The organism is Microbacterium ureisolvens, from assembly GCF_019511645.1.
Taxonomy (GTDB): domain Bacteria; phylum Actinomycetota; class Actinomycetes; order Actinomycetales; family Microbacteriaceae; genus Microbacterium; species Microbacterium ureisolvens_A.
The window spans coordinates 54,257-514,620 of sequence record NZ_JAEUAX010000002.1; the positions used below are offsets into that span (position 1 = coordinate 54,257).

Annotated in this window: 401 protein-coding genes, 2 tRNA genes and 1 riboswitch (2 of these 404 running past the window's edge); of the genes, 183 read left to right on the forward strand and 220 right to left on the reverse strand. The window is 70.7% G+C overall.

The annotated features are described in order from the left end of the window. On the reverse strand, window positions 1-156 hold the start of the coding sequence (locus tag JNB61_RS04470) for an SRPBCC family protein (protein WP_220288638.1). It extends 315 nt beyond the left edge of the window; the window shows 156 of its 471 coding nt (coding positions 1-156); the start codon lies at window positions 154-156; its stop codon lies off the left edge, out of view. A 172-nt stretch (window positions 157-328) separates the two neighbouring features. Between JNB61_RS04470 and JNB61_RS04475 the strand changes: the two genes are divergently transcribed. After that, window positions 329-1,414 carry a DNA polymerase IV gene (locus tag JNB61_RS04475; protein WP_445299349.1) on the forward strand — a complete coding sequence of 362 codons (1,086 nt, stop codon included), beginning with the start codon at window positions 329-331 and terminating at the stop codon, window positions 1,412-1,414. Window positions 1,415-1,433: 19 nt separating this feature from the next. On the opposite strand, the gene JNB61_RS04480 is transcribed toward JNB61_RS04475, so the two are convergent. Both JNB61_RS04480 and JNB61_RS04485 read right to left on the reverse strand, forming a co-directional pair. After that, a complete protein-coding gene (locus JNB61_RS04480) occupies window positions 1,434-3,086 on the reverse strand; it encodes an FAD-dependent oxidoreductase (RefSeq protein WP_220288637.1) in 1,653 nt (550 codons plus the stop codon). Between the two features lie 14 nt (window positions 3,087-3,100). Next, a complete protein-coding gene (locus JNB61_RS04485) occupies window positions 3,101-3,448 on the reverse strand; it encodes a UBP-type zinc finger domain-containing protein (protein WP_220288636.1) in 348 nt (115 codons plus the stop codon). 82 nt (window positions 3,449-3,530) lie between these two features. On the opposite strand from JNB61_RS04485, the gene JNB61_RS04490 reads away from it, so the two are divergent. Both JNB61_RS04490 and JNB61_RS04495 read left to right on the forward strand, forming a co-directional pair. Next, a complete protein-coding gene (locus JNB61_RS04490) occupies window positions 3,531-4,292 on the forward strand; it encodes an MBL fold metallo-hydrolase (RefSeq protein ID WP_220338859.1) in 762 nt (253 codons plus the stop codon). 195 nt (window positions 4,293-4,487) lie between these two features. After that, a complete protein-coding gene (locus tag JNB61_RS04495; RefSeq protein WP_220338860.1) occupies window positions 4,488-4,811 on the forward strand; it encodes a hypothetical protein in 324 nt (107 codons plus the stop codon). 63 nt (window positions 4,812-4,874) lie between these two features. Here the strand turns inward: JNB61_RS04495 and JNB61_RS04500 are convergent, their stop codons facing one another. The 3 genes from JNB61_RS04500 to JNB61_RS04510 are packed head-to-tail and all read right to left on the reverse strand — an operon-like array spanning window position 4,875 to window position 7,586. Continuing rightward, a complete protein-coding gene (locus JNB61_RS04500; protein ID WP_220288633.1) occupies window positions 4,875-5,726 on the reverse strand; it encodes a DUF6999 family protein in 852 nt (283 codons plus the stop codon). A 22-nt stretch (window positions 5,727-5,748) separates the two neighbouring features. Beyond that, the gene (locus JNB61_RS04505) at window positions 5,749-6,447 is read right to left on the reverse strand and encodes an iron-containing redox enzyme family protein (protein WP_220288632.1); all 699 of its coding nucleotides are present in this window, start codon (window positions 6,445-6,447) and stop codon (window positions 5,749-5,751) included. Further along, window positions 6,444-7,586, reverse strand: coding sequence for a 3-oxoacyl-[acyl-carrier-protein] synthase III C-terminal domain-containing protein (locus tag JNB61_RS04510; RefSeq protein ID WP_220338861.1), 1,143 nt, complete (start codon window positions 7,584-7,586; stop codon window positions 6,444-6,446). The genes JNB61_RS04505 and JNB61_RS04510 overlap by 4 nt, the downstream gene beginning before the upstream one ends. A 151-nt stretch (window positions 7,587-7,737) precedes the next feature. Between JNB61_RS04510 and JNB61_RS04515 the strand changes: the two genes are divergently transcribed. Further along, window positions 7,738-8,184, forward strand: a complete 447-nt coding sequence (locus JNB61_RS04515) for a pyridoxamine 5'-phosphate oxidase family protein (protein ID WP_220288630.1) — start codon at window positions 7,738-7,740, stop codon at window positions 8,182-8,184. A 133-nt stretch (window positions 8,185-8,317) separates the two neighbouring features. Here the strand turns inward: JNB61_RS04515 and JNB61_RS04520 are convergent, their stop codons facing one another. Next, complete coding sequence (locus tag JNB61_RS04520) at window positions 8,318-9,211, reverse strand: DUF808 domain-containing protein (protein WP_220338862.1); 894 nt, start codon at window positions 9,209-9,211, stop codon at window positions 8,318-8,320. Window positions 9,212-9,452: 241 nt separating this feature from the next. Continuing rightward, the gene (locus JNB61_RS04525) at window positions 9,453-9,662 is read right to left on the reverse strand and encodes a hypothetical protein (protein WP_220288628.1); all 210 of its coding nucleotides are present in this window, start codon (window positions 9,660-9,662) and stop codon (window positions 9,453-9,455) included. A 115-nt stretch (window positions 9,663-9,777) separates the two neighbouring features. Between JNB61_RS04525 and JNB61_RS04530 the strand changes: the two genes are divergently transcribed. Both JNB61_RS04530 and JNB61_RS04535 read left to right on the forward strand, forming a co-directional pair. After that, window positions 9,778-9,939 carry a hypothetical protein gene (locus JNB61_RS04530; RefSeq protein ID WP_220338863.1) on the forward strand — a complete coding sequence of 54 codons (162 nt, stop codon included), beginning with the start codon at window positions 9,778-9,780 and terminating at the stop codon, window positions 9,937-9,939. A 19-nt stretch (window positions 9,940-9,958) separates the two neighbouring features. Further along, a complete protein-coding gene (locus tag JNB61_RS04535) occupies window positions 9,959-10,912 on the forward strand; it encodes a helix-turn-helix transcriptional regulator (protein ID WP_220338864.1) in 954 nt (317 codons plus the stop codon). A 109-nt stretch (window positions 10,913-11,021) separates the two neighbouring features. Here the strand turns inward: JNB61_RS04535 and JNB61_RS04540 are convergent. From JNB61_RS04540 to serS, 7 genes are all read right to left on the reverse strand, one after another. After that, a tRNA-Ser gene (locus tag JNB61_RS04540) sits at window positions 11,022-11,110 on the reverse strand. 93 nt (window positions 11,111-11,203) lie between these two features. After that, the gene (locus JNB61_RS04545) at window positions 11,204-12,487 is read right to left on the reverse strand and encodes a diguanylate cyclase (protein ID WP_220338865.1); all 1,284 of its coding nucleotides are present in this window, start codon (window positions 12,485-12,487) and stop codon (window positions 11,204-11,206) included. Between the two features lie 173 nt (window positions 12,488-12,660). After that, on the reverse strand, window positions 12,661-13,911 hold the full coding sequence (locus tag JNB61_RS04550; RefSeq protein WP_223214630.1) for an LCP family protein: 1,251 nt from the start codon (window positions 13,909-13,911) through the stop codon (window positions 12,661-12,663). Between the two features lie 80 nt (window positions 13,912-13,991). Then, a complete protein-coding gene (locus JNB61_RS04555; protein WP_308291204.1) occupies window positions 13,992-15,278 on the reverse strand; it encodes an LCP family protein in 1,287 nt (428 codons plus the stop codon). Between the two features lie 53 nt (window positions 15,279-15,331). Beyond that, window positions 15,332-15,416 (reverse strand) — tRNA-Ser (locus tag JNB61_RS04560). A gap of 150 nt (window positions 15,417-15,566) precedes the next feature. Beyond that, on the reverse strand, window positions 15,567-16,475 hold the full coding sequence (locus JNB61_RS04565; protein ID WP_159841563.1) for an HAD family hydrolase: 909 nt from the start codon (window positions 16,473-16,475) through the stop codon (window positions 15,567-15,569). Next, the gene (gene serS / locus JNB61_RS04570) at window positions 16,472-17,737 is read right to left on the reverse strand and encodes a serine--tRNA ligase (RefSeq protein ID WP_220338867.1); all 1,266 of its coding nucleotides are present in this window, start codon (window positions 17,735-17,737) and stop codon (window positions 16,472-16,474) included. Before serS ends, JNB61_RS04565 begins: the two co-directional genes overlap by 4 nt. A gap of 97 nt (window positions 17,738-17,834) precedes the next feature. Here serS and JNB61_RS04575 point away from each other — a divergent pair, with 97 nt between their 5' ends. The 4 genes from JNB61_RS04575 (at window position 17,835) to JNB61_RS04590 (ending at window position 22,557) form a co-directional block, all read left to right on the forward strand. Continuing rightward, window positions 17,835-19,286, forward strand: coding sequence for a diacylglycerol/lipid kinase family protein (locus JNB61_RS04575; RefSeq protein WP_223214631.1), 1,452 nt, complete (start codon window positions 17,835-17,837; stop codon window positions 19,284-19,286). A 73-nt stretch (window positions 19,287-19,359) separates the two neighbouring features. Then, window positions 19,360-20,715 carry a cryptochrome/photolyase family protein gene (locus tag JNB61_RS04580; RefSeq protein ID WP_220338868.1) on the forward strand — a complete coding sequence of 452 codons (1,356 nt, stop codon included), beginning with the start codon at window positions 19,360-19,362 and terminating at the stop codon, window positions 20,713-20,715. 72 nt (window positions 20,716-20,787) lie between these two features. Further along, the gene (locus JNB61_RS04585; protein WP_220338869.1) at window positions 20,788-21,429 is read left to right on the forward strand and encodes an NADPH-dependent F420 reductase; all 642 of its coding nucleotides are present in this window, start codon (window positions 20,788-20,790) and stop codon (window positions 21,427-21,429) included. Window positions 21,430-21,486: 57 nt separating this feature from the next. Further along, complete coding sequence (locus JNB61_RS04590) at window positions 21,487-22,557, forward strand: LLM class flavin-dependent oxidoreductase (protein ID WP_220338870.1); 1,071 nt, start codon at window positions 21,487-21,489, stop codon at window positions 22,555-22,557. Between the two features lie 4 nt (window positions 22,558-22,561). On the opposite strand, the gene pheA is transcribed toward JNB61_RS04590, so the two are convergent. Further along, entirely contained in the window at window positions 22,562-23,542 is a 981-nt protein-coding gene (pheA, locus tag JNB61_RS04595; protein ID WP_220288608.1) for a prephenate dehydratase, read from the reverse strand. 193 nt (window positions 23,543-23,735) lie between these two features. Between pheA and pgm the strand changes: the two genes are divergently transcribed. Next, complete coding sequence (gene pgm, locus JNB61_RS04600; protein WP_220338871.1) at window positions 23,736-25,379, forward strand: phosphoglucomutase (alpha-D-glucose-1,6-bisphosphate-dependent); 1,644 nt, start codon at window positions 23,736-23,738, stop codon at window positions 25,377-25,379. Between the two features lie 162 nt (window positions 25,380-25,541). Here pgm and JNB61_RS04605 read toward each other — a convergent pair whose 3' ends face one another. Continuing rightward, a complete protein-coding gene (locus JNB61_RS04605) occupies window positions 25,542-25,823 on the reverse strand; it encodes a GlsB/YeaQ/YmgE family stress response membrane protein (RefSeq protein WP_159841549.1) in 282 nt (93 codons plus the stop codon). A gap of 177 nt (window positions 25,824-26,000) precedes the next feature. Here JNB61_RS04605 and JNB61_RS04610 point away from each other — a divergent pair, with 177 nt between their 5' ends. Beyond that, window positions 26,001-26,975, forward strand: coding sequence for a DUF6807 domain-containing protein (locus JNB61_RS04610; RefSeq protein ID WP_220338872.1), 975 nt, complete (start codon window positions 26,001-26,003; stop codon window positions 26,973-26,975). Between the two features lie 152 nt (window positions 26,976-27,127). Here JNB61_RS04610 and JNB61_RS04615 read toward each other — a convergent pair whose 3' ends face one another. The 3 genes from JNB61_RS04615 to JNB61_RS04625 are packed head-to-tail and all read right to left on the reverse strand — an operon-like array spanning window position 27,128 to window position 34,121. Continuing rightward, a complete protein-coding gene (locus JNB61_RS04615) occupies window positions 27,128-29,683 on the reverse strand; it encodes a glycoside hydrolase family 3 C-terminal domain-containing protein (RefSeq protein WP_220338873.1) in 2,556 nt (851 codons plus the stop codon). Next, window positions 29,680-32,076 (reverse strand): alpha-xylosidase, encoded by a 2,397-nt coding sequence (yicI, locus tag JNB61_RS04620; RefSeq protein ID WP_220288604.1) that lies wholly within the window; start codon window positions 32,074-32,076, stop codon window positions 29,680-29,682. The genes JNB61_RS04615 and yicI overlap by 4 nt, the downstream gene beginning before the upstream one ends. Then, window positions 32,073-34,121: a beta-galactosidase gene (locus tag JNB61_RS04625; RefSeq protein WP_220288603.1), complete on the reverse strand. Its 2,049-nt coding sequence runs from the start codon at window positions 34,119-34,121 to the stop codon at window positions 32,073-32,075. Before JNB61_RS04625 ends, yicI begins: the two co-directional genes overlap by 4 nt. A 109-nt stretch (window positions 34,122-34,230) precedes the next feature. Between JNB61_RS04625 and JNB61_RS04630 the strand changes: the two genes are divergently transcribed. The 3 genes from JNB61_RS04630 to JNB61_RS04640 are packed head-to-tail and all read left to right on the forward strand — an operon-like array spanning window position 34,231 to window position 38,280. After that, entirely contained in the window at window positions 34,231-36,681 is a 2,451-nt protein-coding gene (locus JNB61_RS04630) for a glycosyl hydrolase family 95 catalytic domain-containing protein (protein ID WP_220338874.1), read from the forward strand. Next, a complete protein-coding gene (locus tag JNB61_RS04635; RefSeq protein WP_220288601.1) occupies window positions 36,675-37,667 on the forward strand; it encodes a LacI family DNA-binding transcriptional regulator in 993 nt (330 codons plus the stop codon). The genes JNB61_RS04630 and JNB61_RS04635 overlap by 7 nt, the downstream gene beginning before the upstream one ends. Window positions 37,668-37,674: 7 nt before the next feature. Continuing rightward, window positions 37,675-38,280: a YesL family protein gene (locus JNB61_RS04640; RefSeq protein WP_220288600.1), complete on the forward strand. Its 606-nt coding sequence runs from the start codon at window positions 37,675-37,677 to the stop codon at window positions 38,278-38,280. 307 nt (window positions 38,281-38,587) lie between these two features. Here the strand turns inward: JNB61_RS04640 and JNB61_RS04645 are convergent, their stop codons facing one another. The 3 genes from JNB61_RS04645 to JNB61_RS04655 are packed head-to-tail and all read right to left on the reverse strand — an operon-like array spanning window position 38,588 to window position 42,338. Next, window positions 38,588-40,336: an ABC transporter substrate-binding protein gene (locus JNB61_RS04645; protein WP_220288599.1), complete on the reverse strand. Its 1,749-nt coding sequence runs from the start codon at window positions 40,334-40,336 to the stop codon at window positions 38,588-38,590. Between the two features lie 32 nt (window positions 40,337-40,368). Continuing rightward, window positions 40,369-41,325 carry a carbohydrate ABC transporter permease gene (locus JNB61_RS04650; RefSeq protein WP_220288598.1) on the reverse strand — a complete coding sequence of 319 codons (957 nt, stop codon included), beginning with the start codon at window positions 41,323-41,325 and terminating at the stop codon, window positions 40,369-40,371. An 11-nt stretch (window positions 41,326-41,336) separates the two neighbouring features. After that, on the reverse strand, window positions 41,337-42,338 hold the full coding sequence (locus tag JNB61_RS04655) for an ABC transporter permease (protein WP_220288597.1): 1,002 nt from the start codon (window positions 42,336-42,338) through the stop codon (window positions 41,337-41,339). A gap of 327 nt (window positions 42,339-42,665) precedes the next feature. Between JNB61_RS04655 and JNB61_RS04660 the strand changes: the two genes are divergently transcribed. From JNB61_RS04660 to JNB61_RS04700, 9 genes are all read left to right on the forward strand, one after another. Continuing rightward, entirely contained in the window at window positions 42,666-43,676 is a 1,011-nt protein-coding gene (locus tag JNB61_RS04660; RefSeq protein WP_220338875.1) for a LacI family DNA-binding transcriptional regulator, read from the forward strand. Then, window positions 43,673-45,460, forward strand: a complete 1,788-nt coding sequence (locus JNB61_RS04665) for an ABC transporter ATP-binding protein (RefSeq protein WP_220288595.1) — start codon at window positions 43,673-43,675, stop codon at window positions 45,458-45,460. Before JNB61_RS04660 ends, JNB61_RS04665 begins: the two co-directional genes overlap by 4 nt. Window positions 45,461-45,562: 102 nt before the next feature. Further along, window positions 45,563-46,657 carry a Gfo/Idh/MocA family protein gene (locus JNB61_RS04670; RefSeq protein WP_220338876.1) on the forward strand — a complete coding sequence of 365 codons (1,095 nt, stop codon included), beginning with the start codon at window positions 45,563-45,565 and terminating at the stop codon, window positions 46,655-46,657. Between the two features lie 288 nt (window positions 46,658-46,945). After that, window positions 46,946-48,250: an ABC transporter substrate-binding protein gene (locus JNB61_RS04675; RefSeq protein ID WP_220288593.1), complete on the forward strand. Its 1,305-nt coding sequence runs from the start codon at window positions 46,946-46,948 to the stop codon at window positions 48,248-48,250. A 75-nt stretch (window positions 48,251-48,325) separates the two neighbouring features. Then, on the forward strand, window positions 48,326-49,321 hold the full coding sequence (locus JNB61_RS04680) for a carbohydrate ABC transporter permease (RefSeq protein ID WP_220288592.1): 996 nt from the start codon (window positions 48,326-48,328) through the stop codon (window positions 49,319-49,321). Further along, on the forward strand, window positions 49,318-50,241 hold the full coding sequence (locus tag JNB61_RS04685) for a carbohydrate ABC transporter permease (protein WP_220288591.1): 924 nt from the start codon (window positions 49,318-49,320) through the stop codon (window positions 50,239-50,241). Before JNB61_RS04680 ends, JNB61_RS04685 begins: the two co-directional genes overlap by 4 nt. Before the next feature lie 7 nt (window positions 50,242-50,248). Then, complete coding sequence (locus tag JNB61_RS04690) at window positions 50,249-50,896, forward strand: DUF624 domain-containing protein (RefSeq protein WP_220338877.1); 648 nt, start codon at window positions 50,249-50,251, stop codon at window positions 50,894-50,896. A gap of 49 nt (window positions 50,897-50,945) precedes the next feature. After that, window positions 50,946-53,018: a beta-galactosidase gene (locus JNB61_RS04695; RefSeq protein WP_220338878.1), complete on the forward strand. Its 2,073-nt coding sequence runs from the start codon at window positions 50,946-50,948 to the stop codon at window positions 53,016-53,018. A 33-nt stretch (window positions 53,019-53,051) separates the two neighbouring features. Next, window positions 53,052-54,335, forward strand: coding sequence for an ABC transporter substrate-binding protein (locus tag JNB61_RS04700; protein ID WP_220288588.1), 1,284 nt, complete (start codon window positions 53,052-53,054; stop codon window positions 54,333-54,335). Between the two features lie 74 nt (window positions 54,336-54,409). On the opposite strand, the gene iolG is transcribed toward JNB61_RS04700, so the two are convergent. From iolG to JNB61_RS04735, 7 genes are read right to left on the reverse strand one after another with little or no spacing between them, the layout of a single operon-like run. Beyond that, window positions 54,410-55,420 (reverse strand): inositol 2-dehydrogenase, encoded by a 1,011-nt coding sequence (iolG, locus tag JNB61_RS04705; RefSeq protein WP_220338879.1) that lies wholly within the window; start codon window positions 55,418-55,420, stop codon window positions 54,410-54,412. A 38-nt stretch (window positions 55,421-55,458) separates the two neighbouring features. After that, window positions 55,459-56,376, reverse strand: coding sequence for a sugar phosphate isomerase/epimerase family protein (locus tag JNB61_RS04710; protein ID WP_220338880.1), 918 nt, complete (start codon window positions 56,374-56,376; stop codon window positions 55,459-55,461). 39 nt (window positions 56,377-56,415) lie between these two features. Next, entirely contained in the window at window positions 56,416-57,312 is an 897-nt protein-coding gene (locus JNB61_RS04715; RefSeq protein ID WP_220338881.1) for a Cgl0159 family (beta/alpha)8-fold protein, read from the reverse strand. Beyond that, window positions 57,309-58,997, reverse strand: coding sequence for a hypothetical protein (locus tag JNB61_RS04720; protein WP_220338882.1), 1,689 nt, complete (start codon window positions 58,995-58,997; stop codon window positions 57,309-57,311). The genes JNB61_RS04715 and JNB61_RS04720 overlap by 4 nt, the downstream gene beginning before the upstream one ends. A 3-nt stretch (window positions 58,998-59,000) precedes the next feature. After that, window positions 59,001-59,861, reverse strand: a complete 861-nt coding sequence (locus tag JNB61_RS04725; RefSeq protein ID WP_220288583.1) for a carbohydrate ABC transporter permease — start codon at window positions 59,859-59,861, stop codon at window positions 59,001-59,003. Further along, on the reverse strand, window positions 59,858-60,823 hold the full coding sequence (locus JNB61_RS04730) for a carbohydrate ABC transporter permease (RefSeq protein WP_220288582.1): 966 nt from the start codon (window positions 60,821-60,823) through the stop codon (window positions 59,858-59,860). The genes JNB61_RS04725 and JNB61_RS04730 overlap by 4 nt, the downstream gene beginning before the upstream one ends. 2 nt (window positions 60,824-60,825) lie before the next feature. After that, complete coding sequence (locus tag JNB61_RS04735; RefSeq protein ID WP_223214632.1) at window positions 60,826-62,103, reverse strand: ABC transporter substrate-binding protein; 1,278 nt, start codon at window positions 62,101-62,103, stop codon at window positions 60,826-60,828. 241 nt (window positions 62,104-62,344) lie between these two features. Here JNB61_RS04735 and JNB61_RS04740 point away from each other — a divergent pair, with 241 nt between their 5' ends. From JNB61_RS04740 to JNB61_RS04785, 10 genes are all read left to right on the forward strand, one after another. Then, window positions 62,345-65,251, forward strand: a complete 2,907-nt coding sequence (locus tag JNB61_RS04740; protein WP_220338883.1) for a glycoside hydrolase family 2 TIM barrel-domain containing protein — start codon at window positions 62,345-62,347, stop codon at window positions 65,249-65,251. Between the two features lie 58 nt (window positions 65,252-65,309). Beyond that, a complete protein-coding gene (gene arfA / locus JNB61_RS04745) occupies window positions 65,310-66,842 on the forward strand; it encodes an arabinosylfuranosidase ArfA (RefSeq protein WP_220338884.1) in 1,533 nt (510 codons plus the stop codon). A 32-nt stretch (window positions 66,843-66,874) separates the two neighbouring features. Then, window positions 66,875-69,148 (forward strand): beta-galactosidase, encoded by a 2,274-nt coding sequence (locus JNB61_RS04750; protein WP_220338885.1) that lies wholly within the window; start codon window positions 66,875-66,877, stop codon window positions 69,146-69,148. A 31-nt stretch (window positions 69,149-69,179) separates the two neighbouring features. Next, window positions 69,180-70,484, forward strand: coding sequence for an alpha-galactosidase (locus JNB61_RS04755; protein WP_223214633.1), 1,305 nt, complete (start codon window positions 69,180-69,182; stop codon window positions 70,482-70,484). Window positions 70,485-70,620: 136 nt separating this feature from the next. Then, entirely contained in the window at window positions 70,621-71,823 is a 1,203-nt protein-coding gene (locus JNB61_RS04760; protein ID WP_220288578.1) for a Gfo/Idh/MocA family protein, read from the forward strand. 5 nt (window positions 71,824-71,828) lie between these two features. Then, window positions 71,829-73,046, forward strand: coding sequence for a dihydrodipicolinate synthase family protein (locus tag JNB61_RS04765; RefSeq protein ID WP_220338886.1), 1,218 nt, complete (start codon window positions 71,829-71,831; stop codon window positions 73,044-73,046). Continuing rightward, window positions 73,043-73,939: a sugar phosphate isomerase/epimerase family protein gene (locus JNB61_RS04770; protein WP_220338887.1), complete on the forward strand. Its 897-nt coding sequence runs from the start codon at window positions 73,043-73,045 to the stop codon at window positions 73,937-73,939. Before JNB61_RS04765 ends, JNB61_RS04770 begins: the two co-directional genes overlap by 4 nt. Before the next feature lie 154 nt (window positions 73,940-74,093). Further along, window positions 74,094-75,119: a LacI family DNA-binding transcriptional regulator gene (locus tag JNB61_RS04775; RefSeq protein ID WP_222855163.1), complete on the forward strand. Its 1,026-nt coding sequence runs from the start codon at window positions 74,094-74,096 to the stop codon at window positions 75,117-75,119. Between the two features lie 91 nt (window positions 75,120-75,210). Beyond that, a complete protein-coding gene (locus JNB61_RS04780; protein ID WP_220338888.1) occupies window positions 75,211-76,224 on the forward strand; it encodes a LacI family DNA-binding transcriptional regulator in 1,014 nt (337 codons plus the stop codon). 131 nt (window positions 76,225-76,355) lie between these two features. After that, window positions 76,356-76,958 (forward strand): Rho termination factor N-terminal domain-containing protein, encoded by a 603-nt coding sequence (locus JNB61_RS04785; protein ID WP_220338889.1) that lies wholly within the window; start codon window positions 76,356-76,358, stop codon window positions 76,956-76,958. 21 nt (window positions 76,959-76,979) lie between these two features. Here the strand turns inward: JNB61_RS04785 and JNB61_RS04790 are convergent, their stop codons facing one another. Continuing rightward, window positions 76,980-77,549: an alpha-ketoglutarate-dependent dioxygenase AlkB gene (locus tag JNB61_RS04790; RefSeq protein WP_220338890.1), complete on the reverse strand. Its 570-nt coding sequence runs from the start codon at window positions 77,547-77,549 to the stop codon at window positions 76,980-76,982. A gap of 142 nt (window positions 77,550-77,691) precedes the next feature. Here JNB61_RS04790 and JNB61_RS04795 point away from each other — a divergent pair, with 142 nt between their 5' ends. The 5 genes from JNB61_RS04795 (at window position 77,692) to JNB61_RS04815 (ending at window position 83,576) form a co-directional block, all read left to right on the forward strand. After that, on the forward strand, window positions 77,692-79,038 hold the full coding sequence (locus tag JNB61_RS04795; RefSeq protein ID WP_220338891.1) for a Gfo/Idh/MocA family protein: 1,347 nt from the start codon (window positions 77,692-77,694) through the stop codon (window positions 79,036-79,038). After that, window positions 79,035-80,009, forward strand: coding sequence for an NAD-dependent epimerase/dehydratase family protein (locus JNB61_RS04800; protein WP_220338892.1), 975 nt, complete (start codon window positions 79,035-79,037; stop codon window positions 80,007-80,009). Before JNB61_RS04795 ends, JNB61_RS04800 begins: the two co-directional genes overlap by 4 nt. Further along, window positions 80,006-80,905, forward strand: a complete 900-nt coding sequence (locus JNB61_RS04805) for a 5-dehydro-4-deoxyglucarate dehydratase (protein ID WP_220338893.1) — start codon at window positions 80,006-80,008, stop codon at window positions 80,903-80,905. The genes JNB61_RS04800 and JNB61_RS04805 overlap by 4 nt, the downstream gene beginning before the upstream one ends. Beyond that, the gene (locus JNB61_RS04810; RefSeq protein ID WP_308291205.1) at window positions 80,902-82,014 is read left to right on the forward strand and encodes a mandelate racemase/muconate lactonizing enzyme family protein; all 1,113 of its coding nucleotides are present in this window, start codon (window positions 80,902-80,904) and stop codon (window positions 82,012-82,014) included. Before JNB61_RS04805 ends, JNB61_RS04810 begins: the two co-directional genes overlap by 4 nt. 107 nt (window positions 82,015-82,121) lie before the next feature. Further along, the gene (locus JNB61_RS04815) at window positions 82,122-83,576 is read left to right on the forward strand and encodes an aldehyde dehydrogenase (NADP(+)) (protein WP_220338894.1); all 1,455 of its coding nucleotides are present in this window, start codon (window positions 82,122-82,124) and stop codon (window positions 83,574-83,576) included. Between the two features lie 107 nt (window positions 83,577-83,683). Here the strand turns inward: JNB61_RS04815 and JNB61_RS04820 are convergent, their stop codons facing one another. Beyond that, a complete protein-coding gene (locus JNB61_RS04820; protein WP_220338895.1) occupies window positions 83,684-84,811 on the reverse strand; it encodes a glycerate kinase in 1,128 nt (375 codons plus the stop codon). A gap of 253 nt (window positions 84,812-85,064) precedes the next feature. Here JNB61_RS04820 and galE point away from each other — a divergent pair, with 253 nt between their 5' ends. Continuing rightward, window positions 85,065-86,042 (forward strand): UDP-glucose 4-epimerase GalE, encoded by a 978-nt coding sequence (gene galE, locus JNB61_RS04825; protein ID WP_220338896.1) that lies wholly within the window; start codon window positions 85,065-85,067, stop codon window positions 86,040-86,042. A 53-nt stretch (window positions 86,043-86,095) separates the two neighbouring features. On the opposite strand, the gene JNB61_RS04830 is transcribed toward galE, so the two are convergent. After that, a complete protein-coding gene (locus JNB61_RS04830) occupies window positions 86,096-87,088 on the reverse strand; it encodes a LacI family DNA-binding transcriptional regulator (RefSeq protein ID WP_223214634.1) in 993 nt (330 codons plus the stop codon). A gap of 133 nt (window positions 87,089-87,221) precedes the next feature. On the opposite strand from JNB61_RS04830, the gene galT reads away from it, so the two are divergent. Together galT and galK are read left to right on the forward strand one after the other, a co-directional pair. Continuing rightward, window positions 87,222-88,382, forward strand: a complete 1,161-nt coding sequence (galT, locus tag JNB61_RS04835; RefSeq protein WP_220339112.1) for a galactose-1-phosphate uridylyltransferase — start codon at window positions 87,222-87,224, stop codon at window positions 88,380-88,382. Next, the gene (gene galK / locus JNB61_RS04840; protein WP_308291206.1) at window positions 88,379-89,575 is read left to right on the forward strand and encodes a galactokinase; all 1,197 of its coding nucleotides are present in this window, start codon (window positions 88,379-88,381) and stop codon (window positions 89,573-89,575) included. The genes galT and galK overlap by 4 nt, the downstream gene beginning before the upstream one ends. Before the next feature lie 15 nt (window positions 89,576-89,590). Here the strand turns inward: galK and JNB61_RS04845 are convergent, their stop codons facing one another. After that, a complete protein-coding gene (locus JNB61_RS04845) occupies window positions 89,591-90,520 on the reverse strand; it encodes a DUF4190 domain-containing protein (protein WP_220338897.1) in 930 nt (309 codons plus the stop codon). A gap of 205 nt (window positions 90,521-90,725) precedes the next feature. Between JNB61_RS04845 and JNB61_RS04850 the strand changes: the two genes are divergently transcribed. Further along, a complete protein-coding gene (locus tag JNB61_RS04850; protein ID WP_159841496.1) occupies window positions 90,726-91,568 on the forward strand; it encodes an alpha/beta fold hydrolase in 843 nt (280 codons plus the stop codon). 66 nt (window positions 91,569-91,634) lie between these two features. Here JNB61_RS04850 and JNB61_RS04855 read toward each other — a convergent pair whose 3' ends face one another. Then, entirely contained in the window at window positions 91,635-93,917 is a 2,283-nt protein-coding gene (locus JNB61_RS04855; RefSeq protein ID WP_220338898.1) for a glycoside hydrolase family 3 C-terminal domain-containing protein, read from the reverse strand. A gap of 108 nt (window positions 93,918-94,025) precedes the next feature. Between JNB61_RS04855 and JNB61_RS04860 the strand changes: the two genes are divergently transcribed. Together JNB61_RS04860 and JNB61_RS04865 are read left to right on the forward strand one after the other, a co-directional pair. Next, window positions 94,026-94,664 (forward strand): TetR/AcrR family transcriptional regulator, encoded by a 639-nt coding sequence (locus JNB61_RS04860; RefSeq protein WP_220338899.1) that lies wholly within the window; start codon window positions 94,026-94,028, stop codon window positions 94,662-94,664. Then, window positions 94,661-96,151 carry a carboxylesterase/lipase family protein gene (locus JNB61_RS04865; protein WP_220338900.1) on the forward strand — a complete coding sequence of 497 codons (1,491 nt, stop codon included), beginning with the start codon at window positions 94,661-94,663 and terminating at the stop codon, window positions 96,149-96,151. Before JNB61_RS04860 ends, JNB61_RS04865 begins: the two co-directional genes overlap by 4 nt. A gap of 136 nt (window positions 96,152-96,287) precedes the next feature. Here the strand turns inward: JNB61_RS04865 and JNB61_RS04870 are convergent, their stop codons facing one another. From JNB61_RS04870 to JNB61_RS04890, 5 genes are all read right to left on the reverse strand, one after another. Continuing rightward, complete coding sequence (locus tag JNB61_RS04870; RefSeq protein ID WP_220338901.1) at window positions 96,288-97,274, reverse strand: LLM class F420-dependent oxidoreductase; 987 nt, start codon at window positions 97,272-97,274, stop codon at window positions 96,288-96,290. An 87-nt stretch (window positions 97,275-97,361) separates the two neighbouring features. Next, the gene (locus JNB61_RS04875; RefSeq protein ID WP_220338902.1) at window positions 97,362-98,267 is read right to left on the reverse strand and encodes a DNA-methyltransferase; all 906 of its coding nucleotides are present in this window, start codon (window positions 98,265-98,267) and stop codon (window positions 97,362-97,364) included. Continuing rightward, window positions 98,246-99,295 carry a lipoate--protein ligase family protein gene (locus JNB61_RS04880; protein WP_220338903.1) on the reverse strand — a complete coding sequence of 350 codons (1,050 nt, stop codon included), beginning with the start codon at window positions 99,293-99,295 and terminating at the stop codon, window positions 98,246-98,248. Before JNB61_RS04880 ends, JNB61_RS04875 begins: the two co-directional genes overlap by 22 nt. Before the next feature lie 100 nt (window positions 99,296-99,395). Next, on the reverse strand, window positions 99,396-100,991 hold the full coding sequence (locus tag JNB61_RS04885) for a glycoside hydrolase family 6 protein (protein ID WP_220338904.1): 1,596 nt from the start codon (window positions 100,989-100,991) through the stop codon (window positions 99,396-99,398). Between the two features lie 209 nt (window positions 100,992-101,200). Next, on the reverse strand, window positions 101,201-102,052 hold the full coding sequence (locus tag JNB61_RS04890) for an alpha/beta hydrolase (RefSeq protein ID WP_220338905.1): 852 nt from the start codon (window positions 102,050-102,052) through the stop codon (window positions 101,201-101,203). Between the two features lie 108 nt (window positions 102,053-102,160). Between JNB61_RS04890 and JNB61_RS04895 the strand changes: the two genes are divergently transcribed. Continuing rightward, window positions 102,161-102,634: a MarR family winged helix-turn-helix transcriptional regulator gene (locus JNB61_RS04895; protein WP_220338906.1), complete on the forward strand. Its 474-nt coding sequence runs from the start codon at window positions 102,161-102,163 to the stop codon at window positions 102,632-102,634. A gap of 5 nt (window positions 102,635-102,639) precedes the next feature. After that, window positions 102,640-103,989 (forward strand): MFS transporter, encoded by a 1,350-nt coding sequence (locus JNB61_RS04900; RefSeq protein WP_374226628.1) that lies wholly within the window; start codon window positions 102,640-102,642, stop codon window positions 103,987-103,989. A gap of 42 nt (window positions 103,990-104,031) precedes the next feature. On the opposite strand, the gene JNB61_RS04905 is transcribed toward JNB61_RS04900, so the two are convergent. Continuing rightward, complete coding sequence (locus JNB61_RS04905) at window positions 104,032-106,461, reverse strand: glycoside hydrolase family 2 TIM barrel-domain containing protein (protein ID WP_220338908.1); 2,430 nt, start codon at window positions 106,459-106,461, stop codon at window positions 104,032-104,034. Then, window positions 106,458-107,210, reverse strand: a complete 753-nt coding sequence (locus JNB61_RS04910) for a TetR/AcrR family transcriptional regulator (protein WP_220288555.1) — start codon at window positions 107,208-107,210, stop codon at window positions 106,458-106,460. Before JNB61_RS04910 ends, JNB61_RS04905 begins: the two co-directional genes overlap by 4 nt. Before the next feature lie 197 nt (window positions 107,211-107,407). Between JNB61_RS04910 and JNB61_RS04915 the strand changes: the two genes are divergently transcribed. From JNB61_RS04915 to JNB61_RS04950, 8 genes are all read left to right on the forward strand, one after another. Beyond that, on the forward strand, window positions 107,408-108,940 hold the full coding sequence (locus JNB61_RS04915; protein ID WP_220288554.1) for an ABC transporter substrate-binding protein: 1,533 nt from the start codon (window positions 107,408-107,410) through the stop codon (window positions 108,938-108,940). Between the two features lie 65 nt (window positions 108,941-109,005). Continuing rightward, window positions 109,006-109,947, forward strand: a complete 942-nt coding sequence (locus JNB61_RS04920) for an ABC transporter permease (RefSeq protein ID WP_220338909.1) — start codon at window positions 109,006-109,008, stop codon at window positions 109,945-109,947. Then, window positions 109,944-111,806: a dipeptide/oligopeptide/nickel ABC transporter permease/ATP-binding protein gene (locus tag JNB61_RS04925; protein WP_220338910.1), complete on the forward strand. Its 1,863-nt coding sequence runs from the start codon at window positions 109,944-109,946 to the stop codon at window positions 111,804-111,806. Before JNB61_RS04920 ends, JNB61_RS04925 begins: the two co-directional genes overlap by 4 nt. Further along, window positions 111,803-112,693 (forward strand): ATP-binding cassette domain-containing protein, encoded by an 891-nt coding sequence (locus JNB61_RS04930; protein ID WP_220338911.1) that lies wholly within the window; start codon window positions 111,803-111,805, stop codon window positions 112,691-112,693. The genes JNB61_RS04925 and JNB61_RS04930 overlap by 4 nt, the downstream gene beginning before the upstream one ends. 89 nt (window positions 112,694-112,782) lie before the next feature. Further along, window positions 112,783-115,218 (forward strand): beta-glucosidase, encoded by a 2,436-nt coding sequence (locus JNB61_RS04935; protein ID WP_220338912.1) that lies wholly within the window; start codon window positions 112,783-112,785, stop codon window positions 115,216-115,218. Next, a complete protein-coding gene (locus tag JNB61_RS04940; RefSeq protein ID WP_220338913.1) occupies window positions 115,215-116,345 on the forward strand; it encodes a serine hydrolase domain-containing protein in 1,131 nt (376 codons plus the stop codon). The genes JNB61_RS04935 and JNB61_RS04940 overlap by 4 nt, the downstream gene beginning before the upstream one ends. Before the next feature lie 22 nt (window positions 116,346-116,367). After that, window positions 116,368-119,193 carry an alpha-L-rhamnosidase gene (locus JNB61_RS04945; protein WP_220338914.1) on the forward strand — a complete coding sequence of 942 codons (2,826 nt, stop codon included), beginning with the start codon at window positions 116,368-116,370 and terminating at the stop codon, window positions 119,191-119,193. A 39-nt stretch (window positions 119,194-119,232) separates the two neighbouring features. Next, window positions 119,233-120,993, forward strand: a complete 1,761-nt coding sequence (locus JNB61_RS04950) for a DUF5605 domain-containing protein (protein ID WP_220338915.1) — start codon at window positions 119,233-119,235, stop codon at window positions 120,991-120,993. A 121-nt stretch (window positions 120,994-121,114) separates the two neighbouring features. Here JNB61_RS04950 and JNB61_RS04955 read toward each other — a convergent pair whose 3' ends face one another. Both JNB61_RS04955 and JNB61_RS04960 read right to left on the reverse strand, forming a co-directional pair. Further along, window positions 121,115-122,362, reverse strand: coding sequence for a D-arabinono-1,4-lactone oxidase (locus tag JNB61_RS04955; protein WP_220338916.1), 1,248 nt, complete (start codon window positions 122,360-122,362; stop codon window positions 121,115-121,117). A 24-nt stretch (window positions 122,363-122,386) separates the two neighbouring features. Next, the gene (locus tag JNB61_RS04960; protein ID WP_220338917.1) at window positions 122,387-123,124 is read right to left on the reverse strand and encodes a FadR/GntR family transcriptional regulator; all 738 of its coding nucleotides are present in this window, start codon (window positions 123,122-123,124) and stop codon (window positions 122,387-122,389) included. A gap of 129 nt (window positions 123,125-123,253) precedes the next feature. Here JNB61_RS04960 and JNB61_RS04965 point away from each other — a divergent pair, with 129 nt between their 5' ends. The 9 genes from JNB61_RS04965 to JNB61_RS05005 all read left to right on the forward strand — a co-directional run bounded on the left by JNB61_RS04965 (window position 123,254) and on the right by JNB61_RS05005 (window position 132,665). Then, window positions 123,254-124,675, forward strand: coding sequence for an MFS transporter (locus tag JNB61_RS04965; protein ID WP_220288544.1), 1,422 nt, complete (start codon window positions 123,254-123,256; stop codon window positions 124,673-124,675). Continuing rightward, the gene (locus JNB61_RS04970; protein WP_220338918.1) at window positions 124,672-126,435 is read left to right on the forward strand and encodes a dihydroxyacetone kinase family protein; all 1,764 of its coding nucleotides are present in this window, start codon (window positions 124,672-124,674) and stop codon (window positions 126,433-126,435) included. Before JNB61_RS04965 ends, JNB61_RS04970 begins: the two co-directional genes overlap by 4 nt. Beyond that, window positions 126,428-126,898, forward strand: a complete 471-nt coding sequence (locus JNB61_RS04975) for a ribose-5-phosphate isomerase (RefSeq protein ID WP_220338919.1) — start codon at window positions 126,428-126,430, stop codon at window positions 126,896-126,898. The genes JNB61_RS04970 and JNB61_RS04975 overlap by 8 nt, the downstream gene beginning before the upstream one ends. A 110-nt stretch (window positions 126,899-127,008) precedes the next feature. Beyond that, a complete protein-coding gene (locus JNB61_RS04980) occupies window positions 127,009-127,854 on the forward strand; it encodes a triose-phosphate isomerase family protein (protein ID WP_308291207.1) in 846 nt (281 codons plus the stop codon). Continuing rightward, complete coding sequence (locus JNB61_RS04985) at window positions 127,851-128,645, forward strand: sugar phosphate isomerase/epimerase family protein (protein ID WP_220338921.1); 795 nt, start codon at window positions 127,851-127,853, stop codon at window positions 128,643-128,645. Before JNB61_RS04980 ends, JNB61_RS04985 begins: the two co-directional genes overlap by 4 nt. Next, on the forward strand, window positions 128,642-129,520 hold the full coding sequence (locus JNB61_RS04990) for a phosphogluconate dehydrogenase C-terminal domain-containing protein (protein ID WP_220338922.1): 879 nt from the start codon (window positions 128,642-128,644) through the stop codon (window positions 129,518-129,520). The genes JNB61_RS04985 and JNB61_RS04990 overlap by 4 nt, the downstream gene beginning before the upstream one ends. Window positions 129,521-129,547: 27 nt before the next feature. Next, a complete protein-coding gene (locus tag JNB61_RS04995) occupies window positions 129,548-130,303 on the forward strand; it encodes an SDR family NAD(P)-dependent oxidoreductase (RefSeq protein ID WP_220288538.1) in 756 nt (251 codons plus the stop codon). 154 nt (window positions 130,304-130,457) lie between these two features. After that, entirely contained in the window at window positions 130,458-132,185 is a 1,728-nt protein-coding gene (locus JNB61_RS05000; protein WP_220338923.1) for a hypothetical protein, read from the forward strand. Between the two features lie 27 nt (window positions 132,186-132,212). Further along, window positions 132,213-132,665, forward strand: a complete 453-nt coding sequence (locus JNB61_RS05005; protein WP_220338924.1) for an NUDIX hydrolase — start codon at window positions 132,213-132,215, stop codon at window positions 132,663-132,665. Window positions 132,666-132,707: 42 nt separating this feature from the next. Here JNB61_RS05005 and JNB61_RS05010 read toward each other — a convergent pair whose 3' ends face one another. Beyond that, window positions 132,708-133,715, reverse strand: coding sequence for a LacI family DNA-binding transcriptional regulator (locus JNB61_RS05010; protein ID WP_159841434.1), 1,008 nt, complete (start codon window positions 133,713-133,715; stop codon window positions 132,708-132,710). A gap of 82 nt (window positions 133,716-133,797) precedes the next feature. On the opposite strand from JNB61_RS05010, the gene JNB61_RS05015 reads away from it, so the two are divergent. The 7 genes from JNB61_RS05015 to JNB61_RS05045 all read left to right on the forward strand — a co-directional run bounded on the left by JNB61_RS05015 (window position 133,798) and on the right by JNB61_RS05045 (window position 141,066). After that, on the forward strand, window positions 133,798-134,175 hold the full coding sequence (locus JNB61_RS05015) for an L-rhamnose mutarotase (protein ID WP_220288534.1): 378 nt from the start codon (window positions 133,798-133,800) through the stop codon (window positions 134,173-134,175). After that, the gene (gene rhaI, locus JNB61_RS05020) at window positions 134,172-135,338 is read left to right on the forward strand and encodes an L-rhamnose isomerase (protein ID WP_220288533.1); all 1,167 of its coding nucleotides are present in this window, start codon (window positions 134,172-134,174) and stop codon (window positions 135,336-135,338) included. The genes JNB61_RS05015 and rhaI overlap by 4 nt, the downstream gene beginning before the upstream one ends. 103 nt (window positions 135,339-135,441) lie before the next feature. Continuing rightward, on the forward strand, window positions 135,442-136,308 hold the full coding sequence (locus JNB61_RS05025) for an alpha/beta hydrolase fold domain-containing protein (protein ID WP_220288532.1): 867 nt from the start codon (window positions 135,442-135,444) through the stop codon (window positions 136,306-136,308). 39 nt (window positions 136,309-136,347) lie between these two features. Then, the gene (locus tag JNB61_RS05030) at window positions 136,348-138,384 is read left to right on the forward strand and encodes a bifunctional aldolase/short-chain dehydrogenase (protein ID WP_220338925.1); all 2,037 of its coding nucleotides are present in this window, start codon (window positions 136,348-136,350) and stop codon (window positions 138,382-138,384) included. Continuing rightward, complete coding sequence (locus tag JNB61_RS05035) at window positions 138,381-139,811, forward strand: rhamnulokinase (RefSeq protein ID WP_220338926.1); 1,431 nt, start codon at window positions 138,381-138,383, stop codon at window positions 139,809-139,811. The genes JNB61_RS05030 and JNB61_RS05035 overlap by 4 nt, the downstream gene beginning before the upstream one ends. Before the next feature lie 25 nt (window positions 139,812-139,836). Continuing rightward, window positions 139,837-140,820 carry a serine hydrolase domain-containing protein gene (locus JNB61_RS05040; protein WP_220338927.1) on the forward strand — a complete coding sequence of 328 codons (984 nt, stop codon included), beginning with the start codon at window positions 139,837-139,839 and terminating at the stop codon, window positions 140,818-140,820. 99 nt (window positions 140,821-140,919) lie between these two features. Then, complete coding sequence (locus JNB61_RS05045; protein WP_220338928.1) at window positions 140,920-141,066, forward strand: hypothetical protein; 147 nt, start codon at window positions 140,920-140,922, stop codon at window positions 141,064-141,066. 16 nt (window positions 141,067-141,082) lie between these two features. Here the strand turns inward: JNB61_RS05045 and JNB61_RS05050 are convergent, their stop codons facing one another. Genes JNB61_RS05050 through JNB61_RS05060 form a run of 3 tightly spaced genes read right to left on the reverse strand, consistent with a single transcriptional unit; the run spans window position 141,083 to window position 144,569 of the window. Next, on the reverse strand, window positions 141,083-141,928 hold the full coding sequence (locus JNB61_RS05050; RefSeq protein ID WP_159841424.1) for a transglutaminase family protein: 846 nt from the start codon (window positions 141,926-141,928) through the stop codon (window positions 141,083-141,085). Next, window positions 141,925-142,857 carry an alpha-E domain-containing protein gene (locus JNB61_RS05055; RefSeq protein ID WP_220288527.1) on the reverse strand — a complete coding sequence of 311 codons (933 nt, stop codon included), beginning with the start codon at window positions 142,855-142,857 and terminating at the stop codon, window positions 141,925-141,927. Before JNB61_RS05055 ends, JNB61_RS05050 begins: the two co-directional genes overlap by 4 nt. After that, window positions 142,851-144,569, reverse strand: coding sequence for a circularly permuted type 2 ATP-grasp protein (locus JNB61_RS05060; protein WP_220338929.1), 1,719 nt, complete (start codon window positions 144,567-144,569; stop codon window positions 142,851-142,853). The genes JNB61_RS05055 and JNB61_RS05060 overlap by 7 nt, the downstream gene beginning before the upstream one ends. Window positions 144,570-144,658: 89 nt before the next feature. On the opposite strand from JNB61_RS05060, the gene JNB61_RS05065 reads away from it, so the two are divergent. Then, window positions 144,659-146,263, forward strand: a complete 1,605-nt coding sequence (locus JNB61_RS05065; protein ID WP_220338930.1) for a molybdopterin-dependent oxidoreductase — start codon at window positions 144,659-144,661, stop codon at window positions 146,261-146,263. Between the two features lie 116 nt (window positions 146,264-146,379). Here JNB61_RS05065 and rocD read toward each other — a convergent pair whose 3' ends face one another. From rocD to JNB61_RS05140, 15 genes are all read right to left on the reverse strand, one after another. Continuing rightward, the gene (gene rocD / locus JNB61_RS05070; protein WP_220338931.1) at window positions 146,380-147,600 is read right to left on the reverse strand and encodes an ornithine--oxo-acid transaminase; all 1,221 of its coding nucleotides are present in this window, start codon (window positions 147,598-147,600) and stop codon (window positions 146,380-146,382) included. A gap of 22 nt (window positions 147,601-147,622) precedes the next feature. Continuing rightward, complete coding sequence (ddaH, locus tag JNB61_RS05075) at window positions 147,623-148,507, reverse strand: dimethylargininase (protein ID WP_220338932.1); 885 nt, start codon at window positions 148,505-148,507, stop codon at window positions 147,623-147,625. Window positions 148,508-148,647: 140 nt separating this feature from the next. Beyond that, the gene (locus JNB61_RS05080) at window positions 148,648-149,694 is read right to left on the reverse strand and encodes an NAD(P)-dependent alcohol dehydrogenase (protein ID WP_220338933.1); all 1,047 of its coding nucleotides are present in this window, start codon (window positions 149,692-149,694) and stop codon (window positions 148,648-148,650) included. 4 nt (window positions 149,695-149,698) lie between these two features. Further along, window positions 149,699-149,914, reverse strand: a complete 216-nt coding sequence (locus JNB61_RS05085; RefSeq protein ID WP_159841410.1) for a helix-turn-helix transcriptional regulator — start codon at window positions 149,912-149,914, stop codon at window positions 149,699-149,701. Further along, a complete protein-coding gene (locus JNB61_RS05090) occupies window positions 149,914-150,348 on the reverse strand; it encodes a hypothetical protein (protein ID WP_220338934.1) in 435 nt (144 codons plus the stop codon). The genes JNB61_RS05085 and JNB61_RS05090 overlap by 1 nt, the downstream gene beginning before the upstream one ends. A 144-nt stretch (window positions 150,349-150,492) precedes the next feature. After that, window positions 150,493-151,488, reverse strand: a complete 996-nt coding sequence (locus JNB61_RS05095; RefSeq protein WP_308291208.1) for a substrate-binding domain-containing protein — start codon at window positions 151,486-151,488, stop codon at window positions 150,493-150,495. Between the two features lie 32 nt (window positions 151,489-151,520). Further along, a complete protein-coding gene (locus JNB61_RS05100) occupies window positions 151,521-152,903 on the reverse strand; it encodes a glycoside hydrolase family 5 protein (RefSeq protein WP_220338936.1) in 1,383 nt (460 codons plus the stop codon). 46 nt (window positions 152,904-152,949) lie between these two features. Then, window positions 152,950-154,455 (reverse strand): arabinosylfuranosidase ArfA, encoded by a 1,506-nt coding sequence (arfA, locus tag JNB61_RS05105; RefSeq protein WP_220338937.1) that lies wholly within the window; start codon window positions 154,453-154,455, stop codon window positions 152,950-152,952. 47 nt (window positions 154,456-154,502) lie between these two features. Further along, window positions 154,503-155,429, reverse strand: coding sequence for a carbohydrate ABC transporter permease (locus tag JNB61_RS05110; protein WP_220338938.1), 927 nt, complete (start codon window positions 155,427-155,429; stop codon window positions 154,503-154,505). Then, entirely contained in the window at window positions 155,426-156,379 is a 954-nt protein-coding gene (locus JNB61_RS05115; RefSeq protein ID WP_223214635.1) for a carbohydrate ABC transporter permease, read from the reverse strand. Before JNB61_RS05115 ends, JNB61_RS05110 begins: the two co-directional genes overlap by 4 nt. Before the next feature lie 71 nt (window positions 156,380-156,450). Beyond that, entirely contained in the window at window positions 156,451-157,806 is a 1,356-nt protein-coding gene (locus tag JNB61_RS05120) for an ABC transporter substrate-binding protein (RefSeq protein ID WP_220288516.1), read from the reverse strand. A 196-nt stretch (window positions 157,807-158,002) separates the two neighbouring features. After that, a complete protein-coding gene (locus JNB61_RS05125; RefSeq protein ID WP_220338939.1) occupies window positions 158,003-158,959 on the reverse strand; it encodes a 3-hydroxyacyl-CoA dehydrogenase family protein in 957 nt (318 codons plus the stop codon). Next, complete coding sequence (locus JNB61_RS05130; protein ID WP_159841392.1) at window positions 158,956-159,414, reverse strand: ribose-5-phosphate isomerase; 459 nt, start codon at window positions 159,412-159,414, stop codon at window positions 158,956-158,958. Before JNB61_RS05130 ends, JNB61_RS05125 begins: the two co-directional genes overlap by 4 nt. A 3-nt stretch (window positions 159,415-159,417) precedes the next feature. After that, complete coding sequence (locus JNB61_RS05135) at window positions 159,418-161,163, reverse strand: dihydroxyacetone kinase family protein (RefSeq protein WP_220338940.1); 1,746 nt, start codon at window positions 161,161-161,163, stop codon at window positions 159,418-159,420. Continuing rightward, window positions 161,160-162,137 carry a sugar phosphate isomerase/epimerase family protein gene (locus JNB61_RS05140; protein WP_220338941.1) on the reverse strand — a complete coding sequence of 326 codons (978 nt, stop codon included), beginning with the start codon at window positions 162,135-162,137 and terminating at the stop codon, window positions 161,160-161,162. Before JNB61_RS05140 ends, JNB61_RS05135 begins: the two co-directional genes overlap by 4 nt. A gap of 167 nt (window positions 162,138-162,304) precedes the next feature. On the opposite strand from JNB61_RS05140, the gene JNB61_RS05145 reads away from it, so the two are divergent. Further along, entirely contained in the window at window positions 162,305-163,330 is a 1,026-nt protein-coding gene (locus JNB61_RS05145; protein ID WP_223214636.1) for a LacI family DNA-binding transcriptional regulator, read from the forward strand. A 6-nt stretch (window positions 163,331-163,336) separates the two neighbouring features. Here the strand turns inward: JNB61_RS05145 and JNB61_RS05150 are convergent, their stop codons facing one another. Continuing rightward, entirely contained in the window at window positions 163,337-167,086 is a 3,750-nt protein-coding gene (locus JNB61_RS05150) for a proline dehydrogenase family protein (RefSeq protein WP_223214637.1), read from the reverse strand. 164 nt (window positions 167,087-167,250) lie between these two features. Here JNB61_RS05150 and JNB61_RS05155 point away from each other — a divergent pair, with 164 nt between their 5' ends. Then, window positions 167,251-168,159, forward strand: coding sequence for a LysR family transcriptional regulator (locus tag JNB61_RS05155; protein ID WP_220338943.1), 909 nt, complete (start codon window positions 167,251-167,253; stop codon window positions 168,157-168,159). 48 nt (window positions 168,160-168,207) lie between these two features. Here JNB61_RS05155 and JNB61_RS05160 read toward each other — a convergent pair whose 3' ends face one another. Further along, window positions 168,208-168,696, reverse strand: coding sequence for a hypothetical protein (locus JNB61_RS05160; RefSeq protein WP_222855142.1), 489 nt, complete (start codon window positions 168,694-168,696; stop codon window positions 168,208-168,210). Between the two features lie 216 nt (window positions 168,697-168,912). Between JNB61_RS05160 and JNB61_RS05165 the strand changes: the two genes are divergently transcribed. Beyond that, window positions 168,913-170,865 (forward strand): sensor domain-containing diguanylate cyclase, encoded by a 1,953-nt coding sequence (locus JNB61_RS05165; protein ID WP_220288509.1) that lies wholly within the window; start codon window positions 168,913-168,915, stop codon window positions 170,863-170,865. Here JNB61_RS05165 and JNB61_RS05170 read toward each other — a convergent pair. Next, window positions 170,857-171,159: a DUF7882 family protein gene (locus JNB61_RS05170; protein WP_220288508.1), complete on the reverse strand. Its 303-nt coding sequence runs from the start codon at window positions 171,157-171,159 to the stop codon at window positions 170,857-170,859. The genes JNB61_RS05165 and JNB61_RS05170 overlap by 9 nt on opposite strands. 42 nt (window positions 171,160-171,201) lie before the next feature. Between JNB61_RS05170 and JNB61_RS05175 the strand changes: the two genes are divergently transcribed. After that, on the forward strand, window positions 171,202-171,459 hold the full coding sequence (locus JNB61_RS05175) for a hypothetical protein (RefSeq protein ID WP_159841374.1): 258 nt from the start codon (window positions 171,202-171,204) through the stop codon (window positions 171,457-171,459). A gap of 95 nt (window positions 171,460-171,554) precedes the next feature. Here the strand turns inward: JNB61_RS05175 and JNB61_RS05180 are convergent, their stop codons facing one another. Beyond that, window positions 171,555-172,343, reverse strand: coding sequence for an EAL domain-containing protein (locus tag JNB61_RS05180; protein ID WP_220338944.1), 789 nt, complete (start codon window positions 172,341-172,343; stop codon window positions 171,555-171,557). Window positions 172,344-172,477: 134 nt separating this feature from the next. Here JNB61_RS05180 and JNB61_RS05185 point away from each other — a divergent pair, with 134 nt between their 5' ends. Next, entirely contained in the window at window positions 172,478-172,789 is a 312-nt protein-coding gene (locus JNB61_RS05185; protein WP_159841370.1) for a DUF7882 family protein, read from the forward strand. Between the two features lie 83 nt (window positions 172,790-172,872). Here the strand turns inward: JNB61_RS05185 and JNB61_RS05190 are convergent, their stop codons facing one another. After that, entirely contained in the window at window positions 172,873-173,433 is a 561-nt protein-coding gene (locus JNB61_RS05190; protein WP_220338945.1) for an acyl-CoA thioesterase, read from the reverse strand. Between the two features lie 182 nt (window positions 173,434-173,615). On the opposite strand from JNB61_RS05190, the gene JNB61_RS05195 reads away from it, so the two are divergent. Together JNB61_RS05195 and cofE are read left to right on the forward strand one after the other, a co-directional pair. Continuing rightward, window positions 173,616-174,122 (forward strand): GNAT family N-acetyltransferase, encoded by a 507-nt coding sequence (locus JNB61_RS05195; RefSeq protein ID WP_116195563.1) that lies wholly within the window; start codon window positions 173,616-173,618, stop codon window positions 174,120-174,122. Window positions 174,123-174,224: 102 nt separating this feature from the next. After that, on the forward strand, window positions 174,225-175,031 hold the full coding sequence (cofE, locus tag JNB61_RS05200; protein ID WP_220338946.1) for a coenzyme F420-0:L-glutamate ligase: 807 nt from the start codon (window positions 174,225-174,227) through the stop codon (window positions 175,029-175,031). 156 nt (window positions 175,032-175,187) lie between these two features. Here cofE and JNB61_RS05205 read toward each other — a convergent pair whose 3' ends face one another. From JNB61_RS05205 to JNB61_RS05230, 6 genes are all read right to left on the reverse strand, one after another. Continuing rightward, window positions 175,188-176,045 carry a hypothetical protein gene (locus JNB61_RS05205; RefSeq protein ID WP_220338947.1) on the reverse strand — a complete coding sequence of 286 codons (858 nt, stop codon included), beginning with the start codon at window positions 176,043-176,045 and terminating at the stop codon, window positions 175,188-175,190. Then, window positions 176,042-176,746 carry a response regulator gene (locus JNB61_RS05210; RefSeq protein WP_220338948.1) on the reverse strand — a complete coding sequence of 235 codons (705 nt, stop codon included), beginning with the start codon at window positions 176,744-176,746 and terminating at the stop codon, window positions 176,042-176,044. The genes JNB61_RS05205 and JNB61_RS05210 overlap by 4 nt, the downstream gene beginning before the upstream one ends. Next, a complete protein-coding gene (locus JNB61_RS05215; RefSeq protein WP_220338949.1) occupies window positions 176,734-177,999 on the reverse strand; it encodes a sensor histidine kinase in 1,266 nt (421 codons plus the stop codon). The genes JNB61_RS05210 and JNB61_RS05215 overlap by 13 nt, the downstream gene beginning before the upstream one ends. A gap of 211 nt (window positions 178,000-178,210) precedes the next feature. Continuing rightward, the gene (locus JNB61_RS05220) at window positions 178,211-180,064 is read right to left on the reverse strand and encodes a cytochrome b/b6 domain-containing protein (protein WP_220338950.1); all 1,854 of its coding nucleotides are present in this window, start codon (window positions 180,062-180,064) and stop codon (window positions 178,211-178,213) included. Window positions 180,065-180,070: 6 nt separating this feature from the next. Then, window positions 180,071-181,036 (reverse strand): electron transfer flavoprotein subunit alpha/FixB family protein, encoded by a 966-nt coding sequence (locus JNB61_RS05225; protein WP_220288500.1) that lies wholly within the window; start codon window positions 181,034-181,036, stop codon window positions 180,071-180,073. Between the two features lie 10 nt (window positions 181,037-181,046). Further along, the gene (locus JNB61_RS05230) at window positions 181,047-181,823 is read right to left on the reverse strand and encodes an electron transfer flavoprotein subunit beta/FixA family protein (RefSeq protein ID WP_220288499.1); all 777 of its coding nucleotides are present in this window, start codon (window positions 181,821-181,823) and stop codon (window positions 181,047-181,049) included. A 179-nt stretch (window positions 181,824-182,002) separates the two neighbouring features. Here JNB61_RS05230 and JNB61_RS05235 point away from each other — a divergent pair, with 179 nt between their 5' ends. Then, on the forward strand, window positions 182,003-182,539 hold the full coding sequence (locus JNB61_RS05235) for a MarR family winged helix-turn-helix transcriptional regulator (RefSeq protein ID WP_220288498.1): 537 nt from the start codon (window positions 182,003-182,005) through the stop codon (window positions 182,537-182,539). Window positions 182,540-182,659: 120 nt separating this feature from the next. Here the strand turns inward: JNB61_RS05235 and JNB61_RS05240 are convergent, their stop codons facing one another. From JNB61_RS05240 to JNB61_RS05260, 5 genes are all read right to left on the reverse strand, one after another. Continuing rightward, window positions 182,660-183,451, reverse strand: coding sequence for an enoyl-CoA hydratase (locus tag JNB61_RS05240; RefSeq protein WP_220338951.1), 792 nt, complete (start codon window positions 183,449-183,451; stop codon window positions 182,660-182,662). A 144-nt stretch (window positions 183,452-183,595) separates the two neighbouring features. Continuing rightward, window positions 183,596-184,495 (reverse strand): 3-hydroxyisobutyrate dehydrogenase, encoded by a 900-nt coding sequence (gene mmsB / locus JNB61_RS05245; protein ID WP_220338952.1) that lies wholly within the window; start codon window positions 184,493-184,495, stop codon window positions 183,596-183,598. A 24-nt stretch (window positions 184,496-184,519) separates the two neighbouring features. Continuing rightward, complete coding sequence (locus JNB61_RS05250) at window positions 184,520-185,692, reverse strand: acyl-CoA dehydrogenase family protein (RefSeq protein WP_220338953.1); 1,173 nt, start codon at window positions 185,690-185,692, stop codon at window positions 184,520-184,522. A 160-nt stretch (window positions 185,693-185,852) separates the two neighbouring features. After that, a complete protein-coding gene (locus JNB61_RS05255) occupies window positions 185,853-186,185 on the reverse strand; it encodes a YciI family protein (RefSeq protein WP_159841342.1) in 333 nt (110 codons plus the stop codon). A 106-nt stretch (window positions 186,186-186,291) separates the two neighbouring features. Then, entirely contained in the window at window positions 186,292-187,608 is a 1,317-nt protein-coding gene (locus JNB61_RS05260; protein ID WP_220288494.1) for an MFS transporter, read from the reverse strand. 123 nt (window positions 187,609-187,731) lie between these two features. Between JNB61_RS05260 and JNB61_RS05265 the strand changes: the two genes are divergently transcribed. Then, window positions 187,732-187,911 carry a hypothetical protein gene (locus JNB61_RS05265; protein ID WP_220288493.1) on the forward strand — a complete coding sequence of 60 codons (180 nt, stop codon included), beginning with the start codon at window positions 187,732-187,734 and terminating at the stop codon, window positions 187,909-187,911. Between the two features lie 91 nt (window positions 187,912-188,002). Continuing rightward, window positions 188,003-188,353: a hypothetical protein gene (locus JNB61_RS05270; RefSeq protein WP_220338954.1), complete on the forward strand. Its 351-nt coding sequence runs from the start codon at window positions 188,003-188,005 to the stop codon at window positions 188,351-188,353. Window positions 188,354-188,407: 54 nt separating this feature from the next. On the opposite strand, the gene pulA is transcribed toward JNB61_RS05270, so the two are convergent. Further along, a complete protein-coding gene (gene pulA / locus JNB61_RS05275; RefSeq protein WP_220338955.1) occupies window positions 188,408-194,131 on the reverse strand; it encodes a pullulanase-type alpha-1,6-glucosidase in 5,724 nt (1,907 codons plus the stop codon). Window positions 194,132-194,386: 255 nt separating this feature from the next. Between pulA and JNB61_RS05280 the strand changes: the two genes are divergently transcribed. Next, entirely contained in the window at window positions 194,387-194,617 is a 231-nt protein-coding gene (locus JNB61_RS05280) for a YkvA family protein (protein ID WP_220338956.1), read from the forward strand. Between the two features lie 27 nt (window positions 194,618-194,644). On the opposite strand, the gene JNB61_RS05285 is transcribed toward JNB61_RS05280, so the two are convergent. The 7 genes from JNB61_RS05285 to JNB61_RS05315 form a co-directional block, all read right to left on the reverse strand. Next, a complete protein-coding gene (locus tag JNB61_RS05285; RefSeq protein WP_220338957.1) occupies window positions 194,645-195,823 on the reverse strand; it encodes a thiolase family protein in 1,179 nt (392 codons plus the stop codon). A gap of 81 nt (window positions 195,824-195,904) precedes the next feature. Beyond that, window positions 195,905-196,360, reverse strand: a complete 456-nt coding sequence (locus JNB61_RS05290; RefSeq protein WP_159841330.1) for a hotdog fold thioesterase — start codon at window positions 196,358-196,360, stop codon at window positions 195,905-195,907. 4 nt (window positions 196,361-196,364) lie between these two features. Then, complete coding sequence (locus tag JNB61_RS05295; protein ID WP_220338958.1) at window positions 196,365-197,555, reverse strand: bifunctional 2-methylcitrate synthase/citrate synthase; 1,191 nt, start codon at window positions 197,553-197,555, stop codon at window positions 196,365-196,367. Window positions 197,556-197,578: 23 nt separating this feature from the next. Next, a complete protein-coding gene (gene prpB, locus JNB61_RS05300; protein WP_220338959.1) occupies window positions 197,579-198,478 on the reverse strand; it encodes a methylisocitrate lyase in 900 nt (299 codons plus the stop codon). A 112-nt stretch (window positions 198,479-198,590) separates the two neighbouring features. Continuing rightward, on the reverse strand, window positions 198,591-200,117 hold the full coding sequence (locus tag JNB61_RS05305; protein WP_220292590.1) for an MmgE/PrpD family protein: 1,527 nt from the start codon (window positions 200,115-200,117) through the stop codon (window positions 198,591-198,593). Continuing rightward, entirely contained in the window at window positions 200,114-200,806 is a 693-nt protein-coding gene (locus JNB61_RS05310; protein WP_220292588.1) for a GntR family transcriptional regulator, read from the reverse strand. Before JNB61_RS05310 ends, JNB61_RS05305 begins: the two co-directional genes overlap by 4 nt. Window positions 200,807-200,934: 128 nt before the next feature. Then, window positions 200,935-201,354, reverse strand: coding sequence for a DUF1801 domain-containing protein (locus JNB61_RS05315; RefSeq protein ID WP_220338960.1), 420 nt, complete (start codon window positions 201,352-201,354; stop codon window positions 200,935-200,937). 83 nt (window positions 201,355-201,437) lie between these two features. Between JNB61_RS05315 and JNB61_RS05320 the strand changes: the two genes are divergently transcribed. Genes JNB61_RS05320 through JNB61_RS05335 form a run of 4 tightly spaced genes read left to right on the forward strand, consistent with a single transcriptional unit; the run spans window position 201,438 to window position 205,078 of the window. After that, on the forward strand, window positions 201,438-202,361 hold the full coding sequence (locus JNB61_RS05320; RefSeq protein WP_220292584.1) for an ABC transporter ATP-binding protein: 924 nt from the start codon (window positions 201,438-201,440) through the stop codon (window positions 202,359-202,361). Then, the gene (locus JNB61_RS05325; protein WP_223214638.1) at window positions 202,358-203,977 is read left to right on the forward strand and encodes an ABC transporter permease; all 1,620 of its coding nucleotides are present in this window, start codon (window positions 202,358-202,360) and stop codon (window positions 203,975-203,977) included. The genes JNB61_RS05320 and JNB61_RS05325 overlap by 4 nt, the downstream gene beginning before the upstream one ends. After that, entirely contained in the window at window positions 203,974-204,537 is a 564-nt protein-coding gene (locus JNB61_RS05330; RefSeq protein ID WP_308291209.1) for a GbsR/MarR family transcriptional regulator, read from the forward strand. Before JNB61_RS05325 ends, JNB61_RS05330 begins: the two co-directional genes overlap by 4 nt. A gap of 10 nt (window positions 204,538-204,547) precedes the next feature. Next, window positions 204,548-205,078, forward strand: a complete 531-nt coding sequence (locus JNB61_RS05335) for a ribonuclease H family protein (RefSeq protein WP_159841318.1) — start codon at window positions 204,548-204,550, stop codon at window positions 205,076-205,078. A gap of 2 nt (window positions 205,079-205,080) precedes the next feature. On the opposite strand, the gene JNB61_RS05340 is transcribed toward JNB61_RS05335, so the two are convergent. Then, on the reverse strand, window positions 205,081-206,547 hold the full coding sequence (locus JNB61_RS05340) for an aminotransferase-like domain-containing protein (protein ID WP_220338961.1): 1,467 nt from the start codon (window positions 206,545-206,547) through the stop codon (window positions 205,081-205,083). Between the two features lie 19 nt (window positions 206,548-206,566). Here JNB61_RS05340 and JNB61_RS05345 point away from each other — a divergent pair, with 19 nt between their 5' ends. After that, complete coding sequence (locus tag JNB61_RS05345; RefSeq protein ID WP_220338962.1) at window positions 206,567-206,953, forward strand: hypothetical protein; 387 nt, start codon at window positions 206,567-206,569, stop codon at window positions 206,951-206,953. A 27-nt stretch (window positions 206,954-206,980) separates the two neighbouring features. Here JNB61_RS05345 and JNB61_RS05350 read toward each other — a convergent pair whose 3' ends face one another. The 7 genes from JNB61_RS05350 to rlmN form a co-directional block, all read right to left on the reverse strand. Then, window positions 206,981-207,343 carry a VOC family protein gene (locus JNB61_RS05350; RefSeq protein WP_220292580.1) on the reverse strand — a complete coding sequence of 121 codons (363 nt, stop codon included), beginning with the start codon at window positions 207,341-207,343 and terminating at the stop codon, window positions 206,981-206,983. 69 nt (window positions 207,344-207,412) lie between these two features. Then, complete coding sequence (locus tag JNB61_RS05355; RefSeq protein ID WP_220338963.1) at window positions 207,413-207,892, reverse strand: NUDIX domain-containing protein; 480 nt, start codon at window positions 207,890-207,892, stop codon at window positions 207,413-207,415. 3 nt (window positions 207,893-207,895) lie between these two features. Then, window positions 207,896-208,909, reverse strand: a complete 1,014-nt coding sequence (locus tag JNB61_RS05360; RefSeq protein WP_220338964.1) for an aldo/keto reductase family protein — start codon at window positions 208,907-208,909, stop codon at window positions 207,896-207,898. Between the two features lie 130 nt (window positions 208,910-209,039). Further along, complete coding sequence (locus tag JNB61_RS05365; RefSeq protein WP_223214639.1) at window positions 209,040-211,169, reverse strand: ABC transporter ATP-binding protein; 2,130 nt, start codon at window positions 211,167-211,169, stop codon at window positions 209,040-209,042. After that, window positions 211,166-212,899: an ABC transporter ATP-binding protein gene (locus tag JNB61_RS05370; RefSeq protein ID WP_220338965.1), complete on the reverse strand. Its 1,734-nt coding sequence runs from the start codon at window positions 212,897-212,899 to the stop codon at window positions 211,166-211,168. Before JNB61_RS05370 ends, JNB61_RS05365 begins: the two co-directional genes overlap by 4 nt. A 273-nt stretch (window positions 212,900-213,172) precedes the next feature. Next, window positions 213,173-214,786 (reverse strand): DUF4407 domain-containing protein, encoded by a 1,614-nt coding sequence (locus tag JNB61_RS05375; protein WP_220338966.1) that lies wholly within the window; start codon window positions 214,784-214,786, stop codon window positions 213,173-213,175. Between the two features lie 246 nt (window positions 214,787-215,032). Then, entirely contained in the window at window positions 215,033-216,298 is a 1,266-nt protein-coding gene (gene rlmN, locus JNB61_RS05380; RefSeq protein WP_220292575.1) for a 23S rRNA (adenine(2503)-C(2))-methyltransferase RlmN, read from the reverse strand. A 65-nt stretch (window positions 216,299-216,363) separates the two neighbouring features. On the opposite strand from rlmN, the gene JNB61_RS05385 reads away from it, so the two are divergent. Together JNB61_RS05385 and JNB61_RS05390 are read left to right on the forward strand one after the other, a co-directional pair. Next, window positions 216,364-217,002, forward strand: a complete 639-nt coding sequence (locus JNB61_RS05385) for a LysE family translocator (protein WP_220292573.1) — start codon at window positions 216,364-216,366, stop codon at window positions 217,000-217,002. After that, complete coding sequence (locus tag JNB61_RS05390) at window positions 217,002-217,883, forward strand: HAD family hydrolase (protein WP_220338967.1); 882 nt, start codon at window positions 217,002-217,004, stop codon at window positions 217,881-217,883. Before JNB61_RS05385 ends, JNB61_RS05390 begins: the two co-directional genes overlap by 1 nt. Window positions 217,884-217,916: 33 nt before the next feature. Here JNB61_RS05390 and JNB61_RS05395 read toward each other — a convergent pair whose 3' ends face one another. From JNB61_RS05395 to JNB61_RS05415, 5 genes are all read right to left on the reverse strand, one after another. Beyond that, complete coding sequence (locus JNB61_RS05395; RefSeq protein ID WP_220292570.1) at window positions 217,917-218,303, reverse strand: VOC family protein; 387 nt, start codon at window positions 218,301-218,303, stop codon at window positions 217,917-217,919. A 120-nt stretch (window positions 218,304-218,423) separates the two neighbouring features. Further along, window positions 218,424-219,263 carry an SDR family oxidoreductase gene (locus JNB61_RS05400; RefSeq protein WP_220292568.1) on the reverse strand — a complete coding sequence of 280 codons (840 nt, stop codon included), beginning with the start codon at window positions 219,261-219,263 and terminating at the stop codon, window positions 218,424-218,426. Between the two features lie 25 nt (window positions 219,264-219,288). Further along, on the reverse strand, window positions 219,289-220,065 hold the full coding sequence (locus JNB61_RS05405) for an enoyl-CoA hydratase/isomerase family protein (protein ID WP_220338968.1): 777 nt from the start codon (window positions 220,063-220,065) through the stop codon (window positions 219,289-219,291). 8 nt (window positions 220,066-220,073) lie between these two features. Continuing rightward, the gene (locus JNB61_RS05410; RefSeq protein WP_220292565.1) at window positions 220,074-220,850 is read right to left on the reverse strand and encodes an SDR family NAD(P)-dependent oxidoreductase; all 777 of its coding nucleotides are present in this window, start codon (window positions 220,848-220,850) and stop codon (window positions 220,074-220,076) included. 120 nt (window positions 220,851-220,970) lie between these two features. Beyond that, window positions 220,971-221,486: a hypothetical protein gene (locus JNB61_RS05415; RefSeq protein WP_220338969.1), complete on the reverse strand. Its 516-nt coding sequence runs from the start codon at window positions 221,484-221,486 to the stop codon at window positions 220,971-220,973. Window positions 221,487-221,554: 68 nt separating this feature from the next. Between JNB61_RS05415 and JNB61_RS05420 the strand changes: the two genes are divergently transcribed. Both JNB61_RS05420 and JNB61_RS05425 read left to right on the forward strand, forming a co-directional pair. Beyond that, window positions 221,555-222,280: an aminoglycoside 3'-phosphotransferase gene (locus tag JNB61_RS05420; RefSeq protein WP_220338970.1), complete on the forward strand. Its 726-nt coding sequence runs from the start codon at window positions 221,555-221,557 to the stop codon at window positions 222,278-222,280. Continuing rightward, window positions 222,277-222,783 carry an SRPBCC domain-containing protein gene (locus JNB61_RS05425; RefSeq protein ID WP_220288883.1) on the forward strand — a complete coding sequence of 169 codons (507 nt, stop codon included), beginning with the start codon at window positions 222,277-222,279 and terminating at the stop codon, window positions 222,781-222,783. The genes JNB61_RS05420 and JNB61_RS05425 overlap by 4 nt, the downstream gene beginning before the upstream one ends. A 12-nt stretch (window positions 222,784-222,795) precedes the next feature. On the opposite strand, the gene JNB61_RS05430 is transcribed toward JNB61_RS05425, so the two are convergent. The 3 genes from JNB61_RS05430 to JNB61_RS05440 all read right to left on the reverse strand — a co-directional run bounded on the left by JNB61_RS05430 (window position 222,796) and on the right by JNB61_RS05440 (window position 225,717). Beyond that, window positions 222,796-223,599: an energy-coupling factor transporter transmembrane component T family protein gene (locus tag JNB61_RS05430; protein ID WP_220338971.1), complete on the reverse strand. Its 804-nt coding sequence runs from the start codon at window positions 223,597-223,599 to the stop codon at window positions 222,796-222,798. Beyond that, complete coding sequence (locus tag JNB61_RS05435; protein ID WP_220338972.1) at window positions 223,596-225,071, reverse strand: ABC transporter ATP-binding protein; 1,476 nt, start codon at window positions 225,069-225,071, stop codon at window positions 223,596-223,598. Before JNB61_RS05435 ends, JNB61_RS05430 begins: the two co-directional genes overlap by 4 nt. Before the next feature lies 1 nt (window position 225,072). Next, window positions 225,073-225,717 (reverse strand): ECF transporter S component, encoded by a 645-nt coding sequence (locus JNB61_RS05440; protein ID WP_159841276.1) that lies wholly within the window; start codon window positions 225,715-225,717, stop codon window positions 225,073-225,075. Further along, a riboswitch (TPP riboswitch) is annotated at window positions 225,708-225,819 on the reverse strand. (Overlaps the previous gene by 10 nt.) A gap of 36 nt (window positions 225,820-225,855) precedes the next feature. Here JNB61_RS05440 and JNB61_RS05445 point away from each other — a divergent pair. Continuing rightward, complete coding sequence (locus JNB61_RS05445) at window positions 225,856-227,505, forward strand: D-alanyl-D-alanine carboxypeptidase family protein (RefSeq protein WP_220338973.1); 1,650 nt, start codon at window positions 225,856-225,858, stop codon at window positions 227,503-227,505. Window positions 227,506-227,523: 18 nt separating this feature from the next. Here the strand turns inward: JNB61_RS05445 and JNB61_RS05450 are convergent, their stop codons facing one another. Genes JNB61_RS05450 through JNB61_RS05460 form a run of 3 tightly spaced genes read right to left on the reverse strand, consistent with a single transcriptional unit; the run spans window position 227,524 to window position 230,210 of the window. Continuing rightward, entirely contained in the window at window positions 227,524-227,937 is a 414-nt protein-coding gene (locus JNB61_RS05450) for an RbsD/FucU family protein (RefSeq protein ID WP_220288878.1), read from the reverse strand. Between the two features lie 13 nt (window positions 227,938-227,950). Next, window positions 227,951-228,928, reverse strand: a complete 978-nt coding sequence (locus JNB61_RS05455; protein ID WP_220288877.1) for an aldo/keto reductase — start codon at window positions 228,926-228,928, stop codon at window positions 227,951-227,953. Continuing rightward, window positions 228,915-230,210 (reverse strand): enolase C-terminal domain-like protein, encoded by a 1,296-nt coding sequence (locus tag JNB61_RS05460; RefSeq protein WP_220338974.1) that lies wholly within the window; start codon window positions 230,208-230,210, stop codon window positions 228,915-228,917. Before JNB61_RS05460 ends, JNB61_RS05455 begins: the two co-directional genes overlap by 14 nt. Before the next feature lie 133 nt (window positions 230,211-230,343). Here JNB61_RS05460 and JNB61_RS05465 point away from each other — a divergent pair, with 133 nt between their 5' ends. Next, complete coding sequence (locus JNB61_RS05465) at window positions 230,344-231,204, forward strand: fumarylacetoacetate hydrolase family protein (RefSeq protein ID WP_220338975.1); 861 nt, start codon at window positions 230,344-230,346, stop codon at window positions 231,202-231,204. Further along, window positions 231,201-231,962 carry an SDR family NAD(P)-dependent oxidoreductase gene (locus JNB61_RS05470; RefSeq protein ID WP_220338976.1) on the forward strand — a complete coding sequence of 254 codons (762 nt, stop codon included), beginning with the start codon at window positions 231,201-231,203 and terminating at the stop codon, window positions 231,960-231,962. The genes JNB61_RS05465 and JNB61_RS05470 overlap by 4 nt, the downstream gene beginning before the upstream one ends. 130 nt (window positions 231,963-232,092) lie before the next feature. On the opposite strand, the gene JNB61_RS05475 is transcribed toward JNB61_RS05470, so the two are convergent. After that, window positions 232,093-232,941, reverse strand: a complete 849-nt coding sequence (locus tag JNB61_RS05475; protein ID WP_220288873.1) for an amidohydrolase family protein — start codon at window positions 232,939-232,941, stop codon at window positions 232,093-232,095. A gap of 74 nt (window positions 232,942-233,015) precedes the next feature. Between JNB61_RS05475 and JNB61_RS05480 the strand changes: the two genes are divergently transcribed. Continuing rightward, window positions 233,016-233,693 (forward strand): FadR/GntR family transcriptional regulator, encoded by a 678-nt coding sequence (locus tag JNB61_RS05480; RefSeq protein WP_220338977.1) that lies wholly within the window; start codon window positions 233,016-233,018, stop codon window positions 233,691-233,693. Between the two features lie 49 nt (window positions 233,694-233,742). Here the strand turns inward: JNB61_RS05480 and JNB61_RS05485 are convergent, their stop codons facing one another. Together JNB61_RS05485 and JNB61_RS05490 are read right to left on the reverse strand one after the other, a co-directional pair. Continuing rightward, a complete protein-coding gene (locus tag JNB61_RS05485) occupies window positions 233,743-236,205 on the reverse strand; it encodes a X2-like carbohydrate binding domain-containing protein (RefSeq protein WP_220338978.1) in 2,463 nt (820 codons plus the stop codon). Between the two features lie 80 nt (window positions 236,206-236,285). Beyond that, on the reverse strand, window positions 236,286-238,472 hold the full coding sequence (locus tag JNB61_RS05490; RefSeq protein WP_220338979.1) for an alpha-galactosidase: 2,187 nt from the start codon (window positions 238,470-238,472) through the stop codon (window positions 236,286-236,288). Between the two features lie 148 nt (window positions 238,473-238,620). Here JNB61_RS05490 and JNB61_RS05495 point away from each other — a divergent pair, with 148 nt between their 5' ends. From JNB61_RS05495 to JNB61_RS05525, 7 genes are all read left to right on the forward strand, one after another. After that, window positions 238,621-239,589 (forward strand): carbohydrate ABC transporter permease, encoded by a 969-nt coding sequence (locus JNB61_RS05495; RefSeq protein ID WP_220288869.1) that lies wholly within the window; start codon window positions 238,621-238,623, stop codon window positions 239,587-239,589. After that, window positions 239,589-240,476 carry a carbohydrate ABC transporter permease gene (locus tag JNB61_RS05500; protein WP_220288868.1) on the forward strand — a complete coding sequence of 296 codons (888 nt, stop codon included), beginning with the start codon at window positions 239,589-239,591 and terminating at the stop codon, window positions 240,474-240,476. Before JNB61_RS05495 ends, JNB61_RS05500 begins: the two co-directional genes overlap by 1 nt. Window positions 240,477-240,481: 5 nt before the next feature. Beyond that, window positions 240,482-242,893 (forward strand): glycosyl hydrolase family 95 catalytic domain-containing protein, encoded by a 2,412-nt coding sequence (locus JNB61_RS05505; RefSeq protein ID WP_220338980.1) that lies wholly within the window; start codon window positions 240,482-240,484, stop codon window positions 242,891-242,893. Next, window positions 242,853-243,896, forward strand: coding sequence for an acetylxylan esterase (locus JNB61_RS05510; RefSeq protein ID WP_223214640.1), 1,044 nt, complete (start codon window positions 242,853-242,855; stop codon window positions 243,894-243,896). Before JNB61_RS05505 ends, JNB61_RS05510 begins: the two co-directional genes overlap by 41 nt. After that, window positions 243,893-245,239 carry an ABC transporter substrate-binding protein gene (locus tag JNB61_RS05515; protein WP_220338981.1) on the forward strand — a complete coding sequence of 449 codons (1,347 nt, stop codon included), beginning with the start codon at window positions 243,893-243,895 and terminating at the stop codon, window positions 245,237-245,239. The genes JNB61_RS05510 and JNB61_RS05515 overlap by 4 nt, the downstream gene beginning before the upstream one ends. Before the next feature lie 71 nt (window positions 245,240-245,310). Continuing rightward, a complete protein-coding gene (locus JNB61_RS05520; protein WP_220288865.1) occupies window positions 245,311-246,477 on the forward strand; it encodes an ROK family transcriptional regulator in 1,167 nt (388 codons plus the stop codon). A 37-nt stretch (window positions 246,478-246,514) separates the two neighbouring features. Further along, entirely contained in the window at window positions 246,515-247,603 is a 1,089-nt protein-coding gene (locus JNB61_RS05525) for a mandelate racemase/muconate lactonizing enzyme family protein (RefSeq protein ID WP_220338982.1), read from the forward strand. Between the two features lie 9 nt (window positions 247,604-247,612). Here the strand turns inward: JNB61_RS05525 and JNB61_RS05530 are convergent, their stop codons facing one another. Genes JNB61_RS05530 through JNB61_RS05545 form a run of 4 tightly spaced genes read right to left on the reverse strand, consistent with a single transcriptional unit; the run spans window position 247,613 to window position 251,095 of the window. Further along, on the reverse strand, window positions 247,613-248,539 hold the full coding sequence (locus JNB61_RS05530) for a J domain-containing protein (RefSeq protein ID WP_220288863.1): 927 nt from the start codon (window positions 248,537-248,539) through the stop codon (window positions 247,613-247,615). 60 nt (window positions 248,540-248,599) lie between these two features. After that, a complete protein-coding gene (locus JNB61_RS05535) occupies window positions 248,600-249,139 on the reverse strand; it encodes a hypothetical protein (RefSeq protein WP_220288862.1) in 540 nt (179 codons plus the stop codon). Continuing rightward, window positions 249,136-249,981: an LssY C-terminal domain-containing protein gene (locus tag JNB61_RS05540; RefSeq protein ID WP_374226627.1), complete on the reverse strand. Its 846-nt coding sequence runs from the start codon at window positions 249,979-249,981 to the stop codon at window positions 249,136-249,138. Before JNB61_RS05540 ends, JNB61_RS05535 begins: the two co-directional genes overlap by 4 nt. 40 nt (window positions 249,982-250,021) lie before the next feature. Beyond that, window positions 250,022-251,095: an enoyl-CoA hydratase/isomerase family protein gene (locus JNB61_RS05545; RefSeq protein WP_308291210.1), complete on the reverse strand. Its 1,074-nt coding sequence runs from the start codon at window positions 251,093-251,095 to the stop codon at window positions 250,022-250,024. Window positions 251,096-251,244: 149 nt separating this feature from the next. Between JNB61_RS05545 and JNB61_RS05550 the strand changes: the two genes are divergently transcribed. Both JNB61_RS05550 and JNB61_RS05555 read left to right on the forward strand, forming a co-directional pair. Continuing rightward, window positions 251,245-253,059: an ATP-binding cassette domain-containing protein gene (locus JNB61_RS05550; protein ID WP_220338984.1), complete on the forward strand. Its 1,815-nt coding sequence runs from the start codon at window positions 251,245-251,247 to the stop codon at window positions 253,057-253,059. Further along, window positions 253,056-253,874: an ABC transporter permease gene (locus tag JNB61_RS05555; protein ID WP_220288859.1), complete on the forward strand. Its 819-nt coding sequence runs from the start codon at window positions 253,056-253,058 to the stop codon at window positions 253,872-253,874. Before JNB61_RS05550 ends, JNB61_RS05555 begins: the two co-directional genes overlap by 4 nt. Window positions 253,875-253,909: 35 nt before the next feature. Here the strand turns inward: JNB61_RS05555 and JNB61_RS05560 are convergent, their stop codons facing one another. After that, on the reverse strand, window positions 253,910-254,374 hold the full coding sequence (locus JNB61_RS05560) for a hypothetical protein (protein ID WP_220288858.1): 465 nt from the start codon (window positions 254,372-254,374) through the stop codon (window positions 253,910-253,912). Between the two features lie 103 nt (window positions 254,375-254,477). Here JNB61_RS05560 and cofG point away from each other — a divergent pair, with 103 nt between their 5' ends. From cofG to JNB61_RS05585, 5 genes are all read left to right on the forward strand, one after another. Next, entirely contained in the window at window positions 254,478-256,931 is a 2,454-nt protein-coding gene (cofG, locus tag JNB61_RS20465; RefSeq protein WP_308291211.1) for a 7,8-didemethyl-8-hydroxy-5-deazariboflavin synthase CofG, read from the forward strand. Next, complete coding sequence (locus JNB61_RS05570; protein ID WP_220338986.1) at window positions 256,928-258,397, forward strand: flavin-containing monooxygenase; 1,470 nt, start codon at window positions 256,928-256,930, stop codon at window positions 258,395-258,397. Before cofG ends, JNB61_RS05570 begins: the two co-directional genes overlap by 4 nt. After that, window positions 258,394-259,407, forward strand: coding sequence for a glucose-6-phosphate dehydrogenase (coenzyme-F420) (gene fgd / locus JNB61_RS05575; protein ID WP_220338987.1), 1,014 nt, complete (start codon window positions 258,394-258,396; stop codon window positions 259,405-259,407). Before JNB61_RS05570 ends, fgd begins: the two co-directional genes overlap by 4 nt. Further along, window positions 259,404-260,078 (forward strand): 2-phospho-L-lactate guanylyltransferase, encoded by a 675-nt coding sequence (gene cofC / locus JNB61_RS05580; protein WP_220338988.1) that lies wholly within the window; start codon window positions 259,404-259,406, stop codon window positions 260,076-260,078. The genes fgd and cofC overlap by 4 nt, the downstream gene beginning before the upstream one ends. Window positions 260,079-260,164: 86 nt before the next feature. Then, a complete protein-coding gene (locus JNB61_RS05585) occupies window positions 260,165-260,596 on the forward strand; it encodes a cupin domain-containing protein (protein ID WP_220338989.1) in 432 nt (143 codons plus the stop codon). A gap of 9 nt (window positions 260,597-260,605) precedes the next feature. Here JNB61_RS05585 and JNB61_RS05590 read toward each other — a convergent pair whose 3' ends face one another. The 7 genes from JNB61_RS05590 to JNB61_RS05620 form a co-directional block, all read right to left on the reverse strand. Continuing rightward, window positions 260,606-261,349 carry a sulfite exporter TauE/SafE family protein gene (locus JNB61_RS05590; RefSeq protein ID WP_220338990.1) on the reverse strand — a complete coding sequence of 248 codons (744 nt, stop codon included), beginning with the start codon at window positions 261,347-261,349 and terminating at the stop codon, window positions 260,606-260,608. A 2-nt stretch (window positions 261,350-261,351) separates the two neighbouring features. Continuing rightward, window positions 261,352-262,335 carry a 2-phospho-L-lactate transferase gene (cofD, locus tag JNB61_RS05595; RefSeq protein WP_220338991.1) on the reverse strand — a complete coding sequence of 328 codons (984 nt, stop codon included), beginning with the start codon at window positions 262,333-262,335 and terminating at the stop codon, window positions 261,352-261,354. A 7-nt stretch (window positions 262,336-262,342) separates the two neighbouring features. Beyond that, window positions 262,343-263,191 carry a uroporphyrinogen-III synthase gene (locus JNB61_RS05600; protein WP_159841238.1) on the reverse strand — a complete coding sequence of 283 codons (849 nt, stop codon included), beginning with the start codon at window positions 263,189-263,191 and terminating at the stop codon, window positions 262,343-262,345. Window positions 263,192-263,377: 186 nt separating this feature from the next. Beyond that, the gene (locus tag JNB61_RS05605) at window positions 263,378-263,677 is read right to left on the reverse strand and encodes a hypothetical protein (protein ID WP_159841236.1); all 300 of its coding nucleotides are present in this window, start codon (window positions 263,675-263,677) and stop codon (window positions 263,378-263,380) included. Further along, the gene (locus tag JNB61_RS05610) at window positions 263,667-264,068 is read right to left on the reverse strand and encodes a phage holin family protein (protein WP_159841234.1); all 402 of its coding nucleotides are present in this window, start codon (window positions 264,066-264,068) and stop codon (window positions 263,667-263,669) included. Before JNB61_RS05610 ends, JNB61_RS05605 begins: the two co-directional genes overlap by 11 nt. 4 nt (window positions 264,069-264,072) lie before the next feature. Then, window positions 264,073-264,462, reverse strand: a complete 390-nt coding sequence (locus tag JNB61_RS05615; RefSeq protein WP_220288850.1) for a hypothetical protein — start codon at window positions 264,460-264,462, stop codon at window positions 264,073-264,075. A gap of 99 nt (window positions 264,463-264,561) precedes the next feature. Then, window positions 264,562-266,052, reverse strand: coding sequence for a protoporphyrinogen/coproporphyrinogen oxidase (locus JNB61_RS05620; RefSeq protein ID WP_220338992.1), 1,491 nt, complete (start codon window positions 266,050-266,052; stop codon window positions 264,562-264,564). Window positions 266,053-266,105: 53 nt separating this feature from the next. On the opposite strand from JNB61_RS05620, the gene JNB61_RS05625 reads away from it, so the two are divergent. Genes JNB61_RS05625 through JNB61_RS05635 form a run of 3 tightly spaced genes read left to right on the forward strand, consistent with a single transcriptional unit; the run spans window position 266,106 to window position 270,200 of the window. After that, a complete protein-coding gene (locus JNB61_RS05625) occupies window positions 266,106-266,672 on the forward strand; it encodes an HhH-GPD-type base excision DNA repair protein (RefSeq protein ID WP_220288848.1) in 567 nt (188 codons plus the stop codon). Between the two features lie 13 nt (window positions 266,673-266,685). Next, window positions 266,686-267,108 carry a DUF1801 domain-containing protein gene (locus JNB61_RS05630; protein ID WP_220338993.1) on the forward strand — a complete coding sequence of 141 codons (423 nt, stop codon included), beginning with the start codon at window positions 266,686-266,688 and terminating at the stop codon, window positions 267,106-267,108. A 53-nt stretch (window positions 267,109-267,161) separates the two neighbouring features. Continuing rightward, on the forward strand, window positions 267,162-270,200 hold the full coding sequence (locus JNB61_RS05635; RefSeq protein ID WP_220338994.1) for an ATP-binding protein: 3,039 nt from the start codon (window positions 267,162-267,164) through the stop codon (window positions 270,198-270,200). A gap of 54 nt (window positions 270,201-270,254) precedes the next feature. Here JNB61_RS05635 and JNB61_RS05640 read toward each other — a convergent pair whose 3' ends face one another. From JNB61_RS05640 to JNB61_RS05655, 4 genes are all read right to left on the reverse strand, one after another. Continuing rightward, complete coding sequence (locus JNB61_RS05640) at window positions 270,255-271,844, reverse strand: HNH endonuclease (RefSeq protein WP_220338995.1); 1,590 nt, start codon at window positions 271,842-271,844, stop codon at window positions 270,255-270,257. A 179-nt stretch (window positions 271,845-272,023) separates the two neighbouring features. Continuing rightward, window positions 272,024-272,845 carry an ABC transporter permease gene (locus JNB61_RS05645; RefSeq protein ID WP_220338996.1) on the reverse strand — a complete coding sequence of 274 codons (822 nt, stop codon included), beginning with the start codon at window positions 272,843-272,845 and terminating at the stop codon, window positions 272,024-272,026. After that, a complete protein-coding gene (locus JNB61_RS05650) occupies window positions 272,842-273,858 on the reverse strand; it encodes an ATP-binding cassette domain-containing protein (RefSeq protein WP_220338997.1) in 1,017 nt (338 codons plus the stop codon). Before JNB61_RS05650 ends, JNB61_RS05645 begins: the two co-directional genes overlap by 4 nt. Window positions 273,859-274,067: 209 nt before the next feature. Continuing rightward, on the reverse strand, window positions 274,068-274,850 hold the full coding sequence (locus JNB61_RS05655; protein ID WP_220288841.1) for an SDR family NAD(P)-dependent oxidoreductase: 783 nt from the start codon (window positions 274,848-274,850) through the stop codon (window positions 274,068-274,070). Between the two features lie 62 nt (window positions 274,851-274,912). Here JNB61_RS05655 and JNB61_RS05660 point away from each other — a divergent pair, with 62 nt between their 5' ends. Then, window positions 274,913-275,500 (forward strand): TetR/AcrR family transcriptional regulator, encoded by a 588-nt coding sequence (locus JNB61_RS05660; RefSeq protein ID WP_220288840.1) that lies wholly within the window; start codon window positions 274,913-274,915, stop codon window positions 275,498-275,500. 99 nt (window positions 275,501-275,599) lie between these two features. Here JNB61_RS05660 and JNB61_RS05665 read toward each other — a convergent pair whose 3' ends face one another. From JNB61_RS05665 to JNB61_RS05685, 5 genes are all read right to left on the reverse strand, one after another. Beyond that, the gene (locus JNB61_RS05665; RefSeq protein WP_220338998.1) at window positions 275,600-279,412 is read right to left on the reverse strand and encodes a S8 family serine peptidase; all 3,813 of its coding nucleotides are present in this window, start codon (window positions 279,410-279,412) and stop codon (window positions 275,600-275,602) included. A 388-nt stretch (window positions 279,413-279,800) separates the two neighbouring features. Next, on the reverse strand, window positions 279,801-281,186 hold the full coding sequence (locus JNB61_RS05670) for a glycine--tRNA ligase (RefSeq protein ID WP_220288838.1): 1,386 nt from the start codon (window positions 281,184-281,186) through the stop codon (window positions 279,801-279,803). Between the two features lie 70 nt (window positions 281,187-281,256). Next, window positions 281,257-282,291: a hypothetical protein gene (locus JNB61_RS05675; RefSeq protein ID WP_220338999.1), complete on the reverse strand. Its 1,035-nt coding sequence runs from the start codon at window positions 282,289-282,291 to the stop codon at window positions 281,257-281,259. Between the two features lie 11 nt (window positions 282,292-282,302). After that, window positions 282,303-284,162 (reverse strand): vWA domain-containing protein, encoded by a 1,860-nt coding sequence (locus JNB61_RS05680; RefSeq protein WP_223214641.1) that lies wholly within the window; start codon window positions 284,160-284,162, stop codon window positions 282,303-282,305. Between the two features lie 63 nt (window positions 284,163-284,225). Beyond that, window positions 284,226-285,563 carry an alpha-hydroxy-acid oxidizing protein gene (locus JNB61_RS05685; protein WP_220339000.1) on the reverse strand — a complete coding sequence of 446 codons (1,338 nt, stop codon included), beginning with the start codon at window positions 285,561-285,563 and terminating at the stop codon, window positions 284,226-284,228. Window positions 285,564-285,949: 386 nt separating this feature from the next. Between JNB61_RS05685 and JNB61_RS05690 the strand changes: the two genes are divergently transcribed. Further along, window positions 285,950-292,261, forward strand: a complete 6,312-nt coding sequence (locus tag JNB61_RS05690; RefSeq protein ID WP_220339119.1) for a rhamnogalacturonan lyase family protein — start codon at window positions 285,950-285,952, stop codon at window positions 292,259-292,261. 187 nt (window positions 292,262-292,448) lie between these two features. On the opposite strand, the gene JNB61_RS05695 is transcribed toward JNB61_RS05690, so the two are convergent. The 4 genes from JNB61_RS05695 to JNB61_RS05710 all read right to left on the reverse strand — a co-directional run bounded on the left by JNB61_RS05695 (window position 292,449) and on the right by JNB61_RS05710 (window position 295,976). Continuing rightward, complete coding sequence (locus JNB61_RS05695) at window positions 292,449-293,300, reverse strand: hypothetical protein (RefSeq protein WP_220339001.1); 852 nt, start codon at window positions 293,298-293,300, stop codon at window positions 292,449-292,451. Window positions 293,301-293,452: 152 nt separating this feature from the next. Continuing rightward, a complete protein-coding gene (menC, locus tag JNB61_RS05700) occupies window positions 293,453-294,586 on the reverse strand; it encodes an o-succinylbenzoate synthase (protein ID WP_220339002.1) in 1,134 nt (377 codons plus the stop codon). A gap of 103 nt (window positions 294,587-294,689) precedes the next feature. Further along, window positions 294,690-294,848, reverse strand: a complete 159-nt coding sequence (locus JNB61_RS05705) for a hypothetical protein (RefSeq protein ID WP_220339003.1) — start codon at window positions 294,846-294,848, stop codon at window positions 294,690-294,692. 210 nt (window positions 294,849-295,058) lie between these two features. Further along, complete coding sequence (locus tag JNB61_RS05710; RefSeq protein ID WP_220339004.1) at window positions 295,059-295,976, reverse strand: cyclase family protein; 918 nt, start codon at window positions 295,974-295,976, stop codon at window positions 295,059-295,061. Between the two features lie 164 nt (window positions 295,977-296,140). Here JNB61_RS05710 and JNB61_RS05715 point away from each other — a divergent pair, with 164 nt between their 5' ends. Continuing rightward, a complete protein-coding gene (locus JNB61_RS05715) occupies window positions 296,141-296,947 on the forward strand; it encodes an SDR family oxidoreductase (protein WP_220339005.1) in 807 nt (268 codons plus the stop codon). Between the two features lie 2 nt (window positions 296,948-296,949). Then, complete coding sequence (locus JNB61_RS05720; protein WP_223214642.1) at window positions 296,950-297,153, forward strand: hypothetical protein; 204 nt, start codon at window positions 296,950-296,952, stop codon at window positions 297,151-297,153. A 1-nt stretch (window position 297,154) separates the two neighbouring features. Here JNB61_RS05720 and JNB61_RS05725 read toward each other — a convergent pair whose 3' ends face one another. Further along, window positions 297,155-297,868, reverse strand: coding sequence for a GNAT family N-acetyltransferase (locus JNB61_RS05725; RefSeq protein WP_368858213.1), 714 nt, complete (start codon window positions 297,866-297,868; stop codon window positions 297,155-297,157). 131 nt (window positions 297,869-297,999) lie between these two features. On the opposite strand from JNB61_RS05725, the gene JNB61_RS05730 reads away from it, so the two are divergent. From JNB61_RS05730 to JNB61_RS05740, 3 genes are all read left to right on the forward strand, one after another. Further along, window positions 298,000-299,400 carry an MFS transporter gene (locus JNB61_RS05730; protein ID WP_220339007.1) on the forward strand — a complete coding sequence of 467 codons (1,401 nt, stop codon included), beginning with the start codon at window positions 298,000-298,002 and terminating at the stop codon, window positions 299,398-299,400. 291 nt (window positions 299,401-299,691) lie between these two features. Then, a complete protein-coding gene (locus JNB61_RS05735) occupies window positions 299,692-301,323 on the forward strand; it encodes a peptide MFS transporter (RefSeq protein WP_222855146.1) in 1,632 nt (543 codons plus the stop codon). A gap of 117 nt (window positions 301,324-301,440) precedes the next feature. Then, a complete protein-coding gene (locus tag JNB61_RS05740) occupies window positions 301,441-302,208 on the forward strand; it encodes an SDR family NAD(P)-dependent oxidoreductase (RefSeq protein ID WP_223214643.1) in 768 nt (255 codons plus the stop codon). 109 nt (window positions 302,209-302,317) lie between these two features. Here JNB61_RS05740 and JNB61_RS05745 read toward each other — a convergent pair whose 3' ends face one another. The 10 genes from JNB61_RS05745 to JNB61_RS05790 all read right to left on the reverse strand — a co-directional run bounded on the left by JNB61_RS05745 (window position 302,318) and on the right by JNB61_RS05790 (window position 313,785). Then, on the reverse strand, window positions 302,318-303,913 hold the full coding sequence (locus JNB61_RS05745; RefSeq protein WP_220339008.1) for a GMC oxidoreductase: 1,596 nt from the start codon (window positions 303,911-303,913) through the stop codon (window positions 302,318-302,320). A gap of 17 nt (window positions 303,914-303,930) precedes the next feature. Then, window positions 303,931-305,418: an MFS transporter gene (locus JNB61_RS05750; protein WP_223214644.1), complete on the reverse strand. Its 1,488-nt coding sequence runs from the start codon at window positions 305,416-305,418 to the stop codon at window positions 303,931-303,933. Between the two features lie 220 nt (window positions 305,419-305,638). Next, entirely contained in the window at window positions 305,639-306,610 is a 972-nt protein-coding gene (locus JNB61_RS05755) for a fumarylacetoacetate hydrolase family protein (RefSeq protein ID WP_220339010.1), read from the reverse strand. Then, entirely contained in the window at window positions 306,607-307,647 is a 1,041-nt protein-coding gene (locus JNB61_RS05760) for an amidohydrolase family protein (protein WP_223214645.1), read from the reverse strand. The genes JNB61_RS05755 and JNB61_RS05760 overlap by 4 nt, the downstream gene beginning before the upstream one ends. Continuing rightward, entirely contained in the window at window positions 307,644-308,774 is a 1,131-nt protein-coding gene (locus JNB61_RS05765; protein WP_220339011.1) for an FAD-dependent monooxygenase, read from the reverse strand. The genes JNB61_RS05760 and JNB61_RS05765 overlap by 4 nt, the downstream gene beginning before the upstream one ends. A gap of 30 nt (window positions 308,775-308,804) precedes the next feature. Next, window positions 308,805-309,803, reverse strand: coding sequence for a cyclase family protein (locus tag JNB61_RS05770; protein WP_220339012.1), 999 nt, complete (start codon window positions 309,801-309,803; stop codon window positions 308,805-308,807). Further along, window positions 309,800-310,777 carry a fumarylacetoacetate hydrolase family protein gene (locus JNB61_RS05775; RefSeq protein WP_220339013.1) on the reverse strand — a complete coding sequence of 326 codons (978 nt, stop codon included), beginning with the start codon at window positions 310,775-310,777 and terminating at the stop codon, window positions 309,800-309,802. Before JNB61_RS05775 ends, JNB61_RS05770 begins: the two co-directional genes overlap by 4 nt. Window positions 310,778-310,851: 74 nt before the next feature. After that, a complete protein-coding gene (locus tag JNB61_RS05780) occupies window positions 310,852-311,871 on the reverse strand; it encodes a VOC family protein (protein WP_159841189.1) in 1,020 nt (339 codons plus the stop codon). 106 nt (window positions 311,872-311,977) lie between these two features. Continuing rightward, window positions 311,978-312,754: a hypothetical protein gene (locus JNB61_RS05785; protein ID WP_220339014.1), complete on the reverse strand. Its 777-nt coding sequence runs from the start codon at window positions 312,752-312,754 to the stop codon at window positions 311,978-311,980. Then, on the reverse strand, window positions 312,751-313,785 hold the full coding sequence (locus JNB61_RS05790) for a Gfo/Idh/MocA family protein (protein WP_220339015.1): 1,035 nt from the start codon (window positions 313,783-313,785) through the stop codon (window positions 312,751-312,753). Before JNB61_RS05790 ends, JNB61_RS05785 begins: the two co-directional genes overlap by 4 nt. Before the next feature lie 105 nt (window positions 313,786-313,890). Between JNB61_RS05790 and JNB61_RS05795 the strand changes: the two genes are divergently transcribed. Next, entirely contained in the window at window positions 313,891-315,168 is a 1,278-nt protein-coding gene (locus JNB61_RS05795) for an ROK family protein (protein ID WP_220339016.1), read from the forward strand. 107 nt (window positions 315,169-315,275) lie between these two features. Then, complete coding sequence (locus JNB61_RS05800; RefSeq protein ID WP_222855147.1) at window positions 315,276-316,715, forward strand: hypothetical protein; 1,440 nt, start codon at window positions 315,276-315,278, stop codon at window positions 316,713-316,715. A 15-nt stretch (window positions 316,716-316,730) separates the two neighbouring features. Here the strand turns inward: JNB61_RS05800 and JNB61_RS05805 are convergent, their stop codons facing one another. Together JNB61_RS05805 and JNB61_RS05810 are read right to left on the reverse strand one after the other, a co-directional pair. After that, window positions 316,731-317,876: a Gfo/Idh/MocA family protein gene (locus JNB61_RS05805; protein WP_220339124.1), complete on the reverse strand. Its 1,146-nt coding sequence runs from the start codon at window positions 317,874-317,876 to the stop codon at window positions 316,731-316,733. A gap of 118 nt (window positions 317,877-317,994) precedes the next feature. After that, window positions 317,995-319,041 (reverse strand): substrate-binding domain-containing protein, encoded by a 1,047-nt coding sequence (locus tag JNB61_RS05810; RefSeq protein ID WP_159841185.1) that lies wholly within the window; start codon window positions 319,039-319,041, stop codon window positions 317,995-317,997. A 302-nt stretch (window positions 319,042-319,343) separates the two neighbouring features. Here JNB61_RS05810 and JNB61_RS05815 point away from each other — a divergent pair, with 302 nt between their 5' ends. From JNB61_RS05815 to JNB61_RS05825, 3 genes are all read left to right on the forward strand, one after another. Further along, window positions 319,344-320,819 carry a sugar ABC transporter ATP-binding protein gene (locus JNB61_RS05815; protein ID WP_220339125.1) on the forward strand — a complete coding sequence of 492 codons (1,476 nt, stop codon included), beginning with the start codon at window positions 319,344-319,346 and terminating at the stop codon, window positions 320,817-320,819. Continuing rightward, entirely contained in the window at window positions 320,816-321,880 is a 1,065-nt protein-coding gene (locus tag JNB61_RS05820) for an ABC transporter permease (RefSeq protein WP_220288820.1), read from the forward strand. Before JNB61_RS05815 ends, JNB61_RS05820 begins: the two co-directional genes overlap by 4 nt. A 135-nt stretch (window positions 321,881-322,015) precedes the next feature. Further along, entirely contained in the window at window positions 322,016-323,155 is a 1,140-nt protein-coding gene (locus JNB61_RS05825; RefSeq protein WP_220339126.1) for an ROK family transcriptional regulator, read from the forward strand. 63 nt (window positions 323,156-323,218) lie between these two features. Here the strand turns inward: JNB61_RS05825 and JNB61_RS05830 are convergent, their stop codons facing one another. The 16 genes from JNB61_RS05830 to JNB61_RS05905 form a co-directional block, all read right to left on the reverse strand. Further along, complete coding sequence (locus JNB61_RS05830) at window positions 323,219-324,211, reverse strand: Gfo/Idh/MocA family protein (protein ID WP_308291212.1); 993 nt, start codon at window positions 324,209-324,211, stop codon at window positions 323,219-323,221. A gap of 2 nt (window positions 324,212-324,213) precedes the next feature. Next, complete coding sequence (locus JNB61_RS05835) at window positions 324,214-325,086, reverse strand: ThuA domain-containing protein (protein WP_220339017.1); 873 nt, start codon at window positions 325,084-325,086, stop codon at window positions 324,214-324,216. 75 nt (window positions 325,087-325,161) lie between these two features. Then, window positions 325,162-326,169 carry a sugar phosphate isomerase/epimerase family protein gene (locus JNB61_RS05840; protein ID WP_220339018.1) on the reverse strand — a complete coding sequence of 336 codons (1,008 nt, stop codon included), beginning with the start codon at window positions 326,167-326,169 and terminating at the stop codon, window positions 325,162-325,164. Window positions 326,170-326,230: 61 nt separating this feature from the next. Next, entirely contained in the window at window positions 326,231-327,421 is a 1,191-nt protein-coding gene (locus tag JNB61_RS05845; protein WP_220339019.1) for a Gfo/Idh/MocA family protein, read from the reverse strand. Further along, window positions 327,418-327,834, reverse strand: coding sequence for a C-glycoside deglycosidase beta subunit domain-containing protein (locus JNB61_RS05850; RefSeq protein ID WP_220288816.1), 417 nt, complete (start codon window positions 327,832-327,834; stop codon window positions 327,418-327,420). Before JNB61_RS05850 ends, JNB61_RS05845 begins: the two co-directional genes overlap by 4 nt. A gap of 9 nt (window positions 327,835-327,843) precedes the next feature. Further along, entirely contained in the window at window positions 327,844-328,644 is an 801-nt protein-coding gene (locus JNB61_RS05855; protein ID WP_220339020.1) for a nuclear transport factor 2 family protein, read from the reverse strand. Then, window positions 328,637-329,683, reverse strand: coding sequence for a sugar phosphate isomerase/epimerase family protein (locus JNB61_RS05860; protein WP_220288814.1), 1,047 nt, complete (start codon window positions 329,681-329,683; stop codon window positions 328,637-328,639). The genes JNB61_RS05855 and JNB61_RS05860 overlap by 8 nt, the downstream gene beginning before the upstream one ends. After that, the gene (locus JNB61_RS05865) at window positions 329,680-330,792 is read right to left on the reverse strand and encodes a sugar phosphate isomerase/epimerase family protein (RefSeq protein ID WP_220339021.1); all 1,113 of its coding nucleotides are present in this window, start codon (window positions 330,790-330,792) and stop codon (window positions 329,680-329,682) included. The genes JNB61_RS05860 and JNB61_RS05865 overlap by 4 nt, the downstream gene beginning before the upstream one ends. Beyond that, window positions 330,789-331,193: a C-glycoside deglycosidase beta subunit domain-containing protein gene (locus JNB61_RS05870; protein WP_220339022.1), complete on the reverse strand. Its 405-nt coding sequence runs from the start codon at window positions 331,191-331,193 to the stop codon at window positions 330,789-330,791. Before JNB61_RS05870 ends, JNB61_RS05865 begins: the two co-directional genes overlap by 4 nt. Window positions 331,194-331,242: 49 nt before the next feature. Continuing rightward, on the reverse strand, window positions 331,243-332,757 hold the full coding sequence (locus JNB61_RS05875) for a GMC oxidoreductase (RefSeq protein WP_220339023.1): 1,515 nt from the start codon (window positions 332,755-332,757) through the stop codon (window positions 331,243-331,245). Continuing rightward, window positions 332,754-333,548, reverse strand: coding sequence for a TIM barrel protein (locus tag JNB61_RS05880; protein WP_220339024.1), 795 nt, complete (start codon window positions 333,546-333,548; stop codon window positions 332,754-332,756). The genes JNB61_RS05875 and JNB61_RS05880 overlap by 4 nt, the downstream gene beginning before the upstream one ends. A 151-nt stretch (window positions 333,549-333,699) precedes the next feature. Beyond that, entirely contained in the window at window positions 333,700-334,536 is an 837-nt protein-coding gene (locus JNB61_RS05885) for a carbohydrate ABC transporter permease (protein ID WP_220288809.1), read from the reverse strand. A gap of 1 nt (window position 334,537) precedes the next feature. Further along, window positions 334,538-335,497, reverse strand: coding sequence for a carbohydrate ABC transporter permease (locus JNB61_RS05890; protein ID WP_220339025.1), 960 nt, complete (start codon window positions 335,495-335,497; stop codon window positions 334,538-334,540). Window positions 335,498-335,572: 75 nt separating this feature from the next. Then, entirely contained in the window at window positions 335,573-336,874 is a 1,302-nt protein-coding gene (locus tag JNB61_RS05895; RefSeq protein ID WP_220288807.1) for an ABC transporter substrate-binding protein, read from the reverse strand. Between the two features lie 223 nt (window positions 336,875-337,097). Continuing rightward, complete coding sequence (locus JNB61_RS05900; protein ID WP_220339026.1) at window positions 337,098-338,585, reverse strand: C-glycoside deglycosidase beta subunit domain-containing protein; 1,488 nt, start codon at window positions 338,583-338,585, stop codon at window positions 337,098-337,100. Window positions 338,586-338,604: 19 nt separating this feature from the next. Beyond that, entirely contained in the window at window positions 338,605-339,906 is a 1,302-nt protein-coding gene (locus tag JNB61_RS05905; protein ID WP_220339027.1) for a C-glycoside deglycosidase beta subunit domain-containing protein, read from the reverse strand. Between the two features lie 214 nt (window positions 339,907-340,120). On the opposite strand from JNB61_RS05905, the gene JNB61_RS05910 reads away from it, so the two are divergent. Next, window positions 340,121-341,074, forward strand: a complete 954-nt coding sequence (locus JNB61_RS05910; protein WP_220288804.1) for a LysR family transcriptional regulator — start codon at window positions 340,121-340,123, stop codon at window positions 341,072-341,074. Window positions 341,075-341,144: 70 nt separating this feature from the next. Here JNB61_RS05910 and JNB61_RS05915 read toward each other — a convergent pair whose 3' ends face one another. From JNB61_RS05915 to JNB61_RS05925, 3 genes are all read right to left on the reverse strand, one after another. Then, on the reverse strand, window positions 341,145-341,663 hold the full coding sequence (locus tag JNB61_RS05915; RefSeq protein ID WP_220339028.1) for an RpiB/LacA/LacB family sugar-phosphate isomerase: 519 nt from the start codon (window positions 341,661-341,663) through the stop codon (window positions 341,145-341,147). A gap of 26 nt (window positions 341,664-341,689) precedes the next feature. Continuing rightward, on the reverse strand, window positions 341,690-342,628 hold the full coding sequence (locus JNB61_RS05920; protein WP_201448707.1) for a VOC family protein: 939 nt from the start codon (window positions 342,626-342,628) through the stop codon (window positions 341,690-341,692). 91 nt (window positions 342,629-342,719) lie between these two features. Continuing rightward, window positions 342,720-343,940 (reverse strand): MFS transporter, encoded by a 1,221-nt coding sequence (locus tag JNB61_RS05925; RefSeq protein WP_220339029.1) that lies wholly within the window; start codon window positions 343,938-343,940, stop codon window positions 342,720-342,722. A 68-nt stretch (window positions 343,941-344,008) separates the two neighbouring features. Here JNB61_RS05925 and JNB61_RS05930 point away from each other — a divergent pair, with 68 nt between their 5' ends. Continuing rightward, window positions 344,009-344,413: a MerR family transcriptional regulator gene (locus JNB61_RS05930; protein WP_220288802.1), complete on the forward strand. Its 405-nt coding sequence runs from the start codon at window positions 344,009-344,011 to the stop codon at window positions 344,411-344,413. On the opposite strand, the gene JNB61_RS05935 is transcribed toward JNB61_RS05930, so the two are convergent. Continuing rightward, window positions 344,397-345,395: an acyl-CoA thioesterase gene (locus JNB61_RS05935; RefSeq protein ID WP_220288801.1), complete on the reverse strand. Its 999-nt coding sequence runs from the start codon at window positions 345,393-345,395 to the stop codon at window positions 344,397-344,399. The two genes, JNB61_RS05930 and JNB61_RS05935, sit on opposite strands and share 17 nt — an antisense overlap. Window positions 345,396-345,493: 98 nt before the next feature. Here JNB61_RS05935 and purU (JNB61_RS05940) point away from each other — a divergent pair, with 98 nt between their 5' ends. Further along, on the forward strand, window positions 345,494-346,369 hold the full coding sequence (purU, locus tag JNB61_RS05940; protein ID WP_220339030.1) for a formyltetrahydrofolate deformylase: 876 nt from the start codon (window positions 345,494-345,496) through the stop codon (window positions 346,367-346,369). Between the two features lie 42 nt (window positions 346,370-346,411). After that, a complete protein-coding gene (locus tag JNB61_RS05945) occupies window positions 346,412-346,693 on the forward strand; it encodes a hypothetical protein (RefSeq protein WP_220288799.1) in 282 nt (93 codons plus the stop codon). Here the strand turns inward: JNB61_RS05945 and JNB61_RS05950 are convergent. The 10 genes from JNB61_RS05950 to JNB61_RS05995 form a co-directional block, all read right to left on the reverse strand. Next, window positions 346,690-347,499 (reverse strand): IclR family transcriptional regulator domain-containing protein, encoded by an 810-nt coding sequence (locus JNB61_RS05950; protein ID WP_220339031.1) that lies wholly within the window; start codon window positions 347,497-347,499, stop codon window positions 346,690-346,692. The genes JNB61_RS05945 and JNB61_RS05950 overlap by 4 nt on opposite strands. Window positions 347,500-347,627: 128 nt before the next feature. Further along, complete coding sequence (locus tag JNB61_RS05955) at window positions 347,628-348,800, reverse strand: thiolase family protein (RefSeq protein ID WP_220339032.1); 1,173 nt, start codon at window positions 348,798-348,800, stop codon at window positions 347,628-347,630. Window position 348,801: 1 nt separating this feature from the next. After that, a complete protein-coding gene (locus tag JNB61_RS05960) occupies window positions 348,802-349,488 on the reverse strand; it encodes a 3-oxoacid CoA-transferase subunit B (protein ID WP_220339033.1) in 687 nt (228 codons plus the stop codon). Further along, complete coding sequence (locus JNB61_RS05965; RefSeq protein ID WP_220339034.1) at window positions 349,485-350,246, reverse strand: 3-oxoacid CoA-transferase subunit A; 762 nt, start codon at window positions 350,244-350,246, stop codon at window positions 349,485-349,487. The genes JNB61_RS05960 and JNB61_RS05965 overlap by 4 nt, the downstream gene beginning before the upstream one ends. Window positions 350,247-350,482: 236 nt before the next feature. Continuing rightward, entirely contained in the window at window positions 350,483-350,884 is a 402-nt protein-coding gene (gene pcaC / locus JNB61_RS05970; protein WP_220288794.1) for a 4-carboxymuconolactone decarboxylase, read from the reverse strand. After that, window positions 350,881-351,660, reverse strand: a complete 780-nt coding sequence (locus tag JNB61_RS05975; protein WP_220339035.1) for an alpha/beta fold hydrolase — start codon at window positions 351,658-351,660, stop codon at window positions 350,881-350,883. The genes pcaC and JNB61_RS05975 overlap by 4 nt, the downstream gene beginning before the upstream one ends. Further along, window positions 351,657-353,066, reverse strand: coding sequence for a lyase family protein (locus tag JNB61_RS05980; RefSeq protein WP_222855148.1), 1,410 nt, complete (start codon window positions 353,064-353,066; stop codon window positions 351,657-351,659). Before JNB61_RS05980 ends, JNB61_RS05975 begins: the two co-directional genes overlap by 4 nt. Beyond that, the gene (pcaG, locus tag JNB61_RS05985) at window positions 353,056-353,634 is read right to left on the reverse strand and encodes a protocatechuate 3,4-dioxygenase subunit alpha (RefSeq protein ID WP_220288792.1); all 579 of its coding nucleotides are present in this window, start codon (window positions 353,632-353,634) and stop codon (window positions 353,056-353,058) included. Before pcaG ends, JNB61_RS05980 begins: the two co-directional genes overlap by 11 nt. Next, a complete protein-coding gene (pcaH, locus tag JNB61_RS05990) occupies window positions 353,634-354,503 on the reverse strand; it encodes a protocatechuate 3,4-dioxygenase subunit beta (RefSeq protein ID WP_220288791.1) in 870 nt (289 codons plus the stop codon). The genes pcaG and pcaH overlap by 1 nt, the downstream gene beginning before the upstream one ends. Window positions 354,504-354,710: 207 nt before the next feature. Next, window positions 354,711-355,469, reverse strand: coding sequence for an IclR family transcriptional regulator (locus tag JNB61_RS05995; protein WP_220339036.1), 759 nt, complete (start codon window positions 355,467-355,469; stop codon window positions 354,711-354,713). 52 nt (window positions 355,470-355,521) lie between these two features. On the opposite strand from JNB61_RS05995, the gene JNB61_RS06000 reads away from it, so the two are divergent. From JNB61_RS06000 to JNB61_RS06010, 3 genes are all read left to right on the forward strand, one after another. Next, entirely contained in the window at window positions 355,522-356,274 is a 753-nt protein-coding gene (locus tag JNB61_RS06000; protein WP_220288789.1) for an IclR family transcriptional regulator, read from the forward strand. A gap of 206 nt (window positions 356,275-356,480) precedes the next feature. Further along, window positions 356,481-357,665 (forward strand): 4-hydroxybenzoate 3-monooxygenase, encoded by a 1,185-nt coding sequence (locus JNB61_RS06005; RefSeq protein WP_220339037.1) that lies wholly within the window; start codon window positions 356,481-356,483, stop codon window positions 357,663-357,665. Window positions 357,666-357,835: 170 nt separating this feature from the next. After that, window positions 357,836-359,062, forward strand: a complete 1,227-nt coding sequence (locus tag JNB61_RS06010; protein WP_223214646.1) for an MFS transporter — start codon at window positions 357,836-357,838, stop codon at window positions 359,060-359,062. 34 nt (window positions 359,063-359,096) lie between these two features. On the opposite strand, the gene JNB61_RS06015 is transcribed toward JNB61_RS06010, so the two are convergent. Beyond that, a complete protein-coding gene (locus JNB61_RS06015; RefSeq protein ID WP_220339038.1) occupies window positions 359,097-359,561 on the reverse strand; it encodes a MarR family winged helix-turn-helix transcriptional regulator in 465 nt (154 codons plus the stop codon). Between the two features lie 93 nt (window positions 359,562-359,654). Here JNB61_RS06015 and JNB61_RS06020 point away from each other — a divergent pair, with 93 nt between their 5' ends. Genes JNB61_RS06020 through JNB61_RS06045 form a run of 6 tightly spaced genes read left to right on the forward strand, consistent with a single transcriptional unit; the run spans window position 359,655 to window position 365,179 of the window. Then, window positions 359,655-360,584, forward strand: coding sequence for an SDR family NAD(P)-dependent oxidoreductase (locus tag JNB61_RS06020; protein ID WP_220339039.1), 930 nt, complete (start codon window positions 359,655-359,657; stop codon window positions 360,582-360,584). Continuing rightward, a complete protein-coding gene (locus JNB61_RS06025; protein WP_220339040.1) occupies window positions 360,581-361,468 on the forward strand; it encodes an amidohydrolase family protein in 888 nt (295 codons plus the stop codon). Before JNB61_RS06020 ends, JNB61_RS06025 begins: the two co-directional genes overlap by 4 nt. 1 nt (window position 361,469) lies before the next feature. Continuing rightward, a complete protein-coding gene (locus JNB61_RS06030; RefSeq protein ID WP_220339041.1) occupies window positions 361,470-362,660 on the forward strand; it encodes an acyl-CoA dehydrogenase family protein in 1,191 nt (396 codons plus the stop codon). Window positions 362,661-362,687: 27 nt separating this feature from the next. Next, window positions 362,688-363,140 (forward strand): MaoC family dehydratase, encoded by a 453-nt coding sequence (locus JNB61_RS06035; RefSeq protein WP_159841152.1) that lies wholly within the window; start codon window positions 362,688-362,690, stop codon window positions 363,138-363,140. A gap of 51 nt (window positions 363,141-363,191) precedes the next feature. After that, window positions 363,192-364,715: an o-succinylbenzoate--CoA ligase gene (menE, locus tag JNB61_RS06040; RefSeq protein ID WP_220339042.1), complete on the forward strand. Its 1,524-nt coding sequence runs from the start codon at window positions 363,192-363,194 to the stop codon at window positions 364,713-364,715. After that, window positions 364,712-365,179 (forward strand): DUF3237 domain-containing protein, encoded by a 468-nt coding sequence (locus JNB61_RS06045; RefSeq protein ID WP_220339043.1) that lies wholly within the window; start codon window positions 364,712-364,714, stop codon window positions 365,177-365,179. Before menE ends, JNB61_RS06045 begins: the two co-directional genes overlap by 4 nt. Window positions 365,180-365,314: 135 nt before the next feature. On the opposite strand, the gene JNB61_RS06050 is transcribed toward JNB61_RS06045, so the two are convergent. The 5 genes from JNB61_RS06050 to JNB61_RS06070 all read right to left on the reverse strand — a co-directional run bounded on the left by JNB61_RS06050 (window position 365,315) and on the right by JNB61_RS06070 (window position 369,707). Beyond that, the gene (locus tag JNB61_RS06050) at window positions 365,315-366,142 is read right to left on the reverse strand and encodes a PaaX family transcriptional regulator (protein ID WP_159841149.1); all 828 of its coding nucleotides are present in this window, start codon (window positions 366,140-366,142) and stop codon (window positions 365,315-365,317) included. Beyond that, on the reverse strand, window positions 366,139-366,960 hold the full coding sequence (locus JNB61_RS06055; protein WP_159841148.1) for an ABC transporter ATP-binding protein: 822 nt from the start codon (window positions 366,958-366,960) through the stop codon (window positions 366,139-366,141). Before JNB61_RS06055 ends, JNB61_RS06050 begins: the two co-directional genes overlap by 4 nt. Then, the gene (locus JNB61_RS06060) at window positions 366,953-367,777 is read right to left on the reverse strand and encodes an ABC transporter permease (protein ID WP_159841147.1); all 825 of its coding nucleotides are present in this window, start codon (window positions 367,775-367,777) and stop codon (window positions 366,953-366,955) included. Before JNB61_RS06060 ends, JNB61_RS06055 begins: the two co-directional genes overlap by 8 nt. Next, window positions 367,774-368,619 (reverse strand): ABC transporter permease, encoded by an 846-nt coding sequence (locus JNB61_RS06065; RefSeq protein WP_220339044.1) that lies wholly within the window; start codon window positions 368,617-368,619, stop codon window positions 367,774-367,776. Before JNB61_RS06065 ends, JNB61_RS06060 begins: the two co-directional genes overlap by 4 nt. 95 nt (window positions 368,620-368,714) lie before the next feature. Then, window positions 368,715-369,707 carry an ABC transporter substrate-binding protein gene (locus tag JNB61_RS06070; protein WP_220339045.1) on the reverse strand — a complete coding sequence of 331 codons (993 nt, stop codon included), beginning with the start codon at window positions 369,705-369,707 and terminating at the stop codon, window positions 368,715-368,717. Window positions 369,708-370,101: 394 nt separating this feature from the next. On the opposite strand from JNB61_RS06070, the gene JNB61_RS06075 reads away from it, so the two are divergent. The 4 genes from JNB61_RS06075 (at window position 370,102) to JNB61_RS06090 (ending at window position 374,070) form a co-directional block, all read left to right on the forward strand. Then, on the forward strand, window positions 370,102-370,923 hold the full coding sequence (locus tag JNB61_RS06075; RefSeq protein ID WP_220339130.1) for a methylenetetrahydrofolate reductase: 822 nt from the start codon (window positions 370,102-370,104) through the stop codon (window positions 370,921-370,923). Further along, complete coding sequence (gene purU / locus JNB61_RS06080; protein ID WP_220288779.1) at window positions 370,920-371,795, forward strand: formyltetrahydrofolate deformylase; 876 nt, start codon at window positions 370,920-370,922, stop codon at window positions 371,793-371,795. Before JNB61_RS06075 ends, purU (JNB61_RS06080) begins: the two co-directional genes overlap by 4 nt. Window positions 371,796-371,896: 101 nt before the next feature. After that, complete coding sequence (ligM, locus tag JNB61_RS06085) at window positions 371,897-373,306, forward strand: vanillate/3-O-methylgallate O-demethylase (protein ID WP_220339046.1); 1,410 nt, start codon at window positions 371,897-371,899, stop codon at window positions 373,304-373,306. Between the two features lie 182 nt (window positions 373,307-373,488). After that, the gene (locus tag JNB61_RS06090) at window positions 373,489-374,070 is read left to right on the forward strand and encodes a PadR family transcriptional regulator (protein WP_159841137.1); all 582 of its coding nucleotides are present in this window, start codon (window positions 373,489-373,491) and stop codon (window positions 374,068-374,070) included. A 175-nt stretch (window positions 374,071-374,245) separates the two neighbouring features. On the opposite strand, the gene JNB61_RS06095 is transcribed toward JNB61_RS06090, so the two are convergent. From JNB61_RS06095 to JNB61_RS06105, 3 genes are all read right to left on the reverse strand, one after another. Next, complete coding sequence (locus tag JNB61_RS06095) at window positions 374,246-376,618, reverse strand: DUF6351 family protein (protein WP_220339047.1); 2,373 nt, start codon at window positions 376,616-376,618, stop codon at window positions 374,246-374,248. A gap of 94 nt (window positions 376,619-376,712) precedes the next feature. Then, on the reverse strand, window positions 376,713-377,597 hold the full coding sequence (locus JNB61_RS06100; protein ID WP_220339048.1) for a PaaX family transcriptional regulator: 885 nt from the start codon (window positions 377,595-377,597) through the stop codon (window positions 376,713-376,715). A gap of 49 nt (window positions 377,598-377,646) precedes the next feature. Continuing rightward, window positions 377,647-379,197: an aldehyde dehydrogenase family protein gene (locus JNB61_RS06105; protein ID WP_220339049.1), complete on the reverse strand. Its 1,551-nt coding sequence runs from the start codon at window positions 379,195-379,197 to the stop codon at window positions 377,647-377,649. 176 nt (window positions 379,198-379,373) lie between these two features. Here JNB61_RS06105 and JNB61_RS06110 point away from each other — a divergent pair, with 176 nt between their 5' ends. After that, on the forward strand, window positions 379,374-380,033 hold the full coding sequence (locus JNB61_RS06110) for a GntR family transcriptional regulator (RefSeq protein WP_220339050.1): 660 nt from the start codon (window positions 379,374-379,376) through the stop codon (window positions 380,031-380,033). Between the two features lie 53 nt (window positions 380,034-380,086). Here JNB61_RS06110 and JNB61_RS06115 read toward each other — a convergent pair whose 3' ends face one another. Genes JNB61_RS06115 through JNB61_RS06135 form a run of 5 tightly spaced genes read right to left on the reverse strand, consistent with a single transcriptional unit; the run spans window position 380,087 to window position 384,882 of the window. Further along, window positions 380,087-381,361: an ABC transporter substrate-binding protein gene (locus JNB61_RS06115; protein WP_223214647.1), complete on the reverse strand. Its 1,275-nt coding sequence runs from the start codon at window positions 381,359-381,361 to the stop codon at window positions 380,087-380,089. A gap of 43 nt (window positions 381,362-381,404) precedes the next feature. Further along, a complete protein-coding gene (locus JNB61_RS06120) occupies window positions 381,405-382,517 on the reverse strand; it encodes a branched-chain amino acid ABC transporter permease (protein WP_220339051.1) in 1,113 nt (370 codons plus the stop codon). After that, a complete protein-coding gene (locus JNB61_RS06125) occupies window positions 382,517-383,404 on the reverse strand; it encodes a branched-chain amino acid ABC transporter permease (protein WP_220288771.1) in 888 nt (295 codons plus the stop codon). Before JNB61_RS06125 ends, JNB61_RS06120 begins: the two co-directional genes overlap by 1 nt. A gap of 1 nt (window position 383,405) precedes the next feature. Further along, a complete protein-coding gene (locus tag JNB61_RS06130) occupies window positions 383,406-384,116 on the reverse strand; it encodes an ABC transporter ATP-binding protein (protein ID WP_220339052.1) in 711 nt (236 codons plus the stop codon). Beyond that, a complete protein-coding gene (locus tag JNB61_RS06135) occupies window positions 384,103-384,882 on the reverse strand; it encodes an ABC transporter ATP-binding protein (protein ID WP_220288769.1) in 780 nt (259 codons plus the stop codon). Before JNB61_RS06135 ends, JNB61_RS06130 begins: the two co-directional genes overlap by 14 nt. A 262-nt stretch (window positions 384,883-385,144) precedes the next feature. Here JNB61_RS06135 and JNB61_RS06140 point away from each other — a divergent pair, with 262 nt between their 5' ends. From JNB61_RS06140 to JNB61_RS06150, 3 genes are all read left to right on the forward strand, one after another. After that, entirely contained in the window at window positions 385,145-386,530 is a 1,386-nt protein-coding gene (locus JNB61_RS06140) for an aminomethyl transferase family protein (RefSeq protein ID WP_220339053.1), read from the forward strand. A 91-nt stretch (window positions 386,531-386,621) separates the two neighbouring features. After that, entirely contained in the window at window positions 386,622-387,518 is an 897-nt protein-coding gene (locus JNB61_RS06145) for an IclR family transcriptional regulator (RefSeq protein ID WP_220288767.1), read from the forward strand. 10 nt (window positions 387,519-387,528) lie between these two features. Beyond that, window positions 387,529-388,314: an NAD(P)-dependent oxidoreductase gene (locus JNB61_RS06150; RefSeq protein ID WP_220288766.1), complete on the forward strand. Its 786-nt coding sequence runs from the start codon at window positions 387,529-387,531 to the stop codon at window positions 388,312-388,314. 92 nt (window positions 388,315-388,406) lie between these two features. On the opposite strand, the gene ligM (JNB61_RS06155) is transcribed toward JNB61_RS06150, so the two are convergent. Then, complete coding sequence (gene ligM / locus JNB61_RS06155; protein WP_220339054.1) at window positions 388,407-389,825, reverse strand: vanillate/3-O-methylgallate O-demethylase; 1,419 nt, start codon at window positions 389,823-389,825, stop codon at window positions 388,407-388,409. Between the two features lie 151 nt (window positions 389,826-389,976). Between ligM (JNB61_RS06155) and JNB61_RS06160 the strand changes: the two genes are divergently transcribed. The 4 genes from JNB61_RS06160 to JNB61_RS06175 all read left to right on the forward strand — a co-directional run bounded on the left by JNB61_RS06160 (window position 389,977) and on the right by JNB61_RS06175 (window position 393,622). Then, window positions 389,977-390,732 carry a PIG-L deacetylase family protein gene (locus JNB61_RS06160; RefSeq protein ID WP_220339055.1) on the forward strand — a complete coding sequence of 252 codons (756 nt, stop codon included), beginning with the start codon at window positions 389,977-389,979 and terminating at the stop codon, window positions 390,730-390,732. 64 nt (window positions 390,733-390,796) lie between these two features. Beyond that, the gene (locus JNB61_RS06165; protein ID WP_220339056.1) at window positions 390,797-391,516 is read left to right on the forward strand and encodes a 4-carboxy-4-hydroxy-2-oxoadipate aldolase/oxaloacetate decarboxylase; all 720 of its coding nucleotides are present in this window, start codon (window positions 390,797-390,799) and stop codon (window positions 391,514-391,516) included. Then, on the forward strand, window positions 391,503-392,660 hold the full coding sequence (locus JNB61_RS06170) for a 4-oxalomesaconate tautomerase (RefSeq protein WP_220339057.1): 1,158 nt from the start codon (window positions 391,503-391,505) through the stop codon (window positions 392,658-392,660). The genes JNB61_RS06165 and JNB61_RS06170 overlap by 14 nt, the downstream gene beginning before the upstream one ends. Continuing rightward, on the forward strand, window positions 392,657-393,622 hold the full coding sequence (locus tag JNB61_RS06175) for a VOC family protein (protein ID WP_220339058.1): 966 nt from the start codon (window positions 392,657-392,659) through the stop codon (window positions 393,620-393,622). The genes JNB61_RS06170 and JNB61_RS06175 overlap by 4 nt, the downstream gene beginning before the upstream one ends. Window positions 393,623-393,750: 128 nt before the next feature. Here JNB61_RS06175 and JNB61_RS06180 read toward each other — a convergent pair whose 3' ends face one another. The 3 genes from JNB61_RS06180 to JNB61_RS06190 all read right to left on the reverse strand — a co-directional run bounded on the left by JNB61_RS06180 (window position 393,751) and on the right by JNB61_RS06190 (window position 397,887). Beyond that, window positions 393,751-394,863, reverse strand: coding sequence for a 5-methyltetrahydropteroyltriglutamate--homocysteine S-methyltransferase (locus JNB61_RS06180; RefSeq protein WP_220339059.1), 1,113 nt, complete (start codon window positions 394,861-394,863; stop codon window positions 393,751-393,753). A gap of 83 nt (window positions 394,864-394,946) precedes the next feature. Further along, window positions 394,947-395,858: a serine hydrolase gene (locus JNB61_RS06185; RefSeq protein ID WP_220288759.1), complete on the reverse strand. Its 912-nt coding sequence runs from the start codon at window positions 395,856-395,858 to the stop codon at window positions 394,947-394,949. A gap of 64 nt (window positions 395,859-395,922) precedes the next feature. Then, window positions 395,923-397,887: a M13 family metallopeptidase gene (locus tag JNB61_RS06190; RefSeq protein ID WP_220288758.1), complete on the reverse strand. Its 1,965-nt coding sequence runs from the start codon at window positions 397,885-397,887 to the stop codon at window positions 395,923-395,925. Window positions 397,888-398,124: 237 nt separating this feature from the next. Here JNB61_RS06190 and JNB61_RS06195 point away from each other — a divergent pair, with 237 nt between their 5' ends. Beyond that, complete coding sequence (locus JNB61_RS06195; RefSeq protein ID WP_220339060.1) at window positions 398,125-399,444, forward strand: MATE family efflux transporter; 1,320 nt, start codon at window positions 398,125-398,127, stop codon at window positions 399,442-399,444. A gap of 25 nt (window positions 399,445-399,469) precedes the next feature. Here JNB61_RS06195 and JNB61_RS06200 read toward each other — a convergent pair whose 3' ends face one another. Continuing rightward, window positions 399,470-400,135 (reverse strand): TrmH family RNA methyltransferase, encoded by a 666-nt coding sequence (locus JNB61_RS06200; RefSeq protein WP_220339061.1) that lies wholly within the window; start codon window positions 400,133-400,135, stop codon window positions 399,470-399,472. Between the two features lie 43 nt (window positions 400,136-400,178). Continuing rightward, window positions 400,179-400,322 (reverse strand): hypothetical protein, encoded by a 144-nt coding sequence (locus JNB61_RS06205; RefSeq protein WP_159841123.1) that lies wholly within the window; start codon window positions 400,320-400,322, stop codon window positions 400,179-400,181. Window positions 400,323-400,572: 250 nt separating this feature from the next. Between JNB61_RS06205 and JNB61_RS06210 the strand changes: the two genes are divergently transcribed. From JNB61_RS06210 to JNB61_RS06230, 5 genes are all read left to right on the forward strand, one after another. Continuing rightward, window positions 400,573-401,673 carry a PP2C family protein-serine/threonine phosphatase gene (locus JNB61_RS06210; protein ID WP_223214648.1) on the forward strand — a complete coding sequence of 367 codons (1,101 nt, stop codon included), beginning with the start codon at window positions 400,573-400,575 and terminating at the stop codon, window positions 401,671-401,673. Continuing rightward, window positions 401,670-403,628, forward strand: a complete 1,959-nt coding sequence (locus JNB61_RS06215) for a glycosyltransferase family 2 protein (RefSeq protein WP_220339062.1) — start codon at window positions 401,670-401,672, stop codon at window positions 403,626-403,628. The genes JNB61_RS06210 and JNB61_RS06215 overlap by 4 nt, the downstream gene beginning before the upstream one ends. Then, window positions 403,625-404,359 carry an anti-sigma factor antagonist gene (locus tag JNB61_RS20630; protein ID WP_220339063.1) on the forward strand — a complete coding sequence of 245 codons (735 nt, stop codon included), beginning with the start codon at window positions 403,625-403,627 and terminating at the stop codon, window positions 404,357-404,359. Before JNB61_RS06215 ends, JNB61_RS20630 begins: the two co-directional genes overlap by 4 nt. A 129-nt stretch (window positions 404,360-404,488) precedes the next feature. Continuing rightward, entirely contained in the window at window positions 404,489-405,802 is a 1,314-nt protein-coding gene (locus tag JNB61_RS06225) for an Nramp family divalent metal transporter (RefSeq protein WP_223214681.1), read from the forward strand. Window positions 405,803-405,825: 23 nt separating this feature from the next. After that, window positions 405,826-406,461: a metal-dependent transcriptional regulator gene (locus tag JNB61_RS06230; RefSeq protein ID WP_220288749.1), complete on the forward strand. Its 636-nt coding sequence runs from the start codon at window positions 405,826-405,828 to the stop codon at window positions 406,459-406,461. Here the strand turns inward: JNB61_RS06230 and JNB61_RS06235 are convergent. Beyond that, complete coding sequence (locus JNB61_RS06235; protein ID WP_220339065.1) at window positions 406,451-407,401, reverse strand: SDR family NAD(P)-dependent oxidoreductase; 951 nt, start codon at window positions 407,399-407,401, stop codon at window positions 406,451-406,453. The genes JNB61_RS06230 and JNB61_RS06235 overlap by 11 nt on opposite strands. 40 nt (window positions 407,402-407,441) lie before the next feature. Here JNB61_RS06235 and JNB61_RS06240 point away from each other — a divergent pair, with 40 nt between their 5' ends. Beyond that, window positions 407,442-408,251: an HAD-IIA family hydrolase gene (locus JNB61_RS06240; RefSeq protein ID WP_159841111.1), complete on the forward strand. Its 810-nt coding sequence runs from the start codon at window positions 407,442-407,444 to the stop codon at window positions 408,249-408,251. 217 nt (window positions 408,252-408,468) lie between these two features. Next, window positions 408,469-409,041 carry a YdeI/OmpD-associated family protein gene (locus tag JNB61_RS06245; RefSeq protein WP_220339066.1) on the forward strand — a complete coding sequence of 191 codons (573 nt, stop codon included), beginning with the start codon at window positions 408,469-408,471 and terminating at the stop codon, window positions 409,039-409,041. A 133-nt stretch (window positions 409,042-409,174) separates the two neighbouring features. Here the strand turns inward: JNB61_RS06245 and JNB61_RS06250 are convergent, their stop codons facing one another. The 5 genes from JNB61_RS06250 to JNB61_RS06270 all read right to left on the reverse strand — a co-directional run bounded on the left by JNB61_RS06250 (window position 409,175) and on the right by JNB61_RS06270 (window position 414,608). After that, window positions 409,175-410,062: an RNA polymerase sigma-70 factor gene (locus JNB61_RS06250; RefSeq protein ID WP_220288746.1), complete on the reverse strand. Its 888-nt coding sequence runs from the start codon at window positions 410,060-410,062 to the stop codon at window positions 409,175-409,177. Window positions 410,063-410,072: 10 nt separating this feature from the next. Next, the gene (locus JNB61_RS06255; RefSeq protein WP_220339067.1) at window positions 410,073-410,663 is read right to left on the reverse strand and encodes a carboxymuconolactone decarboxylase family protein; all 591 of its coding nucleotides are present in this window, start codon (window positions 410,661-410,663) and stop codon (window positions 410,073-410,075) included. A 134-nt stretch (window positions 410,664-410,797) separates the two neighbouring features. Next, window positions 410,798-411,376 carry an orotate phosphoribosyltransferase gene (gene pyrE, locus JNB61_RS06260; protein WP_159841103.1) on the reverse strand — a complete coding sequence of 193 codons (579 nt, stop codon included), beginning with the start codon at window positions 411,374-411,376 and terminating at the stop codon, window positions 410,798-410,800. A gap of 40 nt (window positions 411,377-411,416) precedes the next feature. Next, window positions 411,417-412,196 carry a hypothetical protein gene (locus tag JNB61_RS06265; protein WP_220339068.1) on the reverse strand — a complete coding sequence of 260 codons (780 nt, stop codon included), beginning with the start codon at window positions 412,194-412,196 and terminating at the stop codon, window positions 411,417-411,419. Window positions 412,197-412,361: 165 nt separating this feature from the next. Beyond that, window positions 412,362-414,608, reverse strand: coding sequence for a hypothetical protein (locus JNB61_RS06270; protein WP_220339069.1), 2,247 nt, complete (start codon window positions 414,606-414,608; stop codon window positions 412,362-412,364). A 217-nt stretch (window positions 414,609-414,825) separates the two neighbouring features. Between JNB61_RS06270 and JNB61_RS06275 the strand changes: the two genes are divergently transcribed. Then, window positions 414,826-415,665 carry an exodeoxyribonuclease III gene (locus tag JNB61_RS06275; RefSeq protein ID WP_220288742.1) on the forward strand — a complete coding sequence of 280 codons (840 nt, stop codon included), beginning with the start codon at window positions 414,826-414,828 and terminating at the stop codon, window positions 415,663-415,665. Window positions 415,666-415,677: 12 nt separating this feature from the next. Here JNB61_RS06275 and JNB61_RS06280 read toward each other — a convergent pair whose 3' ends face one another. Genes JNB61_RS06280 through JNB61_RS06290 form a run of 3 tightly spaced genes read right to left on the reverse strand, consistent with a single transcriptional unit; the run spans window position 415,678 to window position 417,481 of the window. Beyond that, window positions 415,678-416,295 carry a dihydrofolate reductase family protein gene (locus JNB61_RS06280; RefSeq protein WP_220288741.1) on the reverse strand — a complete coding sequence of 206 codons (618 nt, stop codon included), beginning with the start codon at window positions 416,293-416,295 and terminating at the stop codon, window positions 415,678-415,680. A gap of 28 nt (window positions 416,296-416,323) precedes the next feature. Beyond that, window positions 416,324-417,043: a winged helix-turn-helix transcriptional regulator gene (locus JNB61_RS06285; protein ID WP_220339070.1), complete on the reverse strand. Its 720-nt coding sequence runs from the start codon at window positions 417,041-417,043 to the stop codon at window positions 416,324-416,326. Next, window positions 417,044-417,481 (reverse strand): VOC family protein, encoded by a 438-nt coding sequence (locus tag JNB61_RS06290; protein ID WP_220339071.1) that lies wholly within the window; start codon window positions 417,479-417,481, stop codon window positions 417,044-417,046. 178 nt (window positions 417,482-417,659) lie between these two features. Between JNB61_RS06290 and JNB61_RS06295 the strand changes: the two genes are divergently transcribed. Beyond that, complete coding sequence (locus JNB61_RS06295; protein WP_220339072.1) at window positions 417,660-418,940, forward strand: sensor histidine kinase; 1,281 nt, start codon at window positions 417,660-417,662, stop codon at window positions 418,938-418,940. After that, window positions 418,937-419,686 carry a response regulator gene (locus JNB61_RS06300; RefSeq protein WP_220339073.1) on the forward strand — a complete coding sequence of 250 codons (750 nt, stop codon included), beginning with the start codon at window positions 418,937-418,939 and terminating at the stop codon, window positions 419,684-419,686. Before JNB61_RS06295 ends, JNB61_RS06300 begins: the two co-directional genes overlap by 4 nt. A gap of 207 nt (window positions 419,687-419,893) precedes the next feature. Here the strand turns inward: JNB61_RS06300 and JNB61_RS06305 are convergent, their stop codons facing one another. Continuing rightward, the gene (locus tag JNB61_RS06305; RefSeq protein WP_116195390.1) at window positions 419,894-420,463 is read right to left on the reverse strand and encodes an NADPH-dependent FMN reductase; all 570 of its coding nucleotides are present in this window, start codon (window positions 420,461-420,463) and stop codon (window positions 419,894-419,896) included. Window positions 420,464-420,682: 219 nt separating this feature from the next. Here JNB61_RS06305 and JNB61_RS06310 point away from each other — a divergent pair, with 219 nt between their 5' ends. The 4 genes from JNB61_RS06310 (at window position 420,683) to JNB61_RS06325 (ending at window position 425,178) form a co-directional block, all read left to right on the forward strand. After that, the gene (locus JNB61_RS06310) at window positions 420,683-421,567 is read left to right on the forward strand and encodes an ABC transporter ATP-binding protein (RefSeq protein ID WP_220339074.1); all 885 of its coding nucleotides are present in this window, start codon (window positions 420,683-420,685) and stop codon (window positions 421,565-421,567) included. Then, the gene (locus JNB61_RS06315; RefSeq protein WP_220339075.1) at window positions 421,564-422,673 is read left to right on the forward strand and encodes an ABC transporter permease; all 1,110 of its coding nucleotides are present in this window, start codon (window positions 421,564-421,566) and stop codon (window positions 422,671-422,673) included. Before JNB61_RS06310 ends, JNB61_RS06315 begins: the two co-directional genes overlap by 4 nt. Window positions 422,674-422,899: 226 nt before the next feature. Continuing rightward, window positions 422,900-423,691, forward strand: coding sequence for a ZIP family metal transporter (locus JNB61_RS06320; RefSeq protein WP_220339076.1), 792 nt, complete (start codon window positions 422,900-422,902; stop codon window positions 423,689-423,691). A gap of 119 nt (window positions 423,692-423,810) precedes the next feature. Further along, complete coding sequence (locus tag JNB61_RS06325; protein WP_220339077.1) at window positions 423,811-425,178, forward strand: glucose-6-phosphate dehydrogenase; 1,368 nt, start codon at window positions 423,811-423,813, stop codon at window positions 425,176-425,178. Window positions 425,179-425,185: 7 nt separating this feature from the next. On the opposite strand, the gene JNB61_RS06330 is transcribed toward JNB61_RS06325, so the two are convergent. Then, window positions 425,186-425,599: a VOC family protein gene (locus JNB61_RS06330; protein WP_159841077.1), complete on the reverse strand. Its 414-nt coding sequence runs from the start codon at window positions 425,597-425,599 to the stop codon at window positions 425,186-425,188. Between the two features lie 136 nt (window positions 425,600-425,735). Here JNB61_RS06330 and JNB61_RS06335 point away from each other — a divergent pair, with 136 nt between their 5' ends. Genes JNB61_RS06335 through xdhC form a run of 3 tightly spaced genes read left to right on the forward strand, consistent with a single transcriptional unit; the run spans window position 425,736 to window position 430,492 of the window. Next, window positions 425,736-427,220, forward strand: coding sequence for a xanthine dehydrogenase small subunit (locus JNB61_RS06335; protein WP_220339078.1), 1,485 nt, complete (start codon window positions 425,736-425,738; stop codon window positions 427,218-427,220). After that, window positions 427,217-429,649 carry a xanthine dehydrogenase molybdopterin binding subunit gene (gene xdhB / locus JNB61_RS06340; RefSeq protein WP_220339079.1) on the forward strand — a complete coding sequence of 811 codons (2,433 nt, stop codon included), beginning with the start codon at window positions 427,217-427,219 and terminating at the stop codon, window positions 429,647-429,649. Before JNB61_RS06335 ends, xdhB begins: the two co-directional genes overlap by 4 nt. A gap of 9 nt (window positions 429,650-429,658) precedes the next feature. Next, entirely contained in the window at window positions 429,659-430,492 is an 834-nt protein-coding gene (gene xdhC / locus JNB61_RS06345; protein WP_220339080.1) for a xanthine dehydrogenase accessory protein XdhC, read from the forward strand. A 28-nt stretch (window positions 430,493-430,520) separates the two neighbouring features. Here the strand turns inward: xdhC and JNB61_RS06350 are convergent, their stop codons facing one another. The 3 genes from JNB61_RS06350 to JNB61_RS06360 form a co-directional block, all read right to left on the reverse strand. Then, entirely contained in the window at window positions 430,521-431,012 is a 492-nt protein-coding gene (locus tag JNB61_RS06350; protein WP_159841069.1) for a nucleoside deaminase, read from the reverse strand. A gap of 72 nt (window positions 431,013-431,084) precedes the next feature. After that, window positions 431,085-431,552 carry a ribonuclease E activity regulator RraA gene (gene rraA, locus JNB61_RS06355; protein ID WP_159841067.1) on the reverse strand — a complete coding sequence of 156 codons (468 nt, stop codon included), beginning with the start codon at window positions 431,550-431,552 and terminating at the stop codon, window positions 431,085-431,087. A gap of 88 nt (window positions 431,553-431,640) precedes the next feature. After that, the gene (locus JNB61_RS06360; protein ID WP_308289137.1) at window positions 431,641-432,177 is read right to left on the reverse strand and encodes a winged helix-turn-helix domain-containing protein; all 537 of its coding nucleotides are present in this window, start codon (window positions 432,175-432,177) and stop codon (window positions 431,641-431,643) included. Between the two features lie 57 nt (window positions 432,178-432,234). Here JNB61_RS06360 and JNB61_RS06365 point away from each other — a divergent pair, with 57 nt between their 5' ends. The 4 genes from JNB61_RS06365 (at window position 432,235) to JNB61_RS06380 (ending at window position 436,737) form a co-directional block, all read left to right on the forward strand. Further along, window positions 432,235-433,659 carry an MFS transporter gene (locus JNB61_RS06365; protein WP_220339081.1) on the forward strand — a complete coding sequence of 475 codons (1,425 nt, stop codon included), beginning with the start codon at window positions 432,235-432,237 and terminating at the stop codon, window positions 433,657-433,659. 76 nt (window positions 433,660-433,735) lie between these two features. Next, a complete protein-coding gene (locus JNB61_RS06370) occupies window positions 433,736-434,893 on the forward strand; it encodes a type III polyketide synthase (RefSeq protein WP_220339082.1) in 1,158 nt (385 codons plus the stop codon). 13 nt (window positions 434,894-434,906) lie between these two features. Then, window positions 434,907-435,611 carry a methyltransferase domain-containing protein gene (locus tag JNB61_RS06375; RefSeq protein ID WP_220339083.1) on the forward strand — a complete coding sequence of 235 codons (705 nt, stop codon included), beginning with the start codon at window positions 434,907-434,909 and terminating at the stop codon, window positions 435,609-435,611. Further along, on the forward strand, window positions 435,604-436,737 hold the full coding sequence (locus tag JNB61_RS06380) for an FAD-dependent oxidoreductase (protein ID WP_220339084.1): 1,134 nt from the start codon (window positions 435,604-435,606) through the stop codon (window positions 436,735-436,737). Before JNB61_RS06375 ends, JNB61_RS06380 begins: the two co-directional genes overlap by 8 nt. A gap of 159 nt (window positions 436,738-436,896) precedes the next feature. Here JNB61_RS06380 and JNB61_RS06385 read toward each other — a convergent pair whose 3' ends face one another. Then, the gene (locus tag JNB61_RS06385; RefSeq protein WP_220339085.1) at window positions 436,897-437,739 is read right to left on the reverse strand and encodes a UbiA family prenyltransferase; all 843 of its coding nucleotides are present in this window, start codon (window positions 437,737-437,739) and stop codon (window positions 436,897-436,899) included. Window positions 437,740-437,870: 131 nt separating this feature from the next. On the opposite strand from JNB61_RS06385, the gene JNB61_RS06390 reads away from it, so the two are divergent. Beyond that, complete coding sequence (locus tag JNB61_RS06390; RefSeq protein WP_159841055.1) at window positions 437,871-438,452, forward strand: nitroreductase family protein; 582 nt, start codon at window positions 437,871-437,873, stop codon at window positions 438,450-438,452. 168 nt (window positions 438,453-438,620) lie between these two features. On the opposite strand, the gene JNB61_RS06395 is transcribed toward JNB61_RS06390, so the two are convergent. Both JNB61_RS06395 and JNB61_RS06400 read right to left on the reverse strand, forming a co-directional pair. Further along, a complete protein-coding gene (locus tag JNB61_RS06395) occupies window positions 438,621-440,834 on the reverse strand; it encodes an ATP-dependent Clp protease ATP-binding subunit (protein WP_220288723.1) in 2,214 nt (737 codons plus the stop codon). Window positions 440,835-440,928: 94 nt separating this feature from the next. Continuing rightward, window positions 440,929-442,593 (reverse strand): SulP family inorganic anion transporter, encoded by a 1,665-nt coding sequence (locus JNB61_RS06400; RefSeq protein ID WP_220339086.1) that lies wholly within the window; start codon window positions 442,591-442,593, stop codon window positions 440,929-440,931. 213 nt (window positions 442,594-442,806) lie between these two features. Here JNB61_RS06400 and JNB61_RS06405 point away from each other — a divergent pair, with 213 nt between their 5' ends. Beyond that, window positions 442,807-443,217, forward strand: coding sequence for a DUF7144 family membrane protein (locus tag JNB61_RS06405; RefSeq protein WP_159841049.1), 411 nt, complete (start codon window positions 442,807-442,809; stop codon window positions 443,215-443,217). A gap of 30 nt (window positions 443,218-443,247) precedes the next feature. Here the strand turns inward: JNB61_RS06405 and JNB61_RS06410 are convergent, their stop codons facing one another. From JNB61_RS06410 to JNB61_RS06420, 3 genes are all read right to left on the reverse strand, one after another. After that, a complete protein-coding gene (locus JNB61_RS06410; RefSeq protein ID WP_220339087.1) occupies window positions 443,248-444,270 on the reverse strand; it encodes a GlxA family transcriptional regulator in 1,023 nt (340 codons plus the stop codon). Window positions 444,271-444,613: 343 nt separating this feature from the next. After that, window positions 444,614-445,861, reverse strand: a complete 1,248-nt coding sequence (locus JNB61_RS06415) for a glycosyltransferase (protein ID WP_220339088.1) — start codon at window positions 445,859-445,861, stop codon at window positions 444,614-444,616. A 6-nt stretch (window positions 445,862-445,867) separates the two neighbouring features. Beyond that, window positions 445,868-447,085, reverse strand: a complete 1,218-nt coding sequence (locus JNB61_RS06420; RefSeq protein WP_220339089.1) for a glycosyltransferase — start codon at window positions 447,083-447,085, stop codon at window positions 445,868-445,870. Between the two features lie 129 nt (window positions 447,086-447,214). On the opposite strand from JNB61_RS06420, the gene JNB61_RS06425 reads away from it, so the two are divergent. The 3 genes from JNB61_RS06425 to JNB61_RS06435 all read left to right on the forward strand — a co-directional run bounded on the left by JNB61_RS06425 (window position 447,215) and on the right by JNB61_RS06435 (window position 449,594). Further along, window positions 447,215-447,856 carry a hypothetical protein gene (locus JNB61_RS06425; RefSeq protein ID WP_159841041.1) on the forward strand — a complete coding sequence of 214 codons (642 nt, stop codon included), beginning with the start codon at window positions 447,215-447,217 and terminating at the stop codon, window positions 447,854-447,856. Window positions 447,857-447,987: 131 nt separating this feature from the next. Next, window positions 447,988-448,659: a GAP family protein gene (locus tag JNB61_RS06430; protein ID WP_220288718.1), complete on the forward strand. Its 672-nt coding sequence runs from the start codon at window positions 447,988-447,990 to the stop codon at window positions 448,657-448,659. A gap of 20 nt (window positions 448,660-448,679) precedes the next feature. Beyond that, on the forward strand, window positions 448,680-449,594 hold the full coding sequence (locus JNB61_RS06435; protein ID WP_220339090.1) for a formylglycine-generating enzyme family protein: 915 nt from the start codon (window positions 448,680-448,682) through the stop codon (window positions 449,592-449,594). 4 nt (window positions 449,595-449,598) lie between these two features. Here JNB61_RS06435 and JNB61_RS06440 read toward each other — a convergent pair whose 3' ends face one another. After that, window positions 449,599-450,534: an HAD family hydrolase gene (locus JNB61_RS06440; protein WP_220339091.1), complete on the reverse strand. Its 936-nt coding sequence runs from the start codon at window positions 450,532-450,534 to the stop codon at window positions 449,599-449,601. Window positions 450,535-450,662: 128 nt separating this feature from the next. Between JNB61_RS06440 and JNB61_RS06445 the strand changes: the two genes are divergently transcribed. Then, window positions 450,663-453,005: an arylsulfatase gene (locus JNB61_RS06445; RefSeq protein ID WP_220339092.1), complete on the forward strand. Its 2,343-nt coding sequence runs from the start codon at window positions 450,663-450,665 to the stop codon at window positions 453,003-453,005. A gap of 185 nt (window positions 453,006-453,190) precedes the next feature. Here the strand turns inward: JNB61_RS06445 and JNB61_RS06450 are convergent, their stop codons facing one another. Continuing rightward, a complete protein-coding gene (locus tag JNB61_RS06450) occupies window positions 453,191-454,825 on the reverse strand; it encodes a SulP family inorganic anion transporter (protein WP_220339093.1) in 1,635 nt (544 codons plus the stop codon). Between the two features lie 150 nt (window positions 454,826-454,975). Here JNB61_RS06450 and cls point away from each other — a divergent pair, with 150 nt between their 5' ends. Together cls and JNB61_RS06460 are read left to right on the forward strand one after the other, a co-directional pair. Continuing rightward, entirely contained in the window at window positions 454,976-456,451 is a 1,476-nt protein-coding gene (gene cls / locus JNB61_RS06455) for a cardiolipin synthase (RefSeq protein WP_220288716.1), read from the forward strand. Between the two features lie 277 nt (window positions 456,452-456,728). Beyond that, complete coding sequence (locus JNB61_RS06460; RefSeq protein WP_308291213.1) at window positions 456,729-457,601, forward strand: endonuclease domain-containing protein; 873 nt, start codon at window positions 456,729-456,731, stop codon at window positions 457,599-457,601. 374 nt (window positions 457,602-457,975) lie between these two features. Here the strand turns inward: JNB61_RS06460 and JNB61_RS06465 are convergent, their stop codons facing one another. Next, window positions 457,976-459,115, reverse strand: coding sequence for an AI-2E family transporter (locus JNB61_RS06465; RefSeq protein WP_220288715.1), 1,140 nt, complete (start codon window positions 459,113-459,115; stop codon window positions 457,976-457,978). 176 nt (window positions 459,116-459,291) lie between these two features. Here JNB61_RS06465 and JNB61_RS06470 point away from each other — a divergent pair, with 176 nt between their 5' ends. The 3 genes in view from JNB61_RS06470 to JNB61_RS06480 are tightly spaced (at most 29 nt apart) and all read left to right on the forward strand, a layout consistent with a single transcriptional unit that may run on beyond the window. Continuing rightward, entirely contained in the window at window positions 459,292-459,681 is a 390-nt protein-coding gene (locus JNB61_RS06470; protein ID WP_220288714.1) for an SHOCT domain-containing protein, read from the forward strand. A 24-nt stretch (window positions 459,682-459,705) separates the two neighbouring features. Further along, window positions 459,706-460,122, forward strand: coding sequence for a DUF6325 family protein (locus JNB61_RS06475; protein ID WP_159841019.1), 417 nt, complete (start codon window positions 459,706-459,708; stop codon window positions 460,120-460,122). A gap of 29 nt (window positions 460,123-460,151) precedes the next feature. Continuing rightward, window positions 460,152-460,364: the 5' portion of an SHOCT domain-containing protein gene (locus tag JNB61_RS06480; RefSeq protein ID WP_220288886.1), read on the forward strand. It continues 120 nt past the right edge of the window; only the first 213 of its 333 coding nucleotides appear in the window; it begins with the start codon at window positions 460,152-460,154; the stop codon falls past the right edge of the window.

A 460,364-nucleotide genomic window follows, 5' to 3' on the forward strand; every position in this document is an offset into this window, starting at 1 on the left:
CTTCACGACCCAGTGCTGACGCTCATCGCCGAGCTGGTCGATGCGCTCGACCGCGGACATGAACCGCGGGAACTCCTCGAACTGGGTCCACTGGTCGTACACCGCGCGGATCGGGGCGTCCACGTCGATCTCTGCTGTCACCGTGCTGGTTGCCATGACGGCTCCTTTCATCGGGACAATCACGCTACGAACCGACTGCCGCCCGGCGCACGGGGGTTGACGCGCGGCGGAGCGGCAGGTACGCGCGACGGCGGCCGTCGGCTGCAATGCACGGTGTCGGCGGCGACCCCTAGTCTCGTGTCATGCGCCGGTCACGAGGGGCGAGATCGTGAGCGACCTCGCCGCGCCCCGGCGCTGGGTGCTCCACGTCGACCTCGACCAGTTCATCGCCGCCGTCGAGATCCTCCGCAACCCCGACCTCGCGGGCAAGCCCGTCATCGTCGGAGGCCGGGGCGATCCCACCGAGCGCGCGGTCGTCTCGACGGCGTCGTATGAGGCGCGCGAATTCGGGGTCGGGTCGGGCATGCCGCTGCGCATCGCCGCGCGGAAGATCCCGGACGCCGTCATCCTGCCGGTCGACGCTCCGCTGTACCTCGCGGCCTCCGAGGAGGTCATGGCGACGCTGCGGGCCCAGCCGGGAGCCGTCGTGCAGGTGCTCGGGTGGGACGAGGCGTTCGTCGGCGTCGAGACCGACGACCCCGAAGGCTACGCCCGCAGGCTGCAGCAGGACGTGCTCGACCGCACTCGGCTGCACTGCAGCGTCGGCATCGGAGACAACCTCGTACGCGCCAAGAACGCGACCGACTTCGGCAAACCCCGCGGCACCTTCCGCCTCACCGCCGACAACTGGCTCGCGGTCATGGGCCACCGTCCGACGATCGCGCTGTGGGGCGTGGGATCGAAGATCTCGAAGCGCCTCGCGCTGCTCGGGATCGACACGGTGGCGCAGCTCGCCGTCGCCGACCCGGAGGCTCTGACCCGCGAGTTCGGACCGAAGATGGGCCTCTGGTATCGGCAGCTCGGTCGCGGTGACGGCTCGAACGTCGTGGATGACACGCCGTGGGTTCCTCGAGGGCACAGCAAGGAGACGACCTTCCAGGTCGATATCGTCGAGCCGGCCGAGATCGAGGACGCCGCCCGGCGGCTCCTCGGCGAGGTGCTCGACGAGGTGGCCGCCGACGACCGGCCGGTCGTCGGGCTCGGGCTGAAGGTGCGCTACGCGCCGTTTCTCACCAAGACGTTCACGAAGAAGATCCCGTCGACGTCCGACCCCGAAGTCGTCCTCGCCCGGACCATGGAGCTCGTCGCGAAGATCGAGCCCGGCCGGCCGATCCGCCTGCTGGGCGTGCGCGCCGAGATGGCGGTGCCCGACGACGCCCGCGAGGGCCATACTCCGACCCGCAGCGGCTGGTGACGGCGCGGCGGCCTCGACGTCAGCGGATGTCGGCGAGGGCGCGGTGCACCGACGCCACGGCGCTGGACCCCTCCCCCACCGCGGCGGCGACGCGCTTCATCGAGCCGCGCCGCACGTCTCCCGCGGCGAAGATGCGAGGCACCGACGTCTCGAACGGGAGCGGCTCGCGGCCCATGCCCTGCCAGCGCTCCAGAGACTGCACCGACACGTCCGTGCCGGTGCGCAGGAACCCGTCGGCGTCGCGGTCGAGCTCCGCGAGCCACGACGTCGCGGGCTCCGCGCCGATGAAGCAGAAGAGCCCTCTCGCCGCGACGTCGCCGATCGAGTCGATGCGCACGCTCTCCAGCGCCGAGCCGCCGCCGAGCGCCGTGACGCGGGACTGGGTGTGCACGTCGATCCGCGGGTCTTCGAGCAGCCGGTCCACGAGGTACGACGACATGCGGCTGCCGAGGTCGGAGCCGCGCACGACCAGGTGCACGGGGCATCCGTTCGCGGCGAGGTACAGCGACGCCTGCCCCGCTGAGTTGGCGCCGCCCACGACGACCACCGGTGATTCGAACACCTGCCGGAGTTCCAGCGGGGTGGCGGCGTAGTAGATGCCCGCGCCCTCGAACTCGTTCCAGCGGTCGAGGTCGAGCGTGCGGTAGGCGGCTCCGGAGGTGACGATCGCCGTGCGCGCGCGGATCACGCGTCCGTCGGTGAGGGTGACGTCGAGGTCGTTCCCCGCAGGCCGGAGGTCGGCCGCCTCGCAGGGCGCGTACACGCGGACCCCGAACTTGAGCGCCTGCAGCGAGGCCTGGCCGATGAGGTCGCCGCCGCTGACCCCGAACGGGAAGCCCAGGAAGTTCTCGATGCGCGACGTCGCCGCCGCCTGACCGCCGGGGGCGACAGCATCCAGCAGCACTGTGCTCAGGCCTTCTGACGCGCCGTAGATGGCCGCCGCGAGCCCGGCGGGTCCGCCGCCGACGACGACCAGGTCGACCACCTCGTCGGCGCGGCCCTGGTAGCTCAGCCCGAGCCGCTCGGCCACCATGCCCGGCGTGGCGTTCTTCACGGCTTCGCCCTGGATGAAGGCGACCGGCAGGTCGTCGAGCCCGATGCCGTGCTCGCCGAGGGTCCACAGGTCGCCCGGGGCGAGCTCGATCGCCGTGTGCACGAGGTCGACCCGCTCGGCGAAGCGCCGCAGCGCCAGGAAGTCGCGCGAGGAGCGCGGTCCGACGAGCTTGAGCGTAAGCGCCGCCGGTCCGGTGCGGAGGATCTCGCGGCGCGCCCACAGCGCGTGCAGGATGATGTCGCACAGTTCGTCGTCTTCGGCCATCAGCGTGCGCAAGCGCGCACGGCTGACCCGCAGCATCCGTCCGGCTTTCGTCGCCCGTGCCGACAGGAACGCACCCTGCCCGTTGAGCAGACCGAGTTCGCCGACGAAGCTGCGCGGGCCCATCGTGCCGACGTGGGTCTCACCCACCCAGCCGAAGGCGACGCGGACGATCTCGACCTCGCCGGTGTCGACGAGGATCAGGTCGTAGTCGAGATCGCCGGCCTGGAACAGGTACTCCCCCGGCACGACGTCCTGGGGTTCACCGAACGACAGCAGGCGCTCCCACTGCGCGTCGGTGAGCGCGGGCTTCATCATGCGCTCGAACTCGCGCTGCGTCGTCTTCGCCTTGCCCATCGCGGCTCCCTTTCTCAGCGGTGGATCAGTTCGCGCCAGTCGGCCGGAACCCGGCCTTCCGGCCCCGGCGACGGCTGCGCCGTCGGGCGTGACTCTGGCGGTGAGAGCCGGGGGCCCTCGACATAGTCCTCGGCCACGTAGTCCCAGAACCACTCCTCGCCCGGCTCGAAGCTGCGGACATAGCGATGGCCGGTGGCACGGAAGTGCGCGGTGGCGTGCTGCGCGGGCGAGGTGTCGCAGCAGCGGATGTCGCCGCACACCGCGCAGCGCCGCAGATGCACCCACCACCCGCCCACCGCGTCGCAGTCGGCGCAGCCCTCGCCCGAGGGCGGCACGGTGGGGTCGATCTCGCTCAGGCTCATGCGCCTGCCTCTCGTCGCACGCGTTCCGTCGATGAGATGCTAATGCGATGGAGGCGAAGCGGGGCCGGTTCCCACGGCCGCGATGATCGAGGTCGCCGACGGAGTGCTCGTCGCGACGAGCCGCGTGATGTCGACGACGTCGACCGTGCTATTCCGCGACGGCGAGACGCTGCTCGTCGATCCGGCCTGGATGCCCGACGAGCTCGACGCCCTCGCGGACGAGCTCGACGCACGCGGCCTCCGCGTCGTCGGCGGCTTCGCCACGCACGCACACCACGATCATCTGCTGTGGCACCCGCGATTCGGGGACGCCCCGCGCTGGGCGTCACCCGCGACATCAGCGCTGGCCCACGACGAGCGGGAAGCCCTCGTCGCCGCGCTCGGCGCCGGTTTTCCGCAGGCGCTGGTCGAGCTCATGGGGCGTGTGGAAGGGACGGATGCTGCGCTCCCGCCCGCGTCGGTTCCTCGGGGTTTCGCCCCCGAGCTGGTGGTGCACGACGGTCACGCGCCGGGCCACACCGCCGTGTGGCTGCCGGAACAACGGGTGCTGATCGCCGGGGACATGCTGAGCGATCAGGAGCTGCCCCTCCCCTTCGATCCAGACGACCTGCCGTCGTATCTCGCGGCGCTCGACCTGCTCGCGCCGTACGCCGCCCACGCCGCCGTCGTGATCCCCGGCCACGGATCGCCCGGCTCCGACGCGGACCGGCGCCTGGACGCCGATCGCCGCTACCTCGACGACGTCCTCGCCGGGCGCGTGCCGACCGACGCCCGCCTGGCGAACCCGGGGATGCCGGAGGAGTTCGCGCGCCTCACAGCCATGGTCGCCGCGCGGGGCTCGTGAGCCGCCGGGCGTTCCTCGACACTGCGGGCTCAGCATCCGTCGCCTTAAGGGGTTTCGGCAATGCGCTCCATATCGACAGGTGGGTGCCTCGGTCATAGGATCGCGCCAGGAAATGGCGCAGCAAGGGGGATTCGTGCGCCCGAGTCGATTCTCCTGCGCCCGGAACCTGGGGAGGGTCCGATGAAGAATCCGATCATGAAGAGTGCCGCCGCGGCGGCGCTCGTCCTCTGTGCCACGCTCGGCGGTGCGGCCGCAGCGCAGGCGAACGGTTGGGTGTACGAGATGCCCGCCACCTCGCAGGGCAATCACGAGGCGACATGGGGGGACAACTGCGAGAAGATCGAGTTCGACTATGACGGGGTCACGTCGTACACGCTTCCCGACACCTACACGGTCGTCGTCGTGAAGGCGGGGAACACCAACACCGTGTACGAGTTCTTCGGCGGTGGCGACGTGTCGGCGCTCAACGGCAAGGACATCAGCCACATCATCTACTGCCCGGGGCCTGGCGGCTCCTGACACCGCACACGACGATCCCCTCGCGTCCGTTCGACGCGGGGGGATCGTCGTCTTCGTCGGGGGTCAGTCGAGTCCGACTGCCGTGTCGCGAGGATAGGCACCGCCCGCGAGCTTCACGAGGTGCGCGTGGGCGTACTCGCAGACCAGCGCGTGACGGTAGACCATGCGCGGGACGTCGACGTTCGAGTCCATCCAGAGGCTCATGCCGGCGAGCTTCCAGTGGCGAAACGTGTCGTCTCCGCTGACGAGCGCGAGGATCTCCAGGAACGAGTCATCGAACCGGATCGAGTGCACGGCCCGGCGGTACTCCTCGACGGTGAGCGCCATCGAGAACGGGATGTTCATGAAGCACAGCGCCGTCTGGATGTCGAGCCGCAGGTAGCGCCGCCTTCCCCGTTCGGCGTCGAGCGGAGGGATGTCGAGGTGCCGGAAGTCGAGCGTCTCCGGCTGCGTGAGTGCGACGCCGTCCAGCGCGATGAGCACGTCGTACACGTTGACGTCGTGCTCGACGACGGCGGAGTCGCCGAGTCCGGCGAGGGTCTCGGGCCGGAGCGTCACCGGGGCCATGTCTACCGCGGTGTTGCGGATGATGAAGTTCACGAGGTTGGTCTCGACCACGAAGTGCCGGATCAGCAGCTCGACCGCACCGGGCGAGACGAACCGGCGCAGGAACCAGACGCACAGCGCGTCCATCGTGCCCAGCGGCATCCACCGGAACGGCAGGACGCGCTTCACGATCGAGATGATGGCGACGAGCACGCGCGAGACGATCCGCGCGATCGGGTAGAGCCATCGCCGTGACAGGCGCCGCTGGTCGTTGATGATCTGACGCACGAGCGCGCGGTCGAGCGGGACGGAGGGATCGGCGTAGACCGCCTCCCACATGCTCGGGTCGGAGCGCACGAACTCCGGCATGCTCGGTCGCGGCGCCGCCACGTCAGCGGTCCAGTTCCTCGAGCTGCAACGCGTACAGGCGCGCCACCACCTGCGCGCAGCGCACGATGTCGTCGGCGTCGCGGTCATCGATGATGCCCGAGGTGAGGATCGCCTCCATGTCGCCGGTGTGCGCGGCGTCGGCATCCTGGTGGTAGCGCATGAAGTGCACCTGGTTGTCGGCGAGGCCCAGCACCTCCTGGAACCGCGCCGCCCACCCCGCCGCGCGTTTGGCACCCAGCCCTTCGATGATGAACATCGCACCCAGGAGGCCGACGGGGTTGGGCTGGGCCGCGTAATGGAACATGTAGCCCGACAGCGCCTCCGAGCCGATGTTCTTGCGCCCGCGCCGCAGCTCGTCGAGCGAGCCCCCGATCGCGACGTAGTCCCGCTCGAGCATCAGGTAGTCGCGGTGCTCCTCTTCCGCATGACGGATCGCCGCCGTGCGCAGCTCGAAATGATCGATGTCGAAGCTCGACGCGGCCCGCGAGATCCACGGCGACCCGTCCACGACCTGCTGACGCAGGTTGAACAGCAGACGCCGGTAGTCCTCGAGCGTCACCGTGCCGTCGGCGAGACGCTGCAGTATGGGCACCCGGTCCAGCCGATCCTCGAGCTCGACCCAGACCTCGGCGAGGCGGTCGAACAGGCTCGCCGCCTCATCGGGGGCGGTGTCGGCGGAGGCGGACGTCGTGCTGCTCATGTCGGTGCTCCTTGCTGGTCACGGGGTGCGACCACGGTGAGATGGGCGAAGGCGAACGAGAACCGCCCGGATTCGGGTACCGCGAGCAGCACGGTCTCGCCGGGCGCGAAGCGGCCCGTGTGCCATGCCTCCTCCAGGGCGATGAAGATGCTCGCCGAGCCTGTGTTGCCACGAGTCTCGAGGTTCGAGAACCAGCGGTCGGTGTCGAGCGTCGGGATGCGGCGGCGCAGGGCCTCGAACGCGACGTCGCGGAACATGTTGGTGCTGTAGTGGCAGACGACGTGGTCGAGATGGCGCACGTCGACCAGTCCGATGTCGACGAGTTCCTCGAACTGGCGGATCCCGGCATCGGCGAGGTCGTCGAGCATGCTGACGTCCTGCCGGAGGAGGAACATGCCGGCAGCGTCCGCGTCGGCGATGCCGGCGTCCTGCCATGTTCCGCCGACCACCGGCTCGGCTCCCCCCATGCCGGCGCGCATGCAGACGTCGTGCTCGTGCGCGAGCGACACGTGACGCACCCAGTCGACCCGTAGCGACGGCTTGTCAGGGTGCGGCTGGAACTCGACCACCACGGCCCCCGCCCCGTCCGAAAGCATCCAGCGGAGGAAATGGGCGTCCATTCCGGCGCGGATGCCGTCATACCGGCGCTGGCGGAGACTCCGGCTCGCCAGTTCCGAGCCGACCACTGCCGCGCGCGGGTGGTCGCCGAGCCGGATCTTGCTGACGACGGCGTCGAGGGCCGCGAGGCTGGACGCGCACACGCCGGACGCCGAGAGCAGCTGCATCGGCCCACCACCGAGTCGCCCGTGCACCATCGACGCGAACCCGGGCACGAGCACGTCGCCCATCGTGGTCGCGCACGCGAGCATGCGGATGTCGTGGGCGTCGATGCCGCGATCGTCGAACGCCGCACGGAGGGCCTTGACCGCGAGCTCTTCGTTGAGCTCGGTCGGCTCGCCGTGCTCGTCGAGCGCGTAGTGCCGCTGCCGGATGCCGTTCGAGTCGAGGATGCGGCGGCGGATGCGCTCCGTGACCGCGTCGACACCCCCGAGGCGCGCCGCGATGCCGTCGTTGTCGACCACCTCCCCCGGCAGGTACCGGCCGAACCCGGTCAGATAGGCATTCGCCGTCGCGCCCATGGTGACGAGACTAGGGGGAAGACGCGGATGCTGCGGCCCGCAGCATCCGTCATCTTCGAAGTGCAAGCGACCCGGTGCCCTTTTGGTCGCGGCGGAACTATGGTGTGCGCAGGGGCGGTGTGCGGCGGACGAGATCGACGGAGATGGCGTCATGGAAGACACGAACGATGCGGTCGTAAGCCTCAGCGAGGAGCAGTGCTGGAACCTCCTCGCGCGCGGCGAGCTGGGTCACCTCGCCCTGGACGCGGACGGCGACCCCGACATCTTCCCCGTGAACTATGTGATCGACGGACCGCGCGTGTACTTCCGCACCGCGCCGGGCTCCAAGCTGGCGGAGCTCACCCAGCATCCTCGGGTCGCGTTCGAAGTGGACGAGTACGACGACACCTTCGCGTCGAGCGTGATCGTCAAGGGCGTGGCGGAGCGCCTCGAGGTGCAGCGCGAGATCGACGAAGCGGACGCGCTTCCGCTCACCCCGTGGATCCCCACCCTCAAGTACCGCTGGGTCCGCATCGTACCCACCCAGGTCACGGGCCGGTGGTTCGCGCGGGAGCCGGAGCCTGCCCGGTACCGGGCGTCGGAGAAGGAGGGCGCGTAGGCGGCGGCCGCGTCGAGTTCAGAACGCGGCAGGCTCGGTGGCAGGCGGGAGATGCGCACGCACAACGGTTCCTGAACACTCGAGTCTCGCCGCCGACCCGGTCCGGATCCGACGCCGGGTTTGGCGGGGTCCGTCAGTGGGAGGGCTCGACCGGCGCTCCCCGCTTCACGACTCTCATCAGCGCCATCACGATTCCTGCGATGATCAGGCCCAATACGAGGCCGAACACGGCGGACACCGCCGTGTCGACGAGCCACACCACCACCGGCCCCAGCGACTCGACCGCGTGGGTGACGGCGTGAAGCAGATCGTAAGGGCCATGCCAGATCGTCTCGGCCAGGTTTGCGATCACCAGATGGCCACCGACCCAGAGCATTGCCACCGTGCCGACGACGCTGATGATGCGGAAGACCGTCGGCATCGACCGCACGATCCGCTCCCCGGCGACACGGACGCGGCGCACCGAGCTCTCGGCCATGCCCATGCCGATGTCGTCGATCTTGACCAGAAGCGCAACGGCACCGTACACGAGCAGCGTCATGCCGAGAGCGATCACCGACAGAGCCCCCAGAGTCAGCCAGATCCCGAAGTCCTTGTTCAGACTGGCCAGGGAGATCAGCATGATCTCCGCGCTCAGGATGAGGTCGGTGCGAACCGCCCCGAAAACAAGGCGCCGCTCATCCCTCGGCTCGTCCTGACCGGGGCCGTGGTGGACTCCGAACCACTCCATCACCTTCTCGGCGCCCTCGAAGCACAAATAGGAACCGCCGAGAATGAGCAGCCACGGCAGCAGCCAGGGAGCGAATGCGGTCAGCAGCAACGCCAGCGGGATGATGATGACGAACTTGTTCAGCAGGCTGCCGATCGCGATCTTCGCGATCACCGGCAGTTCGCGTGCCGGGGTCAGTCCCTGCACATACTGCGGGGTCACGGCCGCGTCATCGACGACCACGCCGGCCGTCTTGGCGCTGGCTTTCAGGGCGGCGGACAGTATGTCGTCAACGACCGCGAGTAACCCAACCGACATCTGTTCGTCCCTCTGCTCTCGCACCTCAGCGCACGGACCGTCGCTGATCCGCAATCCACGCTAGTCGGCTCTTGCGCCGATGCGCCCACCGTGAGCGGCTGGTTGGGCGTCGCTCATCAGCTTGCTCCTCGCATGCTGATGGGCGCCCGAGCCGGTGCCCCCTACGTAGACCGCCACGGCGGCATCGGGACCGACGCAACGATCAGCGCGATCTGTCGTCGGACCGCAACCATCTTCGCGATCATTCGGTGGGGAGTGCGGCGATGCAGACGGGGACGCCCGGGGTGATGAGGAGTCGGTAGGGGGAACGTGTGCCGTGGCCGTCGAGGGCTTCGATCCAACCGGAGGTACCCAGCGCGAGGATGTCGTCGATCTGATGTTGGACGTCTTCGAGGGTGCGTCCGGAGATGCGGTACGACTCGCCGCCGTACACGACTTCCACGGTGCCCATGATTCACGCCTCCGTTCTCACCGGCAGGGTAACTCCGTGCTCGTTTCGGGGGGAGGGGTAGTGCACGAAGAGGATGGGGTGTTGCGTGATGTGGATCAGTCGTAGCGTGTGCGGTGTGGCAACGACCGGCTGGTCCCGCATGCCCGCGCTGAACCCGGCATGGGTCGATGCCTTGATGTTCACCGCCGACTCGCCAGAGGGCCGCCACGTCGTCGCCGAGCCGGAACCGCCGGCCCACACCGCCGACACCGGCGATCTGCCCGAGTTGGACGTGTGACCCGGCGGAGGAGCTCACGATGCCGACCACTCACAGCAGTGGCGACCAGGCGGACGCGGCGGTCGCCGCCCTCGAGACCTACTTCCCCGGGGTGCAGGTCGGATCCGATCAGGGCACGCCGCTGCAGTTCTCGATGACCGCGTCGTCCCTGCCGCAGGGCGTCAGCGTCCTCGATTTCACGATCGGCGGACGGCCGCTGACCACCCGGGTCAACGACACCGGCGGGTTCATGTTCGCTCGAGCGGTGCAGTTCGACGGCGATATGACGCTGGGGCGCGCAGACGTGGACGCCGCCCAGCCGTACATCATCCATCCCGGGTTGCACAGCCGGTACGACGTCGCCCACGCCCAGGTGCTCGCCATAGATTCCGACGCCTTCCTCAGCCGACTGGGGGAACGCGTCACACGGGGCTCCGGCAGCTTCCAATTCACCGGGATCGGCCCGCGCACCCCCGAGTACGGGAAGTATTGGGACGCGGTCGTCGTCACCGTCGCGCACGCGATCCGCACCGGAGCGGTCGACGATCCACTGGTCGCGTCGAGTCTCCTCGACCTCGTCGTCACCTCCAGCCTGGCGTGCTTCACCCACACCTGGGACGATGCGTCCGCCGAGACGCTCCCGACGCTTCCTGCCGCGGTGAGGCGCGCCCGCGCGTTCATCGACGACAACGCGCACACCCCGATCGCGATGACCGACATCGCCCAGGCGGCTCGGATGAGCGTCCGCGGCATCCAATACGCGTTCGCCCGTGAACTCCAGATGACACCCGCGGAATACCTGCGCCGCGTCCGGCTGACCCAGGCGCGGACCGCACTGTTGACGGGGAACCCGTCGGCCGGCGACACGGTCGCCGCGATCGCCCGCTCCTGCGGGTTCGCCCACCCCGCCCGGTTCGCTGCGACCTACCGCAGCCAGTACGGGGAGAACCCTTCCGACACCCTCAGACGGACCGGGAACGGGCACCCGCTCTGACCACGCCGTACATCGATACGGCGCACCGCGCGACCGGCCGCCGCTCGAGAGGACCTCGGCGAGGCCGATACCAGCCCTCTAAACTAGCTCGATGACCGGGGATTTTCTGCGGAGACGGAGGGATTTGAACCCTCGGTCCCCGTAAGGGGACTCCACCTTAGCAGGGTGGTGCACTAGGCCTGACTATGCGACGTCTCCAGGCATCCAGCCGCGAGAGCGCAGATGCACCCAGCAATCATAACCGACACCGGCACCCCTTCTTGCACGGCCAACCCCTGACGCTCGAGCGGCTCAGCCGGCGGAGGCCACCTGGTTGCCGCCACGCGCCTTGGCGAGGTACATCGCCTGGTCGGCACGACGGATGAGCTGATCGACGCTGCCGGCGTCCGATGGCCCGTTCGGATGGGCGATTCCCATGCTCGCCCCGATCGGGAGCGATTCAGGCAGGAACTCGTAGGCCGCCTCCACGGCCCGGCGAAGGCGTTCGGCGATCTCGACGGCGGCGCCTGCTTCGGCGGTGCAGACGACGACGAACTCGTCTCCTCCATACCGGGCGACGACATCGCCTTCCCGAAGGTTGGCCTGCAGACGCCGCCCCACCTCGCGCAGCACCTCGTCGCCGACCTCGTGCCCGAGGCGGTCGTTGACGGCCTTGAAGCCGTCCAGGTCGATGAAGATCACCGAGGCGTGCGACAGATCGGTCAGGGCGCCGAGCTCCTCGAGACTGCGCCGGTTCGGGAGGTCCGTCGTCTCGTCGTGCATGGCGGCATGCTCCAGGCGGCGCTGCAGCCGCACCGCCGCGAGCTTCTGGGCGGCCTGACCCGCGAGGGCCTCCGCCAGCGGCGTCGCCTCGTCGTCGAAGATTCGAGGATGCCGGAAGAAGCAGGCGAACACCCCGGCGGCCGTGCCGTCCAGATGCAAGGGCGCTGCGATGAACGCATCCACTCCGGCGTGCCGCATGGCGGAGGCGACGAGCGGGGAGAGCCGCTCCGCGTCGGCCTCGCCGCTGACCTTCACAACTTGGCGGAGTTGCACCGGCGCCGCCGACACGAGCGACTCGGGCGTGAGGTCCTGGAAGGGGTTGGTGCCCGCGGTGCGGCGCAGCACGCCGTCCTCACCGAAGAGCGCCACCGCCGACTCCTCCGCCTGATAGGCCTGGGCGGCGGTGATGGCGAGGACCTGGCTCAGCCCCTCCTCGGTCGTCGCCGTGGCGAACGCGATGGAGGCGTCCATGATGAGCTGCAGCCGGGTCTGCGTACGATCCGCGAGCCCGTGAAGTCGCCGCAGCCGCTTGCCTGACGCGTAGCGGTCCGATGCCTCGATGCCGGTGACCACGGATCCGTGGTCCTGCGGCTCGCGCACGACGATCAGCACGCGCTCGGGATCCGCCACGCTCGCCATGAGAACGGTGTTCGTGTCGTCGAGGAAGTCGGGCACGACGACCAGCAGCTCATCCAGGACGCGGCCGACCGGATCCACGCCGATCCACCGGCGGAACCACCCGTTCGCCTCGATGACGCGATCGTCGGCATCCAGCTGGAAGACGGCGGCCGGAAGGGCGTCGACATCAGGCACGATCATCGGCTCCTCCCCCGCGTCGGGCGCGCAGGGCGCGTGACGAATCTAGCCGACTCCGATCCGCAAGCGACGGCAACTGTACAGATTGCGAATATCAGTGCCACTCCCGGGCGCGCCGCCGCGCAAGACAGCCGGCACGGTCGGCGATCGGTGCGATCGGCACCGCCGCGCTACCTGCCCTCGGGCACGGTGCAGGTGGTCTGAGCGGCAGTCTGCCCGGCGATGTCCGACGGCAGCTCGACGCGCGTCTCAGCCGCCGGTGTCTCGGTGACGGGTGCTTCAGCTGCGGGCGTCTCAGCGGCGGGGGTCTCGCCGGCGGCTTCGGTCGCCGCGGGCGTCGACGCCGGCTCGGGCTTGACGGCCTCGCCGGTCACCTCGACGCCGTAGCCCTGGCTGGCGTCGCCGGTGAGCGTCAGAGGCTGGTTGGCCTTGAGCGCGTCGAAGAGCACCTTCGCAGCATCCTTCACCGGTATCACCCGGCTGGCACCGTCGCCCGAGGCATAGCGCGTCGGGTACTGCACGAAGACGATGTCCTCGTACGGCACATCCTTGACGGCCATCGCGATCTGCACCATGAGCGTCGGGTTCGTGAGCCCCGAGCTCAGCACGAGCTGCTCCTGCTGAACCTGGTTGATGGCGGTGGTCGCGAGGTTCAGCAGCGTCGCGGGATTCGCGAGCACCGAGTCGGACTGGAGCTTGCGCACCATCGACGACATGAACTGCTGCTGGTTCGAGATGCGGCCGAGGTCGGATCCGTCGCCGATGCCGTGACGGATGCGCAGGAACTGCAGAGCCTCCGCGCCCTGGAGCGTGTGCGTGCCGGCCGTGAGATGGAGGCCCGTGTGCGAGTCGTCGATGTCGCCCGCGACGCAGACGTCCACCCCGCCGATCGCGTCGGACATGTTGATGACTCCGGTCCAGCGGATCGCCGCGGCGAAATCGATCTCGTCCTCGATGAGGGACTCGATCGTGAGCACCGTGCAGGCGAGCCCGCCGTACTGGTACGAGGCGTTGACCATCTGCGACGACATGGCGGAGTAGCTCCCGCTGCCGTCTTCCTTCGGGCACGACGGGATGGGCACGAGCATGTCTCGCGGGAACGACACGACCGTCACCCGGCGCGGCTCGTCCGAGATGTGCACGAGCATCGTGACGTCGTTGCGCTCACCCTCCGTCGCCTTGGCCTGGCACGCGCCCGAGAGCGCGGCGTTCGCACCCTCGCACGAGTCGGTGCCGACCATGAGGATGTTCACGCCGCCCTCGATCGCGCCGAGCGACGGCGGCAGGGGCTTGTCCTCGTCGAGCACGACGGCGTTCGCCGTGATCGCCTGCGTCGCATCCCACACGTTGTAGGCCGCGATGCCGGCCGCGCTCACACCGAAGACACCGAGCACGACTCCGAGCATGGCGACGACGGTCATGAACGGATGCCGCGACTTCAGCGCCCCGTGGCGCGCAAGGGGCGTCTGGCCCTCTCTCGAGGGCCGCTTCGGCGACGCCATCAGCCGTTGGACCTGACGTTGCCGGCGGAGCAGGTCTGCTGGGCGGCGTTCTGCCCGGGGATGTTGTCGGGGAGGGCGACCGCGGTCTCGCTGGGCGCAGGCGTCGCCGAGGGATCGGCGGTCGCCGTCGGTGCGGGGTCGGCGGGCGCCTCGGTGGGCTGCGGGTCGGCCACGATCACTCCTCCGGTGAGCTCCTGGTCGTGGGTGACCTCGATCGGCTCGTTCGCCGCGAGCGCCGCCCACAGCTCCGTCGCCGAATCGTAGTCGGGCACGACGCGATTGACGTCAGCAGGGTCGGTCAGCACCGGGTACTGCACGAACACGATGTCTTCGAACGGCACGTCCTTGACCGCGAGCGCGATCTGCACGAGCGTCATCGGGTTGGTCAGCGACTCGCTCGGCGTGATGTTGTCGACCGCCGTCGCCGCGAGCTTGTACAGCGTGGCAGGGTTCGACAGCACCTCGTCGCTCACGAGCTTTCGCGCGAGGCTCGACATGTACTGCTGCTGGTTGCTGATGCGGGCCAGGTCGCTGCCGTTCTGCAGGCCGTGGCGGGTGCGCAGGAACTGCAGCGCCTCGACGCCCTGGATCGTTCGGGGCCCGGCCGGCCAGTTGATGGCGGTGTACTTGTCTTTGATGCCGCCGTTGCCGATGCAGACATCCACACCGCCGATCGCGTCGGTGATGTTGATGACGTTGCCGAAGCTGACCTTCGCGGCGAACGGGATGTTCTGCCCGCTGAGCTCCTTGATCGTCTTCGCGACGCAGGAGAGTCCGCCGAAGCTCCACGCCTCGTTGATCTGCGTCTTGCTCGTGGCCGACGTGGTCGAGCCGTCTTCGCGCGTGCACGACGGGATCGGCACCATGAGATCGCGGGGGAACGACACCACCGTCACCCGGCGCGGGTTGTCGGAGATGTGCACGAGCATGTTGACGTCGTTGAGCTGCCCGTCGGCGTCGGCGCCGGTGCAGCGGTCACCGAAGATGTGGGCGAACTCCGGTTCGCACTCATCGGTGCCGACCAGGAGCACGTCGACGCCGCCCTCGATCGCGCCGATGTCGGGCGGGACCGCTCCCTGGCCCTCGAGCTCGACGGCGTCCTCGGTGAAGCTCGTCGTCAAGTCCGTGGCGGCATACGCGGCGACGCCGGCACCCGACACCAGCACGACGGCGGCGATGATGCCGACGAGCTTCAGGACGAATCCGAACGGGCTCGGCGACGGCAGCTCACCGTGGCGGGCCACCGTGCGGCGGCCGCGCCTCGTGGGCTTGTGCGTCGAGCTCACTCGGTTCCTTTCGGGGACAGCTTCTCACCGTTCGCCCACCGGCACATCTTCTGCGGAGGGTGTGGGATTCGAACCCACGGGACATTGCTGCCCACTGGTTTTCAAGACCAGGTCCATCGGCCGCTCGGACAACCCTCCCGACCGATGCCGCCCCGAGGGGAGGCATCCGTCGAACAGGCGTCGAGTCTAGCCGACAGCACTGTCGCCTCATTCTTCCAACGACGCCTGGCAATCATCTGAGGGACGCGCGCTTTCCCTCGTGTGCCGGGCCGGCGGCTGCCGAAGCGGTCAGAGGCGGCGCAGCACCGCGGCCACGCCGCCCTCGTGCACCGAGTCGGTGACCTCACCGGCGGCGTCGCGTACTTCCTGCGGTCCCTGCGCCATCGCGACCGCGCGGCCGCCGTTGTCGAGGGCCCAGCGGAACATGCCGACGTCGTTGCGGCCGTCGCCCATCACGAGCACGTGCGCGGGATCGATGCCCAGCTCGGTGCGCACGAGTTCGAGGCCGGTGCTCTTGTCGACGCCCTTCGGGGCGATGTCGAGCCACGCCGTCCAGCCCACCGCGTACGAGACGTGGTTGAGGCCGATGCGCTTCACGAGGTCGACGAAGTCCTGCTCGACCTTGTCGGGCGAGACGACGACCACGCGGCACACGGGCTGGGCGCCGAGCTCCTCGAACGGCACCCGCCGCGCGTGGGTGAGGTTCCAGTCCTCGAGGTACTCGGTGTACAGGCGCTGCCCGTCGGCGAGCTCGACGAGGTACCGCGCGTCGGGAAGGTGCACCCGCAGCTGCTCGAGCACCTCACGCGGATCGAAGGTCTCGACATGCCAGCGGTCGTATCGCAGCTCGTCGGCCTCGACGCGCTTGAGCACGACGGCGCCGTTCGAGCACACGACGAACTCGGGCGCGATGCCGAGCACGCGCACAATGCCGCGGGTGCCCTCCCAGCTGCGTCCGGTGGCGACCATCACCTCGTGGCCGGCGCGGTGGGCGTGCTCCACGGCGTCGACGACGCCGGGGCTCAGCGATTCGTCCTCGAGGAGCACGGTGCCGTCGATGTCGAGGGCGATGAGCAGCTGCTCGGTCGCGACGGCGGGGTTCTCGGTGTCGCGCGCCACCTGCTCGACGAGCTTCGCGGCCTTCTTCGGCGCGACGACCTTGATCGATCCGGTCTTCGGCAGGTGCGCTTCGCTCACGCGATCGGCTCCATCACCTCGAGCCCGCCGAGGAACGGTCGGAGAACCTCGGGGACCGTGACCGAACCGTCCTCTCGCTGGTGGGTCTCCAGCAGCGCGACGATCCAGCGGGTGGTCGCCAGGGTGCCGTTGAGCGTCGCGACCGGCTGCGTCCTTCCACTCTCGGGCCGGTAGCGGATGTCGAGCCGGCGCGCCTGGTACGTCGTGCAGTTCGAGGTAGAGGTGAGCTCGCGGTAGGCGTTCTGCGTCGGGACCCACGCCTCGACGTCGTACTTGCGGGCGGCGCTCGAGCCCAGGTCGCCGGCCGCGACGTCGATCACACGGTACGAGAGGCCGAGGTCCTGCAGCATCCCTTCCTGCATCGCGACCAGGCGCAGGTGCTCCGCCTCCGCCTCCTCCGGAGTCGTGTAGACGAACATCTCGAGCTTGTTGAACTGGTGCACGCGGATGATGCCGCGGGTGTCCTTGCCGTAGGAGCCCGCCTCGCTGCGGTAGCAGGTCGACCAGCCGGCGTAGCGCTTCGCGCCGCGCGTCAGGTCGAGGATCTCGTTCATGTGGTAGCCGGCGAGCGGCACCTCGCTCGTGCCGACGAGATAGAGGTCGTCGTCTTCGAGGTGATAGACCTCCGCCGAGTGCTTGCCGAGGAAGCCGGTGCCCTGCATGACCTCCGGACGCACCAGGGTCGGCGGGATGATCGGCGTGAAGCCGGCCTGCAGCGCCCGGTCGAGGGCGAGGTTCATGAGCGCGATCTCGAGCCGGGCGCCGATGCCGGTGAGGAAGTAGAAGCGGCTGCCCGACACCTTGGTGCCGCGCTCCATGTCGATGGCGCCGAGCTTCTCGCCGAGCTCGAGGTGGTCGCGGGGCTCGAAGCCGAACGCCGGGATCTCGCCGTGGGTGCGCAGCGTGATGAAGTCGTCTTCGCCGCCGGCGGGCACGCCCTCGATCACGATGTTCTCGAGGGCGCCGAATGCCTCGGCGGATGCCTCTTCCGCCGCCGCCACCGCGTGCTGGGCCTGCTTCACCCGCTCGCTGAGCTCCTTGGCCTCTGCGACGAGGGCCGCCTTCTCCTCTTTCGGCGCCTGCGCGACCTTCTTGCCGTGGGCGTTCTGCGCCGCGCGGAGCTCTTCGAAGGCGGTGATGGCGGCGCGTCGTGCGCGGTCGGCGTCCACAGCGGCGTCGACGGTCTCGGGTGACTCGCCCCGCGCTTCCTGCGAGCGCTTGACCAGCTCGGGATTGTCGCGAAGCAGCACGGGATCGATCACCCTGCAAGCTTAGTCGGCGCCCGCAAGCGGACACCCGGACTGTCAACCCCCACCCCGGATGCCCCCGCGCGGCGATTCGGGTCCTAATCTGTACCTCATGGCGGCGGCATCCGGATCGGGCGAAGACCTTCCCAGCGACGACGCACCCGTCGCCGACGCTCCCGTCGACGACGTTGCGACCGGTGAGATCCCTACCGACCTCGCTCCGCATCCGGCCGACGCCATCTACGCCGACGGTCCGTCGACCTCCGAGCTCGACCTCGCTGAAGTGACAGCCGAGGGGACGGATGCCGCGGCGCCGGCCTCCGCCGAAGCCCCGGCGTCCGCCGCGCAGGCGTCGGAAGTCCCGGCGTCCCCCGCACCCGGCGCCGGCGAGGGCAAGGGTCCCGACGGCGAGACGCGCGTGAAGGAAGGCCAGAGCCGACCCGACCCCGAGTCCGCGGCCGCACCCGACGAGGTCATCCGCGAGCCGGGGGACGTCGGCTCCGACACCACGGACGACGACGGCGGCGAGGCCCGCCGCGTCGGCCCCGGCGGCGAGACGCGCCCCATGGGCAGCACCGGCCGCCCCACCCCGAAGGCGGCGCTGGTCTACAACCCGATCAAGGTCGACGCCGATGCGCTTCGCGCCACCGTCACCCGCCTCGCGTCGGAAGCCGGCTGGTCGGAGCCGCTGTTCTATGAGACGACCGTCGACGACCTCGGCGACGACGTCACGCGCCAGGCGCTCGATGAGGGCGTGAACACGGTGCTGGTCGCCGGCGGCGACGGCACCGTGCGCGCGGTTTCGGAGGCGATGAGCGGCAGCGGCGTGCCGATGGCGATCGTGCCCAGCGGCACCGGCAACCTGCTGGCCCGCAATCTGAAGCTGCCGCTGACGGAACCCGACGCGATGGTGCGCGCCGTATTCGACGGCGACACCCTGGCGATGGATGTGGGCTGGACAGAACTCGCCCGGCCCGACGGCACCACCGCCGAGCACGCGTTCGTCGTGATGGGCGGTATCGGGCTCGACGCGGCGATGATCGCGAACACCAGCCCGCAGCTGAAGAAGACCGTGGGCTGGGTGGCCTATGTCGACGGCGCGGCGCGCGCGTTGCCGAGCGCCAAGCCGTTCCGCGTCGTGTACGAGCTGCCGGGCCACCGTCTGCACTCGTCACGTGTGCAGAGCGTGCTGTTCGCCAACTGCGGCAAGCTCCCGGCGGGCCTCGACCTCATCCCCGAGGCATCCGTCGCCGATGGCGCGCTCGACATCGTCATCTTCCAGCCCAAGGGCATTTTCGGCTGGCTGTTCGTGTGGCGCCGCGTCGCGTGGGACAACAGCTTCCTCCGCCGCTTCCGCGCCGGCCGCCGCGTGCTGTCGCTGCGCACGAAGGACAACGCAGTGGTCTACTCGCGCGGCGCCGGAATCGAGCTCGCGGCGCACGAGGCGCAGCCTGTGCAGCTCGACGGCGACGAGTTCGGTGAGGCGCTGTCGGTAAAGACCCGGGTCGAGCCCTCGGCGCTCCTGGTCGTCGTCCCCAGAGGACACACCACCGACGGTCTCTGACGATCCCGTCGAGCGACTTTCCCGCGGAAGTCAAGGCTCGGCGCCCTCACCCGCCGACCGGCAGGATGGGCCCATGGCCGGCCCCTCGATCGTGTGGTTCCGCGATGACCTCCGCCTCGCTGACAACCCCGCGCTGCGCGCCGCGATCGATCGCGGCGAGCCGATCATCGCGCTGTATGTGCTCGATGAGGAGTCGCCGGGAGTCCGCGCGCTCGGCGGCGCCGCACGGTGGTGGCTGCACCACTCGCTCGCCTCGCTGGACACGCGACTGCGGGAGCGCGGCGCGCCCCTCGTTCTGCGGCGCGGACCGGCCGAGCGCGTGGTGCGCGATCTCGTGACGGATGCTGCGGCCGGCGCCGTCTTCTGGAATCGACGCTACGGCGGGCCCGAGCGCGACCTCGATGCGGCGCTGAAGGCGGGCCTGCGGGACGAGGGCGTCGAGGTCGCGTCGTTCGCGGGCTCCCTCCTCTTCGAGCCGTGGACCGTGAAGACCGGCGCCGGCACCCACTTCTCGGTGTTCACCCCCTTCTGGCGCGCGTGCCTCGCGCTGCCGTCGCCTCGGGCACCACTGCCCGAGCCGCGCGTGCTCGACGGCGTGCGCCGGGGCGCAGCATCCGATTCCCTCGATGATTGGGGTCTTCTCCCCCGCGAGCCGGACTGGGCGGGCGGGCTGCGCGAGAGGTGGGAGCCGGGCGAGCCGGCTGCGCGACGGCGTCTGCGGGAGTTCCTCGAGCAGGATCTCGCGGCCTACGACCGGGCGCGGGACGAGCCGGCGGCCGGTGCCACGTCCCTCCTGTCACCCCGACTGCGATGGGGCGAGGTGAGCCCGCACACCGTGTGGCACGAGACGGTCGAGGCCGGGCACGGCGGGCGGTTCCTCTCGGAGCTCGGGTGGCGCGAGTTCGCGTGGCACACGCTGTTCCATTTCCCGGAGCTCGCGACGAAGAACCTGCGGCCCGAGTTCGACGCGTTCCCGTGGCCGCGGCTGAGGCCCTCGCACCTCGAGGCATGGCAGCGGGGGCGCACCGGCGTCCCGCTCGTCGACGCGGGCATGCGCGAGCTCTGGACGACCGGCTACATGCACAATCGCGTGCGCATGGTCGCGGCATCCTTTCTCATCAAGAACCTGCTCATCGACTGGCGGCGCGGCGAGGAGTGGTTCTGGGACACGCTCGTCGACGCCGACGGGGCCAGCAACCCGTTCAACTGGCAGTGGGTCGCAGGCTCGGGCGCCGATGCGGCGCCGTACTTCCGGATCTTCAACCCCGAGCTGCAGGCGAAGAAGTTCGACGCCGACGGTCACTACGTGCGCGAGTGGGCGCCCGACGCACTCGGCGATGACGCTCCGGAGCCTCTCGTCGATCTCGCCGCGTCGCGCACGGCCGCGCTCGACGCGTACGAGCACGTCAAGCGCGCCGCGCGCTCCTGACGGCGGCGCGCCGATCTCGCCGTGTGACCGACACACGGAATGGGATGCCGCGCCCCGCGGTTGCGGCTCGACATGACCACGATCGGAATCATCGGTGCAGGACACATCGGCAGCGCGCTCGCACGCGCCTTCTCGGGACTCGGCTACGACGTCGTGATCTCGAATTCCCGCGGACCCGAGAGCCTCGCAGGGCTCGTCGAGGACCTGGGACCCAAGGTGAGCGCGGCGACGGCCGTCGACGCCGCCGCGGCGGCTGACATCGCCGTCGTGACGGTGCCGCTCAAGGCGCTGAAGGACGTCCCGGTCGAGCCTCTGGCCGGCAAGATCGTCCTCGACACCAACAACTACTACTTCGAGCGCGACGGTCACATCGACGCCCTGGATCGGGGCGAGGCGACGACCTCCGGGCTCCTCCAGCAGCACCTGCCGGCGTCGAAGGTCGTGAAGGCCTTCAACCACCTCTACGCCTCCGACATCAACGCGGCCGGTCTGCCCGCAGGCGACCCCCAGCGCCGTGCGCTGGGCACCGCGAGCGACGACGCCGACGCCATCGAGTTCGTGACCGGAATCTACGACGCACTCGGCTTCGACACCGTGAGCGCGGGTCCGCTCAGCGAATCCTGGCGCCTCGAGCGCGACCGTCCCGCCTACGTCGTCGCCCAGACCGCCGACGAGCTGCGCGACAACCTCGCGAAGGCGAACCGCCTGCCCTGACGCGCTCGGACCGCGGATCCGGAATGCGGATGCCGGGGTGCGTGGTTGCAGACGACGATGAGCACTGCGAGGCACGCCCCGGCCCTGTCCGTTCTCGACCTCGTCCCGGTGCGCACCGGCCAGACGAGCGCACAGGCGGTCGCGGCATCCCTCTCCCTCGTGGACGCGGCGGATCGGCTCGGCTATCGCCGCTACTGGTTCGCCGAGCATCACAACATGCCGGCCGTCGCCTCGACGACCCCGCCGGTGCTGGCGGCCGCGGCCGCCGTCCGCACGTCGCGCATCCGGCTCGGGTCGGGCGGGGTCATGCTGCCGAACCACTCCCCGCTGGTGGTCGCCGAGCAGTTCGCTGCCCTCGAGGCGCTCGCTCCCGGACGCATCGACCTGGGGCTCGGCCGTGCGCCGGGCTCCGACCCCGTCATCACACAGCTGCTGCGTCAGAGCGGCACCACGAGCGACGTCGAGCGGTTCCCCGACCACGTGCGCGACATCCTCTCCCTCGTCGCTCCCGACGGCGCGTCGCTGCGGTTCACCTCGGGCGGCACCTACGACGTGCACGCGACCCCCGCCGCGACGAGCACCCCCGAGGTGTGGCTGCTCGGCTCGAGCGACTACTCGGCGCAGCTTGCGGCGTCGCTCGGACTGCCGTACGTGTTCGCCAACCACTTCTCGGGCGAGGGCCTGGAGCGCGCGCTCGAGCTCTACCGCTCGGCGTTCGTGCCCTCCGAGACGCTCGCGGCGCCGCGCACCTTCCTGACGGCGAACGTCCTCGTCGCGCCGAGTCAGGACGAGGCCGAGGCCCGGGCGCTTCCCAACCTGCGCATGACCGCTCGGCTGCGCACCAACCAGCCGCTGGTGCCGCTCGAGACGGTGGAGCACGCCCTTGCGAACGCCGCGGACTTCGCCGGTCTCGGCGACACGTTCATGGCCTCGGCCCGCGCGAAGTGGTTCGTCGGCACGGCGTCGGCCGTAGCATCCGATCTTCGCTCGTTCGCGGCCAGGCACGGCGTCGACGAGGTCATGATCTCGCCCATCGCCGGCTCGTACGAGGCGGAGCCGATGGATGCCGCGCCCGGGCGCCTGCAGACCCTCGAGCTGCTCGCCGCGGAGCTTCAGCCGGCGCTCTGAGCCGTCAGTCCTGTGCTTCCGGCTCGCCGGAGATGAGCCCTCGCAGCCAGTCGCGCGCCTCGACGAAGACGTCATCGGCGTAGCGCTCGGGGTAGCGGACGACGGCGCGGTCGGCGCGGGGGTACGACCCGAGGAACGTCACGCGCGGGCTGAAGCGGCGCAGGCCCATCAGGGCGTCGGCCATGCGCTCGTCCTCGAGGTGCCCGTCGGCGTCGACGACGAAGCGGTAGCGGCCGAGCTCGTCGCCGATCGGGCGCGAGGCCAGCAGCGACAGGTTGATGCCGCGGGTGGCGAACTGCTCGAGCATCTCGAGCAGTGCGCCGGGGTGGTCGTCGGGCAGCTCGACGATGAGCGAGGTCTTGTCGGCGCCCGTGGGGGGCGGCGGCACCACGGTGCGGCTCACGAGCACGAAACGGGTCACCGCGTTGGGGTTGTCGCCGATGTTCGAGGCCAAGAGCTCGAGCTCGTGGTGCTCGAGGATCCCGGGAGGGGCGATCGCGGCATCCGCGTCGCTCGACCCGTCGAGAAGGCCCATCGCGCTCGCGACGTTGCTCGCCGCCGGGACGTGCGCGTGGGCGGGGAGCGTCTCCGAGAGCCACTGCAGGCACTGCGCGTAGGCGACGGGGTGCGCGGCGATGAGCGAGACGTCCTCGAGCCGTGCGCCGGGGCGGCCGACGAGGACGAACTCGACCGGCACGAGGTACTCCCCGACGATGCGCAGTCCCGGCACCGTCGCGAGGGCGTCCTGCGCGGTCGACACGCCGCCGTCGACGGAGTTCTCGATCGCGATCATCGCGGCGTCGGAGCGGCCTTCCACGACGTCGGCGAGCGCTTCGCCCACGTTGCGCACCGGCCGCCACTCCTGGCCGCGCGCCTCCGGCACCTGTGCCAGCGCCGCCTCGGTGAACGTGCCCGCAGGCCCCAGGTAGCTGTACGTGCGGCGGCGGGGAACGGATGCCTCGGCAGAGGCGACCTCGGAAGTCACGCGTGCCAGCCTAGCCCGGGCCATGTCCACCCGATTCCGTGCGTAATTCAGGATGGACGCGGTGCGACATCGACTCGACCCGCGGAAATCCGGGGGCGGTGCCGATCGCACACCGCGCTCATCCTGAATTGCGAACGGGAGGCCGGTGTCATGGACCGTGCATGGCGGGCCGCGGACAGGCAGACTGGGACGCATGACTCGCGCAGGACAACCCGCCGAAGCATCCGACCTCATCGACATCGATGAGCTGATCGCCGCTTATTACGACGTCACGCCCGACCCCTCCGTCCCCGAGCAGCGCGTCGCGTTCGGGACGAGCGGTCACCGCGGCTCGTCGCTGTCGGCCAGCTTCAATGAGACCCACATCCTCGCCACGACGCAGGCGATCGTCGACTACCGCAGAGCGCAGGGCATCCGAGGACCGCTCTTCCTCGGCCGCGACACGCACGGCCTGTCGCTGCCGGCCGAGCGCAGCGCCATCGAAGTGCTCGTCGCGAACGGCGTCGACGTGCGGGTCGACTCGCGGGATTCGTGGGTGCCCACCCCCGCGCTCAGCCACGCGATCCTGACCTACAACCGCGGGAAGGATGCGGCGGACCCGGGCCGCGCCGACGGCATCGTCGTGACGCCCAGCCACAACCCGCCGCGCGACGGTGGCTTCAAGTACAACCCGCCGAACGGCGGCCCCGCCGACACCGACGCGACAGGCTGGATCGCGAACCGCGCGAACGAGCTCATCGCGGCGAACCTCGAGGGCGTCGCCCGCACACCGTTCAAGGATCTCGACGCCGACACCCTGGGCCAGTACGACTTCCGCGACGCCTACGTGCGCGACCTCGCGGACATCATCGACGTCGAGGCGATCCGCAACGCCGGCGTGCGCATCGGCGCCGACCCGTTGGGCGGTGCGTCCGTGGAGTACTGGGCGCTCATCGCCGAGGTGCACGGCCTCGACCTCACGGTGGTGAACCCCGATGTCGACCCGACGTGGCGCTTCATGACGCTCGACTGGGACGAGAAGATCCGCATGGACCCGTCGTCGCCGTCGGCGATGGCCGGCCTCATCGGCCGCCGCGAGGAGTACGACATCCTCACCGGCAACGACGCCGACGCCGACCGTCACGGCATCGTCACCCCCGACGCCGGGCTGATGAATCCGAACCACTACCTCGCCGTCGCGATCGACTACCTCTACTCGCACCGGCCGCAATGGCCGACGGATGCCGCGATCGGCAAGACCCTCGTCAGCTCGATGATCATCGACCGCGTCGCCGAATCGCTCGGGCGGGCGCTGCTCGAGGTTCCCGTCGGGTTCAAGTGGTTCGTGCCCGGACTGCTGGACGGATCGGTCGCCTTCGGCGGCGAGGAGTCCGCGGGCGCTTCCTTCCTCCGCAAGGACGGTTCGGTGTGGACCACCGACAAGGACGGCATCCTGCTGTGCCTCCTGGCAGCCGAGATCCTCGCCGTCACCGGCAAGACGCCGTCGCAGCGGTACGCGGAGCTCGAGGCCGAGTTCGGAGCCTCGGCGTATCAGCGTGTCGACGCACCGGCATCCCCCGCGCAGAAGGCGGCGCTGGGCAAGCTCGCACCCGAAGCGGTGACGGCGACCGAGCTCGCCGGCGAGCCGATCACCGCGAAGCTCTCGCACGCGCCAGGCAACGGTGCGGCGATCGGCGGCCTCAAGGTGCAGACCGAGCACGCGTGGTTCGCCGCACGTCCGTCCGGCACCGAGGACGTCTACAAGCTGTACGCCGAGTCGCTGCGCGGCCCCGAGCATCTGGCGCAGGTACAGGCAGAGGCCCGCGAGGTGGTGTCGCAGGCGCTCGCGGGCGCCTGATCGGGGGATCCGGAGAACCGAGCCCTCACTGAAAGCGCGAACCCACACGACAACGCGTGTGGGTTCGCGCTTTTCGGCGTGGTTTCGCTCACCTTGCGCCGCAACGACAACGCCCGGGCCCGTGCGAGGGAGCGCACGGGCCCGGGCGGAGTGTGGTGGGTATCAGGCGCGGTTGACGCCGCGGCGGCGCGTGAAGAGCACGTAGAGACCCAGCACGATGATCGAGCCGAGGATCGAGCCGATGATGCCGGACGGCTGCAGGAAGCCGCCGTTGGGGTCGCTTCCGAACAGCAGGAAGCCGAGGAATCCGCCGACGAACGAGCCGACGATTCCGAGGACGATCGTCAGCAGGATGCCCATGCTCTGCTTGCCGGGGATGATGGCGCGAGCGATGAGGCCGGCGATGAGGCCGATGATGATGAGGCCGAGGATGGTCCAGAGCATGTCTCTCTCCTTCTGTCTCGTGGACTGGGGGGTGCGGGGTCTCGTGTGAGATGTCGAAGACGCTATCGCCGCCTTTGCGCGCGGGGAGGCCTCTACCGCTCAGGGCCTGCGGGCGGTACATTATGCATCCGCAAGGTTCGGCAAGCGTTTTCCTGAGATCTGGGACACAATGGGACGGTGACCGACCTCACCCTCCGCCTCGACCAGGCCGACCTGACCGTCACCGTCCCCACGGCCCGTCCACGCGCCGTTGGCGCGTCGCGCGGAGCCTCCGGCCGCGTGGGCCCGGCCGGCGTCGACATCGCGCGCTACGCGTTCGACCCCGGCGGGCCGATCTCGGAGGGCCCGAAGCCCTTCCTGCACCCGCTGCGAACCCTCGACGGTGCGCTGCTGACGGGCTTCCGTCCGTGGGATCACCGGTGGCACAAGGGCCTCCAGATGACCTGGACTTACGTGTCGGGCCAGAACTTCTGGGGCGGCAACACCTTCCGGCCGGAACACGGCGACTACGCGCTCCTCGACAACGTCGGCTCCATCCGCCATGACCGCTTCACCTCGGTGATCGACGCCGGGCCCGAGGTCTCGTTCACCGAGGACCTCACGTGGATCACGCAGGGTGGCGACGGGTGGCTCGCCGAGACTCGCACGCACCGCTTCCACGGGGTCGACGCCGACCGCGGCCTCTGGATGCTCGACTTCTCGACGACGCTGCGCAACGTGTCGGGGCGCCGGCTCGAACTCGGCAGCCCGACGACCGAGGGACGACCCGGCGCCGGTTACACCGGCTTCATGATCCGGATGCCTCGTTCCTGGACCGGCGGCCGCGTCCTGGCGGGCGGCCTGCCCGACGACGCCGGCGACGTCGGCGTCATGGGTCGTGTCGCGCCGTGGGTCGCCTTCTCGGGCGAGCATGATGAGGTCGACGGCGGAGCCACGATCCTCGCCTTCGCGGGCTCCTCTACGGGCGCTCCGCCCATCCGCTGGTTCGTGCGCAGCGAGCCGACACCGGTGCTGGCGCCGTCGCCCTCGTTCGACGAGTACGTGGTGCTGGCCCCGGGCGACGAGCTGTCGCTCACGCACCGCCATGTCTTCGGCGACCGGGTGTGGACCCCGTCCGAAACGCGTGCGCTGGCCGAGGAGCTCGCGCCCTAGCCGAAGCGAGGGGGCGCCACCGGCCCTCACCGTAGCCCCCAGCAGGTCAACCGCCGTTCTCCAGGACGCACGGACGCCCGATCGTCCTGTGGAAGCCCGGTCGACCTGTCGAAGAGGAGAGTGAGGGATGAGGGCCGGCGGGAGCGGAGTCGTCAGCCCGCGGTGACCTCGAGCTCCACCCGCACGGGCAGCTCCCACGCCGACGGACCCGCCGCGAGCGCGTACGTGCCCGGCTGCACCCGCAGCGCGCCGGCGTGGACCCAGTCGTCGACCGCCCCTGGCAGGCGCACGGCGTCGTCCCACACCGCGAGGCGCGCGGGCGAGAACGAGAGCTCGACGTCGCGGGTCTCGCCCGGGGCGAGTCGCACGCGACGGTAGGCGACGAGCAGCCGGCGCGGTGCGGGGAGCGCAAGATCCGGCCACGGCAGCGCATACAGCTGCACCAGCTCCTCGGCATCGCGGTCGCCGGTGTTGCGCACCCGCACCACCGCGTCCACCACGGATTCGCCGGCCCGCGGGGCGAAGCCGGCGTGCCGGTGCGTCGGCTCGGGCGCGGGGATCGTAGCATCCGTCAGCGTCACCGACTCGTAGGCGACCGACGTGTACGTCAGTCCGTGGCCGAACGCGAACATCGGCTCGGCGGGCTGATGGCGGTAGGTCGCGCCTTGGCGGAGGGTGTCGTAATCGAACAGATCGCCCGCCTGCGCCTCGGTCGCCGGCCAGCTCTGCGAGAGGCGGCCCGACGGCTCGCGGTCGCCCGAGAGCACATCGATCACGCCGTGGCCGAGTTCCTGGCCGCCGTGGCTCGACCAGACGACGGTCTCGGCGTCGACGCCCTCGAGCACGTACGGGTAGCTCGACACGATCGTGAGCACGGCGCGCGGGTTCGCCTCGCGTGCGGCGCGCCACAGCTCGGCCCACACGGCGGGCAGCTCCAGGTGCGGACGGTCCTGCGTCTCGCGGCCGTTGAGGTGCGGGTCGTTGCCGACGGCGACGATGACGGCGTCCGCACGCGCGGCCGCCTCGGCCACCGCCTCGGCGCCCGACCGCACCACGCGCACACCGAAGCGTTCGGCCTCGTCGAGGGTCACCGCTTCGGCGGCGAGCAGCCCCGAGTCGCGGAACACGCGCAGCCACCGGCCCGAGCCCAGGTGCAGGAGCGACCAGGTGCCGTCCGCGTGGACGTGCGCCCGGTAGCTCTCCTGCACGACCCACCCGCCGACGCGCGCGGCGTCGGCGCGCATCGGCCACGTGCCGCCGGTCAGGAGCAGTCCGCTCGCGTGGGAGCGAAGGGTCAGGATGCCGTCGCCCCAGTCCGTCACATCGAACAGGGCACCGTCGACGGCGGCGTCGCCGGCCGCTTCGACCACGGAGCCGTCGGCGTTCGCCACCACGTAGCGGCCGTTCGACGCAGCCCGGAGCGCGATCGTGTCCGCCCCGGTCACGACCTCGGCCTCGCTGAAACGCTCCGCCGCCGCTCGGCCGATGCCGACCGCGTACGGCGGGGTGCCCGCGTACCAGTCGGTGAGCACGAGGTCGGCGAGCGGGCCGACGACCGCCACGCGCGTCGCGTCCGAGAGGGGCAGCACGCCGGCGTCGTTCCGCAGCACGACGACCGAGCGCGCCACCGCCTCCCGGGCGAGTTCACGGGCCCCGGGCGCATCGATCGCATCGACCCCGATCCCCGCGTAGGGGTCGGCGTCGCCGTCGAACTCCCCGGTCCGGATGCGCAGCTCGAGCAGCCGCAGCACGGCCTGATCGACGTCGTCCGCGGTGAGCAGCCCTGCGGCGAGCGCTTCTTCCACGTACCGGATGGTGGGCGCGGCGTCGGCCTCGTTGTCGGTGAACGAGTCGAGACCCGAGGCCACGAGCGCGGCCGCGGCGTGCACGTGGTCGGGCTGGGCACGCTGCGTGGTGACGAGGAAGGTCGGGGCGCCGGCATCCGACACCACCGCGATCGACTCGTCCGACCAGCTTCGAGCCTCCGCGACGAGCTCGGGCTGCGTGTGGGCCGGGACGCCGTTCACGCGGTTGTATGCGAGCATCATGCCGCCCGCGACGCCCTCTTCGATCGCGCCGCGGAAGGCCGGGAGCTCCTCCTCGTGGAGGGTGCGCAGCGACATCTCGGACGACGTCGTGGACCGGTCGGTCTCGTTGTTGTACGCGAGGAAGTGCTTGAGCGCGGGCACCGTGCGCCACACGCGCGGGTGGTCGCCACGCAGGCCGCGCGAGTACGCCGTGCCGAACACCGCGGTGATGTGGGGATCCTCGGAGTAGCCCTCCTCGTTGCGTCCCCAGGCGGGGTGGCGCAGCGTGTTGACGACCGGCGCCCACACGTTGAGGCTCACCAGCGGGTCTCCGGCGCGCTTGGCGCGCACCTCGATCGCGGCGACCTCGCCCACCCTCTCGACGAGTTCGGTGTCCCAGGTGGCGGCGAGTCCCACGGGCTGCGGGAATACCGTCGCACGGCCGAGCCATGCGACGCCGTGCAGCGCCTCGCATCCCGTGTGCCACGCCGACACCCCGAGGCGCTCGATCGCCGGCGCCGCCTGGTGCAGCATCGCGATGCGCTCGCCGGGCGTCAGCCGGCCGAGCAGGTCGCGGGCGCGCGCTCGCAGGGGCTGGTCGACCCGCCGGAACAGCGGCCGGTCGGTCGTCTGGCCGTCGGCGACCGTCGTGGTCGCAGCATCCGTCGCCGTGTCGGTCATCGTGCGCCCTCTTCCTCTGTCTCTTGAACCGGCACTGTGATGCGGATCTCTCCGGATGCTGCGGCGCGGGCTATCCGGTCCCCCACCTGCAGTGCCCACGGGGCGTGCGCGTCATGCGACGACGCGATGATCGCCGAGCCCTCGCGGCGCACGCGGAACGTGGTGGCGCCGACACCGTCGATGGACCCCCTGGCGTCATGGCCCGGCACCCTCGTCTCGCGGTCGTAGCCGTCGGGCAGCTCGAAGCAGCGCAGCGTCACGCCGTCGGACCAGTCGTAGTCGGGGCGGCTGTCGTCGCTGCCGAACGGGAGCACCGTTCCCGGGCGCACCCGCAGGGGCACCGAGTCGTACCCGTGGGTCTCCGAGATCCAGCGGCGCCCGTCGACGACGGTTCCGTCGAGGAGCGAGGTCCACTGACCCTCGGGCACGTAGTACTCCACGCTGCCGTCCGCCGTGAAGATCGGCGCGACCAGCAGGGCGTCGCCCAGCATGTACTGGGTGTCGGCGTCGAAGCCCGAGCGGTCGCCGGGGAATTCGAGGGCCATCGGGCGCATCATCGGCGTCCCGCAGCGATGGGCCTGCTCGGCCGCGCCCGCGAGGTAGGGCATGAGCCGCATCTTGAGCTTCGTGAACGCGCGGGCGATGTCGACCGCCTCGTCGTCGAAAGCCCACGGCACCCGCACCGACGACGAGCCGTGCAGCCGCGAGTGCGATGAGAGCAGGCCGAAGGCGAGCCAGCGCTTGAAGAGGCCGGGGTCGGGGGTGCCCTCGAAGCCGCCGATGTCGTGGCTCCAGTACCCGAATCCCGACATCGCGAGCGACAGGCCGCCGCGCAGCGACTCCGCCATCGACAGGAACGTCGAGTCGTTGTCGCCGCCCCAGTGCACCGGGAACTGCTGCGAGCCGGCCGTCGCGGAACGGGCGAACACGACGGCGTCGCCGACGCCGTGGTGCCGCTCGAGCGCGCGGAACACGACCTCGTTGTAGAGCTTTGCGTAGTAGTTGTGCATGCGGTGCGGGTCGGAACCGTCGTGCCACGCGACACCTTCGACTGGGATCCGCTCGCCGAAGTCCGTCTTGAACGCGTCGACGCCCTGGTCGAGCAGACCCTGGAGCTTGTCGACGTACCAGTCCGCGGCATCCGGGTTCGTGAAGTCGACGAGACCCATGCCTGCCTGCCACATGTCCCACTGCCACACACTGCCGTCGGTGCGCTTGAGGAGGTAGCCGTTGTCGGCCGCCTCGCGGAACAGCGCCGAGCGCTGCGCGATGTACGGGTTGATCCACAGCGACACGTGCACGTCGCGCTCGTGCATGCGGGCGATCTGCCCGACGGGGTCGTGGAATGCGCGCGAGTCCCACTCGAAATCGCTCCACTGGTACTCGCGCATCCAGAAGCAGTCGTAGTGGAAGACCGACAGCGGGATGTCGCGCTCGGCCATGCCGTCGACGAACGCGCTGACGGTGTCCTCGTCGTAGCTGGCCGTGAAGGATGTCGTGAGCCACAGGCCGAACGACCACGCGGGCACGCGCGCGGGCCGCCCGGTGAGCGCCGTGTAGCGGCGCAGCACGTCCTTCGGCTCGGGACCGGCGATGACGTAGTAGTCCAGGGACTCGCCGCCGACCGAGAACTGCACGCGGGAGTTCACCTCGCTGCCGACCTCGAACGAGACGTTCTCGGGATGGTCGACGAACACACCGTAGCCGCGTGAGGTGAGATAGAACGGCACATTCTTATACGCCTGCTCGCTCGACGTCCCGCCGTCGGCGTTCCATGTGTCGACGACCTGGCCGTTCTTGACGAACGCGCCGAAGCGCTCACCGAGCCCGTAGACCCGCTCGCCGGGCTCGATGCTCAGCTGCTGGTGCACCCACGTGGGCTTGGTGCCTCCGGCAGCCGTGCCCGCGGTGCCCGCGGTGCCCGCTGTGGGGGCGGTGCCGTTCTTGCCGGTCGTGTCGGTGACGTGGCCGATGGACCGAGGGAGGGAGCTCGTGAGCACGCGCCCGTCGGCATCGATGAAGTCGGCGCGCCACTGGCCTGCCGCGCGCGCGACCCGCACCTTGACGGGACCGGCATCGAGGACGCCCTCGCTCTCGTCGACCGTGATGCCCGGGCGGAAGCCCTCCGCGCCGAAGATCTCGAAGTCCGGGCCGCGGTGAACGGCGCCCGCGTGATGCTCGACCCGCACCTTGACGACGCCCGGCGCGGGCGCCGAGAACGTGACGGTGAGCATCGCGCGGTTGAGGGTGTCGCCCCTGTCGCGGATCGCGGCGGTCGGCGCGTACACGGTCATCGTGCCTGCCGCCTCGTCGACGCGGATGTCGTCGACCTCGACCGCGTACAGCGGGGCGAGGCCGGGCCTGGTGAGCCAGTAGCCGTCGGTGAACTTCACTCTGCGTGCCTTTCGATGAGCACCATGGCGGCGCCGGGAGCGAGCGTCAGCAGCCCGTCGACATCCGCGTCGGACAAGAGGTCCCGGCGGGGTCCGGGCACGGTGATGTGCCGCATCGCCTCGCCGTGGTTGAGGAGGAAGAGGGCCTCGCCGCGCTGCACGGCCTCGACGTCGTCGGGCAGCACGCGGTCGGGCAGGACGCCCGCGACACCGGCGGCGTCGAGCGCGTCGTCGAGGACGGCGGCGAGCGCCTCGTCCGACATGACGGCGCCGAGGTACCACGCCGTGCCGTCGCCGACGCGGTGGCGCGTGATCGCCGGAGCGCCCTGCAGGTGGCCGGCGCCGAACCGCGCGAGCACGTCGGCGCCGTCGGCACGCAGGCGCTCCCCGAGGATCGATGCCTCGACGCGAGCCGGCGCCGTCGCCCAGGCCCGCTCCACCGCGACCGGCGTGGGCTCGTCCGGGAGGCCGACCCACTCCTCGCCGCTGATGCCGAGCAGGTCGCGCAGCAGCACCGGCGAGCGCCCGGTCAGGATGCCGGCGTGCACGTCGGCGACGCCGGAGAACGGCCCCACCACGAGGCTCGCACCGCGCTCGACCGCCGCGCGGAGGGTGGCGGCGGCATCCGTCTCGATGATGTAGGTGTGCGGCACGAGCACCGTGCGATACGCCGAGAGGTCGGCTCCCGGACGCACGAGGTCGACCGCGATGCCACGGCGCCAGAGCGCCCGGTGCCAACGCTGCACCTGCTCGAGCGTGTCGAGCCGGTGCGTAGGGCGGCCCGGCTCGTCGGCGGCCCATCGCGAGGGCCAGTCGAAGAGCAGGGCGACGGATGCCTCGACCGCCGCCCCGACCACGGGCCGAAGTCGGCGCATGTCGGCGCCGAGGTCACAGGTGGTGGCGAACACCTCGGAGTCGGCGCCGGCGTGCGGCAGCAGCGCGGAGTGGAAGCGCTCGGCGCCGGTGCGCGCCTGCCGCCACTGGAAGAAGCAGATGGCATCGGCACCGCGCGCGATGGCCTGCAGCGAGTCGAGGCGGGCGCGGTCTCGGTTCTTGGGCAGGTTGTGGGCGCGCCACGAGGTCGCGCTCACCGCCTGCTCCATGAGCACCCAGGGCCGGCCGTGCCCGAGCGAGCGCATGAGGTCCTGCACGAGCGCGATGTCGGACGATGACGTCGCCGCGGCGTGATCGGGGTACTGGTCGTCCGCGACGACGTCGACGTCGCCGGCCCACTCCCACAGGTCGGTGAGCGGCTCGAAGCCCATGAAGTTGGTGGTGATCGGCTGGGTGGCACCGGTCGCCCGGATCGCATCGCGCTGCTCGGTGAACACGCGCTGCAGCGCCCACGACGTGTACCGGCGGAAGTCGAGCGACTGCGCGGGATTCACGAGGTACGGCATGCGGCGCGGCGGCAGGATCTCGTCGAAGTCGCGGTAGCGCTGCGACCACACGAGCGTTCCCCAGGCTTCGTTGAGCGCGTCGATCGTGTCGTAGCGCTCGCGCAGCCAGAGCCGGAACTCGCGCGCCGCCTCGTCGCCGAAGTCGATCTGGCCGAATTCGTTGCCGACGTGCCACATCCGCACCGCGGGGTGCGCCGCGTAGCGCTCGGCGAGGGCAGTCGCGATCGCCAGCGCGTGCTCGCGGTAGACACGGGACGCCGCCGTGAACTGGTTGCGCGACCCGGCCGCGAGGCGGACGCCGTCGGCGTTCACCGGAAGGGTGTCGGGGTGAAGGATGCCGAGCCACGGCGGCGGCGACGCGGTCGGCGTGGCCAGATCCACCGCGATCCCGTGCGCATGCAGGAGGTCGAGCACCTCGTCCAGCCACGCGAAGTCGTACTCTCCCGGCGACGGCTCGATGCGCGCCCAGCTGAACACCCCGACCGTCACGAGGTTGACACCCGCGCGCACCATGAGTTCGGCGTCCTCCTTCCACACCGGGCGCGGCCACTGCTCGGGGTTGTAATCACCGCCGAAGCAGATGCCGAGGTCGCGCGTGATCTCGGCGAACGCCTCGACGCGGCGCGGGTCGTGGATGGTGGCCATGGAGCGGGGAACCTCTTCGCTGAGTTTCGATCGGACGGTCACGTGATTGTTGGCAAGAAGCACATCGGGCTTTCGAAGCGCTTCAACACTGAGACGGTATACTACGACTGTGACGTTGTCCACGCGCCGCGATGATGCGACTCCCCAGCCCCCTGCCGAGGCTCTCCACGTCCTGCGCGCCTCGTCGCCCGCGTCGCGCTGGCTCGAGGCGTACCCGGTCGGCAACGGGGTGCGGGGCGCGATGTGCGCGGGCCTCGCCGGCGGCGAGCGGCTGTGGCTCAACGACATCACGGCCTGGTCGGGCCATGCCGGCGCGGACCCGCTCGAGGGCGTCACCGACCGCGGGCCCGCAGTGCTGGCCGCGGTGCGAGCCGCCATCGACGCCGACGATCTCGACGCCGCCGAGGAGCTTCTGCAGCGCATGCAAGCGTCCTGGGTGCAGGCCTACCTCCCGTTGGGCTGGGTCGACCTGACGGTGGAGACGGATGCTGCCGCGCCGGCGGCGACCCCGGCTCCCTACCGGCGGCGTCTGGATCTCTCCACCGGCGTCGCGACGCACGAGTACGCGATCGACGGCGTGGATGTGCGCCACCGCACCTGGGCCGATCTCGTGACCGGCGCCCTCATGCACGAGGTCACCGCGAACGAGCCGGTGCGGGTGCGGCTCGAGGTCGGGTCGCTGCTGCACCCGCGCTCGGCGCCGCGGTCGGCGGGCGGCGACCTCGCCACCGAGTGGTGGCTTCCCGTCGACGTCGCGCCAGGCCACGAGAGCCCCGCCGAGCCCATCCGCTACGACGAGGAGCATGGCCGCCACGGCGCGATCGTGGTGCAGGCCCGCGGCGTGTCCGAGGTCGTGGACGACGTGCTCGTCGGCGCACCCGCGACCACGCATCTGTTCGCGATCGCCACCGCCACCGCGCCCTCGCTGCCCGGCGACGAGGTCGACGCCCGCGACGCGGAAGGGCACGCGGCCGCGCTGCTGCGCGGCATCCGTGGATCCGTCGATGTGCACGCGACTGCGACCGATCTGCGCGCCGCCCACGAAGCGGCCCACGGCGAGCTCTACGCGCGCTGCGCGCTGGAGCTTCCGGTGGCGGACGACGTCGAGGCGGTCGACACCGTGACCCGCGTCGTCCGCGCGCAGGAGCGTGACGACCCCGCTCTCGCCGCCCTCATGTTCCACTACGGCCGCTACCTGCTGATCGCGTCGTCGCAGCCGGGCGGGCTGCCGGTCACCCTCCAGGGGCTGTGGAACGCGGAGCTTCCCGGACCCTGGTCGAGCGCCTACACCCTGAACATCAACACGCAGATGGCCTACTGGCCTGCCGAGACCACCGGTCTCGCCGAGTGTCACGAGCCGCTGCTGCGGTTCACCCGGCGGCTCTCCGAGACGACGGGCCCGCTGGTCGCCCGGGAGCTCTACGGTGCGAACGGCTGGGTCGCGCACCACAACTCGGACGCGTGGGCGTTCGCCGCGCCCGTGGGCGCCGGTCACGGCGACCCGGCATGGGCGAACTGGTCGCTCGGGGGCGTGTGGCTCGCGCTGCATCTGTGGGAGCACTACGCGTTCGGCCGCGACCGCACGTATCTCCGCGAGGAGGCATGGCCGGTGCTGGCGTCGGCCGCCGAGTTCGCGCGGTCGTGGATCCAGACCGACGGCGAGCGCGCCTGGACGAGCCCGTCCACATCGCCCGAGAACCGCTACCTCGACGACGAGGGGCGCGAGCGCGGCGTCGCCGTGTCGGCGACCATGGACATCGCCCTGCTGCGCGAGCTCGCCGCCGTCTGCCGCTCGGCTGCAGATGTGCTCGACCTCGACGAGCCATGGATCTCGGACCTCACCCACCTCACCGACGCCCTCCCCGATCCCCGGGTCTCGGCCCGCGGCGACCTGCTCGAGTGGGACCGCGAGCGCGTCGAGGCCGAGCCCGAGCACCGCCACCTCTCACACCTCGTCGGCCTGTTCCCACTGGCGCAGATCACCCCGGAGGCGACGCCCGGCCTCGCGCGCGCAGCATCCGAGTCCATCCGTCTGCGCGGCCCTGAGTCGACCGGCTGGGCGCTCGCGTGGCGCTCCGCCATGCAGGCTCGCCTGGGCGACGGTGCGGCCGTGCACGCGCAGCTGCGGCTCGCGCTGCGTCCGGCGGAGGAGAGCTCGGACGAACACCGCGGAGGCGTCTACCCGAACCTCTTCAGCGCGCACCCTCCGTACCAGATCGACGGCAACCTCGGCGTGACGGCGGCCATCGCCGAGGCCCTCGTGCAGTCGTTCGACGAGACTGCGGCGTCAGACACCGGGCCGGCCCGCATCACCCTGCGACTGCTGCCTGCGCTGCCGCCGGAGTGGCCGGACGGCCGGGTGCGCGGCATCCGTTCCCGTGGCGACGTCGCGGTCGACGTCGAGTGGTCCGGCGGAGAACTCGTGCGGGCGCGTCTTCGCGCGGGGGCCGGAGCGGTCACAATGAGTGTGCACGGGCCGGACGGTTCGATCGGAACATACGAGCTCGCACCCGGAACCACACGGGTGATCGAACGAGGAGAGCGGGGGATCTCATGGTGACGATCGCGGACGTCGCGCAGAAGGCCGGCGTGTCGATCTCGACGGTGTCGTACGTCATGAGCGGCAAGCGGGCCATCTCGCAGGAGACGCGGGACCGCGTCGAGAAGGCGATCGACAGCCTGGGCTTCAGCCCGCACGCCGGCGCGCGCTCGCTGGCGTCCCGCTCGACGAACGTCATCGGCCTGCAGGCGCCGCTGCGCACCGGCGTCGACGTGCACGTCGTCATGCAGGTCGTCACGGGCGTCGTCACCCAGGCGCGCAAGCACGGCTACGACATCCTGCTGATCGCGAGCGATGACTCCAAGGCGCTGCTGCGCGCGGCGAAGGGGTCGATGGTCGACGCACTGCTGGTCATGGACGTCGAGTCGGATGACCCCCGCATCGAGACGCTGTCGGGCCTCGACCACCCCAGCGTGCTCATCGGCCTGCCGGAGGGCCGTCGCGCCGTGCCGTGCGTCGACTTCGACTTCGAGGCCGCCGGCTGGCTGGCGGTCGACCGGCTCGTCGCACTCGGCCATCGCCGGCTCGCCCTCATCGGCTCGCCTCCGGAGGTCATGGCACGCCACACCGCCTATGCCGATCGCCTGGCGCGCGGCTTTCTCGCGGCGTGCGAGGCGAACGGTGTTCACGGCACGGTGCACGCCTGCCCGAGCTCGGCCGAGTCCATCGCCACGGTCGACGCCGTCATGATGGAGGACCCGGGCATCACGGGCTTCTTCGTGCACAACGAGGGCGCACTCCCCCACGTCGCGACGACGATCGCCCAGCGCGGCCGTCAGCGGGGCGACGAGCCTGCCATCTTGGCACTGTGCCCGGACGATGTGGCGCGCTCGGTGCCGGGACTGGCCGACAGCATCGCTGTGCCCGCGGAGGCGATCGGCGCGGCGGCCACCGACATGATCTGCGAGATCCTCGCGAGCGGCGCCAAGCCGGCTGTGCGGCTGCTTCCGCCGGCGCTGACCGGAGCGGCGCCCGCGGCGCGGTGACCACCGCATGAGGATCGACCCCGACAGCCGCACGATCGGCGGCTTCTCGACGTTCCTGACGTTCGTCGTGCTCAACCTGCTCTACATCGTCGTGTGCCTGCCGATCGTCACGATCGGCGCCGCGACGAGCGCGCTGTACGAGGTGACGATCCGCTACTCCGACGACGAGAGCGGACGCCCCCTCACAGACTTCCTCCCCGCCTTCCGCGCGAACTTCGGCCGCGCGACGCTGCTGATGCTCTGCCTGCTGCTTCCCGCGGTGCTGCTCGGCTTCTCGAGCGTGTTCTGGTTCTCGCACCCGGCCCTCTTCGCGGGAGTGGCCGGGACCCTCGCCGTGATCGGCGCGGTCTACCTCTTCGCCGCCTTCCTGTTCGCGATGGCCCAGGTCGCGTGCTTCAAGAACAGCGTGCGCCAGACCCTCAGGAACGCGCTGCTGTTGCCCGCCGCCGAGCCGGTGCGCACCCTGGGCGCCCTCGTGATCCCCGTGACGGCGGTCGCCCTGACGATCCTGTTCCCGCCCGTCGCGATCCTCGTCGCCACGATCGGCTTCTCCGTCGGCGCCTACGCCACGGCCTTCATCTTCCGCAGCGTCTTCGCCCGCCACGAGGCCTGACCCCTCGGACCCCGGCGGTGACGGATGCCCCGGCCCCGCAGCATCCGTGATCCTCAACTGAGGACGAGAGCCGAGCGGCGGACCGGATCCCGACGCCATGATCCTCAGCTGAGGGCGAGAGCCGAGCGGCGGACCGGATCCCGACGCCATGATCCTCAGCTGAGGACGAGAGCCGAGCTGCGGACCGATGACGACGCCGGGGTCCTCATCTCGGCAGATCGCCTCGAATGAGGACGAGGAGGCGCGGACAGCGACGACGAAGGGCTCGGGATGCTGCATCCCGAGCCCTTCGTGCCGTGCGGCGTGGTCAGCCGGCGAACTCCTCCGCGACGGCGACGCGTGCGTCGTTCTGGGACTTCGCGTTGCTCATGTCGACGTCGAGCACCTTCTCATAGCCGAGGCCGTTCGCGGTCTCGATGAGCTCGTCGCGGAGCGACTCGAACTGCGCCTCGTTCTCGGCGAACACCATCTGCCACGAGTACTGCTTGATGATCTCCTTGACCTGGTTGCGCAGGGTCTCGATCTCGGAGTCGTCGGCCGGCGCCGCGTAGCTCGCACCCGGGGCGACCAGCACCTGGTCGTTGGTCTGCAGGTACTCCATGGTGGACGTCGCGCCGCCCATCTTCGCCGACCAGTCGACGGTCAGCGGGTTGGCGATCGAGGCCTGGTAGGTGGGCCAGAACGTGTAGCTGTACGGCAGGCCCGTCTCGGGGTCGGTGTCGATCGGGAGCACCGCGCTGAGGTTCAGCGCCGACACGCCGTCGGCGTACTCGCCGCCGCCCCACTCCTCGGGGACGGTGGCGCCGCCCTGGAGGAACACCTCGTTGCCGAACTCGGTGAGCTCGGGCTCACCGGCGTCGTTGACGTCCCACGTGAGGCCCTTCGGGCCCGCGGACGCACCCGTCTGGCTGCTGTTTGCGTACGCGCCCTCCGGCGAGTAGAGCCAGTCGATGAACGCGGCGATGCGCTCGGGGTCCTCCGCCTTCGAGCCGATCGCGAACACCTGCTTGCCGCCGTACGCCTCGGCACCGTAGGAGAAGATGTTCTGGTCCGCCAGGGGCACCATCTCGAAGCCCTTGCCGGCGGCCATGTTCTGCTCGGTGTTGTAGGCGGACTGACCCAGCCACGGCCACCACGAGAACAGGACCTGGCCGTTCTGGAACTTCGAGAAGAGCGTGTCGTAGTTCTGCGTCGTCGACTCCGGGTCGACGAGGCCGAGCTGGTTGGCGTCGAAGTAGAGCCTCAGGTTGCGGATGTACTCGCTATCGGGGTCAAGGATGCTCTGATAGTCCGAGCCGTCGGCCTTGGCCAGCACGAACCCGATCTCGTCGTACCCGTAGAAGCAGGCGGGCTGCTTGGCGGTGACCATCATGTTGCCGTCCCAGTCCTTGAACAGCGAGAAGGCGTAGGTGGGCTGGCCGTTGTCGGCGGTGGGGTGGGCGGCCTGCATGTCGGCGAGCACGGGCAGGAGGTCTTCGAGGGTGCCGATCTCGGGGTAGCCGGCCTCCTTGTAGTAATCCCAGCGGAGGTAAGGGCCGAAGGTGGGGTTGAGACCCTCCGACGGCTCGGTGGGCTTGAGCGACGAGACCGCCGACGGGAAGCCGTACACGCCGTCCTTGCCGTCGTTGAGGTGCTCGACCGCCGCGTCGAACTTCGCGAGGTTGTCCATCGCGCCGTAGTAGTTCGCGGAGTCCTTGACCAGGCCGCCTTCGATGAGCTCGTCGAGCTTCTCGCCCTTGTCGGTGATGATGAGGTCGCCGAGGTCGCCGGCCGCGACGCGCGTGTTGTAGAGGGTGTCACCGCCGCCCGCGACGTTCGGGGCGATGATGTTCAGCTTCATGTTGAACTTGTCTTCGACGATCTTGGCGAACCAGCCCTGCTGGACGCCCATGTAGTTCGCGAGACCGTCGAACACGTCGATCGTGATCTCCTCGTCCCACTTCTCGGGGAACTGCTCGATCGCGCCCTGGTCGTCGCCGCCCGCGCTGCACGAGGCGAGCGAGCCCGCGGCGAGCAGCGCCACGAGAGCCAGGGACACCTTCTTTCGAAGCGTCATTGCTTTCCTTTCTTGGTGGTTCGTGGCCGCCGTCAACCCTTGACGGCGCCCAGCATGATGCCCTTCACGAAGAAGCGCTGGAACAGCGGATAGATGAAGATGATCGGCAGGACGACGAGCACCGAGACGGTCATGCGGATCGAGGTCGGCGTCTGCTCGGTGGCGAGGCCGGCGATCTGGCCGATGTTGCCGCCGGCGTTCTGTGCGGCCTGGGCGAGGCTCGAGGCCTGGTTGATGAACATGTAGAGCAGGTACTGGAGCGTGTACAGGCTCTGGTCGGTGATGTAGATCAGCGTGTCCTGGAAGCTGTTCCACTGCGTCACGGCGCTGAAGATGGCGATGGTCGCGAGGATCGGCGTCATGTTGGGCAGGTAGACCCGGAAGAAGACCTGCAGGATGTTGGCGCCGTCGACCTCGGCCGCCTCCTGCAGCTCCTTCGGCATCGACTCGACGTAGGTCTTCGCGAGGATGACGTTGAACGGCTGCACGACGAACGGCAGCACGTACACCCAGAAGTTGTTGGTGAGGCCCAGCGTCTTCATGATGATGAACACCGGGATGAGGCCCGCGCTGAAGTACATCGTGATGATGAGGAAGCGGTACCAGAACTTGCGGCCCCACATGCGGGTCTGCGTGAACATGAACCCGAGGAACGCGGAGGCCAGCACGGTCAGCGCCGTCCCGATCACCGTGCGGCCGATGCTGACCACGGTCGCCATCGGCAGGCCCGGCAGCTGGAACACCTGGGTGTAGTTGGAGAGGTGGAACCCGACCGGCCACAGGCGCACATCGCCGAGGGCCGAGACGTCGTTGGCGCTGACGGAGTTGATGATCAGGTAGTAGAACGGGTACGCGCAGATGAGTGCGAATAGGAAGAACAGCGCGTAGTTCGCCAGGCGGAACACTGCATCGCCGACCGTCCCGCGATAGCGGGCCGAGGTGTCGCCCTTGCGCGTCGTGGTGAGCGTCTTCGTCATGGTCGTGGTCATGTCGTGGCCTCTCAGACGATCGATTCGCCGCGGACGCGCTTGGAGACCGCGTTGACGGTGAGCAGCAGCGCGACCGAGATGAGGCTCTTGAGCATGCCGATCGCGGTGGCCATCGACAGGCTGTTGCCGGTCATGCCGATGTTGTAGACGTACAGGTCCAGAACCTGGATCCACTGCTTGTTGAAGGCGTTCTGGAACACGTAGTACTGCTCCATGCCGTTGTTGAGGATGTTCGCGATCGACAGCAGCAGGAGCACGAGGTAGGTCGGCATGAGCTGCGGCACGGTGATGTACCGCATCAGCTGGAACCGGCCGGCGCCGTCGATTCTGGCCGACTCGTACAGCGACTGGTCGATGCCCGCGATCGCGGCGAGGTAGATGATGGCGCCCCAGCCGAGCCCCTTCCAGATGCTCCAGAGCGTCATGGTGATCCAGACGTTCTGGTCGGTGTCGAGGAACTTGATCGGTGCCGTGATGAGCCCGGCGTCGGTCAGGACGTCGTTGACGAGGCCCGAACTCGAGAACAGGGAGAACGCGATCATGTACACGAGCACCCACGAGATGAAGTTCGGGAGGGCCGTGAGCGTCTGCACGGAGTTGCGGAACCAGGGGGCCTTGATCTCGTTGAGGAGGATCGCGAAGAAGAGCGGCAGGAGGGATGTCGCGATCCCGAGGAAGCTGATCGCCAGCGTGTTCAGCAGCACCTGGCCGATCTGCGCCATCTGGGTGGGAGAAGACACCAGCATCTGGAACCACTGCAGGCCCACGAACTCGCTTCCCTCGAGCCCGAGCGCCGGTTTGTAGTCGTACAGGGAGTAGATCCAGCCGTACAGCGGGAGATATGAGAACAGGAACGCGAGGACCAGGAAGGGGAGGATGCAGAGGAACAGCGTGAACGACGTGCGGCTGCCCGCGGGGCGGAGCCTGCGGCCGCGGCCCTTCTTCGCGTTCTGATCCAGGTTGTGGACGGCCGCCTCCTGGAAGACGACCTGCGACTGCGCCTGAGTGGTCATCGGAGGGCGCCCTCGTCCGCGGCATCCGCCGAGGGGGCCGTCGGCTGAGCATGCCGTTCCATGTCACTCCTTCGTGTACGTGGGTGCCGCTCCATCGAGGGCGGGATCCGAGGTTCGTTCGTCGAACCGCTTCGATTTCGAACCGCTTCGATTGAGAGTAGGCGGCACCGCGCGATTCGTCAAATGTCTTCTGGTAACACCGCCACAACGATCGGCACCGCTCGGGCGCGCCCGTCACGGGCGGGAAAGCGCCTACCATAGTCGGATCGGACGCACCGAGGCGTCCGCTCCGGCCGCACGCCGGATCAGCATGACGGGACGAACGACATGAAGCGAGTCGGCATCCGCGATGTTGCCGAGCGTGCGGGCGTCTCGATCAGCACCGTCTCGAACGCCCTGAACCGTCCCCACATGGTCAGCGGGCGGCTCGTCGACCGCGTGCGCTCCGCCGCCGACCAGCTCGGCTACGTGCCGCTGCAGGCGGCGCAGCAGCTGCGCGCGGGGCGGTCGGGTCTCGTCGGCATGACCGTCATCAACATCGCGAACCCCTTCTTCGCCGACATGGTCGCCGGCGCCGAGGACGCCGCCTCCGCCGCAGGTCTGCGCGTACTGGTCGGCAACTCGAGCGACGACCTCGCCAAGGAGCGCGATCACCTCGAGCTGTTCGAGCGCGTGCAGGTCGAGGGGGCGCTGGTGAGCCCGTTCGGCCCGCTCGAACCCTGGCTGCGGCGACTGCGCGGTCGCGGCATCCCGGTGGTCCTGGTCGACGCGATCGACGACACGGGCGAGCTGCCCTCGGTCTCGTTCGACGACGTAGCCGGCGGCCGGCTCGCCGCTGAGCACCTGCTCGCGACGGGGCGACGGCGGCTCGCCTTCGTCGGCGCGCGCGCAGAGGTGCGCCAGGTGCGGGAGCGACTGCAGGGCGCTCGCCATGCCGTCACGGAGCTTCCGGGCGCGACCCTCGAGCCGATCTGGACCCAGCGCACCACGTCTGATCTCGGCGTGGCCTTCGGGGAGCAGCTCGCCGCCCGCTCCGCCGCCGACCGCCCCGACGGGGTGGTCGCCTCGAACGACCATCTCGCCATCGGACTCGTGCACGGCCTCATCTCCCGCGGGGTGAGGGTGCCCGAGGATGTCGCCGTGGTCGGCTACGACGACATCGAGTTCGCCGCGATCGCCGGCGTGCCGCTGACATCCGTGCGCCAGCCGGCCCGCGAGATGGGCCGCACCGCGGCCGAGATGCTCCTGGCGCGGATCAACGGCGCCCGAGGCTCCGACCTCGCAAGTGTGGTCTACCGGCCCGACCTGATCGTTCGCGCCAGTACCATGTCGGCATGACGCAGAAAGCGTTTACCGGACCCATCCGCATCATCTCGATCGCGCAGAATCCGCGTCCCGGCCGCTCCGTCCTGAAGCTGCTCGCCCGCCGGCCCGGCCGCATGACGGTGGCGATCCTCGCGTTCGCCTGCAAGGAGATCCCGCTGTGGTTCCTGCCGGTCGTCACGGCACGGATCATCGACATCGTCGCGACCGGGGGCGAGGTCTCGACGGTGCTGATCTGGTTCGCGGTGGCCGCCGTCCTGCTCATCCAGAACTACCCGATGCACATCGTCTACACGCGCAATTTCATGACGGTCGTGCGCGACACCGGCGCCGACCTGCGCAACGCGCTCGCGGCGCGGCTGCAGAGCCTCTCGATCGGCTACCACACCAGGGTGAGTTCATCGATCGTGCAGACGAAGGTCGTGCGCGACGTCGAGAACATCGAGCTCATGCTCCAGCAGGTGACCCACCCGCTGCTGTCGGCGACCATGGTCATGATCGGCGCCATCTCGATGACAGCGATCGCCGTGCCGCAGTTCCTTCCGGTCTATGCGCTCGCGGTCCCGATCGCCATCGGCATCCGGTACGGACTGCGCAACCGCTCGCGTGAGCGCAACGAGGTGTTCCGCCGCGAAGTCGAGACGCTCTCGGCGCGGGTCGGCGAGATGGCCTCACTCATCCCGGTCACGCGCGCGCACGGGCTGGAGCAGACGGCCGTGACCCGCGTGGCCTCCGGCGCCGACGGCGTGCGTCGCGCGGGCCTGCACCTCGACATGCTCAACGGCCATGTGGCCTCCATCTCGTGGGTCGCGATGCAGCTGTTGGGAGTCGGATGCCTCGTGCTCGCCGCGATCTTCTCGCTCACCGGATTCCTCCCCATCAGCCCGGGCGAGGTCGTGCTGCTGTCGACCTATTTCACGCTGCTGACCGGCGGCCTGACCCAGCTGCTGATGCTGATCCCCGTCGGCGCGCGGGGGATGGAGTCGATGCGGTCGATCTCGGAGGTGCTGCAGGAGCCCGACCTCGAGCAGAACGAGGGCAAGCGCGCCGTCGGGCGGGTCGGCGGCCGCCTCGAGCTGCAGCACGTTTCCCACCGATACGACGGGGCGGACCGGGACGCCGTGCACGACATCTCGCTCGACATCACGCCGGGTGAGACCGTGGCCTTCGTCGGCTCGTCGGGCTCTGGCAAGTCGACGATGCTCAATCTCGTGCTCGGCTTCGTGCGCCCGACAGCGGGCCGCATCCTGCTCGACGGCGTCGACATGCAGGACCTCGATCTGCGCACCGTGCGCCAGTCGGTGTCGGTCGTGCCGCAGGAGTCGGTGCTCTTCGAGGGCACGATCCGCGAGAACATCGCGTACGGCCTCGACGACGTGTCGGACGAGCGCCTCCACGCGGCCTTGCGCGACGCGAACGCCGCCGAGTTCGTCGAGCGCCTCCCCGACGGATGGGACACCGTGGTGGGCGAGCGCGGCGCCCGCCTGTCGGGCGGGCAGCGCCAGCGGCTCGCGATCGCGCGGGCGCTGGTGCGCGACCCCCGCATCCTGTTGCTCGACGAGGCGACGTCGGCCCTCGACCCCGAGTCGGAGGAGCTCGTGAAGGAGGCGCTCAACCGGCTCATGAAGGGCAGGACCACGCTCGTCGTCGCCCATCGCCTGTCGACGATCCGCCAGGCGGACCGCATCGTCGTGCTCGAGCACGGCCAGGTCGTCGAGATCGGCGCGCATGACGCGCTCGTCGCCGCACATGGCCGCTACGCCCGCCTGCACGCGACGCAGACCGGCCTCCCCCGCTGACCGGATCGTCCCGGATAGCGCTTTCCGTCACCACCGCCTACCCTGGAAGGAACGGATGCCGCGGGTGGCAGCATCCGTTCGCGATCACCCGAAGGAGCCATCGTGACCGACACCCTCCGCTGCGCCATCGTGGGCACCGGCGCCATCGCGCACTCCCACATCAGGGCCATCGACGCGTATCCGCACGCGGAGCTCGTCGCGGTCACCGATCTCAGCCGCGCGTCGGCCGAGGCTTTCGCCGCCGCGTACGGCGCGCCCGCCGTGTACGACGACCTCGACACCCTGCTCGCCGCCGAGCACCCCGATGTCGTGCACATCTGCACTCCCCCGGGCGCCCATGCGGCGCAGGCGCTCGCCGCGTTCGCCGCGGGGGCGCACGTCGTGGTGGAGAAGCCCCCTGCACCCTCCCTCGACGAGCTCCAGGAGATGACGGATGCTGCGGCCGCCGCCGGCCGGCAACTCGCGGTGGTCTTCCAGCAGCGCACCGGCACCGCACCTGCCCATGTGAAGCGCCTGCTCGACTCCGGCGCGCTCGGAAGGCCGCTGGTCGCGCAGTGCCAGACGCTCTGGTACCGCGACGCCGCATACTTCGCGGTGCCGTGGCGCGGGAAGTGGGAGACCGAGGGCGGCGGGACGACGCTGGGCCACGCCATCCACCAGCTGGACCTGCTGGCGTTCCTGCTCGGCGACTGGACGCGGGTCGAGGGGCGTCTCTGGCGCCTGGACCGGGAGACGAACACCGAAGACGTCTCCACCGCGACCGTCGTGTTCGAGGGCGGCGTCGTCGCGCAGGTCGTCTCGAGCACGCTGTCGCCGCGCGAGACGAGCTCGATCCGCATCGACACCGAGAAGGCCACGATCACCGTCGACCACCTGTACGGCCACGGCCACGAGAACTGGCGCATCACGCCGGCACCGTTCGTCGACGCCGACGAGGCCGCGACGTGGGAGATCACCGGCCCCGAGGAGCGCAGCGACCATGTGTACCTGCTGCGCGACGTGTTCGACGCCCTCCGCGCGGGCGCACCCTTGCCGCCGACGGCCGAAGCGCCGGCGCGCTCCATCGAATTGGTGGCTGCCATCTACGCCTCGGCGGACGCCGACGGCGCGGTCGTGACGCCGGACGACCTCGCTGCGCACCCGACGCACCGCAAAGGCTTCGCCAGCGCCGTGATCGATCTGCGGCCGGCCGGATGAGGGTCGATCCGACCCGAGAGCGGGCCCCCGAGCGCTGAACCGCCCGGATCTCCCGCCCGCCCCGCGGGCCCCACGGGGATCGTGCGCAGGACGTTCGCGCCGATCAGTGGCGGCCGTTACTGAATCGTTCTAATTTCTCGGCCGGATGTCTTGCGAAACGTTTTTTGACGAGGTACCGTAGCCGGCAAGCGCTTTCCAGCACCTCGCACCCGGAGCGCCCACCCCGCACACAGACGACGAACGTCCCGCGGGCACAACAGAACGCAGACGTTCACAAGGAGGACAAGGATGTTCAGCAAGAAGAGGGCTTCTGCCGCAGCCGCGATCGCAGCGGGCGCAGCCCTGGTGCTCGCCGGCTGCGCCGGCGGCAGCGGCGAGACCCCCGACGCCGCGCCCACATTCGACCCCGATCAAGAGGTGACGCTCGACCTCGCCTTCTGGGGCAACGACGTGCGCGCAGAGCTCTACAACGAGGCGATCGCCGCGTTCAACGAGGAGTACCCGAACATCACGGTGAACTCCACCTTCCTCACCTTCCCGGAGTTCTGGGAGAAGCGTCAGACGGAGGCGGCCGGCGGCAACCTTCCCGACGTGATGCAGTTCGACTACTCGTACCTGCGCCAGTACTCCGAGAACGGCCTCCTGCTCGACCTCGACCCGTACCTCGGCAGCATCATCGAGACCGACCCGCTGCCCCAGAACATCCTCGACATCGGTGTCGTGAACGACACCACCTACGGCATCACCACCTCGACGAACGCATGGGGGCTGTTCACCAACCCGGTCCTGCTCGAGCAGGCCGGCGTCGAGCAGTTCGAAGGCGGCAGCTGGGAGGACTACACCGACTGGATGGGCGAAGTCACCGACGGCGCGGGCGGCGCATTCTGGGGCGGCGGCGACTACACGGGCCGCATCCAGAACTTCGAGCTGCAGCTGCGCTCGGAGGGCAAGAACCTCTTCGACGAGGACGGCACGCCCGGCTTCGACGAGGAGCGCCTCACCGAGTTCTGGGAGTCCGGCGCGCCCATCCGGGAGGACGGCATCGGCGTCCCCCAGCAGCGCGTCGAGGAGGTCGCCCCGAAGGGCGCCTTCGACAGCGCGCTGACGGCGAGCGAGCTCACGTGGGACAACTTCGGCGCCGGCTACCTCGCGGGCCTCGGCGAGGGCTACACCGAGCTCGGCCTCATCGCTCCCCCGGTCACGGAGGAGGGCGCGAAGGACCTGTATCTCAAGCCCTCGATGCTGCACACCATCTCGTCCCAGACCGAGCACCCCGAGGCGGCGGCGACCCTCGTCAACTTCCTCGTGAACTCGCCCGAGTCCGGTGAGATCTTCGGCACGAACCGCGGCCTCCCGGCTTCGGAGACCGCCCTCGACGCGGCCGAGCTCGACCCGCTGAGCCAGCAGGTCAAGGACTACGAGGCGTCGATCGCCGACCGCCTGGGCGACGCTCCGCCGGTGCCGATCGTCGGGTACGGCACGCTCGAGGAGAAGTTCCGCCAGCTCGGCACCGAGCTGGGCTTCGGCACCGTCACCGTGGAAGATGCGGTCTCGCAGTTCTTCTCCGAGATGGACGTCGTCCTCAACCAGTGACAGCCTCCGGGTCCGGGCGTACGATGCGCCCGGACCCGGACACCACTACTCCACAAACCCGTATCGGAGAGTCTCGTGAGCACCACAGCGACCAGAGTCATCGTGACCGGTGAGAAGTCCTCACGCCGGTCCCTGTTCCGCCGGAGCAGCCCTGAGCACGTGAACCGGGCGGGTCAGCGCCGGCGCGTCATGAAGGAGACGCTGGCGGGGTACGGGTTCCTGATCCCCTGGCTGGTCGGGTTCTTCGGCCTCACGCTGATCCCGATGGCGTACTCGCTGTACCTGTCGTTCACGAAGTACAACATCTTCACGCCGCCGCAGTGGATCGGCTTGGACAACTACGTCCGCATGTTCACGTCCGACCCGGCGTTCATCCAATCCGCGCAGATCACCCTGATCTACGTGCTGGTGGGCACCCCCATCACGCTCGCGGCCGCGCTGGGCGTGGCGATGCTGCTGAACTACCGCGACAAGGGCGCCGGGTTCTTCCGCTCCGCCTTCTACGCCCCGTCGCTGATCGGCGGGTCGGTCTCGGTCGCGATCGTGTGGCGGGCGATGTTCGCCAACGACGGCCCCGTCGACAACTCGCTGTCGGCGATCGGCATCGACCTGGGCGGGTGGATCGGCAACCCCGCGCTGGTGCTGCCCGCGATGATCCTGCTGGCGATCTGGCAGTTCGGCGCGACCATGGTGATCTTCCTGGCCGGCCTCAAGCAGATCCCCAAGGAGCTCTACGAGGCCGCCGAGATGGATGGAGCCGGACCCTGGCACCGCTTCCGCGCCGTGACCCTGCCGATGCTGTCGCCGGTGATCTTCTTCAACCTGCTGCTCGGTCTCATCGGCGCGTTCCAGGTGTTCTCGTCCGCCTACATCATCTCCAACGGCACGGGCGGCCCCGCCGGCATGACGAACTTCATCACCCTGTACCTCTACAAGCGCGGCTTCTCGGACGGCCAGATGGGCTACGCCGCCGCCATCGCGTGGGTCCTTCTGATCGTCGTCGCGATCATCGCCTTCATCCTCTTCCGCACTCAGCGCAGCTGGGTCCACTACGCCGGAGACAACCGATGAGCACCACCAGCTTCGGCGAACCCGCCATCGCCACCCTCGAGAACCAGCTCGACGCCACCCCTGAGCAGCCCCGCCGCAAGGTCAAGCGCGGCACCTGGCAGACCGTGATCTGGTTCGTCGTCCTCATCGCCGTCACCGCGGTCGTGCTCTACCCGCTGGTGTGGCTGCTGTTCTCCACGTTCAAGCCCAACAGCGAGTTCGGCTCGAACATGGGCCTGCTTCCGAACAACCCCACCATCGACAACTACGCGAAGGTGATGGAGGGCATCGCGGGCGTCCCGATGTGGCGGTTCTTCCTGAACTCGTTCATCATCGCCGCCGGCTCCGTGATCGGCGTGCTGCTGTCGTCGTCGCTGGCCGCCTACGCGTTCGCCCGCATCCAGTTCAAGGGCCTGGGCATCCTGTTCGCCGCGATGATCGGCACGCTGCTGCTGCCGTTCCACGTCGTGATCATCCCGCAGTACATCATCTTCCAGCGCCTGGACATGATCGACACGTTCATCCCGCTGCTGCTGCCGAAATTCCTCGCCACCGAGGCGTTCTTCGTGTTCCTGCTCGTGCAGTTCATCCGCCAGATGCCCCGCGACATGGACGAAGCCGCCCGCATCGACGGCGCCGGACACGTGCGCATCTTCTGGTCGATCATCCTGCCGCTGATCAAGCCCGCCCTGATCACCTGCTCGATCTTCGCGTTCATCTGGGCGTGGAACGACTTCCTCGGACCCCTGCTCTACCTCACCAGCCCCGAGAACTACCCGCTGCCCATCGCGCTGCGCCTCTACAACGATCAGACCTCGGTGAGCGACTACGGCGCCACCGTCACCGCCTCGTTCATCGCGCTGATCCCGGTGCTGCTCTTCTTCCTCGTGTTCCAGCGCTTCCTCGTCGACGGTGTCGCCACCCAGGGACTCAAGGGATAGGACCGCCATGGACCGCCGAGAACTGCGCGCCGCGCGTCGCGCCGACGCGTCGGGTGCCGGGCCCACGCTCGAGGAGCGCGAGCCGGCCCGCTACCCGGGCGCCAAGGGAGCCTTCGCCCTCTTCGGCGAGGTGCTGCTGACCGGACTGCTCGTGGCCGCGGGAGGCGTGCTCATCGTGACGCTGCCGGCGGCGCTGGCGGCCGGAATCCGTCACCTCCGCCGCTATGTGGACGCCGAGCAGTCCCACGTGAGGACGTACTGGCAGGACTGGAAGCAGGCGCTTCCCGGGGGCCTGGTCGTCGGCGCCGCGGCCGTCGTCCTCGCGTTCGTCCTCACGCTCGACATCTTCCTCGCGGACTCGGGCGCACTCCCCGGAGGCGGCCTCGTCTCGATCGTCGGCTGGGCCGGGCTGGTCGGAGCAGGTGTCGCGCTGCTCCTCGCCGCGGGCACGTGGACGCCTGAGCGCGGCTGGCGCGCGGCGGTGCGCAGCATCCCATCGTCGATCGCCACCGATCCGATCGCCGCCGTGTATGTCGCGGCAGCGACGGTGCTTGTCGGCGTCATGACCTGGATGCTCGCACCGCTCATCATCGCCGGACTCGGCTGCGCCGCCTTCGCCGTCGTCGCCCTGCCGGCGCGCCGCGGCCGCCGCTGATCACCACTCCCCTCTCGAAGCAAGACCAGCCAGAAGGAGCCCGCTCGACGTGCTGTACGGCGCCGATTACAACCCCGACCAGTGGCCGGAGGAGGTGTGGGATGAGGACGTCCGCCTGATGCAGGAGGCCGGCGTCAACATCGTGAGCCTGGGCATCTTCGCGTGGTCGAGGATCCAACCTGCCGAGGACGTGTGGGACTTCGCATGGCTCGACACCGTGATCGACAAGCTCCACGCCGGCGGCATCGCGGTGAACCTGGCGACGGCGACCGCCTCTCCGCCGCCGTGGGTCAGCGCGACCTACCCCGAGACGCTCCCCGCGGACGAGTCGGGCGCGTCGTACTGGCCGGGCAGCCGTCAGCATTTCGCGCCGTCGTCGCCGACCTACCGGCGGCTGGCGGGCGAGCTGGTGCGCCGGCTCGCCGAGCGGTACGTCCACCACCCCGCCGTGGTGATGTGGCATGTCGGCAACGAGTTCGGCTGCCACCTCTGGATGGACTTCTCGGATGCTGCGCGCGACGCGTACCGCGGCTGGCTCGCCGCCCGGTACGCCACCGTCGAGCGGCTCAACCAGGCGTGGGGCACGAGCTTCTGGTCGCAGCGCTACGGCTCGTTCGACGAGATCTTCCCGCCCCGGCTCGCTCCCTACAGCCATAACCCGTCGTCGATGCTCGACTGGCGCCGGTTCACGAGCGACATGCTGCTCGAGTGCTACCTCATGGAGCGCGAGATCCTGCTCGCGGCGGGCGCCACGCAGCCGATCACGACGAACTTCATGGGCCCGTTCAAGCCGGCCGACTACCGCCGCTGGGCGCCGCACATGGACGTCATCGCCGACGACTGCTACCCGGATCCCGCGAACCCGAACCGTGTGCGCGACGCCGCATTCCAGCGTGATCTCGTGCGCTCGCTGAAGCCCGGCGCTGCGTGGCTGCTGTGGGAGCAGGCGACGGATGCCGTCAACTGGCGTCCCGCGAATCCGGGCAAGCGCCCGGGCGCGCTGGTGGCGGAGACCGCGCAGTCGATCGCGCGGGGCGCCGACGGGATCATGTTCTTCCAGTGGCGCCAGTCCCGCGCCGGCAGCGAGAAGTTCCACTCGGCGATGCTCCCCCATGCCGGCACCGGGACCCGCACGTGGGACGCGGTGACCGAACTGGGCGCGCGCCTCGCCGCGCTGCCCGAACTTCCCGCGCCGGGCCGCGACGCGCAGGTCGCCCTCGTCTTCGACTGGGAGAACTGGTGGGCCGTCGAGGAGCGCGACCACCCCACCGAGATCGACTACCTCGCGATCGTGCTCGAGTGGTACGGCGCCTTCCACGCACGGAATATCCAGGTCGACATCGTCGGCCCCGAGGAGGTCGACCACACCTACGCGCTCGTGGTCGCGCCGGCGCTGTATCTGCTGCGTGACGAGGGCGCCTCGGCGCTCGCCCGCTTCGTCGACGACGGGGGGACGCTCCTCACCGGTCCCTTCACCGACATCGTCGACGCGCACGACCATTTCCGCGACGGCGGATTCCTGACGCAGCTCGGCCCGGTGCTGGGCCTGCGCTTCGAGGACTTCGGCGCTCTCGCGGGCCCGTCCTCGGGCGGCGCAGGGGTCGGCGGGCTCAGTTCCGACGCCGTCCAGGCAGCGCGCGAGGCCGCAGGCCGCGGCGCCGTGACGTTCGACCTCGACGGGGCCGCGCGGTCCGGCCGCCTGGTCGCCGAGGCGGTCCACGCGACCGGCGCGACCACGATCGCCGCGTTCACGTCGGGCCCGCATGCGGGGGCCCCCGCACTCACCCGCCACCGCTTCGGCTCGGGCGAGGCCTGGTACACCGCCACGCAGCCCACCCCCGACGCGCTCAACGCCGTCGTCGGGGTGGTGGTCGCGGCATCCGGTGTCGGCCCGGTCGTGGCGGATCTGCCCGCCGGTGTCGAGGCGGCGCGCCGGGGGGACCTCGTCACCCTCATCAACCACAGCGACCAGCGCGTCGAGATCACGATCGACGGGACGGATGCCGAGACCGGTGTCGCCGTCGAGCGCGTGGTGCTCGACCCCCAGGGCGTCGCGTTCGTGACCGCACCCGCCCGCGCCGGCACCTTCGCCTCGGCCGCCCGCGCCGCCAGCACCCCCTGACACCCCACCAGAAGAGAAGACTGGAGCATCCGAATGCCCGCACATCGCACCCTGCTCGCGACCGCCGCCCTGACGGCAGGCGCCGCGCTCGTCCTCTCGGGCTGCTCCGGCGGCGCCCAGGGCGACGCCACGGCGTTCGACCCCGACGAGAAGGTCACCCTCGACTTCGCGTTCTGGGGCAACGACGACCGCGCGACCCGCTACAACGAGCTGATCGCGGCGTTCAACGAGGAGTACCCGAACATCACGATCAACACGTCGTTCACCGACTTCCCGAGCTTCTGGGAGAAGCGCCAGACGGAGGCGGCCGGCGGGGGCCTGCCCGACGTGTTCCAGTTCTCCGACAGCTACCTGCGCCAGTACGCGGAGTCGGGCAACCTGCTGGATCTCGCCGACGTGTCGGACTACATCGACATGACGACGTTCGAGGAGTCGCTGCTCGGCACGGGCGCTCTGAACGGCGTGCAGTACTCGCTGCCGACGGGTTACAGCCTGTGGGCGAACTTCGTCAATGACGACCTCGTTGCCGAGGCCCTCGTCGAGGCGCCCGAGGGCGGCACGAGCTTCGCCGACTTCGACGAGTGGATGGCCTCGGTCACCGACGCCACCGGCGGGGCCGTGTACGGCGGCACCGACTACACGCAGCGGATCCAGGTCTTCGAGCTGCAGCTGCGCGCGAACGGCGACAACCTCTACACCGAGGACGGCGAGCTCGGGTTCACCGAGGACGATCTGCGCGAGTTCTGGGAGTCCGGCTCCGAGATCCGCGACGGCGTCACCGTGCCGCAGCAGACGCTCGAGGAGCTCTCGCCCAAGTCCGGCTTCGGCGCCGGCATCACCGCGAGCGAGATGAGCTGGAGCAACTTCCTGGGCGGCTACCTCGCCGACTCCGGCGCCTCGTCGATCTCGCTCATCGCGCCGCCCACCGCGAAGGAAGGCTCGAAGGACCTCTACCGCCAGGCGGGCCTCCAGGTCGCGATCGCGGCGAACACCGAGCACCCCGAGGCCGCGGCACTGTTCCTCGACTTCGTCGTGAACAGCCCGGAAGCGGGCGAGATCTTCGGCACGACGCTCGGCTTCCCCGCGTCCTCGTCGAAGCTCGAGGGCACGCCCCTCGAGGGTGCCGACAAGCAGGTCGCCGATTACATCGAGTCGGCCGCCGACCGCATCGGCGACGCGCCGCCGGTCCCGGTCGTCGGCTACGGCTCGCTCGAGCAGACCTTCTGGGACCTCGGCAAGTCGATCGGTCTCGGCGCGATCTCGGTGGACGACGCCGTGACGCAGTTCTTCGCCGAGGCGGACGCCATCCTCGGCTGATCCGCGTCCGAATCGCGCATACGGATGCCGCGGCACGAGGCCGCGGCATCCGTGTGTCCGCCGGGTATCGCGGGTCAGTGAAGTCCGACGGCGACCGCGACCCGCTCGGTCGCGGAGCGCTGGGCGGCGTCGGCGAGGAGCAGGGCCGCGCGGCCGTCGTCGAACGTGGGGCTCTCCGACGCGCCGTCCCGCACGAGCGCGACGAATGCGCGCAGCTCGGCCGCGTAGGCCTCGGCGTAGCGTTGCAGGAAGAAGTCCTCGTAGGGGGCGGTGGCCTCGACCCGCTCGGCGGTGGAGAGGCTCACGAGGCTCGTCGAGCGGTTCGCGACCTGGAGCGTGCCCAGGGGGCCGAACGCCTCCAGGCGCTGGTCGTAGCCGACGGCACTGTGGCGCGAGTTGATGATCGTGACTATCGCGCCCGATGCGGCGCGGAGCGTCACGACCGCCGTGTCGTAGTCGCCGTGCCGGCGGGCGCCCTCGTCGAAGGTGGTCGATCCCATGGCACTGACCTCGACGATGTCGGGGAGGAAGAAGCGCGCCATGTCGAAGTCGTGGATCGTCATGTCGCGGAAGATCCCGCCCGAGACCGCGACGTAGTCGGCGGGCGGGGCGGCGGGGTCACGGCTGATGATGGTCAGCTGCTCGAGGGCTCCGATCTCGCCTGCCGCGACACGGGCGCGCACCTCCGCGAAGGCGGGGTCGAAGCGGCGGTTGAAGCCCAGCGCCACGGGAACGCCTGCGGCGGCGACCTTCGGGCGCAGAGCCTCCACGCGCGCGATGTCGAGGTCGATCGGCTTCTCGCAGAGCACCGGGATGCCACGGTCCACCGCGCGCTCGATGAGGTCGACGTGCGTCGGGGTCGGCGAGGCGATGAGCACGGCGTCCACGTCGTCGGCGGCGAACAGCTCGCCGGCGTCCGCCGTCACCCGCCCGCCGAAGCTGTCGGCCACGGCGGTGGCGCCGTCGACGAACGGATCCGCGACCCACGACAGTGTCGTGTCGGAGTTCGCGGCGATGTTGGCGGCGTGCACCTGGCCGATGCGGCCGGTGCCGATGAGGCCGAAGCGGAGGGGGGCGTGGGTCACGGCGTGTCCTTCTCGTGGGGTGGGGATGGATGTCGCGCTCAAACCCAGGGGCGGAGTGCTGCGCGGTTGACGCGCTGGTCGTCGCCACGCGCCGTGCGGAAGGCGTCGATCGCGACGTCGGGCGCGTTCAGGACGTCCTGCTCGACGACCACCCACCCGTCGAAGCCGCGCGCCTCGATGGCGTCCATGACGCCGGCCAGGTCGAGGTCGCCCTGGCCGAATGCCACGAACGAGCCCGACGACCACACCTCGGTCATCCCGCCGCCGGACGAGAGCACACGCCCGAGCTCCGCCAGGTCGACGTCCTTCAGGTGCAGGTGGTTGATGCGGTCGCCCCACCGGGCTACCGCGTCGAGCGGGTCGCCGTCGGCGATGAGCAGGTGCCCGGTGTCGAGCGTGAGGTCGACGTCGACGTGAGCGAGGAAGCGGTCGATCTCTTCGGGCGACTCCACGAAGGTGCCGGCGTGGTGGTGGAAGGTCGGCTCGAAGCCGGCGGCGCGCACGATGCCGGCCGCGCGCTCGGTGTTCGCGAACAGCCGCTCCCAGGCGGGGTCGGGGAGCGGGTCGACGTCGTCGCCGCGGCCAGGGCGCGCGCGGCGCGCGACGGATCCGTCGTCGGCGAGCGTCGGCAGCGGCAGGCGGCCGGGTCCTGCCTCCGCGGCGTCGGAGAAGACGCGCAGCGCATCGTGCAGCGACGGCAGGGAGGCCTCGAACGCCTCGTCGTCCGAGAAGGGCAGCTGCACCCACCCGCCGGCGAGCTCGAGTCCGAAGCGCGACAGCCGCGCCCGCAGATCGGCGTCACGACCGAGGAAGCCGACGGGGCCGAGGTCGACCCCGCCGTACCCGGCGTCGGCCAGCACCTCGAGAAGCTGGTCGGCCGAAACAGTCGCCGCTCCCTCGGGGGTCATCTCGAACACGCCGAAGCTCACCGGCGCCCCTGCGACGGTGGCCTTCATCGGTTCGCCTCGGCACTGCTCATGCGGTCCCCCATCGGGTCAGAGATCGGTGTGGACGAGACGCGCGGCCGCGTCGACGGCGCCGGCGACGTCGCCGTCCGGCGGGTACAGCAGCGCGCGTCCGGCGGTCAGGCCGCGAACGCCCGGGAGCGCGAGAGCATCCTCCCACGAGGAGAAGGTCTCGTCGGGGTCGGTGCCCGAGTCGCCGCCGAGCAGGAGCGTGGGGAGGGTCGTCGCCTCCATGACGCGAGCCATGTCGGGCACGACGGGCAGCTTCATCCAGGTGTAGGCGCTGCTGGCACCGAGTCCTGCGGCGATCGCGATCGAGAGCACCACGGCGTCCGGGGTCAGGTCGTTGACGATGCGGCCATCGACCCACCGGCTCAGGAACGGCTCGACCATGATCGGAATCCGCGCCTCGGCCGCGGCGGTCACCGCGTGTGCGGTCGCCTCGAGGGTCGACGCCGTGCCGGTGTCGGCGAGGTTCACCCGCAGCAGCACCTTGGCGAAGTCGATCCCCGAGCGCACCATCGACGGCATGTCGTACCCGGTGAAGCGGTCGTCCATCTCGAACGCCGAGCCGCGCAGGCCGCCGCGGTTCATCGAGCCCACCACGACCTTGTCGTCGAGGAGGCCGAGCACCGCGAGATCGTCGATGATGTCGGGCGTGGAGAGGACGCCGTCGACGCCGGGGTGACCGAGCGCGACGGCGAGACGCTCCAGCAGCAGATAGCGGCTTGCCATCGCGTCGTCGCGGTCGCCCACCGCCAGCGCACCCCGCGCGGGGTGGTCGGCCGCGACGATGAACAGCCGGCCGTCACCGCGGACCACATCGCGCCGCACACGGCGCGACAGCGCCTCCTGCACGGCGTCCGGGCGCTCGGCGCGCAGCGCCCGCAGCGTGTCGAAGCCGATGGCGTCGATGACGGCGCTCATTCGGCGACCCCTTCTGCGCGGAGCCTGAGGACGAGCCGGCCCGGGGCGCGCGCGGTCAGGTACACGCGACAGCCGGCGGCGGCATCGCTCGCGCCGAGGAACGCGTAGTCCTCGCCCGGCTCGTAGCGACCGGCGCCGCAAGCGCGATAGCCGTCGCCGGCGTCGAAGGCGATGGCGGTGTCGCCGACGCGGTAGCGCCCGGCGCCGGACTCGAGCAGCCGGGTGCCGGCCCCGTTCTCGGCGACCCCTTCGAACACGCCCCCGTCGCCGAACGCGAGCTCGAGGGCCCAGGCACTGTCGGGGCCGTCCACCGCGATCGACACGACGGCGCCGTCGGCCGTGGGCTCGACATCGATGACCGTCTGCAGGCTCACGTCGTCGGTGGTGCGGTCGCCGAACGACATCGAGCCGTAGAAGCGTCCGTCGTCGGTCAGCGCGTACTGGCCCGAGGGCGAGCGGCGATCGGCATCGAGCGGCTGGTAGTAGTGAGCGCAGACCGTCTCGGCGAGCTCGTAGCCCAGCGCGTCGGGTCGTGTCGTGAAGCGGTCCGCGCGGAACGGCCCGAGACCGAAGAAGTCGCGCGACAGCCGCACCGAGTCGAGCACCACGTCGCCCGCGAACATGCGCAGGAACGTGGGGTTCGCCGACAGGCCCGACCGCACGCGGCGGAACCGCGGGTAGTCGCTGCCGCCGAACACCACGAGGCGCCGGCGCGCCGTGTCGTCGACCACGAGCCCGGACTGCTCCCACGCGCGCTGCGGCGCCGGGGGCGCAGCATCCGGAAGCTCCTGCCCGATCCGGGGCGCGACCAGAAGCTCGGTCAGCACCGCCGAGGCGTGAGGGATGCCGCCGCCCAGCGCGCGACGCGCGGCCCAGGCGAAGTCGCCCCGGCCGAGGTCGATGGCGTAGCGCCGGTACGCCGCCAGATACGGCGCGAGCGGGAATCGCGTGAGCTGGTCCTGGCGTCGCGAGTGCACCGTCTCGACGGAGTCGTCGGGGTGGATCAGCCCGAGCGTGCTCTCGAGATTGCGGATGACGGCCTGCCGTGCGTCCGTGCGGTCGAACACGTCGGCGATCACGGTGAGCGACGGGTTCGAGACGTAGGCCGCGTAGTTGGCGCTGCGCTCGGAGTAGACGCCGTCGGGCGTGATGTCGACGCCCTCGGCGAGCCACTGCTCGGCGCGGTCGCGCAGCGCCCGCGACGGGCGCCGGCGGTGAAGCCGCGCGAGCGCGGCCGAGATCTCCCAGCGGTGGTTGGGCGTGTGCACGCCGCCCACGAGGAGCGCAGGCTCGGCCGCATCCGCGATGGCCGTGAGCTCGGCCTCGAGGGCGGCCAGCGCCACCCGCTCGTCGGCCGGCGCCTGCGCGATGAGATGGAGCGCGTCACACAGGTCGTTGACCGTGAAGGCGGAGTCCGGTGGGGAGTCGACGTTGTCGCCGCCGACGAACAGCCCGCTCGGGCCCTGCAGCGCATGCACCGCGCCGACGCTCTCCGCGGCGGCGTCGATCAGCGCGCCCTCGCCAGCGTGAGCCGACCGCGGCCACAGGTACGCCGCGACGAAGAGCCGGGCGCGCTCCATCAGGTGGCGGTGCCGCTCGTGAGGCCCGATGCCCGATGCCAGCTCGCGGCGGACCTCGTCGGCGACCGCCGCCTGGAGCGCCGCCTCGAATTCCGAGTCCGTCACGGATCAGTCCTTCAGCCCCGAGTTGATGTCGGCGTTCATGATCTGCCGCTGGAAGACCGCGAACAGGATCACCATCGGGACCAGCGAGATCACCGAGGCCGACAGCAGCACCGACCAGTCGACGTTGTCGGCGCCGACGATCGAGCGCAGCGCCACCTGGAGCGTGTACCGGTCGGGGTCGCGCAGCACGATGAGCGGCCAGATGTAGTCGTTCCAGCGCCACTGGAACGAGAAGATCGCCAGGACGACCGCGATCGGCTTCGCAAGGGGCAGCATGATGCGCCAGAACGCGCCGAACTCCGAGACACCGTCGATGCGCGCCGCCTCGAGCAGCTCGTCCGGGACCGTCCTGAAGTACTGACGGAACATGAAGATGCCGGTCGCCGTGATGATCGACGGCACGATGATGCCCGCCAGGCTGTTGTACAGACCGAGGTCGCGGACCACCGCGAACGAACTCGGCATGATGACCTCCGTCGGCAGCATCGTCGTCGCGAGCATGCAGATGAAGAAGACCTTCAGCCACCACGCCTTGTACTTCGCGAACGCGTAACCCGTCATCGCGCTGACCAGCACCGTCAGCACGGTGGTCACGATCGCGACGATCGACGTGTTGAGGAAGTACTGCGCGAAGTTGAAGCGGTTCCACGCGGTGGAGTAGCCGCTGATCGTCCAGTCCTTCGGGAAGAGCGTCAAAGGAAGACTGAACAGCTCCGAGCCGGGCTTGAAGGAGCTGAGGATGAACCACGCGACCGGGATGAAGAATCCCAGGGCGAGGACCCAGAGCAGAAGGGTGCTGGGAAGCGAGCGCAGCGGTCCGGCGGCACGAGGACGCGAGCGCTTCGCGGATCGAAGGTTTGTCATGCGAGATCGTTCCTCTTGTCGAAGCGCATCTGGATCAGCGCGATGATGATGAGGATCACCATGAGGACCATGGACGCGGCGCTGGCGTAGCCGACGTCGGCGCGCTCGAAGCCGGTGCGGTAGATGTACTGCACGATGAACATGTTCGAGGTGCCCGGTCCACCGCCGTTGAGCGCCTGCACCATGGCGAACTCCTTCATCGACCCGATCGTGGTGAGCAGGATCACCATGAACGACGTCGGGCGCAAGAGCGGCAGGATGATGCGGGAGAAGCGCTGCCACCCGCTCGCACCGTCCAGCTGGGCCGCCTCCAGATAGGACTGCGGGATGTTCCGGATGGCCGCGATGAACAGCAGCATGTTGAAGGCGGTGCCGCCCCACGTGCTCACGATGAGGATGAGCACCAGCGCGAGGTTGGGGTTGGTCTCCCACTGCAGGCCGTTGCCGCCCAGCAGCTCGATGATGTAGTTCACGAGACCGAAGTTCTCGCCGAACAGCCACTTCCAGATGACACCGGCGACGATCGGCGAGATGAGCCACGGCAGGAAGAAGATGATCCGGGCCGTCGCCTTGCCCTTGGCGAGCGAGCTCGTCAGCAGCATTGCGATACCGAGCGCCGCCGCGTAGTGCAGTGGCACCGACAGGAACGTGTAGAGGAAGGTGCGGCCGAGCACCGAGTAGAACACCGGGTCCTGGGCCAGGTCGATGTAGTTCTCGGCTCCGATGAAATCGGGGGTGCCGACACCGCTGTAGTCGGTGAAGGAGTACCAGAGGCCGAGGGCGCCCGGCCACAGGAAGAACAGCCCGAACAGCACCACCGCGACCGCGATGAACGACAGCGGCGCCAGGACGAAGGTCGTCGAGCTCCGCCGGGAGCGGCGCGCGCGCTTCGCGCGCCGCTCCACGGTGATGACCGCTGACGTCTCTGCGCTGCGACCATCGACGGACTTGGTGGTGGACATCGTCACTCCAGCGCACCCAGCTGGTCCGTGAACAGTGCGTTGATGTTCTCGATCGTGGTGTCGACGTCCTGCTCGCCGTTCAGGTACTTGACCGTCTCGTCGCGCACCGGGTCGCCGTCGGTCGTCACGTTCTGCGCGCCGTACTGGAGCTCCATCTCCTTGATCTCGCCCACGATGTCCGGCGACGCCGCGATGTCCTGGTTGTAGATGTCGAACGCTTCGGCGTGCGAGGCGTAGGTGATGTCGAGGCCGTCGATCGCCGGGATGAACGACGACGTCTCCGAGAGCTCGGTGTAGTTCTCGGGCTCGTACAGCCACTTGATGAAGTCGTGCGCGGCCTCCTGCTGAGGACCGTCGAAGACGACGATGGATGCGGCGTTGCCGAAGTTCGTCGCGCGCTCCTCCTCCTGGGGCAGGTACACGGAGGCCCACTCGAAGTCGGCGATGTTGACGGCGAAGTCGGCGATCTGCCACGAGCCCGAGAGGTAGGAGACCACGTCGCCGCTCTTGAAGAGGGCGTTGCCGTCGGCGTCCGACAGCCACACGGAGCGGGGCATGAACGAGTCGTCGTTGAGCGAGTTGAAGTACTCCAGCGCCACCTTCGTGCGGTCGTTGGTGCTGAACTCACCCGAGTCGTCGGGCTGGAAGTAGTCCGAGCCGAACTCGTACAGGAACGCCTTCAGGCGGTGCGAGGACTTGTCCATCACCATGCCGTAGCTGGTGCCCGTGGCCGCCTGCACCTGCTTGACGGCCGCGACGTACTCGTCCCAGGTCCAGATGTCGTCCTCGGTGGTCGGGTACGCGACACCGGCCTGGTCGAACAGCGTCTTGTTGATGAACATGCCGACCGCGGTGATGTCGGACGGGAGGGAGATGACGTTGCCGTCGTCGTCCTTGTCGGACAGCTCCGTGCGGATCTGGCTGCCGTCGGTGATGTCGGAGAGGTCGGTGGCCTCGCTGCGCCAGACCGGGTCGACCGCGCCCACACGAGCCAGCGCCGGGAGGTCGTTCGCCTGAGCCGCGTTTCGGAGCTTGGTCGCGAGGTCGTCGTTCGCGATGTCGACGATCTCGACCTTGACGCCCGTCTCCTCCTCGTACTTCTCCGCCATGTGCGCGTAGCCGCCGCCCTGGTTGGCGTCGCCCGAGAGGAAGAACTGGAGGGGCTCGTCGGACTGGCCGGCGTCGTCCGAGCCGCTGCACCCGGTGAGGGCGACGGCGGTGACGGCCGCGGCAGCGAAGGCGAGAGTCACCCGCATGCGGGCGGTGACTGAATGCTTCATTGGAATTCCCTTTCGCCCTGGGGAACCAGGGGCCAACATCGTTGTCGATCGGGCGCGGGATTTCGCGTCCTCTGTGCGACTCCGAAGCTGGGGGCTCGGAGTCCATCGCTGATACGATGTTAGGACATTAATGCAAACTGCGCCATCGGGCAAGCGCCTTCCCACTCCCTGTGATCCAATGGGAAAGCGTCTTCCATCGCGACGTGCACCGCCCTCTTCACCACTCGCCGACGAGGAACATATGAGGATCGCCACCACCCGCCCCGGCTCCGGCACCATCGCCCCCCGGGCCCGCCTGCGTTCGGACGCCCCGGAGCAGTCGCTCGACGGGAACTGGCGTTTCCGGGTCTCACCCTCCCTCCGAAGCGCGCCCGCCGACTGGCGGGATGGCGACACCGCACGATGGGGCACGGTCGAGGTTCCCGGGCACTGGAACCTGCAGGGGTACGGTTCGCCCGCCTATTCGAACGTGCAGATGCCCTTCCCGGTCGACCCTCCGTTCCCGCCGGATGCGAATCCGATCGGCGACTACCGCCTCGACTTCACCGCGTCGGCCGCCGTCCTCGCTCACGGCAGGAGGCTGCTGCGCTTCGACGGCATCGAGTCGGCGGCCGAGATCTGGCTGAATGACACGCTCGTCGGGACGACGCGCGGAAGCCGGCTCACACACGAGTTCGACGTGTCGGGACTGCTCATGGAGGGCGTCAACCGCCTGGCCGTGCGGGTCGCACAGTTCAGCGATGCGACCTACCTCGAGAACCAGGACATGTGGTGGCTGCCGGGGATCTTCCGCAGCGTCACGCTCCTCGCCCGGCCCGACGGCGGCATCGCCGACCTGTTCGTGCGCGCCGACTGGGACCATCACGCGTCGGAGGGGATCCTCGACGTCGCGGCGGAGGTCGACGGGGGCGGCGTCGCCCGCCTCGTGATCGAGGAGCTCGGTGTCGACGTCCCGGCCACGGGGTCGCTGCGCCTCGCCGGGGTGGAGCCGTGGAACGCGGAGCACCCCCGCCTCTACGACGTGGAGATCCGCACCGGGACGGAGACGGTCTCACTGCAGGTCGGCTTCCGCCGGGTCGAGGTGCGCGATGCGCGGCTGCTCGTCAACGGATCCCCGATCATGCTCCGGGGAGTCAACCGGCACGAGCACCGTCCGCGGCACGGTCGCGTCTTCGACGCCACCGTGGCGCGCGACGAGCTGCTGCTGATGAAGCGGCACAACATCAACGCGGTGCGCACGTCGCACTACCCCCCGCACCCCGACGTGCTCGACCTGTTCGACGAGCTCGGCTTCTGGGTCATCGACGAGTGCGACCTCGAGACCCACGGCTTCGAGCACGTCGGCTGGCGCGGCAACCCCAGCACCGACCCGGCGTGGCGGGACGCGTTCCTCGACCGCATGCAGCGCACGGTGCACCGCGACAAGAACCACCCGAGCGTCATCATGTGGTCGCTCGGCAACGAGTCCCACGTGGGCGCGAACCTCGAGGCGATGGCCCGCTGGGCCAAGTCCGTCGACCCCAGCAGGCTCATCCACTACGAGGGCGACAGGGAGAGCCGGTACGTCGACGTGTACTCGCGCATGTACGCATCGCACGACGAGGTGCGCGAGATCGGCGAGGAGGTCCTGCGGCCCGCGCGGTTCGACGCGACCCCGGCCGAGGCGCACCGTCTGACGCTGCCCTTCCTGCAGTGCGAGTTCGCCCACGCCATGGGCACCGGGCCCGGGGGCCTCGAGGAGTACTGGGATCTCTTCGAGGCCTACCCGCGTCATGCCGGCGGTTTCGTGTGGGAGTGGATCGAGCAGGGCATCACGGTGGACGGCCCGGACGGCGGCAGCCGGACCCTCTACGGCGGCGATTTCGGCGAGGCCGTCCACGACGGCAACTTCGTGATCGACGGGCTCGTGGACGCCGACCGCAACCCGCGGCCCGGTCTGCTCCACTATGCGGCCGTCATCGCACCGGTGGTGATCGACGTCGACCCCGGACGCACGAGCGTCCGCATCGCCAACCGGTTCGACTTCCTCGACCTCGGGCACATCCGGCTGCAGTGGTCGCGCGTCGTCGACGGCGCGGTCACCGCGTCGGGCACGCTCACGGCGCCCCCCTGCGGGCCCCGCGAGGCCGTCACGCTCGAACTGCCGGACGCGGGACGGTCGGATGCCTCTGCCGAGGTCGCCGACGTGCTGACGGTGGAGGCGGTCACGACGGCCGACTCGCCCTGGGCCGGCGCCGGCCACGTTCTCGCCAGCGGCCAGCACGTGCGCGAGGGCCGCCCGCCCGTGCCGCCGAGGGTCGCCGCGGAGGCGACCGAGGAGGGGATCGGCGCGGCGCGCTTCGACGTCGCGACCGGCGGGCTCGTGCGCCTGGGCGACCTGGAGATCACCGGCCCGATCGTGGGCGTGTGGCGAGCGCCCACCGACAACGACCGTGATCAGGGGACGGACGAACTCGACCTGCCGCGCTATGCCGAGCGCTGGCGCGCCGCCGGCATGGACCGCACGGTGACGCGCCTGATCGACGTGCAGCCCGGCCTGGACGAGGTGGTCGTCCGCACGAGGACCGGTACGCCGATCCTCGACAGCGCGATCGACGCCACGGTGCGCTGGAGCGCGGTCGGCGACGGGGCGGTGCGCCTCGACGTGGAGCTCGAGCCCAACGCCGCCTGGACGACGGAGTGGGCCCGTCTCGGCCTGGACCTCGTGCTCGCGGGCGAGCCCCTCGGCGCGGACCTCGCCGGCTACGGTCCCATGCACAGCTACCCCGACCTCCGATCGGGGGCGCGATTCGGCTGGTGGCACCTCGACCCCAGCGAGTTGACGGTCGACAACGTGAAACCCCAGGAAAGCGGTTCCCGAATCGGCGTCCGAGATGCCAGAATCGTCACGGAAGGCGGCACGCTGCACGTGTCGGCCCTCGACCACTCGTTCGCGCTCACGGTTTCGCGGCACAGCCGGCAGACCCTCGCCGCTGCCGCCCACAACTGGGAGCTGACCCCTGAAGGACGCACCTTCGTGTCGATCGATCTGGCCCAGTCGGGCGTGGGCACCGCGACGTGCGGGCCGGGGGTGCTGCCGCGACACCGACTGCCTGCGCGCCCTGCGGCCATCTCGCTGATCCTGCGGCACGAGCGCACGCCCGACTGAGCCATGCCCCGGTGGCACGACGCGCGCCGGAGCCCGACCGACCCCTGAAGGAGCACCCGTGACCTCTGCGACCGAAGCGACGGCGCGGCTCGACCCGCACGACGAGATCGCCGACATCGACCGTCGCCTGTTCGGCGGCTTCGTCGAGCACCTCGGACGCCACATCTACGACGGCATCTTCGAGCCGGGGCATCCGTCCGCCGACGCCGACGGCTTCCGCACCGACGTCATCGAGCTCGTGAAGGAGCTCGGGGTCTCGAGCATCCGCTACCCGGGCGGCAACTTCGTGTCGGGCTACCGCTGGGAGGATGGCATCGGCCCGGTGGCCGAGCGCCCCCGCCGCCTCGACCTCGCCTGGCACTCGACCGAGACCAACGAGGTGGGGCTGCACGAGTTCCAGGCCTGGCTCGATCGCGTCGGCAGCGACCTCATGCTCGCCGTCAACCTCGGCACGCGCGGAACCCAGGAGGCGCTCGATCTCCTGGAGTACGCGAACGCCGACACGCGGACGGCATGGACCGATCAGCGCGCCGAGAACGGCCGCGCTGCACCTTTCGGCGTGAAGATGTGGTGCCTCGGCAACGAGATGGACGGCCCGTGGCAGATCGGCCACAAGAACGCCGACGACTACGGCGCGCTCGCCTCTCAGACCGCCAAGGCGATGCGCATGCTCGACCCGGGCGTCGAGCTCGTGGTGTGCGGCTCGTCGTCGCGATCGATGCCGACGTTCGGGTCGTGGGAGCGCACCGTGCTCGAGCACACCTTCGACGACGTCGACTTCATCTCCTGCCACTCCTACTACCAGGAGTACGACGGGAACGCGCAGGAGTTCCTCGCGTCGGGGGTGGACATGGCGCGGTTCATCGAGTCGGTCGTCTCCATCGCCGATGCGGTCGCCGCGACGAAGAAGAGCGACAAGCGCATCATGATCTCGTTCGACGAGTGGAACGTCTGGTACCTCTTCAACCCCGACGGCACCGAGTCGGGCCACGAGTTCAAGGGCGGGGCGTGGCCGGTCGCGCCGCGCCTGCTCGAAGACGAATACCACGCGCTCGACGCCGTCGTCTTCGCCGACCTCATGATCACGCTGCTCCAGCATGCCGATCGGGTGCGCTCCGCGTCGCTCGCGCAGCTCGTCAACGTGATCGCCCCGATCATGACCGAGCCGGGCGGTCCGGCCTGGCGGCAGACCACCTTCTTCCCGTTCTCGATCACCTCGCGCCTCGCACAGGGCCGCGCCCTGCGCGTGCCGGTGTCGGCGGGCACCTTCACCAGCGACAAGCTCGGCGAGGTCGAGGCCGTGAACGCGGTGGCGACCATCGACGACGAGGGCGTGTCGCTGTTCGTCGTGAACCGTTCGACGACGGATGCGGCGAGCCTGCGCGTCGACCTGGAGCCGCTGGTGCGCGTCCTCGGCCGCGAGGTCGCTGTCGTCGAGTCGCACCTGATGCACGAGGACGACATGTACGCGGCCAACACCCTCGAGGACCGAGAGCGCGTCGGCGTGCGTGAGGCCGAGGCATCCGTCGTCGGCGATGTGCTGTCGCTGACGCTGCCCGCCGTGTCGTGGACGGCGGTCCGGCTCGCGTGAGCGCTGCCCCACCGGGTGGAACCGAGACACGGATGCTGCGCGCAGACCTCACCGGACAGCCCCGCGCCGAGCTGCGGCCGGCGATGGCGAACACCGAGGACGTGCGCGCAGGTCTCGCGCTGACCAGTCGCACACTGCGGCGTGACGGACGACCGTGGCTGCCGGTATCGGGTGAGCTCCACTACACGCGGGTGCCGCGCGAACGGTGGACCGCGCGGCTGCGCCTCATGCGCGCCGGGGGCGTCTCCGTGGTGTCGACGTATGTGCCGTGGCTGCACCACGAACCGGTGCGCGGCGAAGCGCGGTTCGACGGGCGCTACGACGTCGGCGCGTTTGTCGACGCGGTGCGTGCCGAGGGGCTCGAGGTCGTGCTGCGGATCGGCCCGTGGGTGCACGGCGAGATGCGCAACGGCGGGCTGCCCGACTGGGTGCAGCGCGCGCCGGTGCGCCATCGCACCGACGATCCTGAATACCTCGACCTCGTGCGGGAGTGGTTCGGGAGGATCGGCGCCGCACTCGACGGCCGGTGCACGCCCGACACCGTGCTCGGGATCCAGCTCGACAACGAGCTGTACGACCAGCCGGGACACCTCGTCACGCTGAAGCGCCTCGCGCGCGAGGCGGGCATGTCGGCGGCGCTCTGGACCGCGACCGCGTGGGGAGGCGCGGATCTTCCCGACCCGGAGGTCCTGCCCCTGTGGGGCGGGTACGGTGACGGCTTCTGGGTCGACCCCGGCGAGCCGTGGGACCCGACCTTCCGCGCGCACTTCTTCTTCTCCCACGCGTGGGACGATCCCGGCATCGGCGCGGATGTGCGGGGGACGGATGCTGCCGGCTCCGGTTCATCGACGGTCCCGGGTTCCGAGCTCTCGCCGTGGTTCCCGGCGGCGACGTGCGAGCTCGGCGGCGGCATGGCCACGGCGTACCACCGCCGCCCGCGTCCGGACGCGCTCGACATCGCGGCCGTCGCGCACGCCAAGCTCGGCAGCGGTTCGGCATGGCAGGGCTACTACATGTACGCCGGGGGCACGAACCCCGGGCCCGGCCTCGAAGAGACGCAGGCCACCGGCTACCCCAACGACATGACGCGGCTGAGCTACGACTTCCACGCCCCTGTCGGCGAGGCCGGCCGCGCGGCGCCGAGCCATGCGGCGCTGCGCCTGCAGCACGCGTTCATCGAGGCGTTCGGCGAGCGGCTCGCACCGATGCCGTCGCACCTGCCCGATGCACGCCCCTCGGGCGTCGAGGATTCCCAGACCCTCCGCTGGGCGGTGCGGGCCGACGAGGGCTCGGGGTTCGTCTTCATCGGCTGGCATCAGCCGCACGTGCCGCTGCCGACCTATCGTGGAGCACGCTTCCGCATCGACACGAGCCACGGCCCGGTCGAGATGCCCAGCGCGCCGGTCGACATCCCGGCCGGCACCCTCGCCCGCTGGCCGCTCAGCCTCTCGGTCGGGTCCGTGACGGTCGACTGGGCCACGGCCTCGGCGATCACGGTGCTGCCCGGGTCGGCGAGCACTCCCCCGACGCTCGTGCTGCTCGAGGACGCCGGCATCTCGGTGGAGGTCGCGCACGACGGCGTCGCGTATGCGGTGACGCCGGGCGCGGCGCCGGTGCGCATCGAAGGGGCGGTCGGCGCGACCCTCGATGTGCTCGTGCTGCCGGCCGCGGATGCCGCTCGCGTGTGGGTCGTCGACGCCGCCGCGGGTGGGCGGCGGCGACTCCTCGTCGGCTCCGACGAAGTCACGTGGGATGCCGCGGGCCGAGTGTCGGTGCGTGGGAGCGGTGACGCCCCCGACGTGCGGGAGTACGTCGACGGCGCCTGGCTCACCCCGCGGTGGGAGCATGCGGACGGCACCGGGGTCGTGGCATCCGTCTCCGTCCGTCGCGTGCGGGCGTCGACGGCGCCGTCCGGGGACTACGGTTCTCGCGACGGCCGGCAGGCCGCGCCCGACGACGCCGTGCTCGACGCCCACGCGGCGGTGTACCGCCTGGACATCCCCGCGGGGCTCGGCGACGACGCCGTGCTGCGTGTGCGGTGGGCGGGCGACGTCGCGCAGCTGCGCGTCGACGGCGCGACCGCCACCGACCGGTTCTGGGACGGCTCCGAGCTCGTCGCGAACCTCCACGACATCGGCGCCGGGCCCGACGCCCGCGTCGAGGTGCGGATCCTTCCGCTCTGCCGCGACACCGGGGTGCATCTGCCGGTCGACGCGGCGGCCAGGCTCGCGGCGTCGGCCGACGGGCTCTCCGAACTCGACGACGCCCGCATCGACCAGCGCGCCCTGTGGCGCGAGATCCGCTGACACACCACGACGACAGGAAGATGGGACAGCGATGACGCTGCACAAGACCCCCACCCCGCCGATGGGCTGGAACAGCTGGGACTGCTACGGGACCACGGTGACCGAGGCCGAGGTGCTCGCCAATGCGGAGTTCATGGCCGCGCACCTGCTCCGCCACGGCTGGGACACGATCGTGGTCGACATCGACTGGGCCGATCCCACCGCTCGCGCGCACGGCTACAACGAGTCCGCGCCGCTGGTGCTCGACGAGTACGGGCGTGTGCAGCCGGATCCGGTGCGCTTCCCCTCGGCCGCCGGCGGTGCCGGGTTCGGGCCGCTCGCTGAGCATATCCACGTGCTGGGCCTGAAGTTCGGCATCCACATCATGCGCGGCATCCCGAGGATCGCAGTCGATCGCGACCTGCCGGTGCGGGGTGCGGTGGCGACCGCGGCCGGCATCGCCGACCCGGCCAACGCGTGCGAGTGGAACCCGCACTACGTCGGGCTCGACCACCGCGCGCCCGGCGCGGCCGCGTACTACCGCTCGATCGCGGAGCAGTACGCGCGGTGGGGGGTCGACTTCATCAAGGCCGACGACATGCTGTGGCCCTACCAGGCCGCCGAGATCGAAGCCCTCGCGGCCGCGATCGAGGCGGCCCAGCGACAGATCGCACTGTCGCTGTCGCCCGGCCGCGACCTGTCGGCCGCGCACCTGGAGCATCTTCGCGCGCACGCCACGATGTGGCGGATCTGCGACGACCTGTGGGACCGGTGGGACGACGTCGAGGCGAACTTCGCGCGCCTGGCGCGGTGGGCGCCGCTGGCCGGCCCCGACGGCTGGCCCGATGCCGACATGCTGCCGCTGGGCCGCATCGGCATCCGCGCCGAGCGCGGCGAGCCCCGTGAGGGGGCGCTCACCCTCGCCGAACGCCGCACGCTCGTGACCCTGTGGGTCATGGCCCGATCGCCCCTGATGATCGGCGGCGACCTGCCGACGAGCGCGCCCGAGACGATCGCGCTGTTCACCAACGACGAGGTGCTCGAGATCCTCCGCGACTCCACCGGCAACCGCGAGCTGCTGCGGGAACGCGACCTCGTCATCTGGGCCGCCGAACGCGGCGACACCCGCTGGGCCGCCGTCTTCAACACCGCCGACCACGCCCGCGAGGTGCCTTTCGACACCCGCTCCCTCGGGCTCGGTCCCGCACCGGCCGCCGTCATGGACGTGTGGGTCGCGGCATCCGTTCCCGTCCACGCCGTGAACGAACAGTCGGATGCCGCCCGCAGCGTCGCCCCCGGCAGCTCTGTCGTGCGGATCTCCCTCGAGCCGCACGGGTGCGTCCTCCTGCGGGCGTGACGGGAGCTCAGACGGGAAAGCGCTTGCGCATGGCTCGATCGCATGGCACACTATTGGAAAGCGTTTACCCGCGGTTCTTCGGTCCCCGATGCCGGAGCCGGGTACCCACAGCCTTCAGAGCAGAAAGCAGGACCCCATGACCGACACGACTCTCGCCCCGGCCCCGGCCGAGGCGTCCGGGCGTCCCACCGTGCGTGAGATCGGCATCATCATGAACGGCGTCTCGGGCCGGATGGGCTACCGGCAGCACCTGGTGCGCTCGATCCTCGCGATCCGCGACCAGGGCGGCATCGAGCTGCCCGACGGCACCAAGGTCACCGTGAAGCCGCTCCTCGTCGGCCGCAGTGAGGCCAAGCTCGCCGAGCTCGCCGCCAGGCACGGCATCGAGGACTACACGACCGACCTCGACGCCGCCCTCGCCGACCCGCGCTGGGAGATCTACGCCGACTTCCTCGTCACCAAGGCGCGCGCCTCGGCGCTGCGCAAGGCGATCGCCGCCGGCAAGACGATCTACACCGAGAAGCCCACGGCGGAGACGGTCGAGGAGGCCCTCGAGCTCGCGAGGCTCGCGCAGGAGGCCGGCGTCAAGACGGGTGTCGTGCACGACAAGCTCTATCTGCCGGGCCTGCAGAAGCTCAAGCGCCTCATCGACTCCGGCTTCTTCGGGCGCATCCTGTCGGTGCGCGGCGAGTTCGGCTACTGGGTCTTCGAGGGCGACTGGCAGCCGGCCCAGCGCCCGTCGTGGAACTACCGCGCCGAGGACGGCGGCGGCATCATCGTCGACATGTTCCCGCACTGGAACTACGTGCTCGAGAACCTGTTCGGCGAGGTCAAGACCGTCTACGCGCAGGCCGCCGTGCACATCTCCGACCGCTGGGACGAGAAGGGCGAGCACTACACCGCCACCGCCGAGGACGCCGCGTACGGCATCTTCGAGCTCGAGGGCGACATCGTCGCGCAGATCAACTCGTCGTGGACGGTGCGCGTGAACCGCGACGAGCTCGTCGAGTTCCACGTCGACGGGACGCACGGCTCGGCCGTCGTGGGCCTCTTCGGCGCGAAGATCCAGCACCGCAACGCCACCCCGAAGCCGGTCTGGAACCCGGACCTCGCCGACGACCACGACTACGACGCCGACTGGGCCGAGGTTCCGACCAACGACGTGTTCCAGAACGGCTTCCGCCAGCAGTGGGAGGAGTTCCTCGTCTCGTACGCCCTCGGCACCGACTACGAGTTCGACCTGCTGTCGGGGGCGCGCGGCGTGCTGCTGGCCGAGGCGGGCCTGCAGTCGAGCCGCGAAGGCCGCAAGGTCGAGCTGCCCACGCTGTCGCTGGACTGACCTTTATGACGAAGCTCACTCTCCTCTCCGACGCCGGGGCTCTCTCCGCCGTCGAGCTGAACGAGTCCCCGGGCTACACCAGGCCCGAGGATGTCCTCCGGAGCCGCGTGGCGTACGCCGCCGCGCACGTCGTGCCGAAGACCTGGGCAGACAACACCCCGGGTCAGCCCGCCGAGGTCGACTGGGACGCGACCCTGGACTTCCGCCGCGCCGTGTACTCGTGGGGGCTGGGCGTCGCCGACGCCATGGACACGGCCCAGCGCAACATGGGCCTCGACGCCGCGGCGACGCGCGACCTCATCGCGCGCTCGGCCGAAGTCGCGCGCGAGGAGGGCGGCTCGGTCGTCGTCGGCGTCAACACCGACCACGTCGAGGCCGAGCGCATCTCGCTGCAGGAGGTCATCGACGCCTATAAGGAGCAGCTCCACTTCACCGAGGAGCAGGGCGCAGGCCCGGTGCTCATGGCGTCGCGCCACCTCGCGCGCGTCGCGGAGTCGGCCGACGACTACCGCCGCGTGTACCGCGAGGTGCTGCAGTCGGCGACCGTGCCCGTGGTGCTCCACTGGCTCGGCACGGCGTTCGACCCCGTGCTGGAGGGCTACTTCGGCTCGCCCGACTGGCGCGAGGCGTCGGCGGTGCTCCTGGAGATCATCGAGGAGAACGTCGACAAGATCGCGGGCGTCAAGATGAGCCTGCTCGACGCGGCGTCCGAGGTGTCGGTGCGCGAGCGCCTGCCCGAGGGCGTGCGCATGTTCACCGGCGACGACTTCAACTACGTCGGCCTCATCGGCGGGCAGGACGTGCCCGAGGCGGCCCAGCCGGCGCGCAACCCCGACAGCCCGCGTCAGCACTCCGATGCGCTGCTGGGCGCCTTCGCGGCGATCACGCCGGTGGCGTCCGCGGCGATCCAGGCGCTCGACGCCGGCGACCCCGCCCGGTATCTCGAGATCCTCGGGCCCACCGAGGAGCTCAGCCGCCAGGTGTTCGCCGCGCCGACGTTCTACTACAAGACCGGCGTCGCCTTCCTGTCGTGGCTCAACGGCCACCAGCCGGCGTTCCAGATGGTCGGCGGGCTGCACTCGGCGCGAAGCCTTCCGCACCTGTCGCGCATCGTCGAACTCGCGAACGCGTCGCTCGCCTTCGAGCGTCCCGAGCTCGCGGCCATCCGCTGGCACGGGATGCTGCGCCACAACGGCATCGATGTTCCCGGAGTGATCGCATGAGTGCGCCTGAGCGCGTGAGCGCGGATCCGCGCCTGTCGATCAACCAGGCGACCATCAAGTACGCCGACCTCGCCACCGCGCTTCGCGTGACCGCAGAGGCGGGCGTGCAGGCGATCGGCCTGTGGCGGGAGCCGGTGCAGGAGGTCGGCCTCAGGGCTGCTGCCTCGATGCTCACCGACTCGGGGCTGCGCTTCACCACGCACTGCCGCTCGGGCTTCTTCACGATGCCCGAGGGTCCGGCGCGCCGCGCATCGATCGACGACAACCGCGTCGCGATCGAAGAGGCCGCGACGCTGGCCGCCGCGGGCGCCGAGGGGTCGACCGCGATCCTCGTCCTCGTCGCCGGCGGGCTGCCCGAGGGCTCCCGCGACCTGGTCGGCGCGCGCGAGCGGGTACGCGACGCCATCGGAGAGCTGGCACCGGATGCTGCGGCCGCGGGCGTGACGCTGGCCATTGAGCCGCTGCATCCGATGTACGCGTCGGATCGCTGCGTCGTCTCGACGCTCGGCCAGGCGCTCGATATCGCCGCCGACTTCGACCCGGCCGTCGTGGGCGCCACCGTCGACACGTTCCACATCTGGTGGGACCCGGAGGTGCTGCCGTCGATCGAGCGCGCGGGCCGTGAGGGCCGCATCGCGACGTACCAGGTGTGCGACTGGAAGACGCCTCTGCCCGCCGACGTGCTGCTCAGCCGCCACTACCCGGGCGACGGCATCATCGACTTCGCGTCGCTGACCCGGGCCGTCGAGGCGACCGGCTACGACCGCGACATCGAGGTCGAGATCTTCAACGAGGAGATCTGGGCCACCGACCCGCTCGTCGCGGTGCAGCGCACGGCCGCCGGGTTCGCGGCATCCGTCTCGCCGCACCTGCGCGCCCGCGTCGCCAGCTGACGGCGCGTCCGTCTCGGAGCGCCCGCGGGGTTCTTGGCCCCCGCGGGCGCTTCGTCGTCGATGCGGGATTGAACTGGGGAAAAGTTGAGGGAAACCGCTTCCCAATCTATCGCCGTAACCGGACAGAGGCTCTAGACTCTGGCCTGTGAGCGACATGATCGCGCCTACCCGAGGCGCCGCCACCCTTCACGATGTCGCGCGCGAGGCCGGGGTCTCGCTCGCGACAGCGTCGCGGGTGCTCAACGGCTCGACGCGGAAGGTGGCCGAGAGCTACCGCGAGCGTGTCGAGACCGCAGCCGAGAAGCTCGGCTACACGGCCAATCTCTCCGCCCAGGCCACCGCGCGAGGCACCGCCGCCATCGTCGCGCTCCTGGTCGCCGATATCGCCGACCCGTATTTCGGCCAGCTCGCCTCCGGCGTCGCGCGCGGCGCCGACGAGGCCGGCCTCGTCGTCACGATCGCGATCACGGAGCGCGATCCGCAGCGCGAGGTCAAACTGGTGCGCGCCCTGCGCGGACAACGGCCCCGCGGCCTCATCCTGGCGGCCTCGCGCGTCGAAGGACCGGACGCCGTGGGCCTGCAGGGCGAGCTCGACGCGTTCTCGCAGATGGGCGGCCGCGTCGTGGTCGTCGGTCCCGGCGGGGGCAACGCCCGCTCGGTGGCGGTCGACAACCAGGGCGGCGCGACGGCACTCGGCACCGAGCTCGCGGGCCTCGGCTATCGCGAGGCGATCGTGGTGGCGGCTGCCGAGGGCATCCGCACCTCCGACGACCGCGTCGACGGCTTCACCGCCGGCTTCAGCGCGGCCGGCGGCACCGTGCGAGAAGTCCGTCGCGCCGGCTTCACCCGCGACGCCGGCTATGCGGCCGCGTCCGAGCTGCTCGAGGGCGACGTACCCGCCGGCACCCTGATCTTCGGCATCAGCGACGTCGTCGCGATCGGCATCATGTCGGCGGTGCGCGACGCCGGGCGCCAGGTCGGCGACGACATCGCCGTCGCCGGCTTCGACGACATCGCCACGGGTCGCGACATCCGTCCCGGCCTGACGACGGTGCGCGTTCCTCTCGAAGATCTCGGCTACCGCGCCCTGCACGCCGCCACCGATCCGGAATGGAACGATGCCGAGACGCAGCTCCCGCTCGAGGTCGTCGTGCGCGGCAGCACGCCGCCGCGCACCTGACGAGCGCGCGGCGCTGCCGGTCGGGCGTGAGCGCCGGTGAGGAAACGCTTCCGGGTAGGCTGAGCGCGCCGAGACCCAGGGAGACACACGGATGCCTCGACCGCCCCGCGCCGACCGCTCGACACGCGTCACCATCGCCGACGTCGCCGCCCGGGCGGGGGTGTCGCTGTCGACCGTGTCGCGTGCACTCAACGGCAACCCCACGGTGGATCCGGCGCTCGCCGAGCGTGTGAAGGCGGCCGCCGATGCCCTCGACTACACCGCGAGCCCCGTCGCGCGCAGCCTCGTGCTCGGGCGCACGCAGACGGTCGCTGTCATCGTCCCCGACCTCGGCAACCCCACGTTCCAGGCGATTCTGCGCGGGCTCAGCCACGCGGCCGCGGCCGACGACTACCACGTGCTCGTGGCCGACTCCGCCGAGTCGGTCGAGGAGGAGCGCGTACTCGCGGGAACGACTCGTCGCCGCACCGACGGCGTCATTCTCTGCGCCCCGCGCCTGCCGCAGGACGAGCTGGACCGGCTCGTCGGCGGACTCCGGCCGGTCGTGCTCATCAACCGCACGTCGGGCGAGGTGCCTTCCGTGGGCGCGGACTACCGCACCGCGCTCAGCACCGAACTCGCCCACCTCCACGAGCTGGGTCACCGGCGGATCGTCTTCCTCGCCGGCGCGCCGGGCAGCGTCGCCAATACGGCACGCCTCGACGCGATCGCCGCGTTCGTCGCCGAGCACCCCGACACCGAGGTCGCCGAGATCCCGTGCGGCGTCGACTTCGAAGCGGGCGCCGCGGCGGGCACCGCCGTGCGGGCGTCGGGAGCGACGGCCGCGGTCGCCTTCAACGACCTCGTGGCGATGGGCCTTCTGAGCGCCGTGCAGGCGGACGGATGCCGCGTTCCCGACGACCTCTCGATCGTGGGGTTCGACGACATCCCGTTCGCGCGGTACACGACTCCCCCGCTGACGACGGCGGCCGTGCCGGCGACGGAGCTCGGAGCCCAGGCCTGGGCGCGCATGCGCGAGCTGCTCGAGGGCGCCGAGCCGGGGCATCCGTTGACCGTCCTTCCCGAGCTGACGATCCGCGGAACGACGGGGCGCGCCCGGACCTGAGCTGCGGTCCCCGGCCACTGAGGTCGCCTGGCACTCCGGCGGCTAGCGTGTCGGACCGCGGCCTTCAACCCCTTCGCCTGCGCGAGGAATCGGGTCGGACACTGGCGTCCGGACGACACGAGGAGGCCGACATGGCTGAGCAGCCCGGAAACCAGACACCCGACACGCCGGATCTCAAGGAGTCGGAGCTCCGCGAGATGAAGGTCGACGAGCTTCGTGCGAAGGCGAGGGACGCCGGCGTTCCCGGTGCGGCGGATCTCAACAAGGAAGAACTGGTCGAGGCGATCTCCGAGCGGGAGCGACGGAAGGGCCTCGACGAGGGAGGGGGCGAAGGCGCCGACGACCTCGGGGCCGGCCCCGACGACGGGCGGGTGCGGCAGGGGCCCGAGGCGTCCCGGTCGCTGGACTACTCCCAGGAGGTCACGTCGCCGGACGACGAGCCGGAGCGCGACGGCCGCAGCCTCGCGACCACTCACCACGAGGTGATCCGCCAATGGGCCGAAGAGCGCGGCGGGCGCCCCGCGACCGTCGACGGCACCGAGCACGGTGATCACCTCGGTGTGCTGCGGTTCGACTTCGGCGAGAAGACGGAGCGCCTGCGCGAGGTCAGCTGGGAGGAGTGGTTCGAGACGTTCGACGCGCGACGCCTGAACTTCATCTACCAGCAGACCCGGTCCGACGGCGCGCAGTCCAACTTCTTCCGGCTCGACAACCCCGAGCGGGAGGACGGCTGACGGCTCCGAAGAGACACGGGCTCAGGCGCGCACTCGGCCCATCTGCCGGAAGGTCACCGACCACCGCTCCTCGGCGACGGCCGGGATGGAGTGCTGCCAGGTCCATCGCGCCGCACCGGTGAGCGCATATGCGGAGCGGGCGGCCAGCGGCTGCTCGAAGACTCGGCGCTCGCCGCCCGCCGCGGTGCGCTGGAAGCGCATGATGCACGCCGATCCGAGGGAGACGCCCACCACGACGCCCCCGAACGCGAGCACGTCCTTGTGCCAGCCGATGGTGGCCCCCGGCGGGTAGAACGACACCAGAGCTTCGACGAAGCTCGCGGGATCCACCCCGCCGAAGGCAGCCGACCGCATTCGCAGATCATGGAGATACCCAGGCATCGGCTCGATGTCGACCGTGCCGCGCGTCTCGAAGTCGTAGGCGACGCCGAACGCGCGCGTGAGCCGGCGGGACGGCACGCCGCGCATGACGAGCGGAGTCACCTCGAGCCCGGCGAATCGCTCCAGCAGCGCCGCTTCCTCGTCGACCGACAGCAGCTCCTCCCCGTACACCAGGCCGGACGGCTGCTCCACCACTCCTCGCATCGCCATGGGCCCAGTCTCGGCCCGGCGCGCCGTTCGGCCGACCGGGTTGACGGGTGCATGGCCGTCACCCTCAGGTCGGATTCCCCGCGGACGGCACCGGGTGGACGGGTGCGTGCTAGCCTGAGAAAACGTTTCCTGAAGGAGTGAGATGAGCCACCGCCGGTATGCCCTCGTCGGCGCGGGACACCGCGCCCAGATGTACGTCGACGCGATCATCGGGCGCTACGCCGACGACGCCGTGCTGGTCGCGATCTGCGAGCCGAACCCGGTGCGTGCCCAGTACTACGTCGACCGGGTGGTCGAGGCCGGGTTCGCCGCGCCCGCGGTGTACGGGCCCGACAACCTGGAGGCGATGGTCCGCGACGAGCGGGTCGACCGCGTGGTGATCTGCGCGCGCGACGATCTGCACGCCCCGCTGATCGTGCGGGCGCTGGACGCGGGCGCCGACGTCGTCGTCGAGAAGCCGCTCACCATCGACGCCCCCTCGGCCGTGGCGATCGAGGACGCCATCGACCGCACCGGCCGCGAGGTCGTCATCACCTTCAACTACCGCTACTCGCCGCGCAACTCGGCGCTGCGGCAGGTCATCCAGGACGGCGCGATCGGCGAGATCACCTCGGTCGACTTCTCGTGGGTGCTCGACACGAAGCACGGCGCGGACTACTTCCGCCGCTGGCACCGCGAGAAGGAGCACTCGGGCGGACTCCTGGTGCACAAGGCCAGCCACCACTTCGATCTCGTGAACTGGTGGATCCGCTCCGTCCCCCGCCGCGTGTACGCGTCGGGCGCTCTGCGGTTCTACGGCGCCGACAACGCCGCCGCCCGCGGCCTCGGCGAGCGCCCCGTCCGCGGCACCCACGACGGCGGCGATGCGTTCGAGCTCGACCTGCGCGACGACGAGCGCCTGAAGGCGCTGTACCTCGACGCCGAGCGGCACGACGGGTACCTGCGCGACCGCGACGTGTTCGGCGAGGGCATCACCATCGAGGACAACCTCGCCCTGATCGTCGACTACGCCTCCGGCGCGACCCTGTCGTACTCGCTGAACGCCCACTCCCCATGGGAGGGCTACCGGGTCGCCGTCAACGGCACGCTGGGCCGCGCCGAGCTCGAGGTCGTCGAGCGCGGCGCCGTGCTGGCCGACGAGGGCCTGCACCCGGTGCTCGACCCGTCCGCGAGCCACGCCGGCACCACCGGGTCGCTGCGCCCTGAGGGCGAGCGGCTCATCGTGCAGCGCCACTGGGAGGCGGCCTGCGAAGTTCCCCTCGGCGGCAACAGCGACGGCCACGGCGGCGGCGACGCGCTCCTGCTCGCGGACGTCTTCGAGGGCCCCGGCGACGACCCGCTCGCCCGCCCCGCCGACTGGCGCGACGGCGTGCGCTCGATCGCGGTCGGCATCGCCGGCAACCGCTCCCTCGAGACCGGTCTCCCAGTGCAGGTCGCGGATCTCGGGATCCGGTTCCTCGCGGCCGACGACGCCGCCCTCCGCGCATGAGCCGCATCGCCGTCACCGGCGGCGCGGGACGCCTCGGTCGCAGCCTCGTCGCCGGTCTCGCCGCTGCAGGACACGAACTGGTCTCGCTGGACCGCGCAGTCTCCGACGCGGGCGAACTGCACGGCATCGAGCAGATCGCGGTGGACCTGACCGAGACGGATGCCGCGACCCGCGCGATCGCCGGCACCCGGGCCGACGCCCTCATCCATCTCGCCGCCATCGCGGTGCCCTTCAGCGCGCCGGAGCACGTCATCCTCCGCACCAACGCGACGATGGCGCTGGGCGTGATGTCGGCGGGCGTGGCCGCGGGCATCCCGAAGATCGTGACGGCGTCGAGCCCGACCGTGCTCGGCTACAACTCGCCGACGGGCTGGCTGCCCGATCGCTTCCCGCTCGACGAGGAGACGACGCCGAAGCCGTGGAACGCGTACGCGCTGTCGAAGCACCTCGCGGAGCAGACGATCGCGATGCTGGCCCGCCAGACCGGCGACGCCACCCGTTTCGCGGCTTTCCGCCCGTGCTACGTGATCGCCCCTGAGGAGTGGCAGGGCGCGCCGACGCAGCAAGGTCATACGGTGCGCGATCGCCTCGCCGACCCTGCGCTGTCGGCACCGGCTCTCTTCAACTACGTCGACGCGCGCGATGTCGCGACGTTCATCGACACACTGCTCGTCGCGCTGCCCGAGATCCCCAACGCCGAGGTGTTCTTCGTCGGCGCCGATGACGCACTCGCCCGCCGGCCGCTCGCCGAGCTCCTCCCGCTGTTCGTTCCCGGCACCGACGAACTCGCCGCAGGGCTCACCGGGACGGCACCGGCGTTCTCGAACGCGAAGGCCCGGCACGTGCTCGGCTGGCGTCCCGCCCACACGTGGCGCGGCGAGCTCGGCGAACCCGCGTACGATGCCGGCACCGCGAGCGGCCGCGTCTCGACCCCTGCCCTCGATCCCGCCCGAAAGGATGTGCTGGCGTGAACTTCGACGGCATCCTCTTCTTTCCCGTCACCCCTTTCGACGCCGACGGCCGCGTCGACGAAGACCTGCTGCGGCAGCACCTCGCGGCCACCCTCGACCACTCGCCCGGCGGCGTGTTCCCGGCGTGCGGCACGGGCGAGTTCCACGCCCTGTCCACGGACGAGGCCGCCCGCGCGGTGCAGATCGCGACCGAGACCGTGGCGGGCCGCGTCCCCGTCGTCGCCGGCACCGGCGGTCCGCTCGGCCACGCGACGACGCTGGCCAGGGCCGCCTCCGACGCCGGCGCCGACGCCCTGCTCGTACTGCCGCCGTACCTCGTCGGCGGCCCGCAGGCCGGACTCGTCGCCTACGTGGAGGCGGTGGCGGCAGCATCCGATCTTCCCGTCGTCATCTATCACCGCGGCACCGCTCAGTACTCGGTCGAATCGGTGCGCCGCCTCGCCGCCAACCCGAAGGTCGTGGGCTTCAAGGACGGCGCCGGCGACGTCGGCCTCGCCCAGCAGATCGTGCGCGCCGTCCACGCGGAGGGGCGCGAGGACTTCGCGTTCTTCAACGGCCTGCTCACGGCCGAGCTGACGCAGGGCGCGTATCGCGGCATCGGCATCCGGCTGTACTCGTCGGCGGCGTTCGCAATGATCCCCGAGGTCGCGAACGCGTACTACCGCGCGTACGTCGACGGCGACGAGGATCGTCGCGCCGAGCTCCTCGACGGCTTCTACTCGCCTCTGGTGAAGCTCCGCGACGAGACCCCCGGCTTCGGCGTCTCGCTCATCAAGGCCGGCCTGCGCCTAGGCGGCCTGCCCGTCGGGTCGGTGCGCGCGCCGCTGGTCGACCCCACCCCGGGGCAGGAGGCGCGCCTGGCCGAGATCCTCGAGGCGGGGCGAGCGCTGCTGTGACCTCCGCCTCCGTGTCGCCGCGCACCACCGTCGCGTCGTTCGACGCGCGCCTCGTGCGCGTGCCCCTGACCCGGCCGTGGGCTGCCGATGTGACCTCGGTGGGCATCGCCGCGACGCATGTGGTGCGCTCCGACGGCGCCGAGGGATGGGGCTTCTCGTGGACACCGCAGATCGGCGCCGAGGCCGTCCACGCACTCCTCTCACACGACATCGCCGCGTGGGCGGTCGGGCGGTCGGCCGAGCCGGGCGAGGACTGGCTGGCGCTCTGGCAGCACCTGCACGAGGCCGGTGGCGGGGGGATCACGACCATCGCGATGGCCGGGCTCGACCTGGCGCTGTGGGATGCCGCCGCTCGCGCCGACGAGCGGTCGGTGACGCAGTGGCTGGGCCCGCAGCGCGAGAGCGTACGGGCCTATGGGTCGGGCGTGAACCTGCACTACTCGATCGACGAGCTCGTCGCCCAGGTGCGGCGCTGGGTCGACGCCGGCTTCGACGCGGTGAAGGTCAAGGTCGGCAAGCCCGACGTCGCCGAGGACCTCGACCGCATGCGGGCCGTTCGCGAGGTGCTGGGCTCCGATCGCGCGCTCATGATCGACGCGAACCAGCGGTGGGACCTCGACCGCGCGACCCGGAGCCTCGAGGTGCTCGCCGAGGTCGCGCCCGCCTGGATCGAGGAGCCGCTGCGCGCCGACGACCTGTACGGCCACTACGAGCTCTCGAAGCGGCTGAGCGCGTCGAGCGGCATCCCGATCGCGGTCGGCGAGAACCTGCACAACGTGTACCGGTTCGACGACTTCCTGCGCACCGGCGCCGCGCAGATCGTGCAGCCGAACATCGTGCGTGTCGGCGGGATCACCCCCTTCCTCGGGATCGCGGGCATCGCCGCCGCCTACGGAGCCGCAGTCCACCCGCACCTGCTGCCCGAGCTCTCCGGCCAGCTCGCGCTGTGCCTGCGCTCCGTCCCGGGCGTTCCCGAGCCCATGGCGGAGGACGTGGAGGACGCCGGCTTCGGCGGCCTCGGCGCGCTGCGCGACCCGTCACCCGTGCGCATCGCCGACGGCGCCCTGACCGAGGCGCCGCACGCGGGTCTCGGCCTCCGCTTCTCCTGACCCCTCCTCCTCCTCCTCCCCTCACTCCCCGCTCACCTGTCACGAAAGGCCGCCTCGTTCGACACAGTGCGACAGGCGAGCGGACGCCGCGACGAAAGGACCATCCCATGAGCACGACGACGACACCGACCGAGCTCGAGGCACTGGCGCGGGCCGCCGCCGCGGCGGCACCCATCTGGCGGGCGACGGATGCTGCGACCCGCGCGTCGTGGCTGCGCGCGGCGGCCGACGCGCTCGACGCGAACATCGACGAGCTCGTCGCCGTCGCCGACGAGGAGACCCGCCTGGGCCAGACGCGCCTGCGCGGCGAGGTCGGGCGCACGACCGGCCAGCTGCGCCTGTTCGCGAGCGTCGTCGAAGAGGGGTCGTACCTCGAGCTCACCGTCGACGACGCGGACGCGTCGGCGACCCCGCCTCGTCCAGAGCTGCGCCGCATGCTCACCGGCGTCGGCCCCGTCGCGGTCTTCTCGGCGTCGAACTTCCCCTTCGCGTTCTCGGTCGCCGGCGGCGACACCGCGTCGGCCTTCGCGGCCGGGAACCCCGTCATCGTGAAGGCCCACTCCGGCCACCCGCGGCTGTCGGAGCGCACCGCCGCGATCGTCGCCGCAGCACTTGCCGAGGCGGGAGCACCTGAGGGCTCCCTCGCCCTCGTCGAAGGTCGTGAGGCGGGCAACGCGCTGGTGCAGCATCCGTCCATCCAGGCCGCGGGCTTCACCGGCTCGCTCGGGGGCGGGCGCGCCCTGTTCGACCTCGCTTCGAGCCGCCCCGACCCGATCCCGTTCTACGGCGAGCTCGGCTCGGTGAACCCGGTCGTCATCACGCCGGCCGCCGTCGCGGCCCGCGGCGAGATGCTCGCGCAGGGACTCGTCGGCTCGTACACGCTCGGCGTGGGGCAGTTCTGCACCAAGCCGGGCGTGGTCTTCGTGCCCGACGGCTCCGGTTTCGAAGAGCTGGTCGCCGGCTTCGCCGCCGGTGCCGCCGGAGGCCCGCTGCTCACCGACCGCATCACCGCGGCGTTCCCCTCGGGGATCGAGCACCTCGAGGCCGACCCGTCGGTGTCGGTGGTCGCCCGGGGCCTTCCCGCCGAGGCGGGGTCGGCGCAGCCGGTGGTGCTGGCGACGGATGCCGCGGCCGTCGCCACGCGTCCCGAGACGCTGCTCGAGGAATGCTTCGGGCCGGTCACGCTCCTCGTGCGCTACTCCGCGGACGAGGAGCTGCACGCCGCGCTCGAGGCGGTGCCGGGCTCGCTCACCGCGACGCTGCACTCCGAGCCGGGCGACGCGGTCGCGGCGGTGCTCGAGGTGCTCACCCGCAAGGCCGGGCGCGTGCTGTTCGCCGGCTGGCCGACGGGCGTGGCGGTGACGTGGTCGCAGCACCACGGAGGCCCGTGGCCGGCGACGACGTCGCTGCACACCTCGGTCGGCGCGACCGCGATCCGCCGGTTCCTCCGGCCGGTCGTGTTCCAGGACGCCCCCCAGGCGCTGCTGCCCGACGTGCTGCGCGACCGGTCGCTGGAGCGCCTGCCGCACCGCCGCAACGGCGTGCTCCACACCGGCCGCTGAGGGGGCGTGCGGCGGCGCATCGTCGCCGCCCTCGCCGAGACCGAGGACTCCCCGGAGACAAGGGATCTGACCACCGGTTTCGGGGGGGGATCCCACGTCTGGCGAGCTCAGCGCGGCGTGAGCTCGCGCGCCAGCTGGACTCCGGCCTCCTCGAGCCACCGCGCCGTCTCGGCCATCGCGGCCTCGCCCGAGCCCGCGAGCTCGGTGAGCGAGGCCGTCGCGGCGAAGCCCGAGGTGTCGGCATCCGCCGCGATGCGCCCTGCCACCAGGGCGACCGGCACGCCGGCTGCCCCTGCGACGGAACCGACGTACGCCGGCACCTTCCCTGCCGCGGACTGACCGTCGTACGACCCTTCGCCGGTCACGACGACGGATGCTGCGGCCACCGCCGCGTCGAGTGCGACGAGCTGCGCCACCGCTGCTGAGCCCGGCACCAGCCGCGCACCCCAGGCCAGCAGCCCGAACCCGGTGCCACCCGCGGCGCCGGCGCCCGGGGTCTCGGGATCGGCGTCGACCAACGCGGCGAGCCGCGCGAGACCGGCGTCGAGCGTCGGGATGTCATCGGGCGCGGCGCCCTTCTGCGGCCCGAAGACCTCGGCAGCTCCGTGGGGTCCGAGGAGCGGGTTGGTCACGTCGCTCAGCACCGTCACGCCACCGGACGGGAGAGGCGCGAGCCCCGACAGGTCGGCTGCCGCCAGCGAGCCGAGACCCCGCGCGCCCGCGGCGATCGGCCGACCCGCAGCATCCGTGAATCGCGCTCCGAGCGCCGTGAGCATTGCCGTGCCGCCGTCCGTCGACGAGCTCGAGCCGATCCCGAGCACGAGGCGCGACACTCCGTGCGCGAGGGCGCCGGCGATCGCCTCGCCGAAGCCGCGCGTGTGCGCGTCGAGGGCGCGCAGGCGGGGCGGAGTGCCGAGCAGCTCGATGCCGCTCGTGTTGGCGAGCTCGACGACCCCGGTGCCTTCGGGTGCATCCGCCGTTGACGGCAGCAGCACCCAGGACGCCTGCACGGGCTCGCCCTCCGGTCCCGTGACCGTCACCGGCATCCGTCGTGCGCCGGGCACCGCGGCCGCGAACGCGTCGACCGTGCCCTCGCCGCCGTCGGCCATCGGCATCAGCCGCAGTTCGGCGGCGGGGCGCTCGCGTCGCCATCCCGCCGCGAGCGCCTCAGCGGCGGCCGCGGCGCCGATCGTCCCCTTGAACGAATCGGGGGCGATCACGACGGTGTGGGCCATGGCGTCATTCTCCTCGGGAGCGCGTGCTCTTGATGTCTTCCGACCCGAGGCCGGTTGGGAAAGCGTTATCCTGCTTCCTATGGTATCCGTGGACGCCGCCCGAGCCGAGCCCGCGCGCTCCCCGCGGTCATGAACCTGGGGTCTGGTGCGCACCGAGGGCACGATCGACGCCGGGAACGCGGCATCCGTGCGACCGGGCAGAATGGATGCGGCGCCGCCCGGCGTATCCGCCCCCAGCTGAATCCGGAGTGACATGTCCTGGCTCGTGACCGGAGGTGCCGGCTACATCGGCGCCCACATCGTCCGTGCGCTCGCAGATGCGGGCCTGAGCTCCGTCGTCATCGACGATCTCTCGAGCGGCCACGCATCGTTCGTGCCCGAAATCGTGCCGTTCGTCCGCGGCTCGATCCTCGACGGCGACCTCGTCGAGCGCACGCTCCGCGAGCACGATGTCGCGGGCGTCATCCACCTCGCGGGGTTCAAGTACGCCGGCGTCTCGGTGCAGCGCCCGCTGCACACCTACGCGCAGAACGTCGAGGGCACGCGCGTGCTGCTCGCCGCGATGCAGGCCGCCGAAGTGTCGAACCTCGTGTTCTCATCGTCGGCCGCCGTGTACGGCACCCCCGACGTGCCGCTCGTCACCGAGGACCTGCCCAAGCGCCCCGCGTCGCCGTACGGCGAGTCGAAGCTCATCGGCGAGTGGATCATCCGCGACCAGGCGATCGCCACTGCCGCGTCGGAGCACGCCCTCCGCTACACCGCGCTGCGCTACTTCAACGTGGTGGGCTCGGGCGACCCGTCCGTCTACGACACCAGCCCGCACAACCTCTTCCCCCTCGTGTTCGAGGCGCTGCTCGCGGGCAGGACGCCGCGCATCAACGGCGACGACTACGACACCCCCGACGGCACGAACGTGCGCGACTACGTGCACGTGGCCGACATCGCGGCGGCACACGTGGCGGCGGCGCGGCGCCTGCTCGCGAACCGCCCCATCGAGCCCGCGTACAACCTCGGGTCGCAGAACGGCCTGAGCGTCCGCCAGATCATGGACGCCATGGCCCGGGTCACGGGCATCGCTTTCACGCCCGAGATCGCCCCGCGCCGCCCCGGTGACCCCGACCGCATCGTCGCGACCGGCGAGCTGGCCGCGCGCGACCTCGACTGGAAGAACCGCTACACCGTCGACGAGATGGTCCGCACCGGATGGGAGGCCCGCCGGGCCGCCGGCTGAGGCATCCATCCCCTCTTCGCGGATCCGGCGGTCGCCCCGGGGGCGAGCCCCGCTCAGCGGGCCGGTGCGGTGCTCTCGCGCACGATGAGGCGCGTCGGCAGGGTCTCGAACGCCGCCGGGGCGCCGGCCTCGATGCCATCCACGAGGGCGGCGACCGCGCGCGCGCCGAGGGCGTCGAAGTCCTGTCGAACGGTGGTGAGCGGCGGACGGTAATCGGCGGCGTCCGCCACGTCGTCGAAGCCGACCACGCTGACGTCACCCGGCACCGCGCGGCCCGACTCGGCCACCGCGCGCAGCACGCCCAGGGCCATCTGGTCGTTGCCGGCGAAGACGGCGGTCGCACCGGCATCGAGAAGAGCGGATGCCGCCGCGTGACCCGACGCGGAGGTCCAGTCTCCACGCACCAGGCGTGGCACCGCGGCGCCGCCCGCCGACAGCGCTTCGCGCCATCCGCGTTCGCGCTCCGCCGCAGCGAACGAGCCTTCGGGGCCGGCGAGGTGATGCACGGTGGCGTGCCCGAGGGTCAGCAGGTGCTCCACCGCGAGTCGCGCACCCGAGGCGTGATCGGTCTCGACCACGCCGAACCGGTCGTCGCGTGGCGAGTCGACGACCACGAGGCGCAGCCCGGGCGCGCCGACATCCGCACCACGCACCCGCGCCGTCGCCTCGTTCAGCACGATCGCGCCGTCCACGCCCTGCTCGGCCAGCCGCTCGAACGCGGCAGCGACGTCGCCGGCCGCGCCGAGCGTCACGACGGTGAGCGCGTAGCCGCGGCCAGCCGCGGCATCCGCCACCGCCTGCAGCATGCGGGAGTTGCCCACCGAGGCGAGGGTCGACACCATGAGCCCGATGGTCTGGGTACGGCCGGTGCGGAGGGCCCGCGCGGCGCGATGCGGACGGTAGCCGAGTTCGCTCATCGCCGCCTCGACGCGAGCACGAGTGTCGGGGTCGACGCGCGGGCTCGCGTTCACCACCCGCGACACCGTCTGACCCGAGACGCCCGCGCGCTCTGCGACATCCGCCATCGACACGCGCCTGGCTGTCATGCACCACCCCGTCCACCGGATGCGCTCGACGGGACGTCGGGCCGCAGCATCCGTGTTGACGCTAACGTAGCGGAGTTGCTACCGTGTTGACGTGAACACGCCTCAGGACGACACCGTGGTGTCCGCCCGCGATCTGCCGGCCGAGATCCTCGGCGCAGGGGTCGCCAAACGCCCGACCCTCCTGGCCGACGGGCGCGAGCTGATCTACTACGACGACCCCGAGACGACCCTCGGCCCCGACCGTGCAGTCGACGCGCGAGAGCTCGCACCGAGGCCCGGCACGGCGACCATGCGTCGCGACGTCCTGACCGGCGACTGGGTGTCGATCGCCGCGGCGCGCCAGAACCGCGCCTTCCTGCCGCCGGCCCACCTCGACCCGCTCGCCCCGCAGACGCCGGCCAACCTGTCGGAGATCCCGTCGCGGTACGACGTGGCCGTGTTCGAGAACAAGTCCCCGTCGTTCGGTCCGGCGCTCGCCGTCGCCCACGGCGATGCGCCTGCCGGTGTCGACGCCCCTCGCGATCTCGACGACCTCGTCGCGCCGGGGCTCGGCCGCACCCGCACGAGCGTCGGCCGTTGCGAGGTGGTGTGCTTCAGCCCCGAGCACTCCGGCTCGTTCGGATCGCTCTCGGCCACCCGCGCCCGCACCGTGATCGAGGTGTGGGCAGACCGCACGGCAGCCCTGTCGGCGCTGCCCGGCGTCGAGCAGGTCTTCCCCTTCGAGAACCGCGGGGAGGCGATCGGCGTGACCCTCCCCCACCCGCACGGACAGATCTACGCCTATCCGTACATCACCCCGCGCACCACGGGCCTCCTCGCATCGATCGACCGCGAAGGGCCCGACCTGTTCGCGCGCATCCTCGAGTTCGAGCGCTCCGGCGAGCGCGTGATCCTCGAGGGCGAGCACTGGACGGCGTTCGTGCCGTTCGCGGCGCGCTGGCCGATCGAGATCCATCTGCTCCCGCACCGGCATGTCGCGGACTTCACCGAGACGACGGACGCAGAGCGCGACGAGCTCGCACCCCTGTACCTGCGGCTGCTGCGGGGCGTCGATGCGCTTTACGACTCCCCTACGCCGTACATCGCCGCCTGGCACCAGGCGCCGGTGCACCGCGGACGCGATACCGCGCGCCTGCACCTGCAGCTCACCTCGCCCCGCCGCGCGGCCGACAAGCTCAAGTTCCTCGCCGGATCCGAGGCGGCCATGGGCGCCTGGATCGGCGACATCCCTCCCGAGACGGCCGCCGCGGCGCTGCGCGACGCCGTCGCATCCATCCCCGAGGAGACCCTGTGACCGCCACCGACATCCGCACCGCCGCCATCGCCCGCGCCCTCTTCGCCGCGCGCTTCGGTGCGGATCCCACGGGCACCTGGTCGGCGCCCGGACGCGTGAACCTCATCGGCGAGCACACCGACTACAACGACGGCTTCGTGCTGCCGTCGGCGATCCAGCACCGCACGCATGTCGCCCTCGCCCCGCGTGCCGATGGCGTCTTGCGTGTGCGTGTCGCCTCCACGTTCGACGACGCGACCGTCGACGTCGGCCTCGACGAGCTCGATGCGCTCTTCCCCGCGCGGCGCGACGATGTCCCGGAGTGGGCCCGCTACCCCTTGGGCGTGGCGTGGGCCCTGCTCGCGGCATCCGCAACCGACCCCTCGACCGTCACCGGCGTCGACCTCGCGTTCGCTTCCGATGTGCCGGTGGGTGCGGGCCTGTCGTCGTCCGCCGCCATCGAGAGTGCGACCGCCGTGGCCCTCGCCGACGCCTGGGGCATCGACCTCGACCGCGTCGCGCTGGCGAAGGTCGGGCGCCGCGCCGAGAACGAGGCGGTCGGCGCACCCACCGGCATCATGGACCAGATGGCGTCGCTCCTCGGCCGCGCCGACGCGGCGATCTTCCTGGACTGCCGCTCGCTCGAGGCGCAGGTCATCGACCTCGGCTTCGCAGGTGCAGGACTCGAGCTGGTCGTGATCGACACCGGTGTGAAGCACTCTCACGCGACAGGCGGCTACGGCGAGCGCCGCGCCGCATGCGAGCGCGGAGCCGCGGCGCTCGGCGTGCCGGCGCTGCGCGACGTGAGCGTCGACGACCTCCCGCGCCTCGCGGAGCTCGTGGACGAGGTCACGTTCCGGCGCGTCCGCCACGTCGTCACGGAGGACCAGCGCGTGCTCGACACGGTGCGGACGCTCCGCGAACAGGGCCCCACGGCGATCGGCGACCTCCTCGTCGCCTCGCACGCCTCGATGCGCGACGACTTCGAGATCTCGGTCCCCGAGCTCGACACGGCGGTAGAGGCCGCGCTGGCGGCCGGCGCCGTGGGGGCCCGCATGACCGGCGGCGGCTTCGGCGGCGCCGCGATCGCGCTGGTCGCGCACGATCTCGTCCGAGCGGTGACGGATGCCGCCACCGCCGCCTTCGCGGCCGCCGGCTTCGCCGCTCCCACGGTCTTCACCGTGACGCCGTCCGCCGGCGCGGCCCGCGACTGAGCGGTCCCCGCCGGGTCAGGGAAGCGCCGGCAGCGCCTCGTACTGGCGGACCATCAGGGTGAGGACCTCCTCGACGGTCCCGTCCTCCCATTCGGTGGACGTGGTCCCGAGGACCGTCACCCAGGCCTTGATGTGGCTGAGCGCGCCGAGGCCGGTGAACTCGGGGCACACCGCTTCGCCGGATTCCGCGGCGATCCACGCGGTCGTCGCGTAGCCCTCCCACGTCTGCTGCTGCGCGTCGTCGACCAGAATCAGGGCACTGCAGGGTCCCGTGTTCTCGTCGAACTGCTGAACCTCGCCGTACACGACGTAGGTCTGTCCCCGTGCGGCCGCAGGGTCGGCGACGATCGCGGCGAGCCCTGCGTCGTCGAGCGCGGCGAAGTCGGGCGCGGGAGCCTCCTGCGCGGCGACCGCGGTGTCGTCCTCCGGGTCGGCGGGGGTCCCGCCCTCCTCCGCGACGACGGGGTCCTCCTCGGCCGCGGCGGTCGGCGCCTCGCCGGCGAGCACCTGCGCGTACCCCGACCAGACGGCGTCGCGGAACTCCTGGGGCTGCACCGCGATGACCACCAGGACGAGGATCGCGATCACGGACGTCAGCAGGCCCCATCCGCCCATCACGATGCCCGGGATGGCGAGCCCCTTGCTCTGACGCCGGCGCAGCGCCGTGATCCCGAACCCGACCGCCAGTGCCCCGAGAACGAGACCGACGACGGGCAGCCAGCCCAGCATGAAGGCCACGATGCCGAGGATGAGCGCCACGAGGGCGACGTTCCTCGGGGGCTTCGCGGCACCGGCGGCCGGGGTCGGCGCAGGCGGCGCGACCGGAAGCTCCGGAGCTTCCTCGGTGAGCACGGCGGCGGACGGCGGGAACGAGGTCGGCGGCGCAACGGAGGCGTCGGCCGCGGGGAGCGTGCCGTCGCCGGCGCTCTCGGGAGGGGTGGCCATGCTGTCAGTATCGGGCCAGCCGGGCGCTCGGACCCGCTTATCCACAGGGCGGGCGCGGCGAAGTCGCAGATCCATGTGCGGGTCCGGCTGAACGCCGCATGAACGCTCATGACGCACGCGGGCCAGACACTGGCGGGGATGGATGCTGCGGCCTAGCGTCGAGCGCAGGGTCGCGGCATCCGTCCGCGAACCGGAAGGAGCGATCGTGGCGTACATCACCGTCGGAACCGAGAACTCGGCGGACATCGACCTCTACTACACCGACCAGGGCCCGTCGGATGCCCAGCCCGTCGTGCTGATCCACGGCTTCCCGCTCGACGGCGAGTCGTGGGGCAAGCAGCAGGCGGCGCTGCTTGATGCCGGCTACCGCGTCATCGCGTACGACCGTCGCGGCTTCGGGAAGTCGAGCAAGGTCGGCTCGGGGTTCGACTACGACACCTTCGCCGGAGACCTGCACGCGCTCATCGAGGACCTCGACCTCCACGACGCCGTGCTCGTGGGCTTCTCGATGGGCACGGGCGAGATCGCCCGATACCTGTCGCGGTACGGCAGCGGCCGGGTCGCGAGGGTGGCGTTCCTCGGGTCGCTCGAGCCGTACCTGCTCAAGACCGAGGACAACCCCGAGGGTGCGGGGCCCCAGGAGTTCTTCGACGGCATCGCGCAGTCGGTGCGCGAGGACCGCTACGCGTTCATCGCCGGGTTCTACAAGGACTTCTACAACCTCGACGACAACCTCGGCTCGCGGATCTCGCAGGAGGCGCTCGACGCGAGCGTGCAGGTCGCGACGTACGCGGGCAACACGGCGATCGCCGCGGCGCCGCTGACATGGCCGACGGACTTCCGCGCCGACATCCCCGCGATCGACGTGCCCGCGCTCATCCTGCACGGCACCGCCGACAACATCCTGCCGATCGACGTCACGGCCCGCCGCTTCAAGGACCTGCTTCCCGGCGCCACCTACGTCGAGCTCGAGGGCGCACCGCACGGGCTGCTGTGGACGCACGGCGCCGAGGTCAACGAGGCGCTGCTGGCCTTCCTCCACAGCTGAGACGACGACGGATGCCTCGGCGCCGCGCCCTCGACGGGCTCGGCGCCGGGGCATCCGCCGTGCGAATCAGTCCCGCTGCGCAGCGTTCGCCATCGCGAGGAGGTCGTCGATCATCTCCGGTCCCGTTCCGGCGCCGTCGCCCGCAAGAGCGCCCATCATGCCGATGCGGCCGATCGGGAACGACTCCATCATCTTCGACATGTCGACGCCCTCGGGCATGATCGACGCCGCACTCTCGTCGAGGCCGCCCATCATCTGGGCGATCGCAGCCTGCACGACCGGACCCGCGATCGGGTGGCTGAGCACTTCACCCATGGACGACGTGCGCGACAGCGGCAGGCTCACCACGTCGCCTTCGACCGCCACGGTGACCGACGAGCGGATGTCGCGGCTCGACGCGGCGACATCGATCGTGTACTCGCCGCCCTCGACGACCCATCGGCCTGGGCGGATGTCCCAGTATGCGAGGTCCTTGCGGCGCACCGTCAGGGTGACGACCTGCGTCTCGCCCGGCTCGAGCGCGACCGAGGCGAAGGCCTTCAGCTCGCGCGGCGCGCGCTGCACCGACGATCCGTTGAGCGAGGTGTAGACCTGCACGACCTCGCGGCCCGCGCGGTCGCCGGTGTTGGTCACGGCCACGGTCACCTCGACATCGCCGTTCGCGTCGACCTGAGCCGCGGCATCCGTGTACGAGAAGGTCGTGTACGACAGACCGTGGCCGAAGGGGAATGCGACCTCGAGGCGGCGAGCGTCGTACCAGCGGTAGCCGACGAACAGCCCTTCGCCGTACCGGGTGTGCGAGAACTCGCCCGGGAAGTCGAGGAACGCGGGGGTGTCCTCGAGACGCATCGGGATCGTCTCGGTGAGCTTGGCCGAGGGGTTGACGTCGCCGAACAGCACGTCGGCGGTCGCCGCGCCGCCGGCCTGGCCGAGCAGCCAGGCCTCGAGGATCGCCGGCACGCGGTCTGCGAAGGGCAGCGCGACGACGCCCCCGTTCGAGAGCACCACGACGGTGTTCGGGTTCGCCGCGAGCACCGCGTCGACCAGATGCAGCTGCGCCGCGGGCAGGTCGATGTCCTCGCGGTCGTAGCCCTCCGACTCGAGTCGGGCGGGCAGGCCCAGGAACAGCACGACCACGTCGGAGACGGATGCTGCGGCCACCGCCTCGTCGCGCAGGGCTGACGTCTGCTCGTCCGCGACCTCGAGCGCGTTGCTGAAGCCCTGCGCGTATGCGACCTCGCCGGCGGTGAGCGCACGGATCTCCTCCAGGGCGCTGTCCAGGCGCGTCGGGTTGATCATCGACGAACCCGCGCCCTGATACCGGGGCTTCTCGGCGAACTCCCCGATGACCGCGATCTTCGCGTCCTTCGCAAGGGGCAGCAGGTCGCCGTCGTTCTTCAGCAGCACGATGGAACGGCCGGCGGCCTCGCGGGCGAGGGCGTGGTGGGCATCGACGTCGAGCGGGCCTGCAACGGCTCCGGCACCCTCGGTCGCCTTGCGCACAAGGTCGAGCACGCGGCCGGCCGCGACATCCACCGCCGACTCGACGAGCGAGCCGTCCCTCACCGCGGCGACGATCTGCGCGTCGGTGACGCCGTTCGAGGACGGCATCTCGAGGTCCATGCCGGCGGCGAGACCCGGAACCCGCTCGTTGACGGCACCCCAGTCCGAGACGACGAGGCCCTCGAAGCCCCACTCGTCACGCAGCACCCGGGTCAGCAGCCACGGGTCCTCCGAGGCGTACACACCGTTGATGCGGTTGTACGAGCACATCACGGTCCAGGGCTGCGCGTCCTCGACGACGCGCTGGAAGCCGCGGAGGTAGATCTCTCGCAGCGGACGGGGGTCGACGTCGGACGACGACCGCATGCGGTCGTTCTCCTGGTTGTTGGCGGCGAAGTGCTTGAGCGAGGTTCCGACGCCCTTCGACTGGATCCCCCGCACGATCGCGGCGCCGAGCACGCCCGACACGATCGGGTCCTCGGAGAGGTACTCGAAGTTGCGGCCGCACAACGGCGAGCGCTTGATGTTGATGCCGGGGCCCAGGAGCACCCCGACGTTCTCGATCGAGGTCTCGGTGCCGAGCGCCTCGCCGACGCGGTGGACGAGGTCGATGTCCCACGACGAGCCGAGGCCGACCGCGGGCGGGAAGCAGGTGGCGGGAACGCTGTCGCCGATGCCGAGGTGGTCGCCGCCCTCGCGCTGCTTGCGCAGACCGTGCGGGCCGTCGGTCACCATGATCGCGGGCACGCCCACGCGGTCGACGGACTTGGTGTGCCAGAAGCTCGCGCCGCTGGTGAGCGACGCCTTCTCTTCGAGGGTGAGTTCCGTGACATCGGGGATGCTCATGGAGTTCCTTCCATGCTGGGGTGACGAGGCTCCGCTGTGGGCGCTCGAACCAAAACCTTATGCCATTTGGTTTTGAGAACTCAAGCCATGTTCGGGTTTACTTCTCCTATGGCAGAGAGCGGCACGGGGCGACGGGGCTCCTACGCGAAGGGCGTCGCCAAGCGCGAAGAGATCCTCACGCGCGCCCTGGACGTCATCGCCCGCGAGGGCTATCGCGGCGCTTCGGTGAAGGAGCTGGCCGATGCCGTGGGTCTCAGCCAGGCCGGACTCCTGCACTACTTCGACAGCAAAGAGGAGCTCTTCACCGAGATCCTCCGCAAGCGCGACGAGCTCGACTCCGTCGGGCAGGGCCTCGGGGGCGACCTCCAGCAGGGACTCGCCGCGGCCGACGACGGCGAGCTGCTCGACATCCGCTCGGGCTACCTCAGCGTGATCCGCCACAACGCCGAAGTCCCGGGCCTGGTGCATCTGTTCGCCCGGCTGTCGGTCGACGCGACCGATCCCGAGCATCCCGCCCACCAGTTCTTCGTCACCCGCGGCGAGAGTCTGCGCGAGTTCTTCGCCCAGGCCATCGCGGCGAAGCAGGAGACCGGCGAGATCACCGACCGGGTCGACCCCGAGACGATCGCGCGCCTGTTCCAGGCGGTCGCCGACGGCATGCAGCTGCAGTGGATGCTCGAGCCCGACGTCGACATGGCCGCCACGGTCGACGCCCTGTTCGAGCTGCTCACCCCGGAGAAGCGATGACGACCACCACGCTCTATGCGGAGGCCGAGACGACCGCAGGACGCGTGCGCGGCTTCTGGCGAGGCGAACCCGGAGCCGGCGGGTCAGCCGCTTTCCTCGGCATCCCGTTCGCGAAGGCTCCTGTGGGCGAGATTCGGTTCGCCGCCCCCGTTCCCGTCGAGCCGTGGGACGGCGTGCGCGATGCTCTCGAGTTCGCAGCGACGGCGCAACGCGGCGATACCGGGATCACGCTGATCCCCGAGCCTTCGGTTCCGGGCGAGTCGACGCTGAATGTGAACGTCTTCACTCCGGCTCCCGGGGAGACGGATGCTGCGCTCCCGGTGCTCGTCTGGATCCATGGCGGCGGCTACGTGTCGGGGTCGCCGGCGAGCCCCTGGTACGACGGTCGAGCTTTCAACCGCGACGGCGTCGTCACGGTGACCATTTCGTACCGTCTGGGCTTCGACGGCTTCGGGCACATCGCGGGCGCGCCATCGAACCGCGGGGTGAGGGATTGGCTCGCGGCGCTGGAGTGGGTGCAGGCGAACATCGTCGCGTTCGGCGGCGACCCCGCCCGCGTCACGATCGCCGGCCAATCGGCGGGCGGCGGTGCCGTGCTTCGCCTGCTCGCCATGCCGGCGGCTCAGCACCTGTTCCATTCGGCGTGGGCGCTCTCTGCCGCCCTTGCCGACGTCGCGCCCGACCGCTCCCGCGCACTCTCGGCCCGACTCGCGCAGCTCCTCGGCGTCACGCCGGACCGCGAGGGGTTCGCGTCCCTGCCTGAGGACGCGATCCGCGAACAGCAGCGCGCGGCGGCGAGCCCTGAATCCCGGGACCGGCTCGCCGGCGTGCGCTCGCTGCTCGGCGACGGCCTCTCGCTCGGCCCCGCCATCGATGGCGACCTGATCACGCAGCCCACGATCGCGGCGCTGCGTGCCGGCGTGGGTGCCGACAAGCCCCTCCTGCTCGGTGCGACCGACGACGAGTTCACGATGGTCACCGACTCCGCACGCGGTGTCCTGCGATTCGTGCCGCCGGGCTTCGCGCTGGCCCGCCTCCACGTGCCGCGCGAGCGCCGGCGCGCGTGGCTCGCCGCCAACCGCGCACAGCGCCGGCTCGGCACGGCGGCGGTCCTGGGCCGGTTCGCCACCGACACGGTGTTCCGCTCCACTGTGGTGAAGGTCGCGGAGGCACGCACCGCGGCGTCTACATGGGTATACAGGTTCTCGTGGCCGTCGCCGACACGACGCTGGTCACTGCACTGCCTCGACGTGCCGTTCTGGTTCGACTGCCTCGACGAGCCGCACGTTGCGGCGCTCGCCGGCGAGGCCCCTCCGAAGGCCCTCGCGGCTGCGATGCACGGTGCCGCGTCCGCCTTCGCGCGCGGCGGTGACCCGGGGTGGCAGCGCTGGGCGGATTCGCCCGGCGTCACGCGCGTGTTCGGGGCTGCAGCATCCGTCCCCGAGGTCGCCGACGACGGCTACCGCAGCGTGCGCGCGCTCATCTGACCGCTCCCGCCAAGATCGGGGCGCGCCGCGCCCGTTCGGGGCGCGCGCCGCACGCCCCGAACGGGCGCCGCACGCCCCGAACTGTCGCGCGTCAACGGGACGACGCGCGCCCCGGACCGGCATCGCCGGCCGGGCGTCAGGAGAGCGCCGGGATGACCTCGCGCTCGAAGAGCTCGACGCCGGAGAGGTCGTACGCCGCCTCGGGGAAGTAGTGGATCGCGTAGCCGAGGCCGTGCTCGGAACGCTCCGCCAGCCGCTCGGCCACCTGCTCCGAGGTGCCGAAGGCCGGCGACTCGAGGTAGTCGTGCTCGATCCTCGCCACGCGCTCGTCGCCGACATGCGGGCGCAGTCGCTCGACGACGGCCGACAGTCGCTCGCGAGCCTCCGCCTCGGTGGCGCCGACGATCGTGTTGAAGTTCGACGACCGCGTGATCTCCGAGACGTCGCGGCCCAGCGCCTCGCAGTGTCCGCGCAGGACGTCGCTCTTGTGGTCGAACTCCTCGATCGATCCGGCGAAGTTGGTGTACGAGCCGTACTTCGCGGCGATCTTCAGCGTCACCTTCTCGCCGCCGCCGGCGATCCAGAACGGGATGCCGCCGTCCTGCAGCGGAAGCGGCTGCACGATCGCCCCGTCGACCCGGTAGTGCCTGCCGTCGAGCGTGGCGCGTCCGGTGGTCCAGGCTTGCTGCATGATGTCGACACCCTCGCGCAGCATCCGGAGCCGCTCGGGAACCGGCGGGAAGCCGTAGCCGTACGCCTCCCACTCGTGCTCGTACCAGCCGCCGCCGATGCCCATCTCGGTGCGTCCGCCCGAGACGATGTCGACGGTCGCCGCGACCTTCGCGAGATAAGCCGGGTTGCGGTAGCCCATGCACGTGCACATCTGGCCGAGACGGATGCGGCTGGTCGAGGCGGCGAACGCGGCCATGAGGGTCCACGCCTCGTGGGTGGCCTCGTCCGAGTGGACCGGGGTGGTGTGGAAGTGGTCGTACACCCAGAGCGACTCCCACGGGCCGGCGTCGGCGCGCTGCGCGAGGCCGTTCATCACCTCCCAGTGGTTCGCGGGCTCGATGCCGACGAGATCGAATCGCCAGCCTTGGGGGATGAAGGTTCCGAAGCGCATGATCCCCACCCTAGGGCGCTCGACGGATGCCCGGCCCGGCGAAGCTCAGCCTTGTCGGTCCGCGCGTGAAGGCGTATAAGCGCTCGCTCACCGACCGGGTTCGGCGAACACGCGGGCGTGCGGCATCCGCTCGCGCATCACGGCGATCGCGTCGGGGTTGTGGTCCACGAGCACCGCGTCTCGCCCGAGCGCCGAAGCGACCGCGCCGGTCGTGCCCGAGCCCGCGAAGAAGTCGAGCACCCGGTCGCCGGGGCGCGACGACGCCTGCACGATGCGACGCAGGATCCCCTCGGGCTTCTGCGTCGGGTACCCGGTCTTCTCCCGGCCGGTGGTCGGCACGATCGTGTGCCACCAGACGTCGGTGGGGAGCTTGCCGCGCTCGGCCTTCTCGGGGGTGACGAGTCCCGGCGCCATGTACGGCTCGCGATCGACGGCCTCCGAGTCGAACCAGTACGACTTCGGATCCTTGACGTACACAAGGATCGTGTCGTGCTTCGTGGGCCAGCGTCTGCGCGTCTTGGCGCCGTAGTCGTAGGCCCAGATGAGCTCGTTGAGGAACCGCTCGCGCCCCACCAGCGCGTCCATGAGGACCTTGGCGTAGTGCGCCTCGCGGTAGTCGAGGTGCAGGTACAGAGTGCCGTCGTCGGCGAGCAGCCGCCACGCCTCGAGCAGCCGCGGCTCGAGGAAGCTCCAATAGTCGTCGAAGGTGTCGTCGTACACCCGCAGGTCGCCGCGGATCCGCTCGTACTCCCGACCGTGGAACCCGCGCCGCACAATCCTTTCAGCGGTCGGGGGGACGGATGCCGCGGACCGCGCGGTCTCGATGGACCGCTCCTGCGCGCGGCCCGTGTTGAACGGCGGGTCGAGATAGATCAGCGTGAAGGATGCGTCGGCCAGCATGCGCGAGACCACGAGGTTGTCGCCCTCGTGGATGTCGACGGAGCCGGGGGGCGCAGCATCCGTCGCCCCGATCAGGGGACCCGGCGAAGCCATGCGTCCGTCGCGAACTTCGACTCCACGAGCGCCTCGGCCTCGGCGTATTCGTCGTCGGTGATGTGCCCGGGGACGGCGCCGTAGAGGTTGGTGAAGGTCTCCTCGAGCTTGGCGATGATGGCCTCGCGCGGAAGTCCCGTCTGACGGCGGAGCGGGTCGACGCGCTTGGCCGCCGACATCGTGCCCTTGTCGCTGAGCTTCTCGCGGCCGATGCGCAGCACCTCGGTCATGACGTTGCCGTCCATGTCGTAGCTGAGGGTCGCGTGATGGAGCACTCCCCCGTTGGCGAGCCGCTTCTGCGCGGCGCCGCCGATCTTGCCCTGAGGCGAGGCGATGTCATTGAGCGGCTGATACGTCGCTTCGATGCCGAGGGCGCGCAGCGCCTGCAGCACCCAGTCGTCGAGGAACGCGTACGAGTCGGCGAACGTGAGCCCCGCGACCAGCGACGCCGGCACGTACAGGGAGTACGTGACGATCGAGTTCGCCCCCATGAGCATCGCGCCGCCGCCCGAGATCCGGCGGACGACGTCGTAGCCGTGGGTCGCGGCGCCCTCGGGATCCACCTCGTTGCGCAGGGACTGGAACGAGCCGATGACGACGGCGTTCTCGTCCCACTCCCAGATGCGCAGAGTCGGGCGACGGCGGCCGTCGCCGACGCGGCCGGTGAGCACCTCGTCGAGGGCGAGGTTCATGCGGGGCGAGACGGGCTTGTCGTGCACGATCTCCCAGTCGAAGTCCCGCCAGCCGGGCGCCGTCACGAGTGCCCTGCGCACCGCGGTGCCGACCGCCTCCGGCGTGAAGCCGAGCAGCTGCGCGCCCTCGGGGAGCGCCGAGCGCACGGCGGCCGCGATCGCCGCGACGTCGGATTCGATCGGGAGTCCGTTGACGGCGGCGTCGATGTCGGCGAGGGCGTCGTCGGGCTCGAGGAAGAAGTCCCCCGCTAGGTGGAAGTCCGCGATGCGGCCGTCGCGCTCCTCGAGGTCGACCACCACGAGCTTCCCGCCGGGCACCTTGTATTCGCCGTGCATGGGTTTCAGCCTATTGGCGCGCACGCCGTGAGCGTGCTCCGCCCGGCGGCCGGGAGCCATCGTCCCGGCCGCCGGGCGTGCGCCGGCTAAGCCCCGCGGGTCACGACGTGCACGCGCGCCCGTCGAGCAGGAACTGCCACGGCGTCTGCACCGGGCCGTCCGCATGAACGACGGTGTCAGGGGCGTTGCCCGTGCGCTTCGCGGCGCCGGTCACCGTGACGATCCCCTCGGCCTGCGCGACGGTCGCGCGCGTCGCCTTCGTGATCTGCTGCCCGTCGGGCACCGCGAAGGCGAGCGCGAAGCGCGAGCCGACCTCGCCGGAGAGGCGCACCGCGGCGGAGGCGCCGTCGAGGCTGGGCGTCCAGTCCACGTGGCAGTCGAGCGCTGCGATGCCGGGCTCGGCGAACGCGATCAGCTCGCGCGCCTGCTGCGTGAACCACTGGCCGGCCGCGGGGTCCTCGTAGCCGCGCTCGGGGTCGTTCGGACCGGCGGTGCCGCGGTAGCACTTGCCGTCGGACTCGCCGGGCACCTTGATCCAGAGGTAGGCGTCGACGAGCGGCACGTCGATGGTCGTGTCCGGACGCGCACCGAGGCCGCGGTCCGGCGGGTTGCACCAGTCCTCGTGCGTGTCGCCGTACGCTCCTTCGTGGTTCCACGGCCCGAGCCCGTTGCGGCTCGTGTCAATCACGAACCGAGTGGTCGGCGCGGTGGCGCCGAGGATCGAGGCGTAGCGCGAGTCCACCCCGGAGGTGTTGAGAGCCGGGTCCGCGGCATCCGGGCTCCACTCGCCGTACTGCGACATGCCCACGCCCTGCCAGTTCGTGGCAGGGCCGCCGTTCCAGTACTGGTTGCCGCACGAGCCGAAGTCGCCGGGGTTCACCTCGGTGACGTACGCGATGCACTGCGACACCCACGTCCCGTATGCGGTCGAATTGGCGGTGAACTGGTAGTTCGACGTGTTGAGGAAGAACCCGTCGGCGCGCTGCACGCCGGCCTTGAGCAGTCGGTCGGAGATCTCGCCGATGCTCAGCCAGGCCGCGTTCGTGCCGTCGAGGTAGACCGACGTCTCGGGAAGTGCGGCGAAGGCGTCGACGGCGTGGTTCAGCTGTTCGAAGCGGTCCGTCGCGGCCGTGCCGGCGGGCACTTCCGCAGGCTGGCACCACTCGACCTGTCCGTCGAGCGTCGTGTAGTGGGGAATGACCCCGAGCCCGTCGGGTTCGAGGATGACCGTGGCCTCGCGTCCGGCGATGCCCGCCGCGAACCCGTCGATCCAGGCGTTGTAGGCCGCGGTGTCCGCCGCGCCGCCCGCGGAGTACTGGGCGCAGTCGCGGAACGGGAGGTTGTACGCGACGAGCACGGGCATGCGGCCCTCCGCGGCTGCCGCGGTCACGACGGCGTCGACACCGGCCTCCACCTCGCCCGGCGTCCCGTCGGTGAACCAGGTCGCCGAGGCGATCGATCCCAGCAGCTGGGCGTCATCGCGCGCCTGCCCGCTCAGCGACTGGGCCGCTTCGAGGGTCGTGCTCCACGGATCGACGTAGAGCTCTGAGCCCGCGAGGCCGGTGCCGTCATCGGCGACCGCCGCGGTCGCCGTCAGCGGCACGGCGAGCGCGGCCACCAGCGCAGCCGCCGCACCGAGCGCGAGGGCCCGTCTGGTCGGCGGACCGCCGCGGAGTCGAGTGCGTGCCAGAGTCATGTGTCCTCCCTTGGACTTCTCGGCCACCGGGCGCCGTCGCCCCGGGGAGCATCATCGTGGCGCCATCCGAAGTCATGGGAGCGCTCCCACGATGATCACTGCGGCCAGGATGGCGTACGCGTCGCCCCGCCGTCAAACGCGCGCACCCGACCGCCGGGTGCCGCAGCGGCGTCCGTCCCCCCTCACGGTGGACGGACGGCACTCTCCGGTCAGGTGCGGTCCGCGATGCGCCTGTCGAGCCAGGCGAGCAGGTCGGCGCGCACCTCGGCCTGCATGACCTCGTTGAAGATCTCATGCCGCGCGTCGGGATAGATGAGCGTGGTCACGTCGGTGAAGCCGGAGCGGGTGCGGTACGCGTCGGCCAGCCGATGCACGCTCCGCGGGCCGCCGACGGTGTCGTCGCGGCCGATCATGAGGAGGATCGGGATGTCGCGGCCCAGGTTCTTTCGCGGCATGCCGTACATGCGGAGGGAGTCGATCACGCCGATGAGCTTGATCGGGTCTTCGCTCGTGGTGAGCGGATCGTCGATGAACGCTCGGCCCACGGACAGATCGCTCGAGAGCCACTCGGCTCCCGTCGCACCCGGACCGTTCCACGGCTTGTTGAGGTTCTTGGTGTGGATCGACCCCGGCATGCGCAGCGCCGTGCCGGTGAGCACGACAGCGTCATAAGCGTCGGGGTGATCGTTGACGAGCATCTGGGCGAGCACCGAGCCGCCGGAGTGTCCGAGCAGCACCAGAGGAAGCCCGGGGTTCTGTCCGCGGATCTGCTGGGTGAACTGCCACATCGCGGCGAGCGCGCCGCGCAGCCCGCCCTTGCCCAGGTGGCCGAGACGCGTCGCGTCGCCGCCGTGCTGGCCCATGCCGGTGCGCCCATGGCCGCGGTGGTCGGCCGCGTAGACGGTGTACCCGTCCGCGACGAGCGCGGCGATCAGCGCACCGTATCGTCCGGCGTGCTCGCCGATGCCGTGCAGCAGCTGCACGATCCCGCGCGGCGACGCCTGGGCCGGGTGGACGTCGTAGTGGATCGTGATGTCATGCGCGTCGATGAACTCGGGCATGCGCAGAAGTCTATGGGCGGGCAACATCTCACCCCCGCCTGACGCGGGAGGCGGCATCCGTCCCCAGACTTTCTTTAGCAAGGCTAATGAGCTATGCTAACTAACCGGATGAGCAGCAACGAGACTTCAGATGCAGACACCGGCCCCGACGCCGGAACCCACGCAGACCTCTCCCCCGCCGCATCGCAGCTGCGCATCGCGACGTTCCGGCTCGCGCGACGCATGCGCACGCAGCGCGCCGTCGACTCGATGAGCGACGGGCAGTTCGCGGTGCTCGCGGCCCTCAAGGTGCACGGTCCTCACACGCTCGGCGATCTCGCCGAGCGTGAGCGCGTGTCGGCCCCGTCGATGAACCGCACCGTCAACTGCCTGCAGGATTCCGGGTACATCGTGCGCGGCGCCGACGAGCGCGACGGCCGCAAGGTCGTGATCTCCCTCACCCCCGAGGGCACCGCCGTCGTGGAGGAGACCGCCCGACGCCGCGATGCCTGGGTCGAGGCCACCCTCGCCGAGCTCACGCCGGCCGAACGCGAGACCCTCGCCGCCGCCGCCGCGATCATGGAGCGGATGGTGGCCCGATGAGCGCGATGTTCCGGTCCTTCTCCGCCTTCAACTACCGCGTCTGGTTCATCGGCGCCCTCGTGTCCAACATCGGCGCGTGGATGCAGTCGACCGCGATCAGCTGGGTGGTGCTCACGGAGCTCACCGACAACGACGCCGCCGCGATGGGCGTCACGATGGCGCTGCAGTTCGCGCCGCCGCTCCTCCTCGTGGGCGTCACCGGCCTCGTCGCCGACCGCTTCGACCGCCGCAAGCTGCTTCTGGTCACCCAGAGCCTGCTGCTCCTGCTCGGCGTCGCGATCGGCGTGCTCATCTTCGCCGGTCTGATGACGCTGCCCATCATGTACCTCTTCGCCCTCGCGCTCGGCGTCGTCGCCGCGTTCGACAACCCGGCGCGCCAGGCCTTCGTCTCCGACCTCGTGGCCCGCGAGAACGCCTCGAACGCGGTCGCGCTGAATGCGGCGTCGTTCAACGGCGCCCGCATGATCGGTCCGGCCGTCGCGGGCATCGTCATCGTCGCGATCGGCACCGGCTGGGTGTTCGTCGCCAACGCGGTGACGTTCCTCGCCATGCTGGCGGCGCTCCTGCTCATCCGCACGCACGAGCTCGTACCTCGCGTCAAGGCGCCGCAGTCGTCCCGCCTCGCCGACGGCTTCCGCTACGTCGCCGGCCGCCCCGACCTCATCGTGACGTGCGCCATGGTGTTCCTCATCGGCGCATTCGGCATGAACTTCCCGATCCTCGCCTCGACCATGGCGGTCGAGTTCGGCAAGGAGGCCGACGGTTTCGGACTGCTGAGCTCGATCCTCGCGATCGGCTCCGTCGCGGGCGCCCTCATGGCCGCCCGCCGCGACCGCGCACGGCTGCGCGTCCTCATCATCGGCACCGCGATGTTCGGCGTCGCCGCCGTGGTGTCGGCGTTCATGCCGAACTACTGGCTCTACGCGATCACGCTCATGTTCACGGGCTTCGCGGTCGTCACCATGATGACGACGGCGAACGGCTACGTGCAGACGACGACCGACCCGGTGCTGCGCGGCCGCGTGCTGGCGCTGTACATGGCGATCCTCATGGGCGGCACTCCGATCGGCGCACCCATCGTCGGGTGGGTCGCGGCCGAGTTCGGCCCGCGCGTGGCGATCCTCGTCGGCGCGGTCGCCGCCTTCGTCGCCTTCGCGATCGGCTCCACGTGGCTGCTCTGGTCAGGACGCCTGCACCGCCACGAGCAGAAGCGGTTCCGCCTCACGCTCGACGAGACGCGGCCGCTGACGATCGTCGCGCCCGAGGAGTTCAGCGACGAGGTCGCCGGCACCACACCGATCCGCGTGCTCCCCGGCGACGAGGACGAGATCCGCACCCGCGCCCGCGCCAGCTGACACGCCGCCCGGACCCCGCCGGCCCGGACCCCGCGCAACGGGTCAGGAGACGGTCAGGGAGACGGATGCTGCAGCCAGCCCGTCTGCGGTCACGGTCACCGTCGCGACGCCCGGACCGGTGGGCCGCACGATCGCCAGCGCACGGCCGTCGTGGGTCGTGACCGAGGGACCCGAGAAGGACTCCTCGGTGCGGATGCGGCCGGTGCCCAGCGCGACGAGCTCGGCGTCGCCGGCGACGGTCACCGTGACGAGCCGGTCGGCGTCGACCGCGACGACGCCGTCCGCGTCGGCCAGCGAGATCGCGACGAACCCCAGTCCGTCGACCGGAACCTCGGACTCCTCGACGGATGCTGCGAGCCCCACCTCGCCGGCCGTGCGGAGGGTGCAGCGCCCGATCTCGGAACCGCCGGTGCGGGCGATCGCGACGAGCTCCCCCGGACGGTAGCGGGTCTCGAAGCACGCACGGAAGGTCTTCTCGGCCCCTACCGCGGCGACTCCCAGCGAGACGCCGTTCAGCTGGAGCTCGACCTCGTCGCCGGGCGCGTACACGTCGACCGTCACCGGCGCTCCGTGTGCGGCATCCCACGTCCACGACGACACCGTGTCGTCCCACCCCCAGGGCGTCGTCGCGGTGAGCCGGCCGTGGTGCCGCGGCGGATGCACCGCCAGGTACGGATCGGTGCGCAGTCCGAACACGATCTCGCGGTAGTACGAGACCGGGCGTCGGAAGCCCGTGATGTCGATGTCGCCGCAGCCGGCGAGCAGGTGCGGGTACGGTCCCGCGGTGCCGGTCGGCGTGTAGCCCGGTTCGTCGGGGTAGTCGACGCGGCCGATGCCGGCTTCGCCGAGGTAGTCCCAGCCCGTCCACGTGAAGTCGCCGATCACGTGATCGAGGCGCTCGACGAGCTCCCACATCTGCTCGATCCGCGACGGGAAGGTCTCCGACCCGACGATGACGCGGTTGGGGAAGTGTTCCCGGTCGAGCTCGTAGCGCGACTCGGCGTAGTTGAACCCGACGACATCGAGCACCGACGCCGACTCCTCCGTCGAGGCGGTCACGAGCTCCGACGCGTTGGCTCGGGCCATCATGTCGCCCATCGTCGCCATCATCGTGTTCGGGTCGGCTGCCGCGCTCTCGCTCGCCTCGTCGCCGCCGGCTTCGCGGAACCGCCCGAGATTGGCGATGATCCCGTTGATGCCGTTCGTGACGAAGCGGCTGTCGTCGTGCGCCCGGACCTCCTCGGCGAGGCGCCGGCTCCATGCGGAGCCCGCGGGCGTCGCGAGCTCGAGGATCTCGTTCCCGATCGAGTACATGATGACGCTCGGGCGGTTCACGTCCTTGGCGACGAGCGCCGCGATGTCGTGACGCCACCGCTCGGGGAAGCTCGGGGCGGCGTCGAACGCGACCTTCGAGCGGGTCCAGGTGTCGGTGAGCTCGTCCATCACGAGCACGCCGTGCCGGTCGCACGCGTCGAGCATCGCGCGGCTCATCGGGTTGTGGGCGCTGCGCAGCGCGTTGAAGCCGGCCGCCTTCAGCAGGCGCACCCGCCGGTCCTCGGCGGCGGCGAAGGTCGCCGCTCCCAGCGGCCCGCTGTCGTGGTGCACGCAGGCCCCGCGCAGCTTCACCGTCGCGCCGTTGATCCGCAGCCCGCGCGCCGCATCCACCTGCAGCCGACGGATGCCGAAGGCCGCAGCATCCGTGTCGATCACATCCCCGGCCTCGGTGGCGAGGGCGGTGCGCGCTTCGTACAGCACAGGTGCGTCGGTGCTCCACAGTGACGGGTCGTCGACGGCGAGCCGCACGCGCGCGACCGCGTCGGTACCGGGGAGCACCGTCACGGGTGCCGTGCCGCTCGCGACGTCAGAGCCGTCGGGGGAATGAAGGGTCCAGGTGAGACGGAGCGTACGCGTGTGGCGCGAGGCGTTGCGCACTGTCGTCGCGAGCTCGACGACGGCGCGATCCTCGTCGATGTCGGGCGTCGTCACGCGCGTGCCGTCGAGCGGGATGTGCACGGGATCGGCGACCACCAGGTGCACCGGACGATAGATTCCCGCACCGGAATACCAGCGGCTGTCGCGATGGGCACGGGCTTCCACCGTGACGCGATTGGGCTCGCCGTAGCGCAGGTAAGGGTCGAGCACAGCCTCGAAGGCGTTGTACCCGTTCGGCTCGTGAGTCACGGCATCGCCGCCCAGGAACACGACGGCGTCCCGGTAGACGCCCTCGAACTCCAGCCGCACGGTCTTCTCACGCCAGTCGTCGGGGACGTCGAACGTCTTCGCGTACTCGAAGACCCCACCGGGGACGTACCCCGTGTGCACCCCCTGGTCGCTGTCGGCGGAGCGGGGCAGGTCGCGCACGGCGTCGTGCGGCAGCCGCACGGACCGGGGCGCCGATTCCGGCGTGGGCGCTTCGAAGGCGCCGAGCTTCGGGCCGACGGTCCAGCCGTCCAGGAAGGGCTGGCGGATCATGCCTCGGCCGCGTCGATCGCTTCGGGGCTCGCGCCGTCGGAGGCAATCGACGACCCCGTGGTCTGCCCACCGAGCACGTCGAGCGCGTTCTCGATCCCGACCAGGTCGTATCCGCGGATGAGGCTGCGGAAGACCTCGTGGAGCGCCTCGGCCATGTCTGTCGACTCGGGGTCCAGCAGCCACTGCACCTGCAGACCGTCCATCAGCGCGATCGTCGCGACCGCCGCCCTGCCGGGATCGACGCCGTCGACGAGTCGCCCTGCGGCTGCCGCACGCTCGAAGGAGCCGGTCACGCTCGTGCGGACGTACTCGTAGCGGTTCACGAAGTAGTCGTGCGCGGGATGCGACGGCGCCGTCGCCTCGGCCGACAGCGTGGTGTACAGCTCGACGATCCCGGGCTGGGCTGCGTTGAACCGTGCGAGCTCGGCGAGCGCCCGCAGCGCCTCCACCCCGTCGGGAACATCGAAGTCGACGCGTTCCCGCGACAGATTGTCGCGGTGGTCGAGCAGTGCCAGCAGCAGGGCGCTCTTGCTGCGGAAGTGGTGCAGGAGCCCCGCCTCGCTCATCCCGACGCGCTCGGCCACCTCACGGAGGGAGCCGGCGCGGTAGCCCGACTGCGCGAACACCTCGAGCGCGGCATCGAGGATCGCGGTGCGCGTCTCCTTCGACTTGGCGTATTCGCCGCGGGGTTTGCGCGCCCGCGTGGGAGCGGTCTCCGCCTTGTCTGCGGCGGAAGTCTTCTCGGTCATCGTCACACCGTATCCCCGGGTCGTCTGGGCCATCTCGGTCGGTGCCCGCCCGGGTCCCTCTTCCTCCGTTCTATAACGAATTCCTAATGCTCGCTAGTTTTTAATATCAAAAACCTAGCGCTCACTAGAAATTGCTGTTAGCGTCTCCCGCCAGACGGCGATCCGCAGGGGCATCGCCACAGATGAAGGGACCAAGGATGTTCCGTTGGAAGGCCACAGCAGCCACCATCGCGATCGCCGCTCTCGCCCTCACCGGCTGCGCCGGTGCCGGGGACGACGGGTCGGGCGGAAGCGACTCCGGCCGCGCAGACCGGCTCACCCTCACGGCGATCGTCGCCCCCACGAGCTATGACATCGGCCAGGGCGCCGAGTACGGCAACCGCAGCCCGTTCTTCCAGGCGGTGTTCGACACCGTGCTGCAGAAGAACTCCGCGGGTGAGATCGAGCCCTGGCTCGCCACCGAGTGGGAGTACAACGAAGACAACACCGTGCTGACGCTGACGCTCCGCGACGACGTCGAGTTCACCGACGGCACGCCGCTGGACGCCGAGGCGGTCGTGGCCAGCTTCGAGCGCTTCCGCGACGGGACCTCCCCGCAGGCCGCGACCTTCGCCGGCAAGGAGTTCGCGGCGGTCGACGCCACCACCGTCACCATCACGCAGCCGGCGCCCGACCCGTCGCTCATCAACCTGCTGTCGATCGCCCCCGGCCTCATCCAGGCGCCGTCGACCTTCGACGACCCCGACTCGGCCACCGAGCCGATCGGCTCGGGTCCGTACGTGCTCGACACCGCGTCGACCGTCACCGGCACGACCTACGTCTATACCGCCAACCCGGACTACTGGAACGCGGATGCCGTCAAGTACGACAACCTCACCATCAACGTCATCGAGGACCCGACCGCGACCCTCAACGCCATGAAGGCGGGCGAGGCCAACGGCGCCAAGATCGTGAACAACGACACGATCCCCGAGATCGAGGCATCCGGCTGGACGATCGAGTCCAACGAGCTCGACTTCCACGGCCTGCTGCTCTTCGACCGCAACGGCGCCATGGCTCCCGAGCTCGCCGATGTGAAGGTGCGCCAGGCGATCAACATGGCCTTCGACCGCGAAGCGCTGCTCGAGGCCCTGCAGGCCGGCTACGGCACCGTCACCGAGCAGGTCTTCCCCGAGACGTCGGTCGGTTACGACGACGCGCTCGACAGCACCTACGAGTACGACCCGGAAGGCGCCAAGGAGCTCCTCGCCGAGGCCGGCTACCCCGACGGGTTCTCGATCGACATGATGTCGACCCCCGCCTTCCAGACCACGTTCGACCTCGTCGCGCAGCAGCTCGCCGACATCGGGATCACGGTCAACTACACCGACCCCGGCACCGGGAACTTCATCACCGACATGCTCGCCCCGAAGTACCCGGCGACGTGGATGGCCCTCGAGCAGAACCCGGACTGGCAGCTGATCAACTTCATGATCGCGCCCGACGCCACCTTCAACCCGTTCCACTCGCAGGACCCGCAGGTCGACGAGTACATCTCGACCATCCAGAACGGCACGGAGGACGAGGCGGAGCAGGCGACGAAAGACCTCAACGCCTGGATCGTCGAGAACGCCTGGTTCGCACCGTTCTTCCGGGTCCAGGGCACGTACGCGGTCGACGCGAACACGAACCTCGAGTTCTGGCCCACCAACGCCTACCCGTCGATCTTCGACTTCTCGCCGAAGAACTGAATCCTCTCCCCGCCCGCCTGCGCGCTCCGCGGGCGGGCGGGGAGACACCACCCACGGGAAGCGACATGCTTGCATTCATCCTCCGGCGCCTGCTGTCGGGCGTCATCCTCATCGCGGTGATCTCGTTCCTCGCGTTCGTCCTCCTCTACGCGTCGGGCGGCGACATCGCCCGCCGCATCCTGGGCGAGAACGCCACCGCCGAGACGGTCGCGAAGAAGACGGAGCAGCTGGGGCTCGACGAGCCGCTGCTGCAGCAGTACTGGAACTGGGTCACCTCCGCGCTCACCGGCGACATGGGCCGCAGCTGGTTCACCGGCGAGCTGGTCTCGACGAGCGTCAGCAACCGCCTCGCGGTCACCCTCTCGATCGTCATCGGCGCGACGATCGTCTCGGCCGTCATCGCGGTCGTCCTCGGCATCCTCGCCGCCCGCCGCGGCGGTTGGGTCGACGGCAGCGTCCAGGTGATCTCCCTCATCGGCTTCGCCATCCCCGGCTTCCTCATCGCGCTCGGCCTCGTGCTCGTGTTCGCGATCAACCTGGGCTGGTTCAAGGCCACCGGCTACGTGCCACTCACGACCTCGGTGGTGGGATGGCTCTCGTCCGTCACCCTCCCGATCGTGGCGCTGTCGATCGGCGCGATCGCGGCGGTGTCGCAGCAGGTGCGCGGCTCCGTCATCGACGCGGTCTCGCGCGACTACGTCCGCACGCTCCGCGCGCGCGGCCTCAGCACGAACTCCGTCGTCTACCGCCACGTGCTGCGCAACGCCGGAGGGCCTGCTCTCGCCGTGCTGGCCGTTCAGTTCATCGGCCTTCTCGGCGGTGCCGTCATCGTCGAACAGGTCTTCGCGATCCCCGGCATGGGCCAGCTCACGGTCCGCGCGACGACCCTGGGCGACATCCCCGTCGTGATGGGCGTGGTGATCGCGTTCGCGATCATCGTCGTCATCGTGAACCTCCTCATCGACCTCGCCCAGGCGGCGCTGAACCCGAAGGTGCGACTCTCATGACCGCCATCGACGTCCCCCTCGACGTACCGGTCGCCCCGGTACGCGTCTCGCTCTGGCGCCGCCTGCTGCGCCGACCCGTCGGCCTCGCCTCGCTGATCTTCCTGGTCCTGCTCGGAGTGATCGCCATCATCGGCCCGGCGATCGCCCCGCAGGACCCGAACTACGCCGACATCCGCAACGTGCTCGCCCCGCCGAGCGCGGCGCACCTCCTCGGCACCGACGGCAGCGGCCGCGACGTCTTCTCCCGCCTGCTGGCTGCCACCCAGACGACCGTCGCCGCGGCCCTTCTCGCCCTCGTCGTGGCGCTCGTCCTCGGCGTGATCAGCGGCCTCATCGCCGGCTACTACCAGGGCTGGTTCAACAGCGCGGCGACGTGGGTCACCGAGCTCAACATGGCGCTGCCCGGCATCGTGGTGCTCCTCGCGGCGCGCGCCGTGCTCGGACCGTCGGTGTGGATCTCGATGTTCATCTTCGGCATCCTGCTCGCACCTGCCTTCTACCGGCTGGTGTACGCGTCGGTGACCGCCGTGCGCACCGAGCTGTACGTCGATGCCGCGCGCGTGTCGGGTCTCAGCGACACGCGCATCATCGGACGCCACGTGCTCTCGGTGGTGCGAGCCCCGATCATCATCCAGTCCGCGATCATCGCGGGCATCGCCATCGCCATCCAGTCGGGACTCGAGTTCCTGGGGCTCGGCGACATCGCCGTGCCGACCTGGGGTCAGATGCTCAACGACGGCTTCAAGAACATCTACAAGGAACCGCTGCTGATGCTCTGGCCGTCTCTGGCGATCGCGCTCACCTGCATCGCCCTGACGCTCCTGGCCAACGTGATGCGCGACGAGATCGAGCGCACCGTGTCGGTGCGCCGCAAGCGCCGTCGTGCGGTCGCGACCGCGACCGGCTCGGTGGCCGCGGTGACGACCTCCGTCGGGCTCAGCGGCGGCGACGTCGTCGACCTGGACGAACCGCCGATCTTCGAGAGCGACGGTGTCATCGTCCACAAGGGCGACGCACGCACCAAGGCCACCGAGAAGGTGCTCGACGTCCGCGATCTCCACGTGGGCTACGACCAGCCCGACGGGTCGCACATCGAGGTCGTCCACGGCGTCTCGCTCGACATCCGCAAGGGCGAGGTGCACGGCCTGATCGGAGAGTCCGGCTCGGGCAAGACGCAGACCGCGTTCGCGGTGCTGGGTCTGCTCCCCCGCGGCGGCCACGTCACGGGCGGCTCCATCCTGTACGAAGGCGCCGAGCTCGCGGGCGCCGACGACCGCGGCTACGCCGGTCTGCGCGGCAGGCGCATCGGCTACATCCCCCAGGAGCCGATGTCGAACCTCGACCCGTCGTTCACGATCGGCAGCCAGCTGGTCGAGCCGCTGCGCAAGAACCTCGGCCTGTCGAAGAAGGCGGCCGCCGACCGCTCGCTCGAGCTGCTGGCACGCGTCGGCATCCCGAACCCGAAGCGCACGTTCGACGCCTACCCGTTCGAGGTCTCGGGCGGCATGGCGCAGCGCGTGCTCATCGCGGGCGCGGTCTCGACCGACCCGGACCTGATCATCGCCGACGAGCCGACCACGGCCCTCGACGTCACCGTGCAGGCCGAGGTGCTCGAGCTGCTGCGCGACCTGCAGGCCGAGCGACACATGGCCATGCTCCTCGTCACGCACAACTTCGGCGTCGTCGCCGACCTGTGCGACCGGGTCACGGTCATGCAGAGCGGCCGGTTCGTCGAGCAGGGCCCGGTGCGCGCGATCTTCAACGACGCGCAGCACCCGTACACCCGGGCGCTGCTGGACGCGATCCTCGACGAGGGTCCCGCCCGTGGCCCGCTCGTCACGAAGGGAGCACGAGCATGAGCACTCCGCTGGACACCCGGGTGCAGGCCGCCCCGTCCCAGGACACCCCGCTGCTGGACGTCAAGGACCTCGTCGTCGAGTACCCCGGCAAGGGCTTCCGCGCGCAGCCGTTCCGGGCCCTCAAGGGCGTCTCGCTCGACATCCTGCCGGGCGAGACCATGGGCCTCGTCGGCGAGTCGGGGTCGGGCAAGACCACGCTCGGCCGTGCCGCGCTCGGGCTCGCGCCGGTGACCGAAGGGTCGATCATGTACGACGGGCGCGACATCTCGCACCTGAAGCGCCAGCAGCGCCGGGCGCTCAGCTCCGAGATCCAGGTCGTGTTCCAGGACCCGTACTCGTCGCTGAACCCGTCGATGACCATCGAGCAGATCCTCACCGAGCCGCTCACCGCGGCGGGCGTCTCGTCGAGCGCGGCGAAGGGACGCGTGCGCGACCTGCTCGATCAGGTCGGGCTGCCGGCCGACGCCCGCGGGCGCCTCCCCCGCGAGTTCTCGGGAGGTCAGCGCCAGCGCGTCGCGATCGCGCGGGCGCTCGCCCTTGAGCCGCGGCTCATCGTGTGCGACGAGCCGGTGTCGGCGCTCGACCTGTCGACACAGGCCCGCGTGCTCGATCTGTTCATCGACATCCAGAACCGCACCGGCGTCGCGTACCTCTTCGTCACGCACGACCTCGCGGTGGTGCGCCACATCAGCCACCGCGTGGCCGTGATGTACCGCGGCGAGATCGTCGAGACCGGTGACGGCGACCGGGTGACCTCCGAGCCCCGGCACCCGTACACGCAGCGGCTCTTCATGGCTGCGCCCGTGCCCGACCCCGACAAGCAGGAGCAGCGCCGCACCGCACGGCGCGCCCTCCTCGACGCCGAAGCGTCCGCGAGCGTCGCCTGACGAAGACGGATGCTGCGGCCCGCCGCCTTCCACGGGCGCCGGGTCGCCGCATCCGTCCCCTGAAACCCCTTGAGAAAGAGCCTCCCCTGATGACCGACACCGACACCGCCACCTCCACCCATCCGGACTCGGTGGTGCACCTCGTTCCGCTGCTCGAGCGCCTCACGCTCGAGCAGAAGGCCGCTCTCGTGCAGGGCGCCGACTTCTGGACCACCGTTCCCCTGCCCGAGATCGGCCTGCGGGCGATGACCCTGTCGGATGGTCCGGCCGGCGTCCGCGGTCCCCGATGGGACGAGCGCGACCCATCCCTCAACCTGCCGTCGGGATCGGCCCTCGCCGCCTCGTGGGACGTCGACCTGGCCTACCGCTACGGGGCGGCCGCCGCATCCGAGGCCCGCCGCAAGGGTGTCGACGTCGTCCTCGGGCCGACGATCAACCTGCACCGGTCGCCGCTCGGCGGCCGGCACTTCGAGTGCTTCAGCGAGGACCCCGAGCTGAGCGCCGAGCTCGCCGCCGCGTACGTGCGGGGCCTGCAGGACAACGGCGTCGCCGCGACGCCCAAGCACTACGTCGCCAACGACTCCGAGACCGACCGGTTCACCGTCGATGTGCGTGTGGACGAGCGCGTGCTGCGCGAGCTGTACCTCGCCCCGTTCGAGCGCGCCGTCGAAGCCGGCGCCTGGGCCATCATGAGCGCCTACAACGCGGTCGACGGCGTGACCATGACCGAGAACGACCTGCTCGAGACGCCGCTCAACTCGGAGTGGGGATTCGACGGCGTCGTCATCAGCGACTGGACCGCCGTCCGCTCGCTCGGTTCCGTGCCCGCGGCGCAGGACCTCGCGATGCCCGGCCCCGCACCGGCATGGGCCGAACTCGTCGATGCGATCCGCGACGGGCGGGTCGCCGAGGCCGACCTCGACCGCAAGGTCCTGCGCCTGCTGCTCCTCGCCGAGCGGGTCGGGGCACTCGGCGACGCCACACCGCTCGAGCCCGCTCCGCTCGACGGCCCCGCGTTCGCGCGCGCCGCCGCCGTCGAAGGCACCGTGCTGCTGCGAAATGACGGGGTTCTGCCGCTGGATGCCGCGTCACTCGGCCGCGTCGCCGTCATCGGTCAGAACGCGCGCGAGGCGCGCACGCAGGGCGGTGGCAGCGCCACCGTGATCCCCGAGGCCGTGGTCTCGCCGCTCGACGCGATCCGCGCCGCCGTGCCGGGCGCCGACGTCCGCTTCTCGATCGGAGCCGTGGTGCAGGAGGGGGTCGCCGAGATCCCGCTCGCGCAGCTGACGAACCCCGCCACGGGCGAGGCGGGCGTGCGCGTCGCCTTCTTCGACTCCGACGGCACCGAGCTGTTCGCCGAGAACCGCCGCTCGACGGCCCTGGTGTGGTTCGGCGGGGATGCGCCCATCGCGGCGAGCGCCACGGTGGTGTTCGAGACCCTCTTCACTCCCTCCGAGACCGGCGAGATCGAGCTCGGCTTCGCCGGCGCCAACCCCGGCAAGCTGTACGTCGACGGCCGCCTGGTGCTCGACGACTCGCCCGTCATCGAGGGCGCCGACCTCGGCGCGGCCTTCCTCAACCCGCCCTCGGTCACGGCCACCGTCGCCGTCGAGGCCGGCCGCGAGACGGCGGTCCGCGTGGAGTTCACGCGCGAGCGCCACGGCGCGCTGTCGGGTGCGCTCAGCGCCACGCTCGGCATCGCCCCCGAGCGCACCGACCCCGATGAGCTCATCGCGCGCGCAGTGGCGGAGGCCGAGGCATCCGAGATCGCCGTCGTCGTGGTGGGCACGAACGCGAAGGTGGAGTCCGAGGGCTACGACCGCACCAGCCTCGACCTCCCGGGCCGCCAGGACGATCTGGTGCGCGCGGTCGCGGCGACCGGCACCCCGACGATCGTCGTCGTCAACGCCGGCTCGCCGGTCGTGCTGCCGTGGGCGGGCGAAGTCGCCGCCGTCGTGCAGGGGTATTTCGGGGGTCAGGAGTTCGGGCACGCCGTCGCAGACGTCCTGACGGGTGCCGCGGAGCCCGGTGGGCGCCTCCCCACGACGTGGCCGGCCGCGCTGGCCGACGTGCCGGTGATCGAAGTCGTGCCCACGGGTGGGCGCCTCGAATACCGCGAAGGCCTGCACATCGGCTACCGGGCGTGGCTGAAGGCGGGCGCCGAGCCGGCGTTCCCGTTCGGCCACGGCCTCGGCTACACGACGTGGTCGTGGGGGGCGGCACGGCGCGCGGGCGACACAATCGAGGTCACGCTCGCGAACACCGGCGACCGCGCCGGCAAGCAGGTCGTGCAGGTGTACGCAGAGCGCACGGCCTCGGGCGTGGAGCGCCCCGAGCGATGGCTCGTCGGGTTCGCCACCGTGCACGCCGCCGCCGGCGAGACGGTGACCGCGACCGTGCCCGTTCCGCAGCGTCGCCTCGCGCACTGGGCCGGCGAGTGGGTCGTCGAGCCCGGAGCGTTCACGCTCCGCGTCGGCGCCTCGGTGGCCGACCTGCCCCTGTCGATCGACTGGACCGTCGCGTGAAGCCGGTCGACGCCGCCCACCTGAACGGGAGCGCCGACCCACGCCTCGACGACGTCGTCGCGCGCCTCGACGGGCTGCTCGCCGCCGATCCCGACCTGTCGTTCCAGGTCGCCGCGTTCCACGACGGGCGCCCCGTGCTCGATGCGTGGGGCGGACCGCACCTGGCAGAGGACTCGGTCATCGTCCCGTACTCGGTGACGAAGAACACGATCGGCCTCGCCGTCGGCCTGCTCGTCGAGCGGGGCGAGCTCGACCTCGACGAGCGTGTCGCGGCCTACTGGCCCGAGTTCGCCGCCAAGGGCAAACAGCACGTGACGGTGCGTCAGCTGCTCTCCCACCAGGCGGGTCTGCCGCAGGCTGCGCCCGCGCTCACGTGGGACGAGCTGCTCGACCACCACGCGGCGGCCGGTCGGCTCGCCGCGAGCCGCCCGTTCTGGCACCCGGGGGGCGCGTTCGGCTACCACGCGATCACGATCGGCAACCTCGGCGACGAGCTCGTCTTCCGGGTGACCGGCCGAACGCTCCACGAGTTCTACGAGCAGGAGATCCGCGCGCCCCACGGCGTCGACTTCTTCCTCGGCCTGCCCACCGAACAGGAGCATCGCCGCGTCGACGTGCTGCCGATGATCAGGCCGGTGTCCGACACCACCACGGCGACCTTCTCGGCGCTGGGCCCGGTCGTCTTCGGCTCGATGGGCGGCGAGGTCGACCTCGCCAACTCCCGGCGCAGCTGGGAGTACGGCCATCCGGCCGGTTCGGGCACCGGGACCGCCCGCGGCCTCGCACGCCTGTTCGCCGCGGCGGTGACGGGCGTCGACGGCGCCGAGCCGTTCCTCGGCGCCGACGCGGTGGCTGAGATCGGCCAGCAGCAGATCCGGGGCTACGACGAGGTGCTCCACCAGCATGACCGTGCGCACGCGATCGTGTTCCAGAAGCCGTCGCAGCAGCTGGCGTTCGGCGGTCCGCGTTCGTTCGGCCATGACGGCGCGGCCGGAGCGCTCGCCTGCGTCGACCCCGACACCGGTCTGGCGTTCGCGTGGACGATCGCGCGCGGCCCGTGGCCAGGCGGCGCCGACCCCCGTGCCGTGGCGCTCGCCCGGGAACTCGGCATCCGGCTGTCCTCCTGAAACTCACCTCCGAAGGAACCTCGTGACCACGCTCCACACCCCGCTCGTCAGCGTCGCCACGCTGCGCGCGGAGCTCCGGGACGACACCGCGTTCGTCGCGACGTCTGCGCCCCGACTGACCTGGACCGTCTCTGCCACGGCGGGCTGGATCCAGGCCCGCGCCGAGATCACCGACGGCATCGAGACCGTCTCGCACGACAGCGGCGACTCGGTGCTCGTCGCGTGGCCGTTCGCGCCGCTCGCCGCCGGTGAGACGCGCGAGGTCCGGGTCCGGGTGCACGCCACCGACGGTCGCTCGACGCCGTGGAGTGCGCCGCGCGAGGTCTCGGCGGGATTCCTCGCCGACGGCGAATGGGCGGCTCAGCCCATCGGCCTGGCCGCACCCGAGCGCGACGCGCAGCCCGCGCTGGTGCGAACGGGCTTCACCGTCGACCGTCCCGTCGAGCGCGCCGTGCTCTTCTGGACCGCACTCGGCGTCGCCGAGCCGGAGCTGAACGGCACGCCCGTCTCGGACGACGTGCTCTCCCCCGGGTGGACCGCGTACCGCGACCGTCTGGTGCACGAGACCGTCGACGTGACCGCCCTCGTCCGTGAGGGCGAGAACGTGCTGGGCGCGTCGATCGCGGGCGCCTGGTACACCGAGAAGTACGGCTTCTTCACCTTCACGAACCGCCTCTACGGAACGCACCCGTCGTTCCTCGCGCAGCTGCGCGTCACGTATACCGACGGCTCGTCCGAGACTCTGGCGGCGACCGGCGAAGGGTGGAGCGCGACCGGCGACGGCCCCGTCGTCGACAGCGGCATCTACGCCGGCGAGCATCAGGACCTGCGGCGGCAGATCACGGGATGGTCCGCCCCTGCGATGTCGCATGCCGGCTGGAGCCCCGCCCGCGTGGGGGCCGCAGCCCTTCCCGGGTACGAGAACGTGCCCGTGCCCGAAGCCCGCGTCGCTCCGCCCGTGCGCCGCACCGAGACGCTGCCGGTCGTCGACGTCATCGAGACGCCCTCCGGCGGGCGGATCCTCGACTTCGGCCAGAACCTCGTCGGCCGGGTGCGGCTGCGCGTGAAGGGGGCCGCCGGCGCGCGCGTGGTGGTGCGTCACGCCGAGGTCCTCGAAGACGGCGAGCTCGGCATCCGTCCCCTCCGCAACGCGCGCGCGACCGCGACGTTCGACCTCTCGGGCGCCCACGATGTGCTCGAGTCGCGGTTCTCGTTCTACGGCTTCCGCTATGCCGAGGTGACCGGCCACGACGTCGATCCGTCCGAGGTCGAGGCGGTCGTGCTGCACACCGATCTGGTCCGCACCGGCTGGTTCGCCTCGTCACACGCCCAGCTGGACCGGCTGCACGAGAACGTCGTGTGGGGCATGCGCGGCAACTTCCTGTCGATTCCGACGGACTGCCCGCAGCGTGACGAGCGGCTGGGCTGGACCGGCGACATCCAGGTGTTCTCGCCCACGGCGAGCTTCCTCTACGACGTCGACGGCTTCCTGACGTCGTGGCTGCGCGATCTCTCGCTCGAGCAGGCCCGCAACGACGGAACGGTGCCCGTCGTCGTCCCCGCCGCGCTTCCCTCGTTCGGCGGGCTCGGGCCCACCGCGGCATGGGGCGACGCGGCGACCGTCGTGCCGACGGTGCTGCACGAGCGCTTCGGCGACACCGGTGTTCTGGCCGCGCAGTACCCGAGCATGAAGGCGTGGGTCGACGCCGTGCTCCGCGACGCGGGCGACAGCGGCCTGTGGGCCGGCCGCATGCAGCTCGGTGACTGGCTCGACCCATCGGCCCCGCCCGACAAGCCCGGTCAGGCGAAGGTCGACGGCGACATCGTCGCGACGGCGTACCTCGCCCGGTCGCTGCGCCACGTCAGCGACGCCGCGTCCCTTCTGGGAGAGGACACGGATGCTGCGGCCTACGCGGCACTCGCGGAGCGCAGTCGCGCCGCCTTCGTCGCCGAGTACGTCACCCCCGCCGGTCGCATGATGAGCGACGCCCCGACCGCCTACGCCCTGGCACTGGAGTTCGGCCTCGTCACCGACCCGGGCGTGCGCGACGCCCTCGCCGAGCGTCTCGCCGCACTCGTGCGCGAGGGCGGCTACCGGATCGGCACCGGCTTCGTCGGGACCCCGCTGGTCGCCGACGCCCTCACACGCGCCGGCAGGCTCGCCGCGGCGGAGCGCCTGCTCCTGCAGACCGAGTGCCCGTCGTGGCTCTACCCGGTCACGATGGGCGCGACCACGGTGTGGGAGCGGTGGGACAGCCTCCTGCCCGACGGCTCGGTGAACCCCGGCGAGATGACGTCGTTCAATCACTACGCCCTCGGCGCGGTCGCCGACTGGCTGCACCGCTCGGTAGCCGGGCTCGCGCCCGCCGAGCCGGGCTACCGCCGGCTGCGGATCGCGCCGCGGCCGCTCGCGGCACTCGAGCACGCGTCGGCCCGGCATGTGACGCCGTACGGCGAGGCATCCGTGTCGTGGCGTCGTCAGGGCGACGAGGTCGTCGTGACCGCCGAGGTTCCGCCGAACACCACGGCCGAGGTGGACCTCCCCGGAGGGCCGCTTCTCGCCGAGGTGGGCTCGGGGCGGCATGAATGGCGGGTCCCGGCGGAGCAGGCACCCGCCTTGCGACCCCTGCCGGGTCTCACCGCCTCCCTCGCCGACGTGATCGACGACCCGCGCGCCTATCAGGCGCTGCTGGACACGCTCGGCGAGGCAGACGAGGATCGGGCGCGGACCGTGCGCACCGAGACCCGCTGGGCCGCAGGACGCCCGGTCGCGACCGCCCTCATGTTCACGCCGCCGGCTCTGCGGGACGCCGTGGACACCGCGATCCGCTCCGCCACGGCGCACTGACGCCCCGACCCGCCCGCGAGACAGAAGGAACGACCCACGATGTTCGACCGCGCCTCCACGTTCGGAGACACCCTCGACAGTCCCGCCGGCCGCGCCGTGCTCGAGACCCACCTCCCCGGCATCGCCGCGTCGCCGATGGCGGCGCAGTTCCGCGGCGCGCGACTCGGCCAGCTCGTGGCCCTCGTGCCCGCGCTGGAGGACCCCGATGCGCAGGCGCGTCTGTGGGACGCCCTCGCCGCCTTGGATGACGGCGACGACGCGCGTGCCCCGTACGCCCCGGCGATCGGACCCGATCCCGCCTACGAGGGCGGGAAGGTCGCTCGGGGCTCAGCATCCGTCGTCCTTCCCTCCCCGACGGCGAAGTGGGGCGTGCTCGAGGTGCGCCTCGACGGGCCGAGCCACGGCAACCCGTTCGTCGATGTCGAACTCGACGCCGTGCTCACACGGCCCGACGGCTCGACCGTGCGGGTCGGCGGCTTCTACGACGGAGACGGGCGGTACCTCGTGCGCGCGCTCGCCGACGCCGAGGGCGACTGGACCTTCGTCACGCGCTCGACGGCGCGGTCGCTGGACGGTCTCCGCGGAACGCTCACCGTGACCGGAGCGCGCGACGGCGCACATGGGCCGGTGCGGGTCGACGGATTCCACTTCCGGCACGCCGATGGCACGCGCCATCGTCCGCTGGGCACCACGGCGTACGCGTGGACGCATCAGAGCGACGAGCTGCAGGAGCAGACTCTGCGCACGCTCGCGGCGGCGCCGTTCACGAAGATCCGGATGTGCCTGTTCCCCAAGTCGTACCTCTTCAACGCGAACGAGCCCGCGGACTTCGTGTTCCCCGGCTCGCTCGACGCCGGCTTCGACCTCGAGCGGTTCGATCCGGCGCACTTCCGCCGGCTCGAGCAGCGCATCGCGCAGCTCGGCGAGCTGGGGATCGAGGCCGACCTCATCCTGTTCCATGCGTACGACCGGTGGGGCTTCGCCGACCTCGGTCCCGCCGTCGACGAGCGCTACCTGCGCTACGCCGTGCGGCGCCTCGCCGCATTCTCGAACGTGTGGTGGTCGATGGCCAACGAGTACGACCTGCTGTGGTCGAAGACCGGCGCCGACTGGGAGCGCCTGGCAGCCGTCGTCGGTGAGGAGGACCCGTTCGGGCATCTCAACTCGATCCACAACTGCCGCCCGCTCTACGACTACGCGAAGCCCTGGATCACGCACGTCAGCATCCAGCGCGTCGACGTCTACCGCACCGCCGAGAACACCGACCAGTGGCGCGAGAACTGGGGCAAGCCCGTCGTGATCGACGAGTGCGCCTACGAAGGCGACATCGACCAGGGCTGGGGCAACATCACAGGCGAGGAGATGGTCCGCCGGTTCTGGGAGGGTGCGGTGCGCGGCGGCTACGTCGGCCACGGCGAGACGTACCTCCCTTCGGCGCTGGGGCTTGCCGACGACGTGCTGTGGTGGTCGAAGGGCGGGGTGCTGCACGGCACGTCGCCGGAGCGCATCGGGTTCCTCGAGGGATTGCTCGCCGAGGCGCCCGACGGCGTCTGGGACCCGCTCCCCTCCGACTGGGACGTCCCGTGGGGCGGCACCGACACCCACCGGGTCGGCTACTTCGGCTTCAACCGTCCCCGCTTCCGCAACGTCGTGCTCGGCGACGGCGAATGGACGATCGACGTCATCGACACCTGGAACATGACGGTGGAGCGCCTCGAAGGCACCCACCGCTCCAGCGTGCGCGTGCCGCTGCCGGGTCGCCAGTTCATGGCCGTCCGCGCGATCCGCGTCGCCGACTGACCGCGCGGATCGGCGACCGCGCCGGGACGCAGCATCCGTCGCGGCGCAAGCCCGCCCGTTCAACCGACAATTCGATGTGGGCTCGCGCGCGGCGTATGGGTTCGGGCGGACAGCGCCCGGGTCAGCGAGGCTCGCGCACTCCCAGGCGCTCGAGATGGGCGTTCGAGAAACGCCCATCGGGATCGAGGCGCTCGAATACGGCCCGGGCATCGGCGAGTCGCGGATGCACCCGCTCGATCCCGGCCCGGTCGAAGCCGTGCAGCTTGCCCCAGTGCGGGCGAGCCCCGAACGGCTCGAGCGCGGCCTCGACACGGGCGACCGCGGCGGCGACGTCGTCGGGATGGTTGTGCCACGTGAAGTGGATGATCACGACGTCGCGCCGGTAAGCCGGACTCAGCCACAGCTCGTCGGCGGCCGCCGTGCGCAGCTCCGTCCAGATGAGATGCGGACGGATGCTGTCTCCCAGCGCGCGCACCGCGTTCAGGGCTGCGGGCGCGTCGGCGCGGGCGACGAAGTACTCGCTCTGGATCTCGTCGCCGAATGACGGCTCGGCGTCCAGGCGGAAGTGCGGGAGCCGCAGCATCCACGGTCCTGGCACGGCCAGTTCCGTGACGTTGTCCTCCACGCCCAGCGGAGAGTCCTCCACCTGGGCGCGCGCCCCATCGAGGATCGTGTCGGGCACGGCGTCGTCATCGGCGTCCAGCCGCGACTTCACCCACACGAATCCCAGCGACGGCTCCTCCCAGCGCGAGAACACCGACACGCTGTACCCGACGGAGGTGAGCGCGTCCCAGTCGGCGAGCGCGGCCTCCCACGACACCCCCGAGTAGATGTCCTGCCGGGCACGGAACGCGGGCACGACATCGAGCGTCAGCGAGACGACGATGCCGTAGGCGCCGAGGCCCACCACGAGCGCGTCGAAGTCGGGGTCGCCACGGCGCACCTCGTGCAGCTCGGCGTCGGCCCCGACGTAGCGCAGCGCGCGGACGGACGCCGAAAGCACCGGATTCGCGTCGCCCGAGCCGTGGGTTCCGGTGGCCGTCGCGCCGCCGACGTTGATGTGCGGAAGGGACCCCATGTTGCGCAGGGCCCATCCGCGGTCGTCGAGCCACACCGCGAGCACGCCGTAACGGATGCCGGCGGGCACGATGACCGTCTGCGCGGCCTCGTCGAGCTCGAACTCGGCCGCGAACCCCGTCACGTCGACGAGCGTGCCGGTCGTGTCGGGCAGGTCGGTGAACGAGTGCCGCGTGCCGAGGGCGCGCATGCGTCCGGGTTCGCGCAGCACTCGCACGACGTCGTCGACCGAGGTCGCCTCGACGATGCGGGGCGCTGTGTACTCGTAGGTTCCAGCCCAGTTGCGCGGCATCGCGCCTCCTTCTCCGGTAGGGGTTCAGTGCGCGGCTTCGGCGGCGAGCCGGAGCGAAGCGGTCGCCATGTGCAGCGCCATCGCCGAGGCGGCAGCATCCTCGTCCGCCGCCTCGATCGCACGGAAGACCGCGTCGTGCTCATCGATGGCGGTGCGCGCCTCGGTCTCGTCGTGGACGGCCCGGTCGGCGTAGACCTGCAGCAGCGACCGCACGACGTGCAGCAGGTCGACGAGGGTGTCGTTGCCGGCGGCGGCGGCGAGTGCGTTGTGGAAGTCGAGGTCGGCGCGAGCGAACGACGTGAGATCGCCGACGCCGTCGCGCATGCGCTCGAGCGAACTCGAGATGTCATCCAGATCGGATGCCCCGGCCCGCCCGGCGGCGAGACGCGCGACGTAGATCTCGAGCCCCGAGCGCAGTTCCAGCAGCTCGGCGGTGTTCTTCCGCCCGATGAGGAGCCCCCAGCGCAGCGTCTGCGGCAGGAGCTCGCTCGCTGTTCCGCGCAGGTACGTGCCCGAGCCCGGACGCACATCGACGATCCCGAGGATCTCGAGTGCGGCAAGAGCCTCCCGCACGGCGGACCGGCCGACGCCGAGCGTCGCCGCCAGCTGCCGTTCCGGCGGAAGGCGTGTACCGGCCTCGAGATCGCCGCTCGTGAAGAGGTCCATGAGACGCCGGGCCACCTCCGAGACGGGCGTGCCCGTCGGCAGTGCGCCGAGCGCCGCCGTGATCTCGGCCGAACGGTCGTCGGGATAGGCGGGCATGCGAACAACCTATCCTGCGCGCGTCGACGGCGGAAGATTTTGGTCAACCGGTTCTTGCATTTGGTCAACCGGTTTGCCACAATGGTCGACGAAAACAACCTCGATCACCGTCGATGAGCAGGAGTCACTGTGGACCAGAACCAGAACATCGCGGACGCGCCCCCCGTCGCGCGATCCGCCATCCGCAAGGTGTCGATCCGCCTCGTGCCGTTCGTCGCGCTGATGTTCTTCATCAACTACCTCGACCGCACGGCGATCGGGTTCGCCGCCCCCAACGGCATGAATGAAGACCTCGCGCTGAGCGCCGCTCAGTTCGGGTTCGCGTCAGGCGTCTTCTTCATCGGCTACATCCTGCTCGAGGTGCCCTCGAACCTGGCGCTGCACAAGTTCGGCGCCCGGCGCTGGCTCTCGCGCATCATGGTCAGCTGGGGCATCGTCGCGCTCCTGTTCACCTGGGTGCAGAACTTCGAGCAGCTCGTCGTGCTGCGCTTCCTCCTCGGCGTCGCCGAGGCCGGATTCTTCCCCGGCGCGATCCTCTTCCTGAGCCTCTGGGTGCCGGCGCAGTTCCGCGGCCGCATCCTCATGCTCTTCTACCTGGCTCAGCCGCTCACCACCGTCATCGGCGCCCCGCTCGCCGGCTGGCTCATCCAGCAGCACGAGGTCTTCTTCGGGCTCGAGGGCTGGCGATTCATGTTCTTCGGCGTCGCGATCCCCGCCATCGTGGTCGGCGTCGTCGCCTGGTTCTACCTCAAGGACAAGCCGGCCGACGCGAAGTGGCTCACCACCGACGAGCAGGTGTGGCTGACCGACGCGCTCGACCGCGAGAAGGCGGCCACGCAGAAGAAGGAGCACGGCCACGTGTCGGCGCGCTTCGCCTTCAAGAGCGGCCGTGTGTGGGTGCTCTCGTTCATCTACTTCGGCTTCATCTACGGCCTGTACGCGCTCGCCTTCTTCCTGCCGACGATCATCGAGGGCTTCCAGGCTCAGACCGGCCAGACCTTCGACACGCTGCAGAAGGGCCTCATCACCGCGATCCCGTACCTGCCGGCCGCCGTCGTCATGTACTTCTGGTCGCGCGACGCCTCCAAGCGCGGCCTCAAGACCTGGCACATCGCCGGCCCCGCGATCGCCGGCGCGATCAGCATCCCGCTCGCGCTGTTCACGGGATCGCCGGCCGCCACGATCGCCGTCATCACGGTCACGGCCTGCGCGATCTTCGCGGCACTGCCGAACTTCTGGACGCTCCCCACGCGTTTCCTCACCGGCGCTGCGGCGGCTGCCGGTGTCGCCCTGATCAACACGATCGGCAACCTCGCCGGCTTCTCGGCTCCGTTCGTCACCGGCTTCGTGCACGACTGGACCGGCGGCTACGAGTTCCCGATGTTCATCGTCGGCTTCGTCATGCTCGTGTCAGCCGTCCTCATGGTGCTCCTCGCCCGCAGCAACCGCATCAACCCCGCCACCGTGGACGAGACGGCGACGGATGCCGCCCCCGCCGTGGACGCGGAGGCCCTGAGCGCCGCGGCCGACCCCAAGGGCGACGCGCGATGACCCGCCTGTGGAACGAGCCGGCGGATTTCGCCGACCAGATGATCGACGGGTTCGTCGCCGCGAACGAGCGGTACGTCCGCCGGGTGCCGGGCGGCGTGGTGCGCAGCACCACCTCGCCGGCCGGTCAGGTCGCGGTCGTCGTCGGCGGCGGCTCGGGCCACTACCCCGCGTTCGGCGGGCTCGTGGGCCCAGGGCTCGCGCACGGCGCGGCGATGGGCAACCTGTTCGCCTCCCCGTCGACGAAGCAGATCCACAACGTCGCGAAGGCCGCCGACAACGGCGGCGGCGTGTTCTTCTCCTACGGCAATTACGCCGGCGACGTGCTGAACTTCGACGCGGCGCAGGAGCGGCTGCGCGCCGAGGGCATCGCGTGCGAGACCGTCACGGTGACCGATGACATCGTCAGCGCCACGGCCGACGAGAAGCGCAAGCGCCGCGGCATCGCGGGCGACCTCACGGTGTTCCGGATCGCTGCCGCGGCCGCCGAGACAGGCGCCGACCTCGCCGAGGTCACTCGTCTCGCCCGCCTCGCGAACGAGCGCACGCGGTCGTTCGGGGTCGCATTCACCGGCTGCACGCTGCCCGGCGCCGAACAGCCGCTGTTCACCGTCCCGGAGGGGCGGATGGCGGTCGGCCTCGGCATCCACGGCGAGCCCGGCATCGACGAGACCGACATCCCCACCGCCGACGGACTCGCCGAGCTGCTCGTCTCGCGACTGCTGGACGAGGTGCCCGACGGTGTCGAGCTCGCGGGTGCGCGCGTCGTGCCCATCCTCAACGGCCTCGGGTCGCTGAAGTACGAGGAGATGTTCGTCGTCTACCGGCGAGTCGCGCAGCTGATCACCGACGCGGGCGTCGAGATCGTGGACCCGCACGTCGGCGAGTACTGCACCAGCTTCGACATGGCGGGCACGTCGCTGACCCTGTTCTGGCTGGCCGGTGCTGGCGAGGACAGTGAGCTCGCCGCCTTGTGGGACACCCCGGTCGACACCCCCGCCTACCGACGCGGCTCGGTCTCACCCCAGCAGCCTCGCGTCGCCGCCGACAGCACCGCCACCGTCGCGGAGGCCGTCGAGCCCGGGGACGAGGCATCCCAGTCCGTCGCCCGCACCGTGCTCGCCGCCGTGCGCACCATGGTGGACACCATCGACACCCACGTCGACGAGCTCGGCCGCATCGACGCGATCGCCGGTGACGGGGACCACGGCATCGGCATGCAGCGCGGCTCGCACGCGGCCCTCGCCGCCGCCACCGCCGCGGTGGACGCAGGTGCGGGCGCCGGCACCACCCTCGCGCACGCGGCGGACGCCTGGAGCGACAAGGCCGGCGGCACCTCCGGCGCGCTGTGGGGCGTCATCCTGAACGCGGTCGCCGGGAAGCTCGGCGACCAGGGCCGCCCCGACGCGGCCGCCATCGCCACCGGCGTGGCCGCCGGCTCGCGCGGGGTCACCGACTACGGCAAGGCCGAGGTCGGCGACAAGACGCTCGTCGACGCGCTCGTGCCGTTCAGCTCCGCGCTCACCCAGGCCGTCGACGGCGGTGCCGGCCTGACCGACGCGTGGCGGACGGCGGCGGATGCCGCGACCCGCGCCGCCGCGGCGACCGCCGACCTCCTCCCCCGCATGGGCCGCGCGCGCACGCACGGCCAGAACAGCGTGGGCACCCCCGACCCCGGCGCGATCTCGCTCGCGCTCATCGTGACCGCCGTGGGAGAGACGCTCGCGGCTGAGAACTCAGTGAAGGAGAGCGCGGATGTCTGAGCCCCTGCGCATCGTGATCGGCGCCGACGACGCCGGCTTCGACTACAAGGAGATCCTCAAGAAGGACCTCGAGCAGAACCCCGGCGTGGTCGAGGTCATCGACGTGGGCGTGGACGCCGACGGCCACACCCCGTACCCGAAGGTCGCCATCGAGGCGGCACAGCGGGTCGCCGCCGGCACTGCCGACCGCGCGCTGCTGATCTGCGGCACGGGCCTGGGCGTCGCGATCGCGGCGAACAAGGTGCCCGGCATCCGCGCCGTCACCGCCCACGACTCGTTCTCGGTCGAGCGCGGCGTGCTGTCCAACAACGCACAGGTGCTCACCATGGGCCAGCGCGTGGTCGGCATCGAGCTCGCCCGCCGCCTGGTGCGCGAGTGGCTCACCTACCGGTTCGACACCAGCTCGGCCTCGGCCGAGAAGGTCGCCGTCATCGACGAGTTCGAGACCACGGGCTCCTGCTGATGACCGCGCACGAACTCCGCAGAATCGCACCGAGCTCGCAGGATTCCGCGCCGAATCCGCGAAGTTCGCGCGACTCTGCGGAGTTCGCGCGATCACAGGTCACGGTCGGGGTGAGCCTGAAGACGTACTTCGGGCACGAGCGCGCGCGCACGTGGTTCGCCGACGTGGCCCAGCGCGCCGCCGCGCACCCGGCAGTGGCAGGCGGCTCCGTCCGGTTCTTCGTCATCCCGACCTACCTGCAGATCCCGGCCGCGCTCGACGCCTTCGGCGGCACCCCGGTGCTCGTCGGCGCGCAGGACGTCTCGGAGTTCGCGCCCGGCGCGTACACCGGCGAGGTCACCGCCGACGAGCTCGCCGAAGTCGGCGTCCAGGTCGCCGAGATCGGGCACGCCGAACGGCGCCGGCTGTTCGACGAGACCGACACCGTCACCGCCGCCAAGGCCGCCGCCGCGCTCGCTCACGGCATCACTCCCGTACTGTGCATCGGCGAGGCCGAGCGTCTGGGCGCGCCCGCCGCCGCGCTCGCCAACGTCGAGCAACTCGCGACGAACCTCGACGGCGTCCCGGTCGGGCCGGTCATCGTGGCGTACGAACCGGTATGGGCGATCGGCGCCGCCGAACCCGCCCCCGACGACCACATCGCCACCGTCACCCGCGCCCTCCGCGCCGCCGTCGACGCCGACCCCGCCCGCGCGGGCAGCGTCGTCATCTACGGCGGCTCCGCCGGCCCCGGCCTGCTCGCCCGCCTCGGCGACAGCGTCGACGGACTCTTCCTCGGCCGCTTCGCGCACGACCCGGACGCCCTCGTCGCGGTCTGGGACGAGGCATCCGTCCTCGCCTCCTCTCGCATCCTCCACACCGTGGAACCCCAGCATGCGGACGAGACCCCGGGTGAACCCCACGGTCTCGTCCCTCCACTGTCGTCTCACGCGAAGACGGTCGAGGTCGACGCATGATCGGCCTGGGCACCTACGCCTTCTTCTGGCAGCACTCCGACCAGGTGCCCCAGCCGCTGTCGCTGGTCGGCGCCTTCGAGGCGACGAGGGAGCTCGGCGTCGACCTGTTCCAGATCTGCGACTACGCGCCGCTCGAGCAGATGGACGACGCGGAGCTGACGGATGCCGCAGCCGCCGCCCGCGACCTCGGCCTCACGATCGAGCTCGGCACGAAGGGCGTCGAGCCCGGCCGCCTGGCCCGCTTCCTCGAGCTCGCCGGCGTCTTCGGCGCGGGGCTCGTGCGCAGCATGATGTACTCCCCCGACAGCCGCCCCACCCTGGCCCAGGCTGAGGAGTGGCTGCGCGCGGCGCTGCCGGCCTACGAGGCATCCGGAGTCGACCTCGCACTCGAGACGTACGAGCAGGTCTCGACCGCGGACCTCGTGGGGCTCGTCGCCCGCATCGACAGCAAGCGGCTCGGCATCTGCCTCGACCCGGCGAATGTCGTGGCGCGCCTAGAGCTGCCGCGGCACTGCGTCGATCAGACCGCGGGACACGTCAAGAGCGTGCACGTCAAGGACTTCGCCTTCGCCCGCCAGCCCGGCTGGGTCGGCTTCACCTACGGCGGTGCGCCGATGGGCGAGGGCCTGCACGACTACCCCTACCTGCTCGAGACCGTGAAGCCCCGTGAGAACGGTGTCAACGAGGTCGTCGAGCACTGGCTCTCCTGGCACACAGACGCAGAGACCACCGTCCGCACCGAGCGGGAATGGACCCGCCGAACCATCGAATACCTGAGGAGCACGTCATGAGCACCACCGCTGAGAACACCAGCACAGACACGTACAAGATCGCCGTCGTCGGCGCCGGCGGCAAGATGGGCATGCGCGTGTCCAACAACCTCGTGAAGACCGACCACACCGTCTGGTACGTCGAGAACTCGCCCGCCGGGCAGCAGCGCACGCTCGATGCGGGTCGTGAGCTGACGGATGCCGCCACCGCCGTCGCCGACGCCGACATCGTGGTTCTCGCGGTGCCCGACCTGGCCCTCGGGCCCGTCACCGCCGACCTCGTGCCGCAGCTGAAGTCCGGCGCGATCGTGCTCACGCTCGACCCCGCCGCCGCCTACGCAGGACTGCTCACCACCCGCGACGACGTCATCCAGGCCGTCGCGCACCCCTGCCACCCGTCGGTGTTCCTCGAGCGCACCACCAAGGAGGAGTGGGCCGACACCTTCGGCGGCATCGCCGCCCCGCAGGACGCGATCGCGGCCGTCGATTCCGGCGACCCCGCCCACAAGGCGATCGTCGAGGCCACGGTCCGCGCGATCTACGCCCCCGTCATCGACGTGCACTTCGTGACCGTCAAGCAGCTCGCCCAGCTCGAGCCGACGCTGGTCGAGACCGTCGCCTGCATGATCGGCGCGCTCCTCAACGAGGCGCTCGACGAGGCGATCCACACCATGGGCGTTCCGGAGGCGGCGGCGCGCAGCATCCTGTACGGTCACACCCAGGTGGCGCTCGCCAACGGCCTGCGCGGCGACAACCCGTTCTCGGACGCGTGCCTCATCGCGATGGACTACGGCCGCGAGTCGATCATCAAGGACGACTGGAAGAAGATCTTCCGCGACGACGAGCTCGACAAGAACCTCGCGCGCATGCTCCACCTCGACCGCATCGAGCGCTGACAGCGCCCGCGGCCGAAGGGATCAGACATGGGACAGCTCGAAGGCAAGACCGCTCTCATCACCGGCGGGGCACTCGGCATCGGCTTGGCCGTCGCCCAGCGCTTCGCCCGTGAGGGCGCGCGGGTGATCCTCGCCGACCGCAACGGCGAGGGCGCGGCCGCGGCCGCCGCCGGGATCGGCGAGAACGCCCGTGCCGTCACGATGGACATCTCCGACGAGGACGCGGTCGCCGCAGCCTTCGCCGAAGTCGAGGCGGCCGGCTGGGCGCCCGACGTGGTGGTCGCGAACGCCGGAGTGCAGCTGTTCGGGCAGGACGCGCAGGCGGCCGACCTCGACCTCGACGTGTGGCGCCGGACGATCGACATCAACCTGACGGGCGCGTTCCTCACGGTCAAGCACGCGGTGCGCTCGATGCTCCCGCGCGGCGGCGGGTCGATCATCCTCACGGGCAGCCCGACCGCGGTCAACGGCGAGGGCAAGGACTTCACCGCCTACAGTGCGTCCAAGGCCGGTATGCACGGCCTCGCCCGCACGGTTGCGGCGGCCTACGCCGACCGCGGCATCCGGGTGAACACGGTGCAGCCCGCGTACACCGAGACGCCTCTGGTGGCCGCGATCAGCGAGGACCCGGAGTCCCGCGCCGCGATCATCAGCCGCATACCGATCGGGCGTGCCGGCACGCCCGACGACGTCGCGGGCATCATGGTGTATCTCGCCAGCGACGACGGCGCGTTCGCCACAGGGGCGACGTTCCAGGTCGACGGCGGAATGACCTCGCTCTGACCTGGAGCCCTGCGGGTTCGGGGCGCACTTCGTCCGTTCGGGGCGCGCTTCGAGCGCCACGAACGGAGATTCCGCGCCCCGAACCCGGAACGACGACGGGCGGAGCACCACGAAGGTGGCGCAGGAGCGACGGCGGAGGACGAGGATGGGGATCATGACGGACCTGTGGAACGGCGAGCCTGCCCGCGAGTGGACGAGCGGACCGTGGTCGCTCGAGCTGCGTGACGACGAGTTCGCCGACATCGCGTACGAGGGCAGCGTCGTGCTCCGCTCGATCCGGGCGGTCGTGCGTGATCGCAACTGGGACACCGCACGCCTCGTGGTCGATCGTGTCGACTCGTCGGGCATCGCGCTGACGCTGCACGTCCACTCGACCGGGCTCGGGTCCGACCTCCGCGGCGTCGTCCGCGCCGAGGTGCGCGGGGCGGGGCGCCTCCGCGTGATCGCCGACCTCGAGTCGGCCTCCGAGTTCCAGACGAACCGCACCGGTCTCGTCGCGCTGCACCCGCCCGCGCTCGCGGGCGCCGCGATGGACGTCCGCCACCCCGACGGCGGCGTGACCCACTCGCGGTTCCCCGCCGACATCAGCCCCCATCAGCCCGCGTTCGACATCGCCGGCCTGTCGTGGTCGCACGATGGCCTCGCCGTCGACGTGCGCTTCTCAGGCGACGTGTTCGAGATGGAGGACCAGCGCAACTGGACGGATGCCTCGTACAAGACGTACAGCCGCCCGCTCGCGCTGCCCTTCCCCTACTCGCTCGCCGCCGGCGAGCGGGTGGTGCAGTCGATCGAGATCTCCGTGTCGGGAACGCCCACGCCTGCACAGGAGGAGCCGGTCACCCGCATCCGGCTCGAGGAGGGGCCGCCGCTTCCCGCGATCGCCGTGTCGGCGTCGACGGCGCCGGATCCCGCTCCCGGCTTCGCCCCGATGGGTGCTGCGGTGCTCGTCGAGCTCGACCTCGCCACCCGCAACTGGCGCGCCGCACTCGACCGGGCGGCGGCATCCGCCCTCCCGCTCGACGTCAGGTTCGTGATCGCCGACGACGATCCGGCGGCGATCGAGCAGGCCGTGCTCGCTCTGCGCGACCGGCCGGTCGCCCGGGCGACCGCGTTCGCGCCGACGGGCCCGGCGCAGCATGTCTCGGACCTCGCCGCCATCGGCCACCTGCGCCACGCCCTCGCCGAGGCGGGGATCGAGGCCGAGGTGGTCGGCGGCGCGCGGTCGCACTTCACCGAGCTGAACCGCGAGCACCACCGCCTGCCGCGAGGCCTCGACGGCATCGTGTTCAGCAGCACGCCGCTGTTCCACAGCCTGAGCTCGGCGCAGCTCACCGAGTCGATCGCCATGCAGCGCCTCGTCGCGAACCAGGGCGTCCGCCTCGCCGGCGGGCTGCCCGTGCACATCGGGCCGATCTCGCTCCGCCCGCACTTCAACAACGCGGCCGTGACGCCGCCGCCGATGCCGGAGCACGACGACCTCCGCGACGGGTACGGGCCGGCGCTGACGGATGCCGTCGACCCCCGGCAGGCCGCCCCCGAACTGGCCGCGTGGACCGTCGCCAGCGCCGCGGCTCTCGCGGTGCCCGGTGTCGCCACCCTCGCGTACTTCGAGGAGTGGGGACCCCGCGGCCTGCGCACCGCCGACGGTGCACCCCACCCCGCGCTCGACGCCGTCGCCGCGCTGGCCCCGCTCGCCGGCGCGCCGGGCCTGCGCGGCGACTCGCCCGACGGCCTCGTGTGGGCGCTCGGTGCACGCACCGCCGACACCGACGTCGTGTTCGCCGCCAACCTCGACCGCCGCACCCGCGGCGTCGAGATCGAACTGCCGGGCGGCGTGATCCGTGACGTCGAGCTCGCACCGCACACGTTCGCGCGGGTCTGAGCGACGCCCGCGGTAGGTTGGGTCGCCGTGGCCCGTTTCTCCGTCGTCCCCTCGTCGTACGTCTATCTCCGCCGCGGCGACGCCGTGCTGCTGCAGCTGCGGCACAACACCGGCTACATGGACGGATGCTGGGCAGCCGGCGCCGCGGGCCACGTCGAGCTCGGCGAGACCGCTGCGGTCGCCGCGATCCGCGAAGTGCGCGAAGAGCTCGGCCTTGCACTCCTGCCCACCGCGCTGACGCCGGTGGCCGTCATGCAGCGCACGGACGGCACCGACGATCCGATCGAGCAGCGCGTCGACTGGTTCTTCGTGTGCGACGAATGGGAGGGCGAGCCCGAGATCCTCGAGCCGCGCAAGTGCGCGGCGCTCGCATGGTTCGACCTCGACGCGCTCCCCGACCGCATGCCCGAGTACGAACGAGAGGCCGTGATCGCGCTCCGCGACGGCGCCCGCGCACAGTTGCTCATGCACGGCTTCTGAGCATCGCGGCCTCGGACTGGTCGAGCCGTCGGCTCCGGGCGCTCAGCCCACGGTGGACTCGCGCACCACGAGCTCCGGGCGGAACCGCACCCTGCGTTCGTGGTCGCCGCCGGGTTCTTCGATGTCCTTGAGGAGGAGGTCGACAGCGGTGTAGCCGATGAGGTGCGCCGGCTGGCGGATCGAGCTCAGCGGCACGACCGTCGCCGACGCGAAGTCGATGTCGTCGTAGCCGATCAGCGCGATGTCGCGCGGCACTCTCAGGTCGGCCATGAGCGTGAACGCCTGCAGCGCGCCGACGGCGAGCAGGTCGTTCGCCGCGAACACCCCGTCGGGCCGCTCGGCGGCCGGACGGGCACGCAGGAGCTCGCCCGCCTCGCGCCCCTGCAGGACCGACAGCGCCGACATCTCGACGACCTCGAGCGTCGCGCCCACCACCTCGCCGATGGCGCGGCGGGCGCCCTCCAGGCGGTCGGCGACCTGCCGGATCGTTCCCGGCCCCCCGATGAACGCGATGCGCCGGCGGCCTGTCGACAACAGATGCGATACCGCCAAGTAGCCGCCCTCGACGTCGTCGACCGAGACCGAGCCGAACGATCGCTCGGCGTCCTCATGGTCGACGAGCACCACCGGCACGCCCCCGGCGTGCAGGCGCGCGAGCCGGTCCAGGTCTCGGTCGACGGGAGTGACGAGCACGCCGTTGACCCTCTGCTCACGGAACAGCTCGAGATACGCGTCCTCGCGATCCGAGCGCTCGTCGCTGTTGCCGAGCAGCACGCTCATGCCCGACTCCGCGGCGCGGTCCTCGGCGCCGCGGGCGACCTCGGCGAAGAACGGGTTGCCGGCGTCGAGCACGATCAGCGCGATGCTGCGGCTGCGCCCCGCCCTGAGCTGGCGGGCTGCGTCGTTGCGCACGAAGCCCAGCTCCTCGATCGCCTGCGTCACACGCTCGACCGTCGCGGGAGACACCTTCTCGGGCCGGTTGAGCACGTTCGAGACGGTCCCCACCGAGACGGATGCCGCGGCCGCGACATCCCGCACGCTCACCACCATCGCCCACTCCCGGTTGCTGTTGCATGAAACGATACAGACACGCTACGCTTTGAAACGATTCATAGACACTGAGGACGTTTCGATGACGAGAGTCTGCTTCCAGCTGATGGTGCGGCCCGAACTGCTGGACGAGTACATCGCCCGCCACACGCCGGTGTGGCCGGAGATGCTCGCCGAGATCGCCGCCTCCGGGCGCCGCAACTACTCGCTCTTCCTGGGCGACGGCGGACGCCTCATCGGCTACTACGAGACCGACGACGACCAGGCCGCGCAGGCCTACCTCGCGAACTCCGAGGTCGCCGCGCGCTGGGAGGCCGAGATGGGCCGATTCTTCGTCGGCCTCGAAGGTCGCCCCGATCAGGCGGCCACGCCGCTCACGGAAGTCTTCAACCTCGCCGACCAACTCGCCGCCGCCGGGAGCGCGGCGACCGACACCACCCGAGAAGGCAACGCATCATGACGACCCTGTCACCCGACATCCTCACCGCGCTCGAAGGCCAGGGCATCGAGCTGCCCAGCTGGGCGTTCGGAAACTCCGGAACCCGCTTCCGGGTGTTCACGACGCCCGGCACCCCGCGCGACCCGTACGAGAAGATCGCGGATGCCGCTCAGGTGAACGCCTATACGCGGCTGGCGCCGAGCGTGGCACTTCACATCCCGTGGGACAAGGTCGACGATTACTCCGACCTGCGCCGCCACGCGGAGGACCTCGGTGTGAGGCTCGGCACCATCAACTCGAACACGTTCCAGGACGAGGACTACAAGTTCGGCGCGCTCACGCATCACGACGACCGCATCCGCCAGAAGGCGATCGACCACCACTTCGAGTGCATCGAGATCATGGATGCCACCGGCTCGCGCGACCTCAAGATCTGGCTCGCCGAGGGCTCGAACTACCCGGGTCAGGGCGACATGCGCGCCCGCCAGGACCGCCTGCAGGACTCGCTCCAGAAGATCTACGACCGCCTCAGCGACGAGCAGCGCCTCGTGCTCGAGTACAAGTTCTTCGAGCCGGCGTTCTACCACACCGATGTTCCGGACTGGGGCACGTCCTACGCTCAGGTCGCGAGTCTCGGCGACAAGGCCATGGTGTGCCTCGACACCGGCCACCACGCGCCCGGCACGAACATCGAGTTCATCGTGATGCAGCTGCTGCGCCTCGGCAAGCTCGGCTCGTTCGACTTCAACTCGCGCTTCTACGCCGACGACGACCTCATCGTGGGCGCCGCCGACCCGTTCCAGCTGTTCCGCATCATCTTCGAGGTCGTGCGCGGCGGGGGACTCAACAACCCCGACGTGGCGTTCATGCTGGACCAGTGCCACAACATCGAAGACAAGATCCCGGGTCAGATCCGCTCCGTGCTCAACGTCCAGGAGATGACGGCCCGCGCGCTCCTGGTCGACCGTGAGGCCCTCGCCGCGGCGCAGCAGCAGAACGACGTGCTCGCCGCGAACGCCGTCTTCATGGACGCGTTCTACACCGACGTGCGGCCCGCGCTCGCCGAGTGGCGCGAGTCGCGCGGACTCGCAGCCGACCCGATGGCCGCGTACGCGGCATCCGGCTACCCGCAGCAGATCGCTGCGGACCGCCTCGGCGGCACGCAGGCCGGCTGGGGCGCATAAGCCGCACACAGACCCACCGGGGGCGTGGGATGCCGATCCCCGCGCCCCCGGTGCAGCAACCGGTCCGGCATGTTCGCCGCGGCCCTGATCTCGAAGGATGCAGATGAGCGAGCCCTACCCCGCCGCCGAGGGACTCGTGCGTGTGTACCCCGCGCGCGAGCCGAACGGAACCGGACTCCTCTGGGCGCACGGCGGCGGCTTCGCGTTCGGCGACCTCGACATGCCGGAGTCCGACTGGGTCGCCGCGCAGCTCGCGTCCCGCGGCACGACCGTGGTCTCGGTGGACTACCGCCTCGCCCCCGTACCGGAGGAGTGGGCGGATGCCGCGACCCCGCCGCGAGCCGGACACCATTACCCCGCGGCGTCCGACGACCTGCTCACGGCGTGGTCGTGGGTGCTCGAGAACGCCGCCCGTCTCCGCGTGGACCGCAGGCGCCTGGCGATCGGCGGCACGAGCGCCGGTGGCAACCTCGCCGCCGGCGCGACGCTGCGTCTTCTCGAGCGCCGCGCGGAGACACTGCCGGCACTCGTCCTCCTCGCCTACCCGACCCTCCTCGCCGTGCAGCCCGCGCCGGACGCCGCGCTGCGCGCGGCGCTCGACGCCCAGCCCGACGCCGACCGCTTCGGCCCGGACGCGGTCCGGGGCATGTACGAGAACTATCTCGGCGGCCCCGTCGACGGCGCGCCTCTCGGCGCGGTCCCCGGCCTCGCCCGTCGAGAAGACCTGGCGCAGTTCCCGCCGACGCTCATGGTGAACGGCGACGTCGACGAGCTCCGCGTCTCGGGCGAGGCCTTCGCCGCCTCGCTGAGGGACGCCGGACGCCCGGTCGACGTGGTGACCGAGCCCGGCACCGACCACGGCCACCTCAACCGGCCGCACGAGCCGGCGGCATCCGTCACCATCGACCGGTTCGCGAGCCGCCTCGCCGCCCTGCAGACCCCGACCCGGATCGACCCGCCCGCCGCCTGATCGCGGCACCGCTCAGACCCCACGCAAAGGAACCCGATCATGACCAACCAGGCCGTCACCGACCTGATCGAGCGGTCCAACCGCCTCGGCGCCGACCCGAAGAACACCAATTACGCCGGCGGCAACACCTCGGCCAAGGGCACGGAGACCGACCCGGTCACCGGCGAGCCCGTCGAGCTGCTGTGGGTCAAGGGATCCGGCGGCGACCTGGGCACTCTGAAGGAGTCGGGCCTCGCGGTGCTGCGCCTGGATCGCATGCGCGCCCTCGCGAACGTCTACCCCGGCGTCGACCGCGAGGACGAGATGGTCGCCGCGTTCGACTACTGCCTGCACGGCAAGGGCGGCGCCGCGCCGTCGATCGACACGGCGATGCATGGCCTGGTCGACGCCGCGCACGTCGACCACCTCCACCCCGACGCGGGCATCGCGATCGCGACCGCGGCCGACGGCGAGGAGCTGACCGCGAAGATCTTCGGCGACAAGGTCGTGTGGGTGCCGTGGCGGCGCCCCGGCTTCCAGCTGGGCCTCGACATCGCGGCGATCAAGGAGAAGAACCCGCGGGCGTTGGGCACGATCCTCGGCGGCCACGGCATCACGGCCTGGGGCGACACGTCGGATGAGGCCGAGAAGAACTCGCTCTGGATCATCGAGACCGCCCAGGCGTACATCGACGCCCACGGCAAGGCCGACCCGTTCGGCGGCGTCCGCGCCGGCTTCGAGGCGCTGCCCGACAGCGAGCGCCGCGCCAAGGCCGCCGCGCTCGCCGCGACGATCCGCGGTCTCGCGTCGACCGACAAGCCGATGGTGGGCCACTTCACCGACGCCGCGGTCGTCACCGACTTCCTCGCGTCCGAGCGCGCCCCCGAACTGGCTGCGCTCGGCACCAGCTGCCCCGACCACTTCCTGCGCACCAAGGTCAAGCCGCTCATCCTCGACCTTCCGGCCGGCGCCTCGATCGAGGACTCCGTCGCGCGCCTGAAGGAGCTGCACGAGGAGTACCGCGCCGACTACCAGGCCTACTACGACGCGCACGCCACCGCGGACTCCCCCGCGATCCGCGGCGCGGACCCGCTCATCGTCCTCATCCCCGGCGTGGGCATGTTCTCGTACGGCGCGAACAAGCAGACCGCGCGCGTGGCCGGCGAGTTCTACGTGAACGCCATCAACGTGATGCGCGGCGCCGAGGCCCTCTCGACGTACACGCCCATCTCCGACGCCGAGAAGTTCCGCATCGAGTACTGGGCGCTCGAAGAGGCCAAGCTGCAGCGCATGCCGAAGCCGAAGACCCACCAGGGCCGCATCGCGCTCGTCACGGGCGCGGCATCCGGCATCGGCAAGGCCATCGCGACCCGCCTGGCCGCCGAGGGGGCGTGCGTCGTCGTCGCCGATCTCGACCTCGAGAAGGCGCAGGCCGCCGCGGCGGAGCTCGGGAACACGGATGTCGCCATCGGCGTCGCTGCCAACGTCGCCGACGCCGACGCGATCCAGGCCGCGTTCGACGCCGCGGTGCTCGCGTTCGGCGGCGTCGACCTCGTCGTCAACAACGCCGGTCTGTCGCTCTCGAAGCCGCTGCTGGAGACCACCGAGAAGGACTGGGACCTGCAGCACGACGTCATGGCCAAGGGCTCGTTCCTGGTGTCGAAGGCCGCCGCGAAGATCCTCATCGAGCAGAAGCTGGGCGGCGACGTGATCTACATCTCGTCGAAGAACTCGGTCTTCGCCGGCCCGAACAACATCGCGTACTCGGCGACCAAGGCCGACCAGGCCCACCAGGTGCGCCTGCTCGCGGTCGAGCTCGGCGAGCACGGCGTGCGCGTGAACGGCATCAACCCCGACGGCGTCGTGCGCGGCTCGGGAATCTTCGCCGCCGGCTGGGGCGCGAACCGCGCCGCGACGTACGGCGTCAAGGAAGAGGACCTCGGCCAGTTCTACGCGAACCGCACGATCCTCAAGCGCGAGGTCGTGCCCGAGAACGTCGCCGACGCGGTGTACGTCCTCACCGGCCCCGAGCTCTCGCGCACCACGGGCCTGCACATCCCCGTCGACTCCGGCGTCGCCGCCGCGTTCCTGCGATGACATCCCGCTCGGGCGGCGTCGTCGCGGCGGTCGATCTCGGTGCGACCAGCGGGCGCGTCATGCTCGGCTATGTCGACGACAGGATGCTGCGCCTCGAGCAGGTGGCGCGATTCCCGAACGGTCCCGTACCCGGCGCCGACGGCGAGCTGCACTGGGACTTCACGGCGCTGTACCGGCACATCGTGGACGGCCTCACCGAGGCGCTGCGCCGCGAACCGGGCATCGCGAGCATCGGCATCGACTCGTGGGCCGTCGACTACGGTCTGGTGCACGGCGGCGAACTGCTCGACGAGCCGTTCCACTACCGCGACGAGCGCACCGCGCGCGGCGTCGAGACGGTACACGCCGAGGCGCCCTTCGAGGAGCTGTATCGGCGCAACGGCCTGCAGTTCCTGCCGTTCAACACGCTGTACCAGTACGCGGTCGAGCAGCGTCTCGCCGACGCCGAGGTCTCGCTTCTCATCCCGGACCTCGTCGCGTTCCTCCTCACCGGAGCGCGGGTCGCCGAGCGCACGAACGCCTCGACCACGGGACTCGTCGATGTCCGCACCGGCGAGTGGGACCTCGAGCTCGCGGCCCGGCTCGGGATCGCGGCATCCGTCCTGCCTCCCCTGATCGATCCGGGCACGGTGCTGGGCACGCTGCACGGCGAGGCTCGCGAGCGCATCGGCGCACCCCTCGCCGTGATCGCGGTCGGCTCGCACGACACCGCCTCGGCCGTCGTCGCGGTGCCGCTCAGCACCCCCGACGCGGCGTACATCTCGTGCGGCACGTGGGGACTGGTCGGGGTCGAGCTCGACGAGCCCGTCGTGAGCGACGCGGCGCGCGCGGCGAACTTCACGAACGAGGGCGGCGTCGACGGGCGCGTGCGCTTCCTCCACAACGTGACCGGGCTGTGGCTCTTGAGCGAGGCCGTGCGGACGTGGGAGGCCGAGGATGGCGCCGTGATCGATCTGCCGGGATTGCTGGATGCTGCGGCCTCGGTCTCCGGCGACATCCCACTGTTCGACGCGAACGACGCGCGCCTGTCGGCCCCGGGCGACATGCCCGCGCGCATCGCAGCGGTGCTCGCCGAAGCGGGCGCTCGCGTCCCCGCCACACGTGAGGCGCTCGCGCGCACGATCGTGGAGAGCATCGCGCAGGCGTTCGCCGACGCGGTCGCGACCGCCGGCGCGCTCACCGGGCGCGCGATCGACGTGATCCACATCGTCGGCGGCGGCGCGCTCAACCGGCTGCTGTGTCAGGCGACGGCGGACCGCTCGGGGTTGCCGGTGCTCGCGGGTCCGGTCGAGGCGACCGCGCTCGGCAACGTGCTCGTGCAGGCGCGGGCGCACGGCTGGTTCGGACGTGATGCCTCGCTCGAGACCCTCCGGATGGCGGTCGCGGCGGTGTTCCCGCCCGAACGCTTCGAACCCCGGGCAGGATAGAACCTCGCGCTCGAGAGGACTCCGCATGACCGAATACGCCGCCGCGTTCGACTGGGCCCGTCGTGCGGTCGAGGCCGACCGCCTGCCGACCGCCGTACTGGGCATCGCGACAGCCGAGGGGGTCGTCGCACTCGACGCGTTCGGAGCGACCGGAGGCCGTGCCGCCAAGGTCGACGACCACTACCGGCTGTTCTCGATCACGAAGCCCCTCGTCGGACTCGTCGCGGCGCGGGCGATCGAGCGCGGGCTGCTCGTTCCCGGCACGCCGCTCGCGGCCGCAGTGCCTGACTTCGGCCGGCACCGCGACGACCTCGTGCGGCTGCGGCACCTCGCAAGTCACACCTCGGGCATCGCCGAACCGGCGATGGACGCGCCGGGTCTTCGCGACAGGCTGGTCAACGGCGGCAGGGACTTCGTCGCCGGAACGATGTCGCGGTACTCGACGATCGCGTTCGAGGGCATCGCCGCCCTCATCGAGCACGCCACCGGAAGGACATGGGACGCGGACCTCGCCGAATGGGCGTCCGCGCTCGGCGCCGACGGGCTGACACTCGACGACGCATCCGACCCACATGAGGTGACGGATGCTGCGGCCCACGGCCTCGACATCGAGGCGTTCGCGGCGCTCCGGCACCCAGGCGCCGGGCTGATCGGGCGTGCAGGCGATCTGCTCGCGCTCGCCTCGGCGCTCTTGCGGATCGGCCGCGGCGAGACCGGCGGCGTCGTGCACCCGCGCACGCTGGAGATGATGCTGCGCCCGCTGACGGGCGACATCCCGCGGCTCGATCCGTATCCCGCAGCGGTCGGGCAGGACTGGGGCTTCACCTGGAACCTGCGCACACGCGCACCCAGCCTGATCGACCGCGACGCCTACGGGCACGGTGGCTGGGCCGGCACCGAGCTGTGGATCCATCCCACCGCGGGCGTCGCCTGGGTGCTGCTGACCAACCGGGTCGATCGGCCCGTGAACATCGACGAGCTCGACAACGCGGTGATCACCGCGCTCTGAATTCACGAGGGGCCGATGCCGCGGGCATCCGTCTCCCCTCTTCCTCCGCGGGAGTCAACCCCTGTCGCTCCGTGCGCCCTCCGGCCTACCGTGGGGCGCATGGACGAGCGCAACGCAGAGGACCAGCCCCTGAACCAGGACGACCCGGTCGGCGGCGACGAGAACACCCAGGAGCAGCTCGAGGCCGACAACCCGGTCGAGGAAGACACGCTCGAGACGCTCGACCCCGACAACCCTCCGGCCTGAGCCGGGAGCGCGCGGGCTACGCCTCGCGGGTGATGGTGACCTTGACGTGCAGGTTGCTCTTGAACGGGCCGGCGTACACGCCGCGCAGCGGCGGGACGTCGCCGTAGTCCCGGCCACGGCCGACGAGCACGTGGCGGTCGCCGATCTCGATGTTGTTCGTGGGGTCGAAGCCCTGCCACTCGCCGGCGAACCACTCGATCCACGCGTGGGACTCGCCCGTCACCGCGACGCCGACCTCGGCGGAGGGCCGCGGGTGCAGGTAGCCCGACACGTAGCGCGCCGGGATCCCGACCTCGCGCAGTGCGCCGAGGGCGATGTGGGCCATGTCCTGGCAGACGCCCTTTCGCGCCTCCCACGCCTCGGCGGCGGTCGAGTGCACGCCGGTGATGCCGTGCATGTACTCGACGGCGTCGCCGACGGCGACGGCGATCGCGTGCGCCGCCCGGCCGGGGTGGTCGTGCTGTGCGGCGATCGACCGGGCGAGCTCGACGACCTCCTCGTGGGGCAGCGTGCGCCGCGTCTGCGACATCTGCTCGACGGTCTCGAGCGAGCGGCTCGCCTCGCGGGCGAGACCGTCCCAGGTGACGTCGATGTGCTCGAGCGGCCGCGGGCGCACCTCGACCAGCGAGCGGGCGGTGATCGTGAGCGACGAGTGCGGTGACAGCACGTCGAACGCGGCGACACGCGTGCCGAAGTAGTCGACGTACTGGTTGACGGACGTCGAGGGCTCGATGTCGAGCGACGAGTTGAGCACGAACTGGCTGTCGGTGGAACCCGGCAGCATGCGCGCCTCGTTGTACGACGCCGTCACGTCGCCCTGATAGCTGAAGCCGGTCTGGTGCTCGATCCGGAGTCTTTTCACGAGATCTCTCCGATCCAGCTGGGCTCGGCCTGCGTCGGGAAGAACCGGCCGCGGATGGCTTCGGATGCCTCGCGCGTGACCTTCTGGACGCGGTCCATGTGCGTCGGCAGCTCGCTGAGGATCTCGGAGATCGGCCGGTACTCGAGGTCGTTGCGGATCTGGCCGAGGGCCCGCAGCACCGTGTTGGAGTGGCCCACGCGGTCCGCACGGGGGTCGATGGCGCTCATGCACTCCTCGGCGCGCTGGATCGAGTAGATGATCGAGCGTGGGAACAGGCGGTCGAGCAGCAGGAACTCGGCCGCGTTTCGCGCACTCGGCATACCGCGGTACGTGCGCAGGTACGCCTCGTAGGCGCCGCACGAGCGCAGGATGGTCGTCCACGACGGACCGGATGCCTCGGTCAACGACCGCGTCGCCAGCAGGCGCGCGGTCATGTCGGTGCGCTCGATGCTCCGGCCCAGCGTGAAGAACTGCCAGGCCTCGTCGCGGCTCGTCGACGAGTCCACGATGCCGACGGCGAGCGCGGCGCGCTCGCGCACCCACTGGAAGAACTCGTGCACGCGGTCGTTCTGCAGGCGCCGCGGCATCCGTGCGCTCGTCGTGTTGAGGGTCTCCCACAGCTCCGTCGAGACGATCTCGCGAGCCCGCCGGGCGTTCTCCCGCGCGGCGGTGAGGGCGTACGCGATGCTCGAGGGGTTCATGCGGTCGACGGCGAGCCGCGAGAGCACGTCTTCGCGCCGCACCTGGTCGACCCCCGCCGGCGGCAGCGAGCCCATGACGCTGAGCAGAGACCGGCACGCGGTGTCCTCGTCGATCCACGGGTCTTCGAGGAGGAGCTGCAGGTGCACGTCCAGGATGCGGGCCGTGCCGTCGCTGCGCTCGATATAGCGCCCGATCCAGAACAGGCTCTCTGCGATACGGCTCAGCACGACGCACCTCCGGCCTGACCGCGAGACGTGGATGCCGCCGCCGGGGCGACCTCGGACGCCTGCTGCTGCTGCTCCTGCTGCTCGACGCGCGAGCGCGGGCGGTCCTGCGGGGAGTGCGTGGGCTCGGTCTGGGCGTCGTAGATGATCGGGATCGCCGCCGTCACCGTGGCGGCCTGGTCGGCGACGAGACCCGCCACGCTCTGACCCTGGCCGTATTCGACGTGGCCCGGTGCGGCGCCGCCGACGATCCACGTGTCCTTGGAGCCGCCGCCCTGGCTCGAGTTCACGACGAGCTGTCCTTCTGGCAGGGCGACGCGGGTGAGGCCGCCGGGGAGCACCCACACATCCTCGCCGTCGTTGACCGCGAAGGGGCGGAGGTCGGCGTGACGCGGACGCATGCCGTCCTCAACGAGCGTGGGGATGGTCGACAGCATGACCACGGGCTGCGCGATCCACCCGCGCGGGTCGGCGAGCAGGCGCTGCCGGAGCTTCTCGAGCTCGGCGGGCGAGGCATCCGGTCCGACGACCAGCCCCTTGCCGCCCGACCCGTCGACCGGCTTCACGACGAGCTCGTCGAGGCGGTCGAGCACCTCCTCGAGTGCGTCCGGGTCTTCGAGGCGCCAGGTGTCGACGTTCTTGAGGATGGGCTCCTCGGCGAGGTAGTAGCGGATGAGGTCGGGCACGTACGTGTAGAGCAGCTTGTCGTCGGCGACGCCGTTGCCGACGGCGTTCGCGATGGTCACGTTGCCGAGGCGCGCCGCGAGCATGAGGCCGGGAGCACCGAGCATGGAGTCGGCACGGAACTGCAGCGGGTCGAGGAAGTCGTCGTCGACCCGGCGGTAGATCACGTCGACGCGCTTGGGCCCCCGGGTCGTGCGCATGAAGACCTTGCCGCCGATGCACAGGAGGTCACGGCCCTCGACGAGCTCGACCCCCATGAGGCGGGCGAGGAGCGTGTGCTCGAAGTACGCCGAGTTGTAGACGCCCGGCGTCAGCACGACGACGTTGGGGTCTTCGATGCCCGCGGGAGCGGAGGCGCGCAGCGCCGCGAGGAGCTTGTTCGGGTAGTCGCCGACCGGGCGCACCCGCATCGACACGAACAGCTCGGGCAGGGTCTGCGCCATCACCCGGCGGTTCGAGATGACGTAGCTGACGCCCGACGGCACGCGGACGTTGTCTTCGAGCACGCGCATCTCGCCGTGCTCGTCGCGGATCAGGTCGATGCCCGACACCTGGATGCGCACGCCGTTGGCGGAGTGGATGCCCGCGGCCTGTCGGTAGAAGTACTGGGAGCTCGCGATGAGCCCGGCGGGGAGCACCTCGTCGCGCACGCAGAACTGGTGCCCGTACGCGTCGTCGAGGAACGCCTCGAGCGCCCGCACGCGCTGCTTGACGCCGGCCTCGATGCGCGACCACTCGTCGTACGTGATCACGCGAGGCACCGCGTCCAGGGGGAACGGCCGTTCCTCGCCCGCGAAGTCGAACGTCACGCCCTGCGCGAGGTACGAGCTCGCGAGCGAGTCGGTGCGACCGCGCAGCTCTTCCTGAGTCATCTGCGCGAGCGCCTGGTAGAGCTCTCGATAGGCCTCGCGCGATTCGGCCGGGGCACCCGGGTGGGCCGGCCCCCCGAACATCTCGTCGAACGCGGGAACCCCCGAGGGCGTCTTGCGCGGCGCCAGCGTGGAGCCGTAGCCGTCGAACAGATCACCCATGCCAAGAGCCTAATGCGGCCTTCGTTGCGCTCGTGTTTCCGAGCGGTTCCCCTGGTCCGCGCAGCACGGATCCGACGTATGCTCCCGCTATGACTCGTGAGGCGAGTGTCGCGCCGCCTGTCGCCGCGAAGGCCTCGGCCCTCTCCGGCGCGGCGGCGGGCGTGGCATCCGCGGTGCTCGGCGCCGGGGTCGGCGAGCTCGTCGCCGCGATGGTCGCGCCGTCGTCGAGCCCGTTCTCCGTCGTCGGCGGAGTGCTCATCGACCGGGCGCCGTCATGGGCGAAGGATGCGGCGATCTCGCTGTTCGGCACAGCCGACAAGCTCGCCCTGCTCGTCGGGATCGCGATCGTCCTCCTGGCCGCGGCGGCCGGTGTCGGCGTCCTGGAGCTGCGCCGGCCCTGGTCCGGCGCCGCCGTGTTCGCGGCACTGGGCGCGGTCGTCGCGGTGCTCGCGATGACCCGTGCCGGGGCGAGCGGACTCGCGTGGCTGCCCTCGCTGGCCGCCGGCCTCGTCGCCGCGACGGCGCTCCGGCTGCTCGCCGGGCTCGCGAGACGGACGACCGATGCCCCGTCCCCCGCTTCTGCGGCGGGGGACGGCGTCGACCACGCCCCCGGCGACGAACACCCCTCCCGCCGCCGCTTCCTCGTGTGGGCCGGTGCGTCCGCCGCGGCCGGCGTGCTCGCCGCGATCGCGGGAACGGCGCTGCAGGCGGGGTCGCGCAGCATCGACGCCGTGCGCCGCGCGCTGCGGCTGCCCGCGCCCGCCGTCGCGGCCCCGCCAGTGCCCGCCGGGGCCCAGCTCGACCTCGTCGGGATGACGCACGTCGTCACCCCGAACGCGAGCTTCTACCGGATCGACACGGCGCTCGTGGTGCCGCAGATCGACCCGGCCGACTGGAGCCTGCGCATCCACGGCCTGGTCGAACGGGAGGTCGAGATCGGGTGGGACGAGCTGCTCGCCCTCCCCCTCGAGGAGAGCTGGACGACGCTCGCGTGCGTGTCCAATCCGGTCGGCGGCGATCTCATCGGCAACGCCAAGTGGCTCGGCTATCCGATCCGGCTGCTCCTCGAACGGGCACGGCCCACCGCGGAGGCCGACATGGTCCTGTCACGCTCGATCGACGGGTTCACCGCGAGCACCCCGCTCGAGGTGCTGCAGGAGGACACCCGCGACGCGATCCTCGCCATCGGCATGAACGACGAGCCGCTGCCGCCCGAGCACGGCTTCCCGGTGCGCATGGTCGTGCCGGGGCTCTACGGCTACGTCTCGGCGACCAAGTGGGTCACCGAGCTCGAGGTCACACGGTTCGATCGGGCGGACGCCTACTGGACGACGCGCGGATGGTCGGCGAAGGGCCCGATCAAGCTGCAGTCGCGCATCGATCTCCCGCGCCGCGGTCACGGCTTCGCTCCCGGCGACACCACGATCGCCGGCGTCGCCTGGCACCAGCACGTGGGCATCGCGAAGGTCGAGGTGCAGATCGACGACGGCCCCTGGCGCGAGGCGTCGCTCGCGCCCGCGATCTCGGACGACACCTGGGTGCAGTGGTCGATCCCCTGGAAGGCGGAGGCCGGCTCCCACGCGATCCGCTGCCGCGCCACGAACACGAAGGGCGAGCTGCAGATCGAGACCGACGCGTGGCCGGCGCCCGACGGCGCCACGGGCTGGCAGCAGCTCAACGTCGAGGTGGCCTGAGGGCCAGACGGCGCCCGCGCGGATCATGCGCTCTCGCCGAGCGGATACGAACCGCAAGTGTCGATCGTGTCGTCCCGGCGAGAGGACATGATCGACGCGCGCCGCAGGCGCGAGCGTCAGTCCGCGAGCACGAAGCGCAGCTGCTCGACCGCCCAGTCCAGCTCTGTCGCGCGCACGACCAGCGGCGGCGCGATGCGGATGGTCTGGCCGTGCGTGTCTTTCACGAGCACGCCGCGCGCGATGAGGCGTTCCGCGATCTGGCGGCCGGTCCCGGCCGCAGGGTCGATGTCGACGCCGGCCCAGAGGCCCGCGACACGCACGGCGGTCGCGCCGTGGCCGACGAGCTCCTGCAGCTTCGCCTCCAGGTGCTCGCCGAGGAGCTTCGCGCGCTCCTGGAATTCGCCGGTCTGGAGCATCTCGACGACGCGCAGGCCCACGGCCGCGGCGAGCGGGTTGCCGCCGAACGTCGAACCGTGCTCGCCCGGACGGATCACGCCGAGCACGTCGCGGTCGGCGACCACCGCCGACAGCGGAACGACGCCGCCGCCCAGCGCCTTGCCGAGGAGGTAGACGTCGGGCACGACGCCCTCGCGATCGCACGCGAACGTCGCGCCCACGCGGCCGAGACCGGACTGGATCTCGTCGGCGATGAACAGCACGCCGCGGCGGGTGCAGATCTCGCGCACCTTCTTCAGGTACCCCTCGGGCGGGAGGACGACGCCCGCCTCGCCCTGGATCGGCTCGATGAGCACGGCGACGGTGTCGGCGGTGATCGCGGCGTCGATGACGGCGGCATCGCCGAAGGGCACCGAGATGAAGCCGGGCGTGAACGGACCGAAGTCGGCGCGCGCCTGCGGGTCATCGCTGAAGCCGACGATCGTGGTCGTGCGGCCGTGGAAGTTGCCGTGGGCGACGACGATCTTCGCGGCGTCCGGAGCCACTCCCTTGACGCGGTAGCCCCACGCACGCGCGACCTTGATGCCGGTTTCGACGGCCTCGGCGCCGGTGTTCATCGGCAGCACGAGGTCCTTGCCGCACAGTTCGGCCAGCGCGGCCGCGAAGAGGCCGAGACGGTCGTTGTGATACGCGCGGCTCGTGAGGGTGAGGCGGTTCAGCTGCTCCTGGGCGGCCGCGAGGATCGCGGGATGCCCGTGCCCGAAGTTGAGGGCCGAGTAGGCCGAGAGCAGGTCGAGGTAGCGCTTGCCCTCGACATCCGTCACCCATGCTCCCTCGCCGCGCGAGATGACGACCGGCAGCGGGTGATAGTTGTGGGCGACGTGCTCCTCTTCGGCGGCGATGATCCGACTCATCGCGATGTCGAGGGAAGTGGCGGTCATGGCAGGCTCCTCTTTCGCACGATCAGCGTCGCAGTTCGAGCGTGCAGCACTTGATGCCGCCGCCGCCGAGCAGCAGTTCGGACAGGTCGACGAGCACCGGGTTGTAGCCGCGCTCGCGCAGCTGCGCCTCGAAGCCCGTCGCCCGCGGCGAGATGATCACGTTGAGGCCGTCGCTGGCCGAGTTGAGGCCGAACACGGCACCGTCGGCGTCGGCCACGCGGATCGCGTCGGGATAGCGCTCCGCGAGGATCGCCTGGCTGCGCTCGTCGAACGCGTGCTCGAGGTAGGCGATGTTCGCCTTCTCGACGCCGCCGGGCCCCTCGACCGGGTCGAGCACCGAGATCGCGGTGTCTAGGTGGTAGAAGCGCGGGTCGACGAGGTTGAGGCTCACGACCTCCTTGCCGAACACGTCGCCCAGCTCGCGGTGGCTGTCGCCGGTCGAGCGGAAGCCGGTGCCGGCGAGGATCGTGTCGCCCACGAGGAGGAAGTCCCCCTCGCCTTCGTTGACCTCGACCGGCTCGACGACCTGGAAGCCGTTCGCGCGGAACCATTCCATGAACGCCGGCCCCTCAGGTACGCGCTCCTGGAACCGGAATTTCGCGCCGTACGCGACGTTGTCGATGACGAAGCCGCCGTTGGCGGTGTAGACCATGTCGGGCAGCCCCTCGATCGGGTCGATGAGGTGCACCTTGTGCCCCAGCGCGAGGTAGGTGTCGTGGAGCGTCTGCCACTGGCGCACCGCGAGCGCGGTGTCGGTGGGGTTGGCGGGCTCCATCCACGGGTTGATGGTGTAGCTCACCGTGAAGTGCTCGGGGCGGCACATCAGGTAGCGGCGGATCTGCTGGATCCGTCCGGAGGCGAGCCCGGCGTCGGGGGCGGTGGCGGGCGCGGTGTTCTGCGTGGACATCTTGCTCCTGTAGAGGCGCGGCGGACGCTGTCCAGAGGCCCGGCGGAGCTGGGGAAGCCGGCAACCGGGCACGCCTCGTCCATTGTCTCACGGACGCTGCGCACGGCCCGGAAATGCGGAGACGGATGCTGCGTGCCCGGTCACTCCGCGAGCACGACCACCTTGCCCGCGACGTGGCCGTCGGCGACGCGTGCGAGCGCGGCGTCCGCCTCGGCGAACGGGAATCGGCGCTCGACGACCGGGCGGAGGCGTCCGTCGACAGCGAGCCCGACCAGCTCTGCGAGCACGTCGGGCTTCGCGACGGCGGCGAGCGGACGCAGCGGCCGCTTCGAGCCGATCGAGAGGACCGAGGCCGCCGCCAGCCGCCCGATCGGACCCCAGACGCGCCCGCCCTCGCCCGAGACCACGACCACGCGTCCGCCGACGCGCGCCAGCCGTCGCAGCATCCGCAACGGCGCCGTGCCAGCGATGTCGAGGACGGCGTCGAACCGGCCCTCCCCCAGTTCCGGTGAGCCGGGCTGAACCGCGTTGTAGTCGAAGGAGCGCGCGGCACCCAGACTCTCGACCAGCCCGCGGTTGCGCTCCCCGCAGAGCGCCCACACCTCGGCACCCCGTTCTGCGGCAAGCTGCACCGCGAACGTGCCCACCCCGCCGGACGCGCCGATCACCAGCACCCGCTGCGGCGACCCGCCCGTGGCCGCGGCATCCGTGACTCCCCCGAGCTCCAGCGCCTGCCACGCCGTCCCGCCCGCGATCGGCAGGGTCGCAGCGACCGCCGGATCGAGCCCGGGTGGGCGGCGCACGAGACGCGCCGCCGGGCACACCGCATACCTCGCCAGCCCGCCGCCCCCGGGAAGCTCGCCCATCACCTCGTCGCCGACCGCGAGTCCGGTCACGCCCTCGCCCAGCGCAACGACGGTGGCGGCAGCATCCATCCCCCGTACCGACTGGCGCGGGCGGTGCAGCCCGAATGCGAGCCGCACGAGGAGGGGCTCGCCGCGCATGAGGCGGATGTCGCCGTTGTTGAGCGCGGTCGCGCGCGGGCGCAGGAGCACCTGACCGCGACGGGGCACCGGCACGTCGATGTTCGCGAGCGCGACCGTCTCGATGCCGCCGTAGTGATGCTGGGTCCAGGCGGGCATCGGATCGGTGCGGAGGGCGCCGGGCCCGTGGAGCGTCTCGGACATCTCGTCAATCCTCCGGGTAGTCGAAGAGGTCGTCGAGCCCGAGGCCGAAGGCGCGGGCGAGCTGGAAGGCGAGCTCGAGGGTCGGCGAGTACCGGCCCTGCTCGATGGCGATGAGGGTCTGCCGCGTGACGCCGATCCGGCGGGCGAGCTCGGCCTGGGTGATCCCCGCCGCCTCCCGCACGGCGCGGATGGAGTTGGTGACCTTGGTGGGCTTGACCATCAGACAAGCCCGCGGCGGTACGCGATGACGCTCGCGATGCCGCCGACGATCGACGACAGCGCGAAGCCGAAGAACATGGTGTTGGCGATCCAGAACCAGTCCGCCTCGAACGCGCACAGGATGATCACGCCCAGGCCGGCGATCACGAGGAACGCCTGACCGACGCGTGTCGACAGCTGCGCGATGTCGCGGTCGCGCTGGTCGCTCCTGCCCACGCCGTCCGGGTCGAACATGCCCGCGACGATGCCCCACACGATGCTGACGACGATCGCGCCGACGATGCCGGCGCCGATGATCCAGAGCATGATCGGCACCCAGTCCACGTCGGTGAGCGGGCCGCCGGCGGCCTGCTGCAGCACGATCAGGACGTAGGCGATCATGCCGAGCACGCTGACGATGAGACTCGCCCAGACGTTGCGCTCTTCGTAGGCCATGGCCCCTCCCGCGGCATGTAAAAGATTCTTGACACCCAAGGTAGGTGCGCCACGCGGCGGTGTCAAGAATCTTTTACATATCCGGACATCGCCTTGCACCCGGCGTATGGCCGAGCAGCGTCCGGCGCCGCCGGCGCCGGCCTCTCAGACGGACTGCGCGGGAGGGGCCGTCGAGTCCCGGACGACGAGCGACGTCGCCAGTTCCACCCGCGTCACATCGGACGTCGGATTCTCGAGCGACTCGAGCACCAGGCGGGTTGCCTGCTCAGCCATCTCAGGCAGGGGCTGCCGGATCGTCGTCAGGCGCGGACTGGCCAGTTCCGCGATCGGCAGATCGTCGAAACCGACGACCGAGAGGTCGCGCGGCACGGCGACCCCCGCCGCCGCGGCGGCATGCAGCACGCCGAGAGCCTGCAGGTCGTTCCCGGCGAAGATCGCCGTCGGAGGGTCGGCCAGGCGCAGCAGCGCCGCGCCGTGCCGCTCGCCGCCGTCGCGCTGGAAGTCGCCGAAGCGGATCCACTCGGGCTCGACGGGCGCCCCGGCCGACCTCATGGCGGCGCGGTAGCCGTCCAGCCGGGCGAGCGAGCACATCACCTGCTCCGGGCCGGTGATCGCGGCGATGCGCCGATGTCCCAGCTCCAGCAGGTGCCTCGTGGCGGCGACGCCTCCCGACCAGTTCGCGGAGCCGACCGACGGGATCCCCGGGGCGGGGTCGCCGGCCGGATCGATGATGACGAACGGGATGCCTCGCGCCTTCAGCGCCGCGCGCCCGTCGGCGGGGACGTCGGCGAACAGCAGGATGATCCCGGTCGGCCGGCGCCGGATGACGGCATCCAGCCATTCCGGGCCGGGCGCGTACCGGTCGCCGCTCACCGAGATCGAGACCGCCATCCCCACCTTTGCCGCGCTCTCTCGCACCCCCTCGATGACGGCGAGCGCCCAATCCCCTCCGAGAGCCGGGAGCACCACCTCGATGTACTCCCGGCGCTGCGCGCTGCGCCGGCGCCGGTAGCCGCTCGTGCGGAGCTGGTCCTCGACGAGCTCGCGCGTCGCCGACGAGACGTCGGCCGCCCCGTTGAGCACCTTCGAGATCGTCGTCACCGAGACGCCGGTCTGAGCGGCGATCTCGTGGAGGGTCACGCGCCTGGTCTCGGCCATCTCACTGCCCGGGCTCAGTGCGCTGCGCGTCGCAAGATCGTCGCCAGCCCCTCCCGGACCCGGCAGTTGCGGAACGAGAAGGCGTCGGCGAGACTCTCGGCCTCGTCAGGCCCGACACCCGTGAACGCGCGCGCGAACTCGTCGACCATCGCCTCGGCCAGCATGACGTGGCGCACATGCCCGTGGATCCATCGGCGCGCACCCCACGGGTACGGCTGGAAATCCGGGAACTCGTCCTCGAACAGGCGCTCGATCGGGTCCAGGATGCCGCGGACGCCGGCATCCGTCGATCCCCACGAGTCGACACCCAGACGTGCCTTCTTCTCGAGGAAGGGTGCGAGCCGGCGGAGATACGGCGACTCCGGGTCGACGGTGACGACTCCCTGAAGGCCGATGTCCTTGTAGGTCCACAGCGCCCAGCTCGCGTCGTGCCGGGCGTAGATCTCCAGCTGATCCTGCAGCAGCCGGTAGCGCTCGTCGTCCTTCGCCGGGTCCCCGGTGTAGACGGGACCGAACTCCCCGACCCAGATCGGCGTGCCCGTCTCGCGCATGTAGGCGGTCCGCTCCAGGAACGTCTGCTCGACACGGTTCCGGTCCACGTACTGACCCCGCGACACTCCCGGGTAGGGTCCGCCGTCGACGAACCCCGGCAGGGCGTAGTCGTGCGCCGTGTAGACGCAGTTGGGGAGGGGGTCGCCGAGCTGGTCGAACTGCGTCGAGTACCGATTGCCGTCGAGGAACAGGATGTGATCAGGATCGACGGCTCGGATGGCCGACTCGAGGTGTCGATAGAAGGGTCCGATCGCCGTTCCGTGCGCGTCCGCGGGCTCGTTCACGGGGTTGTAGCCGGCCACCCACGGATTGCCGCGATAGTGCTCGGCGATCGCCTCCCACAGATTCACCACGCGATCCTGGAACTGACGCTGTGACCAGAAGGATGCCCACTGTGTGGGGTTGTCGCTGTGCCAGTGCTGATTCTGAGCACCGGGCAGCGCGTGCAGGTCGAGAATCGTGTATATGCCGTGGCGCGCGCACGCGTCGACCACCCGGTCGAGGATGGCGAAGCCCTCCTCCTTGATGACGAAGGGCTGGTCGTCGTCCTCGAAGTGGCGATAGTTGAAGGGGATCCGCAGGGAGTTCAGGCCGAGCGACTGCAGGAACGCGGCATCGTCATCGGTGAAGAACTCGCTCAGGAACCGTGCGAAGAAGCGCTCATACCCCTCGTCGCCGAGCACGCGCCGCAGCGCCCGCCGCTGCTGCGACTCGGATCCCGCATAGCCGGTGATGAAGTTCTCCATGTTCATCCATCCCCCGAGGCCGAAGCCTCGCAGGGTGACGGGAGCGCCTCCCGCGACGATGCGCGTCCCGTCGACGCGAAGGGGGCCCTGGGGTGTCATGCGGTCCTCTCGGAAGGGCGCCGAAGCGCAGCGGGTGTTCGGCGGCTCAGGCCAGGGTGAGAACGGTCCACGACACCGGCGGCAGCGTGATCGTGACGGTCGCCTCGCCGATCTCGACGGAGGTGTTCGCCTTCGGTGTCACGCGGTCCTGGTGCGCGAGGGTGTTCGCGGCGTGGATGTCGTCGTCGAAGAGCGAGATCGCCTCCGCGCGGCCGACGCCGGCCAGGGCTCGGGTGTCGATCTCGAGGGTCACCTCGTCGGTGAGGCTCCGGTTGACGGCGAAGATCGTCGTGCCGCCGTCGTCGTGCGTAGCGACGGCGTCCACGAGGCTCACCTCGCCGTACTCCTCGGTCGCGTAGGTCGGACAGTCCAGTCGCAACTCGAGGGCGGTGCTGCGCGCCAGCTTCGAGGTGAGCGAGAACGGGTAGAACGTGGTCTGCCGCCACGCCGGGCCGCCGGGCTCGGTCATGATGGGCGCGATGACGTTGACGAGCTGTGCGAGGCTCGCCGAGGTCACGCGGTCGGCGTGACGGATCAGCGAGATCATCAGGCTGCCGAAGACGACGGCGTCGAGCACCGAGTACGAGTCCTCGAGCAGACGGGGCGCGACGGGCCACGTCTGGACGTCCGTGATCTTGTCGACATCGTTGTAGCGGGACTGGTACCAGACGTTCCACTCGTCGAACGAGATGTTGATCGTCTTGTCGCTGCGGACGACCGCCTTGACGGAGTCGGCCGTCGCGACCACGGCGTCGATGAAGCGGTCCATGTTGACGCCCGACGCGAGGAAGCTCCCGTAGTCGCCGCCCTTGGGCTCGTAGTAGGCGTGGCAGGAGATGAAGTCGACGTCGTCGTACGTCTTCTCCAGCACGACGCGCTCCCATTCGCCGAACGTGGGCATCTGCGCACCCGAACTGCCGCACACGACGAGCTCGAGGTCGGGATCGACCTGCCGCATGGCCGCCGCGGTCGTCGCGGCGAGCTGGGCGTACTCCTCGGCGGTGCTGTGGCCGAGCTGCCACGGTCCGTCCATCTCGTTGCCCAGGCACCACATGCGGATGTCGTGGGGCTGCGGACGCCCGTTCGCGACGCGCTTGTCGGCCCAGAAGGTGCCTGACCGCAGGTTCGCGTACTCGAGGACGTCGAGTGCCTCGAGCACTCCCCTGGTGCCGAGGTTGATGGCGTACATCAGTTCGCCGTCGACCTTGTCGAGCCACGTCGCGAACTCGTCCAGACCGATCTCGTTGGTCTCGGTGGAGTGCCAGGCGAGGTCGAGCCGTCTCGGTCGCTCGTCGCGCGGGCCGATGCCGTCCTCCCAGCGATAACCGGAGACGAAATTCCCGCCCGGATAGCGGACGGTCGAGACACCGAGCTCACGCACCAGCTCGATCACGTCGTAGCGGAACCCGTCCTCGTCGGCCGTCGCGTGCGACGGCTCGTAGATCCCGTCGTAGACGCATCGCCCGAGATGCTCGACGAAGGAGCCGAAGAGACGTCGATTGATCGGACCGACCACGAAGTGCGGGTCGACGGTGAGGTGTGCGCGGAACATTCTTCTCTTTCAGGGCGTGGGGAACGGGGCGAGCGAGACGGGTCAGATCACTTCAGGCTTCCGATGGCGAGACCGCCCCGCCAGTACTTCTGCAACGCGAGGAAGGCGATGATCAGCGGGATGACCGACACGAGCGAGCCGAGGATGATGATGCTCCAGAGCGTCTGCCCGCCTGCGGCGCCGTACGTGGACGCCGTCGACTGCCACACGCCGATGCCGACGGTGACGGGGAACAGCCGGTTGTCCGAGAGCATGACCAGCGGCAGGAAGTAGTTGTTCCACGACGCCACCACCGACAGCAGCAGCACGGTCACGATGGCAGGCCGCAGCATCGGCAGCGCGACCTGGAGGAACGTCCGGAACTCCCCCGCGCCATCCACGCGCGCGGCGTCGAGGAGCTCGTCGGGCACGGCATCCCGGGCGTACACGTTCATGAGGTAGACACCGAACGGGTTGAGCAGAGTGGGAAAGATCACCGCCCAGATCGTGTTGGTCCAGCCCACCTGCGCGAAAAGGACGAAGGTCGGGATCACCAGCGCGGTGGTCGGCACCATGACAGCGCCGAGCAGGATCGCGAAACCGGCACGCCGTCCGGCGAACCGGTACTTCGCGAACCCATACCCCGCCAGGACAGCGAGCACCGTGGCGCCGATCCCGCCCACGATGGCATAGAGGGCGGAGTTCGCCAGCCATCGCGCGTAGATCCCTCCGCCGTAGGTGAACAGGTCGATGAAGTTGTCGACGTAGTTGATGTCGTCCGCGAACCAGAGCGCGCTGTCGCCCCCGAAGAGGCCGGCGGCGGTCTTGGAGCTGTTGACGATCAGCCACCAGAACGGCACCAGGAAGTAGACGACCAGCAGCGCCAGCACGATGTTCAGCGACACACGCCCTCCGGCGCGCGGGGCCGACCGGCGCTCCACGAGCTTGCGCGGCTTGCCGCGGGTCTCGGTGATCTCAACGGGCGTGGCACTCATTCGAAGAAGCTCCCTCGCTTGCGGGTTGCGAACAGGAAGATGTAGACGCAGACGAAGACGACGGCACCGAGGGCGAACGAGATCGTCGCGCCGTAGTTGTAGTTCGCCAGCGAGAACGCCTGCTGGAAGGCGTAGATGTTGGGCGTGAAATCGTTCGGGATGGATCCCGCGGCGAGGTCCTGAAGGATCTTCGGCTCGTTGAAGAACTGCAGGGTCCCGATGAGGGCGAAGACCAGAATGAGCAGGAGCGCCGGCGAGAGGAGGGGGATCTTGATCCGCCAGATGATCTGCCACTGCGAGGCGCCGTCGATGCGTGCCGCCTCGTACAGGGTCGGGTCGATCCCCTGCAGCGCCGCGTAGAGGATGATCATGTAGTAGCCGGCCCATTGCCACGTGACGATGTTGAGCAGGCCGTAGAAGATCAGGCTCTTGCTCAGGAAATCAGGGGCCTCAGCTCCGAAAATTCCGAAGATATCCGCGAGCGGGCCGAAGTTCTCGCTGTACAGGAACCCCCACATCAGGGCACCGATCACCGTCGGGATCGCGTACGGCATGAAGATCATGAGCCGTGAGAACCGGGCGAACCGGGTGACGATGATGTCGAGCATCAGGGCGATGGCGAGCGACAGCGCCATCTGCAGCGGGATGAGCACCAGCGAGAACCGGATGACGAACCAGACGCCGTCGAGGAAGGACGGGTCCGTGAAGGCCTTGGCGTAGTTGCCGAACAGGACGAACCTGGTGCCGCCGATGAGCGACTTCTGGAACAGGCTCAGGTAGAGGGCGTAGCCGATGGGCAGCACGAGCATCGCCAGGAAGACGATCGCGAACGGGCCGACGAAGAGCCATCCGAAAAGGTTCTGACGCGCGGCGGTGGAGCGACGACCCCCCTTCTTGTTGAGAGGGCTCGCCTCCTTCTTCGTGACGGGTGTTGAGGTTGAGACGGTCATGATTTCTCCAGGTCAGAAGCGAGTGACCAGGGGGCCGGTCCGCGCGAGCACGGACCGGCCCCCGTGTCATGTCACTTGACGGTGAAGCCCTGCTCCTCCGCGTAGGCCACGACAGCCTCCTGGAGGGCGTCGGCAGCTTCGGAACCCGTGGCGGATCCGTCGTTGATGTTCTGGATCTGCTCCGTGAGGGTCTGGTAGTAGAACTGCCCGAGCGGCGTGTAGGTCATGCCCTTGTAGGCGTTTGCCGCCGGGACGTAGACCTCTTTGTTGGCCTGCTGGCCGCTGAAGAAGGGCACCTCGTAGTCCTGGAACTCAGGCGAGTCGAGCACGTTCACGTTGAGCGGGAAGATGATCTGGTTCTGCCAGCCCTCGTCGAGCGACGCCTGGTCTGCGTAGACCCCGAAGGCCACCTTCGCCGCCAGCTCAGGGTCGTCCGCCTGGCTGCTGACCGAGAACGCCGAGCCGCCCCAGTTGATCGCGATCGGGTTGGCCGGATCCCACTGGGGCAACGGCGCAGCCGCCCACACGCCCGCGTCCGCACCCTCGCCGACGCCCGCACCCTGGAGATAGCCGGGTGCCCAGGCCGCCGAGAGATACGTGGCGTAGTCGCCGCCGATGACGCCGGCGATGTACTCAGGGGTGAACTGGTCCTCGGTGCCCACCAGGTCCTTCTGGACCAGGCCCGCCCAGTAGTCGAGGACTTCCTTGATCTCCGGGCTGTTGAGGTTGATGCCGATCTCGCCCTCATTGGCGGGGTCGTACTCGAACGGCTCTGCACCGTTCTGATACATGTACGCCGTCACCGCTGCGGGCTGGTTGGCAGCGAAGCTCGCGAAGACCGGGCCTCCGGCATCCTTGACCGTCTGCGCGGTCGCCTCGAACTCCTCCCACGTCGTCGGCGGCGTGATGCCGTACTGCTCGAAGATGTCGGTGCGGTAGATCATGCCCATCGGGCCGCCGTCGATCGGCGCACCGTAGATGCCGTCGCCCACCGAGACGTCCTTCCAGGCGCCCTCTCCGAAGTTGTCCTTGACGTCCTCGTAGCCGAGGTCCGACAGGTCGATGATCGCGTCCTGCGCCTGGAACACCGCGATGCGGTCGGCCTCGACCATCATGACGTCCGGGGCGCCGCTGCCGCCCGAGATCGCCGTCTGGAACTTGTCGTAGGCGTCGCCACCGGCGCCCACGTTCGTCCAGCAGACCTGGACGTCGTCGTTCTCCTCATTGAAGTTGTCGACGACCGCCTCGGAGTTGGGGTACCACGCCCACAGCGTGACGACAGGTGCGTCGGGGTTCTTGATCTCGTTGGAGCAGTTGGATGCGTCTCCACCGCCTCCGTCGCCGTCACCACCGCCGGCGGTGCAGGCGGCGAGGGCACCGGCCACTGCGAGCATCGTGATCGCAGCAAGGACAGGCTTCGTCTTCACTGGAGTTCCTTTCGGTTTTGCGGGACTTCTTCGTCGGTGCGCGACCGTTGCGGTGCTCCGGGTCACTCGGGAGCAACTCGTTCCTCCGCGTGGTCTACAACGTTGTAGAGCAACGTTGTACACACTGTCGCATCGGCATCCTGCCGTGTCAAGGGAGTTGAGGAATTTTCTTGAGTGCGCGCGAAACTTCCGCCGGTCAGTAGTCGACCGGAGCAGGTCCCAGATCGCGCAGCAGCGCCGCGAGCGCGGCGTACGCCTCGTCCCGGTACGCGGCGAGCTCTGGCGCTCGCTCCGCCGGAGTCGCGAGGAAGCCGCGACCGGATTTCACGCCCTTCTCCCCCCGCTCGACTCGCTCGCGAAGGATCGTCGGCGCGGCGAAGCGGTCGGGGTACGCCTCATGAAGCGACCCGTAGCAGAAGTCGTACACATCGAGGCCGGCGATATCGGCTATGGCGAAAGGCCCGAAGAACGGGAGCCGGAACCCGAAGGTGGTCCGCGCGATCAGATCGACGGCCTCCGGCGTCGCCACGCCCTCCTCGACGAGTCGCGCCGCCTCGGTGAACAGCGCGTACTGCAGGCGGTTCAGCACGAACCCCGTGACGTCGGTGATGGGCACGCCCACCTTGCCGCACTCGCCCAGCAGCTCGACGACCCTGTCCACCGCGCTCGGGTCTGTCCCCGCGTGCGGGATGACCTCGACGCCGGGGATGAAGGTGGCGGGATTGCTGAAGTGCACGCCGAGGAATCGCGTCGGGTCCTCGACGGCCTGCGCGAGCGTGCCGATGGCGATCGTGGAGGTGTTGCTCCCGACGAGCGTGTCGGCGCGGCAGCTCCCGCTGATGCGGTGCAGCGTCTCGTGCTTGAGTTCGAGGATCTCGGGCACCGCCTCCTCGACGAAGTCGACGTCGGCCACGGCCTCCTCGATCGACGAGGACGCCGAGACGTGCTCCGCCACCCGGTCGGCGGCGTCCGGGGGGAAGATCCCGCGCCCGCCGTAGTCGGCCGCCTCACGGATGAGACGCTCTCGGCTGGAGTGGGCGAGCTCAGCGCTGGCATCGGCCAGGACGACGTCCCTGCCTGCGAGGGCCAGCACCTGGGCGATCCCGCCGCCCATGTAGCCGGAGCCGACCACGGCCACCTTCGAGATCATCATGCCTCCTTGTCGTATTCGTCGATCAGCCGGACTTTCGCCGCGGATGCCGACCCGGGATCGAACCGGTGCTCCAGCCACTCGTCGACGAGCTTCTTCGCGAGCTCCAGGCCGATGACCCGCGCACCCAGGGTGAGGACCTGTGCGTTGTTGCTCTTGACCGAGCGCTCCACCGAGTAGCTGTCGTGGGCCGTCACGGCCCGGATTCCGCGCACTTTGTTCGCGGTGATGGCGACCCCCAGCCCGGTGCCGCAGATGAGCAGCGCGCGATCGGCGTCACCTCGCGCGACGATCGACGCCGCTTTCACCGCCACCCGCGGGTACGGCGTCGCCTCGGCGCTCGCCACCCCGACATCCACGACGCTGTCCACTCGAGGGTCGCCGGCGAGCAGCTCTCGCAGCACCTCCTTGTAGGCGAAGCCGGCGTCATCGGCGCCGACCACGATCCTCCAGCCCATTGATCACTCCGATCCCTTGAAGTCCGCGACCCACCCGGCGAGGGCGGCCGCGATGATTGAGAACGACACGGCACCGGGGTCGGGATGCCCGATGCTTCGCTCGGCCAGCGGACGCGCACGGCCCCGGCGCGGACTCATGGCGGAAGTCGCCTCGGCGCCCGCGCGGGCGGCGGTCGCCGCCGCGGCGAGCGCATCCGCGATGCCGCTCCCCGCGTGCACCCGCTCCGTGAGCGTCTCGTCGAAGGGGGCCATCGCATCGAGCATGGTCTTGTCGCCCGGCTCCGCCCCGCCGAGCGCCGCCACTCTGGCGTGCGCCGCCGCGACCGCCGTCGCGACATCGGCCGCGGTGAAGTCTTCGGGCGACCCGAGGGAGAGCCCGACCTCCGCGAGCGCGGCGCCCCAGAGGGCCCCGGACGTGCCCCCGGCGGTCTCGGACCACGCGTCTCCGGCGCGCTGCAGCAGCTCCCTCACGCCGATGGCCGCGTCGGCGGACTCCGCCGCCTCGACCGCAGCGGTGAGGCCTCGCGTCATGCCTATGCCGTGATCCCCGTCTCCGGCGATCGCGTCGAGTTCGCCCAGACGGTCCGCTTCCGCCGCGATCGCGTCCCGCGCGCCGACCAGCATGCGCCGCGCGATCTCGGCCGCCCTACGGGAGGCGGGTGTCGCCGGCGGCGCCGGGGCCGCCCCGGCGGGCGCGGGTTCGGCGGCGGCGGATCCGCGGGGGGCCGTCGGTCTCACGGTCGGCGCCTCCGCGGACACGCGTCCCTTCCGCAAGGCCGGCGCGGAGGCCGGGGCCCGCCACAGCTCCTCGAGTTCGTCGTCGAGCCAGAGCAGGGTGAGCGAGACACCCGCCATGTCGAGGCTGGTGACGAATTCTCCGCACAGCGGTTCCACGACCTCCACGCCTTGCGCCTCGAGGTGATCCACGACGTACCCGAAGAGCACGAACAGCTCCTCGTACTTGACCGACCCGAGTCCGTTGACGATCACCGCGGCGCGGCGGCCGTCATGGGGCCGCTCCTCGAGAAGAGGCGCGGCCAGGGTGACGGCCAGCTCGGCCGCCGGCTGCAGGGGCACATCCCGGACGCCGGGCTCCCCGTGGATGCCGAGGCCGATCGACATCTGCCCCGCGGGAACCTCGAACAGAGCGTGGTCCGCACCGGGGAGCGTGCAGCCGGCGAACGCGACGCCGTGGCTGCGGGTGCGGCTGTTGGCGCGGGCGGCGAGACGTTCCACCTCGTCGAGCGGATCCCCGCGCTCTGCTGCGGCACCGGCGATATGGAAGACGCAGACGATGCCGGCGATCCCGCGCCGTTCGTCGGCCGCCTCCACCGGGGCGCTCGCGACATCGTCGGTGATGAGCACGGTGCGCGCGTCGATCCCTTCGTCGCGCAGCCGCCGCTCGGCCTCGCCGAAGTGGATCACGTCCCCGGCGTACCGGCCGTAGGTGAACAGGATGCCGCCGCCCGCGTCGGCGGCATGCGCCACGCGCAATGCCTGAGCTGTCGACGGCGAGGTGAAGATGTTGCCGCACACCGCGCCCGCGGCCAGGCCCGACCCCACGTAGCCGGCGAAGGCGGGGTAGTGCCCGGATCCGCCGCCGATGAGCACCGCCACCTTCCCGGGCTCGAGCGGGTTCGCACGCACGACGCCTCCGTCGACCAGCGAGATCTCGTCTTCATGAGCGCGCGCGAAGCCTCGGAGCGCGTCTGGGACGAACGCGTCGGCGTCGCCCAGGACGCGGGTCATCGCGACACCGCCGACGCGCCGGTCTGACGCACTCTGCTGACGCCTGCCGCGTACTCCCGTCGGGGCAGCACGCGGTCGCGCAGGTAGTCGCGGTTGGTGGCGCTCACGCTCAGTCCGTCTCCGCCGTAGTGCTCGACGCAGATGATGCCCTGGAAGCCGTTGCGCAGGGCGATCTTCACCGCTTCGCGATAGTTGATGACGCCCAGTTCGAGCGACGTCGGGACGGTCGAGTACAGACCGGCGGCGGCATCCTCGTCGCGGGAGTAGTTCTTCACGTGCCAGAAGTTGGCGTACGGCATGGTCGCCTCCGCGATCGCCCGCCAGTCCTCGACCGGCTCGTGAAGGCGGATGAGGTTGCCGATGTCGGGGTTGAGGCCGACGGCGTCCAGGCCGATGTCCTCGACGAGGCGCACGGAGGACTCCGCGCTGCCCAGGAACGTGTGCTCGTACATCTCGAGCGAGAGCAGCAGCCCCGCCTCGTCCGCATGCCGGCCGAGCTCACGCAGCCGTCCGACGGCGAGCGCCCATGCGTCATCGTCTCCGAAGGGGTCCCGGTGCCCGTCGGCCGTCCAGAACCACAGCTGCTCGCGCTGGGCGGGAGTGAGCGCGCGATGAAGCCCCACCGAGACGACCGGGATGCCCAGCTCCGCAGCGAAGTCGATCGTGCGGTGCGCGTAGGCGAGGTGCTCCTGACCGTGCTGCTCGTCGATGACGCTGCGGCGGATCGCCGAGAGGGAGACTGCGGTCAATCCGGTTGCAGCGAGGCACTCCCGCAGGGCCGCGACGTGGTTGCGGTCGAGGTCGCCGTACCGCGTCCAGGAGTCCGTGAGATCGACATCGGAGAACCCCGCGTCGCTCACTTCCGAGAGATCCGACAGCCAGCGCTCTGCAGATGACTCCGGCCCGTCGACGGGGTGGGCATCGCCGAGCGGAAGCAGCGCCGCCGCGATCGGCCAGTCGTTCGAACTCAGCATTGTCTCGTCCTCGATGACGTCATACCCGCAAGGTACACTAGTTTACAACGTTGCATTTCTTCGTGGCACGAATGGTCGGCGAACGGGCGGACGGCCGCGGGTCCGGCCCGGCGGGCAGTAGAGTACAGGGGTTCGAACGGCAGGCGGGAGCATCGATGGGACCGACGATGCATGACGTCGCACGGGTGGCCGGCGTCTCTATCAAGACCGTGTCCAACGTGATCAACGACTACCCCCACGTGCGCCCGGGAACACGCGATCGCGTCAATGAGGCGATCGAGCAGCTCGACTATCGCCCGAATCTGTCGGCGCGCGGGCTCCGCTCCGGACGCACCGGCGTGATCGGCCTCGCCGTCCCGTCACTGCGCGAGAACTACTTCGCCGAGCTCGCCGACTCCGTGATCCGCGCCGCCGAGAAGCGCGGGCTCGGCGTCATGGTCGAGCAGACCAGCGGTCAGCGCGAGGGAGAGCTGCTCGCGGTGTCGACGAGCCGTCCCCGCTTCCTCGACGGCCTCCTCTTCAGCCCGGTGAGCCTCGGACAGGAGGATGCCGCGGCCCTCGCTGTCGAGGGGCCGCTCGTCCTGCTGGGCGAGCGCATCTTCGGCGGGCCGACCGACCACGTCACGATGCACAACACCTCTTCGGCGGAGGCCGCGGTGGAGCATCTGCTCGAGATCGGCCGCCGCCGGATCGCCTTGATCGGCGCAGACCTTCACGGGGGCGTCGAGGCCAGCTCGGCGAACCTGCGGCTCAAGGGGTATCTGCGCGCGCTGGAGCGCGCCGGCATCGAGCTGGACCCCGCCCTCGTGCGTCCGACCGAGATGTCTCGATGGAACCGCGCCGGAGGCGCCGCGGCAGCGCATCTGCTGGTCCGCGAGGGCGTGGAGTTCGACGCCGTGTTCGCGCTGAGCGACACCCTCGGACTCGGCGTGCTGCGCGCGCTGGACGAAGAGGGGCTGCGCGTGCCGGACGACGTCGCGATGATCGGGTTCGACAACATCGACGAGAGCAAGTGGTCGGTGCCCTCCATGACGACGGTCGACCCCGGCCGCGACGAGATCGCCGCGATCGCGGTCGACCGGCTCATCGAGCGCATCAACGAGAAGGGCGAGCGGCGGCCGCCCGAGACCTTCAAGCCCGATTTCCGCATCGTGCGTCGCGAGTCGACCGGCTTCGTCAGCACGGACGAATAGTGCTCGTCAGATGACCGACTCGCTCCACGGGTCCGGGTTGCCGAAGCGGTGCGCGGTGATCGTCACCGACTGCTCGTGGAGGAACGGCAGCAGCTCGAGCCGGCCGGCGGTGGTCACCTCGTTGTCGTAGACCGCGAGGTCGGGGTCGCCGCCCGACGCCTGCGCGACGAGGGCGCGCAGTGCCGCGACCGACTCAGACCGGCCGATGAGCCGCACACGCGCCGGCCGCGGCTCGGGGTCGGCGTCGGCGGCGGCCGCGACGACGTCGACCGCCGTGAGTCGCTCGAGCCACTGCTCGTCGGTCTCGACGAAGACGGCGACGTCCTCTTCCGCGAGCACGCGGCGCACGGCGGCAGGCAGACCGACCGGGCTGCTCAGCGTCAGTCGCGATCCTGAGCGCAGGCCCGCGATCACCACGCGGAGCACGGCCTGCCATGATGCGTCCGCGGTGGCGCGCAGCGCGACCGCCGGGATCGGGCGGTAGCGGAAGAGGTTGCGCTCGATGCCGAGACCCGAGACGTCCTTCACCTGTCCGAACTCGCGGTCCCATGCGATCGCGTCCGACAGGGCGCCGCGGCGGAGCCACTCGAACGCCTCGTAGTCCAGCGACGGCTGCGCAGCCTCGATGAGCGCGACGATGCGGGTGTCGAGACCCCGCAGGTGCAGCGTCGCCGACGCCGGGGCGCCCGAGGTGGCGCGCCAGCGGCCGAGCCCCACGAGATAGTTCGGGCCGCCGGCCTTCGCTCCGGCGCCGACCGACGAGCGCTTCCAGCCGCCGAACGGCTGGCGCTGCACGATGGCGCCGGTGATGCCGCGGTTGACGTAGAGGTTTCCCGCCTGGACCCGGTCGAGCCACAGCGCGAGGTCGTCGGGGTTCTGGGTGTACAGGCCCGCGGTGAGCCCGTAGGCGACGGCGTTCTGCAGCTCGATCGCGTGGGCGAGCGACGACGCGTGCATGATCCCGAGCACCGGCCCGAAGAACTCCTCGCGGTGGAAGCGCGAGCCGGGCTGCACACCGGTGCGGATGCCGGGGGTCCAGAGCCGCCCGTCGTACTCGGGGGCCGCGTCCACGCGCCGGGGCTCGACGAGCCAGGACTCCCCCTCGTCGAGGGTGGTGAGCGCCCACTGGAGCTTGCCGCGCGGCACCTCGACGACCGGCCCGACCTCGCTGAGCGGGTCGGAGGGTGCTCCCACGCGGAGGGAGGTCGCAGCATCCACCAGCTGACGCGCGAAGCGCTGCGAGTGGCCGACCGGACCGACGAGGATCGCGAGCGACGCGGCAGAGCACTTCTGGCCGGCGTGGCCGAACGCGCTCTTGATGAGATCGGATGCCGCGAGGTCGAGGTCGGCCGTCGGCATGACGATCATCGCGTTCTTGCCGCTGGTCTCGGCCAGGAGCGGGAGATCGGGACGCCACGAGCGGAACAGGGCCGCCGTCTCCCACGCCCCGGTGAGGATCACCCGGTCGACGTCGGGGTGCGACAGCAGCGCCTGCCCGAGGCCGCCCTCGTCGATGTCGACGAGGGCGAGCACGTCGCGCGGCACGCCCGCCTCCCACAGCGCCTCGGCGACCACCGCGGCGCAGCGCCGGGCCTGCGGCGCGGGCTTGAACACCACGCCCGATCCCGCGGCGAGCGCCGCGAGCACGCCACCTGCGGGGATCGCGATCGGGAAGTTCCACGGCGGTGTGACGACGGTGAGCCGAGCTGGCTCGAACACCGCGCCGCTCACGCGATCGAGCTCGCGTGCGGTGGCGGCGTAGTAGTTCGCGAAGTCCACGGCCTCGCTCACCTCGACGTCTGCCTCGGCGAACACCTTGCCCGTCTCGGATGCGGCGACCTCGATGAGCTCGCCGCGGCGGGCCTCGAGGGCGTCGGCGGCGGCGGTCAGCACCAGGCTTCGCTCGGCCGCGGGGAGCGCACCCCACGCCGGTGCCGAGTCCCGCACGCGCGCCACGATGCCCTGGAGCGTGGACTCGTCGGTGACGCGGGCCTCCTCCACCGTGGCGTCGCCCGCGCGGGAGGTCTCGATGCGCGACAGGATGCTGCGCGCCCAGGCCCGGTTCGCGGGCAGCGCCGGATCGCTGTCGGCGGTGTTGCGGAATCCCGGTGCGCCCGCGACCCGGGCGGCGGACTCGCGCGGCGCGAAGACCGCTGTCTCGACGAACGCCTCGGCCCCGAAGACCTGCTCCGGGACGGAGCGCTCGACGGGCGCGGTGTCGCCTGGAACGGCCGAGCGTGCGATGCCGATCACGGCTTGCGTGAGGCCGGATTCGTCCGACGTGCCGGCTGCTCGGCGCAGGCGCGCCTGGGCGCGCGGGGATCCGGCGCCGGCGGGTCCGGAGAGGGCGGTCGCCTCCGCCGCGCGGTCCTGGTGCCGGTTCGGCCCGGTCGCGAGGGCGGGGTCGTCGGCGCGGGCGAGGGATGCGAGGAAGCGGTCGCGCTCGCGCTCGAACATGGCCGGGTCGTCGGAGAGATCGAAGGCGGCCGAGAGGAAGTTGTCGCTCGAGGCGTTCTCCTCGAGGCGCCGCACCAGGTAGCTGATCGCCACGTCGAACTCGTCGGGCCGCACGACCGGCACGTACAGCAGCACATGGCCGACCTCGCGCGTGACGGCCTCGACCTGGCCCTGCGCCATGCCGAGCAGCATCTCGAACTCGACATCGTCGCGGACGCCGGCTTCACCGGCGAGCAGCCAGGCGTACGCGATGTCGAAGAGGTTGTGCCCGGCGACACCGATCCGCACCGCCCGGGTGTGCGGCTTCTGGAGGGCGAACCGGAGGCACCGCACGTAGTTGGCGTCCGAGTCGACCTTCGCCCCGTAGGTGGCGAGGCTCCAGTCGTGCATGACCGCGTCGACGTGCTCCATCGCGAGGTTGGCGCCCTTCACGAGACGCACCTTGATGCGGGCGCCGCCGTCGTCGACGCGCTCCTGCGCCCACGCGGTGAGCCGCTCGAGCGCGGGCAGCGCGTCGGGAAGGTACGCCTGCAGCACGATGCCGGCCTCGAGCTGCCGCAGGCGCGGATCTTCGAGGAGGCGCTTGAACACCGCGATCGTGAGATCGAGGTCGCGGTACTCCTCCATGTCGAGGTTGATGAACGTCGGGCCGTTCACCGAGCTCGTCGGGGAGGCCGCGGTCAGGTACAGCGGCCGCAGGCGGTCGACGACCTTGTCTACGACCTCGTCGAACGCCCACATCGAGATGTGGCTGGCGATCGCGGACACCTTCACCGACACGTAGTCGACGTCGGGGCGGCGGATCAGCTCGTGGATCCCCTCGAGCCGGCGCAGCGCCTCCCGTTCGCCCAGCACCGCCTCGCCCAGCAGGTTGAGGTTCAGTCGCGCGCCGCTCTCGCGGAGCGCAGCGATCGCGGGGCCGAGCTTGTCGGGACGCGCGTCGACGACGAGGTGGCCCACCATCTCGCGCAGCACGCGGCGGGCGATGGGCACGACCGGCGACGGCAGCACCGGTGCGAGCGCGCCCCCCATGCGAACGGCGCCGCGCAGGTACCACGGCAGGAACTCGGGCACGAGAGGCGCGACGCGGTGCAGATGGGATGCTGCGGCCGACAGGCTCTCGGGACGCATCACGCCGTCGACGAACCCGATGGTGAATGGCAGGCCGTTCGGATCCTTGAGCACACCGGCCAGTCGCTCGGCGGCCGGGTCGACCTCGACCTCCGCACTCTCCGCGACCCACCGCTGCGCCAGCGCGACGGCCTCGACGGTCAGGCGCTCGTCGGATCGGTCTTCCATTCGCACTCCAGCTGTCACCTCGTCGGTCTCCGTGCTTCCAGCCTGCACCTCATCGTGCGCGATCGGCTCCACATGCTGCATGAGGTCAAGGGTGCGGTATCCATTCATTCGTGAAAAGCGATGATTTACGATCTATATCGTTCGCCATTGTCGATGGGATAGGGATGTTCGAACTGCGACGCCTGCGACTGCTCCACGAGCTCGCGCTGCGCGGCACGCTGGCGGCCGTCGCGGAGGCCCTCTCGTACAGTCCGTCCACGATCTCGCAGCAGCTGGCGCAGCTCGAGAAGGAGGCCGGCGTCGCGCTGCTCGCGCCGGAAGGACGCCGCGTTCGCCTCACCGAGCACGGCCGCGTCCTCGCGGCGCACGCGACGCGGGCGCTCGACCTCGACGAGCAGGCGCGCGGCGAGCTCGAGTCGCTGCACCCGGGACTCGCGCCTGTCCGTGTCGCCGTCATGCAGACCGCCGCGCTCGCCATCGTTCCGGCCGCACTCGCACTCCTCGCTGAGCGCGCGCCCGACCTTCGCGTCGAGCTTGTCGAGATGCCGCCGGAGCTCGGGCTGTTCGAGCTCTCCGCGCGCGGTGTCGATCTCGTCATCGCCGAGCAGTACCCGGGCCACACGCGCGCCCACGCGAGCGGCCTCGAGCGCGACGCGCTCGGCACCGACCCGATCCGTCTGGCCGTGGCATCCGTCGATCCCGCCCGCTCGCTCGGCGACCTGCGCGAGCGCCCGTGGGTGATGGAGCCTGCCGGCACCGCCGCGCGCCTCTGGGCCGTCCAGCAGTGCCGGGCAGCCGGGTTCGAGCCCGATGTGCGGTACGAGCTGGCCGACCTCTCCGCCCATGCGCGTCTGGTCGCGGCGGGCCAGGCCGTCGCCGTCCTTCCCGACCTGCTGTGGGAGGGTTCGGAGATCCCGGTGTCGCTGCTCGATCTGCCGGGTCGGCCGGCGCGCGAGATCTTCACGGCCCAGCGCACGGCCTCTGGCGCCCGTGCGGGCATCCTCGAGGTGCGGCGCGCCCTGCGCGACGCGTTCCCCGTGCGGCGGACGGATGCCCCGCCCCTGGGCCCCTAGACAGCCGCGGGGCGTGCGGGGGCAGGGCTCCAGCATCCGTCTCCCGTGTCAGGTGCGCTCGCGACGCTCCGGCGGAGCCGGCGGCCGGGTGATCTGGTCACGTGCGACCTCGTCGCGCCCGTCCGCGTGGCCGTCGTGGCGGTCACTGGAGCTGTCGACGTAGGGGTCGACGTCGTCGGCCTTGCGCATCGACTCCGCGTGCTGCCGGCGCAGGTCTTCCGCTTCGGCGCGGTGGTCGTCGACGCGTCCCGCGCGTCGTTCGGCGTCCATCGAGGCTTCGGCGGCCCGCGCCTTGGCATCCTCGGCCGCAGCGGCGGCCGCGGCCGCGTCGGCGCGTGCGCGTGCGGCCTCCGCCTCGTGCTGCCGCGCCTGCAACTCGGTCTCCCGGGCATCTTCACGCATCTTCTCGGCGCGGGCGTGCTGGTGCTCCCTGCGACGCTCGCGGCGTCCGCGTGCGGTGACCAGCAGGGCGACGACGACGATGGCGAGCACCACGACGATGCCGACGATGATCCAGATGAGGGTGGTCGTGTCCACGGCTCCTCCTTCTCCCTCCGACGCCGGCGGGGTACCGGCGCCACCGCTGTCAGGCAACTCCGCACGCCCGTCGGCCGCAAACCCATTGCGCAGCCGCAGCCGCTGCGCTACTCCTGGCGCTGTGGCGCCTTAGGCATCCGATGCCCGCGCGCATAGGATGAGGCTCTCGCCGACGCAGTTCCCCCGCCATCCGCCACGCCCCCCGAAGGACTCGCGTTGACAGATACCCCCGCAATCCTCTTCGACCCGGATCGTCCCCGCGATGACGGCGAGACGCTGCGGCTGCAGGAATGCTCGCAGGAGCAGATCCGCACCATCGGGCGCATCCAGTCCCACGGCGCCCTCTTCGGCATCGACGAGGCGACGGGTGTCGTCGTCGTCGCGAGTGAGAACGTCGAGCACTGGCTGGGACGTGATCTGCGCGAGACGGGCAGCGACACCCTGTCGTGGGCCATCAGCCAGGGACTGGCCGTCGATCCCGTCCGCGCGGAGTTCGAGGGCACGGTGTACGACGTGATCGCGCATCGCGGCACTGTCCCGCTCATCGTCGAGCTCGAGCCCGTCGTGCCCGAGCTCGAGTACGTCCGCACGGGCGTCGTCGGCGCGATCCAGCGACTGGCCGCAGTCACCGACCCCGACCAGCTGCGCCAGCTGGCCGCCCGCGAGATCAAGGCCATCACGGGCTACGACCGGGTGATGTGCTACGAGTTCCACGACGACGGGCACGGACAGGTCGTCGCCGACGAGCGCGAACCCGACATGGAGCCGTATTTCGGGCTGCACTTCCCCGCGTCGGACATCCCCGTGCAGGCGCGCGCGCTGTACGTCGAGAAGCGCTCACGGGTGATCGCCGACACGGAGGACCAGGGACTCGCCCTCCACACGCTCCTGCCCGAGGACACCCCGCTCGACCTCGGGGGCACCGAGCTGCGCGCCGTGTCGCCGCACCACCTCCAGTTCATGCGCAACATGGGGCAGGCGTCGACGGTGTCGTTCGGCCTCGTCATCGAGGACCGGCTCGTGGGCATGTTCACGTGTGCGCACCGCACCCCGCGACGCATTCCGGTGCTGCTGCGCCGGGCGCTGGAGGTCATGGCGACCCAGGTCGTCACGCAGCTCGCCGCCGCCGAGCAGATCCGGCGTCTCCGCCGGCAGCTCGAGGCCCGGGAGCGGCGGATCGCCATCATCGCACCGCTGTACGGGCGCGGCGATGCCGGTGCCGTGCTGATGAGCGGCGAGCGGACCGTGCTCGATGTGGTCCCCGCCGACGGCGCTCTGCTGCGGATGGGCGACGCCGTCCACACCGTGGGAGTCGTGCCGCCCCCGGCGCGCCTGTTCGCCGTGATCGACGAGCTCGGGCCGGGAAGGCTGCTGTGGGAGGCGCTTCCGATCGAGCGCCCGGAACTCGCCGTCGAGGTCCCGGGCGTGACGGGCCTGCTCATCGTCCCGCTCGGCGGCGACGGCGATGCGCTGGTCTTCGTGCGCAGTGAGGTCTCGCGCACTGTCGACTGGCTCGGCGACCAGCGACCCGAGAACCGCGACACGCCCCTCTCCCCTCGCCGATCGTTCTCCGCGTGGCGTGAGAGTGTCACCGGCCGCAGCCTCCCGTGGGGCGAGCACGCGCAGGACGCGTTCGATCTCGGTGAGGAGATCAGGTCGGCCATGATCGCGCGCACGCAGGCGGAGCTCGCCGAGCTCGCGCTGCGCGATGCGCTCACGGGTCTGCACAACCGCCGTTTCCTGGATGACCGGCTGGATGAGCTGCTGAGCGGCTCAGAGGCCGCGATGGCCGTCGTGTTCCTCGACCTCGACGACTTCAAGCTCATCAACGACACGCACGGTCACGAGATGGGCGACGCCGTCCTGGCCGCGATCGGTCGCCGGCTGAGCGGCGTGGCCCGCAGCTCCGACATCGTCGTGCGGCTGGGGGGCGACGAGTTCGTGATCGTGTGCGTCGGTGCCGGACCGGAGGAGGCCGCCGCGATCGCGGGTCGCGCGCTCGCCGCGATCACCGAGCCGATCATCGTGCGGGGCGTGGAGGTCGCCGTGGGCGCGTCCGCGGGCGTCGTGGCGGCCGAGCGCGGAATCACTCCCGGAGGGTTGCTGGATGCTGCGGACGCGGCGATGTACCGCGCCAAGCGCGGGGGCGGCGGCCGCGTCTCAGCGTGACGGGAGCTCGGGCTCGGGGAGGACCCGCAGCCCCGCCGATGAGTTCGCGGCGTCGATCAGGTCCTGCAGCCAGAGCCGGTTGATCTCGGGCATGGGTCCCTCGTACTCGAACCGCAGTGAGGTCACCGGAGAGATCCAGACGGCCTGACGCAGCGAGGTGTCTGCGTCGACGTGCGCGAAGGAGAGATTCTCCCGGCGCCGCAGCTTCGCCATGATGACCAGCTCGAGGTGAGCGAGCGTGCGATCGTCGATCGTGAAGGACGCGGGGGGTGCGCCGTAGTGAAGTATGCCCACGTATCGATCCTATGGGCGGGCGGGCGCAGGTACGCTGGGGCGATGGCGATCGTGAACCGGCTCACCGTCGATGGACGCGACTACTTCCTGCCCGACCCCGTGTCGGAGTTGAAGACCAAGATCCTCGAGGCGATCAAAGCGGGGGGCGGCTATGTCAACGTCCCGCCGCTGCGCGGTGGCCCGGGCGTCGACATCCTCTTCTCTCCCGGCATGCCCGTCACGTGGTCGCAGTTCGAGGTCGGCGAGGCGCCGGCTCCGGTCGACGAGCCGGACGACGAGCTCGCCGACTACGAACTCTGACCCGCTGCTGCTCGCCGGTCGCACCCGCCCGCGGGGCGCGGTGAGATCCGCGGACTGAAGCGAGTCGGTCGGCCGCCGCGCCCTCGGGGCACCGGTCAGACCGCTGCGAGCAGGGCGTCGATCTCCTCCGACGGCATCGGGAGCCCCCACAGGTAGCCCTGTCCGAGGCCGCAGCCGCGCTCGCGCGAACGCCGGAGGTCTGCGACGGTCTCGATGCCCTCGGCCACCACGCGCCAGCCGTGTCGCGCGCTGCTTTCCACCACGGCGGCGACCGCGTCGTGGGCCTCGGCATCGTCGCGCTGCGTGAGCGATCGGTCGATCTTGACCTCATCGATCGGCAGCCCCTCGAGCATGGCCACGGTGGCATCGCCGCCGGCGTAGTCGTCGACCGAGATGGCGATCCCCACGGCCCGCAGCGCCTGCATCGCCGTGATCATCTCGGGACGCAGCTGGGGCGTCGGCGCTTCGGTGATCTCGACCGTCATGCCGGCCGGATCGATGCCGAGCCGGTCCAGTCGCGCGACGATGGTGTCGGCGTATCGTGTCGAGAAGTGCGCGGGAGAGGCGTTGACCGACAGTCCGAGCGGGTGGCCGGACTCGCGCCATCGCGTCACCTGTTCGGTCGCCCGGGCGAAGACATGCAGGTCGATCTCGTCGAGGAAGCGCCCCTCCTCTGCGAGCGGGATGAACGTGTCGGGCCGGACGGCACCCAGCAGCGCGTGGTTCCAGCGGCAGAGCGCCTCGACGGCGACGGGATCCGCCGCCACCTCGGCATCGGCCGGCCCGGTCGGGTCGAGGTCGTACTGCGGCTGGAACGCGATCCACAGCTCGCCGCTCGACAGCGCCGCGCGCAGGTCACGAGTGAGCTGTGGAGGACGAACCATGCCACCAGCGTCGAGGACGTTCGCATGCGGGGGCAACACCGGACACGGGCACATAATCTGCGTATACTACGCCGCACCTTGCGCCGACGGCCGAACGCGCACACCGGGCTGCCACGGGGACTAGGGTGGGGGCGATGGGCACGCTCACCTACGACACCCGCGTCACGACGTCGATCGACGACCGGATCCTCGCGCATCTGCAGGCGGTCATCTGGGCCAAGCTGCGTCGCGGCGAGTCCTTCCCGTTCACCTGGAGCGACCCGACCCGCGCGGGCCTGGGCCGCACGTCGGTATGGCTGAGTCCGAACGTCTCGCTGGCGTTCGAGTACTTCGGCGGTCGACAGCCCCGCCTCAACCCGGCTTGGGTGGACGCACTCGCCAAGGCAGCGAACTCGCCTGCGGGCCTCACGATCGTCCCGGAACCCGACAACCCCGCCGGACCCTGATCGTTCCCTTCCGCTCGGGATCACCGCCGCGGGGATCATCGCGGCGATGTCGCTGATCGCCACCGCCATCCTGCGCTGACGGGTCAGTTCCAGACGCTGGGCGCCTGCGCACGCGTGGGAGGGAGAGCGGATGCTGCAGCCCAGTCGTGCACCCATTCCTCCACCTCGGGAACACCCTCGGGCCGGCCGATCGCCGCGAAGAGCTCCTCGTGCGACAGTGTGCCGCCGGAGCGCTTCATCATGCGGGCGCGGATGATCGCGCGGGCGTACACCTCGCCGGCGACGACAGCGCGATGCTCGAGGTAGACCGCCTTGTCGTCGTGCCCGATCATGCGCGACTCGACGTCGAACTTCTGCCACAGGTTGAGCGACTTGCGGAACGTCACGGTCTCGCTCGAGACGACGGCATACCAGCCGTACTTCTTCATGACGTCCCACAGGCCGGTGCGCACGAGCAGGTCCCATCGGCCGAGGTCGAACAGCGACAGGTAGCGCCCGTTGTTCATGTGGCGCAGCAGATCGATGTCGGTGAGCAGTGTGGTGAGCCGGATCCGGCTGATCTCGTGGGGGCCGAGCCGCCGGCCACGCCGCAGCCGCCGCCGCGCGGTCACCATCACCATCAGGGTGCGCCACATCACGTTCACGAGGTGCGATCGTAGCGATCCTCGCGGGGTGCGCGGATTCGGTTGTCGATTCCCGACAGGGCCCAGAAGTGACCGCGGAACATGCGCACGCGCGGAGGTCCGCAGCATCCTTTTGTCAACCCCTGTTCACCCGGTGTTCCCTCGATTTCGGGTCTCGCGCCGACGCGCGTAGAGTCTGGCCCATGGAAGCCGAAACCCAGACCGACATCGTCGTCCGTCCGGTGCGCGACGTCGACGCGGAGGCCCTCGGGCGCGTCCACGCGACCGCCTGGCACGAGACGTACGACCACCTCATCAGCAAGGCCGCCCTCGAGGCCGTATCGCCCAAGCGCCTCGCCGAGCTCTGGACGCACTGGGCCGTCCAGGGTCCCGAGTTCAAGATGTTCGCCGCCCTCGTGAACGGCGAGATCGTCGGGTTCGCCGGCTCCGGTCCCGCACGCGACAAGGACGCCCCGCGTTTCCGCGAGCTGTACTTCATCTACCTGCTCGACGCCTACCACGGCACAGGCATCGGCCAGAAGCTCTTCGACGCGGTCGTCGAGCCGGCCGAGGGCCTGTACCTCTGGGTCGCCGACGACAACCCGCGTGCGCACCGCTTCTACACGCGCAACGGCTTCACGCTCGACGGGGCCACGCACACCGAGCCCTTCCTCGGCGAGACCCTCACCGAGGTGCGCTTCGTGCGCTGATCCACCGCTGTTCCGAGGGGGCGTGTCCGGTTCGCCGGGAACGCCCCCTCGCCGTCTCGCCAGGCGGGCACCCACCCGCCGCGCATCCGCAAGACTGGACCCATGCCGCCTCGCACCGCGCTCACCGTCTGGCCCCTCGAGGGCATCCCCGAGATCGAGGCCGGCGCCGACCTCGTCGATGTCATCGCCCGCGCAGCGGACGACGAACTCGCGCACGGCGACATCCTCGTCGTGACTTCGAAGATCGTCTCGAAGGCCGAGGGCCGCTTCGTCGTCGCCGACGACCGCGAAGACGCCATCACGTCCGAGACGGTGCGGGTCGTGGCATCCCGGAGCACCCCCAACGGCGCGACCACGCGCATCGTGCAGAACCGGCTCGGCATGGTCTCCGCGGCCGCGGGCGTCGACGCCTCGAACACCCCGGCGGGCACCGTGCTGCTGCTGCCGGTCGACCCCGACGCCTCTGCCCGGGCGATCGCCGCGGGCTTGCGCGAGCGGCTCGGCGTCGAGGTCGGCGTCATCGTGTCGGACACGCTCGGCAGAGCCTGGCGCGAAGGTCAGACCGACCACGCGATCGGTGCCGGCGGCGTGCACGTCTTCGAGGATCTCCGCGGGGGCACGGATGCCGAGGGCCGCCCGCTCGTCGTGACCATGCCCTGCGTCGGGGACGAACTGGCGGCAGCCGCGGACCTCGTCAAGGGCAAGGCGAGCCGGCGCCCCGTCGCCGTGGTGCGCGGGCGCGCCGACCTCGTCGGCGCACTGGACCTGCCCGGCGCCCGTTCGATCGTGCGCCCTCTCGAGAAGGACATGTTCCGCCTCGGGGCCGACGAGGCCTACGCCGAAGGATTCGCCGCGGGGCTTGCCCGCGGCCGCGACGCCGAAGAAGAGGCCTTCAGCTCCGGACCCTGACCGCTGCCGGTCGGGTTTGGGGCGCGTCCGGCGCATTCGGGGCGCGCGACGTGCGCCCCGAGCGACCACCGCGCGCCCCAAACCCGACCGCGACGACGCGAAGACCGACCCGCCGTCGCAGAGTCGCGACGACGGGTCGGAAACGGATGCTGCGGCTCAGCGCCCGGAGGTCAGCACGGCCTCGCCTGCCGACACCTGCACGGTAATGGTGCTCGAGGCGCCGGGCGTCGAGCCGATGTTGTTGTCGAACTGGCCCGCCGACACCTCGGAGGTCACGTGGTACTCGCCCGCGGGCACAGTGAGTCGCAGCGAGCCCGCGCTCACATCGAGATCGACCATGTCCGGCTGCGCGCCCGTGAGCGTCGCGTCGAGGGAGCCCGCGCTCACCGTGAGGTCGGCCTCGCTCACGCCGTCGAGCTCGAGCGTGCCGCGACCGGCGCTCACGTCGGCGCTGAGCGACTCCGCGGAACCCGAGACGTCGAACGACCCCGCCGCGAGCGACAGGCCCAGCGCGCCGAACTCTCCGTCGGTCACGAACTCGCCGGCCGCGAGCGACACGTCCGCATCCAGACCCTCGAGGGAGGACGGCAGCCGCAGGACGGCGTCCGCTCCCCCGTCACCGAACCAGCCGCGCCAGCCGAACCAGCCGAAGCGGTCGGGCGACGAGACCCGGAGCGTGTCGCCGTCGCGCTCGAGAAGCCACGCGTCGGCGTCCCACGAGCTCGTCACTTCGAGCTCGGCGTCGCGAACGTCGGAGAACTCGACGCGCAGCGTGCCGGCGGCGGCATCGACGGCGAGTTCGTCGACGCCCGCGGCGTCGACCGCACGGGTCGAGGTGTGCACGGATGCCGAGGCGATGGTCCCGACGGCGGCCGAGATCGTCGCGCCCAGGAGCACGATGCCTCCCAGCACGATCACGACGATCGCGACGGCGCGTGATCCGCCGGAGGAGGGCCGCGGCGGCTCGACGGGGCTGTCAGGTGCCACGGGAGGAGGAGTGAGTGTCGTGCTCATCGGTTCGTTCCTGTCTGCGGCCCGGGGCCGCGCGTGGGAGCAGGCGGCATCGGGCCGCCGTGCTCGAGGTGGGCGATCGCGGCGAGCACGCGCCGGTTGCCCGATTCGTCGGGTTCGAGGTCCAGCTTCTGGAAGACCGCGGTGATGTGCTTCTCGACGCTGCCCTCGGTGACGTGGAGCGTCTTGGCGATGGCCTGGTTGGACCGCCCTTCCGCGATGAGGGCGAGCACCGAGGCCTCGCGTTCGGTGAGGCGCAGCATCCGTTCGTCCCTCGTCCGCCGGCTGAGCAGCTGCGCGACGACCTCCGGGTCGAGCACCGTGGCACCCGCGGCGATGCGCTCGATCGCCTCGAGGAAGTCGGTGACGTCGGCGACGCGGTCCTTGAGGAGGTAGCCGAGCGCGCCGCCGCTGGACGAGATGAGGTCGGCGGCGTACCGCTCCTCGACGTACTGCGAGAGCACCAGCACCGCCAGCTGCGGCAGCCGCGCCCTGAGCGACAGCGCCGCGCGGATGCCCTCGTCGACCCACGTCGGCGGCAGCCGCACGTCGAGGATGCAGAGGTCGGGCGCCGTCTGGTCCACGGTCTCGTCGAGCCGCGAGGCGTCGGGCAGGGCGGCGACCACCTCGTGGCCGGCGTCTTCGAGCACCCGCACCAGGCCGGCGCGCAGCAGCGCCGAGTCCTCGCAGATCAGGATGCGCACGGGATGCTCACCTCCACGCTCGTGGGTCCGCCCGCGGGGCTGTCGATGCGCGCCTCGCCGCCGGCCGCGAGCACGCGGTTGACGATGCCGTCGAGGCCGCCGCCGGGGATGACCCGCGCGCCGCCGACGCCGTTGTCTTCGACGCGGGCCCACAGCATGCCGGGCTCGCGCAGGCGCGCGACCACTCGCACCTCGGTCGCCCGCGAGTGCTTGGCGGCGTTGGTGAGGGCCTCGGCGATCACGAAGTACGCCGCGGCCTCGGTGTCTCGGCTGCAGCGGCCGTCGAGGCGGACGTCGGTGTGCACGGGCACGACGGAGCGGGCGACGAGAGCCGAGATGGCGGCGTCGAGACCGCGATCGTCGAGGACGGACGTGTGGATGCCTCGTGCCAGCTGTCGCAGCTCCGTGATGGCCGCCTTCGTCGAGGTGTGGGCCTCGGTGATGAGCGCCTTCGCGGCTTCGGGGTCGGCGTCGATCTTCTGCTGGGCGAGCCCGAGCGTCATGCCGACCGAGACGAGGCGCGGCTGCACGCCGTCGTGGAGGTCGCGCTCGATGCGCGTGCGCTCGACGTCGGCCGCGCGCACGGCACCGGCGTGCTGCTGGCTCGACATGCGGGCCGCGGCGGCGAGCTGGGCCTCGCGCGAGGGCACCATGATGGCCCGCGCGATGATGCCGTGGAGCACACCGAGCCCGATGAGCGCGGCGGCCGAGAACAGCGCGGCGAAGATGCCCACCGGGACGGCCCATGCCAGCGGCACCTCGATGCCGGTGCGCGCGAGGCGCACGGCGCTCGCCTCGGCGAACAGCGGCGCGAACGTGAGCACCGCGCCCGACACGAGGATCCCGGCGAGAGCCACGACGACCCAGCCGAGGATCGTCGAGATCGCGAGGTTCGCGATGGCGCGCCACGTGCCGGGGTCGATCGTCTGCATCCAGAGCGTGCGGAGGAAGCCGCCGAACCCGGGCCGTCCGCTCGAGCGCGGACGCAGCCGAGGGAGCCCGAAGCGGTACAGGCCCTCGACGCGCTCGGTCTCGAGCCAGCCGAGCGCGAAGAGCACGTAGACGAGCCCGACGAGCACCACAAGGCCGATGCCGACGACGAACACCAGGCCGATGCCGACGCCGAGGAGCGTGAAGAGGAGGGAGAAGGCGGCGACGCCGAGGACGCCGAGCGCGGCGAGCTGCGCGATGGCGCCCGCCACCTGGGCGGGCCGCGTCACCGGGCGGACGGGAGGAGAGTCCGAGGAGGTCATGTCACCAAAGTTAGGCGTGCCCGCCGCGCCGCGCGCCCGAGGCATCCGGAGACTTCTCTTCGGGTTATCCCCCGTCCCATGCCCCTCTGACGGTCGTGTCGCGCGTTTGGGGCGCACGAGGTGTCGTCGGGGCGCGCGCCGCACGCCCCGAGGGTACGAGGCGCGCCCCAGACGCGAGACGCTCCGGCGACGCCATCGGCGCCCGCTCGCGTCAGCGTCCGGAGACCTTGCCGAAAAGGCGCGCGATCGGTGCGAGCACCAGCGGCCGGGCGGCCACCCAGGCGGCGGCGATGACGACGAGGGACGCCACGAAGAACCAGAAGCCGGTCCAGTTGTCGGCGTACGCGTCCGGGTCGACGGAGCCCTGCGCAGCGTACATGTGGTTGAGGTTGCGCAGAGCGCCGGTCGCGAAGACGAGGAACACGTGCACCGCGATGAACACCACGAAGTAGAGCATCACCGGGAAGTGCACCGCGCGCGCCCACTCCACCGGGTAGGCCCTGTTCAGCCCGGCCGCGTTCTTCGGCCAGACGTGGCTCATCCGCACTCCCGTGGCGATCGCCAGCGGCGCGGCGAGGAACACGGTCGCGAAGTACGCGAGCTGCTGCAGCGAGTTGTAGTTCACCCACCCGTTCTCGGTGGGCCAGTCCAGCGACACGTACTGCAGTGCCGCCGACACGGCGTTCGGGAACACCTCCCACGACGTGGGCACGATCTTCATCCACTGCCCGGTGATGAACAGCAGCGCCACGAAGATCACGCCGTTCACGATCCACAGGATGTCGAGCGACTGGTGGAACCACAGGTTGAGGCTCATCTTGCGCCGGCCGTTGTTGCGCGGCGACCAGAACACGCTCGGTCGCTTGTCGGTGCGCACCTGCAGACCGCTGCGGATGATCAGCACCATCAGGAACACGTTGAAGAAGTGCTGCCATCCGAGCCACGCCGGAATGCCCACCGGCGCCCCTTCGGGCAGGTGGTACTCGCCCGGATATGCCGCGAGGAAGTCGACGCCCCAGGTCGTGCTGAGGAGCCAGCGGACCGCCAGCACCGCCATCCCGGCGGCGTACAGCAGTCCGGCGCCACCGACGATGACGGCGCCGGCCCACTGTCCCCGCGTGAACGGCCCGATGCGCTTCGGCTCCGGTGCCACCGCCGGGCGGGTCTTCGCGGTCGCTCCCGCCCACACGGTGCGGCGGAAGGGCAGCGGCTCCGACAGCGGAACCCCCGTCGCGGTGGCAGGTGCTGCGGGAGCGACGACCTCGGCGACTGGGGTCTCCGCATCCGCCGAGGTCTGCGCTGTCGCGACGGATGCTTCGGCCGCTGCGGCGACCACGGGAGCCGGCGCCGCAGCGCCCGGGCGCGGGAGACCGGTGCGCACCGGGCGCTCGGTCGGGGCGGACACGGTCGCCGCGGCATCCGTGACTGCCGCTGGGATCGCGGTCGGCGCGAGTCCGGCCGGGGGCCACGGCTCGCCGCCCGCCACGCGCGGGAGCCCGCGGCGCAGCGCCTTCGCGCCATCGCCGGCCGAGCTCGCAGCTTCGGGGGTCGCGACACGCGGGGCCGCAGCATCCGTTCCCGCGTGCTGCGCCACCTGAACCTGTGACTGGTCCGCAGCGGGCTGTTCGGGGGTCGCGACACGCGGGGTCGCAGCATCCGTTCCCGCGTGCTGCGCCGCCTGAACCACCGGCGACGAAGCGGCGAGCGTGGATGCCGGCGGCCACGGCTCCCCGCCGGCCACGCGCGGCAGACCACGGCGGATGCCTCGCGACGCAGCGGGCGCCGGTGCCTCGGGGTTCGCGACACCCGGGGTGGCAGCATCCGTTCCCGCGTGTTGCGCCACCAGACCCACCTCCGGGACAGCGGCAGCGCGCCCGGGGGTCGCGACACGCGGGGTCGATGTCTCGGATCCCGCGGGTTGTGTCGCCTGAACGGCCGAGACCGGCGCCTCGGCCGGCGCGGCACCGTTGCCGTTCGCGCCGGGCGCGGCGCCGGCGGGGGGCCAGGGCTCGCCGCCGGGCACGCGCGGCAGGCCGCGGCGCACCGTGGAACCGAACGTCGCCATGCCGGGTTACGCCTTCTTCGCCTCGAGCGCCGCGATCAGCTGCGGCACGACCGTGAACACGTCGCCGACGACGCCGAAATCCGCGATCTCGAAGATCGGGGCGTCGGGGTCCTTGTTGATCGCGACGATGGTCTTCGCGGTCTGCATGCCGGCCTTGTGCTGGATCGCACCCGAGATGCCCAGCGCCACGTACAGCTGCGGCGACACCGAGACCCCGGTCTGGCCGACCTGGTACGAGTACGGCACGTAGCCGGCGTCGACCGCGGCGCGCGACGCTCCGACCGCGGCGCCGAGCGCGTCGGCCAGCTGCTCGACGAGCGCGAACTTCTCGCCGGACCCCAGACCTCGTCCGCCCGACACCACGCGGGCGGCGCCGCGCAGCTCGGGACGCGACGACGACACCACGGCCTCGTCGACCGAGACCACGGTGGCGGCGCGACGACCCGACGCACGGACCTCGAGCGGCTCGGCCTCGACGCCGGTGACCGCCTCGGCGCGGGCGTCTATCGAGCCCTGCCGGATCGTGATGACCGGGGCGCCCCACGTGACGGCCGAGTCCACGTTGTACGCACCGCCGTACACCGAGTGGTGCGCGATCACGCCCTCCGCATCGCGCGAGACGCCGACCGCGTCCACCGCGACGCCCGACCGGGTGCGTGCGGCATACCGGCCGGCGACCTCGCGGCCCTCCACCGAGTTCGCCACGAGGATCGCGTCCGGACGCACCAGGTCGGCGGCCTCCGTCAGCGCGTCCACCCGAGGCACGGTCAGCCCGTCGCCGGCCGGCGCGACCAGGACCGATGCGGCGCCGAGGGCCGCAGCATCCGCCCCCAGAGCCGGGTCTCCGATGATCACCGCGACCGGCGTGCCCACCGAGGCTGCCGCGCCCAGCAGCTCGGCTGCCGTCTTGGCGAGCCCGCCGGAGGGCGTCGTGTCGAGGAGGACCAGGATCGAGTCATCTGCAAACGTCATGGGCGCTTCCTCACGCGAGCCGGTTCTGGACGAGGAACTCCGCGAGCTTCTGCCCCGCGTCCCCCTCGTCGACGATCTTGACGCCGGCCTCGCGCGGCGGCTTCTCACTGAGCCCGATCACGATCGACCGCGACGCGTCGGGGTCGTGCGGGTCGATCTCGAGCTCGGCGAGCGACAGCGTCTCGAACGGCTTCTTCTTCGCCGCCATGATGCCCTTGAAGTTGGGGAAGCGCGCGTCGGGCAGCGCCTCGGTGATCGAGATCACCGCCGGCAGCGTCGCCGTCACCTGCAGCGTGGCACCGTCGGACGCCCGTGTGCCCGAGACCTCGGCGTCGCCGATCTCCACCGAGCTCAGATACGTCGCCGACGGGACGTCGAGGATCTCGGCGATCATGGCGGGGATGATCCCGCCGACGCCGTCGGTCGAGAGGTTGCCGCCGATCACGAGGTCGAACCCGGTGCGCTGCAGCGCCGCCGCGAGAACCTCGGCCGTGAGCCCCAGATCCGCCCCGAGCAGCCCCTCGTCGACGACCTGCACGGCCGACGCGGCACCCATCGCGAGACCCTTGCGCACGGTCGCCGATGCCGATGCGGGCGTCATCGAGAGGACGACGACTTCGGTGCCGGGGGTCTTGTCGGCGTACGAGAGCGCCACTTCCAGGGCGCGCTCACCGATCTCGTCGAGCACCGTCTCGCTCGCGGCGCGATCGGCCAGGCCCGTCTCGAGAGACAGCTTGCGATCCCCATAGGTATCCGGGACTTCCTTGACCAGGACGACGATCTTCATACGATCTCCTCACGCTGGGCACGAGTCTATGGCTCGCTGCGCAATGTACCCAATCCCGTGAAATGAACCGGCGATGACTGACCCATGACCCGCCGTGTGTATACATAGAGCGCCGATTCGAGGCATCCGTCGTTCATCGTCACGCCCCGGACCGATACGGTGGGGACGAGGAGGTCGTCATGGCAGCACCCAAGCGCCTTCCGGTCGACCCGATCGCCGAGGCCAAGCGCCAGTGGATCGCCCATGGCTGGGAGGACGCCGCCGCGGGCATGACCGCCGTGACGTCGATCATCCGCGCGCAGCAGCTGCTGTTCGCCCGGATCGACACCGCTCTGAAGCCGTTCGGCCTGTCGTTCGCGCGGTACGAGATGCTGCGCCTGCTCGGCTTCACGAGAGAGGGGCGGATGCCGATGGCCAGCGCCATCGCCCGCCTGCAGGTGCACCCGACCAGCGTCACGAACACCGTCGACCGCCTGGCCCGCGACGGTCTGGTGTCGCGGGAGCCGCACCCGGGCGACGGCCGCGCGGCGATGCTCGTGCTCACCGACTCCGGCCGTGAGCTCGTGGAGCGGGCGACGACCGCGCTGAACACCGAGGTCTTCGAGGATCCCGGGCTCACCGACGCGGACACGACGGAGCTCGTGCGCATCATCGCGCGCTTGCGCAAGGACGCCGGCGACTTCACCGAGCCGAGACCCCAGCCCGACCCCCTCTGAGCGCACGGGGCTCCGGCTCTCCGCGAGACAGGGATTCCCGCCGAGACCGAGGACGTCGCCCTCGGTTCGGCGCGCATCCCCGGTCTCGGCGAGCGGGCTGGGGCTGTGTGCACGTCCGATTCAGCGCCCCGTGAACTCAGGGGCGCGCTTCTCCCGGAAGGCCGCCATCCCCTCCTTCTGATCCTCGGTGTCGAAGAGGCTCGCGAACACGTGCTTCTCGAGGCGCAGCCCTTCGGCCAGGGGGACCTCGAGCGCGGCGTCCAGCACGGCCTTCGCGGCGTACAGCGACGGAAGGCTCTTCGACGCGATCGCCTCTGCTGTCTTCTGCGCCTCGGCGAGCAGGTCGGCAGTGGGGACGACGCGCGAGACGAGTCCGGACCGCTCGGCTTCCCCAGCATCCATCATCCGTCCGGTGAGGATCAGCTCGGCCGCCTTGTAGTAGCCGACGGCGCGGATGAGGCGCTGCGAACCGCCCATGCCGGGAATGACCCCGAGGTTGATCTCGGGCTGGCCGAACTTCGCGGTGTCCGCGGCGAGGATGATGTCGCACATCATGGCGAGCTCGCAGCCGCCGCCGAGCGCGTAGCCCGAGACGGCCGCGATCACGGGCGTGCGGACGGCGGCGAACTGCGTCCAGCCGCCGAAGTGGTCGCCCATGAGCATCTCGAGCCCCGACTTGGACTCCATCTCCTTGATGTCGGCGCCGGCGGCGAACGCGCGCTCCGAGCCGGTGACGACGATCGCGCCGATCCCCTCATCGGCATCGAAGACGGATGCTGCGGCCACGACGTCGCGGCACACCTGAGAGTTCAGCGCGTTGAGCGCCTCGGGCCGGTTGAGGGTGATCCACCCGACCCGGCCGCGCGTCTCGACGAGGATCGTCTCGTACTCGGTGGTGTGGTCCTCGGTCATCGGTTCTCGCTTTCGTCTTGGGTCGTGGACATTCCACCAGAACAGGAGATCCGGCGGGGACGGGACGATTCCGCTCGAATCGCCCTGCCTCCGCCAGATCAGGAGATTTCGGCGAGCAGCCGGGCGGTCGGGGCGGAGCTCGGCTCAGTCGGAGAACTCGCGGATCGAGTTGATGATCCCCGAGAAGTCCTGGGTGGCGCCCGGGCCGTCGGCGTAGTGCGCGTAGATCTCGCGCGCGAGCATGCCCATGCGGGCATCGACTCCGGTGAGCTGGACGGCCTGCTCGGCAAGACCCAGGTCCTTGTTCATGAGGGCACCCGAGAAGCCGGGCTGGTAGCCCCGGTTCGCGGGACTCGTCGGCACCGGCCCCGGCACCGGGCAGTTCGTGGTGAGCGCCCAGCACTGCCCCGACGCGTTCGACGCCACGTCGAAGAGCGCCTGGTGCGACAGCCCCAGCCGCTCCCCCAGCACGAATGCCTCGGCCACCGCGATCTGCGACACCGCGAGGATCATGTTGTTGCACACCTTCGCGGCCTGACCGAGCCCGGCTCCGCCGCAGTGCACGACACGTCGCCCCATCGCCTCGAGCAGCGGCCGGGCCGCCGCGAAGTCCTCGTCGGTGCCGCCCACCATGAACGCGAGCGTCGCGTTCTCCGCGCCGACCACCCCGCCCGACACGGGGGCGTCGAGCGAGCGGTGCCCGGCCGCTTCGGCGAGCGCGTGCGCGGCGCGCGCCTCGTCCACGGCGATCGTCGAGCAGTCGATGAACAGTGCTCCGGATGCTGCGACCCCGAGCAGTCCTTCCGCCCCACCCGAACCCCGATAGGCGTCGAGAACCTGCGCGCCGGTCTGGAACATCGTGATGACGACGTCCGCGGCGGTGGCGGCATCCGTCCCCGAATCCGCGACGGTCAGCCCCGCGTCTCGCGCCGCATCGACCGCGGCGGGGAAGACGTCGAAGCCGACCACCTCGTGACCGGTGCCCGCGAGGTTGCGCGCCATGGGCAGGCCCATGTGGCCGAGCCCCAGGAATGCGATCTTCATGTAGACCTCCTCGTCCTGAGACCGTCAGTGCGCGAGCAGCTGGCGGCCGATGATCACGCGCATGATCTCGTTGGTCCCCTCAAGGATCTGATGCACGCGCAGATCGCGCACCACCTTCTCGATCCCGTAATCGTGGAGGTAGCCGTACCCCCCGTGCAGCTGCAGCGCCTGGTTCGCGACGGTGAAGCCCGCATCCGTCGCGAAGCGCTTGGCCATCGCGCACTGCATCGAGGCATCCGGAGCCTTCGCGTCGAGGGCGGCGGCGGCGTCCCGCACCAGGGCGCGCGCCGCGCGGAGCTCGGTGGCCATGTCGGCGAGCGCGAACACGACAGCCTGCTTCTCGGCGAGCGGCTCACCGAACGTGAAGCGCTCGTGAACGTACTTCACCGCACGGTCGAGCGCCCACTGCGCGCCGCCCAGCGAGCACGCGGCGATGTTGATGCGGCCGCCGTCCAGCGCCGACATCGCGATCTTGAAGCCCTGGCCTTCCCCGCCGAGGATGTGCGCCGCCGGCACCCGCACCTCGTCGAGGATCACCTGACGCGTGGGCTGGGCGTTCCACCCCATCTTGTGCTCGAGCTGGCCGAACGAGAGCCCGGGGGTGTCCGCCGGAACGACGAAGGCGGTGATGCCGCGGGCTCCGGCGTCGGCATCCGTGCGGGCCATGACGATGTAGACGGATGCCTCGCCCCCGCCCGAGATGAACTGCTTGACTCCGGTCAGCACATACTCGTCGCCCGAGCGGATCGCGCTCGTGGCGATGGCGGCGGCGTCCGATCCCGCCCCCGGCTCGGTGAGGCAGTAGCTGCCGAAGCCCTGCATCGATGTCAAGAGCGGCAGCCACTCCTGGCGCTGCGGCTCGCTGCCGTAGGCGTCGATCATCCACGCCACCATGTTGTGGATGGAGATGTAGGCGGCGATGGCGGGGTCGCCCTTCGCGAGCTCCTCGAAGATCAGCGCCGCGTCGGAGCGCGTGAGGCCCGAGCCGCCGACGTCCTCGCGGACATAGATGCCGCCGAGGCCGAGATCGCCGCCGAGGCGCAGGGTCTCGCGCGGGAAGTGCGACGACGCATCCCATTGCAGGGCGTGCGGCTCGAGTTCGGACTGTGCGAAGTCCCGCACGGCTTCGATGATGGCGGCGCGCTCGTCTTCGCTGATGGCGACGGGAGCGAGCACGGGGACAGGGGTGGCGTCCATTACGTCTCTCCGGTGAGTCAGGGTGACGGCTTCGTCACGACATCCAGAATACTAGGACATCCATGCAATTGCTCGGAAGCCCGTGCACCCGAATCGTCCAGTGCAGTTCTCCCGCACAGCGAGGCGGCCTCCACCTCCGGGTGGGGGCCGCCTCTGCGCGTCACTGGTCCCAGACCATGAACGGGCGCAATTCGAGCTGACCGTTGCGGGCCATCGGATGCCGCGACGCGATCTCGACCGCCTCATCCAGGTTCTCCACCTCGAGGATGTCGAACCCGCAGATGACCTCGGCGGTCTCGACGTACGGACCGCGGCTCGTGAGCACCTTGCCGCCGCGCACCTTCACCACCGTGGAGTCGGACTGCGGGGCGAGCACCTCGCCGATGACCCGCTTGCCGCTGGCGTCGAGCGGATCGACCCACAGGTCGACGTCCGACTCGTCGGCTTCCGCGTCGGGCTCGAGCGACGTGACGACGAACATCATGTACTTCATGGGGTGATCCTTCCGGTTGTGGGCGGCCGTCCGCCAGCCTCACTCCGGTCGTCGGACGGCCGACAGCGAGGTCGACACTTTCGCGCAGAAGTTTTCGGGCGCGTCGTCACCGCAGTGTGCGGGAGTGCGGTCGCCGGGCGATCGCGCCGCTGATCACCGCGGCGACGGCGCACAGCCCGGCCGCCGCGAACCATGCGACGGTGTACTGCCCGGTCTGGTCGCGCACGATCCCGGCGAGCACCGACGCGATGCCCGCACCGATCTGGTGGGCTGCGAACACCCACCCGAACACCAGCGGGCCTCGGTCGCCGAAGATCTCACGGCACAGAGCGATCGTCGGCGGCACGGTCGCGACCCAGTCGAGCCCATACACGACGATGAAGACGACGATGCTCGGCTCCAGGGTCGACGAGAGCAGGCTCGGCAGGAACAGCAGACTGATCCCGCGACCCGCGTAGTAGACCGCGAGCAGGATGCGGGGATTGAACCGGTCGGTGAGCCAGCCCGACAGCACCGTACCGGCGATGTCGAAGATGCCGACGACCGCGAGCAATCCGGCCGCGGTGGTCTGCGGCATCCCATGATCATGTGCACTGGGGATGAAGTGGGTGCCGACGAGCCCGTTCGTCGTGGCACCGCAGATGGCGAAGCCGGCCACGAGAGCCCAGAACGCGCGCACCTTCGACGCGTCGCGCAACGCCCGCAGCGCGAGTGCTGCCGCTCCGTCGCCCCGCGCCGGCCGGACCGCTGGTACCGGCGCCTTCTCGACGGCAGGGTCGGGTTCTCCGTAGCGCCCCACTCCCAGATCGGTCGGCCGGTCCCGGAGCAGCGCGAGGACGAGCGGCACGACGAGCAGCGCGCCGCTCGCGATGATGAGGGAGGCGACCCGCCAGCCGTAATCCTCGGCCGCGACGGCGATGATCGGCAGGAAGATGAGCTGACCGGTCGCGCTCCCGGCGGTCAGGACGCCCGAAACGAGCCCCCGTCGCTTCGCGAACCACGTGTCGGTCACGGTCGCGGCGAACACGAGCGCCATCGAGCCCGTGCCGAGGCCGATCAGCAGCCCCCACGTGAGCAGCAGCATCCACGGCGCGGTGACGAACACGGTGAGCGCCGCCCCCGCGGCGATCAACAGGAGCGCCGTCGCCGTGACCGCCCGGATGCCGAACCGCTGCATCAGGGCGGCCGCGAACGGCGCGGTGAGCCCGAAGAGCAGCAGGTTCAGCGTGACCGCGACCGACATCTCGGTGAGCGACCAGCCGAATTCCTCCTCGAGCGGCAGCATCAGCGCGCCGGGTGCCGCCCGGAACCCCGCCGCTCCGATCAGCGCGACGAGCGCGGTCGCCGCGACGAACCAGGCGGGATGGATCCGTCGCGAGCGGGGAACGGTCCCCACGCCCTCGGGTTCGTCGAGCCGGCTCACGCCGCCGACTTTGTGTGAAGAATGCGATCGCTGTCAAGTGGCGCGGGAGATCATCCTCCGGATGGACTCGGATGAGACTCCGGGCTGACGCGGTGGCGGGCCTCGCTCCGTAGCGTCGACGGCATGGTCAGCACCACGTCCACGATCCCGGTCACCCGTCGCCGCGAGCTCTCCGCTGCTGCGGCGCTGCTTCTCACCATCGGGGGCAACATCCTCGTCGTCACGATCGCCGCGCTCGCGGTCGCCGGTGTCGCCGTCGCGGCCGCCCTGGTGTTCGGGCCGCAGCTGATGGAACTGATCTAGTCGTCGACCGCAGCGGCGATCTGGTGCGCATCGGCAGCGTCATCAGAACTCCGCGCGTGACCCGCGCTGCGGACTCCCCTAGGCTCCCGCCATGACCGACGTCGCGACGCGCAAGCCCCGCCCCGGAACCAGCCTGCGGGGGTTCTCCGCCCCGATCCTGCTGTTCGCCGGCATCGTGCTCGTGCCCGCCACGCTGTCTCTTCTGGCGACGAGCTGGGAGGCGCCCGACGACCCCGCCTACATCCGGATGGCTTTCGCGAGCGTCGCCGGCTCGACGATCGCCATCGCGACGGTGGTGGGAGTGCTCGTCGACCGCGTCGTCCGCCGCGCGACGGTGTCGACGATCGCGCTCTTCGCCCTCATCGCCCTCGTCGTCGTGTTCTGGCAGCTGAGCACGATCTCGAGCGCCGCCGACACCCTGCTCGTCCGGATGAGTCTCTGACACGCACCGCGCCCGCTCGTCGCGACGACGGGCGGGCGCGGTGGTGTCGTGGCCTCAGCGGCGCTGGGTCTCGACCAGCACCACCGCCGTGCGGGCGGGCACCGTGACCGTCCCGGTCGAGGCGTTCCACGTGGTCGTCTTCACGACCGCGTCCGAGCCGTTCGCGAGCGCCGGCGTCAGGGCGAACGAGCGGCCCTTCAGCTCCGCGATCGTCTGGCTCGTCGCCTCGGTCCCCGCGTTGAAGACCACGAGGGCGCCCTTCAGAGTCGGGTCGACGTCCTTGCCCACGAGGTCGTCGATGAGCATCACGATCACGCCGGGGTCGGCATCCGTCCCGCTGTTCGGGAACGTCACCTTCTCGCCGATCAGCGCGGCAGACCCGAGCCGGAGCAGGCCGACCTCCTCACGCACGCGGAGCAGATCGAGAGCGGATGCCTCGGCCGTGGCGATGTCCGACGCCGCCGGCTTGTTCGCCGGGTTCGCCAGCAGCGGCTGCTTGATCGCCCACGAGGTGCCGTTGTCGGCCTCGCGCGGCAGACCCGACCCGAAAGTCGACTCCTGGCCGGTCCAGTCGATGCGGTTGAACCAGTCGCCCGAGTTGTAGCTGTTGCGGTCGAGCGACTTCGAGCGCAGCAGCTCGGTGCCGGCGTGCCAGAACGACGGGGTCTGTGCGAACGCGGTGGTCGCGAGCGACAGCGTGTTCATGCGCACGCGGTCGGCCATCGTGGTGTCGGCGGGGAGCTTGAGCACCGACAGGTCGTACAGCGTCTCGTTGTCGTGCGCGTCGACGTAGGTGATGATCTCGTCGGGCTGGTCGGCATACCCCGCCGGCGAGCCGCGGTAGTCCAGCTCGTCGCCCGCCTTCACGGCGCCCGTGTGGTCGGTCAGCGTGTAGTCACGGAGGTTTCCCGCGAGGCCCAGCTTCACGAGATCGGTCTGGTGCGCGAGGTCGGCGAGGGCCGCTTCGGCCGTGCCGTTGATCGGCGCGCCGTTGGGGTCGGTGCCGAGGCCGGTGCCGAAGCCCTGCTGCTGGATCGTCTCGCCGGCGACCGGGCTGCCGCCGTGGACGGCGTCGCGCAGCCTGTCGCTGAACGTGCCGATGCCCGTGCCGCCGAGCTGCCCCTGCGTGGCCTGCTCGAAGAGGGCGTTGTTCGCGACCTCGCCGAAGTTCCAGCCCTCGCCGTAGAGGTAGATCGCCTTGCCGTCGACCCCGTCGCCCTTGAGCGTGAGCTCGTCGAGCGCCGCACGGATCGCGAGCATGTTCTCCTTCGAGTGGTGGCCCATCAGGTCGAAGCGGAAGCCGTCGACCTTGTACTCACGGGCCCAGGTCACGACCGAGTCGACCATCAGCTTCTGCGCGACCTCGTGCTCCGTGGCCACGTTCTGGCAGCACGTCGACGTCTCGACGCCGCCCGCGAGGTTGAGGCGCTGGTAGTACCCGGGCACGACCTGGTCGAGCACCGAGGTCGGCGCCTGACCCGACGCCGAGGTGTGGTTGAACACCTGGTCGAGCACGACCTGCAGGCCCATGCCGTGCAGCGCCCCCACCATCGAGCGGAACTCCGCGACGCGCGCGCCGCCCTCGGGGTCGGTGGCATACGAGCCTTCGGGCACCGAGTAGTGGTACGGGTCGTAGCCCCAGTTGAAGCCGTCGGCGTCCACGATCTGGTCGATGCATGCCTGCTGCTCGGTGCTGTCGGCCGCGTACGACGCCAGGTCGCAGTCCGGAACGGCCTGCGAGGAGCGGTCCTCCTGGATCGTGGCGATGTCGAAGGTCGGCAGCAGATGCACCGTGTTGATGCCCGCGTCGGCGAGCTGGCGCAGCTGCGTCGTGCCCGCGCTGTCGCGCGAGAACGCCGCGTACGTGCCCCGTTCGGCCTCCGGCACCGACTCGTCGGTGATCGAGAAGTCACGCACGTGCAGCTCGTAGATCGCACGGTCGACCGGTCGGTCGATCGCGGGCGCCTTCGTCTTCTCCCAGCCCTTCGGACGCCACTGCTTGTCGTTCGGGTCGATCGCGACCGACCGCTCGGAGTTCGTCGTCAGCGCGACCGAGTACGGGTCCGTGACGTCGTTCGTCTCGATCTTGCCGGTGGTCGGGGCGTAGACGACGACCTCCCACAGGTACTCGTCGCCCTTCAGTGCCTTCGTGCCCTTCACCGTCCAGATTCCGGATGCTGCGTCCCACGCCGCCTCGTGGCGCACGGGGTCGCCATCGGCTCCGGCGTCCCACGTGAGCAGGGTCGCGCTCTGGGCGGTGGGCGCCCACAGGCGGAACGTCGGCTTGTCCTTCGAGAACGTCACACCGAGGTCGGCGTCGGCCAGCGCGTCCGCGTAGAGGTCGTCGAGCACACCCGGGATCTGCACCCCGGTGAAGCCCGAGAGCACGCCGTCGGCGTCGCGCTGCGACACCGCGAGCTGGCCGCGGACGAGGGCGGCAGCATCCGTCCCCGAAGGCACGCTCAGCGCGACGAAGTTCGCGAGAGCAGGGAAGTCGGCCTTCTGCTCGGCGGTCAGCCCGCTCTCGACCACCGTGAGCTCGACCACGTCACCACCCGTGATCTCGCCGTCCGAGAGTGCGATCGACGCGTCGGCCGAGGCGTGCAGCTGCCACGAGCCGTCGGCGGGCACGGCGCCGAGGTCGGCCGGCCAGGCGATCGTGTCGGCGTCGATCCAGTGCGCGCGATGCTCTCCCACACCGGCGAGCGGCGGGTCGGTCTCCTCGATCTCGAGCACGTGGGTCGCGAGGGTGTAGCGGAAGGCGATCAGCTTGCCGTCGCTCGCGCTGAACGAGTAGTTTGCGCCGCTCGGTGCTCCTCCCACGCCGTAGTTCTCGTTCCAGCCGAGGCCGTGCGCGACCTTGATCTCGTAGGCGCCGGCGGGGATCTCGTCGGTCGAGAACTCGTAGACGCCGTCCTTGTCGCCGTCGGCCATGAGTGTCGCGAGGCAGCCCGGATCCCAGTCGCCGGCGCAGCCCAGCTCGCTCTGCGCGGAACCCGGCAGCGTGACGGTCGGGCCCTCAGCAGTCGACTGCACGATGTTCGAGCGCGGGTCGAAGTAGAACGTGATCGGCCCGCCGGCGTGCGCGATGGTGATGTTCGCGCCGCCCGGGGCGCCGTTCGCGCCGTAGTTGACGTCCCACGTGCCGTTGATCGCGACCTTGTACTCGTACGTGTTCGCCGGAAGGTCGAAGGTGCCCGCCCAGATGCCGTCCGCACGGAGCGTGAGCTTCGCCGCCTCGCAGCCCGGGGTCCAGTCGCCGGCGCAGCCCATCTCGGAGTTGAGGTTTCCGGGCACGGTCACCATGTCGATCGGCGACTCGGGCTCCTCCTCGACGACGAGCGACACCGCGTTGCCCACCGACGCGTAGGTCGACGCGGCGGCGTGGCGCCCGGCGGCGTCGGTCGTGACCGCGCGGTACTCGACGAGCGTGCCGTTCGCGAGGCCCTCGACCGTGTGGAAGACGCGGGGGTCAGTGTCTTCGGCGGTCCCCAGCGCATGCCACTCATCGGCCCCGGCGACACGCCACGAGAAGCTCGTCTCCTGCCACGTCGCATCGTCCACGTCCGCGCTGATCGCGACCGATCCCGTGAGCCCCGCACCAGCGTTCGGCGCGCTCACCGAGATGGCGAGCGGCGACTCCGGAGCCGCCACCGTGGTCCCGGCGCGGTAGACGACGGCCGACAGGGCGGGGACGCTGACGGAGGCCACGGCCGAGGCATCCGTCGACACCGCCGCGTCGGCGCCGTACACGGGAGCGAACGAGGCGTCCGGGGTGAGCGTCGTGACGTTCACGGTCTTCGCCGCCGTCGTGTTGTTCAGCGCGACCAGGTACTCGACCTTCTCGTCGCGGTCGACACGGGAGAAGGCGTAGACGCCGGCGCCGTTGTCGGCGTAGCGCTCGATCTGCGCACCGGTCACGAGGGCGGGGTGCGCCTCCCGCAGCGCGGCCAGATCGGCGATCCGCTCGTAGACCGGCGCGTTCGGGTCGTAGCGGTCGACCGATCCGGCGGTCGTGCCGTCGATGAGCTTCTCGTTCTGGTACTGGGCGACCTCGGTCGCGAAGAGCGTCTGGCGCGCGTCCTTGTCGCCGCCCGCGCCGGCGAAGCCCTGCTCGTCGCCGTAGTAGACGACGGGCTGGCCGCGGCCGAGGAACATCAGGTCGTGTGCGAGCAGGTCGCGCTCGAGCGCGTTCGGGGTCGACTGCAGCATGTAGCCGACGCGGCCCATGTCGTGGTTGCCGAGGAAGGTCGGCAGCGCCGTGGCCGACGTGTCGGTCGTCGTGTACCAGTCGTCGCCCGCGTACAGCGCCTGCAGCCCCTTCGCGCTGTTGCCCGCGGCGAAGCTCACGGCCGAGGACTGGAAGGTGAAGTCGAGCACCGAGTTCATGTCGGTGTCGCGGACGTACGGCGACAGCTTCACGGGGTCGGCGTCGTAGACCTCGCCGAACATGAAGAAGTCCTTCTTGCCGAGGGAGTGGGCGTAGTCGAGCACCTCCGTGGTCCACTGCTCCCAGAACTCGAAGTTCACATGCTTGGCGGTGTCGATGCGGAAACCGTCGATCCCGAGATCGATCCAGTCCTGGTAGACGTCGACGAAGCCGTTCACGACGGTGGGGTGCTCGGTCATCAGGTCGTCGAGTCCCGAGAAGTCGCCGTAGGTGACCGACTCGCCCGACCACGTCGAGTCGCCGCGGTTGTGGTACAGCGTGGGGTCGTTCAGCCAGGCCGGAACCTTCGCGGTCGCGTCGCTCACGACCGGCGTGTAGGGGAACGAGGTCGCGGCATCGAGCGCGGGGAAGGTGTCGGTGCCCGCGTAGTCGGCGGGGTCGAAGGCGGTGCCCGACGCATCCTTGTAGGGGCTCGTCGCCTGGTCGATGTACGAGTACTGGCCCTGGGTGTTCGAGATCAGGTCGGCGGTGTGGTTCGTGATGATGTCGAAGTAGACCTTGATCCCCTTGGCATGCGCCTCGGAGATGAGCGCCTCCAGCTCCGCGTTGGTGCCGAGGTGAGGGTCGATCTGCGTGAAGTCGGTGATCCAGTACCCGTGGTAGCCGGCGCTCGCGTTCGCCCCCTCGCCCTGCACCGGGTTGTTCTTGAAGCTCGGGGTCAGCCAGATCGCCGTGGTGCCGAGGCCGTCGATGTAGTCGAGCTTCTCGCGCAGGCCCGCGATGTCGCCGCCGTTGTAGAAGCCCTTGTCGGTCGGGTCGAAACCGGTCGTGAGCCGGTCACCCGTGAGCGCTCCCTGGTCGTTCGCCGTGTCGCCGTTGGCGAAGCGATCGGTCATCACGAAGTAGAACTGCTCCTGGCTGCCCGGCTGCCGGGCGGGCGCCGCGACGAGCGCATCGTCGTCGGCGGTGTACCCGGCGCGCAGGCTCTTCGCCTCGAGGCCCACGCGGTGGGTGTTGTCGTCGAAGACGAACCGCAGCGTCGCCGGTCCGCCGATCGTGAGCGGGATGTTGTCGCTGCCGCCGTTCAGCCCGTACGACTCGTCCCACGCGTCGTTGACGGCGACCTTGTACTCGTACGAGCCGGCCGGCACCTCGAACTCCGCCGCATAGACCCCCGCGGTATCGGTCGCGGTGAGCTCGGTCGCCGCGCAATCGGGCTTCCAGTCGTCGGCGCATCCGAGTTCGGACTGCAGGCTGCCGACGAGGGCGAACGTGCGCTCGGCGGCGGCCGCGGGGGCGATCGCGACCGCTCCCCCCGTCGCGATGAGCGCCGCCGCGGCAAGGCTGGCGGTGAGTATGCGGGCACGTCCTGGGGTCGACTTCGACACGGGGGCTCCTGGGGTGGGGCGATGGGCACGCCGACGTGCCCGCGGTGCAGTTGTGCGGCCGACACTAACAGCGGCGTCGCGAGAATTGCAAGCGCTTACAGCATGAGAGGGCTTTCATCGAGCGGATGCTGCGGGCCGACGCATCCATTTGCCTCCCGTTCACGCAACCGCTTGCATAGCGACGACAATCGACCGAAGGTCACAAGTTGGTACCGCCCGCCCCTGCGTACCTCCGTGCGGCGCACACTGGACTGCATGTGGTGGAGGTTCCTCAAGGCACTCAGGGGCGGTGAGCACCGCCTCGCCCCGACGACGTGGATCGCCGCGACCGCCGCGGTCGTCTACGCGATCTCGCCGATCGATCTGATCCCCGAGCTCGTACTCGGGCCCCTAGGTATCACCGACGACCTCGGCGTCTGGAGCATCCTCGCCCTGCTCGTGGTGCGCGAGCACGATCGGTGGCAGGCAGCCCTGAAGGCGCCGTAGCCGTCAGCCGGCGGCGCCTTCTGGGCCCTAGAGCCTCTCGACGATCGTCGCGTTGGCCATGCCGCCGCCCTCGCACATCGTCTGCAGCCCGTAGCGGCCGCCGGTCGCCTCGAGATGCGACAGCAGCGTGCCGAGCAGGCGCGTGCCCGAGGCACCGACGGCGTGGCCGAGGGCGATCGCGCCGCCCCACGGGTTCAGCTTCGCGGGGTCGGCGTCGAGGTCGTGCTGCCACGCGAGCGGCACCGAGGCGAACGCCTCGTTCACCTCGTACGCGTCGAGGTCGCCGATCTTCAGGCCGCTGCGCTCGAGGATCCGCCGGGTCGCCGGGATCGGGCCGGTGAGCATCATGATCGGGTCGTCGCCGACGACGGCGAACGCGTGGAAGCGCGCCCGTGGCGTGAGGCCGAGTTCGGCCGCCTTCTGTTCGCTCATGATCAGGGCAGCGGATGCCGCGTCCGTGAGCGGCGACGAATTGCCCGCCGTGATGCGCCAGTCGACGTCCGGGAAGCGGGCCGCGAGCTCGTCCGTGCGGAACGCGGGTTTCAGTGCGGCGAGCGACTCCACGGTCGTGCCGGCGCGCACCGTCTCGTCGAACGCCACCGCCTCGGCGTCACCGCCCAGCACCGGCACGACCTGCGAGTCGAACGCACCGCGCTCCCAGGCATCCGCCGCCCGCCGGTGCGATTCGGCGGAGTACGCGTCGAGCTGCTCGCGACTGAAGCCCCACTTCTGCGCGATGAGTTCGGCCGAGACACCCTGGTTCACGAGGCCGTCGGGGTAGCGGTGCACGAGGCCAGGAGCTTTCGTGCCGCCGACACGCGACGAGCCGAGCGGCACGCGACTCATCGACTCCACCCCTGCGGCGATCACGATGTCGTACGCGCCGGCGATCACGCCCTGCGCCGCGAAGTGCGCGGCCTGCTGGCTCGAGCCGCACTGGCGGTCGACGGTCACCGCGGGCACGCTCTCAGCGAAGCCCGCCGCGAGCACAGCGTGCCGCGCGATGTTCATCGCCTGGTCCCCGACCTGGCTCACGCATCCCACCAGCACGTCGTCGATCTGCCGCGACTCGAGACCGCTTCGTTCGAGCAGTGAGCTGAGCACCCCCGCGACGAGATCCACGGGGTGCACGTCGCTGAGCGCTCCCCCGGGCTTGCCGCGCCCGGACGGGGTGCGGATCACATCGACGATGACGGCGTGGGGCATGGGAGACCTCCTCCCCAGAAGCCTAAGACGGTGAAGGATGCTGCGGCCCGTCGCTCGCGCACGGGGCCGCAGCATCCGGGATCAGCCGCGGCCGTCGGGGGTCGCGTAGGTGCTGCGCTGCTCGATGACGGCGAGGGTGCAGCGCGAGACGCACACGAGACGGCCGGCCTCATCGGTGATGCGGATCTCCCACACGTGCACGCGGCGTCCCACGTTGATGGGCGTCACCGTGCCGACCACCCAGCCCGAGGAGATCGGGCGCAAGTGGTTGGCGTTGATCTCCATGCCCACCACGTGGAACCGCTCACGGTCCACGGCGAGGTACCCGGCCCACGACGCGAGGGTCTCGGCGAGCGCCACCGATGCCCCGCCGTGAAGCACCCCCGCCGGTTGCACGGAGCGGTGGTCCACCGGCATCCGTCCGACCAGCGCGTCATCGCGGATCGCGACGATCTCGATGCCGAGGTTCTCGATGAGCGTTCCCGGCGCCATCGCCGACAGGTCGATGGCGGCGACGTCGCCGAACCAGAGGCTCACGCGCTCACCCCGCGGCTTCCTCTTCACGCTCGGCGGCCGCCAGGTGCGCAGCATCCGCGACGTAGCCCTCGATGTGGCGCTCATCCGGGCCGTTGTACTCCGACAGAGGGCGGATGAGCGCGTTCGAGGCGAGCTGCTCCATGATGTGGGCGGTCCAGCCTGTGACGCGCGCCGCGACGAACAGCGGCGTGAAGGTCAGCGTGTCGAAGCCCATGAGGTTGTAGGCAGGACCGGACGGGTAGTCGAGGTTCGGGTAGATGCCCTTGCGGCTCACGAACTCGCTCTCGAGGGTCTCGTAGAGCGCGGCCACGTCACGCCGGCCGTAGTGCTCGACCAGGGTGTCCAGCGCCGTCTTCATCGTCGGCACGCGCGAGTCCCCCTTCTTGTACACGCGGTGGCCGAAGCCCATGATCTTGCGCTTCTCGGCGAGCGCCTGATCCAGCCAGGGTCCGACGTTCTCGGCGGTGCCGATCTCGTCGAAGATGTGCAGGACGGCTTCGTTGGCGCCGCCATGCAGCGGCCCCTTGAGCGCGCCGATCGCCGCCACCACCGCCGAGTACAGGTCGCTGAGAGTCGACGTCACCACCCGGGCGGTGAATGTCGAGGCATTGAACGAGTGCTCCGCATAGAGGATCATCGAGCGGTTGAACGCGTCGACGACGACGTCGTCGGCCTGCTCGTCGAAGGTCATCCACAGGAAGTTGGCGGCGTAGTCGAGATCGTCCCGCGGCGCGACCGGCTGCTGGCCGCGCCGCCGGCGCTGCCCGTACGCGACGATCGCCGGAAGGACGGCGAACAGACGGATGCTTCGCGCGAGGTTCTCGTCGACGCTGCCGCTCACCTCGAGCACCGAGCCGGTTCCGGCGAGGTCGCGCGCGCCGATCAGGCTCACCGCGGTGCGCACCTCGTCCATCGGGTGCGCGTCGATCGGCACGAGGTCGATCGCCGCACGCACGTCGGCGGGCAGGTGCCGGTAGGCGCGCTCCGTCGCACGCAGCTGAGCGAGCTGCACGTCGGTCGGAAGCTCGCCGTGCCACAGGAGGTACGCGACCGCTTCGAACGGCTGCGTCGCGGCGAGCTCCTGCACCGGGTATCCGCGGTACAGCAGCGAGTTGGTCTCGGGGTTGACCTTCGAGACCGCCGTGTAATCCACGACGACGCCGGCGAGGCCCTTCTTGATGTCGGGTTCGGTCATGACTGCTCCTTCGGGTCAGTGACTCAGCGCTGGATCTGGAAGTTGAAGACGTCCTGGTCGAAGTGGTTGTAGTGCTCGTAATCGATGAGGTCGTAGAGGTCGGCGCGGTGCTGCATCTCGCCGAGCTTCGAGGTGAGGTGCCCGTCGTCGATGAGCGTATCGAGGGCACGGGATGCTGCGCCCATCGCGATCCGCAGCAGCGAGACCGGCCAGATCACGATGTTGACGCCGACGCCCTCCAGCTGGTCTACCGAGAACAGCTCCGACTTGCCGAACTCCGTCATGTTGGCGAGGATCGGCACGTCCACGGCGGCGCGGATCGCGGCGAACTCCTCGAGCGTGCGCATCGCCTCGGGGAAGATCGCATCGGCGCCGGCGTCGACGAGCGCCTTCGCGCGGTCGGTCGCAGCATCCAACCCCTCCACGGCGCGGATGTCGGTGCGCGCCATGATGAGGAAGTTCGGGTCGCGGCGCGCGTCGGCGGCCGCCCGGATGCGCTTGATCGCGGTGTCCTCGTCCACGACGGCCTTGCCGTCGAGGTGGCCGCAGCGTTTCGGGTTGATCTGATCCTCGATGTGCGCGCCGGCGAGGCCGGCGTCCTCGAGCGTCTGGATCGTGCGGGCCACGTTCATGGGTTCGCCGAAGCCCGTGTCGGCGTCGATGATGGCCGGCAGGTCGGTCATGCGCGCGATCTGCTGGCCCCGCGCGGCGACCTCGGTGAGCGTCGTGAGCCCGATGTCGGGGAGCCCCAGGTCGGCGGAGAGCACCGCCCCTGAGATGTACACGCCCTCGAATCCCTTGCGCTCGATGAGCCGGGCGGACAGCGGATTGAAGGCGCCGGGGAACCGCAGCAGCTCAGCCGAGGAGAGCCGCTCGCGGAACAGCCGCCGCTTCTCGTGCGCCGGAACGGTCGAGTACAGCATCAGCGAGTCCGCCCTTCACAGAGTTCGCAGTATCCGGCGAATCTCGCAGCCATCGCGCGAATCTCTGCGAGATCCGTGCGATTCTGCGAAGCGTCGGAGCGCGGGTCGCGCATCAGAACAGCCCCTTCGGGGCCGGCGCGCCCGCGAGCACGCCGAAGTCGGCGACGATCGTGAGCTGCTGCACCTCTTCCGGCGTGAGGTCGGGCAGACGCTCCGCGAGCCCGAGGAAGCGCTCGATCTCATCCGCCGTGAGCACGGGCTCGGCGAGCAGCCGGAACTTGCGCACGTAGTCCTCGCGGACGAACGGCCGGGCGCCAAGGGGGTGGGCGTCGGCGACCGCGATCTCGTCCTCGATCGTCTCGCCGTTCGTCAGGCGGATCTCGACGCGTCCCCCGAACGCCTTCTCGTCCGGGTCGTCCGAGTGGTAGCGGCGCGTCCACTCCTCGTCTTCGGCGGTGGCGATCTTGTGCCACAGCGCGACGGTGTCCTCACGCGCGGCCCGCGCCGGCAGGTAGGAGTCGACGTGGTGCCAGCCTCCGTCTTGCAGCGCGACCGCGAAGATGTACGGAATCGAGTGGTCCAGCGTCTCACGCGACGCGGCCGGGTCGTACTTCTGCGGATCGTTCGCGCCCGAGCCGATCACATAGTGTGTGTGGTGCGAGGTGTGCAGCACGATCGCCTCGACGTTCGCCGGATCGGCGAGCTCCGGGTGCTCGCCGTGGAGCTTGCGGGCGAGGTCGATCCACGCCTGCGCCTGGTACTCGGCCGAGTGCTCCTTCGTGTACGAGTCGAGGATGGCCCGCTTGGGCTCGCCCTGACCCGGCAGGGGCACCTCGTACGCGGCATCCGGTCCGTCCAGCAGCCACGCGATGACACCGTCCTCGCCCTCGTAGATCGGACTCGGCGACGTCTCGCCGCGCATCGCCCGGTCGACGGCCTCGACCGCCATCTTGCCCGCGAACGCGGGGGCATGCGCCTTCCATGTCGAGATCTCGCCCTTGCGCGACTGGCGCGTCGCGGTGGTGGTGTGCAGCGCCTGGCCCACCGCCTGGTAGATCGTCTCGACCGGAAGACCCAGCAGGGTGCCGATGCCCGCCGCGGCCGACGGGCCGAGGTGCGCGACGTGGTCGATCTTGTGTTTGTGCAGGCTGATGGCGCGCACCAGGTCGATCTGGATCTCGTACCCCGTCGCGAGCCCGCGCACCAGCGCCGCCCCGTCGGCGCCGACGTGCTGAGCGACCGCGACGATCGGCGGGATGTTGTCGCCCGGGTGCGAGTAGTCCGCCGCGAGGAACGTGTCGTGGTAGTCCAGCTCGCGCACCGCGACGCCGTTCGCCCACGCCGCCCACTCCGGGCTCGTCCTGCGGTCGAGCGCGCAGCCGAACACCGTCGCGCCCGACCCGCCGACCGATACGGCGTGGTCCAGCGCCTGCTGACGGGCCGCGCTCACCGGCGCACGGGTGAGGGACGCCGCCGCCACCGCCGCGTTGTCGATCACGCGGTTGATGATCATGTCGACGACCTCCGGCTCGACCTCGACCGGGTCGGCGGCGACTTCGGCGATATGCCACGCAAGCTGCCCCTCGCGCGCGAGGTGCTCGTCACTGCGGTGGACACGGAGGTGGTGGATGACGGTCATGGCTGGCCTTTCAGGTCGAGCGCGGAGTCGTGGGGGTACGCGGGAGCCGCCGCGGTGAGGGATTCGAGGATGCTGTGCAGCGCGTTGTGCAGGTGCACGTGCGTCGCGTGGGCGGCCAGATCCGCGTCGCGCGCCGAGATCGCAGCCGCGATCAGACGATGCTCGGCGACGGATGCTGCGAGCCGGGCGGGATTGTCGCGTGCGAGTCGCCGCACCCGGACGAGATGAGTGCGCACCGTGCGCAGCGCTGCGGTGAGGTAGTCGTTCGCGACGGCGGCGTCGAGCGCGAGGTCGAAGTCTGCGATGAGGGCGTAGTAGGCGTCGCGCCCATCGGCGCCCCCGGTGCCCCCGTCGAGGTCGACCTGGGCGAAGTCGTGGGCGAGCTCGGCGAACGCGGTGGCGTCGCCCCGCTCGGCGGCGAGGCGCGCGGCGGATTCCTCGAGGGCGCGGCGGACCTCGAAGATCTCGCGGATGTCGTCGGCGTCGATGGCGGTGACCACGGTCACCCGCGGCGACTGCTGCGCCACGAGACCGTCGGCGGCGAGGCGGCCGAGCGCTTCGCGCAGCGGCGTGCGGCTGACGCCGAGACGGGCGGCCTGCTCGACCTCGCCGAGCACGGCCCCGGGCCGCAGGATGCCGGACTGGATCTCGTCGAGGAGAGTCGCGTACGCGCGGTCACTGGCACGCATCCGCATCACCTCCTCGTTCAACGCCCCGGCCAGTGTATACATAAAGCGGCCAAGGTGTCATGGGCGAGGAAGAACCACCGCTTTAGGTATACATCTGGCACACGACCAGCGAGGGAGTCGTGCGGGCTTCAGTCCCCGACCGTGACCGCCGTCGGCGGCGGAGGCATGCGGTGCCGCATCGCCTGCTCCAGCAGCGTGCGCAGCTCAAACCGTGCGACGTCCGCGAGCGACGCAAGCCGCACGTTGCGCACCTTGGCGCCGGTACCGCCCAGGAGACCCGCGGGATCGTCGAGTTCAGCGCCGTACGGGAACGCGAGCGCGACATGCGCCGCGTGCGGAAGGATCCACGCGAACTGCTCGGAGTTCTTCTTCGGCCCTGTGCCGTAGCCCGAGCTGCGCTGTGCGGGCCACACGACCTCCACGGTCTGCGGCAGCACATCGAAGATCAGCCGGCGCGCTGCCAGCGCGATCTCGCTGACGACGGCCGGGCGACCGTCGAGGATCCCCCGGAACGGGGCGGAGTCGGTGGTGACGATGCCGGCGGCCATGGCGCGAAGGTACCGCCCGCACGGCCGTGAGGAAAGCGTGAGGAATATTCAGGAATTTGTGAATCCGGCGTAGCGTCTGCGCCATGAGCACAGTCATCCGCACGACCGGCCTCACGAAGCACTACGGCCGCGTGCACGCCCTCGACGGACTCGACCTCGTCGTCGACGAGGGGCAGGTGCACGGGTTCCTCGGACCCAACGGGGCCGGCAAGTCCACCACGATTCGGATCCTGCTCGGCCTCGCGCGAAAGACCGCGGGTGAGGCATCCGTCTTCGACCTGCAGCCATGGCGCGACGCGGTCAAGATCCACCGGCGAGTCGCGTACATCCCCGGCGATGTCAGCGTGTGGCCGAATCTGTCGGGAGGCGAGGCGATCGACCTGCTCGCTCGCCTGCGGGGCGCCTCCCGCCACGACAAGGCGTACGCGAGTGAGAAGGAACGGCTCATGGAGGCGTTCCAGTTCGACCCGCGCAAGAAGGGCCGAGCCTATTCGAAGGGCAACCGGCAGAAGGTCGCACTGATCGCGGCCTTCGCCGTGCCGGCCGACCTGTACATCCTCGACGAGCCGACGAGCGGCCTCGACCCGCTCATGGACGTGATGTTCCGCCGCGAGGTCGCGCGCGTCCACGCCGCCGGGGCGACCGTGCTGCTGTCGAGCCACATCCTGTCGGAGGTCGAGCAGCTGTGCGATCGGGTCTCGATCATCCGCGCGGGGCGCGTCGTCGAGAGCGGCACGCTCGCCGACATGCGTCACCTCACCCGCACCGAAGTCTCTTACGAGGGGACGGATGCCGCACCCGTGGCCGCGCTCGCAGCGGCGCACGACGCCCTCGTCGAGGACGGCCGCGTGCGCTTCACGATCGACAGCGATCAGGTCTCGGGAGTGCTGCCCGAGCTCTCGCGTCTCGGGGTCGCGGGGCTTCGCGTCGCGCCGCCGTCGCTCGAGGAGCTCTTCCTGCGCCACTACGGCGACGACCTCGCCGCGCTGGAGGGGAACGGACGATGACGCGCCTCATGACGCTGCTGGGTCAGCGGCTCCGGCGCGACTGGCTGCAACTGACGCTGTGGATCGGCGGCACGATGGCTCTCGCGCTCGCCGGCCTCTCCGGCGCCGCGAGCACGTACGGCACGGAGCAGGAGCGCACGGCGCTGCTGGCCACGGTGATGGCGAACCCGGTGATCCTGCTGTTCCGCGGGTTGCCGTCGGGTCCTGGCGAGCAGGCGTTCATCGTCTTCCTCCTCATGCCGTTCCTGGTGATGATGGCCGCCTTCATGAGCTCGTTCCTCGCCGTGCGCCACACTCGCGGCGACGAGGAGGCGGGGCGCCTCGAACTCGTCGCGGCGACGACGGCCGGAAGGGCCATGCCGTCGGTCGCGACGCTCGTCCATGGCGTGCTGGCGAACCTCCTGCTCGGTGTGCTCGTCGCCGCCGCCTTCCTCAGCGGCGGCTCGCCCGCCGAGGGGTCGTGGCTCGCCGGGTTCACCGCCGCGTGCGGCGGGCTGACGTACCTGGGTGTCGCGCTCCTTGCCGCCCAGCTCATGCGCACCTCGCGTGGCGCCAACTCCCTCGCGGTGTGGGTGCTCGTCGTGACCTACTTCATCGCCGGCATCGGCAACGCCCTCGGCACGCCGAGCGACGATCTCACGCACATGGAGAGCTCGTGGCTGACCTGGCTCTCGCCGTTCGGATGGGCCGAGAACACCCGCGCGTTCGACGAGAACCTCTGGTGGCCCGCGTTCCTGTGCCTCGCCGCGTTCGTCCTGTTGGCAGGGGCGGCGCTCGCCCTCCAGACCGTCCGCGACCTCGACGCGAGCATCATCCCCGAGCGGCAGGGCCGCGCCGTCGCCCGGGCGACGCTGTCGACGCCGACGGCGCTCGTCATGCGGCTCGCGGCGGGCTCGACGATCGGCTGGATGGCGGGCGCGTTCTTCGCGGGGGCGCTGTCGACCTCGCTCGGATCGGTCGTGAACGAGATGGGTGCGGACAACCCCGCGGTCGCCGACATGCTGAAAGCCCTCTCGGCCGAAGCCGACCTCGAGCAGGCGGTCGTCGTCGTCTTCTTCACCATGGTGGGCCTGCTCGCCGCCTGCGCGGGCGTGCAGACGGTCGCCCGCGCCCGCCAGGAGGAGGCGCACGGCACCGCCGAGCCCGTCCTCGCCAGCCCCGTGGAGCGTGTGCGGTGGCTCGCCGACTTCGTGGTGGTCGGGTTCATCGCCATCGTCCTGACCTGCGGGGCGGCTTTCGCCGGGGCGTGGGTCGGGACCGCGCGCCTCGACGACGGCGCCGCCCTGGTCGGCGACGCGTTCGTGGCGGCGTGGGGGCAGGTGATCGCAGCATCCGTGTTCCTCGTCCTGACCGCCCTCGTCTTCACGATCGCGCCGCGGTGGACGATCCCCCTGGGATGGACCCTCGTCACCGCCGCGATCGTCTTCGGGCTGTTCGGCCCGCTTCTCGGCCTTCCGGAATGGGTGACGAACCTGTCGCCGTTCTCGGTCGCGCCCGTTCCGAGCGGGAGCGAGGTGGATGTGCGTGGGATGTGGTGGCTCGTCCTCACGGTCGGCGTCGGGGCGACGGCATCCCTCGTCCTGATGCGGCGCCGCGAGCTGGCCGCCGCCGGGTGACGGGCGACGAGACGGTGGAGCACCCGGGGGCCGAGGCGGCCGAGCAGGCGGCCGCCATGCTCACGGCCGTGGGCATGCCGCGCATGCCGGCACGCGTCATGATGGCCCTCGCCGGCTCTCCTGACGAGGGCTACACTGCGGCCGAGCTCGCCGACCGCCTCGGCGTCTCCGCCGCCGCCGTGTCGGGTGCGGTGCGCTACCTCGTCTCGATCCGGCTCATCCACCGGCTCTCCCGTCCGGGCGACCGCCGCGACCGCTACGACCTCGCCGAGGACTCCTGGTCGGGCATGATCGCGGCGAACGCACCCCTGTATGGCACCCTCGCGGCGTCGCTCGATCGCATCGCCGACGAGAACCCGACGGCGCCCGCCTCGGCCGCGCGGGCGCACGAGATCGCCGACTTCCTCCGCTATCTCGCGGAACGGATGCCGCAGCTCGCCGCCGAATGGCGCGCGGGGCGCGACGCGCCCGGGGTCGACAGCACGAGGGCCGCGGCGGACGGGAGCGCTGCGGCGGACGGGGAGGTGGCGGCGGACGGGGACGCCGCGGCGGGCGGGTAGCCTTGCCCGAGTGACCGACGCGCCCCGCTACATCGTTGCCACCGACGGAGCCTGCAAGGGCAACCCCGGCCCGACGGGGTGGGCGTGGGTCGGCGAGGACGGCCACTGGGCCGCGGGATCGATCCTCTCCGGCACGAACAACATCGGCGAGCTGACCGGGCTGCTCAAAGCCATCGAGGATCACTCCGACGTCGCGAACCTCGTCGTGCAGGCCGACTCGAAGTACGCGATCGACACCTACACGAAGTGGATGGACGGCCACCGCCGCCGCGGGTGGAAGACCTCGACCGGCGCGCCGACGAAGAACGTCGACATCCTGGAGCAGCTCATCGCGGCACGAGACGCGCGCCGTGCCGCCGGACTCCCCGATGTCGAGCTCGAGCACGTGCGCGGCCACTCCGGACACGTGCTCAACGCGTGGGCCGACGAACGCGCGGTGCGCGCCTCGGAGCACGCCGCCAAGGGCGTCGCGAGCGCGTGGTCGTCGCTCGGGGCGCAGGACCGCATCGACGTCTCGACCCGCCCGAAGAACGGGCGCTGACGCTACAGCTGCGCCCGATACTCGCGCCACGCCTCGCCGAGGCGGCGCACGCCCTCCTGCAGCACGGCTTCCGGGGCGGTGTAGGGCACGCGGATGTGGTCGTCGTAGACGACGGATGCCGTGAACTCCGTGCCGCCCGCGACAGCGACGCCGCGCATGGCGGCGACGCGCGCGAGAGCGGTCGCCGATCCGACGGGCAGCCGCGCCCAGAAGGCGAGACCGCCGCGCGGCGGGGTCACGTCCCAGTCGGGAAGGTGCTCCGCCATCGCTGCGAGGAGGTGGGCGGACGCCGCCGCGTGCGTCTGCGACGTCGCCAGCCTCAGCGCCCGGGCCTCGTCGACCAGGTCGAGTGCCAGCAGCTGAGCGGGAACGCTCGTCGACTGGTCGACGAGCTGACGGACCCCGCGCAGGCGCCGCACCAGCACCGGGTCGGCCCGCACCCATCCGATGCGAAGGCCGGACCACGACCACTTCGACAGCGAGTCGACCACGATCACCGGCGCATCGGGACGAAGCGCCGCGAGGGTCGGCGGCACCACCGCGTCGAACGACACGTGGGCGAGCACTCGGTCCTCGAGCACCGGCACGCCGTACTCGGCGGAGAGGTCGGCGACGCGCTGCCGGGATGCTGCGGGCAGCCGCGTGCCGGTCGGATTGTGGTGGTGCGGGTTGACGGCGATGAGCACGGGCCGCAGCGCCACGATCGCGGCCTCCAGTTCATCGACGTCGATCCCGTCCGCACCGATCGTGACACCGTGGACGCGCCCGCCGCGCCGCCGCACGGAGTCGGCGAGCCCGGGCCAGGTCACCGATTCGGTGAGCACGACGTCGCCGGGCGAGACGAGCTCGTCCACGACGAGGCTGATCGCCTGCTGGGCGCCGTGGGTCACGAGGATCTGCGCCGGCGTCGCGGGCGTGCCCTCCTCCTCGAAGAGCGCGGCGAGCCGGGCGCGCAGGACGGGCAGCCCCGCCGGGTCGGTCTCGGCCAGGGTGACCGGATCGAGCGGGGGCGTGTGCGCGCGCACGAGATCGATCACGAGCTGGGGCATCGCGGGGACGGCACGCAGCAGATCGATGCCCGAGGGCGAGGCCGAGAACAGACTCTCGCCACGGGCTGTCCGCTCGCGGGCCGGTGCGGCGGCCCCGATCGGCCCGGCGACACGCGTGCCGCTGCCTTGACGTCGCTCGACGAGCTCGTCGTCGCTGAGCAGCCCGTAGGCGGCGACCACCGTCCCGCGCGAGACCGCGATCGCACCCGCCAGGGCGCGCTCGGCAGGCAACCGGTCGCCCGGGCGCAGCTCGCCACCCTCGATGAGCGCGGCGATCGCCTGCGCGAGGCGCACCGTCAGAGTGCCGTCGCCGTGCGCCCAGCGGCCCAGGCGCGCGGCGAGGCGGGATGCCTCCACTGCGCCACCGAGGGCCACCCTGTGGTCCACCAGCCGCTCATTGGCCCTGTCGACGGTCGTCATCACCCCGCATTCTGGTCCAATGTTCCGCACCACCGCCACAGTTGTCCGCACCAGCAGTCCAGTTCTCACCGATTGGACCACTCAGAAGCTCATGCAGTGGATCGGCGAGGATGACGCCCGCTGCCACGACACGACGCTCGTCGGCGTGCTCGCCGCCATCGACGAGGCGCTCGCCCGGCGAGCGGGCGCCGAAGCTTCCCCGCTCACGCCCCGCTCACCCACTCCACTCGTCCGGGCGCTCGCCGCACGGCTTCGCGCTGAACCCGTGCTGCGCGACCTGCGCATCGGCGACCTCATCGAGGTCGCACCCGCGAGCACGGGCGGCGACGCGCGGGACGATCTCGAACGCGGCGCGGACGTGCGGGGCGCAGCATCCTTCCGCCGGTCGCTGCTCGGCGTCCGCTGAGAGCGCGCGGAGAGCGCTCGCGCCGGCTCAGCCCTGCATGGAGCCTTCGAAGAGGCCGATCTGGTTGCCGTCGGGGTCGGCGATGACCGCCCACCAGCTCGTCGGCGTGATCTCCTGCTTCTCTCGCACCAGACTGCCGCCGGCCTTCGTGGCCTTGGCGACGGTGTCGTCGATGGAGTCCACCTCCACGTACGAGCGGGTGTTCGTGAAGCCCTCTTCCCGAAGGGCCAGTCCGCCGCCCGAGATGCCGTTCGGAGCCTGCCACATGGGGTAGCCCTCGAAGCCGGGCACCTCGGCGATCTGCCAGCCGAAGAGGCCGGAGTAGAAGGCGGTCGCGTCGCCCAGGTCGCTGACCGGGATGTCGATGTGGGTGATGTCGCCGTGAGCCATGGGTCTTCCTCTCGTTCGGGCCGACCCGGTCAGTCTCCGCCGCCGGCCGCGCGCCCACAAGCCCGCGAGTCAGCCGGCGGATGTGGCTTCGGCGAGGTGGCGCTCGAGCGCGTCGATCGCCGGACGCTGACCCTTCACCAGGCGTTCGCGCGCGGCGTCGAGGGCGGTCCATTCCACGCGGTCGACTTCGGGGAACCGTGCCGTCCTCCCGGAGCGCGGCGGCCATTCCAGTTCGAACTCGCCGAACTCGAGGTCGTCGAGCGAGAACGCGGTCCCGTCGGCGACGAACACCGTCACCCGCTTGCCCGACGAGTAAGCGAAGGTGCCGAGTTCCGCGTACGGCGGCTCAGGCGGATCGAGGCCGAGCTCTTCGCGGAACTCGCGGCGCGCGGCATCCAGTGCGCTCTCCTCCCACTCGGCGAACTCGCCCTTGGGGATGGACCAGGCGCCGGCATCCTTGCTCGCCCAGAACGGCCCGCCCATGTGTGCGATGAGCACCTGGGGTTCGGGCGCGATCCGGTACAGCAGGATACCGGCGCTGGTGATCACGGCTCAGACGATACGGGTCCGGGGCGAGACCGTGTAGGTGTCCTCGGGGTCGCTGAACACGGCGTCGCCCAGGGCGGTGTCGATCGCGGCGAGGGTGTCGGTGTCGAGCACGACGCCCGATGCCTTGACGGTCTCCGCGAGCTGCTCCGGACGGGATGCCCCCACCAGCGCCGACGCGACGTTCTTGTTCTGCAGCACCCACGCGATCGCGAGCTGCGGCATCGACAGGCCGGCCTGCTCGGCGACGGGCCTCAGTCGCTGGACCGCCTGGAGCACGTCGTCGCGGAGGAACCCCTGGATGAAGCGGGCGCCGCTCTTGTCGTCGGTCGCGCGCGAGCCCTCGGGCACCGGCTGGCCGGGCAGGTACTTGCCCGACAGCACGCCCTGGGCCATCGGCGACCACACGATCTGCGAGATGCCGAGCTCCTCCGACGCCGGCACCACCTTGCCCTCGATGACGCGCCACAGCGCCGAGTACTGCGGCTGGTTGGAGATGAGCTGCACGCCGTAGCTCTTGGCGAGCGCATGGCCCTCGCGCAGCTGCTCTGCCGTCCACTCCGAGACGCCGATGTAGAGCGCCTTGCCCTGCCGTACGACGTCGGCGAAGGCCTGGAACGTCTCTTCGAGCGGCGTCTCGTAGTCGAAGCGGTGCGCCTGGTAGAGGTCGACGTAATCGGTGCCGAGGCGCTTCAGCGACCCGTTGATGGACTCGAGGATGTGCTTGCGGCTGAGGCCCGTGTCGTTCGGCCCCTGCGGGCCGGTCGGGAAGTAGACCTTGGTGAAGATCTCGAGGGATTCGCGGCGCTGGCCCGAGAGCGCCTTGCCGAGCACCTCTTCGGCCGCCGTGTTGGCATAGACGTCGGCCGTGTCGAACGTGGTGATGCCGGCGTCGAGCGCCGCGTGGACCGTGGCGATGGCGGCCGAGTCGTCGACCTGCGAGCCGTGTGTGACCCAGTTGCCGTAGGTGATCTCGCTGACCTTGAGACCGCTGTTTCCGAGGTACCGGTAATTGACCATGAGAAAACGCTAGCCGCCCCTGAAGGTCCCGGCGGCGGGAACAGCAGAATTTGTCGAGAAGCGAAACAAACCCCGAGGACGATGACCTCGGCCCGGCGCGCACGTCACCGGGCCGAGACCCCGTCTCGCGTTACACGACCCGCGCGGTCTCCTCTTCGTCGAGGTCGTCGAGCTCGTCGGCGCGTTGCGCCGGCGCCTGGGCCTGCGACTCGGCGAGGGCGCGCGCCTCTTCGTCGAGGTCGGTCGCGGCCTGCTCGAACTGCGAGTTGTAGAGGCGGAAGTACGCCCCCTTCGCCGCGATGAGCTCGTCGTGCGTGCCCTTCTCGACGATGCCGCCGTTCTCCATCACGAGGATGAGGTCGGCGTCGCGGATGGTCGACAGGCGGTGCGCGATCACGAAGGAGGTGCGGCCCTCCCGGAGTGCCGCCATCGCGTGCTGCAGCAGCAGCTCGGTACGGGTGTCGACGGAGCTCGTCGCCTCGTCGAGGATCAGCACCGAGGGCTGGGCCACGAACGCGCGCGCGATCGTGATGAGCTGCTTCTCGCCCGCCGAGATGTTCGACGCGTCCTCGTCGAGGAGCGTTTCGTACCCGTCGGGAAGCGAGTGCACGAACCGGTCGACGTAGGTCGCCCGCGCGGCGGCGAGGATCTCGTCGTCGGTCGCGTCGGCGCGGCCGTAGCGGATGTTCTCGCGGATCGTGCCGGCGAACAGCCACGGGTCCTGCAGCACCATGCCGGTCTCGGCGCGGATGTCGCGCCGCGTGAGCTCGGCGATGTTCTGCCCGTTCAGGAGGATGCGGCCGCCGTCGAGCTCGTAGAAGCGCATCAGCAGGTTCACGAGCGTCGTCTTGCCGGCGCCGGTCGGACCCACGATCGCGACCGTCTGGCCGGGCTCGACCCGGAACGACAGATCGTGGATGAGCGGCCGGTCGGGCGAGTACGAGAACGCGACCTCCTGGAATTCGATCGTGCCGTCGCCCTCGACCAGTGCGGGGGCGTCTTCGGGGTCGGGCTCCTGCTCGGGCTCGTCGAGAAGCTCGAACACGCGCTCGGCCGAGGCGGTGCCCGACTGCACGACCGCGGCCATGCCGCCGAGCTCCGCGAGCGGCTGCGTGAACTGCTGGGAGTACTGGATGAACGCCTGCACGTCGCCCAGGCGAAGCTGGCCGCTCGCGACCATGAGCGCGCCGAAGACCGCGATGCCCACATAGGTGAGATTCCCGATGAACATCATCGCCGGCATCATGATGTTCGACAGGAACTGCGCCTTGAACGAGGCCTGGTAGAGCTCCTCGTTCTCTGCGCGGAACGCCTCTCGGGACGCCTGCTCGCGGCCGAAGACCTTGACGAGCGCATGGCCGGAGAACGACTCCTCGACCCGAGCGTTGAGCCGGCCGACCTTGCGCCACTGGATGCCGAACGCCTTCTGCGAGCGGGGCCCGATGACCCCGAACAGCACGCCCATGAGCGGGAAGCTGATCAGCACGACGAGTGTCAGCTGCCACGAGATCGTCAGCATCATGATCAGCACGCCGATCACGGTGAGCACGCTCGTGAGCGCCTGCGACAGCGACTGCTGCATCATCTGCGTGATGTTGTCGATGTCGTTGGTGACGCGCGAGATCAGCTCGCCGCGCTGCACGCGGTCGAAGTAGCGCAGCGGCAGGCGGTTGATCTTCGCCTCGACCTGTTCGCGCAGGCGCCACATGACGCGCACCATGATCACGTTGATGACGTAGCCCTGCAGCCACATCAGCAGCGATGACGCGAAGTACAGCGCGAGCACGATGAGCAGCACACGGCTGAGCGCCATGAAGTCGACGCCCGCGCCCGGCACGAAGCGCTCCATCGCCGAGACGATGTTGGCCAGGTCCTGCTGTCCTGAGGCCTCGAGCTGGGCGACGACCTGCTCCTTCGTCATGCCGGCAGGCGCCATCGATGAGACCACACCCTCGAACAGGATGTTCGTCGCCTCGCCGAGCACCTTCGGCGACAGCACCGCGAGCACGACGCCGATCGAGCCGAGGATCGACACGAACACGAACGCCCACGCGTTCGGACGCAGCAGCCCGATGAGCCGGCGGAACGCCGGCCAGAAGTGCGCTGCCTTGCCCGGGGCGACGGCGCCGCTCCAGTCGTCGGCCGCGATGCGCGCCTGCTCGCCGAGCTCGATCTCGGCCTTCTCCTCGGCGCTCAGTTCCGCGACGGCCTGGCGCACGCGGCGGCGAGAGGTCTTCTCGGTGTTCTTCTCGTCGCTCATCGGGCGACCTCCGCTCCGAGCTGGGATTCGACGATCTCGCGGTAGGTCTGGCTGGTCTCGAGCAGCTGCTCGTGCGTGCCGATCCCCACGATGCCGCCGTCGTCGAGGACGACGATGCGGTCGGCGTCGGTGATCGTCGAGACGCGCTGGGCGACGACGATCTTGGTGACGTCGGGCAGTTCCCGCCACAGCGCCTGTCTCAGTCGCGCATCCGTGGTGAGGTCGAGCGCCGAGAACGAGTCGTCGAAGACGAGGACTCGCGGCTGGTGCACGATGGCCCGCGCGATCGCGAGCCGCTGGCGCTGCCCGCCCGACACGTTGGTGCCGCCCTGGGCGATCGGCGCGTCGAGCCCCGCGTCCATCTGGCTCACGAAGTCGCTCGCCTGGGCGATCTCGAGCGCGCGCCAGAGCTCGGCATCCGTCGCGTCCTCGCGCCCGAACCGCAGGTTCGACGCGATCGTGCCGGAGAAGAGGAAGGGGCGCTGCGGGACCAGCCCGATCGTGCTCCACAGGGCGTCGAGGTCTGCCCGGCGCACGTCGACGCCGCCGACCTCGACGACACCGTCGGTGACGTCGAACAGACGCGGGATGAGCGACACGAGGGTGGTCTTGCCGGCGCCGGTCGAGCCGACGATGGCGACCGTCTCTCCGGGCTCCGCGCGGAAGCTGATGCCCGACAGGATCGGGTGCTCGGCGCCGGGATACGTGAATGCGACATCGCGGAACTCGACGGCGCCCGGAGTCGGGAACTCGCCGACGGCATCCGACGGACGCTCCAGCGACGAGTACGTGTCGAGCACCGCGCCGACCCGCTCGGCCGACACCGCGGCGCGCGGGATCATCAGCGTCATGAAGCTCGCCATCATGACGCCGGAGAGGATGATCATGGCGTACTGCATGAAGGCGAAGAGCGTGCCGATCTGGATCTCACCGCTGTCGACCTGCATTCCGCCGAACCAGATCACGCCGATCACGGTGACGTTGAGGATCAGCATGACGGCGGGGAACAGCACCACGAACAGCGACCCCACCTTCCGACCGACGACCATGATTTCGGTGTTGGCGGCCCGGAAGCGCTCCTCTTCGATCGGTTCGCGCACGAAGGCGCGGATCACGCGGATGCCGGTGAGCTGCTCGCGCATCACGCGGTTCACGCCGTCGAGCTTGCCCTGGTAGCTGCGGAACAGCGGCACCATGCGAGCGATGAGCAGGCCCGCGACGAGGAGGAGCACCGGCACGGCGACGGCGAGGATCCACGCGAGGCTCGCGGCCTGCTCGATCGCGAGCACGATGCCGCCGATCGCGAGCAGCGGCGCCGTCACGAGGAACGTCGCGGCCATCATCGCGAGCATCTGCACCTGCTGCACGTCGTTCGTGTTGCGGGTGATGAGCGAGCCGGCGCCGAAGCCCGTGACCTCGCGCTCGGAGAAGCCCGAGACGCGCTCGAAGATGTCGTCGCGGATGTCGCGGCCGAGCCGCATCGCGGCGCGCGCGGCGAAGTAGGTCGCGATGATCGAGGCGACGATCTGCCCGAGCGACACCGTCAGCATGACGACGCCGGTGCGCCAGATGTATTCGGTGTCGCCCTTCGAGACGCCGTTGTCGATGATGTCGGCGTTGAGGCTGGGCAGATAGAGCGAGGCCAGGGCGGAGGCGGACTGGAAGACCAGCACGCCGAGCAGCAGCCAGCCGGACGGTTTGAGATATCGGACGAGGATTCTTGCCAGCACGAGGGTCTCCCGGACGCGGCGCAGCCATGGCAAGGCTCCGCCTCTGCGGATCTGAGGGTGCCGACCCACCTTCGCACGGGCCGCCGACATCGCGGCAGTCCCGTTCACTGAGGGCGGAACGGGGGCGTGACCGCCCTCTGAACGGCGATCCGCCGGTCACTCTAACACGATATATCGCGAACCGCGAGACCGCTCCCACGTCACGCGCTCACCACCCTGCGCTGGACGGATGCCGCGGCGCGCGGCATCCGTCATCCTCGCGGTCGAAGCGCGTTACGCCTCCGCGCCCTGCGCGATGGCTGCGCGCTCTCGCCAGCTGCGCGCCGTGACACGGTCGAGCGCGACCTGGCGGCGCAGTGCGTCGGCCTTCTCGTAGAGCGAGGGCTCTCCGTAGCTGGTGAGCACCTTCACGAGCACCGGCAGCAGCTCGATCATGAAGAACAGCCCGGCGATGAGCCAGTGGGCCCACGCGAGGGTCGGCTCGCGCGCCGACAGCCGTTCGAGGCCGCTGATCTGGCTCAGCAGCCCCACGGCTCCGGAGTTGCCGCTCGCGATCTCGGCGGCACGTGCGTCGTAGGCGGCGAGCGCGGCCTGGTACTGCTCGCGCGCGCCGGGCAGCTCGTCCTTCGCCTGCTGCTTGTTGACCTCCTCCGAGGCGCTCGCGTCGGCCGTGCCGGCCGCCTGCGCGGCGGCGAGGTCGGCCTGCGCCGCCGTCAGCTGCGCGTTCAGGTCGTCGTACGCCGACTGGGCGGCCGCGAGCTGCGCCTCTGCTGCATCCGAGCTCGCGCCCTCGCCCGCGACGCCGCTGCATCCCGGCACCTCGCCCGCACCCTGTCCGGTGAGCTCGCACTGGTAGATCGCGCGGGCCTGGTCGATCACCTGCTGCTGCGCGGCGAGCTTCGCGGTGAGGTCGTCCACGGTCTGCTGCGCCGAGGCGGCCGACGCCGACGTGGTGTCGGCGCCCGCGACCACACCGCTGGCGGCCTGACTCTCGAGCGCCGCGACGCGCTCGCTCGCAGCATCCAGCGCCTGCTTCTCAGGGCCCGCGGTGACGGCGTCCTGATCCGACTGCGCCTGCGTGATGTTCGTCGCGTTCACCTCGCGCGCGATGTCGTTGTGGAAGATCTGCAGCACCAGCGGCTCGGCCACGACGATGCCGATGACGGCGGCCATGATGACGCGAGGGATCGCGAGCGCGATCAGCCGCCCGATGCTCTGCGAGGAACGCATCGTCGAGGTGAGGAACCGGTCGAGGTTGAAGATGATGAGCATCCACACGATCGCGAGGGGCAGCGCGCCCCACGCGACGATCCGCACGCCGGTGGTGAGCGCGAAGTACATCGAGATCGCCGAGATCAGGGCGGTGCCGGCGATCACGAAGAACATCTGCACGAAGCGGGGCGTCTCGGTCGGCACCTCGTCGAGCACGGATCCGTCCGCGCCGCCGAGGATCGCGAGCTTGCGCCAGCCCGAGGTCCGCTCGCGGCGCGGACGCTTCGCGCGCTTCGCACGGACGGGAGGGACGGATGCCGCCGCCTCCGGCTCCTCGTCGGCGACGGGCCTGTCGGCCGCGGGCTCGGCCACGCCGGGCTCGTCGACCGCGCCCCACTCGCCGATCGTCGCCTGCCGCTCCGCCACCGGCGCTGTCACCGCGACCGGCTGCGTCGGGTTCATCGCCAGTGCGTCGTCGAGGAGATCCTGGGTGACGGGGAACGGGTCCTCCGGACCGTCGGCGTCGCGACGCTCGTCGGCCGCGGGTTCACCGGCGGCCTGCTGGGCGCGCACGTCGTCGAGGTAGAGATCCTCGGTCTGGTCGCCGTCTGTCTCGAACTCGATCCGGCCGTCGGAGCCGAACCGGCCCGGCCGGTGTGCGGAGTAAGAAGACATCCGCACACCCTAGAGCGGGCAACCTGTGGAGCAGGTGTATTAGAGGAGCGTGAGATCGCAGATGCCCGGGGGCGAGGCATCCGTCCCTCCCGTCCGTGCGAATCGTGCGAAGTCCGGACTTCGCACGATCCGCAGGTCCGAACCCAGCGTTTCCCGGACCGACCCGGATCAGTATCGCGCCCCGTCGCCTGCGAAGTCCGGACTTCGCACGACCCCGAGGTCGGAACGCAGCGTTTCCCGGACGGGTCAGTCCTCGAGCGGGGTCACGGCGGCGACCGCCTCGTCCTCTTCGGTGGCGACGAGCTGCCCGCAGGCGCCGTCGATCTCCTTGCCGCGGGTGTCGCGGAGGGTCGTCGGGATGCCGGCGTCGTTGAGGCGGCGCACGAACTCGTTCTGCACGCCGATCTCGGAGGCGGTCCAGATCGAGCCGGGCGTCGGGTTGAGCGGGATGGGGTTCACGTGCACCCAGCCGCGACCGCGGGCGTTGAGCTTCTCGGCGAGGAGATCGGCGCGCCAGCCGTGGTCGTTCATGTCTTTGATCAGGGCGTACTCGATCGAGACCCGGCGTCCGGTCTTGTCGAAGTACGCGCGCGCGGCGTCGAGGGCCTCGTCGACCTTCCAGCGCGAGTTCACCGGGATCAGCTCGTCGCGGAGCTTGTCGTCGGGAGCGTGCAGTGACAGCGCGAAGGTGACGGGGATGTCTTCGGCGGCGAGCTTGGTGATCGCGGGCACGAGGCCGACGGTGGAGACCGTGATGCCGCGCGCGCTCATGCCGAGGCCGTGCTGCTTGTCTGTCATCACGCGCACCGCCTGCATGACGCGCGCGTAGTTGGCGAGCGGCTCGCCCATGCCCATGAAGACGATGTTCGAGACACGCTCGGCGGAGTGGTCGTCCTTCTTCTTGCCGCCCAGGCCGCCGTCGGCGATCAGGCGGTTGGCGCGCACGACCTGCTCGACGATCTCGGCCGCCGACATGTTGCGGGTGAGGCCCGCCTGGCCGGTCGCGCAGAACGGGCAGTTCATCCCGCAGCCCGCCTGCGACGAGACGCACAGCGTGATGCGGCCGGGGTAGCGCATGAGCACCGACTCGACCAGGGCGCCGTCGTGCAGCTTCCAGAGGAACTTGATGGTGTCGCCGCGATCCGTCTCGAGGCGGCGCACCTCGGTGAGAAGCGGCGGCAGCATGCCGTGCACGAACTCCTCGCGCCCCTCGGCGGGGAGGTCCGTCATCTCGGCGGGGTTGTGAGTCCAGTGCTGGAAGTAGTGCTTCTCGAGCTGCTTCGCCCGGAAGCCGGGGAGCCCGAGCTCCTTGACCTTCTCGACGCGCTGCTCGGGCGTCAAGTCCGCCATGTGCACGGGCGGCTTGCCACGCTTCGGACTCGCGAACTGGAGGAGGGGCCGCCCCTCGGCGTCCTTCTTCTGCGTCCAGCCTTCGGTCGCCGGACGCACCTGGCGGGCCTGTTCTTCGCTGCGCGAGCGTGGGCGCGTGGTGCGGACAGGCGAATCGGTCATGCCTCCAGGGTACGCGGACACTCCTGGACGGATGCCGACCCCGTACCCCGGACTAGGCTCGCCGTGTGGTCCCCGTCGAGAATCTTCTCGCCTTCACGCTCGCCGCCGTCGTCCTGATCGTGATCCCGGGTCCGAGTGTGCTCTTCACGATCGGACGCGCGCTCGCCCTCGGACGCATCGGCGGGCTGCTCAGCGTGCTCGGCAACGCGCTCGGCCTGCTGCCGGTCATCGGCCTCGTCGCGATCGGCGTGGGCGGCATCGTCGCGCAGTCGGTCGTGCTGTTCACGATCGTGAAGGTCGCCGGCGCGCTGTACCTCATGTATCTCGGCGTGCAGGCGATCCGCCATCGTCGCCGTGCCGTGGCCGAAGCGAACGGCGGCGCACTCTCCCGCTCGGCGTGGCGCCAGCTCGGCGAGGGGTTCGTCGTCGGCATCACGAACCCCAAGACGATCGCCTTCTTCGTCGCGGTGCTCCCCCAGTTCGTCGACCTCGACGCCGGCACGGTGCCGCTGCAGATGATCGAGCTCGGGCTCGTCTTCTTCGTCATCGCCCTCATCTCGGATGCCATCTGGGCGCTCATCGCGGCGGGCGCCCGCGAGTGGTTCGGGCGCTCACCGAAGCGCATCTCCACGCTCTCCGCCACCGGCGGCGGCCTCATGATCGGCCTCGGCGGCATCCTCCTCTTCACCGGGAACAAGCACTGATGAACACGGATGCCGACACCCCGGGCCTCCCCTCTCGCCGGCGCATCATCTTCCTCGACGTCGACGGCACGCTCCTCGAGCACGGCTCCCACGTCTCCCCGTCGACGGGTCCGGCCATCCGCGCGGTGCGTGACGCCGGGCACCTGGTGTACCTGAGCACGGGCAGGTCGGCCTCCGACATCCATCCCGATGTCGCCGAGATCGGCTTCGACGGCGCTGTGACGAACTCCGGCGCACTCGTCGTGTCGGACGGCGAGGTGGTCGTCGACCGCCCCCTGTCGCCCGCCGCGACGGACCGCATGCTCACGGCGATGCGCAGTCGCGGCATCCGCTACTTCCTGCAGACCCGCGACGCCGTCTACGCGTCGGACGACATGGCCGAGCTCATGCGCGACTACGCGGCGGCGCTCGAGGTGCGCGAGGCGGCGGGGCAGGAGGTGCGGCCGGAGGACTCGCTGGTGGGCCTCGCACAGCGCACGTTCCCGAGCGTCGACGAGGCGGACCTCACCCGCATCGACAAGGCCGTGTTCGTGAGCGACCACCCCGAGGGGCTCGAGGAGCTGCGCGCGGACCTCGGCGACGAGTTCCTCATCGTGCCGGGGAGCATGCCGCTGCCCGGCGGCTCGAACGGGGAGATCAGCGAGCGCGAGACCACGAAGGGGTCGGCGATCGAGCTCCTGCTCGCGCACCTCGGGATGGACGCGACGGACGCGATCGCGGTGGGCGACAGCTGGAACGACATCGAGATGTTCCAGGTGTGCGGCGTCTCGGTGGCGATGGGCAACGCCCAGCCGGAGCTCAAAGAGCTCGCGGACTTCGTGACGACGGACGTGCTGGACGACGGGATCGCGAACGCGTTCCGCCGGCTGGGCCTGATCTGAGGGCGCCCGCTCGGTCGGCGCGCCGGCCCTTCGTCAGCTCTCAGCTGCGTGCGCCTCCGCGCCGAGGTTCACGAGGTTGCCCGCCGGGTCGCGCACCTGCGCGACGCGCTCGCCCCAGGGCATGGTCGCGGGCGGTTGGATGGGGTGACCGCCGGCTGCCACCCATGCCGAGTACGCGCGGTCGACATCGTCGACGTAGAGCCACAGCCCGACCCGTTCGCCCGCACCCGGCGGCAGGGCATCCTCGTCGCGGCCGATGCCGAGCGAGACATCGTCGATCTTGAGAGACACGTAGGCGTCGGCGCCGTGCTCGTCGGGGAAGCGGTAGTCGACGGTGCCGCCGAGGGCTCGCTCATAGAACCTCACGAGCTCGGGGAGTTCGCGGGTCAGCAGGATCGGGAACAGGCTCCGCACCGCCATGGCCCCACGGTACGCCGTGAGGTGCGTTCGAGACAGGGGATCCTCGCCGGCACCGAGGGCGACGCCCGTGGTTTCGGCGCGAACCCCCGGTCTCGGGGAGACCGGGGGTTCGCGGCCGCCTCAGTCGAGGAAGATGTCGGGGAACAGCGCCTCGTCGGGCGTGCCGGGCACCGCCGCGTAGCCGGAGAAGTCGGTCACGCCGGCGGCCTCGAGCACGTCCTCCACGATGAGCGTCTGCCCGGTGTACTCGCGCGAGGGCTTGGTGAAGATCTCGTACGCCGCGTCGGCGTAGATCTCGGGCGTGCGGCTGACCTTCATCATGCGGTCGCCGCCGAGCGCGAACTGCACGGCGGCGGTCGCGATCGTGGTGCGCGGCCACAGCGTGTTCGCGGCGATGCCCGCCTCGGCGAACTCCGCGGCGATGCCGAGCGTCGCCATCGTCATCCCATACTTCGCGAGGGTGTACCCGGTGTGGCCGCCGAGCCACTTCGGCGAGAGGTTGAGCGGCGGCGAGAGCGAGAGGATATGCGGGTTCGCCGCCTCCTTCAGGATCGGCACGGCGGCGCGCGAGAGCATGAACGTGCCCCGCACGTTGACGTCCTGCATGAGGTCGTACTTCTTGGCGTCGAGGTCGAGCGAGCGCGACAGATCGATGACCGACGCGTTGTTCACGACGATGTCGATGCCGCCGAACTCGCCCTGCGTCTTGAGCACGGCCTCGGTGACGTCATCGTCGTTGCGCACGTCGCCGACGATGGGGAGCGCCTGGCCGCCGGCGGCGCGGATCTCCTCGGCGGCCGAGTGCACGGTGCCCTCGAGCTTGGGATGCGGGGTGTCGGTCTTGGCCAGCAGCGCGATGTTGGCGCCGTCGCGCGCCGCGCGCAGCGCGATCGCGAGGCCGATGCCGCGGCTGCCGCCGGACATCAGGATGGTCTTGCCGGCGAGGGGCTTGTCGCTCATCTCGGGGTCTCCTCGGGTCAGGACATCAGGATCGGGACTTGGCGGATGCGGCGGCGAAAGCCGCGACGCGGGCCCTCGACTCGTCGGTGTCGAAGCGGGCGCCGATCGAGCGCGCCTCGTCGTCGAGGTTCTCGGCGAACGAGCGCCCTGCGCCGGTGCGGACGAGGCGCTTGGCCTGCCCGAACGCGCCGGTGGCGTTGTCGAGCCAGAACCGCGCGACCGCCTCGGCGCGGGAGGCGACGTCGGCCGCCGGCACAACCTCGGTGACGAGACCCCAGTCGAGCGCCGTGGGTGCGTCAATCGTGACGTCCTGAAGCAGGAGCTGCAGCGCTCGGCGCTGGCCGACTGCGGCCGGCAGCAGCGTCGAGACGCCGAGGTCGGGCGTGAGGCCGATGTTGGCGTACTTGCTCACGAACTTGGACTGCTCCGCCGCGACGATGTAGTCCGCGGTGAGCATGAGGCCGATCCCGCCGCCCGCGACCGCGCCCTGCACGGCCGCCACGATCGGGATCGAGGATTCCACGAACGTGCGGATGCCGTCGTGGATCGTGTGCGCGGCGCCGGTGACGTCGGCGCCCGAGGCCTGTGACGTCGCCATCTCGAGCACGTCGCCCCCGGCGCAGAACGCCGGGCCCGCAGCATCCAGGATGATGGCCCCCACCGAGGAGTCGGATGTGAGCTCGTGCGCGACGTCGCGCCAGCGGGCACCCATCTCGAAGCCCATCGCGTTCAGATACGCCGGACGGTTGAAGGTCACGCGTGCGAGGGCGCCGTCGCGGGTGACGAGGATGGAATCGCTCACGTTTCTCCTTACTTGGGCGCCATGCGGATGGCGCCGTCGAGACGGATCGTCTCTGCGTTGAGATAGCCGTTGTCGATGATCGACATCACCAGCCGGGCGTACTCGTCCGGCTTGCCGAGGCGCTGCGGGAAGGGCACCTGCTGACCGAGGGAGTCCTGCGCGGCCTGCGGCAAGCCCATCAGCATGGGCGTCTCCATGATGCCGGGAGCGATCGTCACGACGCGGATGCCGTAGCGCGCGAGCTCGCGGGCGATCGGCAGGGTCATCGCGTGCACGCCGCCCTTCGATGCGGAGTACGCAGGCTGCCCGATCTGACCGTCGAACGCCGCGACGCTCGCGGTGTTCACGATGACGCCCCTCTCACCGGACGCACCGTCGCCGTCGGCGGTCGGGTCCGTCTTCGCGATCACCGCGGAGGCCTGCGAGATGACGTTGTAGGTGCCGATGAGATTCACCCGGATGATCCGTTCGAAGCCCTCGAGCGGCGACGGGTTGCCCTCGCGATCCAGCACCTTGGCGGGTGGGGCGATGCCGGCGCAGTTCACGACGACGCGGAGGGGACCGGACGCTGCGGCCGTCGCGACCGCGGCGGCGACCTGTTCCGGGCTCGTGACGTCGGCGGGCGCGAAAGACCCCCCGAGCTCCGCGGCGACCTCGGCGCCCGACGAGGTGGGCAGGTCGACGATCGTGACGGTCGCGCCCGCGGCGGCGAGGCGCCGGGCGGTGGCGAGGCCGAGTCCGCTCGCGCCACCGGTGACGAGTGCGGCGGTGCCCCTGAGGTCCATGGATTCTCCTTCGAAGTCCGGATTCTGCGGAACCGCGTATCAGCATACGCGGGACTCAGTCCCATCGCTCACCGCGCGACGGCGCCACGGCACCAGGCTAACGGGCGCTTGCCGGGGCCGTCACGGCCCGAACTGGGGACCGATGCGCGTGAGGGCCGAGATGCGGTCGATCAGCTCAGCGGGCCGAGCGAGGAGCAGGCGCGCCTCGCCACGTGCGGTCAGGTACTCCACCAGCCGCGCCGTCACCTGTGCGTCGCCGCGGCGGTAGCCCGAGAGATAGTGCTGCGTAGCACGCCATTCCAGCCGCTCCCCGTCGAGCGTCGTGATCACGACGAGGAAGGTCGGCGTCTCGGCCGCCTCGCCGGTCTCGAGGCCTGCGGCCACGCCGCCGAGCAGCGCCGCCGCCATGTCGGAGATCGCCGGGTACGGCCACCAGGTCGCCGGCGGATCGACGGTGACTGCGAGCACCTCGGCCCACGGCACGAACTGCGACCGGGGCTCGCCGATGTGACGGGAGAGCCCCTCGGGCGAGAGCCGCACGTGCCGCGCCGCGGTGTCGCCGATCGCGACCGCCGGCTCCGCGCCTTCGAGTGCCGTGAGGGGTCCTCGGCGGCGGGTGGCGCGCGTGGTGGGCATGCCCCCATCCCACCACGCGGGTGGCGCGCGGTGCGGCAGGCGTCCTGAGCGCCCGGCAGGATGGGAGCGTGTCGATCCCGATCGAAGACGTCGCCGTCCCGGAACGCGTGCGCGTGCTCGCCCGCGGGGCCGAGCTCGCGCCGGTCTGGCTCAACGAGCTCGGCGGCCTCACCTTCCGCACCGACGACGGCCGCTATCTCAAGTACGGTCCCCGCAACGCCGAGACGTCGTTCGACGCCGAAGCCGAGCGGCTGCGCTGGGCGGCGGCCTACACCGCCGTTCCGCGGTTTCTCGAAGCCGGGGGCGACGAGAGCCACGAGTGGCTCGTGACGGCGGCACTCCCGGGGCTGTCCGCGGTCGACCCGCGATGGATCACGGATGCCGCCACCGCCGTCCGCGCGGTGGGCGAGGGCCTGCGGGCGCTCCACGACGCACTGCCGGTCGACGACTGCCCCTTCGACTGGGGAGTGCCCCGGCGGATCGCGAACGCGGCGCGCCGCGGCATCCGTCTTTCCGATGCGCTGCACGAGCCGCCGCCGATCGACCGGCTGGTCGTGTGCCACGGCGACGCGTGCTGCCCCAATACGCTGATCGGCGACGACGGGCGGTTCAGCGCGCACGTCGACCTCGGGGCCCTGGGCGTCGCCGACCGCTGGGCCGACATCGCCGTGGCGTCGATGTCGACGGCGTGGAACTATGGCGAGGGATGGGAGGACGCCCTCATCGAGGCGTACGGGATCGAACCCGATCGCGAGCGCCTGTCGTACTACCGGGAGCTCTGGAACGCGACATGACCGACATCACCGGCAACGTCTGCGACATCGACGGCAAGCCGAACCTCGTGATCCTGCGGCGCTTCCGCGCGACGGCCGACGAGGTGTGGCGCGAGCTCACCGACTCCGCGCGCCTCGAGCGCTGGATCGGCCGATGGGAGGGCGATCCCGCAAGCGGGCACGTCACGTTCTACATGACGGCGGAGGACCCGGATGCTGCGGGCGAGGAGTACACGATCCTCGAGTGCGACCGGCCCCGGCGCTTCGCCGGCGACACCTCCGCCGGATCGGGCGCGTGGCATCTGTGGTTCGAGCTCGCGCCGGACGAGCACGGCGACACCGTCCTCACGTTCGGCCAGCGGCTGGGCCCCGAGGACGAGGTCGGCTCGATCGGACCGGGCTGGGAGTACTACCTCGACCGGTTGGTCGCCGTGCAGGCCGGCGTGGACGCCGGCAGTGTGAAGTGGGACGACTACTTCCCCGCGCTGCAGCCCGGGTACGAACGGCTCGTCGCCGGCGGCTGACGCCGGAGCCCTTCAGGACCAGACGAACCGGAAGGTGCCCGCCGCCACCGCGGCGCCGATCGCGAGAGCCATGATCGCGGTGGCTCCCAGCAGCGCGACGGTGTCGCGCGGGTGCAGCCGCGACGGCCGGGCCCACGTGCGCCGGATGCCCGATCCGAAGCCGCGCGCCTCCATCGCCATCGCGAGCTTCGTGCCGCGGCGCACCGCGAACACGAGCAGCACGAACGCCATCGAGAAGAACCGGCGGATCGCTCCGCTGTCGCCCACACCGCGCGCGCGGCGCGCGAGGCTCATGCTGCGCCAATCGTCGAGGAAGAGCCCGAGCGTGCGGGTGCCCGCGAGCACGCCGAGGACGAACCGCGACGGCAGCTTCGCCACCTGGGCCAGCGCGTCGGCGAGCTCGGTGGGATCCGTGCGGCCGAACAGCAGGATCGTCGGCAGCGCGAGCGCGAGCACGCGCAGGCACACCGCGACGGCCAGGGCGATCGAGTCGTCGCTGACCGTCGCGTACCAGAACGACCAGTACACGGTGCCGCCCGGTTCGGCGTACAGCAGCATGCTGACGCCCGCGACGGGCGCGAACACCAGGACAGGCAGCATCCGTTTCAGCACCGTCATCGCCGCCAAGCCGGTCAGCGGGATGCAGGCGAGCTGGAGCGCGATCGCGACCAGGGCGCTGGTGGCGTCGATGGAGGCGAAGAGGGGCACCGACAGCAGCAGCGCGAGCACGATCTTGATGACCGGGTTCACCCCGTCGAGCCACGCGCGAGGGGGCGGCGCCCCGACCCCGGCCGTGCGCGCGTCGACGGCGGTCACGGCGACACCCCCGCATGCACGGGAGCGCCGAGCTCGATGCGGTGGCCGCCGAGGTGGCGCAGCACGTCCTCGTCGTGGGTGACGGCGACGACCGTCGTGCCCGCGGCGATCTCGGACTGGAGCAGCTGCACGAGCTCGATCCATCCGCGCCGGTCCTGGCCGAACGTCGGCTCGTCGAGCACGATGACCGGCGGCGCGTCGGCGAGCACGGTCGCGACGGAGAGCCGGCGCTTCTGCCCGCCCGACAGGGTGAACGGGTTCGCGGCGGCGAGCGGCGCAAGGTGCAGCCGCTCGAGCAGCTCGTCGACGACCTCATCGACGGCCGCGGGGTCGACGCCCCGCGACCGCGGCCCGATCGCGAGCTCGCCCTGCACCGTCGATGCGAGGAACTGGTGCTCGGGCTCCTGGAACACCGTGCCGATCCGCGTGAGCAGCTCGCGCGACGTCCACTTCGAGGGACGCCGGCCCGAGCGGCCGGCGAGCTCCGGCGCGGCCTCGACCAGGCCCGCCGCCTCGGGCAGCAGCCCCGCGAGCGTCAGCGCGAGCGTGGACTTTCCGGCGCCGTTGGGCCCGGTGATCACGGTGGCGGCGGCTCTCGGCACGGCGAGGTCGAGTCCCGCGCGGACGATCGTGCGCCCGTCACGGGAGACCGAGAGAGCGGATGCCGCCACCGCCGCCGGTGCACCGAGGGCCGCTGCGGCGAGCACGGGCACGTCGACCGGATGGCCCGGCACCCACACCCCCGCCGCGGCGAGAGCGGCACCGTGGTGCGAGAACACCTCGGCCGGCGTCCCGTCTGCGAGGAGTCCGCCGTCGGCGCCCACGACGACGACCCGATCCATGAGATCTGCCCACACCGCGGTGCGGTGCTCGATCACGACCAGGGTCGCACCCGTCTCGCGCACCGCCCGTTCGACGGCGTCGCGCACCTCGCGGACGCCGTCCGGATCGAGGTTGGCGGTGGGCTCGTCCAGCAGCAGCACGCCGGGTCGCATGGCCAGCACACCCGCGAGGGCGAGCCGCTGCTTCTGTCCGCCCGAGAGGGCCTTCGTCGCGCGGCTGGGAGGCACATCCAGGCCGACGGCGTCGAGCGCTTCGGCCACGCGCGACGGGATCTCGGATGCCGGCACGCCGAGGTTCTCGCAGCCGAAGGCCACGTCGTCGCCCACCTTCGACAGCACGACGCCGGCGTCGGGGTCCTGCAGCACGAGCCCGACGCGGCCGCGGTGTGCCTCGGCGCGCTCGCCGTCGACGAGCAGCGTGCCGGTCTCGTCACCCTCATCGGCCCCGCCGAGGAGGCCCGCCATGCCGGCGAGCAGCGTGGACTTGCCCGCGCCCGATGCCCCGAGCAGCAGCACGCGCTGACCGGGCTCGATCGTGAACGAGACGTCGTTGACGGCCGGCGCCCGTCGCCCGGCATAACGCCATCCCCAGCCCGCCGCCGTGATGCGGGCCGGGCGGGCAGCCGTCACGTCAGACCTCGCGGCGCGCTTCGCGTCCGACGGCGAAGCGGCTGAGTGCTCCGGTGGCGGCGAGCCCGCGCACGGCCAGCCAGCCGACGACGCCCGCGAGCAGCGCACCCGACACGACGAGCGACACCAGGTAGATGACGTTGAACTCGACGGTCTTCAGGATGTTGGGCGAGCTGCCGTAGAACAGCTCGAAGACCCAGGCGCCGACCGCGGCGCCGACGCCCGCGAGCATCGCGACGGGCAGGGTGAAGCGGCGGTACAGGAAGATCGCGAAGACGAGCTCGGCGCCGAGGCCCTGAACCAGGCCGGACAGCAGGGTCGATACGCCCCACACGTTGCCGATGAGCATCGAGACCAGCGCGGCGATCACCTCCACGAGGAGTGCGGCGCCGGGCTTGCGGATCACCAGACCGCCGATGACGCCGCCGATGAGCCAGATGCCGACGGCGATGCCGCCCAGGCCCGGCGTGAGGCCGTCCATCGCGATGAACCAGGCGTAGCCGACGGTGTTCCACGCCCAGAAGACGAGGCCGATCGCGACGCCGAGCACCGCTGCGACGACGATGTCGACGACCCTCCAGCGCAGGCTGCGCGGGCCTCGCGAGTGGGCCGCAACGGGGGCGGATGCGGACGTGGACGCGTGCATGTGAACTCCTCCCTGCGCCGGCATGATCCGGATCAGGTTCGACGGTCGAAGCGTGGGTCGCTTCCTCTCAGCCCGGCTCACCGGACTCCCGTGGTTGTGGGACGAGTATACCGCCGGTTCAGCGGGTATTTTGGGTGGATGACATCGGACGGCACCCCTGCACCCACGCGTCGCGCGCGACGTGTGCAGACCGGTGCCGTTCCGACGCAGGGTTCCGAGGACGCCTCCGACGGCGGCATCCTCACGATCCAGACGGGTGAGACGGATGCCGTCTACCCGCCGTCGAGCACCGCTCCGGTGGACGTGACCGCTGTCGCCCCCACCATCGCGACCGTCCCGGTCGCCGACGTGCCCTCCGTCGCGACGTGGAACCCCACGGATCCCGTCGACTCGTCCGGCTTCTCACTGCCGGCCGTCGCCGCCGCCCCGACAGGCCCCGGCCTCAGCGGCGGTCGTACGGCGCTCGCCTGGGTCGAAGAGAGCGTCGTCGAGCACGGCGCGGCGCCCGCCGACCTGACCGCGGCGGCGACCCCGTACGTCGCGGTCGAGGCCGACCTCCTCTCCGACGCCCCGCGGCTCTCCCCGTTGCGCGCCGCCGTCGTGGTGCCCACGCTCGCCATCGCGGCCGTCGTCGGCGCCTACGCGGGGACGACGCTGCTGTGGCCGCTGCACGCCGTGGCCCCCACGGTCACCGCGATCCAGGTGCAGCCCATCGCCGCGCCCGCCGCCGCGCCCGCCTGGCCCGCGCAGGGCAGCGCGGCCGAGGCGGTCGCCGGCATCCCGGGGACGCTCGCCTCCACGGCCGATCCCGATGCGATCGCCAGCCTCACCAAGGTCGTGACCGCGCTCGTCGTGCTGGAGGAGATGCCTCTCGCCGTGGGCGAGCAGGGGCCCGAGTACCGCTTCACCGCCGCTGATCGCTCGCGCTACTGGCAGTACCGTTCCGGCGGCGAGTCCGCGCTGGACGTCCCGGTCGGCGGCTCGCTCACCGAGTACCAGATGCTCGAGGGCATGCTCATCGGGTCAGCGAACAACTACGCCGACCGCCTGGCGCAGGGCATCTGGCCGTCGGACGCCGTGTACGCCGCCGCCGCGAACGGGTGGCTGACCGCCCATGGCGTCCCTGGAATCACGGTCCGCGAACCCACCGGCATGGACCCGCGAAACGCCGCGAGCCCGGAGGCCCTCGTGACGCTCGCGCAGAAGGCGCTGGCGCACCCGGTCATCGCCGAGATCGTGGCCAAGCAGTCCGTCGACCTCCCCGGCGCCGGCCACGTCGAGAACACGAACGGCCTCCTCGCCGATCCGGGCGTCGTCGGCATCAAGACCGGAACGCTCGACGCCTGGAACCTGCTCTCGGCGAAGGATGTCACGATCGGGGACAAGACGGTTCGGCTCTACGCGTCTGTGCTCGGCCAGCCGGACGATGAGGCGCGCCTCGCCGCCTCGCGCGCACTGTATGCGCAGATGGAGGCGGAGCTGCAGCCCAGGCCGTCGGTGGCGGCGAGCACCGTGGCCGGCCAGGTCGAGACCCTGTGGGGCGACAAGGTCGACATCGTCACCTCGGGCGATGCGTCGGTGATCCTGTGGAACGGCGGCAGCGGCACCGTCGCGACCACCTACGACCTCGGCGACAGCCGGGACGCCGGCGATGTCGTCGGCTCGCTCAGCGTCACCGGGCCGCTCGACGCGACCACCGTCGACCTGACGCTCGCGGCGGAGATCACCGACCCGTCGCCGTGGTGGCGCCTCACGCACCCGCTGGACCTCTTCGGCCTCAACGGCTGAGGCGGCGCCGCGATCCGCTCAGGCGGACGGATGCCCGACTACGCCCTTGCGCAGGAGCGCATTCCCGTAGATGCGGGTCTCCCCTGTGCGCACGACCAGATACGCGCCCTTCGCGAGCGCGTAGTACTCGAACCGATCGACGTAACGCGGATCCGCGACGCCGGCCGCGGCGGCGAGCTCGCGCTGCACGTCGAGCACCTCGCCGCCGGCGGACGCCATGAGGTCGAGCGCCGGCGCGTCGTCGAGCGGCACGACGCTGCGAACCGCCGCCAGCACGGCCGGCGTCGTCGTGCCGGGCAGGTCGACGACACGCGCACCGACGGCCCACGCCGGGAAATGCGCGTCGGCGATCACCACCGCGTCTGAGTGCCCCATCCGGTCGAGGTGGAGCAGCAGCTCCCCCGTCAGCAGCGGGTTGATGCCCTCGAGCATGAGGATCCCTTCGTCAGCGGATGAGGCCTGCGGCGGCCAGATCGTCCCACAGCGCGGCGGGGATGTCGATCGCCATGAGCTCGGCGTTCCGGCGCATCTGCTCGGGGCGGCTGCCGCCGACGACGACCGACCGCACGGCTGTGTCACGGAGCGGGAACTGCACGGCCGCGGCGGGCAGCGGCACCTCGTGTGCGCGACACACGGCGAGGACCGACTGCAGGCGCTCCCACAGCGGTTCCGGCATCCGTCCGTACTCGTACCGGTCGTCACGGGACGGCTCGTCCTTCGCGAGCAGACCGGAATTGAAGACGGACGCCGCCACCACGCCGGTTCCGCGCTCGTGGCACGCCGGCAGCACCGCCTCGGCGGCCGGCTGCTCGAGCAGCGTGTAGCGTCCGGCGATCATGATGAGGTCGAGATCGGCGCTCTCCACGGCCGCGGCGAGCGCCTCGCTCACCATCGAGCCGATGCCGATCGCGTCGACGGCACCCTCGGCCCGCAGCTGCTCGAGCGCGGGGAATGCCTCGCCGAGCGCCAGGTCGAGGTCGTGCCGCTCGGGGTCGTGCAGGTAGAGGATGTCGACGCGGTCGAGTCCGAGGCGCTCGAGGGACTCCTCGAGGCTCGCGCGCACGCCCTCCTCGGAGAAGTCCCACTCGCGGCGCAGCGTCGTCGGCACGTGGAAGTCGGCGGCGAGATCGAGGCCGCCGTCGTCGTCGGGGTTGGGGCGCAGCAGCCGCCCCGCCTTCGTCGAGATCACGAACTCGTCGCGCGGCTTGGTCTGCAGGAACGCGCCGAGACGCCGCTCCGACAGCCCGAGGCCATAGTGCGGGGCGGTGTCGTAATAGCGGATGCCGCTCTCCCAGGCTGCGTCGAGGATCGCCCACGCCTGGTCGTCGCTGAGCGCGCGGAACAGATTGCCGACGTTCGCCGCGCCGTACCCGAGGCGTGTGAGGGCGGGTTTTTTGAGGACGACGCGGTCAGGCGGCAGCATCCGTCGTCCCGAACTCGTACGCGACGCGGCTGGCCGCCTTCATCTCCATGCCGGTGCCGGGTGCGGTCGGCGCCACGTACACGCCGCCGCGCACCTCGGTCGGCACGACGAAGTGCTCGTGCAGGTGGTCGACGTATTCGATCATGCGGCCCTCGCGTGTGCCGGTGACCGCCACGAAGTCGAACATCGAGAGGTGCTGCACGGCTTCGCAGAGACCGACGCCGCCGGCGTGCGGGCACACCGGCACGCCGAACTTGGCCGCCAGCAGCAGGTTCGCGATGTTCTCATTGACCCCGCCCACACGCGCGGCGTCGATCTGCATGACGGAGATCGCGCCGGCCTGCAGCAGCTGCTTGAAGATGACGCGGTTCTGCGCGTGCTCGCCCGTGGCGACCCGCACCGGCGCGATCCCGCGGGCGATCTCGGCGTGGCCGAGCACGTCGTCGGGACTCGTCGGCTCCTCGATCCACGCGGGGTCGAACTCGGCGAGGGCATTCACCCAGTCGATCGCCTCCGAGACCTCCCATCGCTGGTTGGCGTCGATCGCGATCGGGAAGCCCTCGCCGCACACCTCACGGGCGATGCGGAGACGCCGGATGTCGTCGTCGAGGTCTGCGCCCACCTTGAGCTTGATCTGGCCGAAGCCGTCGGCGATCGCCTCGCGGCACAGGCGTGCGAGCTTCTCGTCGGAGTACCCGAGCCAGCCGGGGCTCGTGGTGTAGGCGGGGTAGCCGGTGGCAAGGAGTTCGCGTTCGCGCTCGGCGCGGCGGGGCTCGGCGGCGCGGAGGATCTCCAGCGCGTCTTCGGGGGTGAGGGCGTTCGTGAGGTAGCGGAAGTCCACGAGTGCCACCAGCTCCTCGGGGCTCATGCGCGACAGCAGCTGCCACAGCGGAAGCCCCGCCCGCTTGGCCTTGATGTCCCACAGGGCGTTGACGACCGCGCCGATCGCCATGTGCATGACGCCCTTCTCGGGCCCGAGCCAGCGCAGCTGCGAGTCGCCGATGAGCTCGCGATTGGTCGCGCCCATGTCGTCGAGGAGCGGCTCGAGCTCGCGGCCGACCAGGTGGGCGGCGAGGGCGTCCAGGGCCGCGACCTGGACATCGTTGCCGCGCCCGATCGTGAACACGAAGGCGTGTCCCGAGATGCCGTCGCCGGCGTCCGTCACGATGCGCAGGTACGCGGCGGAGTAGTCGGGGTCGGGGTTCATCGCGTCGGAGCCGTCCAGGCTCAGCGACGTGGGGAATCGGATGTCTGTCGTCTCGAAGGCGACGATGCGGCTCACGGGTTCTCCAGCGGTTCGCGGTTCGGGGAGTCGAACCGCTCGCAGTGTAAACATCCGATGTCTATACTGTCAATCACGCCCGCGGACCGCGACGGCATCGACGCCGGCCCGCATCGAGAAATCCAGGAGAGCCATGAAGTTCGCGCGCCTCGGCGAGTCCGGCAGTGAGATCCCCGTCGTCATCGACGCATACCGATATCTCGATCTGCGCCCGCTCACATCCGATGTCGACGGAGGATTCCTTGCCGACGACCCGGTCGGCCGAGCGACAGCCGCCATCGCCGGAGGGCTCCTGCCCGAGCTCGAGGGCGCGTCAGACCTGCGCATCGGCGCCCCGATCGCCCGGCCGAGCGCCGTGATCTGCATCGGCCAGAACTACGCCGCGCACGCGCGGGAGTCCGGCGCGGAGCCGCCGACCGTGCCGATCCTGTTCCTCAAGACCCCGAACACCGTCGTCGGGCCGAACGACACCGTGACGATCCCCCGTGGCAGCGAGAAGACGGACTGGGAGGTCGAGCTCGGCGTCGTGATCGGCCGCCGTACCGCGTACCTCGACAGCCCCGATGAGGCCGACGCGCACATCGCGGGCTACGTCGTCGCGAACGACGTGTCGGAGCGCACTTTCCAGATGGAGGTGTCGGGCGGGCAGTGGTCGAAGGGCAAGATCGCCCACGGCTTCAACCCGACCGGTCCGTGGCTAGTCACGGCCGACGAGGTCGACGCCCGGAACCTCGGCCTCAGGAGCTTCGTCAACGGCGAACCCCGTCAGGACTCGAACACGAGCGACATGATCTTCGACGTGCGCACCATCGTGCACCACCTCTCGCAGTTCGTCACCCTCGAGCCCGGCGACCTCATCCTCACCGGCACGCCGCAGGGCGTGGCGTTCGGCGGGAAGTTCCCGTATCTGAAGCCGGGCGATGTGGTCGACATCGAGATCGACGGACTCGGCGCGCAGCGCCAGGAGTTCGTGGGGTGGGAGGCGGCCCGATGAGCGGCCGGCAGCTGGACGGCCTCGTCGCCGTCGTCACGGGCGGGGCGTCGGGCATCGGCGCCGCCGTCGCGATCGCGCTGGCCGAAGAGGGGGCCGAGGTCGCGGTGCTCGACCTCGATCCTTCGGGCGCCGACCCCCGGTTCGCGGCGTTCGCCGCGGACGTGTCGGACCGCACCGCCGTCGACCGGGCGATCGCCGCGGTCGGCGAGCGGTTCGGGCGCATCGACATCCTCGTGAACAACGCCGGCATCGGCGCTCAGGGCGACATCGCCGCGAACGACGACGACGAGTGGGCGCGCGTGTTCTCGATCAACGTCACGGGCATCGCGCGCGTCACGGCGGCGGCGCTGCCATGGCTGCGGCGCTCCCCCGCCGCGGCGATCTGCAACACCTCGTCGATCGCGGCCACGGCGGGTCTGCCGCAGCGCGCGCTGTACAGCGCCTCGAAGGGCGCGGTGCTCTCACTCACCCGGGCGATGGCCGCCGATCACCTCCGCGAGGGGATCCGCGTCAACGCCGTGAACCCCGGCACCGCCGATACCCCGTGGATCGGCCGCCTGCTCGCCAGCGCCCCCGACCCCGTCGCCGAGCGCGCGGCGCTCGAGGCGCGACAGCCCCACGGACGCCTGGTGTCGGCCGCCGAGGTCGCCGGGGCGGTGCTGTACCTCGTGAGTCCGTCGTCGGGCTCCACGACCGGCACCTACATCGAGGTGGACGGCGGGATGTCGCCGCTCCGCCTCCGCCCGGCCGGGTCCTGACACTCCCCGGCGTTTGGGGCGCACCGCGCCCGTTCGGGGCGTGCGCCGCGCGCCCCGAACGTTCACCAGGCGCCCCAAACCCGGGAAGGTGGCACGGAAGGGCTGCGCGCGTGGCGCGAACGGATGCCGGTCAGCGCAGGCCGTAGACGCGCTCGGCGTTCTCGGCGAGCACCGCCTTCTGGCGGTGCTCGCCGACGCGGTCGGCCAGCCACGACGACACCGTGTCGAGCCAGCGCCCGTACGGACCCGACACCGGCCAGTCGCTGCCGAACAGCAGGCGATCGGGGCCGAAGGCGTCGAGTGCCACGTCGAGGAACGGCCGCACCTGGGCGTCGGTCCACTCACCCGCCGACTCGGCCGGCAGGCCCGAGAGCTTGCACACGACGTTCGGGCGCTGCGCGAGGTCGCGCAGCGACTCCGACCACGGCGTGCCGTCGGCCGGGTCGGCGTCGTCCGACGAGCCGACCTCCGGCTTGCCGAGGTGGTCCAGCACGATGGCGAGGCCGGGCAGCGCGTCCGCGAGCGCCACCACGTCGGGCAGCTGCTCCCACCGCACGCACGCGTCGAACGTGAGCCCGGCGGCGGCCACCGCTTCCGCCGAGCGCAGGAACCCCGGCCGCAGGCAGAAGCCCTCAGGTTCGGACTGCAGGAGCCTGCGCACTCCGACGACGAGCGGCCGCTCCGCATAGGCGGAGAGATGCTCGTCGGTGGCGGCGGGATCTTCCAGCGGCGCGCGCGCCACGATCCCGCGCACCGGCACACGGGACGCCAGCGACACCACCCAGTCGACCTCCGCGATCGCCTCGTGCGGCGCGGACTCGGCCTGCACGAACACGAAGCCGCAGTCCGCGTCGGGGGCGTCCTGCAAGGCGACGTCGAGCTCATCCGGACCGAAAGATCGGAGCAGAGCTCCGTCCAGCCACGCGTAGGTGAGGACCGCGGGGTCCCAGAGATGGAGGTGTCCGTCCACGACTCGCATGTCACCATCATGCCGCCGACGCGCGGGGGTGGCAGCATCCGAGATCCCTGACATCGGATGTCTATGATGGGCGCGTGGCCGTCACCGACGAAGCGATCGAGAAGATCAAGGACATGATCGTCCGCGGCGAGCTGACCCCCGGGTCGCGTCTGCCTCCCGAGAAGGACCTCGCCGAACGCCTCGGGCTCTCGCGCAACTCGATGCGCGAAGCCGTCAAGGCGCTCGAGGTCATCCGTGTGCTGGACGTGCGGCGCGGCGACGGCACATACGTGACGAGCCTCGAGCCCAAGCTGCTGCTCGAGGCGGTCTCATTCGTCGTCGACCTGCACGACGACGACTCGCTGCTCGAGATCTTCGCCGTGCGACGCGTCCTCGAGTCCCACGCGACGGGGCTGGCGGCCCAGCGCGCGGACGACGACGACGTGGCGCGATTGGATGCCGAGATCTCGGGCGTCGCGACCGACACCGACATCGAGTCGCTCGTCGAGCACGACGTGCGGTTCCACGGCGCGATCGCGCGTCTCGCGGGCAACGACTACCTCGCGAGCCTGCTCGAGAGCCTCACCAGCCAGACCGTGCGGGCCCGCGTATGGCGCGGTCTCACTCAGGCGGGCGCCGTCGAGCGCACGCTCGACGAGCACCGGGCGATCCTCGACGCGATCGCCGACCACGACATCGAACTCGCGACCGCGATCGCCCAGGTCCACATCTCGGGCATCGAGCGCTGGCTGCGTCAGGCCCGCGACGCGTGAGCCCGGGTGACGGGGCGGGAGCCGGGGCCCCGCCACCCGAGCCCTGGCGTCAGCCCGTGACGTAGGAGAGCGCGTCGACGCGCAGCACGTCGCCACCCGCCTTGACGAGCCGGAGCGTGTGATCCCCCTTCCCGAGGCCGCTCTTCGCGAACCACTCTCGCTGCGTCAGGCGCGCATCGTCGTGCACGTCGACCGTGTCGACCAGAGTGCCGTCGAGGTACACCTCGACCGCACCCTGATCCGGGGCGATCGGCCCGGTCACCGTGACCGCCGTTCCGCGGAAGGCGAGCTCGACCGCGGCGCCGTCGTCCGCGGTCCAGTGCACGTCGTCGCGCAGATCGCCCCGGAAGCGGAACTGCAGCGTCGTGTCGCCGTCGGGCAGCGTCGACAGGTACGCCGCGCTCAGGGTGACGGCATCCCCGTCGACGGAGTAGTCCGTCCCCTTCTTCAAGGCGGCGCCGTCGCGGTACACGCCGACGAGCTCGCCCGGGTCCCGCAGGACGTGCACCGTCGGATCGGCGGCCGCAGCGCGGTCGAACACCACGCCGTCGACGTCGACGAGGCTCGCCTGGACGACGTCGAGCCGGTCGAGGAGCATGAACTGACCCGACTTCTTGACGACGCGCAGCGTGTGACCGCCATCGGCGAGGTCGCGGACGCTGTAGACGACCTGCTGCACGCCACGCCCCTGGGCGGGATCGAGATGTGTGTCCACGGTCGCGACCAGCACGCCGTCGAGGTAGACCTCCGCCTCGCCCTGCGACTCGTGCGTCTCGGTCACCCAGTCGATGCCTGTGCCCGTGAACGTGTACTGGAACGCGGCGCCGTCCGCCTCCGCGTAGTGCACATCATCCTGGTGGTCGCCCAGGCCGCGGCCGCTGCTGTAGCCCCAGTTGCCGCTGTAGGCGATGGCGGAGTCCGTGTCGTTGACCGCCACCACGTTCGACGACCCCGGTTCGGGCGCCGCGCCGCCCTGCGACGAGTCGAACACCGAGACCGAGAGGGGCTGCGCGGCGGCGAGGGTCTCCTTGCCGGCGTTGCGCGACCAGGCGCCGTCGTACGACAGTCGTGCGTCGTCGTCGTTCAGCGCGACCGCAGCACCCTTGGCGGGGGTGACCGTGAAGAGCCGCGTGCCGTGGACGGGCACGTCCTCGGCCGTGAACTCGCCGTCGAACGAGCCGATGTTCTTCTGCGCCCAGAGGTCGCGCACCTTGGCGGAGCCCTGCAGCCCGAGATCGGCGAACGACACCTTCATGTCGGCATCGGTGCGTCCGAGGTTGAACAGCGCGACCGTCGCCGAACCGTCGGGGTTCATCGAGTACCACGTCTGCTGCTTCGTCGTCATCGAGACGGGGTGCGCGGGGCGACCCGCCTGGTTCACGGCGATCACCTCGGGGTTCGTCAGCAACGAGATGCCGTAGTCGTCGAGCTGCGTCATGTCGTTGCCGACGTACATCGGTGCGGCCGACACCGCCCACAGCGTCGCCGCGGTGCGCCGCTCGTCGCGCGTCAGCCCGTCCATGGCGCCGTTGCCGACGTTGAGCGAGTCGAAGTCGTTCCAGCCGCGGTCCGCGCCGGCGTAGCGCCACCAGTCCGCCGCGCGCGGGAACAGCCGCGCGATGTTCTCCCACGTGGTGAGCGCCTCCGTGCCGCAGTAGCACTCGACGTCCCATTCCACGCGCCAGCCCTGCGCGTGCTCGGCCCAGTAGTCGGCGTAGCGGATGTCGAGCGCCCATGAGAGCTCGAACCAGATTCCGTGGGGCTTCAGCGCCTGCGACCACGCGGCCACATCGTCGCGCGCGTCGAGCGACAGATCGCCGATGCCCGAGCCGGGGGTGACGCTGTCGAACTTCAGGAAGTCGACGCCCCACTGTCCCAGCATGTCGGCGATCGAGTCGATGTAGGCCTGGGCGCACGGGTTCGAGAAGTCGATGCGGTAGCCGATGTCCCAGTAGTCGGCCTGCTGGATGGGCTGCTTCACGATGTCGCCCGTCGAGCAGTCCGGTGCACCGAAGATCGGCAGGTCGGCCTCGTACACCTGCGGCGAGATGCCCGGAATGAGGTAGAGCCCCGCCTTCTGGCCGTTGCCGTGGATGTGGTCGATGACGGCCTGCAGCCCGTCGGGGTAGAGCGTCGCGCTCGGCGTCGGCCGGCCGTACTCGTCGACGCCGTCGTTCCAGCCGGCGTCGATGTTGATGTACTCGTAGCCGGCGGGCTGCAGCTTCTCGTGCATCGCGTCGGACTGGGCGATGATCTGGTCGGCGGTGATCCACTTCCCGTTGCCCGAGTACACCTGCATGCTGTAGCTGCTCCAGCCCATATAGGGGCGGGCGCCGAGTTGGTCATCATCCGCGGGCGCGGTGACGGCGGTCGCGGCAGACGCGACGGGGACGGATGCCTCCGCCTGCGGCGCCGCGTACGCCGACGTCGCGCCGAACCCGAGGGTCAGCGCGCCGGCGGCGAGAGCCGCGAGCCACCGTGGCCCGTGGGCGTGGCGGTTCTGGGTGTTCATGGTTTCCTCTCTGCGGTGGGTTCGTCGGTGAACCCCGCGCCCCATCGCGCGGTTCCCCAGAAGCTGTGTGCGTCAGCGGCTCACGGGAGCCGCTCGACGTCGAAGAGCAGCGCCTGCTGCGGGTTGAGCGTCGGCAGCGGCACGCCCGCCACGGCGAGCACGGCACCGGGCAGCTCGGCACCGCCGTCGGCGGCCGCGCACATCCACGCGGGGTCCGACACCTCGTGCCTGCTCGCCCCGCCGAGCTCGGGCCGCACCCGCACGCGATACCGCGCCCCAGCGTCGAGGCCGGGAAAGCGCACGCGCCCGCTCTGTCCCTCGGGCGAAGTGGCCAGCCGCGCCCACGTGTAGAGCGCCCGGCCGCCGTCCGGCGCCACGATGCCGGTGAGCATCGCCGCGTCGTCGGCGAGGTCGGCGTTGACGATGTCGCCGGTGTGGATGAGACCGCGCAGCTCGCGGTAGAGCGCGGCCCACGCCGTGATGGTGCGAAGGTCGTCGGGCGTCGCCGTGGTGAGGTCGGTCTCGATGCCGGCGTGCGCCGTGAGGGAGATCGCGAGCCGGAACGACAGATCGGTCTCCCGCGAGGTCGTGTGCGAGCGCCGGGCCCCCAGGTGCGAGCCGATCAGCTCCGGCGGGACGAGGAGTCGGGTCCACCGCTCGATCCGCGCCCGCTCGACGGGATCGTTGCAGTCCGACGCCCACACGCGGTCGGTGCGCTCGAGGATCCCGAGGTCGACGCGTCCGCCGCCGCCCGAGCAGGTCTCGATCTCGAGCCGAGGGTGCCGCGCCCGCAGCTCGTCGAGCATGCGGTACAGCGCGAGCGTCTGGTCGTGCACGAGCGGGCGGTCACCGCCGTCGCGGCCGGCCACCGGCTCGACGAGGTCGCGGTTGTGGTCCCACTTCAGGTAGTCGATGTCGTGCTCCGCGACGAGCGCACTGATGCGCTCGAGCACGAGCTCGTAGGCTTCGCGGTTCGCGAGGTCGAGCACCTGCTGGTTGCGGGCGGTCGGGCCGGCGCCCTCGCGGGGCGCGAGAACCCATTCGGGGTGCTCCCGGGCGAGATCGGAATCGGGGCTGATCATCTCGGGCTCGAACCAGAGGCCGAACTGCATGCCGCGCCCGCGCACGGCGTCGACGAACGGTCCGAGACCGTCGGGCCACACGTCCTCGTCGACGAGCCAGTCGCCGAGACCGGCGTCAGCGTCGCGCCGGCCCCGGAACCAGCCGTCGTCGAGGACGATGCGCTCGACGCCGACCTCGGCCGCGCGATCGGCGATCTCGATCAGCCGTTCGAGGTCGTGGTCGAAGTACACCGCCTCCCACGTGTTGAGCACGAGCGGCCGCGGCGCGGCGGGGTGGTGCGCTCGGGCGCGGAGCCGGCGGTGCGACCGGGCGGCGAGTCCGTCGAGGCCCCGGTCCGACCACGTGAAGAGCACCGTCGGCGCGTCGTAGCGCTCCCCCGGCTGCAGCATGACCTCGCCCGACCGGAGCAGCTCCCCGGCGCCGAGCACGCGCGACAGGGCGCCGGCACCCTCGGGCAGCCGTTCCGCCAGGTACTCGCCGTCCCCGCTCCACGCGAGGTGGACGCCCCACAGCTCGCCGTGCGCGAAGCCGAATCCGGGCGTCCCCGCCGCGAGCAGGAAGGGCGAGTCGTGACCCGGCTTGCCGCGGCGAGCGCGCCGGGCGTGGGTTCCGAAGGCGAACGGCATGCGCTGGGGAGAGCGCTCGCGACACCACTTGCCGGTGAAGTCGAGCAGCTCGCTCGCGCGCTCCGGGACGGGCATCAGCGCGCGCAGCCCCTCGAGGACGTAGACGGATGCCGCGTCCGACGGATTCTCGACGGACATGTCCACCGACACCACGCCGGCCGGATCCATCCGGTACTCCAGGTGCGCCCGCGTGGCGGCGATCGCGTCGCCGAGGACGATGGAGATCCGGCCGCCTCCGTCCGGGGACTCCTCGACCTCGCCGTCAGCGAGTCGTGGCCGGGGTGTGGAGGCGGTGCCGGCGCGGCTGCCGGTCTGCGCGGGCGTGCCCGCCCATCCGTCCTGTTCGGTCGGCCACGCCGAGAACGCCCGGGGGACGTCCGGCGAGTTGTTGAGCACGGCCGGGACCGAGGTCCTGCGCAGCGCAGCGGCGAGGTCCCCGTCGACCGGGCCGAGGTCGGCGCCCCAGTGCAGGACACGGGGCACGACACCGCCCAGATCGACGACGAGCGACACGCCCGCTGCCCGGAGCGTGTGGACTCTGCCCTCGCCGTTGATCATCCGCAACTCCTTCATCGGGTTTCTTGACATCGGTAATTAATCATGTTTACTCTGGCGTCGCAACCAAAGATCCGAGGTTTGCGAATCCCGGGTCGGAGGCACCCGAACCTTTCCCACGACGCCGTCGTCGGATGAGACAGGAAGATCGATGACGCTCTTAGAAGCCGAGACCCAGGCCGTCCCCGAGCCCGCCTGGAGCGCCAAACGGGGACGCCGCGCGCGGCGGAACGTGAACGCGACCGCTCCCTCCCACCGGGGTGACGCACGGCTGGCATGGATCCTCATCGCGCCCGCGATGATCGGCTTCGTCGTCTTCGCGGTGTACCCGACGCTGCGCGGCATCTATCTGAGCTTCACGAACTTCCGGGTGCTCAGCGCGCCCGAGTGGGTGGGCCTCGACAACTTCGTCGAGCTCCTCGGCGACGACGTCTTCTGGAACGCGCTGTGGGTGACGGTCTACTTCGTGGTGGTCGCGGTGACCCTCACCGTGGCGGTCTCGGTGCTCACGGCGGCGGTGCTGCATCGCCTCACCTCGTCGACGATCATCCGGGGACTGATCATCCTGCCGTTCCTCATCTCGTCGGTCGTGGCGGCGACGGTCTGGTCGTGGATGCTCGACACGCAGCTGGGCATCGTCAACATCGCGATCGAGGCGCTGGGCGGTGAGGGGCAGCAGTTCCTGAGCTCCCGGGCGCTGGCGATCCCCTCGATCGCACTGATCCACGTGTGGAAGAACATGGGCTACACGTCGATCATCATCTTCGCGGGCCTGCAGACCATCCCCGCGAGCGTGTACGAGGCCGGCCGCATCGACGGCGCCAGCGAGACGCAGATGTTCTTCCGGCTCACGCTGCCGCTGCTGCGCCCGATCCTGGCGCTGGTCGTCGTGCTGAACGTCATCGGCGCGTTCCAGGTCTTCGACATCATCGCGGTCACCACCAAGGGCGGCCCGGCCAACGCCTCGAACGTGCTGCAGATGTACATCTACAGCAAGGCCTTCGGGCAGTTCGACTTCGGCTACGCGTCGGCGATGTCGCTCGCGCTGTTCGCGATCCTCATCGCGATCACCTTCATCCAGATGCGCCTGCTGCGCGCCAACGAATCGGACACCAACTGATGCGCACGACCTCGCGGCCCAGCGTCGGGCGGATCCTCGCCTGGGTCTACCTGATCGCGATCCTCCTCATCACGATCTTCCCCTTCTACTGGATCCTGCGCACCGCGCTGTCCGACAACTACGCACTCCTGGCGAACCCGTCGTCGATCCTCCCGGTCGACTTCACGTGGGGGCCCTTCCGCCGGGTCCTCGGACTGGCCACGCCCGAAGAGGCGCTCGCCGAGGGCGGCTCCGGCGCCTCGATCCAGCTCGGCCGCTACATCTTCAACTCGGTGATCTACGCGACGCTGTCCACGGGGCTCATCGTGTTCTTCTCGACGATCGCCGCGTACGCGTTCGCTCGGCTGCAGTGGAAAGGCCGCGAGCTCGTCTTCTCGCTGTTCCTGGCGGCACTCATGGTGCCCGGCATCCTGACGCTGCTGCCGAACTTCGTGCTCGTGAAGGAGCTGGGCCTGCTCAACACCTTCGCCGGCATGATCCTGCCGTACGCGCTGTTCTCGGCGTTCAACATCTTCTTCCTGCGCCAGTTCATGCTCGGCCTGTCGACTGAGACGGAGGAGGCCGCCCTCATCGACGGCGCCGGGCGCGTGCGCATCCTGTTCGGCATCACGCTCCCGATGACGAGCGGCCCGATCGTGACGCTGTCGATCCTCGGCTTCATCGGCATGTGGAACGACTACTTCTGGCCCCTGCTGGTGACCTCCGACGAATCGGTGCAGCCGCTGACCCTCGCGCTCGCGGTCTTCAAGCAGGCCTCGCCGCAGTCGCAGCCCGACTGGGCCGGCCTCATGGCGGCGACCCTCGTCGCTGCCGCCCCGATGCTCGTGCTCTTCATGGTCTTCGGCAAGCGGATCGTCAACTCCATCGGATTCACGGGACTCAAGTGATCGCCATGACCCCTACCCTGCAGCTCTCGTGGGACTCCCCTGCCGACCGGTGGGAGGAGGCGACCCCGCTCGGCAACGGCCGCATCGGCGCGATGGCCTTCGGCGGCGCGTCCGCGCGCTACGCCCTCAACGACGCGACGGTGTGGTCGGGCACGCCCGACGGCCCGGCACGGGCGCTGCGCGACGTGATCGCGGCCGGCGCGGGACCCGGACGCCTCACGGAGGTGCGCGCCGCGCTCGCCGCCGGCGACGTGCGCACAGCGGAGGAGCTTCTCATGTCGTTCGAGGGCCGGTACTCGCAGGAGTTCCTGCCGCTGGCCGACGTGGCGGTCGAGATCCCGGATGCTGCGCCCCTGGGGCCTGCTCGCGTGCTCGACCTCGACGACGCCGTGCTGACGGAGACCCTGCGCGTGCCCGGCGGCACGGTGCGCCGGCGTTCCTGGGTCTCCGCGCCCGCCCGCGCACTCATCGTCGAACTGACGTCGGACGCAGAGTTCGCAGCATCCGTCTCCCTCTCGACGCCGCTGCGGACAGTCGCCGCCGACGGCCTGATGCTCGAGGTCGGGATCCCCGTCGACGGCGCGCCGCTGCACGAGTCGTCGGTGGAGCCGCCGCTGCGCTACGCCGACGACGACTCCGACTTCGACGCCTTCGCGGCCGTCGGGGTCGCACTGGACACCGACGGTTTCGTGGAGGTCGCGCCCACCGGCGCGACCGTCCACGGGGCTCGCCGGCTGCTGATCGCCCTCTCCACATCGTCCCGCGCCGAGTTTTGGTGGGCCGACGCGGGCGGGGAGTGGCGGACCGCCTCCCGTGAGGCGATCCGGGACCGCGCCCGAGTGCGGGCGGACGCCGCGGCGCACCGCGCGTCCGCCGAGCTGCTCGCCGAGCACGTCGCCGACCGCCGGCGCATCGCTCGGGCGCGGTTCGCGATCGGCGGTCGCCGGGAGGGCACGTGGAACGTCGACCGCGACGTTCTGCACGGCGAGGATGCGCTGCTGAAGGCCACGATCGCCGCCGAGTACGGCGCGTACCTGCTCTCGTCGTCATCGCGTGCGGGAGGTCCCGCGGCGAACCTGCAGGGCATCTGGAACGATCGGCTGCGCCCGGCGTGGTCGTCGAACTACACGATCAACATCAACACGCAGATGAACTACTGGGCGGCCCCGGTCCTGGGACTCGACGACCCGATGGAACCGCTGCTGGCACTCGTCGAGCGCGTCGCCCGCACAGGGACCGACACCGCGCGGGCGCTCTATGGCGCCCGCGGCTGGGTGGCGCACCACAACACCGACCTCTGGGGCTGGAGTCTGCCGGTCGGCATGGGCCACGGCGCGCCGAGCTGGGCGATCTGGATGATGGGGGGCGTGTGGCTCACCCACAACCTGTGGGATGCCTACGAGATCGGCGGCGATCTCGCGCTGCTGGGATCCCGCATCTGGCCGCTCATGCGCGGCGCCGTGGAGTTCTGCCTCGACTGGCTCGTCCCCGGACCGCAGGGAACGCTCCGCACGACACCGTCGACGTCGCCCGAGAACTCGTTCATCGGGCCCGATGGCGCGCCGACAGCGATCGGCCTGACCGCAGCATCGGATCTGTCGCTCATCCAGGGGCTCTTCGAGCGCGCGCTGGCGGCGATCGAGGCCCTCGGGATCGACGATCCCCTCGGCGAGGAGATCGACCGGGCGCTGACGGCGCTCGAGCCGCTGAGCGTGGACGCCGACGGACGGCTGCGGGAATGGTCGGCCGATGTCGTCGAGGTCGAACCGCTGCACCGCCACCTCTCGCCGCTGATCGGCATGTACCCGCTCGACACGCTGACCCGCGAGCGCGAGCCCTCCCTGTTCGACGCCGGAGTGCGCCTGCTCGATGCGCGGGGCGCCGGCGCGATGGGCTGGTCGTGGGCGTGGAAGATCGCCCTGCGCGCCCGCACCGGCGACGGTGATGCCGCGGCCGCGCTGCTCGACGAGGCACTGACGCCGTTCGAGGGCGACGTCACCCGGCACGGTCCGGTCGACGGCTCGGAGTGGGGCGGGCTGCTGCCCAACCTCTTCAGCACGCACCCGCCGTTCCAGATCGACGGCAATCTCGGCTTCCCCGCAGGCATCGCCGAACTGCTGCTGCAGAGCCATGGTGGCGTCGTGAGGCTGCTGCCGGCGCTCCCGTCGCTGTGGCGCGTCGGGGATGCGCAGGGACTCGGTGCCCGCACCGGCCTGGTGGTCGACCTCGCCTGGCGCGACGGTGTGCTCACCGGTGCGCGCCTGCGTGACACGCTCGGCGCCGACCGCGTCGTGGTCGTCGAGCACGCCGGCGCCCGGATCGACGTGCGACTGCCCGGGGGCTCGTCCGTCGAGCTGACCGCGGAGGATTTCACGGATGCCGCGTCCCTCGCGATCGGAGGGCACCATGCGCGGTGAGACCGCCGTGGTCGACATGCCGACCACCCAGACCGAGCCGGCCGACTTCGACGCCTTCTGGGCGGAGACGCTCGCCGAGACACGGCGCCATCCCCTCGATGTCACCGTGGAGCCACGTCCCACGCGCCTCGCGGTCATCGACGTGTTCGACGTGACGTTCCGCGGGTTCGGCGGCACGCGAATCCACGCCTGGCTGCGCATCCCCCGGGGCGTGAGCGGCCCGATGCCCGGGCTGGTGCAGTTCTTCGGGTACGGCAACGGCCGCGGACACGCGCTGCGCGATCTGCGATGGGCGGCCGCCGGCTACGCCCACCTCGTGGTCGACGCGCGCGGGCAGGGCCACGGCGACACCGACGACGACGCACCGGACGGCGGCCCATCGGCCGGCGGGTTCCTCACCCGGGGTCTGCGCTCGCCGCGCGAGTACTACTACCGCCGCGTGTACGCCGACGCCGTCCGCGCGGTCGAGGCGCTGCGCTCGCTCGCCCCCGTCGACCCGCAGCGCGTCGGCACGGTCGGCGCGAGCCAGGGCGGCGGCATCTCGCTCGCGGTCGCGGGCCTCGTGCCGGACCTGGCCGTCGCGATCATCCAGGCACCCTTCCTGTGCGAGCTGGACCGCGCCGCCGAACTCAGCACTGAGTTCCCGTACTCCCTGCTGACGCAGTACTTCGCCGACCGACGCCTCGACACCGCGACGGCGCTGGACACCCTCCGCTACTTCGACGGCGTGAACCACGCCAAGCGCGCGAAGGCGCCGGCGCTGCTCAGCACCGGTCTCATGGACGACATCACGCCGCCCGCCTCCGTCCTTCCCGCGTTCACCGCGTACGCCGGCGAGAAGCAGATCGTGCTCTGGCCGTACAACGGCCACGAAGCCGGCGGAGACCTCGACGAGGAGAACGCACTCGACTTCGCCGCGGCGCATCTCGCGCCCGGCTCCCGACCCACCGCAACACACCCCACGGGCGCCGACGGCGCCCCACACCTGAGTGAGGAATCATGAGACAGCAGCGCACCTTCGCGGCCCTCGCCATCGCGTCGATCGCGGCCGCGGGACTGACCGCGTGCTCGTCGGCCGGCGCAGGCGGCGACGCGGGCGGCAAGACCACCGTGAACTGGTGGACGTGGAGCGACACGCAGGCGGCGTCCTACCGCAAGTGCATCCCGGGCTTCGAAGAAGAGAACCCGGACATCACGGTGAAGATCTCGCAGTACGCCGTCGACGACTACTTCACCAAGCTCACCACCGGCTTCGTGTCGGGCACCGCCCCGGACGCGTTCCAGAACAGCGTGCCGCTGTTGGGCGAGTACGCCGGGCAGGGCCAGATCATGGCGATGGACGACCTCATCGAGGAGTCGGGCTACGACCTGTCGGTCCACGACATCGGCCTGGATTCGTGGGTGTTCACCGATGGCAAGCGCTACGGCATCCCGCTGGACTGGGCAGGCTCCGCGATCTACTTCAACGAGGACCTGGTCGCCGAGGCGGGACTCACCGCCGACGACATCAAGACCATGACCTGGAACCCCGAGGACGGCGGCACGTTCGACGACGTCATCGCACGCCTCACCGTCGACGCCAACGGTGTGCGCGGCGACGAGCCCGGCTTCGACCCGAAGAACGTCAAGACCTACGGCATCGGCAGCCTCGCGTCGGCGGACTTCAACGGCCAGACGTCCTGGAACCCCTTCGTCTCGACGCTCGGCTGGCGACTGGGCGGCGACGACACCGCGTGGCCCACCGAGATCCCCTATGGCGACGACGACTTCGTGAAGACCCTCGACTACATCCGCACGCTCGGCGATCGCGGCCTCATGCCGACGTTCGGCCAGTTCAGCGTCTCGGGCGCCGAGCAGCTCGGCTCGGGCTCCGTCGCGATGATCCAGGGCGGCACGTGGGACATCGGCCCGGTGTCGAACATCCCCGGCGTCACGGTGGGCGTCGCGCCGACCGTCGACGGACCCGAGGGCCGCATGATGATCAGCAACTCGAACGCGAACAACATCTTCACCGGCACCAAGCACCTCGACGAGACGTGGAAGTGGGTCAGCTACATGGGCACGGTGCAGTGCCAGACGATCGCCGGCTCCGACGGCTACCTGCTCCCCTCCATCTCGGAGGCGCTGCAGGCGTCGGTCGAGGCGCAGGCCGAGAAGGGCGTCGACATGTCGTCGTTCCTCACCGCGCTCGACGAGGGCGAGCTCTACCCGGCGCCGCCCACGGTGAACGGCCAAGAGCTGGCCGACACCATCCAGCCGATGTTCGAGGCCTACTTCACCGGTGAGCGCGACGACGACGTGTTCGCGGAGATGCAGACCAAGACGCAGGACATCCTGGCCGAGTGAGGGCTCGTGGGCGGGACGCACGGCGTCCCGCCCACGACTCGCTACCGTATCGATGAAGACCCGAGGAACACATGGACCACGACACCGCCGCGCGCACGACGCTCATCCGCTCCGCGTCCGAGGCCGGCTCGAAGGTGTTCGCGACGATCCTGACGCGCAGCCCGATCAGCCGCATCGACATCGCGCGGCACACCGGGCTGTCGCAGGCCGCCGTGACCAAGGCGGTGTCGCCTCTCGTGGCGGCGGGGCTCGTCGACGCTCCCCCGGTCACGCAGCGTGACGGCCTGCCCGGACGCCCTGCAGCCCCGGTATCGATCGTGCCCGACGCGATGGTGATGCTCGGGATCAAGATCAACCCCGACGAGGTCATCGCGGTGGCGACCGACCTCGCCACGAATGTCCTGGTCAGCGAGCAGCGAGCCCTCGCCGCACATGATCCGGAGACCGTCGCCGACGCCGTCGTCGACGTGATCACCGCGCTCGAGCAAGAGCTCGGCGACAAGGCCGAGTCGATCGCCGGCGTCGGGGTGGCCGTCTCCGGCGACGTCGACACGTCGAGCGGAGTCGTGCGCGCGTCGGCGATCATGGGCTGGACCGACGTGGCGTTCGGGGCCGCGCTCCAGGCGCGGCTCGCGTGGCCTGTCACCCTCGAGAACGACGTGCACGCGCTCACGATCGGCGAGCACTGGTTCGGCGTCGGACTCGGCACCGCCTCATTCGCCATCGTCACCATCGGACTCGGCATCGGCAGCGGCCTGCACCTCAACGGCCAGGTCGTCTCCGGCGCGTACGGCGTCTCCGGCGAGATCGGGCACCTCCCGCTCGCCGCGCCCGAGCACGTGTGCTCGTGCGGACGCCACGGCTGCGTCGAGGCGGTCGCCTCCACCTCCGCGATCGAGGCCGCCGTGTCGGCGGCCCACGGTCGCGAGATCGGCATCGACGAGGCGGTGCGCCTCGCGCACGCGGGCGACCCGGCGGCCGAGGCCGCTTTCCGCGAGGCCGCCCGCATCATCGGCACGGCCATCGCCACCCTCGTGAACCTCGCCGGCCCCGAGCTGGTCATCATCGGCGGCGAGGGAGTGTCGAACTTCGACCTCTTCGAACAGACGCTGCGCAGCGCCTTCGAGGCCCACGCGTTCGGCGCCGCCGCGCGATGCCCGATCGTCACCCGGCCCCACACCTTCCAGGACTGGGCCCGCGGCGCTGCGGCGGCCGCGATCCAGTCGCTCGTCCGCTGACGCCGCGCCGCAGCATCCGTTCACCCCCGGAGGGGTCATGCCCGTCATCACGCACGCCCGCGCCCTGCTCGTCGACATCCCGGTCGAGACCGTCCGCACCGACGCGGTGCAGTCCTTCGTGAAGCAGGAGACGATCATCGTCGACCTCGAGACCGCCGACGGCACGCCTGGCCGCGGGTACTCGTACACGATCGGCACCGGCGGCCGCGCGGTGCTCTCGATGCTGCGCGACCACCTGCTGCCGGCGATCATCGGCCAGGACGTCCGGCGTCCTGAGGCTGTGTGGCGGCACGCGTTCACCCAGACGCGCGCGACGACGGTCGGCGCCATCACCTCGCTCGCCCTGGCCGCGATCGACACCGCGGTGTGGGACGCCCGCTGCCGCCGCGACGCAGAGCCGTTGTGGCGCGCCGCCGGCGGCTCCCGGCCGGCGGTGCGGCTCTACGACACCGAGGGCGGGTGGCTGCACATCGACACCGAGACCCTCGTCGCCAACACCCGCGCGGCGCGCGACGGCGGCTGGCACGGATCCAAGCTCAAGGTCGGCTCGCCCGACGCCCGCCGCGACGTCGAGCGCCTCGCCGCCGTGCGCGACGCCGTCGGCCCGGAGTACCCGCTCATGGTCGACGCGAACCAGGGGCTCACACTCGCCGACGCCCGGACGCTCGCCCGCGCTCTGGAGCCGACGGGCATCTCGTGGCTCGAGGAGCCGCTGCCCGCCGACGATGTGTCGGCGCATGCGCGGCTGGTCGAGTCGACGAGCATCCCGATCGCGGTCGGCGAATCCCTCTACTCGGTCGCGCAGTTCAAGGAGTACCTGGCCAGGGATGCCGCGACGATCGTCCAGCCGGATGTCGCGCGCGTTGGCGGCATCACCCCGTGGCTGAAGATCGCCCACCTGGCCGAGGCGTTCAACGTGCAGGTCGCCCCGCACTTCCTCATGGAGCTGCACGTGAGCCTCGTCGCCGCGGTGCCCAACGGACGGATCGTGGAGTACATCCCGCAGCTGCGGGCGGTGACGACGTCCGACCTGCGGGTGGCCGACGGGTGCACGCTCGCGCCCGATGAGCCGGGCATCGGCATCGCGTGGGACGACGATGCGCTCGAAGATCTGCGCGTCGCCTGAGCCCGGCGGCTACGCGAAGCGCACGGTCTGCTGCAGTCGCGTGCGGTAGTCGAAGACCTCGTTGCCGCCGATGTCGCGTGCGCCGGTGATGCCCCGGCGCAGCACGGTGGCCAGGGCGCTGCGCGAGACCACGGCCACGCGCATGCCGCGCACGCGGCCGATCTCGTCGATGGGGGTGAGCACGTCCTCGTCGGGGAGCACCACGATCGCGCCGCTGAAGCGCACGCCCGCGGCGCGCGAGATCACCCGCATGCCCGCGAGCAGCTCGGCCAGCGGAGCCCCGGGCACCCCGTCGCCGACGAACTCGCCGCGGCGGATCCGCACCGGGCCGCCGAAGTCCTCCGACAGCACGCCGTACAGGCCGCTCGGGCCGAGCACGATGTGGTCGATCTTCGCGTCGGGGTCGGCATCGCGACCTGCCGCGGCCACGTCGTGCCACACCGTGTACCCCATGCCGAGGTCGGCCACGACACGGGCGGTCGCCTCCTCGGCGAGCGCGTCGGCGAGGAGGCGCCGCAGCGCCACCGGCGCCGATCGCACCAGCGCGGGGTCGTACGGGTCCTCGAGTGTGACCCCGCGGCCCGCCCACTCGCGGATGAGCGTGAGGTAGCGCTCACGGCGCCACCCGCCCGGATGCCCGTACGAGCGGGCGCGCGGACGCGTGTCGGTGCGCGCCGCCGGCGGCCGCCAGCCCGACCACTCCGGGGCCGCCGCCTCGCCGAAGCCGTGCCCGCGGTCGTACGCCGCGCGCGCCTCCGGCGTGCCGACGAGCTCCCATGCCCGCTGCACCTGGATGAACACGGCCGCATCGCCGCCGGTGTCGGGGTGCGTCTGGCGCAGGCGCAGGCGGTAGGCCTTGCGGAGGGTCTCCTCGTCGACCTCGGGCTCGACCGCGAGCACCTCATAGGCGGACGCCGAGAGCGGACTGTCGAACACGTGCCCTCCCCCGGACGACGGATGCTGCGAGCCGCTGTCTGCGGCGGGACTCAGGTTACGTCACGCCGGTGTGTCCGGGCGCCGCTCGTTGCGTCGCGCATACGCGGCCGCGCTGCGGCTCGACAGCGCGAGCAGGAGCAGGATGTCGATGCTCAGCGACAGGAAGGTGCCCTGGATCTCGATCTCCTGGCCCTGTGCCCACCACGCCGTGAACGAGGTGCTGATCGACAGCACCGCGATGAACATCACGACGACGCGCGCCCAGTTGACCCCGCGATACACGAAGAACGCCAGCGCGAGGTCGATGAGCAGCACCGTCGCCCCGGTGCCGATCACCAGCCACAGCGCGGCCTGCCTCCCCTCCGGCGTCGGGTCGAACCCTTCGAGCACCGAGTCGGGATCGGAGAGGATCGCATCCCACCCGGTTGCGATGCTCACGAGCACGACGACTCCGGCGATGACCCGCAAGAGGATGAGGAGAACACCCGCCACCGTCGAGATCGGGCGCTTCATGTCCGGGTCGAAGCGCGGCGGCTTGAGCAGCCGCCCGGCCGGCTCGTACGCCGGCCGCTTGTGCGGCGCGGGCATCTCGGCGGTCATGCCGGCACCTCCTCCGCGCCCCCGACGCGCGGCCCGACGGCGCGCACGTCGACGATGGGCAGATCGCCATCGGTGCGGATGCTGTCGCCGCCGCCGTTTCGGGCGTGGTAGCCCGTGGCGAAGTCGGCGATGACGTCGACGGTGACGCGGGGGTCGGCATCCGTCACCGTCTGGACGATGTGGTCGCGCTCGACATCGGTGTCGGCGTCGATGCGATGGGTGACCTGCAACGTGAACAGCGAGAGCCCGACGCTCGTGTCGAAGGTGCCGGCGGCGAGCCAGTCGACTCGGCGGCCTCCGGGCAGCAGCCAGTCGTCGGGGCAGCGCCAGAACCGCACGTGGTGACGCTGCGCGGGGTTGCCGTCGACCTCCTGCTGGTAGGCGAAGTCCTGCTGGCGGCCGAAGAGGAACAGCGGGCTCACCGGCGCCTCGTCGTAGCTGCGCCGGGTGAGCGTCGAGGTGATGATGCGCCATGACGAGCCGAGGGTCACCGGATCCGCCTCGGTCCAGCCGGCCGCCTCGAGAGAAGCCCGGATCTGTTCGCCGGTGCCCTGGAACGCGAGGTTCACCGGGTCGCCGAGCAGGCCGTCGCTGGTGCGCGTGCGCCCGATGAAGTAGTCCGGCACGTAGATCGTGGTGAGGATGCGGTGCAGCCTCGGCAGCACGAGATAGGCGAGCAGCACCCAGAACGCGAGGAAGAACGGGATGCCCCACCACCCGACGTGGAACGTCTCGGTGAGGCTGAGGTACGCGAGCCACAGGGCCGCGAGCCCGGCGAAGACGAAGAAGAACCAGTCGATCGCGACGCCGATCGAGTAGCTCCTCCGGTGCCGGGTGCTCACGATCCCTCCTCGTCCTCGATGCTCGTCGCCGATGCCGGCGTCAGCCCCAGAGCGGGACGTCGGGCCGGTGGGCGAGGGCGGTCTCGGCGAGGCCGTCCGGCAGCTCGGAGAGGGTCGCCGGCTGCCAGCGCGGCGTGCGATCCTTGTCGATCACCTGCGCCCGGATGCCCTCCGGCAGGTCGGGCTGGGTGGTCGCGAACCACATCACCAGGCCGTACTCCTGGTCCAGCGCGTCCCTGAGACCCGGGAGTTCCCGAGCCCGACGGATGGCGGCGAGCGTCACAGCGAGACCGGTCGGCGACAGTTCGCCCAGCAGATCGGCGGTGGCGGATGCCTCGGGCTCGGGGCGCGCCCGCAGCCGCTCGACGATCCCGGCGACGGTGTCGGCCGCGAAGGCGTCGTCGATCCACGCCCGCGCCGCGATGAGCTTCGACGGCGCCGGGGTCTCGTCGAACAGCAGGACGAGCTCGGCCGGGCTTGACGGGTCGGCCCGCGTCTCGAGCGCATCGCGGACCGCGTCGAGGTTCTCGTGCGGAACGTAGTGGTCGGCGAATCCGGCGTAGATCGCATCCGAGGCATCCATCACCGCCCCCGTCAGCCCGAGATACTCGCCGAGGCGGCCCGGCGCGTGGGCGAGCAGCCACGTGCCGCCGACGTCGGGGGTGAAGCCGATGCGGGTCTCGGGCATGGCCAGCTGCGAGCGCTCCGTCACGATGCGGATCGCGGCGTGGCCGGCGACGCCGATGCCGCCGCCCATCGTGATGCCGTCGGCGAACGCGACGAAGGGCTTCGGGTACTCCGCGATGCGTGCGTTGATCGCGTACTCGGTGCGGAAGAACACCGCCGCGTCGTCGGCGCGGCCGCTCGTGACCTGCTCGGCGAGCCCGCGCACATCTCCTCCGGCGCAGAGGCCCCGCTCGCCGGCGCCGTCCAGCAGCACCACGTCGACCTCGGTGTCGTGCTCCCAGGCGTCGAGCGCCGCATGCAGCTGCTCGACCATCCCGAGGTCGAGCGCGTTGATCGCACGGGGCCGGTTGAGGGTGAGGCGTCCGAGGCCCCCGCTCGTGCTCACGAGGACGGTCGGCTCGGCTGCGGTCTCCGCGAGGTCGGTCACGAGCGCAACGTTACCGGGCGCGCCAACTTCTCCCCCGCTGAGACCGGATTTCCGCCAGGATGGGACGCAGTTCTGCATTGAGTCCGCAATGGAGCGGCCCCGTACATTTGCCCCCGGGGAGTCGCCCACGACCAACGAGAGGGTTCGGCATGCCCGCAGGCCAGTCGCTGGAGTTCTCAGGTGTCACCAAGCGCTTCGGCGCCGTCACGGCGGTCGCAGGCCTCACCGCTCGGGTCGAGCCGGGAATGGTCACCGGATTCCTCGGCCCGAACGGCGCCGGCAAGACGACGACGCTGCGTGTGCTCCTCGGCCTAGAGAAGCCGACCGAGGGCCACGCCACGATCGGCGGCCAGCGCTACGCCGAGCTCGACAAGCCTCTGCAGACCGTCGGGGCGGTGCTCGAGGCATCCAGCTTCCATCCCGGCCGCACCGCCGCCGCGCACCTCACGATCTACGCCCAGGCCGCCGGCATCGCGAGGTCACGCGTCGGCGAGGTCCTGGACCTCGTGGGCTTGACGGATGCCGCGAACCGCAAGGTGGGCGGATTCTCGCTGGGCATGCGCCAGCGGCTCGGCCTCGCGTACGCGCTGCTGGGCGACCCGGGCGTGCTGGTGCTCGATGAGCCGGCGAACGGACTGGACCCCGAGGGCATCCGCTGGATGCGCGGGTTCCTCCGGCAGCTCGCGAGCGAGGGGCGCACCGTGCTCGTCTCCTCGCACCTTCTCGCCGAGGTGCAGCAGACCGTCGACGCGCTGCTGATCATCTCGCGCGGACGCCTGGTGTTCCAGGGCGGGGTCGACGAGCTCACCGACCCCCGCGAGTACGCCACCGTCGTCGACTCCCCCGACCGGGCTGCGCTGAGTGCGGCGCTGAAGGCCGCGGGCGTGCCGTTCGAGGTGCTGCGCTCCGGCCTCACCGTGCGAGGGGTCGACCCCACCGAGGTCGGCGCGGCGGCCGCCGCGGGCGGCGTCGCGCTGTCGTCGCTGCACCGTCGCGGTCCTGCCCTCGAGGAGGTCTTCCTCGACCTCGTGAACGGCGCCCGGGTGCACCCGAGCGCAGCCGGACACATCGGGAGCACGGATGCTGCGCCCCCCGCGCCGCCCGTCGCCGAGGCGCCTCCCGAGGCCGACGATGCCGAGTCTGCCCTCACGGCGGCCGAGCTCGACGCCGAGGCGACCGGCGCCCCCGGCGCGGCGACCGCGCTGGCCGCCGCCGGCGCCGCCTGGGCCGCCGATGCCCGCCGAAGCGACGAGCCCGCCGGCGAGACCGAGGCCAAGACCGAGGTTCCCGTTGCGCCGGTCGCCTACGCGGTCGCGAGCACGGGCGTGATCGACATCGTGCCGTCCGCGGCGCCCGAGGACGCCGATCCCGACGTCGAGGCGGTCGGCCGGATCGACGAGGAGCTGTCGGCGGGCCCCGAACCTGAGCCGCATGCCGGGGCTGAACCGGCGCCCCGACCCGAACCGGAACCGGCGCCCGCAGCCGAACCGCAGTCCGACGTCGAACCCGAGCCCGAGCCCGAGCCCCGACCAGCGTCGGAGCCTGAGCCCGCGCCGACCGCCGTCGACCCGTGGGCCCCCGAAGACGCCGATCCCGACGTCGACGCCATCGGCGAGCTCGACGACGAGCTCTCGACCCCCGAGCCGCCCGACGCCGACGACGACCGGCCATGGGAGCACTACGTCAAGACCGAATCCGACATCGAGGCCGACGCCTTCTTCGCCGCCTTCGACCACACCGCCGGTGAACCGGAACCAGGAGCCGACGCGGAACCCCCGGACGACGCCGAGCCCGAGCGCGAACCCGGGACCGAACCCTCCGAGGACGCAGTCCTTCACACTCCGCCCCTGGACGACTCCGAACCCGCGCACGAACCGGTGGACGCAGCATCCGTCCCCGCCGATGAGGACCCCACGGGCGATGCCGTCACCGCGCCCGCCGACGAGGAAGGGGGCGACCGATGAGCCTCACCGCCGCGACCCGCGCCGAGAGCACGAAACTGTTCTCGACGAGCATCTGGTGGATCCTCGCGATCGTCCTCTTCGCGTATGTCGCGTTCACCGCGGCGGCGCTCGGCTTCGTCTACGCGGCGGCCGCGACCGGCTCACTCCCCGGCAACGCGCCGCCGCTGCCCGAGGAGGGCCTCGCCGCCACCCTCTACAGCACGGCGACCACGGTCGGGTACGTGTTCCCGCTGCTGGTGGGCACGCTCATGGTGACCGCGGAGTTCCGCCACAAGACCCTGACGCCCACGTTCCTGGCCACGCCCCGCCGCGGCCGCGTGCTCGTCGCGAAGCTCGCCGTGGGCGTGCTGATCGGCGTCCTGCTCGGCGTCATCGGCATCGTCGCGGCGGTCGGCACGTCGGCGGCGTTCCTCGCCGGCTTCGGCCTCGAGACCGAGATCACCTCCCCCGACACCTGGGCGATGCTCGGACGGATGCTGCTCGCCTACGTCCTCTGGACGCTCATCGGCGTGGGCGTCGGCGCCCTCGTGCGCAATCAGGTGGGGGCGATCGTCGGCGTGCTCGTGTTCACGCAGTTCATCGAGCCGATCGGGCGCACCGCCGCCGCGTTCGTGGAGGGGCTGTCGGACGTGACGCGCTTCCTGCCGGGAGCGGCGAGCGATGCGCTGGTCGGTGCGAGCGTCTACGCGGCGACCATCCCGCAGGGCTCGGCGGACCCGCTCGAGTGGTGGGTGGGCGGGCTCGTGCTGCTCGGCTACGCCGTCGTGTTCGTCGTGCTCGGCCACCTGGTGAGCTGGCGGCGCGACGTCAGCTGACGCCGGCGGGGCGGCGCGGGCTCAGACGCCCCGGCTCAGACGGCGGGAGCGGGCGCCGGCGTCTTGCGCCCTCGCGGCTTGCGCTCGGGAACGACCGGGATGGTGCCGGTCTCGGCCGCGATGTCTACGACGTCGGTCGGCTCGGCGGCCAGCTCGACGCGCAGCGCCTGCACGAGCGCGAGGCCGTGGCGCGTGGTGAGGATGACCCGCTGGAACTCGGGGTGGCCCTCGAGGTCGATCACGACGCTCGGCCGGTGGCGGCGGATGATCGCGAAATCGTCGCCGCCCGCCGAGCGCCAGGTGCCCGCCGCGATGACGCCGCGCAGGTGCGTGCCCGGGCTCGGGATGCCGCGCAGCCATGTCCACGCGTCGTCGGTGAGCTGCACCTTGGTGATCGTGGAGCGCTCGATGACGACATTCCCCTTGCGGAATGACAGCGCGCGCTCGGACACCGACAGCACGACTTCGAGCTGCGTCGAATCGAGCAGCAGGGTCACCATGTGCCCAGTCTGCCAGCGCGGGCGCCCGGAACCGGACTCATTTGCTTACGGGAGGGCAACGATCCTTCGCCCCGGCACCCGTGGGCGGTGCAAGACTGGATCGGTGACCGTCGTGTCCCCCTCCGTCACCGCGTCCGCCGAGGCCGTCTCCCCCGCCCACGTCGACGCCGTGCTCGCGCGCGCCGCGGCCGGCGAGCGGCTCGACGCGGCCGGCGCCGAGGCGCTGCTCGGCGCCAAGGGCGAGCAGTTCGACCGCCTGCTCGAGCTCGCCGGGCGGCTGCGTGACGCCGGGCTCGCAGCATCCGGTCGTCCCGGTGTGATCACGTACTCGCGCAAGGTGTTCGTGCCCCTCACGACCCTCTGCCGCGACCGCTGTCATTACTGCGTGTTCGTCGACACCCCGGGGCAGCTGCTCAAGAAGCACAAGCCCGCGTACATGTCGCCCGAGCAGGTGCTCGCGGTCGTGCGGCAGGGGCAGTCGATGGGCTGCAAGGAGGTGCTGCTGACCCTCGGCGACCGCCCCGAGGAGCGCTGGCCCGAGGCCCGGGCGTGGCTCGACCAGCACGGTTTCGCGTCGACGATCGAGTACGTCGCGCACATCGCGCGCCTGGTGACCGCCGAGACCGGTCTGCTCGCACATGCCAACCCGGGCGTCATGACCGCGGAAGAGCTGCGGATGCTGCGTCCCGTCGCGCCGTCGATGGGCATGATGCTCGAGACGACCTCGCGTCGCCTGTACGAAGAGCCCGGGCAGGTGCACTTCGGCTCGCCCGACAAGGACCCGGCAGTGCGGCTCGAGGTCATCGAAGCCGCGGGGCGCGAGCGGGTGCCGTTCACGACCGGGATCCTCGTCGGGATCGGCGAGACCGTGCGGGATCGCGCCGAGTCGCTGGTCGCGATCCGCGAGGTCCACGAGCGGCACGCGGTGGGCGGGCAGGGTCACGTGCAGGAGGTGATCGTGCAGAACTTCCGCGCGAAGCCCCGCACGGCGATGCAGGGTGCGCCCGACGCGGAGCTGCTGGAGTACGTCGCCGCCGTCGCCGTGGCGAGGCTCGTGATGGGACCTCGGATGAGGATCCAGGTGCCGCCGAACCTCTCGGACGCCACGGAGTTCGGCCTGCTGGTGCGCGCCGGCGCCGACGACTGGGGCGGCGTCTCGCCCCTCACCGCCGACCACGTGAACCCCGAGCGTCCGTGGCCGCACCTCGACGACCTCGCCCGCATGACCGCAGAGCTGGGGTTCGAGCTGCGCGAGCGCCTGACCGCGCAGCCCGAGTTCGTGCTGAACGCCGAGCCCTGGATCGACCCGGCCCTGCGGCCCGCGGTGGCCGCACTCGCCGATCCCGCTACGGGTCTCGCGGCTCCCTCCTCCGCTGCTCGTTCGTCGCAGAGGTACGCCCCTGACCGCGAATCGCGTACATCTGTGACGAACGGACTGGTGGGCGACGCCACCCGGCCCGAGACGACGGGGGCAGGCGGCGCCGGGGACAGGACCGGCTCCCGGAGCGCTCGCCGGCTCGCCGAGGCGGCGGCGGCCGACCCGCTGGCGCTCGACGACGCCGAGTGGCTCGCCCTCCTCGAAGCGACCTGCGACGACCTCGACGCGCTCGCGGCGACCGCTGACGACCTGCGGCGGTACACCGTGGGCGAGGCCGTCACCCTGGTGGTGAACCGCAACCTCACCTCCACAGGCCTGCGTGCCGTGACGAGCGACGACCCCGCGAGCTTCACGCTCGACGACGCCGGAGCCATCGCCGCGGACGCCTGGGATCTCGGCGCCACCGAGCTCTGCGTGCAGGGGCTCCTTCCTGCGGGCAAGGACCCGTCGGGCTACCTCGACATCGCGCGCGCGGTGAAGGCCGCGGCCCCCGGCATCCACCTCCACGCGTACCGCCCGCAAGATGTGCGCGACCTCGCCGACCGCTCCGGCCTCGGCCTCGAGGGCGCGCTCGTCGCGATGCGCGAAGCGGGCGTCGACACCGTGCCGGGCACCGGCGTCAAGATCCTGAGCGAGCGCGTGCGGGGGCTCGTCGCGCCCGCCGACCTCGAGATCGATCGCTGGGTCGAAGCCATCACGGCCGCGCATCGCGCCGGGTTCCGCTCGACGAGCGTGATCTTCTACGGTCACGTCGAGACCGCCGCCGAGCGCATCGCGCACCTGCGGCAGCTGCGCGCGATCCAGGACGAGACCGGCGGCTTCTCCGAGTTCGTGCCGATTCCGCTCCCCGGCCCGGCCGGCGGTGTGCCCCTCGTCCCCGGCCGCGCGCCGGTCGACGAGCACCGCGCCATGGTCGCCGTGTCGCGACTGCTGCTGTCGGGCAGCATCCCGCACGTGCAGATCCCGTGGACGCGCGTCGGGCGCGACGCGGCGGCGGTGCTGCTGCAGTCGGGCGGCGACGACCTGGGCGGCACGCTGCTCGACGGTCGGGTGAAGCCCGAGGCGGGCATCGAGTTCGGGCAGGAGCTGCCGGTCGCCGACGCGACGGCGATGGTGGCGCGACTGTTCCGGCCGTTCCGCCTGCGCACGACGACCTACGGCCAGGTGGGGCCACGGTGACCCGCGTCGAGGTCGCGATCGTCGGCGCCGGATTCGCCGGCATCGGCGTCGCGTCGGCACTGCGGCGCGCGGGGCGTGACGACTTCGTCCTACTGGAACGCGGGGCATCCGTCGGCGGCACCTGGCGTGACAACACGTACCCGGGCATCGCGTGCGACGTGCCCTCGCATCTCTACGGCTTCGCGACGCACCCGAACCCGGCGTGGTCGGGCACGTACGCGAAGGGCGCGGAGATCCACGCGTACCTCGAGCACGTCGTGGACGTCGAGGACCTGCGAGAGCGCCTGCGCCTTCACACTCCGATGCGATCGGCCGAATGGGATGCCGTCCAGGAGGTGTGGCGCATCGCCACGCCCGACGGCGTCGTCGTGGCCGACGCGCTCGTGCTCGCGTGCGGACGCCTGACGGAGCCCGCCATCCCCCGGGTCCCCGGGCTCGAGCAGTTCCCCGGGCCTCTGTTCCACTCGGCGCGGTGGGATCACTCGGCCGACCTCGCCGGCGCACGTGTGGGGGTCGTGGGCACCGGGGCCAGCGCCGTGCAGATCGTGCCGGAGCTCGCCCGCACGGCTGCCCACGTCACGCTCTTCCAGCGCACGCCCGCGTGGATCGTGCCGCGCGGCGGCGGCGCTTACTCCGACGCCGACCGCGCCCGGTTCGCCGCGACCCCGCAGGCGCTGGAGGCCCTCCGTGCCGAGCTCTACGCCGAGGGCGAGGCCCGGTTCGCGTCGCGCTCGGGCGACTCCGCCGCGGCGGCCGAGGCCGAAGCAGTGGCGCGCGCACACCTCGAGCGACAGGTCACCGACCCGATGCTGCGCGCCGCGCTCACCCCGGACTACGCGTTCGGCTGCAAGCGCGTGCTGCTGTCGGACGACTTCTACCCCGCCGTGGCCTCCGACCGCGTCTCGCTCGTGACCTCTGCTCTGGCCGAGGTCGACGGATCGACGCTCGTCGCGTCCGACGGCACCCGCCACGACGTCGACGCACTCGTGCTCGCGACGGGATTCGCCTCCACGCGCCAGCCGTACGCCGAGCTGGTCGTGGGCGAGGACGGAACGACGCTCGCCGAGCACTGGTCGGGCGGGATGACGGCGTTCGCCTCGACGGTCGTCGCGGGCTTCCCCAACCTCTTCGTGCTGAACGGGCCGAACGCGTCGCTCGGGCACTCGTCGTCCGTGCTGATGATCGAGGAGCAGGCGGGCTACGTCTCCCGGGTCCTCGACGGTCGCGCCGGCCGCGTGCTGCGGGTCGACCCCGAGGCCGAGCGCGCCTACACCGACGAGATCGCGCAGGCTGCAGCATCCACCCGCTGGATGACGGGCGGATGCCGCAACTGGTACGTCGACGAGCGCTCGGGCCGGCTCGCGCTGCTGTGGCCGGGCACGGTCGACGCCTTCCGCGAGCGGCTCGCTCGGGCCGACGGCTCCGAGTTCGTCCCCGAACCCGCTCTCGAAGGGAGCACTCAATGACCGTCCCCCTGCGCTTCGGGTACAAGGCCTCCGCCGAGCAGTTCGGCCCGGCCGAGCTGCTCGACTATGCGATCCAGGCCGAGGAGGCCGGGTTCGACTCGGTCTTCATCTCGGACCACCTCCAGCCGTGGCTGCACGACGGAGGCCACGCCCCGGCATCCGTCCCCTGGCTGGGCGCCCTCGGCGCGAAGACGTCGCGCGTGCTGATCGGCACGTCGGTGCTGACGCCGACGTTCCGGTACAACCCGACCGTCGTCGCGCAGGACTTCGCGACGCTCGGCGTGATGTACCCGGGGCGCGTGATCCTGGGCGTCGGCACCGGCGAGGCGCTCAACGAGGCGAACCTCGGCATCGCGTGGCCCGACCCGCCCGAGCGGTTCCAGCGGCTCAAGGAGGCGATCGGCCTCATCCGCCGGCTCTGGTCGGAGGACCGCGTCAACTTCGACGGCACGTACTATCACGCGCACAACATCACGATCTACGACAAGCTCCCCGAGCCCGTGCCGATCTACATCGGCGCCGCCGGCCCGGCGGCCACGCGCCTGGCCGGACGCATCGCCGACGGCTTCATCACCACGAGCGGAAAGAAGCGCGAGCTCTACACCGACACGCTGCTGCCCGCGCTGCACGAGGGGCTCGAGAAGGCCGGCCGCCCGGCCGACGCGATCGACACGCTGATGGAGATCAAGGTCTCCCTCGACGAGACGGTCGAGGCGGCGAAGGAGAAGACCCGCTTCTGGGCGCCGCTCGCGCTCACGCCCGAGGAGAAGATGGGCGTCGACGACCCGATCGAGATGCAGAGGCTGGGCGAGGCCCTTCCCATCGAGCGCGCGGCGTCGCGGTTCATCGTGTCGGACGACCCCGACGAGCACGTCGAGCGCATCGGCTGGTATATCGGCCTCGGCTTCCGCCACCTCGTCTTCCACGACCCCGGGCACGACCAGGGCGCCTTCCTGCGGATGTACGGCGAAGAGATCCTTCCGCGCCTGCGCGCGAAGTACGGTCAGTGAGGGGTCTGTTCCGGAGGCGGGAGCCGGCGCCACCGGCATCGGCCTCGCCGCGCTGGGTCGTCGTGATCCCGGTCAAGCGAGCGGCCCACGGCAAGTCGCGGCTCGACGTGCCGGGCGCGGATCGCGCCGACCTCGCCCGCGCGATCGCCCTCGACACGATCGAGGCTGCGGCGCGGTGCGAGCTCGTGCTCCAGGTGGTCGTCGTGTCGGACGATCCGGTGCTCGCGCGCGAGTCGGCGATGATCCCCGCCCTCCGGTTCGTGCCCGAGGGAGAGACCCGCGGCCTCGACGCGGCGGTCGCGACGGGGATGACGGCGATCGATCGGGACGGACGGATGCCGCGGGCCGCCCTCCTCGGCGACCTCCCGTCCTTGCGACCCGTTGACCTCGCCGACGCGCTTCAGGCCGCGGCATCCGTCGACCGCGCCGTCGTCGCCGACGCGGAGGGCACCGGTTCGACCCTCGTGACCGCCGCGCCCGGAGTGGCGTGGACGTCGTCGTTCGGAGACGGCTCGTTCGCACGGCACGTCGCGCTCGGCTGCCAGGCGCTGGCGGTGACGGATGCCTCGACCCTGCGCCGCGACGTCGACACCGCCGCGCAGCTCCAGGTCGCTCGGGCACTCGGCCTCGGTTCTCGCACGGCGGCGCTGGTCGCAGACGCCGCCGTCTGACACCCTCGGGCCGCCGCGCCGCCAATTGTGCGCGGAAACCTGCCACCCCGGCTCGCGGGCGCTGCCCCTCTCGGTAGCGTGGCGGGATGAGCGACTACCAGGTGCTGGAGATGGGCGGACTCGACCAGTGGCGGGCGCACTACGGCGGGTTCACGCCGCAGAAGTCGCGCGACGGGCGCCGCGTCGTCGACCACGACCTGACGATGCAGTACATCGGCATGACCGCGAACGCGTTCGAGCCCGGCGAGCAGGCCGGCTACTGGCACACCCACGCCCGCGTCGAGGAGCTGTACGTCTTCCTCGCCGGCCGGGGTCAGATGGGCCTGGACGACGAGATCGTCGACGTCGGCCCCGGCACCGTGGTGCGGGTCGGCCAGGGCGTATGGCGCACCTGGCGCGCGACGCCCGACAGCCCCGAGCAGCTGCGGTGGCTGTGCATCCGCGCCGGCGGGGAGGAGCTTCCGCATCTGCCCGACGACAGCACCCGCGACAACGATCGCCCCTCGCCCTGGGCCTGACTGTTCCCGTCAGACGATCAGCAGGTAGACCGCGCCGACGATCGTGAAGGCGATCACGAGCTTCTCGAACACCGACTGCGGCATCCGGTCGGCGAGCCAGCGGCCTCCGAACGCCGCGACGACCACCAGCGGGACGAGCACGAGATCGATAAGGAGTCCCGGCACGGTGATGATCCCGATGCCGATCGAGAACGGCACCTTGAACAGGTTGACGATCGCGAAGAACCACGCCGCCGTGCCGAGGAAGGCCTTCACCTCGAATCGGGCGGCGAGGAAGTACATCGACATCACGGGCCCCGCGGCGTTCGCGACCATCGTGGTGAAACCGCCGAGGGTGCCGTAGGTCGCCGCGGCGACGCGGTGCGAGCCTCCGGTCTCGACCTCGGCGGCGAACCGGCGTCGCAGCAGCGTGATGGCGATCACCGCGAGCAGGATCACGCCGATCGACTTCTTCACCCAGACGTCGTCGGCGAACCACAGGAAGACCACGCCCAGCAGCACGCCCAACACGACCGCGGGGGCGAGCCGCAGGAGGGTCCGCCAGTCCGCGTGCCGGCGATACATCGTCACGGCGAAGATGTCCGCGACGATCAGGAGGAGGAGCAGGACTCCCGTCGACTGCTTGGCCGGGAGCACGGCCGCGAAGATCGCGACGGCGATCGTGCCGGCGCCGGGCACGGCGGTCTTCGACAGGCCGACGACCACCGCCCCGATGCCGAGCAGGGCCCACGCCCACCACGCGAGTTCGGGCACTGTCAGAGCCCGGCGGCGGTGAGCGCCGCCTCGCCGAGGGCGCTCCGGCGCGCAGCATCCGTCATCCACAGCGGGCGCACGAGCGGACGGATGCCGAGCCCGGCCACCGCGCCGGCGGCGGCCTCGTCCTCTTCGGCGAGGAGCCACGCGTCCAGCAGCCCGCGGCTCTCGCGGGCACCGTAGAGGCCGGCGACCGCCGCCGCGGAGGTCTCGACGCCGATCGCGGTGAGGCACACGTCGGCCATGCCGCGCACGACCTTGCCGCCGATGATCGGCGAGACGCCCACGATCGGCGCGGCAGTCGCGCGCAGCGCCTCGCGCACGCCCGGCACCCCGAGGATCGGGCCGATCGACACGACCGGGTTCGAGGGGGCGAGCAGCACGGCGTCGGCTGCGGCGATCGCCTCGGCGACGCCGGGGGCCGCGGTGGCGGTGTCGATGCCGGGGTTCTCGAAGCGCGTCGGCGTGAGGGTCGCGCGGTGGCGCGTCCACCATTCCTGGAAGTGCAGGCGCGTGCCGTCGTCGAGCACGACCATGGTGTCGACCTCGGCGTCGGTCATCGGCAGCAAGCGGGCGCCGAGGTCCCAGCGGTGCGACATGCGCTCGAGCACGTCTGTCGGGGTGAGGCCCTCGCGCAGCCAGCCGGTGCGGGCGAGGTGCGTGCCGAGATCGAGGTCGCCGAGGGTGAACCACGGCCAGCCGGCGCCCCATTCCTGCAGCTCGTGGTTGACCCGCTCGCTGTCGCCCCGGCGGCCCCAGCCGCGTTCGGTGTCGTTGACGCCCGCGAGGGCGTAGGTGATCGAGTCGACGTCGGGTTGCAGCCGCACGCCCGACAGCCAGATGTCGTCGCCGGTGTTGACCACGACGGTGAGCGCCGCGGCGGTGTCGTCGACGCCGCGGGCGCGCAGCGCCCCGCGCACACCGAGCACGAAGCGGGAGCCGCCGACGCCGCCCGCGAGCACGACGATGCGAGGCGTGCCGGTCACAGGAGGGTCAGTTCCGGGTGTCCATGCCGCCGAGACGCGGGATCATGCCGGTCTTGGGGGCGAACTCGTCGGCCGCGTGCGGGAGGGAGAACTTGCCGACGGCGTCGATGAGGGCGTCGACGGTCTGCGCGTCGGCGATGACGTCCACGTCGAGGCCGGCGCGGCGCGCGTCCTTCGCGGTGCGCGGGCCGATCGCGGCGATGAGGGTGGTCTCGGGGATCTCGGGGAACTGCTCGTGCACCTGCTGCGCGACCGAGCCGCTGGTGACGAGGATGGCGTTGATCCGGCCGGACTGGACGTCTTCGGCGATGCGCTCGGTCACCGGCACCCCGACGGTGCGGTAGGCGACGACGCTGCGGACGCGGTGCCCCGCCTCGGTGAGCATGCGGGTGAGGACCGGCTTCGCGATCTCGCTGCGGAGGGTGAGGATGTCGCGGGGCTCGGGCTCGAGGGCGATGAGCTGCTCGGCCATCCCGGCCGCGGAGTTGTCGCGCTCGGGCACGAGGTCGACACGGTAGCCGACGGCGAGGAGCGCGGCGGCCGTCGTCTCGCCCACGGCGGCGATCTTCGTCGTCGCCGGCACGACCGCGCGATACGCGTAGAGGACATCGACCGTGGTCGCGCTCGTGACCGTCAGCCAGTCGAACCTGCCGGCGGCGAGGTCGGCGAGCGCCTGATCGAGCGACGCCTGGTCGTTCGTGGGGGCGAAGTTGATGAGCGGGGCGATCACGGGGATCGCACCCTGGCGGCGCAGCGTCGCCGCGACGCCGTCGCCCCAGGGGCCGCCGCGGGGCACGAGAACGCGCCAGCCGGCCAAGGGCTTGACGGACTGGTGCTGTGCTGCGGCGGTGTTCATAAGGGGTCGACTCTCGATGGTGCTCAGTCGGCCGCCCACGAAGCTCGAGACAGCCGATGCGCGATGGGAATCGGGTTCGCGCTATCGGCAGCTAACGCACCATTGCACTGCCTTGCCTCCCGAGCATACCCCCGATCGAGGACCGCGTTGCCTCGGCGGCGGCGGCGAGCGGGAATGCGGGCCGGATCAGCGGGTATAGAGGCGCACGAAGCCCCAGACCGCCGCGCCGACGGCCACGGCGCCGGCGATGACGGCGACGGCGGTGAGCGCGGGATTGCGCCGATTGAAAGCGCGAGCGCGTTCGATGTTCTCGTCGAGCGCCTGTTCGACCCGGCGGGGGACGTTCGCCTTCTCCTCGATGGCGGCGAGCGCCGCCTTGAGCTCGGTCCTCGCCTGCTCGACGGGATCAGTGATCCCGAGGGGCACAGCCGTGCGAGGCAGCGCGACCGGGTTCTTCGACAGCGGAACGGGCGCGTCAGAGCTCATCGCGCACCTCCTTCACGTCCAGGGCGATCGATTGGACCGGGTTGCGGCGTTCGCCGATCCGGCGGAAGTAGACGACGCCGATGATCGCGAAGACCGCGGTGACGATCAGCATCGCGAAGAACACGACGAGCGCCGACAGCCACACCGGCCACCACGACGACAGCCCCGCGATCACGAACGTGCCGAAGACCGGCACCGACCAGAACAGCACGAACAGCGCTGCGAACGCCCACAGCGCCCCCCATCCGCCGTCCTTCGCGGTCTTGGCGAGCCAGGCCTTCGCCGCGTCGATCTCCGCGATGACGAGGTTGCGGATGAGCTCCGGGATCTCACCGAGCAGGGTGAGCAGGCTGTCGTCCGCGCGGTCACGGAAGCCGCGTGGGGTAGTCATCACGTCAGGCCCCGCCGCGACCGTTCTCGGAGGCGTCGTCCACGGCGTCGTCGACGGCGTCCTTCACGGCCTTCGCCGAGGTCTGCGCCGCCCTGCCGACGTCGTCGGCGGAGTCCTTGCCGACCTTGATGGCGGCGTCGAGCCTCTGCCCGGGGGTCCCCTTCGAGCCGGCGGCCTGGCTGACCTTCACCGCCGACTCCCACAGCGTCGACGGCAGCGACATCGCCTGGGACTTGGCGAAGTCCTTCACCTTGCCCACCTGCGTCTGCACGGGCTCGGCGTTCCACACCTTCAGCCACTGCGTCTTGATCTGCTCGTAGCGCTCACGACCCGCGCGCGTACCGAGCACATACCCGATCGCGAGTCCGACGACGAGTCCAGCCTTGCCCTTCATGAGGTCTCCTCACGCTCGGTGTGACCTGACGACCCTCCCAGGGTAGCCCTGTATGCCGATTCCGGCATCCACCCTTGACAGGGTCGGCAGTGGGAGGGTTCACTCCGCCGCCGCGGCACCCCACAGCGCCTTGTGCCGCAGGCGATCCGCCTCGTCCTGCGCGTCGGCGACGACCTGCGCGAGCCCGCTTCCCGACAGCCACGCGCCGACTGCGGCGAGCCCCGGCACGCGGGCGATCGCTGCACGCGCGGTATCGGTGCGTTCGCGTCGGCCGAGCATCGAGGCGGGCGGCACGAGCGTGTACGTGTCACGGTGCGCACCGGCGATCCGGTCTTCGTCGAGTTCGACGCCGAGGAGGACGGATGCCTCGGCCACCGCCATCACCGCCGCGTCCGCGTCGGCCAGTCCCTCGGTCGCGGGCGCGACCCCGGGGGCGCCGAAGGCGACCCGCAGGACGTGACGCCCGGCGCCCGCCTCCCGCGCGAGCCACTCCCAGCGAGCGGTCTCGTGCACGAGTCCCGTGGCGCGCGTCACTCCGGGGACGGCGTGGACATGGGCGCCGCGCGGCGCCGCATCGAGTTCGGGGGCAGCCACCACGAGCGTCACGACCTCGCGGGCGATTCCCGCGAGGGGCACGTCTGCGAATCGGGGCGAGCCGAGGGCGCTCCCGAGGAGCGTGCGGGCGGCGCCCTCCTCGGTCGCGACGATCACCGCGTCGGCGTGCAGCCGGTCCGGCGCGGCCACGGCACCCTCGGGGATGATCGTCGCGAGCTGCACCGTCCACCGCCGGTCGCCGCGGACCAGACCCGTCGCCAGCGCCCCCCGGTGGATGACGACCTCGCGCTCGGCCAGCCTCTCGGCGAGGGCGACCGTGAGCTGCGGCATCCCCCCGTCCAATCCCTCGATCGCGGAACCGGGTGCGTCGACGCGGACGTCGGCGACTGCGCCGCCCAGCCACCCGGTGCGGGTGAGCGCGTTGCTGAGTCCGGGAGCGGCGATGTCGACGTCGACGTCGACGGGGTCGAGACCGAAGCGGTCGATGGTGAGCGGTGCCACCAGGCGGTCCAGGACCTTGTCGCCCATCCGGCCGTGCACGAGGCGGCCGAGGCTGCGCTGGGCGCCGATCGTGAGCGGCGGGCGGAGTCGGTCGACGTACGCGCGCCACGTGCCGTCCCAGCCGATGATCCGGCGCACGCTCTCGTCCCAGGGATTGGCCGGGATCCCGAGCACCTGCTCGGCGGGAAGCGGCGCCGCGGCGCCCTTCGGCAGGCCCGCGATCCACTCACGATCGTCGCGCGGGCGCACGATCGCGGCATCCGGCAGCACTTCGTCGATGAGGCTGCGCACCGCGCCTCCCCGAGTGGACCAGCAGGTGACGCCGGTCTCGAGGTCGAGTCCCGCGATGCGGGTGGACCCGATGGTGCCGCCGAGGCGATCCGAGGCCTCGACGAGCGTCACCGCCATGCCGACCTTGGCGCACTCCCACGCCGCGACGAGACCGGCGATGCCGCCCCCGATGACGACCACGCGCGTCTGGCGGGCGTGGTCGACGAGTTCGTGGAACGGTTCGGCGTCGGTCACGGCATCCATCCTCCCATCCGCGAACTGTGCCGGCCGGGGCGGCCGGTGGGAGACTGGGGCCCATGAGCCTCCACATCACGGGCGACGACGCCGCCGACCGCCTGCTGACCGACGACCCGCTCGCCCTGCTGATCGGCATGCTGCTCGACCAGCAGGTCGCGATGGAGACGGCCTTCGCCGGGCCGCTCAAGATCGCGGAGCGGGCGGGGACGCTGGATGCCGCGGCCATCGCGAGCTTCGATCCGGAGGCGTTCACCGAGCTCTTCAAGGCGACGCCCGCGGTGCACCGGTTCCCGGGTTCGATGGCGGCCCGCGTGCAGGCGCTGTGCGCGGCGGTCGAGCAGGACTGGGGCGGTGACGCCTCCGCGATCTGGACGCGCGACGAGCCCGACGGGGCGACCGTGCTGAAGCGCCTGAAGTCGCTGCCGGGATTCGGCGAGCAGAAGGCGAAGATCTTCCTCGCGCTGCTGGGAAAGCAGTACGGCTTCACCGGCGCCGGCTGGCGCGAGGCGGCAGGTGCGTATGGCGACGAGGGCTCGTTCCGCAGCGTCGCGGACATCGTCTCGCCCGAGTCGCTGACGAAGGTGCGAGAGCACAAGCGCGCGATGAAGGCCGCGGCCAAGGGCTGACGCGAGCGTCGCCATGCGGAAGACCGGAGGGGACGTCGGCGAGTTCGTCGCGGCTGTGCGGCCGGCGAAGCGGCAGCGGGACGCCGTGACGATGATCCGGCTGCTGCGCGAGGTCACCGGCCGCGAGCCCGAGCTGTGGGGCACGATCATCGGCTTCGGGTCGTGCCACTACCGCTCTGCGGCCGGCACCGAGGGCGACGCCCCGATCGCGGCGTTCTCCCCGCGGCGCGAATCCACCACGGTCTACACGCTGCGCACCGCCGCGCACGGCGAGCGCCTCGCGAGGCTCGGACCGCACGAGACGGGCGTGAGCTGCCTGTACCTCAAGGACCTGGAACAGGTGGATGCCGGGGTGCTCCGCGAGATCGTCGCCGAGGACTACCGCCGCGTGCTGGCCGGCGAGACCGGCGACATGACGTACACCGTCACGGATTGACGCCCGGTCGCCCTGCCCGGGTCGTCCGCGTCGTGAGTCCTAAGGTTGACCACGTGCGGCTGAGGTTCTTCGGAGGACTGGAGGCGGAGACGGATGGCGCTCCGCTCGCGATCCGCGGGCGCGGCCAGGAGGCGCTGCTGTTCCGCCTCGCGCTCGACGCCGGAACGACGGTCGCGTATCGCTCGCTCGCCGAGGACGTCTGGCCCGATGACCTTCCCGAAGACCCGCGCGCCTCACTGCAGTCCCTGGCCTCGCGTCTGCGCCGCGGACTGCCCGCCGGCACGCTCGAGGCGGTGCCGGGCGGGTATCGGCTGACGATCTCCCGCGACGACGTCGACCTCGCGAAGTTCCAGGATCTGGTCGCCCGCGCCCGGCGCGCGGCCGATCAGGCGGCGGCCACCGCCGATGCGCGCGCGGCGCTGGACCTCTGGCGCGGCGACCCCTGGACTCCGGGCGACGGGTTCGACTGGGTCGTGCGCGACCTCCTCGAGGACCGCGCTCACGCCGAGCGCATCCTCGCGGCGGCCGAGTCGGATGCCGAGGGAACGGATGCTGGCGCCCCGGCCTCGTCTCGCGACGCCGGCGGTGTGGTCGCCGCGGGCGTCGAAGCCTCCGTGCCGGCCGCCCTCACACCCCTGATCGGGCGGCAGCGCGAACTGCAGCTCATCCACGACCAGCTCCGCGAAGAGCGGCTGGTGACCCTGATCGGTCCAGGCGGCGCGGGCAAGACGACTCTCGCGTTCGAGACCGCGCGGCGCACGCCCGGCTCCATCGTCGTCGAGCTCGCACCCGCGGCGCCGGGCGAGGTGTGGGCGGCCGTCGCAGGAGCCGTGGGGCGCAGCATCCGTGTCGGCGAACTCGTCTCGACCAGCGCCCGCGACCGCGTCGCGGAGGCCCTCGCCGGCAGAACCCTGCTGGTCGTGTTCGACAACTGCGAGCATGTCTCGGCGGAGGCCGCGGGCGTCGCCCTCGATGTGCTGCGCGGTGCTCCGGGATCGCGGATCCTCGCGACCAGCCGCGAGCCGCTGGGGCTCGCGGGCGAGGCATTCGTCGATCTCGGCCCGCTTCCCGAGGTCGATGCGCGCGAGCTCTTCGCCCGGCGCGTGCGGGCGGCGCGCGGCTCCCCGCCCGGCGTCGAGGAGGAAGCCGCCGTCGAGCGCATCGTGACGCGGCTGGACGGTCTTCCGCTCGCGCTGGAGCTCGCCGCGGCGAAGTCGCGGACGCTGACCATCGCCGAGATCGACAGCGGCCTGGACGACCGCTTCGCGCTCCTCGCGACCGGCCCGAAGGCGATCGAAGCGAGGCACCAGACGCTGCGCGCGCTCATCGACTGGAGCTGGGAGACGCTGACGGACGCGGAGCGCACCGCCCTGCGCGCCGCGGCGGTCTTCCCCGACGGCGTGGACGTGCGCGATGTGGCGGCGATCGGAGACGCCTTCGACGTGGGTGCGGGCGCGTTCGACGCGCTCGTCGACAAGTCGCTGCTGCGGCGATCGGACCGGCGGCTTCGCATGCTCGAGACGGTGCGCGAATACGGCCTCGACCGCCTGCGGAGCGAGGGCCGCGAGGCTGAGTTCCGAGCGGTGCAGGCGCGGGCGATGGCACGGCTTGCGGCGCGGGAGGATGCGCGGCTGCGCGGACCGGAGGTGCGCGCAGCGCTCGCGTGGTTCGACGCGGACGAGGAGAACCTGAGCGCCGCGCTGCGCACCTGTGCCGACCAGCCCGGTATGGACGAGGTCGGCGTGCGGCTCGTGCGCGCGTGCTTCTGGGCGTGGTTGATGCGCGAGCGCTTCGAGGATCTCCAGTCCGGCGTGATGCGCTTCGGCGAGGCCGCCGCAAGTCTGGACTCGGAGGCGGCCGTGGTGGTTCGTGCGATCGCCTTGCTCGGCGCGGCCTTGGCCCGGGACGGGGAGGAAGGCGAAGGCCGGGCGCTGCGGGAGGAGGCAGACGGCCGGGCCGAGGTGGGCGGGACGTCGTCGGGCGGGGGCGGCGAGGCTGTCTCCCCCGCAGCCGGCGGCGCCGACACGCGCCCCGGCGAGCCGGCAGCCGCGGCGGTGGCCCGCCTCGAGCGCGAGGTGCCCGCTGTGATCGAGGCTGCCGCCGTGCATCGCAGCGAACTCTCCGCCGCCCTGGAGCCGCTGCTGACGGCGATCCTCGTGGCGGTGCAGCGCCATCGGCCCGGCACACCATGGTCGCGCGGTGTCGCGATCGGCGACGAGGGGCTCGAGGACGCTCCGGCGTGGACGCTCGCCTTCATCAGCATGCTGCGCTCGGCGATCGCGCAGAACGGCGGCGACAACGAGACACTCGGCGTGGAGAGCGAGAAGGCCGTCTCGATGTTCCGGGAGCTCGGCGACGTCTGGGGCATCGCGTTCGCGAGCCAGATGCGGTCGGAGTGGCTGCAGTTGGCGGGTCGACTGGACGAGGCCCTCGCGGTCGCCGACGCCTCGTCGGCGGGCCTGTCGGGCCTGACTTCGGTGACCGACCTCGTGCAGCAGCGCTCGCAGAGCATCGGGCTCCTGCTGCGGCTCGGGCGCATCGACGACGCGCGCGCCCGGCTGCGGGAGTCGCAGGAACTCGCGCGCGCGAGGGATTCGCAGCGCGGTCTGGCCCAGACCGAGATGGACGCCGCGGCCATCGAGATCGCCGTCGGGGACGGGGCGGCGGCGCTGCGTCACCTCGATGCCGTCGCCGCCGAGCTCGTGCCCTCCTTCCCCGACCAGCTGATCGCGTGGTCGGGCTCGCGCCGCGCGCAGGCCCTCCTCCTGGAAGGGCGCGCCGACGAGGCCCGCGACGCGCTCGCGGAGGCATTGCCTGCGGCCGCACGCAGTGGCGACCACCCGATCGTCGCCGATGTGGCCGTGTCGATCGCCGGGTGGCTGGCCGCGGCCGGACGGGATGCGGACGCCCGCCGCGCGCTCGTCGCCGCCACGCGGCTGAGGGGCGGCGTCGACGCGTCGGACCCGTTCCTGCGCGTGATGCGCGAGCGACTCGCGAACGATGTGCTCGTGCCCGGCACGGCGGCCCGCGTCGCCCCGCTTGATCGCGGCGACGACGACCTCGCCGTCCTTGCGTCGTTCCTCGGTGGATAGCCGTTACCCGGTCGGTCCCCGTGGGCTGACCCATGGGCACCGTTGGAGTCTTCATCAGAAGGGGGCGTCGCGGTCGTAGGGTGCGGCGGGGAGTCGGGCGTAGGCGGTGGAGGGGACGAATTGCACGCCGGCGACGGGTTTGTCGGTGTAGCGGCGTCGGGTGGGGCTGGTCCATTCGAGGACGCCGTCGCCGAGTTGTCGGACCCGCCAGGCGGTGGCGTGTTTGAGGGTGTGGTGTCGGCGGCAGAGGTGGGCGAGGTTGTCGTCGGTGGTCTCGCCGCCGAGGGCGCGGTCGATGGTGTGGTCGATGTCGGATCGTCGGGGTCGGTGCGGGCAGCCGGGGAACCGGCAGCGTTGGTCGCGGGCGCGGAGGAAGCGTTTGAGTGCGGCGGTGGGCCGGTATCGGTCGACCGCCATGGGCAGTCCGCTGTGCGGGTGGTACATGACGCGGTCCCAGCCGGGTGCGCCGGCGGCGAGGGCGCGGGCGGTGTCGGTGTCGATCGGGCCGTAGCCGGCGAGCAGGGCGGGTTCGTTGCTGCGGCCGGCGGCGGTCAGCACCGGGACGGTGATGTGCACTTCGGCGCGGATCGCGGCCAGCGTGTCGCCGTCGCCGTGCCCGGTGGGTGCGCCGGTGAGGACCAGGTCGGCGAAGATGTCGGCACGCAGCTCGTCCAGCGACCGGGTCTCGCCCTGCGGGCCGGTGGTCAGCTGCGCCGCGTCTGGCATTCCCGGCTGGACGGGGTGGCCGGGGAGGGTCGGCGTCCGCTCCGCGATGTGATCCGGCCCGCCCGCATCGGCGGCGTCCTCCGCCGTGCTCGCACCCGAGGCCTCCCGCGCGTCGGGCGGTGCCGCCTCCTCCGCCCGCGCCGCGGCCGCTGCAGCGGCTGTTTCGGCGGCTGTTTCGGCGGCGGTTTCGGCTTGCGTGCGGGCGGCGTCGCGTTCCGCCTGGGCCATCTGGGTGAGCCGGTCGTGGATGGCGTGGGCGAGCACGGCGGGCAGGTCGGCGAGCAGTCGTGCCATGCCGTCGTCGAGGTCGACCACCCGGATGCGGCGCTGCCCGGCCGCCCGGGTGCGCAGCTCCTCGGCCAGGTCGGGATCGATGCGGCCGGCGACCACCCGCGCGATCGCGCGCAGCCGGTGCGGGGTCTCGAACCCGGCCGCCTCCAGCACGATCCGCTCGTACTGCTCCCGCAGCACCGGGTCGGCGATCACCGCGCCGGCGTCGACGATCGCCGACGCGTGGGCCAGGTCGATGCGCCCCTGCGCCAATGCGTCGAACGTGGCGGCGAACGAGTCCCGCAGCGTGCTGGCCGCCGACATCCGCGCCTGCACGGTGCGGTCGCTGAGCCGCATCGCGGCACCCAGCTCCGCCGAGATCTCCCGCAGCGGCAGATCATGCGGACCCTTGCGGCCCTTGTCTGTGCGCGCCTGCTCCCGGGCGCGGACGATGTCGACGGCATCGGTGAGCAGCCGCGCCTCCGCCGCCTGCAACCGGGCGATCTGCGCCCGCGTGGCCTGCACCTCGGCGACCACCCGCTCCAGCGCACCCCAGGTCGCGTCCCCACTGTCGACTGGCTGGCCCATGATGCTCCCGCTGCACAGCACCCCGAACGGGTGCGACGGAAGACCGAACGAAGTGGGCACGAGCTCGATCTCTTACCCCAACCCTAGAACCACCCACCGACATCGCCGCGGCCGCCCCAGACAGGCAGCCCGATCGTCTGGGCGCACCCCGGCAAACTCGGGGGCCGGGGCAGCTTGCGCCGCCCCGGCCCCTCGCAACACCCCGGCCCGCCCTCACGGCCGCGGGACGCGGCATCCGTTCATGCCTTCCGCATGTACGCACGCACCGTGAGCGGCGCGAAGACGGCCACGATGACGGCCGCGCCCAGCAGTGCGGTGAAGACGTCTGCCGTCACCGTCCCCTCGTTGACGAGGCCACGCACCGCGGTCACGAGGTGCGAGACGGGGTTGGCCTCGACGAACCACTGCAGCCACTCGGGCATGGTCTCGGCCGGCACGAATGCGTTCGAGAGGAATGTCAGCGGGAAGAGGATGAGCATCGAGATGCCCTGCACGCTCGACGCGGTGCGGGCGATCACGCCGAAGAAGGCGAAGATCCAGCTCATCGCCCACGAGCACGCGATGACGAGCAGGCCCGCGGCCACGACCCCGGCGAGCCCGCCGCCCGGACGGAAGCCCATGATGAAGCCCATCGTGAACGTGAGCGTCGTGGCGATCGTGTAGCGCAGGGTGTCGGCCAGCAGCGCCCCCGACAACGGCGCGATGCGCGCGATCGGCAGCGAGCGGAAGCGGTCGAACACGCCCTTGTCCATGTCTTCGCGCAGCTGAACGCCCGTGACGACCGAGGTCGTGATCACCGTCTGCACGAGGATGCCCGGGATGATGATCGGCAGGTAGTTCTGCACATCACCGGCGATCGCGCCGCCGAAGATGTACGTGAACATCAGCGTGAAGATGATGGGCTGCACCGTCACGTCGATGAGCTGCTCGGGCGTGCGCCGGATCCTCAGGATGCCGCGCCACGCCATGGTGAGCGTGTTGCGGGCGGTCAGCCCGAGCGTCGAGCGATTCGAGAGGTCGCGGTCGGCTACCGGGGTGATGCGTGTCGCGATGGCGGTCATGCGCGCACTCCTTCCAATTCGTCGGCCGTGGCGTGGGCGGCCTCGTCGTCTTCCGGCACGCCCTTGCCGGTGAGGGTGAGGAACACCTCGTCGAGCGTCGGCTGCTGCACGCTGAGCTCGTCGAGGTACAGCTCCGACTCGCGGAATGCCACCAGCAGGTCGGCGACGCGGTCGGGGTCGCTCATGGGAACGGTGAGGCGCGCGGCCTCTGGAGACACGATGGCCGTCACGCCGAGCACGCGCGAGATCTCGCGCTGCGCCTCGGCGATGTCGGAGCCGGCGCGCAGCCTCAGCAGCAGCGAGGCCTGACCGACCGACGCCTTGAGCTCGAGCGCCGTGCCCTCCGCGACCACGGTTCCGCGGTCGATCACGGCGATCCGGTCGGCGAGCTGGTCGGCCTCGTCGAGGTACTGGGTGGTGAGGAGCACCGTTGACCCGGTGGCGACGAGCCGACGGATGGTGTCCCACATCTGCCCGCGGGTGCGGGGGTCCAGGCCCGTGGTCGGCTCGTCGAGGAAGATGAGCGGAGGCTGCGCGATGAGGGATGCTGCGAGGTCGAGGCGGCGGCGCATACCGCCGGAGAACTTCGCCAGGGGCCGGGTGGCGGCCTCGGTGAGCGAGAACTCCTCGAGGAGTTCGGCGGCCTTGCGCTTCGCGTCGATGCGCGACAGACCGAGCAGGCGACCGAAGATGACGAGGTTCTCGGTGGCCGAGAGGGTCTCGTCGACCGACGCGAACTGGCCGGTCAGGCCGATGAGCTGGCGAACGACGTGCGGCTCGCGCACGACGTCGTAGCCGAAGATCTCGGCCCTGCCGGCGTCGGGGCGCAGCAGCGTCGCCAGCATGCTGATGGTGGTGGTCTTGCCGGCACCGTTGGGGCCGAGCACACCGTAGACGGTGCCCGCCTCGACGGTCAGATCGACGCCGTCGACCGCGCGGTTGGCGCCGAAGGTCTTCACGAGCCCTTCGGCACGGACCGCGGGGATGCGGGATGCGGAACTGGTGATGGTCATGGGATTCGCCTTTCGACGCCATCCAGAGTGCGCCGCACGTGCTGTCACCGTCCTGTCGTGCGGGCGTCGCCGCTGTCGCCGCACTGTCACGGCGCTGTCATGGCGACGGGGGACGGATGCTGCGGGCCGGCGCAGGCACGGCTGCGAAGACGGCGGCGAAGGACGCCGCCGTCGCGATCGGCGGCTGACCTCCCTTCCCACCGCCCCGGCTACTGCAGCACGCGGCCGCTCAGGGCAAGGGTGAGCCGTCGCGGCATCACGCGCACCGCCCACGCCGCGACGGCGTTGGCGCGGCCGGAGACGACGCTCGGCGGAACGTCGTCGCGATCGAGCCGGCGGAGGGTCAGCTCCACGACCTGCGCCGGCGTCTGGAAGCGCCCCACGGCCGCGTCGGCACCGGTGATGTCGAAGAACTCGGTCCTCGTCGCACCCGGGCTCACCGCGATCACGCCGAGCCCCGAGCCCTTCGTCTCGTACGCGAGCGCCTCGGTGAAGCTCAGCACGAACGCCTTCGTCGCCCCGTACACCGCCATGTTGGGGCACGGCTGGTACGCGCCGGTACTCGCGATGCCCACGAGCGCCCCTCGCCCGTCGGCGATCATCTCCGGAAGCACCTCGCGCGTGATGGCGACGAGCGCGGCCACGTTGACCTGCACCATCTCGCCGATCCGCGCCGCGTCGGCCTCGGCGAACGCACCTTTCATGCCGAAGCCGGCGTTATTGACGAGCGTCTGCACCCGCAGCCCTCGCTCGTCGAGTTCCCGCCGCAACGCGGCCGCGGAGTCGGGCCGGGTGAGGTCGAGGGCGATCGGCGTCGCCCGAATCCCGTGGTCGCGGGTGAGCCGGTCGGCCAGATCGCGCAGCCGGTCCTCACGGCGGGCGACGAGCACCACGTCGGCGCCGCGGGCGGCGAGCTGCGTCGCGTACTCGACGCCGAGTCCGGCGCTGGCGCCGGTGATGAGCGCGGTCGTCCCGCGGTAGTCCCTGGTCATGAGAGCCAATGTAGACACTGACAGCATTGTTGTCAACGCCAACATCACACTAAGGTGGGACCGTGACGGAGCGCACCTACCACCACGGCAATCTGCGGGCGGCGCTGCTCGAGCGAGCGTGGGACGTCGTCGACGAGGAGGGGGCCGACGGCCTCTCGCTACGCCAGCTCGCGCGCGACGTGGGTGTCAGCCACGGGGCATCCGCCCGCCACTTCCGCGACAAGGCCGCCCTGCTCGACGCTCTCGCCGCCCTGGGGTTCGCACGCATGAACGCGGCACTGACAGATGCCTCGACCCGGCCCGGACCCTTCTCGGAACGATTCGCGGCAGCCGGTCGGGCGTACATCGGCTTCGCGGTGTCGCATCCGGCGGTGCTGGCCGTCATGTACTCCGCCAAGCACCACCCGGAGGCGTCGGAAGAACTCCGCACGCTCAGCCATGTCGGGATGACAGGGCTGGTCTCCCTCGTCGCGGAGGGGCAGGAAGCCGGGGAGGTCCGCGCCGGCCCGCCGGAACGCCATGCACTCGTCGCGTTCGCATCGGTGCACGGCGTCGCGACGCTCGCGACCGACGACCTGCTGAACGGCGTGCCGTGGGAGACCGCGGCCGACGCGGTCATCGACTTCGTGCGCAGCGGCCTCCAGCCGTAGACCCGGAGTGCGGGCGAGTTCAGGCAGAACGACAGCGACGGATGCCTCGACCCGGCCGGGTCGAGGCATCCGCCGTTCCTCACCGCTGCGACGCGCGCGTCACTGCAGGGCGATGGCGTCGATCACCGTCTCCTTGAAGACGCCGCCGGCGGCGTCCCAGGCCTCCGACTTCAGCGCGATCTTCGTCGTGCCCTTCGGCGGGGTGATGGTGGCGGAGTACGCGCCGGCGGACCCGCTTACGGCGACGGCGGTCCACGTCTTGCCGGTGTCGTACGACGCCCACAGCTTCAAGCCCTGAATCGCGGACCCCGTCGAGCCGTCCTGGTGCGAGACGACGGGCTTGAGCACGACCTTCTTGCCCGACGCGACGTTCAGGCCCGTGAGGTCCTGCACGCCGTAGTCGAGCTGCAGCAGCGGCAGGATCGTCGCGGCATCCGCCGTGCCGCTCGTGAAGGTCCACTCCGTCGATACCTTGGTCGACTGCGTCCACCAGCGCTCGTACCGGCTGGTCCCGAAGGCGAGGCGGTACGTGTGCTCCTCCGCAGGCGCCTGCAGCCATCCGGAGGGGTACTCGCTCGTGGCAATCAACACGTCGTCCTGCCACAGCTCGAACCAGCTGTCGGTGCCCCCGTCAGGACCGTCCGTGTTCGGATGCCCCTCGCCGTCGACGCGGTACGGCAGGTTGACCCCGAGTGTGTCGCCGTCGCGGTACACGGATGCCTGCCACGGGCTCGCCGGAGCGGGCAGCAGACCGCCGTGCACCACCTGGCCGAGCAGCGTCTGCGTGCCGGTCTCGCCGGGCGCGTAGAAGCGCTCCTCCCCACGGAACCGGGTCGGGAAGACCGTCGCGTCGCCGCCGCCCGCGTACGCCTCGGCGTCGTGCTGGTAGAGCACGTCAGGGTCGGCGTAGTAGTGGATCGTGCGGTCGACGATCGGCTCGTCGGTCCAGCGGACGAACCCGATGTAGGTCGCAGGCGTCCGGACCATGTGCCACTCCTGCAGCGAGCTGCCGGCGACCTGCCCCCGCATCTCGCTCTCGACCGTCGCCGTATTGGCCGAGTCGAGACGGTAGGCCAGCGAAGACGGGATGCCCTGCTCGACCTTGCCGAACACGTAGTCGTACGGCGCGTACGGGTGTCCCGTGCCGGTGACCTTGGCCCCCTTCTTGCCCGACGCGAGCGCGACGACCTCGAGCCCCTTCGCACGCGAGAGCGTGAGGGTCGGCAGCACCTTGTCGGGGAACTCGCCCATCGCCCGGAAGTCGATCTCCTCCCAGTAGGGTCCGTCGGTCGCCCCGTAGGCGATCAGGGCGAGAGCCCCGGCGTCCTTGGCGGCCTCGGCCTGCGCGTTGAGAAGCAGGATCCTGGGGTCGCCCGCGGGGGCGGGGTGAGCCTCGACGAGCGCGATCTTGCCCGTGACGTCGGCCTCCGCGAGCTCAGCAGGCGTGCCCGCACCGGCGTCGACGATCGCCGCGCTGACCTTGCCGGTGAGCTCGGGCGACGTCACGCCGTAGCGCAGCTCCTCGGAGAGGTCGATGGACGCCGACCCCGCGGACACCTTCACGTCGAGTTCGGGAGCCCCCAGCATCCAGCTCTCCCCGAGGGTCTCCTCGCCTTCGAGCTCACCCTGCGCGAGCATGTACACGGCATCCGGAAGGCCTCCTTGGCTGATGATCGCGCTGTTCGCCGTCGTCTGCCGCACGGGGCCCCACCGACCGGGCAGGGTGCGCGCGAGCACCTGCTCGTAGTTGGTCACCTGTGCCTTCTTCTCGGTGTCGACCGTGACCGGCAGCGCCCGCGTCCCGTCGATCTCGACCGGGTACTCGCCGAGTTCGGGCAGGTCGACGTCGAGCGTGAAGAGCGTCGTGCCGGAGATGAGCGCGGCGCCCGGCCGGTTGTTGATGAGGGTGCCGAGGATCGCGTAGCGGCCGAGCGGGAGGCGCACATCCGCCTTGCCACCTTTGATCTGCACGAACTTCTCGTACGACGGGTCGTCGATGCCGTAGAACGTCGCGATGCTCGCCGACTCGACGGGCAGCCCGTCGGGCTGTGTCGCGGTGAGGTGCACTGTTGCCATGTTGGGCTCGATCTGGAAGCCGATAACCGTGCGCACGGCGGAGAATCCGGCGCCGGCCGCCGTCACGGTCCCCGTGTAGAAGTCGGGGTCGTCGGCGTGCGGGTCGATCGTCACGTCAACGGATGCCGTGCCGTGCGCGGGCACCGTGAGGGTGTCGGCCGAGAGGCTCAGGAGACCAGCGGGCGCCTGCTGCCCGTCGGGCCCGGATACCGCGGGCACGAGGTGCAGCGTCAGGTCGGTGTCTCCCGTGTTGGTGTACGTGAGGGTCTTGGTGCGCGGCTCCTGCGTCGCCCGCGGCGACATGAAAACACCGAACGACAGTGACGCCGGGTCCGCGTACAGCGGCTGGCCGAGCGCGGTTGGGATCATGACCTTGCCGGCGCCTTCGCGCCAGATGTCGCCGTACGTCGGCACGGCCGTTCCCATGAGGACGGCCTTCAGCGCTTCGCCGTCGAGGTCGGGCCGGGCAGACTTGAGGATCGCTGCCGCACCCGCGACGGCGGGGGCTGCCATCGAGGTGCCGCCGTTGACGAAGTAGAGCTGGTCCGCGGGGATCTCGGGCATCGTGCCCGCGGCGCGGGCCGCGAGGATCTCGGCGCCGGGCGCGGTGATGTCGGGCTTGACGCCGGCGTCACCGAACCGAGGCCCACGAGACGAGAACGTCGCGATGCCGTCCCACTGGTTGAGCGCACCGACGGTGAGCGCGGACTGCGCCGTGCCGGGGGTGGTGACGGTGGTCGCACCGTGCTCGCCGTCGTTGCCCGCGGCGATCACGACGAGCGTGTCGTACCGCTCCGAGATGGAGTCGACCGCGAGCGAGCCGGGGTCGGTGCCGTCGGTGTACTCACCCTGGATGCCGAGGCTCATGTTGATGACGTCGGCGCCCTGCTGGGCGGCCCACTCCATCGCGTCGATGATCCACGACGTCGCGCCTTCGTTGTGCGCGTTGATGACGCGCGCGTTGAGGAGCTTCGCACCGTACGCGATGCCGCGGTTGTCGCCGCCGGAAGCCTCGCCTGAGCCCGCGACGATCGATGCGACGTGCGTTCCGTGGCCGAATTCATCCTTGGGGCTTCCGGAACCCGTGAAGTCCTTCTCGGCGATGACGATCCCCTCGTCGAGGTCGGGATGCGTCGTGTCGATGCCCGAGTCCAGCACCGCGATGACGGTGCCGGTTCCGTTCAGACCCGCCTCCCACGCGGCGGGCGCGCCGATCTGCGGGGCAGACGTGAGGTCGGCGCCCGTCACGGGCGAGTCGAGCCACACCTTCTCGACGGCGTCGCCCTCCGCGAGCTCTTCGACGAGCGCGGGCGCGCCCTCGGCGGGCACCTCACCCGAGACGGCATCGATGGACTCGAGGGTGCGGTCGGCGTCGACGTCGAGTGCCTTCCACTGGGCGGCGGATGCCTTGGCATCCGCGTCGTCCGCGGGCTTCACGATGACGGGGACGCCGCTGCCTCCGATGGAGGCCAGTGTCTTGACGTCGAACAGGTTGAGGTCGAGCTCGCCGGGGACGAGCGCCGCGACATCCGACGGGATCACGTAGTAGTGGTCCTCGTCGCCGTAGGCGGAGTAGCTCACGGGCACGTTCGAGGCCCGGGGCGCGGGCGTGAACTCGACGACCGGCTTTCCGGACGCGTCCTCGTGCAGTGCGACCTTGTCGCCCGTGATCAGGGTGACGGGCGCGGACGGCGGCGTCGATACCCACCCCGAGGTCGCCGGGGGTGCGGGGGTGGCGGGTGCTGCTGCGGCGGCGGCGGGCGCTGTCACCGCCGTCGCCGCTGCGATGACCCCGGCGGCGACGATGGCGCCGCTCTTTCTGGCTCTGTACCTCACATGTGCTCCTGTGCTTGCGGGAGCCAGCGGCGCGGCAGACCGTGGTGTTTCGTGGGGACCGGATGCCGAAGATCGCCGTCAGCATCCATGCCGATCGATGCGTCGACTCAAACAGCGGTGGGAGCGCTCCCGCAAGGGTCCCGCGCGGAAATTTACATGGACGGAAAGCGTTGTCACAGGCCCGGAGCCGGCGAAATATGTTGTGATCAGCCACTTACCGATCGGCAGCGTATACGATCCCTGAGCGAGGTCACAGAGTCGTTACACGCCCGACATGGCAGCGATGCGGGTAGCCCTCAGCCCGGGCGCGCGTCATCCCGCCCGCGACAGCAGCCGGAACGACGGATGCCTCGACCCGGCCGGGTCGAGGCATCCGTTCTCCTGCGGGTCAGGCGCCCTTCAGGCGCTCCGCGAGGTACGCGTGCAGACCCTCGAGCGGGACGCGCTCCTGGCCCATCGTGTCGCGGTCGCGCACGGTCACGGCTCGGTCGTCGAGCGAGTCGAAGTCGACCGTCACGCAGAAGGGCGTGCCGATCTCGTCCTGGCGACGATAGCGGCGGCCGATGGCGCCGGCGTCGTCGAAGTCGATGTTCCAGTCGCCACGCAGGGTCTCGGCGACCTCGCGGGCGATCGGGGAGAGCTGCTCGTTGCGCGACAGCGGGAGCACCGCGACCTTGACCGGGGCCAGACGCGGATCGAGCTTGAGCACCGTTCGGGTGTCGGTGCCGCCCTTCGCGTTCGGGGCCTCCTCCTCGTGGTACGCGTCGACGAGGAACGCCATCATCGCGCGGGTGAGGCCGAACGACGGCTCGATGACGTAGGGGATGTACTTCTCGCCCGAGGCCTGGTCGAAGTAGGTCAGCGACTGACCCGATGCCTCGGAGTGCGAACCGAGGTCGTAATCGGTGCGGTTGGCGACGCCCATGAGCTCGCCCCACTCCTTGCCGGCGAAGCCGAAGCGGTACTCGACGTCGATCGTGCCGTCGGAGTAGTGGGCGCGGTCCTCTTCGGGCACGTCGAACCGGCGCATGTTGTCGGGGTCGATGCCGAGGCCGACGAACCAGTCCCAGCACTCGTCCACCCAGTGCTCGAACCACTCCTGCGCCTCGGCCGGCGGCACGAAGTACTCGATCTCCATCTGCTCGAACTCGCGCGTGCGGAAGATGAAGTTTCCGGGAGTGATCTCGTTGCGGAACGCCTTGCCGACCTGGCCGATGCCGAACGGCGGCTTCTTGCGGCTCGCGGTGAGCACGTTCGAGAAGTTCACGAAGATGCCCTGCGCCGTCTCAGGACGCAGGTAGTACAGGCCGCTCTCGTCGTCGACGACGCCGAGGTAGGTCTTCACGAGGCCCGAGAACGCCTTGGGCTCCGTGTACTGCCCCTTGGTGCCGCAGTTCGGGCACGGGACGTCCGCGAGACCGTTCTCGGCCTTGCGCCCCTTGCGGGCCTCGAAGTCCTCGATGAGGTTGTCGGCACGGAAGCGCTTGTGGCAGTGCAGGCACTCGACCAGCGGGTCGGTGAACGTCGCGACGTGGCCGGAGGCCTCCCACACGCGCTTGGGCAGGATGATCGACGAGTCGAGCCCCACCATGTCGCCGCGGCCGCGCACGAACGTCTGCCACCACTGGCGGCGGATGTTCTCCTTGAGCTCGGTGCCGAGGGGGCCGTAATCCCATGCCGATCGGGACCCGCCGTAGATCTCACCCGCTTGGAACACGAACCCGCGATGACGGGCGAGGGCGATGACTTTGTCGAGGCGAGACTGCTCGGCCACGGTGGCTCCAATGGTCGGGAGGGGGATGCACGAGGGTGCGAGAGGCCGCTGAACGCGGCATCCGTCGATTCTAGTCGTCGCGCGCAGCCGGCCCGGTGTCGCCATCCGCCCGCTCGAACGCGCGGTCCCACTCCTGCAGCTCCTTGCGGCGGCCGATGAGGCCGTCGAGCGACACCTGGAAGTGCAGGCCACGCCGGGCGTTGACCTGCTTGATGTTCTCGAGGAGCTCCGTCGAGAACGAGGTCAGCGCGGTGCGCACCTCGCGGACGCGGTCCACCGGGTCGTCCCACAGATCGGGGTGCTGCAGGATGTCGAGGAGGTAGTCGCGGTCGAGCGCCGCGGTGAGCTTCCGCAGCGTCTCGCCGTACTCCACGGCGGCCGTCGCCCGCTGGCCCTCGTCGCCCTTGCGGTCGAGGCGGTCGAAGAGCTCGGTGGTGTTGTTCGCGACGGTCACGATCTCGCCCGCCACTTCGGTGGCGTCGTGGTTTCCGGATGCTCCGGCCGCCGCGTACTCGCCGCTCAGAGCGCGCAGCCGCCCGACGAGCGGGCGCACGGTGTCGGGAAGCGGTGCGTGATGACCGGACGCACCGTGGCGCCGCCGCCGCAGCACCGCCCACAGCGCACCGCCGGCGGCAACCAGCACCACGAGACCCAGCACGCCGCCGACCACCAGACCGCCGTCCACCCCACCACCCTGGCTCGCCTCGGCGGGGGTCGCGGCGACCACCCCGTCGACGGTCTGCAGGATCGCGTCCTCGAGCGAGTCGGCGGAGTCCTCGGCCTCGTTCGCGATGCGCAGGGCCTCGCCGGTCTCCAGCACGCGCGAACCCGCGGAGAGGTCGTCGCCGACCGCGACGATGATCGTCTGGTATCCAGGGAGCCCCGCGAGCTCCGTCACGATGTCCCCGCCCGTCGCCTCGAGCGCCGCGTTGTCGGAGAACACCGCGACCGCGATCGACTCGTCGGTCACCTGCTGCTCCAACGTCTGCCGCAGGGCGTCGGCGCCCTGCACCTCGTCCGACACGTAGACGTTGTTCTGCGCGAGCGCCTCCTCGGCCTCGTCGACGTAGACGCCGGAGCCGTCGGCGGCGAGGGTGTGCAGCATCCGTCCGCCGTTCAGAAGTTGTTGATGACGGACGCGAAGACGAGGTCGATCTTCGCCGCGTCGGACGCGTCGAACCATTGGCCGCCGGTCGCCTCGGCGATGCGCTGGAGGGCGCCGGTGTCGGCGCCTTCGCCGTACGCGATCGGGAAGATGCGCACCGGTGCGTCGTCGCCGCCCTCCTTCGAAGAGGCGCCGATCTTCGCGACGAGCGAGTCGAGCGAGATCTCGGAGTCGGTGTCCTGGCCGTCCGACAGCAGCACGATCGCGTTGATGCGACCGGGCTGAGCCCGCGCGACCATCTCGTCGTATGCCGCGGCGACCGCGTCGTACAGCGGGGTGCCGTCGCGGTGAGCGAAGCGCAGGTCATCGAGCGAGGCGTCGACGGACTCCTTGTCGGATGCGAGGGGTTCGACGCCCCGCAGCACGACGATGTTCTCACCCGCGTCCGACTCGACGCCGGTCGTGAACGCCCAGACGCCCACCTCGTCGGACGCGCGGAAGTGCCCGAGCGTGGCCTGCGCCCCTTCGATCGCGCCGTCGAGCTTCGAGCGACCGTCGCCGATCGCCTCGTCCATCGAGCCCGAGATGTCGATCACCTCGAGCACCGACGAGGGCTTGCGGATCTGTGTCCACTGGTCGATCGCGGCCGACACCACGTCGACGGCCGGCTTGGGCAGCGTCACGGCGGGCCCCGCCGGATCGACCCCGTACTCCGCCCTGAACAGGTCGCCCAGCGGCACCGAGGCGTCCAGCGGACGGAAGCCGTAGTCGGGGAGGATCTCCTGCGCCGCGTCGGTCTGGAGGAACGCGGCGAACGCCGCACCGGCCTCGGCCTGCTCGGGCGTCACCCAGTCGGCGCCGAGCACCGTGATCGGGTTGTCGGACCACATCGATCCGCCCGACGGGTACACCGCGACGAGCTTCTCCTTCGGCGGGGTCAGCGTCTCGCCCGGCTGCACGGTGTGAGAGTCGGGGTTGCCCTGGTTGTAGTTGAGCAGCGACGTCTCCTCCAGCGCCACCGCCGAGACGTAACCCGAGCCGCCGGCGCCGTTCTGCGTCTCGTCGTAGAGGCGCGTCAGCACCTTGCCCGTCGTATCGCCGTAGTGGATCACGCACTCCTCGAACACCCGCGAGAACTCCGCCGCGGCGGCGACGTCTTCGGCGGTGAGATCGGCGGTCTTGCCGGATGCCTCGTACGACTGCATCAGGATGGCCGAGAGCCCCGTCGTCGAGGTGTTGGGGTTCGTCTTCGAGATCTTGAACGAGCCCCACAGCGGCTTGCCCACGCTCGCCCAGCCGTCGGGATCCTGGCAGAGCGCCTCGAAATCGGCGATGCCGATCTCGGCACCGGGCCAGCCCAGCGCCTTCGCCATCGTCTCGGGAACGCCGAACACGACCGGCGTGTGCGTGAACGATTCGGGTTCGCCGACGAGGGAAGCGGATGCTGCGGCCGCCACCCGATCGGTCCAGACCGTCGACGCGGGTGACCACATCGTGGGCCAGCGCCGGGTGTCGTCGTCGGGCCAGTCTCCGCCCGCGGTGAGGAAGCGGGTCGCATCGCCGGAGGACACGTTGATCGGACGCACCGTCGCGCACTCGGCGAGCTGCTCGTGCTGGGAGGACTCCTTGAAGGCGTCGGCCAGCGCGTCGAGCATGTTGACCTTCTCGGAGGAGGTCGCGACGACCACGCTCGTGCAGCCGTCGTCGGCGAAGTCGCCGTCAGCCGTTCCTTCGACCTCGGAGTCGGCGCCGAAACAGCCGGTGAGGGCGATCGCGGAGGCCACCAGCAGCACTCCGCCGGCGCGCAGACGCGGTCGGAACCGGGCGAGGGGCGAGGTGTCGGCGGACGAGCGCCGGCTTCGTGCGGGCATGGCAGAAGCCTACGGCTCAGCCGTCGGCACGCACAGACGCCGGGTACCTTCCCGAGCGGGAGATCACGCGGGGCGCAGAGCGTCGCGCCCCAGCTCTGCGATCGAGGTGTGTCCCGACAGACCGAGCGTGATGTCGAGCTCGGCCAGCACGTTGCGCACCACCTCCCGCACGCCGGCTTCGCCCGCGATGCCGAGGCCGTAGGAGTATGGGCGCCCGAGGGCGACCGCGGTCGCACCGAGCGCGAGCGCGATGAACAGGTGGGACCCTTGCCGCACGCCGGAATCGAAGACGATCGGCACCCGCCCGCCGACGCGCTCGGCGATCGTCGGCAGCACCTCGAGGGTCGGCACGGACTGGTCGATCTGACGCCCGCCATGGTTCGAGATCCAGATCCCGTCGACCCCGGCGTCGAGCGCGCGGATCGCGTCGTCGGGGTGCACGATGCCCTTCAGGATGATCGGCAGCGACGTCCACTGCCGGGCCTTCGCGAGGTCGCCCCATGTCAGCGAGGGCGTCGAGAACACGTCGAGGAACGTCTCCACCGCGGCACGCGGCAGCGGCGAGCGCAGGTTCTCGTGCACGCTCGTCGTGCCCGTGACGGCCGCGCCCTTGCGCGCGATCCGCACCCCCGCGGCCACCGCTTTCGGGGTGATCTTGAGCGGCGGCGGGGCGTCGGCGGCAGCATCCGTCCCCCGGGACCGCTCGCGCACCAGCTGCTGGAACACGGGGTCGCTCGTGTACTGCGCGATGCCCATCGCGCGCGTGAAGGGCAGGTAGGCCAGGTCGAGATCGCGCGTGCGCCAGCCGAGCAGGTGGGTGTCGAGCGTCACGACGACGGCTTCGCATCCGGATGCCTCGGCCCGGCCGAGCAGCGACGCGTTGAGCTCGTCGGACGCCGACCAGTAGAGCTGGAACAGCCGCGCGCCGTCGGGCGCGGCATCCCGAACGTCCTCCATCGGGAAGGACGCCTGATTCGAGAGCGTGTACGGGACGCCGAGGGAGGCCGCCGCCCGCGCAACCGCGAGGTCGGCCTCGGCGTGTGCCATCTCCATGACTCCGAGCGGGGCGAGCAGAAGCGGGGTCGGCCGCCGCGCGCCGAGGAAGTCGATCGACAGGTCGCGCGACGACACATCCCGCAGCGGCCGCGGCCACACCTGCCAGCGGCCGAACGCCGCTCGGTTCGCGGCGACGGTGCGCTCGGCGCCCGCTCCCCCGGCGACGTACGCGAACGCCTCGGCGCTCAGCGCCTTGCGCGCCGCGGCCTCGAGGGCGTCGGTGTCGACGGGGACGCGAGGCCGGATGCCGCTGATGCCGGCGCGGTAGATGTCGGACTGCGCCCGGCGCGAGATGCCGCGCGACGCGGCGGCGGGATCGTCGGGGGCGGCGCTTCGCTGAGCCATGCCCGCCAGCCTACGCAGAACGACGGCACGTCGAACCCGCCGCCGACACGGTCCGTATACGCATCGGCGACGGGGGTTGGGAAAGCGTTCGCCGGGAACCCTAGAGCACCGTGCGGCATCGGCGCAAGGTGTGCAGGTCAACTCGTAAAAACGTTTCACGAAGTTCTTGCCTCGCGACTCGGTGCCATGTCAGACTGCGATCGATCGAGCACGGGAAACGCTTTCCATGCTCTCGACAACAAAACCCGGACCGCGGCACCAGCGCGGTCCATCACCGGACAGGGCTCGAGTCCGTACGCGCCCGGTTCAGACGACGGATGCCGCGACGCCGCGGTGTGCGCCGTCATCCTTTGCCGATGCTGACAACAGGAGGAACCGTGCCCCACGTGTCCGCACGCGCCGACGGCGCGACGCGACCCGCTCCACACGCCCCCGCCGCCCGCGCACCCCGCCGCGGGCTTCGACTCGCCGCGATCGCCGGCGCCACCGCCGTGGTCGCGGCGCTGATCACCGCAACCCCCGCCGCGGCTCTGCTCCCGCCGGGCGACGACGGCGCCTGGCGCTTCGACTTCGGCACCGCCACGAGCGCCGTCGCCGAGGGCTGGCAGCAGGTGCGGACGAGCTCGCTTTACACCGCCGAGACAGGCTGGGGCATCACGCTGCCTGAGGGCGCAACCCTCTTCGACCGCGACCGCAGCACCGACGGCTCCCCCGTGGGCCCGATGGAGGACGACTTCGTCGCCGGCCTGACCTGGGGCTTCAACCTCGACGGCGTTCCGGAGGGCGACTACGAGGTCACCGTCACGATCGGCGACGGCCTCAGTTCGGCGTCCGGCACCAACGCCACCGTGACGCTCGAGGGGATCGCCCAGACGCGCCTGACCTCGGCGAAGGGTCTCAATACGACGGCGACCTTCACGGCCACCGTCACCGACGGCCAGCTCACGGTCGGCTTCACCGGCTCGGGTCTCGGCGCGTACGTCAACGGCCTCGTCGTCGCGCCGATCGTTCCTGACGCCCCGACCGACCTCGCCACGACCCGCGTCGCCTGGAACGGCGTCGACCTCACGTGGGCGGCCGTCGAGGGTGCCACGAAGTACCAGGTTCTCCGCGCCGCCGTCGCGAGCGACACCACGGGTGTGTTCGCGCAGATCGCCGAGACCACCGACCCCTCTTACAGCGACAACTCGGTCACCGAGGGCGCCTCGTACGCGTACGCGGTCGTCGCCGTGAACGACGACGGTGTGGCCTCCGCCCCGTCGGCAGAGGTGCGATCGGGCGTCATCCCCGAGCTCGTCGCTCCCGCGGCGCCCGCCGACCTCGCCGTGGCACAGGTCACGCGCGACGCGGTCGTGCTCTCGTGGTCGGCCGTCGCGAACGGCGACGAGTACGTCGTCGAGCGCGCGGGCACCGACGGCGCCTTCGCGGAGATCGCGACCGTCGCGACGCCTGGATACACGGATGCTGCCGACACGGCCCAGCAGTGGACCTACCGCGTCACCGCGCGCAACCAGGCGGGCGCTTCTCCGGCCTCGGCATCGGTCACCTCGAACGTCTACACCGCCCCGACCCCGCTCCCCGAGGGCGACGTCGTGACGTTCGACTTCGGCCCGGGTCAGGTCGCCGAGGCCGCGCTGTCGGTGACGTCGTCGACGGCGTACAACGCGGAGTGGGGCTACGGCTTCTCGACCGCGCCGACGTCGGCGACGCCCGACGTCGACCGCGGCGGCGCCGACGCGCTGCGCGGCGACTTCGTCGCGGCGGCGGGCTCGACGTTCGAGGTCGACCTCGGCGCCGGCGACTACTCGGTGCGCCTGGTGTCGGGCGACGCAGAGGCGCCGACCACGACGACCGTGACGGCCGAGAGCATCGCGAAGGTGCTGGCGAACCCGCAGGCCTCGGGTGCGTTCCTCGACATGTCGTTCACGATCGCGCTCGTGGACGGCACTCTGACGCTGCAGTTCGCGGGTGACGCGCCCGTCGTCAACGCTCTGACCATCACGCGCCTGCCGGCGCGCGTCGCCGGGGCCATCTCGACAGCGTTCATCACGGGCGACTCGACCGTGCAGACCTACGACCCGACCGCATACGCACCGCAGGCCGGGTGGGGCCAGATGATCGACCGGTTCTTCGCCGACGACATCGCCTTCGCCAATCACGCCATCGGCGGCCGCTCGTCCAAGAACTTCATCACGCAGGGCCGTCTGGACGAGGTGCTGCGCAGCATCCGTCCCGGCGACTACCTCTTCGTGCAGTTCGGCCACAACGACGCGACCCAGGGCGTCGACGACCGTTACGCGAGCCCCGCGGACTACAAGGAGTACCTGCGGGTCTACGTCGAGGGCGCGCGCCAGCGCGGCGCGACCCCGATCCTCGTCACGCCCGTCTCGCGGCGCAGCTTCGACGCGGCCACCGGCCTGTTCAACGTGAGCTTCCCCGAGTACGTCGACAAGATGAAGGAGCTCGCGGCCGAGGAACACGTGCTGCTGGTCGACCTGTCGGCGTCCAGCCGCGCGTACCTGAACGAGATCGGCCCGGAGGCGGCGAAGGCCGTGTTCCTGCACGTCGACCCGGGCATCTTCCCCAACCGGCCCGCCGGCATCGTCGACGACACGCATTTCCAGGAGTACGGCGCCATCCAGATGGCACGCCTCATCGCGCAGGACGTCGCCGGACTCGACTCCCCGCTCGCCGCGAAGGTCGCCGACATCGCACCGCCCGCCGACGTTCCCGCGGCCCCGCAGAACGTCGTGGCCGGCGCGATCAGCAACGGCGGCGCGACGCTGCAGTGGGACGCCTCACCGACGGCCGACATCTACAAGATCTACCGGCAGGCCGTCGCTGACGCCGCACCCGAGTGGACGCTCGTGGGCATGGTGACGCAGACCAGCTCGATCGTCCAGGGCCTCGCCGAGGGCACCGGCTACCGGTACCGCGTGGTCGCGGTGAACGGCCGCGGCGAGTCCGCACCGAGCGCCGCCGTGACCTTCACGACGAAGCAGGCGCGGTACAAATACGACTTCCAGCTCGCGGGCAACCCGCTCATGGCGGGGTACACCGAGGTCAACCCGAACACGGCCTACACGGCCGAGCGGGGATACGGCTTCCGCAACCCGCTCGCCGCGAACGCCGGCCGTGACCGCGGCGCCGCGACGGGTTCGAACGATCTCGTCCGCGACTTCGTGCTCCCGGGCGACAGCTCGACCTTCGCCCTGGACGTGCCGAACGGCACGTACTCGGTGAAGACGTACTCGGGCGACTGGATCGGTTCGACGCGCACGAGTTTCCGCATCGAGGGCAAGGAGGCCGGCACCGGCAACGCCGGCACGGGCAGCGTCAACTCGACGCTGCGCGGACCGTTCCTCGTCACCGACGGGCAGCTGAACGTCGAGGCGTACGGCGCCGCGGCGGGAACGCGCCTCAACGGGCTCGAGATCACGCCGATCCTGCTCGGGCCGGTGGGCCTCGAGGTCACCGACGTGAACGCCGACCCGGCCGCGCCCAGCGTGTCGCTGGCGTGGGACGCCGAGCCCGGCCTCACGTGGAACGTGTACCGGACCTCGCCGTTCGACGCGAAGCCGGTGCTCGTGGCCGCGGTGAGCGAGCCGACGTTCGTCGACACGACCGCGCGCGTCGGGCTCGACTACGCGTACCACGTGACCGCCGTCGACCAGACGAAGCTCGAGTCGGTGCCCTCGGCCACCGTCGAGGTCTCGTTCGTCGACGCCGACGTGACGCCGCCGGCGGCACCGTCGGGGCTCACGGTCGAGAGCATCGAGAAGCGCTCGGTGGAGTTCTCGTGGGCGCAGCCGCTCGGCGCGCTGTACTACCTGGTGTTCCGGTCGGAGGTCGACGGCGAGCGCGGCGAGCTGGTCGGCGTCGCCGACGCGAGCCGCCACACCGACACCGACGTGCTCACCACGATCCCGTACTTCTACACGGTGGTCGCGGTGAACGCGGGCGGCGCCGGCGCGGCCTCGGCGCAGCTCCGGACCGAGGCGGTGACCGTGCTGCAGCGGCAGGCCGAGTACCTCGACCGCGCTCCGGCGGCGGTATCGACGGATGCCGGCAACCTGGTGTCGTGGCGCATGCTCGGCACCGATCCCGACAGCGTGGCCTTCCACGTCTACCGCGACGGCAAGCGGGTGACCACGACGCCGATCACCGACTCGACGAACTATCTCGACGAGGCCGGGGGCGCAGCATCCGTCTACTTCATCACCCAGGTGCTCGACGGCGTCGAGACCACCGAGACGGACTCGTTCGGCGTGCAGACCGGTGCGTACCGGTCGGTGCCGCTCGACAAGCCGGCGGACGCGTACAGCAAGGACGGCCAGCCGTACACCTACTCCGCCAACGACACCAGCGTGGGCGACGTGGACGGCGACGGCCAGTACGAGCTGCTCGTGAAGTGGGACCCGTCGAACGCGAAGGACAACTCGCAGGCCGGCTACACCGGCAACGTGTACCTCGACGCTTATCGGCTCGACGGCACGCGGCTGTGGCGCATCGACCTGGGTGTGAACGTCCGGGCGGGCGCGCATTACACGCAGTTCCAGGTGTACGACTACGACGGCGACGGACGTGCCGAGGTGATCATGAAGACCGGCGACGGCACGATCGACGGCGTCGGCCAGCCGATCGGCAACGCCAGCGCCGACTACCGCAACAGCTCGGGCTACGTGGTGACCGGGCCCGAATACCTCACGGTGTTCAACGGCCTCACCGGCGCCGCGATCGACACGGTTGACTACGTGCCCGCCCGCGGTGACGTCGGGGCCTGGGGCGACGCCTACGGCAACCGGGTCGACCGGTTCCTGGCAGCGACGGCCTACCTCGACGGCGAGCACCCCAGCGCGGTCTTCAGCCGCGGGTACTACACCCGCGCGGTGATGGCGGCGTACGACTTCGACGGCTCACAGCTCACCCAGCGATGGGTGCTCGACTCGAACGAAGACGGCAACGAGGGCTTCTACGGGATGGGCAACCACAACCTGTCGGTGGCCGATGTCGACGGCGACGCCAAGGACGAGATCGTCTACGGCTCGGCGACGGTCGATGACGACGGCGAGCTGCTGTACTCGACGGGCCTCGGCCACGGCGACGCGATCCACGTGTCGGATCTCGTGCCCTCGAACCCGGGCCTCGAGGTCTTCGCGGCCCACGAGGACATGGGCAACTCCGGCAACCTCGGCGCGACCATGCGCGATGCCCGCACGGGTGAGGTGCTCTGGTCGATCCCCGCGGTCAAGGACACCGGTCGTGCCGCCTCCGGCGACATCGACCCGCGCCACGAAGGGGCCGAGGGATGGGCCATCGGCGGCGACGCCGCGTGGAACTCCCCGGTCGGGCAGCTGAAGTCGTCCACGGGCGAGCTGATCGGCGAGAAGATCCCGGCGGCGAACTTCCTCGCGTGGTTCGACGGCGACCCGCTCCGCGAGATCGTCGACCACGACTGGAACGCGACGACGTCCCAGGGCGTGCCCACGATCGCCAAGTGGAGCTGGGAGACCGAGACCGCCGACGTGATCGTGAAGGCCGACGGCGCACGGTCGAACAACTCGACGAAGGGAACGCCCAACCTGCAGGCCGACCTGTTCGGCGACTGGCGCGAGGAGATCGCGTGGCGCTCAGCCGACTCGAGCGAGCTGCGGATCTACTCGACCACCGACGAGACCGACCTGCGCCTCCGCGCGCTGATGCACGACCCGGTCTACCGCCTGTCGGTCGCGTGGCAGAACACCGGCTACAACCAGCCGCCGCAGACCTCGTTCTTCTTGGGCGACGGGATGACAGAGCCGCCGGCACCGCGCATCGCGGTCACCGGCGACCCCTCGGGGGCGACTGACACCACCGCACCGGTGCTGTCGGGGCTGCCCGCGGACGGCACGCTGCTGCCGAGCACGGCGACGTTCACGGTGGGGGTGAGTGCGGACGACCCGGAGTCGGGCGTGCGCAACCTCGACATCGCGTTCGACGGCGAGCCGGTCGCGCCGGGTGAGGCCATCGCGCTGGCCGACAAGGTGGGCGTGCACACGCTCACGGTCAACGCCGTGAACCACGACGGCCTCGTCACCGCCGCGTCGGTGCAGCTGCTGGTGTTCGACGACGAAGGCGCGACGGCGGCACCCGGCCGCGGTGTGCTGTCGACGAACTCCGGCTGGGAGGACGGCCTGCACGACGGCACGTTCACGGTGTCGATGAACCTCTGGTCTGGGGTCAACGGCGCGGTGTACCAGCTGTACGAGAACGGCACGCCCATCGCCACGAAGCTGCTCGACGCGAACTCGCCGAAGGCGCAGCTGTCGACGGTCGACGTGTCGGGCAAGCCCAACGGCACCTACGTGTACACGGGCGAGCTGATCAACGCGAAGGGCACCACCTCGACCACCTCGGTGACCGTGAAGGTGAAGGATGCTGCGCCCGCGACGCCCGTCCTCTCGCACGACAACTACGACAAGGACGGCAACTACACAGTGACCGCAAACCTGTGGTGGGGCACCAACGCCACCACCTACCGCCTGTTCGAGAACGGCACGGTGATCGACCAGCAGTCGCTGACCGCCGCCTCCCCGAACGCGCAGCAGGCGGGGACCGCCGTCGCGGGACGCGCCCCCGGCACGTACACCTACGTCGCCGAGTTCGCCAACGCCGCCGGAGCCACCAGCTCGAAGGCGATCACGGTCACGGTGAAGTAGTCCGGGTCACGCAGACGCGGCCGGTCGCCCTGCGGCGGCCGGCCGCATCGCGTCCTGCGCCGAGCCCGGGGCGTTTCCACTTCGCGCGCCGAGCGCGCTCCGCTCACGACCGATACTCAAGTTCCGCTCGTTGAGCGAGCGAGGGACGAGCGAGTGGAACGCGCCGCGCTCGGCGCCAACGCAGGGATCAGCCGCCGAACCCGCACCAGGCGGCGACCCAGGTCAGGATGCGGCCGCGCATCTCCTCGCCGACGAACAGCTCCACCTCGCCGGCCTCGCCGTCCAGCTCGACCCCGAGGTCGAAGATCGTGCCGCGCTTGTCCTCCTGGACGGCGTGGGGGTCGCACCGGAGGGGCACGATCGGAATCTGCACCACGACCGGCTCGGCGTCGCCCTCGGCCACCTCGACGCCGAGTGGGTGGACCTCCTCCGAGGTGGGACCGGCGAAGTCGATGAGGTTCGTCCGTCCGATGCCCGAGACGGTGAGCGCGCCCCCACCGGTCGGGGTGACCGTGAGCTCCAGCGCGGCAGGCGCGCCGGGCGCGGAGGGCTCGAAGTCCGAGAAGACGAGGGACGCCGCATCCGTCACCCGCTCGAGCAGGCACTCGCGGGCGTGCAGCTCTGCGACGAAGCCGAGGGGGTCGGAAGCGGATGCGGTCACCTCGGTCGAGTCGGAGTCCTCGACGAGCTCGAGCACGACCCGTGCCTCGCCGTCGTCGGGCGCGGTGCAGTCGACGGGCGGCAGCTGCACGCGGATGTCGACGCTGCTCCCGGCGGGAACGGTGCTGACGCGGCCTTCCATCACCCGGGCGGCGGGGCCGTCGAACCGGTCGTCCTCGACGCGCACCTCCCGCACCGTGAGCGGCGCGTCGCCGTCGTTCACCAGATGCACCTGAGCCTGCCGACCCGCCACATCGGAACGCAGCTGCTGGAGCTCGACGAACGCTCCGGCCGGCAGCGTGGCGGCGGGCTCGGGAACCTCGGGGGCGGCCGACGCGCAGCCGGTCAGGATCAGCAGCGCCAGGCTCGTCCCGAGCACCCTGCCGCGTCCGGCGCGGCTCGCTCGGGAGACCGTTCGCAGGACCGGCCGACGCTTCGACCTCGCGCGTGCGGCGGGTCGCCGCATCCATCCGCCGTCGATCCTGAGAAGGGTCCGCGCTCGGGAATCGACGGGCATGGGCGGGCGCGAGCTCAGCGGGTCAGTGTCTCGCGCGCGACGGTGAAGTCGTCGAGCGCGACCGGGTCGATCTCGACGCCGAGACCGTGACCGACGGGGACCCGCACGTGGCCGTCCTCGAGCACGGCGGGCTCGGTCACGATGTCGCGGGGGTAGAAGCGCGCTGACGCCGACACGTCGCCGGGCAGCGTGAACCCCGGCAGCGCGGCGAGCGCCGCGTTCGCGGCTCGCCCGATCCCGGTCTCGAGCATCCCGCCGCACCACACCGGCACCCCGGCCGCGAGGCATCGGTCGTGGATCTTGACCGCCTCGATGTACCCGCCGACGCGGCCGGCCTTGACATTGATGACGGATGCCGAGCCCAGCGCGAGCGCATCGGCCGCCGCCTTGTCCGACACGATGGACTCGTCCAGGCACACCGGCGTCCGAAGCCGCTTCGCGAGGGTCGCATGGTCGACGAGGTCGTCCTCCTGCAGGGGCTGCTCGATGAGGAGCAGGTCGAAGCGGTCGAGCTCGGCGAGGGTGTCGGCATCCGCCATCGTGAAGGCCGAGTTCGCGTCGACCTGCAGCGGGATCGGGCCGAAGGCGTCGCGCACCGCGGCCGTGTCGCCGACGTCGCGACCGGGCTTGATCTTGATCTTGATGCGCACGTACCCCTCGTCGAGGTAGCCGCGCACCGCCTCGACGAGCGCCCCGGGATCGCGCTGGATCCCCACCGACACCCCGCTCGGCACACGGTCGCGCACTGCCCCGGCGTACTCGGCGAAGCTGCGGCCCTCCGCGCGGAGGGCGGCGTCGAGCACCGCGAGCTCGACGCCGGCCTTGGCCATGCGATGCCCCTTGAAAGGCTCGAGCACGTCCGCGACCTCCTCCGGCGCGATGCGCGCGCGGTCGAGCAGAGCCGGCGCAAGGAAGCGCAGCGCGACGTCCCAGGCGCCCTGCGTGTACTCGCTCGAGTACAGCGGGTCAGCCTGCGTGACGATCTCGCCCCACCCGTCGCCGTCGGCGGTCAGCGCCCGGACGACGATGACCTCGCGCACCGTCTCGGTGCCGAAAGAGGTGGTGAAGGGGGCGACGAGGGGCAGGTGCAGCACGCGCAGCTCGAAGCCTTCGAGGGTGACGGATGCCGCCGGCCGGGCGATGGGCATGCGCTCAGCGTACGCCCGGGCGGCGATGCAGCGAGGCGGTCGATGCGCGAAGCGCGGTCGGTGCGTCGCGGTCAGTGCGCGAAGCGCGGTCGTTGCGTCGCGGTCAGTGCGCGAAGCGCGTGGTCGGCGCGTCGCGGAGGACCGGGACGTACGTGGACCGGGCGACCCGCGGCCGCCGACGGCGCGGTTCTGCCGCCGGGTGCGCGGTTCCCCGCAGCACGTCGCCCAGGGCGACGATCAGGATCTCGATGTGCTCGCGCATGGCTCCTCCTCGTTCCCTTGAGAAGAGCGGCGGGCGTGTGCGCTGATACGTCCGTCTACCTGTGTGTCACGGTACGCCGGGGTTCCGACATCCCTCGGCCGTGATCTGCTCACCTGTCACGATCTGCCGGGGTCTCGGCACTTCGCGACAGGTGAGCCAGGCAGTGCGAGCCCTGGGACGGCCACAAGCGAAGGGTCGCGGGCGCCCGGGTCAGGCGGGGACTTCGGCGAAGGCGCGCACCGGGAACGTGCCGAAGCCCTCGACCGCCGGCGGAGCTGCCGTGAACCGGGCGCGGCGCGGCGGCAGCGACCCGAGGTTCGTCAGGTGCTCCACGACGTGCACGCCGGCGCCGAGCAGCAGCGAGTGAGCCGGGCGCTCGCCGCCCGACTCGGTGTCGTCGATGTTCACGGAGTCGATGCCCACGAGTGCCGCCCCGGCGTCGATCAGCCACTGCGCGGCCTCGCCGGTCAGGAACGGCGCGCCGACTCCGTACTGGGGCTCACCGAACCAGCGGTCCCATCCGGTGTGGAGCAGCACGGCCGCGCCGCGCACGTCGCGATCGGCCAGCGTGGATGAATGGATGCCTCGGCGCGAGGCATCCCACGCATCCTCGAGGTGGAACACCTCGGCGCGCAGGCCCACGAGCGACGACAGGTCGAGGCCGGCCAGATCGCTCCCGTCGGCGTACCGGTGGAAAGGCGAGTCGAGGTACGTGCCCGTGTTGCCGATCATATGGATGACGTCCATCGCGAACTCCGTGCCGGGCGCGTACCGGGCGCGCGAGTCCTCGCGCGTGAGATGCGGGGTGATGGTCGGCGCGGGCAGGCCCGGGTAGGTCACGAGGCCGGCCCGGATGGGGTGGCTGAGATCCACGACGCGCGTCCGGCCGGTCGAGGGGGACGCGGCATCCACTCCCCTGCTCCCGCGGTAAGGCTCCTCGACGATGCGGAGACCGCGGAGCTCCACGTCGTCGACGAGGGCGAGCCCGAGGTGCGCGATCAGCAGCCGCGCGATCTCGTCCTCGCCGGTGTCGGCGCCCGGCAGGTCGAGCCGGAACCCCGTGCCGGAGAGGCCGCCGCCGTTGGCGAAGCGGATGTCGAAGTCGAAGTGCGCGCGGTACTCGGGCATGCGGGTCAGCCTAGGGGCGCAGCATCCGTGGTCCTCCGGGGTGACGTGCACAATGGCAGGCGATCCGTGCATACTCGGCAGGATGGCTCCGTCTGCGCCTACGCGGTCGGGCGAGAAATGGCAACCCCGTCGGCCGATCCCGGCGTCGTCCGTAGCGTCGCGGCATGGACACCTTCGACTTCGCCCCACGAACCGCGATCGTGACCGCCTCGGACTCGGGCATCGGACAGGCGACCGCCCTCGCCCTCGCCGACGCGGGCCTCGATGTCGGCATCACCTGGCACAGCGACGAGGCCGGCGCCCAGCGCACCGCGGACGCCGTGCGCGAGCGCGGGCGCACCGCAGAGGTGACGCGCTTCGACGCCACCGCGCTCGACGCGGTCGCCGGCACCATCGACGACCTCGTCGAACGCCTCGGCGGCGTCGACGTGTTCGTCAACAACGCCGGCGGCGGATCCGGCGGGCCTTTCCTCGAGGTGTCGATCGAGGACTGGCGCCAGATCATCGCGCTGAACCTGGACGGCGCGTTCGCCGGGCTTCAGGCGGCGGCACGCCACATGGTGAGGGCGGGCCATGGCGGGCGGCTCATCGCCATCACGAGCGTGCACGAGACGCAGCCACGCGTCGGGTCGGCGGCCTACGTCGCCGCCAAGCACGGGCTGGGCGGTCTCATCGAGACGATGGCGCAGGAGCTCGGGGAGCACGCCATCACCGTGAACGCGGTCGCCCCCGGCGAGATCGCGACTCCGCTGACGGACCAGGATCCCGAAGACGCCGAACGCACGCATCGTCCCGGCATCCCGCTCGGGCGCCCGGGCAAGCCCGAGGAGATCGCCGCGGTCGTCGCCTTCCTCGCGTCGCCTGCCGCCAGCTATGTGACCGGCGCGAGCTGGAGCGTCGACGGCGGCATGCTGCAGATGGGTCCGCAGGCGGGCTCGCACCTGAAGAGCGACGAGTGGCGGAGGGGATGACCATGGACCGGGAAGACAGGGCCGACCGCACCGGCATGACCGACGAGGAGAAGCGACGCGACCAGCTGACGGCGGCGCCGAACGCCGTCGGGTCCGACGCGGACCCTCGCATCGACGTCACGCATCGCGACGGCGTCACACGCATCGACATCCGCGACGACGCCGACGTGCGGCCCGGGGACCCGACCCGCGACCCCGAGGAGTAGGTCAGGGCCGGACGAGCAGATACCCGCGCGCGTCGTCGAAGCCGCCGATGGCGAGGCCCTCGGCCAGGTGGCCGACGAGCTGCTCGCGCACGCGCGCACGCCAGACCGCAGCATCCACCGGCGTCTCCTGGCGAAGGGTCTCGATGTCGTGGGGGATCTCAACCGACGCGACCACCCGCTCGTCCTCGGGGGTGGGCACGGGCGGCGCGGCGAGCGCCCACGACACCATGATGCGGTCGGTCTCATCGCCGCGGTTCACGCCGTCGTCCATGGGACCGTAGTGGTTCACGAGGTACTCGGTGACACGCGTGCCGAGCACCCGCAGGTTGAAATGGGCGTTGCGGGCGACGAGCGGATCGAAGGTCCACGTGATGTGGCCGACGCCTCGCGCGAGGGCCCATTCCTGCTGGTGGCGCTTGAGCACGCGGCCGAGTCCCTGCGCCTGGTGGTCGGGAAGTACCCCGGTGATGTGGCTGTGCATCGAGCGCGCGGCGGGCTCCGCGAAGAACGCGACGGATGCCCCGACCATGCGGTCCTCGTCGTACAGGCCGACCGCATAGTTGCCGGCGTGGGCGAGCGCGCGCAGCAGGTTCGGCGGCATGCCCCCGCGGTCGCCGCCCCACACCTCGGCGAGCACGGCGGAGGCGCGGTGGACCTCTTCGACGGTGTCGAGGAAGCGGATGTCGATGCCGGGCGGCGTCGCGGTCTCGGCCATGTGCCCAGTCTGCACCCGCCCGCCCCCTCGCGCCGACCTCGCCCGTGGGCGGCGGAGCCGGGTGGGCAGAGCGCCGATAGCCTGAAGTGATGGGTACGGGTGACGACGACGCGAGAAGAAGACTCACCCGGATGCCTCGCCAGGGCGCCATCGTGGCGGTGCTGGCGATCGCGGGGCTCGCGTCGTCGTTCATGTTCACGCTGGTCGTGCCGATCCAGTCGAAGCTGCCCGAGCTCTTGAACGCGAGCCGCGACGACACGGCGTGGGTCGTCACCTCGACCCTCCTCGCGGCAGCCGTCATGACACCCATCGCCGGGCGCCTCGGCGACATGTACGGCAAGCGGCGCATCGTGCTCGTGCTGCTGGCGCTGCTGGTCGCGGGATCGGTCATCGCCGCAGCATCCACCGGCATCATCGGCGTGATCGTGGGACGGACGCTTCAGGGCGCCGTGACCGGCGTGATCCCGCTCGGCATCTCGATCCTTCGCGACGTGCTGCACGAGGACAGGGTCGACTCGGCCATCGCCCTCATCAGCGCGACGCTCGGCGTGGGCGGCGCGCTCGGGCTGCCGGTCAGCGCGTTCATCACCGAGCGCAGCGACTGGCACGTGCTGTTCTGGGTGTCGGCGGCGCTCGGAGCCGCCGTGTTCGCCCTCGTGCTGTGGATCGTCCCGGTGAGCGCTCTGCGCACGGGAGGGAGGTTCGACTACGTCGGAACCCTCGGTCTCTCGGTGGGCCTCGTGGGTGTGCTGCTCGCGGTCTCACGGGGCAACGAGTGGGGCTGGGCCTCTCCCGCCGTGCTCGCGTGCGGCCTGGGCGGCCTCGCCGTGCTGCTGCTGTGGGGCTGGTACGAGCTGCGCATCGCGGATCCGCTGCTCGACCTGCGCGTCGCGGCGCGTCGCCCGGTCCTGCTCACCAACCTCGCCTCCATCGCGTTCGGCTTCTCGCTCTTCGCGTCGAACGTGATCTACCCGCAGATGCTCGAACTGCCGATCGCCGCCGGTGGATTCGGCCTGTCGCTCGTGGCAGCGAGCCTCGTCGTGATGCCGGCGGGGCTCGTGATGATGGTGCTCTCGCCCTTCTCGGGGCAGCTGGCGCGCACGGTCGGACCCAAGCTGCTCCTCGTGCTCGGCGCCGTCGCGCTCGTCGTCACCTACGGGTTCACCCTCCTGTTCGCGAGCGAGGTGTGGCAGATCCTCGTCGCGAACATCGGCATCGGCTTCGGCATCGGGTTCGGCTACGCCGCGATGCCGATGCTCATCATGCGTTCGGTGCCGCAGTCCGAGACGGGCGCGTCCAACGGCCTCAACGCCCTGTTCCGCTCGCTCGGCACGAGCACCGCCGCGGCCGTGGTCGGCGCGGTGCTCGCCACCTTCGCGGTCGAGATCGACGGCGTCCCCGTGCCCGAGCCGGCGGCCTTCCACATCTCGTTCCTGCTCGGGGGCGGCGCGGCGCTCATCGCGCTGCTGGTGGCCCTGTTCATCCCGCGCCATCACGCGCCCGAGGAGCGCCATCCGTCCCTCCCCGAGTGAACGAGCGGGGCTCCTCAGCTGAGGAGCGCCGCCTCGTCCTCGAATGAGGACCAGAGCCGGGCTGCGGAGCGCCGCCTCGTCCTCGAATGAGGACCAGAGCCGGGCTGCGGAGCGGACCCGTCCGAACGCTCCTCAACTCGGCGCAGCTCCTCAACCGAGGATCGCGCTCTCGTCGATCCGCGCGCCGTGCTCTGTGCCCCGCGCTCGGACCGGGGCGTGCGCGCCGGGGTCTATCGCGCCCGCACGGCGCATCGCTAGCCTGACCTCTACCGGGGCGACGGGAGCGGGCGCATGGGCGGGCGTGAGCAGGGCTTTCAGGGGGACGACGCGACGGGGGGCGAGCGCAAGCCCGAGCAGGTCCCGGTCGGACCGCCGGACGGCGCGACAGCGGCAGCCGCAGCGGCAGCCGATTCCACCCGCACCGGCACCGTGGCCGAAACGAGCGGGACCGATGCCGCGGGCACGACGGCGCCCAGCGACGGCGCGGACCACGACACCAGGTTCTTCGGGCAGCCGTGGGCGCTCGCGCACATCTTCGGCGTGGGGATGTGGGAGCGGTTCAGCTTCTACGGCATGCAGGGCATCCTGCTCATCTACATGTACTACTCCGTCGCTGACGGCGGGCTCGGCATCCCGGAGGCGACGGCGACGGGCATCGTCGGCGCCTACGGCGGCACGGTCTACCTCTCGACGATCCTCGGCGCCTGGGTCGCCGACCGCCTGCTCGGCTCGGAGCGCGTCCTCTTCTACAGCGCCTGGGTCATCATGGCCGGGCACATCGCGCTGGCGCTGCTGCCGAGCGTGTGGGGGCTCGGCGTCGGCCTCATCCTCGTCGCCGTCGGATCGGGCGGGCTGAAGGCCAACGCGACCGCCGTCGTCGGCACCCTGTATTCCGCGAAGGACCCGAGACGCGACGCCGGCTTCTCGCTGTTCTACCTCGGCATCAACCTCGGCGCGTTCCTCGGGCCGATCGTGACCGGGTTCCTCCAGAGCAACGTCGGCTTCCACTGGGGCTTCGGCGCGGCGGCGATCGGCATGGCGATCGGCCTCACGCAGTACTCCTTCGGCCGCAAGCAGCTGCCCGCGTCGTCACGCATCGTCGCGAACCCGCTCCCGCCGAACCGCCGCGGCGTGATGATCGGGATCGGCGTCGCGGGGCTCGTGCTCATCGTGGTGCTCGTGCTCACCGGCGTCATCCGCGCCGACAACCTCGCCGGCATCGTGATCCTCGTCACTCTCGCCGCGACGGTGGCCTACTTCTCGGTGATCGTCTCGTCGCGTGCGATCAGCGGTGACGACCGCTCCCGCGTCATCGGGTTCATCCCGCTGTTCATCGTGAACGTCGGCTTCTGGTCGCTGTACCAGCAGCAGTTCACGGTGCTGACGATCTACTCCGACAAACAGCTCGACCGCACGATCTTCGGCTGGGAGATGCCGGTGTCGTGGGTGAACTCGATCAATCCCATCTTCGTCATCATCCTCTCCGGCGTCTTCGCGGCGATCTGGACGAAGCTCGGCGACAGGGCCCCATCGGCACCGGTGAAGTTCTCACTCGGCGCGATGATCATGGGCGTCGCGTTCCTGCTGTTCCTGCCGTGGGCGAACGGCGCGCCGAACTCGACGCCGCTCCTCGCGATCGTGATGATCCTCTTCGTCTTCACGATCGCCGAGCTGTTCATCTCGCCACCGGGCCTCTCAGTGACGACGAAGCTCGCTCCCGAGCGCTTCCACACGCAGATGGTGGCGCTCTACTTCCTCTCGATCGCGCTCGGCACCGCGATCGCCGGCTGGCTCGCCCAGTTCTACAACCCCGAGGACGAGGTCCCCTACTTCACGATCCTCGGCGGCATCGCTATCGTGCTCGGCCTCGCGCTGCTCGCCTCGGTGAAGCCGGTGCTGAAGCTGATGCGGGGCGTGCGCTGAGAATCACGGATGCTGCGGGCCGCGCCATCCGGGATCCGTGCGGGTTCGCTGATCCCGATGCGCGGCATCAGCGGATGCCGGTTCCCGCACCACCCGGGGCGGGCTAGCGTCGCGTCCATGACCAGGTATCCGGGCATCGCAGACCGCACGATCGTCGTCACCGGGGCGGGAGGCGGCCAGGGCGCCGCGGAGGCGCGCGTGCTGGCGGAAGCGGGAGCGCGCGTCATCGCCACGGACGTGACGGATGCTGCGGCAGCATCGATCGCGGGCGTGGAGTACCGGCGGCTCGACGCGTCGGACGAGGGCGACTGGGCCGCGCTCGCCGCCTCCCTGACGGAATCACTCGACGGCGAACCTCTCCGCGGCCTCGTGAACAACGCCGGCATCACGCATCGTGCGCGGCTCGGCACCGTCGAGCGCGCCGACTGGGATCGCGTGCTCGCGGTCAACCTCACGGGGCCGATGCTCGGCATCCAGGCGCTCGCGCCACTCATGGGGCCTGGCTCGTCGATCGTCAACATCGGTTCCTCGGCCGCACTCAACGCGCACTACCCCGTGGCGTACACGACGTCGAAATGGGGGCTGCGCGGTCTCACCCATGTCGCGGCGACCGAGCTCGGGGCACGCGGCATCCGTGTCAATGTCGTGCACCCCGGCTTCATCGAGACGCCGATGACCGCGAACGCTCCCGAGGCCATGCGGACCGCGCAGCTCGCCCTCACACCGCTGGAGCGCCTCGGCCGTGCCGAAGAGGTCGCCGAGGCCGTCGCGTTCCTGCTGTCGGACGCGGCGACGTACCTCACCGGCGCCGAGATCCCGGTCGACGGCGGAGCGACGTCGTCGGCCGGGGCCAAGTTCATGGCCGACCGCATCGCGGGTGCCTGACCGGCTCCCCGGGGCCGCTCCGGCACCGTCGCGATCTCGCCGAGTCGACACCTTCCGCGCGTGCGGATCGTGTCATCTCGGCAAGAACGCACCATGTCGACGGGGCAACCTACCGGGCGACCTGCTCCACCCGCGCCGCCGCCAGCTGCTCGACGAGCTTGCGGGCACCGCGCACCGCGATCGCGACGCTCATGAGCGTCGGGTTCATCGTGTTGGCCGTCGGGATCAGCGCGTTGCCGCCGACGACGAGGTTGTCGTAGCCCCACACGCGCGAGTAGGGGTCGGCCACCGACGTGCCGTCGTCGGCCGGCCCCATCCGGAGCGTGCCCATGTAGTGCAGGCTCGAGCCGTTCGGCAGCAGCCGCGGCTCGGCGACGAAGGTTCCGAGCGCCGCGCCGGCGCGCCGGACGCGCGCGGTGGCCTCGTCGAGCTCGGGCTGCTCGGCATCCGTCAGCGCATACTCGATCGTCATGTTCGGGAAGCCGCGGTAGTCGAGCTCGGCGTCGTCGAACGTGACGCCATCCTCGACGCGCGGGTGCTTGCGGACGCCGTAGCCCATGTTCACGTAGCCCCAGCGGTTGCCCGCAGCCGGGTGCGAGGGGTCGAGCTGGAAAGGCGGGTTCTCGGCGTACATCACCTGCAGCGAGTACGGGTGGTCGGGCTCCGAGAACGGGATCCGGTTCACCGCCGCGACCGGGTCGGCCGCGTTCTGGGCGCGCCGCGCAAGCTCGGCCGCGAACTCGTCGTCCGTGATCAGCGCGCTCATGCGCTCCTCGTCGAGGGCGACCGTCGTGATGACGACATGGTGCTCGGTGAGGTAGCGGCCGAGGGCGCGGGGACGGATGCCGCTGGCCCAGAGCAGCTGCGGAGAGCGGAAGGCGTCGGCGGCCACGACGACGACATCGGCAGGGAAGAACGAGACCTCTTTCGTGCGGAGGTCCTCGATCGTGACCCCGGTCGCCACGCCGTCTTCGTGCTCGACCCGGCGCACGAGCGTGAGGTCGCGCAGCTCGAACCGCGCCGACTCGGGGGTGCCCTCCTCGATGAGGGGTCCCAGGACCGTGTTCGCTCCGGCCCACACCATGGAGCCGTCCGACTGCGGATCGCCGGCGACGGGCAGGGTGCTCACGCCGTAGCCGGCGGGCAGCTCGGCACCGAACTCGTCGTTCAGGAGCGACCGGATCGCGGTGCCGATGGGCGAATCGGCGAACGCTGCGTGCTGCGCGTGCAGGAGACCCTCGGCGGTCGAGATCAGGTCTTCCCACTCGGCGTCGTCGATGAAGTCGACCTTCTCGCTGAAGGCCGGGCGCGGGATCGCGCAGGTCCAGTGCGCGCCCTGGCCGCCGACGTTCGTGGCGGCGGCTGCCGCCGGGAAGGTGGGCGCGTGCGCCGAACCCGGTCCGCCGAAGTCGAGCAGGTGCGTGCCCTGACGCGCGGTGAACATGCCCTCGACGACCACGCCGGCGGGGATGCCGAGGCTCTCGCGGAACGCTCCCGACTGAGGCCCCTGCGACATCTCGCGGGCGCGCGCCTTCTCATCCGGGTCGGCGATGTTGCGGACGCTCTCGCCGGGCACGGCAGTGAGCTGGGGGCCGGCCTCGAACATCACGACGCGGGCGTCGGGGCTCGACTCGAGGATGACGCGGGCGTAGGCGGAGCCGATGGGTCCTGAGCCGACGATGGCGACGGTGGGGGTGGAAGACATGGAAGTACCTCTTCTGATCACGCGGTGAGGGGTTCGGAACTCGGGGCCGGTGCGGGCTCGGACTCGTCGGAGAGCCGGCCGGCGGGAAGGAGGAACGCGGCGACGACGCCGGCGGCGTACGTGACCGCGAGCGCCGCGAAGACGGGAGCGAAGACGCCGCTGTAGATGGCGGCGACCTCGGTCTGCACGGCGATGGATGCCTCGTGCACGAACTGCGGCGTCAGCGTCGCCGCGTCGAGCGACGCCGGCAGCAGCGCGGCGACGCCGAGGCCGATGACCCCTCCCACGATGGCAGTCGCGACGGTCGAGCCGATCTGGCGCACGAGGTTGACGGTGGCGGTCATGCTGCCGGTGTCGCGCCGGGGCGCGGCGCTCTGCACCACCGCGATGACGAGGCTCATGAACGCGCCCGTTCCGATGCCGACGACGGCCATGACGACCATCGGCACCCAGAGCGGCAGCCCCACCGGCAGCAGCGACATCACGAAGAGCCCCGCCGCGCCGAGAGATGTGCCGACGATGCAGTAGACGCGGTAGTGGCCCGTGCGGCTCACGAGCCACCCGGTCACGAGGTTGGACACCAGCATCCCGAACACGGTCGCGATCGGGACGAGACCCGACACCGTCGCGCTCGTGCGGTAGGCCATCTGGAAATAGGTCGGCAGGTAGGCGGTGATCGAGAAGAGGCCGACGCCGATGATGGCCGACAGCGCCGTCCCCGAGGCGATGGTGCGGTTGGCGAAGAGCCGCAGCGGCACGAGCGGCTCGGCTGCACGCAGCTCGATGAGGAAGAACGCCGCGAACGCCACTCCCGCCACCACGAACAGGACGACGGATGCCGCGACCCGCGTGGGATCGCCGACCCAGGTGACGGCGAGCACGAGCGCGACCATGGCGACCGCGAACGACACCGCGCCGGCGATGTCGAAGCGCCGTCGCCCGAAGCCGGGCAGGCGCGGCACGGCGACGAGCGCCAGGAGGAGGGCCGCGATGCCGAAAGGGATGTTGATCCAGAACACCCAGGGCCAGCCCCAGTAGTCCGTGATGAGGCCGCCGAGGACGGGACCGACGAGGATGGCGACAGGGAAGGCGGCGCCGATGATCGCCATGTACCGCGGCCGCTCGCGCGGGGTGGTGACACGGGCGACGATCGTCTGCGACATGAGGTGCAGGCCCGCGGAGCTCATGCCCTGCACCACACGGGCCCCGATCAGCTGCGGCATGTCCTGCGCGAAGCCGCACGCGAGCGAGGCGACGAGGAAGAGCACGAGCGACACGAGGAAGACCCCGCGGGGGCCGGCGGCGTCTCCGAGCTTGCCGAGGATGGGCAGCAGCACCGTGCTCGCCAGCGTGTAGCCGACGACCACCCACCCCATCTGAGCGAGCGCTCCGAGTTCTCCGGCGACGGTCGCGATGGAGGTCGAGACGATCGTGTGGTCGAGGGCTCCGAGGATCGCAACCGTCAAGAGGGAGACGATCAGGAGGCGCAGCCTCCACGGTGACATGCTCATACGCGTTCTGGCCCGTACGACCGGGCGATCGACGCGACGGGGTGTGCCCCTGGGCGACTTCGCCACCGGGAACGGGCCTTCGCGGCCCCGACGTCACCGTCGATTCTAGCCACTCTTTAGCCATAAATCAACATAAGTGGGATCCGCACAGACGAGGAGATCGGCCGCAGACAGGACAGATGCCGCGCATCGGCCCTCTGCATCGCAGATCTCCTCACATCCGGCGGCGGGCACGCGGGCGCGGCCGAGCGGGCGGCAGCTCCGGGGCCGGGACCGACTCGCCCACGGTGGCCACGAGCTCGCCGATGCCTTCGACCGTCATACGCACCTCGTCGCCTTCGCGCAGGGCCGGGATCGCGGACCCCCTGCCCCACAGCTCCCCGAGGCAGCCGCCGTTGCCGATCGTTCCGCTTCCGAGCACGTCTGCGGGCACGACCCGGGAGTTGCGCGAGGCGTAGGCGACGAGCTCGGGGAACGGCCATCCCATGTTCGACACGAGGTCCTCGCCGACGAGCTCGCCGTTGATGCGCACCTCGGCGCGGATCGCGAGGAACCCGTCGTCGTCGAGGTACTCCTCCAACTCGTCGGCCGTCACGATCCACGGGCCGAGGCTCGTGCCGAAGTCCTTGCCCTTGGCGGGCCCCAGGCGCACCTTCATCTCCCGCGCCTGCAGATCACGCGCCGACCAGTCATTCATGATGGTGTAACCGAAGATGCGCGCGGCCGCATCGGCCGCGGTGAGGTTGGACTCGCCGACCCTCGGAGCGTTGCCCACGACGACGGCGACCTCGAGCTCGAAGTCCAGCCGCTCGCTGACCGGCGGAGCGACGGACTCGCCCGGCCCGAGGATCGTGTGCGGGTTGGTGAAGTAGAACGTGGGCGCCTCGTACCATTCCGGGGCCACGAAGCTCTTCCCCTCCACACCCGCGCTCACGCCTTCGACGTGCTCCTCGAACGCGACGAAATCCCGCACGGATCCCGGGACCACCGGTGCCAGCAGGCGAACCTCGGCGAGCGCCGTGCCGGGCTCGCCCTTCACCCGGCCGAACGCCGCGTGCGCAGCATCCAATCCCCCGGCGAGGATGTCGGCGACCGTCTGGCCGTCGGGGAACGGGATGACCCGATCATCGATGACGAACCCTTCGCCGATGCCGGCGCCGTCGGCCGTCCAGCGCGCGATCTTCATGCCGAGACCTTCGTCCGCAGCAGCCCGTCGGCGTTGCCGGCGAGGATGCGGTCGGTGATCTCGACGGGAAGCCCGGCCGACCGCACGAAGGCGACCGGGTCGTCGAGCCCCATGTCGAACGGGAAATCGCTGCCGAGCACGACCCGGGAGCCGCCGGCGACCTCGACGAGGTGGCGCACCGCGATCGGGTCGTGCACGACGGTGTCGAACCACAGCTTCTTCAGGTAGCTGGACGGCTCGTGCGCGCAGCGTCGCGCCTCGGGCCGCACCCGCCACGCCCGGTCGGAGCGCCCGATCGCGAACGGCAGGTAGCCGCCGCCGTGGGCGACGACGATCTTGAGTCCGGGGTGCCGGTCGAGCACCCCCGCGAAGATGAGGTGCGACAACGCCACGGCGTTCTCGGTCGGCTGCCCCACGGTGTTGGAGAGGTAGAAGCGGTCCAGACGCTCATCGAGACTGCAGCCGAACGGATGCAGGAAGATCACGCAGCCGAGCTCGGCGGCGCGCGCCCAGAACGGCTCGAGGCGCTCATCCGAGAGTTCGACGTCGCCCGCGAACGACGAGATCTCCACGCCCGCGAGACCGCGGCCGAGCACCGCGTCGTCGAGATACTCGACGAGGTGTGAGGGATGCTGCAGCGGCACGACGCCGAGGCCGACGAGGCGGTCGGGAGCGTGGGCGACGTGTTCGGCGATGAGCCGGTTGATCTCGCCCGCGATCCAGCCCGACAGGCCCTCGTTCGCCCAGGGATAGAAGTGGTTCGGCGAGACGCTGACCCACTGCCGGTCGACGCCCTGCTCGTCCATCGCGGCGAGTCGCGCGTGCACGTCGGTGAGCTTCGGGATCCGCGCGCCGACCATGGCGCCCGACGCCTGCAGGCTCTCGACGCCGTTGCGCCGGCGCTCGAGATCCGCGGCCGCGGCCACTTCCTCCGGCGCCCGGCGCTCGACCTCGGCGTGCAGCGCCGGCAGCAGCAGGTGGGCGTGGACGTCGACGACCGGCATCCGGTCGCCGCCCACCGTCACGAGCCCGGTCATGCGGGAACCGCCATCTGATGCGCGATGCCGAACATGAGGCCCGCGACATCCGCATCCCTGACGCCGTCGAGCTGCCACTGTCCCAGCTGAACCGACGCGTCGACCACGGCCTTCGCCCGCGGCAGCCGGCGCGCGTGGAACTCGTCCCACAGTGCCGCGTCCACCTCGTCGCGTTCGGTGAGCAGCTGCGTCAGCACGAGCGCGTCCTCCAGTCCCTGGGCAGCGCCCTGCGCGATCGTCGGAGGGCAGGAGTGCGCGGCGTCCCCGATGAGCACGACCCGGCCGCGGTTCCACGGCTCCTCGACGATGTGCTTCGTGAACCACGTGTAGTTCGCGTGCGCGCCGCCTTCGAGGTCGGCGCGGATCGAGTTCCACGGACCTTCGTAGGCCCGGGACTCCTCGAGCATGATGCGAGTGGCGTCCTCGTCGGTGATGTCGAAGCGGTCCTGCGCCTTCTCGACGAGGAAGGCGTACATCGTGTCGTCGCCGGTCGGCGTGTAGCCCGCGATATAGACGGGGCCGCCGTAGTAGAGCTCGCTGCGCACGACTTCGGCCGGTCGCGACACGAAGGAGCGCCAGATGCCCATGCCGGTCGGCTCGGGCTTCGCCTGGATTCCGATGAGACCGCGAACGGCGGAGTTCAGGCCGTCGGCACCGATGAGCAGGTCGTAGGAGTCGACGGAGGCGCCGTCCACGAAGACCTCGACCCCGTCGCCCTGCTCGACCCCCGTGACCTTGGCCCCGAAGCGGACGTTCGCACCGGCCTTCTGCGCGTGGTCCAGCAGGATGCGGGCCAGCGCGGGCCGCGGCATCCCCATCGCCGCCGGATAGTCGGGTCCCCCGGTCTTGACGTCCGGAAGTTCGGCGACGATCGGCGCCCCCGGTCCGGGAGCGCGCAGGTTGAGACCCTCGAAGGGGTAGCCGGCGGCACGGATGTCGTCCCACGCGCCCAGCGCGTCGAACACGCGCAGGGCGTTGCCCTGCAGGGAGATGCCGGACCCGAGCGCGCTGAGCTCGGGCTTCGCCTCGAAGACGTCGACCTCGACGCCGGCCTTGGCGAGCTGGATGGCGGCGGCGAGTCCGCTGACGCCGGCGCCGGCGATCGCGACCTTGTTCACTGCGGTCATGTCAGAACCTCTCTGTTCTTTGTCTTCGGGCTAGAGAATCGCGACGGGGTTGATCGGCGAGCCGACCGCCCCGGTGATGGGCAGCGGCGCCGCCGACAGCAGGAAATCCCACCGTCCACGCGCCGCACACGCGTCGGCGAGCGAGTCGAGATTCCACATCTCGCCGATCGTGAGTCCCATGTTCGGGATCACGACCTGGTGCAGCGGCTGGAACGCCGCAGCGTCGAACTCGTTGGGGCGCACCTCGAACCCCCATGTGTCGGTGGCGATGGCGGCGATCTCGGTGCGGTGCAGCCAGCCCGCCGTCGTGAGCGACAGCCCGGGGGCGGGGCCGCCGGCGTAGTCGCCCCAGCCGTCGCGGCGGGTGCGCGCGTACTGGCCGGTGCGCACCAGCACGATGTCGCCGCGGCCGACGCGGCTCGAGGGGCCCTGCGCGGCGATGGTCGCCTCGAGGTCGGCGACGGTGATCGCGTAACCGTCGGCGAGTTCGCCGGTGTCGGGCGCCAGGTGACGCCCCACGTCGAGCAGCACACCGCGCGAGACGATGACGGATGCCGCGTGCTCGATGCCCGTGACGAGGTCGCCGTCGCTCGTGACGACGTCGCCCGCGCGCCGGCCGTTCCACGCGTTGCCGTGGTCGAAGATGTGACCGAGCCCGTCCCACTGGGTGGAGCACTGCAGCGGCATCGCGATCACGTCGTCGGCGCCGCCGATGCCGTGCGGGAAGCCCTGGTTGCCCCGCTCGGCGTCGGTGCCGGTGTCGGTCATGGTGTGCACCGGATTGGTGCGCCGGCGCCACCCCTTCTGCGGGCCGTCCGTGTCGAACGCCTGCGCGAGGGAGATCACCTCGCCGTGCTGCACGAGGGCGGCGGCCTCGACCCGTTTGGCGGCGTCGATGAAGTTCAGCGTGCCGAGCACGTCGTCGTCGCCCCACCGGCCCCAGTTGCGGAAGGCCTCGGCGCGCGCGGCGATCTCGCCCGCCGGGTCGGCGCGGTCGAGGTCGGCCGGGTTCTCGCTCGGCCCGCTCACGCGGCCGCCCCTTCCGCGACGCAGCGGACCACCTGGGTGCCCAGGCCCTGGATCGTGCCGGTCATGACGTCGCCGTCGCGGAGGAACCGCTTCCAGTGCTGGCCGTTGCCCGCAGGGCTCCCGGTGAGGAGGATGTCGCCGGGAAGGAGCGGCATCGTCTGCGACGCCCCGGAGACGAGCGCGGGGATGTCGAACAGCAGGTCGCTGGTCGAGGCATCCTGCATCACATCGCCGTTGAGTTCCAGGCGCACGTTCAGCTGCGATCCGTCGACGAACGGCGCGGGCACGAGGAACGGCCCGGTCGGCAGGAACCCGGGGGCGTTCTTGGAGCGGTACCAGTCGGTGCCGATCTCCTTCATGTCCTTGCGGAAGACCAGGTCGCGCGTCGTCACGTCGTTCACGATCGTGTACCCGGCGACGTGGCTCAAGGCCTCCTCCCGCGAGACGCGGAAGGCCTCGCGGCCGATGACGACGGCGAGCTCGAGCTCCCAGTCGTGCACGTCGCTGTAGCCGGGCAGCGTCAGCGCCACGTCGTCGCCGACGACGCACGCGGGAAGGCCGATGAAGAAGTACGGCTCGCCGTTCGCCTTGCGCTCGTCCATCATCCTTGCGGCGAACTCGCGGGCCTCCTCGGGAGTGCGGTCGGAGTTCTGCGTCAGCCCGGCGGCCACGAGCTCGATGACGTGCTGACGGTAGTTCGCACCCGTCTGCAGCACCTGGCGGGGCTCGACCGGAGCCGTCAGCGTGACGTCGGCCAGCGGCATCCATCCGCCGTCCGACTCGGCGAGCGCGCCCAGGCGGTCCCAATCGGGTGCGGCGAGGAAGGCGTTGAGGTCGGCGGCGCCCAGCTCGTCGGCGCCGAGCGGACGGATGCGGCCCCCCGCGACGAGGCCCAGGCGCGCGGCGGCGCCCTCGCGGTACCGGACGAGGGCGTAGGGGGCGTCGAAGCCGGCGGTCGGATCGTGGTGCGTCATAGAGGTCTCTCGCTCTCCTTCGTGCGAAATGGTGCGGCCAGGAGCGGGATCGGCTCCGCTCCTGGCCGTGTCTGTCAGCCCTGGCCGTGCTTGGCGTACGGGTTCAGCAGGGCGTCCTTGATCTCGTCGGGCACGCCCTCCTCCGTCGCCGACGGTCCGTCGGCGGGCGGGAACGACTCCGTCATCGACATCGGCATCACGCTGTTGCGGTAGAAGTTGTTCGATCCCTGGGACGGCTTCCACGTGTTGGCCTCCCAGTCGGGCACGTAGTTGCGGTACCCGCCGGTGTTGAGCTCGATGCGCAGGCTCGAGGGCTCGCGGTAGTAGAGGAAGTTCTGCTCGCCGATGCCGTGGATCGAGGGACCGTACTCGATCGGGTAGCCGTTCTCGCCCAGGATGTCGGCGGCGATCAGCAGCTCTTCGCGGGTGTCGACCCAGAACGCGTAGTGGTTCACGCGGCCGGCGCGGGTCGACCCGTCGAGGACGACGCCGAGGTCGTGCGACTTCTCGTTCGTGGTGAGCACGGAGAAGACCGAGATGGGCGCCTCGTCGAGCACGGTGCGGGCCATGAAGCGGAAGCCGAGCACGTCGACGTACCACTTGACGAACCCGTCGACGTCGCTGGTCGCGATCGTGACGTGGTCGAGCTGACGCGGGGCGCCGGCCACCTTGCTGCGCCGCGAGGGTCGGTCGGGGTAGATCGATGCGGCGTCGCCCTCGGTGTCGTGGTGGCGGGTGACATCCCAGTGGAGCGTCAGCGTGTGGCCCCACGGGCCGGTGAAGCGGTAGGCGCGACCGATCTTGTGGACGTCGATCCACTCGCCCTGGACGCCCGCGGCCTCGACGCGCTGCGCGGCCTCCTCGAGCGCCTCGGGGCTCGAGGTGCGCCATGCGGCGGTCACGAGACCGGGCTCGTCGCCCGGCACGACCACGAGGGAGTAGGCGTAGTAGTCGCCCCAGCAGCGGAGGTAGACGGCGCCGTCGACGCGGTCGACCACCGTGAGGCCGACCTGGTTGACGTAGAAGTCGACGGATGCCTCGACATCCGGCGACGTGATGGCCACATACGACAGATGCGACAGAAGCTTGATCATCATCGATCCTTTTCGGTGATTCATGGGGGTGATCCCGTCACCCACTTTCGCCGAAGTCAGGCATATCGAGGAATCCCATATCGGCTATCTTTCAGATCACCGATGTTTATGCGGTCGGCGCCGAGAGCAGTGCCTCCGCGAGTGCGGTGTCATGGCGCAGATCCGCGAGATCGAAGGGCCGCTCGGCCGTGCGCACCGCCGTGATCGCGCGGCGCAGCGCGACCCGCTCGGAGCTCTCGAAGCGCGCAGGCAGGATGCTTCGGCCCTCGGCATCCGTGATCACCAGGGCGGTGTCGAGATCGGCGTCGACTTCGACGCGCACCTCGGCGATCGTCGTGATCCGCACGCGGCCGAGGGACGGCGCGCCGGGCTGCGGGGCGGCGACGATCGACACCGCCGCGCCGTGCTCGGTTTCGAGAAGACCCAGCACCCGGCCGCCCCAGGATTCGCCCGCGCGGAGGGTGAGCGGACCGCCCGCGAGGACCCGCGCCCAGCCGATCGCGTCGCGCAGGGCCACGGCGAGCGTGAGATCCGGCGCATGGCACTCGACGGCGAGTGCTCCGGCAGCCGGCACGCCCTCGAACGCGCCGCCGATGGCGGCGACCACGTCAGCACGGAGCAGGGGGCGCTCGAGGACCACGGGGGTCGCATCGGCGACGGAGGCGAGCGCATCCAGTGCTTCGACCGGAGCGGCAGCGGGCTGGGCGACCACGACGGCAGCGGCGCCACCGGCAGATGCGTCGGCGGCAGCCTGCCACCACGCGCGGACGCCGGCGACGACCGCGACGGCCCCGTCGCCATCGCGGCTCGCGACGGCGCTGGCGGGCAGCTCGGCCACCGCGACGCGGTATGGGGCGAGGTCGGTGCGGACGGGTGTCGTCATGATGCGGCTCCGATCAGCGACGCCGCCGCCTGCGCCAGCTGCAGTGCGTAGCGGGCGTCATCGAGCAGCTCGTCGTACTCCACCGGGAGGCCGGCATCCAGGAGCTCCGCGAGGGCGCGCCACTCCGCGACGTACCCGTCGCCGGGGTCGTGCGCGTAGATCGTGTCGCGCCCGTCGGCGGCGCGCACCCGCACGCGCGCTCCGCCCGCGTGCACGAACGGCGGCGGGAAGCTGACGTCCAGCCGATCGGCGGTGGTTGCCACCGCGATGCGCCACAGCGTGTCGGCGCCGTCCGGGAGCATCACCGTCGTCAGCTGCACGGGCACGCCGCTCGCGACGAAGCCGACGGCGTACCCGAGCGGGGGCAGCGCCCGCGCGAAGACGACGCGCTCGAAGCGCGGCGCGAGGTCGCGCACGAGCGGCAGGTCGTGGATCGCGAGACCTGTGAGGAGCTGACGCACGACGCCGGCCGCCACCTCGGGGCGGGTGAGGTCGGGAAGGCCCCGCGCTGCGACCGGCGACCCGGGCAGTTCGGTCACGAGCTCGTGGTACCGGGTGTTGGGCGGCAGCGCGAGCGTGACGGAGATCGACACGACCGGCCCTCCCGACGCGGTGAGGTGATGCTTGGCCCGGCCCCAAGCCGGGTCGAAGTAGTGGTTGGTGCCCACGATGAGCGGCACGCCGGCGCGGCGGCACGCCTCGATGGCCTGCTCCGCCTCGGCGACCGTCGTGCCGATCGGCTTCTCGCAGAACACCGCGCGCTTGCCGGCGCCGACGGCTTCGATGATCTGCGCCGCGTGATGGGCGGGCGGGCTGCAGATCGCAACGACGTCGACGGCGGGATCTGCCATGATCGCCTCCGTGCCGCTCGACGCCCGGGCACCGACGCGGGCCGCCAGGGCGGCCGACCTGCCGCTGCCGCCGTCGGCGACATGCACGACGCGGAAGGCATCGGCCAGGCGCTCGAGGGTCGGCAGGTGCAGCGCCGCCACACCGGGACCGGCACCGATGATGCCCACTCCATGCGTCATTGACGCCTCCTCACTTCGGCTGGAAGCGTACCTAAGTCTGAAGTAGTTTGACTATAGAGATGCCGATTTTCGCATCTGCGGCGCCTTGTTATGTAAGAATCGACCATGGCCAGGGAGTCCACGCTGCGGTTCGGCGCACAGACCGACGAAATGACGAGCCTTCTGCGCATCGTCAACATGGTTCGCACCGGCGAGGCAGCGACGCGTCCCGAGATCGGCCGCGTGACCGGACTCGGCCGCGGCGTCGTGACGCAGCGCGTCGACCATGCGATCGAGATGGGCTATCTGGCCGACGGCGAGTTCGGCCCCTCGTCCGGGGGCCGCGCGCCGCGCACGCTCCGGTTCCGAGGCGACGCCGGTCGCATCGTCGTCTGCGCGCTCGGCGCCCTCCACATCCACGTCGGGGTCGCCCTCCTCGACGGCGACGTGATCGACCACGAGCATTCGCCGTGGGACATCGCCCGCGGCCCCGCGGAGACGCTCGACAAGGCCCTCAGCATGATCGACGAGGTTCTCGCCCGCACGCCCGAGCTGCCGGTCTGGGGCATCGGCGTCGGTGTGCCCGGCCCGGTGGACTTCGACAGCGGCCGCCCGGTCGCGCCGCCCATCATGCCGGGCTGGAACGGCTTCGACGTGCGACGCCGATTCGAGCAGCGCTACGACGCACCCGTGTGGGTGGACAACGACGTGAACCTCCTCACGTTCGGCGAGCGCGCCCGCCGCGACGATGACCACCTCGACCTCATCTACTGCAAGATCGGCTCCGGCATCGGTGCCGGGCTCCTCTCGCACGGCCGCATCCATCGCGGGGTCAACGGCGCAGCGGGAGACATCGGCCACGTGCGGGTGCGCGATTCGGAGGCCCTCTGCCGCTGCGGCAAGATCGGATGCCTCGAAGCCGTCGCCGGCGGATGGGCGATGATCCGCGATGCCCTCGCCGAGATCGAGGCGGGCGCCACGGGCGTGCTCACGGCCGCCGTCACCGAGGGCGAAGAGCTGACACCCGAGCGCATCTCGCTGGCCGCCGAGAACGGCGACGCCCTCGCCATCCGGCTCGTGCAGCGCTCGGCCCGCGTCGTGGGCGAGTCGATCGCCGCGCTCGTCAACATGTTCAACCCGTCGGTCATCGTGATCGGCGGCGCCATGGCCGGTGCCGGCGAGCTGCTCTTGGCAGAGGTGCGCCAGCGCGTGTACGAGCTGTCGCTCCCCCTCGCGACGCGCGACCTCACGATCTCCCAATCCGTCAACGACCCGCGCGAGCCTCTCCGGGGCGGCGTCGAGATGGTGCGGGAGCAGCTCTTCGAGGTCACCTTCCCGCGATGGTTCGGCGATGGACGCCCCTCCGTCGTCGCGATCCGCGGCACGGTCGACGCGGCAGCGTGAGCTGAGCGGCGCACACCCTCGGAAACTTCTTACGAAAGTAGACAAAAGCGTGTAGCTTCCCGTCTGAAGCCGCTTCGTCGGCTCCGACACGAGGGAGTGAACACACCATGGCGTTGCCGCTGCTGCTGGACGATGCGCTCGTCGCGACCGACTCCGGGTTCGCCCTGCGGGTGAGTCTTCCGTGGATCCGATCGATGCCTCTTGCCGCCGTCACCGATCTCTCGGTGCGCGTCGACGGCTCCCCCGCTGCCGTCACGATCCGGCTCGAGGGCCGCGACGTCGAACCCCGAGCCCTCGCCGCCGAGCAAGGGTGGTGGTTCATCCAGGACCGCCTCGAACTGCGCGGAGAACGGATGCTGCCTCCCGGCGCCCACGACGTCTCGGTGTCGTTCGAGCTCGTGGTGCCGTACCTGCAGGCCGGGCCGACCGGCCCCCTCACCCTGCCGTTCCGCGCCGAGCGTGCGCTCGGGCTCGGGGACACGGCATCCCCCCGCCCGCACCGCACCGCCGGGCAGTCGACGGTTCGCGAGCCGGAAGCGGCGCGGCAGGGCGATGCCGGCGACTGGACGATCTCGGCGAGCGCCTTCAACTGGACGCCCGAGGTGATCCGCGCCGAACGGCCCGCCGCCGACATCGCGGTCGGCATCGCGGCGGACGGCGTGGCGTCGACGATCGAGGTCGAGGCCGGCCAGGTGTGGCGCTCCTTCCCGGAGCCGTCGGACGCAGAGGTCGATGCCTTCCGTGAGCGCCTGGCGGCGGCGGGAGGAGCGGTGTCGATCGTCGGTGCGAGCCTCGACGACTGGGCCTCCCCCACGCGCCGGCGCACCGAGGAGGAGCGGCTCGCCTTCCTCGTGCCGCAGCTGCGCGCGGCCGCGCGCGCGGGAGCGCGAGGCGTCCGTGTGCCGTTCGGCCAGCCCGGACCCGAGCTGCTGCGACTCGCTCAGCCGGTGCTCGACGAGCTGGGCGTGGTGCTCTACGAAGAGATCCAGGGGCAGCAGACGCTCGACGTGCCCGCTGTCGCGGCGAACCTCGAGCAGCTGGTGCAGCTGGATGATCCCCGCATCCGCGTTCTGATCGACATCAGCATGCTCATGCCCGCGCTGCCGCCCTCGTACCTCGAAGAGCTGCGCCGCGGCGGCGTCGACGAGGAGCTGGTCCGGCGCCTGGAGACCGAGTGGCGCGCACCCGAGACCCACCGGGCCGTGATCGAGACGCTCCGCGAAGGCCGCGTCCCGCCCGCGGTGCACACGCTCTTCATGAACCTGCTCGTGCGGTTCGGGCGCTCGGACATCGCCGAGCTCGAGCCGCTGCTCCCGCTCACGTCGGGGGTGCACCTCAAGTTCTGGGACCTCGACGACACCGACGGACGCGTGTCACGCCCCATCGGCGACATCGGTGCGGCGCTGCGGCGCACCGGCTTCGCGGGCACCCTCACCAGCGAGTGGGGCGGCCACGAGTGGCTCGACGCCGACCCTGCGACGACGACCCGCTCACACCTCGACCTCGCGCGCCGCGCGCTGGCCGCGGCATCCGTTGCGGCACGCTGACCCCTCCGCGCGGCGTCAGCTGCCGGTGGGAGTCCAGGCGCTGCCGTCGTTCGAGCTGCGCTCGACGGCATCGAGGACGCGCTGGACATGCAGGCCGTCGTCGAACGAGGGCTCCGGCTGCGTGCCCGACGCGATCGCGGTGACGAGGTCGGCGACCTGGTGGCTGAAGCCGTGCTCGTAACCGAGCATGTGCCCCGTCGGCCACCAGGGCGCGAGATAGGGATGGTCGTGCTCGGTCACGAGGATCCGCCGGAAGCCCTGCTCGGTCTCGGGCAGTGTCGAGTCGTAGAAGCCCAGCTCGTTCAGACTCTCGAGGTCGAAGGAGATCGCGCCGAGCGAGCCGGCGATCTCGATCCGCAGGGCGTTCTTGCGCCCGGTGCGGAAGCGCGTCGCTTCGAACGATGCGAGCGCGCCGGACGAGAGCCGGCCGGTGAAGAGGGCGAGGTCGTCCACCGTCACCGCACCCCGCTCCTGACGGGCCGTTCCGGAGAGCCCCACGCCCTCGCCGAGCAGCGGGCGCTCGGTCACGATCGTCTCGAGGATGCCCGAGACCGTCTCGACGCGCTGACCGGTGATGTACTCGGTCAGGTCGACCGCATGGGCGCCGATGTCGCCGAGGGCTCCTGAGCCCGCGCGGTCCTTCTGCATGCGCCAGGTCAGCGGCGCCTCGGCATCCATCAGCCAGTCCTGCAGATACTCGGCGCGCACCTGGCGGACGTCGCCGATGCGGCCCGCCGCGACGAGGTCTCGCGCGAACGTCGCCGCCGGCACGCGGCGGTAGGTGAAGCCCACCATCGAGCGCACGCCGCGGGCAGCGGCGCGGGACGCGGCATCCGTCATCGCCTCGGCCTCTTCGACCGTGTTCGCGAGCGGCTTCTCGCAGAGCACGTGCTTGCCCGCGTCGAGGGCCGCGATCGCGATCTCGGCGTGCGTGTCGCCCGGCGTGACGATGTCGACGAGGTCGATGTCGTCGCGGCTGATGATCTCGCGCCAGTCGGTCGCGCTCTCGCGCCAGCCCCACTTCCGGGCGGCGGCCGCCACTCCCGAGGCATCCCGTCCCACGACGACGTCCATCGACGGCGTCAGAGGCAGGTCGAAGAAGCGCGGCGCGACGCGCCAGCCCTGCGAGTGCGCGGCTCCCATGAAGCCGTACCCGATCATGGCGACGCGCAGCGGCGGAGTGCCGCCGGTGGGCTGGTGATTGGTCAACGCGATGTCCCCTCTCGGAACCGGGAGAGGGCGCCCGTCGCGTTCGACGGGCGCCCCGTGAGCTGATGGATTATTCGAACGACAGGTCGATGTACTGGTCGACGTTCTCCTTCGTCACGACCGGGGCGTCGAGCACCACGCGGTTGGGGATGCTCGGCGTGATGAGGTCGCCCATGGTCTTGCTCTGGGCGATCAGTCGCGCGAGCGCGACGCCGTCGGCCGCCTGGGTCGACGGGTAGATCACCGTCGCCTTGAGCACCGTGTCGTCGGCCTCGATCGCCTCCATCGCGCTGCGGCTGCCCGCGCCGCCCATCATGAAGAACTCGTCGCGACCGGCCGAGTCGATCGCCGCCAGAACGCCGACGCCCTGGTCGTCGTCATGGTTCCAGATGGCGTCGATCTTCGGGTTGGCCGAAAGGAGCTGGGATGCCGCGGCCTCACCGCCAGCGACGGTGAAGTCGGCTGCGACCCGGGCGGACACCTCGAGGCCGCAGTCCTCGAGGGCGTCGGCGAAGCCCTGCGAGCGGTCCTGGGTCAGCGGCAGCGAGTCGATGCCGGCGATCTCGGCGACGATGGCGTCGGGGTTGTCGCCCAGCTGCTCGCAGATGTAGGTTCCGGCGCTCACCCCCATCCCGTAGTTGTCGCCCAGGATCGTGGTGCGGGCGGCGAAGGGGCTCGAGAACTCGCGGTCGACGTTGATGACCGGAACGCCGGCCTCCATGGCCGCGATGGCCGCTTCGGTCAGAGCGGCGCCGTCGGACGGCAGCAGCACGATCGCGTCGACACCGTCGTTCACGAAGGTCTCCACCGCCGCGATCTGTGCGATCGGGTCGTTCGTGCCCTCCGCGACGCGGAAGTCCACATCGTCGAAGCTGTCTGCGGCCGCCTGAGCACCCGAGTTGATGGCACCGAGCCAGCCGTGATCGGCTGCCGGGCCCGAGAAGCCGATGACGACCGTGTCGCCGGACTCGGCGTTCTCCTCCGACGTCGTGCCCTGGTCGACGACATTCTCCTCGTCGGCGCCGCTGCCGGTGCAGCCCGCGAGAAGTCCGGCCGCCGCCGCGACGGCGGTTGCGGTCAGCACGAGCCGTGTACGCGCCTTCAGGTGTGAGCGCATTCTTTCCTCCTTGAAATGTGATGCAGTGCGGCAGCGCACGGGACGAGCTCCGAGCAACGGCGCACGGGCTGACCGTCCACGCTGACGGGCATCACGGTAGCAGGCGAATCGTTCGGGCGACACCTTTTGTATTAGTTGCGGCAAAAGCGATTCTCCGAAACTTCCCGACGATTCTGCGAAACCTCCACGGCTGCGGGGCGAGCGGCATGCGGCGACCTCCGTCGACGCGGCAGAAGGGTGCATGTTATGTTCGCTGCGTGATCAAAGACGACCATGACTCGGCGATACTCGTCGTCCACGGCGTGACGAAGTCCTTCGCCGGGGTGCGGGCGCTGCGCGGCGTCGACCTGGAGGTGCTGCCCGGCGAGGTGCACTGCATCCTCGGCCAGAACGGCGCGGGAAAGTCGACGCTCATCAAGACCCTCGCGGGCGTGCACCGCCCGGATGAGGGGGTGATCTCGTGGCTCGGCCAGCAGGTCGAGATCCCCACGCCCGAGGCCGCGATCGAGCTCGGCATCGCGACGATGTACCAGGAGCTCGACGTCGTCGACGGCCTGACCGTCGCCGAGAACATCTTCCTCGGCCATGAGCTCTCCCGCGGCGGCTTCACGAAGCGCTCGGAGGCGGCGAAGCAGACCCGCGACCTGCTGCGCCGGCTGGGTCACGGGAATCTCTCCCCCCATGCCGAAGTGGGGTCCCTCAGCGCGGCGAACAAGCAGATCGTGAGCATGGCGCGGGCGCTGTCGCACGACATCAAGCTCATCATCATGGATGAGCCGTCGGCCGTGCTCGACACGGAGGAGGTCAAGAACCTCTTCCACGTCATCAAGGAGCTCACCGCCGCCGGCATCGCGGTGGTCTACATCACGCACCGCCTCGAGGAGATCCGTCAGATCGGCGACCGGATCACCGTCCTGAAGGACGGCCGGTCGATGGCGAGCGGGCTGCGGGTCGCCGACACGCCCACGGCCGAGCTCATCCGGCTCATGACGGGGCGCGAGGTCGCGAACGTCTTTCCGCCTGCCTCCCCCATCGCCGTCGACGCGCCGAAGGTGCTCGAGGTCGAGGGACTGGGGGTCACCGGTCTCTTCAGCGACGTCTCGTTCTCGGTGCGCGCCGGCGAGATCGTCGGGCTTGCGGGGCTCGTCGGCTCTGGTCGCTCCGAGATCCTCGAGACGGTGTACGGTGCCCGCAAGGCGACGGCGGGGTCCGTCAGGGTAGGCGGGAAGACGCTGCGGCGAGGCTCCGTCGTCGAGGCGGTGCACGCGGGCATCGGCCTGTCGCCCGAGGAGCGCAAGAGCCAGGGACTCGTCCTCGACGAGCCCATCTACGTCAACGTCACCCTCTCCTCCATGTCGCGCTTCGCCAAGGCCGGATTCCTGGACGAGCGGGCGGAGCGCAAGATCACCCGCGAGCAGATCGATGCGCTCGAGCTCCGCCCCGCCGATCCGGACCGCGCCGCGATGACGCTCTCGGGCGGCAACCAGCAGAAGATCCTGCTCGCACGCTGGCTCGTGCACGGGACCCGTGTGCTCCTGCTCGATGAGCCGACGCGCGGCGTCGACGTCGGCGCGCGCGCAGAGATCTACGCGCTGATCCGCCGCCTGGCGGCCGCCGGCAACGCCGTCGTCATCGTGTCGAGCGAGATCGAGGAAGTGCTCGGCCTCGCCGACACGGTGCTGGTCGTCGCCGACGGACGCGTGCTCCAGACCCTTCCCGCCTCCCAGATCGACGAGCACGGCGTGCTCGATCTCGTCATGAAAGGAACCGCCGCGTGAGCGAGCAGACTACGCAGGGGACCGCAGGCGTCCCCACCGCCGGCGAGGCGCCGCCGCCTGCCGGCCGACCGGACGACTCCCGCAAGTCCGGATTCCAGCGCGTCATGTCGGGCTCGGTGGGACGCAATCTCGGCCTCGTCGTCGCCCTGCTGGTCCTCGTGATCGTGGGAGCCGTCACCGCCCCCGACACCTTCACGAGCGTCAGCAACATCCTCACGATCCTCCGTCAGGCCTCGATCATCGGCGTGATCAGCATCGGCATGACGCTCGTGATCATCGCGGGCGGCATCGACCTCTCGGTCGGGTCGGTCATGGGCCTTGCATCGGTGGCCGCGACCCTCGCCGCGGTGCAGGACCTCGCCGACCAGTCGCACTGGATCGTCATGGTCGTCATCGCGCTCCTCGTGGGGCTCTGCGCCGGGCTCATCAACGGCGTCGTGATCGCGTACGGCAAGGTCGTCGCCTTCATGGCGACTCTGGCGATGCTGGTCGCGGCCCGGGGCCTCGCCGAGATCCTCGCCAACCGCCGCACGCTCCAGATCGGCGACCGCGGGTTCATCCAGGCGATGAACGCCGACATCATCGGCGTCGACATCCTCATCTGGATCTTCGCGATCGTGGCCGCCCTGGGGTGGGTCGTCCTCAACCGCACGACCTTCGGCCGCCGGACCGTCGCCATCGGCGGCAACCGGGAGGCCGCGCGGCTGGCGGGCATCAACGTCAAGCGGCACACGATGTGGCTCTACGCCATCTCGGGACTGTGCGCGGGCATCGGCGCCGTCATGATCCTCGGCCGCACGACCGCCGGCACCTCCACCCACGGAACGCTCTACGAACTCGACGCGATCGCCGCCGTGGTCGTCGGCGGCACGCTCCTCGTCGGCGGCCGCGGCACGATCACCGGCACCGTCTTCGGCGTGCTCATCTTCGCGACGCTGACGAACGTCTTCGTGCAGAACAACCTCAGCTCGTCGGTGCAGGCGGTCGTCAAGGGCGTCATCATCGTGGTCGCGGTGCTCCTGCAGCAGCGCTTCGCCAAGCCCACGGGTCGCGCCACGTGAACGCTCCGGCCACGCGCGAGCGCGGCATCCGTCATCCCCCATCCGAGGCCACTCGATCGCAGCGTGGTCCGCAGCCTGATTGACTGAGTCGTGGTCACTCTCTCCTCTGAATCGACGGTCGCCGGCACCGGCGCGATGGAGCTGTTCCAGCTGCTGCGGGACGGCGTGCCCCGCACCCGCGCGCAGCTCGCGAAGTCCACGGGCCTCGCCCGGTCGACGATCGCGGCCCGTGTCGAGGAGCTCATGCGTATGGGGCTCGTCATGCCGGTGGCCGATGCCGCGTCCACCGGCGGGCGACCGCCCTCCCAGTTCGCCCTCAACCCCAGCGCCCGGGTGGTGCTCGCGGCAGACATCGGCGCGTCGCACACCACGGTCGCCGTGGTGGACCTCACCGGCGCGATCCTGGCCGCCCGCACGGAGTCCCTCGCCGTCGCGGAGGGCCCCGAGCGCGTGCTGACCTGGATGGTGGACGCCGCGGTCGGGCTTCTCGAAGACGCCGGGCGCGACGTGCGCTCCCTCGTCGCGATCGGCATCGGCGTGCCGGGTCCGGTCGAGCACTCGACGGGGCAGCCGGTCAACCCCCCGATCATGCCGGGATGGAACCGGTTCGACGTGCCCGGCTGGGTTCAGCAGCACCTTCAGGTGCCCGTGCTCGTCGACAACGACGTCAACATCATGGCGCTCGGCGAGCGGGCGACGGCGTGGCCGACCACGGCGCACCTCATGTTCGTGAAGGTCGCCACCGGCATCGGCGCAGGCGTGATCTCCGGCGGCGAGCTGCAGCGGGGCGCACAGGGCGTCGCCGGCGACATCGGCCACGTGCGCGTCGCACGGGGCTCGTCTGTGGTGTGCCATTGCGGCAATCAGGGATGCCTCGAAGCCATCGCCTCCGGACCCGCCATCGCCCGAGCGCTCCGGGCCCAAGGGGTTCCCGCCGAGAACGGCGACGACGTGGTGGCGCTGGTCAAGCAGGGCAATCTCGATGCGATCCAGGCGGTCCGCCAGGCCGGCCGGGACATCGGCGAAGTGCTGACCGCCTGCGTGAGCCTGATGAACCCCTCGGTGATCGCCATGGGCGGCTCGATGTCGCGCGTCGGGGAGCACCTCATCGCGGGGGTGCGGGAGGTCGTGTACACGCGCTCCATGCCGCTCGCGACCGAGCACCTCGCCATCGTGCCGTCATCGGCAGCCGAGAACGCGGGCATCATCGGTGCCGGAATGCTGGCGATCGAGCACGCGCTCTCGCCGGAGGCGTTCCACTCACTCGCCGGCTGACGCCCGGCTGACCAGCCGTCTGACTCGCCGGTTCACTCTGGCGCCGATCCTGGAGCCCGCGGTTCAGCGAGGCTGAAGGCCGGCGGCGCGATAGACGTCGTCGACCACGCGCATGGTGCCGACGCCGCGACGGGCGTCCAGCAGGCTCGGCGAGCCGTCGGCCAGCACGGCGACCAGGTGCTCCAGTTGGCGTGCGTAGCTGTTCTCGCCCTCCGCGGCCTTGTCCTCCAGGAGGACATTCTCGCCCGCGGTGACGCGCAGCGTCGCGCCCCACTGCGGGACGATCACGCTCGTCGCGAGCAGTTCTGCCGCTGAGCCCGAAACCCGCAACGACATGGCGCCCTGGTCGTCGCCGAGGAAGGACGAGCGCACGCACGCACGGGCACCTGACGGCAGCCGCAGGACGGCATCCGTCTGCAGGTCGATCCGGGGGTCGTCGCCGGAGAGCACCGCCGTGGCCGACTCGACGGCGGGCTCGCCCCACGCGGCCCGGATGAGGTCGACCGCGTAGCATCCGACGTCCATCACGGCCCCGCCGCCGAGGTCGCCGTCGAGGCGGATGTTGCCCGGCTTCACGACGAAGTGCGGGATGCTGAAGTCGACGTCCACGCGCTCGATGTCGCCGAGCACGCCCGACGCGATCACCTCGAGAAGACGCTGCGTGAACCCGTGCAGCCGGTAGTGGAAGCCGACGAACGCCCGCCGGCCCGTCTCCGTGGCGGCGTCGGCGATGGCCGACGCCGTCGTGCCGTTCACCGACAGCGGCTTCTCGCAGAGGACGTGCTTTCCCGCCTGCAGCGCACGGATCGCCCACTCGGCGTGCGTGATGGGCGGGAGAGCAAGGTAGACGAGGTCGATCTCGGGATCCGACAGGATCGTCTCGTAGTCGCCGTGCTTCGGCAGGTTCACGCGCTCGGCGAAGACCCGAGCACGCTCGGGGTCGCGCGCGCCGATGGCGTCGACACGGATGCCGTCCACGTAGTGAGAAGGCTCCACCATCGCGCGCTCGGCGATGCCGCCGGCACCCAGGATGCCGACCCTCAGCTCCGATGCCACGCTCAGCCCTCGTGGTTGTAGTAGGGCCAGGGCAGGAACCGGCGCTCGCCCCGGCGGTCGGGCCCGTGGAGTGTGACGTCGCCGGTCGCTGCCCACTCGACGCCGCGGGGGAACATGCGGATGAACTCGATGCGGCGGAAGGTGTCGATGTCGTGGCCGATCGTGATGGTGAACGACCGGCCCTTCCCGTACTCGTTGATCCACGCGATGGGCTGGTCGGTGTTCATGCCGTTGAGCGCGGCGATGCCCCCCTCGGGGATGTCGACCGGGTAGTGCGACATCGGCCAGACCGGCGCCTTCTCGTAGGCCTCGAGGTCGTCGAAGGTCGTGAGAAGCACCTGCGCGCCCTCGTAGAGGTCCACGCCGGTCAGGATGTCATCGCCGGTGACGGTCCAGCGGGCGCTGATCCCCTCGGTGATGGGATGCCGCGGCTCGACCGTGTCGAGCTGCGCCTCGCCCCACGGCCGAGGGCGGAGGCCGGTCTCGTACGCGCTGAGCTTCGCGCCGCGCATGACGTTGTACTCCTCGGGATAGCCCCAGCGGTCCTCCTGTGCGGCGGAGCCGTGGAACCACACGATGCCCTTGCCGTCGTCGTGGACGAACTTCAGGATCGCGGCATCCGTCTCGGGTCCGAATCCGACGGCCTTCTCGAAGAAGCCGTCGCGACCCTCGAACACGACGATGAGCACGTCGTACTTGTCGATGATGTCGGCGCCGAGCCCGCGCGGGTCCTCGACGACCCGCACCTTGAAGCGCCCGGTGTCTTCGAGCAGCGTGGTGATCCACTGGTTGTGCAGACGGAAGCTGCGGTGCTCGTTGTCGTGCTCGCGGGTCATGTGACCCGAGAGGATGAGCACGTTCAGGACGTCGGTCATCGGTGTCGCTCCTTGTATCGGTGGTTCCGGGCACGCCGGACACCGGCCAGGGCAGCCGGTGAAGGGCGGGACGATTCAGTCGGTCTTGCTCGAGAAGGCGGCGTCGAACGCGGCGGCGGGGGGCGTGATGGCGTTGAGCTTGCGGACGAACTCGATGGCCTCGGGTGCGCCGGCCAGGCGATCCATGCCGGCGTCCTCCCACTCGATCGAGGTGGGCCCGTCGTAGCCGATCGCATTGAGCGCGCGGAACAGCGGCTCCCACGGCACGGCGCCGTGCCCCGTCGACACGAACGTCCAGCCACGGCGCGGGTTCGCCCACGGCAGGTGGGATCCCAGCACGCCGTTGCGGCCGTCGAGGTTGGTGATCGACTCCTTCACGTGGACGTGGAAGATGTCATCTGCGAAATCGAGGACGAAGGCCACCGGGTCCAGCTGCTGCCACATGAAGTGCGACGGGTCGAAGTTGAGGCCGAAGCTCTTGCGGTGGCCGATGGCGTCGAGCGTCGCCTTGGCGGTCCAGTAGTCGTACGCGATCTCCGACGGGTGCACCTCGAGGCCGAACCGCACGCCGACCTCCTCGAACACGTCGAGGATCGGGTTCCACCGGTCGGCGAAGTCCTGGTAGCCGGCGGCGATCCACTCGTCGGAGGCCGGCGGGAACATCGCGACCGCCTTCCAGATCGACGAGCCCGTGAACCCGTTCACCGTCTTCACGCCGAGCTTCGCGGCGAACCGGGCCGTGTTCTTCATGTCCTCCGCGGCACGCTGGCGCACCCCTTCCGGCTCGCCGTCTCCCCACACCCGTGCCGGAAGGATGTCCTTGTGCCGCACGTCGATGGGGTCGTCGCACACCGCCTGGCCGGTGAGGTGGTTCGAGATGGCCCACACCTTCAGGCCGTTGCGCTCGAGGATGTCCTTGCGGGACTGCACGTACTCGTCGTCGTCCCACCGGGATACGTCGATGTGGTCTCCCCAGCAGGCGATCTCGAGGCCGTCGAAGCCCCACTCGCCGGCGAGCCGCGCGACCTCCTCGAACGGCAGATCGGCCCACTGGCCGGTGAACAGGGTGATCGGACGAGGCATCGAAGCTCCTTTGCTTTGTTGTTTCTATAAACCTATCCGGCGATTCGCGCGGAGCAACGGGTCAGTGCGAGATCGTCTCGGCCGCCACCGGCGCCTCGACGCTCACCCAGCCGGACCCGGTCGCCGAGCTCTCCTCGACGGCCGCGAGCACGCGCTGCACCGACAGCCCCTCGGCGAAGGACGGGTGCGGGTCGGTGCCCTCGGCGATCGCGGTCACGAGGTCGACGACCTGGTGGCTGAAGCCGTGCTCGTAGCCGAGCATGTGGCCGGCGGGCCACCACGCCGAGACATACGGATGCTGCGCCTCGGTGACGAGGATGCGGGTGAAGCCCTGCGTGACCTCCGGCGCCGTGCGGTCGTAGAACCACAGCGTGTTGAGATCTTCGAGGTCGAAGCGCAGGGCGCCCTTGTCGCCCGACACCTCGATGGACAGGTCGTTCTTGCGCCCGGTGGCGAAGCGCGTCGCCTCGAACGACACGAGGGCTCCGCTGGACAGGCGGCCGGTGAAGATCGCGATGTCGTCGACGGTGACCTCGCCGTAACCCTCCGCCGCCGTGCCCGAAAGGCCCGAGCCCGACCCCTGGAGCGGCCGCTCCTTCACGATCGTGTCGATCACGCCGGAGACGGCAGTCACGTCCAGCCCCGTCACGAACTGCGTCATGTCGATGATGTGCGCGCCGATGTCGCCGAGGGCCCCCGAGCCGGCGTGCTCCTTCTGGAGGCGCCACGCGAGCGGCATCTCGGGGTCGACGAGCCAGTCCTGACGGTAGGCCGCACGCACCTGGGCGATCTTCCCCACCGCACCCTGGGCGATGAGATCGCGCACAAAGGTGACCGCCGGCACGCGGCGGTAGGTGAAGCCCACCATGGAGCGGATACCGCGCGCCGCGGCGCGGGCCGCGGCATCGGCCATCGCCTCGGCCTCGCCCACGGTGTTGGCGAGCGGCTTCTCGCACAGCACGTGCTTGCCCGCCTCGAGCGCGGCGATGGCGATCTCGGCGTGCGAGTCGCCCGGGGTGACGACGTCGACGATGTCGATGTCGTCTCGCGCGATGACCTCGCGCCAGTCCGTCGCCGACTCCTGCCAGCCCCACTGGGCCGCGGCATCCGCCACCGCCTCGGCGTTGCGCCCGACGACCACGGCCATCTCGACCTCGTCCGGCAGTGAGAAGACGCGCGGCGCCTGCCGCCAGCCCACCGAGTGCGCGGCGCCCATGAAGCCGTAGCCAATCATGGCCACGCGCAGCGTCATGCGAGCACGACCTCGCGCTCGACGGGGACGCGGTTGGTGACGTACCGGCCGGGACCGCCGTCCACGCCCGGCATGATCTGCATGTAGAGCAGACGCATGGTGAGCACGACCTCGACTGTGAGCTTCTCACCAGGCTCCGGCGCGCGACCCAGATCGATCACGACCTCGGGCTTGTCGGCGACGAACCACAGCGTCTCGGACTGCTCGGGCAGCTCCTCGACGCGGTAGCTCTTGCCCTGGAGCTCGAAGCGCAGGGAGTCCTTGGGGATCTCGACGCCGTTGACGGATGCCGCGACATCGTCGACCGCCGAGAGCCAGAGGCTCCGGTACCAGGGCAGCTGAACCGAGACGGCGATGCCGCTGTCGGTGCGACGGACGTCCTTCTCGGAGAAGAGGGAGTTGTGGGTTGCCATGGCTGATCCTCAGGCGTAGGTGTCGGTGAAGGTCTCGTGCGGCACCGGCGGGGCGGGCTCGAGCTTCTGCACCGTCTGCGGGCTGTACGGGTGGTTGGTCGAGGGGACCGGCTCGTCGGCCGGCGGCATGAAGACGGGCTTGCCGTCGTCGCCGAAGTACATGAGGTCGAGATCGAACGCGCCCTGGTTCTTCAGGCCGAAACTCACCCAGTTCTCCTCGAACGGGGCGCGGGCCAGCTCGTAGCAGCGGAACTTCCAGAACTTCCACTCGCCGTCCTGCTTGAGGAAGTCGATCGCGTACTTGCACCACACCCAGTGGGCCCAGACCTTCTTGCCGAGCACCTCGTCGGGCGAGTACATGTCGGGGAACGCCTCGGCCACCTTCGGGTCGGTGAGGCCCGATTCGGTGCCCGCCATGAGCCAGACGCCCTTCGCAGTCCTGCCGTCGGCGGCGACCTCGATGACCGGCGTCGTCGTGGCGTGCAGGATGAGCTTGCCCTCGGGGTGCGGGCGGTCGCGGTGGTATCGCGTCACGCTCTCCCACGTCGTGTACTGACCGGCGTTGGTGTAGCGCGCGCGGATGCCCTCCGTGCCCTCCTTCACCCACAACGGGATGATCTGCTCGTCCTCGAAGGCGTTGTGCAGGTACATGTAGCGGTTGAACAGGTTCTCGACCTGACCGCGGTCCTCCGCGCGCTGAGCCAGCCGCTGGGCGGCAGCCAGCTGCTCGCGGAGGTCGGCGACCTCGGCGGCGAGCTCGGCGACCGAGACCTCGTCCACGGTCGTCGAGCTTGTCGAAACATCAGACATTCGCGGTCTCCTTGGACTGCTCGGCGACGGTGTCTTCGATGGCCTTGCGCATGAGCGCGTGCTGCTTCTTCACGACGTCGATCGGGTCGACCACGCCGAGGTCGACGAAGGCGTGCCCCTCCCACTCGCTGGACAGATACCCCTGGTAGCCGCCCACGACGAACTGCTTCACGATGCGCGGGATGTCCATCGCCGGCTCGTCGCCGTTCTCGTCGATGTCGTAGAACTTCGCGTGCACGTGGAAGATCTGCGGCATGATGTCGAGCCACTCCTCCGGCGGCACGAGCCCGTGCATGTTGAACGCGAGGCGCGTGTGCGGCCCGAAGCCGACCGGGTCGACACCTTCGCCGATCAGGTAGTCCTCGAACTTCTGGTTGCGCTCGTTCATCGGCATCGGCTCGTGCCAGATCTCGTCCATCACCGCGAAGTGCTTCGGATCCATGCCCATCAGTTCCAGCTGGTCCAGCAGCAGCGGAGACAGCGAGTGCATGGTCGATGAGAAGTCGGCGGTGAAGCCGAGGCGCTCCGACTGCAGCTCGTCGTACATCTCGCGCATCTGCACGACGGCGGGATTGTTCGGCCCGGACGGCGCGTGGATCTCGTAGCCGAGGTACTGGTCGTACTTCTCCGCGAGCGGCAGGAGGCTGCGCAGCAGCTCCTTGCCGTGCGAGCGGATGACGACCTTCTTGAAGCCGAGCGTGTGCGCGGTCTTCAGCTGGCGGGCGAGGAAGTCGTGCTCCTCGTCGGGCGTCATGTCGCGGTCCTTGCGGCGGCCCATGTCGAGGTTCGTGCCGACGGCGCTCGCCTCCAGGCCGTACTTCTCGAGCGAGTCGAACCAGAGCTTCACGAACTCCTGGTCGACGTCGGGGTACGTGCGCAGCAGCTGCGCGATGTTGAACTCGACGCCCGGGCCGATGCCCTCCTCGGCGACGGCCGCGATGAGAGTCTCGGGTGTGTAGAGGCCCGCGGCGAACTCACTCGTCAGCGAGTACAGCGTCGTGCCGAGCTTGATGCCGGTGCCGGCGATGCCGTCGGTCATGCGGATGCTCCTTGCGTGGTCGGGAGCCAGGCGGCGAGCTGGGCGCGCGCCTCGGCGAGGTCGGTGGTCATGCGCGAGCCGGCGTCGGCGGCGGCGGAGCGCTGCACGGCCTGCTCGTCACGGATGATGTCGAACGGCGACTGCCAGTAGTTCCAGTGCCAGCCCTCGTACTCGCTGGAGATCGCACCGTTGTAGCCGTTCTCCACGAGCAGGCGGATGAGGTCGCGCACCGGCACGGACGGCTCCTCGTGCTGGTCGTCGATGCCGAAGAACTTGCCGTGGACGTGCTTGATCCACGGGAAGATCTCGAGCCAGTCGTCGACGCGGGCCGGGCCGAAGAGGCCCGTGCCGTTGATCCCGAAGTCGATGCCCAGGTCGGGCCGCCCGTGCTGCGCCGCCAGACCGATGAACCGGCCGAAGCGCTGTCCGTGATCCGCCTGGTCGGCCGGGGGACCCTGCCGGTAGAACTCGTCCCAGAGTCCGGTGACCGCGGCCAGCAGCTCCTCCGACGCGCCGCGCCGGCGGTACGCCTCGATGAGCGAGGGGGCGAAGCCGGAGACGGTGGCACCCCAGTCCATGGTGAAGCCGAGGAACGGTGACCCGACCTTGTCGTAGCGGTCGCGCAGCGCCAGGATGCGCGGGTGCGACGCGTACTGGTCGGCGTGCACCTCGAGCGCGAGCGTGACGCCGTACTCCTCGGCGATGGGAGCGAGCGCCTCCATCGAGTCGGGGGTGATCGAGATCTGCACACGTGCGATGGGGAACCCGAGCTTTGCCGCGGCGGCGATCTGGCGGCGCATGTACTCCAACAGCTCGTCCTGAGTGAGGAGGCGGTCGCGGTGGATGCCGATGTCGGCGTTGACGGCGAGCGAGGTGGTGACGAGCCCGGTCTCTGCGATCAGGTCCTTGAACCAGCCGGCGTAGTGGTCGTCGATCTCGGGGAAGCCGCGGAAGCTCGAGAATCCGATGATCTCCAGGCCCGGGCCGAAGCCCTCGGCCGCCGCCTTGCGGATGAGACCCTCGAGGTCGTACTCGCGGCCGTGGAAGGCGCGCGTGAAGCTGTAGAGCGTCACGCCCTGGATGGGCGTGCCCTTCGCCTGGGCGGTCATGCCGCCACCGCCTTTCGTGCGGACATCGTCTTGGTGTCCTTCTCCTCGATGTGCAGCACCTCATCGGCGCCGATGACGATGTAGGGGATGTAGAGCACCAGCTCGACCGACACGGTGTGCTCGCCGTCCCCCGACACCGCGACGTCGCCCGAGAGCACGGCGGAGTCCGTCGGGAACCACCACTCCTCGGCGTTGGGCGTGAGCTCGGCGAAGGTGAAAATGCGACCGTTCATCTCCCAGCGGAGCGACTCGGCCGGCGCCTCCACGCCGTCGACGGTGAGCGTGGCACCCGCGATGCACGAAGCGGGCAGTGCGCGATACCACGGCAGCCGCACCTCGACCGCGGCGCGGTCGCCGTCGGTCGTGAGCGTGCCCTGCTCGATGATTCGATCGGGGATCACGGGGTTCTCCTGACTACTTTGTCTATGTTTCTACACTCTAATGTCTGAATCAGACAGAAGCAAGATCGCGTGCGATCTTCCTGGCGCCGCGCACGCTGAGCGCGACGGACGTGACGGTGGGGTTGCACGCCGTGGCCGTCGGGATGACGCCGTTGCCGGCGACGAAGAGGCCCGGAACGCCCCACACCTCGCTGTCGGGACCGCACACGCTCGTGCCGTCGTCGGTCTCGCCCATGCGCGTGGTGCCCTGGTAATGGAGCGAGGAGCCCAGAGGAAGCGTGAACGGACGCGCGTCGAGCGGATCGCCGACGGCCTCCCCCAGACGCACGATCTCAGCGCGAGCGCGTTCGATCACCTCGTGGTCGCGATCGGTGAGCGTGTAATGGATGCGGGGCGCCGGCATCCCGTAGGCGTCGCACTCGGCGTCGTCGAACTCGACCCGGTCGTCGGCCTGCAGGTCCTTCGCGCAGAACAGCCCCAGTCCGACGATCGAGCCGGGGACGACGGGGTCGTCCTCGGCGAGCGGGATGGGTGAGGCATCCAGCTGCATCACCTGCCCGTGGAAGGGCACGTCGTCGGTGAACGGCACCCAGCTGACCCCGCTGTACTCCGCGAGACCCGTCGTCGGAGCGTCGGCGCCGAGGGTCTCGACGCCGCGCAGGCGGGAGGCGAAGACGACCTGCGCCTGATCGTTGAGGTAGCGCCCGAGAGCTGCGGGACGGATGCCGGAGGCCCACAGCAGCTGCGGGGTGCGCAGCGCATCGGCGGCGACGACCACGAATCGGGCGCCCACCTCGTGAGTCTCGCCGGAGCGGAGGTCGCGCACCCGCACGCCTGCCGCACGCCCGTCGCGCACGAGCACGGCGGTGACGAGGGATTCGTCGAACAGCGAGAAGTCGGGGTTCTCGCGCGTGACGTCACCCAGCACGACGTCCGATCCCGACCAGACGAGACGGCCGTCCTCGCGGCGATGCGCGGCGAGAGGCATCCGCTGCACCTTCGTCTGGGCGGTGCGGCCCTCGTCGACCGCCTTCGCCAGGCGCTCGCGGACGATCTCACCGAAGGGCGCCGCGTCGAAGGCGTTCGTGGTGACGCCGAGGAGGCGGTCGCCCTCGGCCAACAGCTCGTCGAAATCCGGGAGGAAGTCGATGCGCTCGCTGCCGCCGGGACGCGGGCAGGCGCCGGTCCAGTGCGCCGACATGCCGCCGACGTTGCTCGACATCGCGACGACGGGCAGTCCGTCCTCGCCGGGGAACTGGTAGCCGTCCTCGAGCAGGAAGGTGCCGGGGCGAGCGGCACGCACGCCGGCTTTCGCGGCTCCGGGGTTCGCGACCTTGGCGCCGCGCTCCCCCGGCCCCTCGGAGGCGGCCTGCGCACGAGCGCGCGCCTCGGGGTCGGCGATGTTCTTGACGTGCGCACCCGGCGGGTCGGAGATCGTCGGACCGACCTCGAACATCGCGATGGTCGCTCCGGGCGCCTGCTCGCTCAGGATTCGCGCGTACGCGGCTCCGGTCGGACCGGATCCGACGATGGCGACGTCGACGGCATCGGGGTACCTCGTCACGCCGCGGCCGCCACTTCACGGATGAGGACGACGGATGCCTCGGACTCGATCGTCGGGTAGTACTCGAGGCCGATCGGCCCGTCGTAGCCGCTGGCGCGGAGGATGCCGAGGCGCTCGGCCCAGTCGAGGGAACCGGTGCCGGGCTCGCCGCGGCCGGGGGCATCGGCCAGCTGTACGTACTTCACGAGGTCGCCGGCGTTCCTCAGCTCTGCGGCCATGTCCTCGCCCTCGACGGCGGAGTGGTAGATGTCGTACAGCACGCCGAACTGCGGGGAGGCGACGCCGCGGGCGACGTAGACGGCCTCGGCCGTGCGGTCCAGGAGCGACCCGGGGTGGTCCACGCGGACGTTGACCGGCTCGAGCACGAGGGCGATGCCGGAGCCCTCGATCTGCGCGATCGCCTTCTGGTAGATCTCGATGAGCTTGTCGAGCTGCACCTGGCGCTTCCAGCCGCCGAAACCCGTGCCGCTGCCCACGACGATCCGCGGGCAGCCGAGGTCCTGCGCGATGGCGACGCCCTCGTCGAGCTTGCGGTAGAACTCCGAGTGATCCCACGGCGGGATCATGAACTGCGTGCGGGGCTCGGCGAGCTGAGCGGTGAGCTGCGTGCCGGTCTCCTGCAGGGCGGCCTTGAGAGCCGGCAGATCCTTCGGTGTCGCCGGAGCGTCCACTCCGGTCGGGCCCCACATCTCGACGGCGTCGAAGCCGGCCGCTGCTGCGGCGCGCACGCGGTCGTGGTAGTCACCGGCCTCGGTGAAGAGCAGTTCGATGTTGGGTGCGAGTTGATACATGACGTGCCTTTCCGTTCCAGTGCCCGTCGAACGGGTCAGAACATCGGGTGGTCGTGGGCGGCGTGCACGGAGGCATCCACCACACGCTTGTGCGTGGAGAAGAGGTCGACGAACGTCCCGAACGCCGCGCGGTCGCCGGCGCCGAAGGGATTCATCCCTTCAGACCGCCGGCGAAGCCCTGGATGAAGCGCTTCTGAGCGAACAGGTAGAAGGCGAGGATCGGGATCATGGACACGATGACGATCGCGAAGATCTTGTTCCAGGACGACACCAGGGAGCCGATGTAGTAGTACATGGCGACCGGGAGGGTCTGATTCTCCGATCCGCCGAGGAAGATCAGCGACGTGAAGAAGTCATTCCAGACGATGAGCCCCGCCAGGATCGCGACGGTGCCCGTCGCGGGTGACATGAGCGGGAGCACGATGCGGAAGAAGATCTGCGTCCGCGATGCGCCGTCGATCGTCGCCGCTTCCTCGTACTCCGTGCCGAGACCGCGGAAGAATCCCGCGTACAGGAAGATCGACAGCGGCAGGAGCATCCCGGTGTACAGGACCACCATGCCCCAGATCGAGCCGGTCAGGCCCACCGCACGCGCGCCGATGTACAGCGGCACGGTGCCGAGCTGCGTCGGCAGGACGATGGCGATCAGGAAGAGGTAGAAGACGGCGCGGCTCCAGCGCCGGGTGCTGCGGGCGATGACGTAGCCGGTGAGTGCTCCGAGCAGGACGAGGCCCAGAATGCTGCCGGCGGTGATGATGACGCTGTTGAGCAGACCCTGCAGGACGTTGGAGTTGCCCTGAGCCGTCAGCACCTCGGTGAAGTTGCTGAAATCCAGGCTGGACGGCGGTGCGAGGTTGGACGTGGTGAGCACCTCCTCGTCGGACTTCAAGGCGGTCGTGACGAGGAAGTAGAAGGGCGCGAGGAACAGAACCGCGAGGATCCAGAAGATGACCTCGCGCAGCCCGGTGAGCTTGGTGTAGCGGAACATGTCAGGCCTCCTCGGCACGACCGGTGGTCACCCGCTGCTGGATGACGGCGAAAACCAGGATGATGAGCGTGAGCACGAGCGCCAGCGCGGCGCCGTAGCCGAAGTTCCCGAGCGCGAAGGACTCCTTGTAGACCTGGGTCGCGAGGGTCTCGGTGGCCCCCGCGGGGCCGCCCCCGGTCAGCGCCATGATCTGATCGAAGACGCGCAGGCCGTTGACGAGGCCGAGCGTGGTGGCTATGGCGACCGCCGGACGGATGGACGGCAGTGTCACGTGCCGGAAGCGCTGCCAGAGGTTCGCTCCGTCGATCGCCGCCGCTTCCTCGATCTCGACCGGCACGGCCGCGAGACCCGCCATGTAGATCACCATGGCGAACCCGGTGTTCTGCCAGACGATCACGATGAGCACGGTCCAGATCGCCCAGGTGGGGTCGGCCACCCAGGCCTTCGCGAACTCTTCGAGCCCCAGCGCGCGGAGCACGCCGTTGATCGGGCCGTTGTAATCGAAGATGAACTTCCAGACGTACGAGACGGCGAGCGGGCTCAGCACGACCGGCATGAAGAAGAGGACGCGGAGGGCGTACCGGGTCTTCAGCCCGCGGTTCAGGCCGAGCGCCAGCGCGAGCCCCGCGATGTTGCTGAGGATCACGGAGGCGAAGGCGAGGAACAGCGTGTTGGTGACGGCGCCGATCTGGGTCGGGTCATTGAAGATGGCGACGAAGTTGTCGAGCCCGATCCAGCTGAAATCGCCGATGCCCGACCAGTCGGTGAAGGCGAAGAACCCGCCGATCGCCGTGGCGACGTAGTGGATAGCGAGAACGAGAAGGATGCCGGGCAGAGCCCACCACCAGTACCCGAACTTGAGCAGTCCAGGGCGGCGCGGCGCGGCATCGCGGCGATGCCCCCGGCGATCGCGCTTGGGGACGATCAGCGCCTCGGTCTCGGAGTTCAAGGTGGCGGTCATGATTCCTCGTGTTCGTACGTCATCGTGCGGAGGCCGGGGTGGCCGCCCAGGCACGAGGCCCGGGCGGCCGTCGGATCACTCGCCCCAGGCGGCGTCCATGTCTTCGAGCACCTGGTCGATCGTCTTCTGGCCGGTCAGCAGACCCTGCACACCGACCTGAAGCGCCTCGTAGACAGCCGGATTCGGCCAGATGTTGTTGGGCAGCGGCGCGTACGATCCCTCGGCGAGGAGGTCGACGATAGGCGAGTAGATGGTCTCGCTGAGGTCGAGGTCCTGGTACGAGGAGATCGGGAGCAGGCCCGACGCCTCGTAGTAGATCTCCTGCGCCTCCGGCGTCGCGAGCCACTCCACGAAGTCGGATGCGGCGTCCTTCTTCTCCGACGCGGCGTTGATCGAGATCGTGTAGTTCGAGCTGGCGATGATGTACGGGTCGCCGCCGTCCGCCGCGGGGAAGGGCTGCACCTTGAAGTCCGCCTCCGGCGGAGCGGCGGTCGCGATTTCGACTGCCGAGCCCGACGGGATGAAGCTGCCCACGGACGTCCCCTGCGAGAGGCCGTTGGTGATCGCATCGAAGCCGCCGCCCTCGGCGCCCGGCTGGAAGCACCCGCCCTCGTTCAGATCGATGATCGTCTGGAGGGTGTCTGCCCAGCCCTCGCTCTCGGCGAAAGTGGTGTCGCCTGCGGCGCGCTGCTCGTTCCAGTCGGGCGTCTCGGCGTAGACGCGGGTCGCGGCGATGCCCTGAGCGGTCAGACCGGCGTTGGGGCCTGCGGCGCCGGCGAGCGCAAGAAGTGACTTGCCGTCCGCGGCGAGTGCCGAGCAGGCATCGTAGAGGTCCGCCTCGGTCGTCGGCCACTCTTCGAGGCCGTTCATGGCCGCGGTGCCCATGCTGGCGACGACCGCGGCAATCGTGAAGTCCATCGGCTGGCCGTAGACCTCGCCGTCGATCTCGAAGATCGTCTCGCTGCCCTCGGGGACGAGTCCAGCGGCCGTGTCGCCCAGCGGCTCGAGGAAGCCCGCCTCCGCCAGCGGGATGATGCCGCGGGCGTCGCCGGATCCCGGCGTGGTCTGTACGACGTCGGCGGCGTTGCCCGCCTGGAACTGCGTGCGGATGGTCTCGCCGTACTTGTCGTTCGGCGTCGGGTTGGTCGTGATGGTGACGTCGGGGTTGGCTTCCATGTACGCCTTGGCGAGCGTCTCGTACGGGCTCTCGAGGTTGTTCGAAGTGGCGAACGTGAAGGAGAACTCGGCCGAGCCCGAGTCGCCGCTGTCGCCCGAGTCACCACCCGAGCCGGAGCAGCCGGCGAGGAGCAGTGCTCCGACCACCGGGACGGCGATGATCGCGGCCCGGCGAGCGGCGGAGGAACGGTGCTGTGTCATTTCCAGCCTTTCTGACTTCGTTGTCGGCGACTCGATCGTTCGAGCGCCCGTGCTGTGATCCCAGTATCACCGGGATGCGCCAGAAACACACATAAGTATTGACGATACGGCGCATAACCCTGGACGCGCCCTCGGGCAGTAGCCCCGGCATGCGGGATCGAGAACGCCACAGCCCCGTCGACGGGTCCGTCGACGGGGCTGTGGCGCGCTTCGGGAGCCGGGTCTAGCGAACGACTCGCGCGGGTTGTACCGCTCGCATCGAGGCGCGGATGAGGTCGTGCTGCTTGCGCACGAGCAGCAGCGGGTCGACCTCGCCGAGCTCGGCGAACGCGTGACCCTCCCACTCGCTCGACCAGTACCCGCGGTAGCCGCCTTCGACGAAGACCCGCACGAGCTCGGGGTAGTCGATCGCGGGCTCCTGGCCGCTCTCGTCGATGTCGTAGAACTTCGCGTGCACGTGCAGGATCTGCGGCATGATGTCGGCCCACTCGCGCGGGTCGACGTGGCCGTGCATGTTGAACGCGAGATGCGCGAACGAGCCGAGCCGGCCGGGATCGAAGTCCCGGCCGTTCAGGTAGCCGATGAACTCCTGCTGCCGCTCGCGGATCGGGGCATCCGTCGCCCAGATCTCCTGCAGACGGGCGACGGCCTCGTCGTCGAGCCCCGCTCGGCGCACGGCCCGCAACAGGGTCGGCGACATGCTGCGCATCGTCGATGAGAAGTCCGCGACGAAACCCAGGAGGGGCGAGTCGAGGTCGGCGTAGACGTCGCGCACCTTCATGATCTCGGGCGAGTTCGGTCCCATCGGAGCGTGGATCTCGTACGCCAGCTTCAGACCGAGGCTCTCGGCGACGGGCAGCAGGCGGCGCAGGAGGTCGGGCTTGGCGCTCTGGATGCGCACGAGCGGGAAGCCGAGCTTCTTCGCGCCCTGGAACAGCAGTTCGCTGAACTCGAACTCCTCGTCGGGCGTCATGTCGCGATCGCGGCGGCGGCCCATGTCGAGGTTGGCGCCGAACGAGCTGGCGTCGAAGCCGTGGCGGTCGAACGCGGCGCGCCACTGCGTGACGAAGTCGTCCGAGACGACGGGGTAGGTCGGCAGCACCTGCGACGCCACGATCTCGATGCCCGGTCCGATGCCGAGCTCCGCGACGCGGTCGAGGAGTCCGTCGAAGTCGTACCAGCCGGCGCGGAACTCCGCACTCGCCGAGTACAGCGTGAGGCCGAGCTGGAAGGGGTCGTCGCCGGACGCCGGCGGCGGGGGCGCGATCCCGGTCGCGATCGCCAGGAGCGCAGCATCCGTGTCGGTCACCGTCAGCGTGAACGACTGACGCACGATGTTCGGCACGTACATGCCGGGGCCGCCCTCCTGGCCGGGTGCGATCTGCATGTAGGGCAGGCGCAGCTCGCCGAAGATCTCGACATCGTGCTGCTGCCCGAGCGCGACCGGTTCAGCCCGACGGACGATGAGGAGTGGATGCTGCTGCAAGAACCACAGCGTCTCGCTCTGCTGCGGCAGATCGGCGATGGCGTAGCGGGTGCCGCCGAGCTCGAACGCGACGTCGTCGGCGGGGATCTCGACGCCGTCGACCGTGACGCGCAGCGTCGAGACGGATGAGAGCCAGAGGCTCCGGTACCAGGGGATCGTGAGCTTCAGCGCGAGCCCGTCCGGGTGCGGGCGGAGGCTGTCTTCGGCGATGAGTCCGTTGGGCATGAGGTTCTCGTTTCGGCGGTCAGAGGCGGGAGGCGATCGAGCGGAGGAGCGAATGCTGGCGTCGCACCTGTTCGATGGAGCGCCATGGGACGCGCTCGCCTTCGTATTCGCTCGAGAGGTACCCCGTGTAGCCGGCGTCCTTGAGGGCACGCAGGACCGGCTCCCAGGGGATCTGCTGGTCCACGAGGTTCTCGTCGATGTCGTGGAACTTCGCCTGGATGAAGACGACGTACTCCGCGATGCCGGCGATGTCGGCGGGGTCGACCGCGATGCCGTCCAGGAAGGCGGGCCGGCGACCCGGCAGCTCGCCGGGCTTCAGCGGGATCGGGCGGTCCTGGAAGATGCCGGTGTCGAGCAGCAGCCCGAAGTGCTTCGTCCCCGTGCGCTGGATGAGGCCGATGTAGTCGTCGACGACCTCGTGCTTGATGGGCGTCGGCGAATGGATCTCGGGGCAGATGACGACGTCGAGCTCGGCGGCGAGGTCGAGCGAGCGTTCGACGGACTCGGTCCAGATGGGGTGCGGGACGAGATCGCTCGAGACGACGCCGATCTTGGGACGCACGAATCGGAAGCCCAGACGCTTCGCGAGACGCAGGTCGCGCTGCAGCATCGCCGCGCCTTCGGCTGCCGTCAGATCGCGCGCGTTCACGCCGCTCGAGTGCAGGCGCGTGTCGATCCACGAGCCGTAGTTCGTCGGCTCGAGCGAGTACTTCTCGAGGAGCGCGAACCAGCGGTCGATCCACTCGGTCGTGGGCTCGGGATACCGCTCGATGTGGCCTTCGCCGAGGATCTCGATGCCGGTCGCGCCGACATCGGCCACCGCCGCGAGCGCAGTCTCGAGGTCCATGACGGTGCCGTAGTCGGTCATGAAGCTGTAGAGGCTGACGCCGTACTGGAACGGGCCGCCGTCCTCCGACGAGGTCAGCGTGATGTGCCGCGACACCTCGTAGGTCGACGGCTGGTGCTCCTCGGGGATGTACGACATGCGCAGGCGGAGCTGGATGGAGACCTCGTGCGTACCCTCGGGAAGGCCTCCCGGGTGAGGCACCGTGACGATCGCGGCCTCCTCGAGCGGCCAGCGCACGCCGTCCGAGTCCCACAGCTCCTGCAGCGAGTAGGTGCGGCCGGAGAACGTCCACCGGGGCACGTCGGCGGGGACATCGACGAGATCCCCGACCCGCACCGCCACCCCGTCGATGAGGGACGCCGCCATCCCGCGATACGACGGCATACGGAGGCGGAACTGGAAGCCGGTGACCTCACCCCCCTCGCGGACGTTGCGGAAGCCGACGGACTGGATGAGATCTCTCTCGAGAAGCATCGATGCTCGCTCTCTGGGTCGGGACCGCGCTGTCGCGGGCCGGGAGTCGTTCCCAGGGTAACAGCGTTACGCACTATTTAGACATAAGTAAGTATGATGTGCGCATAATCACACTATCGCCCGCCCATTGCCGGGAGCGATGCCACCTACCCCGCCCATAGACTGCGCAGATACACTGAGCCGAGGCATCCCGAACCCGGAGGAGCACATCGTCGTGTCCGATCAACCGCTGCTCTCCCGGCTCGACCTGAACCTCCTCGTCGCTCTGGACGCACTGCTGACCGAGCGCAGCGTGACGCGCGCCGCCGAGCGGCTGCACCTGAGTCAGCCCGCTCTGAGCGCCTCGCTCGCCCGGCTGCGCACGCACTTCAACGATCAGATCCTCGCCCGGCGCGGCAACACCTACGAGCTCACCCCGCTCGCGCTGCGCTTGACCGAGCACACCACCACCGCCCTCGAGGCCGCGCGCCGCGTGTTCGAAAGCCAGGCGACGTGGAGTCCGCGGGACTCCACCCGCGAGTTCTCGATCTACGGCTCGGACTACGGCTTCGCCACCATCGGCAGCGAGGTGTCCCGCCTCGCCGCCGAGGCGGCTCCGGGCGTGCGTTTCCGGTTCATGCTGCACAATCCGGCCATCGTGGACGACGCCCTCAACCGGCTGCGCTCGGCCGACGGCATGGTGATCCCCCACGGCCACCTCATCGACCTCCCGTACGCGGACCTGTGGCGCGACGGCTGGGTGGTCGTCGCGTCGGAGTCGAACGAGCTGGTCGGCGACGAGCTCACGATGGACGTGCTCGGCGCCCTGCCCTGGGTCTTCACGTACCAGTCGCGCACGGCCTTCACCTCGGCGGCCCGCCAGCTGCAGCAGCTCGGCATCGAGCCGCACATCGAGGCGGTCGTCGAGAGCTTCCTCGCGCTGCCGCACTTCATCGCCGGCACGAACCGCCTCGGCCTGATCCAGGCGGGACTCGCCCACGTCGCCGAGTCCGTGGCCGGCGTGCGCACGCTCGAGGCGCCCTTCGACGCCACCCCCGTCGTCAACGCGCTGTGGTGGCACCCCGTTCACGGCCGCGACCCCGAGCATGCCTGGATGCGCGGCATCTTCGAGCAGGCCGCAGCATCCGTATCGAATCGCCCGACGTCGGGCGTGAGCCTGCCGGTCTGATGCCTGTCTGACCCGGCGCTGACCTGTCGCCGCGCCCCGCGGGGGCACCTCTGCGAGGCGGCGGCCAGGTCTACTCCCGTGAGACCGCGATCTGCTCGGGCTCCAGCTGCACCGCCCAGCCCTCGATCGTGCCGGCGTTCTCGTACTCCTCGATCTGCAGGATGCGGCGGCCTCGCTCGACCGAGTGCGGCAGCGCCGCCTTCACGAACGCGCTGAGCGTCAGCCAGGCGTTCTCCTCAAACGCGATCCCGTCGAACACCAGGACGTTCGCGTCGACGATCTCGCGCGCGTCGACCGCGGCTCGCGGCGATGCCACCTGCACGGCCCGGGCTCCGTTGACCTTGTTCGCAGCGATCACGCCGGTGAAGCCCTCGCCGAGCACGAGCGTTCCGAACGCGTCGACGCCGGCGTCCTGGTCGGTGATCACCGCCTGCCCCACGCGGATCGCGAAGACCGGGTAATCGTCGCCCGGGTCCAGCTGCTCTGCGCCGTGCCAGACCGCCTCGTGACCCGCGGCTCTTGCGCGGGCCTCGAGAGCGCGAGCGAGCTCGTAGCCGCCGTGATCCGCGGCGAAGTGGATGCGTACCATGGGATGACTCTCCTCGTCGATCTCGATCACACCGGCGGCGCGACGAAGAGACCCTTGTCGATGTCGTTGAACGATTCGCGCGCGATGAGCTCGCTCATCTCCTGCGCGGTTCCCCACTGATCCTGGTTCGACACGTCCTTGATGTTGAGCCGGTGCGGTTGCCACGTCTCCTCGTCGACCACTGACAGCTCCGTGGTGTATTCGATCGTGTTGCCTGCGGGCGAGAGGAAGTACGCGAACGTGTTGTCTCCCGCGTTGTGGCGGCCCGGGCCCCAGATCATCCGCGCACCCGATCGCAGGATCTTGCCCGCACCGCGCATCCACTCCTCGATGCCGCGCATCTCGAACGAGAGGTGGTGCAGCGAGTGATGAGGGCCCATGGCGATCGCGACCGAGTGGTGCGTCGGGTTGCATCGCATGAAGTGCATCATGCTCGCGCCGTCGGGACGGGTCAGAGAGTCCGAGATGGAGAAATCGAGGTGGTCGATATACCACTGCGCCGACTGCTCGAGGTTGGCCGAGTTGAACACCACGTGCGACAGCTTCGCCGGGATCGGCTCGCGCTCGCGGATCTTGCGCGCCTCGCGGGTCTGGTAACCCGTGGAGAACTCCAGCACGCGGCCGTCGCCGTCGAAGACGCGGAACCCGTACCCGCCGCCGAACCCGCCGAGCTCCTGCGGCTCGTGCACGAACTGCACGTCCTCGGCGTGGAGCTTCGCGGCGAGCGCCTCGAGGTCGCTTCGATCGGCGACGGCGAACGCCGCGAGATCGACACGCTTCTCACCGCGGCGCAGACGCAGGATGAATGGCTCGCTCGACCCCTCGGCGGCGAGGTGACTGAGGCCGTCCTCGGCAGCCACCTCGGTGAGGCCCCAGTGCTTCACGAAGAAGTCGCGCTCCGTCTCGAAGTCCGGCACGGCGAGTGCCGCGTATCGGAGGTGGGACACCAGGCGTCGGGTCATCATCGACTCACTTTCTTGAGGACGACTCCATGCTCGCGCGACGCCTGCTATCGAGGAAGATGATATTGGCGATCAGCCGTATCAGCCTCGGTGATCAGACACGGGCGCCGGCCCGGCGCGAGGCGAGCGTCGCACCGAAGGCGGTCAGCCCTGCGGCGAGAAGCACGACGGCGGCCGACACCGCCATGTTCGCCGTCGGGCCGTAGGTCGCGGTGAGCTGGCCGCCCGCCCACGAGCCGCCCGCGATCCCGACGTTGAAGAGGACCACGATCGACGCGCTGGCGAGGTCTCGGAGGCGGTCGGATGCTGCGCGCATGAGGGCCGTCTGGATCAGCGGGAACATCGCGCCGGTTCCGGCACCCCACAGCGCGAGGGCGATCACCACGACGGCCGTCGCGTGCGGCGCCGCGGCGAGCGCGGCGAAGGCGCCGACGAAAACGAGCAGGGTCGCGGTCAGGGCCGTCCGTGGGAACCGATCGGCGAGGCTGCCGGCCACCGCCACCCCGACCATGCCCGCGGCGCCGAACACGAACAGCAGAGCGCTCGCCCAGCCGTCGGCGATCCCGGCCGACTCGGCGAGGTACGGCCGGATGTAGACGAACGCGAGGAACTGCGCGAGCCCGATCAAGAGCCCCGCGACTCCGAACGCGACCAGCGGCGGCAGCGACCGGTCGCGCCGCAGGGGCGCACGGTCCCCCGCACCCACGGGCTCGACCACGGACCGCGGAAGCCGGCGGTACACGACGGCGGCGAGCAGCAGCATCCCGATCCCCGACACCCCGAACGAGACCCGCCAGCTCGTCAGCTGCGCGAGAGCCGTCGCCGCGGGAAGGCCCAGCACGGTCGCGGCCGTGCCCCCGCCGGTGACCAGGGCGAGGCCGCGGCCGAGCTGCGCACCCGCCAGCAGCGACGACGCGTACACGATGACGATCGCCCAGAACACGCCGTGCGCGACCGCGGCGACCGCCCGGGTCGCGAACGCGAACTCGTACGTCGGGGCGAAGGCGGTGGCGACGTTCGCCACCGCGAACACCGCGAGCGAGGCCGCGACCACGATGCGGCGGTCGATGCGACGCGTCGCACGCGTGAGCGGGATGCTCGTCGCGATCACCACGACCGCCCAGACCGAGACGAGCAGCCCGATGCGCAGGGGGTCGACGCCGAGGTCGCGGGCCATCTCGGGCATGAGCCCGGCCGGCAGCGATTCGGCGGTGACGGTGACGAAGACCCCCAGCGAGAGCAGCAGCAGGGCGCTCAGCGGGAACCGTGGGGCGGAGGTTTCGGGGAGGACGACGGCGGCGGTGGACGAGGTCATGGAGCGAGGCTAAACTTTGACACCAATGTCAATGTCAAGCTTTCGCTCGCCGACACGGAGGGGCACGCATGAAGATCGGTGAACTGTCGGAGCGCACCGGCATTCCCGCGCGGATGCTGCGGTACTACGAGGCGCAGGGACTGCTGGCGTCCGAGCGCTCGGCGAACGGCTACCGCTCCTACGACGAGGCCGACGTGGAGCGGGCAACCCGCGCGCGCGGCCTCGTTCAGGCCGGCCTGTCGACGCGCCTCGCCAAAGTGGTGCTCGACGTCGAACGGCAGTGCGCGATGGCGGCGCCGACCTGCTCCCGCGAGCTGGCCGAGATGCTCGCGACCGAGCTCACCGCCCTCGACGAGCGCCTCGCGTGCCTCACCAAGAGCCGCGACGCCGTCGCCCGCTACCTCGACCTCACCCGCAACGGCGACCTGCTCGGAGCCGCGGAGGTGCGCGAGCCGGCTACGGCTCGAGTGTGAGGGATGCCGCGATCGGGACGATCTCCTCGCGCAGCGCCATGATCTCGCGCACGTGCTGCTGCAGGCGCTCGTCCTCGGCGAACTCGGGCGTCCACTGCGGGACGGGCTGAGCGACGCCGTCGGCGCCCGGGACGACGAACACGCTCAGGCACTGCGTGGTGAGCGTGCGTTCGTGCGGCGTGCGCGGATCGGCGGTCCACACGCGGGTGCTCACGTGCATGCTGTGCGGGCTCGTGTAGACGATGCGCGCGTCGACGTCGACGAGGTGCCCGATCACGACCGGCGCCAGGAAGTGGATGCCTCCCGAGTAGACGCCGATCGCCGCGCTCGCCTCCTCGCCGTCTCTCGCCCACGCCGCCGCGACCGCGTAGCCCGCCTCGTCGATCCAGCGCATGACCGTGCCGCCGTGCGCCTTGCCGCCGAAGTTCACGACCCCCGGCGGCGCGAGGAACCTGAGCGTCGTGCGCGGGGCGGTCGAGGCATCCGTGTAGTCCTCTGCGAGCATGAGGCGCTTGATCTCGGCGCGCGACTCGATGCGTTCGAGGGCCCCCTCGGCGAGCTTGTGGTCGGAGCGGGTCACCGGGGTCCACGCCGGCACCTCGGTCGGCCGTCCGTCGGCGCCCTTGGCCACGAAGACCAGGATGCACGTCGTCGCGGGCGTGTACAGGCGCTCGCTGACCTCCGTCGACGAGACGGTGACCACCACGTGCATGCTCGTGCGACCGGTGTAGACGATGCGGGCCTGCACCTCGATGAGGCTGCCCGGCGCGATCGGCCGGCGGTGACGGACATTGCCGACGTAGGCGGTCACGCAGTACGCGCCCGCCCAGCCGACGGCGCACGCATAGCCGGCCTTGTCGATCCACTCCATGACGCTGCCTGCCGCGACCGAGCGTCCGCCGGCCGCCGTGTCGGCGGGGACCGCCATGAACCGCATCGTGATGCGGTCGTCACGGGCCGCGGCGCCGGAGGTGGTGCTCATGCCGTCAGGCTACGGGCCGCAGCATCCGTCTGTCCCGCCGATGTCCGTGAGGCTGCCTCAAAGAAGCGATGTTCCTTCGCGCACGGCAGAATCGAACAATGGCCGCTTCCCCGCACCTCAATCCCGACCACGCCTGCCTCATCGTCCACGGCAGCGACCAGCCGGGAATCGTGGCGGCGGTCTCGGCGATGATCACGCGCATCGGCGGCAACATCGTCGCGTTCGACCAGTACTCCGACAACCCGGAGGGCGGCGCGTACTTCCAGCGGGTGGTGTTCCATCGGCCGGGCTTCGCGGCCGACCGCCCGCGCATCGAGGACGAGATCGCCCAGACGCTCGCCGGCTTCGATCTGGAGTGGTCGCTGACCGACCAGTCCGTACCGAAGCGCATGGCGATCCTGTCGTCGAAGCAGGACCACTGCCTGCTCGACCTGCTGTGGCGCCACCGTCGCGGCGACCTGCCGGTGACGATCCCCATGGTGATCTCGAACCACACGTCCTCCGCAGAGGACGTTCGCTCGTTCGGCGTGCCGTTCTTCCACGTGCCGGGCGTGGCCGGGCCCGACAAGTCGGCGTCCGAGGCGAAGATCCTGGAGCTCCTGCGCGGGAACGTGGACTTCGTGGTGCTGGCCCGCTACATGCAGATCCTGTCGGGTGAGTTCCTCAAGGAGCTCGGGGTGCCGGTGATCAACATCCACCACTCGTTCCTGCCCGCCTTCATCGGCGCCGAACCGTACAAGAAGGCCAAGGAGCGCGGCGTGAAGCTCATCGGCGCCACCTCGCACTACGTCACCGACGATCTCGACGAGGGCCCGATCATCGAGCAGGACACCGTCCGCGTGACCCACGCCGACTCCGCTTCGGAGCTCGCCCGCCGCGGCGCCGACGTGGAGCGACAGGTGCTCTCCCGCGCGGTGCTGTGGCACGCCGAGGACCGCGTGATCCGACACGGCAACCACACGATCGTCTTCTGACGGACGATTCCGCAACCGGATTGCGCCTGACAGGATGTGCGCATGACGCGCAATCCGTGGGCGGTCTCGCTATGGGTCGCAGGAGCTCTGTCGCTCGCCGTCGCCTTCATGCTGACCGTTGTCACGTGGCAGCTCACCGACTACGAGACGTACGACGTCGCGGGCGTGGCCTCGATCGAGGCGTGGGCCCGGCTCCTCGTCGTCGTCGCGGCCGTCACGTTCACCGGCGCCGTCACCCTCGCCGGGATCGAGCGGCTGGTCGGCCACGGCGTCGGCGTCGGGCACGCGGAGGTTCGCGCCGACGTCGAAGGGCCGACGCGCTAGACCAGCCGCAGCTCCGCGTCGATGGCGTCGGCAGTGCGCTGCAACGGCGGCAGGTACTCATTCACGACGTGGTCGACCGAGTCCCGCGTCGCGCTGGTGGAGACGTTGACGGCGGCCACCACGTCGCCGCGGCGATCGTGCAGCGGCACGGCCACCGAGCGAAGGCCAGGCTCGAGCTCGCCGTCGACGAGGGACCAGCCTTGCGCGCGCACGCGGTCGAGCTCCGCGCGCAGCGCGTGGGGATCGGTGAGCGTGCGCTCGGTGAGGGACGGGAGAGCGGATGCCTCGAGCAGCTCGTCGAGGGATCCAGCCCGCAGGCCAGCCAGCAGCACGCGCCCCATCGACGTCGCGAACGCGGGGAACCGGGTGCCGATCGTGATGCGGACGCTCATGATGCGCCGGGTCGGAACGCGCGCGATGTAGACGATGTCGCCGCCGTCGAGGACGGCCGCCGAGACGCTCTCGTCGACCTCGCGCGACAGTCGCTCGAGGTGAGGCTGCACGATCTCGGGGATCGAGAGCGCCGAGAGGTAGCTGAAGCCGAGCTCGAGCACGCGCGGCGTCAGCGAGAAGGTGCGTCCGGCCGCGCGGACGTAGCCCAGCTGCTCGAGCGTGCGCAGGAAGCGCCCGGCTGCCGCCCGCGTGATGTCGGCGCGGCGGGCCACGTCGCTCAGCGTCAGTTCGGGATGCTCCGCATCGAAGGCCCGGATGACGGCGAGCCCGCGCGCCAGCGACTGGACGACGTCGCTGCCGCGACCGGACTCGCCGGTGGCCGGCTCAAGGGAGGCATCTGCGGACGAGGTCACCGGCTCACCCTACCGATGCCGCCACAGGCGTCGGACCGGTCGAGTGCTGCAGTTTCCTGCGACCGCTTCGTCGGACGACGCCGCACTCGCAGGAGACTGGAGCGGTAGCGCCAGGCCGCGGGCCATGCTCAGCGCTCGAGCACGACGGCGAGCCCCTGCCCGACGCCGATGCAGATCGCAGCGACCGCGACGCCGCCCCCGCGACGGGCGAGCTCGTGCGCGGCGTGGCCGATGATGCGGCCGCCCGATGCCCCGAGCGGGTGCCCGATCGCGAGCGCACCGCCGTGGATGTTGACGCGCTCCGGGTCGAGGCCGGCCCACCCCTGGATGTCGGCGAGCGACTGCGACGCGAACGCCTCGTTGAGCTCGACGAGGTCCACATCGGCCCAGGTGCGCCCGGCGCGGGCGAGCGCCTTGTTCGCAGCCTCGATCGGCGCCAGCGGGAACTGGTCGGGGTCGACGCCGTGCGCCGCGCGCGCGGTGATGCGGGCCAGCGGCTCGCCGTCCAGCGCGCCCTCACGGCCGAGCAGCACCGCGGAGGCGCCGTCGTTGATCGGCGATGAGTTGCCGGCCGTGACGCTGCCCTCGCCGTCGGCGGCGAACAGGGCCTTCAGCCCGGCGAGCTTCTCGACAGAGGTGTCGTCGCGGATGCCCTCGTCCCGCGCCAGCTCGGCGCCGGGCACCTGCACGATCTCGCCGTCGTAGACGCCGGCGGCCCACGCGGCGGCGGCCAGGCGGTGCGAGCGGACCGCGAACTCGTCCTGCGCCTCGCGGGAGATGCCCTGCTCGCGTGCGATCTTCTCCGCGGACTCGCCGTTCGAGATCGTCCAGTGCTTCGGGAGCTTCGGGTTGGTCATCCGCCACCCGATGGAGGTGTTCCACAGCGTCTGGTTGCCCACGCTCGGCCAGGGTCGCGGCGACTTCTCCACGACGAAGGGCGCGCGGCTCATCGACTCCACTCCGCCGGCCAGCACGATGTCGGCATCGCCCGCCTCGATGGCGCGCGACCCCTGGATCACGGCTTCGACCGACGACGCGCACAGCCGGTTGACGGTCACGCCGGTCACCGTCGTCGGGAAGCCGGCCAGCAGCGCGCCCATGCGCGCGACGTTGCGGTTGTCCTCACCGGCCTGGTTCGCGTCGCCGAAGATCACGTCGTCGATGCGCACCGGATCGAGGCCGGTGCGCTCGATCGTCGCCTTCATCACGACGGCGGCGAGGTCGTCGGGCCTGACGCCCGACAGCGCGCCGCCGGCGCGGCCGAACGGTGTGCGGACGGCGTCGTAGACGTAGGTCGCCATGTCATTCACCTTCCTGGATGCCGCGGCTCGCAGCATCCGTCAATTCCAGGCCCGTCAGCTCGGCGAGGAGCTTCACGGTGTTGTCTCCGAAGGCCTCGCGCACCGCGAAGCCCTCGGGCGTGACGTCGAAGACCGCATGGTCGGTGTAGACGCGCGTGACGCAGCCGACGCCGGTGAGCGGGTACGTGCAGGCCTCGACGAGCTTGGACTCGCCGGCCTTGGTCAGCAGGTCGGTCATGACGTAGACGTTCTTGGCGCCGATGGCGAGGTCCATCGCGCCGCCGACCGCGGGGATCGCCCCGGGTGCGCCGGTCGACCAGTTCGCGAGGTCGCCGCCCTGCGAGACCTGGAACGCGCCGAGCACGCACACGTCGAGGTGGCCGCCTCGCATCATGCCGAACGAGTCGGCGTGGTGGAAGTACGCGGCACCGGCCAGCGCGGTGACCGGCTGCTTGCCGGCGTTGATCAGATCCGGGTCGATCTGGCCGGGCTCGGGCGACGGGCCCATGCCGAGCATGCCGTTCTCGGTGTGGAGGATGATCTCCTGGCCCTCGGGCAGGTAGTCGGCGACGAGCGTGGGGGCGCCGATGCCGAGGTTGACGAAGGATCCCTCGGGGATGTCCTGCGCGATTCGCGCGGCGAGCTGGGCGCGGGTGATGCGCGTGGCCTGGCCGGTCTCGGTGCTCACTGGTCGACCTCCGTCTCGATCCCGGCCGCGTTCTCGAGCGGGCGGCCTTCGATGTCCACGCCCCCGATGAAGGCGCCGCCGTCGAGCCAGGCGCGCTCGCCCACCGCGACGACGCGGTCCACGAAGATGCCGGGTGTGACGACGGTCTCGGGGTCGATCGAGCCGAGCGGCACGATCTCGTCGACCTGCACGATCGTGGTCGTGGCGGCCGAGGCCATGATGGGACCGAAGTTGCGCGCGGTCTCGCGGTAGACGAGGTTGCCCCAGCGGTCGGCGCGGTACGCGCTGATGAGCGCGACATCGGCCTTTATGGGGTACTCCAGCGCGTACCGGCGGCCGTCGATCTCGCGAATCTCCTTGCCGTCGGCGAGCTCGGTGCCCACGCCCGTCGGCGAGAAGAACGCGCCGATGCCGGCCCCCGCCGCGCGGATGCGCTCGGCGAGGTTGCCCTGCGGCACAAGCTCCAGTTCGATCTCGCCCGCGCGGTACAGGCCGTCGAACACCCACGAATCGTGCTGACGCGGGAAGGAGCAGAGGATCTTGCGGACGCGCTTCTTCGCGAGCAGCGCCGCCAGGCCCACGTCGCCGTTGCCGGCGTTGTTGTTGATGATCGTGAGCTCCCCCGCCCCCTGGGCGATGAGCGCGTCGATCAGCTCCACGGGCTGCCCGGCGCGCCCGAAGCCGCCGATCATGATGGTCGCACCGTCACGGATGCCGGCCACGGCCTCCTCGACGGACGCCACGGTCTTGTCGATCACGAACTGCCTCCTTGCTGTTCGCTCTGCGAACACATGTACGCTATGCGGCTATTGTACTGCAGACCTCGGGGTCACCGGAACCCCCACCCGTCCCTGGTCTTCGTGTGAGCTCCAGGCCGCCGCATCGTCTCGTCCTCTCTCCTCTCCCTCGTTTGGGGCGCAGCGCGCCCAGTCGGGGCGCACGCCGCACGCCCCGAATGCACGCGACGCGCCCCAAACCAGGATGGGAAGGTCGGCTACTCGGCCTCGGCGAACACGTCCTTCGCGATGCGGAATGCCGTGTTCGCGGCGGGGACGCCGCAGTAGAGGCCGGCCTGGAGGATGACTTCCTTGACCTCGTCGACCGTCAGCCCGTTGCGCAGGGCGGCGCGCAGGTGCATCGCGAGCTCCTCGTGATGGCCGAGCGCGATGAGGGCCGTGAGCACCGCGACGGAGCGCGAGCGGCGATCCAGGCCCGGTCGCGACCAGATGTCGCCCCACGCGACGCGGGTGATGAAGTCCTGGAAGTCCGCGGTCAGCTCGGTCGTGCCGGCGATCGCGCGGTCGACGTGGGCGTCCGACAGCACCTCGCGGCGCACCATCATGCCCTGGTCGTAGCGCTCCTCGTCGGTGAGGCCCTCGCCGTCGGGGCGGGTCATGCCGCGCGCTCCGCCGCGACGGTGTCGAAGAAGTGCAGCAGCGCCTCGGCGAGCGGAGCCGGGGCGTCCGCGGGTGGCAGGTGCGAGGCATCCGTCAGTCCGACCGCCTCGCCTGCGCGCACGCCGTCCGCGATCTCGCGAGCGGATGCCTCGGGCGTGACGCCGTCGTGATCGCCCCACACCGCGAGCACCGGCGCGCCGATCTCGCCGAGTCGGTCGCGCACGTCGAAGCCCGCGAGGGCCTCGCAGCACAGCGCGTAGCTCTCGTCGTCCGCGTCCTGGAGGGCATGCAGCAGCCGACCCGTCAGGTCGGGGTCGCGCTCGATGGAGCCGGGCGCGAACCACCGCTGGGCGGAGCCGATGATGAGGCTCGACGTGCTCTGCGCGCGCACCTGCGCGGCTCGCGCGTGCCACGCCGGGGCCTCTCCGATCGAGGCGCCGGAGCAGATGATGGCGGCCGCGCGGACGCGGTCGGGGTGACGCAGGAGCAGCTCGAGGCCGACGCAGCCGCCGAGCGACACCCCGGCGTAGAGGAAGGGTTCGTCGATCGCATCCGCGACGGCATCGGCGAGCTCGCCGATCGTGAACGGCTCGGCGGACGCCGGCGCCGCGCCGTGGCCCGGCAGGTCCCACGCGACGACCCGGTACCGCTCGGCGAGCGCCGGGATCACGCGATCCCACAGCAGCGTCGAGGTGCCCAGCGACGGACCGAGCACGAGCAGCGGCGCACCTTCCCGGCCGGCCGGGGTGGTGACGAAGATGGCGGGGACGGTCACGCGTTGTCCTCTCGATGGGATGCCTCGGGGGCCACCGCGTCGTCGACGAGGCGACCGGCGAGGCCTATGTAGCGGGCGGGGTCGAGCAGATCGGCGACGAACGCCGGGGGGGCGACACCCCGCTCTGCGGCGACCGAGCCCACCTCGGGAAGCGCCGTCAAGGCGGCGGCCAGGTCTGCTCCCCCGGCTGCATCGGCCACCAGATCCGACACGCGCGCCGATCCCAGGACCGGCCCGAGCACGACCGAGAGCCGCTCGGCGACGATGAGCCCGCCTGTCGACGCGAGGTTGCGCTCGACGGCGTCGGTGTCGACGTGCAGGCCGGCCACGAGCGTCGCGGCGTGGGCGGTCGCGCCGAGCGCGAGACGCAGCAGTTCGCGGAGCACCGGCCACTCGGCGTGCCACGCGCCGTCCGGGCGCTCATCGGCGGCGAGGGCGGACGCGAGGTGCAGCGTCGCGCCGAGCTGTGGTGCGCGCAGCGCGGCGGAGCGGATGAGGACGGATGCCGCGGGGTTGCGCTTCTGCGGCATCGCCGACGATCCGCCCCCTGAGCCCTCCGCCAGTTCGCCGATCTCGGTACGGCTGAGGGTCGCGACATCCGTGGCGATCTTCCCGACCGCGTCGACGGCCTGGACGAGGGCATCCCCCAGCTCGGTGATCGGCCAGCGGTTCGTGTGCCACGGGGCGTCGGGCGCCGCGAGCCCGAGTTCGTGCGCGAAGGCGGCCGGCAGGTCGGCGGCCGCCTCCGTTCCAGCGACCTCGGTGAACGACGCGAGCGTTCCCGCCGCGCCGCCCAGCTGGGCAGGCAGCCGGTGCTGGGCGTCCTCGACGCGCTCCCTGGCGCGTGCCACGCCGCGGAGCCACCCGGCGGCACGCAGCCCGACGGTGGTCGGCACGGCGTGCTGGGTCAGGGTGCGCGCCGCCGCGACCTCGTCCCGTCGCGAACGGGCAAGCGAGCGCAGCAAGACCTCCGCGTGCGCGAGCGACGCCGCGATGCGACTCGTCGCCGCACGCGCGACGAGCATCGCGGCGGTGTCGACGATGTCCTGACTGGTCGCACCGCGGTGGATCCAGGTCCGGGAGCCGGCGCCGACGCGCTCCTTGAGCCGCCCGACCAGCGGGATCACCGGGTTGCCGCCGGCGACGGCCGCCGCCGTCAGCGCCGCGAGGTCGACGCCGTGGTCAGGGCATCCGCGCAGGCCGCTGCGCCAGCCGAACTCGGTCTCGATCTCGTCCACCGCCTCGGCCGGCGCGAGACCCAGCTCCCGATACGCCCTCACCAGCGCGACCTCGGCCGTGACGAGCGCGTCGAGGTACGCGGCATCCGTCACCGTCTCGTCGTGACCGACGGTCACGGGCGAGAGCAGGCCCACATCGAGTGCGGGCCGGTCACGGTCAGAAGGCAAGGAACACGGTCTCCTTCTCGCCCTGCAGGTGGATGTCGTGGTGCAGGTTGCCGTCCGGCAGGCGCGTCGCGATGAGCGTAGCGCGCTCGTCGGCGTCGAGCGAGGAGAGGAGGGCGTCGGCGGCGAGCAGCTCCTCGTGCTCGGGCAGGTAGACGCGGGTGACGAGCTTGTCGGGAAGGCCGCGTGCGAACACGATGACGGAGTAGAACGGTGCCCCGCCGTCGACCGGGCCGGGATTGCGGGTCCAGAACTCGTAGCGGCCGACGTCCGTCGTCGCCGCGCGGCCGAAGCCCGTGAACGAGTGGTCGTCGCGGCGGAAGGCGCCGTGGGCCCGAGGGATGCGGCCGTTCTCGTCCGCGCTCCAGATCTCGATGACCGCGTCGGGGATCGGGTTGCCGGCGCCGTCGAACACGGTGCCGCCCAGCACGACCGAGCCGGGGCTGTGCGGGAACACCACCTGGTGCTTCTTGTCGTAGTCCAGGCCGAAGGCGAAGAACGGGCCGACGGTCTGACCGCCGGTGGGCTCGTGGGTCTTCGGGCCCAGGTCGCGCTTGGTGCGAGCGGCCATCAGTGCTCTCCTTCTTCCGGCTCGAACCAGGTCGCGTCGGGGCCGTCGACGACGATGTCGAAGCGGTAGCCCATCGAGAACTCGGGCACCGACAGGTCGTGGTCGTACTGCCCGATCAGGCGGTCGCGGTCCTTCTGACGCCAGATCGTGTTGTAGATCGGATCGAGCGGGAACAGCGGGTCGCCCGGGAAGTACATCTGCGTCACGAGGCGCTGCGTGAAGCCCGTGCCGAAGATCGAGAAGTGGATGTGCGCAGGGCGCCACGCGTTGACATGGTTCTTCCAGGGGTACGCGCCCGGCTTGATGGTCGTGAACTTGTAGAACCCGTCGTCGTCGGTGACGGTGCGTCCGGCGCCGGTGAAGTTCGGGTCGAGCGGGGCAGGATGCTGATCCCGCTGGTGGATGTACCGGCCCGCGGCATTCGCCTGCCAGATCTCGACGAGCTGGTTCGCGAGCGGGCGGCCCCACGAGTCGAGGAGGCGCCCCTCGACAGTCATGCGCTCGCCCTGGGGCTCGCCGATGTGCTGCAGAGTGAGGTCGGACTCGATGGCCGCGACATCGCGCTGGCCGAAGGCCGGCGACCACAGCTCGATCGTCTCAGGGTCGACGAGCTTCGGGTTCTTGGTCGGGTGGCGCAGCAGGCTCGAGCGGTACGGCGGGAAGTCGTGGAGGCTCATATTGAGCCGCTCACCCGCGGCTTCCCGCCGCGCGGCGGCGGCGTGGTAGTCGACGATCTCCTGCGTGATCTCGTTCTGCGTCAGCTGGTCGGGCGAGGCGAGCAGCGACTCGGGGGCCGCCGCGGTCTGCTCCAGCACCACCGACGACGAGAACGCCTCCTCGCCCCGGGGATCGGCCTGGGCCTGTGTCATGAGGTCTCCTTCGACGACTCGGGTCGTCCCAGGGTCGCACTCCGCAGCGGCCGCCGCCCCGTGGATTCCCGCTCAGTGGGAATCACGGATGCTGCGGCCCGCAGCATCCGTCCCGGCCACGGGTTTGGGGCGCGGCGCGCGCATTCGGGGCGCGCGACGCACGCCCCGAACGTACGGAGTGCGCCCCAAACCCAGGAGCTCCCCCGCCTACGTCACCCGGAGGTCGTGGTGGAGGTCCTTCGCGGCCTGCACCACGAGGGGGCCGAGCCGCCGCTCGTCGGCGCGCGCCAGGTGCACCACGAGACCCAGCGCGATGGGCGGCAGACCCTCGACGCGGGGCAGCGCGGCGGCGACCGAGACGTTCCCGAGGGTCATCTCCTCGCGGGTCGTCGCGTAGCCGAGGGCGCGAGTGCGCGCGATGTCGGCGCGGAGCTCCGGCTCGGTCGTGATCGAGTTCACGGTCTCGCGCTCGAGCGGGGCCTCGAAGTACTGGCGCAGCCATCCTTCGTCGCGCGTCGCGAGCAGCGCCTTGCCGACCCCGGTCGTGTGCAGAGGGCCGCGTCCGCCCATGCGGCTGAGGGTCGGGATCGACTGGCGTCCCGTGAGGCGCCCGACGTACAGCGCGGTCGTCGTCGCGGGCGTCGCTCCGTCGAGCACGGCGAGGTGCACGTTCTCGCCCGTCGCCTCGTACAGGCGCACCATGTGCGGCAGCGCCGTCTCGCGCAGCCGCAGCGAGAGCGGCGAGAGCTCGCCGAGCTCCCACAGCCGAGGGCCGATGGCGTAGGTGTGTCCGGGGCCGCGCGTGAGCAGCCCTTCGGCCACGAGCGTCGCGAGCAGCCGGTGCAGCGTCGACGACGCGAGCCCGGTGCGGGCGGCGAGCGTCGTCGCGGTGACCGCCGGCTCGTCGTCGGTGAAGCAGCCGAGCACGCGCAGCGTGCGCTCGAGCACCCCCTCGCCGTCGCCCATGCGTCCTCCCCGAGCGACGTTACCCGGATAGTCGGGGTGGCAGAGTGGGCGCATGGCCAACTCGCCCTCCGGCGACTCGATGACCGACCGCATCGTGCGCGTGCTCGAGACGTTCACCGCCGAGCGCTCGATGCAATCGGCGTCGGAGATCGGCCGTCGCGCCCGGCTCCCGTCGTCGACCGCGCACCGCATCGTCGACGAGCTCGTCGACGCGGGCCTGCTCGAACGCGACGAGGACCGCCGCGTGCACCTGGGCATGCGCCTGTGGGAGCTCGCCCTCCGCGGCTCGACGGCGCTGCGCCTGCGCCAGGCCGCGCTCCCGCACATGGAGCAGGTGCAGGCGCGCATCCGCGAGCACACCCAGCTCGCCGTGCTCGAGCAGGACGAGGCCCTCTTCCTCGAGCGCCTCTCCCACCCCGACGCCGGTGCGAACATCACCCGCATCGCGGGCCGGCTCCCGCTGCACGCCTCGTCGTCGGGGCTCGTCCTGCTCGCCTACGCGCCCTCCGCGCTGCGCGAACGCGTGCTCGCCGGCGCGCTGCGCGCCCTGGCGCCGGAGACGGTGACGGATGCTGCGCGCCTGCGCCGCCTCCTCGCCGAGGTGCGCCGTGCCGGGGTTGTGGTGGCGCCCGGCTCGATCGAGGCCGTGTCGACCGGCGTGGCCGTGCCGATCCGCGACGCCGGCGAGGTCGTCGCCGCTCTGTCGGTCGTGCTGCCGCGGGAGACCGACCCGGCGGCCGCCGTCCAGGCGCTGCGCGAGGCCGCCGCCGGCATCGAGGCCGACCTGCGGGCCGACCGCCGCTGACTCCCCCGGCGCCATCCCCATCCTCATCTGAGGTCCAGGGCCGCGCTGAGGAGCAGAACCGGTTTCGCTCTCCTCACCTCAGCCCGGATCCTCAGCTGAGGAAGACGACACCTTCCCGATGAACGGGAATCCACGCCGACCCGGGCGCGACGGGGTCACACTGGGCCGAGGCATCCGTTCCACCACGAACGTCGAAGGAGACGTCCATGTCCACGATCCGCACCCGCGTCGCCATCGTCGGCGCCGGTCCCGCCGGGCTGCTGCTCTCGCACCTGCTCGGGATCGCCGGCATCGAGTCGGTCGTCATCGACCAGCGGTCGCGCGAAGAGATCGAGACCACGATCCGCGCCGGCATCCTCGAGCAGGGCACCGTCGAGGTGCTCGACTCGTCGGGTGCGTCCAGCCGCGTGCGCACGGTCGGCCACCGCCACGACGGCATCGAGCTGCGCTTCGCGGGTCACGGCCACCGCATCGACTTCGCCGACCTCGTCGGCCGCGGCGTCTGGCTCTACCCCCAGCACGAGGCGCTCAAGGACCTCATCGCCGTGCGCCTCGGCAAGGGCCAGGATCTGCGCTTCGGCGTGACCGCGCTGCGGGTGGAGGACGCAGCATCCGATCGCCCTCGCGTGATCGCGACCGACGCGAACGGCGACCCCCTCGAGATCGAGGCCGAGTTCGTCGTGGGCTCAGACGGATCGCGCAGCGTCGTGCGCGAGGCCGTGACCGGCTCGCACACCGGAGGCTACTTCCGCGAGTACCCGTTCGCGTGGTTCGGCATCCTGTGCGAGGCGCCGCCGAGCGCCGAGGAACTCATCTACAGCAACTCCCCCGACGGCTTCGCCCTCATCAGCCAGCGCAGCGCCACGGTGCAGCGCATGTACTTCCAGTGCGACCCGAACGCCGACCCGAACGCCCTCAGCGAGGAGCAGCTGTGGGAGGAGCTGCAGAAGCGTGTGCCCGGCACCACGCTCAAGGAGGGCCCGATCTTCCAGCGCGACGTGCTGCGGTTCCGCAGCTTCGTCGCCCACGAACTGCTCAACGGCCGCGTCGCGCTCATCGGCGATGCCGCGCACACGGTGCCGCCGACCGGTGCGAAGGGCATGAACCTCGCCGTCGCCGACGTGCTCGTGCTCGAGCGCGCGCTGCGTGCGCTGCTACTCGAGAACGACGACCGGCTCATCGAGGCGTTCCCGGAGAAGGCGCTCCACCGCATCTGGAAGGCGCAGCACTTCTCGTGGTGGATGACGAACATGCTCCACGTCGCCCCCGACGCGTCGGACTTCGACCGCCTGCGCCAGCTCGGCGAGCTGCGCTCGGTCGTCGAGTCAGAGGCAGGCCGCCGGTTCCTCGCGGAGGCGTACACCGGCTGGCCTCTCGAAGGCCTCGCCTGACGCCGCGGTTCCCTCGGTGAGGTCGGTTCGGGGCGCACGCCGCGCGTTCGGGGCGCACGCCGCGCGCCCCGAACGGACGCGCCGCGCCCCAAACCCCCACGACCCGGCATTGCCGCTCAACGGGAATGAGCGGATGCTACGGGGAAGGCCTGGGCTATAGTCCGGTGCCTATGGCCTCACCGTCGCGGACCACGCGCACCGAGCCGTCGCGCACGGCATCGGCCCTGATGCTGCTCGCGGCGGTGTGCCTCGTCGCGATGAACATGCGCCCGGCGATCACGGGGCTCGGGCCGCTCCTCGATCAGATCGGCGCCGACACCGGCATGTCGGTCTCGGCGCTGGGGCTGCTCGCCGCGGTGCCGCTCGTCGCGTGGGCGCTGTTCTCGCCGCTCGCGCACGACCTCAGCCGCCGGTTCGGGCAGCCGCGCGTGCTGCTGTGGTCGCTGCTGGTGCTGCTCGCCGGCACCCTCGTGCGCTCGATCCCGGGCCCGGTGGCGAGCCTGTGGATCGGCACGGCGATCATCGGCATCGGGATCGCCATCATCAACGTGCTCATGCCCGCCGTGGTCAAGCGCGAGTTCGCCGGGCACGTGCCCGCCGTGACCGCGGCGTACACCGCGCTGCTCGCGGGCCTGGGCGCCGTCTCGTCGGGCGTGGTCGTGCCGATCTCGCACATCGAGCTCGGCGGCGATCCGGCCGGCTGGCGCTTCGCCCTCCTCGTGACCGGAGCCGCACTCCTGCCGTTCGCGATCGCCGCATGGTGGTGGGCGCACCGCGGCGCCGGACGCGCGCACGATCGCTCTTCGGCACCGCGCGGGCGCACCGGCATCTGGCGCGACCCGATCGCCTGGCTGGTCGCCGCCTACATGGGCCTGCAGGCATCCATGTTCTACATGTTCGTGACGTGGCTCGCGCCGCTGTCGATGTCGATCGGGCGCTCCGAGGTCGTCGCCGGCATCGACGTCATGGTCTATCAGCTGTTCTCGCTCGCCGGCTGCCTGCTGCTGCCGCTGGCACTCCGGGGCGGCCTCGAGCGCTGGGCGCCGGCACTCATCCCGTCGCTGGCGGTCGTCGGCGTCGCCGGGCTCATGATCGCCCCGGGCGGCGTGCTGCTGTGGGGCTCGCTCATCGGGCTCACCGGCGGCGCGACCCTCGCGATGTCGCTCACGCTCATGGCTCAGCGCGCCCGCGACCACGACACGTCGACGGCGCTGTCGGGCATGTCGCAGTCGGTCGGCTACGTCATCGCCGCACTCGGGCCGATCGCCTTCGGCGCCCTGCACAGCCTCACGGGAGGCTGGACCGCATCGCTCGCGCTCGTGCTCGCCGTCCTTCTGGCCCTGACGGTGGTGGGCGTGTTCGCCGGGCGCGACCGCTACGTCCTCGAACGCCGATAGCGGGACGGATGCTGCGCCCCCGGCGCCCGGCCGGTCATTCCCCGGGGAAGGCCAACGCGCGCAGCAGTCTCGCGAGCGTCTCGCGGTCATCGGTCGACAGGTCGGCGTGGACACGCTCCTCGGCGGCGCGTGCGGCCTCGCCGGCCGCGGCGACGAGCGCCCGCCCGGCGGCCGTGGCGACGACGACGTTCGCGCGCCGGTCGGCCGGGTCGGGCTGACGCTCGACGAGTCTGCGCGACTGCAGCTCGTCGACGAGGCTCACCACCTGGCTGGGATCGAGCCGGAGGAACTCGGCGAGCTCGCGCTGGGAGGGCCGGGCATCTCCCGACGCCAGCACCAGGACGGAGTACGACCGCGCCTTGAGCCCGTGCTCCGACAGGGCTGCGTTTCCGGCGGCGAGCGCGATGGCGTTGGCCCGCGCCAGAAGAAAGCTCAGGTCGTCGCTGAGTGCCGACGAGCGCAGGCCCGGTGTGGCGGCGACATCAGCGGCTTTCGGCATGGCCACGATGCTAGTCCAATTAATGGACGAACGGAATGATTGACTTTTTCAACAGTTGGGTCTTCAATGGACCCGACACGAAGGAGTTCACGCATGTCTTCGCACGCACCGCTCGACGGCAAGGTCGCCATCGTCACCGGGTCGGGCCGCGGCCTCGGCCTCGCCTACGCCCAGGAACTCGCCCGGCAGGGGGCCGCCGTCGTGATCAACGACGTCGACGAGGCCACGGCGGCGGAGGCCGTCGCCACGATCACCGCGGAAGGCGGCCGCGCGGTCGCGGTCGTGGCACCGGTCGGGCCCACCGAGACGGCGCAGCAGCTGGTGCGCACCGCGGTCGACACCTTCGGGCGGCTCGACATCCTGGTGACCAACGCCGGGGTCCTGCGCGACACGGTGCTCTGGAAGATGAGCGACGACGACTTCGACACCGTCATCAACGTGCACCTGCGCGGGACCTTCACGTGCGTGCGCGAGGCCGCGAGCTGGATGCGCGAGAACGAGGTGCCCGGCCGCATCATCTGCATCGGCTCCCCCACCGGCCAGCGCGGCAACTTCGGCCAGACGAACTACGCCGCCGCCAAGGCCGGCATCGTCGGCATGGTGCGCACGTGGGCCCTCGAGCTCAAGCGCGCCGGCATCACGGCGAACGCCGTCATCCCCGTCGCCGCGACCGCCATGACCGCGACCGTGCCGTACTTCGCCGCCGCCGTCGAGGCAGATGCGGCGGGCGAGCCCATGCCGGCCTTCTTCCGCCACGACCTCGGGTTCGGCACCTCCGACGACGTCGCGGGGCTCATCGCCTATCTCGCATCGGATGCTGCGGCCGGCGTCACCGGTCAGGCCATCGGTGTCGGTGGCGACAGGCTGCAGCTGTGGTCGCACCCCGAGGCCGTCGCGACCGCCTACCGCGAGGGCGGCTGGTCCCACGACGACCTCGCATCCGGGTTCGCAGAGGCGGTCGGCGAGCTGCAGACCGTCGGCGAGAAGTTCCCGCCGCTGCCCGAAGAACTTCAGCGCCCGTGACCCGCTACGAACCGGCGATCGACCTCGACGCCATCACGGCGATCGACGTGCACGTGCACATCGAGGTCGACGGTCACGGTCACGCCTCGCTCCCCGAGGATCTCGCCGCCGGCGCGGCCGAGTACTTCAGCACCGACGGCCCGAACCCCGACCTCGACTCGGTGGCGGAGTACTACCGCGAGCGCCGGATGGCGGCGGTCGTGTTCACGGTGGATGCCGAGACCCAGCTCGGCCACGCTCCGCTGTCGAGCGCCGAGATCGCCGAGGGCGCGGCGCGCAACAATGACGCGCTCATCCCGTTCGGCTCGGTCGACCCGCGCCGGCCCGACGCGCTCGATCGCGTTCGGCGCCTCATCGACGAGAACGGGGTGCGCGGCTTCAAGTTCCACCCGACGGTGCAGGGCTTCGACCCGTCCGACGAGGCGCACTTCCCCCTGTACGAGGTGCTGCAGGAGGCGGGGGTCGTGGCCCTCTTCCACACCGGCCAGACCGGCATCGGCGCGGGCCTTCCCGGTGGGCGCGGCCTGCTGCTGGGCCTTTCGAACCCGATGCTGCTCGACCCGGTCGCGGCCCGGTTCCCCGAGCTGCAGATCATCATGGCCCACCCCTCGGTGCCCTGGCAGGACGAGGCCCTCTCCGTGGCGACCCACAAGCACAACACGTGGATCGACCTCTCCGGCTGGAGCCCCAAGTACTTCCCCGAGTCGCTGGTGCGTGCCGCGAACTCGTACCTGAAGAAGCGGGTGCTCTTCGGCTCGGACTTCCCCCTGCTCACCCCCGACCGGTGGATGAGGGATGCCGAGACCATGGGCTCCTTCAAGCCCGAGGTGCTGCCCGGCATCCTCAAGGACAACGCGGCGCGGCTCCTGGGGCTCGGAGGCTGACATGCCCGCACTCGAGGCCGATGCCACGTTCGGGTTCGACCCGTACGCGATCGCGGCCGCGCACCTCAGCCCGGCCGCGCGGGCAGCGCTCGGGCGTCTGCAGCACACGCTGGAGCGCAGCATCCATCCCCTCCTCGCCCAGGCGTGGGAGACGGCGACCATGCCGCCCGAGGTGCTCGATGCGCTCATCCCGCTCGACCTCATGCAGCCGGAGGGAATGGATGCTGCGGAGGCGGCGTCGAGCGTGTACTCCGGGTTCCGCAACTACGTGCTGGCGCGCACCGACGTGTCGGTGGCGACGCTCTACAACGCGCAGTCCGGGCTGTTCCGCACCGCGATCGCGCTGGGCGGATCGCCCGCGCAGGCGGCGGAGCTCGACCCTCGTGTGCGCAGCTTCGATCTGAAGGGCGTCTTCGCGCTCACCGAGCCGGAGCACGGGTCCGACATCGCCGGCGGCCTCGCCACCACCGCACGCCGGGAGGGCGACGAGTGGGTGATCGACGGCCGCAAGAAGTGGATCGGCGGGGCCGCGGCATCCGATGTGCTCGTCGTGTTCGCCCGCGACGTCGACGACCACGCGGTCAAGGCGTTTCTCGTGCCCACCCACGCGCCCGGCGTGCGGCTCGAGGCGATCGGCGGCAAGGTCGCGCTGCGCCCCATGCAGAACGCGGTGATCGCGCTCGACGGCGCGCGGGTGACCGAGGCGGAGCGCCTCCAGAACGTGAACGGCTGGCGCGACGTATCGCGCATCCTCCGGGCGATGCGCTCGGACGTCGCCTGGATCGCTGCGGGCCTTCAAGCGGGTGCGCTCGACGCGGCGGTGCGGTACGTGCGCGAGCGGCACCAGTTCGAGCGGCCTATCGGCGGGTTCCAGCTCGTGCAGGAGAAGCTCGCCCGCATGCTCGGCAACACCGTGGCCTCGCTCGCTCTCGTCGTGCAGCTGTCCGCGCGGCAGGATCAGGGCGAGTACGCCGACGAGAACTCCGCGCTCGCCAAGCTGCAGACGGCGCGACTGGCGCGCGAGACCGTGGCGCTCGGCCGCGAGGTGCTCGGGGGCAACGGCATCCTGCTCGAGCACGACGTCGCCCGCTTCTTCGCCGACGCCGAAGCCGTGTACTCGTACGAGGGCACGCACGAGATCAACGCCCTCATCGTCGGCCGCGCCCTGACGGGCGCCTCGGCCTTCACCTGAACCATCCGATCGATCGAAGGAGACCCCATGACCACCACCGTCGACTACGCCGACGTCGCAGGCCTCGCCGGCACCGACCTCGGCTGGACCGAGTGGCTCGAGGTCACGCAGGAGCGCGTGAACCTCTTCGCCGACGCCACCGACGACCACCAGTGGATCCACGTCGACCCCGAGCGGGCCGCAGAGGGACCGTTCGGCGGGGCGATCGCGCACGGCTTCCTGTCGCTGTCGCTGACCGTGAAGTTCTGGTCGGAGCTGTTCGACGTCACCGGTGTGACCACGCGGGTGAACTACGGCCTCGACAAGGTGCGGTTCGTGTCGCCGGTCAAGGTCGGCGCGCGCGTGCGCGGCGGCGCGGTGATCGCCGAGGTCACCGAGATCCCCGGCGGTTACCAGTTCGCCGTCGACCAGACCATCGAGATCGAGGGCGCCGGCAAGCCCGCCGTCGTCGCCCGCGGTCTGTACCGCTTCTACGCCTGACCCCATCGGGTCCGAACGCACCACCTCCTCGAGGGAGAGGACTCCGCAACGATGCACAGGGGAATCGGGTTCTGGCTCGCCAAACGGCGCCTGAAGAACCCCGGCAAGACGGCCGTCGTCTTCGGCGACGGCGAGCTGACGTACCGTGAACTGGCGGACGCGGCCGACCGCGTCGCCGCGGTGCTGTGGCACCGCGGCATCCGCCGCGGCGACGCCGTCGCCTACATCGGCGAGAACAGCCCGCAGTTCCTGCAGGTGATGTTCGGCGCCGCGCAGCTCGGCGCCGTGTTCGTGCCCGTCAACACCCGGCTGGCGGCGCCCGAGGTGACGCACCTGCTCGTCGACTCGGGCGCGCGCGCCGTGGTGCTCGATGCCGAGTTCCTCGAGCGTGCGATGCCGGGAGTCGAGGCGGGCCGGATCGCCCACGTCATCGTGACCGGTGAGGGCCTGCCTGAGCATCCCGGCCTGGCGCGGCTCGTCGCCGAGGCACCCGGCGGGCACACGGTGGCCGATGTCACGCTCGACGACCCGGCCGCCATCATCTACACGTCGGGAACGACCGGCAAGCCCAAGGGCGCAGTGCTCAGCCACGGCAACCTCACGTGGGTCGCCCTCAACTGCATCGTCGACTACGACGTGGTCTCCACCGACGTGTCGCTGATGATCTCGCCGCTGTTCCACGTGGCGTCGCTCGGGATGGGCGCGCTGCCGGTCATCCTCAAGGGCGCCACGCTCGTGCTCGAGAAGGGCTTCGAACCGGGACGGGCCCTCGCGCTCATCCAGGAGCACGGGATCACGATGCTGAGCGGCGTGCCCACGACGTACCAGATGATGGCCGATCATCCCGCGTGGGCCACGACCGATCTCTCGACGCTGCAGAAGCTCACGTGCGGCGGCTCGGCCGTGCCGACGCGGATCCTCAACGCCTACGAGGAGCGCGGGCTGTCGTTCTCGCAGGGCTACGGCATGACCGAGACGTCCCCCGGCGCGACCTCGCTCTCACCCGCGATGACCCGCGAGAAGCAGGGCAGCGTCGGACTGCCGCACTTCTTCACCGAGGTGCGGATCACCGACCAACGCGGCGACGTGGTGCCGCGCGGCACGGTCGGCGAGATCGAGGTCGCCGGGCCGAACGTGTTCCTCGGCTACCACGGGCAGCCCGAGGCGACGGCGGCGGCGTTCACCGACGACGGCTGGTTCCGCTCCGGCGACCTCGGCTATCTCGACGCCGACGGCTACCTCTACATCGCCGACCGCCTGAAGGACATGATCATCTCGGGCGGCGAGAACATCTACCCGGCCGAGGTCGAGAACCTCATCGCCGACATCGAGGGCATATCGGGGGTCGCGGTGGTCGGCGTACCCGACGAGCGCTGGGGCGAGGTCCCCTGGGCCGTCGTCACGCTCCGCGAGGGCGCCGAGGTCGACACCGAGATCGTCCGCGCACACCTCGACGGACTGCTCGCGCGCTACAAACTGCCCAAGAACGTCGTCGTCGTCGAAGACCTTCCGCGCACAGCATCCGGGAAGGTCCGCAAGGCCGATCTCCGCGAGCGGTACGGCCGGGGATCGTGACGCCTGCCCCGCAGCCGCCGATCCCTTCGCTCGAGCGCGCGTTCGAGGTCGTCGCCGACCTCGGCCCGCTCGAGGACCACGGCATGACCCGGGCCGGCCACAGGCGCATCATCCCGGTGATCGGCGGCACCGTCACGGGCGCCTTCGCCGGCACGATCCTTCCCGGGGGCGCGGACTGGCAGACCGTCCGCGCCGACGGCTCGATCGAGATCGACGGCCGCTACAGTGCGCGCGGCGACGACGGCTCGCTGCTCTACATCCGCGCCCAGGGCGTGCGCAGCGGCGACCCCGCCGTGCTCGAGGCGCTGCTGCGCGGCGAGGACGTGGAGCCCTCGCGCTACTACTTCCGCGCGGCGCTCACCCTCGAGTGCGCCGCGCGCCCCGAGTTCGAGCGCTCGCTCTACCTGGCCTCGTACATCCGCGAGGCGAACCGCGTGCGGTACGTCGCGTACCGCGTCACCTGACGTCGCGGTGCGGTGCAGAACCGCGGAGATGTGCACGATCGCGGATCTGCGTCGCGGCGCCCGTCCGTCATCGTGCATATCGACGCAGAGAAGTCACGACGTGCTCGCTCCCGCCGCACATGGAGACCGGGGAGCTCAGTCGACGAGGCCTGCGAAGTCGCGCACCGCGGGGAAGGCGAACTCCCGATGCCGCCGCGTGAAGAGCTCGAAGGAGCGGTCCGCCGGCCAGTCCTCGCCCATGTACTGGCGCGGCAGGCGCGGGTCGGCGCGCAGCAGGGCGAGCCAGTCCGCGACGAGCAGCGTGCGTGCGGTGACCGCCGGGAGCTCGGACGCCGCGTCCTCCCGCTCCCAGTGCTCGATGAACTCGGCATGGGCTGCTCGGATGCCTTCGATGTCCCAGGCGACGCGCACGGTCTCGGCCATGGGGAAGCCGTCGAGCTCCGACGCCGAGAAGGCGTTGACGGAACCCGGCGGCAGATCCGGGATGATCGCCCCGAGGGCCGCAGCGAGATCCACGGCCCCGGGCGCGACCCACAGGCCGTCGCGCAGCACGGCGAAGCCAGACCACGTGAGCGCGGCCCGCAGGCGGTGGCGCAGGTCGCGCAGGTGCTCGGGCACGCTGAAGGTCACGAGGGTCCACCCCTCGCCCTGCGGCTCGAAGGGGGCGGGGCCGTTGACGCGATGGGATGCCTCGCGCAGCACCTCGCTGCCGTGCCCGGTGAGCTCGAACCCGATCTCGCGTCCGAGCCGCCGACGCTCGAGCATGCCGCTGTGGACCATCCGGTCGAGGTTCGTGCGTACCGCAGACGCGGCCACCCCGGCGCTCTCGAGCGCGCCGATCAGCACGCTGGCGCGCAGCGGCTCGAAGTACCGGTCGCAGACGAACTCACCGAAGAACGCCAGCAGGAGCTGGCGAGGCTTGCGCGTGAGGATCGACGCGTCGGCGGTGGAGACGACGCTCACGCCGCCTCCGGACGGACGGCCTCACCGCGCTTGGCGCGCTGGATCTGCTCGTACACGTGCGTGCGCAGCTCGGTGAACCGCGGCAGCGCCCGCGTCGTGATCTGGTCCCGCTCCGGGGCGAGGTCGATCGCGAGGTCCTCCTGCACCCAGGTCGGCGACTTCGACAGCACGATGACGCGCTCGCCGAGGTAGACGGACTCGTCGATGTCGTGCGTGACGAAGAGGATCGACATCCCGCGCTCGCGATGGAGCTTGCGCACCAGATCCTCGAGGTCGGCACGGGTCTGCGCGTCGACGGCGGCGAAGGGCTCGTCCATGATGAGCACCTCCGGCTCGTACGCGACGGCGCGGGCGATGGCCACGCGCTGCTGCATGCCGCCCGACAGCTGCCAGGGGTAGCTGCCCGTCGCGTGCTCCAGGCCGACGGCGCTCAGCGCGTCGTCGACGAGCCGATCGCGCTCGGCGCGCGTGAGCTTCTTGTGCTTGAGCGGCAGCTCGACGTTCCCGCGGACGGTGAGCCAAGGGTAGAGGCTGCGCCCGTACTCCTGGAACACGAGGGCCATCTTCGGCGGCGGGGCGGTCACCCGCCGCCCGCCGAGCTCGACGACGCCCGACGTCGGCTTGAGCAGGCCGGCGATGCACTTCAGCAGCGTCGTCTTGCCGCATCCGGAAGGGCCGACGATGCACACCAGCTCGCCGGCATCCATCCGGAACCCGATGTCGCCGATCGCCTCGACGCTGCCGGTCGACGACTCGTACACCTTGCGCAGGTGCTCGACGTTCAAGAGCGTCTGCGTTGTCTGAAGCGGCTCAGGCACGCTCCACCTCCTTGATTCCGTGATACCAGCGCAGCACGCGTCGCTCGACGAGACCGAAGATCGCCGCGAGCAGGATACCGATGAGTCCCAGCAGCAGGATGCCGCTCCACATCTCGGCGATGAGGTAGTTCCGCTGGAAGTAGACGATCTGATAGCCGAGGCCCGACGACGAGTACGCCAGCTCCGAGATCACCATCAGGATGAGGGCGATCGACAGCGATTGCCGCACGCCCGCCATGATGCGGGGGCTCGCCGCGGGCAGCACGAGGTAGCGCAGCCGCTCGCCGGGCGTCACCGCGAACGATCGCGCGGTCTCTGTCATGACGGAGTCGGTGGAGCGGACGCCCTCGATCGTGTTGAGGAGGATCGGCCACACCGAGCCGACCACGATGACCACGATCTTCATGGCGTCGGTCGGCCCCATCAGCACCACGACGATCGGCAGCAGCACCGGCGGCGGCACGGCGCGGAAGAACTCCAGCATCGGCTCGAGCAGCTCGCGCAGCCAGCGGTTGAGGCCGATCAGCGTGCCGGCGACGATGCCGACCGTGATCGAGATGACGATGCCGATCGCCAGCCTGCCGAGGCTCGGCAGCACGTCGGTGACGAAGGCGGGACCGATCCAGGTGTCGACGAAGGCGTCGAGGATCTCGAGCGGCGGCGGGAAGAACAGCGCCGGGCTGATGGTGGCCCACACGCCCCAGATCACCAGCAGGAGCAGAGGCAGGCCGATCGCGTAGAGCGTGCTCTCGCCGATCTTCGCCCACACCCGTGAGCGCCGGCGCGGCGTCACGACGGTGCTCGTGTAGAGGGTCACAGGACCTCCTCCCCTCGCACCGACTGGTGCCATGCGAGCGAGCGGCGCTCGATCGCGCGGAACACGAGGTTGATGAGAAGGCCGAGGATGCCGGTCACGATGACCAGGGCATAGACCACGGGCCAGTTGCCCGCGGACTGGGCGAAGACGATCTCGCGGCCGAGCCCCGGATTGCCGATGAACATCTCGGCGGTGATCGCGAGGATCAGCGCCACCGCGGCGGCCAGGCGCAGCCCCGTCATGAGGTAGGGCAGAGCCGTAGGGAACACCAGGTTCACGATGCGCGAGCCGCGCGAGAGACCGAAGCTGCGCGCCGTGTCGCGCGCGACGGTGTCGATGTCGGCGACCCCGTAGAGCACCTGGATGAAGACCTGCCAGAAGCTGGCGTAGACGATGATGACGAGGGCCGCCTCGATGCGCAGCCCGAACATGAGGATCGCGAGTGGGATGAGGGCGACCGAGGGGATGGGCCGCAGGAACTCGACCGTGGTGTGCGTCGCGCGGCGCAGGAACGGGACGAGCCCGATGATCGTGCCGAGCACCGTGGCGAGCACGGTCGCGATGACGAGGCCCAGGCCCCACGCGGTCATCGTGCGTCCGACGTTGCGCCAGAACTCGAGGTCGCGCATCTGCTCGCCGAGGGCGGCGAGGGTGACGGTGGCGCTCGGGAAGTACCGCGGGTCGACGAGGCCGATCGTCGGCAGCAGCTGCCAGGTGACGAGGAATCCGAGGATGCCGGCGATGCCGAGCGCGATCTTGCGCGCCGTTCGCGACCGGCGGGCGCTGCGGGCAGGACGCGGCGGCGGCGTGGCGACGATCAGGGGAGCGTCAGCGGTGGCCATCGGGGGGTCCGATCTGGTGGAGACGAGGGGATGACGGGGCGTGGGAGGTGACGGATGCCGCTGCACGCGGCATCCGTCACCCTCTCGTCGTGCGACTACTGCTGCTGGAGCAGGCGGTCGTAGTCGGGCTCGGCATCGATGTAGGCGAACTCGACGGCGAGAGCGCCGAGGTCCTCGATGCCGGCGCCGCCGAGGTCCCACGTGAAGGTGGGCAGCGTGATGCCCGCCGCGGCCTCCTCGGGGATGTCGAGGTTGGTCGCGATCGCGGCGCGCACAGCCTCCTCGTTGTCGGCCGCCCAGTCCAGCGCCTCGGCCATCGCCTCGGAGTACGCCGTCACGAGCTCGGGATCCTCGTCGAGGATCGCCTGCGTCGTGATGTTCGTGAGCACCGAGAGTCCGGGGATCGTCGCCTGGTACGGCTGCACGACCGACACCCCGCCGTCACCGACGATCATCGCGCGGAACGGGTCGGGCGCCCACGCGGCGTCCATCGTGCCCGCTTCGAGCTGCGCCGGCACGTCGGGGAACGCCACCTCGACGAACTCGATCGTCGAGGGGTCTCCGCCGTCGTCCTGCACGGCCTTGCGGATCGTCAGGTCGCCGGCGGCGCCGATGGTGTTCACCGACACCTTCTTGCCCGCGAGGTCGGCGGGCCGCGTGATGCCCGAATCACCCAGTGCGACCACCGCGTTGACGTCCGTCTCGTCGGCGAGGCTGTTCGCGTAGTTGCCGACGATCACGACGCCGAGGTCCTGCTGGTCGGCCCGGATCGGCCCGAACGGCTGGCCGATCGCGAACTGGATGTCGCCGCTGAGGAGCGCGGGGATCGCGTTGGCGCCGCCCTGGGAGGGGACCACCTCGATCTCGAGGCCGTGCTCCTCGAAGATCCCCTCGTCGATGGCGGCCCAGAGCGCGCCGGTCTCGGCGATGGGGAGCGCCGCGACGCGGACTTTGGTGAGCTCGCCCGAGTCGCCGGCGTCGCCGGTGGACGTGGCGGTGGACGCGGGATCCGCGGCGGAATCGGTGCAGCCGCTCAGCGCGAGCGCTGCTGCGGCGAGAACGCCGAGGGTGACAAGACTCTTCTTCATTGACGGGCCTCTCGTGACGGTGCGGGTGGGTCGGCCGCCGGGTCTCGTCCGGCGCAGGGCCGGAGTCCTCACCTCGGCGTGCCGGACAAGAGTCATCGTGCGCCAGATGCGGGCAATTGTCAACAGATTCGTGACGCGCGTCACATTTCTCTTGAACTAACGGCTCCCCACATCCGTTCAACGGAGCCCTGCTCGGCCCCCCTGTGCGCCGACGCGGAGGATGACAGGACAGCATCAGCCATTAGCTATTGCCATTACCTATGTCCATAGGTAATCTGACATCACTCCCCGCGGTGCGAAGGCGCCCGCGCCGAGGAAAGGACCTCGATCAGTGGCACATCAGAATCCCGTCTCCCCGAAGGCCGCAGCCCTCGTCGACGGCTTCTCGCTGGAGATGACCGGCAAAGACATCCCTGGCCTCGAAGAAGCCCGCGACATGATCCCGCAGGGGACGAAGATCAACGTGACGTTCCTCGGCAACGAGGACCTCGAGATGCGCGTGGCGGCAGCGAAGGCCGTGAAGGAGATGGGCTTCGTTCCGGTCCCCCATCTCTCGGCGCGCCGGCTGCGGTCGCAGGACGAGCTCGAGGAGTTCCTCGGGCGCCTCGCGGAGGTCGGTGCCACCGAGCACGTGTTCGCCGTGGGCGGCGACCCCGCCGAGCCCGAAGGCCCCTACCCGGACTCCCTCACCGTGATCCGGTCGGGCGTGCTGCAGAAGTTCGGCGTGCGAGAGGTCTCGATCGCCGGCTACCCCGAGGGCCACCCCGACATCCCCGGCGACGTGCTGTGGCGCCATCTCGACGAGAAGGCGCTCGCCCTCGCGCAGGAGGGACTGGATGCCGTGATCCTGACGCAGTTCGCGTTCGACACCGCTCCCGTCATGACGTGGATCGACGCGGTGCGCGATCGCGGCATCGACGCGCCGATCCGCATCGGCACCCCCGGCCCCGCCGGGGTCAAGCGGCTGCTGGGCTTCGCCCGCCGCTTCGGCATCGGTGCGAACGCCATGATCGTGAAGAAGTACGGCTTCTCGCTGACGAACCTCATGGGCACCGCCGGGCCCGACCGCTTCGTGTCGGACCTCGCGGCCCTGCTGGCAGACGACCCGAAGTCCGGCGACGTGAAGCTGCACTTCTACACGTTCGGCGGCCTTCTCGCCACGTCGCAGTGGGCACGGGAGTTCGTCGCGGCGCAGTCCTCGGGGGCTCGTCGATGACGACCCACCTGGAAGTGCGGCGCGATCACGCCTGCCTCATCGTGCACGGGCCCGATCGGTCGGGCATCGTCGCCGCGGTGACGGCGCTCGTAGCCCGCAACCAGGGCAACATCGTGACGCTCGATCAGTACTCCGACAACCCGGAGGGTGGCGAGTTCTTCCAGCGCGTGGTGTTCCATCGCCCCGACCTCCAGGCGGCACTCCCCGAGATCGAGGCAGACCTCGACGCGACGCTCGAGCCGCTTGGGCTGGAATGGCGGATCACCGACCAGTCCATCCCCAAGCGCATGGCGATCCTCGCCTCGACGAGCGACCACTGCCTGCTGGAACTGCTGTGGCGGCACCGCCGCGGCGAGCTGCCGGTCACCATCCCGATGGTGATCTCGAACCACACCAACACGGCGGAAGACGTCCGCAGCTTCGGCATCCCGTTCTTCCATGTCCCGTCCCAGGGGCCCGACAAGTCCGCCGCCGAGGCGAGGATCGTCGAGCTGCTCAAGGGCAACGTCGACTTCGTGGTGCTCGCCCGCTACATGCAGATCCTCTCCGACTCGTTCCTCGACGACGTCGGGGTCCCGGTGATCAACATCCACCACTCCTTCCTCCCGGCCTTCATCGGCGCGGCCCCGTACCGCAAGGCGAAGGAGCGGGGGGTGAAGCTCATCGGCGCGACGAGCCACTACGTGACCGAAGACCTCGACGAGGGGCCCATCATCGAGCAGGACGTAGCCCGGGTCACCCACGCCATGACCGCCGCCGACCTGCAGGCCCGCGGCGCCTACGTCGAGCGCGCGGTGCTGTCCCGCGCCGTGCAGTGGCACGCCGAGGACCGCGTCATCCGGCACGGCAACCACACCATCGTCTTCACCTAATGCCCGGTCGCCGTGGCTCGACGGGCTCACCCACCGGTCGACACGCACGGGCCGCGGCATCCGTCCCACCACCACACAACCCACGAACAGAGAGGTTCCCCATGGCGAAGAATCTGCAGGAGCTCATCGACGGCCAGAACGCCGTCGAGATGCTGCGCAACTCGCAGATCGGCTCGTACATCTACCCGGTCGTCCCCGCGGACTTCCAGAACTGGATCAAGGAGCAGAAGGCCTGGCGCGACACCGCCGTGCTCTACGACCAGTCGCACCACATGGACAACGTGTTCCTCAAGGGCTCGGACGCGATCCGGCTGATCTCCGACACGGCGATCAACTCCGTCGCGACCTTCCCGGTCAACCGCGCCAAGCAGTACGTGCCGACGACCGCGTCGGGACACGTCATCGGCGACGGCATCCTCTTCCACGAGGCGGAGGACGAGTACGTCTACGTCGGGCGCGCGCCCGCGTCGAACTGGCTGCTGTACCACGGTGAGACCGGCGGCTACTCGAACCTCGACGTCACGGTCGACCGTCGCTCCCCCTCGCGCCCGTACGGGGACGCGGTGAGCCGCCGCTACTACCGGTTCCAGATCCAGGGCCCGGCGGCATGGCAGGTAATCGAGAAGCTCAACGGCGGGCCGCTCGAGCAGCTGAAGTTCTTCAGCATGTCCGAGATGCAGATCGGCGGAGCGAACGTCCGCACGCTGCGGCACGGCATGGCCGGCGCGCCGGGCCTCGAGGTGTGGGGTCCGTACGAGGACCACCACCGCGTGCGCGACATCATCGTCGAGGCGGGCGCCGAGTTCGGCCTCGTGCCGGTCGGCTCCCGCGCCTACCCGTCCAACACGCTCGAGTCGGGCTGGATCCCGTCGCCGCTGCCGGCGATCTACTCCGGCGAGGAGGAGCGCGGCTACCGCGAGTGGCTCGGCGTCGACAGCTACGAGGCGACCGGCACGCTGGCAGGGTCGTTCGTGTCGCAGAACATCGAGGACTACTACCTCACCCCGTGGGAGCTCGGCTACGGCTCGTTCGTGAAGTTCGACCACGACTTCATCGGCCGCGACGCGCTCGAGAAGATCGACCCCGCCACGCAGCGTCGCAAGGTGACGCTCGCGTGGAACGCCGAGGACGTCACGAAGATCTTCGCGTCGCTCTTCGACACCGAGGGCGACAGCTACAAGTTCTTCGACCTGCCGCTGGCGAACTACGGGTCGGCCAACTACGACTCGGTGACGGATGCCGACGGCAACGTCGTCGGTTTCTCGATGTTCACCGGGTACAGCGCCAACGAGAAGCGCGCGCTCTCGCTCGCCACGGTCAACCCCGACGTGCCCGAGGGCGCAGAGGTCACGGTCGTCTGGGGCGAGCCCGACGGCGGGACGAAGAAGGCGTCGGTCGAGCCGCACAAGCAGCTCGAGGTGCGCGCGGTGGTCTCCCCCGTGCCGTACTCGACGGTGGCCCGCCAGACGTACCACGGCGGCTGGCGCACCGGGTACAAGGAATCCGCCTGACCCCACCCGACCCGAGGGGGTCCGCCCGCGGCCGGGCGGGCCCCCTCGTACCATTCAGGCCCGGCCGCTCCGGCGGCGAGACGGCATCGGAGCGCCGAGACTGCGGGAAACCCCGCAGTCTCGGCGCTCGGGTGAAGTCTCGGCGTCTGCGGCCGCTACCCTCGGGCGAGAGGAGAGCATCGATGAGCCTGCGCTACGCACTGCTGGCGATCCTGCGGGTCGGCCCGCTGTCGGGATACGACCTGCAGAAGCAGTTCCACCAGTCGGTCGGTCACGTGTGGCACGCGCCCGACTCCCAGATCTATCCCGAACTGCGCAAGATGGAGGAGCTCGGCCTCATCGAGGGCGAGGAGCAGACCCGCGGCGAGCGCGGCACGCGGCGGATGTATCACGTGACGGACGCCGGCAACCAGGCCTTCCTCGACTGGATGGCCGCTCCCCTGGACTACCAGCGCGTGCGCGACCCCGCGCACCTGCGCGCCGCCTATCTCGAGACCGCGACGCCCGAGGCCGCCCGCACGTTCCTCGAGCGGCACATCGCCCAGTGGGAGGGCGAGCTGGCGCAGTGGGAGGGCGAGCTCGAGCGCATCGACGCCGTCGCCAACCCGATGCTGGTCCGCAGACTCACGGTGACACCCGACGCCGACCGCGAGCGCACCATCGCGTACAAGCGCTTCGCCTACGAGGGCCTCGTCGAGCGCGCCCAGGGCGAGATCGCCTGGGCGCGCCGGGGCCTCGCGCTGGTGGACCGCCTGGAGTCCTGACCCGGCGCTGTTCCCGGCTCGGGCCGATCCTCTTCGGTTCGGGGCGCATCGCGCACGTTCGGGGCGTGCGGCGCACGCCCCGAACGTGCCCGGCGCGCCCCGAACGACGATCTGCTCCATCCCGAACAGCGCATCCCCCTGCCGACACGTCGGCAGGGGGATGCGGGTGCGAGGGTCAGGGCTTGCCCGGTGCCTTCTTCACCGCCTGGGTCTCGGCCGACAGCAGGGTCTGCGCGACGAGGTCGTCTGCCGACACCGTCACCCGCACCCGCAGCTCGGCTCCGACCAGGTCGGCCGTGGGGCTGAACGACGCCTCCGTGGCTCCGGCGACAGGTGTGCCGTCCGCGATCCACTGGTACGCGATCGCCGCGCCCTCCGGCGCGTCGACCTCAGCCGCCACCGACTCGCCGACGCGCGGGGTGCCCACGACCTCCGGTGCGGCGGTGGTCACGGTCTCGGTCGTTCCGAAGTCGAGCCACGTGCCTTCCAGCGGCTTGTAGCCCTGCGGGCGCGCGTCCCAGTCGCAGACCCCCGACGGGAAGGTCGCGGTGAACCGCGCCCACTGCGCGTCGCTCATCGCCGGATAGTCCGTCCGCACGGGCTGCGTCAGCGCGCACTTCAGACCGTCCGCGATCAGCGGCATGCCCGCCTCCGCCCGCGGCTGCGAGTGGTACGGGTACAGCGTGTTGCACGCCGTCGACGGGTCGTCGTAGTCGAGCGGCTCGGCGATGAACGCCATCTGCGCATCGAAGCACCCGTCGACGAGGTCCGCGGGCCGCGCGGCCACGGTGCGTGCACGGTCGCCGGGCCCGCCGGCAGCCTCGATCGCGTCGAGCCAGTCCTCCAGCTTGTCGAGCGCCGCCACCCGCATCTGGTTGGTGTTCGCCCCGATGTTGGCGCCCGTCCAGTTGACGTGCGTTCCGGCGTCGCCGTAGGCCGCCAGCATGCGCTCGCGGATGATGGCCGACCGGTAGCGCTCGTGGAAGTCGCCCGTGGGATCGGTGTAGTTGCGGATCTCGATCACCGGCGTCCACCCGAGACCGCCCGTCATCATGTTGATGCGCCCGGTCTCGTACGCCCGCTCGATCGCTTCGACGCTCGCCTCGGAACGTGCCGCGGTGCGGTTGCCGTCGACGCCCATGCCGCCGACCTGCTCGTTGAGCGAGACGAACTGCTCCACCGTGATCGCACCGCTCTGCAGGGCGTTCCAGCCGTACTGCACGCCGACGTTGTCGGGCTCCACGCGAAGGCCGCGCCCTTCGGCATCCGTGCCGTAGACGTTCTTCACCATGTCGGCGATCGTGCAGCGCAGACCCTCGGGGTTCGACGGCGACCAGCGGTCGGCGACCGGGATCGCCGGGTTGCAGCCCCGGTTGGGGTCGTCGACGCCGTCGAAGAACGTGAAGCCGAAGCACGTCCCCGGCAGCGCGTGCCCCGTGACCGCGACCTTCTGCGCGTCGGTCCAGCCGGCGCCACTGGGCGTGCCCCAGTAGTTGAGCAGTGCACGGCAGTCGTGGCCGCCGATCGTGGTCGACCGCTCGTCGGGGTAGCCGATCTCTCCGAGCACGCCGTCGAGGATGCCCGGGTAGTTGTTGGCGAGGAGCAGCTGCTGCATGGTGCCCGCCGAGCCGCCCGAGCCGATCGTGTAGTCGACGGGGCCGAGCTGCTCGATGACGTGCTCCTTGACCATCATCGCGGTCTCGGCGCTGGTGACGTCGTTGCAGTTCTGCGCGTAGACGTTGAACGTCGCCGACGCGACCGCGTAGCCGCGGCTCAGGAACAGGTCGTTCTGCACGCCGCCGGTGCTGCTGCCCTGCCAGTACCCGACGCCGCACGCGCCGCCGAAGGTGTAGACGAGCTTGCCGTTCCAGCCGGGGGTGGTCGTCCAGGCAGCGGGCTCCGCTGAGCCCGGCAGGTGGAGGACGGCGGTCTCGTAGACCGCCCGGTTGATGGTCCCACGCTCGACGCGCACGACGTAGGGCACGGTGGCGCCGTCGACGGTGGTCGTCGCGAGGTTGGCCGGGGTGGATCCGTCCGTCGGGTAGTCCGCGAACTGCCCAGTGGTCGTGCGGTAGCGGTAGCTCACCGAGGGAGCCGCGACGTGGCAGTCCTCGTCGACGGCACCCAGGTTCCAGGGCGCGCCGGAGGCCGTGCAGTACATCGGATGCTGCGGCCCCGAGAACACGGGACCGGTGATGGGGTGGTTCTCGACCTCGAGCGTGGCCTGGACCTGACCGTTCTTCTTGGTGACCTGGATCTCGCTGACGCCCAGCGGCAGTTCGTCGACGAGCCCGATCAGCCGCCCGTCGACCGCATGGAACGCTTCGGTGACGTCGACACCGGCCGACAGGATGCGGAAATCGTCGCGGGCGCCGGCCACCGACACCAGGGCGTCGCCGCCGGAGACGCTGTCGGCGCGTCCGGACTCGATCTCGATCTTGACAGGCTGCGCGGCACTGACCGCGGTCGGCAGGGAAAGGCCGGCGAGGATGAGCCCCGCCGAAGCGAGCACCCCCATCGCGAGCGGCCCGGTTCTGGATCTCTTCATTGCACTCTCCGTCGACGTCGTCGTCACGGCGCAGCATCGTCGCTGCCGCCTACGCGACAGAGTAGAACTCGTTGTGACGCTCGTCAACGAAAGATTAAGTGTCGGCCCTCTCCGTCATCCGGCGACGCGTGACCCGCCGCGCGAGATCCGCGTCGATCTCGCCGACCAGCGCGCGGATGCGGCTCTCCGCGGCGTCTCCGAGCTCGTTGTAGCGCTGCGCCCACGCGCGACGGGTGGCCGCACGCGGCCAATCGCCGGGCACCAGCTCGGCGGGCATGCCGGTGTCGAGCAGCCGGAACGCCTGCCAGCCGAGCATGAGCTGCATGCGCTCCACGAAGGCCGCCACCGGCCCATCGGGCTCCCCCGGCTTCATGGCGGCCGCGAATCGTCGATACTCAGCGGCGATGTCGTCGAGGTTCCAGGCCGCCTGCGCACCACCCGCGATGGTCGTCTGGAGAGTGGCGCGCATCGCGGTGACGTCGCCGACCCCGAGTTCTCGGAGCTCGGCCATCGCCGCCGCGGCACGATCCTGCGGCGACACCCACACGCCGTCGTACAGCGGCGCGAACCCGAGCCAGCGGAGCCGGGATCGCGCGAGGTGCCGCGACGACCGCTCGGATTCGGGGATCGAGAAGGCGAGGACCGTCCACAACCCGTCCCACGAGGGCTCGACCAGACCGAACGACTCGAGCCAGGCGCCTTCCTCCTCGACGATCTCCAGAGCCCGCGGGGTGAGGCTGTGGGTCGTCCGGCGTCCCGCCCGCTCGGCCGCCAGCAGCCCGCCCCGCACCATGCGAGCAAGCGTCGCCCGGGCTGCGGCCTCCTTGAGGCCGAGGTCGGTGAGCGCGGTCACCAGCGCGCCGGTCGGAAGAGGGTCGTCGACGCCCCACCAGTAGTCGCCGAAGACGGTGAGGACCTGTCGGACGGGCGAGACCCGGCGGAACTCGGGCGAGCCGGCGGCGTCGTCGGCGAGAGTCATGCGTGACATCTTCCCACCGGCGCCGGCGGGAAGATGTCACGCGGAGTGCTCAGTGAGCCATCGAGGCCAGCGCCTCCGGGTCGAGGGTGGCGATGGAGCGGGTGTCCTGGAAGGCGCGCACGCCCTCGATGCCCTGCTCCCGGCCGAACCCGGACTGCTTCATGCCGCCGAAGGGCGCGCGCAGGTCGAGCCGGGTTGCGCCGTGGTCGTTGACCCACACGTAGCCGCACTCCAGCTGCGAGCCGACGCGCTGCGCCGCCTCGGACGAGGCGGTCCATACCGAGCCGCACAGGCCGCCCCACGTGTCGTTGGCGAGCCGCACCGCCTCGGCCTCGTCGTCGAACGGGATCACCGGGATCACGGGCCCGAACTGCTCCTGCGTCACGACCCGCAGGTCGAGCCCCGGGTCGACGACGATCGCCGGGCGCACGAAGTTGCCACCCTCCAGCTCGCCACCGGGGAGCTGCCCGAACTCGCGGACGTCGGCGCCGGCATCCTTCGCCTCCTGGATGATCTCGTCGACGAACGCCTTCTGCGCCGGCTGGTGCAGCGGCCCCATGGTCGTCCCCTCGTCGAGGCCGTAGCCGAGCTGTGCCGCCTCCAGCCGCGCGGACAGCCCCGCGACGAGCTCGTCGGCGCGCGACCGGTGCACGAAGACGCGCTTGGCGTTCATGCAGATCTGCCCGGTCGTGTCGTAGATCGCCGCGTACAGGCGGTCGAGGTGCGCGTCGTCGAGGACCGCGTCCTCCAGGAACACCGCCGCATCGTTGCCGCCGAGCTCGAGCGTCACACGGGTGAGGGTCTTCGACGCCATCTCCATGATCCTCTTGCCGCCGTTCACGCTGCCCGTGAAGCACACCTTGGCGATGTCGGGGTTCTGGATGAGCCCCGACATGTCCTGGTCGCGTCCGGTCACGACGTTGAGAACGCCGGGCGGGAGCTTCTCGGCCACGCGCTGCACGACCCGGGTCGTCGCGAGCGGCGCCGAGGGCGGCGGCTTCACGATCGCGGTGTTGCCCGCCAGGAGCGCGTGCGGGAGCGAGGCGCCGAGGATCGCGATGGGCCAGTTGAACGGCACGATCACGGTCACCACACCCAGCGGCTGGTACGAGACGTCGGTCGACACGGGGATCGCGCCCGGAACCGGCGGCAGCGTCTTGGACGTGTCGACCTCGTCGGCGAGCATGAGCGCGAGGTTCCAGCGGATCTCGAAGACGAGCGCGTCGATCCACGACTCCATGCGGATCTTGCCGTTCTCCTGCGACAGGATCGCGGCGTCCTCGTCGCGGTCGTCCGCGATGCCGGCGATCGCCTCGGCCATCTTGGCGGCACGCTCCTGCGGCGTGAGCGCCGCCCACGCCGGGAACGCCTTCTTCGCGGCTGCCACGGCATCCTTCACATCCGACTCCGTCGCGGCGGCGGCCTCGCCGACCACGGCGCCCGGCTTGCCGGGATCGGCGATCGTCAGCACGTCGTCGGTGAACCGCTCCTCACCCCCGATGTACAGGCCGGTGCGCACCGCCGCGCCACTGGGCGAACCGGTCTGCGCCGTGCCTCGCACGGCATCCGTGCTCACCACTGCGTTCTCGACATCAGTCATCTCCGACCACCTCTCTGTGCATATCCGGAGCCTCCTTCAGCCTGCCCGCGCCCTGCGTGCGAATCAAGATTGTCGACGATTTTCGCGCGGATTTCGTATGAGATTCTTCGTGATGATCGGCTTCCCGCGAGATAGTGTCAGTGCACGGACGAAGGGGCCGAAGGGGGTTGGCGGAGATGACGGATGCTGCAGTGCTGAGCGAGGACGACACCACAGAGCGTCCCGACCTGACGCAGGTGATCCGCGAGGCGATCCTCGATGCCCAGTTCGCGCCGCACCAGCGGCTCATCGAGGCGGACCTCAGCGAGCGCTACGGCGCCTCGCGAGCCTCCGTGCGCACGGCGCTGCTGAACCTCGCCGGCGAAGGACTCGTCGAGCGCCTCCCCAACCGCGGTGCGCGCGTGCGCGCGATCACCGTGGACGAGGCGATCGAGATCGTCGAGGTGCGCATCGGCCTCGAGACGCTGTGCGCCCGCAAGGCCGCCGAGAACCTGACCCCCGCCGACGCCGACCGGCTACGGGCGCTGCGCGCCGAGATCGAGGGGGCGATCAAGTCGGGCGACCTCATGGCTTACTCGCGCCTCAACCAGGAGCTCGACCGCCGCATCCGTGACCTCAGCCGCCACGGCACCGCGACGCAGCTGCTCGAGCGCCTGCGTGCGCAGTCCGCCCGCCACCAGTTCCGGCTCGCCTTCCATCCGGGCCGCGCCGCGACGTCGGCGCCCGAGCACATCGCGATCATCGACGCGATCCTCGCGAAGGACCCCGACGCCGCCGAGGCCGCCACCCGCGCGCACCTCTCGGGCATCGTCGAGGTGCTGCACGGCATGGAGTGAACCGACGCGAAGGGGCGGACGGATGCCTCCGCCCGCCCCCTCGTGCACTCAGGTCATTCGTCCCACGACTCGGCGGGGGCGTAGCCCTTGCCGTTGTACCTCTGCACCTGCACGGTCGAGACGGCGGGCTGGCCGTCCTCGGTCGTGTCGACGGTGGAGCCCTCGAGCATCAGCGGGGCCGTGAAGCCCGAGACGTCGCGCAGCGCCTCCATGAAGTTCTCGCGCGTGGGCTCGGTCATGCTGCCGAACACCTCCTCGAGCGTCGCGCCGATCTGGTACGACCAGACGCAGTGCGGGAACGCCGGGACGTCGGGGTAGTTCGCGTACTCCTTCAGCTGCTCGAGGAAAGCGGCGCCCTCCTCGCTCTCGGCGAAGGTGGGGGCGGCCGCGGACTGCGCGAACGCCACCGTGTACACGCCCGGGAACGCGGCCGCGCCACCGGGCTCGAGGATCGCACTCGGGCTCGACGTGTTCGACGGCAGGAACCACGAGGGCAGCCAGCCGAGCTCCTGCGTCTTCTGCAGCGACGAGATCACGAGCGGCGTGATCGACATCGCGTTGAAGAACACGTCGGCTCCCGAGCCGGCGAGCTCGGTGAGCTGCGCGTCGACCGACGTGTCGGTTGCCTCGTAGGTGAGCTCCTTGACGATCTCGATGTTGTCGGCGCCCTCGATCGCGTTCTTGAACCCCTCGACGTAGCCCTCGCCGTAGTCGTCGTTCTGCGACAGGATCGCGACCGTGTGCTCCTCGCCCGATCCGGCCAGCAGCTCGCCGAACGCCTCGCCCTCGTTCTGGTAGATCGGGACGAACCCGAGCTGCCAGGGACTCTCCTCCTGGTTGCTGAAGATCGGGTCGCCCGTCATGATCAGCACCTGCGGCACCTCGTCGGCGATCGCCGCCTCGCGCCATGCGCGGTTGGTGGGCGTGCCCAGGCCCGCGGTCATGGCGAACACGCTGCTCTTCAGCTGGTCGTAGTTCGCCTTCGCCTTCTGCGGGTCGTACTCGTCATCGAGCGCCTCGATCTCGACCGTGCGGGTGTTCCCGTCGCCGAACTCCACGCCCCCGTCGGCGTTCTTGGCGCCGAAGTAGGCGGTGATGCCGGCGACCGTGCACGTTCCGGGGCCGGCGGTCGGCCCCGAGAGCGGGGTCGTGATGCCGAGCGTGATCGACGAGTCGGTGATGCCCGGGCTCGCCTCGGCGGACCCGCCGCCGTCCTCGGTGCTGTTCGGCGTGCCGCCGCCGCGTGAGCAGCCGGCGGCGAGCACGGCGACGATGCCGATCCCGGCGACGACCGAGGCGACGCGCATCTTCCTGCGGTTCGTGCTCATTGGTCCTGCCTCTCTGTGTTTTCTGTGACTGCGTTCGGGAGGGTCATGGCTGCGACGGAGGCGGCGCGCCCGGCGGCGCACCCAGGGCATCGCCGACCGTCGAGGATCCGGTGACGGATGCTGCAGCATCCGTCCGCTCGACGGCTCCGGTGGCTGCGCGGCCGCGAGGAGAGTCGCCGTCACGGCGGCGACGGCGCCACAGCCTCGGCAGCGACACGAGGCCGCCGGGGAGGATGAACAGCACGATCAGGAGGATGGCGCCCTGCAGCACCGCGGTGATGTTCGGGTCGATGAGGTTCGTGATCTGCGGCACCAGCACATACCAGATGCCGCCGAGGATCGAGCCGACGATGCTGCCCGCGCCGCCGATCACCATCGACGCCAGCAGCTCGATCGAGTGGCCGAAGCTCATGGTCTCGGGCGACGTGTACTGGACGACGACCATGTAGAGGAACCCGCTCACCCCGCCGATGAGCGAGGCGATGGTGAACGCGAGCACCTTGTAGCGGTACGGCGAGACGCCCATTGATCCTGCCACGGCCTCGTTGCCCTTCACGATGGCGAAGGCACGGCCGTACTTGCCGCGCACCAGGTTGCGCGTGAGGAGGAAGGTGATGCCGCCGATGAGGAACACGATGTACAGCTGCCACTGGTCGTCGTAGAGGCCGGTCCACTCGGGCGCGTCGGAGAACCGGGCCGAGGTGCCCTGCGACCCGCCGGTGAAGTCCGACAGCCGCTTGGCGAGCGGCACGCCGATGAGGGGCAGCGCGATCGTCACCATGGCGATGGCCAGGCCGCCGAGCCGCGCGGCCGCGAGCGCCACGAGGAGGCCGAGCACGCTGGGCAGTGCGCACGCGAAGAGGAAGACGAGCAGGATGTTCCAGTCGGCGTTGACCCCGAACGCGGTCGCGTAGGCCCCCACGCCGACGAAGAAGATCTGACCGAGCGAGACCTGGCCCGTGTAGCCCATCACCACGTTGAGGCCGAGCACCGCCACCGCGAAGACGCCGATGCGGGCGATGGTCTGGTTGGCGAACTCCGGCAGCATCAGCGGCACGACGATCATCAGCACCACGACGAGGCCGACCCCCGCCCACCGCACCCACGGTCGATCGAAGAAGGGGGTCCGGTTCGAGTGCTCCGCGGTCGAAGGCATCAGACCCGCACCACCGCTTTCCGGCCGAACAGGCCCTGGGGCCGCACGAGGAGCACGACGAAGATGAGGATGAACGGCACGGCGATCTTGAGGTCGTGCCCGATGAAGGGGATGTAGACGGCCGCGAGGTTCTCGAGCACGCCGATCAGCCAAGCGGCCGCGACGACGCCGATCGGGCTCGAGAGGCCGCCGAGGATGCACGCGGCGAGCGCGTACACGAGCGCGGAGTCCATCATCCCGGGCGTCAGGGTCAGCTGCGGGGCGACGAGCACGCCCGCGACGGCGCCCAGCACGGCGGCCAGGCCCCAGCCGACCATGAGGTTGCGTCCGACGTTGATGCCCGAGAAGGCGGCCGACGCGGGGTTGATCGCGACGGCTCGCAGCGCCAGGCCCAGCTTCGTGCCGAGGAAGAGCGCCTGCATCAGGCCCATGATCACGACGATGACGACGATCGTGCCGAGCGAGCGGACGCTGATGACCGCCCCGCCGATCCGGATCGTCTCGAGCGGGAACAGCGACGGGAAGAGCCGGTTGTTGTACGTCCAGATCCAGGCGCACAGCCCCGTGATGAGTGTGAGCAGGCCGATCGTCACGACGACCGCGGTGTCGGGATCGCCCCGTTCGAACCGCCGGATGAGGTACCGCTCGATGAGCGCGCCCAGGAAGAACGAGACGACGATCGCGGCGAGGATCGCGAGGATGAGCGGCACGCCGAACCCGTTGAGCGACCACGCGATGTAGGCGGAGAGCACGGCCATGCCCCCCTGGGCGAAGTTGATGAGGCCGGTCGCCTGGTTCACGAGCACGATGGCGAGCGCGAGCGCTGCGTAGATGGAACCCGTGGAGAGGCCGTCGATCACGAGCTGGATGAAGGTGCCGGGGTTCACGTCAGCCTCCCAGGTATGCGCGGCGGATCTCGTCCATGCCCTTGAGCTGCGCCGTCGAGCCGGTGAGGACGTTGCGCCCCGTCTCGAGCACGGTCGCGCTGTCGACGAGGGTGAAGGCGAGGTTGGCGTTCTGCTCGACCACGACCATCGCGATCCCGGACTCGCTGCGCAGCCGCCCGATCGCCTGGTACACGGTCTTCGCCGTGCCGGGAGCAAGGCCCAGCGATGCCTCGTCCAGCAGGAGCAGGCGGGGCCGGGACATGATCGCGCGGGCGATGGCCAGCATCTGCTGCTCACCGCCGGAGAGCGCCGACCCGTTGGAGCGGATGCGGTCCTTGAGCTGCGGGAAGAGGTCGAGGCAGTAGTCGACGTCGGCGCGGATGGCCTTGGCGTCCTTGCGGCGATACGCGCCGACCCGCAGGTTCTCGCGGACCGTCAGGTCGGAGAGGGTGCCGCGCCCCTCGGGAACGTGGGCGATGCCGAGCGCCGCGACCTGGTCGGGGCGCAGCCCTCTGAGGTCCTTGCCGTCGAAGCGGATCGTGCCGGTCGAGCGCACCGTGCCCGAGACGGCGCGGAGCGTGGTGGTCTTGCCGGCGCCGTTGGCGCCGAGGATGCCCACGGCGCCACCCTCGGGCACGGTCAGCGAGACGCCCTCGAGCACCTGCACGCGCCCGTAGAACGCGCGGATGTCGGCGACCTCAAGCAGCGTCATCGACGGCGTCCTTCCCCAGGTACGCCTCGATGACCCGAGAATCGGCCTGTGCCTCGGCCGCCGAGCCCTCCATGAGCTTGCGCCCGTGGTCGAGCACGACGACGCGGTCGGTGAGGGCCGAGATCAGCCCCATGTTGTGCTCGACGATGACGACGGTGATGTCGTCGTCGCGCACCCGGCGCACCGTCTCGATGAGCTGCTCCACCTCGGCGTGCGGCAGGCCGGCCGCCGGCTCGTCGAGCAGCAGCAGCCGCGGCTTCATGAGCAGGGCCCGGCAGAGCTCGACGCCCTTGTGCAGGCCGTGCGACAGCTCATCGGCCCGTGCCCGGGCGGCCCAGCCCAGGCCGTGGCCCTCGAGAAGGTCGAGCGCCTCGCGCCGGAGTGCCCTCTCGGAGCGGGTCGTGCGCGGCAGCCGCAGCGACCACTCCCCCGGACCGCCCGGAAGGCGGCTGTGCGCGCCGAGCAGCACGTTCTCCAGAACGGTCTCGCGCAGCTGCAGGGCGGGGTGCTGGAACGTGCGCGCCAGGCCGTGCCGCGCGAGGGTCGCCGGCGGCGAGCCGAGCACCTCGTCGTCGTCGATCGTGATCGAGCCGGCGCTGGGGCGGTAGTGGCCGCTCACGCAGTTGAAGAGCGACGTCTTGCCCGCGCCGTTGGGACCGACGAGGCCGAAGATCTGGCCCGGCTCGACCGTGAAGGTCACGTCCTCGAGCACCTTGACGCCGCCGAAGTGCAGGCTCACGTCGCGGACTGCGAGCCGAGCGCCCATGGCCCCACCTTTCGCGTCATCGCGTCGTCGTGGTCGATCGGGGAGTCGAGTCCCTCCCGTGCTTGGGAAACTACGGATTCGCGGCCAGATTGTCAACGATTTTGGTGTGAAGTTCCGCGACCGTGATCTTCGACACGATGCTGGCGCGGACCGCGGGGGGGACGCAGCATCCGCTTCCGTTGAACGGAACCCCTCCGGCGACGCCGGCCGCCACGCTCTTACGCTGTCCGCAGCTTCCGCAACCGACGAAGGAGGGTCGACGATGACCACGATGACGGACACCAAGACGGAGTCGCTCGCCCAGGCGATCGACCGGGTCGGCAGCGCTGTGGAGCTGCTGCGCAACCAGAACTGGCCCGCGTTCACGTTCCCCGTGGCGCCGGAATTCACGAACTGGCGCGACGAGCAGCGGGCCTGGAACACGTCGGTCGCACTCATGGACCAGTCGCACCACATGACGCAGCTGTTCCTGGACGGCGACGACCTGATCCCGCTCTTGAGCTCGATCTCGCCCAACACGTTCGCGACCTTCCGCCCGGGCGTCGCGAAGCAGCTGATCTCGGTCAACCAGGACGGCTACCTCATCGGCGACGGCATCCTGTTCTACAACTCCGAGGGCCCCGAGGGGATCGTGCTCATCGGGCACCACATCCTCATCGACTGGGTGCGGTTCAACGTCGAGAAGGCGCAGTCGGGCGGCAAGGACGTGCGCTACCGGCTCGAGGCCAACTCGCACATGCGGCAGGGGCCGCCGACGTTCTATCGCTACGAGCTGCAGGGCCCGCACGCCGATGTCGTCATGGAGAAGGTCTTCGGCGGGCCGGCACCCGAGATCAAGTTCTTCCACATCGGCGACGTCGAGATCGCAGGCCGCCCGGTGAAGGCCCTGCGCCACGGCATGGCCGGGCAGCCCGGCTTCGAGTTCTACGGACCGTGGGAAGACAACGAGGTCGTGCTGGACGCGCTCATGGAGGCGGGCGCCGAGCACGGCATCCGCCGCGTCGGCGCAAAGGCGTACTCGTCCTCGCCGCTCGAGTCCGGCTGGGTGCCGACGCCCTTCCCTGCCGTGTTCGACGACGACTTCGCCGAGTACCGTGAGTGGCTTCCCGCCGCGCGCATCGGCTCAGTGGCCGGGTCGCTGTACTCGACCGACATCCACGACTACTACATGACTCCGTTCGACATCGGCCTCGGCCGCTCGGTGCGCTTCGACCACGACTTCCACGGTCGCGAGGCCCTCGAGAAGCTCGCCGAGAACCAGCGCCGCCGCAAGGTCACGCTCATCTGGAACGCCGACGACGTCGCCGCGGTCGTGCGCTCGCAGCTCGAGCCCGGGACGCCCGCGAAGTACCTGGACTTCCCCAAAGCGCGGTACGGGCTGTACCAGATGGACGAGATCCTGAAGGACGGCGAGCGCGTCGGCATTTCGACGGATGCCGGGTACGTGGCGTACGACCAGCTCTACATGTCGCTGGCGACCCTCGACGCCGGCATCCGGGACGGCGACGAGGTCGAGGTGGTGTGGGGCGAAGACCCCCTCTCGAAGAAGGACAGCGTGGAGGCGCATCGCCAGGTGCGCATCCGCGCGACCGTGGCGCCCGCGCCCTACCACGACTACGCCCGCACGGTGTACCGCCAGAACGCCTGAGGCGCGCTCCCGCTCCGGTGGCCGGATTCCGCTCAGCGGAACCGCGGCGTCCGAGCGGGGTTAGCATGGCGGCGTCGTCGAGGAGGATGCCGTGGCACGAGGATCGGCCGGGGAGTCGGTGCTTCACCGGCACCTGCGCGTGCTCGAGAGCTTCGATGCGTGGCATCCGTTCCTCACGCTGACGGAGATCGCCGACGCGTCCGGCATCCCCCCGTCGACCGCGCACCGTCTGATCGCCGAGCTCGAGCACGAAGGCCTGCTCGAGCGCCTGCCGGATCGCACGTACCGTCTCGGGGTGCGCCTGTGGGAGTTCGCGAGCCGCACGCCCGGGGCGGTCGGGCTGCGCGAGATCGCGCGGCCTTGGCTGGGCGCGGTGCACGAGCGGGTGCGGCAGCACACGCAGCTGGGCGTGCTCAGCGGGCGGGACGTGCTCTTCATCGACCGGATGTCGACCCGCGACGCGGTCGTCAACGCCACGCTGATCGGGGGGCGCATCCCCCTCCACGCGTCGTCGAGCGGGCTGGTGCTGCTGGCGCACGCGGACGCGACGGTGGTGAACGACGTCATCGCGCACGGGCTGCGGACGTACACCATGCGGACCATCCACACCGGGGCCGACCTTCGCGCCGAGCTGGGGAGGGTGCGAGAGGACGGGTACGCGGTGACCGAGGGCGCGATCCACCCCGAGTCGCGTGGCATCGCGGTGCCGGTGATGGGACCGGGAGGCGGCGTCTACGCCGCGATCGGCGTCGTGGTGCCGAACGACGGCGTCTCCCCGCACGGCTACGTCGAGCTGCTGCGTCGTGCCGCCACCGGCATCGCGCACGACCTCGCCCTCGCCTATCGCCCCGACGTCGACGAGCGCACCCACGGCATCCGCTCGCTCGTCAGCGGCTCGCGCCGCTCGATCGAGTACCTCGAGAGCCTCGACACCGACCCGCACGACGCCGGCGCGCTGCCCGCGTCCGCGCACCGCGCGGCACTCTAGGGTTTCGGCCATGACGACGATCGCGATCCTGGGTCTCGGCGAGGCGGGGCGTCGCTACGCGCGCGGCCTCGCGCACGCCGGTGCCGACGTGCGGGGTTTCGATCCCGCCCACGACCTCGGCGACCCCGACGTCCCGCAGTTCTCGACGATCGCCGACGCGCTCGCCGGGGCCGACGTGGCGCTGAGCCTCGTGACCGGCCATGCCGCAGCATCCGTCGCCCGCGATGCCCTGCCTCACGTCGCCGCGGATGCCGTGTACGCCGATCTCAACACGGCCGCGCCCGAGCTCAAGCAGCGCATCGCGCGGCTCGCCGCCGACCGCGGGCTGGCGATGGCGGATGTTGCGGTGCTCGCGCCCGTGGTGCGGTCGGGGCACCGCACGCCGCTGCTCGCCAGTGGCCCGGGAGCACAGGAGTTCGCCGAGCGCGTCGGCCCGTTCGAGGTGCCGGTCGAGGTCGTCGAGGGCGAGGCCGGAGAGGCGGCCCGCCTGCGGCTGCTGCGGAGCGTCTTCATGAAGGGTCTCGCGGCGCTCGTGCTGGAAGGGCTCGGCGCCGCGCGCGCCGCGGGCGCGGAGGACTGGCTGCGCGGGCAGATGTCCGCCGAGCTGGGGCCCGACGGCGCCGCGCTGATCCACCGCCTCGTGGAGGGGTCGCAGGCTCACGCCGTGCGCCGCGAGCACGAGGTTCGTGCCGCGCTCGCGGCGCTGGAGTCCTCCGGTCAGCCCGCCGACATGACCCGCGCGACGCTCGCCTGGTTCGAGCGCCTCGTCGCCGACCGCGACCACGGCCACGACTGACGCCCCGCAGTCGCCGCTTCAGGGGGCCGCCACGCGGAGTCGATGCGCGCGCACCCCGCGTATCGCGGCTTCCGAGTTCCCGCTCGCCCGGGTCAGGCGGCGCCGGTGGTGCGCCAGCCGCCGTGGTACTCCTGGCGGGCGGTCACGGCGTAGGGCACCGGGCTGACCACGGCGCGCACCTCGATCTGCTCGTGCGGCTCGACCGTGGTCTTGCGCGACCCGCCGTCGGGCTCACCCCACACCACGCGCACCTCGGCGCCGATCGGCACGTCGCGGTCGACGGTCGCGAGCGACAGTCCGCGCTTCTCGTTGGCCGTGACGCCGGTGAACAGCGACAGGCCCACGATGTTCCCTTCGGCATCGATCACGGCATCGTAGTTCGACGAGCCGTAGTTCGCGTTCGGCAGGTCGAAGAACTGGTAGCCGGGACCCTCGCGGTCGAGCACGCTCGTGAGGATGCGGCCGAGGTCCTCGTCGTTCCACGCCAGCGTGACCTTCTTGCGCTGGGTCTCGGGGTCGATCCGCTCCAGCGCCTCGCGGCCGATGAAGTCGTGGTCGAACTTCACGAACGAGCCGTACCCGAGGTCCCAGGGGTTGAGGTAGTAGTCCTCGATGTCGTCCGACACGAACGAGCCGGCGAGCGCGTTGATCGCCTCATAGCTGGTCGCCGGGAGCCACTCGCGGTAGCGGCGCTCGATGTCGCCGCCGGTGTAGATCGCCGGCAGCGGCGACGGGATCCAGCCGGACTCCAGCGTGTTCGACGAGTACGCGCGCGAGCCGCAGGGCTCGATGCCGAACTCGCGCCCCGCCTCGAGCACGGCGTCGCGGATGCGGCCGTGCTGGTCGTACGGCCCCCAGATCTCCAGGCCCGGTGCACCGGCCATACCGTGGCGGAGGGTGCGCACCGGCTGCCCCGCGATCTCGAGCTCGCCCATGTGGAAGAACCGCACCTGCTCGACCTCGTGGCCGGCGAGCTTCTCGATGATGGGCCACGCGTTCGGGCCCTGGATCTGGAAGCGGTAGAACTCCCGAGTGACGGCCTGGCCGTACGGACGCGACGGCGAGCGGTCGTCGTAGCGGGTCTCGACGTCGTAGTCGCCGGTCTCGGCGTGGAACTGCAGCCAGTTCGCGCCGGGCGCGCGGCCGACGTAGACGTACTCGTCCTCGGCGAGGTGGAAGAGGATGCCGTCGCCGATCACTCCGCCCGTCGACGACGTGGGCACGAACTGCTTGGCCGTGTTCACCGGGAAGCTGGCGAAGGAGTTGATGCCGGTGTCGGAGAGCAGCTTCAGCGCATCAGGGCCCGTCATGAAGAAGTTCACCATGTGGTGGGTCTGGTCGTAGAGCACGGCCGTCTGGCGCCAGGCCTTCTGCTCACGCCGCCAGTTCGTGAACTCGGACGGCACCACCGGGTAGATGTACGTGCCCAGCTGGGAGTCGCGCAGCATGTCGACGACGTTCCCCTTCTCGGCGGTGTGTTCCTGCATCAGCTCTTGGAGGTTGCTCGCCATGCCTGTCTCGACTTCCTCGTCCAGTGGGTTCGTGCCGGGTGACCTGACCGCGATGTTACGTGGCGGCTATACCTACATCCAGAGGTATTTGGTCGCCACGATTGTAGACAATTTGTTGACCATTTCGCCATAGGTGTGGTTCGCTGGCCCCATGACAGAGACGTCCGACACGCTTCTCGTGGTGAGCGCCCACGCCGGCGACTTCGTCTGGCGTGCGGGTGGCGCCATCGCCTCGGCGGCCCTTCGCGGCGAGCGCGCCGTGGTCGCGTGCCTGTCGTACGGCGAGCGCGGCGAGTCGGCGAGCCAATGGCTGGACGGCAAGTCGCTGGACGAGATCAAGCGCATCCGGCGCGACGAGGCCGAGGCCGCAGCATCCGCTCTCGGTGCCGAGATCGAGTTCCTCGACCTCGGCGACTACCCGCTCGTCGAGTCGCGCGAAGCGGTGTCGCGGCTGGTCGACCTGTACCGGCGGGTGCAGCCCACGGTCGTGCTCACGCACACGCTGCGCGACCCCTACAACGGCGACCACCCCGCCGCGGCGCGGATGGCGCTCGAGGCGCGCGTGCTCGCGCAGGCGATCGGCGTCGCGAACTCCGACGGGAGCTACCCCACGAAGGACGACATCATCGGCGCCCCGCCGGTGTTCTTCTTCGAGCCGCACCAGCCCGAGCAGTGCGACTTCACCCCCGACGTGCTCCTCGACATCACCGAGGCGTTCGCGCGCAAGCGCGCCGCCATGGAGTGCCTGCCCGCCCAGAAGCACATGTGGTCGTACTACACCGATCTCGCCGTCCGCCGCGGGGTGCAGCTCAAGCGCAACGCGGGCCCCAACCTGGGCCTTGCCCACGAGACCATGGGCGAGGCCTACATGCGGCACTTCCCGCAGGTCGCCTCGGTGCTCTCGTGAGCGGGGTGGAGCGTCGTGAGCGGGGTGCTGTCGTGAGGGCTCTCGTGAGCGGACGGATGCTGCGATGACCGGGCCCGTCGTCGTCACCGACATCGTGCGGGCCGATGCCGCGATCGCCGAGGCGCTCGGCGTGCGCGGCGTGGCGACGGTGCACGAGGCGATGGGCCGGACCGGGCTCGTGGGTCCCGGCATCCGTCCCATCCAGACGGACGTGCGGGTGGCGGGCACGGCTGTCACGGTGCTCAGCTGGCCGGGCGACAACCTGATGATCCACGCGGCCATCGAGCAGTGCCGGGACGGCGATCTGCTCGTCGTCGCGACCACGTCGCCCTCGAGCGACGGCGCGTTCGGCGACCTGTTCGCCACGGCGCTGAAAGCCCGCGGCGTGCGGGGACTCGTCACCACCACGGGCGTTCGTGACACCGCGGATCTGCGCGAGATGGGCTTTCCGGTGTGGGCCGGCGCCGTCCACGCCCAGGGCACCGTCAAGGCGACGCCCGGCTCGGTGAACGTGCCGATCGTCGTCGCCGGCGCGACCGTGAGGCCCGGCGACGTGGTTATCGCCGACGACGACGGCGTGGTGGTCGTGCCGCGCGAGCGCGCTGCCGCGGTGCTGTCGGCCGCCGATGCCCGCGTGGCGAAGGAGACCGCCGACCGCGAGGCCTACGGCTCGGGTGCCGAGCTCAGCCTCGACCGCAAGGGCCTGCGCCCACTCCTGGCCGAGCTCGGCGTCGAGTACGTCACGCAGACGCAGTACGAGGCGCGAGGCGATGGCCACGCCTGACGCGGCGGCGACCGCCCGCGACGGCATCCGCTGCATGCTCATGCGCGGCGGCACGTCGAAGGGCGCGTACTTCCTCGCGTCGGATCTGCCGGACGATCGCGCGACCCGCGACGACCTGCTCCTGCGCATCATGGGTTCGCCCGACCCGCGGCAGATCGACGGCATCGGGGGCGCGCATCCGCTCACGAGCAAGGCCGCGATCGTCTCACCCTCGAACTCCGCCGGCATCGACGTCGACTACCTCTTCCTGCAGGTCGGCGTCGATACGGCGACCGTCGCCGACGCCCAGACGTGCGGCAACCTCCTCGCCGGCATCGGCCCGTTCGCCGTCGAACGCGGTCTCGTGCCGGCGACGGGCGAACGCACGACGGTGCGCATCCGCCTCCTCAATACGGGGGATGCCGCCACCGCTGTCTTCGCCACCGTCGACGGCCGCCCCGGCTACGACGGCGACGTCGCCATCGACGGCGTCCCGGGAACGGCATCCGCGATCGAGCTCGAGGTCGGTGGCGGACCCGACAAGCCGCTGCTTCCGTCGGGCGAAGTCGCTGAAGAGATCGACGGCCACACCGTCACGCTGATCGACAACGGGATGCCGGTGGTCGTGCTCCGCGCGGAGGAGTTCGGCATCGACGGCTCCGAGTCGCCCGCGACCCTGGAGTCGGACGCCGAGCTCGCGGCACGCATCGAGCGCGTGCGCGTCGCCGCCGGCCCGCGGATGGGACTCGGCGACGTCTCGGGCCAGACGGTGCCGAAGATGATCCTCGTCTCGCCGCCCCGCGCCGGCGGTGCGATCTCGACGCGCGCCTTCATCCCCGCGCGCGTGCACACGGCGATCGGGGTGCTGATGGCAGCATCCGTCGCCGCCGCCCTGCGGATCCCGGGCGCCGTCGGCTCCGACATCGCCGGCGCGCTCGACGGCGAGGAGACGGCGATCGAGCACCCGAGCGGCATCTTCCCGTCGCGCGTGCGGGTGACCCGCGATGCCGCGGGCACCTGGCGCGCGACGTCGTTCTCGCTGCGCACCGCCCGCAAGCTCTTCGACGGCACGGTCTTCCCCGGGCCGCCCCGTCGACACCGAGACCCGGTCGCTGAGCCCGTCGAAGCGCCACCCTACGCCGAAGCAGAGAGGACACCACGATGACCGCCGACACGTCGTTCGACGTCGCCCATCTCGCCCACGTCGAGCTGCTCACGCCCACCCCGGCCGAGAGCCGCTGGTTCTTCGAGGACCTGCTCGCGATGCGCGTCGTCGCCGAGGAGGGCGACTCCGTCTACCTGCGCACGTGGGACGAGTACCAGCTCTACACGATCAAGCTGACGGGGTCGGATGCCGCGGGCGTGGGTCGCACGTCGTTCCGGGCCTCCTCGCAGCAGGCGCTGGAGCGGCGTGTCGCCGCCATCGAGGCGACCGGCCTCGGGGCCGGATGGGCCGATGGCGACGTGGGGTGCGGCCCGACCTACGAGTTCACCGACCCCGACGGCCACCCGATGGGGATCTTCTACGAAGCCGAGCGGTACGCCGCCTCGGACGACGACCGCCCGGCGCTGAAGAACCAGGCCTCGCGGTTCCCCGGTCGCGGCGTCAACGCACGTCGCCTCGACCACATCAACTACCTCGCGAAGGACGTCGAGGCCAACGGCGCCTTCCTCCGCGATGCGCTGGGCATGCGCGAGTCGGAGCGCATCCGGCTCGACAACGGGAGGTTCGCGGCCTGGTGGTTCCACTTCTCGCTGAAGTCATACGACGTCGTGTACTCCGACGACTGGACGAAGCACGGCAACCGCCTGCACCACATCGCCTTCGCACCCGACACCCGCGAGGACATCCTGAAGGCGGCCGACATCTTCCTCGAGAACGGCATCCACATCGAGTCGGGCCCGCACAAGCACGCCATCAACCAGACGTTCTTCCTCTACGTGTGGGAGCCCGGCGGCAACCGCATCGAGTTCGCCAACGCCGGCGCCCGCTTGCTGCTCGACCCCGACCAGCCCGTGGTCGAGTGGACCGAGGCCGAGCGTCGCAAGGGCCAGGCCTGGGGCATGAAGACGATCGAGACCTTCCACACCCACGGCACCCCGGTGGTGGAGACTCCGGGTCACTGAGCCGGGTGTTCGCCCCGGCTCACCGGCCATCCCGGGTTTGGGGCGCGCCACGATCGTCCGGGGCGCAACCCTCGCGCCCCGAACGCACGCCGTGCGCCCCAAACCCGAAGCGCGCGGCCGAACCCAGGTCAGCGCCAGACGTCGGCGGCGATGTCGACGACCTCGCGGACCTTCGCCCACTGCTCGTCCTCGGTGAGGACGTTGCCCTCCTCGGTCGACGCGAAGCCGCACTGGGGACTCAGGGCCAGCTGCTCGAGCGGGGCGAACGCCGCGGCCTCGTCGATGCGGTGCTTCACAGCATCCACGTTCTCGAGCTCACCCGTCTTCGACGTGATGAGGCCGAGCACCACCGTCTTGTCACCCTCGGGCAGGAATCGCAGCGGCTCGAAGCCGCCGGCGCGCTCGCTGTCGTACTCGAGGAAGTAGCCGTCGTACGCGGTGTTGCCGAGCAGCTGCTCGGCGACGGGCTCGTAGCCGCCCGACGAGATCCACGTCGAGCGGAAGTTGCCGCGGCACACGTGGGTCGTGATCGTGAGGTCGTCGGGCTTGCCGTCGAGGATGCGGTTGAGGATGCCGGAGTACCGCTCGGCGATGCCGTCGGTGTGGATGCCGCGATCCCGCGCCTTCTCGAGCTCGACGTCCGAGCAGAGATAGGCCCAGGCGGTGTCGTCGAACTGCAGGTAGCGGGCGCCCGCGTCGTAGAACGCGGCGACCGCGTCGCGGTACGCCTGCACGAGATCGTCGACGATGTCGTCGCGGCCGTCGTAGCCCGAGCCTTCGAGGTGACCGGGCTCCAGGCGGAAGTCGAGCACGGTCGGCGCCGGGATGCTGAACTTCGGCACCGCGCCGGTCGTGCGCTCGAGCAGGCTCTTGAGCGACCGGAAGTGGTCGAGGAACGGGTGCGCGTCGCTGAAGCCGATCTTGCCCGAGATCTCGATGCCGCGGGGCTTGGTCTGCACGCCCTGGAACTGGATGCCGTGGTCGAGCTCGACGATCTCGACACCGTCGAGCAGGCCGAAGAAGTCGAAGTGCCACCACGACCGGCGGAACTCGCCGTCGGTCGCGAGTTTCAGGCCGGCGTCGGCCTCGCGCACGACGAGTTCGGCGATCGCGGTCTCCTCCGCGACACGGAGCGCATCGGCGTCGATGTCTCCCGCGGCGAAGCGGCGGCGCGCCTCTGCGAGTTCAGCAGGACGGAGGAAGCTGCCGACGATGTCGGCGCGGAACGGCGGTGTTGACACCCTCGCAACGGTACCCGATGCCTTCCGCCATAGGTACTCGGGCCGTCACCCGGCGTCACCGACCCACGGCGAATGGCGCGGGCTCAGAAGACGTACTCCATGAGGTCGGTGCCGAGGATGCGGAACGCCTCGTGCGCACGCAGCCGATGCGAGATCGACAGGTCGTCGAAGCACACGATGAGCGCGTACGACACTCCGGCGCGCGGGCCCGCCAGCACACCCGCTTCGACACGGATGCCGGCATCCCGGCCCGTCTTGTTGATGAAGAGCAGGCCGTGCTCGTCGTTCTCGTGCGAGAACGGATCGAGTCCGGTGGCGGATGCCACGAGCGACAGGTCGTGGTTGAGGCTCAGCCACTCCGCCACCTGGGCGCTGACCCCCGGCGAGACGACCTGCGAGTTCACGAGCGCCGCGAACACCTCGGCCAGCTCGCGCGCGGAGCCGAGGGCGAAATGCGGGGCGTCGTCGGGACCGCGCTCGTCGCGGAAGCGGTCGAGCAGCGCCGAGCGGGCGAGGCCCAGCTCCTCGATGCGGGCCCGCACCGCGGGCAGGCCGACGCGTCGCAGGAGCGCGTTGGCGGCGAGAGCATCGCCGGTGGAGGCGGTGAGCACGGCGAGGTCGATGAGCGGCAGGGCAGGCGCCTTGAGGTGCTGCCACACTCCCCCGACGCCGACCGGCTCGATGTGCGCGCGGTCGATGATCTCGAGCGGCTCGAGGCGCCCCGACTCGAACGCCGACGCCACCTCGATGAGCAGCGGCACGACGCCGAGCCCGGCGACCGGCAGTGTCACGAAGTCGTCGCCCGACAGGACGGACGTGCCGCGGTCGAGGTCGGTGATGCGCACCGAGATCTTGGCCCCGGACGCGGCGAGATCGTCGAGCGCCCTCAGCGTCGACGTGAACGAACGACGACCCGCGGCCGCCCTCTTCGGCAGCCGCCGACCGGTGCTCCGTCGCGCCCCCCGAAGCGACTCGGCATCCTTTCTGGGCTCCATGCCCACGGAGTTTCCCTCCCCTTGACGTTGTTGCGGGGCGATCGGGCCGCACGCGGCCCGGCCGTCACCAGATGGTGACGCGCTGGTCCTCGTCGAGCCAGAGAGCGTCGGACTCGGTCACACCGAAGGCATCGTAGAACGCGTCGATGTTGCGCACGATCTGGTTGCACCGGAACTCGTTGGGCGAGTGCGGGTCGATCGTGAGCAGGCGGATGGTCTCGGCATCCCGACCCTTCTGCTGCCAGATCTGTCCCCAGCTGAGGAGCAGCCGCTGGATGCCGGTGAAGCCGTCGAGCTCGGGGGCTCCCGTGCCGTCCAGCGAGAGGGCGTAGGCCTTGATGGCGATGCCGAGACCGCCCAGGTCGCCGATGTTCTCGCCGATCGTGAGCGCCCCGTTGACGTGGTTCTCTTCCGCCAGGCCCTGGGGCACGAGGGCGTCGTACTGGGCGATGAGGTTCTTCGTGCGCTCCTCGAAGGCGGCGCGGTCGTCGTCGGTCCACCAGTCGCGCAGCGACCCGTCGCCGTCGAAGCGGCTGCCCTGGTCGTCGAAGCCGTGGCCGATCTCGTGGCCGATGACCGCGCCGATGCCGCCGTAATTGGCCGCGGCGTCGCGCTCGACGTCGAAGAACGGGTACTGCAGGATCGCCGCCGGGAACACGATCTCGTTCATCAGAGGGTTGTAGTACGCGTTGACCGTCTGCGGCGTCATGAACCACTCGTCGCGGTCGATCGGCTGGCCGACCTTCGCGAGCTGGCGGTCGTGCTCCCACACGTGCGCGCGGCGGACGTTGCCGACGAGGTCCTCGGGGTCGATCTCGAGGGTGGAGTAGTCCTTCCACTTCACCGGGTACCCGATCTTCGGGGTGAACGCGTCGAGCTTCGCGAGCGCGCGCTCACGGGTCTCGGGGCTCATCCACTCGAGCTCGGCGATCGACTGCCGGTACGCCTCGATGAGGTTGCCGACGAGCTCGTCCATCGCCTCCTTGGCGGCGGGCGGGAAGTGGCGCTCGACGTAGACGCGGCCGATCGCCTCGCCCATCGCCGCCTCGGCGAGGCTGACGCCGCGCTTCCAGCGCTCGCGGTTGACCGGGACGCCGGTGAGCTGCGTGCCGTAGAACCCGAAGTTCTCTGCGACGAACTCCTCCGAGAGGAACGGCGCCGCGGAGTGCACGACGGCGAACCGCAGCCACGCCTTCCAGTCCTCGAGGCGGTCCTCGACGAGCAGCGCGCCGAGGCCCTCGAAGAAGCTCGGCTGGTAGACGTTGATCTCGGCGAACGCGTCGGCGTGGTCGGGGGCCGCGCCCTCGCGCCACGGCGTCAGGTCGACGCCCACGAGCTCCTGCACCTCGTCCCACGTCTTGAGGTTGTACGTCTTGACCGCGTCGCGGCTCGAGACGTTGTCCCAGTGGTGCGTGGCGAGCTCGGTCTCGATCGCGACGATGCGGTCGGCGGATGCCTCGGCCTCGGCGACGCCCGCGAGCTCGAGGATGCGCTGCACGTGGGTGCGGAAGGCGATGCGCGTCTCCTGGAAGTTGTCCAGGCGGTAGTAGCTCTCGTCAGGCAGCGAGAGACCGCCCTGGATGAAGAAGGGGACGTAGCGCTCGGGGTTGCCCGGGTCGGGCTCGAAGTAGAGGTGGATCAGCGCCGCGATGCCGTCGCGCTCGAACTCGCCGATCGTGCGGAGGAATCCGGGGATGTCGGTGATCGCCTCGACCCGCTCGAGCGACTCTGCGAGGGGGGCGGCACCCTGCGCCTCGATGCGCTCGGTGTCCATGAAGCTCGTGTACAGGTCGCCGATCTTGCGGGCCTCGGTGCCGGGCTCGGCCTGCTGGGACTCCTCGACGATCGCGTGCACGTCTTTCTCGGCCTGCTCCGCGATGAGGTGGAACGAGCCCCACCGCGCCTTGTCCTCCGGGATCTCGGTCCGTTCGAGCCAGCTGCCGTTGACGTGGCGGAACAGGTCGTCCTGGGGGCGGATCTCGGCGCTGAGTTCCTCGAGCGCGAGACCGGAGCGGGGGGCATCGGTCATGCGTTCCAGGGTAGTCGTCCGGAGGCTGGACAACTCTCGGGAGCGGCCCGATCGCCCGCCGTGACGACATTGTGATGAAGCATCCTCGATCCACATTCGAGCTCGATCCTCATTCGAGGGCCGTTGCCGAAATGCGGACGCGGCGCTGAGAATCGGCCCGCAGCTCGGGTCGCGTCCTCGATCGAGGATCGACGGATGCTGCGCCAGAGCGTCGGCGCCGCCTCATAGGCTCGAGGGGTGACGACCGACACCCTGAACCGCGACATCCTGCGGCTCGCGGTGCCGGCGCTCGGCGCCCTGATCGCCGAGCCGCTGTTCCTCATCGTCGACTCGGCGCTCGTCGGCCACCTCGGCGTCGAGCCGCTCGCCGGCCTGGGCATCGCGAGCGCGGTGCTGCAGACGATCGTCGGGCTCATGGTGTTCCTGGCGTACTCGACGACGCCCGCGGTCGCGCGCCGGTTCGGGGCGGGAGATCCGTCCCGCGCGGTGTCGGTGGGAATCGACGGCATGTGGCTCGCCCTCGGCATCGGCGGGGTGCTCGCGCTCGTCGGCTATGTCGCGACGCCGTTCCTCGTCGGCCTCTTCGGCGCGACGCCCGAGGTCGCCCAGCAGGCCGAGATCTATCTCGGCATCTCGATGTGGGGCCTTCCCGCGATGCTCGTGGTGTTCGCCGCGACCGGGCTCCTGCGCGGCATGCAGGACACGGTGACTGCGCTGTGGATCGCCGGGCTCGGCTTCGCCGCCAACGCGGTTCTCAACTGGCTCTTCATCTACGGCTTCGGGTGGGGCATCGCCGGCTCTGCGATCGGCACGGTCGTCGCGCAGTGGGGCATGGTCGCCGCGTACGCGGTCGTCATCGGCCGGCTCGCGCGTCGGCACGAGGCATCCGTCCGTCCTCAGCGCGACGGCGTGCGCGGCTCGGCGCGGTCAGGCGGCTGGCTGTTCCTGCGCACGGTGTCGCTGCGGTTCGCGCTGCTCGCGACGGTCGCCGTCGCGACCGGGCTCGGCACAGTCGAACTCGCCGGCTGGCAGGTCGCCTTCACGATCTTCTCGACCGCCGCCTTCGCGCTCGATGCTCTGGCGATCGCCGCGCAGGCCCTCATCGGCAAGGGCCTGGGCGCTGAGGACACCCCCCTCGTGCGCCGCGTGCTCGGCCGCACCGTGGCGTGGGGCGCGTGGTTCGGAGTGATCACCGGCGCGATCATCGGGGCGCTGTCCGGCGTGATCGGGCTGGCGTTCACCGGTGACGCCGGCATTGCGACGCTCGTGCAGCCCGCCCTCATCGTGCTCGGGATCGCCCAGCCGGTGTGCGGCGTGGTGTTCGTGCTCGACGGCGTGCTCATCGGTGCGGGCGATGCGAAGTACCTCGCGATCGTCGGGGTGCTGAACCTCGTGCCGTTCGTCCCGGCGCTCGCACTGGTCGCCTGGCTGCACCCCGTGGGGGCAGCCGGCCTCGCGTGGCTCGCCGTGGCGTTCTTCGGCGTCTACATGCTCGCCCGGCTCGCCACCCTCGGCTGGCGCGTGCGCGGCTCGGCCTGGCTCACGGCAGGCGCCTGACCGGCGCTGCGAGGCGTGAGCCCGCTCAACGACCGTCCGCCCAGCGGCGGCACCACTCGTACATGACGACCGCGGCGGCGGCGCTGGCGTTGATCGAGCGGGTCGAGCCGTACTGCTCGATCTGGACGGTTCCGGATGCTGCCGCCAGCGCCTCCGGCGAGAGCCCGGGGCCCTCCTGACCGAACAGCAGCACGCACGCCTCGGGCAGATCGGCGGCGGGCAGCGGCAGCGAGCCGTCGACGTTGTCGATCGCGATGACGGGCAGGGACGCGGCATCCGCCCATCGGGTGAACGCCTCGACGCTCTCGTGGTGACGCACGTGCTGGTAGCGGTCGGTCACCATGGCGCCGCGGCGATTCCAGCGGCGCTTGCCGATGATGTGCACCTCGGCGGCGAGGAACGCGTTGGCGCTGCGCACGATCGAGCCGATGTTCATGTCGTGCTGCCAGTTCTCGATTGCGACGTGGAACGCGTGCCGGCGCGTGTCGAGGTCGGCGACGATGGCCTCCATCGTCCAGTACCGGTAGGCGTCGACCACGTTGCGGGCGTCGCCGTGCGCCAGCAGCTCACGGTCGTAGCGCGGATCGTCCGGCCACGCGTCCGGACCCCCCGGCCAGGGCCCCACGCCCACCGGCAGCGTCGGCTCCGCCGGCTCAGCCGGCTCAGCGGCGCTCGGATCGGGCGGATTCACCGGCCCAGAGTATCCGCCGCGCAGCCCGCCCGGCGATCGCCGATCAGGAGTCGTGCAGCTGGTGCCACTGGCCGCGTCGCATCTCGGCGAGCGACGCCTGCCACACCCGCCGGGCGGGCCGCGCCGTTCGGCGCTCCCGCATGCCGCCCACCATGTGATGGATCGCCGCGACCAACTTCGTCGTCATGTGCACCGCCACTCTCGAAACGCTGATTCACGGATATCGCGGATCACCACCGAGGTGACTGGGGGTTGACAGGTCATCAGCGACGTGACCACCCGAGCCGCACGGCGTGTCGCCGGCCGATTTCGTCGCATTGCGGGGTTCGGCTCGACGCGGAAAGCGCACGCCGGTAATACTGGAAATGACCGTACGACCGGGGGGTCAGTTGTTCGACGATCAGAGGCGTCAGCGCGCCATCGAGGCACTCGGGGTCTTGGACACCCCTCCGGATGAACGCGTCGATCGCGTCGCCCGGCTCGCCCAGGAGATGTTCGGCGTTCCCATGGTGAGCGTCACACTGATGGACGGCGACCGCCAGTTCCGTAAGGCTCAGATCGGGCTCGGCGGGCACGAGGCGCCGCGCGCCGACTCGTTCTGCGACCTGACGATCCGGCAGGAGGGAACGCTGGTCGTCGAGGATGCCGCCACCGACGACGTGTTCGCCGAGAACCCGTTCGTGGTCGGCGACCCGCACCTGCGGTTCTACGCGGGTCACCCGCTGAAGGCGCCCGGCGGCGAGCAGGTCGGCACGCTCTGCATCGTCGACACCGAGCCGCGCACCCTCGACGAGCGCGGCAGAGCGCTGCTGCGTGAGCTGGCGCTGTGGGTGCAGACCGAACTGCTGGACGCGGACGAGATGGACAATGCCTCCGTCGTGCAGCGTGCGATGCTCCCCTCGCGCACGCCGGAGGTGCCTGGATACACGCTCGCCGCTGCAGCCGCGCCCGCGGGGCATCTGCTCGGCGACGTGTACGACTGGCAGGTGGTCGGCGGCCGGCTCCGGGTCGCCCTCGCCGACGTCATGGGAAAGGGCGCGGGCCCGGCGATCATCGCCTCCGCCGTCCGCGCGTCGCTGCGCACCGCCCCGGAGCGCCCGCTCGCCCAGGCGGTGAGCGAGATCGACCGCATGCTCGAGGATGACATCGGCGGATCCAACATCTTCGTGACCGCGGTCGCGGCCGACATCGACGTCGCGACCGGCGCGATCGACTTCGTCGATGCCGGGCACAGTCTGGCGTTCGTGCTGCGTGCGGGCGGGAAGTGGGACGCCCTGCGATCGACCGGGCTGCCTCTGGGCATGGGGTTCGATGAGACGCGGACGGCGTCGAGAGTGCAGCTGGATCCGGGCGACGTCTTCATGATCTGCAGCGATGGCCTCCTCGACGTGCTCGACGAGGACGACCCGTTCCGGCACGTGCACGACACGCTGCGCGACCTCGGCCCCTCGGGCGCCGTGCGCGAGGCGACGCTCCTCGCCGCCCGTCGCGGCGCCCCCGACGACGTCACCGTGCTCGTCGTGCGGAGGGACGTGTGACCGCGCGGTTCGTCTGGATCCGCATCCTGGCACTGCTGTCGGTGCTGCTCGGCGTGAACTACATCGCGTGGCGCTGGCTGGATTCGGTGAACTGGGCCGCGTGGTGGATCGCCGTCCCGCTGGTCATCGCCGAGACCTACAGCCTCATCGACACTTTCCTCTTCTCCGCCACGATGTGGCGCGCGCGCGAGCGCCCGGCACCCACGTCGCCGCCGCAGGGCACGGTCGACGTGCTCATCACGACCTACAACGAGCCCGTCGACATGGTGATCGCAACCGCTCGCGCGGCCCGGGGCATCGCGTACCCGCACCAGACGTGGATCCTCGACGACGGCGCGCGCCCCGACATGGAGGCGGCGGCACGCGCCATCGGCGTCGGGTACATCACGCGCTCTGCGGACTGGGCCGGCAAGCCCCGCCACGCGAAGGCCGGCAACCTCAACAACGCGCTCTTCCAGACCGAGGGCGAGTTCCTGCTGATCCTCGACGCCGACCAGGTGCCCGACCCGCTGATCCTCCACCGCACGCTCGGCTACTTCGCCGACGACCCCGAGGTCGCCCTCGTGCAGACGCCGCAGTGGTTCGTCAACGTCGACGACGCCGATCCCCTCGGCAGCCAGGCGCCGCTGTTCTACGGCCCCATCCAGCAGGGCAAGGACGGCTGGAATGCGGCGTTCTTCTGCGGCTCGAACGCCGTGCTGCGTCGAGACGCCCTGATGCAGCTCGGCATCGTCGGCTATGTCCGCAGCCTGGAGCAGTCCACAGCGCGCACCCTGAAGGCGTCCGAGTCGCTGCTTGCGCACGCCGCGCGCGACCGTGACGCCGATCCCGCGGTGCGCCAGCAGCTGCGGGTGCTGCGCAGCGAAGTGGCGCAGGCGCGCGCCCGCCTCGACGAAGGCGAGCCGATCGCAGATGTGACCTACCGGGTGCAGTCCGCCGTCGACACGGCTTCGCGCGAACTGGTGCGCGGCGACCTGTCGCGCGTGCGCGCCGACCTCGCCTCGATCGGCGAGCTGCCGGTGCAGCGCGACACCGAGCTCGGCGCGATCGTCATCGACGACGCGGGACTCGACGCCCTGGCCGCGCGCGAGCTGTCACCGCTCGGAGCCATCGACTCGGTGTCGGGCCTGCTCGAGGCGCTGCGGGTCGACCGCCCCGACGAAGCTCAGCCCGTGCAGCCGATGGCCACGATCTCGGTCACCGAGGACATGGCGACTGCGATGCAGCTGCACTCGCTCGGTTGGAAGAGCGTCTACCACCACGAGATCCTGGCGCACGGGCTCGCCCCGGAGGACCTCCGCACCATGCTCACCCAGCGACTGCGCTGGGCCCAGGGCACCCTGCAGGTGATGCTGCGCGACAACCCCCTCGTCAAGAAGGGACTGTCGGCCGGCCAGCGGCTCATGTACTTCGCGACGATGTGGAGCTACCTGTCGGGGTTCACCGCCATCGTCTATCTCGCGGCGCCGGTCATCTACCTCGTCTTCGGCGTCATGCCGGTCACCGCCTGGAGCGTCGACTTCTTCGCGCGCTTCCTGCCGTACTTCATCATCAACCAGATCCTGTTCCTCGTCGTCGCGAAGGGGATCAAGACGTGGCGCGGCCAGCAGTACGCGCTGGCGCTCTTCCCGGTCTGGATCAAGGCGTGCACGTCGGCGTTCTCGAACGTCGTGCTCAAACGGCCACTCGGCTTCGCCGTCACGAAGAAGGACGGCCGCGACGAGTCCGGCCCGCCCTGGCGCGAGATCGCGCCGCAGCTGACCGCCATCGTCGTGCTCTTGTTCGCGCTGTCGATCGGCCTCTCGCGCCTGGCGGTCGGCACCGCCGACGGCACGGGCACGCTCGTCAACACCGTGTGGGTGATCTACGACCTGGCGGTGCTGAGCGTCATCGTCCAGGCCGCACTGTACAGCGGGCCGGCGCGGCCCATCCCCGAGCCCGAGGAGGCAGAGTGAATCTGATCGTGACACCCGGCGAGGCCTTCGCCGTCGTCCGTCCGGAGGGGCGGCTCACCGCCACCTCCGTCCCGCGGCTCAAGAAGGCGGTGGACGATCTCGTCGGCGGCGGCAGCACACGCATCGTGGTCGATCTGTCGGGAACCGAATTCGTCGACTCGTCCGGACTCGGCGCCCTGATCGGCGGCCTCAAGTCCGCTCGGCTCGCCGGCGGCGACCTGCGCATCGCCGCGGCCACGGAGCCTGTGCGCCGCGTGCTCAAGCTCACCAACCTCGACCGCGTGCTCCGCGACCACCCGACACCGAGTCGGCGTTCGATGGCGACTGAGCGCGACATCCGCCTCGAGGGCCTGGCCGACGACGCCCTCGTCGATCACGTGCACGATGCCCTCGACGAGCTCTTCCGCCGCGTTCCCGACGTCGGCGACGAGGACGCGATGATGTTCCGTCTCGCGGTGAGCGAGGTCGCCACGAACGTCGCCGAGCACGCGCTCGCCCGCGAGCCGGTCCACGTGACGGTGGAGCTGGACGCCGATGCTTCGGCGCTCTCAGCGGTCTTCACCGACACCGCGGACCCCGCCCTGATCGACCTCGGCTCCGTGTCCATGCCGGGCTCCGAGGCCGAGTCCGGTCGGGGCCTGGCGATCGCGCTCGCCACGCTCGACGAGCTGATCCACGAGACCGACGACGGCAACGTCTGGCGGCTGCGTCGCCTGCGCCACGACCACTGACGCGCCGCGGGAGCACCTGCGCGCCGTCCCGCTCTTTTCGGTGCGCCGAAAAGACGGTAGCTTTTCGGTATGCCGAAAACTGCCGAGGATGTCAGCACGCAGACGCCGCTCCAAAGTCGACGCCTGTCGATGCCGCGCCTCGCGTGGCTGATCGGCCCCGCGCTCGTCGCGGGGGTCGCGTACCTCGATCCCGGCAATGTCGCGAGCAACATGACGGCCGGCGCCCGCTACGGCTACCTGCTCGTGTGGGTCGTCGTGCTCGGCAACATCATGGCGTGGCTCATCCAGTACCTGTCGGCCAAGCTCGGCATCGTCACCGGGCGGAGCCTGCCCGAGACCCTGGGCCGCCGTATCGGCAATCGCTGGGGACGGCGCGCGTACTGGCTGCAGGCCGAGCTCGTCGCCATGGCGACCGACATCGCCGAGGTGATCGGCGGAGCGGTCGCCCTCAACCTGCTGTTCGGCATCCCGCTGCTGTGGGGCGGCGTGATCACCGGCACCGTGTCGATCGCCCTCCTCCTCATCCAGTCGCGGCGGGGTCCGCGCACGTTCGAGTTCGTCGTCATCGGCCTGCTCGCCATCATCGCGATCGGGTTCTCGTTCGGCGTCTTCGTCGCACCGCCCGACGGCGCGAGCGTGGTCGCGGGCCTGGTGCCGCGGTTCGAGGGCACCGACTCGGTGCTGCTGGCGGCATCGATCCTCGGCGCGACGATCATGCCCCATGCCATCTACGCGCACAGCGCCCTGGCGCGCGACCGCTTCGCCCCGGCACCGGCGACGTCCGGCGTCGCGCTCGGCGGCGACCGGCTGGTGCCGCGCGGCTCCCGCGCTGCGGATGCCCCGATCGGAGCTCCCGCAGACCCGACGCTGGCCGAGCTGCGCGGCATCTCCACCCGTCGCCTCCTGCGTGCGACGAAGTGGGACGTCACCATCGCGATGCTGATCGCGGGCACGGTGAACCTCTGCATCCTGCTGCTCGCGGCGGCGAACCTGGCGGGGGTGCCGGGCACCGACTCGCTCGAGGGCGCCTACGCGGCGCTGTACGCGGGGCTCGGTCCGCTCGTCGCGACCCTGTTCGCCGTCGGCCTGCTTGCGAGCGGACTGGCCAGCACATCGGTCGGCGCGTACGCCGGCGCCGAGATCATGCACGGCCTGCTGCACATCCGCGTCCCGCTGCTCGCGCGCCGGCTGGTCACGCTGATCCCGGCGCTCGCGATCCTGGCGGTCGGGTTCGACCCGACGCTCGCGCTGGTGCTGAGCCAGGTGGTGCTGTCGTTCGGCATCCCGTTCGCGCTCATCCCGCTGGTCGCGCTCACGGCGAACCGAGACGTGCTCGGCGGGTACCGCAACCGGGTGTGGACGACGATCGCGGGGGTTGCAGCATCCGTCTTCCTCATCGCCCTCAACGGGGTGCTGCTGTACCTCGTGCTGACGGGGGCGTGAGGGCCGCCCGGTACCCTGAAATCGTGGCCTCCCCTGCGATCGACGACTACCTGAAGACGATCTACCACCACACCGAGTGGCAGGACGATCGCATCACGCCGTCGCAGCTGGCCGCCGAGCTCGGCCTCGCGCCGTCGAGCGTCACCGAGATGGTGCAGAAGCTCGCGGCGCAGGGTCTCGTGACGCATCGCCCCTACGGCCCGGTGTCGCTCAGCGAGGCCGGAGAGCGGCGGGCGGCGGCGATCATCCGGCGCCACCGCCTCATCGAGACCTGGCTCGTCCGCGAGTTCGGCTACGCGTGGGACGAGGTGCACGACGAGGCCGAGGTGCTCGAGCACGCGATCAGCGACCGGCTGCTCGAAGGCATCGACGAGCGGCTCGGACGCCCCCGGTTCGACCCGCACGGCGATGCGATCCCCGATGCGTCGGGCCACGTGCACCGCGAGGCGTTCGTGCTGCTCGCCCAGGCGCCCGCGGGGCACGTCGGGCGGGTGCTGCGCGTGAGCGACCGCGATCCCGAGCTGCTGAGGGCCGTCGAGTCGGCCGGCGTATCCGTCGGGGCGACGGTGACGGTGACGGATGCTGCGGCCCTCCGCATCGACGGCGCCGCGGTGTCGCTGCCCGAGGCGGCTGCCGACGCCGTCTGGCTCAGCGCCTGACGCGCGCGGCCATCTCGAACGGCCAGCGCACGCCCGTGGCGGTCTCGGCGACGGCCCACAGGCGGGCGCCGACCACCGGGTCGCGGGTGACCTTCGACGCGGTCTGCTTGCGCGGCTCGCCGCGCGAGCCGGTGCGCGGGCCCCAGAACTCGCCGCCCTCGATGCCCGGGTCGGTGAGCGCCCGCACGAGCGGCCAGGCGCCGTGCTCCTTCGACTGCGCCATCGCCGCCTGCAGGTTGTCACGGAAGCGCTTGGCGCGCGAGGGCTCGTTCACGCCCGCGATGCCGGGCGTGCGGCCCCCGGTCGAGTAGCCGGGGTGGGCGACGACGCTCGCGACCGGGATGCCGGCAGCGCGCAGGCGCCGGTCGGCCTCGAAGCCGAGCGCCGTCGTCGCGACCTTCGACTGCACATAGGCACGCCAGGGGGTGTACCCGTCGACGAGCTGGGGATCCACGGGGTCGTAGGGCGTGAGAGAGGTCGACATGCTCCCGACCCAGACCATCCGGCCGGCGGCCTCGGCGAGGGCGGGCAGGAGCTCGCCGGCCAGCGCGTAGTGGCCGAGGGCGTTGGTGGCGAACACGACCTCGTGACCGTCGATCGTGGTCTCGCGGGTCTTCGGCGCGTGGACGATCCCGGCATTGAGCAGCACGCCGTCGAGGGCTCCCTTGCCGCGGACGCTCGCGGCGGCGGAGCGCACCGAGGCGAGGTTGGAGGTGTCGAGGATGAGCGGCTCGGTCGCGTCGGGTGCAGCATCCGGAACCCGCCGCCTGATGGCCGCACGGGCGGCCGAGAGCCGGTTCGGATGGCGCGCCGACATGAGCACGTGGGCACCGGCGCGCACGAGCTGCTCGGAGGCGAAGTATCCGAGGCCGGCATTGGATCCGGTCACGAGGTACACGCGTCCGGACAGGTCTGGGAGGGTCCGGGGGTCCCACGTCACGGGAACGACCCTACGCCTGCCTGGCACCTAGTCTGGACGCATGCGGACCCGCGCGGACATCGAATGCTGGCTCACCGACATGGACGGCGTGCTGGTCCACGAGAACACCCCCATCCCCGGGGCATCCGACCTGCTCCAGCAATGGCGCGATCAGGGGGTGCCGTTCCTGGTGCTCACCAACAACTCGATCTTCACGCCGCGCGATCTGTCCGCCCGGCTGCGGGCCTCGGGCCTCATCGTGCCGGAGGAGTCCATCTGGACCTCCGCCCTGGCCACCGCCGACTTCCTCAAGTCGCAGATGCCCGGCGGCTCGGCCTTCGTCATCGGCGAAGCGGGCCTGACGACCGCCCTCCACGAGGCCGGCTTCATCATGACCGAGACCGACCCCGACTACGTCGTCGTCGGCGAGACCCGCAACTACTCGTTCGAGGCGATCACCAAGGCGATCCGCTTCATCAATGCCGGTGCGCGCTTCATCGCGACCAACCCCGACGCCACCGGCCCCTCGACCGAAGGCGTGCTGCCGGCCACCGGCGCCATCTCCGCGCTCATCACCAAGGCGACCGGCATGGAGCCGTACGTCATCGGCAAGCCGAACCCCATGATGTTCCGCTCCGCGATGAACCGGCTCGGCGCGCACTCCGAGAACACCGGCATGATCGGCGACCGGATGGACACCGACGTCGTCGCCGGCATCGAGGCGGGCCTGCACACCGTGCTCGTGCTCACCGGCATCAGCGACGCCGTCGAGATCCAGCGCTACCCCTTCCGCCCCGACGAGATGCTGAACTCCGTCGCCGACCTCCTCGACCACGAACCCGTCGAGTCGGAGGACGCCCAGCTGCTGTAGCGCGAGCTCCCGCAGGCCGCCGCGCCCGCAGCATCCCTGCGGCTGCCTGTCCTCAATTGAGGATCGGCGCCGAGATGCGGACCGACACGTCGTGCGGGGCCCTCACCTCGGCTCACGACCTCAAATGAGGCGACGGACGCTGCGGCGCGGGGCCTGGTGCGGCCGACGGCATGCGCCGCCGTGCGGGAGGTCGGAGGCTCCCGGTAGGGTCGCGATCATGGGAGCGCTCGACGACGGCGAGATGGTCGAAGTGACGGATGCTGCGGCCTGGCGTTCGTGGCTCGAGGAGAACCATCGCACCTCCAAGGGGGCGTGGCTCGTGCGTGCCCGACCGGGCTCGGGGCTCGAGGTCATCGGCTACGAGGACGCGATCCTGCAGGCGCTGTGCTTCGGGTGGATCGACGGTCCGGTCCGTTCGTTCGACGACGAGCGCGGCGGCCTGTGGTTCGCGCCGCGGCGTGCGACGAGCGGCTGGGCCGCGACCAACAAGGCGCGCCTCGTCCAGCTCGAAGAGGCCGGCCTGATGACCGAGGCCGGCTATCGCGCCGTCGAGGTCGCCAAGGCGAACGGCGCGTGGACCGTGCTCGACAACGCCGAGGCGCTGCGCGAGCCCGACGACCTCGCGGCGGCGCTCGATGCGGTACCCGCCGCGCGCACCGCCTGGGACGCCTTTCCGCCGTCGAGCCGCAAGCTCGGCATCTCGAACGTCGACATGGCGCGGCGCGCCGATACGCGGGCCGCGCGCGTCGCGAAGATCGTGGCGGATGCCGCCGAAGGGAAGCGCCCGTGATCTCCGAGACCGAGCAGACGCTCCTCCTCCTGACCGCCGCGATCATCACGCTGGGAACGCTCACCGTCCTCATCTGGCAGTGGTGGCGCGGCCGCGGCAAGCGCGACTGAGTGCCGGCGCCGGGCGCGACGACTCAGCGGGCGACCACCGCTTCCTCGTCCACCCGGCCGAGCTTCTCCGGGTTGGCGATCGAGTACACCTGCGTGATCCGCCCGTCCACGACGGTGAGGCTCACGACGCCGACGAGCACGCCGTCGAGCTCCATGCGCACCCCCGGCTGGCCGTTGACCCATGTCGACGACGCCACGAGTTCGCCCTCGACCTTCGCCATGCCGCCGACGAGGTAGCGCGCGAGCTTCTCGGCGCCGACGATCGGCCGGCGGGCCGCCCCGCGGACCTTGCCGCCGCCGTCGGCGACCGAGACGACGTCGGGCGCGAGCACGTCCATGAGCCCCTGCAGGTCGCCGCTGTTGAGCGCGACGACCAGGCGCTCCACGACCTCCTCGTGCTCGGTGGGCCCGACCGCGACACGAGGCCGGCGCGCTGCGACGTGGTCCTTCGCCCGGTGGGCGATCTGCCGCACCGCCGCAGGGGTCTTGCCCACGGCATCCGCGATCTCGTCATACGGCACGTCGAACACCTCGCGGAGCACGAACACCGCCCGCTCGGCGGGTCCCAGCGTCTCGAGCACCGTGAGCATCGCGATCGAGAGGTTCTCGGCCAGCTCGACGTCTTCGGCCACGTCGGGGCTCGTCAGCAGCGGCTCGGGGAGCCACTCGCCGACGTACTCCTCACGACGCCGCGACACCGCGCGCAGGTGATTCAGCGCCTGCCGCGTGACGATGCGCACGAGGTAGGCGCGCGGCTCCTGCACGGTGTCGCGGTCGACCGCCGCCCACCGCAGCCACGACTCCTGCAGCACGTCCTCGGCGTCCGCCGCCGAGCCGAGCATCTCGTAGGCGACGGTGAACAGCAGGCTCCGGTGCGTGACGAAAGGATCGTCGACGTCGGCGATGCTCATGGCCGCGAGCCTACGCGGAGGCGCCGACGGCGGGCCGGGTCGCGAGCGGCGGCAGACCGCACGCATCCGCGAAGTGCTCGGATCGGATGCCCAGCGCGATGTTCATCCGCGCAGACATGTTCATGAACGCGACGCGCGCCGCCAGCTCCACGAGGCCGGCGGGGCCGAGGTCGGCGAGGAGAGCGTCCGAAAGCTCGTCAGTGACCGCGGGAGGCGTCTGACTCGCCGCCTCGGCGTACTCCATCACGCGGCGCTCGAGCGGCGTGAACACCGTCGACTCGCGCCAGCGCGGCACCTCGCGCACCTTCGCCGCGTCCACCTGCCGGTCGCGCGACATGAAGTAGTTGAAATCGAGGCAGAAGCTGCAGCCGATGGTCGCCGCCGACGCCATCGCAGCGAAGGTCGCGAGACTCGGGTCGAGCTCGTGCCAGCCCTCGACCTTGCGGCCGATGCCCATCGAGTCCTTCAAGACTCCGGGGTGGTGCCACAGCACGCCGATCGAGTCGGGCACGCGGCCCACCATCTTCTTGGCGGCGACCTTGATCAGGGCGCCGTAGACGCCGGTGACCTCGGCCGTGGGGATGCGGGTCTCGCTGCTCATGTCTTCCTCCGTGTCGTGGGAACGAGTCCTTCGACATGGAGACACCGGCCATCGCCCTCGTGTGACATCGGCCGCAGAAGTCGTCGCGAGCGCTGCAGTTTCCTGCAGTTGAGCCCGCCGCCGATCGGGGTGGCCTACTGGGGGTCCAGGCCCAGGTCGTCGAGGTCGATCGCCGCAAGCCATTGCAGGCCCTCGGCCTCGACGGCCGCCTGCGCGCCGGTCTTGCGGTCCACGATGACGGCGACGGCGACCGGTTCGGCACCCTCGCGCCGCAGCGCCTCGACGGCCTTCAGCGCCGACTGGCCGGTGGTCGAGGTGTCTTCGACGACGACGACACGCTTGCCCGCGACATCCGCTCCCTCCACCTGGCGTCCGCGGCCGTGGTCCTTGGGCTCCTTGCGCACGACGAACGCGTCGAGCGGCTTGTGGGTGCGCGCGGACTCGTGCATCACGGCGTTCGCGATCGGGTCGGCACCGAGCGTGAGCCCGCCGACCGCGATGATGCCGTCGACGTCGCGGATGAGGTCGAGCATGATGCGGCCGATCGACGGTGCCGCGCGGTGGTCGAGCGTCAGCTTGCGCATATCGACGTAGTACGTCGCCTTCTTGCCGCTCGAGAGGGTGAAGTCCCCGTGGAAGACCGCCTCGTCCTGGATCAGCGCGATCAGGTACTGGCGGTCTGCTTCGAGCTCGGGCGTGGAGGCGACGGTCATGCCCTCGATTTTACGGATGCTGCGCCCTCAGCCCATCCGCTCATTCGCGGCCGTCCCACCGCTGAGGTTCGGGCACCGCCCGTTGCGCCTCTTCCCCGAGGGGCTTTCCACTCAGCACGGCGGCGTCGCGGGCGCCGGCGCGCGGCACCACCGCGTCGCGCCGTTCGTCCGGACCGGTGGCGCCCGGCGGCAGGAGCGCCGCAACGGCACGCGCCACCGCAGGATCGTCGGCCGCTTCCGCGAGCGCATCAGTCCGGCCGAGCGCGAGGTTCGCCGCTGCGGCGGTGCCGGCATCCGAGGAAGCGGCCAACTGCTCCAGCTTCGGCGAGGCCGCGCCGATCACTCCTGCGCCCAGCAGGCTCTGCAGCACATCCCGATCGCCGAGCCCGGCGGCGAGCGCGGCGTCGTGAGCAGCCGTACGCACCAGCGCGACCGGGTTCGACTCGAGCGTCAGCCCCGGCCGCGCGGCGAAGCGCGCGAGGAGCTCGTAGCGCCCCGGCACCGGGAACAACGGAACGCTCCCCGCCGCGAGCAGCGGCACGCAGGCGACGAGGCGCTCTCCCGGCGCCAGCACGAGCGAGCGCGGCGCCGAGTCGACGGGCCACGGCCACGCCGCGCGCACGGGCGTGCCGCCGGCGGGCGTGACCGAGATCTCGAGGTCTCCCTCGACGATGTTCAGCCGTGCGCTCACCGGCCCCGGTGCGTCGCCGACGGCGACCAGCTCGACCTCGCCGAAGGCGATCCGGTCGAGCGGGACGGACGCCGCGACCGGCCGGAGCCGCAGCTCCAGCCCACCGCCGCCGTGCGCGTCAGACGTCACCTGTCGATCCTCGCTCCCGCCTGCCGTTCTGTCATCCCAGCCTCGGGGCGCGGTTCGCGGGCCGCAAGCACGCGGATCGACCCGGCCGACCCGCGTGTTGCGACCCCCGAGCCAGCGGCATCGACTCTCGCGAAGCGCTGCTCGACGAGTCGGGAGCGGCCCCGGTCAGCGTGCCTGCGGACGGACGAAGTCCTCCGCGATCCTCTCGGCCGCGGCGACGTCCTTGCCGGCAGCCGACCGCGCGCCGCCCTTCGTGCGCGACCTGAGCGCCGCAATCGTGTCGGCGACGACCGGCGCGTTCTTCTCGGTCGGGCTCGCGACGGTCACGGCCAGCGCCGCCACCCGCTCGGGGGAACGGCCCTGCAGCGCCAGCTCGAGGAAGTGCGCCGCCTCGTCGGGGGCCGCATCCCGCACGCCGCGGGCGCGCACATCGGTGAACGAGCGCGCGAGCGCATTGGCGAGCACCAGGGCCCCTGCTGCACCCGTATCGGTGTCGCTGTGCTGCTCGGCCAGGTCGGTGAGCACGGCTCGGGCCGCAGCATCCGTCGCGAAATCACCCAGGGCGATCGCCCGACCGACTCCCGGCGTGAGCGTCTTCGCGCTGATGTCGACCTCCGCATCGGAGGCGGGGCCGCGCACATCGACCGTCACCGGCGCCGATCGCACGGTCGTCACCGGATCGACCTCGAGCTGCGCGGCGACCGTGTGGCGTCCGGGCTCGGTGAAGGTCACGCCCTGGTTGGTGAAGAACACCTGGACGTGGCCCCGGATGGACTCCCCCGGCTGCAGCACCGTGGTCGGCCGCGGACCGCAGCCGATCGCCACGTCGACGAGGTGCTCCAGCGAGCGGTCGGGCGGCGTGTGCAGGAAGACGAGGTCGCCCTCCGACAGGTTGATCAGCGTCGTGACCGTGCGCGGCTGGTCCGACACGTTGGTGAGCACGACCTCGGCGGTGACGTACTCGCCGACGAACGCCTGCGCGGGCATCGCGACGGTCAGCTCCAGCGCGTCGTCGCCGGTGTCGCCCGCGAGACCTGCGACGTCGACCGGTGACGGCAGACCTGCCGAGAGGCTGCCGTGCCCCCAGCCGAAGTTCTTCCAGCCGGGCCGCACCTGCGGGTCGGGCGAGTGGATGAGCGACGTGCGGTCGTGGTCCGAGAACACGAACGCCGCGTTGCCCGGATACGGGTTCGCGACGGTCGCGAAGCCCATGACGTCGCCCGTCTGGTTCATGATCTCGGTGCCGATGCCCGGGTTGTGGACGTCGTGCTTCGGGTGCCAGAGGTTGAACGCGTGGCCCGCCTCGTGCACCAGTGTGCGCAGGAACGCGGCCGGAACCTCGTCGAGCGGTCGGCCCCGCGCCGCCGCCGCGATGAACGAGTCGTCGCCCAGCTCGACGTCGGCGAATCCGGCGGCGCCCTCGCGGGGCACGGTGTCGTCGTCGAACATGATCCCGAACAGCCCGCCCTGCGACGATCCGATGAACAGCCACAGTCGCCACTGCTCGCCACTCACGACCTGACGATGCCCGGTCATGAGCGTCGCCAGCTCGGCGTTGGTGAGGTCGGCGTCGTCCGGCACGGCGATCTCGTCCGTCACGACCGTGACGTCCCACCCGGCCGTCGCGTAGACCGAGCGCACCGTGGCCGCCGCACCGGATCCGATCGTGGCGGATGCCGGGAACGCGCGGTTCACCATCGCGTCGACCTCGATCCGGCAGCCGCGATACATCGGCGACGTCTTGGTCGCCGTGACGTTCGTGACGGTGCCGCCGATCGACAGCGTTCCCGTCATCCGCTGAGCCGGATTCAGGATGCTGGACGCCGTCGTCACGACGAGCGGCCGGCGGCAGCGGAGCACCAGCGTGCCGGTGTCGGTCGAGACGAACTCCTGGGTCGTGCGGTTCCACAGGTGCCGCACGATCTGCACCGTCAGCGTGCCGTCGGCGTATGTCGCGCCGTTGGAGCGGAAGTACCAGGAGTACTGGGATGCCGGGAACGCCGGGTACCAGCGCAGGTCGAACGCCGGGAACTCGGAGAGCACCGGGGGCTCGTCCTGAGCCCCGGAGCTCCGCTCGGCGGAGTCGGCATCGGCGTCGCCGCCGAAGGGCGCCGGGTCCGGTCCGGGGATCGGTCCCGGCCCGCCGAACGGCTCGGGTCCCGGCCCCGGGATGGGGAACGGACGCTGCACCTCGAACTCGGGGATGACGACAGGCGGGAAGACCCGGCGCGAGTACATGTCGCCCGAGACGCGCAGCGACGACGTGCCGACCTCGATGCGCATCGCGCCGCGCACCTCGGGGCCGAACACGGTGCGCCGTTGAAGCTCGAGCAGCCAGGATCCGTCGAGCGCGCCGAGGGGGCACGCGCGGGTGAGGACCTCGGGGCGGATGATCGGATCAGGGAGGATCACCTCTCCGTCAGCACTGAACTCGAGAGGCGCCGAGTCCTGCCCGGCGTGGGCAGCGTGCCCGCAGCCGCAGTCGTGTTCCATGGTGGGTTCTCGCTTTCCCGACCGCGGACGCGGCCGCTGACAGGAAGGAGAATGCGCCGAGGAGGGCTGATACGCCAGGGCTCGCAGCATCCGTCCCGTCCGTTCGACGTCCGCCGCCCCACCTAGGCTTGATCCCATGCGCCTGGCCACCTGGAACGTCAACTCGATCCGCGCGCGGGTCGACCGCATCGTCGATTTCGCGGTGCGCGAGCACATCGACGTGCTCGCGATGCAGGAGATCAAGTGCAAGACCGACCAGTTCCCGTTCGACCGCTTCGAAGAGGCGGGCTTCCACGTCGCGGCGTACGGGTTCTCGCAGTGGAACGGCGTCGCGATCGCGAGCCGGGAGCCCCTCACGAACGTGCGCACCGCCTTCCCGGGCATGCCCGGCTTCGAGAAGGGTCACAACGGACCCGACGCCCCGCAGGAGGCACGGGCGATGGGCGCGACCGTCGGCGGCGTCGAGGTGTGGAGCCTCTATGTTCCGAACGGCCGCTCGCTCGGCGACCCGCACTACTACTACAAGCTCGACTGGCTGTCGGCGCTCCAGCAGTACACAACCGAATCGCTCGCCGCGAACCCCGACCTCGCGCTCGCCCTCGTCGGCGACTTCAACATCGCGCCGACCGATGCCGACAACGGCGACCCGGCCGTCGTCCCGGGTTTCTCGACGCACGTGTCGCCGCCCGAGCGCGAGGCGTTCGCCGCGTTCGAGACCGCCGGCCTGCAGGACGTCGTGCGACCGCTCATCCCCACGGGCTACACCTACTGGGACTACAAGCGCCTGAAGTTCCCCCGCAACGAGGGCATGCGGATCGACTTCATCCTCGGCTCCCACGCCCTGGCCGACGCGGTCACGGGGGCGACCATCCACCGCGACGAACGCAAGGGCGAGCTTCCGAGCGACCACGTGCCGGTCGTCGTCGACCTCGACCTCGAGGGCCCCGACGACGACGATCGCCCGATGATCTTCTGACGCGAGCCCGGGTCAGTCCTCGGGACCCACCTCACCCGTCTGCGGCACCCCCGGCGCCGGTCCGTACCGCAGCTGCAGCACGCCCATCGGTCCGCTGACAGCCGGCTCGAGCAGCGTGACGTTCGCGGGGTGGGCACCTTCCGGGAACACCTTCTTGCCCTGCCCCAGCACGACCGGGTACACCCACAGCGTCAGCACGTCGAACAGCTGCTCCTTCAGCAGGGTCTGCACGAAGTCGACGCTGCCGATGACGTGGATGTTCTCGTGCTTCTCGCGCAGCGCCTCCACTTCGCGGACGAGATCCATGCCGAGCAGCGACGATCCCTCCCAGTCGAGTGGGGGAAGGCCACGCGAGGCGACGTACTTCGGTGCGCTGTTGAGCGCGTCGGCGATCTTCCCGGACTGGTGCGGCCAGTAGCCGGCGAAGATGTCGTAGGTCCGCCGCCCGAGCAGCACGGCGTCGAGCTCCGAGATCCCCTTCCAGATCGAGGCGCCGATGGTCTCGTCGGGGAACGGCGCCTGCCAGCCGCCGTAGGGGAATCCGTTCGAGGGGTCTTCCTCGGGGCCGCCGGGCGCCTGCGCGACGCCATCGAGGGTGGTGAACAGGTCGATGTAGATGCGACCGGTCATGGCCGCCTCCTTCCATGGCGGGGTGCGCTCATGCGACGAGCGCGACCCGCGGTTCGAGGGGGATGTGGAACGTCTGCGCGAACCGCTCGAGCAGCGTTCCGTCTCCTGCGACGACGGCGAGCACGTCCTGGTCGATCGCGTCGGCCGGGGTCAGCTCGCCCGAGATGAGCCGACGGATGCCGGGGCCCGCGGCGAAGGTCAGGTCGGGCTCCCCCGCGGTCGAGGCCTGCGTTCCGAGCCGGGGATCGACCGGACGCCCCGCCGGCTGGATCTGCGCGATGCGCAGCTCCGACGCGTCGACCTGCACGCGCAGCACGACGTCGCCGACGTGCAGCTCATAGTCTGCGGGCGGGAGCGTGGCCGCAGCAGCCGTCCGGAATGCCGTGCGCAGCGCCATCGTGAGCGAGTCCGCCGTGACGACGTCCTCGGGCTGGGGCTCGCCCATCTCCTGGAAGCCCCACCGGCCGAGCGCGAGCACGATCGGCTCGAGCTCACGCCCGTAGGGAGTCAGCTCGTACACCAGCCCGCAGTGCAGCAGCGGCACGCGGCGAACGACACCGCCCTCCTGCAGCTCCTTGAGCCGCGTGGAGAGGATGTTGGTCGGGATCTTGGGCAGTCCCTGCTTGAGGTCGGTGTAGCGGCGGGGGCCGACGAGCAGATCGCGGACGATGAGCAGCGCCCACCGCTCTCCGATCAGCTCGACGGCCGTCGTGACCCCGCAGTACTGCCCGTAGCTGCGGGACGCCACCTAGGCCTGCGCCTGCTCCGCCATGAACGCCTCGGGTCCCTTCGCGGCGGCCTCGGGGTCCATCCACATGAACTGGATGCCGTTGCCGTCCGGGTCGATGAGGTCGCGCGCGTACATGAAGCCGAAGTCCTGCGGCTCGCCCGGTGCGGTGCCGCCGGCGGCGACGCCCGCCTCGATGATCCGGTCGACGTCCTCTCGCGTCTCGCGGCTGATCGACAGCAGCACCTGCGCGTGCGTCCGGGGGTCGGCGAACTCCTTGTCGGTGAACGTGGCGAAGTACTCGCGGGTGAGCACCATGAAGAAGATCTGGTCGCTCCACACGATGCACGCGGCGTTGTCGTCGGTGAAGAGCGGGTTCAGTTCGCAGCCGAGGGCGGTGTAGTACGCCTTCGAGCGCTCGAGGTCGTTCGTCGGGATGTTGACGAAGATGTGCGTCATTGCCTTGCTCCTTGTGACCGTGGGCGTCGACCGGACTGGCGACGAAACGATGGTTGCAAAAAACAAGCAAGCTTGTCAATAGCAAGTGCCTGTGCGGATGCTGCGGTCCGCGCCTCCCCGTTCCGCCTCCGTCTCACGGGGGATGCCGCGGAACCCGGGCCCCCCGTAGCGTGGAGGGATGTCCGACCTGCCTTCCGCGCACCCGGCGCGGCGCCCCGCGCCGACCGCGGGCGAGCTGCGCAACGACGTGTGGCTCGCCGGCGCCCTCTTCGTCGCAGCGGTGATCAGCACCGCCTTGGGCTCGGTGGCCGGGGTCTACGGCGACGACGCGAACGCCGGCATGCAGTGGGCGCTGCTCTACAGCCTGGGGCTCACGGCCCCGCTCGCGCTGCGACGGCGCTTCCCCGCGGTCGTCGTCCTGGCGATCGCCCTCGTGTTCTTCGCGGGTGTGACATTCCGCATCCCCGACCTGTACGTCTCGAACATCGCCATGTTCATCGCGATGTACACCGTCGGCGCGTGGGTCGACGACCGCCGACGGGCGATGTGGGTGCGCGTCGGCGTGATCGTCGCGATGTTCGTCTGGCTGATCGTCACGATGTTCCAGTCGGCGATCGACCCGTCCGACGAGGCGCTGTCGAAGGCGGGACTCTTCTCGCCGTTCGCGGCGATGCTGCTCATCCAACTGCTCGTCAACGCCGGGTTCTTCGGCGGCGCGTACTACATGGGTGACCGCGCGTACGCCGCCGCGATGTCGCGCGCCGCACTCGAGGAGCGCACGCACGAGCTCGAGCAGGAGCGCGAGGTCACCGCCGCGCAGGCCGTGGCGCTGGACCGCGTGCGCATCGCGCGCGAACTGCACGACGTCGTGGCGCACCACGTCTCGGCGATGGGGGTGCAGGCCGGCGCCGCCCGCGCCGTGCTGGACCGGGACCCGGATGCTGCGCGCGGAGCGCTGCTCGGAGTCGAGGCGTCCGCCCGCTCGGCGCTCGTCGAGCTGCGGCAGCTGCTCGAGACCCTCCGCACGTCCGGCGCCGACGCCGAGGGCGGGTCGACCGTCCACCTCTCGGCACTCGCGGATCTCGTCGCCCATGCGAACGACAACGGCCTGCCCACCACGCTGACGATCGTCGGCGACGCCGTGGATGTGCCGGAGCTCGTGCAGGTGAACGTATACCGCGTGGCCCAGGAGGCGCTGACGAACGCACGCCGCCACGGCGGACCGGATGCTTCCGCCGACGTCCGCCTGCGCTACGCGCCCGACGCCGTCGAGCTCGAGGTCGTCAACACCGGCCGCGCCGTCGCCGCACCGATGCGGCCGGGCCTCGGCCTCGTCGGCATGCGTGAGCGAGCCGCCGCCTCGGGCGGCGAGCTCGAAGCGGCGCCGCGCGCCCGCGGAGGATTCCTCGTGCGGCTGCGCGTGCCGCTCGCGGTGCCGGCCGAGGCGGTCGGCGCGTGATCCGCGTGCTCCTGGTCGACGACCACGCCGTGATGCGAGCCGGCTTCCGCATGATCCTCGAGTCCGCGGGAGACATCGCCGTGGTCGGTGAGGCCTCCACCGGCGTCGAGGCGGTGGCCGCAGCATCCGATGTCCGTCCCGACGTGATCTGCATGGACGTGCAGATGCCCGACATGGACGGGCTCGAAGCGACACGGCGCATCGTGGGATCGGTGGAGGCGGCGGTCGTCGTCGTGACGACATTCGACCGCGACGACTACCTCTTCGACGCACTCGCCGCCGGCGCAAGCGGGTTCCTCCTGAAGAACGCCGGCCCAGAGGAGCTCATCTCGGCCGTGCGGGTCGCCGCCGCCGGCGACGCGCTGCTCGCCCCTGAGGTCACCCGCCGCGTGATCGCCCGCTTCGCCGCCGCGCCCATCACCGAGGCCTGGTCCGCCGGCCCCTCCCCCTCTCTCGACCGGGAGAGTACGGCTGGTGGACGAGAGGTTGGGGCGTTCCCTGCCTCTCGGCGACCAGCTGTGCTCTCGCAGGAAATGGTGGGGGACGGGCCCACGGTCGAGCTCACCGAGCGCGAAGGCGAGGTGCTGCGGCTCGTGGCGCAGGCGATGAGCAACGCCGAGATCGCCCAGCGGCTCTACATCGGCGAGGCCACCGTGAAGACGCACGTCTCGAACCTGCTGCAGAAGCTCGGCGCTCGCGACCGCGTCGCGGCGGTCGTCTACGCCCACCGCCACGGCCTCGCCTGACGGCCCGTCGGCTGCCCATCCACCGCTCCGGTCCCGGGCGCACGACGTCCGCCCGGGGCGCACCGCGCCCGCCCCAACCGGTCGGCACGCGCCCCAAACCAACGGGAGACACGGATGCCCCGGCCCGGCGCCGCGAGGGGCGCCGGTCCGGGGCATCCGGGGGTGCTGGAACGGGGTGTCGGCCCGTGGTGGGGCGACCGGGGAGGCTCAGGCGGCGACGGGGACCGCGGCGTAGCGGTCGACCAGGGCGCCGAAGGCCTGGAGGTAGCCGATGAGGAAGTCGGCGGTCTGCTCGCTGGTGACCTCGCCGGTCTCGGTGAACAGGCCCGGGGTGGTCTGCACGTAGCCCTCGGGCTGGCCGAGCGTCGGGGCGTTGTAGTGGCTGAGGATCGCCTTGAGGTGCTGCTGCGCCGCAGCGGTGGCGATGCCGCCGCCCGACGTGCCGATGACGGCGGTGGGCTTGCCGTCGAACGAGCCCTGGCCCCACGGGCGGGCCGACCAGTCGAGCGCGTTCTTCAGGACGCCGGGGATCGAGCGGCTGTACTCGGGCGTGATGATGATGACGCCGTCGACGTCGGCGATGGCCTGCTTGAAGTCGCGGGCGACCTGCGGGAAGTCGGCGTCGAAGTCGGGCGAGTAGAAGGGGAGGTCCTTGATCGGGATCTCGACGAGGGTGGTGCCCTCGGGGGCGAGACGCTCGAGGGCCTTCGCGAGACGACGGTTGATGGAGGTCGACGAGATGCTGCCGACGATGTAGCCGATGGTCCGCTCGGTCATGTGGGTTCTCCTTGAAAGCAAAGGCGTCCCCGGTGGGGACCACCGTGGACGTTCCACATCCATGCAAGCACATGCGCGGCAGATCTATTCCGGTGCATGAAAGTTCTCTCATCCGCCCACTCCCCCGCACGGCGGATCCTGCCGAATCCGCCCCATGGGGGAGGCCGCAGCGCGCCCGCATGCGTAGCGTCGGGCGCAGGGAAGCGAGAGGAGACAGGGATGCTGCAGCTTCGCGGTATCGGCAAGAGCTACGGAGGACGCCGCGTGCTCGACGACGTGTCGTTCGACGTGGGCCCCGGCCGGCTGACGGGCTTCGTCGGGGGGAACGGCGCGGGCAAGACCACCACCATGCGGATCGTGCTGGGAGTGCTCGCCGGCGACGCCGGCACCGTCACCCGCGACGGCGCCGAGGTGACGGCCTCCGACCGCCGACGCTTCGGCTACATGCCCGAGGAGCGCGGCCTGTATCCCAAGATGAAGGTGCACGAGCACATCACCTACCTCGCGCGACTGCACGGGTTCTCGAAGACGGATGCTGCGAACCGCGCCCGCGCTCTGCTCGAGCAGCTGGGACTCGGCGAGCGACTGAACGACAACATCGAGACGCTCTCGCTCGGCAACCAGCAGCGGGCCCAGATCGCCGCGGCGCTCGTGCACGACCCGCAGGTGCTGATCCTCGACGAGCCGTTCTCGGGGCTCGACCCGCTCGCGGTCGACGTCGTGGCCGGCGTGCTGCAGCAGCGCGCCGTTGCCGGCGCCGCCGTGCTGTTCTCGTCGCACCAGCTCGAGGTCGTCGAGCGGCTGTGCGACGACCTCGTGATCATCGCCGGCGGCACGATCCGCGCGGCCGGGGCCCGTGACGCCCTCCGGGCGCAGCACTCGACCCGCCGCTTCGAGCTGGTCTCGGCCGGCGACGCCGGGTGGCTGCGTGCGGAGCCCGGCGTCGAGGTGCGGGATTTCGACGGCGGCTACGCGGTGTTCGACGTCGACAGCGACGAGACCGCGCAGCGGGTGCTGCGCCGGGCGGTCTCACAGGGTGATGTCGCGAGCTTCGCGCCGCAGCATCCGTCCCTCGCCCAGATCTTCAAGGAGGTCATCCAGTGAGCACCACCGACCCCCGCCGCGGCGGCACAGCGTTGGGCGCAGGGCAGGCGATCTGGCTCGTCGCCGAGCGCGAGATCGGCTCGAAGCTGCGCAGCAAGGCGTTCGTCATCTCGACGGCGATCCTGTTCCTCGGCGCGCTGGCCCTCGTGATCTGGGGCGGCCTCCAGGCGGCGAGCAACACCGGCACACCGGTGGCGGTGACCGCCGACGCGCAGCAGTACGTCGCCGGCGCGGAAGGCCTCGACGTCACCGACGTTGCGGACCGCGCCGCCGCCGAGGCGCTCGTGACCGACGGCGAGGTCGATGCGGCCGTGGTGGGCGACGCGTCGTCGCCGCTCGGGTTCGCGATCGTCGCCGAGTCCTCCGCGCCGACGTCGCTGATGCTGCAGCTCGCCCAGGTGCCGCCGGTCGAGCTGCTCGCCCCCGAGGAGGGCAACGCCGCGCTCGGCTACATCGCCGCAGTCGGGTTCGGCGTCGTGTTCCTGCTGGCCGCGTCCCTGTTCGGCGGCACGATCGCGCAGAGCGTCGTCGAAGAGAAGCAGACTCGCGTGGTCGAGCTGCTCATCTCGGCGATCCCGGTGCGGTCGCTCCTGGCCGGCAAAGTGATCGGCAACACGGTCCTCGCGATGGGACAGATCCTGATCCTCGCCGCGATCGCGATCATCGGCCTCACCGTGACCGATCAGACCGCACTGCTGCAGGGGCTCGGCGCCCCCATCGCCTGGTTCGCGATCTTCTTCCTGTTCGGCTTCATCCTGCTGGCCTCGCTGTTCGCGGCCGCCGCCTCGATCGTGTCTCGCCAGGAGGACATCGGCTCGACCACGATGCCGCTGACGATGCTCGTGATGGCGCCGTACTTCCTCGTCATCTTCTTCAACGACAACCCGGTGGTGCTCGCGATCATGTCGTACGTGCCGTTCTCGGCGCCGGTCGGCATGCCGATGCGCATCTTCCTCGGCCAGGCGCAGTGGTGGGAGCCGCTGCTGTCGATCGCGATCCTCATCGCGACGTGCGTCGCCGCAATCCTCGTCGCCGCCCGCATCTACGAGAACTCGCTGCTGCGCATGGGCGGCCGCGTGAAGCTCTCGGAGGCGCTCGCGGGCTGACTCGCAACACCGGATGCCGGATGCTGCGACCCAGCGCATTGCGCCGGGTCGCAGCATCCGTTCTCCGCCGTCGACGTAGTCAACCGCCCAGCCGCAGCTTCAGAACGGTGGCCCGCTGATGTCGTCGTTGACGGCGGCGTCAAGGCCCTTCTCGCCCGTCGCGCCGGGTGTCACGCTCGGGGCCGTCGGCTGGGTCGTACCGTTGCGGTGGTGAGGAGCGGATGGAATGTGGGCCACTCTGCTGTTCGGTGCCGTGGCGTCGAGCGCGCTTGTCATCGGCGCCGCGATCGGAGTGCGGTTCGAGCTTCCGAAACGGCTTCTCGCCATGCTGCTCGCCTTCGCGGCGGGCGCCCTGATCACCGCCCTCAGCTTCGAGCTCTTCGAGGACTCCTACGAGCGCGGCGGCATCTGGCTGGCGGCCATCGGCCTCTTCGTGGGCGCGATCGTGTTCACCGTGCTGAGCGCTCTGCTCGACCGCTGGGCGCAACCGGGCGCACGTGCGAAGCCGGCTGACGAGTACCGGGGAAGCGCGAAGCTCGACACCGATGCCGCTGCTCAACAGCGCCCCGCCTCGACCGCGACCACCCGAGGGGCCGCGGGGCTGGCGCTGTTGGCGGCGGTGACTCTGGACGGCGTGCCCGAGAATCTGGCGCTGGGCATCTCGCTGACCGAGGGAACAGGCGGCATCGCGCTGCTGGCGGCGATCTTCGTGTCGAACTTTCCCGAGGCGCTGGTCGGCGCGGCGTCGATGCGCGAGCAAGGCCGCTCGAAGGCCCAGGTGATCGGGCTCTGGACGATCTGCGCCGTCCTCCTGACGTTCGCGGTGCTGGCAGGCGCCGCGTGGCTCGCCGACACGGATCCGGCGGTCGTGTCGCTGCCACTGGCGTTCGCGGCGGGTGCCGTCATCGCGTCGCTCGCCGACACGCTGATGCCCGAAGCGTTCGAACACGGCGGACCCGCGGTGGCACTCAGCACCGCGGCCGGATTCGTCCTCTCGTTCGTCCTGTCGCTCGCCTGACCGCGACGACGGGCAGACGCCGCCGTCGCCGGATGACCGCGGGCGGGTGGCGTTTGCACAGGACCGCCCCGCCCGCCAGCCCCTGCCTCCGCCCGCACGCCGGTCGATAACGTGGCGTCATGTCGGCGGATACCACGCTCCTGATCCTGGGCGCCTCGGGCGATCTCACCTCTCGGCTGCTGCTGCCGGCGCTCGGCCAGCTGCTCAGACTGGAGCCGCATCGCCGCGTGCGGCTGCGCGGCGCGGGCATGGAGGACTGGGATGACGCGCGCTGGCGTGCGACCGTGCGCCATTCGTTCGAGACGGCGGGCTTCGCCGGCGCCCTGGACCTGGTCGCCGACACGACGTACGAGCGCGCGGACATCACCGATGCGGGCGATCTGGCCCGCCTGCTCGCCGGCAACGAGGGCCGTCTCGCGCTCTACTTCGCGGTGCCGCCGGCGGTCGCGAAGGCCGCCTGCGAGGCGCTCGTCGACGTCGACATCCCGGAGGGCACGGTGCTCGCGCTCGAGAAGCCGTTCGGTGTCGACCAGGCCAGCGCGCACGAGCTCAACGCGACGCTCGCCCGGCTGGTGCCCGAGGAGCAGGTGTTCCGCATCGACCACTTCCTCGGCCGGTCGACCACCCTGAACCTGCTCGGCGTGCGCTTCGCCAATCGCGTGTTCGCGCCGGTGTGGCGGGCGCAGGACATCGAGTCCGTCGTGATCCGCTACGACGAGACCCTCGGCCTCGAAGGTCGCGCCGGCTACTACGACCGCGCCGGCGCGCTCGTCGACATGATCCAGAGCCATCTGCTGCAGGTGATGGCGATCCTGGCCATGGAGCCGCCCGCCACTTTGCACGAACGCGATTTCCGCGACGCGACATCCGCCGTGCTGCGCGCGACCCACGTGTGGCGCGACGATCCCGCGAAGGCTTCGCGGCGAGCGCGCTACACCGCCGGTGAGATCGGTGAGCGGCGATTGCCCTCGTACGTCGACGAACCCGGCGTCGATGCCGCCCGCGACACCGAGACCCTGGCAGAGCTCGTGTGCGAGATCCGCAACGACCGGTGGGCCGGCGTTCCCTTCCGCCTCCGATCGGGCAAGGCGCTGCCCGAGAAGAAGGGCGAGATCGTCGTGACGTTCCGCCGCGTCAACCACGTGCCCGATGGCCTGACGGGCCCCGCGCCGGGTTCTGTGCTGCGCTTCTCGCTCGGCCCCGACCACATGGATCTCGAGCTCAACGTCAACGGCGGCGACGACCCGTTCGAGCTCGAGCGCGCGACGATCGGCGCCGACCTCGGCGAAGGCGCGCTCAAGGCGTACGGCGAGGTGCTCTCGGGCATCCTCGACGCCGACGCGACCCTTTCGGTGCGCGGCGACGCGGCCGAGGAGTCGTGGCGCATCGTCGACCCCGTACTCGAAGCCTGGCGCGCCGGCGAGGTGCCCCTCGACGAGTATCCGGCGGGCTCGCTCGCGCCTGACGCGTGGCCGGCGCTGCCCTGATCCGGCGCTACATCTCGCCCATCATCTGCGGCTCCATCCGGCCGACCGAGATGACGTTGCCTGCGGGGTCCTTGAACCAGGCGATGTCGGGACCGCCCTCGAAGCCGCGCGAGATGCCCTTCTCGTCGGTTCCGTAGTCGGGGTCGGTGTAGATCTTCGTGACGACGCCGCGCTGGTTCAGGTCGTCGACGGCGGCATCGACGTCGGCGACGCTGAAGTTGAGGATCGTGAACACCGCCGGCTCGTGATCCTCCTTCGGATAGACGAAGATGCTCCCGCCGCCGGGGAGCGCGATGGTGAAGCCGCCCCCCATCTCTTCGTAAACCGTGACGTCGAGCCCCAGGGTGTCGCGGTAGAAGGCCACGGCTGCGCCGATATCGGGTACGGCGAAGCTCGAAAACGGCCGATCGGGTGTGAACATGACAGCCTCCCAGTGGTTGTGCCGCCGCCAACGATCCTCTTGCCCGCGGGGTGTGTCCAGAGGGGTCGCGGCGTACCTTCGCAGCGCCGAGAGCGCGGCGTAGACTCCCGGCATCCGCACGAACCGTGACAGCGCTGTGACCGTCAACGGGCGGGTCGTCCCGCTCGTGGGCGCGGTCGCGCACGCCACCGCCCTGGAGTGGCTCCGCGGTCTCGGGCTGACCGGTGCGAAGGAGGGCTGCGCCGAGGGAGAGTGCGGCGCGTGCGCCGTGCTTCTGGCCACGGAGGGACCCGACGCCGGCACGGTGTGGACGCCCGTCAATGCCTGCCTGCTTCCGGTGCACGCGCTCGACGGGCAGGAGGTGGTGACCTCGGAGGGGCTCGGCTCGCCCGACGATCTGCATCCGGTGCAGCAGCAGCTGGCGGCCGCCGGCGGCTCGCAGTGCGGTTACTGCACGCCCGGCTTCGCCTGTGCGATGGCCGCCGAGTTCTACCGCGCCGACCGTGGGGCGAAAGCGGCGAGCGGCGAGCACGGGCCGGCAGCGGCGAGCGGCGAGCACGGGGCGAACGGGTTCGACCTGCATGCGATCGGTGGGAACCTGTGCCGCTGCACGGGCTACCGGCCCATCCGCGACGCGGCCTTCGGGCTCGGGATGCCGTCGCCCGATGATCCGCTTCGTGCGCGGTCGGCCGAGCCGGCGCCTCCCCCGGTCAGCACCGACGTGCGCGCGGACGACGGGCGCTTCGTGCGACCCGGCACGCTGGACGAGGCGCTCCGGTTGCTGCGCGACGAGCCGGGGGCGCTGCCCGTGGCCGGCAGCACGGACTGGGGCGTCGACGTCAACCTGCGCGCCGCCCGCGCACCGGTCCTGGTGGCGATCGAGCGCCTGCCCGAGCTGCGCGCGGTCGAGTTCTCGGCGGGCGTCGTCGAGGTCGGCGCCGCCGTGCCTCTCTCCGAGATCGAGCGCAGCGTCGGCCCCCAGGTGCCGCTGCTCGCGCAGCTGCTGCCACAGTTCGCGTCGCGCCTGATCCGCAATCGCGCGACGCTCGGCGGCAACCTCGGCACCGCGTCCCCCATCGGCGATGCAGCACCCGCCCTGCTCGCGCTCGGCGCGAGCGTCGTGCTGGTCTCGGCCGACGGCGGCGAGCGCGAGGTCGATCTCGCCGGCTACTTCACGGGGTATCGCACGGCGGTCCGCCGCCGCGACGAGCTCATCCGGACCGTGCGCATCCCGTTGCCCGCCCACCCCGGCGCAGGCCGCGCGGGCACCGGCACCGGGCGGATCACCGCGTTCCACAAGATCGCGAAGCGGCGGTTCGACGACATCTCGTCGGTGGCGGTCGCGTTCGCGCTCGACGTCGACCACGGCGTCGTGACCGCCGCGCGGATCGGCCTCGGCGGCGTCGCGGCCACCCCGCTGCGCGCGTACGCGACCGAGCAGGCCCTCGAAGGACGCCGGTGGAACCGGGCGACGGTGGCGGCAGCATCCGCCGTCCTGCAACGCGAGGGGACGCCGCTCGACGACCATCGCGCGAGCGCCGCGTACCGCGCACGCATGCTCGGCACCGCGCTGCCGGCGCTGTTCGCGACGTCGGGCGATGTGGAGGAGGCGACGGCATGAGCTCGCTCGCCGATCGCCCCGAGAACCCCGTCGTCGGCCGCCCGGCCGTGCACGAGAGCGCAGCGCTGCACGTCACCGGAGCCGCCGTCTACACCGACGACGTCGCCGCCCGCGCCCACGGCGTGCTGACCGCGTGGCCGGTGCAGTCGACCTCGGCGCACGCCCGCGTCACCGTCGACGTGGCGCCCGCCTACGGCGTGCCGGGGGTCGTCAGGGTGCTCACCGCCGACGACGTGCCGGGCGTCAACGACGCCGGGGTCAAGCACGACGAGCCCCTCTTCCCGACCGAGGCGATGTTCTTCGGGCATGCGCTGGTGTGGGTGCTGGGCGAGACGACGGATGCTGCGCGCCGGGGCGCCGCCGCCGTCACCGTGTCGTACGAACCGCTGCCGTCGCTCATCACGGTGGAGGAGGCGATCGCCGCCGGGTCGTTCCAGGGCGTGGCGCGCACGATCGCGCGCGGGGACGCGGCATCCGCCCTCGAGTCCTCCGCGTTCGTGTTCGAAGGCGAGAGCGTGGTCGGCGGGCAGGAGCACTTCTCGCTCGAGACGCACGCCTCGTTCGCGGTGCGCGACCCCGACGGGCGGTACTTCGTGGAGTGCTCGACGCAGCACCCTTCCGAGACGCAGGAGATCGTCGCGCACGTGCTCGGCGTCGCGTCGAGCGAGGTCACCGTCGAGTGCCTGCGCATGGGCGGCGGCTTCGGCGGCAAGGAGATGCAGCCGCACGGGTTCGCGGCGGTCGCGGCGCTGGGGGCGAAGCTCACCGGACGCCCGGTGCGCCTGCGGCTCACCCGCACCCAGGACATCACGATGTCGGGCAAGCGCCACCCGTTCCACATGGCCTGGCGGGCGGGCTTCGACGTGGAGGGCCGCCTGCAGGCGCTCGACGCGACCCTGACCTCGGACGGCGGCTGGAGCCTCGACCTCTCCGAGCCCGTGCTCGGCCGTGCGCTCTGCCATGTCGACAACGCCTACTGGATCCCGAACGTGCGGGTGCACGGTCGTGTCGCGCAGACGCACAAGCCGTCGAACACGGCCTTCCGGGGGTTCGGGGGGCCGCAGGGCGCGTTCCTGATCGAAGACGTCTTGGGCCGGGCGGCGCCCGTGCTCGGAATCGATCCGCTCGAGCTGCGGGCGAAGAACTTCTACCGCCCCGGCCAGCGGACGCACTACGGGCAGCTGGTGAAGGACGCCGGGCGTCTGCCGGCGATCTGGAACCGGCTGCGCGCCGACTCCGATCTCGACGCCCGGCTGCGGGAGATCTCGCGGTTCAACGCGGCGCACGCCGACCGCAAGCGCGGCCTCGCGATGACGCCGGTGAAGTTCGGCATCTCGTTCACCTTCACCGCGTTCAACCAGGCCGGCGCGCTGGTGCTCGTCTACAAGGACGGCTCGGTGCTCATCAACCATGGCGGCACCGAGATGGGCCAGGGCCTGCACACCAAGATGCTGCAGGTCGCCGCGACCGCCCTGGGCGTGCCGCTGGAGGCGGTGCGGGTCGCCCCGACCCGTACCGACAAGGTGCCGAACACCTCCGCGACCGCCGCGTCGTCGAGCGCCGACCTCAACGGCGGCGCGGTCAAGCTCGCGTGCGAAGAGATCCGCGGGCGGCTGGCCGCCGTCGCCGGCCGCCTCCTCGGCGTCGACGCCCGCGACGTCCGCTTCTCGGACGGATACGTCGAGCCGCTCGGAGGCGGGCAACGGATGCTGTTCGCCGACGTCGTCGCGGCCGCCTACCTGCAGCGCGTGCAGCTGTTCGCCGCCGGCTACTACCGCACGGAGGGCCTGCACTGGGACGCCGACCGGCAGCAGGGGTCGCCGTTCAAGTACTTCGCGTACGGCTGTGCCGCGGCCGAGGTCGAAGTGGACGGGTTCACCGGCGGGTATCGCCTGCGCCGCGTCGACATCGTGCACGACGTCGGCGACTCGCTCTCGCCGCTGCTCGACATCGGCCAGATCGAAGGCGGCTTCGTGCAGGGGACGGGATGGCTGACCCTCGAGGAGCTGCGCTGGGACGCCGGCGACGGACCCACGCGCGGGCGGCTGCAGACGCCGTCGGCCAGCACCTACAAGCTGCCGAGCTTCTCCGAGATGCCCGAGGAGTTCCACGTCGCGCTCTTCGAGGACGCCCGCGAGGACGGCGCCGTGTACGGCTCGAAAGCCGTGGGAGAGCCGCCGCTGCTGCTCGCGTTCAGCGTTCGCGAGGCGCTGCGCCAGGCGGTGGGCGCCTTCGGTCCGGGCGGCCGCTCGGTCGAGCTGTCGTCGCCCGCCACCCCGGAGGCGGTGTTCTGGGCGATCGAGGCCGCGCGCGGTGCGGGCGCTGCGGGCGCAGCATCCGTGTCCCGTGATGGGACGGATGCTGCGGCCCCGGCCACCGCCGGAGACTCGGGGTCGGCGGAGCCCGACCTGCTCACGGCGGGCCGCTGAGGGGCGGCCATGGACTGGCTGGACGCCGCGCGAGACCTGCGCGAGGCGCGCACGCCCGCGGTGATCGTGACTCTCGCGATGGTGCGCGGACACGCTCCCCGCAACGGCGGCGCCAAGATGGTGGTCTCGCCGGCCGAGGTCTTCGAGACCATCGGGGGCGGCAATCTCGAGGCGACCGCCGTCGCGCACGCCCGGGCGATGCTCGCCCGCGGGACCGCCGAACCCGAGCTGCTCTCGCTCACCCTGAGCGACAAGGAGACCACGGAGTACGGCGTGCAGTGCTGCGGAGGAGAGGTCACGCTGATGCTGGAGCCGGTGCGGGTGGTGCCGTCGGTCGCGGTGTTCGGGATGGGCCACGTGGGGCTCGAGGTCGCGCGCATCCTCGCGCGCCAGAACCTCGACCTGCACCTCGTCGACTCCCGCGAGCCGATGCTCGCGCCGGCCCGGCTGGGGGTGGACGGATTGCCGGGGCCTCTCGCAGATGCGGTCGCGCGGGTGCACGTGCACCACGCGCCGGTGCCCGAGTCCGTGCTGGGCTCCGTGCCGGCGGGCACGCACGTGCTCGTCATGACCCACGACCACGCGGAAGACCTCGCGATCGTCGACCAGGCGCTGCGCACCGAGGGCATCGGCTCGATCGGCCTCATCGGCTCGCGCTCGAAGTGGGTCCGCTTCCGGGCGCGGCTGCGGGAGGCGGGCCACGACGACGCGGCCCTGGCCCGGGTGACGACCCCGATCGGCCTCCCCGGGATCCCGGGCAAGCAGCCCGCGGCGATCGCTGTCAGCGTGTCGGCCCAGCTGCTCCAGCTGATCGAGCAGGCCGCGCCCGTTCCGCCGGGCTGAGCCGTTCTTCAGATCAGGACCAGACCGATCAGTACTCGATGCGGGTCGAGGTCCGGCCCCATTCGGTGAACGGCGCGATGCGGTCGTCGGGGCCGAGCTCGATCGATTCCACCGGCATGATGTCGCGGTGCTCGGGGTGGCCGTCGAAGTAGCGGTAGAACACGGCGTCGTCGAAGCCCGCGGCGGCGGCGTCCTCGCGGTCGGCGGCGAAGTAGACCCGCTCTACGCGGGCCCAGAGTGCCGTGCCGAGGCACATCGGGCACGGCTCGCAGCTCGTGTAGAGCGTGGCGCCGGTGAGGTCGAAGGTGCCGAGGCCCTGGCACGCCCGCCGGATGGCGACGACCTCGGCGTGCGCGGACGGGTCGAGATCGGCGGTGACGCGGTTCACGCCCTCGAACACCTGCCCGTCCGCCGTCACCACGACCGCGCCGAACGGACCGCCCGCGTTGCGCACGTTCTCGGTCGCGATCTCTATGGCCCGGGCGAGGTAACGGGCGGGCGTCCCGTCGGTGGAGGACATCAGCCCCACCCTACGAGCGCCTCGCTCGATGCGCACCACCCCTCGCCGCGCACGACACGCCCGCCCCGGCGGTCAGCGTTCGACGAGCACTCCGTCGGCGTCGGCCCACACGTGCCTGCCCGGCACGAACGCGACGCCCGCGATGACCACGGGCACGTCCACCTCGCCGACGCCGGCCTTGGCGCTCTTGCGCGGGTTGGAGCCGAGCGCCTTGACCCCGAGGTCGAGGCCGCCGATCGCGGTCCGGTCGCGGATCGCTCCGTGCACGATGAGCCCCGCCCAGCCGTTCTCGACCGCGGACGCCGCGATGAGGTCGCCCACCAGCGCCGACTCGAGCGATCCCCCGCCGTCGATCACGAGCACGGCGCCGCCGCCCGGGGTTGCGAGCACCGCCTTCACGAGCGCGTTGTCGCGGTGGCACCGCACCGTGCGAATCGGCCCGTCGAATGCGACGCGCCCTCCGAGGTCGTGCAGCTGCAGCGCGAGCGAGTCGAGCTCGTCGCCGCGTTCGTCGTAGAGGTCGGCCGTCGCGGTGGTCATGGCTTCACGCTATGACGGATGCTGCGGGCCGCGGCATCCGTGATCCTGAGAAGTTCGCGCGCCCTTCTGCGAACCGCAAGAACCCGCGTCAGGAGAGTGCGGGCGGGTTCTCATCGGGGTGGAGCGTGCTGAAGAAGGAGTACGTCTCGCCGTCGGGGTCGGGACCGCGCTCCTTGAACTCGTTCACGAGCTCGTAGAGGCGCTGCCGGAACTCTTTCAGGTGCTCGGGGGTGAGCTTCAGACCCATCCACGTCGTGTCGAGGTCGTCGGGGTCGACGTTCTCGATCTGCTGCAGGAACGTCTCGATGAGCACGGGCGAACCGCCGGGCATGGAGGTGCGCCACGAGAGTCCGGTCGCACGGTACGGCACCTCGCGCGCGCCCTGGGCGCCGGTGCGCTCGGCCTCGGCCGCGAGGTAGCCGGTCTGCACGAGCGTGCGCACGTGGTGCAGCATGGTGCCCGGGTTCACGCCGAGCAGCTGGGCGAGCTCCTTGTTGGTGCGCGATTCGAATGCGCACAGCCGCAGCACCCGCAGTCGCAGCGGCGAGCTGAGGGCGCGCATGCGGGCCTCGCCCTCGGGATCCCCCCGGCGAAGTTCGATCCGCTCCTCGGATTCGGACGCCACGGAACGAGGCTAGCTGAGTGATTGACAGATCTCAATCACTGGCTCACACTGATTGACATGTCCCAATCAGACGACGCTGCGGCGACCGAGGACGTCGACGACGCCGTGCTTGCGGAGGCGCGGGCCGAGGCCTCCGTCCTCGCATCCCGCCCGGGTGCCGACGCGGCGGTGGAAGCGGATCGGGATGCTGCGGCCGTCGCCTCGCCCCGACCGGCGCCGAAGGGATCGCTCTGGCGGGATCGCAACTTCCTGACACTGTGGTCAGGGCAGGCGCTCAGCCAGTTCGGCGCTCAGATCACCGAACTCGCCATACCGGTGCTCGCCGTTCTCATGCTCGACGCGACGGAGTGGGAAGTCGGGCTGCTCAACGCGGCACAGGTCGCCGCCTTCCTCGTGGTGGGCCTTCCCGCCGGAGCGTGGATCGACCGTATGCGCAAGCGCCGCGTGATGATCTGGGCGGACGGCGTGCGGGCGGTGGCACTCGCGACGCTGCCGGTGCTGGCGCTGCTCGGCGTGCTGGAGATCTGGCACATGATCGTCGTCGCCCTGGTCATGGGGGTCGCGACCGTGTTCTTCGACGTGTCGTACCAGAGCATCATCCCCTCGCTCGTGCGCACCGACCAGATCGGCGAGGCCAACGGCAAGCTGCAGTCGACGTACGAGCTCGCCAACATCGCCGGCCCCGGCGTGGGCGGCTGGCTCATCGGCGTGCTCACCGCGCCGTTCGCGATCTTCGCCACCGTCGGCACGTACGTCGCCTCGTTCGTCGCCCTGCTCTTCACACGCGACCACGAGAAGCCCCGCCCCGCCGAGGATCGCAAGCCCCTCGTGCACGAGATCGGCGAGGGCCTTCGCTGGGTGTTCGGCAACCCGCTGCTGCGCCGCATCGTCGGCACGACGGGCACGGCGAACTTCTTCGGGACCATCGCGCAGACGCTCGTGCCGATCTTCGTGCTGCGCGAGCTGGGCCTCGGCCCCCAGATGTTCGGCATCGTGTTCTCGCTGTCTGCGGTCGGCGGCCTGGTCGGCGCCGTGGTGACGCCCCGGATCATCGCGCTGCTCGGCGAGGCGCGGGCGATCCCGATCAGCGCGATCGCCTTCAGCGTCGCCCCCTTCTTCCTCCCCGCGATCTCGCTCGTGCCGGCACTCGCCTTTCCGCTGCTGGTGGTTCAGGGGTTCATCATGAGCTTCACGATCCTGCTCTACAACATCACGCAGGTGACCTTCCGCCAGCGCATCACACCGCCGCGCCTGCTCGGCCGGATGAACGCTTCGATCCGCTTCGTGGTGTGGGGGGTGATGCCGATCGGAGCACTCCTCGCGGGCGCGCTCGGAACGTGGATCGGCACCGTTCCCACGCTGTGGATCGCCGCGACCGGCGAGCTGCTCGCGTGCCTGTTCGTGGTGATCGGACCCTTCTGGCGCATGCGGGAGCTTCCCGACGCGCACGCCGAGCACGCCGCCGCGGAAACCGCCGGCTGAGCCGCGCCGCGTACTCCACGCCCCGGATTCGGGCAAGGTCGTGCTCTTCGGGGCGCGGGCGTGCTTAGGTTGCTGCATGACGGCCCGCATCGTCTCGATCGGCACAGCTGTTCCGCCCACCCGCATCGCGCAGGAGGTGGCGCGCGACATCTTCGCGGCGCAGGATGGGTTGGACCGCCTCGCCCGGCGCCGCATCCACGCGGTGTTCGACGCATCCGCCATCGCCACGCGGCACTCGGTGCTGACCGAGTTCGCGTCGCCGCCGGTGATCGATCCCGCGGAGCCGGCCGTTTTCGCCGACGCCGAGGGGCGGCTCCTCTCCCCCACCACCGGACCCCGCAACGAGAGGTACATCTCGGCGGCGCCGGAACTGACCGCCGCCGCCGCGCGCAGCGCTCTGGCAGACGGCGGGGTCGATCCGTCCGCGGTGACCCACGTGGTGACCGTCTCGTGCACCGGGCTGTTCGCACCGGGGCCCGACTACCGACTCGTACGCGACCTCGGCCTCAACCCGACGGTCGAGCGGTGCCATCTCGGCTTCATCGGGTGCGCCGCGGCGCTTCCCGCGCTGCGCGTCGCGTCGGCGCTGGCGGCGACGCGGCCGGACGCCGTCGTGCTCGTCGTGTGCACCGAGCTGTGCACGCTGCATCTGCGGCCTTCGAACGATCCGCAGCAGATCGTCGCGTCTTCGGTCTTCGCCGACGGCGCGGCAGCGGCGATCGTCACCGCCGACCGCTCCGTCGGCAACCCCGGGGGACTCGACCTCGACAGGTTCGGCACCGCCCTCACCGAGGAGGGCGAGACCGACATGGTCTGGACGATCGGCGACAACGGGTTCGAGATGATCCTCTCGGCCGAAGTGCCGCGCATCATCGGCCGCGAGATCCAGGGCGCTGTGGGTCGCTTCCTGGGCGACGACGCTCCGCCCGAAGTGTGGGCCGTGCATCCCGGGGGGCGCAGTGTGCTCGACCGCGTCGAGGCGGGGCTCAACCTCCCGCCGGACGCCCTCGCAGCGTCGCGCGCCGTGCTGCGCGACTTCGGCAACATGTCGAGCGCGACGATCCTGTTCATCCTCGCGTCGCTGCTGCGTGACGACGACGTCCTCGATGGCGCGCGCATCGCCGGGCTCGCCTTCGGCCCGGGCCTCACCGTCGAGTCGGCGCTCATGACCCGCCGCCGCCCGGAGGTGGCCACCGCCGACGACGTCGATCTCGCCCTGGCGGCCTCCGCGTGAAGCGGGTACGGGCATGAGGCTCGCCGTCCGCGACGAGGGTCTGGCCGAGCTGATGGACGATCCGGCCTGCGACCCGGACCTGCTGCGCGCCACCCTGGTGCGCTTCGGCACCGTCAACCGCTTCGTGTCGGGCTGGGGCGTCGTGTATCGCACGCGACTGCGGCCCCATCTGGCGTCGCTCGGACGCCCGGCGCGCGTCCTCGACATCGGGTCCGGCGGCGGAGACCTCATCGACCGCCTCGCCGCAGCCGCCCGGCGCGACGGACTCGACGTGACCTGGACCGGCATCGACCCCGACCCGCGTGCGCTGGAGGTCGCCCTGGCACGCACGCCGATCGCCGGAGCGAGCTTCCGGGAAGCGGATGCCGCCGCCCTCGTCCGCGAGGGGCTGACGTACGACGCCGTGCTGTCGAACCACGTGCTCCATCACCTCGGCGACGGGCTGCCGGCGTTCGCGGAGGAGTCTCTCGCGCTCTCCCGCGGCATCGTGCTGCACAGCGACATCGCGCGCTCGCGGCTGGCCTACGGGCTCTACGCCGTCGGCATCACACCGTTCCAACGCGGCACGTTCCTGCGCACCGACGGCCTCCGCTCGATCCGCCGCAGCTACACGCGGGCCGAGCTCACGGCCGCGCTCGAGGGCGACAACCCCGGAGTCTGGTCGGTGGAGCGCCCGGTGCCGTTCCGGCTCGTGGCGGTGGGACGCGGTCGTGCGTGACGTCACCGTCGTCGGCGCCGGGCCGGTCGGACTGCTGCTCGCCGGCGAGCTCGCCCGCCGCGGCGTCGACGTCGAGATCCTGGAGCGACGGCCCGCGGTCGGCGACGGGACACGGGCGATCGGCATCCACTCCCCCGTCCTCGCCGCGCTCGAACCGTCGGGCCTCACGGAGCGCCTCCTCGCCGAGGCCGTGCGCGTGCGCCGCGGCGAAGCCCGTTCCCGAGGGCGGCTGCTCGGCACCGTGCACTTCGACGTGCTGTCGGCGCGCTTTCCGTTCGTGGCGACCCTGCCGCAGGCGAGCACGGAGTCCGTGCTCGCCGCTGCCGCCCCGGAGCCGCTGCGCGGCGGCTACGTTCTCGCGGTGATCCCGCGCCGTGACTCGGTGGTGGTGCGGGCCGGCGTCCTCGGCCGCCCTGTCGAGTCCGAGAGCCGCATCGTCGTCGTCGCCGGCGGAGGCGCGGCACGCGAGCTCGTCTACCGCCCTGGCGCGGTGCCGACACGCGACTACCGCGACCGGTATCTGATGACGGATGCTGCCGCCGACGCCGACGCCGGGCTCGCGGTGATCCACCTGGATCCCGATGGCGTGCTCGAGTCCTTCCCATTGCCGGGCGGCCGACGGCGGTTCGTCGCGTGGGACCCGCCGGGTGCAGGCGACGAGCCGGAGGACCGCGTACGGCGGCTGCGCGACGCGCTGGCCCGCCGCGGGGAGGAGGCGGCGGCTGAGGTGGTGTCGTCGGCGACATCGTTCGGCGTGCGTCGCGTCGTCGCGCCCCGACTGCGCCACGGCCGTGTCTTCGCGATCGGGGACACCGCCCACGAAGTCAGTCCCATCGGCGGGCAGGGCATGAACCTCGGCCTGCTCGACGCGGTGACGCTCGCACCCCTTCTGGCCTCCTGGGTGCGCACCGGCCGCGCACCCGACGTCGGGCTGCTGCGGTGGGAGGCACGCCGTGTGCAGTCGGCGCGGCGCGCGGCCGCGCTCGCGAGCGTGAACACGGCGCTCGGCAGGCCCAGCGGCCGCGGCGACGCGCTCCGCCGCGCGGCCGTGCGCACGATGCTCGCCGGCCCGTCGGCCCGGCTCTTCGCGCGTGCCTACTCGATGAGCTTCGACGTCGACGCCTGACCCCGGCGTTGCCCGGGGTTTGGGGCGCACGCCGTGCCCTTGGGGCGCGCGGGAAGCGCCCCGAGCGACCACCATGCGCCCCGAACCCGCAGGAGAGGCCGGGAACGGATGCTGCGCCGCGGTGCCCGCACGGCCAGAAACCAGGACCGCGGCGAGGCGTCAGGCGACGAACGCGCTGCCCGACGCCACCATCTGCGCCGCGAGGAGGAGCGCCGCGAGCATCACGAGCCGGAACAGCGCGCGGCTCGGCGGTCTCGCGATCGCCCGCCACGCGGTCGTGCCCGCCACCGCGACGACGGCCGCGAAGAACAGCCACGACACCGGCGACACCGCGGCGAGGTCTCCACCGGCGGCCCCGAGCAGCACGGCCACCGCACCAGCGACGACGGCGAGGGCGGCGACGATGGCCGCCACCCGCGGACCCAGCCGGTGCGGGAGCCCCCGTACGCCGGTGCGCGCGTCGTCATCGAGATCGGGCAGCACGTTCGTGAGGTGCACGGCGGCGCCGAGGGACGCCCCGGCGATCCATGCCCACCACGCCGCGAACGAGGGATCGGGCGCCGAGAGCGTCGCGAGCGACGGGAAGATCCCGAAGCTCACGAGGAACGGCACGATCGACCACGGCGTCGACTTCAGCCCCGCGTTGTACGCCCACGCCGAGCCGAGAGTGACGGCGTGGGCTGCCAGCATCCGCCATCCCAACGGCGCCGAGAGAACCAGAGCGAGCGCCAGCACGCCGAGCGCCGCGCCCCAGGCGACCCCGGCCGACACGTCGCCGCGGGCGATCGGCTTGTCGGTGCGGCCCACCGCGCGATCGCGCTGCGCGTCGAGGGCGTCGTTGGAGATGCCGACGGAGAGCTGCCCCACGAAGACCGCCGTCGTCAGCAGTACCAGCCGCCACGCCTCGAGTCCTGTCGCGATGCCCAGGGCAAGGGCGAGCGCGGTCACGACGAGCGTCGGCCCCGGATGCGAAGAACCCCACAGAGCACGGACGGTGCGCACGGATCGATGCTCTCACGGGCCGCGCGACGACACGGGAGGACCGACAGGGAATGTTCTCAGGTCCATGTCGTTGCATGGATCTGGGCCGACGGGGTCCCGGCAGATATCGCTCGACCCCAGAGGAGCAGCCCATGTCCACTCTCACCGCCCGCACCGCCGAGACCGACGCGCCGATCATCGACGTGCTCGCCGAGCGCTGGAGCACCCGCATCTTCGACCGCGAGTCGGTCATCGACGAGGCCGCCCTCGCGAGCGCACTCGAGGCCGCCCGCTGGACGCCGACCGCCGCCAACACGCAGGCGTGGCGCGTCATCGTCGCCCGCCGCGGCTCGGCCGCGCACGCCACAGTGCTCGCCTCGCTCGCCGGCTTCAACAGCGCGTGGGCGGGCGACGCCGCGGCGCTCGTCGTGTTCTTGGCCGAGACCACGCGCGACGGCGAGCCCATGCGCTGGGCCCAGTACGACACCGGCCAGGTCGCCGCGCACTTCACCGTGCAGGCCCACGCCGACGGCCTCTCGACGCATCAGATGGGCGGCTTCGACCCGGATGCCATCGTCGCAGGCTTCGATCTCAGCTCCGACTTCACGCCCGTCACCGTCATGGCGATCGGCGAGCTCGGCGACATCCGCCTGGCATCGGAAGAGCTGCAGTCCCGCGAGAACGCCCCGCGCGTGCGCCGCCCCGCCGCCGACTCGGTGCTCGTGAACGACTGATCCACCCGGATCCGACAGACGGATGCCTCGACCGCGACGTGCGGTCGAGGCATCCGTGTCTCTGCCCTTCGATGTCGCGTTCGGGGCGTGCCGCGTCCGTTCGGGGCGCAGCGGGTGCGCCCCGAACGTGCGGCGTGCGCCCCGAAAACCCCGAACGGCTCTCGGGCGTCAGTCGTCGAGGAGCTCCGCCTCGATCACATCGTCATCCTCTCGGACAGGCTCGGGCGCGGCCGGGCCGTCGCTCGTGAGCACGAGCTGGGAGCCGTCGGCCGCGACATCCACCCGCACCACCTCGCCGTCGCGCACGCGACCAGACAACAGCGCCATCGCGAGGCGATCCTGGATCTCGGACTGGATGAGCCGGCGCAGCGGCCGCGCGCCGAACACCGGGTCGTAGCCTCGCTCGGCGAGCCACGCGCGCGCGTCCGGCGTGACGGCGAGCGTCAGGCGGCGGTCCTTGAGGCGCCGCTGGAGCGCGTCGACCGCGAGCTCGACGATCTGCGCGAGGTCGTCCTCGCTCAGGGCGGCGAACATGACGATGTCGTCGAGGCGGTTGAGGAACTCGGGCTTGAACGCCTGACGCACGATCGCCATGACGGCGTCGCGCTTCTCGTCGTTCGACAGCGTCGGGTCGATGAGGATCGGCGAGCCGAGGTTCGAGGTGAGGATGAGGATGACGTTCGAGAAGTCGACGGTGCGCCCCTGGCCGTCGGTGAGGCGCCCGTCGTCCATGACCTGCAGCAGCACATCGAACACCTCGGGGTGCGCCTTCTCGACCTCGTCGAGCAGCACGACCGAGTAGGGGCGCCGTCGCACGGCCTCGGTGAGCTGGCCTCCCTGCTCGTATCCGATGTAGCCGGGAGGAGCACCCACGAGCCGAGACACGGTGTGCTTCTCGCCGTACTCCGACATGTCGATGCGCACCATGGCGTGCTCGTCGTCGAACAGGAACTCCGCGAGCGCCTTGGCGAGCTCGGTCTTGCCGACGCCGGTCGGGCCGAGGAACAGGAACGAGCCGGTCGGGCGACCCGGGTCGCTGATGCCCGCACGAGAGCGGCGCACCGCATCCGATACCGCCTTGACGGCCTCCTTCTGTCCGATGAGGCGCTTGCCGAGCTCGGACTCGAGGTGCAGCAGCTTCTCGGTCTCGCCCTGCAGCAGCCGTCCGACCGGGATGCCCGTCCACGCTGCGATGACGGCGGCGATGTCTTCGTCGGTGACCTGCTCGTTGACCATGCGCTCCTCGGTGCGGGACGCCTCGGCGCGCTCGGCCTCGGCGATCTCGCGCTCGAGCCGCTTGATCGTCTCGTACTCGAGCTTCGACGCGCGCGTGTAGTCGCCCTCGCGGAGCGCCCGGTCGCGGTCGGTCTCGGCCTGGTCCTTCTGCTTCTTCAGCTCGCCGACGCGGGTCAGGCCGGCACGCTCGCGCTCCCACCTTTCCTCGAGGGACTTGAGCTCGGCCTCGGCAGCATCCATCTGCTCGCGCAGCTTCGCGCGTCGCTCTTTCGAAGCGTCGTCCTTCTCCTTCTTGAGTGCGAGCTCCTCCAGCCGCATGCGATCGAGCTGGCGGCGCAGCTGGTCGATCTCGGTCGGGCTCGAGTCGATCTCCATCTTGAGCCGGCTCATCGCCTCGTCGATCAGGTCGATCGCCTTGTCGGGCAGCTGACGACTGGGGATGTAGCGGTTCGACAGGGATGCTGCGGCCACGAGCGCGCCGTCGCTGATGGTCACGCCGTGGTGTGCCTCGTACCGTCCCTTCAGCCCACGGAGGATCGCGACCGTGTCTTCGACGCTGGGCTCGCCGACATAGACCTGCTGGAAGCGACGCTCGAGCGCAGCATCCTTCTCGATGAACTCGCGGTACTCGTTGAGCGTGGTCGCGCCGATGAGGCGCAGCTCGCCGCGGGCGAGCATGGGCTTGAGCATGTTGGATGCCGCGACCGACCCCTCGCCGCCGCCCGCGCCCATGAGAACGTGCAGCTCGTCGATGAACGTGATGATGCGGCCGTCGGACTCGGTGATCTCCTTGAGGACGCTCTTGAGGCGCTCCTCGAACTGGCCGCGGTACATCGCGCCGGCGACGAGTGCGGAGATGTCGAGGGTGACGAGCTCCTTGTTCTTGAGCGACTCGGCGACGTCGCCTGCGACGATGCGCTGGGCCAGGCCCTCGACGACGGCGGTCTTGCCGACGCCGGGCTCGCCGATGAGGACGGGGTTGTTCTTGGTGCGGCGGGTCAGCACCTGGCTGACGCGCCGGATCTCGCTGTCGCGCCCGATGACGGGGTCGAGCTTGCCCTGACGGGCACGGTCGGTGAGGTTGATGCCGAACTGCTCGAGGGCGCTCTGCGCGTCCTCCTGCCCGGGCTGTTGCGTGGCGTTCATGTGTCTCCTGAAATCTATGGACGTCAACTCTTCATCAAAGTTGAGTCGTGATGGCTCAAGTTTACCAGTGGCCCGCCCGACGAGCAATGCGACGCTAGTCCTCGACCTCCGCCCGGGCGTCGGCGTAGGCGCGGCGCAGTCCCTCGCCTACCCACTCGGTGCCGCGATACACGTTGTCGGCGCCGATGTCGGCGGTGAGCCCGCCAGCCGCCAGTTGAGAGATGACGCGGTCCTGGGTGGCGACGACCTTGAGGGTCGAGTCGGCGTCGCGCAGCTGCGCCGCGAACCGGCGCAGCACCTCGACGTGCGAGAGTCCGATCTCGTCGGTGCCGCGCAGGCGCACGATCACGACCGAGCCGCTGGACTCGCGGCTCACCTCGGGCAGCCGACGTTCGAACACCGGCGCACTGGCGAAGAAGAGGCTCCCGTAGGGCTGCAGCACCAGCACCTCCCCCGGTGGCACGACCGCCGGCGGATCGGTCTCGCGCATGCGCCCGTCATCCGTCAGGCGCACCGCACGCACGCGCACGCTGTTCGACTGCTCGGCGACGTAGAGGATGACACCGAGCCCCACACCGACGAGCACGGCGAACTGCAGCGGGATGACGAGGGTAAGCCCGAACGTGACGGCCATGATCGTCGTCGGCAGCGCCCCCGACTTCATCACCGAGTACACGCGGCTGGGCTTGATCGCCCGCCACCCCACGACGATGAGCAGGCCCGCGAGGGCCGGCATGGCCACGAAGGCGACCACGTCCGCCAGGAGGAAGACGACGACGGCCATCACGGCACCCGCGACGAAGAGCGAGAGGCGCGTCTTCGCCCCCGCCTGCACGATGAGAGACGACCCCGACATCGAACCGCCGACGGGCATGCCCTGGAACAGGCCCGACACGACGTTGCCGAGCCCCTGCCCCATGAAGTCGCGGTTGGCATCTGCGCGCCTGCCGTCGGCGGTCGGGATGCCGGCCGACACGGCCGCGCCCTGCACCAGGCCGATGAAGGTCAGCGACAGCGCGGGGATGAGCAGCGTCGGCGCATCGGCGATGCTGGGCAGCACCGGCGCGGGCAGGCCGCGAGGCACGTCCACGATGTCACGCAGCAGCACGACCGGGTTCTGCACCCACGCGTTCAGCACCACCGCGCACGCCGAGCCCACCACGACGGCGATCACGAGACCCATGCTGCCGACACGAGTCGGCAGGAGAACCACGATGATGAGCACCGCGATCGCCCCCACCACCAGGGAGGGGATGTTCCACTGCCCGACGTGCAGGAACACGTCGATGGTCTTGAGCAGCCGGTTGGCGCCCTGCGCCTGGTAACCGGTGAAGTTCGAGAGCTGGCCGAGGATGATGTTGACGCCGATCGCCGTCACGAACCCCGTCATGACAGCCGTCGGCACGAAGCTGATCAGCCGGCCGCCCCGCAGCAGGCCCGCGATCACCATGATGATGCCGGTCAGGATCGCGAGCGTGAAGAGCCCGCGCTCGGGATTCGGGAGGCTCTCGAGCCCGGCGTCCGACACGACGAGAGCCATCGCGCTCGTCGCCTGGACGGCCATGAAGGCGCTGCTCGTGAGCACGGCCGCCCCCACCATGCCGAAGAGGTAGCCGTAGAGGCCGGCGAGCGGGTTCACCCCGGCGAGGAGCCCCGCCGCGAGCCCGTCGGGCACCGCCTCGACGCCGAGGATCGCGCCCGCGACGGCGTCCTTGCGCAGCGTCGAACGGGAGAACCATGTCCTCGGATCAAGCCCCACGGGTCACACGCTAGCGAAGGCATGGGCGTCGCCGGCGGGGCCACCTTGGACGCGGGAGGTCATCGGGCGTAATTCACGCGACTCGCGTGATGCGCAAGTGTTCCCAGGGTTCTCTCAGGATCGCTAGTCTGACCTAGCGGGATTCATGCCCGCCCGGCGGTCACGCCGCCTGACGTTGAACGGCCTCCCGGCCGACTTGAAGGGACCCCTCGCATGACCAACACTGACGTCAACACCTCCGGCTGGGCAGGATGGGGCGTGTTCGCCGCCGTCGTGCTGATCGTCGGCGGCACCATCGACGCTTTCCACGGCCTCCAGGCCCTCATCGGCCCTGACACGGCGTACTTCCTCGGGCAGGAGGCGCTCTTCTCGATCGACGTGCAGGGCTGGGGCTGGTGGCACCTGATCGCCGGCGCGCTGCTGATCCTCGTCGGCATCTTCCTGCTCCTGGGCGCGCGCTGGGCCCGCATCACCGCGATCGTGCTCGTCGCGATCAACGCGGTCGGCCAGCTCTCGCTCATCTCGGTGCAGCCGTGGCTGTCGCTGGCCCTCCTCGCCATCGACGTCGTCGTGATCTACGCGCTCACCGTGCACGGCCGCGAGATCGACGCGAAGAAGGCATGACCCCGGCGTGAGGCCGCGGCGATCGCGCCCTCACGCGACAGGTTCGAGAACGGATGCCTCGGTCCTCGCTTCGGCGGAGGCCGAGGCATCCGCCTTCTCATCGAGGTGGCACGCGAACCGCGAGCGGTAGGCGGTGGGCGTGGTGCCGAGCACGCGTGCGAAGTTCTGCCGCAGCACGGCCGCCGAGCCGAACCCGCTCTCGTAGGCGATGCGGTCGAGGCCGAGATCGGTCTTCTCGAGCAGGCGCTGCGCGTGGATGATCCGCTGCCGCGCGAGCCAGGCGGCCGGGGTGGCCCCGTAGTCGGCCTTGAACCGGCGGGCGAAGGTGCGCGGCGACATGTGGGCCTTGGTCGCGAGCTGGTCGACCGTGAGCTCGAGGCGCAGGTTGTCGAGCATCCAGTCCGTGACCGGCGCGAGCGACAGCGACGTCGTGGCCGGCAGCGGGTTCGCGATGAACTGGGCCTGGCCGCCGTCTCGCTGCGGCGGCACGACCATACGGCGGGCGATGATGTTGGTCATCTCGGCGCCGAGCTCCTGGCGCAGGAGGTGCAGGCAGGCGTCGAGCCCCGCCGCGGTGCCTGCGCTCGTGATGATGCGGCCGTCCTGCACGTAGAGCACGTCGGGGTCGACGTCTATCGACGGGTACATCTCCTTCATCTTCTGCGCGTACATCCAGTGCGTGGTCGCGCGGCGGCCGTCGAGCACGCCCGAGGCGGCGACCACGAACGAGCCGCTGCACACGCTCAGCACCCAGGCGTCGCGGGCGACCGCGGCGCGGATGACGTCGAGCACGCGTTCGTCGACATCGCTCCAGTACTGGTGCGGAACCGGCGACACCACGACGAGATCGGCCTCGTACGCGAACGAGAGGTCGGCGTCGACGTTGATCGAGAAGCCCATCTTGGACTGCACGGCGCCGGGGTCGGGCGTGACCACGCGGAAGTCGAAGTTCGGGATGCCGTCGTCGGAGCGATCGAGGCCGAACGCCTCGCACGCGACCCCGAACTCGAACGGCGCGAAGCCGTCCGTCACGATGCAGGCGACTGTCTTCATCCGAACCTCCACGACTGGCAGTTTTCGTGCGATGTGTGTCCATTCTGCCACTCGTGGCAGTACTGACGCAAGCGTAGCGTTTCTGCCATGTTCATGGTGATTCTTCTCGCAGCCCTGTCCGCGGTGGCGTTCGCATCGACGATCGCCGCCCTCCGCAACGACGGTTACCGTCGCCTCCCCACCGACCGCACTCGCCTCCCCTGACCCTCGCGGTGTCCAACCCGCGGGTCCCTGACCCCTCAGATGAGGATCAGAGCCGGGTTGAGGAGCGGATCCCCGGATCCACTCCTCAACCCGGCTCTCGTCCTCAACTGAGGACCTTCGCAGCGTGCGTCGGTCGGGCTCAGGCGGTGACGCGGTCATAGACCTCGACCATCGCCGCGGAGCGCGACGACTGCCGGAAGCGCTCGCGGATGGTCGGGTCCGGCACGCGCGGCGCTCCGGCGGATATATCGGATGCTGCGCCCCTCAGCGCGCCCGCCAATGCGGCGATCGACGGGTCGGGGGTGACGCCGTCGCCCACGGCCCAGAAGCCCGTTCCGAGCTCGGCCGCGAGGTCGGGATCGCTGACCACCGCGGGTGTTCCGAGCGACGCCGCCTCGAAGATCGTCATGCCCTGGGTCTCGAAGCCGATCGAGGTCTGCACGACCGCGTCGGCGGCGGCGATGCGCCCCAGGGTCCGGGCGTACGGCATCCTTCCCGCGAAGATCACGGTCGCGCGAGGCCGGAGCTTCTCGACCAGACGACGCGCCGCGCGCAGCTGACCACCACCGCCGATGATCTCGACCTCGGCCTCGATGTCCGAGGCGGCGAGCGCCTCGAGGAACGGAATCAGGCGCTTCTCCGGGCTCATGCGCCCGAGCCACACGAAGCGAGGGAGCCCCGGAGCGCGCCCGGCCGGAGCGGTCGCCAGCACCTCGTCGAGCGCGTCGTCGTCGATGCCGTTCCAGATCACGTCGACTGCGGCGGCGGCCGGCGACGACCTCGCCCCGGGCACGACGCCGTTCGCCTCGAGCCGGCGCGCGAAGTGCGTCGACGGGGCGGTGATCGCGGCGGCCCGGACGCCGAACCGGCGCAGGTACGCCCAGCCGTCATGGCCGCGCTCGTCGACAGCGGCGCCGGCGCGTGCCCCCAAGGCCCGGCGCTGCCAGGCGTTCAGCACGCGGAGCACGGTCTTCGGGAACGGCGTCGTCGCCTCGATCCCGACGTCGAGTCGATTGTGCATGGTGTGCACGATCGGGAGTCCGTGCCGCTCGGCGTACCGCACGCCGATGAACGCGCCCCAGAAGTCGCCCTGGATGTGCACGACGTCGACCGGTGGGCGGCGTGCCATCGCAGCATCCAGCCGCCGATCGGTACGCCTGCCGGGCCAGGTCATCGAGTACTCGCGGTCGGCCGTGATGGGGATCGACGGCAGGTCGACGTAGGCGGGATCGGCGGCCTCAGCCCGCGCCCGTGGGCCGTGCATGGCGGGCGCGACCATGGTGACGAGGTGCCCGGCCTTCTCGAGGAAGCGGCGCTGCAGCCGCATCGAGACCTGCGCCCCGCCGAGCGATTCGGCGTGCTGGTCGCCGAACATCACGACGTGCACGGCGGCCTACTCGGGCAGCGGCTCGTCGCGGTACAGCGCCTCGAACGTGTCGAGCGTGCGCTTCATGTCGTGCACCTTGACGCCCTCGAGCGAGCACTTCTGCATGCGCACGCGCTCTTCGGGCGACTGCGTGAGCACCGTCGTGAGCTTGGCGGCGAGGTCGTCGACGTCGCCGGGTCGGAAGAGGTAGCCGTTCTCGCCGTCGTGCACGAGGTGCGGGAGCGCCACCGCGTCTGCGGCGACGATCGGCAGGCCGGAGGCCATCGCCTCCATGGTCGCGATCGACTGCAGCTCGGCGATCGACGCGATCACGAACAGGCTCGCGTTGGTCAGGAGCGCACGCAGCTCCTCGTCGGTGGTGTGACCGTGGAAGTGCACGCGGTCGCCCAGGTCGAGCTCCGCCACGAGCTGCTCGAGGTTGCGGCGCTGGTCGCCCGAGCCGACGATGTCGAAGCGCACGTCCAGCGCCGGGTCGAGCTTCGCGATCGCGCGCAGCACGACGTCGATCTGCTTCTCGGTCGTGAGCCGGCCGACGAACACCAGCCGGTGCGCGTCGCGCGGCGTGAGGTCGGCCGTGTAGTTGGAGGCGTCGATGCCGCAGCTGACCGGGATGACGTCCTGGATGTCGATGGTGCGCTCGAGGAACTCGGCGGCCCTGCGGGTCGGGGTCGTGACGGCGCGGGTCATCTTGAAGGTGCGCTCGGCGTCCTCCCACGCGAGCTTCACGGCGTACTGCGTCCACGACGGCGGGAGCACCGTGAAGTCGAGCACGTTCTCGGCCATCACGTGATTCGTCGCGACGACGGGGATGCCGCGCTTGCGCGCCTCGCGCGTGAGGCCGCGGCCGATCACGATGTGCGACTGGATGTGCACGACGTCGGGCTGCACCTCGTCGAGCACGCGGCGCGCGTAGTACTTCGACCGGAACGGCAGGACGAACGTGAGCCAGTCGTGCGGATACCACCGCCACGACGGCAGCCGGTGCATGGTCATGGGCTGACCCTCGATGACCTCGGTGAAGGTGCCGTGCTCGCGGTGCGTCTTGCTGGGCGCCATCACGTGCACCTTGTGACCGCGCGCCACCATGCCGGCGGCGAGGCGCTCCGCGAAGCGGGCGGCGCCGTTCACGTGCGGGAGGAACGTGTCGGCGCCGTAGAGGATCGTCAGTGCGCGCGGACTCGCGGCGTCGGCGGTGGTGTCGTCGGGCGTCGCAGGATCGGTCACGGGGTTAGGGGCCTGTCTGTGCGGCGGGGACGCGCGGCAGCGGCTGGTCACCGCGCGCCCTCCACCCTACCCGAGGGGTTTCCGGGGGCTCCCCAGGAACGCGCCCGTCGGGGCACGTACCCTGGTCGCATGCCCCGACTGCAGGCCGACGCCGACCCGAACCTCTGGGTGCCCGTGACCGAGTCGCTCGGCTTCCGAGGACGCCGTCACCGGAAGACGGCGATACGGATGCTGCTCAATCAGGCGGGCGGCATGATGATCGGCCCTGCGGGCGCGGTGCCGATCGAGTCGGGCGCGAGCGCGGGCGGGCAGCCGCGCCCCGGCAACGGCTTCGCCGCCTGGGCGATGAGCCAGGCCGCGCCCTTCCTGATGCGCAAGGCCGCGGGTCGGGTGCTGGTGTGGGTCTGGAAGGCCGACGCCGAGCTCGTCGTCGTGATGGCCCAGGTGCAGCAGGCCACCAACGACCTCCGCGCCGCGCGGGCGATGATGCCGATGGAGTACGACGACACCGAATCGTTCCGCAACCCCTACCTCGGCGTCGGCGAGAAGCTCGAGATGGCGCTGCCCTCCGACACGCGCACCCCGCCGTTCGCCACTTACACGTGGGACACCGGCACGCACTTCGTGACGGTGACGGCGGTCTGCTCCGACCGCGAGCGCTTCGGCACCGTGATCGGCAGTGTCGACGACCTCGCGCGCACACTCCGGATCGTGGACGACCTCACCGTCGGCGAGTCGCCCGAGGTGCTCCGCATCGAGCCGAAGAACTGAGGGACTTCGCACGTGACCTCTCGCGGGTGGTGGCGCTCCTTCAGCGGCGCCACCGGATCGACGGCGCCTGACGGCAGACGACCGATACGGTAGCCACGCCGTTATCGTTCGACACCTCAGGAGGCACGCCCATGGGCGCCGTCATCGGAGAGATCCTTCCCCTCGCGCTCGGTGTGGCGATCAGCCCGATCCCGATCATCGCGGCGATCCTGATGCTCCTGTCGCCCAAGGCGCGGGTCACGAGCGTCGGGTTCCTCCTCGGCTGGGTGCTCGGCATCGTCGTGGCGGTGACCCTGTTCACGCTGCTGTCGTCGATCCTCCCCGAGCAGGACGCGGACGGCTCGAAGCCTGTCGCGGGCGTGATCAAGCTCGTGCTGGGGGCGGGGCTGCTGCTCCTCGCGATCCGCCAGTGGCGCGGGCGGCCGAAGGCGGGCGAAGAGCCCACCATGCCCAAGTGGATGCAGGCGATCGACAAGGTCACCTTCCCCGTGGCGTTCGGCCTCGGGTTCCTCCTCTCGGCGGTCAACCCCAAGAACCTGCTCATGGCTGCTGCCGCCGGCGTCGACATCGGCTCGGCGGGGCTCGACACGGGGTCGATCGTGCTCGTGATCGGGGTGTTCACGCTGATCGCAGCATCCACCGTCCTCGTCCCGGTGGTGGGCTACCTCATCGCCGCTGAGAAGCTCCGCGGCCCGCTCGACGCGCTGCGCGTGTGGCTGGGCAAGGAGAACGCGGTCATCATGGCCGTTCTGCTGCTGGTCATCGGCGTCTCGCTCATCGGCAAGGGCATCGGCTCGTTCTGACCCCGGGCTACGGTGGAGCCGTGACTGCGGCGACCCACGACCAGGTGCTCCTCGACGGCGGTGTCTTCCGCATGGGGTCGGACGAGTTCTATCCCGACGAGCAGCCCGTGCATGAGCGCGAGGTCGCGCCGTTCCGCATCGACCGGTACGCCGTCACCAACGCGCAATACGCCGCGTTCGTCGACGACACCGGGTACGTCACCGTCGCCGAGCGCGAGCTCGACCCGGCCGCGTTCGAGGGCGCGGACCCCGCCGACCTCGTGCCGGGCGCGATGGTCTTCACCCCGACACCGGGCCCCGTCGACCTGCGCGATTGGCGCAACTGGTGGCGGTGGCAGCCGGGGGCCTTCTGGCGCCGGCCGTTCGGACCCGAGTCGTCGATCGACGAGAGGATGCAGCATCCGGTCGTCCATGTCGCCTTCGAGGACGCGACCGCGTATGCCGAGTGGGCGGGGCTGCGGCTTCCCACCGAGGCCGAGCACGAGTTCGCCGCGCGGGGCGGGCTCGAGGGGGCGCGGTTCGCGTGGGGTGACGAGCCGTACCCGGGCGGCGTCGCGCAGGCGAACTCGTGGCTCGGGCGTTTCCCGTACGACAACCAGGGGGTCGGGGATGCCGCCCCCGTCGGGTCGTACGAGCCGAACGGCTACGGGTTGTACGACATGACCGGCAACGTGTGGGAGTGGACTACCGACTACTACACGCCGCGGCACCTGCGCCTGTCGGACAAGCCCGTCGACGCCGGCAAGCGGGCGAACCTCCTCGCCGCGGCGAGCGCGCAGGAGGGCTTCCCGTCGATCCCGCGCCGTGTGCTCAAGGGCGGCTCGCACCTGTGCTCACCGGACTACTGCCTGCGCTTCCGCCCCGCCGCGCGCTCCCCCCAGGCCGAAGACACGGGCATGTCGCACATCGGCTTCCGCTGCGCGAGCGACGCCTGACGGGTCACTCCGCGGGCGGGAAAACCGCGGACCAGTCGTCGCGCACGCTCACGACGGTGAAGCCGTGGACGGATGCCGCGTCCAGCGCCTGCTCCGCGCCCTTGTCGTAGGGGGCGTCGCCACGGCCGGAGTCGTCGTCGTGGTGCACGAGCAGCGCGAGGCTGCGGGGGCTGCCCTGCGCGAAGCGGAGCATCGGGATGTCGCCGTTCGAGTTTCCCGCGGCGAGGATCGGGCGCCGGCCCACCCGCATCCAGATGCGCACCGGCTTCTCCGGGCCGTCGTCGAAGAACGCGAGGGTCGACGTGTACCGCACGACGTTGTCGTCGGCGTCGTACTCGAGGCCCATGCCCGTGCCGACCACCCGCTCGGCGGGGATGCCGTAGTAGTCCCGCGTCATCGGCCGCATGAAGTCGCGGTCACCGCCCGACACGATGTATGCCGTGAATCCGTGCGCCTCGAGGAAGCGGATGAGCTCCACCATCGGCTGATACACGGTGTGCGCGTAGGAGCTGCCGCGCGACAGATGGCGGGCATCGCGATAGAAGGCGGCGACGGATGCCTCGTACTCCTCGACGCTCGCACCGGCGCTCGATCCCGACACGGCCGCGATCAGCGCGCCGAGGTCTGAGTCGTCACCGGCGTAGTGCTTGTCGACCGCCTGTCCCAGCCACGCGAAGTCGCCGGATGCCGCGGCCTTGTACGGCTGGCGATCCGTGAGCGACGGGTCGGCCGCGGCCTGCGCCTTCCACTGCTGCAGCAGGTAGTGCAGCTGCGTGGGCATCGGCTTCTCGGTCCACAGGGTGCCGTCGTTGTCGAACACCGCCACGCGGGCGTCGGGCGGGACGAAATCCGGACCGCCCTCGGCGGTCACGGCGTCGACGAATTCCAGGATCGCGGCACGGGTCGCCGTGTCGCGCCACGACGGCAGCGGCTCGCTCATGCCGTGACTCTAGCGGGCACGCGAGTCGACCCTTCCCCGAGACACGGAGTCCCCCTAGGGTGCCAAGTGGGAGACCTCGTCGGGTCTCCCTGCTTGTTTGTGACGTGCGTGAAGAACGGAGTGACCCTGTGCCTCGCGAATTCCAGGGAAAGATCGAACTCGACGTCCGCGACTCGGTGGCGGACTGGGAAGCCTTTCTCCCGACCAAGCCACCGAAGGACGCACCCAACGTGCTCGTCGTGCTCTACGACGACACCGGCATGGCCGCGTGGTCGCCGTACGGCGGGCGGATCAACATGCCGACGATGGACCGCCTGGCGGAGAACGGGCTGACGTACTCGCAGTGGCACACCACGGCGCTCTGCTCTCCCACGCGCTCGACCTTCCTCACCGGTCGCAACCACCACCTCAACGGCTTCGCGACGATCTCGGAGTCCTCGACCGGCTTCCCCGGCTACAACTCCCACATCCCCGACTCGAACGTCACGATGGCGCACCTCCTGCGCGACGCCGGGTGGTCGACGTTCTGGGTCGGCAAGAACCACAACGTGCCCATCGACGAGTGGACCGCCGGCGCCAGCAAGAAGCACTGGCCCCTCGCCCAGGGCTACGACCGGTTCTACGGCTTCATCGGCGGTGAGACGAACAACTGGTTCCCGTCGCTCGCCGAAGACAACCACTACATCGACCAGCCGTACCTTCCCGAGCAGGGCTACCACCTGTCGAAGGACCTGGCCGACCAGGCCCTCAAGATGATCCGCGACGTCAAGCAGACCGAGCCCGACAAGCCCTGGTACCTGTGGTTCTGCCCGGGCGCCAACCACGCTCCGCACCACGCCCCGCAGGAGTACATCGACAAGTACAAGGGCGCCTTCGACGACGGCTACGAGTCCTACCGGGAGTGGGTGCTCGAGCGCATGAAGGAGAAGGGCATCGTCCCGTCCGATACGGCGCTGACCCCCCTGAACCCGATGCCCGAGGGCACGTTCGCGCCGACGGACGAGGTGCTGCCGTGGGACACCCTCTCGGACGAGCAGAGGGCGATGTTCAGCCGCATGGCTGAGGTCTACGCCGGCTTCAGCGAGTACACCGACGCGCAGGTCGGCCGGATCATCGACTACCTCGAGGAGTCCGGCCAGCTCGACAACACCCTCGTCATCTACTGCGCCGACAACGGCGCCTCGGGAGAGGGCAGTCCAAACGGGTCGGTGAACGAGGGCAAGATCTTCGGCGGGTATCCCGACAGCCTCGAGGAGAACCTCAGGCTCGTCGACAGGCTGGGATCGCCCGACACCTACAACCACTACCCCACGGGATGGGCGGCGGCGTTCTCGACGCCGTACAAGATGTTCAAGCGCTACACGTACCAGGGCGGCGTGGCCGACCCGCTCGTGATCCACTGGCCCGCCGGCATCCGGGCCAAGGGCGAGGTGCGGCATCAGTACCACCACTCCGTCGACATCGTGCCGACCATCCTCGAGGCGTGCGGCGTCGGCTTCCCCGACACCTACAACGGAGTCGAGCAGACGCCCCTGTCAGGCGTGTCGATGGTGGGATCGTTCGACGCCGCCCCCGACGGGCCTACGAACAAGAAGACGCAGTACTACGAGATGTTCGGCCAGCGCGGCATCTGGCACGAGGGCTGGAAGGCCGTGACGGTGCACGGGCCGGTCAGCGGCAAGGGCGACTTCCCGGGCGACGAGTGGGAGCTGTACCACACCGACGTCGACCGTGCTGAGGCGCACAACCTCGCTGCCGAGCACCCCGACAAGCTCGAGGAGCTGAAAGCCCTGTGGCTCGAGGAGGCGAAGGCGAACAAGGTGCTGCCGCTGAACGACCTGCAGGTCCTCGGCAATCCCAAGGACTTCGAGACGTTCATCAAGATGGAGTTCCACCAGCCGGCGCCACCGTCGGGCCAGTTCGTCTACTATCCCGGCACCAGCGAGATCCCGGAGCGCAGCGCTGCCAACGTGCACGGCGGCTCGTACAAGATCGCGGCCGAGATCGAATTCACGCCCGAGACCCAGGGCGTGATCTTCGCGCACGGTTCGCGCTTCGGCGGTCACGCACTCGTCGTCAAGGACGGCGAGATCCACTACGTGTACAACTTCCTCGGCATCCCGCCGGAGGACCGGGTGTCTGCTCCCGTCCCGATGTCGGGCAAGCACATCATCGGCGTCGAGTTCGTCAAGGAGGGAACCGGCGACTACCGCGAGCCGAAGGGCCCCGTCAGGCTCTACATCGACGACCAGCAGGTCGGGGAGAAGCACATCCGCACGGTGCTCGGCCACTTCTCGCTCTGCGGCGAGGGACTCACCATCGGCCGCGACAGCGCCGACCCGGTGTCGTCGCTGTACGGCTACGGGTTCGACTTCACCGGTGGCGAGATCTCGAAGGTCGTCTTCGACATCGCGGACGACGTGTACCTCGACCTCGAGGCGCATCTCGCGGCGGCGTACGCGCGCGACTGACCCCGAACGACAGAGAACGGATGCTGCGGCCTCGGGCTGCAGCATCCGTTCTCTGGTTCTTGATCCTCAGTTGAGGAGCTGAGCCGCAATGAGGACCCTCGAGGCGTTTTCCCTCCGCATCTCGGCTCGGATCCTCACATGAGGAGCGGAGGACGTTGCGCCCGTGCCGCCGGTCGGGGCATGGATCAGACGGATGCTGCCGCCAGGCCGCCGTCGACCGTGGCATGTACGCGTCCCGCGGCGTCGAGCTGCGCGTACCACGGTGTGCGGCGCGCGACCCTCGCCGCGGTCTCGGGCAGTGCCGCGATGTGCAGGACGATCCCGCGTTGCGACAGCTCGCGGTCGAGGTCTTCGAACATGTCGAGCACGGTGATGGTGACGAGGTACTGCCGCTCGAGATCGAGCACGAGTGCGGTCGCCTTCTCACCGGTGGCGAGCGCGACGATCGCCTGCTCGTTCTCGAGCGCGCTGGCCGTGTACATGGCGCGCATGACGTGCACCGCTACCGCCCCGCCCCGCCTTCCCTCGAGCTCGAGCTTCGGGATGTTGACCTCGCGCAGCACCATCACCAGGGTCACGGCGACGCCGACGAAGACCGCGGCGAGAAGGCCCGCCGACAGGCCGACCAGGGCGACGGCGACAGCGACCCAGAAGTCGCGCGGGCTGATGCGCGCCCACCTGATGAGCTCGGGGATGTCGATGAGGCCGATGACCGCCACGAAGACCATCGCGGCGAGTGTCGCCTGAGGCAGCAGGCTCAGCACCGGACCGAACGAGAGCGCCACCAGCACGGCGAGCGCGACCGTCACGAGCGTCGACAGCTGCGTCTTGGCGCCGGCGTTCTGGTTGACGGCGCTCTGAGAGAAGCCGCCCGCCGCCGGCATCGTGGTGAAGAAGGCACCTGCCACGTTCGCGGCGCCGGTCGCGAAGATCTCCTGGTTGCTGTCGATCTGCGGCTCGGAACCCTGACGGATGCCGCGCGCCACCGCCGCCGACTCCAGGAACGCCATCACGGCGATGGCGAGGGCGCCCGGCACGAGGGCGGTGAGGTGCGTGAAGTCGGGCAATCCGGGAAGCGGCAGCCCTGACGGGACCGGATCGATGATGTCGACGCCCGCGTCGGCCAGGCCCGCGAACGCGACGAGCAGGATGCCGCCGACCACCACGATGAGGGTTGCGGGCACCTTCGGCGCCACGCGCTTGAGCACGAGCAGCGTCGCGATCGACCCTGCCGACAGCGCGACCGTGGGCCAGTTCACCGTGCCGAACGCCTCGCCGACCGCGGCGAGCGAGCGGAGGAAGCCGTGCCCCGAGAAGTCGTAGGTCTCGCCGAGCAGCTTCGGCAGCTGCCCGACGGCGACCGTCGCGCCGACGCCGATCTTCATGCCGAGCAGCGTCGCGCCGCTGATGTTCTCGACGAGCGAGCCCAGGGTGAAGAGGCGGCACAGCAGCAGGATCGCGCCCACCAGCAGCGTGAGCGTCATGAGCGAGCCGAGCGCGTCGTCGGCGCTGTCGGCGCTCGCCGCGACGCCCGCCGAGACCAGCGTGGTCGCGGTGAGGGTCGCGATCGTGGACGTCGTCGACACGCTCATCGCGCGGCTGCCGCCGAGGAGCGCGTAGACGAGCATCGGGACGATGCAGGTGTAGAGGCCCACCTGCACCGGGAGGTTCGCAATCGTCGCGTACGCCATCGCCTGCGGCACCACCACGGCCCCGGCCGAGAGCCCGCCGACGATGTCAGGCACGAGCCACTCGCGACGGTAGCCGGCGAAGGTCGGCAGCAGCCACCGCGGGCGCGGGGAAGGCGCTGTCGTCGTCATGAGCCGAATCTACCCAGTCGTCGCTCCGGGCCCCGAGACGCCCGGCGGAGGGGCGCCGCGTCGCAGACGCGCCGCGACGACCGCGACGCGCCGCAGGATCACGCGTCATGAACGACGCGTCGCCGCGCCGCGCAATGCCACACTTAGCCGGTGGACACCACTCTCCTCGCCAACCTGACCTGGTCGCTCGCGGCGCTCGTGCATGCCGCGATCGTCATCACCGCGCTCATCGTGATCCCCCGGGGGCGCAAGCCCACGGCAGCGATGGCGTGGATCCTGCTGATCGTGATCCTCCCCGGCGTCGGTGTGATCCTCTACCTCGTCATCGGCAACTTCCGCCTGCCGGCGAAGAGACGCGCCGAGCAGGCGCGCATCGACGAGATCATCCGGGGCAGGGTGACCGACGGCGCACTGTCGGAGACGGATGCCTCGTGGCCGCGGTGGTTCCAGCGCGTGGTGCAGCAGAACCAGACGTTGACCGCCCTTCCCGCGTCGACGGGCAACGAGGCGACGCTCCTGCCGCACTACCAGGAGTCGCTCGACGCGATGGCGACCGAGATCGACACCGCCCAGGACTTCGTGCACATCGAGTTCTTCATCGTCGGATGGGATGACTCGACCCGCGAGTTCTTCGCCGCCATGGAGCGAGCCGTCGCCCGAGGGGTGACCGTGCGCCTCCTGGCCGACTACGTCGCGACCAAGAAGGTGGCCGACAGCGGCAAGATGCTCGCCGAGCTCGACCGCATCGGCGTGAAGTGGGCCTGGATGCTCCCGGTCGAGCCCTTCAAGGGCAAGTACCAGCGCCCCGACCTGCGCAACCACCGCAAGATCGTCGTGGTCGACGGCCGCGTCGCGTTCATGGGCTCGCAGAACCTGATCGCCCGGCACTACGACTCGCCGAAGAACATCAAGCGCGGCCTCAAGTGGCAGGAGCTCATGACGCGGCTGACCGGGCCGGTCGTGGCATCCGTGAACACCGTCTTCCTGTCGGACTGGCTCATCGAGACCGGCGAAGACCTGTCGGCGACGGCCCAGGTGCCGCCGGCCGAGCTGCCCGTGTCGACCGCGCCCGACGCACTGCTGTGCCAGGTGGTGCCGAGCGGGCCGGGTTACGACACCGAGAACAACCTCCGGCTGTTCCTGTCGCTGATCTACGGCGCGACCGAGAAGGTCATCCTCACGAGCCCCTACTTCGTCCCCGACGAGGCGATGGTCTACGCGATCACGAGCGCCTGCCAGCGGGGCCTGGAGGTGCAGCTGTTCGTGTCGGAGGTCGGCGACCAGTTCATGGTGTGGCACGCCCAGCGGTCGTACTACCAGGTGCTGCTCGAAGCCGGCGTCCGGATCTTCCTCTACCCGGCGCCGTTCATCCTCCACTCCAAGCACTTCTCGATCGACGACGACATCGCCGTCATCGGCTCGAGCAACATGGACATCCGCTCCTTCAGCCTCAACAGCGAGGTCTCCCTCATGGTGCGCGGCGAGTCGTTCGTCAAGGGCATGCGCGAGGTCGAGCAGGCGTACCGCGACGCCGGCCGTGAGCTCACCCTCGAGGAATGGCGCCGCGAGCCCGCCAAGGCCACGTTCCTCGACGGCCTGATGCGCCTCACGTCTGCGTTGAACTGACGTTGCGGGTGACGGATGCCTCGGCGCGAGGCATCCGTCACCCCTCCCTGTTCCCCTGCTGCGCTTCTCCTCATTCGAGGTGGAGAGCCGAGTCGAGGGAAGACTCGCCGCGAATCGGTGCTGAGGTCGGCCCAGAACCTCAATTGAGGAACCAGGCGATCCGGCGGGTTGCACGCTGACGGACCACGACTCCTCCCCAGGTCGGAGGTCGCAGCGGTTTTGAACGGATCGGCGCACACCCTGTGAGTCCGTGGGATGCGGCATCCACGCTGAATCGGTGACAACAGGGACGTCGGAACCGCCGTGGATGCTGCTGCTGCGGTCACGAAAGGGGATCGCCCGGCAGTCGGCTCTCCTCGGCCGTGACACGAGCAAGCGGGATCTCGCCGATGCGGTCGCAAAGGGCTCTCTTGTGCGCATCCGCCGCTCGTGGCTGGCGCTCCCCGACGCAGATCCGCAGCTGGTCTCTGCTGCGCGCGCGGGCGTCGTACTGGGGTGCGTCACGCAGGCTCAGCGGCTCGGGCTTTGGGTGCACGTCGACACAGCGCGGCCCCATGTCTGCGCGCCACCGAGCGCTGGGGGCGTGCGGATAGAGCGCGAGCAGACCACCGGAGACCTGAAGGCGATCGTGCACTGGTTCGCACCGGTCGTGGCTCGACCTCCGCATGTACTGGAAGACGGGATCGAGAACGCCCTTGTTGCGATCGCGCAGTGCCAGCCCTTCGAACACGCTCTCGCCGTGTGGGAGTCAGCGCTCAACAAGAGCCTGATTGACCGACAGATACTTGCGCGTCTGAGGCTGCCAGGCCTCGCTCGCGACATCCTCGCCGAGGCGACGCCATTCGCCGACTCGGGTCTCGAGACCATCGTGCCGCGGCGGCTGCGTTGGCTGCGGCTGCGGATCCTCCACCAGATCTGGGTCCACGGCCATCGCGTCGACTTCCTCATCGGCGACCGTCTCGTGCTGCAGATCGACGGTGGTCATCACGTCGGACCGCAGCGCGAAGCCGACAACAAACACGACGCTGAGCTCATGCTGCGCGGCTACCACGTGGTCCGCGTGGGCTACAGCCAGGTCATGGATGACTGGCCTTCGGTGCAGCAGCTCATCATGAACGCCGTCGCGGAGGGTCTGCACCTCGCGCGCTGAGCCCGGATCGAGGGCGATCGCGGCTGAGTGCCGCGCGCAGGAGTCATGCATCCCCTCAGGCCGATCTCCTCAGTTGAGGCCGTGCGCCGAAACGCGGAGCCATCCGCGGGCGACGATCCTCGACTCGGCAACGCTCCTCAGCTGAGGACGTGGCCGCGCGGCCTCGTGATCGGACGGAAAGGCCCGGCCTCGGGTCGAGAATCCATGTCTGCTCCCTCAAACGAGGAGCGTGGCCGACATGCGGAGCATCCATGCCCGGGCGGTCCTCAACTCGGCAACGGTCCTCAATCGAGGAGACGGGCGGCAGACCGGGACGGACGGCACGGGGGACGGATGCCGCGGACCGCAGCATCCGTGCCTCCGAGGCGATTCCGCTAGACCTTGAGGTTCTGCCTCGGCACCACGACCTCGCGGATGATCAGCAGGATCGACGCCATCACGGGCAGGGCGACCAGGACGCCCACGATGCCGGCGAGCGCGCCACCGGCGAGCGCGCCGATGAGGACCAGGGCCGCGGGGATCTCGATCGCCTTGTTCATGACGCGCGGGCTCACGACGTACGACTCGATCTGGATGTAGACGAGGTACGCGATGAAGAAGATCAGGGCCTGCTCGGGGCTCGTGAACAGCGCGATGATCGACGCGAAGATCCAGAAGATCACCGAGCCGAACAGCGGGATGAGGGTCACGACGAACGCGATCACGGCCATGAGCGCGGGGAACGGCAGCCCGATCACGACGTGCAGCACGAACACCACGGCGGCGTTGATCGACGACAGGATGACCGACCCGATGAGGGCGCTGCCGACGGAATCGGTGATGCGCTCGGTGAGGTCCGCGAGGCGCACACGGCTGTGGGCCGGCGCGAGGTCGTAGAACGCGCGCTTGGCCGCCGTGAGCGAGGCGAGGAAGTACAGCGTCAGCGCGATGACGACGAAGCTCGCGGAGATCGCCGCGACGAAACCGACTCCGACCGCCAGCACGCCGCCGCCGAGAGCTGCGAGGGTCGACGGCGCCGAGACCCACTCGGCGATCTGCTCGAGGGCTCCGAGAACCGCGACCTGCGCGTCGGGAGCGAGTCGTGCAAACCACTCGGACTGCGGGATGTTCTCGACGAGCTCGGGGATGGCCTGCACGAGCTGCACGATCTGGGCGACGACGGGCGGCAGCACGAATACGAAGAACGCCACCATCACCAGCGCGAAGCCGGCGAACACGATCGCGATGCCAGCGCCGCGCTTGACCTTGTGGCGCTCCAGCATGCGCACGATCGGGTCGAGCCCGACCGCGAGGAACATCGCCAGGACGATGTAGACGAGGATCGTCGAGATCGACCCGATGGCCGATCCGAGCACCAGTGCGGCGAGCACGCCGATGGTGACGAGGAAGCCCGTTGCGAGCGGATGGTCGAGCCCGGCCAGCACCTTGGAGAAGCGGCGGGGACGCTCCTGCGCCACCGCGACCACCTCCTCGGGGGAGACGGACGAGACGACGGGTTCGGCGGGGTCGGTCATGCCCCTAATCATGGGGCCTCTGAACCTCTGGCGAATACTCCGACGCGAGTTCGGATTCCCGTTCGTTCTCCGCCGCCTTTAGGTAGTACGGTTCTGCCAGGGGAAGGCCACGACAGCGTCGATCCCCTTGCAAATTCGATTCCGACGGCTCGTCCCGTCGAGAAAGCTGGTGTGAAATGGGTGGCGGCTTCTGGGACTTCATCCTCTGGATGTTCTGGATCTTCGTTTTCGTCGCGTACCTGATGGTGATCTTCTCGATCATCGGCGACCTGTTCCGCGACGACTCGCTCAACGGCTGGTTGAAGGCGATCTGGATCATCTTCCTCATCTTCGTGCCGTTCCTCACGGCGCTGATCTACCTCATCGCCCGCGGCAACGGCATGCAGAAGCGCTCCATCGCGCAGGCGCAGGAGCTCCGCGCCGCTCAGGACGCATACATCCGGCAGACCGCCGGATCCGGATCCAGTGCGGCCGACGACATCGCGAAGGCGAAGTCGCTGCTCGACTCGGGCGCGATCTCGCAGGCCGAGTTCGACGCCCTCAAGGCCAAGGCGCTGGCAGCCTAGGCCGGTACCGGAACAGGAGAAGACATGACGACCTTCGACTATGGCCCGATCGAGTTCTACGCGATCGGCTTCGAGGGTGACCGCCCGGGTCCCGCGGTGCTCCAGGCGATCGACGACCTCGTCGCCGCCGGCACGGTGAACGTGCTCGACCTCGTGTTCGCCCGCCGTTCGCCCGAGGGCGAGATCGAGGTGCTCGAGCTGTCCGACACGATCGACGACGGCGCTCCCGCGCTCGACCTGGCGGGTCTCGCGGGTCAGGAAGACATCCTGTACCTCGCCGAGAACCTCGAGCCGGGCTCGTCGGCGGCGATCCTCGTGGTCGAGCTGCTGTGGGCGAAGTCGTTCGCGGCAGCGCTCTACGACGCCGGCGGGGCCGTCATCGCTCGCGAGGGCATTCCGGCACCGATCGTCAACGCGTTCCTCGCTGAGCACGCGGACTGAAGGAGGAAAGACACATGCCACTCGGAAGAATGGGCCGTCCCGGCCTGATCGGCATGGCCGCCCGCACCGCTGTCGTCGCCGGCACGGCGACGGCCGTCTCGGGCAGCGTCGCACGCCACCAGCAGCAGAAGTACTACGACCAGTCGCAGCAGCAGGCCTACGAGGCCCAGGCGCAGCAGGCGGCCATGGATCAGGCGGCAGCGCAGGCCGTCGCCAACGCCCAGGCCGCCCAGGCTGCTCAG

Excerpts from the sequence above, each read along its gene's own strand:
- JNB61_RS04480 (WP_220288637.1), bottom strand. The coding sequence starts at position 3,086 with ATGGGCAAGGCGAAGACGACGCAGCGCGAGTTCGAGCGCATGATGAAG.
- JNB61_RS04485 (WP_220288636.1), bottom strand. The coding sequence starts at position 3,448 with ATGAGCCTGAGCGAGATCGACCCCACCGTGCCGCCCTCGGGCGAGGGC.
- JNB61_RS04490 (WP_220338859.1), top strand. The coding sequence starts at position 3,531 with ATGATCGAGGTCGCCGACGGAGTGCTCGTCGCGACGAGCCGCGTGATG.
- JNB61_RS04495 (WP_220338860.1), top strand. The coding sequence starts at position 4,488 with ATGAAGAGTGCCGCCGCGGCGGCGCTCGTCCTCTGTGCCACGCTCGGC.
- JNB61_RS04500 (WP_220288633.1), bottom strand. The coding sequence starts at position 5,726 with ATGCCGGAGTTCGTGCGCTCCGACCCGAGCATGTGGGAGGCGGTCTAC.
- JNB61_RS04505 (WP_220288632.1), bottom strand. The coding sequence starts at position 6,447 with ATGAGCAGCACGACGTCCGCCTCCGCCGACACCGCCCCCGATGAGGCG.
- JNB61_RS04510 (WP_220338861.1), bottom strand. The coding sequence starts at position 7,586 with ATGGGCGCGACGGCGAATGCCTATCTGACCGGGTTCGGCCGGTACCTG.
- JNB61_RS04515 (WP_220288630.1), top strand. The coding sequence starts at position 7,738 with ATGGAAGACACGAACGATGCGGTCGTAAGCCTCAGCGAGGAGCAGTGC.
- JNB61_RS04520 (WP_220338862.1), bottom strand. The coding sequence starts at position 9,211 with ATGTCGGTTGGGTTACTCGCGGTCGTTGACGACATACTGTCCGCCGCC.
- JNB61_RS04525 (WP_220288628.1), bottom strand. The coding sequence starts at position 9,662 with ATGGGCACCGTGGAAGTCGTGTACGGCGGCGAGTCGTACCGCATCTCC.
- JNB61_RS04535 (WP_220338864.1), top strand. The coding sequence starts at position 9,959 with ATGCCGACCACTCACAGCAGTGGCGACCAGGCGGACGCGGCGGTCGCC.
- JNB61_RS04550 (WP_223214630.1), bottom strand. The coding sequence starts at position 13,911 with ATGACCGTCGTCGCCATGCTCGGAGTCGTGCTCGGTGTCTTCGGTGTG.
- JNB61_RS04575 (WP_223214631.1), top strand. The coding sequence starts at position 17,835 with ATGGCGGCGGCATCCGGATCGGGCGAAGACCTTCCCAGCGACGACGCA.
- JNB61_RS04580 (WP_220338868.1), top strand. The coding sequence starts at position 19,360 with ATGGCCGGCCCCTCGATCGTGTGGTTCCGCGATGACCTCCGCCTCGCT.
- JNB61_RS04585 (WP_220338869.1), top strand. The coding sequence starts at position 20,788 with ATGACCACGATCGGAATCATCGGTGCAGGACACATCGGCAGCGCGCTC.
- JNB61_RS04590 (WP_220338870.1), top strand. The coding sequence starts at position 21,487 with ATGAGCACTGCGAGGCACGCCCCGGCCCTGTCCGTTCTCGACCTCGTC.
- pgm (WP_220338871.1), top strand. The coding sequence starts at position 23,736 with ATGACTCGCGCAGGACAACCCGCCGAAGCATCCGACCTCATCGACATC.
- JNB61_RS04605 (WP_159841549.1), bottom strand. The coding sequence starts at position 25,823 with ATGCTCTGGACCATCCTCGGCCTCATCATCATCGGCCTCATCGCCGGC.
- JNB61_RS04615 (WP_220338873.1), bottom strand. The coding sequence starts at position 29,683 with ATGACCGACACGGCGACGGATGCTGCGACCACGACGGTCGCCGACGGC.
- JNB61_RS04625 (WP_220288603.1), bottom strand. The coding sequence starts at position 34,121 with ATGGCCACCATCCACGACCCGCGCCGCGTCGAGGCGTTCGCCGAGATC.
- JNB61_RS04635 (WP_220288601.1), top strand. The coding sequence starts at position 36,675 with ATGGTGACGATCGCGGACGTCGCGCAGAAGGCCGGCGTGTCGATCTCG.
- JNB61_RS04640 (WP_220288600.1), top strand. The coding sequence starts at position 37,675 with ATGAGGATCGACCCCGACAGCCGCACGATCGGCGGCTTCTCGACGTTC.
- JNB61_RS04645 (WP_220288599.1), bottom strand. The coding sequence starts at position 40,336 with ATGACGCTTCGAAAGAAGGTGTCCCTGGCTCTCGTGGCGCTGCTCGCC.
- JNB61_RS04650 (WP_220288598.1), bottom strand. The coding sequence starts at position 41,325 with ATGACCACGACCATGACGAAGACGCTCACCACGACGCGCAAGGGCGAC.
- JNB61_RS04655 (WP_220288597.1), bottom strand. The coding sequence starts at position 42,338 with ATGACCACTCAGGCGCAGTCGCAGGTCGTCTTCCAGGAGGCGGCCGTC.
- JNB61_RS04660 (WP_220338875.1), top strand. The coding sequence starts at position 42,666 with ATGAAGCGAGTCGGCATCCGCGATGTTGCCGAGCGTGCGGGCGTCTCG.
- JNB61_RS04665 (WP_220288595.1), top strand. The coding sequence starts at position 43,673 with ATGACGCAGAAAGCGTTTACCGGACCCATCCGCATCATCTCGATCGCG.
- JNB61_RS04675 (WP_220288593.1), top strand. The coding sequence starts at position 46,946 with ATGTTCAGCAAGAAGAGGGCTTCTGCCGCAGCCGCGATCGCAGCGGGC.
- JNB61_RS04685 (WP_220288591.1), top strand. The coding sequence starts at position 49,318 with ATGAGCACCACCAGCTTCGGCGAACCCGCCATCGCCACCCTCGAGAAC.
- JNB61_RS04690 (WP_220338877.1), top strand. The coding sequence starts at position 50,249 with ATGGACCGCCGAGAACTGCGCGCCGCGCGTCGCGCCGACGCGTCGGGT.
- JNB61_RS04700 (WP_220288588.1), top strand. The coding sequence starts at position 53,052 with ATGCCCGCACATCGCACCCTGCTCGCGACCGCCGCCCTGACGGCAGGC.
- JNB61_RS04710 (WP_220338880.1), bottom strand. The coding sequence starts at position 56,376 with ATGAAGGCCACCGTCGCAGGGGCGCCGGTGAGCTTCGGCGTGTTCGAG.
- JNB61_RS04715 (WP_220338881.1), bottom strand. The coding sequence starts at position 57,312 with ATGAGCGCCGTCATCGACGCCATCGGCTTCGACACGCTGCGGGCGCTG.
- JNB61_RS04725 (WP_220288583.1), bottom strand. The coding sequence starts at position 59,861 with ATGACAAACCTTCGATCCGCGAAGCGCTCGCGTCCTCGTGCCGCCGGA.
- JNB61_RS04730 (WP_220288582.1), bottom strand. The coding sequence starts at position 60,823 with ATGTCCACCACCAAGTCCGTCGATGGTCGCAGCGCAGAGACGTCAGCG.
- JNB61_RS04735 (WP_223214632.1), bottom strand. The coding sequence starts at position 62,103 with ATGAAGCATTCAGTCACCGCCCGCATGCGGGTGACTCTCGCCTTCGCT.
- JNB61_RS04740 (WP_220338883.1), top strand. The coding sequence starts at position 62,345 with ATGAGGATCGCCACCACCCGCCCCGGCTCCGGCACCATCGCCCCCCGG.
- JNB61_RS04750 (WP_220338885.1), top strand. The coding sequence starts at position 66,875 with ATGCTGCGCGCAGACCTCACCGGACAGCCCCGCGCCGAGCTGCGGCCG.
- JNB61_RS04755 (WP_223214633.1), top strand. The coding sequence starts at position 69,180 with ATGACGCTGCACAAGACCCCCACCCCGCCGATGGGCTGGAACAGCTGG.
- JNB61_RS04760 (WP_220288578.1), top strand. The coding sequence starts at position 70,621 with ATGACCGACACGACTCTCGCCCCGGCCCCGGCCGAGGCGTCCGGGCGT.
- JNB61_RS04765 (WP_220338886.1), top strand. The coding sequence starts at position 71,829 with ATGACGAAGCTCACTCTCCTCTCCGACGCCGGGGCTCTCTCCGCCGTC.
- JNB61_RS04770 (WP_220338887.1), top strand. The coding sequence starts at position 73,043 with ATGAGTGCGCCTGAGCGCGTGAGCGCGGATCCGCGCCTGTCGATCAAC.
- JNB61_RS04775 (WP_222855163.1), top strand. The coding sequence starts at position 74,094 with ATGATCGCGCCTACCCGAGGCGCCGCCACCCTTCACGATGTCGCGCGC.
- JNB61_RS04780 (WP_220338888.1), top strand. The coding sequence starts at position 75,211 with ATGCCTCGACCGCCCCGCGCCGACCGCTCGACACGCGTCACCATCGCC.
- JNB61_RS04785 (WP_220338889.1), top strand. The coding sequence starts at position 76,356 with ATGGCTGAGCAGCCCGGAAACCAGACACCCGACACGCCGGATCTCAAG.
- JNB61_RS04790 (WP_220338890.1), bottom strand. The coding sequence starts at position 77,549 with ATGGCGATGCGAGGAGTGGTGGAGCAGCCGTCCGGCCTGGTGTACGGG.
- JNB61_RS04795 (WP_220338891.1), top strand. The coding sequence starts at position 77,692 with ATGAGCCACCGCCGGTATGCCCTCGTCGGCGCGGGACACCGCGCCCAG.
- JNB61_RS04800 (WP_220338892.1), top strand. The coding sequence starts at position 79,035 with ATGAGCCGCATCGCCGTCACCGGCGGCGCGGGACGCCTCGGTCGCAGC.
- JNB61_RS04815 (WP_220338894.1), top strand. The coding sequence starts at position 82,122 with ATGAGCACGACGACGACACCGACCGAGCTCGAGGCACTGGCGCGGGCC.
- JNB61_RS04820 (WP_220338895.1), bottom strand. The coding sequence starts at position 84,811 with ATGGCCCACACCGTCGTGATCGCCCCCGATTCGTTCAAGGGGACGATC.
- galE (WP_220338896.1), top strand. The coding sequence starts at position 85,065 with ATGTCCTGGCTCGTGACCGGAGGTGCCGGCTACATCGGCGCCCACATC.
- JNB61_RS04830 (WP_223214634.1), bottom strand. The coding sequence starts at position 87,088 with ATGACAGCCAGGCGCGTGTCGATGGCGGATGTCGCAGAGCGCGCGGGC.
- JNB61_RS04845 (WP_220338897.1), bottom strand. The coding sequence starts at position 90,520 with ATGGCCACCCCTCCCGAGAGCGCCGGCGACGGCACGCTCCCCGCGGCC.
- JNB61_RS04855 (WP_220338898.1), bottom strand. The coding sequence starts at position 93,917 with ATGAGCATCCCCGATGTCACGGAACTCACCCTCGAAGAGAAGGCGTCG.
- JNB61_RS04860 (WP_220338899.1), top strand. The coding sequence starts at position 94,026 with ATGGCAGAGAGCGGCACGGGGCGACGGGGCTCCTACGCGAAGGGCGTC.
- JNB61_RS04865 (WP_220338900.1), top strand. The coding sequence starts at position 94,661 with ATGACGACCACCACGCTCTATGCGGAGGCCGAGACGACCGCAGGACGC.
- JNB61_RS04870 (WP_220338901.1), bottom strand. The coding sequence starts at position 97,274 with ATGCGCTTCGGAACCTTCATCCCCCAAGGCTGGCGATTCGATCTCGTC.
- JNB61_RS04875 (WP_220338902.1), bottom strand. The coding sequence starts at position 98,267 with ATGGCTTCGCCGGGTCCCCTGATCGGGGCGACGGATGCTGCGCCCCCC.
- JNB61_RS04880 (WP_220338903.1), bottom strand. The coding sequence starts at position 99,295 with ATGCACGGCGAATACAAGGTGCCCGGCGGGAAGCTCGTGGTGGTCGAC.
- JNB61_RS04885 (WP_220338904.1), bottom strand. The coding sequence starts at position 100,991 with ATGACTCTGGCACGCACTCGACTCCGCGGCGGTCCGCCGACCAGACGG.
- JNB61_RS04890 (WP_220338905.1), bottom strand. The coding sequence starts at position 102,052 with ATGCCCGAGTTCATCGACGCGCATGACATCACGATCCACTACGACGTC.
- JNB61_RS04895 (WP_220338906.1), top strand. The coding sequence starts at position 102,161 with ATGAGCAGCAACGAGACTTCAGATGCAGACACCGGCCCCGACGCCGGA.
- JNB61_RS04900 (WP_374226628.1), top strand. The coding sequence starts at position 102,640 with ATGTTCCGGTCCTTCTCCGCCTTCAACTACCGCGTCTGGTTCATCGGC.
- JNB61_RS04905 (WP_220338908.1), bottom strand. The coding sequence starts at position 106,461 with ATGATCCGCCAGCCCTTCCTGGACGGCTGGACCGTCGGCCCGAAGCTC.
- JNB61_RS04910 (WP_220288555.1), bottom strand. The coding sequence starts at position 107,210 with ATGACCGAGAAGACTTCCGCCGCAGACAAGGCGGAGACCGCTCCCACG.
- JNB61_RS04915 (WP_220288554.1), top strand. The coding sequence starts at position 107,408 with ATGTTCCGTTGGAAGGCCACAGCAGCCACCATCGCGATCGCCGCTCTC.
- JNB61_RS04920 (WP_220338909.1), top strand. The coding sequence starts at position 109,006 with ATGCTTGCATTCATCCTCCGGCGCCTGCTGTCGGGCGTCATCCTCATC.
- JNB61_RS04925 (WP_220338910.1), top strand. The coding sequence starts at position 109,944 with ATGACCGCCATCGACGTCCCCCTCGACGTACCGGTCGCCCCGGTACGC.
- JNB61_RS04930 (WP_220338911.1), top strand. The coding sequence starts at position 111,803 with ATGAGCACTCCGCTGGACACCCGGGTGCAGGCCGCCCCGTCCCAGGAC.
- JNB61_RS04935 (WP_220338912.1), top strand. The coding sequence starts at position 112,783 with ATGACCGACACCGACACCGCCACCTCCACCCATCCGGACTCGGTGGTG.
- JNB61_RS04950 (WP_220338915.1), top strand. The coding sequence starts at position 119,233 with ATGTTCGACCGCGCCTCCACGTTCGGAGACACCCTCGACAGTCCCGCC.
- JNB61_RS04955 (WP_220338916.1), bottom strand. The coding sequence starts at position 122,362 with ATGCCGCGCAACTGGGCTGGAACCTACGAGTACACAGCGCCCCGCATC.
- JNB61_RS04960 (WP_220338917.1), bottom strand. The coding sequence starts at position 123,124 with ATGCCCGCCTATCCCGACGACCGTTCGGCCGAGATCACGGCGGCGCTC.
- JNB61_RS04970 (WP_220338918.1), top strand. The coding sequence starts at position 124,672 with ATGACCCGCCTGTGGAACGAGCCGGCGGATTTCGCCGACCAGATGATC.
- JNB61_RS04975 (WP_220338919.1), top strand. The coding sequence starts at position 126,428 with ATGTCTGAGCCCCTGCGCATCGTGATCGGCGCCGACGACGCCGGCTTC.
- JNB61_RS04985 (WP_220338921.1), top strand. The coding sequence starts at position 127,851 with ATGATCGGCCTGGGCACCTACGCCTTCTTCTGGCAGCACTCCGACCAG.
- JNB61_RS04990 (WP_220338922.1), top strand. The coding sequence starts at position 128,642 with ATGAGCACCACCGCTGAGAACACCAGCACAGACACGTACAAGATCGCC.
- JNB61_RS04995 (WP_220288538.1), top strand. The coding sequence starts at position 129,548 with ATGGGACAGCTCGAAGGCAAGACCGCTCTCATCACCGGCGGGGCACTC.
- JNB61_RS05000 (WP_220338923.1), top strand. The coding sequence starts at position 130,458 with ATGACGGACCTGTGGAACGGCGAGCCTGCCCGCGAGTGGACGAGCGGA.
- JNB61_RS05010 (WP_159841434.1), bottom strand. The coding sequence starts at position 133,715 with ATGGTGGTGAGCGTGCGGGATGTCGCGGCCGCGGCATCCGTCTCGGTG.
- JNB61_RS05015 (WP_220288534.1), top strand. The coding sequence starts at position 133,798 with ATGACGAGAGTCTGCTTCCAGCTGATGGTGCGGCCCGAACTGCTGGAC.
- rhaI (WP_220288533.1), top strand. The coding sequence starts at position 134,172 with ATGACGACCCTGTCACCCGACATCCTCACCGCGCTCGAAGGCCAGGGC.
- JNB61_RS05025 (WP_220288532.1), top strand. The coding sequence starts at position 135,442 with ATGAGCGAGCCCTACCCCGCCGCCGAGGGACTCGTGCGTGTGTACCCC.
- JNB61_RS05030 (WP_220338925.1), top strand. The coding sequence starts at position 136,348 with ATGACCAACCAGGCCGTCACCGACCTGATCGAGCGGTCCAACCGCCTC.
- JNB61_RS05035 (WP_220338926.1), top strand. The coding sequence starts at position 138,381 with ATGACATCCCGCTCGGGCGGCGTCGTCGCGGCGGTCGATCTCGGTGCG.
- JNB61_RS05040 (WP_220338927.1), top strand. The coding sequence starts at position 139,837 with ATGACCGAATACGCCGCCGCGTTCGACTGGGCCCGTCGTGCGGTCGAG.
- JNB61_RS05045 (WP_220338928.1), top strand. The coding sequence starts at position 140,920 with ATGGACGAGCGCAACGCAGAGGACCAGCCCCTGAACCAGGACGACCCG.
- JNB61_RS05060 (WP_220338929.1), bottom strand. The coding sequence starts at position 144,569 with ATGGGTGATCTGTTCGACGGCTACGGCTCCACGCTGGCGCCGCGCAAG.
- JNB61_RS05065 (WP_220338930.1), top strand. The coding sequence starts at position 144,659 with ATGACTCGTGAGGCGAGTGTCGCGCCGCCTGTCGCCGCGAAGGCCTCG.
- rocD (WP_220338931.1), bottom strand. The coding sequence starts at position 147,600 with ATGACCGCCACTTCCCTCGACATCGCGATGAGTCGGATCATCGCCGCC.
- ddaH (WP_220338932.1), bottom strand. The coding sequence starts at position 148,507 with ATGTCCACGCAGAACACCGCGCCCGCCACCGCCCCCGACGCCGGGCTC.
- JNB61_RS05080 (WP_220338933.1), bottom strand. The coding sequence starts at position 149,694 with ATGTCCGAGACGCTCCACGGGCCCGGCGCCCTCCGCACCGATCCGATG.
- JNB61_RS05085 (WP_159841410.1), bottom strand. The coding sequence starts at position 149,914 with ATGGTCAAGCCCACCAAGGTCACCAACTCCATCCGCGCCGTGCGGGAG.
- JNB61_RS05090 (WP_220338934.1), bottom strand. The coding sequence starts at position 150,348 with ATGGCCTACGAAGAGCGCAACGTCTGGGCGAGTCTCATCGTCAGCGTG.
- JNB61_RS05100 (WP_220338936.1), bottom strand. The coding sequence starts at position 152,903 with ATGACACCCCAGGGCCCCCTTCGCGTCGACGGGACGCGCATCGTCGCG.
- arfA (WP_220338937.1), bottom strand. The coding sequence starts at position 154,455 with ATGTTCCGCGCACACCTCACCGTCGACCCGCACTTCGTGGTCGGTCCG.
- JNB61_RS05110 (WP_220338938.1), bottom strand. The coding sequence starts at position 155,429 with ATGAGTGCCACGCCCGTTGAGATCACCGAGACCCGCGGCAAGCCGCGC.
- JNB61_RS05115 (WP_223214635.1), bottom strand. The coding sequence starts at position 156,379 with ATGACCGTCTCAACCTCAACACCCGTCACGAAGAAGGAGGCGAGCCCT.
- JNB61_RS05125 (WP_220338939.1), bottom strand. The coding sequence starts at position 158,959 with ATGATGATCTCGAAGGTGGCCGTGGTCGGCTCCGGCTACATGGGCGGC.
- JNB61_RS05130 (WP_159841392.1), bottom strand. The coding sequence starts at position 159,414 with ATGGGCTGGAGGATCGTGGTCGGCGCCGATGACGCCGGCTTCGCCTAC.
- JNB61_RS05135 (WP_220338940.1), bottom strand. The coding sequence starts at position 161,163 with ATGACCCGCGTCCTGGGCGACGCCGACGCGTTCGTCCCAGACGCGCTC.
- JNB61_RS05140 (WP_220338941.1), bottom strand. The coding sequence starts at position 162,137 with ATGCTGAGTTCGAACGACTGGCCGATCGCGGCGGCGCTGCTTCCGCTC.
- JNB61_RS05145 (WP_223214636.1), top strand. The coding sequence starts at position 162,305 with ATGCATGACGTCGCACGGGTGGCCGGCGTCTCTATCAAGACCGTGTCC.
- JNB61_RS05150 (WP_223214637.1), bottom strand. The coding sequence starts at position 167,086 with ATGGAAGACCGATCCGACGAGCGCCTGACCGTCGAGGCCGTCGCGCTG.
- JNB61_RS05155 (WP_220338943.1), top strand. The coding sequence starts at position 167,251 with ATGTTCGAACTGCGACGCCTGCGACTGCTCCACGAGCTCGCGCTGCGC.
- JNB61_RS05175 (WP_159841374.1), top strand. The coding sequence starts at position 171,202 with ATGGCGATCGTGAACCGGCTCACCGTCGATGGACGCGACTACTTCCTG.
- JNB61_RS05180 (WP_220338944.1), bottom strand. The coding sequence starts at position 172,343 with ATGGTTCGTCCTCCACAGCTCACTCGTGACCTGCGCGCGGCGCTGTCG.
- JNB61_RS05185 (WP_159841370.1), top strand. The coding sequence starts at position 172,478 with ATGGGCACGCTCACCTACGACACCCGCGTCACGACGTCGATCGACGAC.
- JNB61_RS05195 (WP_116195563.1), top strand. The coding sequence starts at position 173,616 with ATGGAAGCCGAAACCCAGACCGACATCGTCGTCCGTCCGGTGCGCGAC.
- cofE (WP_220338946.1), top strand. The coding sequence starts at position 174,225 with ATGCCGCCTCGCACCGCGCTCACCGTCTGGCCCCTCGAGGGCATCCCC.
- JNB61_RS05205 (WP_220338947.1), bottom strand. The coding sequence starts at position 176,045 with ATGAGCACGACACTCACTCCTCCTCCCGTGGCACCTGACAGCCCCGTC.
- JNB61_RS05215 (WP_220338949.1), bottom strand. The coding sequence starts at position 177,999 with ATGACCTCCTCGGACTCTCCTCCCGTCCGCCCGGTGACGCGGCCCGCC.
- JNB61_RS05220 (WP_220338950.1), bottom strand. The coding sequence starts at position 180,064 with ATGGCGACGTTCGGTTCCACGGTGCGCCGCGGCCTGCCGCGCGTGCCC.
- JNB61_RS05225 (WP_220288500.1), bottom strand. The coding sequence starts at position 181,036 with ATGACGTTTGCAGATGACTCGATCCTGGTCCTCCTCGACACGACGCCC.
- JNB61_RS05230 (WP_220288499.1), bottom strand. The coding sequence starts at position 181,823 with ATGAAGATCGTCGTCCTGGTCAAGGAAGTCCCGGATACCTATGGGGAT.
- JNB61_RS05235 (WP_220288498.1), top strand. The coding sequence starts at position 182,003 with ATGGCAGCACCCAAGCGCCTTCCGGTCGACCCGATCGCCGAGGCCAAG.
- JNB61_RS05240 (WP_220338951.1), bottom strand. The coding sequence starts at position 183,451 with ATGACCGAGGACCACACCACCGAGTACGAGACGATCCTCGTCGAGACG.
- mmsB (WP_220338952.1), bottom strand. The coding sequence starts at position 184,495 with ATGAAGATCGCATTCCTGGGGCTCGGCCACATGGGCCTGCCCATGGCG.
- JNB61_RS05250 (WP_220338953.1), bottom strand. The coding sequence starts at position 185,692 with ATGGACGCCACCCCTGTCCCCGTGCTCGCTCCCGTCGCCATCAGCGAA.
- JNB61_RS05255 (WP_159841342.1), bottom strand. The coding sequence starts at position 186,185 with ATGAAGTACATGATGTTCGTCGTCACGTCGCTCGAGCCCGACGCGGAA.
- JNB61_RS05265 (WP_220288493.1), top strand. The coding sequence starts at position 187,732 with ATGGTCAGCACCACGTCCACGATCCCGGTCACCCGTCGCCGCGAGCTC.
- JNB61_RS05270 (WP_220338954.1), top strand. The coding sequence starts at position 188,003 with ATGACCGACGTCGCGACGCGCAAGCCCCGCCCCGGAACCAGCCTGCGG.
- JNB61_RS05280 (WP_220338956.1), top strand. The coding sequence starts at position 194,387 with ATGTGGTGGAGGTTCCTCAAGGCACTCAGGGGCGGTGAGCACCGCCTC.
- JNB61_RS05285 (WP_220338957.1), bottom strand. The coding sequence starts at position 195,823 with ATGCCCCACGCCGTCATCGTCGATGTGATCCGCACCCCGTCCGGGCGC.
- JNB61_RS05295 (WP_220338958.1), bottom strand. The coding sequence starts at position 197,555 with ATGACCGAACCCGACATCAAGAAGGGCCTCGCCGGCGTCGTCGTGGAT.
- prpB (WP_220338959.1), bottom strand. The coding sequence starts at position 198,478 with ATGCTGTACTCGACCGTTCCGGCGCACGAGAAGCGGCGGCTGTTCCGC.
- JNB61_RS05305 (WP_220292590.1), bottom strand. The coding sequence starts at position 200,117 with ATGACCGTCATCCACCACCTCCGTGTCCACCGCAGTGACGAGCACCTC.
- JNB61_RS05310 (WP_220292588.1), bottom strand. The coding sequence starts at position 200,806 with ATGCGTGCCAGTGACCGCGCGTACGCGACTCTCCTCGACGAGATCCAG.
- JNB61_RS05315 (WP_220338960.1), bottom strand. The coding sequence starts at position 201,354 with ATGGCCGCCGGCATCGTCACCACCGACTCCGCCCCGTTCCGGGGGATC.
- JNB61_RS05320 (WP_220292584.1), top strand. The coding sequence starts at position 201,438 with ATGAGCACAGTCATCCGCACGACCGGCCTCACGAAGCACTACGGCCGC.
- JNB61_RS05325 (WP_223214638.1), top strand. The coding sequence starts at position 202,358 with ATGACGCGCCTCATGACGCTGCTGGGTCAGCGGCTCCGGCGCGACTGG.
- JNB61_RS05340 (WP_220338961.1), bottom strand. The coding sequence starts at position 206,547 with ATGACGACCGTCGACAGGGCCAATGAGCGGCTGGTGGACCACAGGGTG.
- JNB61_RS05345 (WP_220338962.1), top strand. The coding sequence starts at position 206,567 with ATGTTCCGCACCACCGCCACAGTTGTCCGCACCAGCAGTCCAGTTCTC.
- JNB61_RS05350 (WP_220292580.1), bottom strand. The coding sequence starts at position 207,343 with ATGGCTCACGGCGACATCACCCACATCGACATCCCGGTCAGCGACCTG.
- JNB61_RS05360 (WP_220338964.1), bottom strand. The coding sequence starts at position 208,909 with ATGGTCAATTACCGGTACCTCGGAAACAGCGGTCTCAAGGTCAGCGAG.
- JNB61_RS05365 (WP_223214639.1), bottom strand. The coding sequence starts at position 211,169 with ATGAGCGACGAGAAGAACACCGAGAAGACCTCTCGCCGCCGCGTGCGC.
- JNB61_RS05375 (WP_220338966.1), bottom strand. The coding sequence starts at position 214,786 with ATGTCTTCTTACTCCGCACACCGGCCGGGCCGGTTCGGCTCCGACGGC.
- rlmN (WP_220292575.1), bottom strand. The coding sequence starts at position 216,298 with ATGACCGATTCGCCTGTCCGCACCACGCGCCCACGCTCGCGCAGCGAA.
- JNB61_RS05390 (WP_220338967.1), top strand. The coding sequence starts at position 217,002 with ATGAACACGGATGCCGACACCCCGGGCCTCCCCTCTCGCCGGCGCATC.
- JNB61_RS05395 (WP_220292570.1), bottom strand. The coding sequence starts at position 218,303 with ATGGCGGTGCGGAGCCTGTTCCCGATCCTGCTGACCCGCGAACTCCCC.
- JNB61_RS05400 (WP_220292568.1), bottom strand. The coding sequence starts at position 219,263 with ATGAGCGACAAGCCCCTCGCCGGCAAGACCATCCTGATGTCCGGCGGC.
- JNB61_RS05410 (WP_220292565.1), bottom strand. The coding sequence starts at position 220,850 with ATGGACCTCAGGGGCACCGCCGCACTCGTCACCGGTGGCGCGAGCGGA.
- JNB61_RS05415 (WP_220338969.1), bottom strand. The coding sequence starts at position 221,486 with ATGCCCACCACGCGCGCCACCCGCCGCCGAGGACCCCTCACGGCACTC.
- JNB61_RS05425 (WP_220288883.1), top strand. The coding sequence starts at position 222,277 with ATGACCGACATCACCGGCAACGTCTGCGACATCGACGGCAAGCCGAAC.
- JNB61_RS05440 (WP_159841276.1), bottom strand. The coding sequence starts at position 225,717 with ATGCACGCGTCCACGTCCGCATCCGCCCCCGTTGCGGCCCACTCGCGA.
- JNB61_RS05445 (WP_220338973.1), top strand. The coding sequence starts at position 225,856 with ATGACATCGGACGGCACCCCTGCACCCACGCGTCGCGCGCGACGTGTG.
- JNB61_RS05450 (WP_220288878.1), bottom strand. The coding sequence starts at position 227,937 with ATGCTCGAGGGCATCAACCCGCTGCTGACGGGGGAGCTGCTGCTCCAC.
- JNB61_RS05455 (WP_220288877.1), bottom strand. The coding sequence starts at position 228,928 with ATGCTGCCGCCTGACCGCGTCGTCCTCAAAAAACCCGCCCTCACACGC.
- JNB61_RS05465 (WP_220338975.1), top strand. The coding sequence starts at position 230,344 with ATGAAGTTCGCGCGCCTCGGCGAGTCCGGCAGTGAGATCCCCGTCGTC.
- JNB61_RS05470 (WP_220338976.1), top strand. The coding sequence starts at position 231,201 with ATGAGCGGCCGGCAGCTGGACGGCCTCGTCGCCGTCGTCACGGGCGGG.
- JNB61_RS05475 (WP_220288873.1), bottom strand. The coding sequence starts at position 232,941 with ATGCGAGTCGTGGACGGACACCTCCATCTCTGGGACCCCGCGGTCCTC.
- JNB61_RS05485 (WP_220338978.1), bottom strand. The coding sequence starts at position 236,205 with ATGAACACCCAGAACCGCCACGCCCACGGGCCACGGTGGCTCGCGGCT.
- JNB61_RS05490 (WP_220338979.1), bottom strand. The coding sequence starts at position 238,472 with ATGATCAACGGCGAGGGCAGAGTCCACACGCTCCGGGCAGCGGGCGTG.
- JNB61_RS05495 (WP_220288869.1), top strand. The coding sequence starts at position 238,621 with ATGACGCTCTTAGAAGCCGAGACCCAGGCCGTCCCCGAGCCCGCCTGG.
- JNB61_RS05500 (WP_220288868.1), top strand. The coding sequence starts at position 239,589 with ATGCGCACGACCTCGCGGCCCAGCGTCGGGCGGATCCTCGCCTGGGTC.
- JNB61_RS05505 (WP_220338980.1), top strand. The coding sequence starts at position 240,482 with ATGACCCCTACCCTGCAGCTCTCGTGGGACTCCCCTGCCGACCGGTGG.
- JNB61_RS05510 (WP_223214640.1), top strand. The coding sequence starts at position 242,853 with ATGCCGCGTCCCTCGCGATCGGAGGGCACCATGCGCGGTGAGACCGCC.
- JNB61_RS05515 (WP_220338981.1), top strand. The coding sequence starts at position 243,893 with ATGAGACAGCAGCGCACCTTCGCGGCCCTCGCCATCGCGTCGATCGCG.
- JNB61_RS05520 (WP_220288865.1), top strand. The coding sequence starts at position 245,311 with ATGGACCACGACACCGCCGCGCGCACGACGCTCATCCGCTCCGCGTCC.
- JNB61_RS05525 (WP_220338982.1), top strand. The coding sequence starts at position 246,515 with ATGCCCGTCATCACGCACGCCCGCGCCCTGCTCGTCGACATCCCGGTC.
- JNB61_RS05535 (WP_220288862.1), bottom strand. The coding sequence starts at position 249,139 with ATGACCGCCGAGATGCCCGCGCCGCACAAGCGGCCGGCGTACGAGCCG.
- JNB61_RS05550 (WP_220338984.1), top strand. The coding sequence starts at position 251,245 with ATGCCCGCAGGCCAGTCGCTGGAGTTCTCAGGTGTCACCAAGCGCTTC.
- JNB61_RS05555 (WP_220288859.1), top strand. The coding sequence starts at position 253,056 with ATGAGCCTCACCGCCGCGACCCGCGCCGAGAGCACGAAACTGTTCTCG.
- JNB61_RS05560 (WP_220288858.1), bottom strand. The coding sequence starts at position 254,374 with ATGGTGACCCTGCTGCTCGATTCGACGCAGCTCGAAGTCGTGCTGTCG.
- fgd (WP_220338987.1), top strand. The coding sequence starts at position 258,394 with ATGACCGTCCCCCTGCGCTTCGGGTACAAGGCCTCCGCCGAGCAGTTC.
- JNB61_RS05585 (WP_220338989.1), top strand. The coding sequence starts at position 260,165 with ATGAGCGACTACCAGGTGCTGGAGATGGGCGGACTCGACCAGTGGCGG.
- JNB61_RS05600 (WP_159841238.1), bottom strand. The coding sequence starts at position 263,191 with ATGAACACCGCCGCAGCACAGCACCAGTCCGTCAAGCCCTTGGCCGGC.
- JNB61_RS05605 (WP_159841236.1), bottom strand. The coding sequence starts at position 263,677 with ATGAGCTCTGACGCGCCCGTTCCGCTGTCGAAGAACCCGGTCGCGCTG.
- JNB61_RS05610 (WP_159841234.1), bottom strand. The coding sequence starts at position 264,068 with ATGACTACCCCACGCGGCTTCCGTGACCGCGCGGACGACAGCCTGCTC.
- JNB61_RS05615 (WP_220288850.1), bottom strand. The coding sequence starts at position 264,462 with ATGAAGGGCAAGGCTGGACTCGTCGTCGGACTCGCGATCGGGTATGTG.
- JNB61_RS05620 (WP_220338992.1), bottom strand. The coding sequence starts at position 266,052 with ATGGATGCCGTGACCGACGCCGAACCGTTCCACGAACTCGTCGACCAC.
- JNB61_RS05625 (WP_220288848.1), top strand. The coding sequence starts at position 266,106 with ATGAGCCTCCACATCACGGGCGACGACGCCGCCGACCGCCTGCTGACC.
- JNB61_RS05630 (WP_220338993.1), top strand. The coding sequence starts at position 266,686 with ATGCGGAAGACCGGAGGGGACGTCGGCGAGTTCGTCGCGGCTGTGCGG.
- JNB61_RS05645 (WP_220338996.1), bottom strand. The coding sequence starts at position 272,845 with ATGACCGCCATCGCGACACGCATCACCCCGGTAGCCGACCGCGACCTC.
- JNB61_RS05650 (WP_220338997.1), bottom strand. The coding sequence starts at position 273,858 with ATGACCATCACCAGTTCCGCATCCCGCATCCCCGCGGTCCGTGCCGAA.
- JNB61_RS05655 (WP_220288841.1), bottom strand. The coding sequence starts at position 274,850 with ATGACCAGGGACTACCGCGGGACGACCGCGCTCATCACCGGCGCCAGC.
- JNB61_RS05675 (WP_220338999.1), bottom strand. The coding sequence starts at position 282,291 with ATGCTGCACACCCTCGCCGCCGACGGCTCCGGCGTCTACGTCGACGAG.
- JNB61_RS05680 (WP_223214641.1), bottom strand. The coding sequence starts at position 284,162 with ATGCCCGCACGAAGCCGGCGCTCGTCCGCCGACACCTCGCCCCTCGCC.
- JNB61_RS05685 (WP_220339000.1), bottom strand. The coding sequence starts at position 285,563 with ATGGCTCAGCGAAGCGCCGCCCCCGACGATCCCGCCGCCGCGTCGCGC.
- menC (WP_220339002.1), bottom strand. The coding sequence starts at position 294,586 with ATGCCCATCGCCCGGCCGGCGGCATCCGTCACCCTCGAAGGCTTCGAG.
- JNB61_RS05705 (WP_220339003.1), bottom strand. The coding sequence starts at position 294,848 with ATGCGCGAGCACATCGAGATCCTGATCGTCGCCCTGGGCGACGTGCTG.
- JNB61_RS05710 (WP_220339004.1), bottom strand. The coding sequence starts at position 295,976 with ATGCCCGAGTACCGCGCGCACTTCGACTTCGACATCCGCTTCGCCAAC.
- JNB61_RS05715 (WP_220339005.1), top strand. The coding sequence starts at position 296,141 with ATGGACACCTTCGACTTCGCCCCACGAACCGCGATCGTGACCGCCTCG.
- JNB61_RS05720 (WP_223214642.1), top strand. The coding sequence starts at position 296,950 with ATGGACCGGGAAGACAGGGCCGACCGCACCGGCATGACCGACGAGGAG.
- JNB61_RS05725 (WP_368858213.1), bottom strand. The coding sequence starts at position 297,868 with ATGGCCGAGACCGCGACGCCGCCCGGCATCGACATCCGCTTCCTCGAC.
- JNB61_RS05730 (WP_220339007.1), top strand. The coding sequence starts at position 298,000 with ATGCCTCGCCAGGGCGCCATCGTGGCGGTGCTGGCGATCGCGGGGCTC.
- JNB61_RS05735 (WP_222855146.1), top strand. The coding sequence starts at position 299,692 with ATGGGCGGGCGTGAGCAGGGCTTTCAGGGGGACGACGCGACGGGGGGC.
- JNB61_RS05740 (WP_223214643.1), top strand. The coding sequence starts at position 301,441 with ATGACCAGGTATCCGGGCATCGCAGACCGCACGATCGTCGTCACCGGG.
- JNB61_RS05745 (WP_220339008.1), bottom strand. The coding sequence starts at position 303,913 with ATGTCTTCCACCCCCACCGTCGCCATCGTCGGCTCAGGACCCATCGGC.
- JNB61_RS05750 (WP_223214644.1), bottom strand. The coding sequence starts at position 305,418 with ATGTCACCGTGGAGGCTGCGCCTCCTGATCGTCTCCCTCTTGACGGTT.
- JNB61_RS05755 (WP_220339010.1), bottom strand. The coding sequence starts at position 306,610 with ATGAAGATCGCGCGCTGGACGGCCGACGGCGCCGGCATCGGCGAAGGG.
- JNB61_RS05760 (WP_223214645.1), bottom strand. The coding sequence starts at position 307,647 with ATGACCGGGCTCGTGACGGTGGGCGGCGACCGGATGCCGGTCGTCGAC.
- JNB61_RS05765 (WP_220339011.1), bottom strand. The coding sequence starts at position 308,774 with ATGACCGCAGTGAACAAGGTCGCGATCGCCGGCGCCGGCGTCAGCGGA.
- JNB61_RS05775 (WP_220339013.1), bottom strand. The coding sequence starts at position 310,777 with ATGACGCACCACGATCCGACCGCCGGCTTCGACGCCCCCTACGCCCTC.
- JNB61_RS05780 (WP_159841189.1), bottom strand. The coding sequence starts at position 311,871 with ATGATCAAGCTTCTGTCGCATCTGTCGTATGTGGCCATCACGTCGCCG.
- JNB61_RS05785 (WP_220339014.1), bottom strand. The coding sequence starts at position 312,754 with ATGACGACACCCGTCCGCACCGACCTCGCCCCATACCGCGTCGCGGTG.
- JNB61_RS05790 (WP_220339015.1), bottom strand. The coding sequence starts at position 313,785 with ATGACGCATGGAGTGGGCATCATCGGTGCCGGTCCCGGTGTGGCGGCG.
- JNB61_RS05795 (WP_220339016.1), top strand. The coding sequence starts at position 313,891 with ATGGCCAGGGAGTCCACGCTGCGGTTCGGCGCACAGACCGACGAAATG.
- JNB61_RS05800 (WP_222855147.1), top strand. The coding sequence starts at position 315,276 with ATGGCGTTGCCGCTGCTGCTGGACGATGCGCTCGTCGCGACCGACTCC.
- JNB61_RS05805 (WP_220339124.1), bottom strand. The coding sequence starts at position 317,876 with ATGATCGGGTACGGCTTCATGGGAGCCGCGCACTCGCAGGGCTGGCGC.
- JNB61_RS05810 (WP_159841185.1), bottom strand. The coding sequence starts at position 319,041 with ATGCGCTCACACCTGAAGGCGCGTACACGGCTCGTGCTGACCGCAACC.
- JNB61_RS05825 (WP_220339126.1), top strand. The coding sequence starts at position 322,016 with ATGGAGCTGTTCCAGCTGCTGCGGGACGGCGTGCCCCGCACCCGCGCG.
- JNB61_RS05835 (WP_220339017.1), bottom strand. The coding sequence starts at position 325,086 with ATGACCGACGTCCTGAACGTGCTCATCCTCTCGGGTCACATGACCCGC.
- JNB61_RS05840 (WP_220339018.1), bottom strand. The coding sequence starts at position 326,169 with ATGCCTCGTCCGATCACCCTGTTCACCGGCCAGTGGGCCGATCTGCCG.
- JNB61_RS05845 (WP_220339019.1), bottom strand. The coding sequence starts at position 327,421 with ATGACGCTGCGCGTGGCCATGATTGGCTACGGCTTCATGGGCGCCGCG.
- JNB61_RS05850 (WP_220288816.1), bottom strand. The coding sequence starts at position 327,834 with ATGGCAACCCACAACTCCCTCTTCTCCGAGAAGGACGTCCGTCGCACC.
- JNB61_RS05855 (WP_220339020.1), bottom strand. The coding sequence starts at position 328,644 with ATGTCTGATGTTTCGACAAGCTCGACGACCGTGGACGAGGTCTCGGTC.
- JNB61_RS05860 (WP_220288814.1), bottom strand. The coding sequence starts at position 329,683 with ATGACCGACGGCATCGCCGGCACCGGCATCAAGCTCGGCACGACGCTG.
- JNB61_RS05865 (WP_220339021.1), bottom strand. The coding sequence starts at position 330,792 with ATGACCGCCCAGGCGAAGGGCACGCCCATCCAGGGCGTGACGCTCTAC.
- JNB61_RS05880 (WP_220339024.1), bottom strand. The coding sequence starts at position 333,548 with ATGTATCAACTCGCACCCAACATCGAACTGCTCTTCACCGAGGCCGGT.
- JNB61_RS05885 (WP_220288809.1), bottom strand. The coding sequence starts at position 334,536 with ATGTTCCGCTACACCAAGCTCACCGGGCTGCGCGAGGTCATCTTCTGG.
- JNB61_RS05890 (WP_220339025.1), bottom strand. The coding sequence starts at position 335,497 with ATGACCGCCACCTTGAACTCCGAGACCGAGGCGCTGATCGTCCCCAAG.
- JNB61_RS05895 (WP_220288807.1), bottom strand. The coding sequence starts at position 336,874 with ATGACACAGCACCGTTCCTCCGCCGCTCGCCGGGCCGCGATCATCGCC.
- JNB61_RS05900 (WP_220339026.1), bottom strand. The coding sequence starts at position 338,585 with ATGCCCAACGGACTCATCGCCGAAGACAGCCTCCGCCCGCACCCGGAC.
- JNB61_RS05905 (WP_220339027.1), bottom strand. The coding sequence starts at position 339,906 with ATGCTTCTCGAGAGAGATCTCATCCAGTCCGTCGGCTTCCGCAACGTC.
- JNB61_RS05915 (WP_220339028.1), bottom strand. The coding sequence starts at position 341,663 with ATGGTACGCATCCACTTCGCCGCGGATCACGGCGGCTACGAGCTCGCT.
- JNB61_RS05920 (WP_201448707.1), bottom strand. The coding sequence starts at position 342,628 with ATGATGACCCGACGCCTGGTGTCCCACCTCCGATACGCGGCACTCGCC.
- JNB61_RS05925 (WP_220339029.1), bottom strand. The coding sequence starts at position 343,940 with ATGACCTCGTCCACCGCCGCCGTCGTCCTCCCCGAAACCTCCGCCCCA.
- JNB61_RS05930 (WP_220288802.1), top strand. The coding sequence starts at position 344,009 with ATGAAGATCGGTGAACTGTCGGAGCGCACCGGCATTCCCGCGCGGATG.
- JNB61_RS05935 (WP_220288801.1), bottom strand. The coding sequence starts at position 345,395 with ATGAGCACCACCTCCGGCGCCGCGGCCCGTGACGACCGCATCACGATG.
- purU (WP_220339030.1), top strand. The coding sequence starts at position 345,494 with ATGGCCGCTTCCCCGCACCTCAATCCCGACCACGCCTGCCTCATCGTC.
- JNB61_RS05945 (WP_220288799.1), top strand. The coding sequence starts at position 346,412 with ATGACGCGCAATCCGTGGGCGGTCTCGCTATGGGTCGCAGGAGCTCTG.
- JNB61_RS05955 (WP_220339032.1), bottom strand. The coding sequence starts at position 348,800 with ATGGCGACCTACGTCTACGACGCCGTCCGCACACCGTTCGGCCGCGCC.
- pcaC (WP_220288794.1), bottom strand. The coding sequence starts at position 350,884 with ATGACCCGCCCCGACGGCGAGGGCCTCACCGACGAGGAGCGCTACGAC.
- pcaG (WP_220288792.1), bottom strand. The coding sequence starts at position 353,634 with ATGGCCGCTCGCACCAAGCGCGACCTGGGCCCGAAGACCCACGAGCCC.
- pcaH (WP_220288791.1), bottom strand. The coding sequence starts at position 354,503 with ATGACACAGGCCCAGGCCGATCCCCGGGGCGAGGAGGCGTTCTCGTCG.
- JNB61_RS05995 (WP_220339036.1), bottom strand. The coding sequence starts at position 355,469 with ATGGGCGACGGCGAGGGGGTGCTCGAGCGCACGCTGCGCGTGCTCGGC.
- JNB61_RS06000 (WP_220288789.1), top strand. The coding sequence starts at position 355,522 with ATGGCCAACTCGCCCTCCGGCGACTCGATGACCGACCGCATCGTGCGC.
- JNB61_RS06005 (WP_220339037.1), top strand. The coding sequence starts at position 356,481 with ATGTCCACGATCCGCACCCGCGTCGCCATCGTCGGCGCCGGTCCCGCC.
- JNB61_RS06010 (WP_223214646.1), top strand. The coding sequence starts at position 357,836 with ATGGCCTCACCGTCGCGGACCACGCGCACCGAGCCGTCGCGCACGGCA.
- JNB61_RS06015 (WP_220339038.1), bottom strand. The coding sequence starts at position 359,561 with ATGCCGAAAGCCGCTGATGTCGCCGCCACACCGGGCCTGCGCTCGTCG.
- JNB61_RS06020 (WP_220339039.1), top strand. The coding sequence starts at position 359,655 with ATGTCTTCGCACGCACCGCTCGACGGCAAGGTCGCCATCGTCACCGGG.
- JNB61_RS06030 (WP_220339041.1), top strand. The coding sequence starts at position 361,470 with ATGCCCGCACTCGAGGCCGATGCCACGTTCGGGTTCGACCCGTACGCG.
- JNB61_RS06035 (WP_159841152.1), top strand. The coding sequence starts at position 362,688 with ATGACCACCACCGTCGACTACGCCGACGTCGCAGGCCTCGCCGGCACC.
- menE (WP_220339042.1), top strand. The coding sequence starts at position 363,192 with ATGCACAGGGGAATCGGGTTCTGGCTCGCCAAACGGCGCCTGAAGAAC.
- JNB61_RS06065 (WP_220339044.1), bottom strand. The coding sequence starts at position 368,619 with ATGGCCACCGCTGACGCTCCCCTGATCGTCGCCACGCCGCCGCCGCGT.
- JNB61_RS06070 (WP_220339045.1), bottom strand. The coding sequence starts at position 369,707 with ATGAAGAAGAGTCTTGTCACCCTCGGCGTTCTCGCCGCAGCAGCGCTC.
- JNB61_RS06075 (WP_220339130.1), top strand. The coding sequence starts at position 370,102 with ATGACCGGCAAAGACATCCCTGGCCTCGAAGAAGCCCGCGACATGATC.
- purU (WP_220288779.1), top strand. The coding sequence starts at position 370,920 with ATGACGACCCACCTGGAAGTGCGGCGCGATCACGCCTGCCTCATCGTG.
- ligM (WP_220339046.1), top strand. The coding sequence starts at position 371,897 with ATGGCGAAGAATCTGCAGGAGCTCATCGACGGCCAGAACGCCGTCGAG.
- JNB61_RS06090 (WP_159841137.1), top strand. The coding sequence starts at position 373,489 with ATGAGCCTGCGCTACGCACTGCTGGCGATCCTGCGGGTCGGCCCGCTG.
- JNB61_RS06095 (WP_220339047.1), bottom strand. The coding sequence starts at position 376,618 with ATGAAGAGATCCAGAACCGGGCCGCTCGCGATGGGGGTGCTCGCTTCG.
- JNB61_RS06100 (WP_220339048.1), bottom strand. The coding sequence starts at position 377,597 with ATGACTCTCGCCGACGACGCCGCCGGCTCGCCCGAGTTCCGCCGGGTC.
- JNB61_RS06105 (WP_220339049.1), bottom strand. The coding sequence starts at position 379,197 with ATGACTGATGTCGAGAACGCAGTGGTGAGCACGGATGCCGTGCGAGGC.
- JNB61_RS06110 (WP_220339050.1), top strand. The coding sequence starts at position 379,374 with ATGACGGATGCTGCAGTGCTGAGCGAGGACGACACCACAGAGCGTCCC.
- JNB61_RS06115 (WP_223214647.1), bottom strand. The coding sequence starts at position 381,361 with ATGAGCACGAACCGCAGGAAGATGCGCGTCGCCTCGGTCGTCGCCGGG.
- JNB61_RS06120 (WP_220339051.1), bottom strand. The coding sequence starts at position 382,517 with ATGCCTTCGACCGCGGAGCACTCGAACCGGACCCCCTTCTTCGATCGA.
- JNB61_RS06130 (WP_220339052.1), bottom strand. The coding sequence starts at position 384,116 with ATGACGCTGCTTGAGGTCGCCGACATCCGCGCGTTCTACGGGCGCGTG.
- JNB61_RS06135 (WP_220288769.1), bottom strand. The coding sequence starts at position 384,882 with ATGGGCGCTCGGCTCGCAGTCCGCGACGTGAGCCTGCACTTCGGCGGC.
- JNB61_RS06140 (WP_220339053.1), top strand. The coding sequence starts at position 385,145 with ATGACCACGATGACGGACACCAAGACGGAGTCGCTCGCCCAGGCGATC.
- JNB61_RS06150 (WP_220288766.1), top strand. The coding sequence starts at position 387,529 with ATGACGACGATCGCGATCCTGGGTCTCGGCGAGGCGGGGCGTCGCTAC.
- ligM (WP_220339054.1), bottom strand. The coding sequence starts at position 389,825 with ATGGCGAGCAACCTCCAAGAGCTGATGCAGGAACACACCGCCGAGAAG.
- JNB61_RS06160 (WP_220339055.1), top strand. The coding sequence starts at position 389,977 with ATGACAGAGACGTCCGACACGCTTCTCGTGGTGAGCGCCCACGCCGGC.
- JNB61_RS06165 (WP_220339056.1), top strand. The coding sequence starts at position 390,797 with ATGACCGGGCCCGTCGTCGTCACCGACATCGTGCGGGCCGATGCCGCG.
- JNB61_RS06170 (WP_220339057.1), top strand. The coding sequence starts at position 391,503 with ATGGCCACGCCTGACGCGGCGGCGACCGCCCGCGACGGCATCCGCTGC.
- JNB61_RS06175 (WP_220339058.1), top strand. The coding sequence starts at position 392,657 with ATGACCGCCGACACGTCGTTCGACGTCGCCCATCTCGCCCACGTCGAG.
- JNB61_RS06185 (WP_220288759.1), bottom strand. The coding sequence starts at position 395,858 with ATGGAGCCCAGAAAGGATGCCGAGTCGCTTCGGGGGGCGCGACGGAGC.
- JNB61_RS06190 (WP_220288758.1), bottom strand. The coding sequence starts at position 397,887 with ATGACCGATGCCCCCCGCTCCGGTCTCGCGCTCGAGGAACTCAGCGCC.
- JNB61_RS06205 (WP_159841123.1), bottom strand. The coding sequence starts at position 400,322 with ATGACGACGAAGTTGGTCGCGGCGATCCATCACATGGTGGGCGGCATG.
- JNB61_RS06225 (WP_223214681.1), top strand. The coding sequence starts at position 404,489 with ATGCCGCGCCTCGCGTGGCTGATCGGCCCCGCGCTCGTCGCGGGGGTC.
- JNB61_RS06240 (WP_159841111.1), top strand. The coding sequence starts at position 407,442 with ATGCGGACCCGCGCGGACATCGAATGCTGGCTCACCGACATGGACGGC.
- JNB61_RS06245 (WP_220339066.1), top strand. The coding sequence starts at position 408,469 with ATGGGAGCGCTCGACGACGGCGAGATGGTCGAAGTGACGGATGCTGCG.
- JNB61_RS06250 (WP_220288746.1), bottom strand. The coding sequence starts at position 410,062 with ATGAGCATCGCCGACGTCGACGATCCTTTCGTCACGCACCGGAGCCTG.
- JNB61_RS06255 (WP_220339067.1), bottom strand. The coding sequence starts at position 410,663 with ATGAGCAGCGAGACCCGCATCCCCACGGCCGAGGTCACCGGCGTCTAC.
- pyrE (WP_159841103.1), bottom strand. The coding sequence starts at position 411,376 with ATGACCGTCGCCTCCACGCCCGAGCTCGAAGCAGACCGCCAGTACCTG.
- JNB61_RS06275 (WP_220288742.1), top strand. The coding sequence starts at position 414,826 with ATGCGCCTGGCCACCTGGAACGTCAACTCGATCCGCGCGCGGGTCGAC.
- JNB61_RS06280 (WP_220288741.1), bottom strand. The coding sequence starts at position 416,295 with ATGACCGGTCGCATCTACATCGACCTGTTCACCACCCTCGATGGCGTC.
- JNB61_RS06290 (WP_220339071.1), bottom strand. The coding sequence starts at position 417,481 with ATGACGCACATCTTCGTCAACATCCCGACGAACGACCTCGAGCGCTCG.
- JNB61_RS06295 (WP_220339072.1), top strand. The coding sequence starts at position 417,660 with ATGTCCGACCTGCCTTCCGCGCACCCGGCGCGGCGCCCCGCGCCGACC.
- JNB61_RS06305 (WP_116195390.1), bottom strand. The coding sequence starts at position 420,463 with ATGACCGAGCGGACCATCGGCTACATCGTCGGCAGCATCTCGTCGACC.
- JNB61_RS06310 (WP_220339074.1), top strand. The coding sequence starts at position 420,683 with ATGCTGCAGCTTCGCGGTATCGGCAAGAGCTACGGAGGACGCCGCGTG.
- JNB61_RS06320 (WP_220339076.1), top strand. The coding sequence starts at position 422,900 with ATGTGGGCCACTCTGCTGTTCGGTGCCGTGGCGTCGAGCGCGCTTGTC.
- JNB61_RS06325 (WP_220339077.1), top strand. The coding sequence starts at position 423,811 with ATGTCGGCGGATACCACGCTCCTGATCCTGGGCGCCTCGGGCGATCTC.
- JNB61_RS06330 (WP_159841077.1), bottom strand. The coding sequence starts at position 425,599 with ATGTTCACACCCGATCGGCCGTTTTCGAGCTTCGCCGTACCCGATATC.
- xdhB (WP_220339079.1), top strand. The coding sequence starts at position 427,217 with ATGAGCTCGCTCGCCGATCGCCCCGAGAACCCCGTCGTCGGCCGCCCG.
- xdhC (WP_220339080.1), top strand. The coding sequence starts at position 429,659 with ATGGACTGGCTGGACGCCGCGCGAGACCTGCGCGAGGCGCGCACGCCC.
- JNB61_RS06350 (WP_159841069.1), bottom strand. The coding sequence starts at position 431,012 with ATGTCCTCCACCGACGGGACGCCCGCCCGTTACCTCGCCCGGGCCATA.
- rraA (WP_159841067.1), bottom strand. The coding sequence starts at position 431,552 with ATGACCACCGCGACGGCCGACCTCTACGACGAACGCGGCGACGAGCTC.
- JNB61_RS06365 (WP_220339081.1), top strand. The coding sequence starts at position 432,235 with ATGTCCCAATCAGACGACGCTGCGGCGACCGAGGACGTCGACGACGCC.
- JNB61_RS06370 (WP_220339082.1), top strand. The coding sequence starts at position 433,736 with ATGACGGCCCGCATCGTCTCGATCGGCACAGCTGTTCCGCCCACCCGC.
- JNB61_RS06375 (WP_220339083.1), top strand. The coding sequence starts at position 434,907 with ATGAGGCTCGCCGTCCGCGACGAGGGTCTGGCCGAGCTGATGGACGAT.
- JNB61_RS06390 (WP_159841055.1), top strand. The coding sequence starts at position 437,871 with ATGTCCACTCTCACCGCCCGCACCGCCGAGACCGACGCGCCGATCATC.
- JNB61_RS06395 (WP_220288723.1), bottom strand. The coding sequence starts at position 440,834 with ATGAACGCCACGCAACAGCCCGGGCAGGAGGACGCGCAGAGCGCCCTC.
- JNB61_RS06405 (WP_159841049.1), top strand. The coding sequence starts at position 442,807 with ATGACCAACACTGACGTCAACACCTCCGGCTGGGCAGGATGGGGCGTG.
- JNB61_RS06410 (WP_220339087.1), bottom strand. The coding sequence starts at position 444,270 with ATGAAGACAGTCGCCTGCATCGTGACGGACGGCTTCGCGCCGTTCGAG.
- JNB61_RS06425 (WP_159841041.1), top strand. The coding sequence starts at position 447,215 with ATGCCCCGACTGCAGGCCGACGCCGACCCGAACCTCTGGGTGCCCGTG.
- JNB61_RS06430 (WP_220288718.1), top strand. The coding sequence starts at position 447,988 with ATGGGCGCCGTCATCGGAGAGATCCTTCCCCTCGCGCTCGGTGTGGCG.
- JNB61_RS06440 (WP_220339091.1), bottom strand. The coding sequence starts at position 450,534 with ATGAGCGAGCCGCTGCCGTCGTGGCGCGACACGGCGACCCGTGCCGCG.
- JNB61_RS06450 (WP_220339093.1), bottom strand. The coding sequence starts at position 454,825 with ATGACGACGACAGCGCCTTCCCCGCGCCCGCGGTGGCTGCTGCCGACC.
- JNB61_RS06465 (WP_220288715.1), bottom strand. The coding sequence starts at position 459,115 with ATGACCGACCCCGCCGAACCCGTCGTCTCGTCCGTCTCCCCCGAGGAG.
- JNB61_RS06470 (WP_220288714.1), top strand. The coding sequence starts at position 459,292 with ATGGGTGGCGGCTTCTGGGACTTCATCCTCTGGATGTTCTGGATCTTC.
- JNB61_RS06475 (WP_159841019.1), top strand. The coding sequence starts at position 459,706 with ATGACGACCTTCGACTATGGCCCGATCGAGTTCTACGCGATCGGCTTC.